Source organism: Bradyrhizobium sp. 63_E2_N1_3 (genome assembly GCF_052076005.1).
GTDB classification, from domain to species: Bacteria; Pseudomonadota; Alphaproteobacteria; order Rhizobiales; family Xanthobacteraceae; genus Bradyrhizobium; species Bradyrhizobium barranii.
The window spans coordinates 6904849-7356432 of the sequence record NZ_CP197235.1 but is presented as its reverse complement, the minus strand read 5'-3'; the positions used below and the strand labels follow the sequence as shown (position 1 = coordinate 7356432).

Annotated in this window: 412 protein-coding genes, 2 tRNA genes, 4 pseudogenes and 1 riboswitch (2 of these 419 cut by a window edge); of the genes and pseudogenes, 234 read left to right on the top strand and 184 right to left on the bottom strand. The window is 64.7% G+C overall.

Annotated elements, in window-relative coordinates; genetic code table 11:
- Together AB7531_RS34935 and AB7531_RS34930 are read left to right on the top strand one after the other, a co-directional pair.
- Positions 1-494, top strand: partial view of an HAD family hydrolase gene (locus AB7531_RS34935; protein ID WP_063985192.1) — the 3' portion only. The gene continues 205 nt to the left of window position 1, outside the view; only the last 494 of its 699 coding nucleotides appear in the window; the start codon falls outside the window, past its left edge; its stop codon occupies positions 492-494.
- A 91-nt stretch (positions 495-585) separates the two neighbouring features.
- Positions 586-1434, top strand: a complete 849-nt coding sequence (locus tag AB7531_RS34930) for a DeoR/GlpR family DNA-binding transcription regulator (RefSeq protein WP_063985191.1) — start codon at positions 586-588, stop codon at positions 1432-1434.
- Positions 1435-1438: 4 nt separating this feature from the next.
- On the opposite strand, the gene AB7531_RS34925 is transcribed toward AB7531_RS34930, so the two are convergent.
- Positions 1439-1864: a type II toxin-antitoxin system VapC family toxin gene (locus AB7531_RS34925; RefSeq protein WP_063985190.1), complete on the bottom strand. Its 426-nt coding sequence runs from the start codon at positions 1862-1864 to the stop codon at positions 1439-1441.
- Complete coding sequence (locus AB7531_RS34920; RefSeq protein ID WP_028148610.1) at positions 1861-2142, bottom strand: type II toxin-antitoxin system Phd/YefM family antitoxin; 282 nt, start codon at positions 2140-2142, stop codon at positions 1861-1863. Before AB7531_RS34920 ends, AB7531_RS34925 begins: the two co-directional genes overlap by 4 nt.
- Positions 2143-2371: 229 nt before the next feature.
- Here AB7531_RS34920 and glpD point away from each other — a divergent pair, with 229 nt between their 5' ends.
- The 7 genes from glpD (at position 2372) to AB7531_RS34885 (ending at position 10088) form a co-directional block, all read left to right on the top strand.
- Positions 2372-3922 (top strand): glycerol-3-phosphate dehydrogenase, encoded by a 1551-nt coding sequence (gene glpD / locus AB7531_RS34915; RefSeq protein ID WP_063985189.1) that lies wholly within the window; start codon positions 2372-2374, stop codon positions 3920-3922.
- Positions 3919-4995 carry an ABC transporter ATP-binding protein gene (locus tag AB7531_RS34910; RefSeq protein WP_063985188.1) on the top strand — a complete coding sequence of 359 codons (1077 nt, stop codon included), beginning with the start codon at positions 3919-3921 and terminating at the stop codon, positions 4993-4995. Before glpD ends, AB7531_RS34910 begins: the two co-directional genes overlap by 4 nt.
- Before the next feature lie 14 nt (positions 4996-5009).
- The gene (locus AB7531_RS34905; protein ID WP_063985187.1) at positions 5010-6095 is read left to right on the top strand and encodes an ABC transporter ATP-binding protein; all 1086 of its coding nucleotides are present in this window, start codon (positions 5010-5012) and stop codon (positions 6093-6095) included.
- Complete coding sequence (locus AB7531_RS34900; protein WP_063985186.1) at positions 6095-7069, top strand: carbohydrate ABC transporter permease; 975 nt, start codon at positions 6095-6097, stop codon at positions 7067-7069. Before AB7531_RS34905 ends, AB7531_RS34900 begins: the two co-directional genes overlap by 1 nt.
- On the top strand, positions 7069-7875 hold the full coding sequence (locus AB7531_RS34895; RefSeq protein WP_063985185.1) for a carbohydrate ABC transporter permease: 807 nt from the start codon (positions 7069-7071) through the stop codon (positions 7873-7875). Before AB7531_RS34900 ends, AB7531_RS34895 begins: the two co-directional genes overlap by 1 nt.
- Positions 7876-7885: 10 nt before the next feature.
- Entirely contained in the window at positions 7886-8215 is a 330-nt protein-coding gene (locus tag AB7531_RS34890) for a DUF2160 domain-containing protein (RefSeq protein WP_063985184.1), read from the top strand.
- Between the two features lie 130 nt (positions 8216-8345).
- On the top strand, positions 8346-10088 hold the full coding sequence (locus AB7531_RS34885) for an ABC transporter substrate-binding protein (RefSeq protein ID WP_063985183.1): 1743 nt from the start codon (positions 8346-8348) through the stop codon (positions 10086-10088).
- Positions 10089-10312: 224 nt separating this feature from the next.
- Here the strand turns inward: AB7531_RS34885 and AB7531_RS34880 are convergent, their stop codons facing one another.
- From AB7531_RS34880 to AB7531_RS34870, 3 genes are all read right to left on the bottom strand, one after another.
- Positions 10313-11413 carry an alkene reductase gene (locus tag AB7531_RS34880; protein ID WP_063985182.1) on the bottom strand — a complete coding sequence of 367 codons (1101 nt, stop codon included), beginning with the start codon at positions 11411-11413 and terminating at the stop codon, positions 10313-10315.
- A gap of 173 nt (positions 11414-11586) precedes the next feature.
- Positions 11587-12090: a DUF1993 domain-containing protein gene (locus AB7531_RS34875; RefSeq protein ID WP_063985181.1), complete on the bottom strand. Its 504-nt coding sequence runs from the start codon at positions 12088-12090 to the stop codon at positions 11587-11589.
- Between the two features lie 242 nt (positions 12091-12332).
- Positions 12333-13634 (bottom strand): lytic murein transglycosylase, encoded by a 1302-nt coding sequence (locus tag AB7531_RS34870; RefSeq protein ID WP_063985180.1) that lies wholly within the window; start codon positions 13632-13634, stop codon positions 12333-12335.
- Between the two features lie 334 nt (positions 13635-13968).
- Between AB7531_RS34870 and htpX the strand changes: the two genes are divergently transcribed.
- Together htpX and AB7531_RS34860 are read left to right on the top strand one after the other, a co-directional pair.
- Positions 13969-14925, top strand: a complete 957-nt coding sequence (gene htpX / locus AB7531_RS34865; RefSeq protein WP_063985179.1) for a zinc metalloprotease HtpX — start codon at positions 13969-13971, stop codon at positions 14923-14925.
- Between the two features lie 149 nt (positions 14926-15074).
- The gene (locus AB7531_RS34860; protein ID WP_187387797.1) at positions 15075-15716 is read left to right on the top strand and encodes a tetratricopeptide repeat protein; all 642 of its coding nucleotides are present in this window, start codon (positions 15075-15077) and stop codon (positions 15714-15716) included.
- Positions 15717-15961: 245 nt separating this feature from the next.
- Here the strand turns inward: AB7531_RS34860 and AB7531_RS34855 are convergent, their stop codons facing one another.
- Positions 15962-16306: a hypothetical protein gene (locus tag AB7531_RS34855; protein WP_063985177.1), complete on the bottom strand. Its 345-nt coding sequence runs from the start codon at positions 16304-16306 to the stop codon at positions 15962-15964.
- Positions 16307-16468: 162 nt separating this feature from the next.
- Positions 16469-17275 carry a hypothetical protein gene (locus AB7531_RS34850; protein WP_063985176.1) on the bottom strand — a complete coding sequence of 269 codons (807 nt, stop codon included), beginning with the start codon at positions 17273-17275 and terminating at the stop codon, positions 16469-16471.
- A gap of 224 nt (positions 17276-17499) precedes the next feature.
- On the opposite strand from AB7531_RS34850, the gene AB7531_RS34845 reads away from it, so the two are divergent.
- Positions 17500-17793, top strand: coding sequence for an antibiotic biosynthesis monooxygenase (locus tag AB7531_RS34845; protein WP_014497428.1), 294 nt, complete (start codon positions 17500-17502; stop codon positions 17791-17793).
- Positions 17794-18002: 209 nt separating this feature from the next.
- Here AB7531_RS34845 and AB7531_RS34840 read toward each other — a convergent pair whose 3' ends face one another.
- Entirely contained in the window at positions 18003-19448 is a 1446-nt protein-coding gene (locus AB7531_RS34840) for a helix-turn-helix domain-containing protein (protein WP_063985175.1), read from the bottom strand.
- Between the two features lie 241 nt (positions 19449-19689).
- Here AB7531_RS34840 and AB7531_RS34835 point away from each other — a divergent pair, with 241 nt between their 5' ends.
- The 3 genes from AB7531_RS34835 (at position 19690) to AB7531_RS34825 (ending at position 22302) form a co-directional block, all read left to right on the top strand.
- Positions 19690-21324 carry an isocitrate lyase gene (locus AB7531_RS34835; protein ID WP_063985174.1) on the top strand — a complete coding sequence of 545 codons (1635 nt, stop codon included), beginning with the start codon at positions 19690-19692 and terminating at the stop codon, positions 21322-21324.
- A 30-nt stretch (positions 21325-21354) separates the two neighbouring features.
- Positions 21355-21564: a DUF4170 domain-containing protein gene (locus tag AB7531_RS34830; RefSeq protein ID WP_008137787.1), complete on the top strand. Its 210-nt coding sequence runs from the start codon at positions 21355-21357 to the stop codon at positions 21562-21564.
- Positions 21565-21747: 183 nt separating this feature from the next.
- Positions 21748-22302: a hypothetical protein gene (locus AB7531_RS34825; RefSeq protein ID WP_028148626.1), complete on the top strand. Its 555-nt coding sequence runs from the start codon at positions 21748-21750 to the stop codon at positions 22300-22302.
- A 134-nt stretch (positions 22303-22436) separates the two neighbouring features.
- On the opposite strand, the gene AB7531_RS34820 is transcribed toward AB7531_RS34825, so the two are convergent.
- Positions 22437-23318, bottom strand: a complete 882-nt coding sequence (locus tag AB7531_RS34820) for a metallophosphoesterase family protein (protein ID WP_063985173.1) — start codon at positions 23316-23318, stop codon at positions 22437-22439.
- A 128-nt stretch (positions 23319-23446) separates the two neighbouring features.
- Here AB7531_RS34820 and AB7531_RS34815 point away from each other — a divergent pair, with 128 nt between their 5' ends.
- Positions 23447-23938 (top strand): NUDIX domain-containing protein, encoded by a 492-nt coding sequence (locus AB7531_RS34815; RefSeq protein WP_063985172.1) that lies wholly within the window; start codon positions 23447-23449, stop codon positions 23936-23938.
- 66 nt (positions 23939-24004) lie between these two features.
- Here AB7531_RS34815 and AB7531_RS34810 read toward each other — a convergent pair whose 3' ends face one another.
- The 3 genes from AB7531_RS34810 to AB7531_RS34800 form a co-directional block, all read right to left on the bottom strand.
- Positions 24005-24409 (bottom strand): VOC family protein, encoded by a 405-nt coding sequence (locus tag AB7531_RS34810; RefSeq protein ID WP_063985171.1) that lies wholly within the window; start codon positions 24407-24409, stop codon positions 24005-24007.
- A 55-nt stretch (positions 24410-24464) separates the two neighbouring features.
- The gene (locus tag AB7531_RS34805; RefSeq protein ID WP_063985170.1) at positions 24465-24845 is read right to left on the bottom strand and encodes a DUF2304 domain-containing protein; all 381 of its coding nucleotides are present in this window, start codon (positions 24843-24845) and stop codon (positions 24465-24467) included.
- 64 nt (positions 24846-24909) lie between these two features.
- A complete protein-coding gene (locus tag AB7531_RS34800; RefSeq protein WP_441280238.1) occupies positions 24910-25659 on the bottom strand; it encodes a glycosyltransferase family 2 protein in 750 nt (249 codons plus the stop codon).
- 123 nt (positions 25660-25782) lie between these two features.
- Here AB7531_RS34800 and AB7531_RS34795 point away from each other — a divergent pair, with 123 nt between their 5' ends.
- From AB7531_RS34795 to AB7531_RS34785, 3 genes are read left to right on the top strand one after another with little or no spacing between them, the layout of a single operon-like run.
- Positions 25783-26955 carry a hypothetical protein gene (locus AB7531_RS34795; protein ID WP_231144348.1) on the top strand — a complete coding sequence of 391 codons (1173 nt, stop codon included), beginning with the start codon at positions 25783-25785 and terminating at the stop codon, positions 26953-26955.
- A gap of 53 nt (positions 26956-27008) precedes the next feature.
- The gene (locus AB7531_RS34790; RefSeq protein ID WP_063986635.1) at positions 27009-27524 is read left to right on the top strand and encodes a GNAT family N-acetyltransferase; all 516 of its coding nucleotides are present in this window, start codon (positions 27009-27011) and stop codon (positions 27522-27524) included.
- 30 nt (positions 27525-27554) lie between these two features.
- Positions 27555-28037, top strand: a complete 483-nt coding sequence (locus tag AB7531_RS34785) for a GNAT family N-acetyltransferase (protein WP_063986634.1) — start codon at positions 27555-27557, stop codon at positions 28035-28037.
- Between the two features lie 83 nt (positions 28038-28120).
- Here the strand turns inward: AB7531_RS34785 and AB7531_RS34780 are convergent, their stop codons facing one another.
- From AB7531_RS34780 to AB7531_RS34755, 6 genes are all read right to left on the bottom strand, one after another.
- Positions 28121-30508 carry a TonB-dependent receptor gene (locus AB7531_RS34780; protein WP_063985168.1) on the bottom strand — a complete coding sequence of 796 codons (2388 nt, stop codon included), beginning with the start codon at positions 30506-30508 and terminating at the stop codon, positions 28121-28123.
- A 147-nt stretch (positions 30509-30655) separates the two neighbouring features.
- Positions 30656-31060: a DUF2946 domain-containing protein gene (locus tag AB7531_RS34775; protein WP_063985167.1), complete on the bottom strand. Its 405-nt coding sequence runs from the start codon at positions 31058-31060 to the stop codon at positions 30656-30658.
- Between the two features lie 145 nt (positions 31061-31205).
- Entirely contained in the window at positions 31206-33269 is a 2064-nt protein-coding gene (locus AB7531_RS34770) for a hypothetical protein (RefSeq protein WP_063985166.1), read from the bottom strand.
- 7 nt (positions 33270-33276) lie between these two features.
- Positions 33277-36090 carry a DUF4159 domain-containing protein gene (locus AB7531_RS34765; protein WP_063985165.1) on the bottom strand — a complete coding sequence of 938 codons (2814 nt, stop codon included), beginning with the start codon at positions 36088-36090 and terminating at the stop codon, positions 33277-33279.
- A complete protein-coding gene (locus tag AB7531_RS34760; protein ID WP_063985164.1) occupies positions 36087-37031 on the bottom strand; it encodes a DUF58 domain-containing protein in 945 nt (314 codons plus the stop codon). Before AB7531_RS34760 ends, AB7531_RS34765 begins: the two co-directional genes overlap by 4 nt.
- Positions 37031-38029, bottom strand: a complete 999-nt coding sequence (locus AB7531_RS34755) for an AAA family ATPase (RefSeq protein WP_063985163.1) — start codon at positions 38027-38029, stop codon at positions 37031-37033. The genes AB7531_RS34760 and AB7531_RS34755 overlap by 1 nt, the downstream gene beginning before the upstream one ends.
- Positions 38030-38286: 257 nt before the next feature.
- Between AB7531_RS34755 and AB7531_RS34750 the strand changes: the two genes are divergently transcribed.
- From AB7531_RS34750 to AB7531_RS34725, 6 genes are all read left to right on the top strand, one after another.
- Positions 38287-38898, top strand: a complete 612-nt coding sequence (locus AB7531_RS34750) for a DUF1285 domain-containing protein (RefSeq protein ID WP_063985162.1) — start codon at positions 38287-38289, stop codon at positions 38896-38898.
- Positions 38895-39566 (top strand): CoA pyrophosphatase, encoded by a 672-nt coding sequence (locus AB7531_RS34745; protein ID WP_063985161.1) that lies wholly within the window; start codon positions 38895-38897, stop codon positions 39564-39566. The genes AB7531_RS34750 and AB7531_RS34745 overlap by 4 nt, the downstream gene beginning before the upstream one ends.
- Positions 39563-39826 (top strand): DUF6111 family protein, encoded by a 264-nt coding sequence (locus tag AB7531_RS34740; protein ID WP_014497409.1) that lies wholly within the window; start codon positions 39563-39565, stop codon positions 39824-39826. The genes AB7531_RS34745 and AB7531_RS34740 overlap by 4 nt, the downstream gene beginning before the upstream one ends.
- A 10-nt stretch (positions 39827-39836) precedes the next feature.
- Complete coding sequence (locus tag AB7531_RS34735; protein ID WP_063985160.1) at positions 39837-41093, top strand: CCA tRNA nucleotidyltransferase; 1257 nt, start codon at positions 39837-39839, stop codon at positions 41091-41093.
- Positions 41090-41860 carry a sulfite exporter TauE/SafE family protein gene (locus AB7531_RS34730; protein WP_063985159.1) on the top strand — a complete coding sequence of 257 codons (771 nt, stop codon included), beginning with the start codon at positions 41090-41092 and terminating at the stop codon, positions 41858-41860. Before AB7531_RS34735 ends, AB7531_RS34730 begins: the two co-directional genes overlap by 4 nt.
- 308 nt (positions 41861-42168) lie before the next feature.
- Positions 42169-44358: a PQQ-dependent dehydrogenase, methanol/ethanol family gene (locus tag AB7531_RS34725; protein ID WP_084795281.1), complete on the top strand. Its 2190-nt coding sequence runs from the start codon at positions 42169-42171 to the stop codon at positions 44356-44358.
- A gap of 52 nt (positions 44359-44410) precedes the next feature.
- Here AB7531_RS34725 and AB7531_RS34720 read toward each other — a convergent pair whose 3' ends face one another.
- A complete protein-coding gene (locus tag AB7531_RS34720) occupies positions 44411-45418 on the bottom strand; it encodes a class I SAM-dependent methyltransferase (protein WP_187387795.1) in 1008 nt (335 codons plus the stop codon).
- Between the two features lie 231 nt (positions 45419-45649).
- Between AB7531_RS34720 and AB7531_RS34715 the strand changes: the two genes are divergently transcribed.
- The 3 genes from AB7531_RS34715 to AB7531_RS34705 all read left to right on the top strand — a co-directional run bounded on the left by AB7531_RS34715 (position 45650) and on the right by AB7531_RS34705 (position 47758).
- On the top strand, positions 45650-46030 hold the full coding sequence (locus tag AB7531_RS34715) for a nuclear transport factor 2 family protein (RefSeq protein WP_063985157.1): 381 nt from the start codon (positions 45650-45652) through the stop codon (positions 46028-46030).
- Between the two features lie 13 nt (positions 46031-46043).
- Positions 46044-46991, top strand: a complete 948-nt coding sequence (locus AB7531_RS34710) for an NAD(P)-dependent alcohol dehydrogenase (RefSeq protein ID WP_063985156.1) — start codon at positions 46044-46046, stop codon at positions 46989-46991.
- Between the two features lie 68 nt (positions 46992-47059).
- Positions 47060-47758: a helix-turn-helix transcriptional regulator gene (locus AB7531_RS34705; protein ID WP_063985155.1), complete on the top strand. Its 699-nt coding sequence runs from the start codon at positions 47060-47062 to the stop codon at positions 47756-47758.
- A 139-nt stretch (positions 47759-47897) separates the two neighbouring features.
- On the opposite strand, the gene AB7531_RS34700 is transcribed toward AB7531_RS34705, so the two are convergent.
- The gene (locus tag AB7531_RS34700; RefSeq protein ID WP_028158248.1) at positions 47898-48224 is read right to left on the bottom strand and encodes a hypothetical protein; all 327 of its coding nucleotides are present in this window, start codon (positions 48222-48224) and stop codon (positions 47898-47900) included.
- A gap of 98 nt (positions 48225-48322) precedes the next feature.
- On the opposite strand from AB7531_RS34700, the gene AB7531_RS34695 reads away from it, so the two are divergent.
- The 4 genes from AB7531_RS34695 (at position 48323) to AB7531_RS34680 (ending at position 52805) form a co-directional block, all read left to right on the top strand.
- A complete protein-coding gene (locus tag AB7531_RS34695) occupies positions 48323-49258 on the top strand; it encodes a LysR family transcriptional regulator (protein ID WP_063986632.1) in 936 nt (311 codons plus the stop codon).
- 307 nt (positions 49259-49565) lie between these two features.
- The gene (locus AB7531_RS34690) at positions 49566-51032 is read left to right on the top strand and encodes an amidase family protein (protein ID WP_063985154.1); all 1467 of its coding nucleotides are present in this window, start codon (positions 49566-49568) and stop codon (positions 51030-51032) included.
- Positions 51033-51177: 145 nt separating this feature from the next.
- The gene (locus AB7531_RS34685; protein ID WP_063985153.1) at positions 51178-51759 is read left to right on the top strand and encodes a TetR/AcrR family transcriptional regulator; all 582 of its coding nucleotides are present in this window, start codon (positions 51178-51180) and stop codon (positions 51757-51759) included.
- A gap of 218 nt (positions 51760-51977) precedes the next feature.
- Entirely contained in the window at positions 51978-52805 is an 828-nt protein-coding gene (locus AB7531_RS34680) for an outer membrane protein (protein WP_063985152.1), read from the top strand.
- Between the two features lie 76 nt (positions 52806-52881).
- On the opposite strand, the gene AB7531_RS34675 is transcribed toward AB7531_RS34680, so the two are convergent.
- The 6 genes from AB7531_RS34675 to AB7531_RS34650 all read right to left on the bottom strand — a co-directional run bounded on the left by AB7531_RS34675 (position 52882) and on the right by AB7531_RS34650 (position 56656).
- Positions 52882-53088 carry a YodC family protein gene (locus AB7531_RS34675; RefSeq protein ID WP_028153663.1) on the bottom strand — a complete coding sequence of 69 codons (207 nt, stop codon included), beginning with the start codon at positions 53086-53088 and terminating at the stop codon, positions 52882-52884.
- 329 nt (positions 53089-53417) lie between these two features.
- Positions 53418-54167, bottom strand: coding sequence for an HAD family hydrolase (locus AB7531_RS34670; RefSeq protein WP_187387794.1), 750 nt, complete (start codon positions 54165-54167; stop codon positions 53418-53420).
- Complete coding sequence (gene hemF, locus AB7531_RS34665) at positions 54158-55045, bottom strand: oxygen-dependent coproporphyrinogen oxidase (protein WP_063985151.1); 888 nt, start codon at positions 55043-55045, stop codon at positions 54158-54160. Before hemF ends, AB7531_RS34670 begins: the two co-directional genes overlap by 10 nt.
- A 115-nt stretch (positions 55046-55160) precedes the next feature.
- Positions 55161-55526, bottom strand: coding sequence for a 6-pyruvoyl trahydropterin synthase family protein (locus AB7531_RS34660; RefSeq protein WP_063986630.1), 366 nt, complete (start codon positions 55524-55526; stop codon positions 55161-55163).
- 17 nt (positions 55527-55543) lie between these two features.
- Complete coding sequence (gene queE / locus AB7531_RS34655; protein ID WP_063985150.1) at positions 55544-56179, bottom strand: 7-carboxy-7-deazaguanine synthase; 636 nt, start codon at positions 56177-56179, stop codon at positions 55544-55546.
- An 18-nt stretch (positions 56180-56197) separates the two neighbouring features.
- The gene (locus AB7531_RS34650) at positions 56198-56656 is read right to left on the bottom strand and encodes a tRNA (cytidine(34)-2'-O)-methyltransferase (RefSeq protein ID WP_063985149.1); all 459 of its coding nucleotides are present in this window, start codon (positions 56654-56656) and stop codon (positions 56198-56200) included.
- 278 nt (positions 56657-56934) lie between these two features.
- Here AB7531_RS34650 and petA point away from each other — a divergent pair, with 278 nt between their 5' ends.
- The 5 genes from petA (at position 56935) to AB7531_RS34625 (ending at position 63359) form a co-directional block, all read left to right on the top strand.
- Positions 56935-57465: a ubiquinol-cytochrome c reductase iron-sulfur subunit gene (petA, locus tag AB7531_RS34645; protein ID WP_063985148.1), complete on the top strand. Its 531-nt coding sequence runs from the start codon at positions 56935-56937 to the stop codon at positions 57463-57465.
- Positions 57466-57527: 62 nt separating this feature from the next.
- On the top strand, positions 57528-59591 hold the full coding sequence (fbcH, locus tag AB7531_RS34640; protein ID WP_063985147.1) for a cytochrome b/c1: 2064 nt from the start codon (positions 57528-57530) through the stop codon (positions 59589-59591).
- Between the two features lie 145 nt (positions 59592-59736).
- Entirely contained in the window at positions 59737-60411 is a 675-nt protein-coding gene (locus AB7531_RS34635; protein ID WP_063985146.1) for a dienelactone hydrolase family protein, read from the top strand.
- A 233-nt stretch (positions 60412-60644) separates the two neighbouring features.
- Positions 60645-62810, top strand: a complete 2166-nt coding sequence (locus tag AB7531_RS34630) for an anthranilate synthase component I (RefSeq protein ID WP_063985145.1) — start codon at positions 60645-60647, stop codon at positions 62808-62810.
- Positions 62811-62819: 9 nt separating this feature from the next.
- Complete coding sequence (locus AB7531_RS34625) at positions 62820-63359, top strand: adenine phosphoribosyltransferase (RefSeq protein WP_038943444.1); 540 nt, start codon at positions 62820-62822, stop codon at positions 63357-63359.
- A gap of 24 nt (positions 63360-63383) precedes the next feature.
- On the opposite strand, the gene AB7531_RS34620 is transcribed toward AB7531_RS34625, so the two are convergent.
- The 9 genes from AB7531_RS34620 to AB7531_RS34580 all read right to left on the bottom strand — a co-directional run bounded on the left by AB7531_RS34620 (position 63384) and on the right by AB7531_RS34580 (position 73520).
- On the bottom strand, positions 63384-63716 hold the full coding sequence (locus AB7531_RS34620; protein ID WP_063985144.1) for a GIY-YIG nuclease family protein: 333 nt from the start codon (positions 63714-63716) through the stop codon (positions 63384-63386).
- A gap of 92 nt (positions 63717-63808) precedes the next feature.
- Positions 63809-64477, bottom strand: coding sequence for a hypothetical protein (locus AB7531_RS34615; RefSeq protein ID WP_063985143.1), 669 nt, complete (start codon positions 64475-64477; stop codon positions 63809-63811).
- A gap of 60 nt (positions 64478-64537) precedes the next feature.
- Entirely contained in the window at positions 64538-65290 is a 753-nt protein-coding gene (locus AB7531_RS34610) for a hypothetical protein (protein WP_085402523.1), read from the bottom strand.
- A gap of 194 nt (positions 65291-65484) precedes the next feature.
- Complete coding sequence (locus AB7531_RS34605) at positions 65485-66687, bottom strand: M48 family metallopeptidase (RefSeq protein WP_063985141.1); 1203 nt, start codon at positions 66685-66687, stop codon at positions 65485-65487.
- A gap of 32 nt (positions 66688-66719) precedes the next feature.
- Positions 66720-67280 carry a LemA family protein gene (locus AB7531_RS34600; RefSeq protein WP_014497379.1) on the bottom strand — a complete coding sequence of 187 codons (561 nt, stop codon included), beginning with the start codon at positions 67278-67280 and terminating at the stop codon, positions 66720-66722.
- Positions 67281-67417: 137 nt separating this feature from the next.
- Positions 67418-68395, bottom strand: coding sequence for a small ribosomal subunit Rsm22 family protein (locus AB7531_RS34595; protein WP_063985140.1), 978 nt, complete (start codon positions 68393-68395; stop codon positions 67418-67420).
- A gap of 154 nt (positions 68396-68549) precedes the next feature.
- Positions 68550-72014 carry a chromosome segregation protein SMC gene (gene smc, locus AB7531_RS34590; RefSeq protein ID WP_063985139.1) on the bottom strand — a complete coding sequence of 1155 codons (3465 nt, stop codon included), beginning with the start codon at positions 72012-72014 and terminating at the stop codon, positions 68550-68552.
- A gap of 218 nt (positions 72015-72232) precedes the next feature.
- Positions 72233-72889: a DsbA family protein gene (locus AB7531_RS34585; protein WP_063985138.1), complete on the bottom strand. Its 657-nt coding sequence runs from the start codon at positions 72887-72889 to the stop codon at positions 72233-72235.
- A 139-nt stretch (positions 72890-73028) separates the two neighbouring features.
- The gene (locus AB7531_RS34580) at positions 73029-73520 is read right to left on the bottom strand and encodes a DUF721 domain-containing protein (RefSeq protein ID WP_063985137.1); all 492 of its coding nucleotides are present in this window, start codon (positions 73518-73520) and stop codon (positions 73029-73031) included.
- Positions 73521-73648: 128 nt separating this feature from the next.
- Between AB7531_RS34580 and mutY the strand changes: the two genes are divergently transcribed.
- Positions 73649-74788 carry an A/G-specific adenine glycosylase gene (gene mutY / locus AB7531_RS34575; protein ID WP_231144350.1) on the top strand — a complete coding sequence of 380 codons (1140 nt, stop codon included), beginning with the start codon at positions 73649-73651 and terminating at the stop codon, positions 74786-74788.
- A gap of 52 nt (positions 74789-74840) precedes the next feature.
- Positions 74841-75263, top strand: a complete 423-nt coding sequence (locus AB7531_RS34570) for a PaaI family thioesterase (RefSeq protein WP_063985136.1) — start codon at positions 74841-74843, stop codon at positions 75261-75263.
- 261 nt (positions 75264-75524) lie between these two features.
- On the opposite strand, the gene AB7531_RS34565 is transcribed toward AB7531_RS34570, so the two are convergent.
- Entirely contained in the window at positions 75525-76802 is a 1278-nt protein-coding gene (locus tag AB7531_RS34565) for a flavin-dependent oxidoreductase (RefSeq protein ID WP_063985135.1), read from the bottom strand.
- Positions 76803-76942: 140 nt separating this feature from the next.
- Between AB7531_RS34565 and AB7531_RS34560 the strand changes: the two genes are divergently transcribed.
- Positions 76943-77563 (top strand): glutathione S-transferase family protein, encoded by a 621-nt coding sequence (locus AB7531_RS34560; RefSeq protein WP_063986629.1) that lies wholly within the window; start codon positions 76943-76945, stop codon positions 77561-77563.
- Between the two features lie 199 nt (positions 77564-77762).
- On the opposite strand, the gene AB7531_RS34555 is transcribed toward AB7531_RS34560, so the two are convergent.
- On the bottom strand, positions 77763-78686 hold the full coding sequence (locus tag AB7531_RS34555; protein ID WP_063985134.1) for a LysR family transcriptional regulator: 924 nt from the start codon (positions 78684-78686) through the stop codon (positions 77763-77765).
- Between the two features lie 91 nt (positions 78687-78777).
- Between AB7531_RS34555 and AB7531_RS34550 the strand changes: the two genes are divergently transcribed.
- The 6 genes from AB7531_RS34550 to AB7531_RS34525 all read left to right on the top strand — a co-directional run bounded on the left by AB7531_RS34550 (position 78778) and on the right by AB7531_RS34525 (position 87285).
- Positions 78778-79221 carry a nuclear transport factor 2 family protein gene (locus AB7531_RS34550; RefSeq protein WP_063985133.1) on the top strand — a complete coding sequence of 148 codons (444 nt, stop codon included), beginning with the start codon at positions 78778-78780 and terminating at the stop codon, positions 79219-79221.
- A gap of 53 nt (positions 79222-79274) precedes the next feature.
- Positions 79275-79442 carry a DUF1127 domain-containing protein gene (locus tag AB7531_RS34545; protein WP_084795279.1) on the top strand — a complete coding sequence of 56 codons (168 nt, stop codon included), beginning with the start codon at positions 79275-79277 and terminating at the stop codon, positions 79440-79442.
- A gap of 131 nt (positions 79443-79573) precedes the next feature.
- A complete protein-coding gene (locus AB7531_RS34540) occupies positions 79574-80158 on the top strand; it encodes a biliverdin-producing heme oxygenase (RefSeq protein WP_063985132.1) in 585 nt (194 codons plus the stop codon).
- Positions 80155-82701 (top strand): HWE histidine kinase domain-containing protein, encoded by a 2547-nt coding sequence (locus AB7531_RS34535; RefSeq protein WP_063985131.1) that lies wholly within the window; start codon positions 80155-80157, stop codon positions 82699-82701. Before AB7531_RS34540 ends, AB7531_RS34535 begins: the two co-directional genes overlap by 4 nt.
- 270 nt (positions 82702-82971) lie before the next feature.
- Positions 82972-84981, top strand: coding sequence for a HAMP domain-containing methyl-accepting chemotaxis protein (locus AB7531_RS34530; protein WP_063985130.1), 2010 nt, complete (start codon positions 82972-82974; stop codon positions 84979-84981).
- Positions 84982-85275: 294 nt separating this feature from the next.
- Positions 85276-87285 carry a methyl-accepting chemotaxis protein gene (locus AB7531_RS34525; protein ID WP_063985129.1) on the top strand — a complete coding sequence of 670 codons (2010 nt, stop codon included), beginning with the start codon at positions 85276-85278 and terminating at the stop codon, positions 87283-87285.
- Between the two features lie 58 nt (positions 87286-87343).
- On the opposite strand, the gene AB7531_RS34520 is transcribed toward AB7531_RS34525, so the two are convergent.
- Both AB7531_RS34520 and AB7531_RS34515 read right to left on the bottom strand, forming a co-directional pair.
- Entirely contained in the window at positions 87344-88030 is a 687-nt protein-coding gene (locus AB7531_RS34520) for a glutathione S-transferase family protein (protein WP_063985128.1), read from the bottom strand.
- Between the two features lie 161 nt (positions 88031-88191).
- A pseudogene (locus AB7531_RS34515) lies at positions 88192-89068 on the bottom strand (LysR family transcriptional regulator).
- A gap of 103 nt (positions 89069-89171) precedes the next feature.
- Between AB7531_RS34515 and AB7531_RS34510 the strand changes: the two are divergent.
- A complete protein-coding gene (locus AB7531_RS34510) occupies positions 89172-90062 on the top strand; it encodes an SDR family NAD(P)-dependent oxidoreductase (protein WP_063985127.1) in 891 nt (296 codons plus the stop codon).
- A 16-nt stretch (positions 90063-90078) separates the two neighbouring features.
- On the opposite strand, the gene AB7531_RS34505 is transcribed toward AB7531_RS34510, so the two are convergent.
- Complete coding sequence (locus AB7531_RS34505) at positions 90079-90405, bottom strand: hypothetical protein (RefSeq protein ID WP_063985126.1); 327 nt, start codon at positions 90403-90405, stop codon at positions 90079-90081.
- Between the two features lie 179 nt (positions 90406-90584).
- Positions 90585-91715: a site-specific DNA-methyltransferase gene (locus tag AB7531_RS34500; RefSeq protein ID WP_063985125.1), complete on the bottom strand. Its 1131-nt coding sequence runs from the start codon at positions 91713-91715 to the stop codon at positions 90585-90587.
- 401 nt (positions 91716-92116) lie between these two features.
- On the opposite strand from AB7531_RS34500, the gene ypfJ reads away from it, so the two are divergent.
- Positions 92117-93052 (top strand): KPN_02809 family neutral zinc metallopeptidase, encoded by a 936-nt coding sequence (gene ypfJ, locus AB7531_RS34495; protein ID WP_063985124.1) that lies wholly within the window; start codon positions 92117-92119, stop codon positions 93050-93052.
- A 163-nt stretch (positions 93053-93215) separates the two neighbouring features.
- Positions 93216-93779 carry a molybdenum cofactor biosynthesis protein B gene (gene moaB / locus AB7531_RS34490; RefSeq protein ID WP_063985123.1) on the top strand — a complete coding sequence of 188 codons (564 nt, stop codon included), beginning with the start codon at positions 93216-93218 and terminating at the stop codon, positions 93777-93779.
- A 359-nt stretch (positions 93780-94138) separates the two neighbouring features.
- Here the strand turns inward: moaB and AB7531_RS34485 are convergent, their stop codons facing one another.
- Together AB7531_RS34485 and AB7531_RS34480 are read right to left on the bottom strand one after the other, a co-directional pair.
- On the bottom strand, positions 94139-95116 hold the full coding sequence (locus tag AB7531_RS34485; protein ID WP_063985122.1) for a bifunctional helix-turn-helix transcriptional regulator/GNAT family N-acetyltransferase: 978 nt from the start codon (positions 95114-95116) through the stop codon (positions 94139-94141).
- Between the two features lie 66 nt (positions 95117-95182).
- Positions 95183-95758 carry a glycosyl transferase gene (locus tag AB7531_RS34480; RefSeq protein WP_231144353.1) on the bottom strand — a complete coding sequence of 192 codons (576 nt, stop codon included), beginning with the start codon at positions 95756-95758 and terminating at the stop codon, positions 95183-95185.
- 335 nt (positions 95759-96093) lie between these two features.
- On the opposite strand from AB7531_RS34480, the gene AB7531_RS34475 reads away from it, so the two are divergent.
- A complete protein-coding gene (locus AB7531_RS34475; RefSeq protein ID WP_085402542.1) occupies positions 96094-96933 on the top strand; it encodes an RMD1 family protein in 840 nt (279 codons plus the stop codon).
- A gap of 176 nt (positions 96934-97109) precedes the next feature.
- Positions 97110-97493 carry a hypothetical protein gene (locus tag AB7531_RS34470; protein ID WP_084795278.1) on the top strand — a complete coding sequence of 128 codons (384 nt, stop codon included), beginning with the start codon at positions 97110-97112 and terminating at the stop codon, positions 97491-97493.
- Positions 97494-97672: 179 nt separating this feature from the next.
- On the opposite strand, the gene AB7531_RS34465 is transcribed toward AB7531_RS34470, so the two are convergent.
- Positions 97673-98854 carry an acetate/propionate family kinase gene (locus AB7531_RS34465; RefSeq protein ID WP_063985120.1) on the bottom strand — a complete coding sequence of 394 codons (1182 nt, stop codon included), beginning with the start codon at positions 98852-98854 and terminating at the stop codon, positions 97673-97675.
- Positions 98855-98858: 4 nt separating this feature from the next.
- Positions 98859-101246 (bottom strand): phosphoketolase family protein, encoded by a 2388-nt coding sequence (locus AB7531_RS34460; protein WP_063985119.1) that lies wholly within the window; start codon positions 101244-101246, stop codon positions 98859-98861.
- A gap of 210 nt (positions 101247-101456) precedes the next feature.
- Here AB7531_RS34460 and AB7531_RS34455 point away from each other — a divergent pair, with 210 nt between their 5' ends.
- From AB7531_RS34455 to AB7531_RS34440, 4 genes are all read left to right on the top strand, one after another.
- Positions 101457-102620: a PA0069 family radical SAM protein gene (locus tag AB7531_RS34455; protein ID WP_063985118.1), complete on the top strand. Its 1164-nt coding sequence runs from the start codon at positions 101457-101459 to the stop codon at positions 102618-102620.
- Positions 102621-102643: 23 nt separating this feature from the next.
- A complete protein-coding gene (locus AB7531_RS34450) occupies positions 102644-103099 on the top strand; it encodes a VOC family protein (protein ID WP_063985117.1) in 456 nt (151 codons plus the stop codon).
- A gap of 76 nt (positions 103100-103175) precedes the next feature.
- Positions 103176-104039 carry a ribonuclease HII gene (locus AB7531_RS34445; protein WP_063986628.1) on the top strand — a complete coding sequence of 288 codons (864 nt, stop codon included), beginning with the start codon at positions 103176-103178 and terminating at the stop codon, positions 104037-104039.
- A 99-nt stretch (positions 104040-104138) separates the two neighbouring features.
- Positions 104139-105647 carry a glycosyltransferase family 39 protein gene (locus AB7531_RS34440; protein WP_063985116.1) on the top strand — a complete coding sequence of 503 codons (1509 nt, stop codon included), beginning with the start codon at positions 104139-104141 and terminating at the stop codon, positions 105645-105647.
- Positions 105648-105758: 111 nt separating this feature from the next.
- On the opposite strand, the gene AB7531_RS34435 is transcribed toward AB7531_RS34440, so the two are convergent.
- The gene (locus AB7531_RS34435) at positions 105759-106565 is read right to left on the bottom strand and encodes a uracil-DNA glycosylase (RefSeq protein ID WP_063985115.1); all 807 of its coding nucleotides are present in this window, start codon (positions 106563-106565) and stop codon (positions 105759-105761) included.
- Between the two features lie 139 nt (positions 106566-106704).
- Between AB7531_RS34435 and AB7531_RS34430 the strand changes: the two genes are divergently transcribed.
- The 3 genes from AB7531_RS34430 to AB7531_RS34420 all read left to right on the top strand — a co-directional run bounded on the left by AB7531_RS34430 (position 106705) and on the right by AB7531_RS34420 (position 111385).
- A complete protein-coding gene (locus AB7531_RS34430; protein ID WP_063985114.1) occupies positions 106705-108366 on the top strand; it encodes an electron transfer flavoprotein-ubiquinone oxidoreductase in 1662 nt (553 codons plus the stop codon).
- Positions 108367-108681: 315 nt separating this feature from the next.
- Positions 108682-110475: a tetratricopeptide repeat protein gene (locus AB7531_RS34425; protein ID WP_187387792.1), complete on the top strand. Its 1794-nt coding sequence runs from the start codon at positions 108682-108684 to the stop codon at positions 110473-110475.
- Positions 110476-110500: 25 nt separating this feature from the next.
- Positions 110501-111385 carry a 4-(cytidine 5'-diphospho)-2-C-methyl-D-erythritol kinase gene (locus AB7531_RS34420; protein WP_063985112.1) on the top strand — a complete coding sequence of 295 codons (885 nt, stop codon included), beginning with the start codon at positions 110501-110503 and terminating at the stop codon, positions 111383-111385.
- Positions 111386-111510: 125 nt separating this feature from the next.
- Here the strand turns inward: AB7531_RS34420 and AB7531_RS34415 are convergent, their stop codons facing one another.
- Positions 111511-112383, bottom strand: a complete 873-nt coding sequence (locus tag AB7531_RS34415; RefSeq protein ID WP_441280237.1) for an alpha/beta fold hydrolase — start codon at positions 112381-112383, stop codon at positions 111511-111513.
- Between the two features lie 483 nt (positions 112384-112866).
- On the opposite strand from AB7531_RS34415, the gene AB7531_RS34410 reads away from it, so the two are divergent.
- Positions 112867-113130, top strand: a complete 264-nt coding sequence (locus tag AB7531_RS34410; RefSeq protein WP_084795277.1) for a hypothetical protein — start codon at positions 112867-112869, stop codon at positions 113128-113130.
- 63 nt (positions 113131-113193) lie between these two features.
- On the opposite strand, the gene AB7531_RS34405 is transcribed toward AB7531_RS34410, so the two are convergent.
- From AB7531_RS34405 to AB7531_RS34390, 4 genes are all read right to left on the bottom strand, one after another.
- Complete coding sequence (locus AB7531_RS34405; protein ID WP_063985108.1) at positions 113194-113826, bottom strand: LysE family translocator; 633 nt, start codon at positions 113824-113826, stop codon at positions 113194-113196.
- 44 nt (positions 113827-113870) lie between these two features.
- Complete coding sequence (fabF, locus tag AB7531_RS34400; protein ID WP_063985107.1) at positions 113871-115133, bottom strand: beta-ketoacyl-ACP synthase II; 1263 nt, start codon at positions 115131-115133, stop codon at positions 113871-113873.
- Position 115134: 1 nt separating this feature from the next.
- Positions 115135-115650 (bottom strand): winged helix-turn-helix transcriptional regulator, encoded by a 516-nt coding sequence (locus tag AB7531_RS34395; protein WP_063985106.1) that lies wholly within the window; start codon positions 115648-115650, stop codon positions 115135-115137.
- Positions 115651-116095: 445 nt separating this feature from the next.
- On the bottom strand, positions 116096-117103 hold the full coding sequence (locus AB7531_RS34390; protein ID WP_063986627.1) for a polyprenyl synthetase family protein: 1008 nt from the start codon (positions 117101-117103) through the stop codon (positions 116096-116098).
- Positions 117104-117236: 133 nt separating this feature from the next.
- Between AB7531_RS34390 and AB7531_RS34385 the strand changes: the two genes are divergently transcribed.
- From AB7531_RS34385 to glyS, 6 genes are all read left to right on the top strand, one after another.
- Positions 117237-117464: a putative signal transducing protein gene (locus AB7531_RS34385; RefSeq protein WP_014497336.1), complete on the top strand. Its 228-nt coding sequence runs from the start codon at positions 117237-117239 to the stop codon at positions 117462-117464.
- Complete coding sequence (locus AB7531_RS34380) at positions 117457-118287, top strand: tRNA1(Val) (adenine(37)-N6)-methyltransferase (protein WP_063986626.1); 831 nt, start codon at positions 117457-117459, stop codon at positions 118285-118287. The genes AB7531_RS34385 and AB7531_RS34380 overlap by 8 nt, the downstream gene beginning before the upstream one ends.
- 151 nt (positions 118288-118438) lie before the next feature.
- Positions 118439-119347, top strand: a complete 909-nt coding sequence (locus AB7531_RS34375) for a S49 family peptidase (protein ID WP_063985105.1) — start codon at positions 118439-118441, stop codon at positions 119345-119347.
- Positions 119348-119451: 104 nt separating this feature from the next.
- Positions 119452-119643 carry a hypothetical protein gene (locus AB7531_RS34370; RefSeq protein WP_063985104.1) on the top strand — a complete coding sequence of 64 codons (192 nt, stop codon included), beginning with the start codon at positions 119452-119454 and terminating at the stop codon, positions 119641-119643.
- Positions 119644-119866: 223 nt separating this feature from the next.
- Positions 119867-120802: a glycine--tRNA ligase subunit alpha gene (locus tag AB7531_RS34365; RefSeq protein WP_063985103.1), complete on the top strand. Its 936-nt coding sequence runs from the start codon at positions 119867-119869 to the stop codon at positions 120800-120802.
- Complete coding sequence (gene glyS / locus AB7531_RS34360) at positions 120802-122901, top strand: glycine--tRNA ligase subunit beta (protein WP_063985102.1); 2100 nt, start codon at positions 120802-120804, stop codon at positions 122899-122901. The genes AB7531_RS34365 and glyS overlap by 1 nt, the downstream gene beginning before the upstream one ends.
- A 312-nt stretch (positions 122902-123213) precedes the next feature.
- Here glyS and AB7531_RS34355 read toward each other — a convergent pair whose 3' ends face one another.
- Positions 123214-123567 (bottom strand): DUF1236 domain-containing protein, encoded by a 354-nt coding sequence (locus tag AB7531_RS34355; protein WP_038944551.1) that lies wholly within the window; start codon positions 123565-123567, stop codon positions 123214-123216.
- 223 nt (positions 123568-123790) lie between these two features.
- On the opposite strand from AB7531_RS34355, the gene AB7531_RS34350 reads away from it, so the two are divergent.
- The 3 genes from AB7531_RS34350 (at position 123791) to AB7531_RS34340 (ending at position 128955) form a co-directional block, all read left to right on the top strand.
- Positions 123791-123946 carry a DUF3096 domain-containing protein gene (locus AB7531_RS34350; protein ID WP_014497329.1) on the top strand — a complete coding sequence of 52 codons (156 nt, stop codon included), beginning with the start codon at positions 123791-123793 and terminating at the stop codon, positions 123944-123946.
- A 96-nt stretch (positions 123947-124042) separates the two neighbouring features.
- Positions 124043-126994: a pyruvate, phosphate dikinase gene (gene ppdK / locus AB7531_RS34345; protein WP_063985101.1), complete on the top strand. Its 2952-nt coding sequence runs from the start codon at positions 124043-124045 to the stop codon at positions 126992-126994.
- Between the two features lie 506 nt (positions 126995-127500).
- A complete protein-coding gene (locus AB7531_RS34340) occupies positions 127501-128955 on the top strand; it encodes a cell wall hydrolase (RefSeq protein WP_063985100.1) in 1455 nt (484 codons plus the stop codon).
- A 107-nt stretch (positions 128956-129062) separates the two neighbouring features.
- Here AB7531_RS34340 and nadC read toward each other — a convergent pair whose 3' ends face one another.
- The 3 genes from nadC to nadA are packed head-to-tail and all read right to left on the bottom strand — an operon-like array spanning position 129063 to position 132676.
- Complete coding sequence (gene nadC / locus AB7531_RS34335; RefSeq protein ID WP_063986625.1) at positions 129063-129941, bottom strand: carboxylating nicotinate-nucleotide diphosphorylase; 879 nt, start codon at positions 129939-129941, stop codon at positions 129063-129065.
- Positions 129942-129952: 11 nt separating this feature from the next.
- On the bottom strand, positions 129953-131560 hold the full coding sequence (locus AB7531_RS34330) for an L-aspartate oxidase (protein ID WP_063985099.1): 1608 nt from the start codon (positions 131558-131560) through the stop codon (positions 129953-129955).
- A 9-nt stretch (positions 131561-131569) separates the two neighbouring features.
- Complete coding sequence (gene nadA / locus AB7531_RS34325) at positions 131570-132676, bottom strand: quinolinate synthase NadA (protein ID WP_063985098.1); 1107 nt, start codon at positions 132674-132676, stop codon at positions 131570-131572.
- A 320-nt stretch (positions 132677-132996) separates the two neighbouring features.
- On the opposite strand from nadA, the gene AB7531_RS34320 reads away from it, so the two are divergent.
- The 8 genes from AB7531_RS34320 to AB7531_RS34285 all read left to right on the top strand — a co-directional run bounded on the left by AB7531_RS34320 (position 132997) and on the right by AB7531_RS34285 (position 144379).
- The gene (locus AB7531_RS34320; protein WP_063985097.1) at positions 132997-134250 is read left to right on the top strand and encodes an MFS transporter; all 1254 of its coding nucleotides are present in this window, start codon (positions 132997-132999) and stop codon (positions 134248-134250) included.
- Positions 134251-134291: 41 nt separating this feature from the next.
- Positions 134292-135278: an acrylyl-CoA reductase (NADPH) gene (gene acuI, locus AB7531_RS34315; RefSeq protein ID WP_063985096.1), complete on the top strand. Its 987-nt coding sequence runs from the start codon at positions 134292-134294 to the stop codon at positions 135276-135278.
- Positions 135279-135390: 112 nt separating this feature from the next.
- Positions 135391-135990, top strand: coding sequence for a hypothetical protein (locus AB7531_RS34310; RefSeq protein WP_063985095.1), 600 nt, complete (start codon positions 135391-135393; stop codon positions 135988-135990).
- A gap of 154 nt (positions 135991-136144) precedes the next feature.
- A complete protein-coding gene (locus AB7531_RS34305) occupies positions 136145-136378 on the top strand; it encodes a DUF6894 family protein (protein WP_028152150.1) in 234 nt (77 codons plus the stop codon).
- Positions 136379-136602: 224 nt separating this feature from the next.
- The gene (locus tag AB7531_RS34300) at positions 136603-138345 is read left to right on the top strand and encodes a methyl-accepting chemotaxis protein (protein WP_063986624.1); all 1743 of its coding nucleotides are present in this window, start codon (positions 136603-136605) and stop codon (positions 138343-138345) included.
- A gap of 179 nt (positions 138346-138524) precedes the next feature.
- Entirely contained in the window at positions 138525-140231 is a 1707-nt protein-coding gene (locus AB7531_RS34295) for a methyl-accepting chemotaxis protein (protein WP_063985094.1), read from the top strand.
- A 204-nt stretch (positions 140232-140435) separates the two neighbouring features.
- Positions 140436-142406: a methyl-accepting chemotaxis protein gene (locus tag AB7531_RS34290; protein WP_063985093.1), complete on the top strand. Its 1971-nt coding sequence runs from the start codon at positions 140436-140438 to the stop codon at positions 142404-142406.
- A gap of 284 nt (positions 142407-142690) precedes the next feature.
- A complete protein-coding gene (locus tag AB7531_RS34285) occupies positions 142691-144379 on the top strand; it encodes a methyl-accepting chemotaxis protein (protein WP_063985092.1) in 1689 nt (562 codons plus the stop codon).
- A 3-nt stretch (positions 144380-144382) separates the two neighbouring features.
- On the opposite strand, the gene AB7531_RS34280 is transcribed toward AB7531_RS34285, so the two are convergent.
- The 6 genes from AB7531_RS34280 to ygfZ all read right to left on the bottom strand — a co-directional run bounded on the left by AB7531_RS34280 (position 144383) and on the right by ygfZ (position 150924).
- Positions 144383-147124, bottom strand: coding sequence for a DUF2339 domain-containing protein (locus tag AB7531_RS34280; protein ID WP_441280236.1), 2742 nt, complete (start codon positions 147122-147124; stop codon positions 144383-144385).
- Positions 147125-147175: 51 nt separating this feature from the next.
- On the bottom strand, positions 147176-148144 hold the full coding sequence (locus AB7531_RS34275; protein ID WP_063985091.1) for an NUDIX hydrolase: 969 nt from the start codon (positions 148142-148144) through the stop codon (positions 147176-147178).
- Between the two features lie 19 nt (positions 148145-148163).
- On the bottom strand, positions 148164-148670 hold the full coding sequence (locus tag AB7531_RS34270; protein WP_028152156.1) for a tyrosine phosphatase family protein: 507 nt from the start codon (positions 148668-148670) through the stop codon (positions 148164-148166).
- A 144-nt stretch (positions 148671-148814) separates the two neighbouring features.
- Positions 148815-149429: a YfbR-like 5'-deoxynucleotidase gene (locus AB7531_RS34265; RefSeq protein WP_063985090.1), complete on the bottom strand. Its 615-nt coding sequence runs from the start codon at positions 149427-149429 to the stop codon at positions 148815-148817.
- Positions 149426-150052 (bottom strand): DNA-3-methyladenine glycosylase I, encoded by a 627-nt coding sequence (locus AB7531_RS34260; protein WP_063985089.1) that lies wholly within the window; start codon positions 150050-150052, stop codon positions 149426-149428. The genes AB7531_RS34265 and AB7531_RS34260 overlap by 4 nt, the downstream gene beginning before the upstream one ends.
- Positions 150049-150924, bottom strand: a complete 876-nt coding sequence (gene ygfZ, locus AB7531_RS34255) for a CAF17-like 4Fe-4S cluster assembly/insertion protein YgfZ (protein ID WP_028158166.1) — start codon at positions 150922-150924, stop codon at positions 150049-150051. Before ygfZ ends, AB7531_RS34260 begins: the two co-directional genes overlap by 4 nt.
- A gap of 101 nt (positions 150925-151025) precedes the next feature.
- On the opposite strand from ygfZ, the gene AB7531_RS34250 reads away from it, so the two are divergent.
- The 5 genes from AB7531_RS34250 to AB7531_RS34230 all read left to right on the top strand — a co-directional run bounded on the left by AB7531_RS34250 (position 151026) and on the right by AB7531_RS34230 (position 155271).
- The gene (locus tag AB7531_RS34250) at positions 151026-152360 is read left to right on the top strand and encodes a dihydroorotase (protein ID WP_063985088.1); all 1335 of its coding nucleotides are present in this window, start codon (positions 151026-151028) and stop codon (positions 152358-152360) included.
- A 165-nt stretch (positions 152361-152525) separates the two neighbouring features.
- Complete coding sequence (locus AB7531_RS34245; protein WP_063985087.1) at positions 152526-153395, top strand: sulfurtransferase; 870 nt, start codon at positions 152526-152528, stop codon at positions 153393-153395.
- A gap of 233 nt (positions 153396-153628) precedes the next feature.
- Complete coding sequence (locus AB7531_RS34240; RefSeq protein ID WP_063985086.1) at positions 153629-154318, top strand: RNA polymerase sigma factor; 690 nt, start codon at positions 153629-153631, stop codon at positions 154316-154318.
- Between the two features lie 88 nt (positions 154319-154406).
- On the top strand, positions 154407-154940 hold the full coding sequence (locus AB7531_RS34235) for a DUF4142 domain-containing protein (protein WP_063985085.1): 534 nt from the start codon (positions 154407-154409) through the stop codon (positions 154938-154940).
- A gap of 10 nt (positions 154941-154950) precedes the next feature.
- Positions 154951-155271 carry a cupredoxin domain-containing protein gene (locus AB7531_RS34230; RefSeq protein WP_063985084.1) on the top strand — a complete coding sequence of 107 codons (321 nt, stop codon included), beginning with the start codon at positions 154951-154953 and terminating at the stop codon, positions 155269-155271.
- A gap of 196 nt (positions 155272-155467) precedes the next feature.
- Here the strand turns inward: AB7531_RS34230 and AB7531_RS34225 are convergent, their stop codons facing one another.
- From AB7531_RS34225 to AB7531_RS34210, 4 genes are all read right to left on the bottom strand, one after another.
- Entirely contained in the window at positions 155468-155734 is a 267-nt protein-coding gene (locus tag AB7531_RS34225; protein ID WP_014497305.1) for a hypothetical protein, read from the bottom strand.
- Positions 155735-156010: 276 nt separating this feature from the next.
- On the bottom strand, positions 156011-156388 hold the full coding sequence (locus AB7531_RS34220) for a TIGR02301 family protein (protein WP_011085347.1): 378 nt from the start codon (positions 156386-156388) through the stop codon (positions 156011-156013).
- Positions 156389-156435: 47 nt separating this feature from the next.
- Positions 156436-156870, bottom strand: a complete 435-nt coding sequence (locus tag AB7531_RS34215) for an NUDIX hydrolase (RefSeq protein ID WP_063985083.1) — start codon at positions 156868-156870, stop codon at positions 156436-156438.
- A 30-nt stretch (positions 156871-156900) separates the two neighbouring features.
- Positions 156901-157401 carry a hypothetical protein gene (locus tag AB7531_RS34210; protein ID WP_014497302.1) on the bottom strand — a complete coding sequence of 167 codons (501 nt, stop codon included), beginning with the start codon at positions 157399-157401 and terminating at the stop codon, positions 156901-156903.
- A 63-nt stretch (positions 157402-157464) separates the two neighbouring features.
- On the opposite strand from AB7531_RS34210, the gene AB7531_RS34205 reads away from it, so the two are divergent.
- Positions 157465-158229 carry an SOS response-associated peptidase gene (locus AB7531_RS34205; protein WP_063985082.1) on the top strand — a complete coding sequence of 255 codons (765 nt, stop codon included), beginning with the start codon at positions 157465-157467 and terminating at the stop codon, positions 158227-158229.
- Between the two features lie 108 nt (positions 158230-158337).
- Here the strand turns inward: AB7531_RS34205 and AB7531_RS34200 are convergent, their stop codons facing one another.
- Both AB7531_RS34200 and AB7531_RS34195 read right to left on the bottom strand, forming a co-directional pair.
- Complete coding sequence (locus tag AB7531_RS34200; protein ID WP_063985081.1) at positions 158338-159531, bottom strand: CaiB/BaiF CoA transferase family protein; 1194 nt, start codon at positions 159529-159531, stop codon at positions 158338-158340.
- A 36-nt stretch (positions 159532-159567) separates the two neighbouring features.
- Positions 159568-160497 (bottom strand): glycine reductase, encoded by a 930-nt coding sequence (locus AB7531_RS34195; protein WP_063985080.1) that lies wholly within the window; start codon positions 160495-160497, stop codon positions 159568-159570.
- Positions 160498-160814: 317 nt separating this feature from the next.
- Here AB7531_RS34195 and AB7531_RS34190 point away from each other — a divergent pair, with 317 nt between their 5' ends.
- Positions 160815-161774: an IS5 family transposase gene (locus tag AB7531_RS34190; protein WP_166348444.1), complete on the top strand. Its 960-nt coding sequence runs from the start codon at positions 160815-160817 to the stop codon at positions 161772-161774.
- Between the two features lie 132 nt (positions 161775-161906).
- Here the strand turns inward: AB7531_RS34190 and AB7531_RS34185 are convergent, their stop codons facing one another.
- From AB7531_RS34185 to AB7531_RS34170, 4 genes are all read right to left on the bottom strand, one after another.
- Positions 161907-162488, bottom strand: a complete 582-nt coding sequence (locus AB7531_RS34185; RefSeq protein ID WP_063985078.1) for an NUDIX domain-containing protein — start codon at positions 162486-162488, stop codon at positions 161907-161909.
- A gap of 13 nt (positions 162489-162501) precedes the next feature.
- Entirely contained in the window at positions 162502-162942 is a 441-nt protein-coding gene (locus AB7531_RS34180) for a GNAT family acetyltransferase (RefSeq protein ID WP_063985077.1), read from the bottom strand.
- Entirely contained in the window at positions 162939-164366 is a 1428-nt protein-coding gene (locus AB7531_RS34175) for an FAD-binding oxidoreductase (protein ID WP_063985076.1), read from the bottom strand. Before AB7531_RS34175 ends, AB7531_RS34180 begins: the two co-directional genes overlap by 4 nt.
- Positions 164367-164444: 78 nt before the next feature.
- Positions 164445-165434 carry an L-threonylcarbamoyladenylate synthase gene (locus AB7531_RS34170; RefSeq protein WP_063985075.1) on the bottom strand — a complete coding sequence of 330 codons (990 nt, stop codon included), beginning with the start codon at positions 165432-165434 and terminating at the stop codon, positions 164445-164447.
- Positions 165435-165502: 68 nt separating this feature from the next.
- Here AB7531_RS34170 and AB7531_RS34165 point away from each other — a divergent pair.
- Positions 165503-165579, top strand: a tRNA-Pro gene (locus AB7531_RS34165).
- Between the two features lie 185 nt (positions 165580-165764).
- On the opposite strand, the gene AB7531_RS34160 is transcribed toward AB7531_RS34165, so the two are convergent.
- Positions 165765-166091, bottom strand: coding sequence for a hypothetical protein (locus AB7531_RS34160; RefSeq protein ID WP_063984990.1), 327 nt, complete (start codon positions 166089-166091; stop codon positions 165765-165767).
- A 122-nt stretch (positions 166092-166213) separates the two neighbouring features.
- On the opposite strand from AB7531_RS34160, the gene AB7531_RS34155 reads away from it, so the two are divergent.
- Entirely contained in the window at positions 166214-166429 is a 216-nt protein-coding gene (locus AB7531_RS34155; RefSeq protein WP_063984989.1) for a hypothetical protein, read from the top strand.
- Between the two features lie 300 nt (positions 166430-166729).
- Here the strand turns inward: AB7531_RS34155 and AB7531_RS34150 are convergent, their stop codons facing one another.
- Both AB7531_RS34150 and AB7531_RS34145 read right to left on the bottom strand, forming a co-directional pair.
- A complete protein-coding gene (locus AB7531_RS34150) occupies positions 166730-166909 on the bottom strand; it encodes a hypothetical protein (protein ID WP_371496182.1) in 180 nt (59 codons plus the stop codon).
- A 464-nt stretch (positions 166910-167373) separates the two neighbouring features.
- Entirely contained in the window at positions 167374-167808 is a 435-nt protein-coding gene (locus AB7531_RS34145; RefSeq protein ID WP_063984987.1) for a YybH family protein, read from the bottom strand.
- A 993-nt stretch (positions 167809-168801) separates the two neighbouring features.
- On the opposite strand from AB7531_RS34145, the gene AB7531_RS34140 reads away from it, so the two are divergent.
- The 6 genes and pseudogenes from AB7531_RS34140 to AB7531_RS34115 all read left to right on the top strand — a co-directional run bounded on the left by AB7531_RS34140 (position 168802) and on the right by AB7531_RS34115 (position 174009).
- Positions 168802-169122 carry a hypothetical protein gene (locus AB7531_RS34140; RefSeq protein WP_155795367.1) on the top strand — a complete coding sequence of 107 codons (321 nt, stop codon included), beginning with the start codon at positions 168802-168804 and terminating at the stop codon, positions 169120-169122.
- Positions 169123-169929: 807 nt separating this feature from the next.
- Positions 169930-170134 (top strand): annotated as a pseudogene (locus AB7531_RS34135) (SOS response-associated peptidase); the annotation flags it as partial.
- 1109 nt (positions 170135-171243) lie between these two features.
- Positions 171244-171864, top strand: a complete 621-nt coding sequence (locus AB7531_RS34130; RefSeq protein ID WP_063984971.1) for a TetR/AcrR family transcriptional regulator — start codon at positions 171244-171246, stop codon at positions 171862-171864.
- Between the two features lie 51 nt (positions 171865-171915).
- Positions 171916-173109, top strand: a complete 1194-nt coding sequence (locus tag AB7531_RS34125) for an MFS transporter (RefSeq protein WP_231144373.1) — start codon at positions 171916-171918, stop codon at positions 173107-173109.
- A 140-nt stretch (positions 173110-173249) separates the two neighbouring features.
- Positions 173250-173669, top strand: a complete 420-nt coding sequence (locus AB7531_RS34120) for a hypothetical protein (RefSeq protein WP_063984969.1) — start codon at positions 173250-173252, stop codon at positions 173667-173669.
- A gap of 139 nt (positions 173670-173808) precedes the next feature.
- A complete protein-coding gene (locus AB7531_RS34115) occupies positions 173809-174009 on the top strand; it encodes a hypothetical protein (protein ID WP_014497279.1) in 201 nt (66 codons plus the stop codon).
- An 83-nt stretch (positions 174010-174092) separates the two neighbouring features.
- Here the strand turns inward: AB7531_RS34115 and AB7531_RS34110 are convergent, their stop codons facing one another.
- Both AB7531_RS34110 and AB7531_RS34105 read right to left on the bottom strand, forming a co-directional pair.
- On the bottom strand, positions 174093-176483 hold the full coding sequence (locus AB7531_RS34110; RefSeq protein WP_063984968.1) for a TonB-dependent receptor: 2391 nt from the start codon (positions 176481-176483) through the stop codon (positions 174093-174095).
- A gap of 386 nt (positions 176484-176869) precedes the next feature.
- Positions 176870-177847: a LysR family transcriptional regulator gene (locus AB7531_RS34105; protein WP_063984967.1), complete on the bottom strand. Its 978-nt coding sequence runs from the start codon at positions 177845-177847 to the stop codon at positions 176870-176872.
- Positions 177848-177966: 119 nt separating this feature from the next.
- Between AB7531_RS34105 and AB7531_RS34100 the strand changes: the two genes are divergently transcribed.
- The 9 genes from AB7531_RS34100 (at position 177967) to AB7531_RS34060 (ending at position 187314) form a co-directional block, all read left to right on the top strand.
- Positions 177967-179004 (top strand): class 1 fructose-bisphosphatase, encoded by a 1038-nt coding sequence (locus AB7531_RS34100; protein WP_063984966.1) that lies wholly within the window; start codon positions 177967-177969, stop codon positions 179002-179004.
- A gap of 12 nt (positions 179005-179016) precedes the next feature.
- Entirely contained in the window at positions 179017-179892 is an 876-nt protein-coding gene (locus AB7531_RS34095; protein ID WP_063984965.1) for a phosphoribulokinase, read from the top strand.
- A 16-nt stretch (positions 179893-179908) separates the two neighbouring features.
- Positions 179909-181930 (top strand): transketolase, encoded by a 2022-nt coding sequence (tkt, locus tag AB7531_RS34090; protein WP_063984964.1) that lies wholly within the window; start codon positions 179909-179911, stop codon positions 181928-181930.
- Positions 181931-181944: 14 nt separating this feature from the next.
- Complete coding sequence (fba, locus tag AB7531_RS34085; RefSeq protein ID WP_063984963.1) at positions 181945-183030, top strand: class II fructose-bisphosphate aldolase; 1086 nt, start codon at positions 181945-181947, stop codon at positions 183028-183030.
- A gap of 31 nt (positions 183031-183061) precedes the next feature.
- On the top strand, positions 183062-184522 hold the full coding sequence (locus AB7531_RS34080; RefSeq protein WP_063984962.1) for a form I ribulose bisphosphate carboxylase large subunit: 1461 nt from the start codon (positions 183062-183064) through the stop codon (positions 184520-184522).
- An 11-nt stretch (positions 184523-184533) separates the two neighbouring features.
- Positions 184534-184941, top strand: a complete 408-nt coding sequence (locus tag AB7531_RS34075; protein WP_063984961.1) for a ribulose bisphosphate carboxylase small subunit — start codon at positions 184534-184536, stop codon at positions 184939-184941.
- Between the two features lie 98 nt (positions 184942-185039).
- Positions 185040-185975 (top strand): CbbX protein, encoded by a 936-nt coding sequence (gene cbbX, locus AB7531_RS34070; protein ID WP_063984960.1) that lies wholly within the window; start codon positions 185040-185042, stop codon positions 185973-185975.
- Positions 185972-186709, top strand: a complete 738-nt coding sequence (rpe, locus tag AB7531_RS34065; protein WP_063984959.1) for a ribulose-phosphate 3-epimerase — start codon at positions 185972-185974, stop codon at positions 186707-186709. Before cbbX ends, rpe begins: the two co-directional genes overlap by 4 nt.
- 392 nt (positions 186710-187101) lie before the next feature.
- Positions 187102-187314, top strand: a complete 213-nt coding sequence (locus AB7531_RS34060; protein ID WP_028148245.1) for a hypothetical protein — start codon at positions 187102-187104, stop codon at positions 187312-187314.
- 31 nt (positions 187315-187345) lie between these two features.
- On the opposite strand, the gene AB7531_RS34055 is transcribed toward AB7531_RS34060, so the two are convergent.
- Complete coding sequence (locus AB7531_RS34055; protein ID WP_441280235.1) at positions 187346-188182, bottom strand: universal stress protein; 837 nt, start codon at positions 188180-188182, stop codon at positions 187346-187348.
- A 194-nt stretch (positions 188183-188376) separates the two neighbouring features.
- Between AB7531_RS34055 and AB7531_RS34050 the strand changes: the two genes are divergently transcribed.
- Both AB7531_RS34050 and AB7531_RS34045 read left to right on the top strand, forming a co-directional pair.
- Positions 188377-189912 (top strand): Do family serine endopeptidase, encoded by a 1536-nt coding sequence (locus tag AB7531_RS34050; RefSeq protein WP_063984957.1) that lies wholly within the window; start codon positions 188377-188379, stop codon positions 189910-189912.
- 271 nt (positions 189913-190183) lie between these two features.
- Entirely contained in the window at positions 190184-190546 is a 363-nt protein-coding gene (locus AB7531_RS34045) for a hypothetical protein (RefSeq protein WP_028148242.1), read from the top strand.
- Between the two features lie 12 nt (positions 190547-190558).
- Here the strand turns inward: AB7531_RS34045 and AB7531_RS34040 are convergent, their stop codons facing one another.
- Positions 190559-190846 (bottom strand): DUF6496 domain-containing protein, encoded by a 288-nt coding sequence (locus AB7531_RS34040; RefSeq protein ID WP_063984956.1) that lies wholly within the window; start codon positions 190844-190846, stop codon positions 190559-190561.
- Positions 190847-190918: 72 nt separating this feature from the next.
- Entirely contained in the window at positions 190919-191113 is a 195-nt protein-coding gene (locus AB7531_RS34035; protein ID WP_063984955.1) for a DUF3072 domain-containing protein, read from the bottom strand.
- 115 nt (positions 191114-191228) lie between these two features.
- On the opposite strand from AB7531_RS34035, the gene AB7531_RS34030 reads away from it, so the two are divergent.
- Entirely contained in the window at positions 191229-191450 is a 222-nt protein-coding gene (locus AB7531_RS34030) for a hypothetical protein (protein ID WP_063984954.1), read from the top strand.
- Positions 191451-191468: 18 nt separating this feature from the next.
- Positions 191469-191654 carry a hypothetical protein gene (locus AB7531_RS34025; RefSeq protein WP_084795247.1) on the top strand — a complete coding sequence of 62 codons (186 nt, stop codon included), beginning with the start codon at positions 191469-191471 and terminating at the stop codon, positions 191652-191654.
- Between the two features lie 98 nt (positions 191655-191752).
- Here AB7531_RS34025 and AB7531_RS34020 read toward each other — a convergent pair whose 3' ends face one another.
- Complete coding sequence (locus tag AB7531_RS34020; RefSeq protein WP_063984953.1) at positions 191753-191998, bottom strand: hypothetical protein; 246 nt, start codon at positions 191996-191998, stop codon at positions 191753-191755.
- A gap of 96 nt (positions 191999-192094) precedes the next feature.
- Positions 192095-192352, bottom strand: coding sequence for a hypothetical protein (locus AB7531_RS34015; protein WP_063984952.1), 258 nt, complete (start codon positions 192350-192352; stop codon positions 192095-192097).
- A gap of 140 nt (positions 192353-192492) precedes the next feature.
- Here AB7531_RS34015 and AB7531_RS34010 point away from each other — a divergent pair, with 140 nt between their 5' ends.
- The gene (locus AB7531_RS34010; RefSeq protein WP_063986599.1) at positions 192493-192714 is read left to right on the top strand and encodes a hypothetical protein; all 222 of its coding nucleotides are present in this window, start codon (positions 192493-192495) and stop codon (positions 192712-192714) included.
- Between the two features lie 88 nt (positions 192715-192802).
- On the opposite strand, the gene AB7531_RS34005 is transcribed toward AB7531_RS34010, so the two are convergent.
- The 3 genes from AB7531_RS34005 to AB7531_RS33995 all read right to left on the bottom strand — a co-directional run bounded on the left by AB7531_RS34005 (position 192803) and on the right by AB7531_RS33995 (position 201564).
- A complete protein-coding gene (locus tag AB7531_RS34005; protein WP_063986598.1) occupies positions 192803-194293 on the bottom strand; it encodes an HWE histidine kinase domain-containing protein in 1491 nt (496 codons plus the stop codon).
- Between the two features lie 14 nt (positions 194294-194307).
- Positions 194308-200601, bottom strand: a complete 6294-nt coding sequence (locus AB7531_RS34000; RefSeq protein ID WP_063984951.1) for a HAMP domain-containing protein — start codon at positions 200599-200601, stop codon at positions 194308-194310.
- A 450-nt stretch (positions 200602-201051) separates the two neighbouring features.
- Positions 201052-201564 (bottom strand): DUF4142 domain-containing protein, encoded by a 513-nt coding sequence (locus tag AB7531_RS33995; protein ID WP_063984950.1) that lies wholly within the window; start codon positions 201562-201564, stop codon positions 201052-201054.
- Between the two features lie 95 nt (positions 201565-201659).
- Between AB7531_RS33995 and AB7531_RS33990 the strand changes: the two genes are divergently transcribed.
- The 3 genes from AB7531_RS33990 to AB7531_RS33980 all read left to right on the top strand — a co-directional run bounded on the left by AB7531_RS33990 (position 201660) and on the right by AB7531_RS33980 (position 202391).
- Positions 201660-201854 carry a hypothetical protein gene (locus tag AB7531_RS33990; protein WP_063984949.1) on the top strand — a complete coding sequence of 65 codons (195 nt, stop codon included), beginning with the start codon at positions 201660-201662 and terminating at the stop codon, positions 201852-201854.
- Between the two features lie 117 nt (positions 201855-201971).
- Positions 201972-202103: a hypothetical protein gene (locus tag AB7531_RS33985; RefSeq protein ID WP_256376429.1), complete on the top strand. Its 132-nt coding sequence runs from the start codon at positions 201972-201974 to the stop codon at positions 202101-202103.
- An 81-nt stretch (positions 202104-202184) separates the two neighbouring features.
- Positions 202185-202391, top strand: a complete 207-nt coding sequence (locus AB7531_RS33980; RefSeq protein ID WP_063984948.1) for a hypothetical protein — start codon at positions 202185-202187, stop codon at positions 202389-202391.
- A gap of 137 nt (positions 202392-202528) precedes the next feature.
- On the opposite strand, the gene AB7531_RS33975 is transcribed toward AB7531_RS33980, so the two are convergent.
- Positions 202529-202789, bottom strand: a complete 261-nt coding sequence (locus tag AB7531_RS33975; RefSeq protein WP_028148230.1) for a hypothetical protein — start codon at positions 202787-202789, stop codon at positions 202529-202531.
- 177 nt (positions 202790-202966) lie between these two features.
- On the opposite strand from AB7531_RS33975, the gene AB7531_RS33970 reads away from it, so the two are divergent.
- Together AB7531_RS33970 and AB7531_RS33965 are read left to right on the top strand one after the other, a co-directional pair.
- Complete coding sequence (locus AB7531_RS33970; protein ID WP_187387779.1) at positions 202967-203125, top strand: hypothetical protein; 159 nt, start codon at positions 202967-202969, stop codon at positions 203123-203125.
- A 283-nt stretch (positions 203126-203408) separates the two neighbouring features.
- Positions 203409-203783, top strand: coding sequence for a PRC-barrel domain-containing protein (locus tag AB7531_RS33965; RefSeq protein WP_063984947.1), 375 nt, complete (start codon positions 203409-203411; stop codon positions 203781-203783).
- Positions 203784-203876: 93 nt separating this feature from the next.
- Here AB7531_RS33965 and AB7531_RS33960 read toward each other — a convergent pair whose 3' ends face one another.
- Complete coding sequence (locus AB7531_RS33960; protein WP_063986597.1) at positions 203877-204341, bottom strand: winged helix-turn-helix transcriptional regulator; 465 nt, start codon at positions 204339-204341, stop codon at positions 203877-203879.
- A gap of 166 nt (positions 204342-204507) precedes the next feature.
- On the opposite strand from AB7531_RS33960, the gene AB7531_RS33955 reads away from it, so the two are divergent.
- From AB7531_RS33955 to AB7531_RS33935, 5 genes are all read left to right on the top strand, one after another.
- Positions 204508-205245 (top strand): SDR family oxidoreductase, encoded by a 738-nt coding sequence (locus AB7531_RS33955; protein ID WP_441280234.1) that lies wholly within the window; start codon positions 204508-204510, stop codon positions 205243-205245.
- Between the two features lie 62 nt (positions 205246-205307).
- A complete protein-coding gene (locus AB7531_RS33950) occupies positions 205308-206309 on the top strand; it encodes an NAD(P)H-dependent flavin oxidoreductase (protein WP_063984946.1) in 1002 nt (333 codons plus the stop codon).
- Between the two features lie 109 nt (positions 206310-206418).
- Positions 206419-206838, top strand: a complete 420-nt coding sequence (locus AB7531_RS33945) for a hypothetical protein (protein WP_063984945.1) — start codon at positions 206419-206421, stop codon at positions 206836-206838.
- A 118-nt stretch (positions 206839-206956) separates the two neighbouring features.
- On the top strand, positions 206957-208537 hold the full coding sequence (locus tag AB7531_RS33940) for an alkaline phosphatase D family protein (RefSeq protein WP_063984944.1): 1581 nt from the start codon (positions 206957-206959) through the stop codon (positions 208535-208537).
- A 304-nt stretch (positions 208538-208841) separates the two neighbouring features.
- Positions 208842-209660, top strand: a complete 819-nt coding sequence (locus tag AB7531_RS33935) for an aldo/keto reductase (RefSeq protein ID WP_063984943.1) — start codon at positions 208842-208844, stop codon at positions 209658-209660.
- Positions 209661-209891: 231 nt separating this feature from the next.
- Here the strand turns inward: AB7531_RS33935 and AB7531_RS33930 are convergent, their stop codons facing one another.
- A complete protein-coding gene (locus AB7531_RS33930; RefSeq protein ID WP_063986595.1) occupies positions 209892-210113 on the bottom strand; it encodes a hypothetical protein in 222 nt (73 codons plus the stop codon).
- Between the two features lie 153 nt (positions 210114-210266).
- Complete coding sequence (locus tag AB7531_RS33925; protein ID WP_063984942.1) at positions 210267-210719, bottom strand: hypothetical protein; 453 nt, start codon at positions 210717-210719, stop codon at positions 210267-210269.
- A gap of 156 nt (positions 210720-210875) precedes the next feature.
- Here AB7531_RS33925 and AB7531_RS33920 point away from each other — a divergent pair, with 156 nt between their 5' ends.
- The gene (locus AB7531_RS33920; protein ID WP_014497240.1) at positions 210876-211148 is read left to right on the top strand and encodes a helix-turn-helix domain-containing protein; all 273 of its coding nucleotides are present in this window, start codon (positions 210876-210878) and stop codon (positions 211146-211148) included.
- 8 nt (positions 211149-211156) lie between these two features.
- Here AB7531_RS33920 and AB7531_RS33915 read toward each other — a convergent pair whose 3' ends face one another.
- Positions 211157-212389 (bottom strand): aminotransferase-like domain-containing protein, encoded by a 1233-nt coding sequence (locus AB7531_RS33915; RefSeq protein ID WP_063984941.1) that lies wholly within the window; start codon positions 212387-212389, stop codon positions 211157-211159.
- A 54-nt stretch (positions 212390-212443) separates the two neighbouring features.
- The gene (locus AB7531_RS33910; protein ID WP_063984940.1) at positions 212444-212971 is read right to left on the bottom strand and encodes a DUF3124 domain-containing protein; all 528 of its coding nucleotides are present in this window, start codon (positions 212969-212971) and stop codon (positions 212444-212446) included.
- 67 nt (positions 212972-213038) lie between these two features.
- Here AB7531_RS33910 and AB7531_RS33905 point away from each other — a divergent pair, with 67 nt between their 5' ends.
- The 4 genes from AB7531_RS33905 (at position 213039) to AB7531_RS33890 (ending at position 218495) form a co-directional block, all read left to right on the top strand.
- Positions 213039-214769, top strand: a complete 1731-nt coding sequence (locus tag AB7531_RS33905; RefSeq protein ID WP_063984939.1) for a cation:proton antiporter — start codon at positions 213039-213041, stop codon at positions 214767-214769.
- Positions 214770-214959: 190 nt separating this feature from the next.
- Complete coding sequence (gene ribB / locus AB7531_RS33900) at positions 214960-216036, top strand: 3,4-dihydroxy-2-butanone-4-phosphate synthase (RefSeq protein WP_063984938.1); 1077 nt, start codon at positions 214960-214962, stop codon at positions 216034-216036.
- Positions 216037-216174: 138 nt separating this feature from the next.
- On the top strand, positions 216175-217389 hold the full coding sequence (locus tag AB7531_RS33895; protein WP_028148218.1) for an acyl-CoA dehydrogenase: 1215 nt from the start codon (positions 216175-216177) through the stop codon (positions 217387-217389).
- Positions 217390-217577: 188 nt separating this feature from the next.
- On the top strand, positions 217578-218495 hold the full coding sequence (locus AB7531_RS33890) for an MBL fold metallo-hydrolase (RefSeq protein ID WP_063984937.1): 918 nt from the start codon (positions 217578-217580) through the stop codon (positions 218493-218495).
- A 72-nt stretch (positions 218496-218567) separates the two neighbouring features.
- Here AB7531_RS33890 and AB7531_RS33885 read toward each other — a convergent pair whose 3' ends face one another.
- Positions 218568-219422 (bottom strand): DUF1499 domain-containing protein, encoded by an 855-nt coding sequence (locus AB7531_RS33885; RefSeq protein ID WP_063984936.1) that lies wholly within the window; start codon positions 219420-219422, stop codon positions 218568-218570.
- Between the two features lie 290 nt (positions 219423-219712).
- Complete coding sequence (locus AB7531_RS33880) at positions 219713-221341, bottom strand: fatty-acid--CoA ligase (protein ID WP_063984935.1); 1629 nt, start codon at positions 221339-221341, stop codon at positions 219713-219715.
- A 64-nt stretch (positions 221342-221405) separates the two neighbouring features.
- On the opposite strand from AB7531_RS33880, the gene AB7531_RS33875 reads away from it, so the two are divergent.
- Positions 221406-222503, top strand: coding sequence for an extensin family protein (locus AB7531_RS33875; RefSeq protein ID WP_063984934.1), 1098 nt, complete (start codon positions 221406-221408; stop codon positions 222501-222503).
- A 36-nt stretch (positions 222504-222539) separates the two neighbouring features.
- Here AB7531_RS33875 and AB7531_RS33870 read toward each other — a convergent pair whose 3' ends face one another.
- A complete protein-coding gene (locus AB7531_RS33870; RefSeq protein WP_063984933.1) occupies positions 222540-223226 on the bottom strand; it encodes a L,D-transpeptidase in 687 nt (228 codons plus the stop codon).
- Between the two features lie 337 nt (positions 223227-223563).
- On the opposite strand from AB7531_RS33870, the gene AB7531_RS33865 reads away from it, so the two are divergent.
- Together AB7531_RS33865 and AB7531_RS33860 are read left to right on the top strand one after the other, a co-directional pair.
- Complete coding sequence (locus AB7531_RS33865; protein WP_063984932.1) at positions 223564-224541, top strand: magnesium transporter CorA family protein; 978 nt, start codon at positions 223564-223566, stop codon at positions 224539-224541.
- Between the two features lie 186 nt (positions 224542-224727).
- Positions 224728-224946, top strand: coding sequence for a hypothetical protein (locus AB7531_RS33860; RefSeq protein ID WP_028148212.1), 219 nt, complete (start codon positions 224728-224730; stop codon positions 224944-224946).
- A gap of 85 nt (positions 224947-225031) precedes the next feature.
- Here AB7531_RS33860 and AB7531_RS33855 read toward each other — a convergent pair whose 3' ends face one another.
- The 3 genes from AB7531_RS33855 to pdxH are packed head-to-tail and all read right to left on the bottom strand — an operon-like array spanning position 225032 to position 227240.
- Complete coding sequence (locus AB7531_RS33855; RefSeq protein WP_231144375.1) at positions 225032-225802, bottom strand: class I SAM-dependent methyltransferase; 771 nt, start codon at positions 225800-225802, stop codon at positions 225032-225034.
- A gap of 18 nt (positions 225803-225820) precedes the next feature.
- The gene (locus tag AB7531_RS33850; RefSeq protein ID WP_063984930.1) at positions 225821-226573 is read right to left on the bottom strand and encodes an SDR family NAD(P)-dependent oxidoreductase; all 753 of its coding nucleotides are present in this window, start codon (positions 226571-226573) and stop codon (positions 225821-225823) included.
- A gap of 25 nt (positions 226574-226598) precedes the next feature.
- Positions 226599-227240, bottom strand: a complete 642-nt coding sequence (gene pdxH, locus AB7531_RS33845; protein WP_063984929.1) for a pyridoxamine 5'-phosphate oxidase — start codon at positions 227238-227240, stop codon at positions 226599-226601.
- 113 nt (positions 227241-227353) lie between these two features.
- On the opposite strand from pdxH, the gene AB7531_RS33840 reads away from it, so the two are divergent.
- Both AB7531_RS33840 and AB7531_RS33835 read left to right on the top strand, forming a co-directional pair.
- Positions 227354-227761, top strand: a complete 408-nt coding sequence (locus tag AB7531_RS33840; protein WP_063984928.1) for an RT0821/Lpp0805 family surface protein — start codon at positions 227354-227356, stop codon at positions 227759-227761.
- Between the two features lie 108 nt (positions 227762-227869).
- Positions 227870-228829 carry a DnaJ C-terminal domain-containing protein gene (locus AB7531_RS33835; RefSeq protein ID WP_441280233.1) on the top strand — a complete coding sequence of 320 codons (960 nt, stop codon included), beginning with the start codon at positions 227870-227872 and terminating at the stop codon, positions 228827-228829.
- Between the two features lie 443 nt (positions 228830-229272).
- On the opposite strand, the gene AB7531_RS33830 is transcribed toward AB7531_RS33835, so the two are convergent.
- Positions 229273-230043 (bottom strand): anti-sigma factor family protein, encoded by a 771-nt coding sequence (locus AB7531_RS33830; protein WP_014497223.1) that lies wholly within the window; start codon positions 230041-230043, stop codon positions 229273-229275.
- A gap of 106 nt (positions 230044-230149) precedes the next feature.
- Positions 230150-230638, bottom strand: coding sequence for a sigma-70 family RNA polymerase sigma factor (locus tag AB7531_RS33825; protein WP_014497222.1), 489 nt, complete (start codon positions 230636-230638; stop codon positions 230150-230152).
- Positions 230639-230809: 171 nt separating this feature from the next.
- On the opposite strand from AB7531_RS33825, the gene fabI reads away from it, so the two are divergent.
- The 4 genes from fabI (at position 230810) to AB7531_RS33805 (ending at position 234678) form a co-directional block, all read left to right on the top strand.
- Positions 230810-231625 (top strand): enoyl-ACP reductase FabI, encoded by an 816-nt coding sequence (fabI, locus tag AB7531_RS33820; RefSeq protein ID WP_063984926.1) that lies wholly within the window; start codon positions 230810-230812, stop codon positions 231623-231625.
- Between the two features lie 14 nt (positions 231626-231639).
- Positions 231640-232239, top strand: a complete 600-nt coding sequence (locus AB7531_RS33815; protein ID WP_063984925.1) for a histidine phosphatase family protein — start codon at positions 231640-231642, stop codon at positions 232237-232239.
- Positions 232240-232328: 89 nt separating this feature from the next.
- On the top strand, positions 232329-233417 hold the full coding sequence (aroC, locus tag AB7531_RS33810) for a chorismate synthase (RefSeq protein WP_063984924.1): 1089 nt from the start codon (positions 232329-232331) through the stop codon (positions 233415-233417).
- Positions 233418-233487: 70 nt separating this feature from the next.
- Positions 233488-234678, top strand: coding sequence for an adenylate/guanylate cyclase domain-containing protein (locus AB7531_RS33805; RefSeq protein ID WP_063984923.1), 1191 nt, complete (start codon positions 233488-233490; stop codon positions 234676-234678).
- 43 nt (positions 234679-234721) lie between these two features.
- Here the strand turns inward: AB7531_RS33805 and clpS are convergent, their stop codons facing one another.
- Genes clpS through AB7531_RS33780 form a run of 5 tightly spaced genes read right to left on the bottom strand, consistent with a single transcriptional unit; the run spans position 234722 to position 237504 of the window.
- Positions 234722-235027 (bottom strand): ATP-dependent Clp protease adapter ClpS, encoded by a 306-nt coding sequence (gene clpS, locus AB7531_RS33800; protein ID WP_014497217.1) that lies wholly within the window; start codon positions 235025-235027, stop codon positions 234722-234724.
- Between the two features lie 41 nt (positions 235028-235068).
- Positions 235069-235410 carry a DUF190 domain-containing protein gene (locus AB7531_RS33795; RefSeq protein ID WP_063984922.1) on the bottom strand — a complete coding sequence of 114 codons (342 nt, stop codon included), beginning with the start codon at positions 235408-235410 and terminating at the stop codon, positions 235069-235071.
- 2 nt (positions 235411-235412) lie between these two features.
- Positions 235413-235841, bottom strand: coding sequence for a fluoride efflux transporter CrcB (gene crcB, locus AB7531_RS33790; protein ID WP_212487035.1), 429 nt, complete (start codon positions 235839-235841; stop codon positions 235413-235415).
- A 6-nt stretch (positions 235842-235847) separates the two neighbouring features.
- Positions 235848-236282, bottom strand: coding sequence for a fluoride efflux transporter CrcB (crcB, locus tag AB7531_RS33785; protein WP_063984920.1), 435 nt, complete (start codon positions 236280-236282; stop codon positions 235848-235850).
- Positions 236257-237504 carry an MFS transporter gene (locus AB7531_RS33780; RefSeq protein ID WP_231144376.1) on the bottom strand — a complete coding sequence of 416 codons (1248 nt, stop codon included), beginning with the start codon at positions 237502-237504 and terminating at the stop codon, positions 236257-236259. The genes crcB (AB7531_RS33785) and AB7531_RS33780 overlap by 26 nt, the downstream gene beginning before the upstream one ends.
- Before the next feature lie 52 nt (positions 237505-237556).
- A riboswitch (Fluoride riboswitch) is annotated at positions 237557-237634 on the bottom strand.
- 263 nt (positions 237635-237897) lie between these two features.
- On the opposite strand from AB7531_RS33780, the gene AB7531_RS33775 reads away from it, so the two are divergent.
- Positions 237898-238761: a DUF1194 domain-containing protein gene (locus AB7531_RS33775; protein WP_063984919.1), complete on the top strand. Its 864-nt coding sequence runs from the start codon at positions 237898-237900 to the stop codon at positions 238759-238761.
- A 180-nt stretch (positions 238762-238941) separates the two neighbouring features.
- Positions 238942-239574, top strand: a complete 633-nt coding sequence (locus AB7531_RS33770; protein WP_063984918.1) for a hypothetical protein — start codon at positions 238942-238944, stop codon at positions 239572-239574.
- A gap of 33 nt (positions 239575-239607) precedes the next feature.
- Here AB7531_RS33770 and AB7531_RS33765 read toward each other — a convergent pair whose 3' ends face one another.
- Complete coding sequence (locus tag AB7531_RS33765; protein ID WP_063986593.1) at positions 239608-240381, bottom strand: enoyl-CoA hydratase/isomerase family protein; 774 nt, start codon at positions 240379-240381, stop codon at positions 239608-239610.
- A 206-nt stretch (positions 240382-240587) separates the two neighbouring features.
- Here AB7531_RS33765 and AB7531_RS33760 point away from each other — a divergent pair, with 206 nt between their 5' ends.
- Positions 240588-240971, top strand: coding sequence for a bleomycin resistance protein (locus AB7531_RS33760; protein ID WP_063984917.1), 384 nt, complete (start codon positions 240588-240590; stop codon positions 240969-240971).
- Positions 240972-240999: 28 nt separating this feature from the next.
- Here AB7531_RS33760 and AB7531_RS33755 read toward each other — a convergent pair whose 3' ends face one another.
- A complete protein-coding gene (locus AB7531_RS33755; protein WP_063986592.1) occupies positions 241000-242058 on the bottom strand; it encodes a class I SAM-dependent methyltransferase in 1059 nt (352 codons plus the stop codon).
- A gap of 255 nt (positions 242059-242313) precedes the next feature.
- Between AB7531_RS33755 and AB7531_RS33750 the strand changes: the two genes are divergently transcribed.
- Entirely contained in the window at positions 242314-242916 is a 603-nt protein-coding gene (locus AB7531_RS33750; protein WP_063984916.1) for a hypothetical protein, read from the top strand.
- 48 nt (positions 242917-242964) lie between these two features.
- Here the strand turns inward: AB7531_RS33750 and AB7531_RS33745 are convergent, their stop codons facing one another.
- Positions 242965-243795 carry a GntR family transcriptional regulator gene (locus AB7531_RS33745; protein WP_063986591.1) on the bottom strand — a complete coding sequence of 277 codons (831 nt, stop codon included), beginning with the start codon at positions 243793-243795 and terminating at the stop codon, positions 242965-242967.
- Here AB7531_RS33745 and AB7531_RS33740 point away from each other — a divergent pair.
- Genes AB7531_RS33740 through AB7531_RS33720 form a run of 5 tightly spaced genes read left to right on the top strand, consistent with a single transcriptional unit; the run spans position 243794 to position 248891 of the window.
- Positions 243794-244900, top strand: a complete 1107-nt coding sequence (locus tag AB7531_RS33740) for a hydroxymethylglutaryl-CoA lyase (protein ID WP_245328466.1) — start codon at positions 243794-243796, stop codon at positions 244898-244900. The genes AB7531_RS33745 and AB7531_RS33740 overlap by 2 nt on opposite strands.
- On the top strand, positions 244897-246117 hold the full coding sequence (locus tag AB7531_RS33735) for a CaiB/BaiF CoA transferase family protein (protein WP_063984914.1): 1221 nt from the start codon (positions 244897-244899) through the stop codon (positions 246115-246117). The genes AB7531_RS33740 and AB7531_RS33735 overlap by 4 nt, the downstream gene beginning before the upstream one ends.
- Positions 246118-246154: 37 nt before the next feature.
- Positions 246155-247201 (top strand): ABC transporter substrate-binding protein, encoded by a 1047-nt coding sequence (locus AB7531_RS33730; RefSeq protein ID WP_063986590.1) that lies wholly within the window; start codon positions 246155-246157, stop codon positions 247199-247201.
- Positions 247198-248037: an ABC transporter ATP-binding protein gene (locus AB7531_RS33725; protein ID WP_084795245.1), complete on the top strand. Its 840-nt coding sequence runs from the start codon at positions 247198-247200 to the stop codon at positions 248035-248037. Before AB7531_RS33730 ends, AB7531_RS33725 begins: the two co-directional genes overlap by 4 nt.
- Positions 248038-248039: 2 nt before the next feature.
- On the top strand, positions 248040-248891 hold the full coding sequence (locus AB7531_RS33720) for an ABC transporter permease (RefSeq protein ID WP_063986589.1): 852 nt from the start codon (positions 248040-248042) through the stop codon (positions 248889-248891).
- A gap of 40 nt (positions 248892-248931) precedes the next feature.
- On the opposite strand, the gene AB7531_RS33715 is transcribed toward AB7531_RS33720, so the two are convergent.
- The 8 genes from AB7531_RS33715 to AB7531_RS33680 form a co-directional block, all read right to left on the bottom strand.
- Positions 248932-250179, bottom strand: coding sequence for a class I SAM-dependent RNA methyltransferase (locus tag AB7531_RS33715; protein ID WP_063984913.1), 1248 nt, complete (start codon positions 250177-250179; stop codon positions 248932-248934).
- The gene (locus AB7531_RS33710) at positions 250172-250906 is read right to left on the bottom strand and encodes a TlyA family RNA methyltransferase (RefSeq protein WP_063984912.1); all 735 of its coding nucleotides are present in this window, start codon (positions 250904-250906) and stop codon (positions 250172-250174) included. The genes AB7531_RS33715 and AB7531_RS33710 overlap by 8 nt, the downstream gene beginning before the upstream one ends.
- Positions 250907-250932: 26 nt before the next feature.
- The gene (locus AB7531_RS33705; RefSeq protein WP_063984911.1) at positions 250933-251487 is read right to left on the bottom strand and encodes a nucleoside 2-deoxyribosyltransferase; all 555 of its coding nucleotides are present in this window, start codon (positions 251485-251487) and stop codon (positions 250933-250935) included.
- Positions 251488-251524: 37 nt separating this feature from the next.
- On the bottom strand, positions 251525-253453 hold the full coding sequence (dxs, locus tag AB7531_RS33700; RefSeq protein WP_028148183.1) for a 1-deoxy-D-xylulose-5-phosphate synthase: 1929 nt from the start codon (positions 253451-253453) through the stop codon (positions 251525-251527).
- A gap of 589 nt (positions 253454-254042) precedes the next feature.
- The gene (locus AB7531_RS33695) at positions 254043-254294 is read right to left on the bottom strand and encodes an exodeoxyribonuclease VII small subunit (protein ID WP_008132970.1); all 252 of its coding nucleotides are present in this window, start codon (positions 254292-254294) and stop codon (positions 254043-254045) included.
- Positions 254295-254361: 67 nt separating this feature from the next.
- Positions 254362-255291 carry a histone deacetylase family protein gene (locus tag AB7531_RS33690; RefSeq protein WP_063984910.1) on the bottom strand — a complete coding sequence of 310 codons (930 nt, stop codon included), beginning with the start codon at positions 255289-255291 and terminating at the stop codon, positions 254362-254364.
- Positions 255292-255426: 135 nt separating this feature from the next.
- Entirely contained in the window at positions 255427-257079 is a 1653-nt protein-coding gene (locus tag AB7531_RS33685; protein ID WP_063984909.1) for a bifunctional metallophosphatase/5'-nucleotidase, read from the bottom strand.
- Positions 257080-257257: 178 nt separating this feature from the next.
- A complete protein-coding gene (locus tag AB7531_RS33680; protein WP_028148179.1) occupies positions 257258-258013 on the bottom strand; it encodes an enoyl-CoA hydratase-related protein in 756 nt (251 codons plus the stop codon).
- A gap of 302 nt (positions 258014-258315) precedes the next feature.
- Here AB7531_RS33680 and AB7531_RS33675 point away from each other — a divergent pair, with 302 nt between their 5' ends.
- Entirely contained in the window at positions 258316-259551 is a 1236-nt protein-coding gene (locus AB7531_RS33675) for an MFS transporter (RefSeq protein ID WP_063984908.1), read from the top strand.
- A gap of 217 nt (positions 259552-259768) precedes the next feature.
- Here the strand turns inward: AB7531_RS33675 and AB7531_RS33670 are convergent, their stop codons facing one another.
- Entirely contained in the window at positions 259769-261544 is a 1776-nt protein-coding gene (locus AB7531_RS33670) for an acyl-CoA dehydrogenase (protein WP_063984907.1), read from the bottom strand.
- 269 nt (positions 261545-261813) lie between these two features.
- On the opposite strand from AB7531_RS33670, the gene AB7531_RS33665 reads away from it, so the two are divergent.
- From AB7531_RS33665 to AB7531_RS33640, 6 genes are all read left to right on the top strand, one after another.
- Positions 261814-261888: transfer RNA gene (locus tag AB7531_RS33665), tRNA-Gln, on the top strand.
- Between the two features lie 515 nt (positions 261889-262403).
- Positions 262404-262667 (top strand): DUF1488 domain-containing protein, encoded by a 264-nt coding sequence (locus AB7531_RS33660; RefSeq protein ID WP_063984906.1) that lies wholly within the window; start codon positions 262404-262406, stop codon positions 262665-262667.
- Between the two features lie 103 nt (positions 262668-262770).
- Complete coding sequence (locus AB7531_RS33655) at positions 262771-263088, top strand: co-chaperone GroES (protein WP_063984905.1); 318 nt, start codon at positions 262771-262773, stop codon at positions 263086-263088.
- A 141-nt stretch (positions 263089-263229) separates the two neighbouring features.
- Positions 263230-264879, top strand: a complete 1650-nt coding sequence (groL, locus tag AB7531_RS33650) for a chaperonin GroEL (RefSeq protein WP_071917644.1) — start codon at positions 263230-263232, stop codon at positions 264877-264879.
- A 582-nt stretch (positions 264880-265461) separates the two neighbouring features.
- Entirely contained in the window at positions 265462-265845 is a 384-nt protein-coding gene (locus tag AB7531_RS33645; RefSeq protein WP_063984904.1) for a hypothetical protein, read from the top strand.
- A gap of 321 nt (positions 265846-266166) precedes the next feature.
- Positions 266167-266841, top strand: coding sequence for a Crp/Fnr family transcriptional regulator (locus AB7531_RS33640; protein WP_063984903.1), 675 nt, complete (start codon positions 266167-266169; stop codon positions 266839-266841).
- Positions 266842-267686: 845 nt separating this feature from the next.
- Here AB7531_RS33640 and AB7531_RS33635 read toward each other — a convergent pair.
- Positions 267687-268643: a hypothetical protein gene (locus tag AB7531_RS33635; protein ID WP_063984902.1), complete on the bottom strand. Its 957-nt coding sequence runs from the start codon at positions 268641-268643 to the stop codon at positions 267687-267689.
- Positions 268644-268926: 283 nt separating this feature from the next.
- Here AB7531_RS33635 and AB7531_RS33630 point away from each other — a divergent pair, with 283 nt between their 5' ends.
- Positions 268927-269394, top strand: a complete 468-nt coding sequence (locus AB7531_RS33630; RefSeq protein ID WP_063984901.1) for a hypothetical protein — start codon at positions 268927-268929, stop codon at positions 269392-269394.
- 47 nt (positions 269395-269441) lie between these two features.
- On the opposite strand, the gene AB7531_RS33625 is transcribed toward AB7531_RS33630, so the two are convergent.
- The 3 genes from AB7531_RS33625 to AB7531_RS33615 all read right to left on the bottom strand — a co-directional run bounded on the left by AB7531_RS33625 (position 269442) and on the right by AB7531_RS33615 (position 273348).
- Positions 269442-270464, bottom strand: a complete 1023-nt coding sequence (locus tag AB7531_RS33625; protein ID WP_084795243.1) for an alpha/beta hydrolase — start codon at positions 270462-270464, stop codon at positions 269442-269444.
- A gap of 202 nt (positions 270465-270666) precedes the next feature.
- Positions 270667-271917, bottom strand: coding sequence for a multidrug effflux MFS transporter (locus AB7531_RS33620; protein WP_231144381.1), 1251 nt, complete (start codon positions 271915-271917; stop codon positions 270667-270669).
- 84 nt (positions 271918-272001) lie between these two features.
- Positions 272002-273348: a nucleotide disphospho-sugar-binding domain-containing protein gene (locus AB7531_RS33615; RefSeq protein ID WP_063984899.1), complete on the bottom strand. Its 1347-nt coding sequence runs from the start codon at positions 273346-273348 to the stop codon at positions 272002-272004.
- Positions 273349-273737: 389 nt separating this feature from the next.
- Between AB7531_RS33615 and AB7531_RS33610 the strand changes: the two genes are divergently transcribed.
- From AB7531_RS33610 to AB7531_RS33585, 6 genes are all read left to right on the top strand, one after another.
- Complete coding sequence (locus AB7531_RS33610; protein ID WP_063984898.1) at positions 273738-274688, top strand: c-type cytochrome; 951 nt, start codon at positions 273738-273740, stop codon at positions 274686-274688.
- Between the two features lie 365 nt (positions 274689-275053).
- On the top strand, positions 275054-275779 hold the full coding sequence (locus tag AB7531_RS33605) for a response regulator (protein ID WP_014497160.1): 726 nt from the start codon (positions 275054-275056) through the stop codon (positions 275777-275779).
- Positions 275780-275886: 107 nt separating this feature from the next.
- Positions 275887-276522: a DUF1127 domain-containing protein gene (locus tag AB7531_RS33600; protein ID WP_063984897.1), complete on the top strand. Its 636-nt coding sequence runs from the start codon at positions 275887-275889 to the stop codon at positions 276520-276522.
- Positions 276523-276708: 186 nt separating this feature from the next.
- A complete protein-coding gene (locus tag AB7531_RS33595; RefSeq protein WP_231144383.1) occupies positions 276709-277617 on the top strand; it encodes a cytochrome-c peroxidase in 909 nt (302 codons plus the stop codon).
- Entirely contained in the window at positions 277614-280115 is a 2502-nt protein-coding gene (locus tag AB7531_RS33590; protein WP_063984896.1) for a two-component system VirA-like sensor kinase, read from the top strand. The genes AB7531_RS33595 and AB7531_RS33590 overlap by 4 nt, the downstream gene beginning before the upstream one ends.
- A gap of 324 nt (positions 280116-280439) precedes the next feature.
- The gene (locus tag AB7531_RS33585; protein WP_354097065.1) at positions 280440-280598 is read left to right on the top strand and encodes a hypothetical protein; all 159 of its coding nucleotides are present in this window, start codon (positions 280440-280442) and stop codon (positions 280596-280598) included.
- Positions 280599-280652: 54 nt separating this feature from the next.
- On the opposite strand, the gene AB7531_RS33580 is transcribed toward AB7531_RS33585, so the two are convergent.
- Positions 280653-281540 carry a VOC family protein gene (locus tag AB7531_RS33580; RefSeq protein ID WP_063984894.1) on the bottom strand — a complete coding sequence of 296 codons (888 nt, stop codon included), beginning with the start codon at positions 281538-281540 and terminating at the stop codon, positions 280653-280655.
- Positions 281541-281711: 171 nt separating this feature from the next.
- On the opposite strand from AB7531_RS33580, the gene AB7531_RS33575 reads away from it, so the two are divergent.
- From AB7531_RS33575 to AB7531_RS33560, 4 genes are all read left to right on the top strand, one after another.
- Entirely contained in the window at positions 281712-282899 is a 1188-nt protein-coding gene (locus tag AB7531_RS33575) for a CaiB/BaiF CoA transferase family protein (RefSeq protein WP_063984893.1), read from the top strand.
- A gap of 105 nt (positions 282900-283004) precedes the next feature.
- A complete protein-coding gene (locus AB7531_RS33570; protein WP_063984892.1) occupies positions 283005-284060 on the top strand; it encodes a LacI family DNA-binding transcriptional regulator in 1056 nt (351 codons plus the stop codon).
- 214 nt (positions 284061-284274) lie between these two features.
- Positions 284275-285633, top strand: a complete 1359-nt coding sequence (locus AB7531_RS33565; RefSeq protein WP_084795242.1) for an ABC transporter substrate-binding protein — start codon at positions 284275-284277, stop codon at positions 285631-285633.
- Between the two features lie 93 nt (positions 285634-285726).
- Entirely contained in the window at positions 285727-286659 is a 933-nt protein-coding gene (locus AB7531_RS33560) for a dihydrodipicolinate synthase family protein (protein ID WP_084795241.1), read from the top strand.
- Between the two features lie 95 nt (positions 286660-286754).
- Here AB7531_RS33560 and AB7531_RS33555 read toward each other — a convergent pair whose 3' ends face one another.
- The 10 genes from AB7531_RS33555 to AB7531_RS33510 all read right to left on the bottom strand — a co-directional run bounded on the left by AB7531_RS33555 (position 286755) and on the right by AB7531_RS33510 (position 297485).
- A complete protein-coding gene (locus tag AB7531_RS33555; protein ID WP_231144385.1) occupies positions 286755-287435 on the bottom strand; it encodes an SDR family NAD(P)-dependent oxidoreductase in 681 nt (226 codons plus the stop codon).
- A 4-nt stretch (positions 287436-287439) separates the two neighbouring features.
- Positions 287440-288654, bottom strand: a complete 1215-nt coding sequence (locus AB7531_RS33550) for a sialidase family protein (protein ID WP_231144386.1) — start codon at positions 288652-288654, stop codon at positions 287440-287442.
- Positions 288651-290078, bottom strand: coding sequence for a sodium:solute symporter family protein (locus AB7531_RS33545; RefSeq protein WP_063984888.1), 1428 nt, complete (start codon positions 290076-290078; stop codon positions 288651-288653). The genes AB7531_RS33550 and AB7531_RS33545 overlap by 4 nt, the downstream gene beginning before the upstream one ends.
- A 293-nt stretch (positions 290079-290371) precedes the next feature.
- Complete coding sequence (locus AB7531_RS33540) at positions 290372-291520, bottom strand: amidohydrolase (RefSeq protein WP_231144387.1); 1149 nt, start codon at positions 291518-291520, stop codon at positions 290372-290374.
- Positions 291521-291749: 229 nt separating this feature from the next.
- Entirely contained in the window at positions 291750-292838 is a 1089-nt protein-coding gene (locus AB7531_RS33535; RefSeq protein WP_063986583.1) for a mandelate racemase/muconate lactonizing enzyme family protein, read from the bottom strand.
- A 163-nt stretch (positions 292839-293001) separates the two neighbouring features.
- A complete protein-coding gene (locus AB7531_RS33530) occupies positions 293002-293190 on the bottom strand; it encodes an alpha/beta fold hydrolase (protein WP_084795240.1) in 189 nt (62 codons plus the stop codon).
- 38 nt (positions 293191-293228) lie between these two features.
- Positions 293229-293840 carry an alpha/beta fold hydrolase gene (locus AB7531_RS33525; RefSeq protein WP_245328659.1) on the bottom strand — a complete coding sequence of 204 codons (612 nt, stop codon included), beginning with the start codon at positions 293838-293840 and terminating at the stop codon, positions 293229-293231.
- 12 nt (positions 293841-293852) lie between these two features.
- Complete coding sequence (locus tag AB7531_RS33520) at positions 293853-295046, bottom strand: M20/M25/M40 family metallo-hydrolase (RefSeq protein ID WP_063984886.1); 1194 nt, start codon at positions 295044-295046, stop codon at positions 293853-293855.
- Positions 295047-295220: 174 nt separating this feature from the next.
- Positions 295221-295982 (bottom strand): outer membrane protein, encoded by a 762-nt coding sequence (locus AB7531_RS33515; RefSeq protein WP_063984885.1) that lies wholly within the window; start codon positions 295980-295982, stop codon positions 295221-295223.
- 258 nt (positions 295983-296240) lie between these two features.
- Positions 296241-297485 carry an MFS transporter gene (locus AB7531_RS33510; RefSeq protein ID WP_063984884.1) on the bottom strand — a complete coding sequence of 415 codons (1245 nt, stop codon included), beginning with the start codon at positions 297483-297485 and terminating at the stop codon, positions 296241-296243.
- A gap of 109 nt (positions 297486-297594) precedes the next feature.
- Between AB7531_RS33510 and AB7531_RS33505 the strand changes: the two genes are divergently transcribed.
- The 3 genes from AB7531_RS33505 to AB7531_RS33495 all read left to right on the top strand — a co-directional run bounded on the left by AB7531_RS33505 (position 297595) and on the right by AB7531_RS33495 (position 302728).
- Entirely contained in the window at positions 297595-298002 is a 408-nt protein-coding gene (locus tag AB7531_RS33505; protein WP_187387776.1) for a hypothetical protein, read from the top strand.
- 309 nt (positions 298003-298311) lie between these two features.
- Positions 298312-299544 carry an efflux RND transporter periplasmic adaptor subunit gene (locus AB7531_RS33500; protein WP_063984883.1) on the top strand — a complete coding sequence of 411 codons (1233 nt, stop codon included), beginning with the start codon at positions 298312-298314 and terminating at the stop codon, positions 299542-299544.
- Position 299545: 1 nt separating this feature from the next.
- Entirely contained in the window at positions 299546-302728 is a 3183-nt protein-coding gene (locus AB7531_RS33495) for an efflux RND transporter permease subunit (protein WP_063984882.1), read from the top strand.
- Between the two features lie 189 nt (positions 302729-302917).
- Here AB7531_RS33495 and AB7531_RS33490 read toward each other — a convergent pair whose 3' ends face one another.
- From AB7531_RS33490 to AB7531_RS33480, 3 genes are all read right to left on the bottom strand, one after another.
- Complete coding sequence (locus tag AB7531_RS33490) at positions 302918-305122, bottom strand: hypothetical protein (protein WP_441280232.1); 2205 nt, start codon at positions 305120-305122, stop codon at positions 302918-302920.
- Positions 305123-305766: 644 nt separating this feature from the next.
- Positions 305767-306084, bottom strand: coding sequence for a hypothetical protein (locus AB7531_RS33485; RefSeq protein WP_187387775.1), 318 nt, complete (start codon positions 306082-306084; stop codon positions 305767-305769).
- 142 nt (positions 306085-306226) lie between these two features.
- Complete coding sequence (locus tag AB7531_RS33480; protein WP_063984879.1) at positions 306227-307096, bottom strand: LysR family transcriptional regulator; 870 nt, start codon at positions 307094-307096, stop codon at positions 306227-306229.
- Positions 307097-307203: 107 nt separating this feature from the next.
- Between AB7531_RS33480 and AB7531_RS33475 the strand changes: the two genes are divergently transcribed.
- Positions 307204-308376, top strand: a complete 1173-nt coding sequence (locus AB7531_RS33475) for an HlyD family secretion protein (RefSeq protein WP_063984878.1) — start codon at positions 307204-307206, stop codon at positions 308374-308376.
- Positions 308369-309430: an FUSC family protein gene (locus AB7531_RS33470; RefSeq protein WP_187387774.1), complete on the top strand. Its 1062-nt coding sequence runs from the start codon at positions 308369-308371 to the stop codon at positions 309428-309430. Before AB7531_RS33475 ends, AB7531_RS33470 begins: the two co-directional genes overlap by 8 nt.
- A 476-nt stretch (positions 309431-309906) precedes the next feature.
- Here AB7531_RS33470 and AB7531_RS33465 read toward each other — a convergent pair whose 3' ends face one another.
- From AB7531_RS33465 to AB7531_RS33455, 3 genes are all read right to left on the bottom strand, one after another.
- Complete coding sequence (locus AB7531_RS33465; protein WP_063984876.1) at positions 309907-311295, bottom strand: hypothetical protein; 1389 nt, start codon at positions 311293-311295, stop codon at positions 309907-309909.
- Positions 311296-311620: 325 nt separating this feature from the next.
- The gene (locus AB7531_RS33460) at positions 311621-311857 is read right to left on the bottom strand and encodes an HGGxSTG domain-containing protein (RefSeq protein ID WP_354097118.1); all 237 of its coding nucleotides are present in this window, start codon (positions 311855-311857) and stop codon (positions 311621-311623) included.
- A gap of 29 nt (positions 311858-311886) precedes the next feature.
- Positions 311887-312558, bottom strand: coding sequence for a hypothetical protein (locus tag AB7531_RS33455; protein WP_063984874.1), 672 nt, complete (start codon positions 312556-312558; stop codon positions 311887-311889).
- Between the two features lie 422 nt (positions 312559-312980).
- Between AB7531_RS33455 and AB7531_RS33450 the strand changes: the two genes are divergently transcribed.
- Entirely contained in the window at positions 312981-313955 is a 975-nt protein-coding gene (locus AB7531_RS33450) for a Bug family tripartite tricarboxylate transporter substrate binding protein (RefSeq protein WP_063984873.1), read from the top strand.
- A gap of 157 nt (positions 313956-314112) precedes the next feature.
- Here the strand turns inward: AB7531_RS33450 and AB7531_RS33445 are convergent, their stop codons facing one another.
- From AB7531_RS33445 to AB7531_RS33435, 3 genes are all read right to left on the bottom strand, one after another.
- A complete protein-coding gene (locus AB7531_RS33445; protein WP_063984872.1) occupies positions 314113-314388 on the bottom strand; it encodes a hypothetical protein in 276 nt (91 codons plus the stop codon).
- A gap of 79 nt (positions 314389-314467) precedes the next feature.
- The gene (locus tag AB7531_RS33440; RefSeq protein WP_063984871.1) at positions 314468-315325 is read right to left on the bottom strand and encodes a VOC family protein; all 858 of its coding nucleotides are present in this window, start codon (positions 315323-315325) and stop codon (positions 314468-314470) included.
- 152 nt (positions 315326-315477) lie between these two features.
- Complete coding sequence (locus tag AB7531_RS33435; protein WP_063986582.1) at positions 315478-316668, bottom strand: urate hydroxylase PuuD; 1191 nt, start codon at positions 316666-316668, stop codon at positions 315478-315480.
- Positions 316669-316904: 236 nt separating this feature from the next.
- Here AB7531_RS33435 and AB7531_RS33430 point away from each other — a divergent pair, with 236 nt between their 5' ends.
- Positions 316905-318245 carry a PQQ-dependent sugar dehydrogenase gene (locus AB7531_RS33430; RefSeq protein ID WP_063984870.1) on the top strand — a complete coding sequence of 447 codons (1341 nt, stop codon included), beginning with the start codon at positions 316905-316907 and terminating at the stop codon, positions 318243-318245.
- Positions 318246-318291: 46 nt separating this feature from the next.
- Here the strand turns inward: AB7531_RS33430 and AB7531_RS33425 are convergent, their stop codons facing one another.
- The 3 genes from AB7531_RS33425 to AB7531_RS33415 are packed head-to-tail and all read right to left on the bottom strand — an operon-like array spanning position 318292 to position 320472.
- Positions 318292-319092, bottom strand: coding sequence for an SDR family NAD(P)-dependent oxidoreductase (locus AB7531_RS33425; protein WP_063984869.1), 801 nt, complete (start codon positions 319090-319092; stop codon positions 318292-318294).
- A 1-nt stretch (position 319093) separates the two neighbouring features.
- A complete protein-coding gene (locus AB7531_RS33420; RefSeq protein WP_063984868.1) occupies positions 319094-319648 on the bottom strand; it encodes a carboxymuconolactone decarboxylase family protein in 555 nt (184 codons plus the stop codon).
- An 11-nt stretch (positions 319649-319659) separates the two neighbouring features.
- A complete protein-coding gene (locus tag AB7531_RS33415; RefSeq protein WP_063984867.1) occupies positions 319660-320472 on the bottom strand; it encodes an SDR family NAD(P)-dependent oxidoreductase in 813 nt (270 codons plus the stop codon).
- Between the two features lie 233 nt (positions 320473-320705).
- Here AB7531_RS33415 and AB7531_RS33410 point away from each other — a divergent pair, with 233 nt between their 5' ends.
- Genes AB7531_RS33410 through cyoD form a run of 4 tightly spaced genes read left to right on the top strand, consistent with a single transcriptional unit; the run spans position 320706 to position 324556 of the window.
- The gene (locus tag AB7531_RS33410) at positions 320706-321539 is read left to right on the top strand and encodes a hypothetical protein (RefSeq protein ID WP_063984866.1); all 834 of its coding nucleotides are present in this window, start codon (positions 320706-320708) and stop codon (positions 321537-321539) included.
- Positions 321529-323529 carry a cytochrome o ubiquinol oxidase subunit I gene (gene cyoB / locus AB7531_RS33405; protein WP_063986581.1) on the top strand — a complete coding sequence of 667 codons (2001 nt, stop codon included), beginning with the start codon at positions 321529-321531 and terminating at the stop codon, positions 323527-323529. The genes AB7531_RS33410 and cyoB overlap by 11 nt, the downstream gene beginning before the upstream one ends.
- Positions 323529-324170, top strand: coding sequence for a cytochrome (ubi)quinol oxidase subunit III (locus AB7531_RS33400; RefSeq protein WP_063984865.1), 642 nt, complete (start codon positions 323529-323531; stop codon positions 324168-324170). Before cyoB ends, AB7531_RS33400 begins: the two co-directional genes overlap by 1 nt.
- The gene (gene cyoD / locus AB7531_RS33395) at positions 324167-324556 is read left to right on the top strand and encodes a cytochrome o ubiquinol oxidase subunit IV (RefSeq protein WP_028150137.1); all 390 of its coding nucleotides are present in this window, start codon (positions 324167-324169) and stop codon (positions 324554-324556) included. The genes AB7531_RS33400 and cyoD overlap by 4 nt, the downstream gene beginning before the upstream one ends.
- A 214-nt stretch (positions 324557-324770) precedes the next feature.
- On the opposite strand, the gene AB7531_RS33390 is transcribed toward cyoD, so the two are convergent.
- Entirely contained in the window at positions 324771-325559 is a 789-nt protein-coding gene (locus AB7531_RS33390; RefSeq protein WP_063984864.1) for a thermonuclease family protein, read from the bottom strand.
- 201 nt (positions 325560-325760) lie between these two features.
- Here AB7531_RS33390 and AB7531_RS33385 point away from each other — a divergent pair, with 201 nt between their 5' ends.
- From AB7531_RS33385 to AB7531_RS33370, 4 genes are all read left to right on the top strand, one after another.
- A complete protein-coding gene (locus AB7531_RS33385; protein WP_063984863.1) occupies positions 325761-327359 on the top strand; it encodes a GMC family oxidoreductase in 1599 nt (532 codons plus the stop codon).
- Positions 327360-327366: 7 nt separating this feature from the next.
- Positions 327367-327816, top strand: a complete 450-nt coding sequence (locus tag AB7531_RS33380) for a hypothetical protein (RefSeq protein WP_063984862.1) — start codon at positions 327367-327369, stop codon at positions 327814-327816.
- A gap of 106 nt (positions 327817-327922) precedes the next feature.
- Entirely contained in the window at positions 327923-328942 is a 1020-nt protein-coding gene (locus AB7531_RS33375; protein ID WP_063984861.1) for a S1C family serine protease, read from the top strand.
- Between the two features lie 59 nt (positions 328943-329001).
- Complete coding sequence (locus AB7531_RS33370) at positions 329002-330732, top strand: FAD-dependent oxidoreductase (RefSeq protein ID WP_063984860.1); 1731 nt, start codon at positions 329002-329004, stop codon at positions 330730-330732.
- Between the two features lie 141 nt (positions 330733-330873).
- Here the strand turns inward: AB7531_RS33370 and AB7531_RS33365 are convergent, their stop codons facing one another.
- Positions 330874-334350, bottom strand: coding sequence for an indolepyruvate ferredoxin oxidoreductase family protein (locus AB7531_RS33365; protein ID WP_231144390.1), 3477 nt, complete (start codon positions 334348-334350; stop codon positions 330874-330876).
- 164 nt (positions 334351-334514) lie between these two features.
- On the opposite strand from AB7531_RS33365, the gene AB7531_RS33360 reads away from it, so the two are divergent.
- The 3 genes from AB7531_RS33360 to AB7531_RS33350 all read left to right on the top strand — a co-directional run bounded on the left by AB7531_RS33360 (position 334515) and on the right by AB7531_RS33350 (position 338174).
- Positions 334515-335468: a hypothetical protein gene (locus AB7531_RS33360; protein WP_063984858.1), complete on the top strand. Its 954-nt coding sequence runs from the start codon at positions 334515-334517 to the stop codon at positions 335466-335468.
- A gap of 329 nt (positions 335469-335797) precedes the next feature.
- Complete coding sequence (locus AB7531_RS33355) at positions 335798-336502, top strand: cysteine hydrolase family protein (RefSeq protein WP_063984857.1); 705 nt, start codon at positions 335798-335800, stop codon at positions 336500-336502.
- Positions 336503-336506: 4 nt separating this feature from the next.
- On the top strand, positions 336507-338174 hold the full coding sequence (locus AB7531_RS33350) for a regulator (protein WP_441280231.1): 1668 nt from the start codon (positions 336507-336509) through the stop codon (positions 338172-338174).
- A 56-nt stretch (positions 338175-338230) separates the two neighbouring features.
- Here the strand turns inward: AB7531_RS33350 and AB7531_RS33345 are convergent, their stop codons facing one another.
- From AB7531_RS33345 to AB7531_RS33290, 12 genes are all read right to left on the bottom strand, one after another.
- Positions 338231-338428, bottom strand: coding sequence for a hypothetical protein (locus AB7531_RS33345; RefSeq protein WP_441280230.1), 198 nt, complete (start codon positions 338426-338428; stop codon positions 338231-338233).
- Complete coding sequence (locus AB7531_RS33340) at positions 338403-340163, bottom strand: S9 family peptidase (protein WP_441280229.1); 1761 nt, start codon at positions 340161-340163, stop codon at positions 338403-338405. The genes AB7531_RS33345 and AB7531_RS33340 overlap by 26 nt, the downstream gene beginning before the upstream one ends.
- Before the next feature lie 160 nt (positions 340164-340323).
- The gene (locus AB7531_RS33335; protein ID WP_371496096.1) at positions 340324-341178 is read right to left on the bottom strand and encodes a carbohydrate ABC transporter permease; all 855 of its coding nucleotides are present in this window, start codon (positions 341176-341178) and stop codon (positions 340324-340326) included.
- Positions 341175-342113: a carbohydrate ABC transporter permease gene (locus tag AB7531_RS33330; RefSeq protein ID WP_063984854.1), complete on the bottom strand. Its 939-nt coding sequence runs from the start codon at positions 342111-342113 to the stop codon at positions 341175-341177. Before AB7531_RS33330 ends, AB7531_RS33335 begins: the two co-directional genes overlap by 4 nt.
- Positions 342110-343459 carry an ABC transporter substrate-binding protein gene (locus tag AB7531_RS33325; protein ID WP_063984853.1) on the bottom strand — a complete coding sequence of 450 codons (1350 nt, stop codon included), beginning with the start codon at positions 343457-343459 and terminating at the stop codon, positions 342110-342112. The genes AB7531_RS33330 and AB7531_RS33325 overlap by 4 nt, the downstream gene beginning before the upstream one ends.
- 58 nt (positions 343460-343517) lie before the next feature.
- Positions 343518-344297 carry a sulfur oxidation c-type cytochrome SoxA gene (soxA, locus tag AB7531_RS33320; protein ID WP_063984852.1) on the bottom strand — a complete coding sequence of 260 codons (780 nt, stop codon included), beginning with the start codon at positions 344295-344297 and terminating at the stop codon, positions 343518-343520.
- Positions 344294-344611 carry a thiosulfate oxidation carrier complex protein SoxZ gene (gene soxZ, locus AB7531_RS33315; RefSeq protein ID WP_014497100.1) on the bottom strand — a complete coding sequence of 106 codons (318 nt, stop codon included), beginning with the start codon at positions 344609-344611 and terminating at the stop codon, positions 344294-344296. The genes soxA and soxZ overlap by 4 nt, the downstream gene beginning before the upstream one ends.
- On the bottom strand, positions 344611-345078 hold the full coding sequence (locus tag AB7531_RS33310; RefSeq protein WP_063984851.1) for a SoxY-related AACIE arm protein: 468 nt from the start codon (positions 345076-345078) through the stop codon (positions 344611-344613). Before AB7531_RS33310 ends, soxZ begins: the two co-directional genes overlap by 1 nt.
- Positions 345079-345082: 4 nt before the next feature.
- Positions 345083-345535 carry a sulfur oxidation c-type cytochrome SoxX gene (gene soxX, locus AB7531_RS33305; RefSeq protein WP_441280228.1) on the bottom strand — a complete coding sequence of 151 codons (453 nt, stop codon included), beginning with the start codon at positions 345533-345535 and terminating at the stop codon, positions 345083-345085.
- Entirely contained in the window at positions 345528-346811 is a 1284-nt protein-coding gene (locus tag AB7531_RS33300) for an NAD(P)/FAD-dependent oxidoreductase (RefSeq protein ID WP_231144392.1), read from the bottom strand. Before AB7531_RS33300 ends, soxX begins: the two co-directional genes overlap by 8 nt.
- A 46-nt stretch (positions 346812-346857) precedes the next feature.
- Positions 346858-349044 carry a xanthine dehydrogenase family protein molybdopterin-binding subunit gene (locus tag AB7531_RS33295; protein WP_063984849.1) on the bottom strand — a complete coding sequence of 729 codons (2187 nt, stop codon included), beginning with the start codon at positions 349042-349044 and terminating at the stop codon, positions 346858-346860.
- A gap of 11 nt (positions 349045-349055) precedes the next feature.
- Complete coding sequence (locus tag AB7531_RS33290; protein WP_028156974.1) at positions 349056-349505, bottom strand: (2Fe-2S)-binding protein; 450 nt, start codon at positions 349503-349505, stop codon at positions 349056-349058.
- 320 nt (positions 349506-349825) lie between these two features.
- On the opposite strand from AB7531_RS33290, the gene AB7531_RS33285 reads away from it, so the two are divergent.
- Entirely contained in the window at positions 349826-351448 is a 1623-nt protein-coding gene (locus AB7531_RS33285; protein WP_231144393.1) for a B12-binding domain-containing radical SAM protein, read from the top strand.
- A 4-nt stretch (positions 351449-351452) separates the two neighbouring features.
- Here AB7531_RS33285 and AB7531_RS33280 read toward each other — a convergent pair whose 3' ends face one another.
- The gene (locus AB7531_RS33280; RefSeq protein WP_063984847.1) at positions 351453-352841 is read right to left on the bottom strand and encodes an MFS transporter; all 1389 of its coding nucleotides are present in this window, start codon (positions 352839-352841) and stop codon (positions 351453-351455) included.
- 171 nt (positions 352842-353012) lie between these two features.
- Here AB7531_RS33280 and AB7531_RS33275 point away from each other — a divergent pair, with 171 nt between their 5' ends.
- Together AB7531_RS33275 and cax are read left to right on the top strand one after the other, a co-directional pair.
- Entirely contained in the window at positions 353013-354074 is a 1062-nt protein-coding gene (locus tag AB7531_RS33275; protein WP_063984846.1) for an isocitrate/isopropylmalate dehydrogenase family protein, read from the top strand.
- A 338-nt stretch (positions 354075-354412) separates the two neighbouring features.
- On the top strand, positions 354413-355513 hold the full coding sequence (gene cax / locus AB7531_RS33270) for a calcium/proton exchanger (protein ID WP_063984845.1): 1101 nt from the start codon (positions 354413-354415) through the stop codon (positions 355511-355513).
- Between the two features lie 94 nt (positions 355514-355607).
- On the opposite strand, the gene AB7531_RS33265 is transcribed toward cax, so the two are convergent.
- The 3 genes from AB7531_RS33265 to AB7531_RS33255 all read right to left on the bottom strand — a co-directional run bounded on the left by AB7531_RS33265 (position 355608) and on the right by AB7531_RS33255 (position 358097).
- Positions 355608-356069, bottom strand: a complete 462-nt coding sequence (locus tag AB7531_RS33265) for a hypothetical protein (protein ID WP_063984844.1) — start codon at positions 356067-356069, stop codon at positions 355608-355610.
- Between the two features lie 177 nt (positions 356070-356246).
- Positions 356247-356885: a hypothetical protein gene (locus AB7531_RS33260; protein ID WP_063984843.1), complete on the bottom strand. Its 639-nt coding sequence runs from the start codon at positions 356883-356885 to the stop codon at positions 356247-356249.
- A gap of 9 nt (positions 356886-356894) precedes the next feature.
- Entirely contained in the window at positions 356895-358097 is a 1203-nt protein-coding gene (locus AB7531_RS33255) for a hypothetical protein (protein WP_441280227.1), read from the bottom strand.
- A gap of 222 nt (positions 358098-358319) precedes the next feature.
- Between AB7531_RS33255 and AB7531_RS33250 the strand changes: the two genes are divergently transcribed.
- The 3 genes from AB7531_RS33250 to AB7531_RS33240 all read left to right on the top strand — a co-directional run bounded on the left by AB7531_RS33250 (position 358320) and on the right by AB7531_RS33240 (position 361606).
- Positions 358320-358532, top strand: coding sequence for a hypothetical protein (locus AB7531_RS33250; protein WP_063984842.1), 213 nt, complete (start codon positions 358320-358322; stop codon positions 358530-358532).
- Positions 358533-358601: 69 nt separating this feature from the next.
- Positions 358602-360596: a LodA/GoxA family CTQ-dependent oxidase gene (locus AB7531_RS33245; RefSeq protein ID WP_231144396.1), complete on the top strand. Its 1995-nt coding sequence runs from the start codon at positions 358602-358604 to the stop codon at positions 360594-360596.
- A gap of 8 nt (positions 360597-360604) precedes the next feature.
- Positions 360605-361606, top strand: a complete 1002-nt coding sequence (locus AB7531_RS33240; RefSeq protein WP_231145225.1) for an NAD(P)/FAD-dependent oxidoreductase — start codon at positions 360605-360607, stop codon at positions 361604-361606.
- 150 nt (positions 361607-361756) lie between these two features.
- Here AB7531_RS33240 and AB7531_RS33235 read toward each other — a convergent pair whose 3' ends face one another.
- A complete protein-coding gene (locus AB7531_RS33235; protein WP_063984839.1) occupies positions 361757-362851 on the bottom strand; it encodes an amidohydrolase family protein in 1095 nt (364 codons plus the stop codon).
- 322 nt (positions 362852-363173) lie between these two features.
- Between AB7531_RS33235 and AB7531_RS33230 the strand changes: the two genes are divergently transcribed.
- From AB7531_RS33230 to AB7531_RS33220, 3 genes are all read left to right on the top strand, one after another.
- Complete coding sequence (locus AB7531_RS33230) at positions 363174-363527, top strand: UBP-type zinc finger domain-containing protein (protein WP_063984838.1); 354 nt, start codon at positions 363174-363176, stop codon at positions 363525-363527.
- A 339-nt stretch (positions 363528-363866) separates the two neighbouring features.
- Complete coding sequence (locus AB7531_RS33225) at positions 363867-365771, top strand: AMP-binding protein (RefSeq protein WP_231144397.1); 1905 nt, start codon at positions 363867-363869, stop codon at positions 365769-365771.
- Between the two features lie 60 nt (positions 365772-365831).
- Positions 365832-366206, top strand: a complete 375-nt coding sequence (locus AB7531_RS33220; protein WP_199877110.1) for a hypothetical protein — start codon at positions 365832-365834, stop codon at positions 366204-366206.
- On the opposite strand, the gene AB7531_RS33215 is transcribed toward AB7531_RS33220, so the two are convergent.
- Entirely contained in the window at positions 366175-366651 is a 477-nt protein-coding gene (locus AB7531_RS33215; protein ID WP_245328464.1) for a YidH family protein, read from the bottom strand. The two genes, AB7531_RS33220 and AB7531_RS33215, sit on opposite strands and share 32 nt — an antisense overlap.
- Before the next feature lie 4 nt (positions 366652-366655).
- A complete protein-coding gene (locus tag AB7531_RS33210; RefSeq protein ID WP_063984836.1) occupies positions 366656-367399 on the bottom strand; it encodes an SDR family NAD(P)-dependent oxidoreductase in 744 nt (247 codons plus the stop codon).
- A gap of 145 nt (positions 367400-367544) precedes the next feature.
- On the opposite strand from AB7531_RS33210, the gene AB7531_RS33205 reads away from it, so the two are divergent.
- The 6 genes and pseudogenes from AB7531_RS33205 (at position 367545) to AB7531_RS33180 (ending at position 375112) form a co-directional block, all read left to right on the top strand.
- Positions 367545-368315, top strand: a complete 771-nt coding sequence (locus AB7531_RS33205; RefSeq protein ID WP_063984835.1) for a methyltransferase domain-containing protein — start codon at positions 367545-367547, stop codon at positions 368313-368315.
- A 211-nt stretch (positions 368316-368526) separates the two neighbouring features.
- Positions 368527-369528 (top strand): DctP family TRAP transporter solute-binding subunit, encoded by a 1002-nt coding sequence (locus AB7531_RS33200; protein WP_063984834.1) that lies wholly within the window; start codon positions 368527-368529, stop codon positions 369526-369528.
- A 236-nt stretch (positions 369529-369764) separates the two neighbouring features.
- Positions 369765-370133: pseudogene (locus AB7531_RS33195) on the top strand (TRAP transporter small permease); the annotation flags it as partial.
- A 240-nt stretch (positions 370134-370373) separates the two neighbouring features.
- Complete coding sequence (locus tag AB7531_RS33190) at positions 370374-371657, top strand: TRAP transporter large permease (protein ID WP_063986578.1); 1284 nt, start codon at positions 370374-370376, stop codon at positions 371655-371657.
- Between the two features lie 121 nt (positions 371658-371778).
- Positions 371779-372936, top strand: a complete 1158-nt coding sequence (locus tag AB7531_RS33185; protein WP_063984833.1) for a GGDEF domain-containing protein — start codon at positions 371779-371781, stop codon at positions 372934-372936.
- Positions 372937-373189: 253 nt separating this feature from the next.
- A complete protein-coding gene (locus AB7531_RS33180) occupies positions 373190-375112 on the top strand; it encodes an alkyl/aryl-sulfatase (RefSeq protein WP_063984832.1) in 1923 nt (640 codons plus the stop codon).
- A 177-nt stretch (positions 375113-375289) separates the two neighbouring features.
- Here AB7531_RS33180 and AB7531_RS33175 read toward each other — a convergent pair whose 3' ends face one another.
- Entirely contained in the window at positions 375290-376360 is a 1071-nt protein-coding gene (locus AB7531_RS33175) for a glycosyltransferase family 4 protein (protein ID WP_063984831.1), read from the bottom strand.
- Between the two features lie 272 nt (positions 376361-376632).
- Between AB7531_RS33175 and AB7531_RS33170 the strand changes: the two genes are divergently transcribed.
- Genes AB7531_RS33170 through AB7531_RS33155 form a run of 4 tightly spaced genes read left to right on the top strand, consistent with a single transcriptional unit; the run spans position 376633 to position 382553 of the window.
- Positions 376633-378396, top strand: a complete 1764-nt coding sequence (locus AB7531_RS33170) for an ABC transporter ATP-binding protein (protein ID WP_028150105.1) — start codon at positions 376633-376635, stop codon at positions 378394-378396.
- 59 nt (positions 378397-378455) lie between these two features.
- Entirely contained in the window at positions 378456-380660 is a 2205-nt protein-coding gene (locus AB7531_RS33165; RefSeq protein WP_441280226.1) for an amylo-alpha-1,6-glucosidase, read from the top strand.
- A 22-nt stretch (positions 380661-380682) separates the two neighbouring features.
- Positions 380683-381216 carry a PRC-barrel domain-containing protein gene (locus AB7531_RS33160; RefSeq protein WP_063984830.1) on the top strand — a complete coding sequence of 178 codons (534 nt, stop codon included), beginning with the start codon at positions 380683-380685 and terminating at the stop codon, positions 381214-381216.
- Positions 381217-381239: 23 nt separating this feature from the next.
- Complete coding sequence (locus AB7531_RS33155; protein ID WP_063984829.1) at positions 381240-382553, top strand: MFS transporter; 1314 nt, start codon at positions 381240-381242, stop codon at positions 382551-382553.
- 42 nt (positions 382554-382595) lie between these two features.
- Here the strand turns inward: AB7531_RS33155 and AB7531_RS33150 are convergent, their stop codons facing one another.
- From AB7531_RS33150 to fixL, 4 genes are all read right to left on the bottom strand, one after another.
- A complete protein-coding gene (locus tag AB7531_RS33150) occupies positions 382596-383294 on the bottom strand; it encodes a helix-turn-helix domain-containing protein (protein ID WP_063986576.1) in 699 nt (232 codons plus the stop codon).
- A 103-nt stretch (positions 383295-383397) separates the two neighbouring features.
- On the bottom strand, positions 383398-383820 hold the full coding sequence (locus AB7531_RS33145; protein ID WP_063984828.1) for a response regulator: 423 nt from the start codon (positions 383818-383820) through the stop codon (positions 383398-383400).
- Between the two features lie 43 nt (positions 383821-383863).
- Positions 383864-384481 carry a response regulator FixJ gene (gene fixJ / locus AB7531_RS33140; protein WP_063984827.1) on the bottom strand — a complete coding sequence of 206 codons (618 nt, stop codon included), beginning with the start codon at positions 384479-384481 and terminating at the stop codon, positions 383864-383866.
- 3 nt (positions 384482-384484) lie between these two features.
- Positions 384485-386002, bottom strand: coding sequence for a sensor protein FixL (gene fixL, locus AB7531_RS33135; RefSeq protein WP_063986575.1), 1518 nt, complete (start codon positions 386000-386002; stop codon positions 384485-384487).
- Positions 386003-386209: 207 nt separating this feature from the next.
- Here fixL and AB7531_RS33130 point away from each other — a divergent pair, with 207 nt between their 5' ends.
- The 12 genes from AB7531_RS33130 to AB7531_RS33075 all read left to right on the top strand — a co-directional run bounded on the left by AB7531_RS33130 (position 386210) and on the right by AB7531_RS33075 (position 398011).
- Entirely contained in the window at positions 386210-387043 is an 834-nt protein-coding gene (locus AB7531_RS33130; RefSeq protein ID WP_063984826.1) for a universal stress protein, read from the top strand.
- Positions 387044-387082: 39 nt separating this feature from the next.
- Positions 387083-387508 (top strand): CBS domain-containing protein, encoded by a 426-nt coding sequence (locus tag AB7531_RS33125; RefSeq protein ID WP_063984825.1) that lies wholly within the window; start codon positions 387083-387085, stop codon positions 387506-387508.
- A gap of 301 nt (positions 387509-387809) precedes the next feature.
- The gene (gene ccoN / locus AB7531_RS33120) at positions 387810-389459 is read left to right on the top strand and encodes a cytochrome-c oxidase, cbb3-type subunit I (RefSeq protein WP_063984824.1); all 1650 of its coding nucleotides are present in this window, start codon (positions 387810-387812) and stop codon (positions 389457-389459) included.
- A 10-nt stretch (positions 389460-389469) separates the two neighbouring features.
- Positions 389470-390204: a cytochrome-c oxidase, cbb3-type subunit II gene (gene ccoO / locus AB7531_RS33115; protein ID WP_014497065.1), complete on the top strand. Its 735-nt coding sequence runs from the start codon at positions 389470-389472 to the stop codon at positions 390202-390204.
- Between the two features lie 13 nt (positions 390205-390217).
- Positions 390218-390382, top strand: coding sequence for a CcoQ/FixQ family Cbb3-type cytochrome c oxidase assembly chaperone (locus AB7531_RS33110; RefSeq protein ID WP_014497064.1), 165 nt, complete (start codon positions 390218-390220; stop codon positions 390380-390382).
- 6 nt (positions 390383-390388) lie between these two features.
- Positions 390389-391264 (top strand): cytochrome-c oxidase, cbb3-type subunit III, encoded by an 876-nt coding sequence (gene ccoP / locus AB7531_RS33105; RefSeq protein ID WP_063984823.1) that lies wholly within the window; start codon positions 390389-390391, stop codon positions 391262-391264.
- Between the two features lie 112 nt (positions 391265-391376).
- Positions 391377-392843 (top strand): cytochrome c oxidase accessory protein CcoG, encoded by a 1467-nt coding sequence (gene ccoG, locus AB7531_RS33100; RefSeq protein ID WP_063984822.1) that lies wholly within the window; start codon positions 391377-391379, stop codon positions 392841-392843.
- A 15-nt stretch (positions 392844-392858) separates the two neighbouring features.
- The gene (locus AB7531_RS33095; protein ID WP_063984821.1) at positions 392859-393344 is read left to right on the top strand and encodes a FixH family protein; all 486 of its coding nucleotides are present in this window, start codon (positions 392859-392861) and stop codon (positions 393342-393344) included.
- A gap of 11 nt (positions 393345-393355) precedes the next feature.
- Positions 393356-395545, top strand: coding sequence for a cation-translocating P-type ATPase (locus AB7531_RS33090; protein WP_063984820.1), 2190 nt, complete (start codon positions 393356-393358; stop codon positions 395543-395545).
- Positions 395545-395712 (top strand): cbb3-type cytochrome oxidase assembly protein CcoS, encoded by a 168-nt coding sequence (ccoS, locus tag AB7531_RS33085; RefSeq protein ID WP_063984819.1) that lies wholly within the window; start codon positions 395545-395547, stop codon positions 395710-395712. Before AB7531_RS33090 ends, ccoS begins: the two co-directional genes overlap by 1 nt.
- A 128-nt stretch (positions 395713-395840) precedes the next feature.
- Positions 395841-396983, top strand: a complete 1143-nt coding sequence (locus AB7531_RS33080; protein ID WP_063984818.1) for a patatin-like phospholipase family protein — start codon at positions 395841-395843, stop codon at positions 396981-396983.
- 77 nt (positions 396984-397060) lie between these two features.
- Complete coding sequence (locus AB7531_RS33075) at positions 397061-398011, top strand: oxygenase MpaB family protein (RefSeq protein WP_063984817.1); 951 nt, start codon at positions 397061-397063, stop codon at positions 398009-398011.
- A 166-nt stretch (positions 398012-398177) separates the two neighbouring features.
- Here the strand turns inward: AB7531_RS33075 and glgA are convergent, their stop codons facing one another.
- On the bottom strand, positions 398178-399593 hold the full coding sequence (gene glgA / locus AB7531_RS33070; protein ID WP_063984816.1) for a glycogen synthase GlgA: 1416 nt from the start codon (positions 399591-399593) through the stop codon (positions 398178-398180).
- A gap of 192 nt (positions 399594-399785) precedes the next feature.
- Here glgA and AB7531_RS33065 point away from each other — a divergent pair, with 192 nt between their 5' ends.
- From AB7531_RS33065 to AB7531_RS33025, 9 genes are all read left to right on the top strand, one after another.
- Positions 399786-400982 (top strand): CaiB/BaiF CoA transferase family protein, encoded by a 1197-nt coding sequence (locus tag AB7531_RS33065; RefSeq protein ID WP_063984815.1) that lies wholly within the window; start codon positions 399786-399788, stop codon positions 400980-400982.
- Positions 400983-401113: 131 nt separating this feature from the next.
- Positions 401114-402658, top strand: a complete 1545-nt coding sequence (locus tag AB7531_RS33060) for an ABC transporter substrate-binding protein (protein WP_063984814.1) — start codon at positions 401114-401116, stop codon at positions 402656-402658.
- 7 nt (positions 402659-402665) lie between these two features.
- Positions 402666-403616, top strand: a complete 951-nt coding sequence (locus tag AB7531_RS33055) for an ABC transporter permease (protein WP_028152064.1) — start codon at positions 402666-402668, stop codon at positions 403614-403616.
- Positions 403603-404475, top strand: coding sequence for an ABC transporter permease (locus tag AB7531_RS33050; RefSeq protein WP_063984813.1), 873 nt, complete (start codon positions 403603-403605; stop codon positions 404473-404475). The genes AB7531_RS33055 and AB7531_RS33050 overlap by 14 nt, the downstream gene beginning before the upstream one ends.
- Positions 404472-405464: an ABC transporter ATP-binding protein gene (locus AB7531_RS33045; RefSeq protein ID WP_063984812.1), complete on the top strand. Its 993-nt coding sequence runs from the start codon at positions 404472-404474 to the stop codon at positions 405462-405464. The genes AB7531_RS33050 and AB7531_RS33045 overlap by 4 nt, the downstream gene beginning before the upstream one ends.
- On the top strand, positions 405461-406432 hold the full coding sequence (locus AB7531_RS33040) for an ABC transporter ATP-binding protein (protein WP_063984811.1): 972 nt from the start codon (positions 405461-405463) through the stop codon (positions 406430-406432). Before AB7531_RS33045 ends, AB7531_RS33040 begins: the two co-directional genes overlap by 4 nt.
- Before the next feature lie 82 nt (positions 406433-406514).
- A complete protein-coding gene (locus tag AB7531_RS33035; protein WP_166089648.1) occupies positions 406515-407582 on the top strand; it encodes an alcohol dehydrogenase in 1068 nt (355 codons plus the stop codon).
- 132 nt (positions 407583-407714) lie between these two features.
- The gene (locus tag AB7531_RS33030; protein ID WP_063986573.1) at positions 407715-408794 is read left to right on the top strand and encodes an isocitrate/isopropylmalate dehydrogenase family protein; all 1080 of its coding nucleotides are present in this window, start codon (positions 407715-407717) and stop codon (positions 408792-408794) included.
- Between the two features lie 38 nt (positions 408795-408832).
- Positions 408833-409249 (top strand): ASCH domain-containing protein, encoded by a 417-nt coding sequence (locus tag AB7531_RS33025; protein ID WP_063984810.1) that lies wholly within the window; start codon positions 408833-408835, stop codon positions 409247-409249.
- A gap of 15 nt (positions 409250-409264) precedes the next feature.
- On the opposite strand, the gene AB7531_RS33020 is transcribed toward AB7531_RS33025, so the two are convergent.
- A complete protein-coding gene (locus tag AB7531_RS33020) occupies positions 409265-410086 on the bottom strand; it encodes an enoyl-CoA hydratase (protein WP_063984809.1) in 822 nt (273 codons plus the stop codon).
- 176 nt (positions 410087-410262) lie between these two features.
- A complete protein-coding gene (locus AB7531_RS33015) occupies positions 410263-411612 on the bottom strand; it encodes a L,D-transpeptidase family protein (protein ID WP_063984808.1) in 1350 nt (449 codons plus the stop codon).
- A gap of 219 nt (positions 411613-411831) precedes the next feature.
- Here AB7531_RS33015 and AB7531_RS33010 point away from each other — a divergent pair, with 219 nt between their 5' ends.
- Positions 411832-411963 (top strand): hypothetical protein, encoded by a 132-nt coding sequence (locus AB7531_RS33010; RefSeq protein ID WP_256376427.1) that lies wholly within the window; start codon positions 411832-411834, stop codon positions 411961-411963.
- A 45-nt stretch (positions 411964-412008) separates the two neighbouring features.
- Here the strand turns inward: AB7531_RS33010 and AB7531_RS33005 are convergent, their stop codons facing one another.
- The gene (locus tag AB7531_RS33005; RefSeq protein ID WP_014497036.1) at positions 412009-412380 is read right to left on the bottom strand and encodes a helix-turn-helix domain-containing protein; all 372 of its coding nucleotides are present in this window, start codon (positions 412378-412380) and stop codon (positions 412009-412011) included.
- 25 nt (positions 412381-412405) lie between these two features.
- The gene (locus tag AB7531_RS33000; protein WP_038943246.1) at positions 412406-413455 is read right to left on the bottom strand and encodes a LysR family transcriptional regulator; all 1050 of its coding nucleotides are present in this window, start codon (positions 413453-413455) and stop codon (positions 412406-412408) included.
- A gap of 482 nt (positions 413456-413937) precedes the next feature.
- On the opposite strand from AB7531_RS33000, the gene AB7531_RS32995 reads away from it, so the two are divergent.
- Entirely contained in the window at positions 413938-414204 is a 267-nt protein-coding gene (locus AB7531_RS32995) for a hypothetical protein (RefSeq protein WP_028152051.1), read from the top strand.
- Positions 414205-414411: 207 nt separating this feature from the next.
- The gene (locus AB7531_RS32990) at positions 414412-415143 is read left to right on the top strand and encodes a cytochrome c biogenesis CcdA family protein (protein WP_085404442.1); all 732 of its coding nucleotides are present in this window, start codon (positions 414412-414414) and stop codon (positions 415141-415143) included.
- Positions 415144-415164: 21 nt separating this feature from the next.
- On the opposite strand, the gene AB7531_RS32985 is transcribed toward AB7531_RS32990, so the two are convergent.
- Both AB7531_RS32985 and AB7531_RS32980 read right to left on the bottom strand, forming a co-directional pair.
- Entirely contained in the window at positions 415165-416457 is a 1293-nt protein-coding gene (locus AB7531_RS32985; RefSeq protein WP_063984806.1) for an ATP-binding protein, read from the bottom strand.
- On the bottom strand, positions 416454-417116 hold the full coding sequence (locus AB7531_RS32980; RefSeq protein WP_063984805.1) for a response regulator transcription factor: 663 nt from the start codon (positions 417114-417116) through the stop codon (positions 416454-416456). Before AB7531_RS32980 ends, AB7531_RS32985 begins: the two co-directional genes overlap by 4 nt.
- Before the next feature lie 256 nt (positions 417117-417372).
- Here AB7531_RS32980 and AB7531_RS32975 point away from each other — a divergent pair, with 256 nt between their 5' ends.
- Both AB7531_RS32975 and AB7531_RS32970 read left to right on the top strand, forming a co-directional pair.
- Entirely contained in the window at positions 417373-419682 is a 2310-nt protein-coding gene (locus AB7531_RS32975; protein WP_063984804.1) for a TonB-dependent receptor, read from the top strand.
- 97 nt (positions 419683-419779) lie between these two features.
- Positions 419780-420058 carry a hypothetical protein gene (locus tag AB7531_RS32970; RefSeq protein WP_187387772.1) on the top strand — a complete coding sequence of 93 codons (279 nt, stop codon included), beginning with the start codon at positions 419780-419782 and terminating at the stop codon, positions 420056-420058.
- An 18-nt stretch (positions 420059-420076) separates the two neighbouring features.
- Here the strand turns inward: AB7531_RS32970 and AB7531_RS32965 are convergent, their stop codons facing one another.
- The 3 genes from AB7531_RS32965 to AB7531_RS32955 form a co-directional block, all read right to left on the bottom strand.
- Entirely contained in the window at positions 420077-421210 is a 1134-nt protein-coding gene (locus tag AB7531_RS32965; protein ID WP_063984802.1) for a mandelate racemase/muconate lactonizing enzyme family protein, read from the bottom strand.
- A gap of 22 nt (positions 421211-421232) precedes the next feature.
- Positions 421233-422690 carry a sensor histidine kinase gene (locus tag AB7531_RS32960; protein WP_063984801.1) on the bottom strand — a complete coding sequence of 486 codons (1458 nt, stop codon included), beginning with the start codon at positions 422688-422690 and terminating at the stop codon, positions 421233-421235.
- 394 nt (positions 422691-423084) lie between these two features.
- Positions 423085-424359: a serine hydrolase domain-containing protein gene (locus tag AB7531_RS32955; protein ID WP_063984800.1), complete on the bottom strand. Its 1275-nt coding sequence runs from the start codon at positions 424357-424359 to the stop codon at positions 423085-423087.
- A 162-nt stretch (positions 424360-424521) separates the two neighbouring features.
- Here AB7531_RS32955 and AB7531_RS32950 point away from each other — a divergent pair, with 162 nt between their 5' ends.
- Positions 424522-425439, top strand: a complete 918-nt coding sequence (locus AB7531_RS32950; RefSeq protein ID WP_063984799.1) for an intradiol ring-cleavage dioxygenase — start codon at positions 424522-424524, stop codon at positions 425437-425439.
- A gap of 757 nt (positions 425440-426196) precedes the next feature.
- Here AB7531_RS32950 and AB7531_RS32945 read toward each other — a convergent pair.
- The gene (locus AB7531_RS32945) at positions 426197-427933 is read right to left on the bottom strand and encodes a bifunctional protein-serine/threonine kinase/phosphatase (protein ID WP_063984798.1); all 1737 of its coding nucleotides are present in this window, start codon (positions 427931-427933) and stop codon (positions 426197-426199) included.
- Between the two features lie 55 nt (positions 427934-427988).
- Positions 427989-428828 (bottom strand): formate/nitrite transporter family protein, encoded by an 840-nt coding sequence (locus AB7531_RS32940; RefSeq protein WP_441280225.1) that lies wholly within the window; start codon positions 428826-428828, stop codon positions 427989-427991.
- A gap of 672 nt (positions 428829-429500) precedes the next feature.
- On the opposite strand from AB7531_RS32940, the gene AB7531_RS32935 reads away from it, so the two are divergent.
- The 11 genes from AB7531_RS32935 to AB7531_RS32885 all read left to right on the top strand — a co-directional run bounded on the left by AB7531_RS32935 (position 429501) and on the right by AB7531_RS32885 (position 443082).
- On the top strand, positions 429501-430814 hold the full coding sequence (locus AB7531_RS32935) for a CmpA/NrtA family ABC transporter substrate-binding protein (RefSeq protein ID WP_063984796.1): 1314 nt from the start codon (positions 429501-429503) through the stop codon (positions 430812-430814).
- Positions 430815-430875: 61 nt separating this feature from the next.
- Positions 430876-431772, top strand: coding sequence for a nitrate ABC transporter permease (ntrB, locus tag AB7531_RS32930; protein WP_063984795.1), 897 nt, complete (start codon positions 430876-430878; stop codon positions 431770-431772).
- Between the two features lie 13 nt (positions 431773-431785).
- The gene (locus tag AB7531_RS32925; protein WP_063984794.1) at positions 431786-432580 is read left to right on the top strand and encodes an ABC transporter ATP-binding protein; all 795 of its coding nucleotides are present in this window, start codon (positions 431786-431788) and stop codon (positions 432578-432580) included.
- A gap of 336 nt (positions 432581-432916) precedes the next feature.
- On the top strand, positions 432917-434308 hold the full coding sequence (locus AB7531_RS32920; RefSeq protein WP_063984793.1) for an MFS transporter: 1392 nt from the start codon (positions 432917-432919) through the stop codon (positions 434306-434308).
- 121 nt (positions 434309-434429) lie between these two features.
- Positions 434430-434858: a globin family protein gene (locus AB7531_RS32915; protein ID WP_063986572.1), complete on the top strand. Its 429-nt coding sequence runs from the start codon at positions 434430-434432 to the stop codon at positions 434856-434858.
- A gap of 10 nt (positions 434859-434868) precedes the next feature.
- On the top strand, positions 434869-436086 hold the full coding sequence (locus AB7531_RS32910; protein WP_071915934.1) for an NAD(P)/FAD-dependent oxidoreductase: 1218 nt from the start codon (positions 434869-434871) through the stop codon (positions 436084-436086).
- A gap of 14 nt (positions 436087-436100) precedes the next feature.
- Positions 436101-438806, top strand: a complete 2706-nt coding sequence (locus AB7531_RS32905; protein WP_441280224.1) for a molybdopterin-dependent oxidoreductase — start codon at positions 436101-436103, stop codon at positions 438804-438806.
- Between the two features lie 261 nt (positions 438807-439067).
- Complete coding sequence (locus AB7531_RS32900; RefSeq protein ID WP_063984790.1) at positions 439068-439964, top strand: SMP-30/gluconolactonase/LRE family protein; 897 nt, start codon at positions 439068-439070, stop codon at positions 439962-439964.
- A gap of 8 nt (positions 439965-439972) precedes the next feature.
- On the top strand, positions 439973-440812 hold the full coding sequence (locus tag AB7531_RS32895) for an aldo/keto reductase (RefSeq protein WP_063984789.1): 840 nt from the start codon (positions 439973-439975) through the stop codon (positions 440810-440812).
- Between the two features lie 188 nt (positions 440813-441000).
- Entirely contained in the window at positions 441001-441942 is a 942-nt protein-coding gene (locus tag AB7531_RS32890; protein WP_441280297.1) for a DMT family transporter, read from the top strand.
- 60 nt (positions 441943-442002) lie between these two features.
- Positions 442003-443082, top strand: a complete 1080-nt coding sequence (locus AB7531_RS32885; RefSeq protein ID WP_231144401.1) for a zinc-binding dehydrogenase — start codon at positions 442003-442005, stop codon at positions 443080-443082.
- On the opposite strand, the gene AB7531_RS32880 is transcribed toward AB7531_RS32885, so the two are convergent.
- From AB7531_RS32880 to AB7531_RS32870, 3 genes and pseudogenes are all read right to left on the bottom strand, one after another.
- Positions 443060-444487 (bottom strand): TAXI family TRAP transporter solute-binding subunit, encoded by a 1428-nt coding sequence (locus AB7531_RS32880; protein ID WP_063984787.1) that lies wholly within the window; start codon positions 444485-444487, stop codon positions 443060-443062. The two genes, AB7531_RS32885 and AB7531_RS32880, sit on opposite strands and share 23 nt — an antisense overlap.
- Before the next feature lie 51 nt (positions 444488-444538).
- A pseudogene (gene ppk2, locus AB7531_RS32875) lies at positions 444539-445457 on the bottom strand (polyphosphate kinase 2).
- Between the two features lie 96 nt (positions 445458-445553).
- Positions 445554-446015: an Lrp/AsnC family transcriptional regulator gene (locus AB7531_RS32870; protein WP_014497003.1), complete on the bottom strand. Its 462-nt coding sequence runs from the start codon at positions 446013-446015 to the stop codon at positions 445554-445556.
- Positions 446016-446150: 135 nt separating this feature from the next.
- On the opposite strand from AB7531_RS32870, the gene AB7531_RS32865 reads away from it, so the two are divergent.
- Complete coding sequence (locus AB7531_RS32865) at positions 446151-448514, top strand: transketolase (protein ID WP_063984786.1); 2364 nt, start codon at positions 446151-446153, stop codon at positions 448512-448514.
- Between the two features lie 269 nt (positions 448515-448783).
- Entirely contained in the window at positions 448784-450214 is a 1431-nt protein-coding gene (locus tag AB7531_RS32860; protein WP_063984785.1) for an aldehyde dehydrogenase family protein, read from the top strand.
- 197 nt (positions 450215-450411) lie between these two features.
- Here the strand turns inward: AB7531_RS32860 and AB7531_RS32855 are convergent, their stop codons facing one another.
- A complete protein-coding gene (locus AB7531_RS32855; protein ID WP_063984784.1) occupies positions 450412-451380 on the bottom strand; it encodes an SMP-30/gluconolactonase/LRE family protein in 969 nt (322 codons plus the stop codon).
- A gap of 91 nt (positions 451381-451471) precedes the next feature.
- Here AB7531_RS32855 and AB7531_RS32850 point away from each other — a divergent pair, with 91 nt between their 5' ends.
- A protein-coding gene (locus AB7531_RS32850; RefSeq protein ID WP_063984783.1) for an NAD-dependent epimerase/dehydratase family protein crosses the window boundary here: on the top strand, positions 451472-451584 show its 5' portion. 712 nt of this gene lie beyond the right edge of the window; only the first 113 of its 825 coding nucleotides appear in the window; the start codon lies at positions 451472-451474; the stop codon falls past the right edge of the window.

Genomic DNA, 451584 nt, shown 5'->3' with positions numbered 1-451584 from the left:
TGCCCGACGAAACCGTGGAACGGCGCGCCGTGATCCTCGGAGAGAAGGAGGTCGTCTTCCGCACACTCGTCGCCGGACAGATCGAGCCGCTTCCGGGCCTGATGGCGCTGCTCGACCGCGCGGATGCCGCCGGCATTCCCATGGTCGCCGTGACCAACGCGCCGCGTCCGAATGCCGAGCTGTTGCTCTCCGGTCTCGGCATCACGCACCGCTTCAGGGCACTTGTGATCGGCGACGAGCTGCCGCACGGCAAGCCGCACCCGCTGCCCTATCAGGAGGGGCTGCGTTTCGTCGGCGGGAGCGCGACGGCTTCGATCGCGTTCGAGGATTCCCGCTCCGGCGTGCAGTCGGCGACGGCCGCCGGCATTCCGACCATCGGCATCCGGACGAGCCTCAGCCATGCCGACCTTGTTGGCGCCGGCGCGGTTGCTTCCGCCAGCGCGTTCGACGATCCGGAACTGCTCGCGCGTCTCGCCGCCGCGATGGCATGGTGAGAGGCTTTGTCCGTTAACCGTGATCGCTGAGCGCATTGACCGAACGTGCGAACCGCCGCACCATGCGCCTTCCTGATTTGAGGCCATCGCCGTGACCGGATTGACCCATCGCCAAGCCGAAATCCTCAACATCGCGCGCGCCTCGGGGCGCGTCATGGTCGAGGAGCTCGCGCGCCGGTTCGAGGTCTCGGCGCAGACGATCCGCAAGGATCTGAACGATCTCTGCGAGCGCCGCTCGCTGACCCGTATCCACGGCGGCGCCATCATCGCCTCCGGCGTCGAAAACCTCGCCTACGAGGCGAGGCGGTTCGTCGCCGCCGACGAAAAGAAGGCGATCGGGGCTGCGGCCGCCTCGCTGATCCCGAACGGCTGCTCGCTCTTCATCAATATCGGCACCACGACCGAGGAGGTGGCGAGCGCGCTGACCTCGCACGAGGACCTCCTCGTCATCACCAACAATCTCAATGTCGCGATGCTGCTCTACCGCCATCCCCGCATTGAGGTGGTGGTCGCCGGCGGCACGGTGCGGCGGGCCGACGGTGCCGTGGTCGGCTCGACCGCGACGCAGCTCATCGGCCAGTTCAAGGTCGACTATGCCATCATCGGGGCGTCCGCGATCGACGAGGAGGGCGCGCTGCTCGACTTCGACTATCGCGAGGTGCAGGTGGCGCAAGCCATCATCGCCAATGCCCGCAGCGTCATGCTGGTTGCCGACTCCACCAAGCTGCGCCGCAGCGCGCCGGTGCGCATCGCCCATATCACCCAGATCCAGACCTTCGTGACCGACCAGGAGCTGCCCGAGCGCCTCGCCACCATCTGCCACAGCAAGGGCATCGAGGTGATGGCGGCGATGCCGAAGGATGCGGCGGATATCGATGATGCGCAGGCCGAAGCGCAGGATGCCGCGCCCGAAGCCGCGCCGGTGGTCCGGCTGAGATAGCGGCTTAGGCGTCGCTCCATGGGTCGAGCAGCGGAACGCCGAAGGCCGCAAAATCTTTCACATTGCGTGTGACGAGCGTGAGATCGTTGGCGAGCGCGGTGGCCGCAAAGAAGCCGTCCATCACGGACAACGCAACGCCATTGCGACGGCTCTGCGCCATCAGGTCGCCCCAGCGCTCAGCGACCGCGTGGTCGATCGGCAGGATGCGCTGCGCGAACCGAGCCGGCAGGTCATGGGCGAGCCAAGCGACCAGTGCGGCGCGCCGACGGCCATCGTCCAGCAGGGCGATGCCGCGGCGAAGCTCGGCGATCGAAGCAACGCTGATGAACGTGCGATCCTCATCGACCGTATCGAGCCATGCCAGGACTTTCGGGGAAGGCGCCGGCCGCTGAACCTCCGACAGCACGTTGGTGTCGAGGAGCAGGTTCACGGCATCTCGTCGCGCGGTTCGTCCTGCACCCGTTCAAGTTCGAGGTCGGCACCGCGCAGCGGCGAAGCCAGCAGGAATTCAGCTAGCGTGCCTTTGCGTGCCGTCTTTCGCGCCCATTCATCCGCGGAAACGACAACCGCATTGGGCCTGCCGTGTCGGGTGATGATCTGGGGGCCAGTTTGGGCGCGATCGACCACCTCGGACAGGCGTGCCTTGGCATTGGCGAGCGTCCACGTGTCAGTCGGGGGCGAATCGGGGGCGGTGCTGCGGTCTGTCATGCCGAATATAACTAATGTGACTATTATGACTATATTGGCTCTACGTGACTATTCAAGATCGTATTGCGGTTTCGATTGGCGTCCGAACTGCCCATTTCCACGGCTGATTGCCCACCAGAAAGTTCCTCTTTCACTTCCCTTCGCCTCTCTTTCATCTTGCTTTCGTTTTTCGGTGTGATCTAATCAAAAACGAAAGTAGTCGCTCGAAGGAACGAGCGGTCGCCGGGGGATGCGTCTGTTGGAGCGTATTTTCGACCTCGCCATTATCGGAGGCGGTGTTAACGGCTGCGGCATCGCGCGCGACGCGGTGGGCCGGGGCAACACGGTTTTCCTGTGCGAAATGAACGATCTGGCGAGCGGGACCTCGTCCTGGTCGACCAAGCTGGTGCATGGCGGCCTGCGCTATCTCGAATATTACGAGTTTCGCCTGGTCCGCGAGGCGCTGATCGAGCGCGAGATCCTTTGGGGCATCGCGCCCCATATCATCCATCCCCTGCGTTTCGTTTTGCCGCATCACGCCGGCCTGCGTCCGGCCTGGCTGCTGCGCCTCGGCCTCTTCCTCTATGACCATATCGGCGGCCGGCACCTGTTGCCGGCGACGCGTTCGGTCGATCTCAGGCGTGACGAGGTCGGCCGCCCGCTGATCCCGAACCGCTACAGCCGCGCGTTCGAATATTCCGACTGCTTCGTCGACGACGCCCGTCTCGTCGTGCTCAACGCGCGCGATGCCGCGGACAAGGGCGCCGAGATCCGCACCCGCACCCGCGCGACGGATATCAAGCAGTCCGGCGGCATCTGGACCGTCAGCATGGTCAGCACGCTGACCGGCGAGCGTTCGCAGATCCAGGCCCGCGCGGTGGTCAATGCCGGCGGCCCCTGGGTCGAGGATGTGCTCGGCCGCGGCGCTGGCGTGAACGCGAAGGCCAAGGTGCGCCTGGTGCAGGGGTCGCACATCGTAGTCAAAAAGCTCTACGACCACGACCGCGCCTACATGTTCCAGAACGCCGACGGCCGCATCATCTTCGTGATCCCGTACCAGGACGATTTCACGCTGATCGGCACCACCGATCGCGATTATGACGGCGATCCCTCCAAGGTGAAGGCGACGCCCGAAGAGATCGAGTACCTCTGCGCCGCCGCGAGCGAATACCTGGCCAAGCCGGTGACTTCGGCGGACGTGGTCTGGACCTATTCCGGCGTGCGGCCGCTTTATGACGACGGCGCCAGCGAAGCCAAGGCCGCGACGCGCGACTACGTGTTCGAGCTCGACACACCCGGCGGCGTGCCGCTGCTCTCGATCTATGGCGGCAAGATTACGACCTACCGCCGACTCGCCGAAGAGGCGCTGGAACGGCTCGCGCCCTATCTTCGCAGTGCGAAAGCGCGCGAAGGCTGGACCGGCAAATGGCCGCTGCCCGGCGGGGACATGGGCGTGTCCGACGTCGACGGCCTGATCGCCGAGCTCCAGCGCGGCTATCCCTTCCTCAGCCATGAGCATGCCCGGCGCCTCGCGCGCGCCTATGGTACCCGCGCCATCAAGCTGCTTGGTGATGCCAAGTCGGTCGCCGATCTCGGCCAGGCCTTCGGCGCGACACTGACCGAACGCGAGGTCCGCTACCTCATGGCCAATGAATGGGCGGTCACGGCGGAAGACATCGTCTGGCGCCGCTCCAAACTTGGCCTGCGACTATCTGCCGACGAGGTTGCTGCATTGAACGACTGGATTGCAACCCACGCTGTGCCGCAAAGTCCCCTGCTGGAAGCGGGAGGACGCCCATGACCGTGACGCTCGATCATGTGACCCGGACCGTCGAGGGGATACCGCACATCCGCGACGTCTCGCTGACGCTCGAGAGCGGGACGCTCAACGTGCTGCTCGGGCCGACGCTGTCAGGCAAGACCTCGATCATGCGGCTGCTCGCCGGCCTCGACAAGCCGACGACGGGCAAGGTGCTGGTCAACGGCAAGGACGTCACCGGCGTCGACGTGCGCAAGCGTTCGGTCGCGATGGTCTATCAGCAGTTCATCAACTACCCCTCGCTCACGGTCTACGAGAACATCGCTTCGCCCTTGCGCGTGCAGGGCAAGCCGCGCGAAGAGATCGAGAAGCGCGTGGCGGAAGCCGCGCGGCTGCTCCGGCTCGAGCCGTTCCTGAAACGCACGCCGCTCCAGCTCTCCGGCGGCCAGCAGCAGCGCACCGCGATGGCGCGCGCGCTGGTGAAGGGCGCCGATCTCGTGCTGCTCGACGAACCGCTCGCCAATCTCGACTACAAGCTGCGCGAGGAGCTTCGTACCGAGCTGCCGCGCATCTTCGAGGCGTCCGGCGCGATCTTCGTTTATGCCACGACCGAGCCGACCGAGGCGCTGCTGCTCGGCGGCAACACGGTCTGCATGTGGGAGGGGCAGGCGCTCCAGATCGGCGAGACGCCGAACGTCTACCGCCGTCCGCAGACGCTGCGTGTCGCTCAGGTGTTCTCCGATCCGCCGCTCAACCTCGTCGGCATCGAGAAAAAGAACGGCTCTGTGCAATATGCAGGCGGCATCGCCGCGCCGGCCTCCGGGCTCTATTCATCGCTCGCCGACGGCGCCTATCGCGTCGGCTTCCGCGCGCATCAGCTCGCCCTCGCCAATGGCGAGACCGACCGCCACGCCTTCCACGCCACGGTGACGGTGACCGAGATCACCGGTTCGGAGAGTTTTGTGCATCTGACCCGCGACGGATCGAACTGGGTGGCAGTGCTGCACGGCGTGCACGAGTTTGAGCCCGGCCAGACCATCGATGCCGTGCTCGATCCCAATGATATCTTCGTCTTCGACGCGGCCGACCGTCTGGTCGCCGCGCCGAGCTCGTAAGGGGGAGATGCGACATGGCCCGCATTGACCTCGTCGATCTCGCCCACTCTTACGGCGGCAATGATGCGCCGCAGGACAGCTTTGCGCTGAAGCCGGTGACCATGACCTGGCGGCAGGGCGGTGCTTACGCGCTGCTCGGCCCGTCCGGTTGCGGCAAGACCACGCTGCTCAACGTCATCTCCGGCATCATCACGCCGTCGCGGGGGAAAATCCTGTTCGACGGCCAGGACATCACACCGCTGTCAACCCAGAAGCGCAACATCGCCCAGGTGTTCCAGTTTCCGGTGATCTACGACACCATGACGGTGGGGCAGAACCTGGCGTTCCCGCTTAAGAACCGCGGCGTGCCGAAGGCCGAGATCGACAAGCGCGTCGCCGAGATCGGCCGCCTGCTCGACCTTGAGCCCTATCTCAATCGCAAGGCGACGCGCCTCACGGCGGATGCCAAGCAAAAAATCTCGCTCGGCCGCGGCCTGGTCCGCTCCGACGTCGCCGCCGTGCTGTTCGACGAGCCGCTGACCGTGATCGATCCCGAGCTGAAATGGCAGCTCCGTTCCAAGCTGAAGGCGTTGCATCGCGAGCTCGACCTGACGATGATCTACGTCACCCACGACCAGACCGAGGCGCTGACCTTCGCCGACACCGTTGTCGTCATGCATGACGGCCGCGTGGTGCAGAGCGGCACGCCCGCCGAGCTGTTCGACAAGCCGGCGCATACGTTCGTGGGCTATTTCATCGGCTCGCCCGGCATGAACATCCTGCCGGCCGAGGTGAAGGGTCGCGAGGCGCGCATCGGCGGGAATGTCATCGCGCTCAACCGCAGCTATGACAGCCTGCCAGCCGGCGCCAAGATCGAGATCGGCGTGCGTCCGGAGTTTGTCGACGCCGTCGCGCCCGCACCCGGATTGCTCAGTGCGAAGATCGACCGCATCGACGACCTCGGCCGCATCCGCTTCGCGCGCGTCCGCATCGGCGAGGCCAAGATCGCGGCGCGCGCGCCGGCGGGCTTCACCAGCGCGGACGGTACCGCCGGGCTGAAGTTCGATCCGGCGCATGTCCACGTCTATGCCGACAGCCTTCTGGTGGAGGGAGCCGCCTGATGGACAAGACCGTCAACCAAAAAGCCTGGTTCCTGGTGCTGCCGGTGTTCCTGGTCGTGGCCTTCTCGGCGGTGCTGCCGCTGATGACGGTCGTGAACTATTCGATGCAGGACACCTTCGGCAACAACCAGTTCTTCTGGAACGGCGTCGGCTGGTTCAAGGAGCTGCTCGATCCATCGACCGATCTCGGCGGCCGATTCCTCGCCTCGCTCGGCCGCAATCTGTTCTTCTCGATGGTGATCCTCGCGATCGAGGTGCCGCTCGGCATCGTCATCGCGCTGTCGATGCCGCGTCAGGGCTGGACGGTGGCGGCCTGCCTCGTCATCCTCGCGCTGCCGCTGCTGATTCCGTGGAACGTGGTCGGCACGATCTGGCAGATCTTCGGCCGGCCCGACATCGGTCTGATGGGCTATGTGCTCAATGCGATCGGCATCGACTACAACTACGTCTCCAACGCCGTCGATGCCTGGGTTACCGTCATCGTGATGGACGTCTGGCACTGGACCAGCCTGGTCGCGCTGCTGTGCTACGCCGGCCTGAAGTCGATCCCCGAGGCCTATTACCAGGCAGCTCAGATCGACGGCGCCTCGCGCTGGGCTGTGTTCAAGGCGATCCAGCTGCCGAAGATGAACCGCGTGCTCCTGATCGCCGTGCTGCTGCGCTTCATGGACTCGTTCATGATCTACACCGAGCCGTTCGTGGTGACGGGTGGCGGACCCGGCAACTCGACGACCTTCGTGTCGATCGAGCTCGTCAAGATCGCGCTCGGCCAGTTCGACCTCGGCAAGGCCGCGGCGCTCTCGCTGGTCTATAATCTGATCATCCTGATCGTCTGCTGGATCTTCTATACCGTCATGACCAATGCCGGCGTCGAACGCAAAGTCCAGGCCGAGACCGAGCCGGCGACGGAGCCCAAGCCTTCGGCCGTGCTCAAGCCCGTGACTGCACTCAAGCCAAAGGAAGGAGTGGCCTGATGCACTCAATTCCCGGCCGCCGCGTCATCATGGCGCTGTTTCTGATCTTCCTGTTGTTGCCGATCTACTGGCTCGTCAACATGAGCTTCAAGACCAACGCAGAAATCGTCTCGACGATGACGCTGTGGCCACATGCGCCGACGCTGCAGCATTACAAGCGCATCTTCACCGACGAGAGCTGGTACTCCGGCTACATCAACTCGCTCAAATACGTCGTCCTCAACACCATCATCTCGATCTCGGTGGCGCTGCCCGCGGCCTACGCGTTCTCGCGCTACCGCTTCCTCGGCGACAAGCACCTGTTCTTCTGGCTGCTGTCGAACCGCATGGCCCCGGCGGCGGTCTATGCGCTGCCGTTCTTCAACCTCTATTCGGCGATCGGCCTGTTCGATACGCCGTGGGCGGTCGCGCTCGCGCATTGCATCTTCAACGTTCCGCTGGCGGTGTGGATCCTCGAAGGCTTCGTCTCCGGCGTGCCGCGCGAGATCGACGAGACCGCCTTCCTCGACGGCTATTCCTTTCCGCGCTTCTTCATCAGGATCCTGGTGCCGCTGATCGCGAGCGGCATCGGCGTCGCCGCCTTCTTCTGCTTCATGTTTTCCTGGGTCGAGCTCCTGCTCGCGCGGACGCTGACCTCGGTGCAGGCAAAACCGATCGCGGCGATCATGACGCGTACGGTGTCGGCTGCGGGCATGGACTGGGGCCTGCTGGCCGCGGCCGGCGTGCTTACCATCATCCCAGGCGCGCTCGTGATCTGGTTCGTCCGCAATTACATCGCGAGCGGTTTCGCGCTCGGTCGGGTCTAGGGAGGCATCGATGGAATCTATTGCATGGATGGCCTGGACGCTGCCGACGGCGATCTTCTTCGTGGCGCTCGCCTCCACCCTCGCGGTCATGACGTGCCTCGCCGCGGTCTATCCCGAAGCCGAGCGCGTCGGCGTGCTCAGCATTCCGACGACGCGGGGCGACCGCCTGTTCATCTCCTTGATCACGGCGGCCGTCATCCACCTTCTGTGGATCGCCTTCGCCGGCACCGACACGCTCGCCACCCTGCCGATCGGCGAGGAAGGTTTTGAGATTTCGAGCCTGTGGCTCGCAAGTGGGATTTCGCTGGCCACGGCCGTGCTCATTTTTCGCACGGTCTGAAGCTCGCGAAGGGACGGCCAGATCCGGGGGCAACCCGGGCCTGTATAAAATTTTGTCGCTGCAACGGAGGAACAACATGCGACAGTTTAGGAGAAGGAAAGGTCCATTGACCAAGAATAGCTTTCTGACCATGTCCAGCGCCGCCGCCATCGTGGCGGTGTCGTTCGCCGTCTCGGCGCCGGTCCGCGCCGCCGACGACGCCGCGATCCAGAAGTGGATTGCGGAATTCCAGCCCTCGACGCTGTCAAAGGACGAGCAGAAGAAGGAGCTGGAGTGGTTCGCCAAGGCCGCCGAGCCCTTCAAGGGCATGGAGATCAACGTCGTCTCCGAGACCATCGCGACCCACGAATACGAGTCGCAGACGCTGGCAAAGGCGTTCTCCGAGCTCACCGGCATCAAGCTCAAGCACGACATCATCCAGGAAGGTGACGTCGTCGAGAAGCTGCAGACCCAGATGCAGTCCGGCAAGAACGTCTATGACGGCTGGATCAACGATTCCGATCTGATCGGCACACACTTCCGCTACGGCCAGACCATCGCGCTGTCGGACTACATGACCGGCGAGGGCAAGGACGTCACCGATCCCCAGCTCGACGTCAACGACTTCATCGGCAAGTCGTTCGGCACCGCGCCGGACGGCAAACTCTATCAGCTGCCCGACCAGCAGTTCGCGAACCTCTATTGGTTCCGCTACGACTGGTTCACCAACGCGGACTACAAGGCCAAGTTCAAGGCCAAGTATGGCTACGAGCTCGGCGTGCCCGTGAACTGGTCGGCCTATGAAGACATCGCCGAGTTCTTCACGAACGACATCAAGGAGATCAACGGCGTCAAGGTCTACGGCCATATGGACTATGGCAAGAAGGACCCGTCGCTCGGATGGCGTTTCACCGACGCCTGGCTGTCGATGGCCGGCAACGGTGACAAGGGCATTCCGAACGGTCTGCCGGTCGACGAATGGGGCATCCGCATGGAAGGCTGCCGTCCGGTCGGCTCCTCGGTCGATCGCGGTGGCGACACCAACGGTCCGGCCGCGGTCTACTCGATCACCAAGTACCTCGAGTGGATGAAGAAGTATGCTCCGCCGCAGGCCCAGGGCATGACCTTCTCCGAGTCCGGTCCCGTGCCGGCGCAGGGCAACATCGCCCAGCAGATGTTCTGGTACACCGCCTTCACCGCCGACATGGTGAAGCCGGGCATCGCCGTGATGAACGCGGACGGTACGCCGAAATGGCGTATGGCTCCGTCGCCGCACGGCTCGTACTGGAAGGAAGGCATGAAGCTCGGCTACCAGGACGCCGGCTCGCTCACGCTGTTGAAGTCGACCCCGGCTGACCGCCGCAAGGCGGCCTGGCTCTATCTCCAGTTCATCGTCTCCAAGACGGTGTCGCTGAAGAAGAGCCATGTCGGTCTCACCTTCATCCGTGAATCCGACATCTGGGACAAGTCGTTCACCGAGCGTGCGCCGAAGCTCGGCGGCCTGATCGAGTTCTACCGCTCGCCCGCGCGCGTGCAGTGGACCCCGACCGGCAACAACGTGCCTGACTATCCGAAGCTCGCGCAGCTCTGGTGGCAGAACATCGGCGATGCGTCGTCCGGTGCGAAGACGCCGCAAGCCGCGATGGATGCACTCGCGGCCGCTCAGGACTCCGTCATGGAGCGCCTCGAGAAGTCCGGCGTGCAGGGCGCCTGCGGTCCGAAGCTGCACAAGAAGGAGACCGCCGAGTACTGGTACGCCAAGGCCCAGAAGGACGGCACCATCGCACCGCAGCGCAAGCTCGCCAACGAGAAGCCGAAGGGTGAGACGGTCGACTACGACACGCTGATCAAGTCGTGGCCGGCATCCCCGCCCAAGCGCGCGGAAGCGAAGTAAGCGGCGCATAGCGTCATCAAACACGAAAGGCCGGGAGCGATCCCGGCCTTTTTCCTGGCGGATGTCGAGAATGGCGATTGTGCCGACTACTACACACTCGCTGTCATCGCCCGACTTGATCGGGCGATCCAGTATTCCAGAGACGGTCGTGATTGAACCGAAGAGCCGCGGCGTACTGGATGCCCCGCCTTCGCGGGGCATGACAGCCGTCGTGTGGTTGGTACTTACTCCGCCGGCTCGGCCGCGAGCGTCGGATAATCCGTGTAGCCCTTCGCGCCGCCGCCGTAGAACGTGTTCTTGTCCCAGTCGTTCAGCGCCGCGCCCGTCTTCAGCCGCTCGACCAGGTCGGGGTTGGAGATAAACGGCTTGCCGAAGGCAATGAGATCGGCCGCGTTCGCGTCCAGCACCTTGGTCGCGAGATCGAAGTCGTAGCCGTTGTTGGCGATGTAGGCGCCGGTGAAGCGCTTGCGCAGGCCCGCATAGTCGAACGGCGCGATGTCGCGCGGGCCGCCGGTGGCGCCTTCGACCACGTGCAGATAGACGAGCTTGAGCGCGTTGAGACCGTCGACGATGTGATCGAACAAGGCCTGCGGATTGGAGTCGGAGAGGTCGTTGGCTGGCGTCACCGGCGAGATGCGGATGCCGGTGCGGTCGGCGCCGGCCTCGGCGGCAACAGCCCTGGAAACCTCCAGCATCAGCCGCGCGCGGTTCTCGATGGAGCCGCCGTAAGCATCGGTGCGCTTGTTGGCACCGTCCCTTGCGAACTGGTCGAGCAGATAGCCGTTGGCGCCGTGGATTTCGACGCCGTCGAATCCGGCCTCGAGCGCATTCTTGGTGGCGCGCTTGAAGTCATCGATGATGCCGGGAAGTTCGGAGAGCTCGAGCGCGCGGGGTTCGGAGACGTCGGCAAAAGTGCCGTTGACAAAGGTCTTGCCCTTGGCGCGGATCGCGCTCGGCGCCACCGGGGCTGCGCCATTGGCCTGGAGATCGACATGCGAGATGCGGCCGACATGCCAGAGCTGGATGAAGATCTTGCCGCCGCGCTCATGCACGCGGTCGGTGACCTTGCGCCAGCCGGCGACCTGGTCCTTGCTGTAGATGCCGGGCGTGTCCTGGTAGCCCTGGCCCTGCTGTGAGATCTGGCTCGCTTCGGTGACCAGGAGACCTGCGGAGGCGCGCTGGCCGTAATAATCGGCGGCAAGCGGGCTCGGCACGAACGTGCCGGGCGCTGCGCGGTTGCGCGTCAGCGGCGCCATCACGAGGCGGTTGGCCAGCGTGATCGGGCCGAGCTTGTAGGTCTCTAGCAATTTGGTCGGGCGGCTCATGGGAATGCTTCCAGGCGGTGAGAGATCACGAACACTTGTGCATCGCGACAATCAGCGCAAGGGAGGAGCCATACGGAAAGTGCAGGCGAGCTACGCGGCCTGGCCCGCGTAGCATGATTCATGTGCAATCCCGGCCATGACAGCGGATTTGCGCTTCCACGGCCTGCGATCCCTCAGTTCGCGCCGAGGAAATCGCGCTTGCCGATCTCGACGCCGTTGTGACGCATGATGCCGTGAGCGGTGGTGGCGTGGAAATAGAAGTTCGGCAGCGAGACCCCGCTGAAGAACTGCTGGCCCTTGAGCGTCATGGTCCGGTCCGGGCCCGCCGGGAAGGTCACGTCCTTGGTGTCGGCGCCTTCGAACTGCTCCGGCTTGTACGATTTCACGTAGTCGATCGTCTTGGCGAGCCGCTGCTTCAGCTCCTCAAACGTCTTTTCCGTGTCGGGCATCGAAGGCACCTCGCTATGGGTCAGCCTGGCGCAGCCCTTGGCGGCGAAATCGCTGGCGAGCTGGATCTGCTTCGACAGCGGCAGCATGTCCGGGAAGAGGCGCGAGCCGAGCAGGACGCCCGGGTCGATCTTTTTGGCCGCGCAATGCGCCTCAGCCTTGGTGAGCAGGCCGGTCAGGCTGTTCAGCATTTGCAAGTACGCGGGGACGACGGCGTCGTGGAAGGACATGTGATGCTCGCTTGTGAATGGGAAATCTCAGGAGAAACCTGAGCCACTCACATGGGAGCATCACAGAAAATTACAATCGCGAGAGCGGCTTGTGCGGTGCGAAAATTCTAGCGAGCCACACCCGCAGTGTCATCGCCCGCGAAGGCGGGCGATCCAGTACGCCGCAGCGGTTCGATTCCGGCCGCGCTGTCTCGGAGTACTGGATGCCCCGCCTTCGCGGGGCATGACGGAGAGTAGAGGCCTTAGCGCACCATCCCCGCCGGCTGCGCCTGGGCCGTGCCGCCGCGCATCCGCGCGAGCAGCTCGGCGGTCGGCCAGGAATCGGCGGGCAGGCCGTATTTGATCTGCATCGCCTTCACGGCGGCACGGCTCTGCTGGCCCAGCACACCGTCGACCTTGCCGACGTTGAAGCCGGCCTGGACCAGGAGCTGCTGCAATTGCTTGAGTTCGTTGAACGGCAGTTGCGCGACCGGTTGGGCCGGCTTGCGCATCGGAGCCGCGCCCGCGATGCGCGTGGCGAGATAACCCGCGGTGGTCGAATAGATCAGCGAATTATTCCACTCGGTGTAGGCCGCGAAATTCGCATACGCCATGAAGGCAGGTCCATTGCGTCCCATCGGCAGCAGCACGGACGACGCGAGATTGTCGTTCGGCAGCGGACGGCCGTCGGGATAGGTGACTCCCAACTGCGACCATTTCGAGCGCGGCTGCTGCACCGTGAGGTCGGTCTGATCCCAGGGCAGGTTCTGCGGCACCTTGATCTCTTCGAGCCACGGCTCGCCGCGCCGCCACTTCAATCCGTTGGCGATGTAGTTCGCGGTCGAGCCGATCACGTCGTCCTCGCTGCGCAAGAGATCGCGCCGTCCGTCGCCGTCATAGTCGACGGCGTAGTTGACGTAATGCACGGGCAGGAATTGCGTCTGCCCGAGCTCGCCGGCCCAGGAGCCGACCATCTCGTCGGGTGTGAGATCGCCACGATCGATGATCTTCAGCGCGGCGATGGTCTCGTTCACGAACATCTCCGAGCGCCGGCAGTCATAGGCCAGCGACACCAGTGATTTCAGCGTCGGCAGATTGCCCATGTTGACGCCGAAATCGCTCTCGAGGCCCCAGAACGCGGCGATCACCGCCGGCGGCACGCCGTATTCCTTTTCGGCGCGTGCGAACGCAGCCGCGTGGCTCTTGATGTGCTGCTGGCCGTTCTGCATGCGATAGGGCGCGGCCATGCGGCCGGCAAATTCGGTGAAGAGCTGGCCGAACACGCGCTGGCCGCGGTCGCGATTGACGATGCCCTGGTCGTAGACGAGGTAGGGCGAGGCTTCCGATATCGTCCGCTGCGACACGCCGGCGGTAACGGCCTGCTTTTTCACGTCGGCCAGGAAGCGATCGAAGCTCGTGCCATTGTGGCACGAGGCCGCGCGCGGCGACGGGGTTGTGGCTTTGGGCGCGATGGGCTTGGCGGGTGGTGGCGCGAACTGGGCGGAGGCGGGGAGGGCGAAGGCGAGCAGAGCGGCGGCCGCGATCGCAAATCGGGTCTGGAGCATGAGGTTTCCGGCGGGGAGAAGGGCGCGTGTGGAATCTTGCTAAAGCTTAAGTGAATTGAGCGCCTCAAACCATCCCTTCGTCATGGCCGGGCTTGTCCCAGCCATCCACGCCTTTCGGGCCTTGTGTAGAGGAAGAACGTGGATGCCCGGGCCTTCGCCGCGCCGAAGCGGCTTCGGCCGCGCAGGCGGGACAAGCCCGGGCATGACGGAAATGCAATGTTGGGCATAGCCGCGGCCCCGCGACGCACCTTGAAACCTTGCACCCGGGCCGGGGTCATCCCTACCTGAATAGCGCCGGCCAGAGGTTTGCCCGCGGCCGCCCTGGGAGACGGCCATGAACTATCTGCGTACCGCAATGCTGCTCGCCGGCCTCACCGCCCTGTTCATGGGCGTCGGCTATCTGATCGGCGGTGCCACCGGCGCCATGATCGCGCTCGTCATTGCCGCCGCGACCAATCTCTTCACCTACTGGAACTCCGACCGCATGGTGCTCCGCATGTACGGCGCCCATGAGGTCGACCGCGCCAGCGCGCCGGAGCTGGTCGGGCTCGTCGCCGAGCTTGCGGGCCGCGCCTCGCTGCCGATGCCGCGTGTGTTCGTAATGGACGAGGCGCAGCCCAACGCGTTCGCGACCGGGCGCAACCCGCAGAATGCCGCGGTCGCCGTCACCACCGGCCTTGTGCATCAGCTCAGCCGCGAGGAACTTGCCGGCGTGATCGCGCACGAGCTCGCGCATATCAAGCATCACGACACGCTGCTGATGACTGTTACCGCGACCATCGCCGGCGCGATCTCGATGCTGGCGCAGTTCGGCATGTTCTTCGGCGGCCATCGCGACAACAACGGCCCCGGCATCGTCGGCTCGATCCTGATGATGATCCTCGCCCCGATCGGCGCCATGCTGGTGCAGATGGCGATCAGCCGTACCCGCGAATACGCCGCGGACAATCTCGGCGCGCGCATTGCGGGCCAGCCAATGTGGCTGGCGTCGGCGCTGCTGAAGATCGAAGGCGCCGCGCATCAGGTCCCGAACTACGATGCCGAGAGAAACCCCGCGACCGCGCACATGTTCATCATCAACCCGCTGTCGGGCCATGGTGTGGACAATCTGTTCGCCACCCATCCTTCGACGCAGAACCGCATCGCGGCGCTCCAGCAGCTCGCGGCCGAGCTCGGCGCGCAGGCATCTCCGTCGGTCGGCGCCAACGAAAACTATCCGCCGCGGAGCCCGTGGGGGCAGTCGTCCTCACGCGGCCCTTCACCTGGTCCTTCCCGTGGCCCTTGGGGCTGATGCGGAACCGGCCGGAATCGCGCCCGGCTTTGTGACCGGCTTTTGTGACCTGGCGCACACAGGATGGTCCCGGCCGGTGTTAACACCATGGCGAGACTGTTCCTTCGAAAGGGGATGCGTGGCCGGTCCTCTGCCTGCCACGGTCGAAGATGACCAAAGCTGCGGTACCATTGTTGATCGTCCTGGGCGTGCTCATTGGCCTGTCCACGCACACGGTCGTCAATTGCGGGGACGAGGACGAGCCCGACATCTGCTCGGCGGTGATCGGATTCTCGCCGCTGCGGGGATCGCTGATCGCGTTCGCCTATGAAGGGCGCGGACGGATCGCGTTGCGCCACGGCGACTGGCGGCGGGCGATCGCGGATTTCGACGAGGCCATCCACCTCAATCCCAACCGCGCCTCGCTGTATCGCGACCGGGCGCAGGCGCGCCGGCAGAACGGCGACCTGGAGCTTGCCATCGAGGATTACGACGAGGCGATCGCGCATGATCCCAGGCACGCCGCGCCCTATCACCAACGCGGTCTCGCGCTCGCCGCCACCGGCGATCTCGATCGCGCCATCCTGAGCTACAACACGGCGGTCCGTCTCGACCCGTCGGATGCGCAGGCCCGCCTCGACCGCGGCCTTGCATTCCTCGCCCGCGGCCAGGCCGACGACGCACGCGCCGATTTCGAAGCCGCTCTCGCGCTGCCGGCCGGCAAGGACGACCGCACCCGCGACGCAGCCCGCGCCAAGCTCGCCGAGCTCGCGAGCGCCGAGCCGAACCAGGCCCCCGCGCCGAGGCGGTAGAGATATCTAGAGCCGCATTCGCCGCTGCAACCCTCTCCCCTTGCGGGAGAGGGTGGCTCGCCGCGATAGCGGCGAGACGGGTGAGGGGTATCTCTCCACGATTGATCCTCTCGCAGACGAGTACGCGGAAAGAACCCCTCATCCGGCGCCATAGCCGAAGCTTCGCTTCGGCGTTCTTAAGAACGGCGGCCGAAGGCCGCCTATGCCACCTTCTCCCACAAGGGGAGAAGGAAGAAAGTGCGCGCTTACTTCGCTTTCTTGGCTTTGGCCTTCTTCGCCTTTTTCACCGGCTTCTCCTTCGCCTTCTTCTCCACCTTCGCCGGGATCGGCGTGCTGGCGACGAGGCGCATCGAGCGGGCGTAGCTGTCGGCGACGTTGTCGGCGGACATCTGGAGGCGCTTGGCGGCGGCGGTGGCCTGCTCCATCGTGGCCTTGGCCATCATCTTGAAGCGGTCGCCGGTCTCCTTGCCCTTGGCCTTGGCCGCAAGGCCGTTGAAGCGATCCCGGCGCTCCTTGGCGCGGGTCAAAAGGCCCGTATGCAGCTGTCTGGCCAGTTGCCGGATCACGACATCCAGGTCGGCGTCCGCCATGTTGTTCTATCCTCTTAAAACGGTATCGATGCGGGCGGGACTATGCAGATCGGGCCCCGCCTTGGCAATTCCCGGCGGTGCGTCATCCGCAGCTTCCGGTTACCAAACCAAAAAAGCCGCGCATTTTTGCGCGGCTTTCTGGGGTGGCTTGGCGCAGACGCCTTATTTCAGCGAGGCAACCGGTCCGCTCGCCGGTGCCGGATCGGGGTCGAAGCCGAACACGCCGACCAGATATTTGTAATAGTCCGGCATCTTCTCCTTGAGCGCCTCGCGCGACTTCGGGTCGTGGAATTCGCTCTTGCCGGCCAGGAAGATGCTGGCGGTCACGGCAAAGAATTCCATGGGATTCTTCATCGCATAGGATTCCTTGGGCAACAGGTCCTTGGACTTGGCAAGGGCGAAATAGCCGATCACGCCCTTGTTGGCGTAGCCGTCCGGCAACAGCCGCGCGTGATAGGCGTGCAGCAGCTCGTGCAGCAGCACGGCTTCCTTCTCGTAGCGCATCATGTCCGGCCGCAGCATGATCACGCCGAGGCCCGAATCGACCGCGAGGTCGACGGCGTTCGGATTGGTCCAGCGCTGCTTGTCGGGGTCCCAGACCGTCAGCGTCCGGGGTGCGGTGCGCTGGATATCCGGCGTGACCCGGCCGTAGCATGCGGTCGCGGCGCCTTCGTCGAGGCAGGCGAGCTCGCTCGCGACGATCGGAACGGTGTGGAAGAAGCGCAGCACGCGCGGCGACAGGCCGGAAGCCTCGACGACGTCGATCTGCTGCTTCAGATTGTCGGTGAGCTTGTCGACGTCCTTGCGCTCGGAATTCTCCGTCAGGTCGAACATGTAGCCGCGGTAGCTCTGGAAGCCCGGCGGCAGCACCTGCGCTGCCCCGGCCGACGCGTCGAGCGATCCGGCATGGGATGGATTGGCGAAGAGCGCGCCCACAACGGTCGCGGTCAGCAGCAGCGCAGCGCGCATGATGAACCCCCTGTTGTCACTTCACCCGGCAGAATAGGCCGCCGCCGTTTGCGAAAAGTGAGTGGGGCGAGACTAAGGCACCGATGTTGAGGCGTGCTTAACCGTTGGTTGCAGATCGCGGGAATGGATTAGTGGCGGGTTAACCAAGCGTGGATTGGTCGCGCGCTTCGGCGTAGGATCGAAGCCGGGCACATGCCCGACAGCAATAGCCGGAGGAGGATGCCATGTATGCCGCCATCCGTCAGGCCAAGGCGAAAAGCGGGAGCGCCGAAGAGCTGGCGCGCCGCATCAAGGACGGCGCCGTTCCGATCATCAGCGACGTCGACGGTTTCCGTGCCTACTACGTCGTCTATGCCGGCGACGACACGGTCACCGCCATCTCCATCTTCGACAAGTTCGAGCAGGCGGAGGAGGCGAACCGGCGAGCGATCGCCTGGATCGAGAAGGATCTGGGGCCGCTGCTCGCAGGGCACGCGAGCGCCGCAGCCGGGCCGGTGATCGTGCATACGCTGGCGTAGGTGGACGGATCGCTCTCGCCTCACACTCAACTGTCATCGCCCGGCTTGACCGGGCGATCCAGTACTCCGAGACGGCTGTGATCGAACCGATAAGCCGCGGCGTACTGGATGCCCCGCCTGCCGCCTACGCTAAAGCTTCGGCGCCCCTGGACCGCAGCCGCGGCGAAGCCTTGGCGTAGCCGGGTCGCGGGGCATGACAGCGGTGTGCCTCACAACTCCCGTGCATTCGAGAACGCGAAACTCGACACCCGTCTTGTCGTCTCATCCAAAATCAGCGTGCGCGTGATCGGCGGCTCGGCGCGCTGGGCGCAGTTTTCGCGTTCGCAGAGGCGGCAGTTGACGCCGATCGGCGTGCCCTCCGTTTTCTCCAAATCCAGGCCGGAGGCGTAGACGAGGCGGGCGGCGTGACGGATCTCGCAGCCGAGGCCGATGGCGAAGCGCGGCTGCGGCAGCGGATGCGGCGCGACGGGGCGTCGCACCATCTGCGCGATCGAGAAATAGCGCGTGCCGTCGGACAGCTCAATCACCTGCTTCAACAGGCGATCCGGCGTGTCGAAGGTCGAGTGCACGTTCCACAACGGACAGGTGCCGCCGAATTTCGAGAACGGGAACGTGCCGGACGAAAAGCGTTTCGACACGTTGCCGGCATTGTCGACGCGCAGCAGGAAGAACGGAATGCCGCGCGCGTTCGGCCGTTGCAGCGTGGTGAGGCGATGGCAGACCTGCTCGAAGCCGGAGTTGAAGCGCTGCGCCAGCACGTGGATGTCGTAGTTCAAGGCCTCCGCCGCGGCGAGGAAGGCCGGGTAGGGCATCATCACGGCCGCCGCAAAATAGTTGGCGAGCGTGATGCGGAACAGGCGGCGTGGCGCGTCGTCGAGCGGGCCGGCGCGGCCGATGATGGTCTCCAGGGCTTGCGCGCATTCGCCCAGGCCCAGCTGGAAGGCGAGCTGGAACGCGCGGCCGGGCGGATCGACCAGCTCGGAGATCAGGAGCTGGCGGCGATGGCGGTCGAAACGCCTGAGCGTCTCGCGCATCACGTCGACCGGCATGATGCGGGTCTGGATCGAATGCTTTTCGCGCAGGCGTGCGGATAGCGCGGCATAGAGCCCTTCGGCCGGCACGTTCAGTTCGTCGCGAAGCGTCTCCGCGGCCTGCTCCAGCTCCGGAAAATAATTGCGGTTGGCCTCGATCAGCTCGCGCACGCGCTCGACGGGATTGGCCTCATAGCGCGTGCCGACGTCGCGGTCGGCCATGTGCGCCGCGGCCAAGGTCTCGCCCTGGCGGGCCTCGGCATAGGCGGCATAGAGCCGTTGCAGCGCATGGGTGACGCCGGGACAGAGCTCGGCAAGGTCGCGCAGTTCCTGCTTGGGAACGTCGATCTGGCGGAACAGCGGATCGGAGAAGATCTCGTTCAGCTCGGCGAAGAAGCGGTCCTCGTCGGCGGTCGCGAGGTCGCGCAGGTCGAGGTCATAGGTCTCGGCCAGCCGCAGCAGGATCTGCGCCGTCACCGGGCGCTGGTTGCGCTCGATCAGGTTGACGTAGCTCGGCGAGATCCCGAGCCCCTCGGCGATCTGGGTCTGCGACAGCCCCAATTGCTGCCGGATCCGCCGGAAGCGCGGGCCGACGAACAGTTTTTTCCCTGATACGGCGGGCATTTTCAGATCTCCCAACGGAATAACAGGCACATCAAGGACAGTCTTGTTGACTCATATTCTTTACAAGATTTACAAAATAACATCTATTACATGTTCTGATGTTACATGACATCACCATTCGAATACAAGGCCTCTGTACGAACTTCGCTTTCTGGCGTTTAGCTCATGACACGCATTTCGCAATGCACTGTCAAAAATGTCGATGACAAGTTGAGTTGTCATCAGCGAAAGGATCGAGCAGATGAATTACCAGCCCCGTGGCATCAACGCCCTGCAGAGCCCGGCCTCGTATCAGAGCGAGATCGAGGCAGCCCAGGCGCTCCTCAAGACCCAGCCGACCTGGAACGGGGTGTCGGCCGAGGCCGTCGCGCGCATGCGCCTGCAGAACCGCTTCAAGACCGGCCTGGACATCGCCCGCTACACCGCGGCTTTGATGCGGGCCGACATGGCGGCCTATGACAACGATCCGACCAAGTACACCCAGTCGCTGGGCTGCTGGCACGGCTTCATCGCGCAGCAGAAGCTGATCTCGGTCAAGAAGCACTTCGGCGGCAAGACCGATCGCACCTATTTGTACCTGTCCGGCTGGATGATCGCGGCGCTGCGCTCCGAATTCGGCCCGCTGCCCGACCAGTCGATGCACGAGAAGACCTCGGTGCCCGCCCTGATCGAGGAGCTCTACACCTTCCTGCGCCAAGCCGACTCGCGTGAGCTGAACGACATCTTCCGCAGCCTCGATAAGGCGCGCAAGGAAGGCGACAAGACCAGGGAGAAGGAGCTGATCGAGAAGATCGACAACTTCCAGACCCATGTCGTGCCCGTCATCGCCGACATCGACGCGGGCTTCGGCAACGCGGAGGCGACCTATCTGCTCGCCAAGAAGATGATCGAAGCGGGCGCCTGCGCGCTCCAGATCGAGAACCAGGTCTCGGACGAAAAGCAGTGCGGTCACCAGGACGGCAAGGTCACCGTGCCGCACGAGGTGTTCCTGGCGAAGATCCGCGCCTGCCGCCACGCGTTCCTCGAGCTCGGCATCGAAGACGGTGTCGTCGTGACCCGTACCGACTCGCTCGGCGCCGGCCTGACGCAGCAGATCGCCGTCAGCCACAAGCCTGGCGACCTCGGTGATCAGTACAACAGCTTCCTGGATTGCGAGGAAATCACGCCGGAGAACGCCCGCAACGGCGACGTCATCATCAACCGTAACGGCAAGATGATGCGTCCGAAGCGGCTGCCTTCCAATCTCTACCAGTTCCGTCCCGGCACCGGCGAAGACCGCTGCGTGCTCGACAGCATCACCTCGCTGCAGAACGGAGCCGACCTGCTCTGGATCGAAACCGAGAAGCCGCATATCGAGCAGATCGCCAAGATGGTCGATCGGATCCGCAAGGTGGTTCCGAACGCGAAGCTCGCCTACAACAACTCGCCGTCGTTCAACTGGACCCTCAACTTCCGTTGGCAGGTCTACGACGCAATGAAGGAAGCCGGCCAGGACGTCAGCAAGTACAACCGTGCCGAGCTGATGAAGCCGGAATACGACGATACGCCGCTGGCGAAGGAAGCCGACGAGCGCATCCGCACCTTCCAGGCCGACTCAGCCAAGCGTGCCGGCATCTTCCATCACCTGATCACGTTGCCGACCTACCACACGGCGGCGCTCTCGACCGACAATCTGGCGAAGGAATATTTCGGCGACCAGGGCATGCTCGGCTACGTGAAGAACGTGCAGCGCGCCGAGATCCGCCAGGGTATCGCCTGCGCCAAGCATCAGAACATGGCCGGCTCCGACATCGGCGACGACCACAAGGAATACTTCGCCGGCGAGGCTGCCCTGAAGGCGGGCGGCGCCCACAATACGATGAACCAGTTCGGCTAACGTACCACGCTATTCGACAGGAGACTGACAATGACCAAAGGCAGCAATTTCTGGGTGATCGGCGGCGAGTTCGGTTCGATGAACTTCCACAAGCTCGTGGAAGGCTCGGCCCAGGTGCAGGGTCCGTTCAAGACCCGCAAGGAAGCCGAGGATGCCTGGCGCTCGGTCTCGGAAGAGAACCGCCACAAGGCCGGCGTCCGCTTCTCGATCGTGGAGGAGCCGTCGCGGGTTTCGGCCTGACAATCTGAACTAAGAAGACGTCCAAGGACGGAGGGTCCCATCCGGCGCAAGCCGGGTGGGATCGTCTGTTTCTGGGACAGGTCAATCGGCTGTGGGCGCCGTAAGTCTCTGGAATTGTGGACCCTTTGCGGAGGGTGTGGTTGCTGATAGGTTAATGGCGTAAAGTCGAGGACGAGGCCGACAATGTCAGAGCCTGAGACCAGCGGGACCCATCCCAGCCAGCCGCGCCCGGTGCGGCTGCGCGACGCGCTGCTGCGCGCACGGATCGAGGCCGCCGACCGGACCGGTGTGGTCGTCGATTTGCGCGACGCGGAGGTGGCGCGGCTGGAGATCCTCAATGACGCGCTCGATCCCCTGTTCGCGCAGGTGCCCGACCAGATCGACCTGTTCGATCGCGGCATCAGCCAGGGCGATACGCCCAGACTCTGGATCGATGTCGTCGCACACATCATGATGGGGCGCGACAAGCGGATGTACCGCTTCGTCCAGGACACCCGCTTCGGCCGCATCGTGCTCGCCGAATCGCACGACACCGCAATGATCGTCGAAGCCGTGACCGACTACGTCGCCCGCCGCATGATCGAGCGCGAGCACGCCATGGTGGTGCCATCAGAGCCGAAGCCCGCGGCCGCCGAGCCGCCGCGCCGCTCGCGCCTCTGGCCGTTCGTGTTCGGATTCATTTTCGGCGCGGCCGCCTTGTTCGGCCTCGCCGTGCTGGCGGCCCTGCGGAGCTGGTGAGACGCTCGCCGTCGTCATTGCGAGCGCGGCGAAGCAATCCAGGAATCTTTCCGCGGAGAAACTCTGGATTGCTTCGCGGAGCCTGTCATCGGGCCGCGCTTCGCGCGGACCCGTTGGCTCGCAATGACGGCGAACTAGATCAACCTTGCCTGCTTGATCTGCCGGATCTGAAATCCGGACCCGAGGCCCCGCACCGTCTGCTCGCAGCGCCAGCCGGCATTGTCTTTCTCGATCGTGAACAGGTTATACGCTGCCGCCGGGTAGCGCCCGTGGGCGAGCGCGGAGGCCGACGGCACGCCGACCGCGGGGATGTTGCCGTTGGGGCCCTCGAACCACATCGTCGAATGAATGTGGTCGTGCCCGTGCAGGATCAGCTCGACGCCGTGGCGCTTGATCAGTCCCAGCAGCGCACCCGCATCGGTCATCCGTTTCTGGCGCGCGCCGGACTTCAGGGGATGATGCACCAGCAGCACGCGGAAGGCGTCCTCGGCGGCGAGGCGGTCGAGGACCGCTTCGAGGGATGCGAGCTGATCGCGGCCGAGCGTACCCGTCGCCATCAGGGGCAGGGTCGGCACCGCCGTGGACAGGCTGATCAGCGCGAGCGGCCCGCGCCGGCGCAGCGAAGGAAAGCCGATGCTGCCGTCGTCGCCCGCAAGATAGGGTGCAAAGATCTCGCCGAATCGGTGAGAGGTGGCGTGGACATAGGCATCGTGATTGCCGGGAATGGTGGTGACGCGGTCGGGCGGACCGACGCCGTCGAGCCAGGCGCGCGCCGGCGCGAACTCCGCCTCCAGCGCCAGATTGACGAGATCGCCTGTGACCGCGATGTGGTCGGGCGTCTGCGCCTGGACGTCGGCGACGAGCGCGTCGAGCACCTCGCGGCGCTGGTATTTGTGGCGGTTGCGCGTCCAGTTGACGTAGCCGAGCGCGCGCTTGCCGGCGAGCTCGATCAGCCGTGGCTTCGGCAACGGGGGCAGATGCGGGTCGGACAGATGGGCGAGCGTGAAGGGGGCCATGGCGCGCGATTGCCTCGCTATTCGTCCGCTGTAATGGCAAGGTCGCGAGGACTGTGCAAGCGGGGCCCGGGCAGGGGCCTCTTGGGAGTCTTCTCGGGAGTTTTCTTGGGAGTTTCTTTGGGAGCCTGATGGGGGATCGTCTGAACAGCGTCCGACGGACATTCGAACCGCTGCTGCGGCGAATCTTCCACGCCTATTTCCTGCTTGTCCGCGGCATGACGCTCGGCGTTCGCGCCGTGGTGCTGGATTCCGAGAACCGCGTGTTCCTGGTCAGGCACAGCTACATCTCCGGCTGGTATCTGCCCGGCGGCGGCGTCGATCTCGGCGAGACCATGGAGCAGGCGATGCGGCGCGAGCTCAAGGAGGAAGGGGACATCGATCTCACCAGTGACGCGGTGCTGCACGGTATCTTCCTCAACAGCCACGTCTCCCGCCGCGACCACGTCGCGGTCTATGTCGTCAGGCAGTTCAAGCAGGATCGCCTCCCTGAGCCCAACCACGAGATCGTCGAATGCGGATTCTTCGCGATCAATGCGCTGCCCGAGGGCACCACACACGGCACGCGGCAAAGGCTCGCGGAAGTGCTGGACGGCAAGCCGCTGATCGCGACGTGGCGTTAAAGGAATTTGCCGCTTTAGCGATGTGACGTTGAAGCGATGTGACGTCGAAGCGGCCTGGCCGAATCCTCAAGCCCGAACCGGCTGCCCGATCCCCAGCAGGTTGCCTTCGCTGTCGCGGAACCAGGCGCCCCGCTCACCAGTACCCTTGCTCGGATAGTTTCCCGCGATCTCCGCAATTCCATCGACGGTCTTCAAGCTGGGCAAATCATAGTCCTCGAACGCCACGCCGCGTGTGCGAAGTTCGCGCACAGTTGCCTCGATATCCTCGACTTCCCACCCCATTTGCGTGTGCGTGCCGGATTGCGTGCCGGCCGAGACGAATATCGCAAACTCGCCGGCCGCACAGACGTAACGGAGCCCACCCTCGCGCTGTTCGACCGGCTCGAGCCCGAGCTTTTCCGAATAGAACGCCCGCGCACGGTCGAGGTCTTTGGCTGGAAGCCGGGTTGCCACCTTCGCGTTCTTCAGCATGCCCGCTCTCCCTGTCTTTGCCTCGCGACGACGCTGGATTTCCTCGGCTACGCGCTCATGACTCGACGCCCTGACGGCCCTGCTTCGCCTGCAGCTCCAGCACCAGCAGGCTCTGCTCCTGGATCAGCGCGCAGTTCTGCCGCTCCAGCCTGTGCAGTCGCGCCGTCATGTTGTGCATGAACGCGAACACCACCAGGAACAGGGCGCCGAACATCACGACGAACGGAAACACGACGCCGGTCAGATGGCTGACCAGATAAGCCAGTGTCGGAAACAGCGTGAAGCCCGCGGGGATGATCGCCACCATGGACAGCATCAGGAAGTCATAGAGATCGAACTTGCCCTGCATCGTCTTGCGCAGCAGCACCAGCATGTAGATCAGCGCAAAGGCGGAGACGACGACGACCGTCTCCGGACTTGGAAGGGCATCTGTCACGGCTGCCTCCTCAGAATGTTCGACGAGATGATGAGACCACAAATCGGAACGGGGACGCTCGGCGTCATGACGCCCTCACGAGGCGCGCGAGCAGGATATAACCGAGGACGCGGATCATGTAGCTCGCCGACTTCAATCCGTCGATCGAGCTGACGCCGGTCTCCCGCGCCCGCATCTCGACCGGAACTTCGCTGACCGTGAGGCCTGCGCGCATGGCCCAGGCCAGCGAGATCGGCTCCGGAAAATCCGTCGGATACGCTTTTGCGAAGAAGGCGATGGCGGAACGGTCGAGCAAACGCATGCCGCTGGTCGGATCGGTGATGCGGCCGCCGCTGAAGAGGCCGTTGAGCGCAAGCACGATCAGCCTGATGCCGGCGCGCCGCATGCGCGTGGAGCAGAAACCGGCATGGTCGATGAAGCGGCTTCCGATGGTGATGTTGGTCGGGTCGTTGCGATAGGCCTCCAGAAGCGTCTCGATGGCGCGCGGATCATGCTGCCCGTCGCCGTCGATCTGGATGCAGAAATCAAAATCCTGACGCGCCGCGTATTTGATGCCGGTCTGCACGGCGCCGCCGATGCCGAGATTCTGCGCGAGGCGGGCGACCGGCGAGCGGCAGCTTGCCACCGCGGACGTCGCGTCCGACCAGCCGTCGTCGACGACCAGGGTGTGGTAGCCGCGGCCGGTCGCCGCGATCTCGCTCAGCAGGCCGCCGACCGAGGCCTCCTCGTTGAAGCAGGGAATGATGATGAGGACGCGCGACGTGCCCTGCTGCGGTGCGGCAGCACCGTTGCGGCACGTGTCAGTTGAACCCAAGCCCAGTCCCATATCGGCCACGTCCGCCTCACCTCCAGAATCCCCACTTTGCTATACTTGCCGGTGCTTTTCCTGTACAGGCGGCGGGCCATTCAAGCTGCGGGGGCCGCCCGGCGAATGCCGATGAGAGCTGTCAAAGTATTTTTTTCAATTGTGTTTCTGGCAATTCTGGCCAGCAACATCAGGCTGACCTCGCATTGGAGCGAGAGCCGCGGCGTCTATGACGACATCTGCTATCTCAGGCAGGCGCATCTGTTTCAGCGCTTCGGCTGGCAAGGGCTCGACACCAGTCTCGCCCGTGAAACCGACGGCTATCTCGCGGCCAAGTTGCGCAGTATCGATTTTCCGAACTGGAACGAACCGACGCGGGCACCCTGCCACACCCAGACTGCCGACGGCAGCAAATGGGTGATGACGCCGCCGCCGGGCACGGGCTTCGTGCTGGCGCTGTTCCCGGAGGGGTTCCAGGTCGTTCCGCTCTATATGCTGGCCAACGCGATCGTCGCCGGCCTTGCGCTGTTCGGCTTGTGGCGGGCGCAGGAGAAGGTCGGCTTGACGCTCGCCGCATTGCTCGGCGCGCTCTCGATCTACTTCATGATCAATCCGACGAAGGCGAGCTATTCGATGGCGCCGACCATGGTCGTCTGCGCGCTGGCGGGTCTGTTCACCGCAAGACTGTTCGTCGATGAAGGCCGGCGCCGCCTGCTGATGGTCGCTGCCGTCGGCGTGCTGCTCGGCCTGTCCGCGAGCTTTCGGATCGCCAACGTGGTTCTGTCGGCCGGCTATTTCCTGTTCTTCGGATTGTCCTTCCTGATCCGGCGTAACCGCGAGACGTTCGTTTCGGGTCTCGCGCTCGGCCTTTCGTTCCTCGTCGGGCTGTTGCCGGTGTTCGCGGCGAACCTGGTCAATTCAGGCAATCCGCTGGTCTCGGCCTATGGCGGCCAGGATACGGCCCCGCCGAGCCTCGACCCGGCCGTGCTGCTGGCCTATCTCCGCGACACGCAGTTCCCGTTGATCGTGATCGCCTGCGTCGGGACCGCGCTGTTGTGGCGCTACGCCGGCCATGGTGGCGTCAGGAAACTCGCGTTGCTGGTGGCGGGCAATCTCGCGCTGAATCTGGCGTTCTTTGCCACGCATCCGGTCTTCACGCAGTACTATGTCATCCCGATCCTGATGCTGTCGCTCTGGACGCTGCTGTTCGCGGCGGTCCTCAGTCGCGGTCCGGCACAGGGTTTTATCGCCCACGAGGCCGATGGACCGCGGCCGTCTGAGATGTTATCCCGCATCTCGCATTGACGCGTTTTCCTGACGCGAACCTGAAACCACTTCGCTCGAAGACGCATGCCGACATGACCGATCTCTCGCTCACCATCCTTCCGGAAGCCGCCGGCGACGCCCAGGCGATCGAACGGCTGCACGAGCGCACCTTCGGCCCCGGCCGTTTCGTGCTCAGCGCTTACCGCATTCGCGAGCATGTCGACCATCTGCTCGAATTGTCTTTCACCGCCCGCATCGGTACGCTGCTGGTCGGCTCGGTCAGGCAATTGCCGGTGCTGGTCGGCGAAACGCAGGCCCTGCTGCTCGGACCGCTCACCGTCGAGCCGCCGTTCCGCGACCGCGGCATCGGCCGTCTCCTGATGGAGCGCGCGCTGAAGGACGCCAAGGAGAAAGGTCACCGCCTGGTGCTGCTGGTCGGCGACGAGCCCTATTACAGCCGCGTCGGCTTCAAGCCGGTGCCGAAGGGCCGCGTCACCATGCCGGGCCCGGTCGACGCCGCGCGCGTGCTGGTGTTCGAGCTCGTCGACGGCGCTTTCGAGGGCGTGTCGGGGCAGGTAACGCCTGACTGGAGCAAGGCGCGAGGCTAGGGCTACGATACCTCTTGCGGAGTATCCATGATGCAGGTGCGGCCCGCTGATGCCGGTGAAGTCGATCATCTCGCTCAGCTGTGGCACGATGCCTGGCATGGGTCGCATGCCTCGCTTGCGCCGCAAGAACTGGTCCGCCTTCGCACGCTCCCGAATTTTCGCGATCGGCTGGCGGTCATGCTTCCCGACATCCGCGTCGTCGGCCCGGCCGGCGCGCCGCTCGGCTTCTGCGCCGTCAGGGCTGACGAATTGTATCAGCTCTTCGTATCGCCGAAGGCGCACGGCGCGGGCGTGGCCGCGGCGCTGATCTCCGACGCAGAGGCCCGCCTTGCCGCGCGCGGCGTGGAGCTGGCGTGGCTCGCCTGCGCCGTCGGCAACGCGCGCGCTGCGCGGTTCTACGAGAAGAGCGGTTGGCGCAACGCCGGCACCTTCGTGATGATGACGGACACCTCGAACGGGCCGTTCCCCGTCGATCAATGGCGCTTCGAGAAGCGGCTGACGCGCAGCCCGTAGCCCGGATTTCGCTCCGCTCCATCCGGGCTACGGTTCACTCAACGCGCATGTGCCGGGGCCCGCGGGCCCCGGCTGTCGCAAGGCTAGAACTTGAAGTTGGCAAACGCCCGCACGCCGATGCCGGGCATCAGAACCTCGTCCTTGGTGTAGGACACCGAGTTGCGGATGTTTTCGTTGAGGAGATTGTTGCCGACGATGCCGGCCGTCATCTCGCGCGCGCCGAACAGACGCGGATCGAGCTTGGTCTTGTAGCTGACCTCGGCCTTCAGCAAATTGTAGCCCGGCGTTGGCGTCTCCGCGATCACGGCGACGTTGTTCTGCGCGAACGCGTGCAACAGGTTGACGCGCATCAACCAGTTGTCGTCGCGCCAGAACACGCCGCCGCCTATCCGCAGCGGCGGAATGCGCGGCACGTTGGTGCCGTCGGTGAAGGTGGCGCGCACCACGTCGAACTGGTTCTCGATGCCCCAGATGCCGCCCTGGAATGCGCCGACGTCGAGCTGCGACTGGAATTCGCCGCCGCGGAAATTGGCATTGCGTTGCGAATAGACGGCCTGGTTCAACTCGGCGCCCGGCGTGCCGCAGGACGCGAAACTGTCGTCGCACATCACGCCGGTGAGGCGGCGAAAGATGAAATTGTCGAAATGCGTGTAGTAGACGGTCGCCTCGAACCGGAACGGCCCCGTCGCCTTGCGCAGTCCAACCTCGACCGACTCAGCGGTCTCGATCGTGAGGTTCGGATTGCCGATGTCGAACGTCGCGGTCGCATCATGCGCACCGCGCGAGAACAGTTCGGCCGGCTTCGGCGCGCGCTCGACATATTGTGCGGTGATGCTGCCGACCATGCCGCCCGGCAGGTCCTGCAACAGGCCGATGCTGCCGCTCTTCGGCGTGAAGGACGGATTGCGTGCGATGCCCACCTGCGGCGTGCCGTCGGGTAGATAATCCGGCGGGAAGTTCGGCGTCGTGCCGTGCAGCTCGACATGCTCGATGCGGCCGGCGATCTGGGCTCGCGTCGCGTCCGTGAACTTGAACTCGTTGAAGGCGTAAGCGGCAACGCGGGTGTTGTTGTTGGGGTCCCACAGGCCGTTGAACAGCGTACCGGGATTGTCAGGGCTCGGCGCGGTCAATTCCTGATGGCCGACCTGAAAGCCCAGCGCCGTCGTCACCTCGGCGAAGCGCGCGTTGAACGGCATCAACTGCACCTCGGTGCGGATCTCCTGCTCCTTGTTGGTGAAGGTCTGCCGCACACCGTCGGTGTTGGGATCGGCGGGATCGGCAAGGCCGATCTCGTTGTGTCGATAATCCGTGGTGCCAGCCCAGAAGCGGATGGTGTCGATCGCGGCGGCATCGGGCCGGTACTCGCCCTTGACGTTGATCTTGGTCTGGTGCGCGTCGATCCGGGTGTTGTGGTCGGCGCCGTCGATGCCGGGGATATGGTAGAGCGAGTCGTTCTGCGTGATCGACGCGCCGATATAGCCGCCCTGGAAGAAGTAGGAGCCGCCGATCGAGGCGCCGTCCGTGCGCGACGCCGAATTGGGCTGGCGCCCGTTTGTGATGGTCCGGGTCTGGTCGGTCAAATAGGGGTAGCTCGGGATGCCGTAATCCGTCGTGTTGCGGCCGTAGACGTCGGCATGGAACGCGAAATTGCCGGCGCCGGTGTCGAGCAGCACGCCGCTCTCGACACCGCGATCGACCGAGCTGAACGCGGAACGCGTCTCGGCCGTGACGCAGGGCGATGTCCCAGCGGTTGCGAGTGGCGCCTTCACCGGCATGCCATAACTCTGGAACGGCTGGGCACCGCAGGTTGGCAGCGCGTCCGGAATCCGGTTGTTGGTCGCGCTGACGACGCCGCCGATCGAGGTCGATCCATAGCGCAAGGCGGCCGGCCCGCGCACCACTTCGACCTGATTGGTCGCGAGCGTATCGATCGGGACGAAGTGATCCTCGCCGAGATCGGATGCGCCGTTCGCATTGGTGCCGTTCTCGACGATGCCGACGCGGTTGACGTCGAGGCCCCGGATGATCGGCCGGCTTGAGGCGCCAGGTGCGAAGCTCGAGCCGGTGATGCCGGGCTTGGAGAACAGGAGATCGCCGAGCTGGCCGCCGCCCTCGCGGCGGATCTCCTCGTTCGGCACCACGGTGACGGTGGCGAACTGGTTGGTGACGATTGGCAGCACGCCCTGCTGGGGCGTGGCGGCCGTCGCTGGCGCCGCCGGCGTTGCTTCCGCCGCGCGTTGCTGGCCGCGCGACCGTCCGGTGCGCGCGACATGGACCGGGCTGCGGGTCGGCACCACCCTGCGCACGATCGGGCTCGGCGCCGTCACGGTGACGGCGGGGATCTCGGTCGATGATTTATCTTGCGCAGGCTGTTGTACCGGCTCTTGGGCGAGCGCCGATGTGGCGGCGGCGCCGAGCAGGAGCAGGCTTGCTCCACCCAGACGCTGCGCGCGTCGCAATTCAAATGACATAGTCCTGATTCCAGTCAGGCGCCGTCCGCAAGATTTGGTGCTGATCGGAGGCGGCCTGCCGTCGCAGCGCGACGGAATTCGACTTCAACTTCTCCCGTGCGTTCGCCGGAAAGCGGCGAGCCGGGCGTGATCAAGTGATGTCTGGAGTCAGGACGCGGGAGGGGCGCGGGGCTGGAACGCCGTGCCGGCCGATTTCAGATGGACGAATTCGGCATCGGTGGTGAGCTGAAGCAGCTCGATCGCCTGCGGCAGCAGGAGCACAGGCGGCGTCGCGGATACGACGGTACCCGCCATCGCGACCACGGCGCAGATCGCGCAATTGTCCTCGCCCGGCTGCTCCCGGTCGGGGCCGGCGGGCGATTGCTTCTGGACCGCGGCGCGGTCGATCGAAGCGATGCTCTTGCCGCTGTCGGTCTGCTGGAGCGAGGACTGTGCGAGGGGCGCGGCCTGGGCGAACCAATGGCTGTGGCCGAACGTCAACGCGAACTGCACCAGCATCGCGAACAACGCGAGCCGGGCGCCGTGCCTGATATTCGACCGGAACCACTTCATCTGGAAAAGCCACCCCACATCGCGAGGCGCCGATCCCCTCGGCTTCCTGCGATGTTATAATGTAACATCGCAGGAACGGTCTGCTTATGTCAACGGAAGTCAAACGATCTCGCGCGGGTGGCCGCGCGATGTGTCGTTCAGGCAACTAGCGCCCTTCGCGGACCCAGGTCGCGGCAAACGCGCCGAGCAGCAGCAACAGGCCGATCAGGCCGGCGAAGATCGGCAGCACGCCGACGCCCTTCACGACGCTGGCGTCGCGCATCCGCACGCCCATCCAGCCATCGCCAGCGAAGACGCTCGCCGAACGCACCGGCACGATGCGCGGTAGCTCGACGCTGGTGCCGTCGACCACGCGCACGGCATTGCCGCCGGTCGCCTGCGTCAGCGGCTTCAGGGTTTCGGTCGTCGAGGTGACTTCCGAAAACTCCTTCGGATTGGTCGGGCCGACATTGATCAGCGCCTTCAGTGTGCCGTCGGTCGCCTGCCACAGGCCGAGCTCGCTGGCCGGCAGGCTGGCGCGCCACTCGCCGGGATCGGCAGGGCTGAGCGTCAGGTCCTGCGATACGCCGGACGGCGAGGTCACGCTGACCGGCTGGACACTGTCCGACATGGTCTGGCGCACCACGACGAGGTCCTTGCCCTGCACCTGGAGGCGCAGCGCCTCTTCATCGAGGTCCGGCTGCTTCATCAGCCAGTGCGACATCCGCCGCAGCAGGTCAAGATGCGGGCCGCCGCCTTCATAGCCGCGCGCCCACAGCCAGATATGGTCGGAGAGCAAGAGCGCGACGCGGCCCTCGCCGAAGCGCGACAGGAACAGGAGCGGCTTGCCGTCGACGCCCGTCATCACCGGCGGGTTGACCGCATTGCGGGTGTCGACGGTGCGGAAGAAGCGGCTCCAGCGCGGCGGTTCGCTCGCGGAGCCCTCGAGGCCGCGCGTGACCGGATGGCGTTTTCCGATCTCCGACAGATGCGCATAGAACGGCTTTTCCGTCACGCCGACCGGCTCAGCCGGCAGCACCGAATCCAGCGGCGTGCGCCAGATGCTGGTGTTGGAGGCATAGTCGGGGCCGGCCGAGACCAGCACCGCGCCGCCCGCACGGACGTAGCGCGCGATGTTGTCGAAATAGGCGATCGGCAGCACGCCCTGGCGGGCGTAGCGGTCGAAGATGATCAGCTGGAATTCGTTGATCTTCTGCTGGAACAGCTCGCGGGTCGGAAACGCGATCAGCGACAGCTCGTTGATCGGCGTGCCGTCCTGCTTCTCCGGCGGACGCAGAATGGTGAAGTGCACGAGGTCGACGCTGGCGTCGGACTTCAGCAGGTTGCGCCAGGTGCGCTCGCCGGAATGTGGTTCGCCCGAGACCAGCAGCACGCGCAGCTTGTCGCGCACGCCGTCGATGGCGACGACCGCGCGGTTGTTCACCGGCGTCAGCTCTTTCTCGAGCGGCGAGGCCTCGATCTCGACGATGTTGGGGCCGGCATGCTTGATGTCGACGTCGACGCTTGCGCTCTGGCCGCTCGATAGCGTGCGCTCGCCCAGGACCTCGCCGTCCCTGCGGATCGTGACCTTGGCGCGCTCGCCGGTGACGCCCTGGTCGTCGAGGCGGTAGGTGATGGTCTGGGTCTGTCCGACGATGCCGAAGCGCGGCGCGGCCGTGATCGCAATGCGGCGGTCGCGCTCGTCCTTCTGCCCGGTGATCAGCGCGTGCACCGGCGCCTGGAAGCCGAGCCCGGCGGTATTGGCCGGGATGTCGTGGACCCGGCCGTCGGTGATCAGGAACGCGCCGGCGACGCGGTCGACCGGCACGTCCGACAGCGCGGTGGCCAGCGCCCCGAACAGTTTTGTGCCGTCGGTCTCGCCATCGGCCTGTCCGGCGTCGACGACGCGGACCTCGAGGCCCTTGATCTTCTTCAGGCTGTCGACCAGCGCTTCCTGCGCTTGCGCGGCCTCGCGATTGCGGTTGCCGAAATTCTGGCTCGGGCTCTTGTCGATCACGACGGCGGCGACCGAGGTGAGGGGATCGCGGTCCTCGCGGGTGAAGGAGGGATTGGCGAGCGCCAGCAGGAACAGCGCCAGCGCGGCCACGCGCACGGCTGCACCGCGCGCACGCGCCACCAGCAGCACGAGCGCAACGACGACGATCGCGGCGAGCGCGAGCCACAGGACGATCGTGGGAACAAGCGGCGTGAACGCAATGCCGTAATTCATGTCGATCCTATTGCCCCAACCGTTCGATCAGGGCCGGTGCGTGCACCTGGTCGGCCTTGTAGTTGCCGGTCAGGGTGTACATCACGATGTTGGCGCCGGCGCGGTAGGCGAATTCGCGCTGGCGGGCGTCGCCGCCGGACATCGGCAGCATGAACTGACCGTCGAGCCGCTGCGCCCAGGCGCCGGCCAGATCGTTCGAGGTGATGATGATTGGCGAGACGCCGTCGCCGCCGCGGGCCGGCCGCTGCGCGCTGTCGTCGTCCTCATCGCGCGGCAAGGCCTCGACCCAGGTCTGGCCGGTGCTGAAACGGCCCGGGAAGTCGCGCAGCAGGTAAAAGGTCTTGGTCAGCACGTGCTCGCGCGGCACCGGTTCGAGCTCGGGCACGTCGAGCGACGACAGGATCTCGCGCAGCGTCTGCATGCCCGGGGTCTGTGCGGCGCCGTTCTCGCCGGGCGGCGCTTCGATCGCGTCGCGGGTGTCGAACAGCACGGTGCCACCCTGCTTCATGTAGGCGTCGATCTTGTTGATGGCATCCTGCGGCGGCTTGGGCGCGCCCGGCACGATCGGCCAGTAGATCAGTGGGAAGAAGGCGAGCTCGTCGCGTCCGGGATCGATGCCGACGGGATCGCCGGCCTCCAGCGCGGTGCGCTGCGCCAGGAATTGCGTCAGACCGGACATGCCGGCCTTGACGATGGAATCGACGTCGGCATTGCCGGTGACGACATAGGCGAGGCGGGTTTGCGACACCGCCTTCATGGCGAACTCGTCGGACGCGCCATCGGCGCGCGACGGCGCGGGCGCAAGCGACACCAGGCCTGCAAGCGCCAGCCCGACGACGATCATGGCTGTCGCGGCGCGCCGGCGCAGCAGCGCGGCGATCCCGCCGCCGAGCACCGCGACGATGATGGCGTCGATCAGGAACAGCGCGAGCGCCGTCGACAGCAGCCAGCCGCGCAGGTCGCGCGGCTCGGCGTTGGTGTAAGTCGCGTGCCGGGCGCGCAGGCCTGCGGTGTTCAGCGCGGCGATGCGGTCGGAAGCTGCGAGCGTATTCACGGCGAGCGGTCCTTCTGCCGGACCATAGAAGCCGGGCGGATGATCAGGCGTAGCGCGGTCGCGATAATCCGCGGGCAGCGGCTTTGCGGTGGCCGGCGGCGGACCGAACGCGCCGAAGCCGTCGAGGATGTGCAGCGGCGCCACCGTCTCGGTGCTCGCCTCGGCCGCGACCCCGGGCCCGGGCTTGGCGGTGTAGCCGGACATGTCGACGACCCGGCGCAGCATTTCGACGAAGGTGCCCGACATCGGCAGGTCAGACCAGCGCATGTCGGCGCTGACGTGGAACAGGCTGACCAGGCCCTTGCCGCGATGCTCGCCGGTGACGAGCGGCGTGCCGTCTTCCAGCGAGGCCCAGCTCTTGGTGGCGAGCACCGCGTCGGGCTCGGCCAGCACCTGGCGGTTCACGGTGACGTCCTTGGGGACGGCGACGCCGGCAAACGGGCCGTTTGCCGCGAAGGCGGCGAGATGCTGCGGCTTCTCCCAGGTCAGGCTGCCGCCGAGCGTGCGGCCGCCCTTGCGCAGCTTGACCGGCACGAGATCGTCCTCGGCCTGCGCGAGCCTTGGACCGGCGAAGCGCACCAGCACGCCGCCCTGGTCGATCCAGGCGTTGAGGCGCTCGCGGATTTCAGGAGCGACGGTGCCGACATCGGCGAGGATGATCATCGGCAGCTTCTGGTCGAGGAATTGCGTGATGCCCTGCTGCGGCGAGCCCCGGTCGGCGAGCCGCACGTCGGCGAACGGCGCCAGCGCACGGGTCAGGTAGAAGGTCGGCGCCAGCAGCGGCTGCGCGGTCTCGCTGGTCGTGCCGGTGACGATGCCGATGGCGCGGCGGCGCCACCGCTTGTCGAGCAGTTGCACCGCGCCGGCCGAACGCTCGCCCGATATGTCGAGCCGCGTGATGTCGTTGCGCAGCTCGACCGGCAGGTCGAACGAGGCTTCGGTTTCCTTGTCCTGCGGGCCGAACGAATAACGCGCTTCGCCGATCGGCGAAGACTTCTGGTCCAGCGCGCGCACGGTGCCGACGGCGATGCCGCTGTCGGTGCGCAGCACCTTCACCGTCATCTTGGCGGCGGCGTTCTCGGCGGCGACGAGCGCCAGCGGGGAGGACGTGCCGCCTTCGAACACCGTCAGGCTGCGATCTCCGATGGTCTTGCCCAGGCCCTGCACGAAGTCCTCGCCGCGGCCGGTGTCGACGCCATCCGACAGCCAGGCGATCTCGCAGTCGCCGGTGGCCTTCAGGAAACGGTCGATGGCGGTCAGGGTTTCAACGCGATCGATCGAGTAGGGCTTTGGCGCGAGCTGGCGCAGTGCGACGCGCGCCGCACCCGCCGGCATCAGGGTGATGTCGCGGTTCGGCTCGGACAGCGGCACCAGCGCGATGGCGCGGCGGTCGTTGTCGGCATTGGCGATCAGCTCGTCGGCGGCCCTGACCCTGACATCCCAATGCGATGCGGCGCTCCAGCCGTCGTCGAACATGATCATCAGCGGCGCCTTGCTGCCGGCGGCGCCGGTCTGCGGATTCCAGATCGGGCCGGCGGCGGCGAAAATGACGAGGGCCGCAGCTAGGAGCCGCAGCGCGGTCAGCCACCACGGCGTCCGCGAGGGCGTCTCTTCCCTTGGCGCGATGTCGAACAGCAGGCGCGTCGGCGGAAACTCGATGCGGCGCGGCCGCGGCGGCATCACGCGCAGCAGCCACCACAGCACCGGCAGGCTGACGAGGCCGATCAGGAGCAGCGGTTCGGTGAAGGCGAGCGGCAATCCCATCATGCGGCCGGCCCCACCTTGATCGTCGTGGTGCGGGTGCCCGATTTGCTCACCTGCATGCCGGCATGCAGGAACAGCAAGAGCTCGGCGGCGGAGCGGTCGGTCGCATGGGTCGTGAACAGCCAGTTGAGTCTGCTGGTCTCGGCGCGGATCTGGTCGCGGTGCAGCGCGAGCCGCGCGGTGTAGTCCTGCGCCCAGCTCTCGGCGCGGCCCGCCGTGATCACGCCGAAGCCCTCGGGCTCGACGAACTCGACGCGGCCGGAATAAGGGAACGACTCTTCGGCGGGATCGACCACCTGCACCATCGTGCCATGCGCGCCGGAGCCGGACAGGCCCGCGAGCGTGGATTTGATCTCCGCGATCGGCGACCAGAAATCCGACAGCACGATGATCTCGGCGAGCGCGGAAGGCACGAAGGACGGCGGCAGGCTCAGCCGGTCGGCATCGTCATGCAGCATCGCCTGCGCCATCTTGTCGATGACGCTGCGGCTCGCGGTCGGCGCCATCAGTCCGGGAATGCCGACGCGTTCGCCGCCCGAGACCAGCAACTCGGCCAGCGCGAAGGCGACGATCAGCGTCCGCTCGAGCTTGGATTCGCGCGCGGTCTTGGAGGCGAACGCCATCGAGGGCGAGCGGTCGGGCCAGATCCAGACCGTGTGCGAGGCTTCCCATTCGAGCTCGCGCACATACAGATGGTCGTCGCGCGCCGAGCGGCGCCAGTCGACGTTCTGCGCCGGCTCGCCGGAGACGAAGCGGCGGTATTGCCAGAAATTTTCGCCGGAACCGGCGCGGCGCCTTCCGTGCAGGCCATGGATGACGTTGGCGGCGATACGGCGGGCTTCGAGCACCAGGCGCGGCAGTGAAGCGGCGAGCGTACGGCTTTCGCCATCGGCACGTCGGATCGCGATGATCTCCTTCGCTGTGTGCCCGTTGTCTGCGGCCATCAACCGATCCGAGCCTTCAATTGTTTGATCACGTCCGGAATCGTGCGGCCTTCGGCGCGCGCCTGGAACGTCAGCGCCATGCGGTGCTTCAATATGGGCTCGGCGAGGTCGAGCACGTCGTCGATCGAGGGCGCGAGGCGTCCGTCGATCAGCGCGCGTGCTCGCACGGCGAGCATCAAGGATTGGCTGGCGCGCGGGCCGGGACCCCAGGCGATGAACTTGCCGGTCTCGCCGCTCTCCTCGCCCGGACGGGCCGAGCGGACCAGCGACAGGATCGCCTCCACCACGGAATCGCCGACCGGCAGACGGCGGATCAGCCGCTGCGCGGTGATCAGCGCATCTGCGTTCATCGATCCCCTCGCCAGCGTCTCCTCGGCACCCGTGGTCTCGAACAGGATGCGGCGCTCGGCGTCGCGATCGGGATAGTCGACGTCGATCTCCATCAGGAAGCGGTCGAGCTGGGCTTCCGGCAGCGGATAGGTGCCTTCCTGCTCCAGCGGGTTTTGCGTGGCCAGCACGTGGAACGGCTTCGGCAGGTCGTGACGCGCGCCGGCGACGGTGATGTGCTGCTCCTGCATCGCCTGGAGCAGCGCCGACTGCGTGCGCGGGCTGGCGCGGTTGATCTCGTCCGCCATCAGCAGCTGCGCGAACACGGGACCGGAGATGAAGCGGAAGGAGCGTTTGCCGGCGGTGCTTTCGTCGAGCACTTCGGCACCGAGAATATCCGACGGCATCAAATCGGGCGTGAACTGGATGCGCTTGGCGTCGAGGCCCAGCGTGATGCCGAGCGTCTCGACCAGCTTGGTCTTGGCGAGGCCGGGCACGCCGATCAGCAGCGCATGACCGCCTGAGAGGATGGTGACGAGCGTGTTCTCGATCACCCGATCCTGGCCGAAGATGACGGACGCGATTGCGTCTTTCGCCGCGCGAATCTGGCTCGACACCTGCTCGGCCGAACGGACGATTCCGTCTTCCAGTTTCTCGACACTTTCCGCCATCCGTCAGCTCCTTAAGTCCGCCACGCGGCCCGCTTGCGTCGTCAGATCATCACAAGTCGCACATGGGCCCTATGCTAGACTTGCAGGAAGGCCATGTATTCGTTGAATTAACCTATCCCCACCTTATCGGCTTAGGGATATGTAGGGCATCACGAAGTGGCGACCTCCACACCGGGTTAATCCGGTGTGGAACCGCGCACCCGGGTACAACGTAAAACCTGCACCAATCGTGCCAACAGACAAAGTCAGGGCAAACCATGGCGAACCAAGGGCAGAGCGCCGATCGAGGTCTTGAGGGGCTGACTGCCGCCGCCAAAACTGCCGCCAATACCGAAGGCGCCACGAAGGGCCTACCGCCGGTGCATCTGTGGAATCCGCCGTTTTGCGGCGATCTCGACATCCGAATCGCGTCCGACGGTACTTGGTTCTACATGGGCACGCCAATCGGACGACACGCCCTGGTCCGCCTGTTCTCGACCGTCCTGAAGCGCGAGGGCGACAAGCATTTCCTCGTCACGCCTGTGGAGAAGGTCGGCATTCGCGTCGACGATGCGCCGTTCATGGCGGTCGAGATGCAGAAGGACGGCGAGGACAACCATCGCGTGCTCCGCTTCCGCACCAATGTCGACGACTGGGTCACCTGCGATGCCGCGCACCGGCTGCGCTTCGAGCAGGCCAGGGAGGGCGGGCTGACGCCATACCTGCATGTCCGCGCCGATCTCTGGGCCAAGGTCACCCGCGCACTCTACTACGATCTGGTTGACATGGGTGAGGAGCGGATGGTCGATGGCCAGCCGATGTTCGGCGTCGAGTCGGCCGGCGAATTCTTCGCCATGGCCGACGCGGAGCAGGTGAGGGCCGCACTTTGAACAAGCCTATCCTGAAGAGCGGTCCGGTCGTGATCGGCGCGGCCGATTTCTTCGCCCGATCCCGGGCGAGGCTCGGGTTCGACGTGCCGCCCGGCCTCTACGATCCGAACGTCATCCCCGCCTCGGGCGATCCCGGCACCGACAAGATGCTCGAGATCGTCGCGCGCGAGCAGCCGGTGCGGCCGGCTGCGGTCCTGATCGCCGTGGTCGACCGTCCCGAGCCGACCATCCTGCTGACGCAGCGCTCGGCGCATCTCAATGACCACGCCGGCCAGATCGCTTTCCCCGGCGGCAAGATCGACGCGATCGACGCCTCGCCGCTCGATGCGGCTTTGCGCGAGGCCGAGGAGGAGGTCGGCCTGTCCAGAGACTTCGTCGAGCCGATCGGCTATCTCGATCTCTACGGCACCGCTTTCGGCTTCCGCATCCTGCCGACGGTCGCCAAGGTGCGGCCCGGCTTCGAGCTCACCATCAACCATTCGGAGGTTGATGATGCCTTCGAGGTACCGCTATCCTTCCTGATGAACCCGGTGAACCACCAGGTGCACAGCAAGGAATTCCGCGGCATGGAGCGCTTTTACTACGCGATGCCGTTCGCGGAACGCTACATCTGGGGTGCGACGGCCGGAATGTTGCGTGTGCTGTATGAGCGGATCTACTCATCATGATCCGGCCGGTTCTGACCGAGATCGGAATTTTCCTCATCCCCTTTGCCGTCTATGCGCTGTTCCTGGCCGCCACCCGCTCCGGCCTGTTCGCGCGATCGTCCTGGCCGGTCACCGTCGTCGCGCGCCTTGTCCTGGCCGCGCTCGTGCTTGTCATCGCGGGGCTGATCGGCTTCGCGCATTTCTCCGGCGCCGCACCGGATTCGACCTACGTTCCCGCCCATATCGAGAACGGCAGGCTCGTGCCGGGCGTGGAAAAATAGGGGCTGGACCATGAGCGCAGAGCCGTTACTCGCCAATGCGCCCTGGCTGACCTCTGGCGGGACGGCGCGCGTCCTGACGCTGCTCAACGGCAACGGCGAGGAAGCGCGCGTGGTCGGCGGCGCCGTGCGCAATGCGTTGCTCGGTCTCGTGCCCGGCGACATCGACATCGCGACCACGGCGCGGCCCGACGAGGTGATGCGGCGCGCCAAGGCTGCCGGCATCAAGAGCGTGCCGACCGGCATCGACCACGGCACCATCACGCTGGTCATCGACGGGCAACCTTACGAAGTCACGACGCTGCGCGAGGACACCGAGACCTTCGGCCGCAAGGCCAAGGTCGCGTTCGGCCGCGACTGGGTGAAGGACGCCGAGCGCCGCGACTTCACCATGAATGGACTTTCGGCCGATGCGATGGGCGTCGTCTACGACTATGTCGGCGGGATCGCGGATGCGGCCGCGCGGCGGGTGCGCTTCATCGGCGATCCCGACCAGCGCATCGCCGAGGATTTCCTGCGCATCCTGCGCTTCTTCCGCATCCACGCCGCCTTCGGGGCCGGCAAGCCCGACCGCGACGGCTATCTCGCCTGCATCCGCGGCCGCGCGGGTCTTGCGAGCCTGTCGGCCGAGCGGGTGCGCATGGAGATGCTGAAGCTGCTGGTCGCTCACGGTGCCTCTGACGCCGCGGTCGCGATGGCGGATGGCGGGTTGCTGCAAGTGCTGAGCGGAGGCGTCGTCTATACCGGGCCGCTGTCGGCCATGATCGCGATCGAGGGCGAGCTTGGCTTGCCGGCAAGCAGCACGCGGCGGCTCGCCGCGCTGACGGTCGCCGTGACCGAAGATGCCAAGCGCGTTGCCACGCGCTTGCGGCTCTCCAATGTAGAAAGCAAGGCGCTGGATTCGATGGGGCATCGCTGGTGGCGCTTCGCCACCAAGGACGAGGCCAATGCGCGGCGGTTGCTCTATCGGCTCGGCGCGGAGCGCTATCACGATCGCGTGTTGCTTGGCTGGGCGCGGGCCGGCGGCGACGTCGGATCGTCGCGCTGGCGTGCGCTCGCCGAGTTGCCGCAGCGCTGGATTGCGCCGAAATTTCCGCTGCGCGCCGCCGACTTCATCGCCCGCGGCATGGCGGAAGGACCCGCGCTCGGGCATGTGCTGACGCTTGCCGAGGACGCTTGGCTTGCGGCGGATTTTCCCCTAGAGGAAGCCGCGCTCGCTTCCATCGCCGATCAAGCAGCGGCACGCGTCAGCCGCGATGAGAGAACGTGACCATCGTCTCAGGCTTCGCCGACATCTCGATCCTTCAGCTCCTGCTGGTCGCGTTGATGGCGTTGTTTGCTTCGATCATCGGTGGTCTCGCCGGCTACGGCACCGGCGCGCTGATGCCGCTGGTGCTGGTGCCGCTGGTCGGCGCCGAGCCCGTGGTGCCGATCATCGCGATCTCCGCGATCTTCACCAATTCAAGCCGCGCGCTCGCCTATCTGCGCTATGCCGATCGCCGCCGCGCGCTGATCGTGCTCGCCTGTGCGGCGCTGACGACCGCGCTCGGCGCCTACGGCTACACGCGCCTCACCAATGCGGGCGCCGCGCTCGTGATCGGCTCCATGCTGATCCTCAGCGTGCCGCTGCGCCGCGTGCTCCGCCGCCGCCAGGTCAGGATCGGCGACACCGGCCTTGCCGCCGGCTCCGTTGGTTACGGCGTGCTGGTCGGCGGCACCTCCGGCTCCGGCGTGATCCTGCTCTCGCTCTTGATGGCCGCGGGCCTCGAAGGCGCCGCCGTGATCGCGACCGATGCGATGATCTCGCTCGGCACCGGTCTCATCAAGATCTCGGTGTTCGGCCTTGCCGGCGCGGTGAATGCGCAGGTGCTCGCCTTCGCGCTGCTGATCGGCGCGATTGCGATCCCCGGCGCGTTCCTCGCAAAGGCTTTTGTCGAACGCATGCCGGTGCATATCCACACGGCGATCCTCGACGTCGCCGTGATCACCGGCGGGCTGGTGATGATCTCGGCTGCGGCAAGGTCGCTGATCGCATAGATGACTCCGGTCCGATTGGCGTTCGCGATGTCCTTTCAAGGACGGACATTCCGTCCCGATGCTTGCACGCCACCAAATGCTAGCCGAAACGCCCGATCCTGACTGCCGGGGGTTGAAAAGATTTCCGCCGATGACGGCCGTGGGCCGGTGGGCCAAGCGGGACGCTTTCTTACAACTGCAATCGGGCATGTCAGGACTGAAATGCTTCAGTAGCACCGTCGAGGCAGGTTTGAGACTTCATATCAATGGAAGCGGGCGCAGGCATGCGCACGCATCGTGGTCTCGACGTGCACGGAGGAGGGTGAGGCATGGGACGATCCAACACAGAGTGCCAATGGCCTGAAAAAAAGTCGCGCAATCGGTCCAGGATTCAGATTGCCTTCCGTGAGATCAGTGCCGTTCTTGTTCTCTTTCCTGCTCTCCTGGGTCTTTCTCTCCCTTCCAGTGCATGGGCGCAGACCGGGACCGACGCGAAGCCGGACCGCATCAAGGCGAATATCTCGAGAGTCGACCGCGACTTCATTGAAGCCAATACCAAGAGATCCAGGGATTGGCCGACCGTCGGCCTCGACTACGCCGAAACGCGGTTCAGCAAGCTCAATCAGATCAACACTGACAACGTCAGGGATCTCGGGCTCGTCTGGAGTTACAATCTGGAATCATCGCGCGGCATCGAGGCAACGCCCCTCGTCGTCGACGGCATCATGTATCAGTCGGCCCCCTGGAATGTGGTCCATGCCATTGACGCGCGGACCGGGACAAAAATCTGGTCGTTCGATCCGGGTGTTGACCGGTCGAAGACCTATCGCGGGTGCTGCGACGCTGTCAGCCGTGGCCTCGCACTCTACAAGGGCAAGGTCTTCGAAGCCGCCTATGACGGGCGCCTGATCGCGCTCGATGCCGCGACCGGGGCCAAGCTCTGGGAAACGGACACGCTGATCGATCACGATCATTCCTACACGATCACCGGCGCGCCTCGCGTCTTCAACGGCAAGGTCGTGATCGGCCAGAGCGGTGCCGAATATGGTGTGCGCGGCTACGTCACGGCCTACGACAGCGAGACCGGTCATCAGCTCTGGCGCTGGTTCACCGTGCCCGGCGATCCATCCAAGCCATTTGAAGACGCCTCGATGGAAGCCGCGGCGAAGACCTGGGATCCCTCAGGGAAGTATTGGATCAACGGCGGCGGTGGCGCGCCATGGGACTCGATCACGTTCGATCCCGATCTGAACATGGTCTATGTCGGCACGGGAAACGGCGGTCCCTGGAATCGCAAGCTTCGCAGTCCGTCGGGTGGCGACAATCTCTATCTGGGCTCGATCGTCGCGCTCAACGCCGACACGGGCCGGTATGTCTGGCACTACCAGGAGACGCCCGGCGACAATTGGGACTATACATCGACCCAGCCGATGATCCTCGCCGACATCAAGATCGACAATGTGCCGCGCAAGGTGATCCTGCACGCGCCGAAAAACGGCTTCTTCTTCGTCATCGATCGCACCAACGGCAAGTTCATCTCGGCGAAGAATTTTGTCGATGTGAATTGGGCGACGGGATACGATGCCAACGGACGGCCGATCGAGCTGCCTGCGGCGCGCGATGCAGATCAATACGAGTCGATTCCGGGACCGGACGGGGCTCACAATTGGCAGCCGATGTCGTTCAATCCGCTGACCGGCCTCGTCTACCTTCCGGCGCAGCACATCCCGGTCAATCTGTCGCCGGAAAAGTCGTTCGTGCAGAATGCTGCTGCGCCGGGCAAGCTCGGCGGCTTGCTGGGCGGGAATATCGGTTTCGTTTTCAACCCTCCGAAGTCGGCCCCATTCGGACGTCTGCTCGCCTGGGATCCGGTGCATCAAAAGGAAGTCTGGCGCGTCGAGCACGTGTCGCCGTGGAACGGCGGGACGCTGACCACCGCCGGCAACCTGGTTTTCCAGGGGACGGCGGATGGCCGCTTCGTCGCTTATGATGCGGCAAACGGAACCAAGCTGTGGGAAATGCCGACCGGCACCGGCGCGGTGGCGGCCGCCGCAACCTACATGGTCGACGACAGGCAATACATCTCGATTGCGGTCGGCTGGGGCGGCTCCTACGGCCTGACGCACCGCGCGACCGAGTACCAGAACCCGGGAACGATCTACACATACGCACTCGGCGGCACGGCGAAGCTGCCAGCGTTCGTCAAATATCAGACCGAAGGTCTGCTGCAGGGCGTGAAGTACGATCCGAAGGACATCAGGGAAGGCGGCGAGATCTATGTCGCGGCAGCCTGCGTCGCCTGCCACGGCGTGCCTGGCGTCGGCCGCGGCGGCAACATCATCAATCTCGGTTACGTCAGCGCCGAAGAGATCACCAATCTGAGGCATATCCTCTTCCACGGTCCATTCCGCGACCAGGGCATGCCGGATTTCAGCGGCAAGTTGACGGAAGGGGACGTCGGGAAACTCCAGGCCTTCATACAGGGAACTGTTGACGCCATCAGACCGAAGAGCAGGTGATGAGTCAGCAGGCGCTGCGGCGGCGAGCGGCCCGTTCGACCGTGGCCGCTCGTCACGCGCCTTTGTCGATCTTCACCCAGAGCGCACTGCCGAGCGTCGATGAGTTCCTGGCCGCGTAGGCCCATGCCGGCAAGCGTGATGGTGCAAGCGCAAGTGCGATCATCGCTTGCCCAATCCGCTGCGCTTTGCTTCGCGGCAGGCCGCGCACGAACTCACTGACGCTGCCCGGCTTCTCCGCCCTGCGCAAAAAGCTGTCCACGATGTCTTCCCTGAGGAACTTCAGGAGATCGAATGGCTCCCGCTCGCAAACGCTCAATTGCAGGCCGTGTCGTCGACATACCGCATCAAACGCGTCCTTCGTCCAGCGGCCAATGTGGTTCGGCGGCATGTCGATGAGCGATCCGTGGCCCTCCATGTAGTGCGTTCGGATATCATTCGGCACGGCGATGAAGACAGAGCCTTGCGCCTTGAGGAGGTATTTCAATCGCGCGAAGACGTCATCCACCCGGTCCATGTGCTCGAACACCTGAAACATGAAGATGATGTCGAAGGCCTCCTTCATCGGAGTGAAGCCATCCTCCCGAAGGTCGACCGAAAAGGTCTTGTAGCCTTTCGATCGCAAGGCCTGTTGCGCTGCTTCGTTGTAATCGACCGCGTAAATATCGGACGCGCGAAAGAGTTTGTCCTTGATGTGATCGAGAAAATAGCCAAACCCGGCCCCGACATCGATCGCCGTTTTTCCGGCAGTGCCGAGGCCGCTCAGCTCCTCGATCGTCCTCTCATACTCCCATTTCATGGTTGGATAGGAAGGGTGGGGCGCGGCCAGGTTATAGAACTCGGCGCCGCCCGCGACGAACGGATCTGCAAATCCAAATCCGCAATCCGCGCATTTGCGGATATCGCAGGTGTCGCGGCCCCAGAGCAGCGACAGGTGGCTTATTAACTTTCGAGAGCGATCCGGATACTGGCGCGGACTGACGAAGGATCGAGAGGCCTGATCTGCGGTCACTTCAAACAGTTTGGCAGTTGATCCACTGCCGCATGCTGGACAGGTGCTCATCTCTCCTGACCTCATTCAGGTCTTTCGGTGGAAAGTGGTTGCGACCAATTGTCTCGTCATCATTCAAATGAAGGTTGGCGGAGCGCGAGGTCCGGGGCAGTGGACAGGACAGGGGAGGCAGGCCGCTCGCGGCGCGAAGGCGCCTTCGGCAGCGCCGATTTCCTACTGCCAGAATCTGTCACTGGCCTGCGCTAGGTCTTCTTTCAGGGCATTTTTACTGAAAGGAAGACGATGAAAACCCAGAGCAACGGCCAGGCGCTGCAGATCGCCAAGACCTACATCGAGGCCATCGCCAGCAGGAGCGTGGATACGATTACTTCCGTGTCGGCGGACGACGTTGTTTGCACGTCGCCACGCGGGCGGATCGTCGGCATGCAGAAGTTTCGCGAATTCCACCAGGGTTTCGCCCGCATGATCAAGAAGGTCACGGTTCTCGCCGTCTACGGCGACGATGATCAGGCTGTCGTCCTTTACAGCGCGGACACCCATCCGGTTGCCAACGCCGTCGTCGCGGAACTCCTCAAGGTGAAGAACGGCAAGATCGCGTCGACCGAAGTGATCTACGACGCGACTCCGTTCGCCGCCTACACGGCGACCGTCCAACCGCACTAAGGCACGATCGACCATGAAACGGATTCAATATGACAGCTACGGCGGCCCTGAAACGATGAAGCTCGAAGCCTTCGAGCTGAAGGCTCCGGGGACCGGCGAAGTCGCGGTCAAGGTCAAGTTCGCCGCCATCAATCCCATCGATTGGAAGGTGCGCAATGGCTATCTCAAAATGGTGACGGGGAAGAAATTTCCGCGTGCCATGGGCAGCGATTTTTCCGGCATCGTGACCGCTGTCGGCGCTGGTGTCACGCGCTTCAAGATTGGCGATCCCGTATTCGGCATGGCGCAGATAAAGCATGGTGGCGCGCTTGGCGAAGTCGTCATCGCTCCCCAAACCTTCGTCGCCAGGAGGCCGGATTCAGTCTCGTTCGAGGACGCGGCTTGCCTGGCTACGCCGGGGGTCACCGCATGGAACGGCCTCGTGGACAAGGCTGCCCTGAAATCCGGCGGCCAGGTGTTCATCAACGGCTGCACCGGCGCTGTCGGCGAGGCCACGGTGCAGCTCGCAAAGATGTTCGGGGCGACCGTCGCGGGGACATGCAGTGCGCAGGCGATGCAGCGAGCCCGTGACTTGGACGTCCAGCCTCTCTTCGATTATCGGGCCACCGATCTGTCGAAGATCCGTGAACGCTTCGACGTAGTGTATGACTCGGCGGGAACGATGGCAGTTGCCGCCGGGGTTGGCCTGCTTCGCGAAGGCGGCGTGTATCTCGATATCAATCCAGCGCCAATCAAGTTCATCCGTGCGATCTTCAACCGGAAACTCAAGCCGATCGTCTGCGCCGCGCGGGCTGATATCCTTGACGGCCTTGCCGTCGCTTCGGCGAATGGAAAGCTGCGCTTGCCAGTTGCTGAGACCGTGCGTCTGAACGATGCGATCCCGCTCATCGCGGCGCTTGAAGCCGGGCACAAGCTCGCCGGAAAGGCTCTGGTAGCGTGTAAATGCCGTCTGGGCCAGTAAAGCCCCGCCGCCCGTCGCCCGCGATGCCTACTGCCATTTTTTGGCAGGATTCGTGCTAGACTTGGTCTATGTCGAAGAGCCAACGATTATTCGACCTCATGCAGATTTTGCGGCGGCACCGCACCCCGGTGTCGGGCAACGACCTTGCGGCTGAGGCGGGTGTGTCGTTGCGAACGATTTATCGCGACATCGCCGACTTGCAGGGCTTGGGCGCACAAATCGACGGCGAGCCTGGCTTTGGCTATGTCTTGCAACCCGGCTTCCTCCTTCCTCCCCTGATGTTCTCGGAACAGGAAATCCAAGCCTTGGCGCTGGGCGCCCAATGGGTATCTCGCCAGACCGATGACGAGTTCGCGCTGGCGGCGCGTGACGCGCTCGCTAAAATTGGCGCGGTCCTTCCCTCGGAGCTGCAACACAAGCTGGACGACAGTGCCTTTCACGTAGGGCGCAGGTTGAAGCAGCCCGAAGCCGTCGACCTTCGCGTCGTGCGGCAAGCCATGCGCGACCAACACAAGCTTTCCATTGTGTATCGCGACCCGCAAGGCGCGAAGACGACGCGGATCATCTGGCCAATTGGCGTCGGCTTTTTCGATTCCCGGCGCATCATTGCCGGCTGGTGCGAAATGAGAAAGGACTTCCGCTCATTCCGGGCGGATCGGATAGAAAAGATCAAGCTCAGGACGGAACGCTATCCCGGTCGCCGGCGCGATCTCGTCAAGCAATGGCGGGCTCAAGTTGACGCGGAACGTCGCAAGACTCTCAGCTGATCTCACCACCGGGTCCGACGCTGATGCTGGCGAGCTATCACCTGCTGGTGCGCTTCACCATCGCCGGCGTAAGGGCCGCCTGACGCCTTCCGGGGTTAGAGCGGGCGCCGAAAATTACCGCGCCCGCTAGGCTCGAACCTTAATTTGTGACGGGCGCCGCCTTGCGGACCAACACTTCGTTGCCCGCCCGGCTGATTTCAAGCGCACGTGGCTGCTGGGACGTTGAGAGAACAACGCTTTGGCCTGGCGCGAGAACAGAGACTACGCGGATTGGCGTTCCCGTCTCGCCCTGAGCAAGGGTCGTCACGACATGGAACCCATCGCGCTCAACGGTGTAGTAGGCGACGCCGGACACCCCGCCGAGATCGATGCTCTTTGCCTGAATTGGCCTGAGGCTATCTGCATGAGCGGTTCCAAAAGCGGCTAAGGCTAGTGTCGCGGCTAAGAGGCTACTGCGGATTGACATGTTGATCTCCTTTAGCTGGGCGGTGGGCCACGCCCTCCGTTCCCTTGCCACATAAGATGGGCGGCCTATGCTCATTGATCAAACAGATTGGATCGATGATGGGTATCGATGCCGTCAATCTAAGCCATCTCGACCTAAACCTACTGGTTCACCTCGATGCCTTGCTTCGCGAACGTAGCGTCACGCGAGCTGCAGGCCGCGTAGGCATTGGTCAGTCGGCGATGAGCCACAACCTCGCCCGCCTGCGTGACCTGTTCGGCGACGAGCTTCTGACGCGAGGGCCCGACGGCTTGCGCCTCACTCCTCGTGCAGTGATGCTGGTAGAGCCGGTGCGGGCTACGCTGTCTCAAATCCAAACGATTGTCTCACGCGACGACGCATTCGATCCAGCGACGGCAGAGCGGACCTTCAGGTTCGGACTCCCAGACAGCATGGAAATCCTGGTCCTTCCCGCTCTCCTCGCACGCCTGCGCGAGGTCGCGCCTGGCGTCCATCTGCGGCTCTACAACATCGACTCGTCGAGACTTCTGGATGATCTCGATGCCGACGAACTGGACCTCGCTATTGGCTATGACGTCTTTCCTCAGGGCCAGATCCACCACAAGCGGCGTCTGCTGTTCAATGAGAGCTATCTGTGCATGTTCAACAAGGAGATAACGGGCATCACCGACGCCCAAATCTCGCTCGAAGATTATGTGCGGTTACCTCATGTTCTCACGAGCCTGCGGCCGGGCCGGACTGTGCGCGGCGTGGTAGACGACGCCCTTGAGAAACTGGGATTGCGGCGGACGGTTGTCCTGACCACGCCTCGCTTCCTCACTGTCCCTGCCTTGGTGGCACGCGCACCTGTCGTCGTGACAATGCACGCGCGGCTGGCTCGGTTGTTCGCCACAGAACTCAAGCTTAGCCTGAGCCAGCCTCCGGTGGATTTGCAGGACGTAGCTGTTTCACTGCTCTGGCACGCTTCCTACGATCACGATCCATCTCATGCGTGGCTGCGTCAGATCTTGGTGGAATTGGTCTCCGAGCTTTGAGCTGGCCACCACCCGGCGTGGAGCGGTGCAGACTCCACAGGCCACTTGTCGCCCTTTGGCCCTTAGCAGACGTTCCAGCGCTCTGGGTCGATGCCGGCTTTTGACCCAAAGCAGAAGTCGCTGTTGAAACCAATCATTGCCCAGCAATCCATCGGTCCGGCGGCACCTCACGCTCATGTGTCCGCGGCGAGGCCGCTATTTCTATTGAATTACGATCGTAATTTAATATTGTGACCGTAATGGCATCAAGCTGAGCCGCTGTTGGGCGGCGGCCGGGTGCCGCCAAACAGCTCCCAGCGAGGATTTCATGGACGACACGACCACGGCCTCACGCCACATCGCATCGCGACAAACCACAGATGTCGGCTCGCTTGGGCTCGCAACCGCTGCAGCAGCGGTTCGCAACGGCGATATCACCTCGGAGGCCTACACCGCGGCACTTTTACAGCGCGCCCGAGCGCTTGCCGAGCTGAACGCCTTCATCACCATCGACGAGGCCGGGGTGCTGGCGGCCGCGAGGGCCGCAGACAAATCGCGTGCGGCCGGATCGGCGGCCCCGCTCCTCGGCGTGCCGCTTGGGGTGAAGGACAGTTATTTGACGGAAGGGCTACCTACCAGCCTGGGCGTCGAAGGTCTCGCTCACTTCGTGCCGCGCGAAGATGCCGACGCTGTCCAGGCCATTAAGGGTGCGGGCGCTTTGGTCTTCGGCAAGAACAACCTCGTCGAGATGTCGTACGGCTTGACCGGTCACAACGCGCGTTACGGCCAGGTGAAGAATCCGCACGCACGAGATCGCGTGTCGGGCGGCTCCTCGAGCGGCTCCGCCGCATCCGTGGCCGCCGGCATCGTTCCCGCGTCCTTGGGCGGTGACACCGTTGGGTCGATCCGGGTGCCAGCATCGTTCTGTGGGGTCGTGGGATTTAAGCCAACCACCGGGCGTTGGCCGCGCTACGGCGTTGCGCCGATCTCCCATACGCTCGACACGACGGGCGTATTCGCGCGTAGCGTTGAGGATTGCATGCTGGTGGATCAGGTCGTGACCGGCGAACAGGCGGCGGAGTCCTCCGACGGCGGCTACGGCTTGAAGGGTGCCCGGCTGGCCTTCGCGCCGCGACAGTTCCTGGATCTGGTGGACTCGGAGGTCGAGACCCGCTTCCGCGAGGTGGTTCGGCGCTTGCAGGACGCCGGCGCCGAGATCGTTGAAGTAGACCTTGGCGACGATTTCAATTCCCTCGTCCAAACCGCAACATGGGGCATCTTCGCTCATGAGACGATGGGCGAAATTTCAGAGTTTCTTCGCCGCCATGACATTCCGACCACGTTCGAGGCCATTTACGAGGGCCTTAAGCCCCAACTTCGGCAGGCGTGGGGGCACATCGTGCTGCCGGGTGGCGCAGGTGCTACCTCGGCAGAGGCCTATCAGGTTGCGCTCGACGTGAGCCGGCCGGAAATCCAGCGCCGGCTCAACACGGCGTTCGTCTCTCATGGGGCGCTGGTCATTCTGCAACCGACCACGCCCTGCACGGCGCCTTTGATCGAGGAGCAGGCGACCGTCCATATCGCGGGGCAGGAAGTTAGCTACCTCGCTTTGGCGAACCACACCGTGTCGGCAAGCAGCGTAGGGTTGCCCGGTGTCAGCCTTCCTGTTGGCTTGTCTCGCGCGGGGCTGCCGATCGGGCTTGAGCTGGATGCCCCCTTAGGGAGCGACCGGGGGCTTCTAAACCTTGCCCGCGGCATCGAGGGCATCTTGGGCGCAGAGTCGAGTGCGATCTGACGTCGTGATCGACCAGCGTCGGTTTCAGTCAGCTTGGCAGCGATAATGTCGATCCAGTGGCCCAGCAACTTGATCGCGACCTCCAGGCTTTGCTGGAAGCGGCCGCAGCGTAAGGGCCGCGGGATATTGGTGGAGGGGAGAGAACATGCGCTTCGAGAAAGGTCATAAGGCGGCGACGCGACTGCACATCATCGATGTGGCGTCGAAGTGCATGCGCCGGAACGGCATCTCCGCCGCCGGGATCGCCGGGATCATGGACGAGGCCGGCCTGACCAAAGGCGCATTCTCTCCGCACTTCGAATCCAAAGACGCGCTCGTTCGCGAGGCGCTGGCGAGCGCGCTCGACGACCAGCAACATCGCCTCGATGAGGATCAGCGGAGAGGCCTGGACCTTGAGGGAGCGATCCGGAGATACCTGAACCGCGCTCACCTCGAAGACCCGACGGGCGGATGCCCCTCGGCGGCGTTGCTCCCCGAAATCGCCCGACAGCCCCTGTCCACCAGGAAAGATTACGAGAAGGGGCTGCGAAGCTACGTTGCGACATTGGCTGCACTGCTTCCTGACGCAGATGCATCAGCGAGCCGCCGCCGCGCGACCGCCATCTTCGGTCTCATGGTGGGCACCCTTCAGTTCGCGCGGGCCGTGCCCAACGCTGCGCAGGCCGAGCAGATCCTGGAAGGCGGCGTTGAGGCCGCCTTGCACTTGGCACGAGCTCCCTCTCGCTAGATTAGGAAGCCGGGAGAGGCGGTCCCTCGAGGTCCGCTTCACCAAACAGAGCAGACACGGCGTCGCATTGTCCGCCGCGAGCAGCGAAGGGCGTCGCTGGCTCCGAGCGCAACGATTGGGCGATCTAATTCGCGCATTCAATCGCGCTTTGATGCTGCTTTGGTTTTGCTTCATATGATTGGCAGGCCGCCCGGGCGGCTCAATAAGGGGGTTTTGAAATGAGGAAGTTTACACTTGTATTGCTGTCGACAGTCGCTCTCGGCCCGATCACAGCCCAGGCTGCGGATCTGGCGCCGGTCCGTATGTCGTCGAAGGCTCCCGCTCAGGTGGGCAACTGGACGGGATTCTATATCGGCGGCAACGTTGGTTATGGCTGGGGCAGCTACGGCGCGTCGAACGCCACCGGGACAATCGTGAACTCGAATGGCGGTTCGGGCATCTATGGCTTCAACGCTGTATCCGGAAACGGCAATGGGGTCACGGCCGGTATCCAGGCCGGCTACAACTGGCAGATCGAGCAGACTGTGCTCGGCATCGAGGCTGATTGGCAGTATCTCAATTCAAAGGCCAGCACCGGCAACTCGGCTATTGCTGTTCCCGTCTTCATCGGCGGCAATTTCAGCGGCAGCACGTCCGTCAGCACCGATTGGTACGCGACCTTCCGTGGCCGAGTGGGTTATGCGTTTGGGCCGGCGTTGCTCTACGCGACTGGCGGTATTGCGTTGGCCGATACCAAGGTCAGTGCGAGCGCTACGGGCAGTATCGTTACTGCCCTCTTCCCGCCAACCCTGGGACCGCTGGGCTCCATGAACGCTTCTGACAGCGCCGTCCTGATCGGCTACACGGTTGGCGGCGGTTTCGAATATGCTCTGGGGGCAGGGTGGTCGGTCAAGGGCGAGTATCTGCACATGGGTTTCGGCACGAAAGGCTACAACTTGACCGGCTCGCTTCAATCGCCGGCCGGGTTGACGGGCGTCATCGCGACTCACGTCGATATCAAGCCGAGCTTCGACATCGCCCGCGTTGGTGTGAACTATCGCTTCTGATCAGCGGATCTGAAGACGTGAAGAAAGGGAGACTTCAGGTCTCCCTTTCTCGCAATCGCAGGCCGCTTAGGCGTGCCTACTCGTCATCCTCGTCTTCGTCCTCATCCTCGTCGTGATCTTCCACTTCCAGGCGGTCGAGCGCGGCCAGCGGCAGTGTCTCGCGGAACAGATCGCCTTCCGAGCCCATCCAGAGGCAGAGGATGTCGTCGCCTTTCACCTCTGCGACGGTCAGCGGCTGGCCGCCGGATTTCAGCATCACGACGTCGCCGGTTTTCAGTTCCATGGATGGTCCTTTCGGGGTTGATCGACGAGAGGGGAGGCTAGCAAGCCGTCATGACAGGCCGATCACGGGCTATGGGACCCGTGAATTCGCTGCGGCTTGCACAGACTGCCGACACGTCGATGGCAGAGGTTCGAGTGGGGGATCGCTCGAGGTCACCAGGGGCTATTCCGTCCCAGGCACGGCGATGATGGCATCATGCGCCTGTTTTGCCCGACGCGTCAAATGATTTCGTAAAATCAGCAATGAATTGCGTTTGCGGCAAGCTCTTGAAATTGCAGCAGCCGGCTACTGTGCATGGGGTTGTTTTCGATGTTTTGTTTTCGCCTGGGTTACGGCTGGTCCGGCACGAGTTCGGTCAGCGAGCGGATGATGCGGTCGGGCTTGACGGCCGAGCCTTCGGGCAGGCCGTCGCCATGCACGTCGATCCAGATCGAGTAGATGCCGAGGCGCTGCGGCGTCACGACTTCCCATTCCAGATTGTCGCCGATCATCCAGGTGTCTTTCGCGGTGACGCCGAGCGCCTCCATCGCGTGCAGATAGGCGCGCTCCTCGGGCTTGCCGAAACCGTGCTCGCCCTCGATCTGGATGTGATCGAAGCGATGCGCGAGCTCGAAGCGCTCGACCTTGGCGCGCTGCATGTCGGCGGCGCCGTTGGTGACCAGCGCGAGTTTGACGCCGCGTGCCTTGAACGCGTCGATCGCATCATGCGCACCGGGGAACACGAAGATCGCTTCTTCGCGATAGGTCGTGAAGCGGTTGGCGAGGCGATCGGCGAGATCGTCGGAGAGGGCGCGGTGGCCGTCGGCGGCGAGCGCGGCGAAGCCGCCCCGCACTGTGAGCCGCCGTGCCTCGCCAAGCTTCATTCGCCATGCGGCTTCCGCATTGGCCCAGAAGTTTCGTGCGAAGGCCAAAACTGCGATCGCGACCTGCTGCGGCGGCAGCGGCGCGAGCTCGTCGGCAAATTCTTCTGCGATCGTATTCCAGGCGATCTCGGGCCGGCCGTAGGCCGACAGGATGGTGTCGTCCATGTCGATCAGCATGGCGCGCGGCAGCGGAGGCATCGCGGTGCTCATGGCCATTTCACCTCCGGCGGCAGCGACGACAGGATGGAGTCCACGTTGCCGCCGGTCTTGAGCCCGAAGATGGTGCCGCGGTCGTAGAGCAGGTTGAATTCGACATAGCGACCGCGCCGGATCAACTGCTCCTCGCGATCCTCAGCGGTCCAGGCGCTCGCGAAATTGCGCCTGACGATGTCAGGGTAGATTTTCTGGAAGGCGCGGCCGACATCCTGGGTAAAGGCAAGGTCGGCGTCCCAGTCGCCGCTGTCGTGCCAGTCGTAGAAGATGCCGCCGATGCCGCGCGCCTCTCTCCGGTGCGGCAGGTAGAAATACTCGTCGCACCATTTCTTGTATTTGTCGTAGTCGGCAACACCGTTCGGGCCCGTGCAGGCCTCCTTCATCGCGGCGTGGAAGGCGAGCGTGTCGGGATCGTCCTGCGTGCGCCGGCGGTCGAGCACCGGCGTGAGATCGGCGCCGCCGCCGAACCAGGCTTTTGTGGTGACGACGAAGCGGGTGTTCATGTGCACGGCGGGCACGTGCGGATTGCGCAGATGCGCGATTAGCGAGATGCCGGAGGCCCAGAACTTGGGGTCGTCTGCTGCGCCCGGGATCTGGGCGCGAAACTCGGGCGCGAATTCGCCGTGCACCGTCGAGCAGTGCACGCCGACCTTCTCGAACAGGCGGCCGGACATCATCGACATCACGCCGCCGCCGCCGGGCGCGCCGGTATGATCGGTGCGCTGCCAGGGCGTGCGTTTGAAGCGGCCGGCCGCGCCCGGATAAAGGCTTTGGGGGGCGTCATCCTCCAGCCGCTCGAAGCTCGCGCAGATGTCGTCGCGCAAAGCTTCGAACCAGGCGCGGGCGCGCGTCTTGCGGTCTTCGATTGTCGAGATGTCCATATCCAATTCCAAAACCGGTCTCGTAGGGTGGGCAAAGGCGCTCTTGCGCCGTGCCCACCATCTTCACTGTCGTCCTGAATGGTGGGCACGCTTCGCTTTGCCCACCCTGCGAATTTCACCCCTGCGGACCGTAATAGGTGCAGCTCTCGTTGCAACTGTCGCGGTGGATGCTGACGCGGGTGAGCTCGCCGATATGCTGGAGCCGCTCCCAGACGAAGCGCGAGAGGTTTTCCAGCGTCGGCGTGCCCAGCGCCTCGATCTTGTTGAGGTATTTGTGGTCCAGCGTCAGCCGTACGTCCTCGATGGCGCGCTGGACGAGGCCGAGATCGACCACCATGCCGGTCGCAGGGTCCGGCGTGCCGCGCAACGTCACCTCGGCGCGGAATGAGTGGCCGTGGATCTCCTCGCTCGCGGCGCCAAAGGTCGTCCCCGATAGTGAGTGCGCCGCCTCGAAGCGGAACGATTTCGTCAATTCCCACATCTGTTCGAAAACCAATCCTATCTGATGCCGAGCGATTTATGCGTCTGCACGCTCAGCCGCCATTGCGGATGGCGCAGGCAATAGTCGATCGCACGCACGGTGTTTTGGGCAACCTCGGGTCCGTCCATCGGCTGCAGCGAGAAGCGTTCGAAGGCGAGGTCCTCGAAGGTCTCGGGGGCGGCGAGGGCCTGCGGATAGACCAGCTTCAGCTCGTGGCCGCGGCGCTGGACGAGTTCGCTGCCGCCCTTGGGGCTGACGCAGATCCAGTCGAGCCCCTCAGGCGCCGCAATCGTGCCGTTGGTCTCGACGCCGATCTCGAAGCCGCGGGCGTGGAGGGCGTCGATCAGGGCGGCATCGACCTGGAGCAGCGGCTCGCCGCCGGTGAGCACCACGTAACGGTTGTTGTCAGCGGCGGCCGTCCATTGCGCGGCGATGGTGTCGGCGAGTTCCGCGGCCGAGGCATAGCGGCCGCCGAGCGTGCCGTCGGTGCCGACGAAGTCGGTGTCGCAGAATTTGCAGGTCGCGGCCTCGCGGTCGGCCTCGCGGCCGCTCCAGAGGTTGCAGCCGGCAAAACGGCAGAACACCGACGCGCGCCCGGCATGGGCGCCTTCGCCTTGCAGGGTCAGGAAGATTTCCTTGACCGCGTAACTCAATGATCTCTCCTCAACATCTCAAACTTGCGGGTTCCGGAGCTGCCGCAGCGCCTCGCCTGCGGCCATCGCCGCGGTCATGGCAACATTGAGCGACCGCAGCCCCGCATTGATCGGGATCACCAGCCGCGCGTCCGCAGCCTCGACCACCGCGTCGGTGACGCCGGCGCTCTCGCGCCCGAATAGCAGGATGTCCGCCGTCTGGTAATGAAAATCGCGGTAATCGGTGGCGGCCTTGGTGGTGAACAGAAGCAGGCGGTAGCCCTGTGTCGCACGCCAGTCCTCGAATTTCGACCAGGAGTCGTGGCGGGTCACGCTGACATGATCGAGGTAGTCCATTCCCGCCCGGCGGAACAAGCGGTCGGAGAACGGGAAGCCCGCCGGCTCGATGATATGGGCGGCCATGCCCAGGCAGGCACAGAGCCTGAGAATCGTGCCGGTGTTCTGGGCGATGTCGGGTTGGAAAAGCGCGATCTGCATGGGCTGTATCAGGGTCGGTGCGGGCCGGAAATGTCTCAATAAAACATCGCTGGCTGCGGAATTCGTGCATTGCACGCCCCCACGCCGTTAGCGGGCTTGCGCTCGCCCGGCAAGGGTGCCAATAGAACGATTCTGGACTGCTGTTTTCGCCTTGTTTCGGTGGGGACAAGTGAAGTTCTGCCGCCGCGGGGGGCCGCGGGCGCCGGCACGCTGTTTTGGGGACCTTGGGGGCTCCCGGAACGGTTCCGTCGGCAGCATAAGAAGAAAGGGTTGGAATCGTGACGACAGCGTCTTCGGCGGACCATCCGACACGCCGTGATTTCTTATTCGTTGCAACGGGGGCAGCTGCAGCAGTAGGGGGCGCAGCTGCGCTCTGGCCCTTCATCTCTCAAATGAATCCTGATGCGTCGACCATCGCCGCCGGTGCGCCGATCGAGGTCGATCTCAGCCCGGTCGCCGAGGGGCAGGACATCAAGGTGTTCTGGCGCGGCAAGCCGATCTACGTCAGCCACCGCACCAAGAAGCAGATCGACGAGGCGCGCGCCGTCAACGTGGCGAGCCTGCCCGATCCGCAGTCCGACGAGGCCCGGGTCAAGCCGGGCCACGAGCAGTGGCTGGTCGTGATCGGTATCTGCACCCATCTCGGCTGCATCCCGATCGCTCATGAGGGCAATTACGACGGGTTCTTCTGCCCCTGCCATGGTTCGCAGTACGATTCGTCCGGCCGCATCCGCCAGGGGCCCGCGCCCGCGAACCTGCCGGTGCCGCCGTACCAGTTCGTTTCCGACACCAAAATCCAGATCGGCTGAGCTTCGGGCCTTCGCCCGAAGCTTCGCGCCGTCTCGTCGTTATATTTCCTCAGGATCGCATCATGAGCGGACCATCCGACTACCAGCCGAGCAATCCGGCCCTGCAATGGATCGAGCGACGTCTGCCGATCATCGGTCTCGTCCATTCCTCCTTCGTCGTCTATCCCACCCCGCGCAACCTGAACTACTGGTGGACCTTCGGCGCCATCCTCTCCTTCATGCTGGGGATGCAGATCCTGACCGGCGTGGTCCTGGCGATGCATTACACGCCGCACGCCGATCTCGCCTTCAAGTCGGTCGAACTGATCGTCCGTGACGTCAATTACGGCTGGCTGCTGCGCAACATGCATGCCTGCGGCGCGTCGATGTTCTTCTTCGCGGTCTACGTCCACATGCTGCGCGGCCTCTATTACGGCTCCTATAAGGAGCCGCGCGAGGTGCTGTGGATCCTCGGCGTCATCATCTACCTCCTGATGATGGCGACGGGCTTCATGGGCTACGTGCTGCCGTGGGGCCAGATGAGCTTCTGGGGCGCCACCGTCATCACCAATCTGTTCTCCGCCATTCCCTATGTCGGCGAGAGCATCGTGACGCTGTTGTGGGGCGGCTATTCGGTCGGCAACCCGACGCTGAACCGCTTCTTCTCGCTGCACTATCTGCTGCCGTTCCTGATCGCTGGCGTCGTCGTGCTCCACGTCTGGGCGCTGCATGTCGCCGGCCAGAACAATCCTGACGGCGTCGAGCCGAAGACGGAAAAGGACACGGTGCCGTTCACGCCGCACGCGACCATCAAGGACGGGTTCGGTGTCGCCTGCTTCCTGCTGCTCTACGCCTGGTTCATCTTCTACATGCCGAACTATCTCGGCGACGCCGACAACTACATCCCGGCGAACCCGGGCGTGACGCCGCCACACATCGTGCCGGAATGGTATTACCTGCCGTTCTACGCGATCCTGCGTTCGATCCCGAACAAGCTTGCGGGCGTGATCGGGATGTTCTCGGCGATCATCATCCTGTGCTTCCTGCCCTGGCTCGATGCCGCCAAGACCAGGTCGTCGAAGTACCGTCCGCTGGCCAAGCAGTTCTTCTGGATCTTCGTCGCGGTCTGCATCCTGCTCGGCTATCTCGGCGCGCAGCCGCCGGAAGGCATCTACGTGATCGCCGGCCGGGTCCTGACGGTCTGCTACTTCGCCTATTTCCTGATCGTGCTGCCGCTGCTCTCGCGCATCGAGACGCCGCGGCCGGTGCCGAACTCGATCTCGGAGGCGATCCTGGCCAAGGGCGGCAAGGCGGTGGCCTCGGTCGCCATCGCGCTCGTTGCCGCCGGCGCGTTGTTCCTCGGCAGCCTTCAGGACGCTCGCGCCTCCGAAGGCAGCGACAGGCCGCCGGGCAACAAATGGTCGTTCTCCGGCCCTTTCGGTAAGTACGACCGCGGCGCGCTCCAGCGCGGCCTGCAGGTCTACAAGGAGGTCTGCTCGAGCTGCCATGGCCTGTCCTACATCGCCTTCCGCAACCTCGCGGAAGCCGGCGGCCCCGGCTATTCGGTGGCGCAGGCAGCGGCGTTTGCGTCCGACTACAAGGTCAAGGACGGCCCGAACGATGCGGGTGACATGTTCGAGCGCCCGGGCCGGCCGGCGGACTATTTCCCCTCGCCATTCCCGAACGAGCAGGCGGCCCGTGCGGCGAACGGCGGTGCGGCGCCGCCCGATCTGTCGCTGATCACCAAGGCGCGCTCCTACGGTCGCGGCTTCCCCTGGTTCATCTTCGACTTCTTCACCCAGTACCAGGAGCAGGGCCCGGACTATGTCGCGGCGGTGCTCCAGGGCTTTGAGGACAAGGTGCCTGAAGGCGTGACCATCCCGGAAGGCTCCTACTACAACAAGTACTTCCCGGGCCACGCGATCAAGATGCCGAAGCCGCTCAGCGACGGCCAGGTAACCTATGGCGACGGCTCGCCGACCACGGTCGCGCAATATTCCAAGGACGTCACCACGTTCCTGATGTGGACCGCCGAACCCCACATGGAAGCGCGCAAGCGCCTCGGCTTCCAGGTGTTCGTGTTCCTGATCATCTTCGCGGGCCTGATGTACTTCACGAAGAAAAAGGTCTGGACCGACTCCCACTGAGCGGATCGAGAAGAAAATGAAGAAGCCCCCGCGAGGGGGCTTTTTTGTTGGACACGAGCGTGTGTTGTTTGGCGCGATTGCCTATCGCGCTCCCAGCGGCCAAAATACTGCCAACCGCTCCCCCAGAAACTCATCGGAGGACACCATGGGAACCGCCATCACCTTCAAGCGCCCGGACGGCAAGGACGCCTCGGGCTATCTCGCCAACGCCGCGCGCGGCAACGCGCCGGGCGTGGTCGTGATCCAGGAGTGGTGGGGCCTGTCGGACCAGATCAAGGGCCTGTGCGACCGCTTTGCGCTCGCCGGCTTCGATGCGCTGGCGCCTGATCTCTACAAGGGCAAGGTGGTGCCGTATCACGACACGGACGCCGCCGGTAAGGAGATGAACTCGCTCGATTTCATGGACGCCACCACGCAGACCGTCCGCGGCGCCACGCAATATCTGTCGCGCAACGGCGCCAAGGTCGGGCTAACAGGCTTCTGCCTCGGCGGCGCCGTCACCATCATCGGCGCGACCAAGATTCCGGAGCTTGCGGCCGGCGTCGTGTTCTACGGCATCCCGCCAGAGCAGGCGGCCAAGCCCGCCGACGTCAAGATCCCGCTCCAGGCCCATTTCGCCAACAAGGACGACTGGTGCACGCCGCAACTGGTCGATGCCTTTGAAAACGGCATGAAGGCCGCCGGCAAGTCGCTCGAGCTGTTCCGCTATGATGCCGAGCACGCTTTCGTCAACGAGCAGCGCCAGGCCGTGCACGACCGCGAAGCCGCCGAGCTCGCCTGGGGCAGGGCGACGGAGTTTTTCAGGAAGCATCTCGGCTGATCGCCTGGAGCCCGGACGGCATCGGGCCCACCCTTGACGCCGTCCCCGCGCCATGGTGAGTATCCGCCCCATGAGCACCGCCGTCCGCCCAGCCCGTCTTTGGTGGCGCACCTCCTAAAGAGGTGGCCGGTGCGATTTCATTTCTCAAAATCGTCGAAGGTCGCCACGCAGTGCGGCGGCCTGATCGTTTGTCCTGTGTGGCGTTTCCTCGGCAAGTTTCGTAAGAGGACGACATGAACAGGACAGTCTTTGCCCTCCCGGCCCGAAGCGACTACGTGACCCGCGGCGGTCTCGCGATCACGCGTGTAGCGGAGCAGTTCACCGGCGGCGCCAACAGGCTCGACGATCTCATCAACCTGCTCGACCGCCGCCGCGGCGTGGTGCTGTCCTCGGGCACGACCGTGCCCGGCCGCTACGAGAGCTTTGACCTCGGCTTCTCCGATCCGCCGCTCAAGCTCGAGACCACTGGCGTCAATTTCAAGCTGGAAGCGCTCAATGAACGCGGCCAGGTGCTGATCGCCTTCCTCGCAGACGTGCTGCACGAGCCCTGCGTCGTGATCTCCGAGAAGAGCGCCACGCAGCTTGCCGGCCACATCATCCGCGGCGATGCGCCGGTCGAGGAAGACCAGCGCACGCGGCGCGCCAGCGTGATGTCGCTGGTGCGCGATCTCGTCGCCGCCTTCTCCGCCAACGATGACGGGCTGCTCGGCCTGTTCGGCGCCTTCGCCTACGACCTCGTGTTCCAGATCGAGGACCTCGTGCAGAAGCGCGCACGCGAAAATGATCAGCGCGACATCGTGCTCTACGTCCCCGATCGCCTGCTCGCCTACGACCGCGCCACCGGCCGCGGCGTGGTGCTGAGTTACGATTTTGCGTGGAAGGGCAAGTCCACCGAAGGCTTGCCGCGCGAGACCGTCGAGAGCCCGTACCTCAAGACACCGCGCCAGGGCTTTGCCGATCACGCGCCTGGTGAATATCAGGCCACGGTCGAGACCGCGCGCGCGGCTTTCGCGCGCGGCGATCTGTTTGAGGCCGTACCCGGACAACTGTTCGCCGAGCCCTGCGATCGCTCGCCGGCGGAAGTGTTCCAGCGCCTCTGCGTCATCAACCCGTCGCCCTACGGCGCGCTGATGAATCTCGGCGAGGGCGAGTTCCTCGTCTCCGCCTCGCCGGAAATGTTCGTGCGCTCGGACGGCCGCCGCGTCGAGACCTGCCCGATATCAGGGACGATCGCGCGCGGCACCGATGCGATCGGCGATGCCGAGCAGATCCGCCAGCTCCTGAACTCGGAGAAGGACGAGTTCGAGCTCAACATGTGCACCGACGTCGATCGCAACGACAAGGCGCGCGTCTGCGTCCCCGGTACGATCAAGGTGCTGGCGCGGCGGCAGATCGAGACCTACTCAAAACTGTTCCACACCGTCGATCACGTCGAGGGCATGCTGCGTCCCGGCTTCGACGCGCTCGATGCCTTCCTCACCCATGCCTGGGCGGTGACGGTAACCGGCGCGCCAAAACTCTGGGCGATGCAGTTCGTCGAGGATCACGAGCGTTCGCCGCGGCGCTGGTATGCCGGCGCGATCGGTGCGGTGAATTTCGACGGCAGCATCAACACCGGCCTCACCATCCGCACCATCCGCATGAAGGATGGTCTCGCCGAGGTGCGCGTCGGTGCCACCTGCCTGTTCGATTCCGATCCCGCGGCCGAAGACCGCGAGTGCCAGGTCAAGGCTGCAGCCCTGTTCCAGGCGCTGCGCGGCGATCCGCCAAAGCCGCTCTCGGCCTTCGCGCCCGACGCGACCGGCTCGGGCAAGCAGGTGCTGCTGATCGATCACGACGACAGCTTCGTGCACATGCTGGCCGATTATTTCCGCCAGGTCGGCGCCGACGTCACCGTGGTCCGCCATGTGCATGCGCTCGACATGCTCAAGCGGAAGAAATGGGATTTGCTGGTGCTGTCGCCCGGACCCGGCAGGCCCGAAGATTTCGGGATCAAGAAGACCATCGATGCGGCGCTGGAGAAGAAGCTGCCGGTGTTCGGCGTCTGTCTCGGCGTGCAGGCGATCGGCGAATATTTCGGCGGCGAGCTCGGTCAGCTCACCCATCCCGCGCACGGCCGGCCCTCGCGGGTGCAGGTCCGCGGCGGACGCCTGATGCGCAATTTGCCGAACGAGATCGTCATCGGCCGCTATCACTCGCTCTATGTCGAGCGCGACAGCATGCCCGAGGTGCTTGATGTCACCGCCAGCACCGAGGACGGCGTCGCCATGGCGCTCGAGCACAAGACCCTGCCGGTTGCCGGCGTGCAGTTCCACCCGGAATCGCTGATGTCGCTCAGTGGCGAGGTGGGCCTGCGGATTGTCGAGAATGCGTTCCGGCTGGATGCGCGCGTTGATTGAGAGGCACCAATGACCTTTGACCACGATCTGAAGGCGAGCGTCCGCACCATCGTCGACTATCCCAAGCCGGGGATCATGTTCCGCGACATCACGACGCTGCTCGCCGATGCGCGCGCCTTCCGCCGCGCGGTCGACGAGCTCGTCAATCCCTGGGCCGGCAACAAGATCGACAAGGTCGCCGGCATGGAGGCGCGCGGCTTCATCATCGGCGGCGCGGTGGCGCATCAGCTCTCGGCCGGCTTCGTGCCGATCCGGAAAAAAGGCAAGTTGCCGCACACCACCGTGCGCATTGCCTACTCGCTCGAATACGGCATCGACGAGATGGAGATGCATGTCGACGCGATCCAGCCCGGCGAGCGCGTCATCCTGGTCGACGATCTCATCGCCACCGGCGGCACCGCGGAAGGCGCGGTGAAGCTCCTCCGCCAAATCGGCGCCAATGTCGTCGCCGCCTGCTTCATCGTCGATCTGCCCGATCTCGGCGGTGCCGCCAAGCTGCGCGCGATGGACGTGCCGGTGCGCACGCTGATGACGTTCGAAGGGCATTGAGCCGCGTCGGCGCCCCGGCGGTCGTCAGATCGCCTCGGCCTTCAATGCCGACCGCCAATGCAGCATGCGCTCCTTCAGGAGCGCGTTCCTGACGTAGTCCGTCTCCTCATCTTCCAGCCGCTCGCATTCGCCGAACGTCAGGCCCGCCTCGCCATGCGCGTTCCAGGCGGCCTGGAGGGTACGGCAGGTGTGGCTGCCTTGGCGGAGCGAGAACCAGATGCGGTTCTGGATGGTCTGCAGGTTCGGCGCCTGGCCGACCCAGGCCTCGCCCGATGCCGCGCAGCGGACGACGTAGATGCCCGCAATGGTCTTGCGCTCCTTGTAGGCGGCGATGGCTGCCTTCCGGTCGATGCTCACGGGGGTGGGACCTTGCTGAGAGGGATACCGATCTCCGCCTCAATAGGCGCGGTCAGCCCCGCAGTCAATATTATCCGGGTAAAATTATCGCCTCAGGAGCTTTGCAGGATCAGGCTGAGCTCGAGCTCGCGGAAGGCGAGGTAGTTCCGCCGGGTCCACTGGTGCAGCTCGGTGGAGGCGTCCTTCTCCTGGCGCAGATAGCCGGTGAAGGAGAAGTTGAGCCGGTCGATATAGGTCTTGAGGAAGCCGGGTAGCGCGGGCAGGCGGAACAGCCGCCCGGTTGCCATCGCGGCCGGCAGCTCGCCGCGCACGATGTGCTCATTGTCCACCGTGATCAGGTTTATCCGGGGGATCTGCCCGCGCAGCATCTCGTGGGCGCGGGCCGAGACGCGATCGGTATCGGCCACGAACAGGATCATCGGCGCGACGTGGCGGCGCGCGGCCTCCTTCAACAGGCCGATCTCGTCGCTCATCTTGAAGAACTCGTCGAAGGCGTGGAAGCCGAGGTCGATCACCTTGGCCATGCCGTCATCGACGATGACGCGGTCCATCAGCTGCATCTTGCCGTAGGTGTCGATCACATCAGCCGTTTCGGTGACCTTCGGCAGATAGTCGAGTAGCGACGGTTCCTTCAGGTTGACGTCGAAGGCCGCGACGTCGCCGTTCTTGAGCAGCAAAAATTCGCTCAAAAGCCGCGCCAGCAGCGTCTTGCCGACCTGCGGGCGGGGCGAGCAGATGATGTAAAGGGGCGTCGCGGGCATCGACAGCTATATCAGGCGAACTCACCGCCCAATCCAGCCGTATCCGCCCGGGCTCTGCAACTATTTTTCGCTGTTGCGGGTGGCGGGCTTCGAACCGACGATGTCGGTCAGCCGGATCCGGTCGAACTCGCTCCAGACATTCGCCAGCCAGTGGCGGACATAGCCGCGCAGCACGAAGGAATAGTTCGCGGCTTCGTCGTTGATGCCCTTGTTGGCGACGAATTTCAGGAACGGGACGGAGGACACCTCGACCTGCTCATAGGCCATTTCGTTGAGCTTGGGGATGGTCAGCTCGGTCGCGTCCTTGATGCGGTGGAAGTAGGAATTGTAGGTCGCCTGGTCCCACTGGAAGAACTGGGTGTCGTTGATGAAGTTCTTCACCAGGAAATATTTTGCGCCCCCCATGAAGCCCGCGGTCTCGGCGATTTCGTCGAGCGACGCGATCGAGGGGCCCAGGATGTGGAACACCGCGAAGGTGATCTGGCCGGCCTTGGCGGCGTCGAGGAAGCCGATGTCGCGCAGCGAGGCCAGCGCCGGCGAGAGCAGGCCGGCGCGGACGTCGATCACGGTCACCGACGGGCTCGCCGCGTTGAGCGTGTCGAAGATCTTCATCTGGTCCGAGGTCGTCATCATGTCGACGATCTCGGTGATCTCGGGGTGAAAGCGCTTCAGGGTTCCGCGCGGCGACTCCGTGTCGAAGGCGCGCGTCGGTACGTTGTTGGCGGAAAAATAATCGAGCAAGGTGCGCGACACCGTGGTCTTGCCCACCCCGCCCTTGTCCGCGCCCACCACAACCACTGCCGGCTTTGCCATTGCTGTCCCCTAACGCGCCCTCCGATTGCGCCTTGCAATCGGTCGGGCCCCAAATCGATGTCCCAAGTCTGCTGTTGGGCGCGAACATGGCAGAAACAAGGGAGAATTCAAATCCTCGGCCTATGGTTGTGGCAATTTCCGAGGTTTTTCCCAATCGCAACGCAACCCTTCGCAAGTCGCTTAAAATCCCGCCCTTAACGACGGCCCCATGGACCCATCGGATTGCCGGCTGCAGTTCCGGAGGGTGCGGGTACGGGCGGCGGACTGGCCGAGCCGCCTGCATCGTCCCAAGGCCCCTGGCGCAACGGCGGCGGGCCGCCCTGCCGCTCAACCTGTGCCTCAGGCTCGTCCGCCTCGTCGGGCGGCGGCAGCGGGCCGGGATCATGGCCGCCGGCGAACTTGACCAGCGCGTCGACCCGGGACTGCACCGAGGGATGGGTCGCGAACAAATCGGCAAAGCCCTCGCGCGGATTGTCGACGCAGAGCTCCATCACCGCCGAGGTCGCGCCCGGCAGCTCGCCGCGGTTCTCGATCTTGCGCAGCGCCGAGATCATGGCGTCCGGATCTTTCGTCAGCTCGACGGAGCCTGCGTCGGCGAGATATTCGCGCGAACGCGACAGCGCGAGCTTCACCACCTGCGACAATAGCCACGCCACCACGATCAACACGACCGCGATGATGATCACGATCACCGCGCCGCCGCCGGAGCTCTTGCTTTCGCTCGATGACGAGGATGATCGCGACGATGAGGACGAGCCCGACGACCACGAGCCGCCGGAGCCGGAGCTCCAGTTGAAGCTCGTGAACAGGCGGAAGAACAACTCGCCGAAGAAGCCGACCACGCCGGCGATGATGACGGCGACCACCATGAGCTGGACGTCGCCGTTCTTGATGTGGGTCAGCTCGTGGCCCAGCACCGCCTCGATCTCCTTGTCGTTGAGCGCATTGAGGAGACCCGTGGTTACGGTGATCGAATATTGCCGCGGATTGAGGCCGGTCGCGAACGCGTTCAGCGCCGGGCTTTCCATGATCTTCAGCTTCGGCATGGTGATGCCGCGCGAGATGCAGAGGTTTTCGAGCAGATTGTAGAGCCGCGGCTCTTCCTGCCGGGTGACGTCGTGGCCGCCGGTCACGGCATCGATCATCGACTGGTGGAAGAAATAGGCGATGACGATCCAGACCGCCGCCGCGATCGTCGCGAACGGCGCGGCGACGATGAGGTCGTGGAAAGCGCGGCTCAGATAGTAGGCGACAGTGCCATTGCTGTTGATGACGACTTCGGCGACCAGCGCGCCGGCATAGACCAGCACGTAGACCAGCATGAACAGGCCGGCGAGCAGCAGCATCGAACGAAACTTGTTCGAGGCGATGTGCGTGTAGAGACCATACGCGGCCATGACGCGATGCCCTGCCGGCCTATCGGCTCAACTCAGAACTTCACCTGCGGAGTGGCTTCGACTTCGGTGCGGCTGGCGCCGAGATCGAAGAAGTCCTTCTTGGTGAAGCCGAACATGCCGGCGAACAGGGCGGCGGGCATCTGCTGGATGCCGGTGTTGTATTCCTGGACCGCGTTGTTGAAGAACCGGCGGCTCGCCGCGATCTTGTTCTCGAGGTCGGAGAGCTCACTGGCGAGCTGCTGGAAGTTGGCGTTGGCCTTGAGGTCCGGATAGGCCTCCGACAGCGCGATCAGCCGGCCGAGCGCGCCGGAGAGCTGGTTCTCGGCGGCGGATACCTGTGCCGGCCCCTGTGCGGACATCGCCGAGTTGCGCGCCTTGATGACGTCGTCGAGCGTGCCACGCTCATGCGAGGCATAGCCCTTCACCGTCTCGACCAGGTTTGGGATCAGATCGTGGCGCTGCTTGAGCTGCACATCGATGTCGGCAAAGGCCTGGCCGACCCGCTGGCCCAGCGCCACCAGCCGGTTGTAGGCGCTGAACGCCAGGAACACGAGGACGACGATGACGCCGAGAACGATCCAGCCGGTCGACATGGAGAACTCCTGAAGGGGGGAAGAAGGCGGGCGCAGCCTAGACCAAATTGGCACAGGACGAGAGCCCGGCGCAGAGGAAGGTAAGACTTGGTCGAATGGGGAACCATCCGAGTTCAAGGCAAAAGCGTCCGACGAAGTTAACTTTCGGCAATGACCGCGTCACCCCAGCGCCAGCGCCGGGCGTTTGCATAGGCGGCCTTGTCGCGCCGCGAGACCTTGGTGATGGCGAGGCCGCCCTCCGTGCAGAGCTTTGCGGTGATCTCGGCCTTGCCGACATCCGGCGGCGCCAGCACGCGCGCGGCGCGTGTTGCGGGCGCTGTCCGGGTCAGGGCGATGTAGATGAAGCGCTCGTCCTCGAACGGCACGTCGGCGCCCTTGATCTGCCGGTGCGCCTGCGAGCGCGGCAGACGCTGGCTGAAATGGCACCAGTCGGGCGCTACGAGGGGGCAGGGTTTTTCGTGCGGGCAGGGCGCGGCGACGTAGGCACCTAGCGCGATCAGTTGCTGGCGCAGTGCCAGGATGCGGGCGTAGCCGGCCGGTGTGCCGGGCTCGATCACGACCAGCGCGTGGCGTGCTTTCGCCCACATCGTTTCCGCCAGCTTGCGCTGATCACCCTCGCTGAGCTCGCCGACCACGTAGCTCGCGACGACGAGATCGGCTTGCGAGGCTTCCGCGAGGTTGGTGCCGGCGTCGCCCGGCAGATAGCGGCAATCAGCGAGCCGCGTGCTGTCATGCGCGAGTTCGAGCGCGAGACGGCTGAGGGTGGCGTTGGCGTCGAGCAGGGTGAAATCCTGCAGCGACGGAAAGGCCTCAGCAGCGGCCCAGCTCGCGGTGCCCGGGCCTGCGCCGACGTCGAGCAGGGTTTCCGGGGCGAGGTCCGGCGCCATCTCGGTCAGCGCATTCAGGCTGGCCGCCACGGCCGCATAGGTTGCCGGCATCCGCGCCAGCGCATAGGCGAGCGCGTCGGCCTCCGACTTGATGGTGCCGGAGGTGCCGCCTGCGCGATAGGCGGTCGAGATTTTTTGCGAGCGCTGTGCGGCGTCGGTGCGGGAGAAGCCCTGGAGCTTGCCGTCGAGGGCTGCTTTTAGCTCAGCGGGGAGGGTGGGTGAGATCATTTTCTCATCGTCATGCCCCGCGCAGGCGGGGCATCCAGTATTCCGAGACGGCGCCGTCAACCGAGAGCCCGCGGCGTACTGGATCATCCGCTCCAGTGCGCAATTTGCGCACAAGGCGGATGATGACGTCAATGGGTGTGGAACGACCGGAGGCTCACGCCACGTTCTGGTCGAGAATGTCCACCGCCTCTGACAGGCTCACCGACACCAGTTGCGAGACGCCGCGCTCGGCCATGGTGACGCCGAACAGCCGGTTCATCCGCGCCATCGTGATCGGGTTGTGCGTGATGATGATGAAGCGGGTGTCGGTCGAGCTGGTCATCTCGTGCAGCAGGTTGCAGTAGCGCTCGACGTTGTGGTCGTCGAGCGGTGCGTCGACTTCGTCCAGCACGCAGATCGGCGAGGGGTTGGTGAGGAACACCGCGAAGATCAGCGCCATCGCGGTCAGCGCCTGCTCGCCGCCCGAAAGCAGCGACAGCGTCTGCGGCTTCTTGCCCGGCGGCTTTGCGATGATCTCGAGACCGGCTTCGAGCGGGTCGTCGCTCTCGATCAGGTGCAGCGCGGCCTCGCCGCCGCCGAACAGCTCGACGAACAGGCGCTTGAAGTGGTTGTTGACGACCTCGAACGAGGTCAGGAGCCGCTCGCGCGCTTCCTTGTTGAGGCTCTGGATACCCTGGCGCAGCCGCTTGATGGCTTCGACGAGGTCATCGCGCTCAGTGACGAGGCCCGTGTGCTGGGTCTCGACCTCGCGCAGCTCTTCCTCGGCGCGCAGGTTGACGGCGCCGAGGCGCTCGCGGTCGCGGCGCATCTTTTCGAGGTCTTCCTCGATGCCGTGCAGCGGCGGCAGCTCGGCGCCGGGCTCGATCTCGGCGAGGCCGGCAACGGCCTGCGGCTCGACCTCCAGCATGTCGCGGATCTCGCGCTCGATGTCCTCGAGCCGGCGCCGTGCGCCTTCCATGCGTTCCTCGGCGCGCGCGGTGGCCTCGCGGGAGCTCGACAGCGCTTCGAGTGTCAGCTTGGCGACGCGATCGGTTTCGGCCATCGCGGTCTCGGCCGAGGCGAGCGCGTCGGCGGCCATGCGGCGGTCGTTTTCCGCGTATTCGATCTCGGTGATCAGCGCGCTGCGCTTCTCGGCGAACACGGCGGGCGCGTTTTCGAGATCGCTGCGCTCGATCGAGACCTCGGTGATGCGGGTCTGGATGGTGTCGATGTGAGAGGCCGCACTCTCCTTGCGGTTCTGCCACTCGGTGCGCTCGGCGAGGATCGCCTGCACGCGGCGGTCGGCGAGCTCCGCTTCGCGCGCCAGCGCCTGCGCCTCGGCGCGGACCTGGGCGGCCATACGGCGATGGCCTTCGATGTCGCTGCGGACGGCGGCGAGACGGGTTTCGGTGTCCTCGCTCGACGGCAGCTCGGTGATCCCGGCCTCGGCATATTCGTACGCGGCCTCGGCCTCGGCGCGGTCGGCGGCGAGACGGCTATGGGCTTCCGACAGCGTCGCCTTGCGCGCGGCGCGGCGGCTGATCTCGCGCTCGGCGGTGGCATGGCGCTCGCGCGCGACGTTCACCTCGCGCTGGGCGGCGCGCCAGGCCTCGCGGCTCGCACCTTCGGTGCTGGCGGCCATCTGCAGCTCGGACTCGGCGTTCTCCAGCGCCTGACGCTTGATCTGCGCGTCGATGCGGGCCTGCTCCAGCTCGTTCTCGATGTCGACGAGGCGGGCGCGCTCGGCGAGGCGCCGTGCCGCACCGGTCGGGGCGTGGGCTGCGGCGACAAAGCCGTCCCAGCGCCAGACGTCGCCTTCGGGCGAGACCAGCCGCTGGCCGGTCTTGAGCTGCGAGACCAGCTCGGCGCCGCGCTCGCGCGGCACCACGCCGATCTGCGCCAGGCGGCGCGCCAGCTCGGCGGGCGCCTGAACGTGGCTCGCGAGCGGCACGACGCCCTCGGGCAGCTCCGGATCGCCGTCGGTGACGCCGGCATTGGTCCAGCGCATCGGCGCGGACGGATCGACCGGCGCGTCGAGATCGTCGCCGAGAGCTGCGCCGATCGCCTTCTCAAAGCCCTTGTCGACGGTGATGCCGTCGATGATCGGCGGCCACAGATTCTTGGTCTCGCCGTTGACGATCTTGGAGATCGTGCGCGCTTCGGTATCGAGCCGCTGCACGCGCTTGTCGGCTTCGACGAGCGGTGAGCGTGAGGATTCCAGCGTCTGGCGCGCGGCAACATGCGCAGCTTCGCTGGCCTGGGCCGCGGCTTCCGAAGCGGCAAGGGTCTGCTCCGCGTTCTCGACCGTTGCGGTCAGCTCGTCGAGATCGCCGAAGCCGCCGGTCTCGTCGGCAAGCTTCTGCTCCTCGGCCGCGACGTTCGAAATCTCCTGGTCGAGGCGGGCGAGCTTGTCGCGATGGGTGCGGACATTGGCCTCGAGCTGGTTGCGCTTGGCGGTGAGGTCGGCGAGCGCCGTGGTGAGCTCGGCGAACTGGTGCTCGGTTTCGGTCAGCACCGCCTCGGCTTCGCCGACGCGCTCGTCGACGCCGGAGCGCTTCTCGACCCGCGACTTGATCTCTTCCTTCAGCTCGGCGTCTTCGGTGTCGAGCCGCTGGAGCGCGACGTCGGCGTCCATGGTCTGCTGCTGGGCGCGGGAGATGTCGCCCTCGAACTGGGCCAGGCGCCGCTCGAGCTCGGCGACGCGCTCCTTGGCGCGCTCTTCCTCGCGGTCGAGCAGCTCGCGGGCATTGGTCAGGCGCTGCAGCCCGGCCGCGGCGCGCGCTTCGGCATCGCGCAGCGCCGGCATTTCGGTGGCGCGGATCGCCTGGATGCGGGCGGCTTCGGCCTGGTGCTGAGTGCGCTCGGCCATCTCGCGAACCGCGAGATCATGGGTCTGGCCGGATTCGTTGACGTCGGCATGCGCGCCGATCCAGCGCAGGTGGAACAGCGTGGCTTCAGCCTTGCGGACCTTGGCCGCGACCTCGCGATAGCGCACGGCCTGGCGGGCCTGCTTCTTCAGGCCTTCCATCTGGCCGGCGAGCTGGCCGATCACGTCCTCGACGCGGGTGAGGTTGGTTTCGGCCGCCTTCAGCCGCAATTCGGCCTCGTGGCGGCGGGCGTGCAGGCCGGCGACGCCGGCGGCGTCTTCCAGCACGCGGCGGCGCTGCTCGGGCTTGGCCTGGATGATCTCGCCGATCTTGCCCTGGTGGACGAGGGCGGGCGAACGCGCGCCGGTGGCGGCGTCGGCGAACAGGATCTGCACGTCGCGCGCACGCACGTCGCGGCCGTTGATACGATAGACCGAGCCGGCCTCGCGCTCGATGCGGCGGGAGATTTCGAGCAGCTGGCTGTCGTTCATCGCCGCCGGCGCGGTGCGATCGGTGTTGTCGATCGTCATCGTCACTTCGGCGTGGTTGCGCGCAGGACGGTTGCCGGAGCCGGCGAAGATCACCGCGTCCATGTCGGCCGCGCGCAGCGACTTGTACGAGGTCTCGCCCATCGCCCAGCGCAGCGCTTCGACGAGATTCGACTTGCCGCAACCGTTGGGTCCGACCACGCCGGTCAGGCCGGGCTCGATGACGAAGTCGGTGGCCTCAACGAAGGACTTGAAGCCGTGAAGGCGCAGGCGGGTGATTTTCATAAGCACGCATCTCTGTTGGCAGGCGCGAATCCCCCTGCCGGGACAATACCATGGAAGGCAATGTCACTCTCTGGGTGAGTCGCGCGAGGCGCCTCATGCGGTCGGACAATGGCCGCGGTGCGCCGCGAGGGCAACCGGCGAAAGCCGCTTTTCCCAAGGGATTTATGCCGGGAAAGATACGGCTTTCGAGATGCGAATCAGGCGTTGAGCGGGGAAAATCAGCTCTTCAGCAGCGGATTGATCTTCTTGGCGAATTCATCGAACGAGGCTTCGCCCTTGATCTTCTCGCCGTTGATGAAGAAGGTCGGCGTCGAATCCACCTTCAGAACGTCGCTGGCGTATTTCTGGTCGGCGGCGATCTTGTCGAGCAGCGCCTGGTCCTTCAGGCAGGCCTCGACCTGCTGCTGGGTGAGGCCGGCCTGCTTGCCGATCCGCGTCAGGGTCTCGGTGGTGTTCTTCAGCACCCAGTCGTTCTGCTGGCGGAACAGCATGTCGGTGACCGCGAAATATTTCGGCGCGTCGTCCTTGGCGATGCAGCGCGACAGCATCGAGCCGGCGGCGGCTTTGATGTCGAGCGGGAACTCGCGGAAGATGTAACGCACCTTGCCGGTGTCGATGTATTCCGACTTGATCTTGGGGAACACCTGCTCGTTGAACGCCGCACAATGCGGGCAGGTCATCGAGGCATATTCGGTGATGGTGACGGGGGCATCCTTGGGACCGAGTGCCATGTCGGGCAGCGACACGGGCTTGGCCACATCGGCGGCCGACTGCGCCATCGCTTCGGAGATGAACCGCAGCGGCGACAGCCCGGCGAGCGCGGCAAAACCGGTCAGCGACAGCATCGTGTTGAAGGCGCGGCGGGTGATGATCAAGGTCGGCTCCCGGATTGATGTGGTCTCGCCCCAAGGGTCCTATTGAGTTCCCGTTCAGGCGGCCTGTCGCTAGCTTGAAACGTAGTTCGAGGCAATGGCGAGCGACAGGGACGGGTCCAGATTACCGTCGGAATGAGGCTCAATTTCGCTTGATGGCGGCCCCGAGCCGCGCCAGCGCTGTCTTCAATTCTTCATCTTCGATGTCCCCCAGGCTCTCCGCCACCTTGGCCACCGATTTGGGATCCGGCGGACCGGGCCGGACCGGCGGCCGGGCGCGCGACAGGGGGGCCTGGCGGAAGGCGAGCTTGCCGACCGCGCTCCAGCCGAAGAAGCGGTTGACCCGCTCCAGGATCACGTCGGCGGAGTGCTGGATCTCCAGCGCCATCGGCCCCTCGACCCGCAGCACCAGGGTCGCCGGCTCCTGCGGCTGGCCCTCGACCGGCCGCGGCCATTGTATCTTCAAGGGCTCGGCATGGGCCGCAATCTCCGGCCCGGCAATCTGCGCCCACCGGGTCACGAGCTCGCGCGCGGCAAAACCCTGCTTGGCATAGGCCTCGGCAAAGACGTCGTTGAGCAGCAGCGAAAGCGGCTTGGCGCTGATGGGACCGGGTCTGGGAGGGAATTTGGACATGGACCCTTATAGCACCTTGGAGCGCAGGCCTCACCATTGGGGAGCGTTCCGCGAAGAAAGACGTGGATGCCCGCGACGAGCACGGGCATGACGTGGAGAGGCCGGCGCGTTGCCGCTACAGTGAGAGCATGAGCCCCAAATCGGCACTAATGGCCAAGTCGGAACCAATTCAGTCGGAGGCATCGGCTCGCCCAACGCTGCTGCTCGCCTGGTACGACCGCCATCGCCGCCGTCTGCCATGGCGCGCGATGCCCGGCGAGACCTCGGACCCTTACCGCGTCTGGCTGTCGGAGATCATGCTCCAGCAGACCACCGTGAAAGCCGTCGGCCCTTATTTCGAAAAGTTCGTCGCGCGCTGGCCGGATGTCACGGCGCTGGGGCGGGCGTCGCAGGATGACGTGCTGCGGATGTGGGCTGGCCTCGGCTATTACTCCCGCGCGCGCAATCTCCATGCCTGCGCGGTCGCCGTGACGCGCGAGCACGGCGGTGTGTTTCCGGACACGGAAGAGGGGCTGCGCGCGCTGCCGGGGATCGGGCCCTATACGGCGGCCGCGATCGCCGCGATCGCCTTCGACCGCCGCACCATGCCGGTCGACGGCAACATCGAGCGCGTGGTGTCGCGCCTGTTCGCCGTCGAGGAGGAGCTGCCGCAGGCCAAGCCGCTGATCCAGCAACTGGCGGCGACGCTGCTTGCGGACGCTCGCGCCGGCGACGAGACGTCTCGCGCCGGCGACAGCGCGCAGGCGCTGATGGATCTGGGCGCCTCGATCTGCACGCCGAAGAAGCCGGCCTGCTCGCTCTGTCCGCTCAATGAGGGTTGCACCGCGCGTGCGCTAGCGACGCAGGAAACGTTTCCGCGCAAGGCGCCGAAGAAGAGCGGAACGTTGCGGCGCGGTGCTGCCTTCGTCGTGACGCGCGGCGGCGAGCTGCTGGTGCGCTCGAGGCCCGAAAAAGGCCTCCTTGGCGGCATGACCGAGGTCCCGGGCTCGGACTGGCTGGCCGGCCAGGAAGACGCGACGGCGAAGCAGCAGGCGCCGGACCTGAAGGGACTGTCGCGCTGGCAGCGCAAGGTGGGCGTCGTCACCCACGTCTTCACGCATTTTCCGCTGGAGCTGGTGGTCTACACGGCGAAGGCCGAAGCGCGCACTCGCGCGCCCGAGGGCATGCGCTGGGTGCCGATCGCGACCCTCGCCGGTGAAGCGCTGCCCAACGTCATGCGCAAGGTGATCGCGCACGCGCTGGACCCTTCAAGGGCCCCACCTTCCTGACAGCACGCTGGCAGCAGCGCTACGCTATCAGCGCCCGATACGGAGGCTGCCAATGGTCAAGACCGCACTCGACAACTTCAAGAGGCCGCCCTGCGCCGAGCTGCTCGGATGGCGCCTGCTCGATGCCCGTCCGGAGGAGGGCTGGATCAGGCTCGCCTTCCAGGGTAAGCCCGAGTTCTGCAATCCGGCGGGCTTCATCCAGGGCGGCATGCTCTCTGCCATGCTCGACGACACCATGGGGCCGGCCGTGCTGGTGATGAGCGAGGGCCGGCTCTACACCACCACGATCAGCATGACCGTGAATTTCCTCAGCCCCGCAAGGCCCGGTCCGATCATCGGTGAGGCCAAGGTGACGCAACTCGGCAAGACGATTGCGTTCGTCGAGGCGAAGCTGATGGCGGAAGACGGCACGGTGCTGGCGACGGCCAGCGCGAGCGAGCGGCTGCTGGAGGCGGCGAGGGTGGTGGGGAAATAGTCGAGCCGCGCATTCCTCTTCCCTTCTCCCTTGCGGGAGAAGGTGGCATAGGCGGCCTTCGGGCCGCCGTTCTTAAGAGAACGCCGAAGCGAAGCTTCGGCTATGGCGCCGGATGAGGGGTATGTCTCCGCGAACTCAAATGCGAGTTGGACTCGCGGAGACAGACCCCTCACCCGAGTGAGCCTGCGTCCACCGGCGTCGCTGCCCTCTCCCGCAAGGGGCGAGGGCGCATTCATGCACATCTCGCTTTGAGCGAGAGCATCACGCCCTCGCGCGCGCACCAGCACTCACGATCGGCGGCTTCGCATTCAGCGCCTCGACCTGGAAGCCGGCGACGCGCTTGTAGTTGGCGGCGATGTCTTCCAGCTCCTTTTGCGACAGCACGTCGGTGACGACGTCGTATCCGTCAGGCGCGCGCTCCTCGACGAGCTGCATCACCTGCTCGGGGCCGTTCTTGCGGTTGAGCAGGACGAGGTCGGTGGTCGCGGGCCTGCGCTCGGCCTCATAGGCGAGCAGCGCCGCGGTCGTCGGGCCATGCGCCAGGATCTCGCGCGTGATGGTGCGGGCATCGAGGATCGCCTGCGAGGCGCCGTTCGAGCCGATCGGGTACATCGGATGCGCCGCGTCGCCCATCAGCGTGACGCGGCCAAAGGTCCATTGCGACACCGGATCGCGGTCGACCAGCGGGTATTCGTAGGCGTGCGGGCAGTTCTCGATCAGGCCGGGGACGTCCAGCCAGTCGAACTGCCAGCTCTCGAACCAGGGCAGAAACTCCTCGAGCCGCGCGGTGCGGTTATAATCCTCGCGCCGCCACTGATAGGTCGGCGGCATGTGGCGCTCGGCAACCCAGTTGATCAGATGGTTGCCCGCTGCGTCCGGCGCCTTCGAAATCGGATAGCAGACGAATTTCAGGATCTCGTGCCCGGCCATGATCATGGTGCGGCCGGTGAGGAACGCCTTTGACGGCGTGACGCCGCGCCAGAGGATGCGGCCGTTCCAGATCGGCGGTCCCTCCTGCGGATAGAGCTTTTCTCGCACGGCGGAATGGATGCCGTCGGCGGCGATCAGGATCGCGCCGTCGTAGCTGCCGGCAGCCTTGCCGGTCGCCCTGTCGACGAAATTGGCGCGCACGCCGCTGTCCGTCTCGGTCCAGCCCGTCAGATGGTGGCTGGTCAGGATATTCTCGCGGCCGAGCCGCTCGATCGCGGTGTCGAGCAGAAGCTGCTGGAGCGTGCCGCGATGGATCGAGAATTGCGGCCATTTGTAGCCGGCCTCCAGCCCGCGCGGCTCGCTCCAGATCGGCTTGCCGTGCTTGGAGAAATAGGCGAGCTCGCGGGTGCGCACGCCGCTTTCGTCCAGCCGGTCCATCAGCCCGAGCTCGATCAGCTCGCGCACCGCATGCGGCAGCACGTTGATGCCGACGCCGAGCGGCTTCAGTTCCGCGACGCTCTCGAACACTTTTACGGGAACGCCGATTCCGTGCAGGCTGAGCGCGAGCGTCAGCCCGCCGATGCCGCCACCGGCGATGAGTACGGTCATGACAAAACCCCTCCAATTGCAGGCGTCTTGGCACAGGCGGGCGGCGGTGGGCAACTGCGAAGAGCAAAGCACCTAGAACAGCGTGCTATGGACCTGGCGGCCCGCAGCCGTTAGTTTCCAATTTTCCCATGAGGTCCGACATGCTCAAGCTCTACTACGCCACCGGCACCTGCGCGCTCGCCACCTACATGACCCTGGAGGAGGCCGGCGCCGACTACACGGCTGAACGGCTGAGCTTCAAGGATAACCAGCAGAACAGCCCGGACTATCTCGCGATCAATCCGAAGGGCCGCGTGCCGGCGCTGGTGACCGATCGCGGCGTGCTGACCGAGACGCCCGCGATGCTGGCCTATATCGCGCAGACCTTCCCCAAGGCGAAGCTCGCCCCGCTCGACGATCCCTTCGACTTCGCCCAGGTGCAGTCGTTCAATTCCTATCTCTGCTCGACCGCGCACATCAACCATGCCCACAAGATGCGCGGCGCGCGCTGGGCGACGCAGGAGAGCTCGTTCGCCGACATGAAGGCGATGGTGCCGAAGAGCATGGGCGCCTGCTTCTCCTTGATCGAGCAGAAGATGTTCAAAGGTCCCTGGGTGATGGGCGACCAGTTCACGATCTGCGATCCCTACCTCCACACGCTCTCGCACTGGCTCGAAGGCGACAGCGTCGACATCAACGCGACGCCGAAGATCGCCGACCACTTCAAGCGCATGTCAGACCGCCCCGCCGTGCGCAAGGTGATGGACGCGCAGAAGGCGTAGGAACGCGGCCACATATTCCCCTGTCGTCCCGGGCAAGCGTTAGCGCAGACCCGGGACCCATAACCACAGGGAGAAGTTGTGACACGAGCTGACGACCACGAGTCTTCGCCAAACCGCGCCCTGTGGTTATGGATCCCGGATCGGCGCTCCGCTTCGCTGCGCTTGTCCGGGACGACACCATTTGTTTTGAAGCTGCGTCCTACCCAGCACGCCGTTCCTTCTTCTCCAATTCCCGTCCCGTCGCCAGCATCAGCCGCCGCAGCCAGATCGAGCCGGGGTCCATCTGCGCCCGCGTCGGATGGAACATGAACTGCTCGTCGATCCCTGGATCGAGCGGCGGCGTCACCGTGACGAGGCCGAACTGCTTCGACAGCGCCGCGATCAGCCGGCGCGGCACGAAGGCGACGAGGTCGGTGCGGGCGGCGACGTGCAGCGCTTCGAGATAGCCTGACACCACCAGCGAAATGTGCCGCTCGATGCCCTTGGTCCGCAGCCAGGTGTCGATGAGATCCTCCGGTTGGCCGCGGATGATCACGCCGACATGGCGTGCCGCCAGGAACGTCTCGCGCCGCTTCAGCTTCGCAGCCATGGGATGGCCGCGCCGCACCGCCAGCGCGTCGCTGTCGGTGTAGAGCAACTGGCGGTGAAAGCCCTTGAAGGCGTTGCCGATCGAGATCACGAGGTCGATGGTGCGGGCGAACTCGGCGTGAAAGATCGCAGGGCCCCGCCACGGTACGACGTCGATGCGGACGTTGGGCGCGGCCCGCGTCACCTTCTCCATCAAGGGCGGCATCAGCAGCTCGACCGCGAGATCAGGCATCATCAGGCGGAATTGCCGCTCGCTGCGCGCGGCGTCGAAGTCGTCGGGTATGAACAGCCCGCGCACCTGGTCGAGCGCCTGGGCCAGCGGTGCGCGGAGGGCTTGCGCCCGCGGCGTCAGCTCCATGCGCGCGCCGGTGCGCACCAGCAGCGGATCGCCGAAGATGTCGCGCAGGCGTTGCAACGCATGGCTCGCGGCCGGCTGCGACAGCCCGATCCGAAGCGCGGCCCGGCTGACATTGGCCTCGCGCAGCAGCGCGTCGAGCGCGGTCAGGAGATTGAGGTCAAGCGAATTCAAATTCATGAAGCGAATAGATATCATATCCACTATCGATTTGAAGAATTCTCATCCGGCGGGGATGATCTCCGTGTTGCCACCAAACGGAGATGCCGCCATGAGCGCGAGCGCCAACAAGAAACTGATGCAGGATATCTTTGCCGCCGCCGCCAGCCCCGATCCGGCCGCGCGCGACCGGGCCCTGTTCGCCGCAAGCCTTGCCGACGATGCCAGATGGGTCGTGACCGGACAGTACTCCTGGTCGCGCACCTTCACCGGCAAGGAGGCGATCCTCAACGATCTGCACGGTTATGTGCGCACCCGCTTGCGCGATCGGACGCGCACCGTGGCTCACCGTTTCATCGCCGATGGCGACGTCGTCGTGGTGGAAGCCAAGGGCGACAACGTCACGCCCGAGGGCGTTCGTTATGACAACGACTACTGCCTGGTGTTTCGCCTCGAGGACGGGAAGATCAAGGAGATCCGGGAATATTGCGACTCGACCCTGACCGAGAAGGCGCTCGGTCCGTTTCCGCAGACGCCCGTGAGGGCCGCGAGCTGACCGGATCGAGGACCATCTCGTCCGCCGACCGGTGCCGTCGGCCCCGTTCGGCGATGGTCGTGTCGATCTGGCGCAGGCTGATAGCGATCGTCCATGTCAGGCGCGAGCGGTCCCGGGCCCGGTGCCAGCTCGCCGCCATGAGCGAACGGGAGCTTCAGGACTGCGGCATGACCCGGGCGGAGATCGCGTACGAACTGAGGAGACCGGTGCGACGGAGTTAGACAAACGGACGAGATCCAGGCGCCGCCTGCCTCCCATTTTATCGTAGCCGGCGGAACCTTCGGGTTCCGCCGGGCGTTTGCTCGGTTCGGGGGCAATCGCGCCCCGGCATTGCACGCGTTTGGGACATTTCATGCTGGCTGGGGTTTCGGACGTTTCAACACAGGTGGGCCGCAGCTTTTCCGGACTCCGCGAACGATTGAGAGATGCGACTGCGAATGCGCACCGGGAGCTCGATGCGCAGCTTTCGTCGTTCGACCTCACAGTCCTGTCCGGTTACCGCCGCTTCCTGCAAGCCAGCGCCGGCGCACTTCTTCCGCTCGAAGCTGCGCTTGTGCAGGCCGGCGTCGCCAAGATGTTTCCGGATTGGCGGGAGCGGGCGCGTAGCGCCGCGATCGCGGCGGATCTCGCGCAGCTCGGCAGCGCCGCGCAATCCACCGTGTCCGTGCCGCCGCTGACGCGCAGTGGCATGCTCGGCACGTTGTACGTTCTGGAGGGCTCCCGGCTCGGCGCAAAGTTTCTGCTGAAGGCGGTTGCCGATGCGGGCGATCCGCGCATCGGCGAGGCCACCGCCTATCTCAGCCATGGCGCGGGCAAACGGCTCTGGCAGAGCTTTCTGGCGAAACTTCAAAACGAAGAGGCATGCGACGAGGACGAGGCGATCGAGTCGGCACGTCTCGCCTTCGCGGCCTTCGAGCAGGCGGCGGACCGCGCATGAACGAGGCGGTCAATCTCACCAATTGCGATCGCGAGCCGATCCACATCCCCGGCAGTGTCCAGCCGTTCGGCTTCCTGCTCACGGTGCTGTCGGATTTCACGATCTGCATGGCCTCCGACAATGTCGACAGCTTTCTCGGGACTGACGTCGCCGACCTGCTCCAGCAGCCGTTGTCGCGCGTCATCTCGGAAGCCGCGGTCGAGACCATTCGCAGCCGCGTCGATCATCTCAGCGGCCCCGATACGACCGAGCGCATGTTCGGTGTCGAACTCCAGGCCGGCAAGCCGCCTTACGATCTCTCCATCCACTTCTCCGGCGCCTATCTGGTCATCGAGGCGGAGCCCAGCGTCAACGAGCCCGGCGTCAATTCCGGCGAGCTCGTCCGCCTGATGCTGGAGCGAATCCGCAAGACGCGCGGCATGACCGAGCTCGCCCGCGAGGCGGCGCGCCAGCTCAAGGTCCTGACCGGATTCGACCGCGTCATGGTCTATCAATTTCACCCGGACGGATCGGGTGAGGTGATCGCTGAAGCTGCGGAAGCCGGCCTCGAACGGTTCCTCGGCCTGCACTATCCGGCCTCCGACATCCCCAAACAGGCCCGCATCCTTTATCAGCGCAACTGGCTGCGCATCATCGCCGATATCAATTCGAAACCAGCCGCGTTGTTTTCGACGGCCACGCACAATGCGGGGCTGCTCGATCTCTCCATGAGCGTACTGCGCTCGGTCTCGCCGATCCACATCGAATATCTGCGCAACATGGGCGTCGGCGCCTCGATGTCGGTGTCGATCCTGCGTGACGGCAAGCTGTGGGGCCTGTTCGCCTGCCATCATTATTCGCCGCGCTACATCTCGTTCGAGAAGCGCACCGCGTCCGAGCTGTTCGGGCAGATGTTCTCCTGGATCGTGGAGGGGCGCGAGCGCGAGGGCAATGTCGCCTATGAGATGCGCGCTCACCAGGTGCAGGAGCGGTTGATCGAGACCGCGGCCTCGCATGAGCACAGCCGGCGCGCGATCGTCGACTTCCTCGGCGACTATCGCGGGATGATCGATTGCGACGGCGTGGCGGTGTGGTCCGACAACAAGATCACGCTTCAGGGCCAGACGCCGACCGAGGACGAGGTGAAGGATCTGGTTGCCTTCATCAACCGAACCTCGCCGGGACGGATTTTCGCCAGTGCCGAGATTGCCAAGGTCTATGCCGCGGGCCAGTCCTTTCGCGACCGCGCGGCGGGATTTCTCGCCATTCCGATCTCACGGACTCCGCGCGATTGCCTGATCTTCTTCCGGCGCGAGGTCGTGCGCTCGGTGAACTGGGCCGGCGCGCCCGACAAGGTCTATGACGAGGGTCCGAACGGACCGCGGCTGACGCCGCGCAAGAGCTTTGAGCTCTGGCAGGAAACGGTGGCGGGCCAGTCGAAACCGTGGTCCACGGCCGACATCCGCATCGCCGAGAGCCTGCGCGTCACGCTGCTCGAAGTGATCCTGCAACTGTCCGACCTTGCCGCCCGCGAGCGTCGCGGCGCGCAGGAGCGGCAGGAGCTGATGATCGCCGAGCTCAATCACCGCGTCCGCAACATTTTGAGCCTCGTCCGCGCGCTGGTGGCGCAGAGCAAGGACACCGCCACGTCGGTCGAGGAATTCGCCGGCGTGCTCGGTGGCCGCATCCAGGCCTTGGCTCGCGCCCACGACCAGATCACCAATTTGAACTGGGCGCCGGTTGCGCTGCGCTCGCTGGTCGAGTCCGAGGCCGGCGCCTATCTCGGCGCGCGCGCCGGCCGCGTGAAGATGGGCGGGCCCGACGTCGCGCTCGATCCCAAGGCGTTCGCGACGCTGGCGCTCGTCGTGCACGAGATGATGACCAATTCCGCCAAATATGGCGCGCTGGCCGATTCCACCGGCAGCGTCGAGGTGGTGTGGCGTCTCGATCCGTCTTCAAGCCTTGTCATCGAATGGAAGGAGAGCGGCGGTCCGCCAGTGCAGCCGCCGTCGCGCCGCGGCTTCGGGACCACCATCATCGAGCGTTCCGTCCCCTTCGACCTCAAGGGCGAAGCCGAAATCCGCTTCGACCTGCTCGGGGTCCAGGCCAAGTTTATCATCCCGCCCAATTTTGTCGAACTGGTGCCATCAATCGGAGGAGCCGCCATGCGCGTCGAGGAGCAGCAACCCGCCCGTCCGCGAATTTCCGAGACGGCACTGATCGTCGAGGACAATCTGATCATCGCCATGGCGGCGGAAGTCATCCTGCTCGATCTCGGTGCCCGCCATGTCGATACTGCGGCGAGCGTCGACCAGGCGTTGCGCGCGATCGAGCGCACGCGTCCGGGTTTTGCGCTGCTCGATCTCAACCTCGGTAACGAGAGCAGCATCAAGGTGGCCGAGAAGCTGAAGGAGATCGGCGTGCCCTTCATGTTCGCGACCGGCTATGGCGAGCGCGCGCCGATCCCGGAAGAGCTGGCGTCCGCGCCGGTGGTCCAGAAGCCCTACACGCTGGAAGTCGTCGAGAACGCGCTCGGCAAATTGCAGGGGACGGTCGCCCAATAGACATCCATCCCGGCGACGCGTGCAGCGCTCTGCAAGCGGCTGCGGGCTTTGCGCCGAAACCTGCGCAACTGCCGATAAAATCAGCAGGTCTTGGGCGGGCCGGCGCACACATGCGCGAAAAATCGGAAGGTTCAATTAACGAGTGTCCCTCATTGTACCGCGGTGCAGCGTGGGTGCCGAAAAGCGACTCGCGGCTGCCGGGGGTGGCCGTGACGATTGCCGGGGTCGTTCGTCCGCCCGAATTCACATGCACCTGGGTGGACAGTGGGAATGCCGAACTTTCGTTTGCGGATCAGGGGGCGCCTGTACGCAGGCTTCATGGCCTTGGTGGCGGTTGGTCTCGTGATGGCGGTGGTCGCCATCTGGAATTTGCGGTCCGTGCAGGACCAGGTCGCAAAGGCTTCGGCGTTTTCGGACAGCACGGCGCGTGTCCTGGAGGTCTCGACCCATCTTCAGGCGATCCAGCGCGCCAATCTGCGCTACATCTACGACGCCAGCGAGCCCGCAATGAAGGAGGCCGCAGAGCGGGAGACCGCGGCGACCGAGCTGTTGAAGGTCGGGGCGCAGGGGACGCTCTCCGAGGAGCGGCGGAAGCTCTACAACGATCTGATCGCCGACATCGCGAAAATGCGAAGCCTGCGTGACAATCTCGGCGACGCCGTCAACGAGGCGCGGACCGGCAAGGCGACGCTGCTGCCCAGCGGTGACGAACTGACTGTCAAGATGGGCAAGCTGGTCGATGTGGCGCGCGCAGCCGTCGACGAAGACACCGGGGCCCTCGTTGCGGATCTCGAATCCAGGCTCCTTCTCGTCCAGATCGCGAACTGGCGTTTCCTGGCCCTGCGCGACAGCAAGGGGCCCGCCAACTTCAGAACCAATGTGGACAGGGCGTCGCAGCGCCTCTCGGCGCTCGAAAAGAGCCCGCAGGCGACCGAACTGCGCACGACGCTCGCGCCGGTGAAGACCTCACTCGGAATCTACAAATCCGCGTTCGAGACGACGTCGGCCGCGATGCTCCAGGCCGACGAGATCTACCACAAGAGCCTCGCGCCCCTCATCGTCGACAGCATCGCCAAGCTCAAGGTCGCGGAAGCCGCCCTGAAGAAGGACTACAAGGAGTCGCGCAGCCAGGCCGAAGCCGTGATTGACGGCACGACCACCGTGCAGGCGATCGCTGGCTGCCTTGCCACCCTGTTCGGATTGATCGTCGCCTTCCTGATCGCCCGCAGCATCGTCGGTCCCCTGACCTCGATGACGCGCGCGATGGGGCTGCTGGCCGGCGGCAATCTCGAGGTCGAGATTCCCGGGCGCGGCAAGGCCGACGAGATCGGCGACATGGCCAAGGCGATCGAGGTGTTCAAGACCAACATGATCGACACCGAACGGCTGCGCACGGAGCAGACCGAGACCGAGGCGCGGCAGGCGGAGAGCCGCAAGGCCGACATGGTCCGGCTCGCCGACCAGTTCGAGCAGGCGGTCGGCGAGATCGTCGACACCGTGTCGTCGGCATCGAACGAGTTGGAGGCGTCGGCGGGCACCCTGACGACGACCGCGACGCGCGCACAGAATCTGTCGACCGAGGTGGCGTCGGCGTCACAGGAGGCCACGGCCAATGTGCAGGCGGTGGCGTCCGCGACCGAGCAGCTGTCCTCCTCGGTCACCGAGATCGCCCGCCAGGTGCAGGAATCCGCCCGGATCGCCAACGAGGCCGTCGGGCAGGCGAGCAGGACCAATGAGCGCGTCGGCGAGCTGTCCAAGGCGGCCGCCCGCATCGGCGACGTGGTCGAGCTGATCAGCACGATCGCCGGCCAGACCAACCTCCTGGCGCTGAACGCCACCATCGAGGCCGCGCGCGCCGGCGAGGCCGGCCGCGGCTTTGCGGTGGTCGCCTCCGAGGTCAAGGCGCTGGCCGAGCAGACCGCGAAGGCGACCGGCGAGATCGGCCAGCAGATTTCGAGCATCCAGGCCGCGACCGAGCAGTCGGTCGGCTCCATCCGGGAGATCAGCGGCACGATCGAGCGGCTGTCGGAAATCTCGTCGGCGGTTGCCGCCGCCGTGGAAGAGCAGGGCGCGGCGACGCAGGACATCTCCCGCAACGTCCAGCAGGCCGCCCATGGCACGCAGCGCGTCTCGATCAATATCGGCGACGTCCAGCGCGGCGCCTCCGAGACCGGCTCGGCCTCCTCGCAGGTGCTCTCGGCGGCGCGCTCGCTGTCTTCAGACAGCAACCGGCTGAAGCAGGAAGTCGCGAAGTTCCTGGACTCGGTCCACGCTGCCTGATCGGCGCGGACCCGCAAAAGCAAAGGTCCACGCGCATGCGCGTGGACCTGCCATGGCGGCGTGGTAGGATGAGGACATCGATCGCGCGCCACCGCTTGATGTCCGGAATACGGTGGTGTCTTCGTCGGCTTCTCCGTATTCGACACCGGTAAAATACAGCCGCAATTAACAATTGTTCCGCATTGTACGGCAGCGCAGCGCGATTCTCGGAGGCGTGGTTGCAATGATCTGTCGTTGCAATCGCGCGAAGGTCGTCGGCTGCTTCTGCTTTTCTGCTGCAATGGGTGGACAGTGATGCCGAGCTTGCGTTTGAGAATTCGGGGGCGTCTCTACGCCGGATTTTCGGTTCTCGTGGTCGTTGGTTTGATCATGGCCGCGGTTGCGGTCTGGAATTTGTGGGCCGTCCAGGGCCAGATGGCACGGCTCTCCGCGCTCTCGGACAACACCGCCCGCGTCCAGGAAATCTCGATTAACCTCCAGGCGCTGCGGCGTGCCAATTTGCGTTACATCTATGACGCCAACGAGCCGGCCTTCAAGGAGGCTGCGGAGCGGGAGGCGGCGACGGCCGAGCTGTTGAGGGCCGCGGCCAAGTCGACGGTCTCCGAGGAGCGGCTCAAGATCTACAATGGCCTCGTCGGCGACGTCGACAAGATGAAGTCCCTGCGCGAGCGCATGGGCGCTGCCGTCAACGAGACGACGAAAGGCAAGGCCACTTTGCTCGCCGGCGGCGACGAGCTCACCGCTAACACCGGCAAGCTGGTCGAGGCCGCGGGTGCAACCGGCGACACCAGCGTGACCGCCCCCGTCGCCGATCTCGAATCCAAGATCCTCCTTGTTCGTGTCTCAAACTGGCGTTTCCTCGCCGTCCGGGACGCGAAGGGGCCGGCGACCTTCAGGACCAATGTCGATCGGGCGCAGCAAGCACTCAAGTCACTTGAGGGGGCCGGTCTGCCGGACGAGGTCAAGGCCGCGTTCGGGCCGATCAAGAGTTCACTTTCGACCTACAAGGGGGCTTTCGAGACGACATCCGCCGCAATCCTCCAGGCCGATGAAATCTACCGCAACGAGATCGCCCCCTTGATCAGCGATAGCGTCGACAGGCTCAAGGTGGCGGAGACCGGATTGAAGGCCGACTACCAGAAATCGCGCGCGGCCGCCGATGGCGTCATTGCCAGCACGACCTGGATTCAGGAAGTCGCCGGCGGCCTTGCGGTCCTGTTCGGCGGCCTCGTCGCCTTCCTGATCGCGCGCAGCATCGTCGGACCGCTGACCACGATGACCCGGGCGATGGGAGCCCTCGCCGGTGGCGATCTCAAGGTCGAGATCCCCGGCCGCGGCAATCGCGACGAGATCGGCGAGATGGCCAAGGCGATCCAGGTGTTCAAGGAGAGCATGGTCGAGACCGACCGCCTGCGCCACGAGCAGGTCGAGGTCGAGGCGCGGCAGGCGGAGAGCCGCAAGGCCGACATGCGAAACCTGGCCAATCAGTTCGAACGAGCGGTCGGCGAGATCGTCGACACCGTGTCGTCGGCATCAAACGAGCTCGAGGTTTCCGCGGGCACCCTGACCACGACGGCAACGCGCGCCCAGGATCTGTCGACGGAAGTCGCCAGCGCCTCCCAGGAGGCCTCGGCCAATGTGCAAGCCGTTGCCTCGGCGACCGAGGAACTGTCCTCCTCGGTCTCGGAGATCGCCCGCCAGGTGCAGGAATCCGCCCGCATCGCCAGCGAGGCTGTGGGTCAGGCAACGCGGACCAACGAACGGGTCGGTGAGCTGTCCAAGGCCGCCGCCCGTATCGGCGACGTGGTCGAGCTGATCAGCACGATTGCCGGCCAGACCAATCTGCTGGCACTGAACGCGACGATCGAGGCGGCGCGTGCGGGCGAGGCCGGTCGCGGCTTTGCCGTGGTCGCCTCCGAGGTGAAGGCGCTGGCCGAGCAGACCGCGAAGGCCACGGGCGAGATCGCCCAGCAGGTCTCCGGCATCCAGGCCGCGACGGAGGAGTCGGTCGGCTCGATCCGGGAGATCAGCGGCACCATCGAGCGGCTGTCGGAGATCTCGTCGACGGTCGCGGCGGCCGTGGAAGAGCAGGGCGCTGCCACACAGGAAATCTCCCGCAACGTCCAGCAGGCCGCCCATGGCACGCAGCGCGTGTCGACCAATATCGGCGACGTGCAGCGCGGCGCCTCCGAGACCGGCTCGGCCTCCTCGCAGGTGCTCTCAGCGGCGCGCTCGCTGTCTTCAGACAGCAACCGGCTGAAGCAGGAAGTCGCGAAGTTCCTGAGCTCGGTCCACGCCGCCTGAGCCGCAAACGCAAAAGGCCACGCGCATGCGCGTGGCCTCCAAGAGCTGCGTCGCGCGATCAGGCGACCTTCGTCGTCATGTGCTTGAACATGTTGGCGCGCGCCTCGTCGTCCATCTCGGCCTTGAAGGTGAACTTGTCCTTCAGGGCGATCGCACGCGCCGCCGCCGGCCGCGCCGAGATCTCGTCCACCAGCCGCTTCACGTTCGGGTAGCGCGCAAAGGCATCGTCGCCGAGCTTGAACGGCACCATCCGCGCCCAGCCCCACAGCGCCATGTCGACGATCGAATAGCTGTCGCCGACCATATAGCTGCGGCCTTTGAGGTGACCGTCCAGGATCTTGTAGTGGCGATCGGTCTCGTACTGGTAGCGGTTGTGCGCGTAGTCGTGGTTCTGGTCCTTGGGCGCAAAATGCTTGAAGTGCACGGCCTGGCCCGAATACGGCCCGACGCCGGTGGCAATGAACATCAGCCATGACAGCGTCTCGCCGCGGACGTTGGCGGCGGGGAGGAACTTGCCGGTCTTCTCGGCGAGGTAGAGCAGGATGGCGTTCGAGTCGAACACGATGGTGCCGTTGTCATCGATCGCCGGCACCTTGCCGTTCGGATTGATCTTCAGATAGTCCGGCGCGAACTGTTCGCCCGTGCGGGTGTCGATCTTGACCGGCTCGAAGGCCAGGCCGACCTCTTCGAGATAAAGCGCGACCTTGGTCGGGTTCGGCGATCCGTTGAAATAGAATTTGAGCATGTTTGTCTCCCCGATTCCCTTCTTAGAGAATGAATGCAGCGTCGCGGCCTTCTGTGCCTGAACATGGCCTGGGAGAGCAACCGGCGAGTTTGCCGGGCGGTGTCTGCGCGGTACGCAGATCAGCCGGCGTAACAAGGGCCGATCGCCGCCGTAATGGCGGTTCAAGTCCGGCTGAGCCGTTCCCGCAGGAATTCGATGAAGCGCTGCGTCTTGGCTGGCAGCAGGCGCGTCTCGGGTGACTGCGTAGACAGTGACGGGCGAGCCCTGCCATTGCGGCATGATGCGACGCAGCCGGCCATTCGCCACTTCGTCGGCCACGATCTCTTGCGGCAGAAAGGCGATGCCCATGTCGAGCGTTGCGAGGCGGCGGATCAGTCCCACGTTGTTGAGCCGAAAACGGCCGCCGACGTCGGTCTGCTCCATCTGCGTGCCCCTGTGTAACGTCCACGCACTCACCTTCGTCATGCACAGGCATTGATGACGGGTGAGGTCCGCCGGTTCATGCGGCTCGCCGTTGGTCTCGAGATAGCGCGGCGAGGCGTAGAGATATCCCGGCATGCGGGCGAGCGGCCGCGCGATCATGTGGGACGGCTCTGATTCTCCGACGCGGATCGCCAGATCGAATGGCTCCGATACGAGATCGACACGTCGCGGCGTCAGGTCGAATTCGAAATCGATGTCGGGATATTGCTGCGCGAATTCGGCGATCAACGGTGCGAGGTAGGTGTTCGCGAAATCCACCGGCAGCGAGACGCGGAGCATGCCGCTCGGCTGCGCCAGCATCCCGTCCAGTTGCTCATGCGCCAGGCGCGCCTCGTCCACGATGCGCTTGCAGCGCTCGAAGTAGATCTGGCCGGCTTCGGTCAATTCGATCTTGCGGGTCGTCCGGTTCAGCAGGCGAAGCCCGATCTCCTTCTCCAGGAGATCGATCCGGCGCGACAGCGTCGAATTGGGCATGTCGAGGGTCTTGGCGGCGCGACGGAAGCTGCGGGCCTTCGCGACCTCCACGAACAGCGCCATATCGTTCAGCAACGCCATTTCATTATTCCATCAATGGATCAATCAGTTCCAATTTACGGTATTTATTCCATTGAGTGGAAGGTCCATCTGCCCTTTGCTGACATTGCAGGGCGAGCCATCCATGAAACGCGTAGAACTCGACAAGAACCTGAAGGTGAATCCGCCGGCGCTCGAAGGCCTCAGGCTCGCTGGATTGAATGTGGCGGTGATCGGCGGCACCGGCGGCATCGGCCGGGCGTTCAGTCGCCAATTGGCGGCCAAGGGGGCGCGTGTCCTCGTCGTCGGCCAGACGTTCCGCGATCAGAACGTGCCGGGCATCGCATTCATGCAGGCCGATCTGAGCCTGATGCGGGAAGCCAGGCGGATCGGCCGTGAGCTTCCCGCCGAGACGCTCGACATCGTCGTCTTCACGACCGGCATCATGGCGGGGCCCAGGCGTGAGGTGACGGCGGAAGGCATCGAACGCGATCTCGCCGTCAGCTATCTGAGCCGCTTCGTCATCCTGAACGCGATCGCCTCTCGTCTTGGAAGGGACAGGGCCACGGCCACATTCAAGCCTCGGATTTTCGTCATGGGATTCCCCGGGACCGAGCAGAGGGCCGATGTCGGCGATCTGAATTCGGAACGGAGCTACAAACGGTTCGCAGCCCACTCGAACACCGTGGCGGGCAACGAAGTGCTCGTCCTCGAGGCCGCCAGGCGCTTTGCCGATGTCGATGTGTTCGGCCTCAATCCCGGCTTCGTGAAGACCGATATTCGCGCCAATCTGCTCGGGTCGCGCGCGCTCGTCTCGCTGATCAACTGGCTGACCAGCTTCATGATGGTCGAGCCGGACGCCTATGCCGAGCGACTGGTGCCGCTCCTGGTGTCGCCTGATCTCAACGGCCGCAGCGGTGTCATGTTCAACAACAAGGCTGAGGCGATCCTGCCGAGCCCTTCGTCTGCGGAGCGATCCTACGCGACGGCGCTCATGGATGCCTCCGATCGATTGATCGCTCGTCTGGCGCCGTGAGGCCGCGCCTCGACGCTCAACTGGAATAGAGCAGGCCGACGATGGCGATGACGATCATCCCGGCGCCGACAGCGTCCAGCCGCATCGCGAGCCGCGTTGCGGCGTGCATGCTGGAGGCCCGTGCCTTGCGCTCCGATCCGCGCGCGTAGCCGTGCACGATGACGTCGTGATTGAAATTGTCGTGGGCCTCGTTGCTGCTGGCCAGCCCGACGCAGACCACCAGCACGCCGAAGATGGCGAGGCCGAAAAAGCCGAGCAGGGCGATCAGGAACATCGGAAACATGCCGAGCAGGAAGATCGGCAGCAGCGGCACCAGCAGCAAAGTCTCGGACTGTCGTCGCATCGGAGCCGGACCGGTCAGGACGGGGCTGATCGGTGAAATCTAGTCCTGGCTGTGGCGGCATTCAAGGAGCCGTAGGGTGGGCAAAGGCGCGAAGCGCCGTGCCCACCGCGTCGCTTGCGGCATATTCTAAGGTGGTGGGCACGCTTCGCTTTGCCCACCCTACGGGACCGCGGAGAAAACTACTCCGCCCCGATCCCCGCACGGATCTCGGCACGGAACTCGTCGATCAGCTTGAGACCCTTCTTGGTCTCGACATGCCAGAAGGTCCAGCCGTTGCAGGCTTGCGCCCCTTGCGCCACGGCGCCGATGCGGTGGATCGAGCCGACCTTGTCGCCCAGCATGATGGCGCCATCGGCACGCACCAGCGCACCAAGCTTCTTCTTGGCGTCGAACAGCTTTGTGCCGGGCATGATCATGCCGCGCTCGATCAGCTCGGAGAACGCGACCCGCGGCGCTTCGCGCGCGGTCATGAACGGGGCGAGGCTTTCTTCCGGCAGCGGCTCGATCGCAGCGATGCGGGCTTCCGCCGCCTTGGCATAGGTCTTGTCGCGCTCGAAGCCGATATAGGAGCGGCCGAGACGCTTGGCGACAGCACCCGTGGTGCCGGTGCCGTTGAAGGGATCGATCACGAGATCGCCGGGCTTCGACGACGACAGCAGCACGCGCGCGAGCAGGCCTTCCGGCTTCTGCGTCGGATGCACTTTCTTGCCGTCGGCGCCCTTGAGGCGCTCCTCGCCGGTGCAGAGCGGGATCAGCCAGTCGGACCGTGCCTGCACGTCCTCGTTCGCCGCCTTCAGCGCCTCGTAGTTGAACGTGTAGCCCTTGGCTTTTTCGTCACGCGCGGCCCAGATCATCGTTTCGTGCGCGTTGGTGAAGCGGCGGCCGCGGAAGTTCGGCATCGGGTTCGACTTGCGCCAGACGATGTCGTTCAGGAGCCAGAAGCCGAGATCCTGCATGATCGCGCCGACGCGGAAAATGTTGTGATAGGAGCCGATCACCCAGATCGTCGCCGACGGCTTCATCGCGCGGCGGGCGGCAAGCAGCCAGGCGCGGGTGAAATCGTCATAGGCGGAGAACGAATCGAACTTGTCCCAGTCGTCGTTGACGGCATCGACATGGGATTCGTCGGGGCGCTTCAGGTCGCCCTTGAGCTGGAGATTGTAGGGCGGATCGGCGAACACGAGGTCGACCGAACCGGCCTGAAGCTTCGACATCTCGGCGACGCAATCACCGAGGATGATGCTGTGCGAAGCGGACTCAAAATTTGTGCGGGGCGCCCTTGCAGACGCCCCGCGACGCGACACTACCATGACTCAAGAACTCTGACTCAGGCGACGCTGTCGGCGACGCGGGACCAAACAACCGACTGACCGCTACAATGGAGCGGCAAAGTAAAAATCGACTTAACCCGCCGCTTTGGTGAGCAGCCCTCGCATCACGCATTGTGCGCGTTTCGCTCTGCGCATTCGTCGTGTTTTCCAGTGTATTTCGTATTTCTTCGCGTTGCGGGAGCAGTCAGGTCGCCAAATTTCTCTCGGAAAAAATTGCACGACCCCGGAAAAAATTGCTGGCATCGGCATGCTGTCGCACTAGGCAATAATTGCCGAGCGGGATATTGATTAACGCATTGGAAATTTTACGTGTGTGGCGCGTTGAGCTTTCGCGCTTCTGCGCCCAAATGACGCCAATTGAGGACTGAGGGAAACCCGCCATGCGTTATGATGATTTCCGCCGCAGCGACGACATTGAGGATCGCCGCGACGGCGGTGGCGGCATGGGCGGCGGCGGAGGCGGGTTCGGCCTGCCGATGGGCGGCGGCGGTCTGGGCATCGGCACCATCATCGTGCTCGGCCTGGTCGGCTATGCCTTCGGCATCGATCCGCGCATCCTGATCGGCGGCGCCGAGATCCTCACCGGCGGCGGCCAGGCGCCTTCCTACCAGACCGATCGTCAGTCGACCTCCGCCAAGCGCGGCGCGCCGACCGACGAGATGGGCAGCATGATCTCCGGCATCCTCGGCGAGATCGACGACCGCTGGAGCGAGATCTTCCAGGCCAGCGGCCAGTCCTACACCGGTCCGAAGGTCGTGCTGTTCCGCAACGTCACCAATGGCGGCCGCTGCGGCCGGGCAGAGTCGGCGATGGGGCCGTTCTACTGTCCGCCGGATCGTACCATCTTCCTAGACACCAGTTTCTTCCGCGAGGTCGAGACGCGCTTCCGCGGCTGCTCCGGCAAGTCCGCCTGCAACTTCACCACCGCCTACATCATCGCGCATGAGGCCGGCCATCACATCCAGAACCTGCTCGGCATCATTCCGCGCGTGACGCGGCTGCAGCAGCAGGCCGGCAGCAAGGCCGAGGCCAATGCGCTCCAGGTGAAGGTCGAATTGCAGGCCGATTGCCTGTCCGGCGTCTGGGTCAATCGCGAGTCGAAGAAGCGTCCGAACTTCCTCGAGCCCGGCGACATCGACGCCGCGTTGACCACGGCGAGCGCGATCGGTGACGACACGCTGCAACGCCAGGCGACGGGACGCGTCGTGCCCGATTCCTTCACGCACGGCTCGGCGGCGCAACGCAAGCAGTGGTTCATGACCGGCTACCAGCAAGGCACCGTCCAGGCCTGCAACACGTTCGGCAGCGGGTCGTAGTCGCCAGGACATCGTGCCCCGGACGCAGCGCAGCGCTTCTTCAGCGGTGCGCTGCAGAGCCGGGGCCCACAATGCCGGTCTCCCAAGCCTCGGAAATGGGTCCCGGCTCTGCGACGCACCGCTGACGCGCTGCATCGCGTCCGGGACACGAGAGGAAGGACCAATGGCCTCGATCGACGACTCAAAACAATTCATCCCGCTCAACATCGCGGTGCTCACCGTCTCTGACACGCGCGCGCTCGCCGACGACAAGTCCGGCCAGACGCTGGCCGACCGCCTCACCGCGGCGGGCCATCATCTTGCCGCGCGCGAGATCGTCACCGACGACGTCGAGGCGATCCGCGCCGTCGTCCGCCGCTGGATTGCTGATGCCGGCGTCGACGTCGTCGTCACCACCGGCGGCACCGGTTTTACCGGGCGCGACGTCACGCCGGAGGCGATCGAGCCGCTGTTCGAGAAGCGCATGGACGGCTTCTCGATCGCCTTCCACATGCTGAGCCACGCCAAGATCGGGACGTCGACGATCCAGAGCCGCGCCACCGCCGGCGTCGCCGGCGCCACCTACATCTTCTGCCTGCCGGGCTCGCCCGGCGCCTGTCGTGACGGCTGGGACGGCATCCTCGCCGCCCAGCTCGACTACCGCACGCGTCCCTGCAATTTCGTCGAGATCATGCCGCGCCTCGACGAGCATCTGCGAAGGGCGAAGGCGCAGGGCGCGACGGTGTGAGTGCGTTGCTTTGACGCTGCTTTGCTGAGCTAGGCGCGGACCTCTTCCCTTCCCCCTTGTGGGAGAGGGTGGCTCGCCGCGGAGCGGCGAGACGGGTGAGGGGTCTCCATCCGCACGGACCGCTCGGAGACATACCCCTCACCCAAGCGAGTTCGTATCTACTGGCGTCGCTGCCCTCTCCCGCAAGGGGCGAGGGCACAATCATGCGCATCGCGCCCGCTGCGCCAGCGACTAGCTCTTCCGTCTCAGCGAGCTCCACACCACGCGCCACATAGTCCGGCGCGCCTCCACGTGCAACCGTCGCGCCCGGCGCTTGTAGAGATCGACGAGCTCTCCCGTGATGAGCGCGTGCCGCCGCATCAGAGATCGCGCTCCCAGGTTTCACCGGTGAGGTTCTGGCCAAAACTGCGATGCGGCTCGGTGGCGGTCAGCTTGAAGCCGGCATCCTGATAGATTTTTCGCGCGGCGACCAAATTGCTCTGCGTCCACAGCGTCATCCGCCGATAGCCGCAGGCGCGGGCAAAGGAGACGCATTCGGCGACCAGCCGTTGGCCTAGCCCCTGGCCTCGCGCGGCCGGATCGAGCAGCAACAGGCGCAGCTTGGCAACGTCGTCGCTGGCCTTGACCAGAAATACCGAGCCGACCGGCCGGCCCTCGATGTCGGCGATCCAGCAGCGCTCGCGCGAGGCATCGTAGGAGGTCATGTATTTGGCGACGATCTCGGCGACCAGCGCCTCGAAGCCGGAGTCGAAACCGTATTCGCTGGCGTAGAGCGCGCCGTGGCTCTGCACCACCCAGCCCATGTCGCCCGGGCGGGGCTCGCGCAGGGTCGCCCGCGGGGATGGCGTGCGCGGCATGGCGAGCAGCCGCTCGATCGTCTCCATCGCACCGGTGAGCTTGCTGCGCTCCTCATCCGGCAGCGGCCGCAGCATCGCGGCGACGTCGTCCTGGGACGAGCGTTCGAGCCTGGCGAACGCCTGGCGGCCCTTCGCAGTCAGGCTCAGCTGAACCTGCCGGCGGTCGCTCGGAAGCGGCTTGCGCGCGATCAGGCCGCTTTCATCGAAGTTCTGCACGATGCGGCTGAGATAGCCGGCGTCGAGCCCCAGCGCGATGCCGATCTCCTTGGCCGACTGCTCGCCACCATGGGCCAGCTCGTAGAGCACGCGCGCCTCGCTCAGCGAGAACGGGCTCTTCAGGAGCTGCTGGTCGAGCACGCCGAGCTTCTGGGTGTAGAAGCGGTTGAAGGCGCGAACCGCCTGGACCTGGTCGTCGGCGACCTGTTCGGTCGAAGCGGGGCCGGATGGCGAAGGGCTGGATGACGAAAGGGCTGATGGCATGGGTCACCTCGATACTTGCCATTGTCAAACAATTATTTGACTTTGGCAAGTATTAGATCGGTGACGTCAGCCGACCATGACGATCCGGCTGCGCAGCATGGTCCGGGACGAGCGGCCGAGCCGCCGGAGCAGCCGCGCCTCGGAACGGCGGGCCTGGGGCGGGTAGCCGCCGATCCGGTCGTAATGATCGCGCGCGATCAAGAGTCCCTGATCGCCGAGGGGGCCGACCAGTTTGCGCACCACGGCCCAGAGGACGTCGCGAAACCCGGTATCGGCATAAGGCGACCGTGTGTAGCGGAACACCGCCGCGCGATCCCTGCCGCTGGTCGAGACAGCCTGGATGAACTGGGTGGTTTCCTCGATCCAGCCGGTCTCCAGCACGGCGCCGGCCGGGAGGAACATCAGCCAGGGCGAACGGGCCTGGAGCGCACCGGCGGCAAGCGCCGCGCCCTGCGAAGAACCCTCGAAGCCGATGAAACGGCAGCCTGCGACGTCGGCAACGCGCTCGATGACACCGTTGCGGGTGCCATCGACCAGCAGGACTTCCTTGATGATGCCCGCAGCGGCACCGGGTACCAGCGCGGCCAGAGTTGCGACCGCCGTCTGCTCGACGCCTTCGGTCGGTATGATGACGCTCAGCATGATTGAGGCTTCGATGTCTGCACTTCGGGAGAAGCGTAGCTTGTTATGAATGTGTCATAAACACGCGGCGTCGCCGAGTGCAACTTTTCGCCGGTGTTCCGGCATGCGATGGTAAATCGCCGCCGGTCTATCGCAGCCGAATATGTCGTGCGCGGGGTGGCCCTGTTGCCCAATGTTTCCGCGAATGTCGTTTCCGTGAGCTTCAAACGGGGGCTTTCTCTGCCGATATGATCGGGGCGAGGACGGCACGTTCCGCAAGGCTGCACCGGCAGTCTGACACAAACCTTTCGACGGGAAAAACGTGCAACGCTCGCCGCGCAAAGTGAGATAGTCCAGTGAACGCCGATCAACTTCCCGTTGGCACCACGCCAACATCGCCGAAGCCGGAGGCCGCGCCGACCCTGCGGATCCGCGCCGTGATGCTGGGCGAACGCATCAATCCGTCCGGGCTCGAGCTTGGCGCACCTGTCTCCTCGACGCCTGCTGCCTTCCGCGTCCATGCCGGGCTCGTCGTGATCTTCCGCTACGGCGTCGTGGTGCTGATCGGCCTCCTCCCTTCGGAGGAGAAGGTGCTGATCGACAGCCTGAAACCGCGGGTGACCGGCGAGCTCAGCCCTTTTGAAGAGGAGATCGCACAGGCGCAGCTCTGCAAGGATGAGAACGCCGAGGCGATCCAGCCCGGCGGGCCGATCTGCCTCGCCAAATTCTCCGACGATCGCCTGCTGATCGTTGCGGACGCGCTCGCCAAGAGCACCTCGCTCGCCCGCGACGAGCGCCGCGTCGCCGCGGTCTTCGACGTGATCGAGCCCTTTGCGCGGGGACTCGCCGAGCAGGGCCGCACGCCGCCCCGGCGCAAGGGCATCTTGCAACTGATCGGCAATGCGCTTCTGGTCCAGCAGCGCGTCGCCGGCCGTGTCGCGGTGGCCGAGAAACCGGACGTGCTCTGGGAGAAGCCCGAGCTCGACCGCCTCTATGCCCGTCTCGAAGACGAGTACGAATTGAAGGAGCGCCTCGATACGCTCGAGCGCAAGCTCACCGCGGTGTCGGAAACCGCCAACGCGCTGACCGACATCATCGACACCCAGCGCTCGCTGCGTCTGGAAATCGCAGTCGTGGTGCTGATCGTGATCGAGGTCGTGATCGGGTGCATCCAGATCCTGTCGGGCACGCATTAGATCGGCCTGAGATCGGCCTGCACGCCACTGTGCGGGCGGGGAACCGTCGTTCATGTAGATGAACGTTGATCCAAATCAAAGGCACGAAGCTCCAGCGCACGAGACTTCGATCGGACCCGCGGTCAACGCGATGTGCAGCTGTCCGCGGCTTCCTCCCTCGAAGAAGGAGTACGCTGATGTTGCGTCAAGCTCTCATCGCTTCGGCAGCCGCAGCTATGCTGCTTGTCGCCTTCACTCCCGATGACGCATCTGCCCGCGGCGGTCGCGGCGGCGGCATGCGCGCAGGAGGTTTCCACGGCGGTGCCGTGCGGGCAGGAGGCTACCGCGGGGGCGCGGTCGCGGCGCGTGGATATCGGGGCGGTGCTGTCGCCGTGCGCGGCGGGCGTTACGGCTATCGGGGCGCTTATGCAGGGTATCGCGGATATCGTTACGGCGTCGGTGCGGCGGCAGTGGGGGCCGCGGCGATCGGCGCAGCTGCGACGGGGGCCTACTACCGCAGCGGCTGCGGCTATGACGCTTACGGAAACTATGTTTGCCCGGGCGGGTACTCTCCGTACTGAGCGGAGCGACGTAGTTGGCCCATGGTGCTCGAAGCGCTGGCGAAATCGTTTGCTTTGCGCACCATGGTCATTTCGACAGTGGCGCAGCAGCGCTGCGACAAGTCATGGCCCGACAAGTCATGGTCCGCTGAAATTCTCCCACGGGGGAGAAGGGAAAGATGCAGCGGTCGACCGGGCTTTCATTTCGCTCGCAGCACAGCCGCGCAATGCCGAGCGATCGTCAGCTCCTCATTCGTCGGAATGACGAACACATTGACGGTGCTGCCACTGCTGCTGATCCGCTCGCGTGCCGCGTCATTCGCACCCGCGTCAATATGTACGCCGAGCCACCCAAGCCGCTCACCAATCGCGGCGCGGATTTCCTTCGCATGCTCGCCGATGCCGCCGGTGAAGACCAGACAGTCCAGCCCGCCCAGCGTGGTCGCCATCACCGCGACCTGCTGCGCCGCACGGAAGGTGAAGAGCTCGACCGCCTGCCGCGCCGCAGCCTCACGGCTCGCCAGCAGCGTGCGCATGTCGGCAGAGATGCCGGAGACGCCGAGCAGGCCTGACTCGTGATAGAGCAGGTGCTGGACATCCTCGACCGACATCCTCTCGTGCTGTTGCAGATAGAGCAGCACGCCGGGATCGATCGTGCCGCTCCGGGTGCCCATCACGAGGCCATCGAGCGGCGTCAGCCCCATCGTGGTGTCGACGCTGCGGCCATCGCGCAACGCGCACAGGCTGGCGCCATTGCCGAGATGCGCGATGACGGTGCGCTTGGCAACGAACTGCGGCGCGATTTTCGCGAGGCGCCCCGCGACATATTCGAACGAGAGGCCGTGAAAGCCGTAGCGCCGGATACCGCGCTCTTCATAGCGCCGCGGGATGGCGAAGCGGCTCGCGGGTGGCGCCATGCTGTGATGAAAGGCGGTGTCGAAACATGCGATCTGTGCCAGGTCGGGCTTTATTGCCCTGATCGTGCGGACTGGTTCAAGGCACCGCGGCTGGTGCAGCGGCGCCAGTGGCGTCAGTGCGTCCAGCTTTGCGTAGACGTCGTCAGTCAGCTCAACCGGGCCCGAATAATCCGGCCCGCCATGAACGATGCGGTGACCGACGGCGCGCAGGCGGTGGTCGGCAAAACGCTCCTCGATGAAGCCGAGCACCTCCGCGAACAGATGACCGCTGTCCGCATCGGATGCTTCCCTCTGCGTCTCGAACAGGTCTCCGCCCGCAGGGCTTTTCACCACGAGCCGCGGCTTCGCCTCATGCTCGTCGAGCAGGCCCTTGCAGAGCAGGGCAGGCTCGTCCGCCGCGATGTCGAACAGGCCGAACTTGATGCTCGACGAGCCCGAGTTGAGCACGAGGGCCGACGCCGTCATGACGTCAACCCGCTTTGCCCGGCCAGACCCAGTCGCGAATTTCAGGCATGTCCTCGCCGTGTTCGCGCACATAGTGCGAATGTTCGATCAGTCTGTCGCGGAACTGCTGTTGCACCTGCGCGGCCTTGGTCGCCAGACCCGGCACGCGCGCGATCGCCTCGATCGCGAGGTGATAGCGGTCGAGCCCGTTGAGGACGACCATGTCGAACGGCGTCGTCGTGGTGCCTTCCTCGGCAAAGCCGCGCACATGCATTCCGGCATGGTTGGTGCGGTTATAGGTGAGACGGTGGATGAGATAGGGATAGCCGTGATAGGCGAAGATCACCGGCTTGTCTGGTGTGAACAGGCTGTCGAAGTCACGGTCGGACAGGCCGTGCGGGTGCTGGTCTTTCGGCTGCAGCGTCATGAGGTCGACGACGTTGACGACGCGGATCTTCAGGTCGGGCAGCGCCTTGCGCAGCAGATCGACGGCGGCGAGCGTCTCCAGTGTCGGCACGTCGCCGGCGCAGGCCATCACGACGTCGGGCTCGCCATCCGCATCCTCCGTGCCGGCCCAGGTCCAGATGCCGATGCCGGCATCACAATGCGTGGCGGCGTCCTGCATCGACAGCCATTGCGGCGCCGGCTGCTTGCCGGCGACGATGACGTTGATGCGGTCATAGGTGCGCAGGCAGTGATCGGCGATCCACAACAGCGTGTTGGCGTCGGGCGGGAAGTAGATGCGGACGATGTCGGCCTTCTTGTTGGCGACGAGATCGACGAAGCCGGGATCCTGATGGCTGAATCCGTTATGGTCCTGCCGCCAGACATGCGAGGTCAGGAGATAGTTCAGCGAGGCGATCGGTCGCCGCCAGGGCAGATGTCGCGTCACCTTCAGCCATTTGGCGTGCTGGTTGAACATGGAATCGACGATGTGGATGAAGGCCTCGTAGCAGGAGAACAAGCCGTGCCGTCCGGTGAGCAGATAGCCCTCGAGCCAGCCCTGGCAGAGATGCTCGCTCAAAACCTCCATCACCCGGCCGTCCTGGGCGAGATGCACGTCGTAAGGCTCCGTCGGCTCCATCCAGACCCGTTCGGTCGCCTCGAACACGGCATCGAGCCGGTTTGACGCGGTCTCGTCCGGACCCATGATGCGGAAGTTGCGCGTTTCTGCGTTGAGGCGGATGACGTCGCGCAGGAATTTGCCGAGCTCGCGCGTTGCTTCGCCGGTGACGCCGCCGGGCTGCGGCACGTCCAACGCAAAACTGCGGAAGTCCGGCAGCTTCAGCTCCTTCTTCAGCAGGCCGCCATTGGCGTGCGGATTGGCGCCCATGCGCCTGTTACCGTCGGGCGCCAGCGCCTGGAGCTCGGGAATGAGCGCGCCGCTGCCGTCGAACAGCTTCTCGGGCTCGTAGCTGCGCATCCAGTCTTCGAGGATTTTCAGATGCGCCGGGTTCTCGCGACAGCTCGCAACGGGAACCTGATGCGCGCGCCAAAAGCCCTCGACCTTCTTGCCGTCGACCTCCTTCGGGCCGGTCCAGCCCTTCGGGCTGCGCAGCACGATCATCGGCCAGCGCGGCCGCTCGACGCTCTTGCGGCCGTCGCGGGCATGCTGCTGGATCGAGCGGATGCTGGCGAGCGCGACGTCGAGCGCATCCGCCATGGCCTGGTGCATCAATTCGGGATCGTCGCCCTCGACGAACAGCGGCTCGTGGCCGAACCCGCGGAACAGGTCGCGGATCTCCGCGTCGCGCATCCGTCCGAGCACGGTCGGGTTCGCGATCTTGTAGCCATTGAGGTGCAGGATCGGCAGCACAGCGCCGTCATGGGCGGGATTGAGGAACTTGTTCGAGTGCCAGGACGCCGCGAGCGGGCCGGTTTCCGCCTCGCCATCGCCGACGACGCAGGCGACGATCAGGTCGGGATTGTCGAATGCGGCGCCATAGGCATGCACCAGCGCGTAGCCGAGTTCGCCGCCTTCGTGGATCGAGCCTGGCGTTTCCGGCGCCGCGTGGCTCGGAATGCCGCCGGGGAAGGAGAACTGCCTGAAAAGTTTTCGCAATCCGTCTGTATCGCGCGCGACGTCAGGATAGATCTCGCTGTAGCTGCCTTCGAGATAGGTGTTGGCCACCATGCCCGGGCCGCCATGGCCGGGACCGCAGATATAGAGCACGTTGACATCGAGCGCGCGGATGACGCGGTTGAGATGGGCGTAAATGAAGTTCAAACCGGGCGTCGTGCCCCAATGGCCGAGCAAGCGCGGCTTGATGTGCTCCGGCCGCAACGGCTCGCGCAGCAGCGGATTGTCGAGCAGATAGATTTGCCCGACGGAGAGGTAGTTCGCGGCGCGCCAATAGCGATCGAGCAGATCGAGCTCGCTGCTCCCTGAGGCCGATTGTCGTTGATTTGTCATGTTCCTGCTGACCTTCACCCAGCGATCGACACCAACTTTGTTCCGGTGCGATTGATCCCTGTCCGGCATCGAACAGGATCGCCGCGACGGGTGTGTTGCGTGAGGTCAAGGGACCGCGCCCGAAATTTGGGCGGCTACTGTGCATGGGGTTGTTTTTGAGTTTTTTGTTTGTGTTCTTGATTTGTTCCTTTTGCGTGCTATCTTGGCTTCATGAGTCCAGCATCCTCTCATGCTCTCAAGCACCCGCCGGTCACGGCGCCCTCCGAGCCGGCGGGTGCGGACTCTGATTTTCCCGAACTGGCGGTCGCCATCGACAAACAGCGCAGGCGAGGGCGGGGCGCCCAGTCCAATGCCAGCGGCCGCTTCGAGGCCGAGGCCCGCGTCGCCTTCGACGATGGCTGGCAGAGCCTGGAGGAGCTGCCGCCGTTCAAGACCACCGTCGGCGTCGATACCTCGCGCAAGGTGATCACCCGCAACGAATCCCCCGATATTGGCTTCGACCGCTCGATCAATCCGTATCGCGGCTGCGAGCACGGCTGTGTCTATTGCTTCGCGCGGCCGACGCACGCCTATCTCGGCCTGTCGCCGGGGCTCGACTTCGAGTCAAAGCTGTTTGCCAAGCCCGATGCGCCGGCGCTGCTCGAGAAGGAGCTGGCCGCGACCGGCTACGAGCCGCGGATGATCGCGATCGGGACCAACACCGATCCGTATCAGCCGATCGAGCGCGAGCGTAAGATCATGCGCGGCATTCTCGAAGTGCTGGAGCGCGCCGGCCACCCCGTCGGCATCGTCACCAAGTCGGCGCTGGTCACGCGCGACATCGACATTCTCGCGCGGATGGCCAAGCGCAATCTCGCCAAGGTCGGAATTTCCGTCACCTCGCTCGATCCAAAGCTGGCTCGCACCATGGAGCCGCGCGCATCGACGCCGCCGAAGCGGCTGGAGGCGCTGAAGCAGCTTTCGGACGCGGGTATTCCGACCACCGTGATGGTCGCGCCCGTGATCCCCGCGCTGAACGATTCCGAGATCGAGCGCATTCTCGATGCCGCCGCCCATGCCGGCGTCAAGGAAGCCTCCTACGTGCTGTTGCGGCTGCCGCTGGAGGTTCGCGATCTCTTCCGCGAATGGCTGATGGCCAATTATCCAGACCGCTACCGCCACGTCTTCACCCTGATCCGCGACATGCGCGGCGGCCGCGATTACGACGCGAAATGGGGCGAGCGGATGAAGGGCACCGGACCGATGGCCTGGACCATCGGCCGCCGCTTCGAGATCGCCTGCGACAGGCTTGGGCTGAACAAGCGGCGCTCCAAGCTGACGACGGATCACTTTGCGAGGCCGAAGCGGAACGGCGATCAGCTCAGCCTGTTCTGATCGGGAAACGGAAGAGGCGTAGCATGAGCCAGGAACTTACCGCGCCGGTGCCGCGGCTCACGGTCATCACACTGGGTGTGAGCGACATTCGTGCCAGCATCGCCTTCTATGACGCGCTCGGCTTCTCGCGTCGGCTGAAGGCGACCGGCGAGGCCGTCGCCTTCTACGATACCGGTGGTCCGGTGCTGGCCCTGTTTCACTGGGACAAACTCGCGGCCGACGCCAAGTTGCCGGACAATCCGAGGCCCGCGACCTTCCGCGGCATGACGCTCGCCTGGAACTGCGCCACGCGCGGCGAGGTCGATGCGGTTCTGGCCTTCGCCGTCGGCAAGGGCGCGGCGCTGCTGAAAGCGGCGCATGAGACCGACTACGGCGGTTATTCCGGCTATTTCGCCGACCCCGACGGCCATCCCTGGGAAGTCGTGGTCGCGCCCGACATCGAGGTCGGTGAGGACCGGCGGGTGCATCTGGCGGAGTAGGCGGCTGGTCTGAATAACGGGAATTGTCCGGGGTTCCCGGTTGCGCCGGCCGGGCCGCTTGCGCACGATCCCGCCCATGATTCGGGACAAGTCCACCAGGAAGCCGGCCAAAGACGCGCCAAAGAAGGGCGCGTCGAAGAAGGATGCCGCCAGGAAGGCAGCGCCTGCGAAGACGGCCAAGGGGGCGGCCAAGGCCCCGGCCGGTAGGCAGGGCGCCATCATCGCCGTCGCATCGCCGACCTTCCGCCGCGAGCGCGCGCTGATCAAGCGCGGCATCTGGCCGGTTGCCGGCTGCGACGAGGCCGGCCGCGGGCCGCTGGCCGGACCCGTGGTCGCGGCCGCCGTGATTCTCGATCCCGACCGCATTCCCCGCGGCATCGACGATTCCAAGCGCCTGACGGCCGAGGAACGCGAGAAGCTTTTCGACAAGATCTGCGCCACCGCGCAGGTCTCGGTCGCCGTCGCCTCGCGCTCCCGAATCGACCGCGACAACATCCTGCGCGCCTCGCTGTGGGCGCTGAAGCGCGCCGTGGTGGCGCTGCCCGACTCGCCGCGTCATGTGTTTGTCGACGGCCGCGACCGGCTCGACACCGCCTGCGACTGCGAGGCCGTGATCGGCGGCGACGGCATCGTCCTGTCGATCGCCGCAGCCTCGATCATCGCCAAGGTGACGCGCGACCGGCTGATGTGCGCGCTGGCGCAGGACTGCCCCGGCTATGGCTTCGAGCAGCACAAGGGCTACGCCGTCCCGGAGCACCTCGACGCGCTCGACCGCCTCGGTCCCACCATCCACCACCGCAGCTTCTTCGCCCCCGTTGCCGCCGCCCGCGCCAAGCACATGCCCTGGACCGTCGAGCCGGTGCGGGACCTGTTCGCGGTGACCGAGATGGAAGTGCAGCTAGAAGCAAGCGTTGAAATTGATGCGTCAGCGGGCCTGTAGGGCAGACGGTCGTTGCCACAACGCGCAGCGCCCTTTATCAAAACAGATGTGAGCGAATAGGGCCGGCTGGACGGGTTGGCTGCATCTTTCGGACGTTGCATGCGGTTTACCTCCCTGGTCATCGAGCTCATTCGCGCCCGGCCGCGGCTGATCGTGTGGATCGCCGTGCTGCTGCAGGCCGCGATGTGGCTGTTCGTGGCGCTGGTATTTTACCGCAGCCCGCCCGGCACGCTCGCGACCCTGCTGGCGTTCGGCCGCGAATACCAGGTCGGCACCGATCTCGGGCCGCCCTTGCCGGTCTGGCTCGCCGACATCGCCTATCGCGCCGCAGGCGGCCACGTGTTCGGCGTCTATGTCCTCGCCCAGCTCTGCGAGGTCGCGACCTTCATCGCGCTCTATCATCTCTCCCGCGCCGTGGTCGGCTCACAGCAGGCGGTGCTCGCCGTGCTGCTGACCATGACCGTGCTGGCCTTCTCCTCGCCGGCGCTCGACTTTGGCCCGCTGGTGCTGGCGCGGCCGCTCTGGGCGCTGCTGCTGCTGCATTCCTGGCAGATCATCGGCCAGCGCCGCGGCAATGCCTGGTTTGCCTGGTCGATCGAAGCGGGCCTCTTGCTGCTGACGACGCCCGCGGCGATCTTCCTTCTCCTCCTGCTCGTCGTCTTCGCGGTCTCGACCGCCGGCGGACGCCGGACGCTACGCGCGCTCGATCCGCTGTTCGCGCTGATCGTCGTCGCCGTGCTGGCGCTGCCCTATGCAGTCTGGCTGATGCGCGCGGAGACGCTTGTCATGCCGACCCTGCCTGAGGTCGCCGAGCTGAACGCTCGCGCGCTGCACGCGGCCTGGCTGCTCGGCGGGCTCGTGCTCGGCGCGGCGGCGATCCCGGCGCTGACCTTTCTCAATAGCGGCCTGTTCGTCGCCAAGGGCGAGGAAGCGCCGATCATCTACCGGCCGCCGGTCGAGCCGCTCGCGCACAACTTCGTCTATTTCTTCGCGCTGGCGCCTGCGCTCGGCGCGGTCCTGATCTCCGGCGTGCTCGGGCTCGATGCCGTTGTCGGCGGCGCCGGTGTCGTGCTGGTGGTGTCGGGACTTGCCGTGGTGGTGGCGGCTGGCGACCTCATCGCGATGCGCCGCGCGCGGGTGCTGCGGACGGTGTGGGCTGCCGCCGTCCTGGCGCCCGCAGCCGGCGTCGTGCTCGCCGTGCTGTTTCTGCCCTTGACCGGCGCCAACGAGATTGCGACCTCGATGCCGGCGCGCGCTATCTCGGATTTCTTCGACGAGAGCTTTGCCCGCCGCACCAATCATCGCCTGCGCGCGGTCGCCGGCGAGACCCAGCTCGCGAGCCTGATCACGCTGCATTCCGGCCGGCCGCATCTCTTCATCGATGCCCAGCCCGCGCGTACGCCGTGGATCAATCAGGCCAAGTTCAGCGAGACCGGCGGCGTCGTGGTCTGGCGCGCCTCCGACACCGCCGGCACCCCGCCGCCGGAAATCCTCGCGCGCTTTCCCGGCATCGTTCCGGAAGTGCCGCGCGCCTTCGAATGGCTGGTGACCGGCCGCCAGCAGCTCTTGCGCATCGGCTGGGCCATCGTGCGGCCGAAGGGGACGTAAGTCGGGAATCGTAGGGTGGGCAAAGCGAAGCGTGCCCACCACGCATCCATGATCGCGGAGAGAGACGGTGGGCACGGCGCTTTGCGCCTTTGCCCACCCTACGAGAGCTCGCTATCCCGCCAGCACCTTCGCGATCGCGCGCAGATCCTGCCAGGCCAGCCGCTTGTACGATGGCGAGCGCAAGAGATAGGCCGGATGGAACGTCGGCAGCGCGCGGATGGTGCGCCCACCCGTCTCGTAGTCGAACCAGCGGCCGCGGGTGCGCATGATGCCTTCGCGCGTCGACAGCAGCGTCTGCGTCGAGGGATTGCCGAGCGTCACCAGCACGTCGGGATTCACCAGCTCGATCTGGCGCTGGATGAAAGGCAGGCAGATCTGCGTTTCCTGCGGCGTCGGCGTGCGGTTGCCGGGCGGCCGCCAGGGAATCACGTTGGCGATGTAGGCAGTGGTGCGGTTGAGCCCGATCGCGCCGATCATGAGGTCGAGCAGCTTGCCGCTGCGCCCGACGAAGGGCAGCCCCTCGATGTCCTCGTCGCGGCCCGGCGCCTCGCCGACGAACATGATGCGCGCCTGCGGATTGCCGTCGGCGAACACCAGCTGCGTCGCGGTGTGCTTCAGCGCGCAGCCTTCAAAATTCTGCATCAGCTCGCGCAGTGCCTCGAGCGTCGGCGCGGTACGCGCGGCCTCGCGCGCGGAGGCGATCGCAATGTCCGGCGCAGGTGCGGCCTCGCCGCGCATCACCGCGGGCGCGGCAACAGGCCGTGGTGCCTCAACCGGAGGTGCGGCGCGTGGGGCCGGCGGCGGAGCATCCAATTCCGCCAGGCGGTCGACTGGTTCCTCCGCGAGCGCGCAGTCGACCCCGGCCTCCAGATAGAAGGCGAGAAGCTCTCGGACGGTGGGTGCGGGTTCGGGGATCATTTGGAAAGTCAGACTTTTACTATATCAGTTTGGGGTGCCTTGCATCCCAGTGGAACGCATTTCCGTGGTTGTCCTACCCGGAAAAATCGGAAACAAGGGGGCGCAAATGACGAGGAACCGTCTCAAGGGCTGAGATCAGATGAGCACCGAAGAACTTCCCCCGCGCGAATCCATGGAATTCGACGTCGTCATCGTCGGCGCCGGCCCGTCTGGCCTGGCGGCCGCGATCCGGCTGAAGCAGCTCAATGCCGATCTCAACGTCGTCGTGGTGGAGAAGGGCTCCGAGGTCGGTGCGCACATTCTCTCCGGCGCCGTGATCGATCCGGCCGGGCTCGACAAGCTGATCCCGGACTGGCGCGAGGATTCCGACTGTCCGCTGAAGACGCAGGTGAAGGACGATCGCTTCTACTGGATGACCGCTGGCGGCGCGATCAAGCTGCCGAACTTCATCATGCCGCCGCTGATGGATAATCATCACTGCTATATCGGCTCGCTCGGCAATGTCTGCCGCTGGCTGGCGCGCAAGGCCGAGGCGCTCGGCGTCGAGATCTATCCGGGCTTTGCCGCAGCCGAGGTGCTCTATGACGAGCGGGGCGCGGTGAAGGGCATCGCCACCGGCGACATGGGCATTGGCCGCGATGGCAAGCCGAAGGACTCCTTTACCCGTGGCATGGAACTGCTCGGCAAGTACACCCTGTTCGCCGAAGGCGCGCGCGGCAGCCTGACCAAGCAGCTGATCGCGAAGTTCGCGCTAGATGCCAACAGCGAGCCGCCGAAGTTCGGCATCGGCCTCAAGGAAGTCTGGCAGATCGATCCCGCCAAGCACCAGAAGGGTATGATCCAGCATTCGTTCGGCTGGCCGCTCGACCTGAAGACCGGCGGCGGCTCGTTCCTTTATCACTATGACGACAATCTCGTCGCCGTCGGCTTCGTCGTGCATCTCAACTACGACGATCCGTATCTGTCGCCGTTCGACGAGTTCCAGCGCTTCAAGACCCATCCCTCGATCCGCGGCACCTTTGAAGGCGGCAAGCGGCTCGCCTATGGCGCGCGCGCCATCACCGAAGGCGGCTACCAGTCGGTGCCGAAGCTGAGCTTCCCCGGCGGCGCGCTGGTCGGTTGTGCGGCGGGCTTCGTCAACGTGCCTCGCATCAAGGGCGTGCACAATGCGATGGGCACCGGCATGCTCGCCGCAGAGCATGTCGCGGCCGCGCTCGCTGCCGATCGCGCCAATGACGAGATCGTCGACTACGAGAACGCCTGGCGGTCCTCGGCGGTCGGCAAGGACCTGTTCCTGGTCCGCAACGTCAAGCCGCTATGGTCGAAGTTCGGCACCGTGCTCGGCGTCGCGCTCGGTGGCTTCGACATGTGGTGCAACACGCTGTTCGGTGGCTCGCTGTTCGGCACGCAGTCGCATGCGAAGCCCGATCGCGCCACGCTTGATCCGGCGAAGAGCCACGCGCCGAAGAACTACCCGAAGCCGGACGGCAAGATCTCGTTCGACAAGCTCTCGTCGGTGTTCCTGTCCAACACCAATCATGAGGAGGACCAGCCGGTCCATCTCAAGGTCGCCGACATGAACCTGCAGAAGACCTCGGAGCACGACGTCTTCGCCGGTCCCTCGAATCGCTATTGCCCGGCCGGGGTCTATGAGTGGGTCGAGGAAGGCGCGAGCCCGCGCTTCCAGATCAATGCCCAGAACTGCGTCCACTGCAAAACCTGCGACGTGAAGGACCCCAACGGCAACATCACCTGGGTTCCCCCGGAGGGCGGCGGCGGCCCGAACTACGAGGCGATGTAAGCCGGGATCATTGGACCAAAGCGATCAGGCCGGGGTCAATGTGACGTGCCCCCGGCATTGTGACGCACGTTCGCGTGAGAACCGGCCCGGGGTAGCGGTCCGCGGCCACGATAAGGCCATACTGGCAGCGTCTTGGGGCGTAGTAGGCCGATTTGGGGCGTGCGGAGGGGATCGCATGCCCGAATCCTTGCGGTGAAGCGCCAAAAGCGGCATTGTCGGCCCGACGGTTCCGGGTCCCCATGCCACCGGCCGCGTTCGCATGCGATACGGCCTACTGCTGCAAACCCAGGCACTACAACTCAAGGCGAGCCCCTGATGTTCTCAAATCGTTTCAACCGCTGGACTGTTGCCGCCATCGCCCTCATGGGCACCGCGATTGCGACGGTCCCCGGCGCGGTCCTGGCGCAGACGCCGGACCATCCGTCCGACACGGCGGCGCAATTCCCGACCCGGAACGATCTGAAGTCGCTGACGACCTCCGGCAGCTATCTCGCTGCCCGCCACGCCAGCGTCGAGCGCGATGCGGCCTCGGCCGCCGCCTTCTACCGCTCGGCGCTCCGCACCGATCCCAAAAACAATGAGCTGCTCGATCGCGCCTTCATCTCGTCGGTTGCCGACGGTGACATCGACGAGGCGGTCAAGCTCGCCGAGCGCGTCCTGACCATCGACAAGACCAACCGCGTCGCACGTCTCGTCGTCGGGGTGCACGATCTCAAGATGAAGAAATACGCGACCGCGCAAACCAACATCAACCAGTCGATCCGCGGTCCGATCACCGATCTCGTCGCCACGCTGCTGTCGGGCTGGGCCGCCTATGGCGCGGGCGATGCCAAGGGCGGCGTCGCCACCATCGACAAGCTCGCCGGTCCGGAATGGTATCCGCTGTTCAAGGACCTCCATGCCGGCATGATCCTCGAGCTCTCCGGCAAGGAGAAGGACGCCGGCGTCCGCTTCGAGCGCGCCTACAAGCTCGACGATTCCATGCTGCGCGTCACCGAGGCCTATGCCCGCTGGCTGTCGCGCAACAAGGATTCTGCGGCCGCGACCACCGTCTACCTGGCTTTCGACAAGAAGCTCGCCCGCCATCCGCTGATCGTGGAAGGCCTGCGCGACACCAAGGCCGGCAAGAAGATGCCGCCGCTGGCCGACTCCGCCCAAGCCGGTGCCGCCGAAGCGCTGTACGGCATCGGCGCCACGCTGACCCGCCGCGGCGGCGAGGATCTGGCGCTGGTCTATCTCCAGCTCGCGCTCTATCTCCAGCCGACCCATCCGCTGGCGCTACTCTCGCTCGCCGACCTCTATGAATCGGTGAAGCGGCCGCAGATGGCGATCAAGGTTTATGAGCGGGTGCCCGCGACCTCGCCGTTGAAGCGCAATGCGCAGATCCAGCTGGCCATCGATCTGGATTCCGCCGACCGCACCGACGAGGCGATCAAGATCCTCAAGGGCGTCACATCGGACGATTCCAAGGATCTCGAGGCCATCATGGCGCTCGGCAATATCGAGCGCGGTCGCAAGAAGTTCGGCGATTGCGGCGCGACCTATTCGCGGGGCGTCGACGTGCTGCCGGCGGGCAACGACAAGGCCAACAGCGTCTGGTACTATTATCGCGGCATCTGCGAGGAGCGTTCCAAGGAGTGGAGCAAGGCCGAAGCCGACATGAAGAAGGCGCTCGAGCTCCAGCCCGACCAGCCGCATGTCCTCAACTATCTCGGCTATTCCTGGATCGACCAGGGCGTGAATCTCGACGAAGGCATGAAGATGATCAAGCGTGCCGTCGAGCAGCGTCCCGACGACGGCTACATCGTCGACTCCCTCGGCTGGGCCTACTACCGCATCGGCAATTACGAAGAGGCGGTGAAGAACCTCGAGCGCGCGATCGACCTCAAGCCCGAGGATCCCACCATCAACGATCACCTCGGCGATGCCTATTGGCGCGTCGGCCGCACGCTGGAAGCGAAATTCCAGTGGGCCCACGCCCGCGATCTCAAGCCCGAGCCGGAGGAGCTTCCGAAGATCGAGGCCAAGATCGCCAACGGTATGACCGACGATTCGAACTCTTCGGCCGCGCAGGCGGACAAGAAGAAGGACGACGGCAAGGGCGGCTAAGAGTGCGTTTGGGGGCTGATCGCCAATGTCGGCGTTGATTGAAGAAGGGCGCGCGAAGGTCAATCTGAGCCTTCGCGTGGTCGGCCGTCGTGCCGACGGCTATCATGATCTCGAAAGCGTGGTCGCGTTTGCCGACTGCGCGGACCAGCTGACGCTGGAGCCGGGCGGCGAACTGAAGCTCGTCACCACCGGGCCGCTGGCCGCGGCCTGCGGCGACACCGCCGACAATCTCGTGGTCAAGGCGGCCAGGCTCCTGGCCGAGGCCGTGCCGAACCTGAAGCTGGGCGCCTTCGCGCTCGACAAGGTGCTTCCCGTCGCGGCCGGCATCGGCGGCGGCTCGGCCGATGCCGCGGCGGCGCTGCGGCTGCTCGCGCGTCTCAACAATCTGTCTCTCGATGATCCGCGCTTGCAGAAAGTCGCGCTCGCGACCGGCGCCGACGTGCCGGTGTGCCTGGTCTCGCGCGCCTGCGACATGACCGGCGTCGGCGAGCAGCTGCTGCCGCTCGCGCTGCCGAGCATGCCCTGCGTGATGGTCAATCCGCGCGTGCCGGTCGCGACCAAGGACGTGTTCCAGGCGCTGGGCTTGCGCAACGGCGAATTGCTGGTGGGCGCCACCTCTGTCCTCGACGCCCCGGCCTGGCCGGACGAGGGCGCCTCCATTGCCGATTGGGTCGACGTTCTCGAAACCGTGGCCAACGATCTCGAAGCCCCTGCGTTGCGGATCGAGCCCGTGATCGGCGAGGTGCTGGAAGCCTTGCGTGACTCCGCCGGCGTCAAGCTTGCCCGCATGTCCGGCTCCGGCGCGACTTGCTTTGCGATCTGTGGCGCAGCGAGCGATGCGCATGCCGGCGCGGAAAAGATCCGGCGCGACCACCCCGGCTGGTGGGTGCATGCGGGGACGTTGAGCTAGGTTTTTCCCCGACGACGGTGCCGTAGGGTGGGCAAAGCGAAGCGTGCCCACCAAACTTATTCTCGCAATCTGGCTGCGTGGTGGGCACGGCGCTTTGCGCCTTTGCCCACCCTACGGCAGTGGAGCTAGCCGCCGTCTTCGGCCAGCCCGAGAAACCGCCGGATCTCACCCAACACCTCTTGCGGCTTGTCATGCTGCAGCCAGTGTCCGGCGCCGGCGATGGTTTCGATGCGCGCCTGCGGGAAGTAGCGCTCCAGGCCCGCAGCCTTGGCGCCGGCGAGAAAACTTTCACCGGCATTGAGCAGCAGCGTCGGGCAGGCAATGCGCGACCACAGCGCGACGTGATCGTCCGGCCAGAGCCGGTGCGGCGCAGAGGCGCGCTGGTAGGGATCGAACTTCCAGCTATAGGTGCCGTCGTCATTCCGCCGCGAGCCGTGCGTTGCAAGATGCAGCGCGAGGTCGCGGGCGAGGCGGTTGTTGTGAAGCACCATCTGCGCGGCCGCGTCTTCGAGGGTCGAATAGCGGCGCGGCGTGCGGTCGTGCAGCCTGTCGAGCTGGCTGACCCATTTGCTGATGCGCTCATGCGTCGGCGCTTTGGGGGTGTCCGGCAACATGGTGACGCCGTCGAGGACGACGAGCTTCGAAACCAGTTCGGGGAACGACCCCGAAAAGATCAGGCTCACCATGCCGCCCATGGAATGGCCGATCAGAGTCACCTGAGGCGCTGCGATGCTGCGAATGAGCTGCGCGAGGTCGTAGACATACTCGGTCAGCGCGTAGCTGCCGCCCTTGGTCCAGTCGGAATCGCCATGACCGCGCAGATCGGGCGCGAGCACGTGAAAATGCGGCTGAAGCGAGCGGGCGATGGCGTCCCAGCTCCGGCAATGATCGCGGCCGCCATGGACCAGGATGGCGACGGGCGCGCCGTGATTGCCCCAATCGGCATAGTGCAGCCGCAGGCCGTGGGACTCGTAAGTGCGACTTTGCGGGGCGAGCATCGGGCGTCGATCCTTCGAAATGCCGGACGAGATAACAGCACGACTGGAGTAGCCTGCTGCCGGCCATTCCACAAGCAAGCCGCAGGTCACGGGCGCTTCGGCGGCGAGCTCGTGCCGGCTAGGCGGCGCATGGCGCGTCGGCGCTGCCGGGTCTTGCGCATCTTCGCGTCGTGACAGCGACGCGCGGTGCGCGACAACGACCTTGTCAGGAGGCGATAACGCGACCAGGACATCATCCTCATCGAACTCTCCATCGCAACAACCATGGGTGAGCCGCGAGCGATGGGTCGTTCGAATTCCACGCGTTACATCTAGGTCATTACGGGTCGGAAAGTCTTTCGGGCCGATGGCGACAATGTCGCGCGCACGCCGTCATCGCGAGCGGATCGCCTCATCGAAATCGTTCATCGGTATTAAACCTGCGTAAGGCGCCGAACGCAGGACGCACTCGTCGCCTCCAACGGATGTTAGGAGGTGAACATCATGAAACTTGTATCTGCGTTTGTCGGCCTTGCCGCGCTTGGCGGGGTCACGCTGTCGAGCGGGGCTGCGTCAGCAGCACCGATCGAGGTGCCGACCGGCTATGTCTGCAATGAATGGGGCCATTGCTGGCAACGGCACTACCATGGAGGCTACTACCATCCGCACTACTGGGGTGGTTACGGCTGGCACCATCATTGGGGTGACGGCTGGCGCTGGCATCATTGGGCTCGCTGGCACCGCTGGCATCATTGGCATCAGTGGTGAAATCCGAGAAAGGGGCTTCGGCCCCTTTCTTTTTTCGGCGGATGCCGTCGGGAATGACGCGAGCTAGGTCTGCACCGGCCGCCGCGCCAGCGCAAGTGAGAGGCCAAGGCCGGTGATGAAGACGCCCGAGCCCTGCGTGAGACGCCGCATCAGATGCGGCCTGCCAATCAGCTGCGTGCGCGTTGCAGTTGCCATCAGCACGACGACGACATCGGCGAGCGTGTTCAGGATCACCGAGATCGCGCCGAGCACGATGAATTGCAGCGTGGGGCTCGATCCCGCGGGATCGAGGAACTGCGGAATGAAGGCGAGGAAGAATGCGGCGGTCTTCGGGTTCAGCGCCTCGACCAGCACGCCGTCGCGGAACGCGCGCCTGTCGCCGACGGGCTCGCTCTCCAGCGAGAGCGCGCGGCCGGCGCTGCGGAAGGTCTTGATGCCGAGCCAAACCAGATAGAGCGCGCCGATGAATTTTACGACGGCAAACAGCTCCGCACTGGCAAGGATGATCGCGGAGATGCCGAGGCTGCCCGCGACGACATGAACCAGCCCGCCGAGCGCCGTGCCCGCAGTTGACGCAAAGCCGCTGGCGCGCCCCTCCGACAAGGTCCGCGCCGCGACGTAGAAGATGCCGGGGCCGGGAACGGCGGCAATGAGACACGCTGCGGCCAGGAACAGCCAGAAATTCGTTTCGATCATCCCGTTTTGGTAACGTAGCGTGCTGCGATTGCAAGGCCTCTCGTTCAGCCCATCCGGCGGAAGATCACGCTGGCATTCACCCCGCCGAAGCCAAATCCGTTGGAGATGGCGTTGAGCATCGGCATCGGCCGCGCGCTGCCTGCGACGATGTCGATGCCATCAGCGCCGGGATCTGCGTTTTCGAAATTGCGCGTCGGCGGCGCGACCTGGTCTCGCAAGGCGAGGACGGTGAAGATGGCCTCGAGGCCGCCGGCGGCGCCGAGCAGATGGCCGGTGGCCGATTTCGTCGCGCTGACCGCGATGCCGCGGTTGCGGCCGAACAGCGCGGCGATCGCGCCGAGCTCGCTCTCGTCGCCGGCCGGCGTCGACGTCGCATGCGCGTTCAGATGCTGCAAATCCGCGGGCGCAAGCTTCGCCTGGCGCAGCGCGATCTCCATGGCACGGCGGGCGCCGTCGCCGTCGGGCGGGCCCGACGTCATGTGATAGGCGTCCGCCGTCGTGCCGTAGCCCACGATTTCCGCAATCGGGGAGGCGCCGCGCGCCAGCGCATGCTCCAGCTCCTCGATCACGAGGATACCGGCGCCTTCGCCCATGACAAAGCCGTCGCGGTCGCGATCGAACGGGCGCGAGGCGCGCGCGGGCTCGCCGTTGAATCCGCTCGACAGCGCGCGGGCCGCGGCAAAGCCGCCGATGCTGACGATATCGATGCAGGCTTCCGCGCCGCCGCAGATCGCGACATCGGCTTCGCCTGCACGGATCATGCGCGCGGCATCGCCGATCGCCTGGACGCCGGCGGCACAGGCCGTGACCGGTGTGCCCAGCGCACCCTTGTAGCCGTATTTGATCGAGACGTGGCCGGCGGCGAGATTGGCGAGAAACGAGGGGATGGTGAAGGGCGAGAGCCGGCGCGCGCCGCGCTGCTCGGTGATGCGCACCGCCTCCGCCATTGCCGGGAAGCCGCCGACGCCGGAAGCGATGATCGTCGCGGTGCGTTCCTGTGCGCTCGCATCCTGCGGCGCCCATCTGGCCTGCGCGACCGCCTCTGCGGTCGCGAGCAGGGCGAACAGGATGAAGCGGTCCATCTTGCGCTGGTCTTTTGGCGCGGCAGCTTGCGCGGGGTCGAAGCCGCCTTCGGCATCGTCGGCCTTGTCGGGCACGAGACCGGCAATGCGCGCGGGCAGTGCCTGCGACCATTCCGGCAGAGGGCGCAGCCCGCTCTGGCCGGCGCGCAGCCGGCGCCAGGACAGTTCAACACCGCAGCCGAGCGGCGACACCGCCCCCATTCCCGTCACGACGATACGACGCATGTCAGTCTCCAGCCGGCGCAACGGCCGGGTTCATGGCTTTGAGCGAGGCGAGCCGCTTGCGCATCCCGCGACTGGCGCGGGGACCCGGGACGACGACCGCATTGGCGAGGGTGATCGGACGCATCTCGGCGGCATCGACCACGATCGGATCGAACGGGCGAGCGTCACTCCGATTCGCCAGCACGATGGATTCGCCCTTGGGCGCGAGATGCCTGTTGCCCCAGGCCAGCAGCGCCACGACCACAGGGAAGAAATCCCGCGCCTTCTCCGTCAGCACATATTCGTAACGCGGCGGCCGTTCATGATAGCGGCGGCGGACGAACATGCCGCTCTCGGTGAGATGGGCAAGGCGCCGCGACAGGATGTTCGGCGCGATGCCGAGACCTTGCGAGAATTCGTCGAACTTCGTCGCGCCCTGGAACGCATCCCGCAGGATCAAGATGCTCCACCATTCACCGACCGTCTCAACAGCGCGGCCGACCGGGCATTCCAGGATGGAGGGGGATTTGGGCTGCATGGCGGGAACGTAGGAGAGTGGCTTGCAAAATGCAAGTCACTGGGCAGGCGGCGGCGGGTAGAGTGAGCGGTGAGGATGCGGAGGTGGGGCTGGCGGTGAGGTGCGCGGCGGGCGAGCGGTAAGTATGTGAAAGCAGGTCTGGTGGTGGGATTTAAGGTAGCCGCCGGATAGCCGCTATCGTGCCCCGGACGCAGCGCAGCGCCTCTTGGCGGTGCGCTGCAGAGCCGGGGCCCATGTTGCGGAGAGCCTTGCGTGTCGCTTCCCGGCTCTGCACAGCAGCGTTTCCCGCTGCAGCGCGTCCGGGACAAGAGAGGGAATGCGCCGTTGCCTAGCTCTCCGTCATTGCGAGCGCAGCGAAGCAATCCAGACTGTTCCCGCGGAGGGATTCTGGATTGCTTCGCTGCGCTCGCAATGACGACGTGGAAAGAGCGTCAGGCCCTCGCGCCTAATGCGACCTTGCCAGACAGAACGCGACCACCTGCTCCAGCGCGCTCTTCATCGGCGAGGACGGGAACAGCGCCAGCGCGTCGACGGCCATGGCGCCGTAGTGCTGGGCGCGGCTGAGCGTATCTTCCAGCGCGCGGTGCTTGTTCATCAGGCCGAGGGCGTGGTCGAGGTCGGTGTCGCCGATCTCGCCGCGCTCGAGTGCCCGGATCCAGAAGGCGCGCTCGGTGTCGTTGCCGCGGCGGAAGGCGAGCACGACCGGCAGCGTGATCTTGCCCTCGCGGAAATCGTCGCCGGTGTTCTTGCCGAGCTTGGCGCTCTTGCCGCCATAGTCGAGCACGTCGTCGACGAGCTGGAAGGCGATGCCGAGATTCATTCCGACCGAGCGGCAGGCGGTCTGCTCCGCCTTCGGGCGGTTGGCGATCACGGGGCCGACCTCGCAGGCGGCCGCGAACAGCTCCGCGGTCTTGCCACGGATCACGGCGAGATATTCGTCCTCGGTGGTCGCGGTGTTCTTGGCGGCGGCAAGCTGCATCACCTCGCCCTCGGCGATGGTGGCGGCGGCCGCGGACAGGATGTCGAGCGCGCGGAGCGAGCCGACCTCGACCATCATGCGGAACGCCTGGCCGAGCAGGAAGTCGCCGACCAGCACGCTCGCCTCGTTGCCCCAGAGCATTCGCGCCGACAGCTTGCCGCGGCGCATCTCGCTCTCGTCGACGACGTCGTCGTGAAGGAGCGTCGCGGTATGCATGAATTCGACGGAGGCAGCGAGCTTGATGTGACCGTCGCCGGTGTAGCCGGCGAGGTTGGCCATGGCGAGCGTCAGCATCGGGCGCAGGCGCTTGCCGCCGGAGGAGATGAGGTGGTTGGCGACCTCCGGGATCATGGTGACCTCGGAGCCGGTCCGCGACAGGATCGTGGCGTTGACGCGCTCCATGTCACCAGCGACAAGGGCAACCAGCTGTTCGATCGACGCGCCGGGAGTTTCGAAAGGTACGATGACGGCCACGCCGGTCTCCAATATTTGCCCCGGAGGGGCTATTCTGATGCAAATACAATAGAAACTGGCAGCGGATGCGGCAAGTGCCGCGGAACCATTGACATTTGCCGCTTTAGCCCCTTTCAGGCAGGAGACGTGCGTTTTGCGTGAACTGGTTCGGACCAACGACATGGTGCTGGTGTCGGCGATCGGCGCGCTGCTCGACGGCGCCAACATCCATCATCTGGTGCTGGACCAGAACATGAGCATTATCGAGGGCTCGCTGGGTATCCTGCCACGGCGGATCCTGGTCCATGAGGATGACGCCCAGGAGGCCAGGGAGCTCCTCACCGAGGCCGGCCTCAGCCATGAACTGCGCGGCGATGATTGACGTCGTCACAGACTTCACCGAGGACGCCTTTCTCGGCGGGCAATTGCGCTTGAAGCAGAAGCGGTCCGGCCACCGCGCCGGGCATGACGCCATCCTGCTCGCGGCGGCGACGGAAGCGCGGGCGGGCGACCGCGTCGTCGATCTCGGTGCCGGCATCGGCACCGCCGGGCTGGCGCTTGGCCGGCGCGTCGCGGGAATCAGCCTCAGCCTGGTCGAGATCGATCCGGAACTGGCGGAACTCGCGCGCGCCAATGCGGCGGCGAATGCGATCGCCGCCGAGACGATCGTGCTCGACGTTACGGCCGACGCACAGGCGTTTGCGGCTAATGGCCTCGCGCCCGACAGCGTCGACGTGGTGCTGATGAACCCGCCCTTCAACGATCCCGCGCGCCATCGCGGTTCGCCCGATCAGGCGCGCCGCACCGCGCATGTTGCGAGGGAGGAGACGCTGAATGCATGGGTGCATGCGGCGCGGCGCATCCTCCGATCGGACGGCGCGCTGACCCTGATCTGGCGCGCCGATGGGATCGCGGAGGTCTTGACTGCGCTGTCACGCGGCTTCGGCAGCCTGTCGATCCTGCCGGTTCACGGCGAGGCGGGACGGCCCGCGATCCGCGTACTGGTGCGCGCCGTCAAAGGCGGCCGGGCTCCGACGCGACTGCTGCCGGGCCTCATGCTCAACGACGAGTCAGGCGTGCCTAAAAATCAGGTGACGGAGATTCTGGAGGGGAGGGCGCTCTTGCCGCTGGCGGAGCCGCGACGACTTACTGCGGAAGCGATTCCGACTGCTGCTCTTGCGGGGTCGTCAGGCGGATCGCCATGAACAGCGCACCGACCAGCAGCAACAGCAGATAGATTTTCATGGTGTTCTCCGCTGCCTCATTGCAGCTTCCCAACGGGGAATCTGCAAAACACGTTCCGGGCACTTCCAATGACAGTCGCGTGATAAGAAATGGTTAAGCAGAGGTAACGGCATGGCCGAACAATTGAACGATCGTGAGGGTTCCGGCCTGGCCGACAAGCTCATGCAATATCTGCCGGCGCGCTTCCGTCCCGGCACCGCGGTGGTGCCGGTGGTGCGGCTGTCCGGTGTGATCGGTGCGGTGACGCCGCTGCGCCCGGGCATGACGCTTGCGGGCGTCGCGCGGGTGCTGGAGCGGGCATTTTCGTACCGGAACGCCAAGGCGGTGGCGCTGGTGATCAATTCGCCCGGCGGCTCGCCGGTGCAGTCGCGCCAGATCTATCTGCGCATCAAGCAGCTCGCGGCGGAGAAGAAGCTGCCCGTGCTGGTGTTCGTCGAGGACGTCGCGGCGTCCGGCGGCTACATGATCGCCTGCGCCGGCGACGAGATCATATGCGATCCGTCCTCCATCCTCGGCTCGATCGGCGTGGTCGGCGGCAGTTTTGGTTTCCAGGAGGCAATCAGGCGGCTCGGCATCGAGCGGCGGCTCTACACGGCCGGCGCGCACAAGGCGATGCTCGACCCGTTCCTCCCGGAAAACCCCGACGACGTGGCGAGGCTGAAGGCGCTCCAGCGCGAGATCCACCAGATCTTCATCGCGCTGGTGAAGGAGAGCCGCGGCGCGCGGCTGAAGGGCGCCGACGACACCCTGTTCACCGGCGAATACTGGGCCGGCGAGAGTTCGATCGCGCTGGGGCTTGCCGACGGCATCGGCGATCTCCGCTCAACTCTTCGTGCCCGCTATGGCGAGAAGGTTCTCACCCCTGTGATTGCGCAGCCGACCGGTCTGCTCTCGGGCCTTTTGGGGCGGAAATCGCCCGGTGCGGGCCAGCTTTCGGCCATGGAATCAATGGCCGGCCTGCCGGACGAGTTGATCTCGGCGGTCGAGACGCGGGCGATTTGGGCGAAATTCGGGTTCTAGGCGACACCCTCCCGCGCCATTTGGTCCGGGCCGAGCCAATTGCGGCGCGGCCCGGTCTGCGCAAGAATGTGCGTGGGGGCTGAGCACTAGACAAGGATCGACCGATGCCGCCGTTTGTCGCTTTCGCGGGCGTCCTGGGCGGGCTTGCCGTGGTCCGCTGGGCCTACAAGACCGCTGTCCGGATCAACCATGAGCTGGAGGAGATGCGCCTGTCGCGCGTCGCTGAAGCCGCCCATGCCGGGGATATTCAGAAGCTGGAACGTGACCCCGTGACCGGAGCGTATCGGCCCGGCTAGGCCGCGCTGCCGTAGGGTGGGCAAAGGCGCTCTTGCGCCGTGCCCACCATTCCCTTTGCAATTGTGGTGACGATGGTGGGCACGCTTCGCTTTGCCCACCCTACCGCACCGTCTCCGGACCAAGGCGATCGGCCCGAATCCGCCCCCTTTGCCTTGATTCCCATCCCCGCCGTCGATACGGTCCCGCGCGATTCAAAACCCCCCGCGAGAGCCTGATCTGACGATGGACGCCTCATTGCCCGCCCATATGCGCCCGGAACGCTCGTTCCAGGGCTTTATCCTCGCGCTCCAGCGGTTCTGGGCCGAGCAGGGCTGCGTGATCCTGCAGCCCTACGACATGGAGATGGGCGCAGGCACCTTCCATCCGGCGACGACGCTGCGCGCGCTTGGGCCAAAGCCCTGGAACGCCGCCTATGTGCAGCCCTCGCGCCGGCCCAAGGACGGCCGCTACGGCGAGAATCCGAACCGGATGCAGCACTACTACCAGTTCCAGGTGATCATGAAGCCGTCGCCGCCGAACCTTCAGGAGCTGTACCTGAAGTCGCTCGCCGCGATCGGCATCGATTCCGCCGTGCACGACATCCGCTTCGTCGAGGACGATTGGGAAAGCCCGACGCTGGGCGCCTGGGGCTTGGGGTGGGAGTGCTGGTGCGACGGCATGGAAGTCAGCCAGTTTACCTACTTCCAGCAGGTCGCGGGATTTGAGTGCGCGCCTGTTGCCGGCGAGCTCACCTATGGGCTCGAGCGCCTCGCGATGTATGTGCAGGGCGTCGACCGCGTCTACGACCTCAACTTCAACGGCCGCGAGGGCGACGCCAAGGTGACCTATGGCGACGTGTTCCTGCAGGCCGAGCGTGAATATTCGAAGCACAATTTCGAAGTCGCCGACACCGCGATGCTGTTCGAGCAGTTCAAGATGGCGGAGACGGCGTGCAGAAAATACCTCGAAGCTGGCTGGAAGGACGGCAAGCGCGAAGCGCACCTGATGGCGCTGCCGGCCTATGACCAGTGCATCAAGGCCAGCCACGTCTTCAACCTGCTCGATGCGCGCGGCGTGATCTCCGTGACCGAGCGGCAGAGCTACATTCTTCGCGTGCGCGAGCTGGCAAAGGCCTGCGGCGAGGCCTGGATCCATACTGAAGCGGGCGGAGCGGCCTGATGCCCGATCTTTTGCTTGAACTGTTCTCGGAAGAAATCCCCGCGCGCATGCAGGCCAAGGCGGCCGACGATCTGCGCCGCATGGTCACCGACAAGCTGGTCGCCGAAGGCCTCGTCTACGAGGGTGCGAAGGCGTTCGCGACGCCACGTCGCCTTGCGCTCACCGTGCACGGCATCCCCGCGCGCCAGCCCGATCTGAAAACCGAACGCCGCGGTCCGAAAATGGGCGCGCCCGATGCGGCCGTGCAGGGTTTTCTGAAAGCGACAGGTCTAAACTCGCTCGACGAAGCAAAGATCCAGCGCGACCCGAAGGGCGACTTCTACATCGCGTTGATCGAAAAGCCCGGCCGCGACGCGATCGACGTGCTCGCGGAAATCCTGCCGGTCATCATCCGCACCTTCCCCTGGCCGAAATCGATGCGCTGGGGCGCGCGCTCCGGCAAGCCCGGCTCGCTGAGCTGGGTGCGTCCGCTGCACGCGATCACCGCGACCTTCGGGCCTGAAACTGAAGAGCCCGATGTCGTCAAATTCTCGGTCGACGGCATCGAGACCGGCCAGACCACCTACGGCCATCGCTTCATGGCGCCGGCGGCGATCAACGTACGCCGCTTCGAGGACTATGAGGCGAAGCTGAAGGCTGCAAAAGTCATCCTCGATCCGCAGGCGCGCAAGGACATCATCTTCGCCGATGCCAAGGAGCTGACGTTCGCGCAAGGGTTCGAGCTGGTCGAGGATCAGGTGCTGCTGGACGAGGTGTCGGGCCTCGTCGAATGGCCCGTCGTCATGATGGGATCGTTCGAGCCGGAATATCTCGCGATCCCGGAAGAGGTGATCCGCGCCACCATCCGCAACAACCAGAAGTGCTTTGTCGTCAGGGATTCCAAGACGGGCAAGCTGACCAACAAGTTCGTCCTCACGGCGAATATCGAGGCGGCCGACGGCGGCAAGACTATCGTATCAGGCAACGAGCGCGTGATCCGTCCGCGCCTGTCGGATGCGAAGTTCTTCTATGAGACCGATCTCAAGACGAAGCTTGAAGACCGCCTGCCGAAGTTCGAGCAGATCGTGTTCCACGAGAAGCTCGGAACTCAGGCGGAACGCATCAAGCGCATCGAACGCCTCGCCGCCGAAATCGCGCCTTTGGTCGGTGCCGACGTCGCGAAGGCCACGCGTGCCGCGCATCTCGCCAAGGCCGATTTGCTGACCGAAGTCGTCGGTGAATTCCCGGAAGTGCAGGGCTTGATGGGCAAGTACTACGCGCTGGCCCAGGGCGAGGATGCCTCTGTCGCCGCCGCGTGCGAGGAGCACTACAAGCCGCAGGGCCCGACCGATCGCGTGCCGACCGATTCGGTCAGTGTCGCCGTCGCGCTTGCCGACAAGGTCGACACGCTCGTCGGCTTCTGGGCGATCGACGAGAAGCCGACTGGCAGCAAGGACCCGTATGCGCTGCGGCGTGCGGCGCTGGGCGTGATCAGGCTGATCGCTGAGAACAACCTGCGTCTGTCGCTCATGAAGGTGGCGGCATCTGCACTCGCGGGCCTGTCGCTGAAGTCGGCCGATGCGGAGAAGCTTCCAAGCGATCTCCTCGCCTTCTTCGCCGATCGCCTGAAGGTCCAGCTGCGCGAGCAGGGCGCACGGCACGATCTCGTCGACGCCGTGTTCGCCCTCGGCGGCCAGGACGATCTCCTGATGATCGTCCGCCGCGTCGAGGCGCTCGGCAAGTTCCTCGAGAGCGATGACGGCAAGAACTTGCTCGCTGGTATCAAGCGCGCCAGCAACATCCTCGGCATCGAGGAGAAGAAGGACAAGCGCGCGTTCGACGGTGCGCCGGATGCTGCGCTCTATGGCCTCGATGAGGAGAAGGCGCTGGCGAAGGCGATCGGCGAAGTGCAGGCGGAAGCAAGCGCCGCTGTCGCCAGGGAAGACTTTGCCGCCGCGATGAGCGCGATGGCAAAGCTGCGTCCGCCGGTCGATGCGTTCTTCGAGAAGGTTCGTGTCAACGACGACGATCCGAAGGTGCGTGAGAACAGGCTGAAGCTGCTCAACGAAATCCGCAGCGCCACGCGTGCGGTCGCGGATTTCTCGAAGATCCAGGATTGAGGCTCTCGTGCCCCGGACGCAGCGCAGCGCTTCTTCAGCGGTGCGCTGCAGAGCCGGGGCCCATGTTAACCTCGTGCTCGTAGCTTCTGGGTCCCGGGTCGCGCTGCGCTTGCCCGGGACACGAGAGCGTGCACAGACGACGCCCAAAAAAGCCCCGCCCGGCGGGGGGAGAACCGGGCGGGGCCTGATGTCCGTACTACGCGATGCGCGCCAGCCTGATTGAAGTGACACGCCGGACATCGAGTTGATCGGAAGCGTTTTCAAGCGAAGTGGATACCGGTTCGCGTGAAGAAAACGCGTTCAGACGAGAATCTAATCCATCACCTCGACGACGCGCCGCGAGCGCGGCTCGACCAGCACGGTTGCGCCGTTTACGACGGTGTAGCGGTAGGTGGTGGCGCCGAAACGTTGCGGCACGTCATAATAAGTGACGCCGCTTTCAGGTAAGGTGGCGCCGACCACCACGCGATCCGGGACACGGAAGGCCGGCACACGTTGCTCGACGACATATTCGCGGAATGCCGGCCTCTGTTCGACCGCAATCGTCGGGCCGCTGTCGACGACGACAGGCGCGCGGCCAACGGTGAGACCGGATTGCGCAGACGCTGCGATCGGCGAGCCGAGCGCGGCGCCAAGCGCAGCGAGGGCGAGAATCCTGTTCCGCATGGGCAACTCCTTCGAACTGATTTCAGCCGGCGCTACTGGCGCGACCGGTTGCCAATGCATGTCCCCTTCGCAATGTTCCGGGAAAAGCCCTGCCGCATCAGCGGCAATTTCGGGCAGTTTTCGCGAAGCCGGGAACCTGTTCGCGCCTTGTGCGTCTCTACCCGCGGAACCCGGTCCGGTATGATCCAGCCGCGATTCGCCTCACGTCACGGAAAGACAATTCATGCACATCACCGTCGCCCACATCTCGCCGCTTCTGTCGCTGCTTGCGGGCGTGCTCATCCTGATCATGCCGCGCCTTCTCAACCTGATCGTCGCGATCTTTCTCATCATAAATGGTGCGATCGGGCTCGGATTGTTGAAGTGGCTCCATCTCTAGGCCTTCATTTTCCGGAACTCTTCGACTTGCGCGGGCCTGCCCAAAGTGGTGTAAGGCGCGCGATTTCCCTTTCCTCTCGCAGGTTGTGTGCAAGCTATGGCCAAAGCCGCCTCGAAGCCCAATAAAACTCCAGCGAAAACGCCAGCGAAATCAAAGTCCTCCGCCGCGGCGAAGGCCGCGCCGGCGGCTCGCAAGGCACTCGCCAAGAGCGCCCCGAAGCCGGTCGCCAAGGCGGCTGTAAAGTCGGCTGCAAAGCCGGCTGCGAAGCCCGCGGCGAAGGCTGCGACCAAGTCGGCTGCGCCGAAGGTTGCCGTGAAGCCCGCCCCCAAAAAGGCCGCGCCCGCCAAGGCGGCGCCAGCCGCGGCCAAGGCCGGCAAATGGGTGTTCACGTTCGGCGACGGCAAGGCCGAGGGCCGGACGGAGATGCGCGACCTGCTTGGCGGCAAGGGCGCCAACCTCGCCGAGATGGCCAATCTCGGCCTTCCCGTGCCTCCCGGCTTCACCCTCCCGACCTCGGTCTGCACCTACTTCTACGCACACGACAAATCCTATCCGAAGGAATTGCAGTCGCAGGTTGAGAAGGCGCTCGACCATGTCGGCAAGTTGACCGGCAAGGTGTTCGGCGACGTCAAAAACCCGCTGCTCGTCTCCGTGCGCTCCGGCGCGCGTGCCTCGATGCCGGGCATGATGGACACCGTGCTCAATCTCGGCCTGAACGACGAGACCGTGGAAGCGCTGTCGGAACTGTCGGGTGACCGTCGCTTCGCCTATGACAGCTATCGCCGCTTCATCACCATGTATTCGGACGTGGTGCTCGGCTTCGAGCATCATCACTTCGAGGAAATCCTCGACACCTTCAAGGACAGCCAGGGCTATACGCTCGATACGGACCTCAGCGCCGAGGACTGGGTCGGACTGGTCGGCAAGTACAAGGACGCGGTCGCGCGCGAGACCGGCAAGGATTTCCCACAGGATCCGCACGACCAGCTCTGGGGTGCGATTGGCGCGGTGTTCTCATCCTGGATGAACGCGCGCGCAGTGACCTATCGCAAGCTGCACGACATTCCGGAATCCTGGGGCACCGCGGTCAACGTGCAGGCCATGGTGTTCGGCAACATGGGCGAGACGTCGGCGACCGGCGTCGCCTTCACCCGCAACCCCTCGACCGGCGAGAGCAAGCTCTACGGCGAGTTCCTGATCAACGCTCAAGGCGAAGACGTGGTGGCGGGCATCCGCACGCCGCAGGACATCACCGAGGAAGCGCGCAAGGAATCCGGTTCCGACAAGGCGTCGATGGAAGCGGCGATGCCGGAAGCCTTCAAGGAGCTGACGCGGATCTACACGCTGCTCGAGAAGCACTACCGCGACATGCAGGACATGGAGTTCACGGTCGAGCAGGGCAAGCTGTGGATGCTCCAGACCCGCGGCGGCAAGCGCACCGCCAAGGCGGCGCTGCGCATCGCGGTCGAGCTCGCCAATGAAGGGCTGATCTCGAAGAAGGAAGCGGTGACGCGGATCGATCCCGCCTCGCTCGACCAGCTGCTGCATCCAACCATCGATCCCGACGCCAAGCGCGACGTGATCGCGACCGGCCTGCCGGCCTCGCCTGGTGCGGCTTCCGGCGAGATCGTGTTCTCCTCGGACGAGGCGGCCAAGCTCCAGGCCGACGGGCGCAAGGTGATCCTGGTCCGCATCGAGACCAGCCCGGAAGACATCCACGGCATGCACGCCGCCGAAGGCATCCTGACCACCCGCGGCGGCATGACCTCGCATGCGGCGGTGGTCGCGCGCGGCATGGGCAAGCCCTGCGTCTCCGGCTGCGGCACCATCCGCGTCGATTACGGCCGCGGCACCATGAGCATCGGCTCCCGCACCTTCAAGACCGGCGACGTCATCACCATCGACGGCTCGCTCGGCCAGGTGCTCGCCGGCCGCATGCCGATGATCGAGCCGGAGCTGTCCGGCGAGTTCGGCACGCTGATGAAATGGGCCGACCAGGTCCGCAAGATCGGCGTGCGCGTCAACGGTGACACGCCGGAGGACGCGCGCACCGCGATCAAGTTCGGCGCGGAAGGCATCGGCCTCTGCCGCACCGAGCACATGTTCTTCGAGGAGACGCGCATCCGCACGGTTCGCGAGATGATTCTCTCCGAGGACGAGCAGTCGCGCCGCGCCGCGCTCGCCAAGCTGTTGCCGATGCAGCGCGCCGACTTCGTCGAGCTGTTCGAGATCATGAAGGGCCTGCCCGTCACGATCCGGCTTCTGGATCCTCCCCTCCATGAATTCCTGCCGCACACCCATGCCGAGGTCGAGGAAGTGGCGCGCGCCATGAACACTGACCCGCGGCGCCTGGCCGACCGTGCGCGCGAGCTCTCGGAGTTCAATCCGATGCTCGGTTTCCGCGGCTGCCGCATCGCGATCGCCTATCCGGAGATCGCGGAGATGCAGGCGCGTGCGATCTTCGAGGCCGCAGTCGAGGCCGAGAAGCGCACCGGCAAGGCCGTCGGCCTCGAGGTGATGGTGCCGCTGATCGCCACCAAGGCCGAGCTCGACCTCGTCAAGGCGCGCATCGATGCCACCGCGAAAGCCGTGATGCGCGACACCAACACCAAGATCGCCTACCAGGTCGGCACCATGATCGAGCTGCCGCGCGCCTGCTTGCTTGCGGCAGAGATCGCGGAGAGCGCGGAGTTCTTCTCGTTCGGCACCAACGACCTCACGCAGACCACCTACGGCATCAGCCGTGACGACGCGGCGAGCTTCCTCGGAACCTACGTGTCCAAGGGCATCCTCCCGGTCGATCCCTTCGTCGCGCTCGACCAGGAAGGCGTCGGTGAGCTCGTCAAGATCGGCGTCGCGCGCGGCCGCAAGACGCGCCCGCAGCTCAAGGTCGGCATCTGCGGCGAGCACGGCGGCGATCCCGCCTCCGTCGCCTTCTGCCACGATATCGGCCTCGACTACGTCTCCTGCTCGCCCTACCGCGTGCCGATCGCTCGTCTCGCCGCGGCGCAGGCGGCGCTCGGCAAGGCGATCGCGAGCCAGGCGTAAGCGCAGCGTTGAAGTGTTGAATGCGAAGAGGCGGGGCTAAACCCCGCCTCTTTCATTTGAGGCACACTCCACCCACACTTCATTGCGAGCGCCCCACACTCACTGTCATCGCCCGGCTTGACCGGGCGATCCAGTATTCCGAGACAACAGTGATTGAATCGAGAAGCCGCGGCGTACTGGATGCCCCGGTCAAGCCGGGGCATGACAGCGGTGTTTGCGGGACGTGGTTCCCGTAAACGATGGAGCCCCCCGCGTCCCGTAATGAGACGCGCGCGCAAGAGTTCCTTCACCATTCGCGTTGACCGAATGTTTACCGCTTTACGAGAGGCGGCGTTTACCAACGTGCATCATTGCCCGTGAAAACACCTGCAATCGCTTGAGTGTGCCGCACGCGCAACGCCGATTAACGCCCCGGCAACCTAAATTGGATATTGACGATAAAGATCGAATTGTACGGACGTACTGCGGTTCGATTTTTCTGGCGTAAGCGTAGCGTGAGCGTGTCGATGTCAGTGTTGCGTAACCATCCGAAGGGCGCGCGGTTCGCGTCCTTCGGAATCGGTCTCTGCATCTTCGCATTGATGCCGAGAGAGACCGGTTATCAGGATATCGCGTCGTTGCTGGCGCGGCAGCCCGGCGTCGCCGAGCGCTGGCAGAAGCAGGTGTTCTCTGCCGCGTCCTCGATCCAGCTCGCCACCTACAGCTTTTCCCGTCCGATCGGCACGTCGCTTCCGCAGAGCGCGATGGTTCGCCTCGCGAGCCTCGATGGTCGCGACGTCACCGGCGCGATCAGCCGCAATCCTGCGCTTCAGGCGCCGCCGCGCTACCAGGCCGCCGATTTTCCCAAGGTCGATCGCTCCATGAAGGGGGATCGCCTCGCAAGCGTCACACCCACGCAGGTTCCCGAGACGAGCGCACCATCGGCCGCGCCGGCGCTGCAAGATCCCGCGACATCGAACAGCTCGGTGTTCGGCGCCAAAACCGCCGCGTTGCCACAAATCATGTCGCCGGAGTCCGCGGCGGCGCTCGATCCTGAGCTTCAGGAAGCGCTGCGTGCGCCGCCGCTGCCGCAATATGCCAATCCGCCACAAGCCAGTGACGCGGCGCGCGCGTTCGCAGTCCAGCCGCTCGAGGCGCTGAAGCAGGCGACCCTTCCAGACGTGGCGCCGCGCGATCCCTTCCGCGTCAAGACCTCGAACCTGTTTTTCGGGAGCTCCTCGCTCGGCGGCAATCTCGAGAGCATCGAGAGCTGGCAGCCCGGCGCCGAGCCGCTGATCGTGATGCCCGATCCTGACATGAAGGTGACGGCCGCGCTGTCGCCGCCGTCGGCCGAGATCGCCAGGGACATCGAAAGCGGCGAGAGCGTCGCGCCGAAGGGCGAGGTCAACGCCGACAACCAGCGCGCCAGATCGCCGGCGGAGCGGCTCGCGCTCGACGACAAGTCGCGCGCAAAGGCCGAGAAGTGTCTCGCCGAAGCCGTCTATTTCGAATCGCGCGGCGAGGCCGTGCGCGGCCAGATGGCGGTTGCGCAAGTCGTGATGAACCGCGTCTTCTCCGGCAAATATCCGGACACCGTGTGCGGCGCGGTCTATCAGAACAAGCACCGCCATTTGGCGTGTCAGTTCACCTTCGCCTGCGACAACAATGCCGACGTGATCCGCGAGCCCGAGATGTGGGAGCGCGCGAAAAAGATTTCGAAGGCGATGCTCGACGGCCAGATCTGGCTGCCCGAAGTGGGCAAGTCCACGCACTACCACGCCTACTGGGTGCGTCCGTCCTGGGTCGCCGAGATGAAGAAGATGTACAAGACCGGCGTCCACACCTTCTATCGCCCGCGCGCCTGGGGCGACGGCAGCGAAGAACCGAGCTGGGGCACCCCGGCCCAGACCGCCGCGCTCTCTGCCGAGCTCGCCCAGGAAGCCAAGAGCTCCGCCGAGATGGGCGTGAGCGAGCGAAGGTAATCATTCACGGAAGTTCGTCATGCCCGGGCTTGTCCCGGGCATCCACGTTCTTTGTGTTGCGAGGCGAGGCGTGGATGGCCGGGACAACCCGGCCACGACGGTGTGGCTCACGCCTCGATATCCAGCGCACAGTCGAAATTCGGCGCCGAATGTGTCAGCGCGCCGGATGAGACGTAGTCGACGCCGGTCGCCGCGATGGCCGCGATCGAGTCCAGCGTGACGCCGCCGGATGCCTCCAGCTCGAGGCGCCCCTCGTTGAGCCGCACCGCCTCGCGCAGCGTCGCAAGGTCCATGTTGTCGAGCAGCACGGCATCGGCGAGCCCGGTGCCGAGCACCTCGCGCAATTGCGCGAGCGTATCGACCTCGATCTCGATCTTGACGAGATGACCGGCATGGGCGCGGGCGCGCTCCAGCACCGCACCGATGCCGCCGGCGACCGCGATGTGGTTGTCCTTGATCAGGATCGCATCGTCGAGCCCGAAGCGGTGGTTGAAGCCGCCGCCGCAGCGCACGGCGTATTTCTCCAGCGCACGCAATCCCGGCGTGGTCTTGCGCGTGCAGCAGATGCGCATTGTCGTGCCTTCGGTCTGCGCGACGTAGTCGGCCGTGAGCGTCGCGACGCCCGACAGCCGGCCGACGAAATTCAACGCGGTCCGCTCCGCCGTGAGGATGGCGCGCGCCGGGCCCGTGATCGTCAGCACGTGCTGGCCGCGGGCAACCCGTGCGGCGTCGCGGACATGCGCGCGCACGTCGATGTCGGGCGAGAGCTTTTGCAGCGTCGCCAGCGCCAGCGGCAGGCCGGCGATCACGCCGGACTGGCGGGCGACCAGGACGGCCTGCGCCTTGGTCGCCTCCGGGATCGTCGCAAGCGAGGTGATGTCGCCGGCGCGGCCGAGATCCTCGTCGAGCGCGCGATGCACGGCCTCGTCGATCGCAAGCGGCGACAGGAAGGCGTCGGGATAGAGCAGTGACGTCGGGGTGATCATGGGGAACTCCATCAGGCGATCATCGGTCGGGCGGTGCGTGGCAGCGGACGCTCGCTCAGGCGCTCCGCGATCTCACGTGCCTCCGTGAGCGTCGTCATCGTTCTCTGTGCCAGCGTGGGGACATCCGCCGGATGGTCGGAGCGGAAATGCGCGCCGCGGCTTTCGCGCCGCCTCCACGCGGAAGCCGCGACGAGCAGGGCTGATGCCGCCATGTTGCGGAGAGCGATGCTTGCGGGCCCGCGTTCGACTGCGGCGAAGTTGCGCACGGCCTCCGCAAGCCCATCACTGTTGCGGATCACGCCGACATGCGCGCTCATCATCGTTCGCAACCGCTTCACGTCGGCAGCGTCCGGCGTGCCGCCGCGCGACGTCACCAACGCATCGGGAAGGCGGGCAGGTGAGGGGATCGCGCGGCCGGCGATGTCGTCGGCGATGCGGGCGGCGTAGACCACGGCCTCCAGCAGCGAATTCGACGCCAGCCGGTTGGCGCCATGCGCGCCGGTGGAGGACACTTCGCCGCCGGCCCAGAGCCCGTCGATCGAGCTGCGGCCGCGCTCGTCCACCGCGATACCGCCCATGTGGTAATGCGCGGCCGGCGCGATCGGGATGGCCTGCGTGGCGGGATCGATGCCGGCCGCGATGCAGCTTGCATGCACGGTCGGAAATTTGTCGGCGAAGCGTGTGCCGAGCGCCTGCCGGGCATCGAGGAAGGCGCCGCGGCCGGCCGCGATCTCGGCGAATACGCCGCGCGCCACGATGTCGCGCGGCGCGAGCTCTGCGAGCGGATGGAGCGCCGTCATGAAACGTTCGCCATCGCCGTTGATCAGCGTCGCGCCTTCGCCGCGCAGCGCCTCCGTTGCCAGCGGCGCCGGATCGCGGCCGACCATGATGGCGGTGGGGTGGAACTGCACGAACTCGGGATCGGCGATCACGGCGCCGGCGCGCGCGGCGATCGCAAGGCCGGAGCCGCTGGCCTCAGTCGGGTTGGTGGTGACGGCATAGAGATGGCCGAGGCCACCGGTCGCCAGCACCACCGCGCGAGAGGCAAGCAGGAGCGGACGTGCAGCGGGATTGCCGGCCTCGCGCAATTGAATACCCGTGACCGCGCCGTCCTCGGTCAACAGCGCTTCGGCGACGAGACCTTCGATCAGTCGGATCGACGGCGTGCGGCGCACGGCCTCGCTCAGCGCCGCAATGATCGCGGCTCCGGCCCCGTCGCCGCGCACATGCACGATGCGCCGCGCCGAATGCGCGGCCTCGCGGCCGACCGCGAGCTGGCCTTCGAGGTCGCGGTCGAACGGCACGCCATAGGCGAGCAGGTCATGGATTCGTGGCGCGGCCTCGCGCGCGATCCCGAGTGCGACCGCCTCGTCGACAAGACCGCCGCCGACGGCGATGGTGTCAGCGGCGTGCGCCTCCGGGCTATCGCCTTCAGCCACGGCCGCTGCGATGCCGCCTTGCGCCCATGCGGACGACGCGCCCTGTCCGAGCGGGGCGGCCGAGATCAGCGTTACCGGCCGCGGCGCGAGCTTCAGTGCACAAAAGAGTCCGGCGAGGCCACCGCCGACGATGACGACGTCATCGGTGCTGCGGGTGAGATTGTGGATGTTGTCTTGCATGCTTCACTCTCAATTCTTCAGATTGATCATCCGCTCGACCGAGCGCCGCGCGCGTTCCGCGAGCGCGGGGTCGATCGTGACCTGCTCGCCAAGCGTGAGCAGGCTGTCCAGAATGTTGGCGAGCGTGATGCGCTTCATGTGCGGGCAGAGATTGCAGGGGCGAAGCATCTCCACATCAGGCAGCTCGGCGCGGACATTGTCGGCCATCGAGCATTCCGTGATCATGACGAGTCGCCGCGGCCGCCGCTCGCGCACCCAGTTGATCATGTGCGCGGTCGAGCCGGTGAAGTCGGCTTCCGCCAGCACATCAGGCGGACATTCGGGATGCGCGATGATCTGCACCGACGGGTCGGCCTCGCGATAGGCGCGCAGCTCCTCGCCGGTAAAGCGTTCGTGCACCTCGCAGGCACCCTTCCAGGCGATGATCTTCACGTCGGTCTTCGAGGCGACATACGTTGCAAGGTAGCGATCGGGCAGGAAGATCACGGTCGGTGCGTTCAGGCTCTCGACCACTTGCACCGCGTTCGACGAGGTGCAGCAGATGTCGACCTCCGCCTTCACCTCTGCGGAGGTGTTGACATAGGCGACGACCGGTACGCCCGGAAATTTTTCGCGGAGCAGGCGAACGTCCGCGCCCGTGATGCTGTCCGCGAGCGAGCAGCCGGCGCGGCTATCCGGGATCAGCACCATCTTGTCCGGGTTGAGCAGCTTTGACGTCTCCGCCATGAAGTGCACGCCGCATTGCACGATGATGTCGGCCTTCACCTTGGTTGCTTCGACCGCGAGCTGAAGCGAGTCGCCGCCGATGTCGGCGACGCAATGAAAGATCTCCGGCGCCTGATAGTTGTGCGCGAGGATGACCGCGCCCCGGGCCTGCTTCAGCTCGTTGATTGCCTTGATCGTCGGCGCCATCAGCGGCCACTCGATCGGGGGGATCACGTGCTTCACGCGCTCATAGAGCGGCGCAGTGGCCCGCTCGACGTCCGCAGTCCATTCCAGTGAGGGCTTCGGCAGCGCGGGGCCGGTTCGCGCTGCTATGGCGCGCGGAGGGGCGGGGACTTGGCCCTGCGGCCGGTTGGCAAAGTCGTCGGGGCCGTAAATTCCAGTGATGGGCATCGAAGCCTCCCGTGAATGCTAATTATGCTCAATGCGAGTATATATAGGGTCTGAGAAATCCGGCCGAGAGGGCCGGTGGGTTTCGCTAGAGCTCACATATACTCAATCTGAGTAAATCAAAGATAACACGCGCCCGAGCTGGCCGCTAGCCCCGGCCGCACACATTCCCGTCAAATCGCGCTCGGCGCGTCGGAGAGGGCCGCGATGGGCAGCCCTTCGTGGAACGCAATCATTTTTGACTTGGGATCTTCATGCATCTGCATTAAACGCGTGACTCGCGGTTGCCTATCCCGGATCCGCCAGTGACTGATGAGGAACCCATGTCCACTCAAGCGGGCGAACTCGGTCCGGACTCGCGTTCCTCCTCCTGGCGCACCCCGGCGATCATCATTCTCTGCGGCTGTGCGATCGGCATGCTCGGCTTCGGGCCGCGCTCGGCGCTCGGGTTCTTCGTGCAGCCGATGAGCCACGAATTCGCCTGGGGCCGCGACGTGTTCGGTCTCGCGATCGCTTTCCAGAATTTGCTGTGGGGATTGGGCCAGCCCCTTGCCGGCGCCGTCGCCGATCGCTTCGGCCTATTCCGGGTGATGTGCGTCGGCGCGCTGCTTTACGCCGGCGGCCTATTGCTGATGCGCTATTCCTCGACGCCGCTGTCGCTGAATCTCGGCGCGGGCGTCATGGTCGGCTTCGGTCTCGCCGGCTGTTCGTTCAACTTGGTGCTGTCGGCCTTCACCAAGCTGTTGCCGGCGGAGAAGCGCGGCCTTGCGCTCGGTGCCGGCACTGCGGCGGGCTCGTTCGGCCAATTCCTGTTCGCGCCGATCGGCGTCGCACTGATCGACAATTTCGGCTGGCAGCAGGCGCTCACCGTGTTCGGCTTCCTGATGCTGCTGATCATCCCGTTGTCGCTGGCGCTCTCGACGCCGCCGGTCGCAACCACGGCCAACGCGGCGCCGGCGGATGAGCAGACCTTTACGAAAGCGCTCGCCGAAGCCTTCGGCCATCGCTCCTATGTGTTGCTGGTGCTCGGCTTCTTCACCTGCGGCTTCCAGCTCGCCTTCATCACCGTGCATCTGCCGGCGTTCCTGGTCGATCGCGGCATCTCGACTCAAACCGGCGGCTGGGTGATCGCGGCGATCGGCCTGTTCAACATCATGGGATCGCTGAGCGTCGGCTATCTCCAGAACTCGCTGCCGAAGCGCTACATCCTCTCCGCGATCTATTTCACGCGCGCGCTTGCGACGCTCGCCTTCATCTCGTTCCCGATCACGCCGTTCTCGGCGATCGCATTCGGCGCGGTCTCCGGTCTGACCTGGCTGTCGACGGTGCCGCCGACCTCGGCGCTAGTGGCGCTGATGTTCGGCACGCGCTGGCTCGCCACGCTCTATGGCTTTGCCTTCGTCAGCCATCAGGTCGGCGGCTTCCTCGGCGTCTGGCTCGGCGGCATCGTGTTCGAAAAGTTCGGTTCCTATACGCCGATCTGGTGGCTCTCGATCCTGTTCGGCGTGCTCTCCGCGCTGATCAATCTTCCGATCGTGGAGAAACCGGTTCAGCGAGCGGTTGCGCAGCCTGCCTGATCGGCTAAACATCCCCTGAAACAAGTCCAGGGAGTTCAGTCGTGGCCACATTCAAGGCGATCCGGATCGACAAGGCGGACAAGGGCACCACCGCCGCACTCACGCAGTTCGACGACGCCGAACTGATGGACGGTGATGTCACGGTCCGCGTGGAATGGTCGACGCTGAACTACAAGGACGGCCTCGCGCTCACCGGCAAGGCGCCGGTGGTGCGCCGCTTCCCGATGATCGCCGGCATCGATTTCGCCGGCACGGTTGAAACCTCCGCCCATCCGCAATGGAAGGCGGGCGACAAGGTCGTCTGCACCGGTTGGGGCATGGGCGAGACCCATCTCGGCGCCTATGCCGAGAAGGCGCGGGTCAAGGGCGACTGGCTGGTCGCCTTGCCGCAGGGCCTGTCGGCGCGTGACGCCATGGCGATCGGCACCGCCGGCTTCACCGCGATGCTGTCTGTGCTGGCGCTGGAGAAGCACGGCCTGTCGCCGAAGAGCGGCCCTGTGGTGGTGACGGGCGCGGCCGGCGGCGTCGGCTCGGTCGCCACCGCCGTGCTCTCGAAGCTCGGTTATCACGTCATCGCCTCGACCGGCCGCGCCTCGGAAGCCGACTATTTGAAAGAGATCGGTGCGGCCGAGATCATCGACCGCAATGAATTGTCGGCGGCGGCCAAGCCCCTCGCCAAGGAGCGCTGGGCCGGCGGCGTCGACAGCGTCGGCTCGACCACGCTCGCGAATCTCCTGTCGATGACGAAGTATGGCGGCGCGGTCGCGGCGTGCGGCCTGGCGGCCGGCATGGACCTGCCGTCTTCTGTCGCACCCTTCATTTTGCGCGGGGTGTGCCTTCTCGGCATCGATTCCGTGATGTGCCCGATCGAGCCGCGGAAAGCCGCCTGGCAGCGTCTGGCCTCGGATCTGGATCGGACAAAACTATCTGAAATTACTCATGAAATTCCGCTCGAGGAAGTTTCGGAATGGGGCGCGAAAATCCTTGCCGGCCAGGTCCGCGGCCGCATCGTGGTAAAAATTGTCTAACGGCGTTCAGACTTTACCAACCAAGCTGCTTCAATGTTGCCTTGGTTAGTATGGTAAGCAGCGGGTAAAGAGATAAGGCATCGCCCGCGCTGGGGTTGGTTCGGAGTTGAGCATGCTTGCGCGTATTGTGTTGGGGGCTGTCACGGCGGCAGCGACGTTTGCGCCGGCCATTGCAGGAAGCATGAACGCCGACGAGGCGCGCCGCTTCGTTGCCGGTAAGGTGTTCGCCTTCACTTGTTTCGACGGCACCCGCGGCGCAGGCCGCATCCTGGACGATCTCGGCGCCGCCGGCGCGGTGCAGTTCTCGGGCGCAGGCCCGGTGAAGCATCTCCGCCTGCCCGGCAACACGCTCCAGATCCGTGGGCAGAACGTTTGCGCCTCGATCAAGGGCATTCCGTTCGAGCCCTGTTTCAACCTGGAAAAGACCGACGATCGCAGCTTCCGCGGCTCGGTGTCGGGCATGGGCTTCGCCTATTGCGACTTCCACCACCAGGGCGGCAATCAGATGCTGATGGCCCGCGCCGTGGCGCGTCCGCGTTCGCTGCGCTCTTCGGAGCGCACCGGTTCGGTCGCTGCGTCCAACACTGAAGTCGCCGCGCGCGTCGAGACGCCGCGTGTCGAGAGCAGCCGGCTCGAGCCGGTGAAGTCCGAAGCCAAATCGGAGCCAGCCAGGAACGACGCTCCGCTGGAATTGCGCCGCTCGACCCAGTGAGCTGGCTGCGCGGGACCGCCCGCGCATTTTGTCGTTGAAAATATTCATCGGTCACCAAGCCGCCGCGCCGTAGTCATACGGACGGCGGCTTTCATGCCTTGGTAGCGACTCGCGTCCCAGTTTGCGCAGGGCCGGGGGGTGCAAGGATTCTACGATGTCGTTGTATTTCTTTCGCATCAGCACCGGTCGTTATTCCGGCGCCGCCGACCAGCCGTACGAGTTCGAGGATCGCGCCGCCGCCTGGGCCGAGATGAGCGAGGTCTGCGCCAACCTGCTCGGCAGCATCGCGCGCAACCTGAAGCCGAACGCGAAGTGGAGCATGGAGCTGCTCGACGAGAACAAGAAGCCGGTCTTCCGCGTCAGCCTGGTCGGTGAGACCGTGTGCTGATGACCGCGAACGGGCAACCGTTAACGGACGCCAGCGCGTGCAAATCCGCGAGTTCCGTTTCATTGCACGTGAAAAGTGCGCAACTGCAGTAGTTTAAGCACGATTTCAGTATTTCTACCCAGGCTGCCGCGGCCACCCTTAACGTTAATGAGTAACCTCGCGGTTAGCCTTCCCGGACTGTTCACGCGCGTCGGCGCGGCAATGCGTATCCGGGGATTATGTCGATGATGTTCATTCAGAACCTGCGAATTGGCACCAAGCTCGCTGTGACCTCGGCACTCACCATCGCGCTCGTCGCGCTGATGATCGTCCTCCAGATGAACGGCGACGCTGCGGTTCAGAAGCTCAGCAATGGGGCATCGGGGCAGCAGTCGATCGCGCAAAGCGCCGCGGAAGCCAAAGCGTCGGTCCGCGGGATGCAGATCGGCATTCGTGACATCCTGAGCTCCACGTCGCCGGCCGAGTTGCAGAAGGCCGTCACCTATTTCAACGATCGGCAGACCGCGGCCCTGAAATTCGCGGACGAGATGGCGAAGCTGTCGCGCTCGCCGGAGAATCACAAGCGGATCGACCGCCTGGTCGTGTTGGTCGGCAATTTCAGCAAGGGGCAACAGCAGATCGAAGCGATCCGCAAGCAGGAGCTCGCCCTGAGCGCGAAGAAGGACGGCGAGGCGGCAGCACCGCTCGCAAAGCTCGTGGCCGAGGTCGACCGCATCCGCAAGGAGATGCTGGCGCCGATCAACGAAGAGATATCGGAGCTGACCAACGAGATCATCAACTTTGCCAAGCAGAAGAGTTCCGAAGCCCGCGCCGAAGCCGAAGCTGAGGCCGCGTCCGTCGCGCGGACCTCGTTCGTCGCCGGCGTGCTGGTCGCGCTGGTTCTGATCGGGGCGTGCATCTTCTCCGTCTTCAGCATTGCGCGGCCCATGCGCGCATTGACGGCGGCGATGGAGAAGCTCGCCGGCGGCGATTTCTCCGTGGTGCTGCCGGGCCTCGGCCGCAAGGACGAGGTCGGCGAAGTCGCCGGTGCCGTCGAAAAATTCAAGATCGTGTCCGAACAGAAGGCGCGGGAGGACGCGGAAGCCAAGTCGCGGCAGGATCAGCTCGCGGCCGAGCAGCGCAAGTCCGAGATGCGCAAGCTCGCCGACAGCTTCGAAGGCGCCGTCGGCGAGATCGTCGGTACGGTGTCGTCGGCTTCCACGGAGCTTGAAGCATCCGCCACCACGCTCACCTCGACCGCGGAGCGCACGCAGCAGCTCACCACCGTGGTCGCGGCGGCTTCCGAAGAGGCCTCCACCAACGTGCAGTCGGTGGCGTCGGCAACGGAGGAGCTGTCGTCGTCGATCACCGAGATCAGCCGCCAGGTGCAGGAATCTGCGCGCGTCGCCAGCGAGGCGGTCGGCCAGGCCCGCACCACGACCGACCGTGTCAGCGAACTGTCGAAGGCGGCGACGCGGATCGGCGACGTCGTGGAACTGATCAACACCATCGCCGGCCAGACTAATCTGCTGGCGCTCAACGCCACGATCGAGGCCGCGCGCGCCGGCGAAGCGGGCCGCGGATTTGCCGTGGTCGCCTCCGAAGTCAAGGCGCTCGCCGAGCAGACCGCGAAGGCGACCGGCGAGATCGGCCAGCAGATCGCCAGCATTCAGGCCGCGACCGAGCATTCGGTCGGCGCCATCAGGGACATCAGCGACACCATCGAGAAGCTGTCGGAGATCTCCTCGGCGATCGCGGCTGCGGTCGAAGAGCAGGGCGCCGCGACGCAGGAAATCTCTCGCAACGTGCAGCAGGCCGCGGAAGGCACCCATCAAGTGTCGTCCAACATCACCGACGTGCAGCGCGGCGCAAGCGAGACCGGCTCGGCGTCCTCGCAGGTGTTGGCGGCGGCGCAGTCGCTGTCCGGCGACAGCAATCGCCTCAAGCTCGAAGTCGGCAAGTTCCTGGGTACCGTTCGCGCGGCCTGACCAAAACCGCAGGGAGAGCCTTGCTCCCTGCGCAACTCTCGGAATGCAAGAGCGGCGTCGATCGCGGTGAAAGCTCCGTGTTTCTACGGCAAACGTGGTTAAGGGAAGCGGAATGGTTTTGGACGAAGTTCATGGGAATTCAGCCGCTTGAGCGGCAACGTCCATAAAGGGTTCCAGTCATGCATTTTCTCGGCCGCTTCCGCATCCTGAGCAAGATCCTCGGGATCGTCCTCCTGCTGTGCGGGATCGGTGCCGCGATCGCCTGGATTGGCGTCTCCGCCCTCAGCGATCTCAGCGAAAAGGCCGACGTGATGTCGACCGCGGCCAAGCGGGCCTTGCTCGCCGCGCGCGCCAACCAGAACGTCATCGCGCTGAACCGCGCTGAATTCCGCAGTGCGCTCGATCCGCGTGACGACAATCGCCTCGCCGCGCGTGATGTCATCAACGCCCAGCTCAAGCAGTATCAGGAGCGTTTCGACGAGGTCAGCCAGACCCCGGACGAGAAGGCCAAGACGCTGCTCCCGGGCGTGCGCGAGGCGTTCTCGGCCTACAAGAGCCAGATGGACACGACGCTCGCGGCCGTCGATGCCGAGAAGTCGGCGAAGCTCAGCGACAGCGCAGACAAGCTGCGCGACATCGCGATGAAGAGCAGGACCGCTGCGGAGAACCTTCAAGGCAAGATCCGCGAACTCGCCGATCGGCTGAATACGCGCGTCGAGGAGAAGAGCAAGGAAGCGCGCGAGCAGTATGAATCGACGTCACGCTTCCTGATCATCCTCGCAGGCCTCGGTGTCGTCATCGGCGGCGCGTTGGGCTTCATCATCGGTCAGTACGGCATCGCGCGGCCGATCCGCATGATCGTCGGTGTGCTCCAGGAGCTTGCCGCCGGCCGCTATCAGGTCGAGATCGCCGGCCTTGATCGCAAGGACGAGGTCGGCGAAGTCGCCAAGACCGCGGAAGTGTTCCGGGAGAACGGCCTTGCCAAGATTCGGATGGAAGCCGAGCAGAAGGAGATGGAGCAGCGCAGCGCGGCGCAGCGTCGCCAGGACATGCTCCGGCTTGCCGATCAGTTTGAAACCGCGGTCGGCGAGGTGATCGAGACCGTGAGCTCGGCCTCGACCGAGCTCGAGGCTTCCGCGACGACGCTGACCTCGACCGCGGAGCACGCGCAGCAGCTCGCGACCGTGGTCGCTTCGGCCTCTGAGGAAGCCTCCGCCAACGTGCAGTCGGTGGCCTCGGCAACGGAAGAGCTGTCGTCGTCGATCACCGAGATCAGCCGCCAGGTGCAGGAATCCGCGCGCGTGGCGAGCGAAGCCGTCGGCCAGGCCCGCACCACGACCGAACGTGTCAGCGAACTGTCGAAGGCGGCAACGCGGATCGGCGACGTCGTCGAGCTGATCAACACCATCGCCGGCCAGACCAACCTGCTGGCGCTCAACGCCACGATCGAGGCTGCGCGTGCCGGCGAAGCTGGCCGTGGCTTCGCCGTCGTCGCTTCCGAAGTGAAGGCGCTTGCCGAGCAGACCGCGAAGGCGACCGGCGAGATCGGCCAGCAGATTTCCGGCATCCAGTCTGCTACCCAGGAGTCGGTCGGCGCCATCAAGGACATCAGCGACACCATCGAACGCCTGTCGGAGATCTCTTCGGCGATCGCGGCGGCGGTGGAGGAGCAGGGCGCGGCGACGCAGGAAATCTCCCGCAACGTGCAACAGGCGGCGGAAGGCACCCATCAAGTGTCGTCCAACATCACCGACGTGCAGCGCGGCGCGAGCGAGACCGGCTCGGCGTCGTCGCAGGTGCTTTCGGCTGCGCAGTCGCTGTCCGGCGACAGCAACCGCCTCAAGCTCGAGGTCGGCAAGTTCCTCACCACGGTGCGCGCCGCCTGAGGGCGCCCGTCCTCACCCATCATTCGCCGATTGCAACCGCCGCGCGAGGACGCGTGGCGGTTCGCATGCGTCCACAGCCGATGCCGCGGTGAGAAGGTCTGCACGGTTAACCTTCCGGAAAACCGATGCAGTCATGATCTCGCAATATTCGGGTGCCGAGTCGCCCTCCCTGTATTGCGTATCGAACGTATCGGAGCACATTCAATGAGCGGCTTCTCCATTCGCCTCACCCACAAGGTCATGGCGATCGGACTCTTCGGCCTTGTCGGCCTCGTCGTCTTCGGCGCGATCTACGAGATCGGCAGCCTCTCTCAGGACGCCTCCCGCACCGTTGCCAACCGCGCCCGCGCGATCGCTGACCTCAACAAGCAGCTCACGATCGAGATGCTGGAGGCGCGCCGCAACGAGAAGAATTTTCAGCAGCGTCGCAACGAAAGCTACGCCAAGGCCCATGCCGAGCTGATGGGACCGATCAACCGCGATTTCGACCAGGTCGAGCGGTTGATGGCGGCCGGCGGCATGAGCGCGCTGTCCGACAAGACCAGGCAGGCACATGACGGCTTCAAACGCTATGCCGAGGATTTCAAGGCGCTTGTCGTGGCCGAGACCAGACTCGGGCTGAACGAGACGCTTGGCCTGTCCGGCTCGCTCCGCGCCGCCGTGCACGACATCGAGGTGAAGCTCAAGGAGATCGACGATCCCAGGACGACGAGCTGGATGCTGATGATGCGCCGGCACGAGAAGGACTTCATGCTGCGGCGCGACCCCAAATACATCGCCGAGGTGAAGAAGGCCGCGATCGAATTCTCCAAGGCGATCGAGGTGGTCGCAGTCCCGACGGCGGTGATGAACGACATCACGGCCAAGCTCCAGAAGTACCAGTCCGAGTTCGCGGCCTGGGCCGAGACCGCGCAGCAGAGCGCTGCGCTGGACGCCAGCATGATGAAGACGTTCCGCGAGCTCGAACCCTCCATGGTCGAGGTGCGAACCGCCGTCGACGCCATGTACAAGCAGGCCGACGCCGCGGAAGCCGCAACGCGCGATGCCGTGCGCCTGTGGATGATGATCGCCTTCGCGCTCACCGTCGTCGTGCTCGCCGTGGTCGGCTTCGTGCTGGGGCGCTCGATCTCGAAGGCATTGTCCGGCATGGTCGGCGCGATGACGCGGCTGGCGCGCGGCGAGCTTTCGATCTCCGTCCCCGGCGTCGGGCGCAAGGACGAGATTGGCGAGATGGCCGGTGCGGTCGAGGTGTTCAGGACCAACATGGCGGAGGCCGAGCGGCTGCGTGCGGAGCAGGCCGAGGCTGACGCGCGCGGGCGCGAACGGCGCAAGGCGGACATGCACCGCCTCGCCGACGGGTTTGAAGGCGCGGTCGGCGAGATCATCGACACGGTGTCGTCGGCGGCAACCGAGCTCGAGGCGTCCTCCAATACGCTGACCCAGGCCGCCGAGCGCGGCAACGGGCTCGCCACGGCGGTGGCGGCGGCCTCGGAGGAGGCGTCCGCGAACGTGCAGTCGGTGTCGTCCGCGAGCGAGGAGATGACCACATCGATCTCGGAGATCAGCCGCCAGGTGCAGGAATCGGCCCGCGTCGCCGACGTCGCGGTGGAGCAGGCCCAGCGCACCAACGCGCGCGTCGCGGAGCTGACCAAGGCGGCAGGGCGTATCGGCGACGTGGTCGAGCTGATCAACACGATCGCCAGCCAGACCAATCTGCTGGCGCTGAATGCCACGATCGAGGCGGCACGTGCGGGCGAGGCCGGCAAGGGCTTCGCGGTGGTCGCGACCGAAGTCAAGGCGCTCGCTGAGCAGACCGCGAAGGCCACGGGCGAGATCAGCCAGCACATCGGCGCGATCCAGACCGCGACGCAGGATTCGGTCGGTGCGATCAAGGAGATCGGCGACACCATCGCGCGGATGTCGGAAATTTCCTCGGCCATCGCCGCAGCGGTGGAGGAGCAGGGCGCCGCGACGCAGGAGATCTCCCGCAACATCCAGCATGCCGCGCACGGCACCTCGGAGGTCTCCGCCAATATCGGCAACGTCCAGCGCGGCGCAGGCGAGACCGGGGCTGCGTCGGCCCAGGTGCATTCGGCAGCACAATCGCTGTCTCAGGAGAGCAACCGGCTTAAGAGCGAGGTCGCGCGCTTCCTGGAGTCGGTCCGGGCGGCCTGAGGTCGTCAGTTGCTCCGTTCGAGCCGCGCATCGCGGTGCGCCGGTGTGGCGTCGCGCGATGTCTGCTGCGCTGCAACCAATAATTGCGGAACATATAACGGCGGCGACAGCGAATTCCGTAGTTTCACGTAGGTTCCTGTTAACGCCTGTTTGCAACTATGAGCGCAATCTTACGGGATAAAAATCAGCCAGCATTGTTGAACTGACTTCCGCCCTGTCGTCCGTCGTGACGATGGCGGCGCAGGTGATTTGCGCGTTGCTAGGTCTCATCGGGATTTGCTGTGATGTCGAAGTTGTCGATCGTGTTCAAGCTTCTGACCGTGTTGTCGGTCCTCGTGCTGTCGCTCGCCGGCGTCGGCGTGATGGCGATCGGCACCATGCAGAGTATCAATTCCCACACCGTCGAGATCGCGGAGAGCTGGCTGCCGAGCGTGCGTGCGCTCGGCTCGCTTCGCGCCGATATCAACGAGCTGCGCGTCGCGCTGCGCCTGCACCTGATGCAGGACACCGCCGAGGGCAAGGAAGCCGCCGAGAAGCGCCTCGCCTCGCTGCAGGCGCGCATCGACCAGACCCGCAAGGTCTACGAGCCGCTGATCACCTCAGCCGAGGAGCGTTCGCTCTATGAGCAGTGGAGCAAGGCATGGGCCGAGTACCTGAACGGGGTGCAGGACGTCATGGCGCTGTCGCGCAAGGGCGTCGGTCGCTTCCCGGCCGATGCCAACGAGCTGTTGCAGACCAAGGTCGCGAAGATGGCCCAGGCCGCCGACCCGCTGCTCCAGAAGGGCATCGAGATGAACAACCGGGGCGCCGAGCTGGAGACGAAGCAGGCGGCCGACAGCTACGCCACGATCTTCCGCGTGTTGGTCGGCATCATCGTGTTCTCGGTCGTGATCGCGATCGGTGCCGCCTATTATCTCGTGCGTGACGTTTCTCGCGGGATTGCCTCGATCATCCATCCGATGCAGTCGCTTGGCGAAGGCGACCTCTCCGCCGAGGTGCCGCATCGCGGCGAGAAGACCGAGATCGGCTCGATGGCGGATGCGCTCCAGATCTTCAAGGAGGCGTTGATCGCCAAGAAGGCCGCCGACGAAGTCGCCGCGGCCGACGCCGAGGCCAAGATCGAACGCGGCCGCCGCGTCGACGCCATCACCCGCAAGTTCGAGGCCATGATCGGCGAGGTCGTCGGCACCGTGTCGTCGGCCTCGACCGAGCTCGAGGCCTCCGCGACCACGCTGAGCAGCACCGCGCAGCGCGGGCAGGAGCTTGCGACCGTGGTCGCCGCGGCGTCCGAGGAAGCCTCGACCAACGTCCAGGCGGTTGCGTCCGCATCGGAGGAGCTGTCGTCCTCCATCACCGAGATCAGCCGCCGCGTGCAGGATTCGGCGCGGATGGCCGCAGAGGCCGTCGAGCAGGCCACGCGGACCAACGACCGCGTCAATGCGCTGTCTCAGGCGGCATCGCGTATCGGCGCCGTGGTCGAGCTGATCAACACCATCGCCGGTCAGACCAACCTGCTGGCGCTCAACGCCACCATCGAGGCGGCGCGTGCCGGTGAAGCCGGCCGCGGCTTCGCGGTCGTCGCCTCCGAGGTCAAGGCGCTGGCCGAGCAGACCGCGAAAGCGACCGGCGAGATCGGGGCGCAGGTCTCCGGGATCCAGTCCGCGACGCAGGAATCTGTCAGCGCCATCCAGGAGATCGGCGGCACCATCGAGCGGCTGTCCGAGGTGGCGGCGGCCATCGCAGCCGCCGTCGAGGAACAGGGCGCGGCCACGCAGGAGATCTCGCGCAACGTGCAGCAGGCTTCGGTCGGTACGCAGGAGGTCTCGATGAACATCACGGACGTGCAGCGTGGTGCGATCGAGACCGGCTCGGCGTCGACGGAGGTGCTGTCGGCGGCGAAATCGCTGGCGACCGACAGCACGCGGCTCAAAGTCGAGGTCGCGCAGTTCCTGGAGTCGGTCCGCGCGGCTTGATCCTCAAGTCCTCGCCTGCGGAGCCGGCGGCGGTGCTATCTGCCGCCGGAACAGGATGCGCTGGTAGAGCCACCCGATCGCGACCAGCACGATGCCGAGGCACATGAACGACAGCGCGCGGTAGACGCCTGTCAGCGTCGACATGTCGATCACGAAGGCCTTCAGGATCGTCAGCGCGATCACCGCGGCCGACGCCAGCCGTGCCCGCTCGGAGTTGACGAGAATGCCGACGCCGAGCAGCACCACACCGAAGCCGAGCCAGCCGATCGAATAGGTGTATTGCTCCGCGCCCGTGGTGGCGCCGTAGAGCAGGACCGGGCCGTGATAGAAGCGGCGGATCTCCAGCGTCAAATAGGTGAGCGCGAACACCAGCGCAGCGCCGGCAATCGTGTTCGCATAGGCGACGGGGCGATGTCCGGCCACCGCATAGGACAGCAGCAGCATCAGCACCGCCGGGAGAGCGTAGCCGAGCAGCAGCAGGTTGAAGACGAGACCGCCGACATCGACGCTGGAGAGCAGCCACGGATTCTCCAGGATCAGCAGGCCGAACACGCTGATGAGCCCGGCGATCGCGGTGAGCGCGACCGCGCCGACATTGTGAACGATGCTGTGGCTCCTCAGCCGCAGCCGCTCCAGCCCGATCGCCATGGCGAGCGCGACGCAGACTTGCAGGGCAAATTCGAGCAGCGAGGGCGGCGACGTCATGCGGCCGCCGGTGGCGAGATGCCGGATCTCCATGAAGGCGAGCAGCGCGGTGAACAGGATCGCGGCGGCCTCCACGATGCGCAGCGGCGGATCGTCACCGCGGCGGCGCAGGAAGATGCTCGCGCCCCAGAACGAGGCCGCCGGCAGGCCGTAGCCCCACAACAGCCAATTGAAGATCGGCGTGGTGCCGACGGCATCGCCGACGATGCGCGGATCATAGCCGATGCGCGCGGTCACGATCGCGGCAAAGATGGCGGCGAGCCGGCGCAGGACCGGGATCGGCCGCTGCAGCGAGATCCAGGCCGTGCCGAGCGACATCAGCGCCAGCGCGATGGTGAGCCAGCCCTTTTCGAGGGCGAAGGTCAGCGCCAGCGCCAGCGCGCCGAGCGTGCCGGTCGCGAACAGCGCGACAGAGGTCGCAGTGCCCGGCCGATCTTCGCGGCGCGCCAGCGCTTCGGTCGCAGCGCCAAAGGCGGCGGCGAGCAGCACCGCGAGGATCGCGAACGGGATCGAGCGGTCGAGATGGGCGACGCGCGCGTAGAGCGCAACGAGGATCGCGATCGGCGTCGCGACGGCGGCCGCAGACCACACCACCGGAATGACCGCCGAGTTCGAGCGGCCCTGCGCGAGGAAGCCTGCGATGCCGAAGCCGGCAGCGAAGATCGCGGCCATCACCAGATGCAGCGTCACCGAACCGTCGGTGGCGACCGGTCCGACGCCGGGGATCGGGCCGCCCGGCAGCACCAGCATGTCGGGATTGGCGCGCACCGCCCATTCGGCGAACACGATGAAGACGGTTGCCGCGGCCGCGCCCAGTGCGCCGGTCGCCGCCGGCGCACGCCAGGCGACGAACAGCGTCGCGCCGACGAGAAGCGTGAACGCGATCAGCGCAAGGTCCGCATGCGCGCTCGACAGCACGATCAGCATCGCGCCGAACAGATAGGCGCCAAGCGAGCTCGACGACACCGGCTCGATCTCGCCGTCCTCGATGGTCGGGCCGAACATGAAGCCGCAGACCACGAGGAGGGCGGCGAGCACGAAGCCCGCGATCGCATGGAAGGTGTGCGGCGCGACCTGCAGCTCGCTGGTATCGAGACCCGGGAAGATCCAGAGCACGGCGAAGGCGATGGTGGTCACCGCGAGCCAGCGCCACAGCCGGATGCGCGCGAGGCCGAAGCTCGCGGCGGTGACGATCGCAAGATAAATATAGAGCGCCCAATAATCCGGCTTGCCGCTGGAGACGAGGATCGGCGTCACGAACGCGCCGACCACGCCGAGGCCCGCGAGTGCGGGCCCATGCAACAGTGCCGCGGCGAGCGTGCCCATCGCGACGATGCCGAGCAGCACGAAAGCGGTGGCGGGCACGAGGAAGCCATAGAGCGCATAGGCCGCGTAGATGGTCGCGAACGCCACGGCCGTTCCGGCCGCGGTGAGGATCGCGGGGATGTTGGCGATAGGCAGCGCCGCGATGTTGGAGATGCTCTCCTTGCGCCGCGACCATTCGCCGGCGCCCAGCAGCGCGGCTGCGAACAGCCCGCCGAGGAACACGCGCACGCCGGGGCCGACGAGACCTGCCTCGATCGAATAGCGCACCATGAAGAAGCCGCCGAGCGCGAGCGCGAGGCCGCCGATCCAGACCACCCAGCGCGTGCCGAGCCGTTCCTCGAAGCCGGGTGCCGGCGCGGGCAAAGGCGGCGGTGCGTAGGCCTCGGTGTTCGCCGCAAGCGGCGGCGGTGCATCGGCTTCGGTGCTCGCTGCGAGCGGCCGCGGTGAAACCTCTTCGGTGACGAGCGGAGGCGGTGCTGCCTCGACTTCGGGCGCGAGCGGCGGCGGCTCGGCGGCCGTCGTCGCGGGCGCCTCGGCCTGCACCTGCGTGGGCATCAGCGGCGGCGGCTGCACCTGCCGCTGCGCGTAAAACATCTCTTCGAGCGAGGCCAGCCGGCGGCGCAGCTCGGCCGCCTGGCTGGAGGCCTTGATCGCGATCAGGACAGCGATGATCGCAATGATCAGCGCAAAGACGTCAAACGGGCCGTCGGACATGAAGCCTCCAGGCAACCGGCGGGCAGGGGCCGGTCACGCAAATCCTAGGATCTAGCGCCGGGAGCGTACGCGCAAGCCCGGCGCGGGTCGTTCCTGGAGCACGTCGCGGCGGAAGCGGTAGAGCGCCGCCGGCCGTCCGCCGGTCTGTGTCGACATCACCCCGGTCGGTTCGACCAAGGCTTCGGTTTCGACCAGGCGGCGGAAATTTTGTTTGTGCAGGTGCCGGCCGGAGATCGCCTCCACCGTGTACTGCAGTTCAGTGAGTGTGAACTCCGCGGTCAAAAGTTCAAACACCACAGGACGATACTTCAGTTTTGCACGCAGCCGCGCGATCGCTGTCGCGAGAATCCGGCGGTGATCGAACCGCATGGAGGTGCCGAGCGCGGGAAGCTGCTTACGCGCCAATGCCGCAGGACGGCCGTCGCGCCGCGCCTCCTCGATCAGCCCGGCCTCGTACAAGAGCTCGTAGCGGTCGAGCACGCGCTCCTCGTCCCAGGGCGCGCCGTCGAGGCCGAAATAGAACCGCACGCGATCCCGGCGCGGCAGCGCGCGTGTGGTCTCCGGCGTCTCCTCCTCGGCCCATAGCGTCAGCGCCGGAATGATGTCACGGGCGATGATCGCAGGCGGCTCCTCGCGCCAGTCTTCCCAGGGGAGGAAGCGATACCACGGTTCGAAGCTCGCGCCGGTCGCTGCGAGCTCGCCGCCCACCGCGCGCGTCAGCGCCAGATAGCCGATCGACACCATATGCGCACCGGTGTCGCCGGCCTCGGCATGACGGCCACGATCGCCGAACGTGTAGAGCTGCTCGACATAGCCGAGCCGCAAGCCCGCCTGCGCCTCGACCCAGGCGCGCAGGCCGATCTCGAACGTGCGATGGCTGGGCGCATCGAACGGCCCGAACGGCAGGCCCGCCAGCCCATCACTGCTGTGCGCGGTGAGGATCAGCGGCTCATGATCCTCGATCGCGACGATCGCCGCGGTCAGGCCGATCTCGATCGGCGTCAGCTGCGTGTCGCTCATGCGGCTGATGTCGCAGTTGTCATTCGAGCTCGATCACGAAGGGGCGGCCCTCGACCATCATGGCGCCCGGGCCCATCTCGTCGAGCGCGCGCAGCATGCGGCCGTTGCGTCCGAGCGCGCGGTCGGCAAGACCGACGATGCGGCGGTTCGGCGAGGCGATCGGGGAGGCCGCGCGGATCTTCTTGGCGATCTCGATCTCGTCGCGATCCGGATTGAGGGCGCAGACGGCCGCAAAGGCGCTCGCAGTGGAGCGGCTGATGCCGGCATAGCAATGCACCACCAGCGGCGCGCTGCGGTCCCAGCCGCGTACGAAATTCAGCACCTGGTCGATATGAGCTTCGGATGGTGCGGTGAAGCCGTCCATCTCCTCGGTGATGTCGTCCATCGACACCTTGAGATGGTTGGCCGGCAGCACCGACACCGGACGTGCCACCTGCTCGACATTGGCCATGACGGTCAGCACATGGCTGGCCCTGGTGAGGCGGACGGTTTCGGGAAGGGCGGCGAGGGAACAGACGTGGATCATGGCGGACCTTTTTGCCGCTGATTATAGCGAGCGCTCGTAGGGTGGGCAAAGGCGCATCGCGCCGTGCCCACCGTTTCGCACCGCGCACACCGCGGCTAGTTTGGTGGGCACGCTTCGCTTTGCCCACCCTACGAAGGGATGATGCTACGCGAACACCGCGTTGAACCGCTCCAGAAACTGCTTCTCGGCCCGCGCCGCGGTCCAGGGCGTGAGGTAGTCGCGCCGGACGCTGTCGGAGAGGCTGGGGTCCCTGCCGAACAGGCGCTTCGCCTCGCTTTCGCTGAAGCCGGCAAGCTCGGTTGCCTCCAGATAGGCCGCCCCGCGATCGGCGGCCTTGATGGCTTGCGTGATCTCCTCGGGCAGCGCCGGCGGCAGGCCGAAGCGGATGTGGATGGCGCCGAGCAGGCGCTTCTCCACCGCCTTGTAGTGGCCGTCGAGCACGGCCTTGAACGGCGAGATCATGTCGCCGATCACGTATTCGGGCGCATCGTGCAGCAGGGCGGCGAGCCGCATGCGCTCGTCGACGCGCGGCATCTCGTGCCGCATCACGGTCTCCACCAGAAGCGTATGCTGCGCGACCGAGAAGATGTGCGCGCCGGTGGTCTGCCCGTTCCAGCGCGCCACGCGCGCCAGCCCATGCGCGATGTCGGCGATCTCGACATCGAGCGGAGAGGGATCGAGCAGATCGAGCCGCCGGCCCGACAGCATGCGTTGCCAGGCGCGGGATGCCACGTCGCGTGCCGTTTTCTTCGCGGTCATTTGGCCTTGAGGCGCGGCTTGCGCTGCGTCTTGCCGCAGCTCGCGTGACAATGGCAGTCGACGAGATGGTCGTTGACCATGCCGGTCGCCTCCATGAAGGCGTAGACGATGGTCGGACCGACGAATTTGAAACCGCGCGAGGACAGTTCCTTGGAGATCTGCGTCGACAGCGGCGTCGAGGCCGGCACGCTCGCAGTGGTCTTGAAATTGTTGACCTTGGGCCGGCCGTCCATGAAGTCCCACAACAGCTTCGAGAAGCCCGGGCCCTTCTCCATGATGTCGAGATATGATTTCGCGCTCAGGATCGCGCCGTCGATCTTGGCGCGGTTGCGCACGATGCCGGCATCGTTCATCAGCGCGTGCACCTTCTTGTCGTTGTAGCGCGCGATCTTCTCCGGCTGAAAATCATCGAAGGCTTTGCGGAAATTGTCCCGCTTGCGCAGGATCGTGATCCAGGAGAGGCCGGCCTGGAAGCCGTCGAGGATCAGCTTTTCGTAGAGCGCACGGTCGTCATATTCCGGCACGCCCCATTCGGTGTCGTGATAGGCGACATAGAGCGGGTCTTCGCCGGGCCAGGGGCAGCGGGTCTTTCCGTCGGGATGCAGGCGGGGGGCTCGGCTCATGCGATGGGCTGCTTCAGGGGAATGCGGACGACGTCGGGTTCGGCGAGCCTCACGGCGAGGCCGCCGGCGGTGAGCGGCTGGCCGGCATCGAGCGCGTCCGCAACGCGGTCGATGCGTACCAGCGCGATGCCCTTGCCCTGTGCGGACGAGCCCATCGTGCCGACCGGCTTGTCGCCGGCCATAACACTGACGCCGGCCTCCGGCGAGAGGTCGTCGAGCAGCACCTTGACGCTGCGGGTGCGCGCGGTGCCGCGATGCTGCATGCGCGAGACGACCTCCTGGCCGACATAGCAGCCCTTGTCGAAATCGACGCCGGCAAGACGGTCCATGTTGGTCTCGTGCGGGAACGCATCGCTGTACATGAAATCGAGCCCGCCGCGCGGCACGCCGAGCGCGATGCGATGGGCCTCGTATTCGGCGGCATCGACCAGCTCGGCGCCGATGAGATCGGACAGCTTCTGTTTGAGATCTTCGGGGATCAGGATGCGAGTGCCGAGCGCATCATTGCGCGGATCGGCGAACGCAAGGTCCGGCTGCGCCGCAAGCTGGCCGTCCCAGGCCGCGAGCACGCCGAGATCGAGGTTTTCCACCGTGACCTTGGCGCGCAGCTTGTAGAATTTCAGCTTGGTGGCGAGGCCCTCGGCCAGCGCCTTCGGACAGTCGATCAGGAACCCGCCGCCATGGCCTGCGGGCACCTCTGTGATCAGGAAATCCACGATGATCTTGCCCTGCGGCGTCAGCAGCGCACCGAATCGCCCCAGGCCCGGCTTCAGCCTGTCGAGATCGGTCGTGATCAGGCCGTTGAGGAAGTTGCGCGCGTCCTCGCCCGCGACCTTGACCACGCTCCGGTCGGGAAGAAACGCTGATTTCATGTGAAAATCTCTTGCGACATGTTGCTCCGGAACGTAAGCCCGCAAGGCATAAACGACAAGACCTCAAGCCCCGCGCTTGGGGATGAGAGAGGCCTTCAGCCATGACCCAGCGCTTCGATGTGATCCTCAAAGGCGGCACCGTCGTCAACCAGGACGGCGAGGGTGTTCGCGATATCGGCATCACCAACGGCCGCATCGCGGAGCTGGGCCCGCTCTCGCAGGCCTCCGCCGCTGAGGTGATCGACTGCAAGGGCCTCCACATCCTGCCGGGCGTGATGGACACCCAGGTGCATTTCCGCGAGCCCGGGCTGGAGCAGAAGGAAGACCTCGAGACAGGGTCGCGCAGCGCCGTGATGGGCGGCGTCACCGCCGTGTTCGAGATGCCGAACACGGCGCCGTTGACCGTGACGGAGGCTACCTTCACCGACAAGGTGAAGCGTGCCCATCATCGCATGCACTGCGATTTCGCCTTCTTCATCGGCGGCACCCGCGAGAACGTGCAGGATCTGCCGGTGCTGGAGCGCGCGCCCGGCTGTGCGGGCGTCAAGGTGTTCATCGGCTCGTCGACCGGCGCGCTGCTGGTGGAGGACGACGAGAGCCTGCGCCGCATCTTCCAGGTGATCCGCCGCCGCGCCGCCTTCCACGCCGAAGACGAATACCGCCTCAACGACCGCAAGTCGCTGCGCATCGAGGGCGATCCGCGTTCGCATCCGGTCTGGCGCGACGAGACCGCGGCGCTGATGGCGACGCAGCGATTGGTCAAGCTCGCGCACGAGACCGGCAAGCGCATCCACGTGCTGCACATATCGACCAAGGAAGAGATCGAGTTCCTGCGCGACCACAAGGACGTCGCTTCCTGCGAGGCGACGCCGCATCATCTGACGTTGGTCGCACCCGAATGCTACGAGCGGCTCGGCACGCTGGCGCAGATGAACCCGCCGGTGCGCGGGGCCGATCACCGCGCCGGCATCTGGCGCGGCATCGAGCAGGGCATCATCGACGTGCTCGGCTCCGACCATGCCCCGCATACGCTGGAAGAGAAGTCGAAGACCTATCCGGCCTCGCCCTCCGGCATGACCGGCGTGCAAACGCTGGTGCCGCTCATGCTCGACCACGTCAACGCCGGCCGCCTGTCGCTGGCGCGCTTCGTCGACCTCACCAGCGCCGGCCCCGCGCGTCTCTACAACATGGCCTGCAAGGGCCGCATTGCCGCAGGCTACGACGCCGATTTCACGATCGTAGATCTCAAGCGCAGCGAGACCATCACCAACAAATGGGTGGCGTCCAAAGCCGGCTGGACGCCTTATGACGGCGTCCGCGTCACCGGCTGGCCCGTCGGCACCTTCATCCGCGGCCGCCGCGTGATGTGGCAGGGCGAACTGGTGACGGCCTCGCAGGGCGAGCCGGTGCGGTTTCTGGAGACGCTGAAGCAGTAGAGGGCGGCCCGCTTCTCGCTCCGCTGTCATGCCCCGCGGAGGCGGGGCATCCAGTACGCCGCGGCTTCTCGGTTCGATCACCGCCGCCTCTGGAATACTGGATTGCCCGCCTTCGCGGGCAATGACAGAGTGCCAGGAAGCGTAGACTCAAATTGGGAGAGAGCAATGTCCCAACCGACGCCCCTCATCACCACTGTGCAACTCGCCGCGATTCTCGGCGATCCCAACCTCCGCCTCTACGACTGCACGACCTATAACGAGCCGGTGCCGCCCGGTAGCGATGTGCCCTATCGCGCGGTGCCCGGCGACAAGACGTTCGCGGCCGGCCACATCCCCGGCGCGGATTTCCTCGACCTGCAAGGCGAGTTCTCCGACACCTCCGCGCAACAGCTCTTCATGATGGCTGGCGTGCCCCAGCTAGAGGCCGCCTTCGGTCGCCACGGCGCTGACGCATCCAAGACCATCGTGCTCTACAGCATCGGCACCATGATGTGGTCGACGCGGTTCTGGTGGATGCTGCGCTCGCTCGGCGTCGATGCGCGCGTGCTCGACGGCGGTTTTGACAAATGGAAGGACGAGGGGCGGCCGGTCGAGACGGGCGCGCCGAAGGGCTATCCCGCCACGACCTTCAAGGCCGCGTCGCACGCGGGCTTCTTCGTCGACAAGACCACCGTGAAGGCGCGGATCTGCGATCCCTCGACCGTGATCGTCAACGCGCTCGGGCCGCAATTTCATCAGGGCCTCGAGCCGAGCCGCTACGGCCGGCCCGGCCGCGTGCCCGGCAGCGTCAACGTGCCCGCGGCCACGCTTGCCAAGGCCGACAAGACACTGACGACGCTTGCCGACGCCGAAGCGAAGTTCGCGGCCCAGGGCGTTACGCGCGACAAGAATGTGATCTGCTATTGCGGCGGCGGCATCTCGGCGACGATCGACCTGCTCATGCTGACACAGCTCGGCTACGACAAGCTGACGCTGTACGATGCCTCCATGGGCGAATGGGCGAGGGATCCGGCACTGCCGATCGAGACGGATTAGCTCTTACCCTCCCCTGAAGGGGGAGGGTCGCTTCACGTCGAGCGAAGCGAGAGGTGAAGCGGGGTGGGGTGATCTCTCCACTCGGGCACCGCCTCAAAGGTATAGACTGTCACCCCACCCCGCTCGCGCTGCGCGCGATCGACCCTCCCCCTCCAGGGGAGGGTAAGAAAGTCGGGAACCTTTATCGCTGGCCTGCATCCAATGTCCGGAACGAATGGAAACAGGTGACCACCATGCAGCGGACCGCAGCCGGCCTGTCCGCCGGCGCTAGAGCATCGGAAGCCGAACTGGTCGATCGCGCGCGGGGCCGTGACGAGGCCGCGTTGCGCGAGATCATGCAGGCCAACAACCGCAGGCTCTACCGTCTAGCGCGCGGTATCCTGCGCAGCGACAGCGAAGCCGAGGACGTGGTGCAGGAAACCTATGTCCGGGCCTTTACCCATCTGGACGACTTTCGCGGCGAGTCCGGGCTGTCGACCTGGCTGTCGCGCATTGCCATCAACGAGGCGCTTGGCCGGGCGCGAAGCCGCAAGCCGCATGTCGAGCTCAGCGCGCTGCCGGAAGGGGCGCTCGACGCGCAGATCATAAAATTTCCCGTTTCTCCCGCAGGCGATCCGGAAAGGACCATGGCCCAACGTGAAATCCAGCGCGTCGTCGAACGCGCAATCGACGAACTGCCGGATGTGTTCCGCATGGTCTTCGTCGCGCGCGTCATGGAGGGGATGAACATCGAGGAGACCGCCGATCTGCTCGGCGTCAAGCCCGAGACCGTGAAGACGCGGCTGCACCGTGCGCGCACCATGTTGCGCGAGAACGTCGAGAAGGAGATCGGTCCGGTTATGATGGATGCGTTCCCGTTTGCCGGGTGGCGCTGCGAGCGGCTGACCGTATCGGTGCTGAAGCGGCTCGGCAGCGGCGGCTGAAGTTTTTCGGGAACGTTTGCGCGAAAATCCCATCCAATGCCTGTGAAGCAACGCCGGCAAACCCTCCGGCAGCACAGGAGTTTCAAACATGTTCACCCGATGGAGCGCGGCGATCGCCGCGGCAATTCTGTTGTCGAGCCCGGCGCTACTGCAAGGCGCGAGCGCAGCCGACAAGCCCACCGATCCGCAGATCGCTCACATCGCCTACACCGCGGGCGTGATCGACATCAACGCGGCCAAGCAGGCGCAGAAAAAGGCCAAGAACAAGGACGTCAAGGCGTTTGCCGAGGACATGCTGCGCGACCACGAGGCGGTCAACAAGCAGGCGCTGGCGCTGGTCAAGAAGCTGAACGTTACGCCTGAAGACAACGATACCAGCAAGACGCTGTCGAAGCAGGCGAGCGACAAGCTGGCTGAGCTCGACAAGCTGAGCGGCGCGGCCTTCGACAAGGCCTATGTCGCGAACGAGGTCGCCTATCACAAGGCGGTCAACGGCGCGCTGGAAACCCAGCTCATCCCGTCCGCCGGCAATGCCGAGCTCAAGAGCCTGTTGCAGACCGGCCTGAAGATTTTTCAGGGCCACCAGCAGCACGCCGAGCATGTCGCGGCCGAGCTGAAATAGGGGGTGTGGGATGAAGCCGCGACACCTCGCTTCGATCGCGCTTGCGGTCGTCTTGCTGTCGATCGTCGTCCCGGCGCGCGCCGCGACCATGCAGATCATAATGGACAATCTCGTGGTTTCACCGGCCGAAACGTCCGCGAAGGTCGGCGATACCATCGAATGGATCAACAAGGACGTGTTCGCGCACACCGCCACGGCGAAGAGCGGCGATTTCGACGTGATGCTGCCACCGAAGAAGTCGGCAACGTTTGTTCTGAAGAAGGCGGGAATTGTCGACTATTACTGCCGCTATCATCCCAACATGAAAGCGACGCTCAAGGTCGCGCCGTGAGGGAGGAGGGAGTGCATTCCCGATCGTAGTGGGAATATCTCCCGGTCATCGCGAGACTAATGCTTGTCTGGGGGAGGCGGCTTCCGTGCGATAAACGCGGCAGACTTCGCGAACCTGTTCGCCAGATCCCGTTCGCCAAGTCATTCATCCGTAGACTGGCCCCGCCCGTGTGGCGGGGTCATTTTTCGCAAGAAGCTTACTGCCTTGCGAGAGTGACCGAGAATTCGCCGTTGCGGATGCGGCCCGGAAAGCCCTCGACGAATTTCGCCACCGCATCCTCGCCGTAGGTACCGACGAGCTCGGCGAATGCCGCAAACAGGCTCGCCTGCGCCAGGCAGTCGCCGTCGACGCCATCATGGCGCGCTTCGGCCCAGGCCTCGTTGAGATAGCTCAGCGCGGCCTGTTTCTGCTCGTGATCGGGCAGCGGCGCGCGGGCGGGGGCGTAGGACACTGAATGGCTCATGAAACTCGATCAGGGCTGGGGCGCGATCCACGGCGATGCGCTGTACGAAAGGTGTAGCACGCGTATTAACGCCCGCTAGGCCACATCTTTAGGAACGGTTAACGGCTGTGAACAAAGTCGATGACAGGGTTCCAGATGCGCGTTCGACAGCCAAACCCTCATGTGAGGAGGCGCGTTAGCGCCGTCTCGAACCATAGAGGCCGTGCTGCGGCAGCGGGGCCTTGCATCCTTCGAGACGCGCGCGAAGAGCGCGCTCCTCAGGATGAGGAGATGCGCTCAGTTCGCGTAACGCGCCGTGAGATCGCGCGAGATCTTCGAGCCTTCCTCGATATAGCGGCGGATCGCCACCGTCGCGGCCGGCGTGCAGCTCCGATAGGTCTGCTGGAAGCCGTTATAGCCGCGGTTGAAGCCGGCGATCATACGGGTGCGGCGCTCGCCCGAGGGGGTTTCGGCATCGATCAGCGCCTGCATCTCGCTGCGCCATTTGTTGCCCTCGTTGGACCCGCAGATGCCGCGCAGATAGTGCAGGCCGCCCAAAATCTCCGCCAGCCGCTGCAAATCGGCGTCAAACGGCGCCGCCACGTCCTGGGCCCTTGTGGGCACGGAGGCGCAGGCGAGAATCAGGGCAAAAATGGCCAGAAATCGCGTGGACATCGGCGGGGTGTATGCCCCCTCGGAGCGGAGGACGCAAGACGGGGCGGTCAGGGCCCGATCAGCCCGGCGGCCGACAGGATGACCTCCTCCAGCCCCCCGGTCAGCTTGAGGTCGCCGAGGCTCGCCAGGGCGTCGGGGGCGATCCAGCGGTAATCGTCGAGCTCGTCGTTGAGAGCCGGCTCCTTGGCCACCCAGCGGGCGGCAAAGGACATGATCAGGTAATGGCCGGCGCCGGCTGCGGCCGGCAACACCTCGCGCCAGCCGGCGAGGCCAATGATCTCGATGGCGAGCCCGGTCTCCTCGTCGACCTCGCGCGCCAGCGCCTGGTGCAGCGATTCGCCGAACTCGACCCGGCCGCCGGGCAGCGAATAGAACCCCTTGGCGGGCGAGCGGGCGCGGCGGGTCAGAAGTACCTTGCCGTCGCGGAAGATGGCGGCGCTGACCGCGATCTGGGGGTGGGTGGGCTGGATGACCGCAGACATATCTTCAACAACCCTTCAACAGCCCTTGGCTCAATTCGCCATGATGGTGTCGACGTCGGCTTCCGCGCCGCCATTGATGATGCCGCCGCAGGCCGCGATCAGCGGCTTGACCCAGAGCGTGGCCTGCTCGGCGAGGCGGACGCGGGTCGTGTCCTTCTCGACCTCGCGCATGGCCGAGCCGACCGCTGTCAGGATCGAGGTCATGGTATCAGTGATGTGGTCGAACTGGGCGCGCACATTCGGATCGGCCTTCTCATAGGCTTCGATGGCCAGATCCCGTGCCTTGAAATTCGACGCGGTGAAATGCTCGGCATAGGACAGCGGCGACCAGGTCAAAAAATCTTCGGCGCATTCCGGCATGTCCGGGACCATTTCCAGCAGCATCACGGCTTCATTGAAATGGTTGAGATAGTCGGTGGCAAGCCCGGTTCGCGGGTTGATGTTGGCCACGCGCAGCCGCTCGGCCCAGGCGGCGGCCTCGGGGCCCGTCTGTACATGCGTCCGCGCGGGTTGGGAGGCCGTTGAGCTCATCTGCCGCAGTGTTAACGTTCGGGGTTAAAAGGACCTGAACGGACCCTATATAGGCCCCCAAGGATGTGTGGACGCTTCGTCATAACTTCGGCCCCCGCGGCTTTACGGCAACTGTTCGGCTACATCGAGCAGCCGAATTTCCCGTCACGGTACAACGTCGCGCCGACACAACCGATTCCGGTCGTGCTGCTCGAGAATGGCGCGCGCCATTTCCGCTTGATGCGCTGGGGATTGTTGCCGAGCTGGGTCAAGGATCCCAAGGGATTTACGCTCCTGATCAACGCGCGCTCCGAGACGGTGCTGGAAAAGCCCGCCTTCAAGAACGCGATTCGGAGGCGCCGCGGCCTGATCCCGGCCGACGGCTATTATGAATGGAAGGCGGAGGGTGGCCGCAAGCAGCCCTTCTTCATCCACCGCGCCGATAGCGAGCCGCTCGGCTTTGCTGCGGTATTCGAGACCTGGGTCGGGCCGAACGGTGAGGAGCTCGACACCGTCGCGATCGTCACGGCGGCGGCGGGCGAGGATCTCGCCGCGCTGCATGACCGCGTGCCCGTCACCATCAGCCCGCGCGATTTCGAGCGCTGGCTCGACAGCCGCGGCGACGATGTCGATGCCGTGTTGCCGCTGATGTCCACCCCGCGCATCGGTGAATTCGCCTGGCACCCGGTCTCCACCCGCGTCAACCGCGTCGCCAATGACGACGATCAGCTCGTGTTGCCGATCAGCGCGGAGGAGATGGAGGCGGAAGCTGAGGCGGCGAAACCGAAGAAGGCGGCCCGGAAGGTCGCTGCTAGCTCGTCAGATGACGGGCAGGGGTCGTTGTTTTAGGCGGCGGTGCCGTAGGGTGGGCAAAGCGAAGCGTGCCCACCATCGTGTTTCAAGCAAGTGGGTAGACGGTGGGCACGGCGCGTTGCGCCTTTGCCCACCCTACGCAATCTACACGATCTCTTTTGCCCTGAGCGCCGCGATCTCCGCTGCATCGAACCCCAGCTCGCCCAGCACCGCATCCGTATCCGCACCCAATTCCGGCGCCATCCGGTCCAGCCGGCCGCCGCCATGGCCGAGCTTGAAGCCGCTGCCGGCAAAGCGCAGGCGGCCGTAGGGCGTATCCAGCTCCTGGATCGCGCCGCGCGCCTTGATTTGCGGATGATCGATGACCTCCTCGACCTTCCAGATGCTGGCGCAGGGCGCGCCGGCATCTTCCAGGATTGTCTCCCACTCGCGCGCAGGCCTGGCCGCCAGCGCCTCCTCGATGATGGCGCGCAATGCGCCCTCGTTCTCGTTGCGCGCGAACCAGTCGGCGAAGCGCGGGTCTGACAGCGTGTCCTCGCGGCCGAGCGCGGACATCAGCGCGCGGTACTGCTTCTCGTTGTTGACGGCGAGCAGGATGTGGCCGTCGCCGCATCTGAACAGATTTGCCGTGGTCCGACGGCTGACGGCCTGGTTGCCCGACAGCTGCTGGCGATGGCCGGCGACCGACCAGTCCGCGATCTGCCCCGAGAGAAACGCCATCGTCGCCTCAAGCATCGAGACGTCAATCAGCTGTCCCTTGCCGGTACGGTCGCGCTGGTACAGCGCGCTCGACACGCCGAACGCGGCCGTCGCGCCCGACAGCACGTCGCACACCGCAAAACCCGCGCGCGTTGGCCCCGTCTCGGGATGTCCCGTGATCGCCATGATGCCCGACAGCGCCTGCATCTTGCCGTCATAGCCGGGCCTCAGGCGGTCCGGGCCGGTCTGGCCGAAGCCGGACACGGCGCAATAGATCAGCTTTGGATTGATCGCGGAGAGTGCCTCGTAGCCGATGCCGAGCTTGTCCATCACGCCCGGGCGAAAGTTCTCCATGACGACGTCGACTTGCGCCACGAGCTTCTTCACGATCGCGATCGCGTCGGGCTTTTGCAAATCGAGCGTCAGGCTGCGCTTGTTGCCGTTGATGGCCTGGAACGCCGGCGCGAGTCCGCGCTCGGCCCATTCGCGGCTGAGCGGTGTGCGGCGCATGTCCTCGCCCTCGCGCCGTTCGACCTTGATCACGTCGGCCCCCAGAAGCGCGAGCTGGTAGCTCGCATAGGGGCCGGCCAGCACCTGCGTGAAGTCCAGGATCTTCACGCCCTCGAACGGTCGCGTCACGTCGCTCTCCCCTTAGTTTGTTGTTGTCGGAGGACGTCAGGCGGCGCGGTTGCCGCGCGCGATCTCCTTCTGCTTGTCGAATTCGGCGCGGCGGCGCGCCAGCTCTTCAGGCGAGAGCTGTGCGACGTTGTTGTAGTCGAGCTTCCAGGAGGCGTCCTCGCTCCAGCGCAGCGGCGACTGCATCGTGGTTTGCGGACCGCTCGCGCTTTCCAGCAGCGTCAGCGCGAGCTCCAGCGTCTGTGCCTGCGAGGCGACGTCGTGTGGCTTGCCGGCGGAATTGCCGAGCGGGAAATCCGAGAACAAGAAGCGCGGCACGGCGGCATGCTCGATGATGTCCTTGGCGCAGCCCATCACCACGGTCGGAATGCCGTTGGCCTCGAGATGCCGCGCCACCAGTGCGGTGGTCTGGTGGCAGACCGGGCAGTTCGGCACCAGCACGGCGACATCGACCTTGTCAGCGAGGCAGCGCGCCAGGATTTCCGGCGCGTCGGTGTCGAGCGTGACGCGATGGCTCCGGTTGGTCGGCGCGCCGAAGAAACGCTGGCTCACCTCGCCGATGCGGCCTACGGCAGATGCCTTCAAGAGCTGCGGCAGCGGAAACCAGGTGCCGTTGTCGGTCGCCGTGGTGTGCTTGCGGTCGTAGCCGATGTGCGAGATGCGCAGATCGTGCTGCTTCGAGGTGTCGCCGTCATAGACCTGGTAGAATTTCGCCCCGCCATTATACGCCGCGCCCGGCCCCTGGTCGCCCTTGGTGGGATCGTAAGGCGCGGCCGTGGTGATGATCGTCACGCGCGATTTTGCCAACGGTTTCTTCAGCGGCTGGAACGGCGCCTGCGTGTAATGCGCCCAGCGATACGGCGTGGTGTAGCCGATCGCGGTGTAATATTCGCGCGTGCGCTGCATATAGGGGACGGGGGAGTCGTAGTCGGGCGCAAAGCCGAATTCGTCGTCGCGCGAAGCGGACATGGGGCGCGTCTCCTGGTTCTTGGTTCGCGCCAGACTAGAGATAGTTTTGGTGTTGCTCAACCGGGGCGGGGCGGCGCAGGGCAGAATTGCAGGCTTAGTGGAGCCGATTGCGCTGTCTTCCCCTCTCCCCTTGCGGGAGAGGGTGGCTCGCCGCGGAGCGGCGAGACGGGTGAGGGGTATCTCTCCGCGAGTCCGCTCTTTCTGAATTTGCGGACGCGTACCCCTCATCCGGCGCTTCGCGCCACCTTCTCCCACAGGGGGCCTGTTGCGTAATTCGTCAATTGTGATTCCCTAGGGCAAAGCCTTGGAGGGTAGCGATGGCGGTCAAGCGGACGGGACAGCCGAGCTTTGTGGAAGCGCTGATGCCGAAGGGGGCCGGCGCCAATGCGGCGCTGGATCGGCTGGCTGGCCTGGTCAAGTGGTACCGGTTCGAGAAGCTGATCGGCCATTTGCGGGATGAAGGGAGCCCCGGTCGACCAGGCTATCCGGTGCTGGTGCTGTTTCGTGCTGTGCTGTTGCAGTCGCTGTATGGTCTTTCGGAGCGCGAACTCGAGGAAGCGCTGGGCGACCGGTTGTCGTTCAAGCGCTTCGTCGGTTTGAGCCTTGAGGATGCGACGCCCGACCATACGGTCCTGAACCGCTTTCGGAACCAGCTTGTCGAACAAGGCCTGCTGGAGAAGCTGTTTGGTGAGCTGGATCGTCAGCTTGAGAATGCCGGCGTCATCCTCAAGCGCGGCACGATGCTGGATGCGACCTTGATCCAGGCGGTGTCGGCTCCTCCGAAGGAGGATCGCCCCTCAAACGATCCCGACGCCCGCTTCACCAAGCGGCAAGGCAAGAGCGGCACGACGTTCGGTTACAAGGCCCATGTCGGTGTCGACGAAGGATCCGGCTTGATCCGCACGGTACTGACCACACCGGCCAACATCAACGACACGACACCGGCGGACGCTTTGATCCGCGGCGATGAAGCTGCGGTGTGGGCCGATGCGGCTTACGACACCCATGCCCGACGGGCCCGGCTGAAGGCGGAGGGCAAGAAACCCCGCATTGCTCGTCGGCCCAACCGGCATCACCCGGAGTTGCCGCCGAGGCTCAAACGCTACAACCTCCTCATCGCGCGCCGCCGAGCCCAGGTCGAGACCACCTTCGCTACTCTCAAACGCCGCATGCGGCTGACCTGCATCCGCTACGTCGGTCTGATCAAGGCGACCGGGCAAGTTCTGCTCGCCTCAATCGCCTTCAACATGAGGCGGTGGGCCACGATCGCCGCGTGAGCTGCCCGCTGAGGGCAACAACTACAGATCTTCGCAGGCATTGCCAGGACCAAGGCCTTCTCTCCTGACGTCTTCAGCCTCAAAAGCCGATAACGCAACAGGCCCACAAGGGGAGAAGGAAGAAAGCGTAACTCACCTGAAAATATGCAGCGCCGCGTACTGCAGCAGCATGATCGCCTTGGCGTCGATGATGCGGCCGTCCGCGATCATTGCCAAGGCCTCGTCGATCGAGAGCTCCAGCACCTCGATGTCCTCGCCTTCGTGCTCGAGGCCGCCGCCGTCGCTGACCCGCATCTCCGGCTCGTATTCGGCGACGAAGAAATGCAGCTTCTCGGTGATGGCGCCGGGGCTCATGAAGGCCTCGAACACTTTGTGGACGTGGTGCAGGCGATAGCCGGTCTCCTCCTCGGCCTCGGCGCGGATGCGCACCTCGGGGGAGGCATCGTCCAGCACGCCGGCGGCCGCTTCGATCAGGAGATCGTCGTAGCCGCGGATAAAGGCCGGCAGGCGGAACTGGCGTACCAGGATCACCGTACGCCGTGCGCGATTATACGGCAGCACGGCGGCGGCGTTGTCGCGCTCATAGGTTTCCCGGTGCTGCGTCTGCCACTCGCCATTGGCGCGCCGGTACTCGAACGTCGTGGTCTTCAGCGTGGTCCAGCCGTCCGAGAGCACGCGGACGTCCTTGATGCGGACGCGGTCGGATACGGTCATTGCTGTTTTCCGGCTACGTTGTGGAAGCGCGGCCGTCGAGCCACTTCTGGAACATCACCGAGGTCGATTCCTCGAAACCCAGCGACTGGTAGAACGCATTGGCTTGCGCGTTCTCGCGGCGGACCAGCAGCTGCAGCTTCAAAATGCCGGCCTGGCGCAGCCAGTCCTCGGCCGCGGCCATGATGACGCGGCCATAACCGCGTTTGCGCCCATCGGGATCGACCGCGACGTAATAGACCCAGCCGCGATGGCCGTCATGGCCGACCATGGCGGTGGCGACGATCGTGCCGCCATCGCGGCCGATCAGAACGGTCGAATTGTCGCGCCGCCGCGCCAGCGCGATGTCGGCATGCGGATCGTTCCAGGGGCGCGTCAGGCCGCAGCGTTGCCACAGCGCGACGACGGGCTCGACATCGGCATCATCGATCGCATCGATCGTAAGGGAGACGCTCACAGCACCTTCCCCGGATTCATGATGCCCTGCGGATCCAGCATCGCCTTGATCGCGCGCATCAGCTCGATCGCGGTCTTGTCCTTCACCTCGGGCAGTTCGTCGCGCTTGAGCACGCCGATGCCGTGCTCGGCCGAGATCGAGCCGCCCATGCGCAGCACGATCTCGAACACGACCGCATTCATCTCATGCCAGCGCGCCAGATAGTCCGCGGTGTTGGCGCCGATGGGCTCGCTGACATTGTAATGCAGATTGCCGTCGCCGAGATGGCCGAACGGCACCGGCCGTGCGCCGGGGATCAGTTTCACGACGGCGGCATTGGCTTCGTCGATGAAGGCGGGCACGGCGGCGACCGGCACGGAGATGTCATGCTTGATCGAGCCGCCCTCCGGCTTCTGCGCCGACGACATTTCCTCGCGCAGCTTCCAGAAGCCGTTGCGCTGGGTGAGGTTGGCCGCGATCACGGCGTCGTCGACGATCTCGTCTTCCATGGCGCGCGTCAGGATCGTCTCCAGCGGCGTGCGGGCATCATCGCCGGGCGAGGACAATTCCATCAGCACGTACCAGGGATGTTTTGCTTCGAGCGGATCGCGCACGTCGATGCCGTGGCGGACCGAGAAGTCGACCGCCATCTCCGACAGCAACTCGAAGCTCGTCAGCGCGTTCGCAGCTTCGCCTTGCGCGATGGTCAGCAGCTTCAGCGCCGCCGCCGGCGATTTTAGCCCGACGAACGCGGTCTCGACCGCCCGCGGCTTCGGAAACAGCTTGAGCGTGGCCGCGGTGATGATGCCGAGCGTGCCTTCCGCGCCGATGAAGAGGTTGTGCAGATTGTAGCCGGTGTTGTCCTTCTTCAGCTTCGACAACACGTTGAGCACGCGACCGTCGGCGAGCACCACCTCGAGCCCCAGCGCCATCTCGCGCGCCACGCCATAGGCGAGCGCGGCGGTGCCGCCGGCATTGGTCGAGAGATTGCCGCCGATGGTGCAGCTTCCTTCGGCGCCGAGCGAGAGTGGAAACAGCCGGTCCACGTCGGCCGCCTTCTGCTGCGCGACCTGGAGCACGACGCCGGCCTCGCAGGTCATGGTGTTGGAGGCGGTGTCGACCTCGCGGATCTTGTCGAGCCGGCGCAGCGACACCACCACTTCGCCGTTGTGGGGCGTCTGGCCGCCGACGAGCCCGGTGTTGCCGCCCTGCGGCACCAGCGCGATTCCGTGCGCGGAGGCGAGCTTGCAGATCGCCGAGACCTCCGCCGTCGAGCCCGGGCGCAGGACCAGCGGCGAGCGGCCGTGAAACAGGTTGCGCTCCTCGGTAACGTAGGCCTCGATGTCGGCCGCGTCGGTGATGGCATGTCGGTCGCCGACGATCTTGCGGAATTGTTCGATCAGCTCTGGCGCAAGCGGCGGGGTGGCAGATTTATTGACGTTCATGCTCTTGTCTCTTCTTCGCTCTTATCTCTTGCGCATGATCTTATCGGAAAACCGCTGCATACTTTTCCGGATCATGCGCTATCGGGCGACCGCGGCCCGGCGCAGCCGGTCGTTGATGGCCTCGCCAAGTCCTTCTTCCGGCACCGCCATCACCGCGATCGCTCGCGGGCTCGTCGCATCGAGGGCGCGAAGATAGCCGAACAGATTGGTGGCGGCTTCATCGAGATCAGCCGCGGGCGACAAATTCATGACAGCGGCGGCGGCCTCCAGGCCCGGCAGGCGATCGGGGCCGAACGCGAGCAGCGCTTCGCCCGCGGCCACATCACGCGCATTGAGCCGCACGCTGGCGCGCGGCGCGTAGTGCGAGGCCAGCATGCCCGGCGCCAGCGGCTGGCTGTCGTCGCTCTCGGCCTCTACAGGCGGCCGCGCCAGCGGCGCGCCGAGCACGGCCTCGATCCGCTCGCGCGACAGCCCGCCGGGGCGCAGCAGCATCGGGGCGTCGAAACAGCCGACGATGGTCGATTCGACGCCGACCGTAACAGGTCCGCCGTCGACGATCAGGTCGATCCGCCCGGCAAGGTCGCTTTCGACATGGGCTGCCAGTGTCGGCGAGACATGGCCGGAGATGTTGGCCGACGGCGCCACCACGGCCCCGCCGAAGGCGCGCAGGATCGCCTCCGCCACCGGATGGGCGGGAATGCGGATCGCGACCGTGTCGAGCCCGGCGGTGGCCAACTCGGCCACCGGACAGTCGTCCGTTTTCGGGACCACGAGCGTCAGGGGCCCCGGCCAGAACGCTTCCGCAAGCCTCAACGCACGCGCGTCGAACCGCCCGATCCGGCGCGCGGCGGCGAGATCGGCGACATGGGCGATCAGCGGGTTGAAGGCCGGCCGCCCCTTGGCGGCGTAAAGATGGGCGATCGCGGTGGCATTGGCGGCGTCCGCCCCGAGCCCGTAGACCGTCTCGGTCGGAAACGCGACCAGCCCGCCGGCGGCCAAAATCCGGGCGGCAGCTTCCGCGCCGGCCGCGCCGGCCGGTAAAATCAGCGTTTCAAGACCCGTTTTCACAGGGACAAAATTCCTCATGCCGGCCGCTTGCGGTGCGTCAAACCCGACGCTATAAGCCGCCTTCTTGTCGGAGTGTGGCTCAGCCCGGTAGAGCACTGCGTTCGGGACGCAGGGGTCGCAGGTTCGAATCCTGCCACTCCGACCATTCTTCCAAAAGTCGACGTTTTCCAGAGGCTTGGCGGACCGGCCGCCAGCGCCTCGGGAGTGCCTTTTTGCAACGATTTTCGGGGCGGGTCCACGGCCGATTTGGTTGGGCAGGGGCATCTGCCGCGGCGGCATGGCTCTACATTCGCCGGCCGATGGTCCGATGCTGGACAGTAGGTCAGTAGACTACCGCCGCGCCACCAGCACGCCCACCAGGAACGCCACCATCAGTGCCGGCAGTGGCGCCTCGCGCACCATGCCGCGAACGATGTCCGGCCAGTGCTGCTCCGGGACGAGGCTTGGAGACCTGACTTCAGCCATCGGTGTCATGCCCCAGTCCGAGGCAAGTTCGGCGATCTCGCTCGAGGCCAAACGCACGTCGTCGCGGACACGGAAGATGGCGGCGTCGGATCGCTCGCGCGGCGCCAGCGCCATCAGCGTCGCGACAGCAGTGCGCAACGTCATCTCACCAAAACCTTGCAGCCTCACCGACTCCTCGGGATCGGATGTCATGCAAAATCCCTCACAGCGCGAAGTGGTGCGCGATGGTGAATGCTGCCGTCGCGCACAGGACCAGCGTGGACACCGCGCCGGCCACCCCGCGCGCGAGATGGGCTCGCGTCAGGTGCCTGGTCATGATTCTGCTCCATGCTCAGCATGGCAATGGCGTCGAGGAAGGTTGGTTCCTTGCGCGTCGCTCGAATCGCCCGAAGCTCTACTTCCGCAAGAGCTCGCTCAAGGCCGCCGTCGCCTCGGCGCAGCGGATGTCGTCGATCTCGCGCGACAGGCTCAGCGCGCTGGATCTCAGTTCTTCGAGCCTCCAGTTCGCCGGATGCTGGCTTTCGAGCTGACCGAGACGCTTGTTCAGGTCATCCAGTCTCGATTGGAGCTGCCCGATGCTGGCGGCCCCATTCACTTTCCAAACGCGCTGTGCACGCATCGTAGTTCCCCTGCTAGTCTCACGGCGTTGTGAGCGGGGTTCGTGGCTGGAATGGGAGTTTCTTTTGTCCGGCTTCAGACGGCGGGGAACCGTTGCAAAAGGGCAACGCGGGTTCCTGCGCGTTGACCGGCGCGGACAGGGCTATCGCCCATCGCCCGCGCCCTTCTGTAGATGCCGTCGCGGTGCCTGGTCGGGCCCGGCACGATCCGCGTCAGGCGGCGCTCGGCCACTCGGTTGATCGCTTTTCGATGCGGCTTTCCAGGATCGCGATGCTCACCTGGAGATTGTCGCGCCGGGCTCTCAGGTTCTGCGCGAGCATCGGGTAGGCGAGATTGTTTGGATCGGAGATTCCGGCCCTCCGCTCTTCCTCCTGAATGTCGGCGTCGAGCATTTGCGTGCGCCAACGCAGATCGGAGATCAGGACGTGGAGCTGTGTCGGGATGGTCGCTTCGAAACGGGACGTCGATTGCATGGGATCGCCTCACTATGAAACAGACCCACTGCGGGTCTGAGGGATTGGCGGGCGAGCAGCAAGGAGAGTGCCAGCGCGTCGGCTGAGGGCGAAGGCCTGCCGGGCGGCCGAAGCGGTGACACTCTCCCCTTCGTCATTCCGGGGCGATGTGCAGCATTGAGCCCGGAATCCATCGGGCCGCAGTTGCGCGGCGACATGGGATCTCAGATGCGCAATTGCGCATCATAGCTCGCCGCTTCGCCGCGCTCCGGAATGACGGTGGCATGCCCGGGTGTTTCGCTTTGCTGTCAACCCAATCGCGCCAAATATTCCACTTTACCGAATTTCGGAAATGGCGTATATGTAGCCCATCCCGGCTCATTCGGCTCGTAATGTTTGGCTGGCTATTCCCGAACGAAAATGTGGGACTTAACCTTCCATTCGCCGTTGGACTGGTGTTCGTAAAGCTTAACGGTGCTTCCGGACAGCTTGGTCGTTTCCTCGCCTTTGACCAAGGAAGCTTTGAAGCGGGAGGTCACGTATGCGTAGTTCCCCATTGGCAAAACCTCAACAAGTTCAAGCTTGTGATTTCTGACGCTCGTTCCCCTTTTGGCAAAGAAGTCGCGTATCGCAGTCGCACCCGAAACGGGCGGTGCGCCGGGCGGGATTAGACTGGCATCGGTGGCATACATTGGCAGCAAGGCATCGAAATTTGGATCGTTGATCGCTGCATCCCATTGCGCATTGAGTTTCGTCATGTCCTCATTGAGCGGGTCCGCCCGCGCATGGCCGATAGTGACGAACAACAGCACCAGCAGCAGCGATAAGCTTTTGCTCATGACTTTGCCCTCTTTGATCTGATCGTGTCCGCCAGTCGGGCGCGCCTATGCGACGCGCACGCTGGTGATCTGTGAATGGCTGGTTCTGAAGATCGCGCCTGCCAATGGCACCAAGGCTGCAATTTGAAGAGAAGCGGAGAGTTCGGCGTTTCTCCGTTTTGTGGGCAGCAGCTTCCGGCAAGCAAAGAGCGTGACGGTGCGGGGAGGCTACACGGTTCTCGGAATAATGCCTACGGTTGTTTTGGGTCAGAAAGCCAGCGAATGTCGGCCCCGAACGCGGCATCGTCGATGGCTCGCACCGTGTCGTGGTGATGACGTGATGCCCGCAATGGCTGGCGGCGACCGTCGAAGGATGGGCGGTCCCTCCGCAATCGGTCGTCAGGGTTCTTCAGAGGGCAAAAAGAAACGCGGGGACCGCGCCACCGCACCTATTGAGAATATCTGGTGCGAGAAAATGCGTGGTTGCAGTTGCAGGGGACGCCGGAACGTTCGCTATGCGCCGATAGCGAGCAGCGAGCGCTTTGCAGCGAAATGACGCGATGGGCCCAAAGGCGACACTCAAGAAAAGCCGCCAAGCGAGGCGGACTTAGACCGGCGTCTCCCGGCGGACTGGCGGTAAGAGTGCCAACGCAATGTAGGGGAGTGGATAAAGCAATCCGCCCCAGATGAACCAGGCGGCCCTAGAGCGTCCCCTCTGTTCGGCATAGTTCGCAGTATAGTGCCCGCACGCAGAGATGAGGCTGAGATAAAGGATTGCAGCAACAATTAACGGAAACATGGGCCGGCTCCGATCACTGCTACGAATAAACATAAGGGATTTGGGTCACGGGGCAATACACGCCCTCGTCAACGAATGAGTTCAAGACCGCATGGCAAGGTCCGGTTAGGCGCAATCGCGCCCAAGGTCGACCAGCAGCAAATCTGGATATGGTCCGCTCTGCCGCCGGAAGCGAAAGTGAGCTATCCCGCTGCGATGCAGCAGGAATGACGCTGATGACCGAAACCGTCGCGCCCGTCGCCAAGCCTGTTCCTCGACCGCGATCCAGAAGCGCCGAGACCGTCAGCGCGTCGGCGCTGGCGCAGCACCTCGATTGCAGCCGGACCTACATCGGCAAGCTCGAAGCCGAAGGCGTAATCCAGCGGCAAGGTGACGGCTTCCCGCTCGATCAGAGCCGCGTCGCTTATCTGCGATACCTGCGGCGCGAGCGGCGGCAATCGTCGCGCAGTGAAGCCGATGCTGCGCACGGCGCGGCAATGACAGCGTGTTTTCGAGAACGCTGCAATCTCCTCATGCTGTTGCCGAAAGGCAACTGATTTATTGTTTCTTCGTTGAACTGTTCCATTTTGCGTTTACGCCGCAACAAACAGTTTTAGATTTGCGGTCTCCGGGCTGGGGCGTGTTTTACGACAGCGAATTTTCGAACCCGGAGGCTTTTCGAAATGATTTTGGAATTCCTCGCAATTTTTTCTCTCGTTCAGTTCGCCAACATAATTTCGCGACTGATCGGTCAGCGGAATGACGTACTCTCCTACGTTTGAAGATCAGGTCCTCACCGGTAAGTGTGGCTAAAGCGGCATTGCTGGCACCGTTTTGATGGCATCTATCCTGCACGGTGCGCGACGTAGCGATCTTGCGGCCCGGCGCGCCATCGAGCATGTGTGTTCGAGGTGCGCACAGAGATTGCCAAGGTCTAACAGGAGATGGCCGACAAGTGAGGTGAGCCGCCACTGGATGACGACACATGATGACCGCCGCTCAAGTCGCGACACAGGTCCTACGTCGCCTCCGTTGTGCCGGCGTGCCGGCACGCCATCCACCGCAATCTGTAGCGGCGTGCTAGTCCATCGTAGGCCGGGCGGAGTTGTTTGCTATTTCTGCTCCCCGCGATACTCTGACAATCGGCTGGGGGCCTTAGAATGTTCGATGTGTATCTTAACACCAGGCGAGATCTGTTGGTTGTGCGAAATGGTTTGCCAATTCCGCTTCCCGACGCGTCAGGCAGATGGCATAAGAAGAAAAAAGTAGCGAGCGTCAGTGAGAACATTAAGCTCGCCGTTCAGCGACAAGGCTACTACCTGCGCAAGCTAACGGACTTTAAAAAGCGTTAGCCCGCGAACCGCATGTGCAACCTCTACAGCATCGCGACGAACCAAGCTGCGTCGCCGCACTGTTTCGCGTCGCCAACCGATACGTCGGCAACCTCGCACCGATGCCCGGCGTGTTTCCCGACTATCCTGCGCCGGTCGTCCGCAACACAGACGCAGGATGGTGTTGATGCGGTGGGGCATGCCGCCGCCACTTCGCACAGGCGTGCTGCCAGTCACGCCCCGCTGACCCCGGCCGTCGGGCAAAACACCGGGTCATTCCGATCTGCGCCGGTGTCAAGTTGCGCTTGCAAGAATATTCCACTTTACCGAAATTCGGAATTGGCGTATGTGTCGCCCATCCCGGCTCACCAAGAGGGGCGATCTTGTGTCGTCACTGTCGCGAGCCGGGCTTGCGGTGGACGCGGCAGCGTCGGGCGCGAGAGGCCAAGGGCAGGGCGGATTGCTCTCCGTGAGCCCAAGACTTCGTGCCGGATGAGCGGCGCTGTCAGGTTCGTCTCGTCTGCAAGTTTCCGGCTCCGTCGACAGGGCTGGAAAAACTGCGGCGAAATGGCGGGCCGTGCGTACGGCAAAACCGTGTGGTCCTGGCCGTCGTTGCTACGGTCAAGTGCTTTGCGAATGCGGCAGTCGCGTCAACCGGCGCGGTGCTGGTGACTTTCGCAGGCGTGAGGGAGGCCAGAAGGAATTCGGCTCCCGGGAGAGCACGGCATAAGCCGTCCAACCATCGCGCAGGGAAGGCCGAGTGATTGGCACCACCTGCTGCTGTGCGGTTTCCCTGCGCACCATCTTCGCGCAGCGGACCGCGGGTGCGAGGTCAGCACCCGGCCTTCCCTGCGCCCTCTTGGCTTAGAGAGGGTGGAGCGACCAAGCAAAGCTCGGGCGAATTGGGCCGCGAGGATGCGAAGGCGTGTCTGCGACCAGGCACTCGCTGTCGTCGCCCGGCTTGACCGGGCGATCCAGCATTGCAGAGACGGCTGTGATTGAGCCGAGAGGCCGCGGCGTACTGGATTCCCCGCTTGCCGCCTACGCTAAAGCTTCGGCGGCCCTGGACCTCAGCCCCGGCGAAGCCTTGGCGTAGCCGGGTCGCGGGGAATGACTGTGGTACTTGGAGGACGACGCCGATGCCCCTTGCTCCGTCATTGCGGGCGCAGCGAAGCAATCCAGAGCCTTTCCGCGGAGGGATTCTGGATTGCTTCCGCCTTCGCTGAAGCTTCGGCGGACAAGTCGCTACGCTCGCAATGACGATGCGGAGAGAGCGTGCCTTCCATCCACCCCCCATTCACAACTCCGTGCCTTGATTCGGGAACAATCATTCCCTATTATCCCGCAATGCAAAAAGCCGCGCGCCGTCCCCAGCCTGCTGCCCGTCCACCCGGCCGTCCCCGGGAATTCGACATGGACACCGCGCTCGACCGCGCCGTACGCGTATTTTGCGAGCGGGGCTATCATGCCACCTCGATCGGCGACCTGACAGCCGCGATGCGGCTTGCCACCGGCAGTGTCTACAAGGCGTTTCGCGACAAGCAGGCCGTGTTCCTGGCCGCTTTCGAGCGCTATGCCGCGGTGCGCCGGGAGCAGACCCGCAGCGCGGCGGCGCGCGGCGCCAACGGTCGCGAGCGACTGCGCCATATGTTGCTGTCCTATGTCGAGCACTCCCAGGGGATCGAGGGCCGTCGCGGCTGCATCGTGGTCGGCGGCGCGGTCGAGCTCGCCGCGCTCGATCCGGACGTCCGTGCCCGCGTCAACGCCCAGCTCGAGACCAACGAGGCCTTCATCGCCGGCCTCATTCGCGAGGGCCAGGCCGATGGCTCGATTCCCGCCCATGTTGCGACCGACGACACCGCGCGGCTGATGATCTGCATCACGCAGGGAATGCGCGTCGTCGGCAAGGCGCGCCTGCCGCTCGACGGCGAGCGCCTGGTCGGCGTCGCGATGAAACTGCTCGACTGAATTTGTGTCATATTAGGGAATGATCATTCCCGATATCTGGAGTCTGTTGGAATGACGATGAATGCCACGATCGAGACCGCACCCGGGCCGGATGCGGTGTCGCAGCGACTGACCTTCGTGCTTGCCGCGGCCTGCGGCATGGTCGCCGCCAACATCTACTACGCCCAGCCGCTGATCGCCCCGATCAGCGCCGCGCTCGGCCTCTCGCATGCGGCGGCCGGGCTGATCGTCACCATGACGCAGATCGGCTACGGCGTGGGGCTTCTCTTCATCGTGCCGCTCGGCGACCTCGTCGAGAACCGCGCGCTGATCTGCTCTGTCATCACGCTCGGCGCCGCGGCGCTTCTGGCCGCCGCGTTCGCCACCCACGCGCTGCCGTTCCTGATCGCCGCGCTGTTCATCGGCCTCGGCTCGGTCGCCGTGCAGATCATCATTCCCTACGCTGCACACCTTGCGCCGGAAGCCATTCGCGGCCGCGTCGTCGGCAATGTCTCGACCGGATTGATGCTGGGCATCATGCTGGCGCGGCCGGTGTCGAGCTTTGTCACGGCAGCGCTGTCATGGCACGCGGTGTTCTTCATGTCCGCCGCGCTGATGATCGTGCTCGCGGCGGTGTTGTGGACGACGTTGCCCAAGCGCAAGCCGGTCGCGCGCATGCATTACGGCACGCTGCTGCTGTCGATGCCGCATCTGGCGCGGACCACGCCGCTGCTCCGGCGCCGCGCGCTCTATCAGGCGAGCCTGTTCGGTGCCTTCACCCTGTTCTGGACGGTGGCGCCACTCCAGCTCGCCAGTGAATTCGGCTTCTCCCAGCGCGGCATCGCGCTGTTCGCGCTCGCCGGCGTCGCCGGCGTGTTCGCCGCGCCAATCGCGGGACGGCTCGCCGATCGCGGCCATAGCCGCATCGCGACGCTGGTCGCCATGCTGCTCGCGGCCGCCGGCTTCCTGGTGACCTATGTCGGTGCGGCCGGCTCGACGCTGAATCTCGCCTGCCTGGTCGTGGCCGCGATCGCTATCGATATCGGTGTCCAGGGGAACGTCGTGCTGGGCTTCCGCGCCATCTTCGCGCTCGGGCATGAGCACCGCAGCCGTCTCAACGGCCTCTATATGGCGACGTTCTTCGCCGCCGGCGCTGCCGGCTCTGCGGTTGGCGCCTGGGCCTTCGCGCAAGGCGGCTGGACGCTGGCGTCGGCCATTGGCCTTGCTCTGCCCGTCGCGGGCCTGCTCTATGCGGCGACAGAGTAGCGGTACGATCGTGCCCGCGGCCGTTTACCAAGCCCTGGATACGCAGCCCGGCACCGTGCGATTTCCGTCTCGCGGTTTCCCTGCGGCTGTAGTACTTTGGTCGCAAGCGAGCCCGGTTAACGGGCGGCAGGGGGAGGCTGATGAGGCGTGCGGGACTGGTTGGCGTACCGCGGGTACGGCCATGGTCGTGGCAGGCGTTTCTGCTCGGATTTATCGTCGTCGCCGTGTCGGCCGCGCTTCAAGGCGTCTGCGTCGCACTCGGCGCCAAGCTCTATTTCGCGGCGTTCCTGCCTAGCCTGTTCGTGCTCGGAATCGTCGCGGGCGCGCCGGCGGCGGTGTTCGCCGCGCTGCTCACCGTTCCGCTGGTGTGGTGGGCGTTCATCCCGCCGTTCTTCCAGTTCATGCCGCTCTCCAGCGCGGGCGCGGATTCCATCAACCTGTTCTGCCTGCTCGCGGTGCTCTTGATCGGCCTTGCCGATCTCTGCCGCGAGATGATGGCAATGATCAGCCGCGGCGGGCTGAAGCCCTCGGGCGAGAGCACGGCAACGAATTCGCAATAAATCCGCCTCGTGCGGAAGGGGCGCGTTGCGCCGGCGCAACAGTCCGGCAACCATCCGCGAGCTTGGTGCGCGCCGCTAACTTTTCGAAAAAGATTTGGCCGCAATTTCTCCCCCGGGAATGACGAGGGAGTTTTTGAACATGAACGGTCACGCCATCTTTGAGAACGTGCGCCGCTATCGCGGCATCGCATCGCTCTATCGCCAGACCGCTGCATTCCGCCCGGGCCAGAGCTGGTCGCTTCTGGAGCAGGCGAGCGAGTGGGAAGCGCGGGCGCTGTCGGAGCTGGAAGCCTATTTCGCCGCGCGCGCGGATTACGCCGCCGTCCAGCGCGCTGCCTGATCGTTAACCATCACAGGTATTCGTATCGATGACGAACGGCGCGAACGACACGCGATGGGACGCAGACGTTCGCGCCATAGCCGTCAGAACCGGTAGCTCGCCTGGACCCTCACGGTGCGGCCCTGGCCGGGCGAGATGTTGTTGTTGCCGTCGGCGGACGCCCAATAGCCGCGGTTGAAGATGTTCTCGACCGTGAGCTGCGCTCGCCAGTTGGCATCGATCGTGGCGTAGACGCCGGCATCGAAGCGCACGAAGCTCGGCAGTCTCACCGTGTCATCCGACGATGCAAAGGAATCGCCGAAATAGATGATGCCGAGCGCGGCCGCCCACATCGGCGTGAACTGGTACTTGTTCCACCAGGCGAACTGATTGTACGGCACCAGCTGCACGCGATTGCCCGGCACCACGGTCGCCGACGTCGCGCTGGTGATCTTCGCATCGGTATAGGCATAACCGAGCGTGGACTGCCATTGCTCGGTGACGTAGCCGACGAGGCTCGCCTCGAAGCCGCGCGTCAGCGTGCTGCCGGAGGGCAGGAAGAAGCCGGGATTGTTGCCGTCCGCGATCGGCTGGTTGGTGCGGTTGAGGTTGTAGATCGCGGTCGAGAACAGCAGCCTCGGATTGATGTTCCACTTCATGCCGACCTCGGTGTTCTCGAACTTCTGCGGCTGGAGGATCAGCGTGCCGTCGTTGAGCGAGGAGAACTGGTCGCCGGACGCGGGCAAATAGGAGATGCTGTAGGCGGTGTAGACCGACATCGTCTCCATCGGCTTGAGGAGGACGGCCGCTTGCGGCGACACCAGATTGTCGGTGCGGTTGCGGTTGAGGTTGGTGTTCATGTCCAGCGCCGACATCTCGAGGCGGTCGAACCGCGTGCCCACGATGAGCTGGAGCGCGCGTGAGAATTCGATGGTGTCGCGCAGGTAACCGGACTCGACGTTGAGCGCATATTTACTGTTCGAATCCGGTGTCGTGACGCCATCGGTGTTGGTGCCGGTGAAGTGGTGGACGAAGGTGACCGGTCCGAAATAGGTCGGAGCGAACGGGTTCTGCACGATGGTGTTGGTGCCGTTCGGGAAGACGCCGGTGTTGCGGATGTCGACACCGGTCTGGCGGCCGAACTCGGTGCCGAAGCCCACCGTGTGCGCGATCGGCCCAGTCCAGCCCTTGTAGGTGAAGTCGGTCTGGTTGAAGACGTTGTCGCGGTTGGTCGTGTGCTGATAGGCGCCAAGGTTGACCGCGGTGTCGGCTGCGTTGACGGCACCGGCGAGCGGCCCGCCGGTGGGATAGACGTTCTGGTAGAACTTCTGGTAGTCGGCCGCCATCGTGCCGTTGCGCACCGACAGTCCGTTCTGGAAGTCGTGCTCGATGATCGCCATGCCGGTCTGCACGGTCGCCTGCGCGGTGTTGAGGCTGGGGCTGCCGAAGAAGGTCTGAAGATTGCCGTTCGGCGCGAACGGTGTCGTCGGATTGAATCGCGTGACGCCGCCGGGAAGGCCCTGCGAGGGATTGCCGCGATCGGCGGTGCGGCCGTCGTGGTAATATTCGTAGGACAGCTTGATCTTGGTGAAGTCGTCGGGCTTCAGCGTGACGGTCGGGTTGATGCCGTAGCGCTCGAGATGATTGAAGTCGCGGAAGGCATCGCTGCCCTCGTAGAACACGTTCAGCCGTGCCGCCACGTTGTCGTTGACGGCTTGGCCCGCGTCGAGCGTGACGCGCCGGTCGCCCCACGAGCCCGTTTGCCCCGTCGCCTGGTAGATGCGGGTGCCATCGGCCTCCTTGAGGGTGCGGTTGAGCACGCCGCCGCCGGCGCCGCGGCCGAAGGTCAGGGCGCTCGGGCCCTTCAGCACCTCGATGCTTTGCGCGTTGTACAGGTCGCGGAAATATTGCACGTCGTCACGAAAGCCGTTGACGAAGAAGTTGGCGCTGGAATCGACGCCGCGGATGACGAGCTCGTCGCGATTGCCTTCGCCCTGGTGGACGGCGACGCTCGGGACGTAGCGCGTGACATCGGTCAAGCCCTGATAATTCTGGTCGCGGATTTGCTGCTGGGTGATGACGGAAAGCGATTGCGGGATGTTGACGATGGGCGTGTTCGACTTGGTGGCGACGGAGGTGCTGTTGGCGAAATAGCCGACGGTGCCGGTGCGCGCGTCCTGCGATGGCAGGAAGGGTTGTGGCGCGGCGGTCGTCCCCGGCCGCCGTGCCGTTTGCGTCCGGCGGCTCCGCGTGCCGCTCGACCGGCGTGCGGCCGAAGCGGGATTGGTACGGCGCTGTGCGTCCGGCGCGGTCACGGTGACGGATGGAATCGTCACGCCTTGCGCGGGCGTGGATTGCGCAAAGGCCTGCGGACTGGCGAAGAACGCAGCTGACGTCATCAGCGCGGTCAACACGCCTCCGATACCCGAAAAATTGCGCTTGGACATGTAGCTTGCGGCAGACAAAAGCTCTCCCGCGGCGGCGATGTGGCTCATCGCGCCCTCCCCGACTCTTTCAAAACTCGCCCGGATTCCCCATTGCACGGCCGGATGCGGGGCAAGGCGCATCCGTGCACGCGAAGTCACTGTGTGCATGAACAAAGTGACCGCGCGGCCATTCCGCGCAGGATGATTTGAATCGTTCGAAACTTGTCGGGTTCCAGGCGATCACATGTTTCGGCGCACCGGCAGGATCCGTGGCGACTACGGAGTTATCTCGGCGCCCGCGTGTGCTAGCAACACGCCGATCGAGATCTCCTACGTCGGCCGGGCCAAGCGATGACCACCTTCAACCGCATCTTCACGACGGAGCGTCTGCTCCAGATCATCGTCGTTCTGGCCGCGACGATCGCGATGAAGCTGATGGGGTGAGTATCGGCAGGCTATTGCCCGCCGAACTCGGGCACGTCGGGCAAATAGTTCGAGCCCTCGGAGCCCAGGAAATCGAACATCGCCTGCGCCGGTGGCAGCAGCACCTTGTCGCTGCGGCGGATCACGTACCATTGCCGGACGATCGGAAGGCCCGCGACATCGAGCACGATGAGACGACCTTCGGCGAGCTCATGCGCCACCGTGTGGGCCGAGATGAAGGCGATGCCGAGCCCGGCGATGACGGCCTGCTTGATGGTCTCGTTGCTGCTCATCTCCATGCCGATGATCGGCTCGAGATCCGATCTCTGGAACATGCCTTCCATCAGCGTGCGCGTCCCTGATCCCGGCTCGCGGGTGAGGAAGGTCTCGTGCACGAGGTCGGTCAGGTTTAGGCCGGAATCCTTCCCCAGCCAGTGCCCCTTGCGCGCGACGATGATGTGCGGATTGCGCCCGAGCTGACGCACGTCGACGCTGACGTCGGCCGGTGGCCGACCCATCACGGCGAAATCGAGATCGTAGCCGTGCATGGCCTCGCGGATCTCCTCGCGATTGCCGATCGTGAGCTTGATCTCGATCTTCGGATGCCGCTTCGAGAACGCCGCGATCGCATGCGGCACGAAGTATTTCGCGGTCGAGACCGCGCCGAGATGCACCGTGCCGCCGGTCCGTCCAGCGAGCAGATCGAGCGCGCCCTGGCAGTCCATGATCGCGGCCTCGACGCGTTCGGCGAGCGTCAGCACCTCCTTGCCTGCCTCCGTCAGCAGCATGCCGTCGCCGGTCCGCTGCACCAGCGGCAGGCCGGCGAGGTCCTGGAGCTGCCGGAGCTGCTGGGTGACGGCTGGCTGGGTCAGGCCGAGCTGGCTCGAGGCCGCAGTGACGCTGCCCTTCGCCGAGAGCGCCGCAAGCGAGCGCAGCTGCCGGATCGTCAGATGCCGGAGCTGGGCCGCTGCGTGGCCGGGGCCATTATAAGAAAATTCTTTGGCACTCATTATGAATAGAAATTTTCCTTATTAAGCCGCCCCTGTCAATCTCCTCGTGTTGGGACCGACCGCACCGACCTCCAGCGGGGAGGGAACTGGAAGCGGCGCCCGCAAGGGGATGGACGCAGATGACCGGGCAACTCAGGTTGGACGACCACCTTCAACGGTATTCCGAGACGGCGCCGCATGCGCTGGCCGTGGCAGCCGCAGTCGATGCCATCGCGGCGGCGGCGATCGAGATCGCCGACCTCATCGCCACCGGCGATTCCGCGGACGCATCGGGCCTGACCACCGGCCGCAACAGCGACGGCGATCTCCAGCGCGACCTCGACCTCCAGGCCGATGCGATCCTGCGCCGCTGTCTCAGCAGACTGCCGATCGCGGCGCTCGCGTCGGAGGAGATGCGCGAGCCGCAAATCGGCGACCGCGAGGCAAAAATCTGCGTCGCGATCGATCCGCTCGACGGCTCCTCCAACATCGACATCAACATGACCGTCGGCACGATCTTCTCGATCCTGCCTGCCCCGGATGACCTGGCTCTCGCCTTCCATCAGCGCGGCTCGGCGCAGCTTGCCGCGGGGTTCGTCACCTATGGGCCGCAGACCTCACTGGTGCTGACGCTCGGCGACGGCGTCGACATCTTCACGCTCGACCGCAGGGCGGGCTGCTTCCGCCTCGCGCGCAGCGCCGTGCAGATCTCCGAGACGTGCGAAGAATTCGCGATCAATGCGTCGAACCGCCGCCACTGGGATACGCCGGTCCGCGCCTTCGTCGACGAATGTCTTGCCGGCGTCGAAGGGCCCGCCAACCACAATTTCAACATGCGCTGGATCGGCTCGCTGGTTGCGGAGGCCTACCGAATACTCACCCGCGGCGGCGTGTTCCTCTATCCCTCGGACGCGCGCCCCGGCTATGGCGACGGCCGCTTGCGCCTCACCTACGAGGCGCACCCGATGGCCATGATCATCGAACAGGCCGGCGGCTCCGCCACGACCGGGCGCGAGCGCATCCTCGAGCTATCGGCGCAGAGCCTGCACCAGCGCGTGCCGCTGATCATGGGCTCGAGCAACGAGGTGCAGCGCGTCGAGGAACTGCATTGCGATCCGCTGCTGGTCGCCAGCATCTCCGCACCGCTGTTCGCGCGGCGCGGCTTCTTCCGGCTGTGAGCGAGGCGACCCATGTCCAGGAAGCATCCGATCATCTCCATCACCGGCTCCTCCGGCGCCGGCACCACCTCGGTCAAGAAGACGTTCGAGCAGATCTTCTTCCGCGAGAAGGTCAACGCCGTCTACATCGAGGGCGACGCCTTCCATCGCTATGATCGTGCCGAGATGCGCACGCAGATGGCGCAGGAGGCCGAACGCGGCAACAAGCATTTCAGCCATTTCAGCCCCGAGACCAACCTGTTCGAGGAGCTGGAGCGTGCCTTCCGCGACTATGGCGAGACCGGCACCGCGACGACGCGGCACTATGTCCATGATGCCGAGGAGTCCGCACTGCATGGTACGGCGCCCGGGACCTTCACCGAGTGGGAGCGGCTGCCGGAAAATTCGGACCTGTTGTTCTACGAGGGCCTGCACGGCGCCGTCGTCACCGACAAGGTCAATGTCGCGCGCTACGCCGATCTCAAGATCGGCGTCGTGCCGGTCATCAATCTCGAATGGATCCAGAAGCTGCACCGCGACCGCAGCGCCCGCGGCTATTCGACCGAGGCCGTCACCGACACCATCCTGCGGCGGATGCCCGACTACATCCACTACATCTGCCCGCAATTCACCGAGACCGACATCAACTTCCAGCGCGTGCCGACGGTGGACACCTCCAATCCGTTCATCGCGCGCTGGATCCCGACGCCGGACGAATCGATGGTCGTGATCCGCTTCAAGAATCCGCGCGGCATCGACTTCCCCTATCTGCTGTCGATGCTTCCCCACAGCTGGATGTCCCGCGCGAACTCCATCGTGTGTCCAGGCGCGAAGCTCGATCTGGCGATGCAGCTGATCCTGACGCCGCTGATCATGCAGCTGATCGAGCGCAAGCGAAATCTGAAGTGAACAGGGAGAGAATCCGATGAACATCTCCGTCCACGCTGAAGCCGACATCACGGCAGTCGCGCACAACGATCTCGCCAATGCCGTCCGCTTCCTCGCGGTCGATGCGATCGAGACCTCGCAGTCCGGCCATCCCGGCCTGCCCATGGGCATGGCCGACGTCGCAACCGTGCTGTTCTCGCGGTTCCTGAAATTCGACTCGGCTCACCCGAATTGGCCGGATCGCGACCGCTTCGTGCTGTCGGCGGGCCACGGTTCGATGCTGCTCTATGCGCTGCTGCATCTCACCGGCGGCGACGTCAGCCTGGACGACATCAAGGCGTTCCGGCAGTGGGGCTCGAAGACGCCGGGGCATCCGGAATACGGCCACACGCCGGGTGTCGAGACCACGACCGGGCCGCTGGGGCAGGGGATTGCGACCGCTGTCGGCATGGCGCTCGCCGAGCGCATGGCCAATGCACGGCACGGCGACGGCCTGGTCGATCACTTCACCTATGTGATCGCGGGCGACGGCTGCCTGATGGAAGGCATCAGCCAGGAGGCGATCTCGCTCGCCGGTCATCTCCAGCTCGGCCGTTTGATTGTGCTGTTCGACGACAACGGCATCTCCATCGACGGGCCGACCTCGCTGGCCACTTCCGATGATCAGCTCGCGCGCTTTGCGGCGTCCGGCTGGTCGGTCCGCCGTGTCGACGGCCATGACCCCGAAGCGGTTGCGCAGGCGATTGCCGAAGAGCGTGAGAGCACAAGACCGTCGCTGATCGCCTGCCGTACCATCATCGGCTATGGCGCGCCGGACCGTCAGGGCACCGAGAAGGCGCATGGTGCGCCGCTCGGCACCGAGCAAACAGCGGCGGCGCGGCGGACGCTCGGCTGGGACTATCAGCCTTTCGTGGTCCCGATCCCGATCCTCAAGGCATGGCGGATGATCGGACAGCGCGGGCAGGTCGAGCGTCTTGCCTGGCTCGACCGCTACGAATGCGCGACGGCCGCGCAGCGCGAGCTGTTCATCGAGGGCAAGGCCGTTGCCCTGCCGGAGGCCTATGCCCAGGCCTCGGCGAAATTGCGCGAGCGCTTTGCCAGCGAGCGTCCGAAGCTGGCGACGCGGCAAGCCTCGCAACAGGTGCTCGACGGCATTGCCGGGACAATTCCCGGACTGGTCGGCGGCTCGGCGGACCTGACGCATTCGAACCTCACGCACGCCAAAGCGCAGACTCCGGTGACGCGTGGGGCGTTCGCCGGCGGCTACATCCACTACGGCATCCGCGAGCACGGCATGGCCGCCGCGATGAATGGCCTCGCGTTGCATGGCGGATTCATCCCCTATGGCGGCACCTTTCTCGCCTTCTCCGACTACAGCCGGCCGGCGATCCGTCTTGCGGCCCTGATGCGGCTGCGCGTCATCCATGTGATGACCCACGACTCCATCGGTCTTGGCGAGGACGGTCCCACGCATCAGCCCGTCGAGCATCTCGCGGCGCTGCGCGTCATCCCGAATCTTCTGGTGTTCCGCCCCGCCGACGCGGTCGAGACGCTGGAAGCCTGGGACTGCGCGCTCGAGGCGGAAGATCGCCCCTCCGTGCTGTGTCTGTCGCGTCAGGCGCTGCCGACATTCCGCAGCGACGTGCGCGGCAGGAACCGTGTCGCGCGCGGCGCCTACCTCATCGTCTCGCCGGACGGCGGTCGCGACGTCACGTTGATGGCGACCGGCTCCGAAGTCTCGATCGCGCTGGAAGCCGCTCGCCTGCTCGCGACGGAACATATCCGCGCCGCCGTGGTCTCCGCGCCATGCTTCGCGCTGTTCGAGGAGCAGCCGGAGGACTACCGCGCCTGTGTGCTCGGCACTGCCCCGCGCGTCGGCATCGAGGCCGCAGTCGCCGGCGATTGGCATCGCTGGATCGGCACTGACGGCGAGTTCGTCGGCATGCGCGGCTTCGGCGCCTCTGCGCCGGCGCCCGTGCTCTACCGCGAATTCGGCATCACGCCGCAAAGCGTTGCCGAAGCCGCCCGGCGGACGATCACCCGCGCCGGCAAGCCATAACAGGAGGAACTTTCGTGGCCCGTATCACCCTTCGTCAGCTGCTCGATCACGCCGCCAACCACGGCTACGCGGTGCCGGCGTTCAACATCAACAACATGGAGCAGGGTATTGCGATCATGCAGGCCGCGGCCGAGGTCGATGCGCCCGTGATCATCCAGGCCTCGCGCGGCGCGCGCAGCTATGCCGGCGATCTCATGCTCTCGCACATGATCGACGCGCTGGAGCGGACCTATCCGGACATTCCGCTCTGCATGCACCAGGACCACGGCAATGACGAGGCGACCTGCGCCTCCGCCATCGCCCACGGCTTCACCTCCGTCATGATGGACGGCTCGCTCAAGGCCGACGCCAAGACCGCCGCCGATTACGACTACAATGTCGACATCACCCGCCGCGTCGTCGATCTCGCGCATTGGGTGGGCGCCTCCGTCGAAGGCGAGCTCGGCGTGCTCGGCTCGCTCGAGCATGGCGGCGGCGAGCAGGAGGACGGCCACGGCGTCGAGGGCAAGGTCAGCCACGACCAGCTCCTCACCGATCCCGACCAAGCCGTCGACTTCGTCCGCGCCACCAAGGTCGATGCGCTCGCGATCGCGATGGGCACGTCCCACGGCGCCTACAAGTTCAGCCGCAAGCCTGATGGCGACATCCTGGCGATGCGGGTGGTCGAGGAGATTCACCGCCGCCTGCCGAATACGCATCTCGTGATGCACGGCTCCTCCTCGGTGCCGCAGCCGCTCCAGGACATGTTCAATCAGTTCGGCGGCGAGATGCCGCAGACCTGGGGCGTGCCGGTGGAGGAGATCGTCCGCGGCATCAAGAGCGGTGTGCGAAAGGTCAACATCGACACCGACTGTCGCCTCGCGATGACCGCGGTGTTCCGCAAGGTCGCCGCGCAAACGCGCTCGGAGTTCGATCCGCGCAAATTCCTCAAGCCTGCGATGGATGCGATGCGCGAGCTCTGCCGCGATCGCTTCGAGCAGTTCGGCACCGCGGGCCACGCCAGCAAGATCAAGGTCATTCCCTTGAGCGAGATGGCGCGGCGCTATCGCGCCGGCGAGCTCGACCCGCGCATCGGCGCCCGCGAGTCGGTCGCCGCCTAATCATTCAGAGAGAGAAGAGCAGGAGAGAGCCATGAATGCACACGCAGGAACCGTCCGGGGCAAAGAGCGCTATCGATCGGGCACGATGGAATACGCGCGCATGGGCTATTGGGAGCCCGACTACACGCCGAAGGACACCGATGTCATCGCGCTGTTCCGCGTGACGCCGCAGGAGGGCGTGGACCCCATCGAGGCGTCAGCGGCGGTTGCCGGCGAATCCTCGACCGCGACCTGGACGGTGGTGTGGACCGATCGCCTGACCGCTGCGGAGAAGTATCGCGCAAAGTGCTACCGTGTCGATCCGGTGCCCGGCACGCCGGGCTCGTACTTCGCCTACATCGCCTACGACCTCGACCTGTTCGAGCCGGGTTCGATCGCCAACCTGTCGGCCTCGATCATCGGCAACGTGTTCGGCTTCAAGCCGCTGAAGGCGCTGCGTCTGGAGGACATGCGCTTCCCGGTCGCCTATGTGAAGACGTTCCAGGGGCCGGCGACCGGCATCGTGGTCGAGCGTGAGCGGCTCGACAAGTTCGGCCGGCCGCTGCTGGGCGCGACGGTGAAGCCGAAGCTCGGCTTGTCCGGGCGCAACTATGGCCGCGTGGTCTACGAGGCGCTCAAGGGCGGGCTCGACTTCACCAAGGACGACGAGAACATCAACTCGCAGCCCTTCATGCATTGGCGTGACCGCTTCCTCTATTGCATGGAGGCCGTGAATCGCGCGCAGGCGGCGTCCGGCGAGGTCAAGGGCACGTACCTAAACATCACCGCGGGGACGATGGAGGACATGTACGAGCGCGCAGAGTTCGCCAAAGAGCTCGGGTCGTGCATCGTCATGATCGATCTCGTGATCGGCTACACCGCGATCCAGTCCATGGCGAAATGGGCACGGCGCAACGACATGATCCTGCATCTGCATCGCGCCGGTCACTCGACCTATACGCGGCAGAAGAGCCACGGCGTGTCGTTCCGCGTCATCGCGAAGTGGATGCGGCTCGCCGGCGTCGACCACATCCACGCCGGCACGGTGGTCGGCAAGCTCGAAGGCGATCCCAACACCACGCGCGGCTATTACGATGTCTGCCGCGAAGACTTCAACCCGACCAAGCTCGAGCATGGCCTGTTCTTCGACCAGTCCTGGGCGAGCCTGAACAAGATGATGCCGGTCGCCTCCGGCGGCATCCATGCCGGCCAGATGCACCAGCTGCTCGATCTCCTAGGCGAGGACGTCGTGCTGCAATTCGGCGGCGGCACCATCGGCCATCCCATGGGCATTGCGGCTGGCGCGATCGCCAACCGCGTGGCGCTCGAGGCGATGATCCTCGCCCGCAACGAGGGGCGCGACTACGTCCATGAAGGTCCCGAGATCCTGGCGAGGGCGGCCGAGACCTGCACCCCGCTAAAGGCCGCGCTCGAGGTCTGGAAGGACGTCAGCTTCAACTATCAATCCACTGATACGCCGGACTTCGTGCCGACCGCGCTCGAAACCGTTTGAGGAGTTTTGACATGAAACTGACCCAGGGCTGCTTCTCGTTCCTGCCTGATCTGACCGACGACCAGATCACCAAGCAGGTGCAGTATTGCCTGGCCAATGGCTGGGCGGTGAATATCGAGTTCACCGACGATCCGCATCCCCGCAACACCTATTGGGAGATGTGGGGCCTGCCGATGTTCGACCTCCAGGACGCCGCCGGCGTGATGATGGAGCTCGCCGAATGCCGCAGGGTTTACGGCGACCGCTACATCCGCATCAGTGGATTCGACTCCAGCCATGGCTGGGAATCGGTGCGGATCTCGTTCCTCGTCAACCGCCCGCCGCAGGAAGCCGAGTTCGACCTGGTGCGGCAGGAGGTGGGCGGACGTGCGATCCGCTACACCACCGTGCGCCGGCCGGCCGCGCACGCGTCGACCTAGTTACTCCTCTCCGCGCGGAGCACTCCCTGCTCCGTTTCCTTGGCGGACCACTGCTTCGCCGCTCCCCCCGCGGCGAAGCTCTTTTCTTCGAGGTGCCGATGCTTGATGTCCCTCATGCGACGACCGCTGAAACCAGCGAGACCAGTTTCGATCTCCGCAAGGAGGCCGAGGCGGCCGGGATCACCGACACGCTGCAACAGCTCGAGCAGGAGCTGATCGGCCTCCGGCCGGTCAAGAACCGCGTGCGCCAGATCGCGTCACTGCTGCTGATCGAGCGCATCCGCCAGCGTGCGGGACTGGCATCGTCGCCACCGACACTGCACATGTCGTTCACCGGTAATCCGGGCACGGGCAAGACCACGGTGGCGCTGCGCATGGCAAAGATCCTGCACGGTCTCGGTTTCGTGCGGCGCGGGCAGGTGATCTCGGTGACGCGCGACGATCTCGTCGGCCAGTATATCGGCCATACCGCGCCGAAGACGAAGGAGATCTTGAAGAAGGCGATGGGCGGCGTGTTGTTCATCGACGAGGCCTATTATCTGCACCGGCCTGACAACGAGCGAGATTACGGCCAGGAGGCGATCGAGATTCTGCTCCAGGTGATGGAGAACCAGCGCGAGGACCTCGTCGTGATCCTCGCCGGCTATGGCGAGCGGATGACGAGCTTCTTTGCCTCCAACCCGGGCTTCCGTTCGCGCATCGCCCATCACATCGACTTCCCGGACTATGCGGAAGCCGAGCTTCTCGTCATCGCCGAGCTGATGCTGAAGGAGCGTGGATACCGCTTCTCGGCGGCGGCGCGCGGGGCCTTTGAAAAATACATCGCGCTGCGCCGGACCCAGCCGTTCTTCTCCAATGCGCGCTCGATCCGCAACGCGGTCGATCGCATCCGCCTGCGGCAGGCCGATCGCCTCGTCTCCGATCTCGACCGCATGCTCGATGTCGCCGATCTCGAAACGATCGATCCGACGGATGTCCTTGCGAGTCGCGTTTTCAGCGGTGGTGCGGACGCGCAGAGGAGTGCGAAGCCATGACGAGAGAAATCCTCATCGCGCCTTCGATCCTGGCCGCCGATTTCGCGCGCCTCGGCGAGGAGATTAGGGCTATTGATGCTGCCGGCGCCGACTGGATCCACTGCGACGTCATGGACGGGCACTTCGTGCCGAACATCAGCTTCGGCGCCGACGTCATCAAGGCGATCCGACCGGCGACGGCGAAGATCTTTGACGTGCATCTGATGATCGCGCCGACCGATCCCTACCTGGAGGCGTTCGCAAAGGCAGGCGCCGACGTCATCACGGTCCATGCCGAAGCCGGCCCGCATCTGGACCGCTCGCTCCAGGCCATCCGTGCGCTCGGCAAGAAAGCTGGCGTCAGCCTGTGTCCGGCTACACCGGAAGCCGCGATCGAATACGTGCTTGATCGTCTCGACCTCGTGCTGGTGATGACGGTCAATCCCGGCTTCGGCGGCCAGTCCTTCCTCGACTCCCAGATCGAGAAGATCAGGCGCATTCGAAGCATGATCGGCGACCGGCCGATCCGGCTCGAGGTCGATGGCGGCATCACGCGCGACAATGCCGCCGCCGTGGCTGCCGCGGGCGCCGACACCCTCGTGGCAGGATCGGCCGTGTTCCGCGGCAAGAGCAGCGCCGATTATGCGGGCAACATCGCCGCCATCCGCGCTGCTGCGGAGGCCGGCCGGGTTTCGAAGCTGCAACATGGTTCGGCACAGACGATCCGGGCCGGCGAGGCCGCGCTCACCCGGTAGAATACGGCATACAGGCGTGGCAGCGCCGGCGTCGCACTGGTTGTGCCATGGCGTGCCATCCCGTCCGAGGTTCTACAGGGCATGCCGCACAGCGCAGCGGGCCTTCCTCGCGCGAGAGTTCTGCGCAGAAATGCAGGGCAATCTCATCGGGTGGCCGGAATCGATCGAACGGTATCTTGATCTGATCGGCATCTCCGTCGCGCGCCAGCGCTACGCCTGGCCAATGAGTTCCACGTGGAGTTCTCCGATAGGAACCAATGGAGGCCTGCGCGTTTCCCAGACGTTAACCCAGGTTGCGCGGGGCGCCTCGCACGCAGTAAATGTTTTGCATAACCGCCATCGGCCTGACGTAAATCAGGGCAATAAGCTCAGTGAATGCGAGGGAGGGTCTCATGGAGAACGTACGTCGCTACCGGGCGCTGGCGTCTCTCTGTCGTCAGCAGGCGGCCTATCGGCCGCTCCAGAACTGGCAACTCCTTGGCCAAGCCGAACATTTCGAATATCTCGCCGAGATTGCGCTGAAGGCGCATTTCGACGCGTGCAATGCGCAACCCGAGGACGACGCCATCGCCACCGCGCCATTTGAGACCCCTGCTGCGGCCTGAGGGCGTCGGTCCGTTGCGGATCATCTCTCGATCAATGCGACATCAGCGTCGGGACCGTCATGGCTTCCAGCATGGCGCGGGTGACGCCGCCGAGGAAACGTTCCTGCAATCGTGAGTGGCCGTAGCCGCCCATGACCAGGAGATCGAGGCTCTCGTCGGCGGCCAGCGACAGGATGGTCGGCTGGATGTCGGCGCGTGCCGCCGACAGGCTGACCGTGCGGGTCGACAATCCGCGCCGGCCGAGGTGTCTTGCCAGATGGCTTGCCGAGACTTCGTCGGGAACGGCGTCGGCTTCGTTGATCGTGATGATCACGATCTCCTCGGCGCGGGCCAGGAAGGGAGCGGCGTCGCGCATCGCGCGGGCGGCGAGGCGGCTGCCATCCCAGCAGATGCCGATCCGGTTCGCCCTGAATGACCCACGAAAGGTGTAGGGCAGGAACAGCACCGGTCCGCCCGCCTGGAACAGGATCTCGCCGGGCATATCATTGTCGAATGAGCCTTGCGCCGGATCGGGCTGCAGCACGATGCTGAGATCGTGGAGCCGCGCCATCTCGCCGAGCGAGCCGGCTGCGTCCGCCGGGATTGCGCCGAGCGGGTGGCAGATGCAGGAGATGCCGGCGTTCGTGGCTTCGCTCCGAAATATCGCCAACGCGGCCTCGGCACGCTCCACCGCGCGCTCGCGCTCCATCTCGAACACCGCCGCTACGGCGGCACCGCCATCCAGGACGTAGGCAGTGCTGCTCGCGACGTACCCGACGGCGACCGCGTCGACGTGTGCGTTGAGTCTCGCCGCGAGCGAGATCGAGCCGTCGATCACCGCGCTCATCGGGCGCTCGGTCGGGATGTGGACGAGAATGTCTTTGTACATGGCGCGCCTCCGGTGGACATCATCCAGTGGCCGCAGTCTATCACGGCGCACGGGGCCTGCGTTGAGCCGCATCAAATGTGCAGCCCTGATTTTCGCGGCACCTTTGCCAAGATTTAATCGGACGGACGGGACGCCGTAAGGTGACGATGTCCATGTTGGTTGCAAGGCGACTTACCCAACATGGACATTTCGACATGAACGATCACGTCAATTCCGACACCACCACGTCCCGCAAGATATTGAAGCCGCGCCGGCTTGCGCTGCTGGGCACCGTGGCCGCGCTTGGCGTGGCCGTGCTCGCTGCCTCTCCCGCCTCTTCGCAGTTCGGTCTGAATTCCTTCATCGGGCCGGCCCAGGCGGCGGAAGCCGCCGCGACGCCGCCGGGCTTCGGCGATCTCGTCAGCAAGGTCAAACCCGCCGTCATCTCGGTGCGGGTCAGGATCGACCAGGACAATGACAAGAGCGCGATGCTGCAACAGAACCGGATGGATTCGGACGAGGATTCGCCGTTCGACCAGTTTTCGCGGCAGTTCGGCTTCCGCGGCCCGGGTGGCATGAACGGCATGCCGCGCCAGCGCCACCAGATGATCACGGGCGAGGGTTCCGGCTTCTTCATCTCCGCCGACGGCTATGCCGTGACCAACAACCACGTCGTCGATCACGCCGAGTCGGTACAGGTGACTATGGATGACGGCACGAGCTACACCGCGAAGGTGGTAGGCACCGATCCGAAGACCGATCTCGCGCTGATCAAGGTCGATGGCAAGAGGGACTTTCCGTTCGTCAAATTCTCCGACCAGAAGCCGCGCATCGGCGACTGGGTGGTCGCGGTCGGCAACCCCTTCGGCCTCGGTGGCACCGTGACCGCCGGCATCGTCTCGGCCAATGGTCGCGACATCGGCAACGGTCCCTATGACGACTTCATCCAGATCGACGCGCCGATCAACAAGGGTAATTCCGGCGGTCCGGCCTTCGACATGAACGGCAACGTGATCGGCGTGAACACCGCGATCTTCTCGCCCTCCGGCGGTTCGGTCGGTATCGGCTTCGACATTCCGGCTTCGACCGCGAAGCTCGTCGTCGCGCAGCTGAAGGACAAGGGCTCGGTCACCCGCGGCTGGCTCGGCGTGCAGGTGCAGCCGGTGAGCGCCGAGATCGCCGACAGCCTCGGCCTCAAGGAGGCGCGCGGCGCGATCGTGGACAATCCGCAGGACGGCAGCCCCGCGGCGAAGGCCGGCATCGAGGCGGGCGACGTCATTACCGCCGTCAACGGTACCGCGATCAAGGACTCCCGCGATCTCGCCCGCACCATTGCCACCCTGGCGCCGGGCACCTCCGTGAAGCTCGACGTCTTCCACAAAGGCGCGAGCAAGACGGTGACACTCGCCCTCGGCGAGTTGCCGAACGAGCGGCAGGCCAAGGCCGGCGAGGGCAAGGCGCAGCCGAACACCGGCACGCCGCGCCTCGGTCTCAGCCTGGCGCCGGCCGGCGACGTCCAGGGCGCGGGCCAGAAGGGCGTCGTCGTGACCGAGGTCGATCCGCAGGGACCCGCCGCGCAGCGCGGCATCCAGACCGGCGACGTCATTCTCAACGTCGGCGGCAAGGCCGTTGCCAATGTCGGTGATGTCCGCTCCGAGCTGGCGCAGGCCAAATCATCCGGCAAGAACAGCGTGCTGTTGCAGGTGAAGAGCCAGGAAGCGACGCGGTTCGTCGCGGTGCCGCTGGCCTAAGCCTCGCGCTTCCCGCGGCAAACTCAAAAGGCGGCCTGCGGGCCGCCTTTTTCGTGCGCGTCTGGAAGATTCCCACAGGTGTCGATAACATTCTCGTTAACGGCAGCGTTGATGACGGGTTCGTCCGAAAAAGCCGCGTTCGCTCGTCACAGTTGGGAATCACGTGTTGGGCTTTGGCGTCAATGAAGACGCCCAGGCGAATTGCAGGAGTGGAACTTCGAACGCCCGGCCTTCTTGTGGAACCGGTGGTTCGCATTTGATCGGTGCCGACATGGATCGATTGAAGCTCTCGCTGAGGTGTGCGCTGCTTGTGGCGCCGCTTGTCCTGACGACCGGAAGCGCCTTGGGGCGCGACGATGGCCGCTACGCCAACTCGCCGCTAAAACCCTGGTTCGACAGTTTGCGCAGCCATCTCGGGCCCTGCTGCTCGGATGCAGATGGCTTTGCTGTATCCGACCCCGATTGGGAATCGCACGATGGGCACTATCGCGTGCGGCTCGACGGGCAGTGGGTGGACGTGCCTGATGAGGCCGTCATCACCGAGCCAAACCGGGCTGGCCACACCATGGTGTGGCCGGTGAAGACTGCGTTCGGGATTTCGATCCGCTGCTTCATGCCGGGCAGCATGATCTGACCCGGATCGGCGTTACCGCTTGCTGGACTTGCGCTTCGCGGTCTTCTTCGTTGTCTTGGCCGTCTTCTTGGCTGTCTTCTTCTTGGACGTTTTCCGCTTCGACGCCTTCTTCGGGACCTTCTTGCCCTTCGCGCGCGCTTCCGACAGGCCGATTGCGATCGCCTGCTTGCGACTCTTCACGCGTCCGCCACGACCGCCGGGGCCGCTTTTCGCGGTGCCCTTCTTATAGCGGCGCATCTCGCGCTCGACATCACCGCCGGCGCTGCGTGAGTAGCGGCGCTTCTTTGCCTTGCGTGCCATCGACTCTCTCCCTTGGCCACGGGAAAGAACCGCATCACTGACCCTACGTTCCAAATGCGCTGGCCGCGCTCCTCAGAAGGAGTTCGCCAACTCGATCTCGTCTTCCAGCGCTCGAATGCGGCGCGCAGCCTCAGTCGAGGACAGAGCCCGATCGTATTGGGTGGGCTGATAGGCCTCCTCGCTCAGACGCTTCAGCCTCAGCCCCTGCGCTCTCGTCATCTGTTCCGCGAGGAAAACCCTGGCGTCGTATTTACCCTGAACCTGCATCTGGCCTCTCCGTTCTCAAATCCTGACTTGACTATATGTTCTTATTTTGTTCTAACAAGCCATGGACAACAGAATTAATGAAATTCGACGCAAAATCAGCGCCTTGAGGCTTGAGATGGCCGACATTGAGGTGTCTGTGCGCGACCTCGTCAATCGCGACCGCGACTGCACGGAAAAGGCCCTGGCGCAGATGGATCTGCGCCGGAAAATCAACCTGCTGATCGGCGAATGGAAGGCGGCCGGTGGCGGCGATGTCCTGCCTGACGTCCGCGAGCGGGTACGCCTTCGTCCTGCAACGACATCCGGCAGTCCGCTGCGCGTGATCGCGCGCCGCTGAGAATTTTGGGAGCGTGCGGTGGACGAAGACCCGGACACGTACCGGATTCTAAAGCTGCGCGCCGAAATTCTCGAACTCGGCTCCGCCATCCGGCAATTGCAGCGCGAGGGTCTCGACGATGCCGCAGCCCAACTCCTGATCGCACGCAAACGTGCACAGCTCGAGCATCTCGTGAAGGCGAATGCCGCGGGACGGCCGCTTTAGCGATCTGACGCTGGAAGGATTCCCAATCCAGCTCCAAGCTCCAGCTCCAAAGCGAAAGGCCCCGCGTCGCCGCGAGGCCTTTGATGGTCGGCCGGAGCTCACTTGGTGTTGCTCATGCCGCCCTTGTTGTTCGTCATGGTGCCGCCTTGGTCGGAGCCGGGGCCAGAACCACCTTGACCGGAGGGATCAGCGCCCTTGGAGGACTTGGTGTTGGCACCCGTGGTCTGCGACGAGGACATAGCGGATCCATGCTTGGCCTTATGCGACTTGGCCTGCACGGCGAACGGAGCGGCGGCGAGGCCAGTTGCCAACATCACGGTAAGAGCGAGCTTGGTGGTTTTCACGCGCGGGAACTCCCTGAGTTGAATTGACGCAGGCAGCCAACTGCCATTTGCCGCAGGAGTTCCGAACGAAAGCGCCCGGTGCGCGTCACGCGCGCTTCAAAATTCCTTGTCCTCGGCGAGGATGAACATGAGGCCCGTGAGCGTCGCCCCGATCGCGAACGTCGTCACCAGTGTGATGATGAAGACCATGGCGGCCGAATGTCCGCCGTGGTTCAGCAAATTTGCGACTGCCGGATTGAACAGGACGAGGGCGAGCCCGAAGACAAGGCCGAGGGCTGCGCCCATCATCGCATGCGTCATCAGCTTGATGACGCCGGTCGGAGAGATGAGGCTCGGCGACTTTTTCCCGCGCATGGAACCGCCTCGCGGTGTGGCATAAAACGCGCACGACGATTGCGGGTTCCATTGTCATGACGATTTTGTCATTCCCCGCTTCATCCGACGTTCATGGCGGTCTTGCGAGGATGAATGCCATCAACACGGGAACATTCGATATGGGTAAGGTCGTCTTTCTCTATCGCTCGCTGGCCTATCGCAACGCGGCTGCGGATATGCTGCGCAAGGCGCGCAAGCTGCCGCGCGGCGCCGAGCGGAGCGCAGCCCGCCGTTACGCGCGGGCGCTGCGCGAGCTTTCGCAAACGGAAGCCTGGCTGGAAGGACGTGTCGCTGACGAACCGCAGGCGATGCAGAGCATGAGGGTCGCCGCGACGCGCTAGAGCATGATCGGTTCTGAGTGAATCAGGGCCGAAGCTCCAGATTCCTGTCTTTACGCGCGAACCGGAGCCCACTTCGCTCGCAGACGCGCTAGCCTGAGGCCTGCTGAAGGGGTTCGGACGGAGCCGCGTCGAACTTGCTCGCGGCCGACGGCGCTACGGTCTTCCGCGTCAGCGGCACCTCAAGGCGGCACAACAGGCCTTCGGCACGCCAGTTGAATTCCGCCTGTCCGCCGAGTTGCGATTCCACACTGGCAAGCAGGCTCCGCGTGCCGAAGCCACGGGATTTCGGCGTCCTCACCAGCGGGCCGCCGGTTTCGTCCCAGGTCAGTGTGAGGTGGTCGTCCTCGACTTGCCAGCCGATCGCGAGCCGCCCCGACCGCGTCGAGAGCGCGCCATATTTCGCCGAGTTGGTGAAGAGCTCATGCAGCGCCAGCGCCAGCGTCTGCGCTGTCGCCGGCGCCAGCTGAACTTCCGGACCGGCCAGCTTGATCTGGCCGCCGAGCGAGTAGGGCGCGAGTTCCTCGTCGATCAGCCTCGAGAGTTCGGCGCCCTGCCAGCTTGACAGCGACAGGATCGTGTGCACGCGCGCCAGCGCGTTGATGCGCCCTTCGACGGCGTTGACGTAGGCCTTGACCTCGTCGGCGCGGGTGAGGCGCACGATCGATTGCGCCAGCGCCAGCGCGTTCTTGGCGCGATGATCCACCTCGCGCGCGAGCAGGTTTTGTCTCTCTTCCGCGCGTTTGCGTTCGGTGATGTCCACGGTGACGCCGCTCACGCGCACCACGCGGCCGCCCTGGTCCACCGTCGCGGCCGCCGTGCCGACGCACCAGCGCACCTCGCCATCGGGCCGGCTGACGCGAAACTCGCCTTCATAGGCGTGCGCGCCGGTGTTGAACGCGGCAATCGCCTGGCTGAACTGGTCGACGTCATCAGGGTGCAGCAGCGCCTGGATATTGGCTGAGGTGACATTGAAGGTCTCCGGCGTCACGCCGAAGATGCGGTACTGGCCTTCGTCCCACATCCAGTCGCCGTTGACCCAGTCCCAGTCCCAGGATCCCATCTTGCCGGCGGCAATCGCCATGCTGCGCCGCTCTTCGCTCTCGCGCAGCTTTGCGGTGGAATTCTCCAGCTCGGCCGTGCGCGCGCGAACGCGGTCCTCGAGCTCCCGGTTCAGCCGTTCGAGCTCGCGCGTCTTGCGGTAGAGTTCGGCGAACACCTTGATCTTGGCGCGCAGCACCTCCGGCACCACAGGCACCGGCACGTAATCGACCGCGCCCATCTCGTAGCCGCGCAAACGGTCGATGTCGCTCACCTGAATGGCCGAGATGAAGATCATCGCGGTCTTCTGGAAGCGCGGATGCTCCCGGATCATCGCGGCCAGCTCGAATCCGTCGAGCTCGGGCATGCAGACGTCGACCAGGATCACCGCGATCTCGGTCTTGAGGAGCACCTCCAGCGCCTCGCGGCCCGATGATGCGATCACGAGGTTCTCGCCGAGTTCCTTCAGGATCACCTCGTAGGCGAGCAGCTTGGCCGGCTGGTCGTCGACGAGGAGGATGTTGACCTTTTCGTGGTCCATTCGCGGATCCAAACTCAGCGGTGCAGCCACATGCGGATTGCAAGCAGCAATTGATCGGTGTTGACGGGTTTGGCGAGGTAGTCGGACGCACCGGCTTCCAGGCATTTCTCACGGTCGCCCTTCATCGCCTTGGCTGTCAGCGCGATGATCGGAAGGCGGGCGAAGGCCGGATTTTCGCGAATGACGCCGATGGTCTGATAGCCATCCATCTGCGGCATCATGATGTCCATCAGCACGATGGCGATCTCCGGATTGGATTCGACCAGCGTTACCGCCTCGCGGCCGGTCGTGGCCGTCAGCACCTTCATGCCCCGCCGCTCCAAGACGCTCGACAGCGCGAAGATGTTGCGGGCGTCGTCGTCGACGAGCAGGGCGGTCTTGCCGATCAGGTCTTCGTCGGAACTGTTCAGCTTCTCCAGCATGCGCTGCTTCTCGACCGGCAGTTCCGTGATCACGCGATGCAGGAACAAGGCGGTCTCGTCGAGCAGGCGCTCCGGCGATTCCACGCCCTTGACCACGATGCTGCGCGCCATGGTGTGGAGTTCCGCATCTTCCTCCGCCGAGAGCTCGCGGCCGGTGAAGACCACCACCGGAACGTTCGACAGGCTCTCGTCGTTGCGGATCTGGTCCAGCACCTCGAAGCCGCTCATGTCGGGCAGCCGCAGGTCGAGCACCACGCAATCGCAGGGTGCCTCGCGCAGCGTCGAGAGCGCGCCGGCGCCGGTATCCGTCGTCACGATCTCGATGTCGTCGTGATGCAGCAGCTCGCGGATCGAGAGCTGCTCGGCCTCGTTGTCCTCGACGATCAGGAGCCGCTTGCGCCGCGGCCGTGCATATTCCTTGATCTGCGTCAGCGCGGCTGAGACGCCCTCGGTCGTGGTCGGCTTGTTGACGAAGGAGAAGGCGCCACGGGCCAGCGCATGTTGCCGGTCCTCGTCGAGCGTGATGATCTGCACGGGGATGTGGCGGGTCAGCGGATTGTGCTTGAGCTGGCTCAGCACCGTCCAGCCCAGCATATCAGGCAGGAACACGTCGAGCGAAACGGCCCGCGGCTGGTACTGCTTCGCAAGCTCCAGCGCCTCCGCGCCGCGCGCGGCGACCAGAACCTTGAAGCCCTTGTCGCGGGCGAGATCGACCAGCACGCGCGCATAATGCGGATCGTCCTCGACGATGAGCAGGATGGTGTCACCGGGCTCGAGATTGAGCCGGTCGTCGGCAATCTGCTCGATGACGCGCTGCTGTTCGGGTGCAGCCGCTTGCAACGCCGGTGGCTGACTGTACTGCTGCGGCGCGGGCGCACGCGGCGCGAGCGTCGGGCCGGAATATTTCAGCGGCAGATAGAGCGTGAAGGACGAGCCCTTGCCGGGCGCGCTGCGCAGATGGATCTCGCCGCCGAGCAGGCTTGCGAGCTCGCGGCTGATGGCAAGTCCGAGACCGGTGCCGCCATATTTGCGGCTGGTGCCGGCGTCCGCCTGCTGGAATGCCTCGAAGATCAGCTTCTGCTTCTCGAGGGGAATGCCGATGCCGGTGTCCGTCACTTCGAACGCGATTACCGCCGGCGCGGAGTTCAGCACCGGATGATCCGTGCCCCAGCCGCCGACCGCGGCGACGACCTTCAGGCGCACCTCGCCTTCGGCGGTGAACTTGAAGGCGTTGGAAAGCAGGTTCTTGAGAACCTGCTGCAGGCGCTTGGAGTCGGTGACGATGCTGCGCGCAAGGTTCGGGTCGACGTCGATCTTGAACGACAGGTTGCGGTTTTCCGCCTCGTGCCGGAACGGCCGCCCGACGGTCTCGAGCAGGTTCGCAGTCAGAATCTCCTCGGCGTCGACCGTCACCGTGCCGGATTCGATCTTGGAGAGATCCAGGATGTCGCTGATGAGGTTGAGCAGGTCGGTGCCGGCGCCATGGATGGTGCGGGCGAACTCGACCTGCTTGGCAGAGAGGTTGCCATCCGGATTGTCGGTGAGCTGCTGTCCCAGGATCAGGATCGAGTTCAGCGGTGTGCGCAGCTCGTGGCTCATATTGGCGAGGAATTCGGACTTGTACTTCGAGGTCAGCGCGAGCTCGGTCGCCTTTTCCTCCAGTGCGCGGCGGGCCTGCTCGATTTCCTGGTTCTTGCGCTCGACCTCGACGTTGCGCTCGGCGAGCTGCTGCGCCTTCTGCTCGAGCTGGTCGTTGGTCTGCTGCAATTCGCGCTGCTGGGTCTGAAGCTCGCCGGCGAGCTGCTGCGACTGCTTGAGCAGGCCTTCGGTCTGCATCGTCGCCTCGATCGAGTTGAGCACGATGCCGATGGAGTCGGTAAGCTGCTCGAGGAATGTCATCTGCGAGGTCGTGAACGAGGTCAGCGAGGCGAGCTCGATCACCGCCTTGACCTGGCCTTCGAACAGCACCGGCAGCACGACGAGGTTCTTTGGCGCGACGCGGAACAGCGCCGAGTTGATCGGCACCACGTCGGGCGGAATATCGGCGATGACGCGCGGCCGTCTGTCGAGGGCGCATTGGCCGATCAGGCCGTCGCCGAGCGGGAGCACGCGCTGATAGGGATAGACGCCGTCGCCGGCATAGGAGGCGAGCAGCAGGAGCCGCGGACTATCCTCGTTCTCGACCTGGTAGATCACGCCGGTATGGGCGTTCACCAGGGGCGACAATTCGGTCAGCAGCAACCGGCCGACGGTGGTGAGATCGCGCTGGCCCTGGAGCATGTTGGTGAATTTAGCGAGGTTGGTCTTCAGCCAGTCCTGCTCGGTGTTCACGTCCGTCGTGAGACGGAGGTTCGTGATCATGGTGTTGATGTTGTCTTTCAGCTCGGCGACTTCGCCGCGGGCGTCGACCTGGATTGACCGCGTCAGGTCGCCCTTGGTCACGGCGGTCGCGACTTCCGCGATCGCGCGCACCTGCGAGGTGAGGTTGGCCGCGAGCAGGTTGACGTTGCCGGTGAGATCCTTCCAGGTGCCGGCGGCACCGGGCACGTCGGCCTGGCCGCCCAGCCGTCCCTCGACGCCGACCTCGCGCGCCACCGACGTCACCTGATCGGCGAAGGTCGCGAGCGTCTCGGTCATGTTGTTGATGGTGTCGGCGAGCGCCGCGACCTCGCCCTTGGATTTCACGGTGAGATTTTGTTTCAAATCACCGTTCGCAACCGCGGTCACCACCTTGACGATGCCGCGGACCTGCTCGGTCAGGTTCGCCGCCATGAAGTTGACGGTGTCGGTGAGGTCCTTCCAGGTGCCGGCCACACCGGGCACCTGGGCCTGGCCGCCGAGCTCGCCTTCGGTGCCGACTTCACGCGCGACGCGGGTGACTTCGCCGGCAAACGCGTTGAGCTGGTCCACCATGGTGTTGATGGTGTTCTTCAGCTCGAGGATTTCGCCCTTCACGTCCACGGTGATCTTGCGGGACAAGTCGCCGCGCGCCACGGCGGTCGTGACCTCGGCGATGTTGCGGACCTGCGTCGTGAGGTTCGCGGCCAGCAGGTTGACGTTGTCGGTGAGATCCTTCCAGGTGCCGCCGACGCCGGGCACGACGGCCTGACCGCCGAGCCGGCCCTCGGTGCCGACCTCGCGCGCCACGCGCGTCACTTCGGCGGCGAAGGAGCGCAGCTGCTCCACCATCGTGTTCAGGGTGTCCTTGAGCAGCAGGATCTCGCCGCGCACGTCCACCGTGATCTTCTTCGACAGGTCACCGCCGGCGATTGCGGTCGCGACCTCGGCGATGTTGCGGACCTGGGCCGTCAGGTTGGAGGCCATGAAGTTGACGTTGTCGGTGAGGTCCTTCCAGGTGCCGGCAACGCCGGGCACTTCGGCCTGGCCGCCGAGCTTGCCCTCGGTACCCACCTCGCGCGCCACGCGCGTCACTTCGCCGGCAAAGCCGTTGAGCTGGTCCACCATGGTGTTGATGGTGTTCTTCAGCTCGAGGATTTCGCCCTTCACGTCCACGGTGATCTTGCGCGACAAGTCGCCGCGCGCCACGGCGGTGGTGACCTCGGCGATGTTGCGGACCTGTGCGGTCAGGTTGCCCGCCATCGAGTTGACGCTGTCGGTGAGGTCCTTCCAGGTGCCGGCGACGCCGGGCACGTTGGCCTGACCGCCGAGCCGGCCTTCGGTGCCGACCTCGCGCGCCACGCGCGTCACCTCGCCCGCGAAGCGGTTGAGCTGGTCGACCATCGTGTTCAGCGTGTCCTTGAGCTGAAGGATCTCGCCGCGGACGTCCACCGTGATCTTGCGCGACAGGTCGCCGCCGGCGATGGCGGTTGCGACCTCGGCGATGTTGCGGACCTGGGCGGTGAGATTGCCCGCCATCGAGTTGACGTTGTCGGTCAGGTCCTTCCAGGTGCCAGCGACGCCCGTCACCTGGGCCTGGCCGCCGAGCTTGCCTTCGGTGCCGACCTCGCGCGCCACGCGCGTGACTTCGCCGGCGAACGCGTTGAGCTGGTCCACCATGGTGTTGAGCGTTTCCTTCAGCTGAAGGATTTCGCCCGACACGTTCACGGTGATCTTCTTCGACAAGTCGCCCTTCGCAACGGCGGTCGCGACCTCGGCGATGTTACGGACCTGACCGGTCAGGTTCGAGGCCATCGAGTTGACCGAGTCCGTCAAGTCCTTCCAGGTACCGGCGACGCCGCGCACTTGGGCCTGGCCGCCGAGCTTGCCTTCGGTGCCGACCTCGCGCGCGACGCGGGTGACTTCGCCGGCGAAGGCGTTGAGCTGGTCCACCATCGTGTTGATGGTGTCTTTCAGCTCCAGGATTTCGCCGCGCACGTCCACGGTGATCTTCTTCGACAGATCGCCGCCCGCGACCGCCGTCGTCACCTCGGCGATGTTGCGGACCTGTGCGGTCAGGTTTGACGCCATCGAGTTGACGCTCTCGGTGAGGTCCTTCCAGGTGCCGGCGACGCCGAGCACGTTGGCTTGACCGCCGAGCCGCCCCTCGGTGCCGACCTCGCGCGCGACGCGGGTGACTTCGCCGGCAAACGCATTGAGCTGGTCCACCATGGTGTTGAGCGTTTCCTTCAGCTGAAGGATCTCGCCCGAGACGGTCACCGTGATCTTCTTCGACAGGTCGCCGCCTGCGATCGCGGTCGCGACGTCGGCGATGTTGCGGACCTGCGCGGTCAGGTTCGACGCCATGAAGTTGACGTTGTCGGTGAGGTCCTTCCAGGTGCCGGCCACGCCGGGCACTTGGGCCTGGCCGCCGAGCTTGCCTTCGGTGCCGACCTCGCGCGCCACGCGGGTCACTTCGGAGGCGAAGGAGTTGAGCTGGTCCACCATGGTGTTGATGGTGTCCTTCAGCTCCAGGATCTCGCCACGCACGTCCACCGTGATCTTGCGCGACAGGTCGCCGCGCGCCACGGCAGTGGTGACGTTGGCGATGTTGCGGACCTGGGCGGTGAGGTTGCCGCACATCGCGTTGACGGAGTCGGTGAGGTCCTTCCAGGTGCCGGCGACGCCGGGCACGATCGCCTGGCCGCCGAGCTTGCCGTCGGTGCCGACCTCGCGCGCCACGCGCGTCACTTCGGAGGCGAAGGAGCGCAGCTGGTCCACCATCGTGTTGATGGCTTCCTTGAGCTGAAGGATCTCGCCGCGGACGTCGACGGTGATCTTCTTGGACAAGTCGCCGTTGGCGACCGCGATCGTGACCTCGGCGATGTTGCGAACCTGGTTGGTCAGGTTGTTCGCCATCGAGTTGACGCTCTCGGTCAGATCCTTCCAGACGCCGGTCACTTCCGGCACCTGGGCCTGGCCGCCGAGCTTGCCTTCGGTGCCGACCTCGCGCGCGACGCGCGTCACCTCGGAGGTGAACACGCCGAGCTGCTTGATCATGGTGTTGACGATGGTCGCCGACTGCAGGAATTCGCCGCGCAGCGGGCGGCCGTCGACGTCCAGCTTGACGGTCTGGAGCAGGTCGCCTTGCGCCACCGCCGCGACCGCGCGCGTCACCTCGCGCGTCGGCCACAGGAGGTCGTCGATCAGCGTGTTGACGGAGCCTTCCATGTCGGCCCAGGAGCCGCTGGCGAGGCCGAACTTCACGCGCTGGCGGGTCTTGCCCTCGCGCCCTACGACCTGACCGACCAGCTCGAGCTGCTGCGCCATGCGCTGGTTGGCGGCGATGATTTCATTAAAAGTGTCGGCGATCTTGCCGTCGATGCCGAGATAGTCCCCGCTCATCCGCACCGAAAAATCGCCGCTGCGCATGGCCTGCAAGGCAAGCAGCAATTCCGGCCGCGAATCCGGGTCCGACATACCGTTGGTTTTTGGCTTTGGAACGCGACGACCGGAGCGTGATGCAGTTCCGGGATCGAGGTCGCTCATACTGATTCCCCCGCGGCGTCGGCCGAATCCAAGGCGTGACGCAGTTGTCAAAATAGACCGTCAGCCAAATTCGAAATCAAGCGCCAACGTTGCAGCGCTTGGAATTGGAACCTGCCGTGCTCAGCCCGGCCAAAATAACGGTGAGGAGTGACGATGGTTCCATCCCGCTCAGGAAAAAGCCGGCCGGCCGCTGCACCAGAGCTCAGAGCCGTCCTAGGAGAGGCGCTGGCGCGCCCAGCGGGCGCGGGGCTGTGACTGGCGACCCCGCCGCAAGCTCCGCCACGCCGCACGCTGATTCGCAGGCCACGAGGACCGCGACCAGATCGAGCCCCAGCGGCAGCGGCGCCTCGACCTCGGGCGGCAGGGACGACAACGGCGATGCCGGCCCCGAGAGTAACCGTACGGTGCGGCCGGAGAGCCAGCAGCATCATCCGGAAGACAAATAGGCTGCTATTTGTCCGCCATGGTGCGCTCCGCATCTTTCACCTGCGTGCGCAGCATCGGCAATTGCTCGCGCGCGAAGGCGGCGAGCGCAGGATTGTCGGGCGCTTTCAGATAGCGCTCGAGCAGGCTGATGGCGGATTCGTATTCGGGGATTTGCGCGGCATAGAAGCTTCTGACGTAAGTTGGTCCATCCGCATTTTCGGGCTCGACGAGGCTTGCGCTCACTGACGTCGTCTTGCCGGCGTGCGGCTCCGCACCGATTGCGTCCTGAATCTGCTTCAGGGTCTTGTCGCGCTTGCCCGCCTCCTCGGCGCGCAGGGCCGCGAGATTTTTCACCTCCGCATTGCCTTTCAGGTCGGTGCTCTCCAGCAGGCCCTGCTGGAAACGGCTGAAACTATAGAGGCCGGTGATGACATCGGTTGCGGTCGGCACGCGGTCGCCGGCCGTTCGCTCGCCCATATTGTCGGCGAACGCCGAGGTGCTGACGAGAGCCAGGATGATTGCCACGAGAATCCTCATGCATCTCCAATGACCGATGGCGTGCGAAGTTCCCCCGGCGTTACGATCCGGTAAAGGCGATTGCGGAGCGAGAGTTCCGTTCCCACATCTTCTGTATGAAACAGTCTGACATCTTCAGGGATAACGCCGACAACTGCCTTCAGCTCGCCGAGCGCGCGGAAGGGCAGCCCACCCACAAACGCTATTTGCGCATGGCGGATGCCTGGACGGCATTGGCGAACGAGCAGGACTGGCTGGACGGTGAAATCCCGCCCGTAAAGGTCCGCGTCCTTCGAACGCAGGATGCGTAAGCGCTCTCATTTTCGTGAATCTGCATGTGAGACTGCTCACGGAATGCAAGCAACCAATCCAGGATCATCCACGAACAGTCGATCGCGTTGATTTTGATTCCAGAAGGAGGTTTTGCGATGGCTCCACGTCTGGCTCTTCTCTCGCTCATTCTCGCCTTTGGCGTCTCGGTCGCGTTCGCGACAGTGACGACGGTGCGGCAGGTGCATCTGGAGAATGCATCGGCGGCGATCCACGCCACGCATAGTTAGCGCTGCGGGCCTCGCGCGCTGGAACATTCGTTGTGCCGGCGCGTAAGCGCTTCAGGACATCTGGAGAGGCGAGAGGACATCATGGCGCATTCCGACCACGGCATCGTCAAGGACAAGCGGGCGGAAGATCAACCGCGCGACAAGCAGCGCGCGCAAACCGTGCACAAGACGGATTCGAAAGGCTCGCCGTCGCGCGAAGCGACGCGCGATCCCAAGCTCAACGACAACACCAAGACACCGGGCTCCGGCGTGATGCCGGACGATTCCGGCGACGCGCCGACCGGCTAGTTCTCGCGAGGAACGAATCCCTTCGCGACGAGTCGACGGATTGCTTCCGGCTGTCATGCCCCCGGTGCGCCGGAAGCAATCTCCAAGGACGGCCCTAGCACCCCACTGTGCCGGGGTCGTTTTTGCTTGGGAGAGACTCAATCCTCGGTGTCGCCCTCGGGCTTCGCGGGCGCGTGTCCTTCGGGACCGCGACCAAAGACACCAAACTCGCTTGATTTGATGCCTGCCGACGGGTCGATGCTCGTCTCGATGCCCGCGGCTGCGAGCCCGAATTTGAGAAGCTCTCGGACCGCCGCAGCGCGCGTCGGCATGCGGTGCTTGAATCGGAAATCATCGACGGCGGCCAGCTCTTCCGGCGAGAGCATGACCTGGAGGCGCTCGGCGCGAAGGTCATTCATGGTCGATCACGCAAAGTGAGTAAGTTGAGTAGTTTGCTCAACGAACGAGTTTGGCGCGAGTTCCACAAGAGTCGGAAAAATCGTCAGATGAGTAAAAATAGTTAGTAAAATCAATAAGTTATTATTGAAACAACTCTGGCGGTGGCGCATTCTTTCGGGAGAGAGGGAGAAGAGGCCATGGCGGAGGAAGTCAGGTTACCCCGCAAGCTTTCCGAAGAGCCCGAGGCGCCCAAACCGGTGCGTCCGAGCCATCAGAAGGTCATCGAGCAAGTCGAGCGCTGGGCCAACAGCTCGGGGCTGCAACCACCGAGGACGGAAGATGCGAAGACGATCTGAGCCCCACACGTTCGAACAACGTCTCAAGGCAGAGCAGCTGCGGCTCGAGCACGAACTGTCGGGCTTGCCGGATGGACAGCAGCGCGATTCTGTTATGGCGCGCATTGATCAGCTTCAGACTGCTGCCGCGATGCATGATTTCCTGATGCTACCGGAGGCCGCGGCCGCTCGCTGATCGCCCCTGGCGACCGTGCTCCGTGTCTGACGCGACCACCAGAACATGCGCCGGAACGTTCGCTCGCCGACCCGGTTGGTCCACACGTTGGCCGAGTGGAGAATTGGAATGCTGAAACAAGGCGAGTTGGACCGCAGCGAGATGGACAGGTTGATCGGCAGCGACAAGGTCGAGGGAACATCGGTCTATGGCGCCGATCGCAACAAGATCGGTTCGATCGAACGCGTGATGATCGACAAGGTCAGCGGCAAGGTGTCCTACGCCGTGCTCGGCTTCGGCGGTTTCCTGGGCCTCGGCAACGACCACTATCCGCTGCCCTGGCAGTCGCTCAAATACGATACGGAGCTCGGCGGCTATGTCACCGGGATCACCGCCAAGACGCTCGAAGGCGCGCCGAAATACGGTGAACGCAGCGATTGGAACTGGGGTGACGACGCGGCAGTCCGCGGCATCAACTCGTACTACGGCGTTCCCTTCGCGTAAGCCCCCATGGAAAGCGATCCGATGAGCAAGGAACGGCCCACCGACTGGATGCCCCGGTCAAGCCGGGGCACGACACCTTTGCTCTCCGCCACTCTACCCCACCGCCTCCTTCCGCCCCGGCCCCGCATGCACATGCACCTGTTTCGCATGTAGCGGCTCACCGCATTCCGAGCAGACCATCACGGGGTCGAAATCCTTGCCGCAAGTCTTGTGCTGGTGCAGCAGCGGGCGGCCGCGCTCGTCGCCCATGTGGGTGTCGCCCCAATGCACCATCGTCATGATGATCGGGTAGAGGTCGAGGCCCTTCTGCGTCAGGATGTATTCGTAGCGCTTGGGCGCCTCGGAATAGGGGACGCGGCGCAGGATGCCGAACCGCACCAGCTTCTTCAGACGCTCCGAGAGGAGGTGCCGCGTGATCTGGAGCGAGGACTGAAACGCCTCGAACCGGCGCACGCGTAAAAAACATTCGCGCAGGATCAGCAGCGTCCAGCGGTCGCCGACCACGGCGACGGTCCGGGAGAGCGAGCAGGGCTCTTCATCCAGCGTGTCCCACTTCATGTAGCGAATCTCCGGCAAAGGGTAGTAAGTCAGAAAAAGGAACTGACTTGAATGATCAGCGCTATTTCTAATAGAGAATATCATTCACCCCTGTAGTTTGACAGTTCTATTTTAGAACTATAGCCTCCGGCCCAATCACATACCGTTCTCACCGGAGGAGGTGACCTTGCCCAAGCGAAACGCGACAGCCGCCGTGATCGGGGCCGGCGATTTCATCGGCTCCGAGATCGCCAAGAAATTTTCCGCGGTAGGTTTCACGGTCTTTGCCGGGCGCCGCAACGGCGACAAGCTGGCGCCGCTGGTGAAGGACATCGAGGCCGCCGGCGGCGAGATTCACGCGCGCTCGCTCGATGCACGCAAAGAGGAGGAGGTCATCTCCTTCCTCAATGACGCCGACCAGCATGCGCCGCTCGAAGTCTGCATCTTCAACGTCGGTGCCAACGTCAATTTCCCGATCCTCGACACCACCGAGCGCGTGTTCCGGAAGGTGTGGGAGATGGCCTGCTATTCCGGCTTCCTGGCCGGCAGGGAAGCGGCGCGGCTGATGCTGCCGCGCGGTGGCGGCAACATCTTCTTCACCGGCGCGACGGCGAGCCTGCGCGGCGGCAGCGGCTTTGCTGCCTTTGCCAGCGCAAAATTCGGACTGCGCGCGGTGGCGCAGGCGATGGCGCGCGAGCTCGGGCCGAACAACATCCACGTCGCCCATCTCATCATCGATTCCGGCGTCGACACCGAGTGGGTGCGGCAGCGCCGGCTCGAAGCGCTCGGGGCGAATGCGCTTGATAATCCCGATCTTCTGATGCCGCCGTCATCTGTCGCGGATGCCTATTGGCAGCTCTATCAGCAGCCGAAGAGCGCCTGGACCTTCGAGATGGAGATCCGTCCCTTCGGAGAGAAATGGTGACCGCGGAGCAAGACTGCGGCTAGACTGATCTCAATACAAACTGAAATCCGGGAGGCCCCTACGTGAAGACCGCGATCACCGAACTGTTCGGCATCGAGCACCCGATCATCCAGGGTGGCATGCATTTCGTCGGCTTTGCCGAACTCGCCGCTGCCGTCTCCAATGCCGGCGGGCTCGGCATCATCACGGGCCTCACGCAGAAGACGCCGGAATTGCTCGCGAAGGAAATCGCGCGCTGTCGCGACATGACGGACAAGCCGTTCGGCGTGAACCTCACCTTCCTGCCGACCTTCTCGGCGCCGCCTTATCCGGAATACATCGCGGCCATCGTCGAAGGCGGCATCAAGGCGGTGGAGACGGCGGGGCGCAGCCCGGAGCAATACATGCCTGCGCTGAAGGCCGCCGGCATCAAGGTGATCCACAAATGCACGTCCGTGCGCCACTCCCTGAAGGCCGAGCGCATCGGCTGCGACGCCGTCAGCGTCGACGGCTTTGAGTGCGGCGGCCATCCCGGCGAGGACGACATTCCCAACATGATCCTGCTGCCGCGCGCGGCGGAGGAACTGAAGATTCCGTTCGTGGCCTCCGGCGGCATGGCTGACGGGCGCAGCCTCGTCGCGGCGCTGTCGCTGGGCGCGGCCGGCATGAACATGGGCACGCGCTTCATCGCCACCAAGGAAGCACCGGTGCATCAGAACGTGAAGAACGCGCTTGTTGCGGCAACCGAGCTCGACACCCGGCTGATCATGCGCGCTCTGCGCAACACCGAGCGCGTGCTGAAGAACGCCAACGTCGATCGTCTGCTCGAGATCGAGCGCGAGAAGGGCGCCAAGCTGAGCATCGACGACATCCACGACCAGGTCGCGGGCGTCTATCCGAAGATCATGCTGGACGGCCAGATGGACGCGGGTGCCTGGAGCTGCGGCATGGTCGCAGGGCTGATCCACGACATCCCCTCCTGCAAGGAGCTCGTCGATCGCATCATGGATGAGGCGGAAGAGATCATCCGCAGCCGCCTGATGGGGTTCCTGGACGGGACGGGTGCGGCGCGAAAGGTCGCCTGACTCCGCCAAACTTCTTAACCACGGCGGCACTTGGCCGCTGGAATTGCGCGTGACGCCTCCTAAATAGGAGTAAATTACCCCTTGAAATAAGCAATTTCAGGAGGCGTCCGTGGTCCTGAAGAGCGTTCCATTTGCAGTTGCCGTTGCCCTCGTGCTCGCATGGGGCGGCATTGCGCGCGCTGACGACTACAAGCCCGACGAATATCTCGGTCTCGATCTCTCCAAGGCGGTGCTGTCGCCAAAGCGGCTCGGGCCCGAGACGCAGTTCGCCCCGGTTGCGTTGGAGGCGAAGGGAGGCAACGAGGCGCAGGCGCGCGGCGAACCCATCGACGTGCCGAAGAAAGTTGCCGCCGAACGCGTGCACGTGGCCCAGCCGAAGGTTGTTCATGCCAGGGGCGCCCAGCCACGCGGCGCAGCGCGCACCAAGCTTGCACATCGTCGCGGCAATCCGCTGGACGCGCAGGCGATGGACACCCGCATCCAGACCTGGCCGTGCCGCACCGGCGGCATTTGCAACTGGAAGCACTAGCCGGATCTCTCGCGTCATCCGGGCGTCGCAAAACCGTAGGCGCGGAGTCAAGAAACCGTCAGGATAGGAGTCAAGGAGCGCAGGCACCTTCCGTCGCGATTCGACGAAGGTTTCCTGAATGGCAACGCTCCGCGCCTCGCGCGCATGGACCCGGCGGCAGTTCCTGGTCCGCTCGACTTCAAGCCTCGCCGTTGCCGCGCTCGGCACAGTCGCAAAGCCATCCATCAGCCGCGCCGCCGATCGCCCGCAGATCGCGGGCGGCATTCAGTCCGGCGACGTCTCGGATGGCTCCGCCGTGATCTGGGCGCGCGCCGACCGGCCCGCGCGGATGCAGGTGGAATGCGCGACCGTCGAGAGTTTCAAGACGATCATAGCGTCAGCTTCGCGCGACGCGCTGCCCGATGCCGACTTCACCGCAAAACTGCTGCTGAACGATCTGCCGTCCGGGCAGGATATCTTCTATCGCGTGCGTTTCGACGACATCGCGACCGGCATTGCCGGCGAAAGCCGCGTCGGCCATTTCCGCACCGCGCCGGCTGCAGGGCAATCTATCTCGTTCGTGTGGTCGGGCGACGTCGCGGGGCAGGGCTGGGGCATCGACATCTCGCGCGGCGGCTATCGCAGCTATCGCACCATGCTCGAGAATCGCCCGGACTTCTTCATCCACTCCGGCGATCATATCTACGCCGACTGCACGATTCCCTCCGAGCAGAAGCTGCCGAACGGCGAGACCTGGCGCAATCTGGTGACCGAGGAGAAAGCCGAGGCCGCGCACACGCTGGCGCAATTCCGCGGCAACTACAAATACAACCATCTCGACGAGCATTTTCGCGCCTTCCACGCGCAGGTGCCGATGTTCGCACAGTGGGACGATCACGAGGTCACCAACGACTGGTCGCCGACCGGCAGCTACGACAACGCCGGCTATGAGGACGACGGCACGCCGCGCCTGGTCGCGCGTGCCCGCCGTGCCTTCTTCGATTTCATGCCGATCCGCGACATCGGCACGCGACAGGGGCGCGTCTATCGCAAGATCGCTTATGGTCCGCTGCTCGACGTCTTCATGATCGACATGCGCAGCTATCGTGACGACAGCTGGAACAAGGGCGAGGACCATCGCGGCTGGATTCTCGGTGCCGAGCAGCTCGCATGGCTGAAGCGGGAGCTCGCCGCTTCGCGCGCGACCTGGAAGGTGATCGCGGCCGACCTGCCGATTGGCCTCGTCAGTCTCGATGCCGTCGCGCTCGGCAACGGAGCGCCCGATCGGCGTGAGCATGAGGTCGCCGATCTGCTGGCCTCGATCAAGCACGCGGGCGTGCGCAACATCGTCTGGCTCACCGCCGACATGCACTACACCGCCGCGCATTACTACGATCCGAACAAGGCGCAATTCCAGGATTTTGAGCCGTTCTGGGAGTTCGTCTCCGGACCCCTGCATGCCGGCACCTGGGGTCCGGGCGAGCTCGACAATACGTTTGGCCCGGTCGCGATGTACCAGAACGGCTGCAGCGAGGCGCAGGGGGAGAACCTTGCGCCGTGCTTCGGCCTGCAGTTCTTCGGCAGGGTCGATATCGACGGTGCGAGCGGCGTGATGACCGTGACCTTGAAAGACGTCGACAACCGCGACCTCTGGTCGGTCGACATCGTGCCGCAGCCGCAGCCGCAGGCGCGCCCGGCCGTGGTCGCGCAGCATTCGTGAGTGGGCAACTCTCTCCGTCGTCATGGCCGGGCTTGACCCGGCCATCCACGCCTTGCTGCTCGGCCCTGAGAACGTGGATGCCCGGGCATAGGCGAGCGGAAGCGACGCCGTCCTTCGGACGGCTATGCCCGGGCATGACGGTGGGGACGGATCGCGCATCCCAGCACTAACCCGATCTTGATTGGCCGCCTCGCGTCTCCTGCGCTATAGTCTCTATCCCCGCCACCTCTTTTCAATCACCGAAGAGTCTGCCCTTGCGGCCCCACCGCGTGTTCGGCGGCTGAAATACGTCAGGAGTTAGCTCATGGATCATCTGAAGACACAGGGCATCAGCATGCCCAAGCTCGGCCTTGGCACTTTCCGCATGCAGGGCGATGCCTGCCGCGCGGCGGTCGAGAGCGCACTGTCGATCGGCTATCGCCACATCGACACCGCCGAGATGTACGCCAACGAAGAATCGATCGGTGCCGCGCTCGCCGCGGCCCGGCTGCCGCGCGGCGAGCTGCATGTCACGACCAAGGTCTGGCACGAGAATCTCAGCCCCGATGCGATCCGCCGCGCCTTCGACGCCAGCCTGACCAAGCTCCGGCTCGACCATGTTGATCTCTACCTCGTGCACTGGCCGTCGAAATCCGCGAACTGGGGCGCGGTGTTCGAGACCCTGATGAAGCTGAAGGAGGAGGGGCGTACGCGGGCGATCGGCGTTGCCAATTTCACCACGGCGCTGCTCAAGATCGCGGTCGAGGACATCAAGGCGCCGATCGCCTGCAACCAGATCGAATATCACGCCATGCTCGATCAATCGAGGGTGCTGGCCTATCTCAACGCCAAATCGATCCCGCTGGTCGCCTATTGCCCGCTCGCGCAAGGACGCATCGCGTCAGATCCGGCGTTGGCCGAGATCGGCGCCAGGCACAACGCGACCGCCGCGCAGGTCGCGCTGAAATGGCTGCTCGACCAGGGCGGTGTCGCTGCGATCCCGAAGGCCTCGCGCCGGGAGAGCCAGCAAGCCAACCTCGATGCGCTGAAGATCACGCTCGACGATGCCGACCGCAAGAAGATCGCGGCGTTGCCCAAGGACAGGCGTTGCGTCAATCCAGGCTTTGCGCCGGTGTGGGATTAAAACTCGACGCTGAACGCGCCGCCCTTACCCTCTCCCCTTGCGGGAGAGGGTGGCTCGCTGCGTAGCGGCGAGACGGGTGAGGGGTCTCCATCCGCGAGTCCAATTCTCATTGAATGCGCTGAAGCAACCCCTCGTCCGGCGCTTCGCGCCACCTTCTCCCACAAGGGGAGAAGGAAGAAAGAGCGCAAAGAAATGGCCCCGCGAGGGGCCATTTCCATCATGCGTTACGCATTAATCCCAGTGGTGATGGTGACCGCGCTTGACCACGACGACCCGGTCGTGATGGTGCCAGCCGCGATGCCAGCCGTGGTCGCGATGCTCGCGCATTTCGGCGCGGGCGCCGTAGCCATGATGGTAGCCGTTCTTGATCACCACCGTTTCGGCATTCGCCATCGTCGGTGCAACGATCGCGAGCGCGCCGAGAGCCGCAACCACATAACCAAGCTTCTTCATGATGTCCTCCTCCAATGCAATGCACATGAGAACGGCGCATGTGTGCGAACGTTCCGGAGGAACTGGAAGAGAATTCTGAATGGATGTTCAGACAGACCATGATCCGGAAAAGTGTGAAGCGGTTTTCCAAACGATCATGCTCAAACGTGATGCTCAATCGCAGCGTTGCTGCGCTGGTGTCGGCGCGCCTGTCGCGACGTATTTGCCGTCCCTGATCGTGTACACACCGCGCTCGCTGCGATTGTAGATCGCGCGCAAGCTGCCATCCTTCGCCAGCAGCAGCCCGAACTCACGCGTCTGGTGCAGCGAGGGGAAGTACACCATCACATTGAGCAGGCCCTCGGCTTCGACCGTGGCGGACACAACTTCGTTCTCGTCCCTGGCCTCGCCGAAATCGCGCCGGTACATCACCCGGCCGTCCTTCCTGATCTCGTAAGTCAACAGCGAGCCCTTGTCGCGGTCCGGCCGCGCCGCGCAATCGACCGCCCATGAACCGAGCAGGCCCCATTGCTCGACCGTCGCCGCAAGCGTCTCGGCGCCCGCCGCTGGCGTGAACGCAATCCACAGCATCGCCGCCGCGATCCAGCAGCCTAGACAACGCTTCATGTCCTGAAAAACCCCGCCTCGAACAAGTCCAAGTGTAGCATCCCGCGCGCGATCGTCCATGCGAGCTGGCAATCGCGCGCGAATTTGATCCGCGTCAATGAGGCCGGTCGTATCAAGGGTAGGATGGCGCTCCCGAAGGCGAAGTTGGTGAGAGCGATGCTGAATCAAGTCGTGGATTTCGCGGGCGAGGTACTGCCGGGGAGCTGTGCCGTGCCGCCTTATTCCGAGACCGCGTTCCTGGCCGAGCTGGGCGAGCGCTTGAGGTCCTCGCGTGCGCGGTGCGAGCTGTCGCGCCGGGAGCTGGCACGCCGCTCCGGGATTTCCGAGCGCTACATCGCCCAGATCGAGGCCGGCAAGGGCAACGTCTCGATCGTGCTGCTGCTGCGGCTGGCCTCCGCGATCCACGGCAGCCAGCCTCAGGTGGCCTAGAGCGAGCCTTAGGCCCGCTTCTCCACGTTGGCGCTGCGGGCCGGCACGCCGAACTCCTTGCGGCAGACCTCGGCCAGCACGGCGACGCCCTCACGGATCTGCTGATGCGAGGGGCTCGCAAAGCACAGCCTGAGCCGCGAGCTGGAATGGGGCTTGTTGGTCGACCATTCCGGGCCCGGATTGATCGACACGCCGGCGGCGAGCGCGGCTTGATAGAGTTTTAGCGTATCGACCTGGTCGGGCAGCTTCACCCACAGGAAGATGCCGCCCTTGGGCTCCTCGAACTCGGCCGCCGTCCCGAACTGCTCGTTCAGCGCCTCCATCAGCGTATCGAGCTTGGTGCGCAGCGCCTTCGTCAACGCGGGCACGTGGGTCGAGAAATGCGGCTTGCAATAGGCGGCCAGCACCATCTGCTCCAGTGCGCCGGAGCCTGCATCCGTCTTCAGCGCCAGCATCCGCGACATCACATCCCAGGGCGCGACGATGAAGCCGACGCGCAGCGCCGGTGCGATCGATTTCGAGAACGAGCCGATATGGATCACGCCGCCGTTCGGGCTCATCGCGTGGATCGCCGGCGGTCGCTGCCCCGACCAGACGAGATCGGCGTAGCAATCGTCCTCGAAGATGGGCACGCCATATTCGGCCGCGAGCCGCACCAGTTCGGTGCGGCGGCTCTCCGGCATGATGCTGCCGGTCGGGTTCTGCACGGTCGGGATGGTGTAGATGTATTTCGGCCGGATGCCGCGGCTCTTCAAATCGGCCAGCGTCGAGGCCAGCACATCCATGCGCATGCCGTCCTTGTCGAGGGGGATACCGACGACGTTGACCCCGAGCCGCGCCAGTCGGGTCAACGAGCCCTGATAGCTGTCCTGCTCGAAGATCACGGTATCGCCGCGTGTCAGCAGCGTCGCGTTGACGAGGTCGAGCGCCTGGAGCGAGCCGGAGACGATCAGGAGATCGTCGACGGTGCAGTTGATGCCGGCGTCGCGCTTCAGTTTTGTCACCAGGAATTCGCGCAAGGGCAGGTAGCCCTGCGGCCCGTGCGCCAGGCCGTAGGTCGCGAGCGAGCGGCCTTCCTTTTGCAGGGCGGAATTGGTCGCCTCGATCAGGCCGTCGAGCGGCAACTGCTCGGAATCGTTGTTGCCGCCGACGAAACTGTACTTGGCGAGGCCCGTCCAGCGCGCGGAAGGGGCCGGCAGCCCTGCGGGAAACAGGGGCGCGAAATCGAAGCTGGACGTCATGGGGGCGTTCCTCGTTTTGTTCTTGTTGAGCGGCCGGCCTTGCGCCGGCGTGCCTTACTTCTTGCCGGCCGTCCTCGTCGGACGGCCCAGGCTGATGAAAGCGTAATGCGCATTGGCGACGCCGCCAACCATCAAGGCCTCGACCACTGGCTCGGCGATCTCGCCTGTTGCGGCCCAGTCGACAAGGAAATTGGCCCCGGTCCCCCCGCGCACATCGTCGGTCGGAATGAAGATCGAGACGGTGGCCAGAGGCTTCAGCGCCACCTGGCCCTTCAGGTAGGTCTCGACCTGCTTGCCTGCGGTGTCGAAATAGGCGATGCGTTTGACCACCAGCGGCTGGGTCTCGGAGGCGTTGTGAACGCTCAGCGTCACCGAGAAGTCGACACGTAGTTTGCCCTGGCTCATCGCGACGCTGGAATAGGCGGGCACATAGAACCCGCCGGAGACGGCGAGTTCCTCCTTCGGCAGTGTGGTGAGCGAATCGGCAAAGTTTTGTTCGATATTGACTTTGGATTGCGCGGCTGCGGGCGCGGCAGAGGCGAGGGGACATAGCAGCATTGCTGCGAAAAGCCCTGCTCGCATGTGACGAATTGCTCGCTTGCCGCGCCGCAACCTGGCCCTAGGGTGCGGCAAAACGGACCAATTTGGTATGCACGAACTCATTCGCGACATCACTCTCTGTATTCTGTTTGCCTGGATGCTGGGCCTGCTCGCCCATTTCTCCCGGCAGCCGCTGATCCTGGCCTACCTTATCGCCGGCTTCTGCATAGGTCCATTCGGTGCCGGCTGGGTCAAATCGCAGGAATCGATCAGCGTCATCTCCGAGCTCGGCCTGATCTTCATGCTGTTCATGATCGGGCTCGAGATCGACCTGAAGAAGATCGTGCGGGCGGGAAAGGTGATCCTGTTCGCGGCGGGCGGCCAGCTCATCGGCGGCTGCGTGCTCGGGGTGCTGTTCTTCGTTGGCATCGGCCTGTCGCTCGGCGGTGGGCATTTCGATGCGGTCTATCTCTGCGTCGCCTGCGCGCTGTCGAGCACCGTGATCATCGTCAAGGTGCTCTACGAGAAGCGCGAGCTCGACACGCTGCCCGGCCGCATCACGCTCGGTGTGCTGGTGCTCCAGGATATCTTCGCCATCCTGTTCCTGGCGGTGCAGCCGAGCCTCGCCAATCTCGAGGTCAGCGTCATCCTGCTGTCGATCGGCCGTGTCGCGGTGCTGGTCGCCGCCGCGCTGCTGGTCAGCCGCTACGTGCTGCCGCGCCTATTCCATCAGATTGCCCGCCGCCCCGAGCTGATCCTGCTTGGCGCGCTCGCCTGGTGCTTCCTCGTCGCCGAGACCGCGGAGCGGCTCTCACTCTCGCGCGAGATGGGTGCGCTGATCGCCGGCGTTTCGCTGTCGACCTTCCCTTACGCCCTCGACGTCACCGCCAAGGTCACCACGCTCCGCGACTTCTTCATCACGCTGTTCTTTGTCGCGCTCGGCATGACCATTCCCGTGCCGGGCCTCTCCGTGATCGGGCTTGCCTTGATGATCGCGGCGTTCACGGTGGTCAGCCGCCTCGTCACCACCTTCGCCCCGCTCTACCTGATGAAGCAGGGCCTGCGCGCCAGCCTGTTGCCGGCCCTTAACCTCGCGCAGATCTCCGAGTTCTCGCTGGTGGTGATCCAGACCGGCGTCGCCGACCATCATATCGCGGCCGAAACGGCGAATGCGGCCTCCTTTGCCTTCGTGGTGCTGGCGGTGCTCTCGACCTTCGTGATGACCCGCAGCGACGAGATCACCCGCTGGGCGATCGGCCCCCTGAAGCGGATCGGCCTGCGCGACCTCGACCATGGCAACGGCCACGCCGAGGAGGGGCACGAGGGCGGCCACGGCGAGGCCCGCCGCATCGTCATCCTCGGCTTTTTCCGTGCGGCGAGCGCGCTGCTGGCCGAGATCGAACGGCAGGCGCCGGTGCTGCTCGAGCAGATCACCGTGATCGACTTCAATCCCAATGTGTACAAGACGCTGCTATCGCGCGGCCTGCACGTGATCTATGGTGACATCAGCAGCGCCGACACGCTGCTCCATGCCGGCGTCGGCAAGTCCGAGATGATCATCCTCAGCGTGCCGGACGCCCTTCTCAAGGGCGCCAGCAACGAGAAGCTGGTCCGCCACGTCCGTACCCTCAACCCGACCGCCATGATCGTGGCCACGGCCGATCTTTTGTCGGATGTGAGCGAGCTCTACGCGGCCGGCGCCAGCTACGTCACGGTGACCCGGCTCAGCGACGCTCATGAGCTGTTTACCGTGATCGAAGCGGCCCAGGCTGGCCTGCTGGCCGACAAGCGGGCCGAGCTCGATGTCCGGCTCGGCGAGCGGCGCGAAGTGCTGCCCTGAAGGCGGCGCGGCCGCTTTCCGTCCGGGCCGTGTGCGCCTATATCCCTGGTATCTTCGGTGCAAGCCTTAGACCCGCGGGCCGGCCCGCCATCAGGCATATGCGGTTGCGTCCAGGACACTAGCGCTTGGGGCCAAGTCCGGCTAAGGCGTCCGGCTAAGCCTCCCGGCCATAACCGATAGAGATTGGGAAATGCCCGATAACGTTCAGGAAGTCTTGCAGGCCTTTGCCCGGGGTGAGCTCGTGGTCGTCACCGACGACGAGGACCGCGAGGGCGAGGGCGATCTGATCGTCGCCGCCTCGCTCTGCACCGCCGAGAAGATGGCGTTCATCATCCGCCATACCTCCGGCATCGTCTGCGCGCCGGTGACCACCGAGGACGCGCGCCGCCTCCGGCTCGATCCGATGGTGGCCCACAACGATTCCGCGCACACCACCGCATTCACGGTCTCGATCGACTACAAGCCCGACGGCGGCACCGGCATCTCGGCCGAAGAGCGCGCCTCGTGCTGCCGCGCGCTGTCCAATCCCAATGTCGGCGCCAACGATTTTGCCCGCCCGGGCCACATCTTCCCGCTGATTGCCAAGGACGGCGGCGTGCTCTTGCGCTCCGGCCATACCGAGGCCGCGGTCGATCTGTGCAAGCTCTCCGGCCTGCCGCCGGTCGGTGTCATCAGCGAGCTGATGAACGACGACGGCAGCGTGATGAAGGGCGAGCAGGTTGCGCAGTTCGCCGCCAGGCACAAGCTCAAGCATGTCACCATCGCCGACATGATCGCCTACCGCCAGGTGCGCGAGAAGCTGATCGAGCGGGTCTCGACCTTCGTCACCGACAGCCCGATCGGGCCGCTTCAGGGCTATGCCTACCGCTCGCCGTTCGATTCCATCGCCCACGTCGCGTTCGTCTATAACGGCGTCGGCGACGGCAAGAACGTGCTGACGCGCTTCCACAAGCCCAACATTGTCAAGGACATCTTCACCGGCCACAAGCGCATGGCGGCGGTGCTCGAGCACTTCAAGAAGTCCGGCCGTGGCGTCTTGGTTTACCTGCGTGACGGCGCCGCCGGTGTCCCCGTTGCTCCGCTGCCCGATGAGAGCGCGAGCGAGGCGGACCGCAACCGCCAGTGGCGCGAGGTCGGTGTCGGCGCGCAGATCCTGCGCGACCTCGGCGTCACCTCGATCCGCCACCTCACCTCTTCGGTGCACGACTACAAGGGCCTGTCAGGCTTCGGCATCGAGATCGTCGCCAACGAGCAGCTTGAAAGCTAGCGCTGTCATTCCGGGGGCGCGCGTTGCGCATCCCCGGGGTTCACGCAGAGCCATCCATCTGCAACGCAATTGCACTTGTTGCCGCGGCGCTTTACTTTGTCGGGCAAATTTTGACGGAACCAGACGAAAGGACGTTTCATGAGCGTGCGCCCTCAGACCAAGGACAAGCCGGCTGCGGCTTCTTTCCAATGGGACGATCCGTTCCTGCTCGACGAGCAGCTCACCGAAGACGAGCGCATGGTGCGCGACACCGCGCGCGCCTATGCCCAGGACAAGCTGCTGCCGCGCGTCACCAAGGCGTATCTCGAGGAGAAGACCGACCGCGAGATCTTCAACGAGATGGGCGAGCTCGGCCTGATCGGCATTACGCTGCCTGAGGAATATGGCTGTGCCAATGCGAGCTACGTCGCCTACGGCCTCGTCGCGCGCGAGATCGAGCGGGTCGATTCCGGCTATCGCTCGATGAACTCGGTGCAGTCCTCGCTGGTGATGTACCCGATCTACGCCTATGGCGACGAGAACCAGCGCAAGAAGTACCTGCCGAAGCTCGCCAGCGGCGAATGGGTCGGCTGCTTCGGTCTCACCGAGCCCGACGCCGGCTCCGATCCGGCCGGCATGAAGACCCGCGCCGAGAAGGTCTCGGATGGCTATCGCCTGACCGGCAGCAAGATGTGGATCTCGAACGCGCCGATCGCCGACGTGTTCGTGGTCTGGGCCAAGTCGGCCGAGCACGACAACCAGATCCGCGGCTTCGTGCTGGAAAAGGGCATGAAGGGCCTCTCCGCGCCGAAGATCGGCGGCAAGCTGTCCCTGCGCGCCTCGATCACCGGTGAGGTCGTGATGGATGGCGTCGTGGTTCCCGAGGACGCGCTGCTGCCCAACGTGTCCGGCCTCAAGGGCCCGTTCGGCTGCCTCAACCGCGCCCGCTACGGTATCTCCTGGGGTGCGCTCGGCGCCGCCGAGGACTGTATGCACCGCGCCCGCCAGTACACGCTCGATCGCAAGCAGTTCGGCAAGCCGCTCGCCGCGACCCAGCTCGTGCAGAAGAAGCTGGCGGACATGGAAACCGAGATCGCGCTGGGCCTCCAGGGTTCGCTTCGCGTCGGCCGTCTGATGGACGAGGGCAAGTTTGCCCCCGAGATGATCTCGATCATGAAGCGCAACAATTGCGGCAAGGCCCTCGATATCGCCCGCGTCGCGCGAGACATGCACGGTGGCAACGGCATCTCGGCCGAGTACCACGTGATGCGCCACGTCCATAACCTCGAGACCGTCAACACGTACGAGGGGACTCACGACGTCCACGCCCTGATCCTGGGACGTGCGATCACGGGCATCCAGGCGTTTTTCTAGTCGCAGCGTTCTTCGGCCGCGGCTAGTTTGCTCCGCTGTCATCGCCCGCCCTGTGCGCAATTGCGCACTAGAGCGGGCGATCCAGTATCCCAGAGACCTCGCCTTCGCCTCAGGCGCCGCGGCGTACTGGATACCCGCTTTCGCGGGGTATGACGGTGAGGGTTGGGCTGCAGTGCACAGGAAGTCCCATGTCCGACAACGACGACATCCCGTTCAACCGCAACTTTCCGCTCAAAGCCGGTGTCGTCGAGGAAGTCCGTCCCGGCGTGCGGCGCGTGCTCTGTAACAATCCGAGCCCGTTCACCTTCACCGGCACGGTCAGCTACATCGTAGGCCAAGGCAACGTCGCGATCATCGATCCCGGCCCGGACGATGAGGCGCATGCGGCGGCGCTGCTCGATGCCGTGCGCGGCGAGACGGTGAGCCATATCTTCGTCACCCACACCCATCGCGACCATTCGCCGAACACGGCACGGATCAAGCAGGCGACCGGCGCGCCTGTCTATGCCGAGGGCCCGCACCGTGCCTCGCGACCGCGCTTCGAGAGCGAGAAGCACAATCCGGAGTCCGGCGCCGACCGCGATTTCGCGCCCGATATCAGGATCGCCCATGGCGACGTCGTCGAAGGCGACGGCTGGCGTCTGGAGGCCGTGGCGACGCCCGGCCACACCGCCAATCATCTCGCCTTCGCCTGGCCCGAACGGAAATTCAACTTCGTCGGCGATCACGTGATGGGCTGGTCGACCTCGATCGTGGCGCCGCCCGACGGCTCGATGATCGACTACATGGAGTCGCTCGACCGCCTCGCCGGGCGCGAGGAGGATCTGTATTTCTCAGGCCACGGCCCGGAGATCCCGGACGGCCAGCGCTTCGTGCGCTTCCTGATCCGCCACCGCAAGGCGCGCGAGGCCTCGATCCTGCATCGCCTAGCCAAGGGCGAGGCCGATATCCCGACCATGGTGCGCGCGATCTATATCGGTATCGATCCCAGGCTGACGACGGCCGCCGGCTATTCGGTCCTGGCGCATCTGGAAGATCTGGTCGCGCGCGGCGTGGTGACGACGGACGGCGATCCCGTGATCGGTGGAACGTATCGAATGGCTTAGGGGCGAATGGCGAATAGGGAGCAGCGAATAGGTGCTTTCCACTCGCTATTTGCTACTCCCCATTCGCCGATCTCATTTCTTCACCGTCTTCGCCGGTGCCTTCGGCGGCGCGACCGGCGTCTTCTTCACCGGTTTCAGCGCGTCGGCGTCGGCGGCGGTGTTGAGATCGTCGATGAATTTTTTGACGCGCGCGGCGTTGCTGCCGAGATCACTGTCGAAATAGCGCGACGCCGAGCGGATATCGACGCGGGAATCGTCACCGTCGGGCACGACCCGGATCGAGATGTCCTCGCGGAACCCCATGATCGGCGTCCGTGCCACCGCCTCGATGCGACCGATACGGCGCGGCGGCTGCGGCTCGCGCTCGTCGATGACGAGCCATTTGCGCTTGATGACGAGCTGGCGCGCGATCGCATAGGCCCGATCGACGGGGATCTCCAGCTCGATCGGCTCGATGTCCGGGTAGAACTGGCGCTGCTGCTCGGCCGAATAGAGGCCGGCATAGACCGCGGTGTTGGTGCCATCGCCGGTGCGCAGATGCGCGAGCGCGTCGAAGCGCGGCGGGTCGATCGGGTTGGTCGTGATGTCGTAGATCGGGGGCAGCTTGCGGTATTGCAGGGCGAGATAAGCGGGATAAGCGAGGATCGCGCCGTTGATGAGGAAGGCGAGCAGGATGCGCCCCATGCCGCGCGAGCCGTTCTGCCAGATCGCGGCAAAGCCCGCGAGCCCAAACAGGATCGAGAGGCCGGCGATCGCGAGCCCGCCGAAGAACGTCATCAGCGCCGGCCTCATCTCCAGGAAGTCGAAGCGGACGATGATGATCGAGACCACCACCGCCACCACCGCGAACACGGCCAGATTGCGCGCCCAACTCGCGAGGCTGGACACGGGCTCCGACTGATAGGGAGCGGAAAACCTGCGGGCCATAGGGTGAAGCTCTGCCGGGGGTTTGGGCGATGTCGGCCGATTTGGCGCGACGATGGGCCGTTGAGACCACGGCCCGGAGGCAAATTCAAGGGTTCCGCATGCGCCCAGACCGTCATGCCCGGGCATAGCCGTCCGAAGGACGGCGTCGCTTCCGCTCGCCTATGCCCGGGCATCCACGTTCTCCGTGCCGCGGGGCAAGGCGTGGATGGCCGGGACAAGCCCGGCCATGACGTTGTGGGGCTTCAATGCGTCGAGCGCTCACGCCCTCCAGGGGAGGGTGGTACCGAGGGTTACGCCGCCGCGTTCGGGAAACGGTAATCCTTGAACTGGTCGCGTAGTGCGGTCTTCAGGATCTTGCCGGTCGCGGTGTGCGGAATGCCTTCGACGAAGGCGACGTCGTCAGGCATCCACCATTTGGCGATCTTGCCGTCCATGAACTTCAGGATGTCCTCGCGGCTGGCCTGCTGGCCCTGCTTGAGCTGCACGATCAGCAGCGGCCGCTCGTCCCATTTGGGATGATAGATGCCGATCACGGCGGCCTCCGCCACGGCGGGATGGCCGACCGCGAGGTTTTCGAGGTCGATCGAGGAGATCCACTCGCCGCCGGACTTGATCACGTCCTTGGAGCGGTCGGTGATCCGCATGTAGCCGGCCTCGTCGATGGTCGCGACGTCACCGGTGTCGAAGAAGCCCTCCTCGTCGAGGATGTTGCTGTCGACGCGGTAATAGGCCTTGGCGACGGCGGGGCCGGAGACCTTGAGACGGCCGAAGGTCTTGCCGTCCCAGGGCAGCTCCTTGCCGGCATCGTCGGTGATCTTCATCTCCACCGCAAAGGGCGCATAGCCCTGCATCTGCAGCACGTCGAGCCGCGCCTCACCGGTCGCATTCTGGAACGGCGGCTTCAGCGCCGCGACGCTGCCGATCGGGCTCATCTCGGTCATGCCCCAGGCGTGGCGCACGTTCGAGCCCATGTCGAGGAAGGCCTTGATCATCGAGCGCGGCATCGCCGAGCCGCCGCAGATCACCATCTTCAGAGCCGGCAGCTTCAGATTGTTGGCGGCCATGTGCTGCAGCAGCATCAGCCACACCGTGGGCACGCCCGCCGTGTGCGTCACCTTCTCGGTCGAGAGCAGCTCGTAGACGGAGGCGCCGTCGAGCTTGGCGCCGGGCATGACCAGCTTGGTGCCTTGCGAGGGGGCCGAGAAGGCGATGCCCCAGCTATTGGCATGGAACAGCGGCACCACCGGCAGCATTGTCTCGGACGCGCTGGTGCCGAGCGCATCGACATTGTTTGCCATCAGCGCGTGCAGCACGTTGGAGCGATGCGAATACAGAACACCCTTCGGATCGCCCGTGGTGCCGGATGTGTAGCACATCGCGGCGGCCGTGTTCTCGTCAAAGTCCTTCCATTCGAATTTGCCGTCGGCCTCCGCGATCCAGTCCTCGTAGGCGACCACATTCTTCAGCGTGGTCTCAGGCAAATGCGCCTTGTCGGTGAGCACGACGTAGCGTTCGACGCTTGGCAGCTTGTCGGCGATCTTCTCCAGGACCGGAACGAAGGTGAGGTCGGTCATCACGATGCGGTCCTGCGCATGGTTGATGATCCAGGCGATCTGCTCGGGGAAAAGGCGGGGATTGACGGTATGGCAGATGGCGCCGATCCCCATGATGCCGTACCAGACCTCGAGATGGCGCCAGGTGTTCCAGGCGATCGTTGCGACCCGGTCACCGAGCTTGATGCCGTCTCGCTCCAGCACCTGCGAGACCTTGAGCGCCCGCTTGTGGATTTCGCCGTAGGTGGTGCGATGGATCGGTCCCTCGACCGATCGCGTAACGACCTCCTGCTTGCCATGAATCTTGGCGGCGTGTTCGATGATCCGGTGGCAGAGCAGGGGCCAATCTTGCATCAAACCAAGCATTCAGACATTCCTCCGAGGTGGGCTGGACTTTTTATAGCTCTCAGCGCTGGGCCAAAGAATTGTCATGAGTTTTAGCCTGCCGGACTTTCGCCGCAAATGGTCTTGTCGCGGCTATATGTCCGCAGGCGCGGCAATGGTTACCGCTGCGCTCGGGCTGTCGCTTGTGCTGGCGGAGCGGGCAGAAGCACGAAAATATGCTGCGCCGCTGGATATCTTTGGCCTCGGGACACCACGGCCACGTACGAAGGTGCACTCCGCCAGGATACCGCTACCAAAGCCCCGTCCGGAGGAGGCCCCCCAAGCAACGGACGAGGCCGCGCCGGAGGCAGAGGGGAAGCCTTCCGCAGACAAGCCGAGCGCGACCAAGCCCGCCGAGGCCGCGCCGCCGCCCGAGAAGCAACTCTCGGCCTGCCGGCTCGCCTTGACCGAGGAGATCGCAGTCGCGCCGTCCATTCCCGATATTCGCGGCCCCGGCGCCTGCGGCGGCGAGGATCTGGTGCGCCTGGAGGCGATCGTGCTGCCGGACAAGCGCAAGGTGGCGGTCAAGCCGGCGGCGATCCTCCGCTGCACCATGGCGTCCGCGATCGCCGATTGGGTGCGCAAGGACATGGTGCCGCTGGCGGCGAGCCTCGGCTCGACCATCAGCGATCTCGACAATTTCGACAGCTTCGAATGCCGAGGCCGTAACCGCGTCGCCGGCGCGATGCTGTCCGAACACGGCAAGGCCAACGCGCTCGACGTCCGCGCCATCAAGCTCGCCAACGGGCGGTCGATCGGCCTGACCGACCGCGGCATGCCGCGCGATGTGCGCGAGCGCGTGCTGCATTCAGTCTGCGCGCGCTTTTCCACCGTGCTCGGTCCGGGCTCGGACTGGTATCACGAGGACCACATCCATCTCGACCTGGCGCAACGGCGCAACGACTACCGGATTTGTCAGTGGAACGTCTGGGATCCCCTGCCGCAGGTCGCCCCGTTGCTGCCGGCGGGACGGCCCGAGGAGGCGCCGCCGCGCGAGGTCGCGGCCAGGCCTGAGGCCAAGGATGGAGCCAAGGACGGAGCTGATGACGAGCCGGCGCAGAAATCCCCTGCGCCGGCGGACAAGTCGGCCGCCGATGGCACCAAAGCCGAGCCGCACAAGCCGGCAACAAAAAAGCGCCGGTAAAACCGGCGCTTTTGAATGTCCGAGAGCAGGAAGCGATCAGTAGCTGCCCGCCTGGCCCGTCTGGCTGCCGCCGAGCGCGAGGCGCGAATTGTAGGGCGAGTCGCCATGCTTCGGCTCGAGCACCACGACGATGGTGCCGACCTTGACGCGGCCATAGAGGTCGATGGCATCCTCGTTGGTCAGGCGGATGCAGCCCGACGAGATCGAGGCGCCGATATATTCCGGCTGGTTGGTGCCGTGAATGCGGAACAGCGTGTCCTTGCCGCCGGAGTAGAGATACATCGCGCGGGAGCCCATCGGATTGTCCGGACCCGGTGCAACGTAGGTCGGCACGCCCAGTCGCGAAATCTCGCCCGGGGTTGGATGCCAGGCCGGCCACTCGGTCATGCTGCCAACCTTGGCAATGCCCGACCATGCCATGGCTTCTTCGCCGACGGTAATGCCGTAGCGGATCGCCTTGCCGCCATCCATCACCCAGTAGAGGTAATGGTTGTCGGAATCGACCACGATCGAGCCCGGCGATTCCTTGCGGTGGTAATCGACGATGGCGCGGCGGAACGGCTCGGCGACCGGGGTGTTCTCGTACCGGACCTTGGCGAGGAGTTCCTTGTCCTTCGGCTTGAAGGCCTTGGTGTCGGTCGCTTCAAAATGTGTGGCCTGCATGCAGCCCGACAGCATCAGGCCAGCGGCCAAAATACCCAGCATAACTTTCAGCGACGACATGATTTGGTTCCAATCGACAACAACTAGCTTTCGCGGGGCTTGAGACGCGCCCAAACCACGACTCCGTTGGGCCCTATTATCGTTGAAATCTGCCACAATTCCAGCGTTTCGGACCTTTTCCCGCGCTGCAAGAGCCGAGCTGTGGCTTTTTTGCCGCAAGTTTTGCGCTCCTGTGCTGGTTTTTAGGCAAAGCACGCCCGACTGTCGATTCCGTGCCACGGTTGGGCCACGGCGCCGCCACAAATGCAAACGCTCCGTTAATGTGCTTGTCATCATGAACTTGTCAGAATCGCGCTAAGGGCTGTCAGTCTGTCGCAGGCCCCTGCTGGAGTTGTGCATGTTTTCTGTGTTCGTTCCCACCGACTCCTCCCTCAAGAAAGCGGTTGTCGAAGACCTCGCGGCGGTTCCAGAGCATGCGGTGTGGATCGACCTGGTCAACCCGACCGCGGCTGAGGACAAGGCGGTGGAGCGGCTCTCCGGTATTGCGATCCCGACCCGGGAGGACATGCAGGAGATCGAGATCTCCAGCCGCCTCTATATCGAGAACAGCGCCCGCTACATGACGGCAACGCTGATGTGCCAGTCCGACACCGACATGCCCCGGACCACGGCTGTGACCTTCATTCTCGGCGACCATCGCCTGGTGACGGTGCGCTACGACCAGCCCAAGCCGTTTGCGCTGGTCGAGGCCAAGCTGGCCCGTTCCTGCACGCCCGCGATCACCGGCGAGATGGTGCTGATGGAACTGCTGGACGCCGTGATCGACCGCTGCGCCGACATCCTGGAGCGCTGCGGCGCGGAGATCGACCAGGTCTCGCACGACATCTTCGAGCCCGAGAGCGAGCGCCACGGCCACGCCAAGCAATATTCCCAGATCCTGATCTCGATCGGCCGCAAGGGCGACCTGACCTCGAAGGTTCGCGAAAGCCTGGTGTCGATCGGCCGCGTCGTCACCTTCCTCTCCGCGGTGGTGGAGGGCGTGAAATGGTCGAAGGACATGCGCGAGCAGCTCAAGACCATGCAGCGCGACGTCGCCTCGCTGACCGACCACGCCTCTTATCTCTCCAGCAAGATCACCTTCGTGCTCGACGCCATGCTCGGCGTCGTCAATCTCGAGCAGAACAACATCATCAAGCTGTTTTCGGTCATGGCCGTTGTCCTGATGCCGCCGACGCTGATCGCCTCGATCTACGGCATGAATTTCAAGGCGATGCCGGAACTCGAATGGGTCCACGGCTATCCGATGGCGCTGGTGATGATGCTCGCCGCCGCGATCGTCCCGTACTGGCTCTTCAAGTGGAAGAAGTGGCTTTGATACCTACCGAGACCTTACGCTGTTCAACGAGACACGATGGTTGGTGTCGCAGAATAGAGCGGGATTGAGGCCGCGCCGTGATGTGTGCCCGCCGCCCCAATTCCTCCGGTAAAATTTGAGCAGTGGGCTGAACGTTTGCGCGAAACTTGTCTGCGATAAGCAGCATGTTAGCCGCGAGGAACAGCCATGGTTGAAAAACACATAACGTCGCCCCGCAACGTCATCGATCTGGCGAATTACCGTCAGGTCCTGGCGAGCGGCAAGGCGTCGTCGATGTCGGCGCGCATGTGCCGGCACTGTGGTGCTCCGCTGCTCGACGGTGAGAACGACGACGACTGCTCGACTGCGTTCAGCACGGCCGCTCCGCGGCTGCGCGATCGGTCGCGTCGGATTCGAGTCGATTGAGGAACGGAAGGGTAAAGGCGATCCAGGTCCTGCGGCGGCGTTGTCTGGATCGCCTTGCTTCCCGCGCTTCGAGCGGGAAAATCATCTAGCGCTTCACGATCTGGGCCGTCGAGACGACGGTCTCGGCGATAGCACCGTCGCGACTGAAGGGAGCGAGATGCTGCCCGACATCGCGCAGCATCGCGTCGGCATTTTCGCCAAGCGCTTCCGGCGATGACGACGAGTAGGTGAGGGTGCGTTTCGCCAGGTCGTGCAGGCCGACCAGATGGCTGGTCTCGATTGAGACGAGTTCAGCGGGCTGAAACGAACTGCCGCGAAAGAATGCTGGGAGGTCGCGGTGAGTCCGCGTGCCCCGACCGGCCTCCTCCCACAGCTTGGCCGGTGACCATCGGCGGCGCGCTTCATTGTAGCCGTCAAGCCACGGGTTGCGGCCGTCGGTGGCCGAGAATGAGGCGCAGATGGCAATTGCGCCGTCGTGCGCGACGAGCCGGTCGAGCAGTGCAAGCGTCAGGTCGCGATCCATCCAATGCAGGGCGCGCCCGATCGTCACGACATCGAAGCTGCCGATGTCGGGAGCCAGCGTTTCGGCCTTGCCTTCGATCAGCGTGATATTCCGCCCTGCGCCCGCTGCGGCGCGTCGCGCCGCCTCGATCATCTCGGGCTCGGGATCGACGCCGACAACGCGGCCGACATAGGGGCCGAAGCCGAGCGCCAAGAGTCCGGGTCCGGTGCCGAGGTCTATCAGGCTGCTCTGTTTGGTGAGACCAAGCTTGTGCGCGACGCTGCGAAAGAATTCGCTCGGGTAGGGCGGCCGCAAATGCTCGTAGAGTGACGCAGTGCTCGCGAACCGGCCCATGCTTCGCCTGCCTGGCCTTTACACGTGCTGGCCGCCGTTGATGTGGATCTCGGCGCCGTTGACGTAAGAGCTGGTGTCCGTGCACAGCACGTAGATGATCTTGGCGACCTCGTCGGGCGTGCCGAGCCGGTGCATCGGGATCTGCTGGTCGACGATCTTCTCGGTGCCCGGCGACAGGATCGAGGTGTCGATCTCGCCCGGCGCGATCGCGTTGACGCGGACGCCGACGCGGCCGAAATCGGAGGCCATTTCGCGCGTCAGGGATGCAAGGGCAGCTTTCGATGTGGCATAGGCGGCGCCCGCAAAGGGATGCACGCGCGAGCCCGCGATCGAGGTGACGTTCACGACCGAGCCCCTGGCCGCCTTCAACTCCTCGATCAATCCCCGCGCGATCATGATCGGCGCAAAGAAATTGACGTGGAAGACGTGCGTCCAGGTGTCGAGGTCGGTGTCGACCGAGCCAAGCCGCGAGCCACCCGGCCCCTTCGGCGAGATCGCGGCGTTGTTGACGAGCGCATGCAGCATGCCGCCTTCGAGCCGGTTGCGGATGTCGGTGATCGCGCGCGCGGTGTCCAGGGGGTTGCCGAGGTCGACCTGGATGTGATCCTCGGGGCCGGCGTCCCACGGACAGTCCTCGGGGAAGGGATGCCGCGAGCAGGTGATGACGCGCCAGCCCGCCGACGAGAAGCGGATCACTGTGGCGTGGCCGATGCCGCGGCTCGCTCCGGTCAGGAGCAGCGTGCGGCGCGGCGCATTGGACGAATGCGGCATGGACATCTTTCAGGTCGGCCTAAGCTCAGGGATACATCCGCGTCTTGGACCATGGCTGGCCGGCCGCGTCACGGCGAAATTCGATACGGTCGTGCAGGCGGAACGGGCGGTCGTGCCAGAACTCGATACGCGAGGGCGTGATGCGCCAGCCGCTCCAGCCCGGCGGCCGCGGCACCTCGCCGATGATGTGCTTGGCCGCGACTTTGGCGATGGCTTGTTCGAAGGCGAAGCGGCTTTCCAGCGCCTCGGACTGCTTGCTCGCCCAGGCGCCGATCTGCGCCTGCTTGGGACGGGTGGCGAAGTAAGCGTCGGCCTCGGCGTCGGTCACCGGCGTCACGTTGCCGCGGATGCGGACCTGACGGCGCAGTGACTTCCAGTGAAAAAGTAACGCCGCCTTAGGATTTGCGGCGAGTTCGCGGCCCTTCTGGCTCGCGATGTGGCTGTAGAAGACGAAACCGTCGGCATCGAAGCCCTTCATCAGCACCATGCGGACGTCTGGCAGCCCGTCGGGGTCGACGGTTGCGAGCGCCATGGCGTTCGGATCGTTCGGCTCAGTCTTGATCGCCTCGTTCAGCCAGGCCTCGAACAGCGCAAATGGCTCGTCGGCGGCGGTGAAATCACCGGATGTTAAGGGTGTCTGGTGTTTCATCGAGGTCGTGTCGGTCATGTCCGGAGTCCGAATTGCGTCCAGCGGCCCAAAACGCGTTGTTGTCCGCTACCGCCCTATATAGGGCATGGGGACGCGTTGGCCTATCGGCGATCCGGCCGTCCGGCTTTGTCATGACAATGATTCTGATCGGGCTCGGCTCCGGCGGCTGCAGCTTTTCCCGCAACGACACCAGCGCCTACGCCAAGGCCGACGACAGTGACCTGACCGGCTCGATCGCGCGGGCGGCAAAGGACGCCCCGCCGACCGACACCGATCTTGCCTTCGCCCGTAACGCCGCCTCCGACGTGCTGAGCAAGGGCGACAAGGATTCCAGCCAGCACTGGGAGAATCCGGAAACCGGTGCGCGTGGTTCGGTGACGCCGATCGCGCAGTCCTACGCTGCCGAGGACGGCCGCAAGTGCCGGGACTTCCTGGCGAGCTACGTCAATGGCAGCACCGAAAGCTGGCTCCAGGGCGCCGGCTGCCAAAGCAGCCGTGGCCGTTGGGAGATTCATACGCTAAAGCCGTGGCGGAGCTAGGAATCGGCTCTGCGGCTAGTTGCAAAAATGCCACTCGCCTCCCACATGACGAGCAGATGGGGCGGGGAGCCCTTTGAACAATTCGATTTCTTGAAGGAGACGTGACGGATGCGCGACCCCTATGAGGTCTTGGGGGTGCCGCGGAGCGCCAACGCTGCCGCGATCAAGAGCGCCTATCGCAAGCTTGCCAAGAAGCACCATCCCGACAGCAACAAGGATGACCCCAAGGCCGCCGAGCGCTTCTCCGAGATCAATTCGGCGAACGAGATCATCGGCGACGAGGACAAGCGCAAGCAGTTCGACCGCGGCGAGATCGACGCCGACGGCAAGCCGCGCTTCCAGGGTTTTCCGGGCGGCGGGCCGCGCGGCCGTGCGGGTCCCGGCGGGTTCGAAAGCTATACGTTCCGCAGCGGCGGCGCGGGCCCTGGTCAGGGCGGCGGCGCGTTCGAGGACATCCTCAACAGCATGTTCGGCGGGACGCGTGGTGCGCGGCCCGGGGCCGGCGGCGCCGGGCAGTTCGAATTCGACACCGGAGGGATCGGCCTCGATCTCGACGTCAATGTCGCGATGAGCGTCTCGCTGGAAGAATCGGTCAAGGGTGGCGAGAAGCGCGTCCGGTTGCCGACGGGCAAGGAGCTCAACGTCAAGATTCCGGCCGGCGTCACCGAGGGCCAGCAGATCCGGTTGCGAGGGCAGGGCGAGAGCGCCCAGGGCCATCCGCCGGGCGATCTCCTGATCACGATCAGCATCGCGCCGCACCCGTTCTTCAAGATCGAGGGTGCCGACCTCAGGATCGACCTGCCGGTCACGCTCTACGAGGCGGTGCTCGGCGGCAAGGTCCGCGTGCCGACCCTCGGCAATGCCGTGGAACTGTCGGTCCCGAAAAACACCTCCAGCGGCCGGACCTTCCGCCTCAAGGGCAAGGGATTGCCAAAAACTGGCGGAACCGGGGATCTCTTCGTCACCATCAGGATTATGCTACCGGACGGGAACGACGCCGAGCTTGAGGCATTGATGGAGAAGTGGCGGGACCAACACCCCTACAATCCACGTAGCGGGCTTGGCTAAAGCATGATCCGGACCCGGAGGGCCGCGTGAGAGCGAGGCGTTCATGCGGCGTTCAGCCGTTTTCCGAAAAGATCATGCGCAAAGAAAATTGCTAAAGCGCGAGCCATCGCGCTTTAGGGCGAGATCGCAACTGAAGGGGGGTCTCCCAAAGGACCAGAGCATCTCTCAACAGATGATGCTCGTCATATGCCTGAGGCGTGAGAGCGCCTCTCGGCTCATGTGGTTCGACGTGTCGGCTGTCCGGCGGGGCAGTCGATAATAGGTGCGGCCTCGAGAGGGGGACCAGCGCGGTACCAAAAACCCCAATCGAGGCCGCCCGCGTCGATCGGCGGATCGAACGCTACTCATTTTCTCGTGAGCATCCGGTGCGATAATGAGACGCACCCATGTCTTGATTCCAAATTTTCAATGTCGGAATCGAGGCACCGCCTTCAAGCGGTTGCTCAGGTACCGTTTTTCTCGGCCTGGTCGTAGACCGCCTGCGCGACCTTGGTCAGGCGATCGCGATCGCTGCCGCCGCTGACGACGTAGCCGACGCCGCGCTCGGCCCAGAACAGTGCGCCGTCCTTGTCGGCTTTGGCGTAGCGCATCTGAGTCGCGCCGGTCTCGGTCTTGGCGGTGTAGATCGTGTACCGCTCGCCCGAGGCGCCCTCATACATCAGGAACGACGCCGGACCGTTCGGCCCCGGCAAGAGCCGGCCGCCGACGAGCTTCAGCCCGCTCGCCTCCAGGTTCGGCGCGAACACGGTCCAGCCGCAACGCCTGGTCAGCCAGGCTTGGAGATGGTCGCGCTCGTTGCCGCCGACCTCGACGGGGTGGCGAACCTCGACGACATAGAGGCGGTGGGCGTCGAGCGCGTCCGCTGTAAAGCTCTGGAAGGTCGAGGGGGCGTTGGCCGCGCCATGCGCCACCCAACCGGCGGTGCCGCCGGCCACGAAGGCGACCAGCACAGCCGCCGCGGCGCCATAGAGCCATTGCCGGGGACGGCGCTCCAGCCGCTCGAGCTCCAGCCGGGCCGGCACCGGCTCCTGGACGACAGAGTCGTAACGCGCGTGAAGCATCTCGGCCATGGCGCGCCAGGACTGCACGCGTCCGGCATCGTCAGGGTGTGCGGCAAGCCAGGCCTCGACGTCGGCGCGGCGCTCGGCCGGCAGCTCGCCGTCGACATAGGCGTGCAGCTCGTCTTCGGTAATGGGAATATTATGGTCGTTCATATCGATCGTCTCTGGCTCTGCGGCCCAAAATGTCTTTCGCAGTTCAACTGCGCTGCTTCCCGCGCCATGCAGGCGAAGCGACCTGCGCGATGCATCAACACTGCCATCACTTCACCCGCTTGAGCGCCGGGCGCTCACCTTCCAGCGAGGCTTTAACGTGGGCTCTCGCTCGCGCCAGGCGCGACATCACGGTGCCGATCGGCACGCCCTGGATGTCGGCGACCTCGCGGTAGCTCATGCCCTCCAGCATCACCAGCAGAAGCACCGAGCGCTGCTCCTCGACCAGCGTCGCCAGCGCCTTCTCGATGTCGCGCCCTTCGGCCTCGGTCCCGCTGGCATCCGGATTGTTCTCCGTCAGCTGCGTGAATTGCGGGCGCCTTGCCAGCGAGCGCCGCCGGTTCTTGTTGAGGTTGGTTAGGATCGTATAGAGCCAGCTCCTGACATCGCCTCCGAGGAACAGGCGCTCCGAACGCAGCGCCCGCACCAGCGTATCCTGCACCAGGTCGTCGGCCGCATCCGCATCGCGCGTGAGCGCGCGGGCGTAGCGGCGCAACGCCGGGATCATGGCTTCCACACTCTGGCGAAACGCACTCATGCCGTCTTGACGTCCTGCTGTCCGGCGCGAGCGCCTCAATCATCATAACACCCGAACGGAACGGCTATTCCGGCGCTTGAAACAGCGTTAACGCCGCGTATTAGGACTGTACCGCGAAGGAGGGCTGGTGTACCTCCAGACCTCAACGAGAGCTCGACGGGACGTTAGCAAATGGCGCAGAATTCAGGTCTGATGCAGGGCAAGCGCGGGGTCATCCTCGGCCTTGCCAACAACCGCTCGATCGCCTGGGGCATCGCCAAGGCATGCCACGCAGCCGGCGCCGAGCTCGCCTTCACCTATCAGGGCGATGCGCTCAAGAAGCGCGTCGAGCCGCTCGCTGCCGAGATCGGCGGCCTCGTGCTCGGCCATTGCGACGTCACCGATGCCGCGACCATCGACGCCGCCTTCGCAGTGCTGAAGGAGAAGTGGGGCAAGATCGACTTCCTGGTGCATGCGATCGCCTATGGCGAGCAGCTCGACGGCCGCTACGTCGACACCACGCCGGAGAATTTCTCCAAGTCGATGCTGATCTCCTGCTACTCGTTCACGGCCGTGGCGCAGCGCGCCGAGAAGCTGATGAGCGATGGCGGCTCGCTCATCACGCTCAGCTATTACGGCGCCGAGAAGTGGATGCCGCACTACAACGTGATGGGCGTGGCGAAAGCCGCGCTGGAGGCCAGCGTGCGCTATCTCGCCGCCGATCTCGGCGAGAAGAACATCCGCGTCAACGCGATCTCGGCCGGCCCGATCAAGACGCTCGCGGCATCCGGCATCGGCGACTTCCGCTATATCCTGAAGTGGAACGAGAACAACGCGCCGATGCGGCGCAACGTCTCGATCGAAGACGTCGGCGGCAGCGCGCTGTATTTCCTCTCCGACCTCGCGCGCGGCGTCACCGGCGAGGTGCATCACGTCGATTCCGGCTATCACGTGCTCGGCATGAAGCGCCCGGACGCGCCGGACATCTCGTTCGGCGGCAAGGACTAGCTTATAAATCTGGAATGCCGGTGCCCACGATCTATTACCTTCGCCACGGTGAGACCGAGTGGAATGCGCTCGGGAGGCTTCAGGGCACCAAGGACGTTCCGCTGAACGCGCGTGGACGCGGTCAGGCCGTGCAGGCCGGCGGCGTGCTGGCGGATCTCTTCAAGCGCGACGGCAAGGACAAGGCGGCGTTACCCTACGTGTCGAGCCCGCTCGGGCGTGCACGCCAGACCATGGAACTCGCGCGCGGCAAGCTCGAACTGCCGCCGGCGGACTACGCGCTCGACGATCGCCTGCGCGAGATCGGCTACGGCAGCTGGGAAGGGCTGACGCTGGCCGAGAGCGAGGCGGCCGATCCGGACGTCTATGCCAGGCGCCTCGCCGACAAATGGACGGTCGGCCCCGCGGACGGGGAGACCTACGCCGATGTGCAGGTCCGCGTGCGGGCCTGGTACAACGAGCTCCGGACCGACACCGTCGCCGTCGCCCACGGCGGGACTTGCCGGGCCCTGATGGTTTCGCTCGGCCTTGAGACGCCGGCCAGCGCCGCCGAGCTCTATATCGAGCAGGGCGCCGTCTACGTCTTCCGCGACGGGCGGCTTGAGAAGTTTAGTTAGGTCGGTTCGCCGTCATCCACGGTGGCTATGGGTTTGACCCCCGGCCCCCCGCGCGTTACCACACGCCCGAACCGACCCAGCGAGCAGCGATGTCCTTCAACACCTTCGGCCACATGTTCCGCGTCACCACCTTCGGCGAGAGCCATGGGGTGGCGATCGGCTGCGTGGTCGACGGCTGTCCGCCCATGATCCCGCTCACCGAGGCCGATATCCAGCAGGATCTCGACCGCCGTCGGCCCGGCCAATCGCGCTTCACCACCCAGCGCCAGGAGCCGGACCAGGTGAAAATCCTGTCCGGCGTGATGGCGCATCCGGAGACCGGCGTGCAGGTGACGACGGGCACCCCGATCGGGCTCCTGATCGAGAACACCGACCAGCGCTCGAAGGACTATTCCGAGATCAAGGACAAGTTTCGTCCCGGACATGCCGACTTCACCTATGAGGCCAAATACGGCCTGCGCGACTATCGTGGCGGCGGCCGCTCCTCGGCGCGCGAGACCGCGATGCGCGTTGCCGCCGGTGCGATCGCGCGAAAAGTGCTGCCCGACGTCAAGGTCCGCGGCGCGCTGGTGCAAATCGGCCCGCACAAGATCGACCGCGACAAATGGGACTGGGACGAGATTGCCAAAAATCCGTTCTTCTGTCCGGACAAGGACAAGGCCGCCTTCTTCGAGACCTATCTCGACGGCATCCGCAAGAGCGGCTCGTCGATCGGCGCGGTGATCGAGGTCGTCGCCGAAGGCGTGCCGGCAGGCTTAGGTGCCCCGATCTACGCAAAACTCGATTCTGATCTCGCGGGTGCGATGATGACCATCAACGCCGTGAAGGGCGTCGAGATCGGTGCCGGCTTTGGCGCGGCCGAGCTCACCGGCGAAGAGAACGCCGACGAGATGCGCACAGGCAATGATGGCACGCGCTTCCTCTCCAACCATGCCGGCGGCGTTCTGGGCGGCATCTCCACCGGACAGCCGGTGGTGGTCCGCTTCGCGGTGAAGCCGACCTCGTCGATCCTCCAGCCGCGCCTCACTGTCGATCGCAAGGGCGCCGACACCGAGATCATGACCAAGGGCCGCCACGACCCCTGTGTCGGCATCCGCGCCGTGCCCGTCGGCGAGGCCATGATGGCCTGCGTGCTCGCCGATCACTTCATTCGGGATCGCGGGCAGGTCGGCCGCTAGAGCATTCGTGTCGCGGTACTAGCCCACCGCGCAGCTTGACGTCCCCACAACTTCGTCCGCAAATGCGGTCATGCAAAACTCCGAGATCCAGCGCATCACCAACTGGCTGATCGACGGTGCGAGGTCGTCTGGGACCCCTTCCGAGATGATCGCCGAGGTCTGCGAGCATCTGGTCGCGGCCGGCCTGCCGCTGTCGCGGTTCGGTATCTTCATCCGAACGCTGCATCCGGAAATCTTCGGCCGCAATTTCATTTGGCGGGAAGGTCAGAAGGTCGAGATTGGTACTGTCGATTTCGAGATTCTGGACACGCCTGAATTCGCCAGGAGCCCGCTCCGGATCGTGTTCGAGGAGGGGCTGGAGGTCCGGGGACGGATGGACGACCCGGACAGCAAGCGGTTTCCGTTCCTCGACGACATGCGCGCCGAAGGCGTGACCGACTACCTCGCGATGCCGATGCACTATCTCGACGGCTCGATCCACGCGACGAGCTGGGTGACGCGGCAGCCCGGCGGCTTCAGCGACGACGACATCGCGGCGATCCGGACCCTTGCGGCACCGCTCGCGCGCGTCAGCGAGATCATCAGCCTGCGCCGCACCGCCGAGATGCTGCTCGACACCTATGTCGGCAACCGTGCCGGCGCGCGCATCCTCGGCGGCCAGATCCGACGCGGCCACAACGACACCATGCAGGCTGCGATCTGGCTCTCGGATCTGCGCGGTTTCACTGCGCTGTCGGACCGGCTGCCGGCCGAGACCGTGGTCGAGATCCTCAACCAGTATTTCGACTGCCAGGTCACCGCGATCCGGGGCCATGGCGGCGAGGTGCTGAAGTTCATGGGCGACGGCCTGCTCGCGGTGTTCCCGATCGACGAATATGTCGGCGATGCCGCCCATGTCTGCACCCGCGTGCTGGAGGCCGCGCGCGAATCCCGCGCCAGCGTCGAGGCGCTCGCTTTCCCGGTCGGCGACATCGTCGAGCGCTTCCGCTTCGGCGTCGCGCTGCACGTCGGCAACATCCTCTACGGCAATATCGGCGGCGGCAATCGCCTCGACTTCACCTGCATCGGCCCCGCCGTCAATCTCGCGGCAAGGCTTGAGAAGATCACGGGCAGGCTGGGGCGGACCGTCGTGGTCTCGGAAGTCTTCGCGAACGCCTGCCGCCATGACTGGCGCGAGCTCGGCGAATTTCCGATCGCAGGGTTTTCGAAGGCGCAACGCGTGTACGGGCTCGCCGAAGAGACGCCGGTGGTGATGGCCTGATGCGCGATGAGATGAAGATCATTCATCGTCGCAACATGAAGCCCTATTCCTCGGGCTCCGTCGTGAACAGCAGCGGATAGCCCTTGGCGCGGCCGGCGTCGGTGGCGCGGGTGGCCTTGGTTTCGGCGACGTCCCTGGTGAACACGGCGACCACGCAGGCGCCCAGCTTGTGCGCGGTGATCATGACCTTGTAGGCCTGATCCTCGGTCATGCGGAACTCGGCCTTGAGGATCATCGTGACGAATTCGCGTGGCGTGAAGTCGTCGTTGATCAGGATGACCTTGTGCAGCTTGGGCCGCTCGACCTTGGTCTTCGTCCTGGTTTTAGGCTTGGTAACGGTGTCGTTCATTCCGCCTCCCGGAAACGGCGGGCTCGGTTCAGCCGCGGTGCTCAGTGTGCGGTCCTCTCACCATATTGCAGGACCTGCACCTTCTCCAAGGTGATCAGGCCGCTCGACATCATGCCATCCAGGATGGGCAGGAATGCGTTGATGCTGTCCTCGCTGTCGACGATCTCGATCAGCAGCGGCAGGTCTTCCGACAGCCGCAGGATCTTCGAGGTGTGCAGCCGGCTCGACTTGCCAAACCCCATCGGGCCGCGCAGCACGGTGGCGCCCGCGAGATGCCGCTCGCGCGCCGTCATCACGATCGCTTCGTAAAGCGGCTTGCCGCCGAAATGGTCGCTCTCGCCGATGAAGATCCGGAGCGAAACAGCCTGATTGGGGATTTGCATGGTCAGCTCCTCGTCAAGCGGTTGTAGCGGCTTGCCATCATATGGCCGAGCCACACGGACACCAGCCAGCAGATGACGGATGCCGCGATATAGGCGAGTGCCGTGTATTTCATGCCGCCGTGGAACAGGCGGAAGGTCTCCAGGCTGAAGGCCGAGAAGGTGGTGTAGCCGCCGCAAAACCCGGTCATGACGAACTGCCGGTGCTCGGGCCGCGCCAGCACGCGGCCGTCGGGGCCGGTCAGCGTTGCGTAGAAGCCGATGATGAGCGATCCCGTGGCATTGATGAACAGCGTCGCGACGGGGAAGCCCGGGCCGGTGTCGAGCACGAGGGAGACGAAATAGCGCGCGAGGCCGCCAAGGACGCTGCCGAAGGAAACCCAGGCATAGAGCATCGCGCTGCGCCAGCGGTCGGTGGAGGAGGGAACGGTCATCCGCCTCTAGCCTCCAAGACCGTCAGCGATGACAAAGCCGCAACTGACGGCGGCAAGGCAAAGCCCGACCGAGAGCGCGACATTGCCGAGCGCATGCATCGGCTCGCCGTTGCGCGCGAGTGTCAGCGTCTGCAGGCTGAACGAGGACACCGTGGTGTAGCAGCCGAGGAACCCGGTCACCGCGAACAGCCATGGATTGGGCGCGGCGAAGATCGAGCCGGGATGGGTTGCCAGCGCGCCGAAAATGCCGATCAGGAAGGCGCCGGTGATGTTGATGGTCATGGTGCCCCAGGGAAAGGTCTCGCCCAGCCGCCGCGCGATCGCGCCCGAGACGAAATAGCGCGCGCAGCCGCCGAGAACGCTGCCGACCACGATTGCGATCACTCCGCTCAACACGACGAACGCTCCTCCATCATCATTTGTCCTCCGCTGCCAGACCATTGCCGACGGCGAGCAGCCCTGCGAGCGCGACCAGCGCGAAGCCGAGCCCGGCCAAAAACGTGCCCGCAGGACCGTAGGCATCCCACAGCGCGCCGGCGATCACGCTTGCGGCTAGCAAGGCCAGTCCGGTGAACAGGTTGAAATAGCCGAATGCGGTGCCGCGCAGGCTCGGCGGCGCGGCGTCGGCGACGAGGGCCGACAGCAGGCCTTGGGTCAATCCCATGTGCAGCCCCCACAGCACGACGCCGAGCGCGAGGCCCGCGAGGCTAGGCAGCAGCGCGAGCGCGAGATCGGCGCCGGCGAGGAAGACGAGGCCGAGCGCGAGCAGGCCGGTCCGGTTGATCCGGTCCGACAGCACGCCGGCCGGATAGGCCGACAGGGCATAGACCACGTTCATCAGCACCAGCACCGCCGGCACCCACATCGCCGAGAGACCGATGTTCTGCGCGCGCAGGATCAAAAAGGCCTCGCTGAAGCGCGCGAGCGTGAACACCACGCCGACCGCGACGACGCGCCAGTACACGGATCCGAGCTGCCGCATGGCGGAGGTGTTCAGCGGATTCTTCGTAGTCTCCCGGCTTGGGTCCGGCTCCGGCTCGCTCACCGCGAATGCGATCAGGCCGAAAGACAGGAAGGCCGGCAGCACCGCTACCCAGAAGACGAGGGCAAAATTATCTGCCGTCCACCACATCAGGCCGATCGCCACGAGCGGTCCGACGAATGCGCCGATGGTGTCGAGCGACTGCCGCAGGCCGAAGCTCGCGCCGCGCAGACCCGCAGGTGCAATGTCGGCGATCAGCGCATCGCGCGGTGCGCCGCGAATACCCTTGCCGACGCGGTCGATGAAGCGCGCGGCAATCAGCCAACCGACGCTGGGGGCAAGCGGGAACAGCGGTTTTGTCAGCGCGGCTAGGCCGTAGCCGAGCGCCGCGAGGAGCTTGCGCCGGCCGAGCCAGTCGGACAATGCGCCGGAGAAGATCTTCGTGATCGAGGCGGTCGCCTCCGCAATGCCCTCGATGAAGCCGACCGTGAGCGTGGAGGCCCCGAGCACGGTGACGAGATAGACCGGCAGCAGCGCGTGGATCATCTCGGAGGAGACGTCCATCAGCATCGAGACGAAGCCGAGCACCCAGATCCCCCTGGGCAGCCCCGCACGCGCAGCATTCGGTGTCGTCGTCGTCACGCCCTGACCTTCGCCTTCAGGCAACAAAAAACCCGCCATCGGCGGGTTTGTCCATGCTCCCGCCAAAGGCCGAGGCTTTGAGATTGCCCCTCCTCGAGCAGGAGTCATCAGCCCACTACGGTCACAGGCCGACGGGCGGTTGTCGGGGGACTCCATCCCCATCTGTACATCCAACCTAGCATGGAAATCGCACCGGACAAGTGGGCGGGGAAGGTCTGTCTTCGGCTCGATGCTGCTGGACGCTCCGGAATGATGGCGTGAGCGATCGCGCATGTCCCCGTGGCGCAAGCGCGGCAACACGGCGGCAGCTTTGCGTGACGTGCGCATTCCCAACTCGCGAATTCCTAACCGGAATGTGAAGCGCAAGCGATCTTCGGACTTTGCGGCAAGGCGATTGCATGTCACCATCGCGTCATACGACGGGAGACTGCGATGCGCATGCTGTTCTCGATCGGGGCTGTGCTGGTGGCCGGCGTACTCGCCGGAGGGGATGTCGCGGGCATCGCGGCACCAGGGCCCAAATTTGAACCGAGCAAGAGTTCGCCACAACGGCTAGCGGCCGATCGGGACGCGCAGACGGTCGATGTCGAGCTGGTCCTCGCGGTCGACGTCTCCTACTCCATGGACATGGACGAACTCGCGATCCAGCGCGAAGGCTATGCGCAGGCGATCCAGTCGAAGGAATTCCTCCAGGCGCTGAAGCTCGGGCCGAATGGCCGGATCGCGGTGACTTACTTCGAATGGGCCGCTTCCAGCGACCAGAAGATCATCATCCCGTGGCGGCTGGTGGACGGACCGGAGACGGCGGACGCGGTCGCCGCCGAGATCTTGAAGACGCCGATCCGGCGCGCCTCGCGCACCTCGATCTCCGGGGCGATCACGTTCGCGATGCCGTTGTTCGACGAGGATCCCTATCGCGGCTTGCGCCGCGTGATCGACATTTCCGGTGACGGCCCGAACAACAATGGCGGCCCGGTGACGGCCGCGCGCGACGCCGCGCTCGAGAAGGGCATCGTCATCAACGGCCTGCCGATCATGGTCAAGGAGCCGTCCTATTCGACCATGGATATCGACAATCTCGACTACTACTACGAGGACTGCGTTATCGGCGGTCCCGGCTCCTTCGTCATCACGATCAAGGATCGCGACAAGTTCAAGGAAGCGATCCGCACCAAGCTCCTGATGGAGGTCGCGGGCCGCATGCCGGAGCGCCCCGTGAGGCGCGTTGCCGACAAGGAGCCACGGGTCAGCTGCTTGATCGGCGAGAAAATCTGGTCGGACCGCTGGGGGCGCTGATCCGCACCACCCCGAATGAGACCTTTTGCCCTGTCCCGCCCGCGGTCGAATTTAACCACGCGTTAACTGCTGCGTGGCCCTAATCGGCCTGCTTCCCGTTGTTTCCGGATAAAGTTCTGACTTCGCCGTCCGGCGCGCGAACAGAAGCGGGTCTGTCAGACAAATCCGCCGAGCAATCCAATGGCCATCGTCACATCGAGCACCAGCCAGATTTCGCCCGCCAACGAGCGGGTGTATCACCAGAGCAGTCTGGTGGGTGACTGGAAGGGCAATTGGGCAGGCAACAACCAGGCCGTCGGCTTCAAGGTCGTGAACATCCGCGGGGCCAGGGCCCAAATCGAGTACACCCATAACGGGCACACCGAGCGCGGTATCGGCGAGGTCAATGGTGCAACGATAAGCTACGGCAACGTCACGGTCGGCACCAAGGACGGCAAGAACCTAGTGCTCCTGTTCTCCTCGGGCGTTGGCAAGCAGAGCGCGACTTTGCAGAAACAGGCGGCGCCGGGTTCCGACAGCATCCTCATGGGAAGCTGGGGCGGCTATTCCGCCGACATCGGCAAGAGTGCGAGCTTTCGCGTGCTGGCCATCAACGGCAAGGAGGCGACGGTCAGCGTCACCACCGACGGTATCACCCGCCAGGGCACCGGCTACGTCTACAGGAACGTCATCATGTTCGGGCAGTCGCAGATATCGACCGACAACGGACAAAACGGCAAGATCATCTATCAGGTCGGCTCCAAATCCTTCACCGTGCCGGTGACGAAATATCCGCCTGCGGATTCGTCGTCCTCGGTGGACAGGACGGCCTGAACGCCAGCCTCCCTGGGCGGCCGGCGGCCCCCCTCACCATTTCGGCGCCCGCTTCTCCACGAACGCCCTCAATCCCTCCTGCGCTTCGTCCGACGTCGCGACATTGCAGAAATCGTCTACTGCACTTGCGATGCTGCGCCGGTAGTCGAGATCAATCTGGCGCATGAAGGCGGCGCGGCCCATCCGCAGCACGGCGGCCGACTTGCCGGCGAATTGCGCCGCGAGCTTGATCACCTCGGTGTCGAGCTCCGCATCGGCGACGACGCGGTTGACCACGCCGAGTTCCCGCGCCTCCGCGGCGGTGAAGACGCGGCCGGTGAACAGCAGCTCGAAAGCGCGGTGGCGTCCGACGATGCGCGGCAGGTGTGCGTAGTGGATCGCGGGAATGACGCCGACGTCGATCTCGGGATAGCCGAACGTCGCGCTCTCGGCCGCCAGCACCACGTCGCAGGACACCGCCATGGTCATGCCGCCGCCGCGCGCCGCACCACCGACCGCGGCGATCGACGGTTTTCCGAGCCCGTACTGGGCGTCGTAAAGGTCGATATAGAGCGACTGGAGGAATTCGCGGATCTCGGCGCCGGATTTGCCAAGCAGGATGTCGAGGTCGAGGCCGGCCGAAAAGCGCTTGGCGATCGCGCTCGCCAGCACGACAACGCGAGCTTCCGGATCGTTCGCTGCGCGACGCAGGGCCGCGACCACCGCACGGATGACCTCGAGGCTCAGTGCATTGACGGGCGGGCGGCGCAGCGTGATGCGGGCGATGTTGCCTGCGCGTTCGTAGGCGACGGGATTGTCAGATGTCACCGGGTTCTCCATGCTTTCGGGAAACGTGCGGCATCGATCGAGGTGGTGGCCCGGTTATTTCGCGGCGAGCGGCGGCGGCGGGACGCTGTCGTTCGGTGCTTCCGCCTTGTCCGGGCGACAGCTTACGGTGCGGCTTGGGCCGTGCAAGACCTCCAGCGCGCATGCTAGACTGCGTGCAGGAGATTGCTTGCCGGATGGAGGGACCAATGACCGACGAACACCCGATGATGGCCGGCTCCGCCACCGTCTTCGTCGTGTCCGACATCACAGCCAGCCTCGCTTATTACCGCGACGTGCTCGGCTTCGAGGTCACCTTCGAATACGGTCAGCCTCCGTCCTACGCCTGCCTCTGCCGTGACGAGGTCGGCCTGCATCTGCTTGCGGCGGCGGTAACGAAGCGGTTGCCCGGGCACGGCGGCATCTGCATCTTCGTCAGGGACGTCGATCAGATCTATGCCGAACTATCGGGACGCGGCGCCAGGCTGCTCAACCGGCCGGAGGACCGTGACTATCGCATGCGCGATTTCGACGTCGTCGACGCCGACGGCAATCAGCTCACGTTCGGTATGGGAACGGACGACGCGGCCTGACATCGCCGGCCGCGCGTCCGCCATTGCATCAGATCCTGGCCTCCAGGATCAGGTTGAAGGGTGTTTCGGCGGCGCGGCGGAAGCGCGACAGGCCGCCTTCGCTGGCGACCTTGCGCAGCCTTGCCTCGCCGGCTTGGGCGCCCAGCGCGAGGCCCACCTCCTGATCGAGCGAGGCCGGCGTGCAGATCATGGTCGATGCCGCATAGTAGACCCGCCCGACCGGGTTGAGATTGTCTTCGAGGCGGTCGCCTGCGAACGGCTCGACCAGCATGCAGGTGCCGTCCTTCGCCATGGTCTTGCGCACGTGGCTGATGGCGCCGACGGGATCGCCCATGTCGTGCAGGCAATCGAAGAAGCAGACGAGATCGTAGCCCTCGGCGGGATAGGTCTTCGCCGAGTGAACCGCGAAGCTGACACGATCGCCCAGCTTCGCCTCAGTCGTCGCCTTTCGTGCGGCCGCGATCGAGCCCTCGTGATAGTCGAAGCCGTAGAAGCGGGAGTTCGGGAAGGCCTCCGCCATCAGCCGTGTCGAGACGCCGTGCCCGCAGCCGACGTCGGCGACCTTGGCACCGCGCTTCAGCTTGTCCACGACGCCTTCGAGCGCGGGCAGCCACTCCTGCACCAGATGATGCATGTAGCCGGTGCGGAAGAACCGGGCGGTGCCGCAGAACAGGCACTCGCTGCGACGATTCCAGCCGACGCCCTTGCCGGACTTGAATGCGTCCGTAATTTTCGGCTCGTCGAGGAACGCCGCGGCAATGACATTACCGACCGCGCCGAGGAAGACCGGGCTGTCATCATCGGCAAGCGCCATCGCCTGCTCCGGCAGCATCGAGAACTTGCCGGAAGCGGAGTCGTATTCGACGTAACCAGAAGCCGCCTGGCTCGCCAGCCACTCGCGGACGTAGCGTTCGTTCGTTCCGGTGGCGCTTGCGAGCTCGGCAGAGCTCATGGGTCCCTTGGCGGCGAGGGCGCGGTAGAGGCCGAGCTTGTCGCCCAGCAGGACCAGCGATGCGTTCATCGCGGCACCGACCTCGGTGATCATCTTGCCCATAAAGGCATTCAACCTGTCGGAATCGACCTCCATGACAGCCTCCATGTTGTGTCTGGCATTTTCAAAGGTCTGCGCAATTGCGTCTTGCCGGACTGCGCCGGCCGATCAGGATCGAAGCGACGGCTCGCGTTCGCGCGTCCTCTATGTGGGTCAATCCGTCGCGCAGGAGGTTCAACACGTCAGGATAACGTGATTTTGGAACTCGATGGCGCGACCACCGGCATCGCGTCACTGGTATTCGTGTGATCCCCGGCATATAATTTCCGCACTTTTTTGACGGTTACCTGAATGTCCAGCCTTGCACGTTCCTGCGGTCTCGCAACTCTCTTCGTGGTGTTCTGCCTCGGCGGAGCGCCGGCTCATGCGCAAGTCGCGCCCCTGCAATATTGGATCCCGGGCGGGCCTTTCGGCTTTGGTGGCAGCGCCGGCCAGGGCTCCGATGGCTACGGCAATTTTCCGAGCTTCAAGGGTGGCGATGCCAACGCAGGCTATGATTTTCGTCCCGGTTTCTTCGTCGGAAGCGAACGCGGCAATCTAGGCCTGGGCGGCCTCAGCCAGCCTGCGCCGGCCGGCAATTTCAACGCGCTCTCCTACGATGGCACGCAGTTCGGTTACAACTACAAGACCGCGGGCGGCATGCCCGTCACGTTCTTTGCCGGGTTCGACACGCTGAAATACAATGGCGGCATCGGCAGCTCGCTCGCCCCGCTCACCTCCAGCGCCTCGCCCGGCTACGGCGCTTTCGCGGGTGTCGAGTTCAAGCCGACCTCCAACCTCAGCCTGTCGTTCGGCGCCGGTTTCACCCAGCAGCAATCGGGACGCATGGACAGCGACATCAATTCGTCAATGCTGCCCGGCGAGTCACCGGCGTTGGGTGGCTTGCGTCGTTGAGCGGTCACGCGTCGCTTTCGCCGCCCGCTTGACGGCAGCCGCGTTGGCTTACGACAAGCCCGCCACCAGCGGGCGTTGCAGGTGCTTCGCCATCAGCTCTGCCGCTTCGGCGTAACGCCGCGTTTCCAGAACCTCGAGCAGGCGCAAATGCTCGCGCACGTGCCGCCGCATACCGTCGCGGTCGGCGAAGCTGCGATAGGCGAACAGGCGTCTGATCGAATTCACGCGCCGGAGCGATTCAAGAAAGAAGGGATTGCCGGCGCCGCGAATGATCTCCTCATGGAATTCGCAACCGGAAAGAAAGACCTCGCCGATCGTCATCTTCTCGAGCTCGCCTTCGAATACGCGCAGCTGGCGCTCGCGCAAGCGTGCAATCACCTCCTGCGGCAGCGCAAAGCTGGGCTGCGCGATTGCCGCAGGTTCGATCACCGCGCGAAACGCCATGGCCTTGGCGTGAGCTTCGGGGTTCGAGACCGTCTCCGCGAAGCGCCAGCCATAACCCGGCAGGCGTGCAATCCAGCCCTCGGCAGCGATCCGGTCAAGCAGCCGCTGCAACTCGGCCCGGCTGAGGCCATAGCGGCGCATCAGCTCCGCCTCGGTGACGTCAGCCGGCAGCCGGCTTGCGAGCACGTCGCCTGCGATGGACGTATAAACCTGTTCGCTGCGCCTGACCGCCGCGAGGGCTGGCTGGGCTGCGCCGCTGGTCGGATGCTTGGCCAGCACGAACCCGCGATGTGGCTCGCCGCGCGCGAGCCCTGCCGCTTCCAGAGCCTTGAGGCCGAGCCGGATCGGCGCGCGTGAAAGATCGAGCGCATCGGCAAGCCTTTGTTCGATCAAGCGATCGCCAGCCTTCATGCCTTCGCGTCGGGCGAGCGCCATGATCAGCCCGGCGAGGTGCTCGGCGCGCTCGGAACCGCCTTTGCTTGAAGCGGGCGGTCGGGAATTGTCGGAGGCGGTCATTGCAGTGCACGCGGATTTTGAGCTTGACAGACTGTCCCACGGATTGTTCTTTTACGCAATAATATACAATCGAACCAGGGAGAGCCTGATGGCGCATGCGCCGGATGTCCTGATTTGCGAGGTCGGCCCCCGCGATGGGCTGCAAAACCTGGACGTGTTCGTTCCCACCGAAGCCAAATGCGCGCTGATTGATACGATCGCCGCCGCCGGCGTGCGCGAGATCGACGCGGGATCCTTCGTGCCGCCGAAGGTCGTACCGCAATTCGCCGATGTCGATGCGGTGATGGCGCACGCGCTCGCGCACAGGACCGCGACCATCGGTGCACTTGTGCCGAACGTGAAGGGCGCCGAGCGCGCCATCGCCGCCGGTGTCGACGCCGTCTACTTCGTCATCTCCGCCAGCGAGACGCACAACCGCGCCAATGTGCGGCGCTCGATCGAAGAGCAGCTCGACGGGTTTCGCGCGGTCCGCGCCGCGATCGACGCCTGTCCGGCGGGCCGGCGGCCGCACCTGATGGGCGCGATCGCCACCTCCTTCGGCTGCTCGCTGGAAGGCGAGGTGAGCGAAGCGGCGGTGTGCCGGGTCGCGCGCGCCTTTGCCGAGGCCGGTGCCGACGAGATCGGGCTCGCCGACACCGTCGGCTACGCCACCCCGAAACTGGTCAGGCAGATCGTCGAAGCCGTCAGGCGTGAAGTCGGATTGCAGATGACGCTGCGGCTGCATCTGCACGACACGCTCGGTGCTGGCCTCGCCAATGCCGTCGCCGGCCTCGAAGCCGGGATCCGGCGTTTCGACGCCGCGGTATCAGGACTTGGCGGCTGTCCTTTCGCGCCTGGTGCCCGCGGCAACATCGTCACCGAGGATCTCGTGTTCATGCTGGAACGCATGGGACTTTCGACCGGCATCGACCTCGATCGGCTGATGCAAACGCGCGAGATTCTGGCCCGCCACATCCAGGCAAAACATCTGACCGGGCACCTGCACGAGGCCGGCATTCCCAAGGTGCTGCGGAGGGCGGCATGACGACGGCCGCGCCCGAGGCGGCAACGGAGCTGCGTCCGCTGGCCGGCCTTCGTGTCATCGAGTTCAGCCAGATGGTGATGGGGCCGAGCTGCGGCTTGATCCTCGCCGATCTCGGCGCCGACGTGATCAAGGTCGAGCCGCCCAAGGGCGACCGCACCCGCTATTTCAAGGGGCCCGCTGCCGGCTTCTTCGCCACCTACAGCCGCAACAAGCGCAGCATCGCGCTGGATACGTCGACCGCGGAAGGCCAGACCATCGCGCGGCGGCTGATCGAGAGCAGCGACGTCCTGATCGAGAATTTCCGACCCGGCCTGCTGAAGCGGATCAGTCTCGACTACGAGTCGGTTGCCGCTTTTGCGCCGCGCCTGATCTACTGCTCGCTCAAGGGCTATTTGCCCGGCCCGTACGAGAATCGCCTCGCGCTCGACGAGGTCGTGCAGATGATGGGCGGCCTTGCCTACATGACGGGCCTGCCGGACCGGCCGATGCGCGCCGGTGCCTCGGTCAACGACATCATGGGCGGCATGTTCGGCGTGATCGCGATCCAGGCCGCGCTGGCCGAGCGGCAGCGCACCGGGCGCGGCCGCTACATCCAGAGCGCGCTCTACGAGAACAACGTGTTCCTGATGGCGCAGGCCATGATGTGCGAGGTGGTCAGCGGCCAGCCCTCGATCCCCTATTCGATCAAGGACAGCCCCTGGCCGGTCTACGATCTCTTCGACACCAGGGACGGCTCGAAGCTGTTCGTCACCATCGTCGGTGAAGAGCAATGGGAGGCGTTCTGCCGCGCCTTCGATCGCGAATCCTGGCTTGCCGATCCGCGCTTTGCGACGAGCAACGACCGCGTCGATCATCGCGGCTGGCTGATCCCGGAGATCGCGAAGATCTTCAAGCAATGGGACAAGGCCGATCTCGCGGCACGCCTCGAGCAGCTCGATCTGCCCTACGCGCCGGTCAACAAGCCCGGCGATCTCTTCGACGACCCGCATCTGAACCAGTCGGGCGGGCTGACCAACATTCACCTGCCTGACGGCGGCGAGGCAAAAACGCCGCTGTTGCCGATCTCCATGGACGGCCGCCGGCTGCCCAACCGCTACGATCCGCCGCAGATCGGCGAGCAGACGCGCGAGATCCTGAGCGAGATCGGCATTTCGTCGAGTGAAATCGAGACGCTGCAAAAGGCAGGAACCATCCGGATTGCGCCTGGGCCGTCCTGACGAACGGATCGATCAAACAAGAATCAAGGAGGAGCACATGAACATCACCAGACGCCAGGCGCTGATCGCGGGCTCCACATTGGCCGGCGCATCGATGCTGCCCGGGCAGCTCCGCGCCGAGACCAAGCAGGTATCGCTCGCCTTCGGGCCGGTGTCGCCGGTCTACGCCATCGGCATGATTGCCGAGCTGAAGGGTTACTTCAGGGACGAAGGTCTCGACTCCAAGCTCGTCACCGGTAACGCCGGCACGTTCGGCCGTCAGACGCTGGCGGCGGGACAAGCCCTGTTCGCGCACGGCGATGCCAGCCATCCGCTCCAGCTCAGTGCGCGCGGCAAACCCTGCAAGATCCTGCTCGCGACCGAGATGGTGTGCTCCTACGCCAACATCGTGGTCCGGCAGGACCTTTACGACGGCGGTATCAATTCAGTCGAGAAGCTCGCCGAGCATAAACGGCCTGACGGCGCCAAGCCGATCGTCGCGGCCACCGCGATCGGGTCGGGCACCTGGGTGTTCGGCACCTATGTGTTCGAAACGCGCGGGCTCGGCGACAGGGTGAACTGGGTCGCCGGCGGCGGACCCAACACGATGTTCCCGTCGCTGCAGACCAAGCAGTTCGACGCCATCATGGCGCCGCCAAGCTGGATCGTCGAGGTCGAGAAGAAGGGCTTTGGCAGGACGATCTACGACACCTCCAAGCCCGGCGTATTCGAGAAGGATTTCGGCGGCACGCTGCCCGTGCTGGTGATCTACACGCTCCAGGACACGATCGAGCAGGACAAGGCGATGGTGCAGGCCTATGTGAACGCGATCCACCGCGCGATCGCTTTCGTGAAGGCGACGCCGCTCGCGGACGTACAGGCACTGGTCACGCCGAAATATTTCTCGGGCATCGACCCCGATGCAGTCAGCGCCGAGCTCGGCTTCGACAAATCGACCTGGGCCTATGACGGCGTCATCGACAAGTCCTCGTTCGAACGCGGGGCCAAGCCCTGGTACCGCAAGGGAACGGATATTCCCGAGACGAAATACGAGGATGTCGTCGACATGAGCTTCCTCCAGGCGGCGATGGCGAAATACAAATGATCGCTGCGCCAGGCCCAGGATTCGCGCTCGCGCGAGACGAGGTGGAGGAGCGAACCCGCATCGCGGTGCGAGGTCTCGCCAAGCGCTTCAACGCGTCCGGCCGCGAGTTCGTGGCGGTCGATGACGTTTCCTTCGAGGTCAAGCAAGGCGAGTTCGTCGCGCTGCTCGGTCCGTCCGGCTGCGGCAAGAGCACCATCCTCAACATGGTTGCGGGGCTATTGCCGCGCTCGGGCGGACGCATCCTGATCGATGAGGACATGGTTGAGACCGGAAAGGTCAACCGCAGGGTCGGCTATGTCTTCCAGCGCGACACGCTGTTTCCCTGGCGAACCGTGGAGCAGAACATCGGCTATGGGCTGGAGATCGCGGGGCTGCGAAAGACCGAGCGCGCCGGGCGCGTCGCTTCGGCCGTCGAGAAGGCCGGGCTCTCCGGCTTTGCACAGAGCTTCCCCAGCATGCTGTCCGGCGGCATGCGTCAGCGCGTCGCCTTGATGCGCACGCTGATCATGGAGCCCGAGATCCTGCTGATGGATGAGCCGTTCGGCGCGCTCGACACCCACACCAAACTCGAGATGCACAAGACGCTGCTGGAGATATGGGAACGCGAGCGGCAGACTGTGCTGTTCGTGACCCACGATCTCGGCGAGGCCTTGACGCTGGCGAGCCGCATCATCCTGCTCTCGGCCCGGCCCGGGAGGCTCAAGGAAGATTTCGACGTCGCCATCCCGCGGCCGCGCGATCCCGTGGACGTGCGCGAGACCGCCGAATTCGGCCGCCTCTACTCTCACATCTGGCATTCCCTCGGCGAAGAATTCCGCCGCACCAGGGCCGAATGATCATGTCCAACAGCCGTAGCGCCGTCCTGTTCTGGCAAGTGGCCATTCTCGTGGTGGTTCTCGTCGTCTGGCAGTGGGGCTTCGAATGGAGCAAGGCGCTGTTGCCGAAGGCCTATGTGCCGAAAATCCTCGATCCCTATTTCGTCGCCAAGCCGTCGTTGATCTGGCAGAGCTTCCTGCGGCTTGGCTGCTTTGCCGATCCCGCCGGCTTTGCCGCCTGCATCAACGGCAACGACAACAATTTGTGGCTCGCCACGCTCGTCACGCTGAAGAACACCTGGTGGGGATTTCTTTTCGGCTCAGCGAGCGGAATCGCGGCCGGCCTGGTCCTCGGCCGTTCGGACTTCCTGGCCCGCGTGTTCGGGCCCTATGTCGTGGCGCTCAACTCGATACCGCGCATCGCGCTGGTGCCGCTCGTCATCCTGATCTTCGGCCTCGGCGATCTCTCCAAGATCGCCACGGCATGGCTCGTCGTGTTCTTCGTGGTGTTCTTCAACACCTTCGAGGGAACGCGTGCGGTCGACCGCGACCAGATCGCCGCTGCCCGTCTGCTCGGTGCCAGCGAACTCACCGTGCTGCGCACGGTGGTGATCCCCTCCGCGCTGGCCTGGGTGTTCGCGTCGCTGTTGCCGGCGGTGTCTTTCGCGCTGATCGGCGTCATCGTCGGCGAATTCATCGGCGCCGAGCGCGGGCTCGGCAAGCTCATCATCGAAGCCGAGGCGCGCGCCAATGCCAGCGAGATGATGGTCGCCATCTTCGTCATGATGTTCGTCGGAATCCTGTTGGCGATCGCGGTGCGCTCGCTGCAGTCCTACCTGCTGCGATGGCAGCCGCAATTCGAACCGTCGGCATAGCAGTCTGGAAGGGTTCGGACGGTGAGCGGCAGGTAGCGCGTCAGCGCGTGAACCGCGCCACCAATTCCACATGCGGCGTGTGGCGGAACTGATCGACCGGGACCACGGTCTCGATCCTGTAGCCGCCGTCGATGAGGAGCCGGGCGTCGCGAGCGAAGGTTGCGGCGTTGCAGGACACCGCGATCACGACGGGTACCTTGCTCGCAGCGAGTTTCAGCGCCTGCGCCTGCGCGCCCTGGCGCGGCGGGTCGAACACCACGGCGTCGAAGTCGCGCAGCTCCGGCGGCACCAGCGGGCGGCGGAACAGGTCGCGCGGTTCGGCCTTGATCGGCTTCAGCCCGGGTGTGCGCGCAGCCTTCACAAGCGCCGCGACGGCGCCGGCGTCGTTGTCATAGGCGGTGACGCGCGCCTTCTCGGCGAGCCTCAAGGCAAACGGGCCGACGCCGCAGAAGAGGTCGAGAACCTCCTTGGCCTTGCCGACGCGCTCGGCGACGAGCGACGCCAGCGTCTCCTCGCCCGCGACCGTTGCCTGCAGGAACGAGCCCGGCGGCAGCGTCACCTCGGCGCGGCCCATCCGCACCGTCGGCGGCAGGCGTTGCAGCACCAGCTCGCCGTGCCGCGTCAGCCGCGCCAGCCGATGCTGCTCGGCGACGCGCGAAAGCGCCGTGACCAGCGGCGTCGGCAGCGGGCCGGAGCCGCGCACGTCGACATCGAGGCCGTTGGCGGTCGCGGTGACCTGGATGTCCAGCGGCTTCGTCACCGCCATCCTAGACGTCAGGGATTCGGCAAGCGCCCAGGCGGCATCGAGCGCGCCCTCGAGCCCGGGATCGAGGATCGGGCAGCGATGAATCGGGATCACGTCGTGCGAGCTCGCCGCCGAGAAACCGACCTTGAGGACGTCATGCGTGCCGAACCGCCCGTGCAGCGTGACGCGCCGGCGGCCGGCACCATGGGCATCGACCAGCGGCGCCACCTCGCAGTCGATCCCGGCCTGGGCCAGCGTCTCGACCACGATGCCGCGCTTCCACGCGTGATAGGGCTCAGCCGCCCAGTGCTGGATGGCGCAGCCGCCGCAGACGCCGAAATGCGGACAGAACGGCTCGATGCGATCGGGGCTGGCGACATCGACCGCGAGCAGCTTGCGGCGGTCGGGATGGCTGCCGGCGACGTGGTCGACCTCGACGGTCTCGCCGCCAAGCGCGTAGGGCACATAGACGGGATCGCCCGCAGCGAGCGAGACGCCGTCGCCGCGATGGCCGACGTGATCGATCCTCATGCGCTCAACCACGGCGCGCGCCCAGGAAGAATTCGATATTGCCGTCACCGCCGGTGATCGGGGAGGGGAACACCTCGATGTCGGTGCAGCCGAGCGAAGCGGCAAAGACCGCGATGTCGTCGCAGATCTCCTGATGCACGGCGGCGTCGCGGATGATGCCCTTCTTGTTGTGCTTCCGATCGGCCTCGAACTGCGGCTTGATCAGCGCCAGCAGGCTCATCGGCGCCGCCGCCAGTGACAGCGCCACGGGCAGCACCGTCTTGAGCGAGATGAAGCTGACGTCGATGACGACGACGTCGGGCCGCGCCGGCAACCGTTTGCCGTCATAGCTGCGGATGTCGGTCTCCTCCATCGACACGATCTTGGGATGGTCGCGCAGCGAGGGATGCAGCTGGCTGGTGCCGACATCGATGGCGAACACCAGGCTGGCGCCGTTCGCCAGCAGCACCTCGGTGAAACCGCCGGTGGAGGCGCCGACGTCGAGGCAGACATGGTCCTCGATCTCGATGGGGTAGCGCTCCAGCGCGCCGGCGAGCTTGACGCCGCCGCGCGACACATAGGGATGCGCAGGCTCGGCGACGATCACCGCGTCCTCGGCGATCGTCTCCGAGGGTTTGGCGACCTGCTTGTCGTCGGCGGTGACGAGCCCGGCCTCGATCGCCGCGCGCGCCCGCGCCCGGCTCTCGAACAAGCCGCGCTCGACCAGCAGAACATCCGCACGCTTGCGGGCAGGGGACATCGGATCTCCGGAGGCGACTGAAACGTCTATGGTGCGATCAATCGCGCGGCCGCGATCCGGACGCAAGCCTCGAACGCGGCCAGATCGTGCCAGACGTCGATCGGCATCTGCGCCGGCGTCACCAGCGGGCAGCCGTGCAGCTCCAGCGCATGGATCATCATGAGGTTGTCGACGAGGCCAAAATCCTCGACCGTCAGCCCCTGTGCATCGACCAGCCGTCCGTCCTCGGAGGTCACGTCCATGAAGCGGCCGACGCGGTCGGCATAGACGGCGCCGTCGTTGGAATAGGCCAGGCAAATCTTGCGGCGGCCGGCCATGTAGCCGAGCTCGTAGACGGTGCCGGGGTCGGCGCCGGCACCGCGGAACGGGGTGAGGTTCGCGATGATGGCATCGGCTTCGTCCATCATCGCCTCGTTGCCGCAAAAGATCTGCCGCGAGGCGTCGGGCGAGGTGAGATCGATCGCGTTGTCGAGGGGATAGAGGCCGGTGAGCCCATGCGCAGCGCAGATCGCGGCCTTTTGCCGGCCGATCTCAACCGCATCCGGCAGGAACACGTCGGGCCCTGCCAGATAGATTTTCATGAAGGTCGCGCTGGTTCGCGAAGGTCGAAGCTCGCCGTTAGGCGAGCTTGACCGTCTCGGTCTTGACGTCCTTGCCCAGCGCCTCGAACACCTTGGCGACGATGCCCTTGGCGTCGAGACCGGCACGGCCGTACATCGCGGCCGGCGTGTCGTGGTCCTGGAACACGTCGGGCAGCACCATCGAGCGGAACTTGACCATGCCGCCGTCGAGCGCGCCCTGATCGGTCAGGTACTGCGCGACATGCGAGCCGAAGCCGCCGACCGAGCCTTCCTCGATCGTGATCAGGATCTCGTGGTCGCGGGCGAGCTTGAGAACCAGCTCGGTGTCGAGCGGCTTCATGAAGCGCGCATCGGCGATCGAGGTGGAGAGGCCGTGGGCGGCGAGTTCGTCGGCCGCCTTCTCGCATTCGGCGAGGCGCGTACCGAAGGAAAGCAATGCGATCTTGCTGCCCTGGCGAATCATGCGGCCCTTGCCGACCTCGAGCGGAACGCCGACTTCGGGCATCTCGATGCCGCGGCCTTCGCCGCGCGGATAGCGCAGCGAGCTCGGACGGTCGTCGATCGCGACCTGGGTCGCCACCATGTGCACGAGCTCGGCTTCGTCGGCCGCGGCCATGATCACCATGTTCGGCAGGCAGCCGAGATAGGCGTTGTCGAACGAGCCGGCATGCGTCGCGCCGTCGGCGCCGACGAGGCCGGCGCGGTCGATGGCGAAGCGGACCGGCAGGTTCTGGATGGCGACGTCATGCACGATCTGGTCGTAGCCGCGCTGCAGGAAGGTCGAGTAGATCGCGCAGAACGGCTTGTAGCCTTCGCTCGCAAGACCGGCGGCGAACGTCACCGCGTGCTGCTCGGCGATGCCGACGTCGAAGGTGCGGTCCGGGAAGGCCTTGTTGAAGATGTCGACGCCGGTGCCGGACGGCATCGCCGCGGTGATGGCGACGATCTTGTCGTCCTTCTGCGCTTCCTTGACGAGGCTCTGGCCGAACACGTTCTGGTAGGCCGGCGCATTCGGCTTGGCCTTGGCCTGGGTGCCGGTCGCGACGTCGAACTTGACGACCGCGTGGTACTTGTCGGCGGAAGCTTCCGCCGGGCCGTAGCCCTTGCCCTTCTGAGTCACGACGTGGACCAGGATCGGGCCGGTCTCCATGTCGCGCACGTTCTTCAGCACGGGCAGCAGATGGTCGAGGTTATGACCGTCGATCGGGCCGACATAATAGAAGCCGAGCTCCTCGAACAGCGTGCCGCCGTCCATCATGAAGCCGCGCGAATATTCCTCGACGCGGTTGGCGCGGTTGGCGATGATCTTGGGCAGGCGCTTGTTGATCTGCTTGGCCGCATCGCGCAGCGTGCGATAGGTCTTGCCGGAGTAGAGGCGCGACAGATAGGCGCTCATCGCGCCGACCGGCGGCGCGATCGACATGTCGTTGTCGTTGAGGATCACGATCAGGCGCGAGTTCATGGCGCCGGCGTTGTTCATGGCTTCATAGGCCATGCCGGCTGACATCGCGCCGTCACCGATCACCGCGATAACGTTGTTCTTGCCGCCGGAGAGGTCGCGCGCGACCGCCATGCCGAGGCCGGCGGAAATCGAGGTCGAGGAATGCGCTGCGCCGAACGGATCGTAATCGCTCTCGCTGCGCTTGGTGAAGCCGGACAGGCCGCCGCCGGTGCGCAGCGTGCGGATGCGGTCGCGCCGGCCGGTGAGGATCTTGTGCGGATAGGCCTGATGGCCGACGTCCCAGATCAGCCGGTCGCGCGGCGTGTCGAAGACATAATGGATCGCGGTGGTGAGCTCGACCACGCCGAGGCCGGCGCCGAAGTGACCGCCGGTCACCGAGACGGCATCGATGGTCTCTTGCCGCAGCTCGTCGGCGACCTGGCGAACCTGCTCGATCTTGAGCTTGCGCAGGTCATCCGGCGTATGGATGGTGTCGAGAAGCGGCGTTTTACTGTATGCGTTCACGGCGATTTCCAATTTGTCAGCGCCGGAAGATCGTTCCGGTGCGCGATGGGTTTGCACAATATCGGCGCAGCGCGAGTCCTTAAACCGTCGGAGCCACCTGCATGGGGCAGGGCCCCGTCTTCAAGCTTAGGTGAGCTTAGGTGCGCTCCGGTTCAGTCCCTGTGATCCCTGTCACTTAGATCGGCTTCGTCCGTCCCAGCCAATTTCATTAGCAGTTTGAAGCGCTTGTCGTCGGTAATTTGTGCCCACGCAAGGCTTGCAAAAAGCCACACTCCGCGCAGCTTTACACCAAAGCTTGGGCCAAAGCCAACCCGCAGGGTCGTTTAGGGGTATGCACCTGCAACCCGCGGGCCAGCTTGGTTAATCCTGGCGCCGGCGGATGGGTTCCAGTCTTGCCCGGTTCCTCGCCTGCATTTTGGGCGAGAGGAAGGCCGTTTTGGCCAGATTCGCGAGCCCGAGAGGCCCTGGCCGGGGGAACTCTTCGATGTCAGTGCTTGGCCGCCGAGGGCTGTAAGCCCAAACAGCGGCGTGCGATCATGAAAAACTGCAGATGGCCGATGCTTGAGGCGGGCGGCTTGAAACGGGGACCTTACTGCACGTCGAGCGGTGCGGTGCCGGTGGCCTGGCCGCTGGCATCGGTGGTGATCTTGTCGACGCGTGCCTCGGCTTGGCGCAGCAATTCCTCGCAGCGGCGCTTCAGCGCCTCGCCGCGCTCGTAGATCGTCACGGATTCCTCGAGCGGCACCTTGCCGTCCTCGAGCCGCTTCACGATGGTTTCGAGCTCCTCGATGGCGCGTTCGAAGGTGAGCCTGGAGACGTCGACTTGGGTATTTTCGGCCATATCCGTTTCCGATTGCCCGCTTCACGTGAGAAAAAGCGCAGTTTTGCGGGCGTAATGCGCGGGTGCGTCAAGCGCCCATCAGGGCGCCGACATGCGCCGTAACAGATTCTTTCAATCCTTGCAGGTCATAGCCGCCCTCGAGCACCGAAACAATGCGGCCCCCTGCGGACTTGTCGGCAAGGTCCATCAGCTTGCGCGTGACCCAGGTGTAGTCCTCCGCGCGCAAATTCAGCGAGGCCAGCGGATCGCGGTAATGCGCATCGAAGCCCGCGGAGATGACGAGAAGCTCGGGGCTGAATTTTTCGAGGCGCGGCAGGATCAGTTGCTCGAACGCGGCGCGGAATTCTGGTCCGCCGTCTTCGGAAGCGAGCGGCGCATTGACGATGGTGTCGTGGTCGCCGCGCTCGCCCTTCGCGCCGGTACCCGGAAACAGCGGCATCTGATGCGTCGAGCAGTACATCACGGTCTGATCGGACCAGAAGATGTCCTGCGTGCCGTTGCCGTGATGCACGTCGAAATCGACGATGGCGGCGCGCTGGACGCCGTATTTGCGCTGCGCGTGACGCGCGGCGATCGCGGCATTGTCGAAGAAGCAGAAGCCCATCGGCTTGCCGATCTCGGCGTGATGTCCGGGCGGGCGCACCGCGACGAAGGCGTTGCGATGCTCGCCATTCATCACCGCTTCGGTCGCAGCCACTGCGCCGCCGACGCCGCGCATCACTGCTTCCCACGTGCCTGGTGACATCGAGGTGTCGCCGTCGATATAGACTTGGCCGCTGGTCGGCGCGATGTGGCGCAGCTCGGTGACGTAGTGCTCGTTGTGGCACAGCGTCACGAGATCGAGATCGCCTTCCGGTGCCAGGTCGCGCGCCAGGAACTGGAAGCGTTCCTGCGACAGCGCTTCCTCCACCGCCCGCAGGCGGTCGGGCCTTTCAGGGTGTCCCGGCGGCGTGACGTGGTCGAGGCAGGCCTTGTGGGAGAGGAGAAGCGTGCTCATCAGGTCGGCCTCACAGGGAACGGGCTCTTGACGTCGCTTGGCGCATCCCGAGCCAAAACGCAAATGCAAAACGCAATCTAAGCGCTTGGGCGGGGATGGCAAAGGGTGGTTCCGGACAAGTCCGTTTGATCCGGATCAATTCACGCGCAGGATGCGGGTGGGCGGCAGCGGACCGATCGGTCCGTGTGCCCTGAAGAAGGCGAACAGCGCGTCCGCGTCGTAGCCGCCATATTGCTGCGCTGTGCCTTGTTTGGCGGCCGTGAAACCGTCACCGCCGACGGCGAGGTAATCGTTGACGGTGACGCGGTAGCCGCTCCCAGGCTCGATCGGCTTGCCGTTGAGCGTCACCTTCTCGATGCTGATTCGCTCGCCGAAAGGTTTCGTCGCATCCCAAGTGTAGCTGAACCCGTTCGACACCTGGAGAATCCGCGGGCGCTTCGGATCGAGCCATTGCTGCTCCAGCATGTCCTTGAGCTGGCTGCCCGTGAGCGTCATCGTAACGAGGCGATTGCGGAACGGCTGGCTCGCGAACAGTTCGCCGAACGACACCGCGCCGTTCTCCTTCGGAACAATGTCGGTGCGGATGCCGCCGGGATTGGTGAACGCGATGACAGCGCTGCCATCCTTGGCGTCCTTCGTCGCGGCGAGCTGAGCGTCCGCGATGACGTCGCCGAGTGCGCTCTCGCCGGCCTCGTTCGGCACGCGCGACAGCGTCTGCGTCACCGATCCGGCAGGGCGATTCGCAATCGGTGCCGACAGCTTGTCATAGGCATCGATCAGGGCGGTCTGTTCGGGATCCTTCGCCAGCGAGGCATTGGCGACGATGACGTTCTCGGCTTTGGCGCCGACGATGTCGCGGGTTACAGGATCGAGCTTGAGGTCGATCGCGGTGACCAGCGTGCCGTATTTGTCGCCGCTGGTGACGAGCCGCCCGTCGATGTCGCAGACATAGGCGCGGTGGGTGTGGCCGCTGACGACGACGTCGACGGCGCGGTCGAATTTCTTGACGATGTCGACGATCGGCCCCGTAATGGCAGGGCATTCATTGTAGTCGCCCGAGGGCTCACCGCCCTGGTGGATCAGCACCACGATCGCCTCGACGCCACGCGCCTTCAGCTGCGGCACCAGCGCGTTCACCGTCTCGGCCTCGTCGCGGAATTCGAGCCCGGCAATGCCTGAGGGCGAGACGATGCCCGCGGTCTCCTTCAAGGTCAGTCCGATGAAGGCGACGGGGATGCCCTCGACCTCCCTGATCTCGTAGGGCGGCAGTACGCTCTTGCCGGTCGCGGTCTCGATGGTGGAAGCCGCGAGATAATGGAATTTGGCGCCGGTGAAGGGATGCGGCCCCTGGCAGCCGTCGACCGGATGACAGCCGCCGTTCTGCATCCGCAAGAGCTCGGTCTTGCCCTCGTCGAACTCGTGATTGCCGACCGATGTGATCGCAAGTCCCATCATCGAGAGCGACTCGACCGAGGGCTCGTCGTGAAACATCGCCGACAGGAACGGGCTCGCGCCGATCAGGTCGCCGGCGGCGACGAAGATCGTGTTGGTGTGCCCCTCGCGCAGCTGCTTGACCAGCGTCGCCATATACTCCGCGCCGCCGGCCGCGACCGTCACCTTCTTGCTCTTGTCCTCGGGATCCCCGATCCGGATGCCGCCCGGCGGCGGACGCAGATTGCCGTGGAAATCGTTGATCGCGAGAATGCGCAGCTCGACGGGCGCGGCGGTCTGGGCCGAGGCGGGGAGGGTGGCGAGAGCGGCAAGGAGGAATAGGAAGGCGTATCGCATGGAACAAGTTTAGTCGTTCCCCGCGAAGATTTCACGAACGTTCTCGCTGTCATTCCGGGGCGCGCGTAGCGCGAGCCCGGAATCCATTCATCCACCAACTCTGCCGCACGATGGATTCCGGGCTCGCGACTTCGTCGCGCCCCGGAATGACGACCATTGGCTGGGCGCCGGCCGCCCCCTACCTCTTCTTCCGATTCGCAAACGCCTTGAACGCGGCAATCGCCTCGTCCGACTTCAGCCGCTCGCCGAACAGATGGGCCTCCTGGTCGATGCGGCGGGTGAGCTCCTCGGGCGCGGCGCGCAGCAGCTTGCGCGAGGCCGCGACCGCCTCGGCCGGCAGCCGGCAGATATCGCGCGCCACCTTGCGCGCCTCGACCTCGGTATGTCCCGGCGAGACCACGGTGTTGACGAAGCCTGCCGCGTGCGCCTCCGCGGCGGTGAAAGTTCGCCCCATCACCAGCATCGCGAAGGCGCGCTGGTAGCCCATCGTGTTCGGCATCAGGAGGCTGGCCGCGCCGACCGGAACGAGCCCGAGATGGATATAGGGCGCGGAGAAGGTCGCGGCGTTCGAGGCAAGCACATAGTCGCAATGGAACAGCATCACGGTGCCCATGCCGATCGAGGCGCCGTCGACGGCCGCGATGATCGGCTTGACGTTGAGGGCGAGCGAATAGAGAAATTTTGCGCCGTCCGACAGCGTCTCGGAATTCGGTTCGGCCTGCATGAAGTCGTCGATGTCGTCGCCGGCGGTGAACACGCCGGAGCCGCCGGTGATGATCATGCAGCGGATGTCGGGATTGTTCTGCGCGGTGTCGATCGCGCGGCTCATCTCGCGATACATGTCCTGCGTGATCGCGTTCTTCTTGCTCGGGCGGCGCAGGGTGATGACGCGCGTTCCGCGCTCTTCGGTGACGACGATATTGCCATTCGGCATGAGAGCCCCCTGCGGTCGCCGCGACGCTTGCCTTGGCGAGTCTCGCAAGCCTCAGCCTACATCATCTTGCAGGCGTGCCAATCCGCCCGCTCGGCCTTTTCGAGAACGTCCTCGTGAGTCCGCCATATGGCGCGCTGTCGTTTTTCTGATCGGGAACCGCACCGCACCGGATCATGCCGGTTGTATTGCTTCGCACATGCAGTTGCGCATTGCAACAAATGGCTACAATGTTTCATTTGAAAAACCGGGGGTTGTAGGGCACGATTGCCCAATGCCGTTCCACTTGGCCGATTGCTCGTTTGATGATTGCCGCAACGGGCGTTGACGAATCCTCGCTGCGTTATCGCGGCTGGCGCGTCGTGCTGGCCTGTTTCCTGATGGCCTTCTTCATGTTCGGCTTCGGCCTCTATGGCCAGGGCGTCTATCTCGCCGAGCTCCAGCGCGCCCATGGTTGGCCGGGCACGCTGGTCTCCGCGGCCAGCACCTTCTCGTTTCTCCTCACCTCCGTGCTCGTCATCTTCACCGACGATCTGCTCGCCCGCATCGGGCTGCGCGCGCTGATCCTGTGCGGCCTGTCGGCGCTCGGCGCGTCGACCGTGCTGCTGGCGCTGATGCAGACGCCCTGGCAGCTTTATCTCGCCTATGCGCTGATGTCGGTCGGCTGGACCGGCATGGGCACCGTGGTGATCGCCACCGTGCTGAACGCCTGGTTCGAACGGCGGCGCGGGCTCGCGCTCAGCCTCGCCTTCAACGGCGCGACCTGCGGCGGCATCGTCCTCGTTCCGCTGCTGCTGTCGCTGACCGGCAGCATCGGCTTCCAGTCCGCCATGCTTGCCGCCACGATGGCGATGGTGGTGCTGGTGCTGCCGGTGGTTGTCATCTTCATCGGCTGGCCGACGCAGATATCGCCGGCATCGGGCGGCCGCTCGTCCGCTGGCATGGCCGCGCCGGCCCATTCCCGCAAGACGCTGCTCGCCAACGCGGCGTTCTGGACCATGGTGCTGCCGATCGCGATCGCGCTGCTGGCGCAGATGGGATTCATCATCCACCAGGTGACGTTCCTCGAGCCGCTGATCGGGCGTTATGCCGCAGGCCTTGCGGTCACCATCATGGCGGCGATGGCGGTGGTCGGCCGCCTGTCGCTCGGCCTGTTCGTCGACCGGCTCGATCCGCGGCTCGCCTGCGCGGCGTCGATGACGAGCCAGGCGGCGGCGCTGTTCGTGCTTCTCCAAAGCACGAACCCGACCGTGCTGCTCGTCTGCTGCGCCGTCTACGGCTTCTCGATTGGCAACATGATCACGTTCCCACCCTTGATCATCCAGCGCGAGATCGGCGCTGCCGCCTTTGCCGCCGCAATGGGATTGGGCACGTCGATCAGCGGCGTCGTCAGCGCCTTCGGCCCCGGCATCATCGGCCTCGTGCGGAGTTTCACCGGCAACTACACGAGCGCGTTTGCGATCTGTGTGATGCTCGATCTCGTGGCGGCGGGAATCGTGCTGTGGCGGCCGGGGAGAAGGGCGAAGCTCGCCGCTTCGTAGGGTGGATGGAGCGAAGCGCAATCCGGGATAGGCTCGAGTGTGGCACGTGCGTCCCACATGTTCGCTGTCATCGCCCGACTTGATCGGGCGATCCAGTACGCCGAGACGTTTGTTGTTTTATCGCGAGGCCGCGGCGTACTGGATTCCCCGCTTTCGCGGGGAATGACAGCGGGGAGGAGGAGAAATCTCCCATGACAACGCGTTGGCAGTATCTCGCTTACAACAACACCGCATCCGCCGCAGCGACCGACTCCGCGCTCTCCGTCACCGTGCGCTCCAGCGCGCCGGCCTGCACCGTGATGTTCTCGGCGAAGAAGCGCGCGAGCGAAACGTAGCGCGGGGCGTCAGTGTTGCCGTCGGACTTGGCGGCGAGCGCCTCGGAGGCCAGCATGCAACCGCCGAGCGTCGAGCCGAACTGCTGCAGATACGGCGTCGCGCCGGCGAGCGCCTCGTTCGGCGCGGAGGTCACGCGCTCCAGCAGCCACTTGCTGGTGCGCGTCAGCGCCTCCAGCGCCTCGCGCAGCTTGATACCTGTGGTGCCGAAAGCGGGATCGTTGGAGGCTTCGACCTGCTTCACGGTTGCCGAGAGCTCGTCGAGCAGCGCCCACACCGCAGCGCCGCCATTGGCCGCGAGCTTGCGCGTGACGAGATCGATCGCCTGAATGCCGTTGGTGCCCTCGTAGATCGCGGTGATGCGCGCATCGCGATAGTGCTGCGCGGCGCCGGTCTCCTCGATGAAGCCCATGCCGCCGTGCACCTGCACGCCGAGATAGGCGACCTCGTTGCCGATATCGGTGGAATAGCCCTTCGCCATCGGCGTCAGCAGCGCCGCGCGCGCGGCGGCGTCCGCGCGGACCTTCGGATCCTTGGCGCGCGTGGAGACGTCGATCGCGACCGCGGTCGCATAGCAGATGGTGCGTGCGGCGGCGGTCTGCGCCCGCATCCGCATCAGCATGCGCTTGACGTCCGGATGCACGAAGATCGCGTCCGAACCGTCGCCCTTCTTGCCGATGGCGCGGCCCTGCTTGCGCTCCTGCGCATAGGCCAGCGCCTGCTGGTAGGCGCGATCGGCGACGCCGACGCCCTCCAGCCCGACGCCGAGGCGGGCCTGGTTCATCATCGTGAACATGCAGCGCATGCCCTGGTTCTCTTCGCCGACGAGGAAGCCGATCGCGCCGCCATGATCGCCCATGGTCATGGTGCAGGTGGGGGAAGCGTGCATGCCGAGCTTGTGCTCGACGCCCGACGCATAGATGTCATTGCGCGCGCCGAGCGAGCCGTCGGCATTGACCATGAACTTCGGCACGAGGAACAGCGAGATCCCCTTGGTGCCCGCGGGCGCGTCCGGCAGGCGCGCCAGCACGAAATGCACGATGTTGTCGGTCATGTCGTGCTCGCCATAGGTGATGAAGATCTTCGTCCCCTTGATGCGATAGGTGCCGTCGGCCTGCTTGTCGGCGCGGGTGCGCAGCGCGCCGACGTCGGAGCCGGCCTGCGGCTCGGTGAGCTGCATCGTGCCGGTCCATTCGCCGGAGACGAGCTTTTCCAGATAGATCTTCTTCAGCTCGTCGCTGCCATGCGCATCCAGCGCCTCCATCGCCGAGGCCGTCAGCAGCGGGCAGAGGCCGAAGGCGACGTTGGAAGCGCTCCAGATCTCGGTGCAGGCGGCGTTGATCGCGATCGGCAGGCCCTGGCCGCCGAAATCCTCGGGGCCGGAGACCGCGTTCCAGCCGCCCTCGGTCCAGCGCTTGTAGGCGTCCGGCCAGCCCGGCGCAGTCGTGACCTTGCCATCGCTGAGCTTGATGCCGTGCTCGTCGCCGACCTGGTTGAGCGGCGCCAGCACGTCGGTTGCGAACTTGCCGGCTTCCTCCAGCACGGCGCTCACGATGTCGCCGTCGAAATCGCCGTAATGGCCGGCCTCCACGGCAGCCTTGAGGCCGGCGCCATGGTTGAGCGACAGCAGCATGTCTGAGATCGGCGCGCGGTAGGTCATGGCTCACTCCCGTGGACAGGTATTGGCGCCGTATTCCCATGAAACGGGGGAGGTCTCAACTGCCCGAACGCCGGGACTGCGCCGGCCCGGAACGGCGCCGCCGCCGGGCCTATAATAAAGGGTGGCTCGGCCAGCGCCGGCCCCGGTCCTGGACCTCAGGTATTTTGCCCCTCCAGGCGGTTGAAATGGCGCGCCGCTCCCTATAGACCGGCTGCGACCAGCGGGAATCTGCGGTAGCCGGTTCTTCCGCCCGTTCCCTGGTCGCCTGTTGGGGCGTAGCCAAGCGGTAAGGCAGCGGATTTTGATTCCGCCATTCGGAGGTTCGATCCCTCCCGCCCCAGCCAATTGATATTGCTTACCAAATCGACGTCATCGTTGCCCCATTTGGAGAGCGGATGGCGCCGTCCGCTGGAGACGTTGCTGTTTTTGTTCGCCACCATTCACTCAGAACATCTTCCAGAAACTCGAGATCAGTTACCCGGACGGTGTTCGCGAATTTCGCACAACGATCGCGCGGGTCGCTGAAGACAAGCTGACCACCTGTAGGACTGAGCGCAGTACGAGTGACGGTCGTACCTTGTGAAAGGATCGCATCAACTGCCGCCGGGCTGAGCTCGTGAGTCATTTCAGCGGAGCCAACTAGCTGTTGGCTTGAGCCGATAGCGCGGGTGAGCCGAGAGAACTACCACTGAAAATTAATTGCAGCGACGATCAACAGCCCGAAGAAGATCACGAGGCTGGTCGCACTTAATTTTCGTGGACAGTTGTAATCCGATTCCAGAGTAGCCATTTATGGTTTAGCGCAGCCGGATCGCTCTCAGAACCTATTCCCGTTGCGCAAACTTGATCGGACCCAACCATGATCGAGTTTCCGAATTTCAGTCGTTCATATGACCGAACGCGGCACGCCGTGCGTTTTTGGGGATACGATAGCGCGTTAGAGGCATCGTTCTTCATAGAGGAAGACGCGCTGAGGCGACTTGAACCGGGCGCTCACTCCAACAATGAATCGGATTTCCTGAGCGCATTCGATTCCAATCGTGATGTGATATGCGCCGCCGCTGCCAGGGTGTACGTCCGCGGCAGCAGGGGCTCTTACGATCTGGTCGCCGCCAATTTTTGAGACGAAGCCTCGCGTCTTGATGGAAGCGGAAGACTTCGTTTACGGCACGTGCTTCATTACGACTGCCAATCCAGAAATAATCACAAAAGCCAGGGAGGATCGCATGAAATTCCGTCCGCTCCATGACCGCGTCGTGGTCAAGCGCATAGAGGCCGACGACAAGACAGCCGGTGGCATCATCATTCCGGACACCGCCAAGGAGAAGCCCTCCCAGGGCGAAGTCATCGCCGTCGGCCCCGGTGGCCGCGACGAAGCCGGCAAGCTGATCCCGATCGACCTGAAGGTCGGCGACCGCGTGCTGTTCGGCAAGTGGTCCGGCACTGAAGTCAAGATCGACGGCGTCGACCTGCTGATCGTGAAGGAAAGCGACATCATGGGCGTCCTCACTGATCTGCCGGCCGCCAAGAAGAAGGCCGCGTAAGCGCCAGCCGGTTTTCCTTACCCTGAGGATTCGGCGTAGCCGGGTTCTCGAAGGATGAGGCCCGCAATTCAAATCTCATCCCTCAAGAGCTCGCCAGTTGCGCGGCTTTTGGGATCTGACCAGTTGAAAACGGAGATCGCCATGTCAGCCAAAGAAGTCAAATTCGGCGTCGATGCCCGCGACCGCATGTTGCGCGGCGTCGAAATTCTCAACAACGCGGTAAAGGTGACGCTCGGTCCGAAGGGCCGCAACGTTGTCCTCGACAAGTCGTTCGGCGCTCCCCGCATCACCAAGGATGGCGTCACCGTCGCCAAGGAGATCGAGCTCGAAGAGAAGTTCGAGAACATGGGCGCACAGATGGTGCGCGAAGTTGCCTCCAAGTCTGCTGACGCGGCCGGCGACGGCACCACCACCGCCACCGTGCTCGCGGCTGCGATCGTGAAGGAAGGCGCCAAGGCGGTTGCCGCCGGCATGAACCCGATGGACCTCAAGCGCGGCATCGACTTGGCAGTGGACGCCGTCGTCGCCGACCTCGTCAAGAACTCCAAGAAGGTCACCTCGAACGAGGAGATCGCTCAGGTTGGCACCATCTCGGCCAACGGCGATGCGGAGATTGGCAAGTTCCTCTCCGACGCCATGAAGAAGGTCGGCAACGAGGGCGTCATCACGGTTGAAGAAGCCAAATCGCTCGAGACCGAGCTCGAAGTCGTCGAAGGCATGCAGTTCGACCGCGGCTACATCTCGCCCTACTTCGTCACCAACGCCGACAAGATGCGCGTTGAAATGGACGACGCCTATATCCTGATCTACGAGAAAAAGCTCTCCAGCCTGAACGAACTGCTGCCGCTCCTGGAAGCTGTCGTACAGAGCGGCAAGCCGCTCGTTATCATCGCCGAAGACGTGGAAGGCGAGGCGCTCGCCACCCTCGTCGTCAACCGTCTGCGCGGCGGTCTGAAGGTCGCGGCCGTCAAGGCTCCGGGCTTCGGCGATCGCCGCAAGGCCATGCTGCAGGACATCGCGATCCTGGCCGGCGGCCAGGCGATCTCGGAAGATCTCGGCATCAAGCTCGAGAACGTCACGCTCAACATGCTCGGTCGCGCCAAGAAGGTGATGATCGACAAGGAGAACACAACGATCGTCAACGGCGCCGGCAAGAAGGCCGACATCGAGGCGCGCGTGGCCCAGATCAAGGCGCAGATCGAGGAGACCACCTCGGACTACGACCGTGAGAAGCTCCAGGAGCGTCTCGCCAAGCTCGCAGGCGGCGTCGCGGTGATCCGCGTCGGCGGCGCGACCGAGGTCGAGGTGAAGGAGCGCAAGGATCGCGTTGATGACGCGATGCATGCGACCCGCGCGGCGGTCGAGGAAGGTATCGTCCCGGGCGGCGGCGTCGCCCTGCTCCGTGCCTCCGAGCATCTCAAGGGGCTGCGCACCAAGAACGACGACCAGAAGACCGGCGTCGAGATCGTGCGCAAGGCGCTGTCCGCGCCGGCTCGCCAGATCGCGATCAACGCCGGCGAAGACGGCTCGGTCATCGTCGGCAAGATCCTGGAAAAGGAACAGTACGCCTACGGCTTCGACTCGCAGACCGGTGAGTATGGCAACTTGGTCGCCAAGGGCATCATCGACCCGACCAAGGTGGTTCGCGTGGCGATCCAGAACGCGGCTTCGGTTGCGGCTCTCCTGATCACCACCGAAGCCATGGTGGCCGAGGTGCCGAAGAGGAACGCCGGCGGCGGCGCGCCTGCGGGTGGCGGCGGCATGGGAGGCATGGGCGGTATGGATTTCTAGGTCAACCCGCTCATGGCCGAACGGAGACAAGGGAAGGGATGGCCGATTTCCAGGAGGCAGAAGCGACGATCTGCTCACAGGAAAGGGTCAGTTGAGAACCGCATGCGCACTCCGCAGTCCGGCAAACCCTTCCAGGGAAGCTTCTCCTCGTTTGCCGAGACGCCGAGGTGAGACTGCTGTTCTATCGGCCTCGACTGCGAACGGCCTTCCCAAGCGAAAAGCCCGGCCGCGAGGGCCGGGCTGATCGGTAATATATTCAAGTCAGGCAATGCAGGAATAAAGCGGGGAGAGGCGTCGCCGTCTGTTCGAAAAGGAACACCTGAACCGATTATTGGTACCGCCAGCGCTCAACCGCGAAAGGCGGAGAATCTCACAAAGGCCCTGCATTTCCAGGAGCATCAAGGGTGCAGATACTCGCCGTGGCGCGCTGGCATCAGACTGCAGCGAGCCGGCGCATCAAGCCATCCCGAAGGTATCCCTACGCGAGTGCAGTGAGCAATTTGGTACAGACGCCGATCCCTCTACGTGTCTAGCCTCCTTAACCGGTGAAGCTCAACATACCTCTAAATCAAGGCGAAGATCATGGAAATCTCCAGGGAGACGAAAGCTGCCGTGCGGCCGGCACTGTGGGGAGCCGTGGCCGGAGCAATTGCTCTGGCAATCGTGGGTTTCAGCTGGGGCGGCTGGGTGACGGGTGGGGCCGCCGAGACGCTCGCGAGGAATAGTGCTGCGACGGCTGTCGTCGCAGCTCTCACACCCATCTGCGTTGAGAAGTTTCAACAAGCCGCTGATGCGTCGGAAAACCTGGTCGCAATGAAGAAGACGACCTATGCGTGGGATCAGAGCAAGTTCGTCGAAAAAGGCGGTTGGGCCACGATGCCGGGAAGCACTGAGCCAAATTCAGCCGTTGCGAAAGCTTGTGCCGAATCGCTTGGTAGCAAGAAAGCTGTGGAGCTGCGCGGATAGTCAGGCAAGTCGCGCGGCGGAAATCTGCGCATAGACGCGCCGGCCCCTCGACACGTCTGCATCTTGCGCAGTGGAAGGGGGCTCCTGCAAAGCAGACCAGGCAGTCGTCGCCAGATGGTCAAGCATCAAATTCGTCGTATCTACTTTGAAAGGAGAACTCGATGGGACGAAATCCCTGAAGCCCAGGTCGAGCCGAGCGCTTCCCCTCGTCATTTCAGTTCCCGATTTGCCGCACGCCACGCGGCCTTCCAACGGGTGAACATCCTTTCAATTGTGGTAGTATGATTGCGTGTTAATGGTCCAGCGAACGAGAGTCCTGCCTTGGTGAAAGCGGCGAAGGACTTTGATCCCAGAGCATTCCTTGCCAAGGTCGGGGCCGGGAAATCGATCTCGAAAGTTGGCAAAGGTCGGAGCGTGTTCGTGCAGGGAGATGCTGCGGACGCGGTATTCTACATTCAAGAGGGAAAGATCAAGCTCACGGTCGTTTCGGACCAAGGCAAGGAAGCCGTCGTTGGGATTTTGGAGCCCGGACAATTCTTTGGCGAGGGCTGCCTCAATGGTCATCCATTGCGTCTTGCCACGACTACGGCAATGGAGTCCTGTGTCATCACGAGAATATCGAAGACGGCGATGACTACAGCGCTCGAAGGCAAGCCGAAGTTCTCTCAATTGTTCATGGCGTATTTGCTCGCGCGCAATAGCCGGATTGAAGAAGACCTGATCGACCAACTCTTCAATTCGAGCGAGAAACGCTTGGCGCGCCTGCTGCTTCTGCTGGCGAACTTCGGCAAGGAAGCCAGCTCGCAGCCCATTGGCGTCAATATCAGCCAGGAAACGCTGGCCGAAATGATCGGTACGACCCGATCACGGGTCAGCTTCTTCATGAACAAGTTCCGGAAGCTTGGCTTCATCAGCTACAATGGAAAGATCGAGGTCCATAGCTCGCTTCTGAACGCGGTTCTGCGCGACAAACCCGAGATAGACCGGAAGAACTGACCGCCGCGCGGCCAAACCGAGCGCCGGGCCAAACGCGGGACATTAGCCCACTCGAATAGCGGATCAGGGCGGCAGTTCGTCGCGGACCGAGCCTCCCTCGTTCTCCCATCGTGACAGAGCGGTTGCGCTCGATCTCGCATCGCCAGGCGTGTCCTTTTTCAAAGGCAGCTTGTTGCGACCGATTTCATTGTTGCGCCTGTGATCCGTCAAAAAGACGAAGCCGGCCCGCCAGGTGTTGAATTTACAGCTTTCCTCAGCGCTGGCCGAATCCTTAACGAGCTCGCCGGACGCGGTCGCTCTTGCGCGATGCTGCTGAGATTTGGACAATATGCAGAGCCCTTTCGTTGGAAGTCTCCGCGCACTCCGGCCAATCTCGACGGTTGACCAAGGTGGACTTAAATGTGGGGATCGAAGCGATGAATAGCGAGCCCTCGGCATAAATAAGATTGCCAGAGGAGCGCACGGATCGCTTTGCCGTGCGTCCAATCGTGCCGCGCGGCAAAAGAGCTGCTGTAGCGGATTGTAGTCAGAAACAATTCACTGCCATCTTCGACGACATCGTAGTTGCGAGCGATGGAGTCGGCAGCAATTGGCGGCGAGGAGCACGCGCCCGGCAGCGTCCGACCAATCCCTCAGGCGCGGCAATGATGCTGACAGACAGAAACACCGCAATCGCGTCCCGGCGCTGGTTTGCACCCAAGCTTCTGATCTATCGACCAGTGGGATTCGCTGCCGGATGGTAAGACAAGCTGTCCTGGCTTCATTTGGAAATGTCGCAGTCCGTTGCCCGTTGGAGAGAGATCGGGCAGCGACGGCGGCACGGTGAGGCCGTTGGCGATTGACGATCAACTCGGCGGTCGCAGCTTGCTGCTGTTTGATGATGGGACCGCTGAGGCTTGCCGTTCCTTTGCTTCGTAATATTCGGCCGAGAACTTGATGGACCATCGCGCGAAGAACGAACGCAATTCCTGAGTGGGCTTCTCGACGCCCAAATGCTCTGCGACATGCGCCTCGCGCAACCACCTCACCGCCGACGTGAGGCCGGCAATGCGCTCGAGCCTCTCAACCGCTGCGGTCCCGGCGATCTCTGCCTGCCGATAGCGAAGGCCGACCTTTCTGATCACATGCACGCGCTTGATGATGTCGTAGCCCTTGAAGACGAGCTGAACGAGTGGATGCTTTCTGGCCTGCGGCCAGGCTGCCGGATAGACCGGTAGCACCAGAAGCTTGCTCTTCGCGATGACCGTTGCGAGCGGATGCAGGAGTTGCATCCAGGCTGGCCAGGATGTGACCTTGGCAAACAATATCGCGTGCATCGCCGTTGCCGCACCGAAAGAGATCGGCAGCCAAAGGACCGCGCACAGGATCACGAGCAATGCGGCATTCGGCGTGAGATGCCGGCATGTTCTGAACACCCATGCCATGCCGCCTTCAAAGGCATCATGCACAGCGTGTTCGAACGCCCGATAGCTGATCTTCCGCCGGAACCACAACCAGTTTCGGCGAATCGATCTACCCCACTGTCGACGCTTCGACGCGGACAGGGGAAGCAAGCGCACCGCGCCATTGATGACAGTTACGATGACATCGCCGACAACCCTGGCCGCGAACAGCGGCAGCCAGACAATCTGCATCGCAAAAGGGAAGGCGAAGTCAAGCATCCGCATCAAGATCGCAAGAACGAAACGCAGGATCTTGTTCGTGGCGAGCGCAACAACAACAAGTGGGATGATAATCACATCGTCGAGCGCACCGCGAAAGCGGCTTTCCTCGGTCCATGCCGGGTGACGACCATCGGTCACGGTGCACCGTCCGGGCTGAGTGCCGGCTCAGACTAGCACATTGCAAGCTCGAGGGGGGGCCTCAGGTACCGGTCGTTAGGCGACAGCGAGCACTCCGCATAAGGGGCCAGTTCGCATGACCCGCGTTAACCCTGTCTCTGATCTTGTCCGGTCGCCCCGCCGGCTGGTTCGGTTCTGCCGCCAAGCCGCCTTATTGGATGTCCGCAATTGGTCTCCGATTTTCGGGAGCTTATTTTTCGGCAGGCTTTGAACGAGGCGTCGCGTTCGGGAAGCGTGAAATCAGATGAAGGCGGCTCTCATCCTCGTTGGCTTCAGTACACTCGCGGTGATGGAGCTTGAGACGGCGCCGCGCATGACCAAGCCCGTGAACGCGCCGCCTGTTCAGGCGACCGTCGGGTTACGCGTCTCAGCCGATACGCTGACGACGGCAGACCGGCTCGGGACCCCGCACATGCACATGCAATTTGAAGCGCCTCCGCAGCCGGTCTCCTTGAGCGAACCGATGCCTCCGCCGGATCAAACGGCGAATGTTGCGCCAGAGCCTTTGAAGATCATCGCGCCACACCAGCGCACCGCAAGCGGGAGAAAATTCGCGGTCATGCTGCCCAGACCTCGGCCCGTGCAGGGAACGTCCAAGGCATTTGCGAATGCCAAGCGCGCCAAGCCAGTCGCGGAGGTCAAGCCCTGCCGGTCAGGTGTCTTCGATGGCCTGTTCAAGGCATTGAACCTGTCAACGGGATGTCAGAGCTAGCCCCAAGATACCTCTCTATCAGCGATATCGTTTCCGCCACGCCGGGTTCACGCGGCCACGGTATCAATCGAGCGGCGGATCACCTGGCGCACCTCCGCATTCGACAGGAACAGGTCGTGGTTGATAACGCCCCAGCCTGCCTCGGAAGCATCGACCACGCGCACCCCAAGCCCTTCGATGGCGGTCTTCTCGGCAGCGCCGACCCGTGTCATCCCACCAGCGATTTGCCCCGACAACGCCAGCGCGCGGTCGTTCGTCGCGGCGATGACGGTGATCTTGCGCGAAAGCGGACCGATGCGGTTGATCGACGACGAGAACACGTCCATGTCGATGTCCGGCGCGGCGAACACCACGGCCCCGATCTTGCCCGCAACGGCGTCACCGGATCGCGCATAGAGCTGGCGCAGGCTTTCGAGCGTGAGCATGGTTCCCATGCTGTGCGCGACGATGTGGACGCGGCCGGCGCTTGAACTCGTCACGACAGATTGCAGCACGCGTTCGAAGCCATCGCGGGACCACATTGCGCTGTCGCGGTCATAGGCGTAGTCGAACAGTCCAGCCTTCGAGGGCCAGGAGAATACCATCGTCTGGCCGCGGAACCTGATGCCATCGGAGAGATGCGCGGCATCGAGCGCCGCTGTCTCGAACGTCTGCTTGAAGCCGTGCACGTAGATCAGGACGTCCGGTCCGCCGCCGGCCTGCGCGACAAGACTGCCGACATCGCCCGATACCGGCTCGACCCCATCAAGACGCCAATCGTCAAGCCCCGCTGCAGCCAGAGAAAAACGGCTGTCACCAGGCGCCACAAGCTTCGCGCGTGCGACGGTCATCGTAGAAGCCCGCTCCGGCCCGAACCACGGCTTCGTCCGGCCGCCGTTCACTGGCTTGCGCGTGGTTACGACGAGCAATGTAGGGTCGACCGAGAGCGACGAAGCGTCGTAGCGTGCGCCGGTAGCACCCAGGCTGGCGCATCCGCCCAGCGCGACAACGCAGGCTGAGGACGCAAGCCCGCCAAGGAGCGCACGGCGGGACGCAATCACTTCGTGTTGCACTAAACGTCGGATGATCACGCAGAACCTTTGGGAACTGCCCCCTGGAGGAGCCCGCCCCCTGCGCGCGTTCCTGAATGATGATGGCGGCGAGAATAAGGGCGGGGCGCGCCACGCCGCTTGTTCCAAATGCGGATTGAAATCGTCGAATAATCAAACAGGTTTTGGTTCCGCCATGCGGAGGTTCGATCCCTCACTGGCCTAGTCAGGTCGCAACCCCAACTCAGGACTTCGTGGGGCTGCGGACCGCCACGCCGGGATCGATCGTCTGCGACGGCAGGCGGCGTTCGGCGGGGCGCGCGACCAGCAGATAGAGAACCAGGGCGAGCAGCGACGTTGCCGCCATCACCGCCGTCATCGACAACGCGGTCCGCCCGTCGAAGCGAAGTGCGACCAGTCCGCTCGATATCGCGCCGGCGGTCAGCTGAATGCTTCCGGCGGCAGCGCTGACGGCGCCCGCGATCTCCGGGAGACGCTGCATCGTCGCGCTCATCACGTTCGGCACGCTGAACCCGAAGCCGAGTGCGACCGCCATCAGCAGCGCGACCACGAGTGACGTGGGCATCCAGCCGGCCAATGTCATCGCGAGCAGGGCGGTGCTGGCGGCGGCCGACAGCGTCAGCCCGGTTGTGAGCATGCGCGCCGACTCTACGCCGCGCCGGCCGAGCTGGCCGTCGAGAAAGGCGCCGACCATGACGGCCCCCGAGCATGCGCTGAAGATCAGGCCATATTGCTCCGGGCGCAGTCCGATGGCGCCGACGAAGAACAGCGAGGCGCCGGTGACGTAGGCAAACACGGTCGCGCCGCCCGCGGCGCCGACCAGGATGAAAGGCAACGACACCGGATGCGTCAGCACCTGGCGGTAGCTGTCGATGACAGCAGAAAGCCCCAGGCGGCCGGCGCGGTCGGTCGTCGCAGTCTCCGCGAAGCGAAACATCACCACGACCAGCAGCATGAGACCGATCCCCGCCTGGGCGGCATAGATCGATCGCCAGCCGGCGATCGCCAGCAGGGCGGCGCCGGCCGTCGGTGCGATCACGGTCGCGACATTGACCGTGACCATGACGTTGGCGATCTTGCCTCGCGCGGCGTTGCCGTCGAAGAGATCGCGAATGATGGCAAAGGTCGTTGCGGTGGCGGCGGCGCCGATGCCCTGGACGAAGCGGCCCAGCAACAGAACCGGCAGCGAGGACGCTTTCGCGCAGGCAAGGCTTGCTGCGACGAACAGTACGAGGCCGAATGCCAGAATCGGCTTGCGGCCCAGGCGGTCGGAGATAGGTCCGTAGATCAGCGGCGCGGTGGCGAGGCTGAGCATGAAGGCGCTCATGGTCAGCCCGACATCCGACGCGCTCGCGTCGAGCGTCGCACCGGTTGCTGCCAGCGCCGGCAGATTGATGTCGATGCCGGAATAGGGCACGGCCGCCAGAAAACCGAGCAGCAGCGTGAAGGCGAAGGATGCGGGGTCGATTTGCATGGACAGATTTCCGGTTCCGGCTTGGTCGATGTGCATGAGGCGATGGAGGCGCGGTCGCCCGCCCTCCATCGCTGCGTTCGGCGATTACGCGCGCCGTTCGGCGCGCCGCCCCCGGGTTGCCGCCATCGCGCCGGTGTGCGAGCTCTCGTCGGCCACAAGCTCGCCGATGACCCGGAGGATTTCGGCCCGCGTGTCGATCCCGGCAAATTCGTCCGCGATCTGCGAGGCTCGCGACTGGAAGCGGGATTGATCGAGCACCGTCCGCACCGCGTCGCGCAGCGCCTTCGGTGTCGGCTCGTTGGTCGCGAGGTTGATGCCGACCCCGGACCATGCGACCCGCGCGTTGACGTCGGCCTTGTCTTCGGTCAGCCCCGCAGTGACCAGCGGGATGCCGAAGCTCATGGCCTGGTTGACGCTGCCATAGCCGCCGTTGGTGACGAGCACGTCGACGTTCGGCAGCAGCCATTCGAACGGCAGATAGCTGGCGATGCGCGCGTTCGACGGGATCTTGCCGGGGATGGCGTCAACCGGGCGGCCGCCTGCCGTCGCGATCACCAGGATGTCTTTCTCGTCCGCGAGGGCCGCCAGCGTCGGGGCAACCAGCAGATTGAAATTGTGATTGGCCACCGTTCCCTGCGTCACCAGAACGATCTTGCGCGATCCGTCGAGCTCTTCGGCCCAGGGGGGCGGCGGGACCTGGTTGGCGATGATCGGTGGGGTGCCGACGAAATGCACTGAGGGCGGAATCTCGCGAGGAAATTCGAAGCTTGGCACCGACAATTGCAGATAGGCATCCCCGAGAGCGACCACAGAATGGAACATCGGCATCGCGATCGGCCCGACCCCGAGAGACTTCAACGCCCGATTCAGGCGCAGTGACACCGGCTGATCGACTGCCGCATCAAATTCCCGCGCCATGGCCGCATAGCGATCGCGCTCCTCGCCGCTCTTTGCCGGCGGCAGACCGAGGAAATTGGGCGCGCCGTCCTCGCGCGCCCAATGCAGAAACGAGGTCCCGCAGAGCGCGATGGGAGGCCGCTGCGAGCGCGGTCCGAGCAGCATCGGCAGTACACCGAACAGCATGTCGTCGGCGACAATGATGTCGGCGGGGAATTGCCGCAAGATTTGCAGCAGCCCCTGGTGCTGAGCCGGAATGGCGTCGACGAAGATGCGCTCGCAAGCAACACGGAACCACTCCAGTCCCGGCGGGATGGTCTTGAGTTCGGGGAACCGCGAGAAGACGTCGTTCGGATCAAAGTCCGCGTCCTCGGGAAGGGGAAAGAATTTGACGCCGCTGGCTTCGACGCGGGCACGAAAGGCGGTGCCCGTCAGGAAAGCGATCTCGTGGCCATCGCCACGCAGGATTTGCGTGATCGCCAGCATCGGATTGAGATGACCCGTCGCCGGTGTCGAAGCGATAAGAATCTTCATGTGAGTTGACCTCTTGATGATCGATGCACGGTCGCCCCAGAGCGTCCGGTCGAGTGAGAGGCAATTGAAGCGATCGCCGTTACGCCAAGACTTCCGGCGGCAGCGAAAATGGTTACGGCGGCAACGCATCGTGGCGCTGCCAAGGCCGGGCAAAAAGGCCGGTGCAAAAACCGGTGACATCGCGCCGGAAGCCGATAACTCGCACAGGATTACAATTGTAACGCGAGCGGCGGGCGATGAAACGGCACGGAAACACCGCGCTGTTAATCCGGCAGACCTCCGCATGGCACACCTTCGCAGATATTGGCGCGTTGGCGTCGGCCGAAATTCATTTTTGACGATCCGGATGTCGCGCGGCATCGGTCGCGCCCAATTCATTGAGGACTGGCATGGAAAATATTGTCGCCCTGATTGCGATGGTTGCGTTCATCGCGTTTCTGGCCTGGCTGGGCGTTCGCGCCTCCCGGACGAAATCTGCTCTGGCGAAGTGGAGCGGCATGGTGCTGACGGCCATGCTGGCCATCTCAGTGTTCGGCGTTGCCGCTTTGACCGCGGTCGGTATCGTCCGGCAACACGCCCGTTCTGCACCGGTCCCGGATGTGAAGATCGAGGCGACACCGGACCAGATTGCCCGAGGCATGGCCGTGGCCGACGGCTTTTGCGCCGCATGTCACTCGCAGACCGGGACGCTGACCGGCGGCGGCGACGTGGCCAAGGATCTCCCGATTCCCATCGGCTCGTTCGTGCCGGCCAATCTCACGCCCGCCGGCGTCTTGAAGAATTGGTCCGATGCCGAGATCTTTCGTGCCATTCGCAATGGGATCGACGCGAGGGGGCGCTGGCTGGCGATCATGTCCTTCACCAATGCCGGCCGGCTCAGTGACGACGACACCAAGGCGGTGATCGCCTACATCCGCAGCCTGCCCGCGAGCGGTACGCAGACCCCGGATCCGCCGGATCGCTTCAGCCTGCTGGGCATCGTGATGCTGGGCGCCGGACTGTTGCCGGATGCGAAGCCCGTCTTCACCGGCGTGATCACCGCGCCGCCGAAGGCGCCGACGGCGCTCTATGGCAAGTACCTGCTGTCCTATCAGGATTGCCGCGAATGCCACGGCAGGGATCTCGGCGGCGGCGTGCCGGGACAATTGCCGCCGCTCGGACCGGACCTCGGTATCGTCAAGAACTGGAGCCTTGCGCAATTCGTCGACACCATGCGCACAGGCGTTGATCCGAACGGGCATCGGCTCGGCGAGCAGATGCCGTGGCGGCCGATCGGGCGGATGGATGACGACGATCTCGCCGCGATCTACCAGTACCTGTTGGCTCTGCCGGGCTCCTGATGATTCCGTGAAGCCCGCAAACGATCGCGCCCTGCGGGGGCGGGCAACAGCCTGCGCAGCACATCGCAGTCGCTGAACGACAGCGCAGGCCGCAGGCTTCCTATCGCCCCAAAGTAGTAAGCGTTGGGATCACAATTATTCACGTATGCGACATCCGGCGGAATTAGCCGCAGAATTACCCTGTTGCGACGTCATCACGGCATCATAGATAGGCTCAGTGTGTGCCGATGGCCTCGGATATCCCGTTCTATTTTGAGCGATTCCAATTCGGATGACATCAATATCATTTCACCACAGCCGGACGTTGACGTTCGCAATTCTTAAGTACAGCTCACTCGGCGGACGGCGAATTTTGAGAGTATGGAATGCTTGCAGATATTGGCCACATCGTCGTCGTCGATGACGATCCGACGTTAAGGCAAATGGTGATCAAATATCTCGAGGAGCACAATATCCCGACAAGGGCGGCCTCCAACAGATCGGAATTGAACCACTATCTCGATGGCAGCCAGCCGAGCCTGATCATCCTCGATCTTCGGCTTGGTCAGGATGACGGTCTGGACCTGTTGAGGGAAATCCGGTCGCATTCCGACGTGCCGGTCATCATCACGACGGGCCATCGTCCCGACGAGATCGATCGTATCGTCGGGCTCGAGCTTGGCGCCGACGACTACATCATCAAGCCGTTCTCCCTGAGGGAGCTGCTGGCGCGCGTCCGCGCGGTGTTGCGGCGGCAGGAGATGGGACGGGCCGCGCGCGCCCGCGATCCCGAGCGCGGGGGCTATCGCTTCAGCGGCTGGAAGCTCGAACGCCGTAGCCGAAAGCTGACCGATCCCGACGAAGCGCCGGTGCCGTTGAGCAAGGGAGAATATGCGCTGCTGCTGGCCTTTCTGGAGGCGCCGCAGCGTCCCCTGACCCGCGAGCATCTGCTGCAGGCGACCCGTATCCATGAGGATATCTTCGATCGCAGCATCGACGTCCAGGTGCTGCGGCTGCGGCGCAAGCTGGAGACCGATCCGAGCGCGCCGCGCGTCATTCAGACCGAGCGCGGCGTCGGCTATGTCTTCGCGGTGCCGGTCGATCCGTTCTAGAAGCAATTGGCGGATTGCAATTGTAGCCAATTTGCCGATGGCGGTGACCTTGGCGTAACAGCGGGCCGTCAGATTGCCTCCCACCAACAGCGTGTGGGAGATTTACGATGGAGAAGTATTCTCACAGTGTGAGCCGCGTTGCCTTGCCGGGTCACATGGAACTCGACAGGGCGAACTGGGTCGCACGATCTGACGGTCGCGGCATGGTCCGTCTCGGTGCGGTTGCCGCGAGGCATCGCGCGCCGGACATTGCTTCGCCTCCGGATGTGCCGCCTGCCGGGCAGGATCAGCCCGTCACCACATTCTGGTGGGCGGTCTTCGCCTCCCTGATGGAGGGCTTTGCCCTCTACGGTGCAGCCTTGCATCCGACCGCAGCCGCGCCGGTTCAGGCGATGCTGGAGGCCACGAGAGATTGCCGATCGCCCTCGGCGGGTCGCGAGCCCGCGGAGAAGAGCGGCAACGATGGAGCCGACAACAATGGGAATGACAATAATGGGAATATCGTCAGGCTCGATCGCGCCGCGCCGCGCGATGCGCGACTGGAGCGCAGCTGGAATCGGCTGGGGTCGCTCGGCGCGACCCTGGGGACTCTGATGGACCTGCCTGCGTACTGGCGTCGGGAACGTGAGATCAGGAAGGCCGTCGCTGCGTTGATGGAGTTCGATGACCGGACCTTGCGGGACCTCGGGATTTCCGGCAGGTCGGACATCGAGCGGGTGGTGAGGTACTGCCGTGATTGCTGACAGCATCGCCCGGAGCATGTGGCGGCCACCTTCGCGAAATCATCCAGCTTCGATCAAAATTCCTTGAGCAGCCGCGACAATTCTCGCTTCACCCCCACATTGCTGGGCGTGCAGCAGTTCGCCAGATTTCTCGGGGCCGGACGAGGTGCCGGCCTTCGACGTTGCGCGATCGTGATTTGCGCACTGGTGCCGTGCTCTCTGAAGGTCTCTCCGGCACCGTCGCAGTCGCCGCCGGCCTTCGTGTCGGTCCGCAAGGATGAGCCCATCACGCCCATTCCGGCACCGCCGGCAATCAATCCGCTGAAGGTCAAGCTCGGCGAACGACTGTTCTCCGATCGCAGGCTGTCGCACGACAATTCACGCAGTTGCGCATCGTGTCACGATATCGCGACGAACGGCGCGAGCCCGAGGCAGCACGATGTCGGCCCCGACGGGGCGGCGATCACGCTCAACACGCTCACCGTCTTCAATGCGGCGCTCAGCTTTCGCTTCGGCTGGGAAGGAAAATTACGCAACATCGAGGCCGATACCAGGGCGTCGCTGGAAAGCCCGCGCACCATGGCGAGCAGCTCGGTCGAGATCGCAGAGAAGCTCAATTCCGATCCCGACATGCGCGAGAGCTTCTTCGCGGCTTACGGCCACCGCCCGGAGCGCGGCGATGTCGTCGACGCGCTCGCGAACTTCCAGCGCACGCTGGTCACGCCGGGCGGCAAGTTCGATCGTTGGCTGGCGGGTGACGCCGCGGCGCTGTCGGAGGACGAGCTGGGCGGCTACCAATTGTTCAAATCGCTGGGCTGCGCGTCCTGCCATCAGGGCGTCAATGTCGGCGGCAATCTGTTCCAGCGCCACGGCATATTCCACCCGCTCGCATCGCCCGAGCCGAAAATTCTGCGCGTGCCGAGCCTGCGCAACGTCGCGACCACGCCGCCGTATTTCCATGACGGCAGCGCGCCGACGCTCGATGACGCGGTTCGCAAGATGGCCTTTGCCCAATTGAACGCCACGTTGACGGAGAAGCAGGTCAAGGCGCTCGTCGCCTTTCTGAACAGTCTGACCGGCACCTATCGCGGCGCGACTGTCGGAGGCTCCCCATGAAATTTGCCCCCGCCGTGATCGGCGTAACCTGCGTGCTCGCCCTGCTGACCTGGCTGTTGTTGAACGGGCTGAACTTCAATTCGGTGCGTTACGACCGTCAGCTCCAGGCGCTTGGCGACTTCACCCGGTTCGAACGCGCGATGACCAGGGAAGTGCTGACCGCGCGCGTCGGCCTGTCGCGCAACTATGACAAGCTGGTGCAGATGACCGATGCCTATGACGACGCCCTGACGCGGCTGCGCGAAACGCCGGGTCTCAATGCCGAAGAGACCAGGGCCATCGATGTGCTGTCGGCACGCGCCCTCCGGCAGGAGGATCTGGTCGAACGGTTCAAGAGCCGCAACGCGTTGCTCCAGAACTCCTTTGCCTATTTCGGTCTGTTCAGCGACAAGTTGGCTGAGTCGGATCAGCGGGCGCTGGTCACGGCCGCCTCCGCATTGGCGGCAGCGATGCTGCGCCTGACGCTCGATACGTCGGACGTCGTGGCGCGTCAGGTCCAGGGTCGATTGGAAGAGCTGGCGCTCGTGCAAACGCCGCCGCAGGACATGGATTCGGTCCGCGCGTTGTTGATGCACGGGGAGATGCTGCATGACCTTCTGCCCGACATCGACACGATCGTGAAGACGCTCGTCGCCGAATCGAACAACCGCGAGCAGGATGCCGTATTGGCATTGATCACCAGGCGTCAGCTCGCCTCGCGGGCGTCGGCGCGCCGGGTACGCCTGTTGCAGTTCATGACGTCGCTGCTGCTGCTCTGCGGCGTGGTCTATTTCGGATTGCTATTGCACCGGCGCGCGGTCACGCTGCGCCGCCGTGCGGCGTTCGAGCACGTCATGGCCGGCATCTCGATGCGGTTCATCGATTCGAGCCGCGAGAGGATCACCGCTGACGTCGAGACCGCGCTGCAACAGCTCGCCGGATGCATCGGTGCGGATCGCGCCTATTTCGTCGGCGCGACCGGGACGACGACAAGCACCTATCGGTGGTCCCGCGACGGGATCGCATTCGAGCCGGGTTGGCCGGATCGCGCGCTGAGCCTCGCGCCACGCTTCGACAGTGGCGAAGGCGGTATCGTCTATATTCCCAAGGTCAAGGCCGCCCATCCCGACGACACGATGAACCTGCTCGAGGACGCCGGCGTCGGTGGCTGGCTGTGCGTGACGGCGGTCAGGGGACATCGCGATGAAATCCTCGGCTTCGATACCGTGCCGGCCGGGGCGCTCGCATACTGGTCCGAAGTCTCGTTGTTTCGCATGGCGTTCGACGCCATCGGCAACGCGATCCGCCGGGTGCGGCTCGAAGGCGAGAAGGAGCGCTTGCAGGCGAGCCTGCAACAGGCACGCCGCATGGAAACCCTCGGCACCTTTGCCAGCGGTATCGCCCACAACTTCAACAATATCGTCGGTGCGATTCTCGGCTATGCCGAGATCGCCGAAGCGCGAATCCGGTCAGGAGGCCGGCCGGCCGGCAGCCTTGCGGAGATCCGCCGTGCCGGCGAGCGGGCGCGCGAACTGGTCGAACAGATTCTCGGCTTCGGCCGCCGCGGCGAGGGCAGGCGGGAGCGTGTCTGCGTCAGGACCCTGATCGACGAAACCAGATCGCTGCTGGCGGCTTCGTTGCCTTCGCACGTCCAGTTCGAGGTGAACGAGTCGGCCGAAGAGGCCACCGTGATGGGCGAGCCCGCCCAGTTGCAGCAGGTGATCCTGAATCTTTGCAACAATGCGGCTCAGGCGATGACGGAGCCGGGTTGCATCGAACTCGGCATCAAGGTGCGCGATCTTCAACAGCCATTGTCGATCGGACGCAGTGAGGTCGGCCCCGGCCGCTTCACCGTGATTTCGGTCACCGATCCGGGGCCGGGAATGGACGAGGCGACGCTGGAACGGATCTTCGAGCCCTTCTTCACGACGCGCCCGGACGGCAACGGCATCGGGCTCGCAACCGTTCGCGAGATCGCGGAGCAATATGGCGGCGCCGTCGCCGTGCAGAGCGAGCCGGATGCGGGCACGCGCTTCGACGTCTGGCTGCCATCCGGCGACCCCGACGAGGCGGTGCCGGTTCAGCACAGCCCCGATCTGGCGTTCCGTGGCGCGGGCGAGACGGTGCTGGTGCTCGACACCGATCGCCGTCGCCTGTTGCGCCATGAGGAAATCCTCGCGGCGCTGGGGTATGAGCCGGTCGGGTTCACCAGGCTGGCGGAGGCGATCACCGCCTGCCGCACCGCGCAAGCACGCTTCGATGCGGCGCTGGTGTGTCACATGCCCGGAGGCTCCTCGATCGAGCTGGCGGCGGCATTGCACGCGGCGGCGCCGGCCTTGCCGATGATTCTGGCGAGCCCATCGACGCGCGAGCTGGCGGTGCCGTCGCTGGAGACGTCAGGGATCACCGAGCTCGTTCATCACCCGCTGATATCGGCGGAGCTCGCCGGCGTCCTGGCGCGGAGCGTCGCCTCGTCGGCCGCGCGACGACGCGTGAGGCGGGCCGCCGTGGCGCGGTAGAGCGTTTTCGAGCGAAGCGGAAGCCGGCTCGCGCGAAGGAAGCGCGTCAAAACAGGAATCCAGAGTTGGCGCACGACAATCGGCGATCGCGGTTGCAATGGTAACGCGATGTCACCGCGGGCGAAATGGTCGAGTAGCCGGGACCTCCTATCCATCGTGTGCGCATCGTCGCAACGTCACCGCGATAGGAGAATGATGATGTCAATCAGACTTGGCGTGACCGTCGTCGCAGCTACGTTTCTGTTCGGATCGGTTTCCAGCCTCAGGGCTGCCGGAGGCGCAAGCGCGCCTGTGACCATGTCCTCGCCTGGCAGTGTGGACGCAATGAAGTTCGCGGACCTGTCCCGGCAGGCTCCCATCGGTCACCGGCAGCCGCGACGCAGCGACGTGCCCGGGTCGACGCAAGCCTCGCCCCAAGACGCGGAGCTGCAGCGGCTCGACAAGGAGATCGACCGCCGGCTGATCATCTGCCGTGGCTGCTGATGGCCGGCCGAGGTCATGGATCGCGCGCGCCGCAAGGCGCGCGTTCGCCGTTCCCTATCCCTCGTATTGATCCGGCCCCATCGCCCAGAGCGAATGGTCGTGGCCGAACGCGTAATTGCGGTTGTTGATCGCCGGATTGCGATTGACCATCGGCCGCATGAACATCGGATGGGTTGCGCTGCGGACCTCGTGCTCGACCGTGAAGAGATGCCTGCCGCTGTCGAGATCGACGATGTCGCAGAAGCGGTACTGGTATTGATTGTCCTCACGCGAGATCAGGTCGCGCGCCAGCAGTTTGCGGTAGGGGCCGGAGAAGTCGGTGATGTACATCTGCACATGGTGGCCGTCGTAGTCGCCCTGCGGCCGATCGGTCTCGCGGAATAACAGATGCTGGTCGCGGCCGGTCCTCACGGCGGCGATCTGGCCGTCGCCGTTTCGCAAGCTTGCGGGCATGCCCATGATCTCGGGGTAGAAGGCGCAAATCGCCTTCGTGGTGCCTTCCGGCACGTCGAACTCGACATAGGGAATGCCGAGCGCGATGCGCCCGAAGCGCGCAGCGTCCGGTTCGTAGCAGCGCAGTCGGTTGCCCCACGGACAGGTCGCCTCGACATGATCGTTGTGCTCGGCGAACGCGAACGTCGTGCCCTCGAGCTTCTTCGCGACCGACGCGAGCCGCGCCAGCAGCGCCTCGCGGCCCTCGATGACCAGCCCGACATGGCCGCGCAGCACCTGCGGCCTGCCGCTCGGCAGGTGAAACTGGCTCCGTCCGGCATTGATCCACATGTTGGTGTCGGACACCATCAGGTAGGGATCGCGGGTCAGTCCAAGCCCGGTCACGTAGAACAGCGTGGCGAGGCGCTGGTCGGGGACCTGGATGTTGACGTGCTCGAAATGGATCGCGTTGCCGAGATCTTCTGCGGATCGATCGAATTGTTGCGGCATGGATGTGCTCTGGCTGGGGGACGGACGGGGCAATACTAGAGCAGAATTTCCGCCAGCCGAAACAGTCAGGCGATCACATCTTGGGGGCAGGGGCATGATGTCCTCTGCCGCCTTGCCGTGGCGGCCAGTCCCTGTAATCTGGCGAGAACATATGAATATGGGAAGGGATCGATGGGAGGAGTTTTGGAGGGCGTGCGCGTCCTCGATTTCGGGCGCTATATCGCGGGGCCCTATTGCGCGACCTTGCTGGCCGAATTCGGCGCCGAGGTCATCCGCGTGGAAAAGCGCGACGGCAGCGAGGACCGCTTCGTGGCGCCGGTCGGCGAGGGCGGCGAAGGCGCGCTGTTTCTTCAGGTCAACCGCAACAAGAAGTGCATCACCCTCGATCCGATGAAGCCGGAGGGGCAGGAGGTGATGCGCCGCCTGATCGCGACCGCGGACGTCGTCGTCGCCAATCTGCCGCCGCAGACCCTGCGCGCGATGAAGCTCGACTACGACTCCTTGAAGGCGATCAAGCCCGACATCATCCTGACGACCGCCACCGCGTTCGGCGGGCCGGGGCCATGGTCCGACCGCGTCGGCTTCGACGGTGTCGGCCAAGTCATGTCGGGCTCGGTGTACATGACCGGTGCCGGCGACCCGCCATATCGGGCCGCGGTGAATTGGGTCGATTTCGGCACCGCGCTGCATTGCGCGTTCGGGACCCTCGCAGCCCTGATCGAGCGCGGCAAATCCGGACGCGGCCAGATCGTCGAGGGCGCGCTGCTCGCCACCGCGCTGTCCTTCACCAATGCCACGCTGATCGAGCAGGCGGTCATCAACGTCAACCGTGTTCCGACCGGCAATCTCGGCCAGACCGCAGCGCCGGCCGACATCTATCGCACCAGGGACGGCTGGGTGCTGTGCCAGGTCACGGGGCATCCGCTGTTCAAACGCTGGGCGAAGCTGATGGGTGAGGAGGAGCAGTGGCTGAACGATCCGCGCTTTGCCGACGATATCAGCCGCGGTAACAACGGCCCCGTCATCAGCGCGCGGATGGCGCGCTGGTGCGCCGAGCGCACCACGCAGGAGGCGGTCGATATGCTGGGCAAGGCCATGATTCCGACCGGGCCCGTCCTCAGCCCGCAACAGGCGCTGGACCATCCGCATATTCGCGCCGCTGGCTTCATGCAGGAGGTCGAATATCCCGGCCTGCCGAAACGCGCTCCCGTCGCCCGCGCTGCCGTCCGACTGTCGGAAACGCCCGGCGAGATCGCATCGCGTCCGCCGATGCTCGGCGAGCATACCGACCTCGTCCTGACGGAGCTTGGCTACGACGTGGCTGCGATCGCGACGCTTCGGCAGGGCGGGATCGTCTAGGAAGCGCGCGCGCCTCACGCCAGGAGATTTTCATTGAGGACTCCAGTGGTCGTCAATACCATGGCAAGGTATTGATCGATCAAGCGTTCGACCGACGTGGCGGGGATGGTGGCAGGTTCAAAGAGAGCGCGTGGAGGCAGCGGCCGCGTCAAGCTCGAGGAGGTCGCCCGCAAGGCCAATGTCTCGACCGCGACCGTCTCGCGCGCCTTCAACGAACCCGACAAGGTTTCCGAAGAGGTCAGGCAGCGGGTCAAGGACGCCGCACGCGCGCTGAACTGGATTCCCAATGCTGCCGGACGGGCGCTGGCCTCGCGCCGGACGCATATTGCCGGCGCCATCATTCCCACCCTGGACGATGAAATCTTCGCCCACCAGATCGGCGGCATGCAGACCGTCTTCAGCGAACGCGGCTTCACGCTGTTCCTCGGCTGCTCGAACTACGATCCGGACGAGGGCTTGCGGCAGGCCGAAGCGATGCTTGCGCGCGGCGTGGAAGCAATTGCCGTGGTCGGTGAAAATCATCCCCCCGAGCTTTTTGATGCGCTCAACTCGCGCGGCATTCCCTATGTGGTGACGTACTCCTACAACAAGCTGTCACCGCATCCGTGCATCGGCTTTGACAATCGCGCCGCGTTCAGCCGCATGACGGAGCATCTGCTGTCGCTCGGCCATCGCCGGTTTGCCGCCATCTTCCAGCCCGACACCAACAACGACCGCGTCAAGGACAGGCTTCGCGGCGTCAGCGAAGCGCTCGCGGCCGCGGGTTTGGAAATTGCCGCGCAGGATCTGATGATGGGTCCCTCGACGCTGGAGTTCGGGGCGGCCAGCTTTGCCGGATTGATGACGCAAGCCGTCGACGTTCGGCCGACCGCGATCGTTTGCGGCAACGACAATCTGGCGCTCGGTGCGTTGATGGCTGCGCGGGAATGCGGCCTGGACGCGCCCGGGGATTTTTCGATCACCGGCTTCGATGATCTTGCGATTTCATCGCGCTTTTCTCCGGGGCTTACGACGATGAAGGTCGACAATCAGGAGATCGGCGTCCTCGCGGCCAACGAGCTTCTCGCCGTGATCGCGGGCCGGCAAGCGCAGGCGCAGTCCCGCGAAGTCGTGCCCGTCCTGAAAATCCGCGACAGCGCAGGTCACGCCAGGGGCGCCTGATCCCGCAGAGAGCGGTCGTCTCTTCGATAGCGCGCATATCGTCCCGCCAAGAGGGCTGCTTCCCTCTCAAAGGGCTGCTTGACTCCTCATATGTAAGCGCTTACATAACTGCGTTTTAAACGCCATGAGAGCAACCGGCGGGCCCCTCGCCGGATGAGACGGAGAGGAAACGACAATGCGGAATAGCGTTTTGCGGTGGGCCAGAAACTGTTCGATGGCGGTTTCGCTGGTCTTGCCGATGATGGGAACGGCGAGCCCCGCGGCCGCCGAGGAGAAGCTCGTCGTCTGGTGGAACAAGGGCTACTACAAGGCCGAGGAAGACGCGCTGCTCGCCGTCATCAAGAAGTTCGAGGCCAAGACCGGGGTCAAGGTCGAGCTGTCGCAATATGCGACGCAGGACATGATGCCGAAGCTGGTGGCGGCGCTCGATGCCGGCAGTCCGCCCGACGTGACCTATGCGGACACCTACCATTTCCAGGGCGCCGGCAAGTGGGCCTCCGAGGGCAAGCTGGTCGATCTCGGCTCCGTGCTCGCGCCGATCAAGGGCGAGTTCTCTCCGCAGTCGCTCGAAACGGTCATGCTGTACAACGACAAGACCAAGGCGAAGGCCTATTACGCCTTCCCGCTGAAGCAGGCGACGCTGCATCTGCATTATTGGAAGGACATGCTGGAGGAGGGAGGTCTCAAGGAGACCGACATCCCGAAGGACTGGAAGGGCTATTGGTCGTTCTGGTGTGACAAGGCGCAACCGGCGGTGCGCAAGGCGTCCGGCAAGCGCATCTACGGCGTCGGCCATCCGATGGGTGTCGACGCCACCGACAGCTTCATCTCGTTCCTGGTGTTCATGGACGCCTACAACGTCGTGCTCGTCGACGACAACGGCAAGCTCCTGGTCGACGATCCCAAGGTGAAGGCGGGCCTCGTCGCCGCCATGACGGACTATGTCGAGTTCGCCGCGAAAGGCTGCACGCCGCAATCGGCGACGAGCTGGAAGGATCCCGACAACAACGTCGCCTTCCACAACAAGACGACGATCATGACGCACAATTCGACGGTTTCGCTCCCCGGCAAATGGCTCGACGACGCCGGCAACGAGACGCTCACCGCCGAGCAGCGCGACGAAGCCAAGAAGAACTATAATGACCGCATCCGCACCATGGTCTGGCCCAACAAGCCGGATGGTACGCCGGTCCACACCCGCGCCTCCGTGGTGGTCGGCCTGATCTTCGAGCAGGCCAAGAACAAGGACCGCGCCAAGGAGTTCGTCTCGTTCCTGCTGCGTGACGAGAACCTCCAGCCCTACGTCGAAGGCGCGCTCGGCCGCTGGTTCCCGGTCAAGACGGCCGCACAGAAGTCCGCCTTCTGGGACGGCGACGTTCATCGCCGCGCCGTGCGCGACCAGTTCTTCGCCGGCGTCGGCGGCTACGAGATGAGCAAGAACTACAAGTTCACCACCCTGAACAACGAGAACGTCTGGATGAAGGCCGTGAACGCCATCGTCACCAACAAGGTGCCGGTCGACAAGGCCGTCGACGACATGATCGCGCGCATTAAGGAAGTAGCCGGCAACTGACCGCCAGCCCGAACAGCTACGCTCACGCGTTGCAAGACGCGTGAGCGGCAGGCTCCTGCCTGTCACCGAATTCAACGTCTTGGGAGCCGATTTGTGACCGCAACCATCAAGGGCATCATTCCGGTGATGCTGACGCCGTTCACTGAAGCCGACGCGATCGACTATGCGGGCCTCGAAAACCTCGTCGAATGGTACATCGCCAATGGCGCGGATGCGCTGTTCGCCGTGGCCCAGTCGAGCGAGATGCAGTTTTTGAGCCTGGAGGAGCGCGTCGCGCTGGCGCGCTTCGTCGTGCGGCAGGCGGCGGGCCGGGTGCCCGTCATCGCGTCAGGCCACGTCAGTGAATCCCGCGACGATCAAGTGACCGAGCTGACCTCCATCGCCGCGACCGGCGTGGACGGACTGGTGCTGGTGACGAACCGGTTCGATCCGAAGGGGCAGGGCGGCACGGTCTTCATGGACAATCTGCGCCATCTGCTCGACGCGCTGCCCGCCGATCTTCCGCTCGGCCTCTACGAATGTCCCGCGCCGTTCCGGCGGCTCATGTCCGACGACGAGCTGGCGTTCTGCGCCGAGAGCGGGCGCTTCGCGATCCTCAAGGACGTGTCCTGCGACCTCGAGACCGTGAAGCGTCGCGTGGCGCTGACGAAAAATTCCTCGCTCGCCATCGTCAATGCCAATGCGGCGATCGCCTTCGACGCCATCAGAAGCGGATCCGCCGGCTTCACCGGCGTGTTCACGAACTTCCATCCCGATCTCTACAAATGGCTGTTGACCGACAGCGCGCGGCATCCGGCGCTGGCGGACGATCTCTCCGTCTATCTCGCGCTCGCGGCGATGGCCGAGCCGATGGGATATCCCAAGCTGGCGAAGCTGTACCATCAGAGGCTCGGCACGTTCGCCTGCGCCCACAGCCGGACCATCGATTTCGACATCCGTGAGCGCTTCTGGGCGCTCGATGCACTGCTCGACAAGATCATGCAGGGGCAGGCGAGCTTCCGCGCAAGGATCGCGGCCACGCGCTGATGGCGGCCGTTGCCATCTCGATGATGTGAGGGTAACCGCCGCGCGAGGGCTGTCCCTCGCGCAATTGCGGGTCGACCGTGATTGCGGCCGTGCGCCTAGAGCGAGCTGCCGCCGCAGATGACGAGCTGCTGTCCGGTGATGGCCGCAGCCTCCGGCGAAAGCAGGAACGCCACTGCGTGCGCGACTTCCTCCGGGCGAATGAAGCGGCCGATCGGGGGCAGTTTTGGTGCGACATTGGCGCGGGTCGGGTCTTTCAGCATCGGCGTCTCGGTTGCGGCGGGCGCAACGACGTTGACCGTGACGCCGCGCGGCGCGAGCTCGATGGCCCAGGATCGCGCGAGCGCCACCAGCGCCGCTTTGGTCGCGGCATATTGACCGCGGCCGGCCGCGCCCGAGGCGGTGCGGCTGCCGATGAGGATGATGCGTCCTCCTTTCGGCAAGCGCGGCGCCAGCGCGTTGGCGAGACGCTCGGCGACATCGACATGCAGTCGCCACATCGCGGTGCCGTCGTCATGGTCGAGCGATCCGAGCTCGCCGACCTTGAGCATGCCGGCCGCGTGAACCAGTGCGGTCGGCGCGATGCCTGCGACGGCGTTCGCAATGTTATCGACCTCTCCGAGATCGAGCGAGAGGTGATCGAAGGCCGGATGGTTGAATGGCGCGGGACGGCGGCTGATGCCGGTGACGCGCCAGCCATCGCGCAGCAGCCGTTCGACGATCGCAGCGCCGATCCCTGAGCTGGCGCCCGTGACGAGCGCGTGCGGGCTCTTGTCCATGCTCTCAGTCCCGGATGGCGCGTTTCACCCATGGCTCGGTCACGCGCACATATTTGATCGCGCGGCGATGGAAGGTGAAGGCCATGTGGATCGCTCCGTCGGCGGTCTCCTTGACCGAAGGATAGGACAGTTCGCGATTGGTCTGATCGCGTGAATTGTTGGTCATGCAATAGCCGTCACCGGTCTCGACGTTGCGTTTGCTCCACGTCCGCCCGCCGTCGGCGGAGACGGCCAGCGTCATCGGCGCCCGCGGCGCGCCCCAGAACGCGGTGCGTTCATCCGTTCTTTTGCCGTCGCCGGCGAGCACGGGCGGCAAATCGTCCTCGATCTCGTCATAGAGCGAGAGGCGGCGCCCGGTCGCATCCCTGGCGCTGGAATCGTTGAAGACCAGCGCGAGATGACCGTTGCCAAGTCGCGTGACCTGGATCGAGGAGTTGTTGTTGGGCAGCACGGTCTGGACCGGCGCCGACCAGGTGCGGCCGTGATCGGTGGACCGGCTCTGATAGATGTTGTCTGCCCAGCGGCTGCGGTAAAGGGCGATCAGCGAGCCGTCGTCGAGCCGCGCGATGCACATATGCACGCAGCCGCGGCTGCCGGGGACGTCGATGTCGCGCCAGGTCGCGCCGGAATCGGACGAGATCTTCACCGCGCTGGTGTCCTCGTCGCCGTTCCATTTCCGACCCGGGGTGCTGTGGCAATAGAACACGGGCAGCAGCCAGTCGCCATTGTCGAGCACGACGATCGGCTGCCGGATGAAGGTGCCGCGGCCGCGCTGCTCGGGAAACAGCGTCTCGATCGGGCCCCAGTTCTTGCCGTTGTCGCGGGAGAGGCGGCGGCGGATCAGCGCGGTGTCCTGGTTTCCCGCCAGCTGCGCCGTCCACATCAGCCACAGCGTGCCGTCAGGTGCGGGAAACAGCACCGGGTTCTGCTCCGAACGTCCGTTGTCGTCGGACAGCTTTTCGGCGGGAGACCACTGCGTCGCGCCGCGGGGCAGGCGCGAAAAATAGACCGAGATGTCCGACATGCCCTCCTGCGTGCCGCCGAACCAGACGCAGGCCAGATCGCCGTTCGCGAGCGGCATCAGATTGGCGGCGTGGTTCTGCACGCAAGGCGAGGGAATGAAAGCGTCGGACCGGTCGGGATCGCCGGCGGCCGGGCGAACGACGCCATCGGCGGCGGTCCCGATGTCGGTGGTCACGATCCCGGTATCGATGATCATGTCGAAGTCCTTTCCATCAATGCATTTGGCTGCGGCGTCGTGGCGGCGGCCGGAGCGCGGCCCATCACCAGGCGCTCGACCGCCATCACCACCAGCGGCGTCGCGGCCGCGACATACATGTTGTCGATGCCGAAGGGGTTTCCGAGCATGTACCAGGCCGTCGTCGAGATCGCCGCGCCGATCAGGCCCGCGGTGGCGCCGCGGTTGCTGGCAAACAGCGGCAAATAGAACCCCATCATCGCGATGATAGTGATCGACAGGCGCAGCGCGCGCGTGAAGAACGACAGCTTGAGGATTTCCGGGATGAAGAAGACGAAGACCAGCGGCGCGATGCCGATCGCCACCGAGAACAGGCGGGTCATCTTCAGCTCCCGCTCCGGCGTTGGCTTCCAGTAGGGGACGTAGAAGTCGCGGACCACCAGCGAGGCGATCGCGAGCGCAACCGTGCAGACGCTGACGAAGATCGAGGCGACGAGCGAGGTCGTCACGAAAGCCGAGGCCAGCGGCGGCATCTTCTCCAAAAACACCGGCAGCGCGTAGAGGCTGTTCATGTCGGGATAGAGGAATTTCGCGGAGACGCCGATCAAGGCGAGCAGGAATCCGAGCGGCAGGCAGAACGCCGCCGCATAGAAGGTGGCCCTGCGCGCGTCATCGGCGCTCGGCGTCGATGAGATCGCCTGCACGATGAACTGGGTCGAGAAGATCGCGCCGACGGTGCCAAAGGTCCAGGCGAAGATGGTCGCAAAGCCGATCTTGCCGTCCCAGCTGAAGTAATAGGCGGGCAGCTTGGCCTGGATCGGCGCGATGCCGCCGGTCAGCGACATCGCAACCGAGAATATGATGACGATACCGACGACCTTGATGGCGCTGTGCAGGATCGTCACCCAGGCGACGCCCTTCAGCCCGCCGAACACGTAGTAGAAGGTGCTGACCACGGCGATGATGCACATCGCAACAGGCATGCTGACATGCAGTGCGGTGGCGATTGCGGCCGCGCCGCTCACATAGTTGCCGACGTTCACGAGCAGCAGCGCGTAGATCATGATCACCGACACCGTGAGCATGGTCGACTTGCCGTATTTCTGCGCGATCGCCGCCGAGATGGTGTATTCGCCGGAACTGTAGAGCTTCTTCACCATCAGGAACCCGAACAGCAGGAAGCCGATCGAGGCGCCGAGCACGGCCCACCCCGCCGCTATGCCCGACTGAAACGCTTCCTGCGCCGTGCCGACGGTCGATTTGGCGCCGACGAATTCGGACATCATCAGCACGCCGACGACCACCGCCGGCATCGCGCGTGCGCCCGTCATGAACTGATCGCTGGTCCTGCTGCGCAGCCTGAACGTGAGCCAGGACGTGAAGGCGATGTAGGCGACGATCATCGCGACGATGAGCGTGCTGTCGCCATTGAGGATGGCTTGCATCGATGACGTTTCCTCTGGTGGCGCGGATGCGGTGTTGTGAGCCCGCTTGATCCCGCTGCATATTGTTCGGAATGCGAACAATTGTTCTTTAATTTCATTATTCCTGCCCGCACGTCCCGCGTCAAGCGCGCGCAGCGGTGCGGTGCTGCAACGCGCCCGGTCGGGCAGTCATCGCCGCTGCATGTTCAAAGGGTTGCAGGCCAAAGAAAAAGTGTCGGTGGGACAGTGCGGCGGGACGGTCGGCGCACGGCCGACGTCATGCGCAGGGAATCCGAGGCCCTGCCGTTCCGGGGTCAGTTCGACTTCAGCGCCACCTTGGCGACCTCGGCCATCCAGCTCGAGGCGACCGGCAAAATCGCGTCGTTGAAATCGTAGCGCGGGCCGTGCAGCTCGGCGCCGTCGCGCAATTCACCGTTGCCGATCCAGGCGAAGGCGCCGGGGCACTGCTTGAGAAAGAAGGCAAAATCCTCGCCGGCCATGCTCGGCGCGAGATCGCGTCGCACCTCGGTCTGCACCCTCTCCGCGGCGAGGCGCGCCAGGCCCGCCTCGGCCGGCGTGTTGACCACCACGCCGACGCCCATGACGATTTCGGGCGTGACCTTGACGCCGAAGGTCGTTGCAATGCCTGCGCAGACCTCTCCGATCCGCGCCAGGATGACGTCCTTCACCGCGTCGCGATGATACCGCAGCGTGCCGCCGATGGTGACGCGTCCTGCGATCTGGTTGCGCGCCGTGCCGCCTTCGAGCGTGCACAGCGAGAGCACGGCGGTGTCGAGCGGATCGATGCTGCGCGACACGACCGATTGCAGCGCCACGATCAGGTGTCCCGCCGCCATCACGGGATCGCGGGTCAGATGCGGCATGCCGGCATGTCCGGCATGGCCGTCGATGGTGATGCTGACGCGGCCGCCGGAGGCCATCACGACGCCGTCATGGACCGCGATGGTGCCGGCTGCGAGCCCCGGCCAGTTGTGGAAGCCGAACACCCGCGTCATCGGAAAGCGGTCGAACAGGCCCGCGCCGACCATCGCGCGCGCGCCGCCAAGTCCTTCCTCGGCCGGCTGGAAGATGAAGTCGACGGTGCCGCTCCAGCTGGTGTCGGCCACCAGCAGCGCGGCCGCGCCGAGCAGCGAGGCGGTGTGCCCGTCATGACCGCAGGCATGCATCACGCCTGATGTCGTCGAGGCGTAGGGCAGGCCGGTGTCCTCGGTGATCGGCAGCGCATCCATGTCGGCGCGCAGGCCGACGCGGCCCTGCGCCGACCCTCGCGTCAGCGTCGCAACCACGCCGTGGCCCCCGATGCCCGCTTCGAAGGGAATGCCGAGCTCGGTGAGCTTCTCCTGCACGAAGGCCGAGGTGGCCTTCTCGTGGAGGCCCAGTTCCGGGTGCGCATGCAGATGCCGGCGCCACTGGGTCAGTTTCTGGTGCAGCTCGGGGGGCAAGGCGGGGATCTTTCGTAAGGAGGGCCGGCTAATGCCAGCATAGCCGAATATTGAGCCGACCCGTCAAGCGCCTGCGAGTGTCTCGCGTGCAGCAACATCGTCATGGCCGGGCATAGCCGTCCGAAGGACGGCGTCGCTTCCGCTCGCCATAGCGGTCCGAAGGACGGCGTCGCTTCCGCTCGCCTATGACCCGGCCATCCACGTCTTGCTTCGGCCATGACGGATTGCCCTACGGCGAGAGCTTCGCCAGTCCCTTCCAGTCGAAGCTGATGCCATGGCCCGGCCGGTCCGGCGCCAGCGCCTTGCCGTCCGCGAGCACCAGCGGGTGCTCGATATACTTGTCCAGCCCGAAACCATGCGCTTCCAGATACGAGCGGTTCGGGCAGGCCGCGAGCAAATGCACCGTGATGTCGTGCGCGCCGTGGCTGGTGACCGGGAGATTGAACGCCTCCGCGAGCCGCGCGATCTTCATGAACGCACTCACGCCGCCGCAATTGGTGACGTCAGGCTCGGGGTAGGATACCGCGCCGGCGACGATGTAGTTCTTGAACTCCCACAGCGAGCGCAAATTCTCGCCGGCCGCGATCGGCACGCCGCCGGCCTGCATGATGCGGGCATGGCCCGCGACGTCGTCGGGGATAACAGGCTCCTCGAGCCAGGTGAGGTCGTAGGGGACGAATGCGCGGGCGGCGCGGATCGCGTCCTCCACCGTCCATTTCATGTTGGCGTCCGCCATCAGCGGAAAGCCGTCGCCGAGATGTTTGCGCATGGCCGCGACGCGCGCGACGTCGGATTTGAGATCGGGCCGGCCGACCTTCATTTTGATGGCGCAAAAGCCCTTGGCGAGATTGCCGTCGGTCTGCGCGAGCAGCGCCTCGACGGAGAGATCGAGGTCGATGCCGCCGGCATAGCAAGGCACGTGCGCATCGAAGCCGCCGAGCAGGCGGAACAGCGGCAATTTCGCGCGCCGCGCCTTCAGGTCCCACAACGCGATGTCGAGCGCGGACAGCGCCAAGACCGCCGGTCCGCCGCGCCCGCCATAATGCAGGCCCCACCAGACGTGATGCCAGATCGCCTCGGTGTCGTCGGCCTCGCGTCCCTCCACGAGCGGCGGAATCTCGCGTTTGAGGATGTCCGCAGTCGCCCCGCCATTGCGCCCGACCGTGTAGGTGTAGCCGACGCCTTCGGCGCCGTCGGCATCGCGGATGCGGCAGGTGATCAGCTCGAACGCCGCGATCTCGCCATGCGTTGAGTCCGACAGCGTGACGGGGAGGGGGATCCGGTAGAACCCGGTCTCGATTGTCGAGATGCGTGCCATGTTTCCTTCCTGCTTTTCCTTGCAGGCTAGGCCGGCAGGCATCGGCGGGCAACCGCGGGCGATGCAGGGCAGTTCTGTAGGATGGGTAGAGCGCAGCGAAACCCATCATCTTCGTGACCGCGGCGATGGGTTTCGCTGCGCTCTCCCCATCCTGCGGACGACTTCATGCGAAGAAACGACGCAGCTCCGCCGCAACGCGAATCGGGTCGCCTTCGTTGTCTGCCGCGATGTGTCCGGCGCCCTTGAATTCAACGCGCGTCGCGTTCGGCAGGATCGCGGCGAGAGCATCGAGAGCGGTGGCGAGATAGCCCTGGCTCCGATCGCCGCCAAGCAGCAGCGTTTCCGTGCTCAAGCTCCTGAAGCGGTCAAGATCGCCGGCTTTCTCCGCAATCAGCTCGATGTCGTAGTGGACTGTGGGATGAGCGTGGCCAGAGGCGGCCCGTTGCCAACGGCCGCGTTGGGACGGAGCCGCATCATCATGGCGAAGAACGATTTAAGGACAGGCGCAGGGAGCCTTGTCATGATCTCGTTGTCGCCGGTGCCTTTGAGCACGGCAACAAGGGCGCCCGGCAGATCCCCCTTCGCCAGGGCCGCCTCATAGCCAGCGGCCCAGTAGCGCGGCTGGACCCCGCCGAATTCGAGCGGCGGCTCGTAAAGCGAGAGGCGCGCGATCGCCGGATTGGCGAGCGCGGTGTGCATGGCAACCAAGGCCCCGGCGCTCAATGCAAACACATTGCGTGCGCCCGTCTCGGCGAGAAGCCGGCCGAGATCATCGATCTCGGTCGCCATGCAGTGGTCGGGCCGGAACGGTCCGCTCAGACCTCGACCGCGCCGGTCCGGGATCAGAACGGTGAAGCGGTCGGCCAGCGCTGCGCCAAGGTCAGTAAAGCTCGCTGCGCTCTGCAGCGCGCCATGGAGCAGCACCAGTCCGGGGCCTGAGCCCAGTTGCCGATATCCAATGACGGTGCCGTCATTGGCGACAAATGATCTCTCTGAGCTCACGCGCAACGCGCCTCACCGCATCGTCGCAAGCTGCACGGCCAGCGCGCAGGCGCGATCGTATTCGTCGAGATTGATCCACTCGTCGATCGTGTGCGCTTCGTTCTGACCGGCGCCGAAGGTCACGGTGGGAACACCGTGGCGGACCATCCAGTTGGCATCCAGGCCGCCATTGGCGGTGCGGACGTTCGGGGTGCCGCCGACCGCGGACACCGCCTCGATCGCGCGCTTGATGACGGGCTGATTGTCCTTCATGCGGAACGGAAAATAGTCGGTCTCGGCCTTGAACTTGACCTTGCCGGATTTGCCTTGCGCGTTCGTCACCTTCTTGGCGGCCTTCTCGAACGCGGCCTTGTAGGCCTTGGTGATCTCCTTGAAGAATTTGCCGTCGTGGCTGCGGCTCTCGCCGCGCACATGGACGTAGTCGGTGACGACGTTGGTGGCATCGCCCGCCGGGCGGCCCTCGCCGCCGGTGACGGGGCCGACATTGCTGGTGCCTTGGCTCTTGCCCTTCACGACCTTGCCGAACCAGCCGCCGGCCTTCACGTCTGCAAGCGCGAGCGCCATGATCATGGTCGAGGAGATGCCGCGCTCGGGTGCGACGCCGGCATGCGAGGCGCGGCCGAAGATCTCGACATTCCAGCGGTCCGCGCCGACGGCGCCGATGATGACGTTGGAGGCCGAGCCGCCGTCATAGTTGAAGGCCATCGCCGGCGAGCCGAGCTCGTCCAGCTTGACGTGGCGTGCGCCGTAGAGCCCGCTCTCCTCGCGCACGCAGAACAGCAGCGTGATCGGGGGATGATCGAGCTTCTGCTTGGCGAGCTCGGCGGCCAGCGTCACCAGCACGCCGCAGCCGCAGCGGTTGTCGCCGCCGAGCGCGGTCTTGGCCTCGTTGACGATCTTGCGGCCGGATTTCTTCGGCTTGGCGCCGGCACACAGCGGCACGGTGTCCATGTGGGTCATGAACATGATGCGCGGCTGGTTGTGCAGCGCGCCGCGGCCGGGCAGGTCGACGATGAGGTTGCCGGTCTCGGTCGGCACGGGAATGCGGGTGTTGGCGTCGTCGAGCCGGATCGCCTTGGCCGGCACGCCGCTTTCCTTCAGCGCGGCGGTGAGCTCACGCCCGATCGCCGCCTCCTGTCCGGTGACGCCCTCGACGGAGAGGAAGCGCATGAGGCGGTCGGTGGCGGCTTTGGTATCGACAGGCATGAGATGGTCCTTTGATGCACGGTACGCGTCAGCATCCTTCGCTGCGCCGTGTTTCGCAAGGCCTCTCGGACAGTCCGGTGAGTTTTAGGGCGGGGCAGACCGCATCAAAGCCACGGCGGCTGCATGCGGCGGCGCGCCGAACACGACGCGCCGCCGACGCTTTCGGCACAAAAATCAGTATCGCGCGACGAGCGGGGTGAGGGCAGAATTGAATCGCCAATTCACGCCCAGCATGACGGTTTGCATGTTCTGCCGGACGGTGGCCGGGAAGAAGGGAGTAGCACATCCGGGACTGCTGGTGCAGTTCAGGGTGTAGCCGTTCGTTCCAAAGTCGAAATAATTGTATTCGGCCTTCAACGACAGGTTTGGCAGCAGCGCATATTCGAGGCCGGCGCCGACGACGAATCCCGTCACATCGCGCGACCCCTTGAAATCAACCGAGAAGGCGGCGAAATCGGTCTGCGTCATCTGATAATTGAAGCGGGCGAAGGCGGCGCCGCCCTTGGCGTAAAACAGCACGCGATCGAAGGCGTAGCCGATGCGGCCGGTCGCGGTGGCGACGCGATCGAGCTGGGTCGTCAGCAGGAAGCCGGCGGCGCCGCCCGGAATCAGTGTCGTGCTGGTGTCCTTCATGTCGGCCCAATCGAACTGGCCTTCGAGGCCGACCACCAGGGAGCCGACCTGATAGTCGCAGCCGCCCTGCACACCGGCGAGCCAGCCGCTGTTGTGATTGGCGGTGAATGCTTGCCCGACGATGGGCTGCTGCTCGTTGACCCCGCGGCCGCCGCCGCCATTGCCGCCGACATAGCAACCTGTCCAGGAGAAGGCCGGGGCCGCGGGCGCCGCCTTGTACGGCATCGACACGTCCGCCGCCATGGCCGAGGTCAACGTCGAAACGGCCAGCGCAATGGCGCTGAAAAGGGTTTTGGTGGTCATGCGAGGATCTTCCTTCAACTAACGGCAATGGCGCCTGAGGCGCATCGTGCGTGTCGGCATCGCACAGGCCAGCGACTTCATCTGGTGAGTTGTCCGACTTCGCGATCCGGTCACAATATCCGGCGAGTCATGCGGCGGCTGTAACCACCGGGTCACAGTGGAAATAACGGCCACTGCAGGTTGCGACTTTTCACAGAGGCTGGCGCGACAGGAAGAATCGGGAGCATCCCCTGCGCCACGCTGTTGTACGAGGCTGCTTCACGCAGTGCGCGTATAGGCCAGGAAGAACAGCGCGCCCAGAAGTAGCGCCGCCGCCATGAACAGCAGCACCGCCGGCAGCCCCGCGAACGCCGCCACCGCGCCCGTCATCGACTGCATCAGGGCGGCGCCAAGGAAGAAGGCGAGGTTGATCGCCGCGAGCGCCTTGCCCGCGGTTTGCGCATCGACCAGCTGCCGCGACATGCCGAACAGCAGCGGCTGGGCGGAGGTCGCAAGGCCGATGAGCACGAACAGCACGAGATCATATTGCGGCGGCATCACGGGCACGCCGAAGAGCATCGAGACCGCATAATGCGGCGCCCCCAGCGCCATCAGCGCCAGCAGCAGCGCGCCGACCATATGCGTGCCCGCCACCAGCTCGCGGCGGCGACTGAGCCTGCGGTCGATCATGCCGATGCACAGGGGACCTGCGATCATCGCCAGCGTGAACGCGCCGAGCTGGTTGCCGGCCTCGACCCGCGTCAGTCCCTTGATCTCCATCAGCCAAGGTCCGCCCCACAGGCCGCGCAGCACCAGCGAGGTCGCGAGCGACACCAGCGCCAGCGCGATCAGGCCACGCAGGGGGCGCGAGAGTCCGAGCCTGAGCACCTCGATCATCTGCGACAGCGGCGAGGACTCGTCCTTGTGCTCGGCCGGCTGCCTCGGCACCAGCAAGAACACCGCGAGCGCGACGAGGACGCCGCCGAGCGCCGAGATCCAGAACCCGGCGCGCCAGCCGTAATGATCGACCACGAAAGCGAGCGGGCTCGACGACAGCAGCATGCCGATATTGCCGATCGAGAGGATCGCGCCGGACCACAGCCCGAACCGCGCCGCCGACAATTGCTTGGCCGCCAGCGTCATCGGGCACATCAGCATGCCTGATGTCGCGATGCCGAGCATCACCTGCCCGACCGCGAAGCTTTCGGGCCCCGTCGCGAATCCCGACGCGATGGCGCCGATCACGGTTCCCATAAGCAGGCTCAGCGACACCGGCCGCACGCCGAAGCGATCCATGGCCGCGCCGACCGGAATCTGCGCGGCGGCAAAGGCAAAGGGATAGACCGAGGTGAGGCTCGCCAGCGCCTGCGGCTCGATGTGGAAATCCGCCGCCATCAGGTCGAGGCTGACGGCGGGAATCGTGCGCAGCAAGGTCGAGAGCATGTGCCCGCAGGCGAGCGCAAGCAGCGCAAAGATCAGCGCGCGGGTGCCATCTCCCGCGTTATCAGTGGCAACCGCACTCATCAGCGTCCCGTCCCGGCGAGGGTTTCGGCCGGGTTACACGATTGGCGGGACGGTGCCAATGGGGGAGGGCCGATCCGGTGTGTGATGCTTTGTGTCTTCCGGAGAGCCGATGATCGAGCCAGGCCCCGCGTCGATGCCGCTGAAACTGCGATTCGTCGTTACGCCGTCAGTTGATGACGAGCGCTGTTCAATTCCTGCATTCCGATTTATCGAAGCAAAGGTTCGATTGCTCGAGCCTGGAAAAGTCCTCTGTCGCGATGAATACGAGAAGTCCGAGCAGAACCATTGCCGCGATGTTGGAACGCATGCTGGGGCGGTTCTCGACAGCGGGGCGATGGTGTTCGAACTTCGAGAGGTCGAGCATGCGCAAGATGTTGCCGGACCGTGCATGATCAACCGGATCTCTGCCGCTTCCCGATCGCGTCCGAAACGGTACGACATTTCCCCGGAAGTTCGGTTGATCAGCCTTCATCTCGCGCCTCGTTCCCATCAAGCAGCGCTTGCTGAACTTCAATGATAAGGCCTGACTTGAGGCGAGCGATCCTGAAATTCGCGAGCACCGGCGCAATTCAGCGTGATGCCGCGGTGATCTCTCGCGTCTTTCCATTTCGTTTCTGTTTGTTTCTGCCTGTCCTTCGTTGGACGCTTTGATTGCGCGACTGCGTTTTGCAGCGAGCGAACATGAAAATTTGTACAGATTTTCGCACGCGATCGTCATTTTGACGCTGGGATTTTGTCCGCGATACTTCCAATCCGAGGCGGCGGTTTCACCTGCAATCAGTCGGTTTATCTGAAGGCAGGTACAAACAGTTAGAGGGCCATCAATTTGTCAACGCGACCGAAGCTCAGCGTTGCGCTGTTTGGAATCCTTGCAATAGCCGCGGTGGCCTATGGCGTTTGGTATGAGCTCCTCGGGGGCGTCAAGCCAGCCGCAGCGGCCGCCCAAAGCGCTGCCAGTCAGGCTGCGGCGAAGATTCCCGTCACCTCGTTCGTGGTGAAGAAGGCCGACTTTCCCGTACGCGCCTACGGTCTCGGAGTCGTCTCGCCGTTCAAGACGGTCACGGTCAAGAGCCGCGTCGACGGTCAGATCATCAAGGTGTTCTTCAAACAGGGGCAGATGGTGAAGGAGGGCGATCCGCTTCTGGAGATCGATCAACGCCCCTTTACCGCGGCTCTCGAGCAGGCGGTGGCGAAGAAGGCCCAGGACGAGGCCAATCTGAGGAACGACCGGTTGAACCTGGAGCGATTTCAGAAGCTCGCGAAACAGCAATTCGAGACCCAGCAAAATCTCGATACCCAGCAGGCCCTGGTCGATCAGATGATCGCGCAGGTGAAGGGCGACGAGGCCGCCATCGACAATGCGCAGACCAATCTCGGCTACACCTCGATCAAGGCGCCGATCAGCGGACGAACGGGTTTCCGGCTGGTTGACCCCGGCAACATCGTGCATGCCGCGGATACGACGGGGATCGTCACCATCGCCCAGCTGCAGCCGATCGCCGTGCAGTTCACGGAGCCTGAAGAGCAATTGCAGGCCATCGACAAGGCCTTTGACGCCGGTGAGGTGCCCGTCGAGGCGCTGACCTCGGACGGAACCAGGACACTGTCGCAAGGCAGGCTCGTGGTCATGGACAATTCGGTCAACCAGGCCACCGGGACCATCAGCCTGAAAGCGCGCTTCGACAACAAGGACAATGCGCTGTGGCCCGGCCTGTCGGTCACCACGCGGATGCTGATCGATACGCGCAAGGACGTCATCGTCGTGCCGCAGGATGGCGTGCAGCACGGGCCGTCGGGTCTGTTCGCCTACGTGATCGGCGACAATGGCAAGGTCAGCGCGAGGCCGATCAAGGTCAGTCAGAGCGGCGATGCAAATGCCGTGGTCTACGAAGGGCTGAACGTCGGAGACAGGATCGTGGTGGCCGGACAGTCACGCCTGTTCGATGGCGCGTTGGTCGAGGAAGCGCCTGCGGCTGCGCCGATGGCGGATGCAAGCGCCACTGCCACTCCGGCCACGAGCGGAACCAAGAGCGGAACCAAGACCGGATCGGCTGACTGACATGGCTGGCGGTATCTCGGCTCCCTTCATTCGCCTCCCCATCGCGACGTCGCTGCTGATGGTCGGCATCGTCTTCGTCGGGATCATCGCCTATCCGCAATTGCCGGTGGCGCCGCTGCCGGAAGTCGACTTCCCCACCATCCAGGTCTCCGCCAACCTTCCCGGCGCGGATCCGGAAACGATGGCTTCTTCGGTGGCGCAACCGCTCGAATCGCAATTTGCGCTCATTCCCGGCGTCTCGGAGATGACGTCGCAGAGCCAGACCAGCTCGACCCAGATCGTTCTGCAGTTCGATCTCTCGCGCAACATCGATGGCGCCGGCTCCGACGTGCTCGCAGCCATCAATGCGGCGAGCGGGCAATTGCCCAAGAACATGCCGACCCCGCCGACCTACAGAAAGGTCAATCCGGCCGACTCGCCCATTCTCACGCTTGGCGCCACCTCGACGACGCTGCCGATGACGCAGGTGTCCGACGAGACCTACACCAAGCTCGCGCAGGCGATCAGCCATATCAGCGGTGTCGGCCAAGTCAGTGTCGGTGGACAGCAGGCGCCGTCGATCCGTGTCCAGATCGATCCCGCCAAGCTGGTCGCCAAGGGCCTGTCGCTGGAGGACGTGCGCACCCCGCTCTCGGTGATCACCGTCAACAATCCCAAGGGAACCCTCAACGGCGACACCCGCACCTACACCGTCTATGCCAACGACCAGTTCACCAAGGCCGAGGCCTGGAACGACATCGTCATCGCCTATCGGAACGGCAGTCCCGTCCGTGTCGGCGACATCGGCCATGCCGTCAGTGCGCCGCTGGACAATACCCAGTACGGCTGGGTCGACGGCAAGCCCGGGGTGTTCCTGGTCATCTTCAAGCAGCCCGGCGCCAACGTCATCGATACCGTCGACAGCGTCATGAAACAGCTGCCGCACCTGCAGGCCGGCATCTCGCCGGCCATCAAGGTCTCGGTGCTGTCGGACCGCACGCAGACGATCCGCGCGGCGGTGAAGGACGTGCAGTTCACGCTGCTGCTGACGATCGGCCTCGTCGTGATGGTGATCTTCGTCTTCCTGCGCAGCGTCTGGGCCACCATTATTCCGTCGATCACGGTGCCGCTTGCGTTGCTGGGCGCCTGCGCGCTGATGTGGATAGCCGGCTACAGCCTCGATAATCTGTCACTGATGGCGCTCACCATCGCGGTCGGCTTCGTGGTCGACGATGCCATCGTGATGCTGGAGAACATCACCCGCTACATCGAGGAGGGCGAGACGCCGATGGCCGCCGCGCTCAAAGGCGCCAGCGAAATCGGCTTCACGATCATCTCGATCTCCGTTTCGCTGATCGCGGTCTTGATTCCGCTATTGCTCATGAGCGGGATTATCGGCCGCCTGTTCCGCGAATTTTCGGTGACGCTCGCGATGACGATCGCCGTGTCGGCCCTGGTATCGCTGACGTTGACGCCGATGATGGCGTCGCGCTTCCTCAAATCGCACGACGAGGAGCATCACGGCAGGCTCTATATGCTCAGCGAGCGGATGTTCCAGGGCCTCGTGGACGGCTACGCGCGCGGCCTCGACCTCGTGCTGCGCTTCCGCTTCGCCACCTTGATGGTGTTCTTTGCGACGATCGCGCTGACGGTCTATCTGTTCGTGATCATCCCGAAGGGGTTCTTTCCGCAACAGGATACCGGGCTGATCACCGGAATCGTCGAAACGTCGCAGGACGTGTCGATCGCCGACATGGCCAAGCACATGCAGGAGATCGGCGCGATCGTGCTGAAGGACCCTGCGATCGACCACATGGCGATGCGGATGGGCGGAAGCGGAAATACGCTCAACGACGGCACGATGTACATTACGTTGAAGCCGCGGGATGAACGCACCGACTCGGCCGACCAGGTCATCCGTCGTCTGCAGGTCCAGACGGCGAAGGTTCAGGGCGCGCGGCTCTATCTCCAGTCGGCGCAGGACGTACGTGTCGGCGGCCGGGCGTCCCGGACGCAGTTCCAGTTCACCCTGCAGTCGACCGACATGGACCAGCTCAACACATGGGCCCCGAAGCTGCTCGCGAAGATGAAGGAGATGCCCGAGCTTCGCGACGTCGCGTCCGACCAGCAGACGTCGGGCACCACGCTGACGCTGTCGATCGACCGCAATCAGGCCGCGCGTTTCGGGATCACGCCCGACGTGATCGACGCGACCCTTTATGACGCATTCGGGCAGCGGGAGATCGCGACATATTTCACCCAATTGTCGACCTACTATGTCGTCCTCGAGGTGCTGCCCTCGCTGCAGAAGAACCCGTCCACGCTGGAGCAGATCTACCTCCGCTCCCCGACGACGGGAGGCGAGGTGCCATTGTCGGCGTTCACCAAGTGGACCACGGCTCCGGTCCGGCCTCTGGCCATCAACCATCAGGGCCAGTTTCCCGCGGTGACGATCTCCTTCAACCTCGCGCCCAACGTCGCGCTCGGCCAGGCAACGCAGGCGATCGACGCGATGGAAAGGCAGATGAACGTGCCGGCCGCGATCACCTCGACTTTCGCAGGCACGGCGAAGGCGTTCCAGGAGTCGCTGTCCTCCGTGCCCCTGCTGATCGTGGCGGCGTTGATCGTGGTCTATCTCATTCTCGGCGTGCTCTACGAGAGCTACATTCACCCCTTGACGATTCTGTCGACCCTGCCGTCGGCCGGTGTCGGCGCGCTGGCGACGCTCCTCATCTTCCATTTCGACTTCAGTCTGATCGGGTTGATCGGCCTCGTCCTGCTGATCGGCATCGTCAAGAAGAACGGCATCATGCTGGTCGACTTCGCGATCGCGGCGGAGCGGGATCAGGGCCTGTCGCCGGTTGAGGCCATTCGAAGGGCATGCCTGCTGCGCTTCCGTCCGATCCTGATGACCACGATGGCGGCGGTGCTCGGCGGCGTGCCGCTGATGCTCGGCCACGGCACCGGCTCGGAGCTGCGTCAACCGCTCGGCTACGCCATGGTCGGCGGTCTCTTGGTCAGCCAGGTCCTGACGCTCTTCACCACGCCGGTTGTCTATCTTTATCTGGACCGTGTCTCGCAATGGTTCAGTCCGAAACCACACGCAGGAAGCGATCCTCAGGAAGAGGACGTTGTCGACGACGGCGATCTGGACGTCTTCAAAAAGCTGGACCGGAAGAAATCAGGGGTCTTTGCGGCGGAGTGACTGTTTGACATCCACGCCGACGGCGAGCGCGGTCCGGTCAATTAGAAAAATTTTTTGATGGTGGCTCTGCCGGCACTTCACATGTCGGCTCTCAGGGGAGCTGACAGAAACCGAGGAGTGCTCGATAGATGCGAATGACCCAAAGCGGTCCTTCACTGCATCAGAGAGCCTGGCCACGAAACGGTATTGCTAGCGAGTGAACTGATAATCGATCCAAACCTGAATTTCCGATAGTCCGCTCAAGTCCAACGAGCCCGCTTCGATTTCGTGCGGCTCAATCGTCACGTCCCAATCTCCGCCCACGCCGCGGCCCCAGATGGCCAATGACGTAGGAGCATCGATCGGTGGGTCGGTGTTCTCGACGGGGCGGTCCAGCCGCGTCGTTTCCGCCCGGCGATTGACGGTCTGCGGCGCCAGATGCTGCACCTCAACCGTTCCATCCAGTCGACGCTGCTCATACTGCGCGCCGTGCCGCACCACGCATGAGATTTCTCCGCTTTGATTGCGCGCTCCAACAAAGGAGACGAGCACGTTCTTGACCTTGGTCTCAAAGTGGCCTTCGGGCAGGTCCGTCGCTTCAAGCCGAAAGCTGAAGCTATGTGTATTGCGGAGCGATGCTAATTCCGGACCGTCCGTGAACGAGAGCCTATGGGTGTCCCAGTCGGGCCTGGCGTCAAAGTAGGAGATATAGGACAGCTGCATATTGACGGGGTTCAGGATGCTGCCCCAGGACGCGATCAAGGCGTTTGCGAGAGCGGCTTCGTCCTTTTCGCCTTCGTAGAAGGCCCGGCTGACGTCCGGACTAATCATTCCAGCATCCAGGAAGACGTTCTGTTCCTGGTCGTCGAGCGTATATATTTCGACCGATCTTTGCGCCCGGAAGGCCAGTGTCTGCAGCGATTGGGCCTTTGAGGCTGCTATGTCTATGGCGGCCAGTCCAACTTGCCGAATCGTGTGCTGCCTGTTCAGCAGGTCGGATATCAGCTTATTCACCGATGCAACCACCGCTTCGGCCCGCGCAAGTTTGGCGGTTGCGGCGTCAAGGCGCTGCTGGGCCAAGGTCGCCCGGTTCCCGGCAAGCATCAGTTCGTGAGCCAACTCGACACCCTGTTTGACCAGCGCGACATATTTGGAGCTGTCGGGCGCCGTGGTGGCGTTGAGATTTTGCACCAGCTTCACGAAGCTCACGATGGACTTGCCGCCCTTGACGACAGCGTCGACGTTCTTGCCCACCTCCTCGTAGGCTTTTTTGACCTGCTTGAGGTCTGCGTCCTTGACCTTTGCGTCGTCGATCAGAGCCTTTACGATCGGTTCCGCGTTGTCGCTGAGGGAGTTGGAAAGCGCGACCAATGACGGCACAAGCGCGACGACGCTCGCGCCCGCTGTCGGGATAGCGGCTACGATGCTCACCACCGCCGCGCCGATCGACGCCACCGTGCCGAGGAATCCGCCGAAAGAGAAACTCTTGGTCGCCATCACCGGCAGCGCCGTCTGAATTTCGGCGGTCACCTTGTCGAGCCGTTGCTTCGCATAGGTGACTTCGTCAACTGAGTTCTTCAGTTCGGTCTTCGCTATGTCGAGCTCGTCACTGCTGTTTGCGCGCGCCGCGAGGACTTCCGTGAGTTGCTGCGCCGCGAACTCACTCATGACCGCGATTCCCTCCGCGCCCAAAAGCCATGACGTGCCGATGGTCAGGAAGCTCAGCGTCAGGGACCCAAAGCCGGTATAGGCGGCGATGTAGTAGTCAAACCGCGGCAACAGGTCCATCTCGCGCGGCAGGCCCAGCGCGTTGTTGCCGCCACCCTTCCACACCACCTCGTTCGTCCCTGCAACGGGTTCAGGAAAGCCCACCATCTGTCTTTGCAGACGAAGGGCCTCCACATTGTCCGGCTGAAACTGCAGTGCGGCCGCGAACTCACCTGCAGCAAGCGTCAGATAGCCTGCGCGATCGGTCACGCGAGAGTTGTACCTGTGATAAAAATAGTCCCCGACAGCAATACGGAACGGGGCCCAGTAATTGGCGTAAACGCCAAGATCACCGCGCACAAGCGCCAGGAACTCCGCTTCGGAAACAACGGTGTAAGCGATGGCCGACGAGATGCCCGAAGCTCCGTCCGCGCCAGACTGGGCTTGTTCGTCACCCAGGAACCCTCCGGCGCCGCCCGCACCACCGCCACCGCCCTCCGCTTCAAGTGCGGGAAAGCCATCTTCGGTCATGGTCGTGAAGGTCAGCGTGCCGGCATTTCCTCCTGCTCCGCCGCTGGTGCCCATGCTGGGAGGACTTCCTGGCGTGCCGGGAATTATCTCGCCGGGAACCCATTCCTCGTGTGTGGTTTCCATGGGCCAGGGATCGGGGACCGTGATCCAGTATCCCTCGATAATGGTGTCGGGCACGCCTTCGGTGCCATCGGCTCCCGTTAGGCCGGCGGCTCCGTGGCCACCAGACACGCTGACATAGGCGCCGGTTGATCGTTTGCACCGGACAATGACGGTGCCGCCACCCCGCCGGGGTATGCTCCCCTTGCGTTAATTATCTTCCCGTTGCCGTGATACTCGTCGGCGATGATGATCAGGGGCTTCTGACCTACTATGAGGTCAACCTCATGGATCACAACTCGCCCGAGTAGAAAGACGGGGCCCGATCCTACAAAATTATTATAGAAGCCCTGCACATAGGCATTAATGACGACTGTGTCCCGTATATATGGATAGTTGTGCGCATCCATGACGTCGTCGTCCCTGTGTTCAGGTGTACTGCCTGGATCATCGTTGGTGTTACAGGTATCTCGCCGTAGCCGTGATGCACGCTTGAACGCCTCAGCCAGTCATCAGTCGAAGGCTAGTCTCAACCGCGGACGGTGCTCTCAAGGGGCGCAACCTACGACAGCGCGTCCAAGCTCAAGGGGCGTCCACGCGAGCTACTGATACCAATACACTAAAGGTTGTGCTTTCACCAGTTTCGGGCCGCCTCAGGCCACCGCGTCACAACACCACATTGATGACGGCTCGTGGCCCTTAGCCGACTTTCATGACCCAGCTCAGTGTGCCGCTCTCGCCTTCATCAAAACGAACAAATGGGAGGCTAAAGCGACCACCGAGAAAATGACTATTCCTAGTTCAACGCCGTGCACGCTCTGCGGCGCATAGGTCGAAACCAGCCAAATAAAAAGCCGAACAGCTCCCATGAAGACAACCACTCCCCACATCGCGAACCATTTTGGGGCGCTCCATGTTGGCTCGCCGTTGCGTCCCCACTGCATTGCGATGCGGTCCCGCTCGATACGAGGCGCGAAATAGAGGTTTAGGGTTACAACTAACGCAACAGCCAGATCAAAAACGTAATCTGCGGGTAACATATTTTGCGCCTTCCCGGGCAAGCACACTTGGCCCCTCGTGAGACGAACTGCCGCAATCTATGCTTGTTTGAGCCGAGCCGGTCGCGTCTATTTCCCGTATGGTTGCCAGCAGGTTGAGCGTTGCCCGAGGTCTCCCCCTGTTTCACGCCACCGCCTGGGCAATGAAGTTGCGGACGATCTTCGAGGTCTCGCCACGCCGGAACGCCAGAGCCAAGCGCACGATTGGAGCGTCCCCTTTGACCTCACGATAGGTGACGCCGGTTACATGAAGCTGGCGCATTGACGCCGGCACGAGCGAAAAGCCAAGCTCAGCTGCCACCAGGCTGACGACAGAGCTGATCTGCGGCGCGGACTGCCCGAGGGTCGGCTCGAAGCCCGCCCGCCGACAGGCCGCGATGACTGTGTCAACCCAGGCCGATCCGCGCGGCGTCAGAATGAGCGGATCCCCTTTGAGCCTGATAAGATCGATTTCAGTCGACTTCGCCACCGGATGGCTTGCGGGCAATACGACGAGCATCGGCTCGCTGGAGAGACGCCGAAACTGTAGATCGTCCTCGCCCTCATCGGGGCGCAGGAACACCGCGTCCAGCTCTCCTTCCCGAAGGCCCGCAAGGAGGCGGGATGTGCTTGCTTCCTCCAGCGTCAGATCCACATCGGGATAAGCTCGGCGAAACGATCGGATTGTCGAGGTAACAACGGGATTAAATGGTGCCGAGTTGGTAAAGCCGACCCGCAGCGAACCGATTTGACCCCGCGCAGCCCTCTGCGCGGCGCGAATGGAGCGCTCCGCCTGCATAGGAATGACCCGCACGTTCTCTAGAAAAGCGCGCCCTGCCTCGGTCAGTTCAGCACCCTGGGGAATGCGATGGAAGAGCGCAGCCCCGACTTCGGCCTCAAGATCCTTGATCTGTTGGCTCAGCGGCGGCTGCCCGATTCCAACGCGCGCAGCGGCGCGTGTGAAGTTTTTCTCCTCGGCAACCGCGAGGAAATAGCGGATGTGGCGCAGTTCCATGTCAGTGCCAAAAGCTATCGAGATCGTGCTTCCTATATATTTGACTGCGCGATTATCGAAATCAAATATCTCCTATCGGGGGCGCCGATTGACTTGGACGATCGAAATTGGACCAGAATCTGAACGTCAGTCTGAAAGACAAGTCCATCCCCGAGCCGGCGATTGGGAACATGGAACCCCGTCTCCCGGTTGCTGCACCTTCGCTTTCCGCGACACCCGAACTCGATCGATCGCGCGTTTTTTCGCACCGCCGGCGCGCCTTGCTGTTCCTCCTCGCCGTTGCAGCAACTGTCTTAGCCTGGTGGATATCGGGCCATCTGTTCGCCTATACGGACGACGCATACGTCACGTCCGATGTGCTGTCGATCACGCCGGAAGTTACGGGTCCGATCGCAGCGGTTCTTGTGAAAGACAACGAATGGGTGAAGCGGGGAACCCTCCTCTTTACCATCGATCCGGTTCCGTTCAGATTGGCCGTAGAGCAAGCGCGCGCGCAGGAGGCGCGAACTGAGGCTCAGCTGCCGGTCGACCGGGCGCAGTTGCAGGTTCTGCAGGCGCAGAAGGAAGCGGCGGGTGCTGCCGAGAGGCTCGCTGCGGCAAACCTGCGCCGTGACACGCCGCTTGCCCAGTCCGGTACGATCTCCGCGCAGGCCCTCGACACGACTCGTACCACCGAGGAGCAAAGCGCGGCCCAGCAACATGCTGCCGAAGCTGCCTTGCAGAAGGAGAGCGAGACTCTCAGCCTGGATAAGGCTGCCGTCTCATCGGCCCACGCTGCACGTCTTCTCGCCGAATGGCGCTTGGGCTGCACCAAAGTCGTGGCGCCCGTTGATGGTTTCGTGACGCATCTTGCCATTCAAACTGGCGACATGGTTTCCACGAGCCAGGCAGCGGTTGCGATCGTCGATGGAAACGCCTGGCGCGTCGTTGCCAATTACAAGGAATATTATCTACGACACCTCCATCCCGGCGGCCTCGCCTGGATCTGGCTCGACAGCCATCCCTGGCATCTTTATCGCGCGCGCATCCAAGGTCTGGCGCACGGCATTAGTCGCCAGCAAGGAAGCGAGACACTTGTCCCTTACGTATCTCCAACGGTGACTGGATTCGCCTGCAACGACGGATTCCAGTTCGATTCACGCTGCTCGAATCTCCTGGGAGCGACCAACTCTTCATGGGCGTCGACGCCCGCGTCCTGGTCATCTACTGATTGGGAGAATCTTGACGATGCCGCTCCTGATATCGGCCCTGCGACCCATACCGCAAGCCCTGGTGCGTGAGCTCAAATCGCTCGAGCTTCGCGGCCCGCGCGCCAGAGACGCAGCAAAACTCGCGATCTCGGTGCTGGTTGCTGTCGCGGCGGCAACCATTCTCAACCTTGATGATCTCTCCTGGGCAGCGTTCAGCGGCTACATGGTGATACGTGGCAGCCTCGCCGAGACATTCCGGCGGGGACTGATGCGAATCGTGGGCACTGCCGGTGGAGCACTGCTGGGGCTCCTGCTTGCGCCCAGCGCAGCGGACGCCCCTTTGCTGCTAATCGTTTTCCTCTTCCTTGTGTCATGGATCGGCACCTTTCAGTCGCTGGCGACCAACTACAGTTACGCATGGCTGTTCTTTGGCCTTACGGCCGGGATGGTCATCACCGAGGCGCTCGCCTCGCCAGACTCTGTCGTGCATTTCGCCGCCACGCGGGTGGCGGAGATTACGGTCGGAACGTGCGCATGCCTTGTTGTTGCAAGCCTGTTCCCGGATACACCGAGCCGCAGGGAACAACATGCTTACGACATGCTCTGGTGTGGACGCCTGCGTGATGTGTTGAATGAGAGCTGGCTACGAGAGAATTGGCTGCTGCTCGAGCACTGTACGCGCGCGGCGCTGGCCGTCGCCTTGCTTCCCCTCATCTGGCGGTGGTTCGGCATTGAGGAGTTCTCACAAACTGCGGTCACATCGTACGTCATCATGATCGTCCCATCGGCCGCGGTGGGGAACCGCCGATATGCTACGATCTACGAGAGGATAGCCCACAGGGCGTTCGGATGCCTGCTTGGTAGCGCGGTCGCTCTTGTCTCTATTGGCCTGTTCGGCACAGGATTGCCGGTAACCGTGCTCACCCTCGCTGCCGGCGTCTGGATCGGCTACCAAATCCAGACAGGACGGGAGATCAACTATCTCGGAACGCAGTTCACGCTCGGGCTTCTCATCACCCTAGTTCAGGGACCAGCTCCGATCACAGATATTACGCCTGGGCTAGAGCGTTTAGTTGGCATCGCGATCGGCTCCGCCATGCTGTGTCTGACGACCTTCGCTTGGCCTTTGGTTCAAGACCAGTAGCATCTCCGACGGAGGCTAACCGCCGTCTTCCCAATGTCGACCGACCAGTCTTCGTATGTCCCCTCAAGCGGCCGGACATCGCGAATGCGATCGTCGAGCCGAACCGTGCTTCAGGTCTCAGCGTGTCAGCTGACGGAGGTAAACCCGACACACCCCGCGCTTACCCCTGATCGCTGCTTTTGACCAAAAGCCGACCTCTGCTGAGATCCGCTATTGCGCCGCTATCAGGGGCACAGCGGACCTCATACGCGCCCTGACTGCCGGGCGTTCTGCGAGTACAAGCCTCGGTGCGCCTCGTGAAACCGGCTCAAGAACCTTCAGCCGTTTCGCTGCGCGGCTGGCGGATGGTTTCCTCGGGCGTGCCGATCCTCGGCCATGATGCCGGCATTCATGAAGCCGACGCAGGTCGAGACATCGGAAGAAGGCCATCTCGTGCGTGACCAGCATGATGATGCCTTCGGCGCTTCTCGCCCCGGTCACCCCTTGGCAGCAACGTACCCATAAAAATTCATAAGAAAGTCCCGAACGGCGAGGGGCTTGACGGCACCGGTTTTTTCCTGCGGATGCGGTATCACGTAGTCTCCATCGCCATATGAGAAGACCTTCGCCTTCACGTACCCGTTCATCACTTGTATCTTCTCGCGCAGCACGACCCAGTGCATTGTAAACGCGGAGCCTTTATCGGACTGGTCGTCATAGTCGATCATATTGGCGCTTATGAAAAGACATACGCGATATCCGCTGTCGAGCAGCCGGTTGGCTTCGTTTACATCGTCGATGTCTTTGTTGTATCGCGAAATGTTGGTATTCTCCCGCACGTCCCGGTATCCTGCCTTGCGAAACCATTGCTCCATTTCGCTCGGCAGGGTGACACCCGCAAGATCGCTGATCTTGCCTGTGTCGTCGAAATCGAGGAACCAGTTCTCCGAATCGCGTATGGAGGCGCATGTCAGCCAATCGACGTGGTCCAGCGACCAGGGTGGCGTGAAGTTCCTCACATCCTTTCCCGGCTTGATCAGCAGGCGGCCAAGGTTCGCCTGCCCCTTCTGATAGAGATCGATCGCGAACCGCGCGTAAGACCCTGGCTTGTCGGACGCGTAGCCGAACATCAGGGCGGATGGCCCGCACAGACTTCCCTGATCTTGATTGATGAGGCTCGGCTTCGCAATGCGCCTGAGAATACCTATGCCGACGCGGTGTGGGTCGAGCTTCGGAAAGAACGTCGTCCTCGTGTTTTTCAGGAAATCGCAGACCATTTCCGCGGCTAGTTTTTTCTGGTCGGAATTGAGGTCGTACGGTCCGATCCCGCGCTTCTCCTTGTATTCTTCTCCGACGAAGAGCGTGATGAGCTTTTTCGAGGTGGGGGAGAGCGTTCTGGAGGTGTTCGCAATGGTGGTCAGGTCGTCCAGCTCGAATGCGGTGACCATGCCGTCTGCGACGGTAGCCCGGATGATGTCAACGATCTCTGCGTAGTCCAGCTTTGAATCGTCGATGAGGCCTTTGCGAAGTGCAGCATCGACGGAAGGAGTCGCGATTGCGTCCCATTGGCCCTTTGGCAGGGCGGGCTTGGCAGCCGCCTTCGTCGACAGTTCAACGAGCCGACTGAATGTCGGGCCGGCAGGCCGAACATAGCCGTCAGGCGTGCCGGGAAAGTTCTTCTTTTGGAAGTACAGAATCGAGTTGTAAAGGCCGTCGCTGGCGTAACCGGTCACGACCATCTGTGGTTTAAGCGTGTTCTCGGCGCCGCCGTCGGAAATGGCGATCTTGTTGAGCAGCGAAATGACCAGCTCCTGATCCTTTTTCCAGTTTTGGCAGCTGCGCCCTGTCGTCGCGAACCGTCCGACCTTGTCTTTCAACTGCAGCATATCGCGCCTCCCCGGAACGGGAATGCTGCCTCGAACGTCCTGACATGCAGCCGAGGCAGGCGCTGTGGCAAGTTTTCCCGCTGTAGGGTTGGTCGCCCCTGCCGTCCCTTGTGTTCATTCGCAAGGACAGCGGTCGCCCTGTGGCGAGGTTCACGAATGCGTTATGTCTGCCTATCGGGGTAGACCGGAATTCGTCGGCGCACAGCTAGAATGTCGCGAATGGCCCATCGCGACCTCTTGTGCTGCCGCACGAACCTGGTCGCTATTGGGGCAAAGCAGGCGTAGCCTTCGTCGCATCACGCCGCGGGGTTTATGGGTACACGGCCTAGCCCAGCTCTTGCAGCAGCTTCCGCGTCTCGCCCAGCAGCGCCCGTATCGCCCTTCGTTCTGCGATCCGGTCTTGCGTGAATAGCCCATGCTTCCGCGCATTCTGATTTCCTCTCGGTGCGCCTGACCTCGCGGCGCTGCCATGCATGCGACAGCGGGTCTTGCCGTGCACCGCCGGCGCGAGGCAGGCGGTGCCGCTGCGTGTCCTGGCGCCGCAGCGCGGACTCGCCAGCATCGCAGCCATGTTGCGGGAGTGATCGCCGCTCATGCGCTGGCGCCTTGTGCGGCATCGACCAGTTCATGTTCGCCTTCGCCGGCTTCGTGAGGCGAGATCGATCCTGCTCCCATCGGCGTGTCCGCGACGCCTTGCTCCGTTACGATCATTCCAGCGTGCTGTACGGCGTGGCTCGCGGTGGCTCCCGCGCCATCCTGCACCGTCAGACTCTGCACCGTGATCGCCTGCTCGCCATTGTTGCGGTACCGGTTGAGCGTCTCGACCTGGGCCGGAAAGATTCGCGTTAGCTTGGCGAGCGCGCGTGAGGCGCTGTCCTGCCGCGGGATGTCGTCGGCGAAGGCGAGGCGATGGGCGCAGCGCATCGCCAGGACGTGAATGGAGACCATCTGCGCCGCCAGCATGGCCTCGATGGAGTCCCTCGGCGCGATGCTCTTCATCATCGAGATCATGAAGGCGAGATTGGCCTCGTCCGGCTTCTGCGCAATCACGCTGGCTTTCACCAATTGCTTCAAGATGCCGTGCAGCGCATCGCGGTCGACGGCACCGAGCGCGTCGGCCAGCAGCCGTTCGCCGGTTTTCGGGTCGGGATGGTCGATGGCAATGCGGCGCCTGTAGAGTTTGATGCGCGGGCTCGCAGCCGGGTCGCTGCGATCGGTTGCCGCAACCGGTGGCGTGGTGTGGCGATTTGGGGATGTCGTCATGTGTCGTGTCCTTTGCCGGCGCAGGTGCGCGACCGCCCGCCCGCGTGCTGCGCGCGGCTACCAATTTCGAGATGTCGATGAGAGGCTTACGCGCGATCGCGGCGAGGCGCCCGAGGAGCGGGCGGCTTGGACGCTGGCGATTGTTGCGATGATGCCATCATGCCGGTGTTTTGCCCGACGTGTCAAATTGCATTTCGTGGTATCCGAAGGTGCTTGTCCTGCGCAAGTCCTTGTCCTGACCGGGGCCGGCTACTGTGCATGGGGTTGTTTTCGCATTTTTTGTCTGGATGCGGCTCTCGCGTGCCGCGCGACGGAATGACGGCGCGCAAACGCGATTGCGAAATCCGGCGCGACCGCTAATCATGATCTCCAGAGGCGCCGCACCATGCAAAAGCGGCAGCGCGGGTCCGGGGAGAGAACGAATGCAACGAACGATTCGCCTGCTGGCGATTGTCGCCGGATTGTGCGTGACGACCGAGGCTCTCGCGCAGAAATATCCGACGCGTCCGGTCAAGATCATGGTCGGCTTCAGCGCGGGCGGCCCGGTCGATGTGGTCGCGCGCATCATCGGCGACCGGCTGAGCAACAAGCTCGGCCAGCCCTTCGTGGTCGAGAACCGCGCCGGCGCCAACGGCATGATCGCAGCCGAGGGCGTGGCGCGCGCGGACGCGGACGGCTACACCATCCTCGCCTGCAACTCGTCCACAATCACGCTCAACAAGACGCTGTTCAAGGACGCCCGCTACGATCCGCAAGGGGACTTTGCGCCGCTCACCACCGTCATCTCGGCGCCGCTCGTTCTCGTGGTCAATCCCGAGAATCCCAAGACGGCCAACATCAACACCGTCGCCGATCTGGTCGCGGCGGCGAAGGCCGCGCCGGGCGCGCTCGCCTACGGCTCGGGCGGCAACGGCAACCTTGCCCATCTCGCCATGGAGCTGCTCAGCCAGAAGGCCGGCATCAAGCTGATCCACGTGCCCTATCGCGGCGGCGCGGCATCCGAGGTCGGCATCCTCGCGCAGGAGGTCCTGGCGGTGTTCGATCCCTTGTCCGCCGTCCCGCTGGTGAAGGCCGGCAAGCTGCGCGCGCTCGCGGTGTCATCGGCCGAGCGGCTGCCGGCGCTGCCTGATGTGCCGACCGTCGCGGAGGCCGGCTATCCCGGCTTCGACATCTCGTTCTGGGTCGGCTTCTTCATGCCGAAGGCCGTGCCCGCGCCGATCCGCGAGACGCTGCACCGTGAGATCGTCGCCGCCGCCAAAGATCCGGCGGTGCAGGAGCGGCTTGAGTCGCAAGGCGTCGTCAGCGTGCTCAACCCGGCCGACTACGCCGCGAAGATCGCGAAGGAGACCACGGAGCTTGCCGAGGTCGTCGCGGCCGCGAACATCAAGGCGGAGTAGGGGCGTCAGGGCGAGAGGATCTGCTTGCGGTAGCGGATCAGCGCTCGCTCGATGCGAGGCGCACGGCGCGGACCTTCGCGCCGGTCGTCTTCCTCGATGCGCCGACGGAATCCTCATTAAAGCAGCAGGGAAAACTGGCCGCGAAGCGGGCTTCGAGCTAGTCCTTGGGAAAATCCTTGCGCATCGCGATCTCGGCGGCGTCGCCGGGCGACAGCACGGTCTGCTCGAACGCTGCTTGCGGCTTCGTCATGATGTCGTAGAGCGAGATGCCCTTGATCGGCTTATCCATGAGCACGCGAACGCAGTCGGCGAGCGTGCCGTTGTAGACGAGATAGGGCGGACCCCGGTCCTTCTGTCTCTCGCCTTTCAGCGACGGCCACTTCTTCAGCTCGGCCGGCGCGTCATAGGCGATCGGCGATTCCTCTTTGAACATGCGCTTGGCCTCGGGCGGCGTGGAAAGCCCGAAAGTCCTAGTGCCGCCGGGTAAACGCTCGTTAAGGAATTAGTTAAAATCAGCCGGCAACGAAGGCGAGCAGGGTGCCGTTGGCCTTGGCCGGCGGCACGCAGATCGCAGCCCCGCTGCGCAACGTAGCCGGACCCAGCGCCTTCTCGGTGGCTGCGAGATCGCCGCTGACGAGGACCAGGGCCGCGCCGCCGCGCGCGGAAAGACCGGTGAGCGGCACGCCGGGATAGCGTTTGCCGAGCTGCTCCAGCGTCAAATAGACGAAGTCGGCGCGGTCGCCGCCGGACGGCACGGCGACTGCACCATCGGCTTCCGTCCTCGGTTCGCGGTCGATCAGGCGGCCGAGATGCGCCGCATCCTGCGCGGGCTCGGGCGTTGCGATCAGCGTCTGCCTGATCCGCTTCGCCGCATTGGCGTGCTTCATCAATTCAGGAATCCACACCGTCTCGCGGGTCTTGTGCTGGCAGGCGAAGATGCGCACGCCGCCGGGCGCCTCCGCGGTCGGCCACATGAAGGTGCGGAATTTTGCCGCCGAGATCGTGCCATCGGGTAGCGTCACCGGCCGTTCGAAATCGGTCGGGCCGATCGGCGTCAGGCCGCGCGCACGGATCTCCTCGGCGCCGGCCGCGCTGTCGATCGCCGTGAAGGCGATGCGCTCGATGCCCTCGCCGTGCCTGTCGACGAAGGCGCGGGCCGGTGCGTTGTGCTCGGTCGCCACCAGCACGCCGAGCAGCTCCATATAGTCGGGGTCGAACATGATGGTGTAATTGCCGGTGCCCATATGCGCGCTGTGGGTGCCGCGCGGCGACAGGGTGAAACCGAGCTGCCTGTAGTTTTCGGCGGCCCTGTCGAGGTCGCGAACCATGACCACGGCGTGGTCGATACCGATGATGTTCTTGAGGGCCACTGTTCTTTCCCCGCAGCAGATGCAAACTTGGATCTGGACCGCGCCAGCGGCCGCTGGCCCTGTCTACGCCGGATAGGCGATCAAGTCATTTTCAAATCGGGGGCGGATGCGGAATTTCATTTCGCGAAATGCGGTATCGACGCGTGATGGCGTCACTGCGCCTGCTCGATATAGGCGGCGAGGATGGCGCGCTCCTCGCTGGTCATGTCGGTGATGTTGCCCGGCGGCATCGCATTGGACCACGCCGCCACGCGGCCGATCAGGCGGATGTTGCGATGGATGTGCTCGGGCGCGTCGAGCAAGATGCCTTTGGGCGCGGTCACGATGCCGGCCCAGACCGGCTCGGCCGCGTGGCACATGCTGCAACGGGACATCACGATCTCCTCGACATTGGCGCGCGTCGGCTGTGCCGACAGCGCGCCCGTCTTGACCTCGCGGGGGCCGGCCGCGGAGAGCAGGAGGATCGCGATCACGCCCAACGCGGCGACACCCCACACCCACCACGGCGATTTGCGCCCCGCGTGCCGCTCGTTGAAGAAGTGGCGGATCACGGGGCCGAGCGCCAGAATGATCGCGACGATGATCCAGTTGAAGCGCGTCGCGTAGAGCAGAGGATAGTGATTGCTGATCATCAGCACGACGACGGGCAAGGTCAGGTAGTTGTTGTGAACCGAGCGCTCCTTGCTGGCCTTGCCGAGCTTCGGATCGGGCGCCTGGCCCGCGATCAGGCTGGCGACGATCTTCTTCTGGTTCGGGATGATCAGTGCGAACACGTTGGCGACCATGATGGTGCCGATGATCGCCCCGATCTGGTTGAAGGCGCCGCGCCCGCTCAGGACGTGGGTGAAGGCGTAAGTGAGCGCGACCAGGAACAGATAGCCGCCGATGGCAAAGGGCAGCTCGCGCTGCGCAAGCCCGGTGCGGCAGGCCGCCTCATAGAGCAGCCATGCCAGCGCCAGGCTGCAGAAGCTGAACAGCCCGGCCTGGATCGGTGTGAGGTCGAGAATCGACTTGTCGACCAGGAACAGGTCGGCATCGAGATAGTACACCACCACCATCAGCGCGAAGCCGGACAGCCAGGTGGTGTAGGCCTCCCATTTGAACCAGGTCAGCTCCTCCGGCATCTGGCTCGGAGCCACCAGATATTTCATGATCCGGTAGAAGCCGCCGCCATGGACCTGCCAGGCTTCGCCCTGCACGCCGTCCGGCAGGTCAGTCTTCGGCTGCAGGCTGAGATCGAGGGCGATGAAGTAGAAGGAACTGCCGATCCAGGCGATCGCCGCCACCACGTGCAGCCAGCGCAGCAGCAGGCTCGCCCATTCCGATATGATGGATCCCCACATGATCACCCCATCAATTGCGACCTGGATGCCGCAGCTTTGATGACCGCAACCGGCGGTCGCGCCCTTACAATGTGTCGCACCGATCTGCCGCATTTTCCAGTACGATGGGCTGCGGCTGATGCACATCGTGCGGGCATGAGCTGACGTGGGATTCGGCAGGTGTTTGTACTGCCGCAGAACATTTGCGGACCTATAAGCGTCGACGTTCAGGACGCGCAGGCTGGGAGGAAAACGACGTGAAAAGCAGGATTTCGTCCGCAGCAACGGCTGCGGGATTGCTGGTCGCGGTTGCTGCCAGCGCGCAGGCCGAGCCGGTTCTGCAAGGCAAGGACGCCTATGGCGATTGGCAGGCCGACAAGCCCGGCACGGTCAGGTTGATCCGGCCGCAGGACCTCGTCAGGCCCGGCGCGACACGGTCGGTTGCGAGCACCGCGCGTGTGGCGTCGCGACCGCCGGAGGCCACGCCACGTGTGCCGGCGGGTTTCAAGATCGAGCTGTTCGCCGAAGGCTTGCGCGCGCCGCGCATTGTGAGGGTCGCGCCGAACGGCGATGTCTTCGTCGCGGAGACGCGGGCCGACGCCATCCGCGTGCTGCGCGCCGGGGATGGCGGCAAGGCTGCGACCAACGAGGTGTTTGCCAGCGGATTGAGACGGCCGTTCGGCATCGCCTTCTTTCCGAACGGCGACAATCCGCAATGGGTCTATATCGCCAACACCGACAGCGTCGTCCGGTTTCCCTATCAGGCCGGCGATCTCAAGGCGCGCGGCAGGGCGGAGACGATCGTGGCAAGCCTGCCGCAGGACGGCAGCCATTCCACCCGCGACATCGTCTTCACGCCCGACAACAAGCGCATGCTGGTCTCGGTCGGCTCGCTCAGCAACGTCGCCGAGGGCATGGGGACGCCGCCGGGCGGATTGGATGGCTGGTCGAAGACGCAGCCGCTCGGCGCGGCCTGGGCCAGTGAGCTCGAGCGCGCCACCGTGATGGCCTTCACGCCTGACGGCAAGGACCGGAAGATTTATGCCACCGGCATCCGCAATTGCGTCGGTCTTGCGATCGAGCCGCAGAGCGGGCTGCCCTGGTGCTCGACCAATGAGCGCGACGGGCTCGGCGACGATCTCGTGCCCGATTACGTCACCAGCGTGAAGGAGGGCGCGTTCTACGGCTGGCCGTGGTTCTATATCGGCGGCAACGAAGATCCGCGTCACGCCGGCGCGCGGCCGGACCTCAAGGACAAGGTGACGGTGCCCGACGTGCTGATCCAGCCGCACTCGGCTTCGCTCGGCATGACTTTCTATCAGGGCACGCAGTTTCCGTCCGACTATCAAGGCGATGCCTTCGCCGCTGAGCACGGCTCCTGGAACCGCTCCAAGCGCACCGGCTACAAGGTGATCCGTATCAGGATGAAGGACGGCAAGCCCACCGGCGAGTACGAGGATTTCGTCACGGGGTTTGTCGTGAGTGACACGGAGGTCTGGGGAAGGCCGGTTGGTGTCGCCGTGGCGAAGGATGGATCGCTGCTGGTGTCGGAGGACGGCAATGGCACCATCTGGCGGGCGACGCGCGCACCGCAGTGACGCTGTTTCCCTCCCCCTCCAGGGGAGGGTAAGCAGCGCGCTCGAATTACCCCCGTCTCACACTCGCGCCACCGTCCACCGGCAGCGTCACGCCGGTGATGAAATTCGCCTCGTCCGACGCCAAAAACAGTGCGGCATTCGCGACGTCCCAGCCGGTGCCCATCTTCCTGCGCAGTGGCACCTTGCTGTCGCGCTCGGCTTCGACTTCAGAGCGGGGCTTGGACCATTCGCGGGCGCGGGTGTCGACGGCCATCGGCGTGTTCATCAGGCCGGGCAGGATGACGTTGGCACGGATGCCGTATTCGGCGTTCTGGTAGGCGAGCTGCTCGGTGAAGGCGATCATGGCCGACTTCGTCGCCTTGTAGGCGACGTAAGGATAGGTCGTGATCGCGGCCATCGAGGAGATGTTGACGATGGCGCCGCTTCCTTGCGTGCGCATGATCGGGATCACTTCCTTCGCTGCCAGAATACAGCTCTTCAGATTGATGGCGACGACACGGTCGAACGCCTCCTCGGTGATTTGAAGCAGCTCGGCATCGCCACCGGACAGGCTGACGCCGACATTGTTGTGCAGCACGTCGATGCGGCCCCAGCGCGCCAGCGCATCCGCGACCATCGCCTTGATGTCCGCGGATTTGGTCACGTCGGCCTTGAAAGCCGCGGCGGTGCCTTGCTCCGCTGCGATCAGATCGACGGTTTCCTGCGCCGATTCCAGGTGGTGGTCGACGCACAGCACTTTGGCACCCTCGCGCGCGAAGGTCAGCGCGGTGGCGCGGCCGTTGCCCATGCCTTCACCGGGGCTCTGGCCGGCGCCGACGACGATCGCGACCTTGTCCTTCAAGCGCATGTCACTTCACTCCCGGGATCGGGTACTGCTGGAGTACCTCTTTGTAATACGGTTCGTTGTCGATCTTCATAGTGGCGAGCACGCGTACCACGCCGCAATAGAAGGCGATGGTGAGCACGAGGTCGACCATGTGCTCGTCAGAGAGATCTTTCTTGATCTCGGCGAAGGTCGCGTCCGACATCGCGAGCTCGCGCACCATCTCGCGGGCGCCTTTCAGGATCGCCCTGGCGAGCGGCTCCAGCTTCGACGGCTTGCCGTCGGTCTCCGCCATCAGACCTGCGATGTCCTCGTCGGTGACGCCGAACTCCTTGCCGATCTTCACATGGTGGGTGAATTCGTATTCCGACTTCTCCATCCAGCCGACCTGGAGGATCGCGAGCTCCCGCAACCGCGGGTCGAGCTTGCTCTTGAAGCGAATATAGCTGCCGATGCCGTTGAAGGCGCGCGCCATCTCCGGCGAGTTGACCAGCAGCTTGTGCAGGTTGGTGTTGCGCTTGAGCATGTCGCGATATTCGGGCGCGACCTGGTCGGCCTCGAGATAGGGCAGGCGGGCCATCCGTGTTCCTTTCAGTGTTCCTGTGATTCACGTTCCGGCGCTTGCAGCGTCACGCCGCCGTCGACCACCAGCACTTGGCCGGTGATGTAGCGCGCAAAATTGCTGAGCAGGAATTTGACGGCGTGGCCGACATCCCAGCCGGTGCCTTCGGTCTTGAGCAGGGAGGCCCTGGCGCGGTTGGCGCGCGCCCGCTCGCTCATGCCGCGGGCATAGACCATCGGCGTGTACATCGGTCCGGGGCAGATGCAGTTGACGCGGATGTTGTCGCGACCGTGATCGACCGCCATAGCGCGGGTCAGGCCGATGATCGCAGCTTTTGAGGTCGTGTAGGTCGTGAGCCCGCGCGGCCTGAGCGCCGAGATCGAGGAGATATTGACGATCGCGCCGCCCTTGGCGGTCCTGATCATCGCGGGGATCGCGTGCTTGGAGAGCAGGAACATGGTCTCGACGTTGACCTGCATGACACGGCGATACTGCTCGGGAGTCTCGTCGACCACGCTGCCGCGGCTGCCGATGCCGACATTGTTGTCGAGGAAATCGAGCCGGCCCCAGCGGTCGAGCGTAGCCTCGACCAGTGTCTTGCAATCGGCTTCGCTGGTGACGTCGCCGCCATGTGCTGCTGCCGTGCCGCCCTCGGCCATGATCATCTCCACCGTGCGCTCGGCGAGCCTGAGGTCGCGATCGGCCACCAGCACTTTTGCGCCGGCGCGGGCCAATAGGATTGCTGCAGCGCGGCCGTTGCCGATGCCGTCGCCAGCGGCGCCACCGCCGCTGATCAGTGCCACCCTGCCGGCGAGGCCGGCATCGTCCTCGGGGCCCTGCATGTCGTTTCATCCCAATTATTTTCGTGCAGATTAGCAATCGCCCTGACAGGAGAGAAGGCCGATGGTCCCGCGCAGATGTCATTGACATCGCATGGAATTGCATGCCGCCGGGCGGCACGGCGCACAATTAAGCGGGCGTATCGCGGAACCGTTCTGCCGAGCTTGCGTTTGTTGCGGGGGCTTTTCCGCGCTAGGCTCTCGCCTGGGGTTTCCCAATCGCCAGTGGCTTGCCGATGAATCTGCTCGATCCAAAAGGGCCGGTGGCTGCCGCCAACAGCACCATCCTGGTCGATTCCGTCTTCATCATGCTCGTGATCGTGGTGCCGACCATTTTCGCGATTTTGGCCTTTGCGTTCTGGTTTCGCGCGTCCAATCCGAGAGCACGTTACCAGCCCGACTTCGTCTATTCCGGCCGCGTCGAGATGGTGGTGTGGGCGATCCCAGCGCTCACCGTGATCCTGCTCGGCGGCGTCGCCTGGATCGGCTCGCACCAGCTCGATCCCGCCGCGCCCGTGCCGGGCACCGGCAGTCCGGTCCGCATCCAGGCGGTCTCGCTCGACTGGAAATGGCTCTTCATCTATCCGGACCAGCGCATCGCCACCGTCAACACGCTGACGGTGCCGGCTGGTGCCGAGCTGAATTTCCAGCTGACGTCGTCGAGCGTGATGAACGTGTTCTTCATCCCGCAGCTCGGCAGCATGATCTACACCATGAACGGCATGGTGACGAAGCTGAACCTGCGTGCCGACAATGAGGGCAAGCTGCAGGGTCTGTCGGCGCATTTCTCCGGCGACGGCTTTCCCGACATGATGTTCGACGTCAACGTGATCTCGCCGCTCGCCTTCCCGGATTGGGTCGCGACCATTGCGAAGACCGATGCCGTGCTGAACGAGGAGAGCTATACGAAGCTGATGCAGCAGGGCATCGAGAAGAACAGGCTGACCTTTCGCCTGGACGATCCCCGTCTGTTCGACCTGATCGCAACCCAGCACATTCCGCCAGGGCCCGGCCCGGAGCTACTCTCCGATGCCGGCAGGCCGCATAGTGGAGGCCACGATGCTCGGTAAGCTCGATTGGTCGGCGATTCCGTTCGACCAGCCGATACCCCTCGTCGCGGGTGCCGTCGTGCTGGTCGCGATCCTCGGCGTGCTGATCTGGGTCGTCGTGAAAGGTCATTTGCCTTATCTCTGGCACGAATGGATCACCAGCGTCGATCACAAGCGCATCGGCGTGATGTACATCCTGCTCGCTTCGGTCATGCTGCTGCGCGGCGGCAGCGACGCCATCATGATGCGGCTCCAGCAGGCGGTCGCCTACCAGTCACAAGGCTATCTCCCACCGGAGCACTACAACCAGATATTCTCGGCGCACGGCACCATCATGATCTTCTTCACGGCGATGCCGTTCGTGATCGGGCTGATGAACCTGATCGTGCCGCTTCAACTCGGCGTGCGCGACGTTGCTTTCCCAACGCTGAATTCGGTCGGCTTCTGGCTGACCGCGACCGGCGCGCTGCTGGTCAATATCTCGCTCGTGGTCGGCGAGTTCGCGCGCACCGGCTGGCTGGCCTTTCCGCCGCTGTCGGAACTGTCCTATTCGCCCGGCGTCGGCGTCGACTATTACGCGTGGTCTTTGCAAATCTCCGGCGTCGGCACGCTGGTCGCCGGCATCAACCTCGTCACCACCGTGCTGAAGCTGCGCACCAAGGGCATGAACTATCTGCGCATGCCGATGTTCTGCTGGACCACGCTGGCCTCCAACCTGCTCATCGTCGCCGCCTTTCCGATCCTCACCGCCACGCTCGCGATGCTGCTGCTCGACCGTTACCTCGGCTTCCACTTCTTCACCAATGAAGCCGGCGGCAACGTCATGATGTTCATGAACCTGATCTGGGCCTGGGGGCACCCGGAGGTCTATATCCTCGTATTGCCGGCCTTCGGCATCTTCTCCGAGGTGGTGTCGACCTTCTCGGGCAAGGCGCTGTTCGGCTACCGCTCGATGGTGCTCGCGACCATGGCGATCTGCGTCATCTCCTTCATGGTCTGGCTGCACCATTTCTTCACGATGGGCGCTGGCCCCGACGTCAACGCCATCTTCGGCATCGCCAGCATGATCATCGCGATACCGACGGGCGTGAAGATCTACAATTGGCTGTTCACGATGTATGGCGGCCGCATCCGTTTTGCGACGCCGATGCTGTGGGCGGTCGGGTTCATGGTTACCTTCATCATCGGCGGGCTGACGGGCGTGCTGGTCGCGGTGCCCCCGGCCGACTTCATGCTCCACAACAGCATGTTCCTGGTGGCGCACTTCCACAACGTCATCATCGGCGGCGTGCTGTTCGGCGCCTTCGCCGGCTTCGAATACTGGTTCCCAAAGGCGTTCGGCTTTCGTCTCGACGAGCGCTGGGGCAAGGCGGCGTTCTGGTTCACGTTCCTCGGCTTCTACGTCACTTTCATTCCGCTCTATATCGCCGGCATGCTCGGCATGACCCGGCGCATGCAGCACTACGACGTCGCGGCCTGGCGGCCATGGATGTTCGTGGCGGCCGCCGGCATGGCCGTGCTGTCGATCGGCGTGATCTGCCAGATCGTGCAGCTCGTGGTCAGCATCCGCAACCGCGAGGCCCTGCGCGACCGCACCGGCGATCCCTGGGACGGCCGCTCGCTGGAATGGGCGACCTCGTCGCCGCCGCCCGTGTTCAACTTCGCCTTCTATCCGGATGTGCGCGGCGAGGATGCTTATTGGGATCAGAAGGCCCATGCCAAGCAGCAGCAGCTCGAGCATGATCGGCCGGAGTATCAGGATATCGAGATGCCCAGGAATTCGCCGACCGGCTTCGTCTGCGCGTTCTTCGCCACCATCATGGGCTTCGCGCTGATCTGGCACATCTGGTGGATGGTGATCCTGGGCGGCATCGGCGCCTTCGCGACCTTCGTCGTGTTCGCCTGGCGCGACCATGACGAATACGTCATTCCGGCCGACGAGGTCGCAGCGATCGATCGCATCAATATCGAGGAACGGCGCAGCCTCGTCAGCATGGCGGGAGCGCTCTGATGTCGATGACGGCGACCGCGGGCCGCGCGCATGCCGACCCCCACCATATCGGGCTCGTTGTCGAGCATCCAGGTCCGGCATCGAAGCGGATCGTGACCGCCTACGGCTTCTGGGTCTTCCTGCTCTCCGATATCGTGATGTTCTCCTGCTTCTTCGCGGCCTATGCGGTGCTGTCCGGCCAGACCGCGGGCGGCCCCAGCGGCTCGGAGATCTTCGAGCAGCGCAACGTCGCGATCGAGACGGTCTGCCTGCTGCTGTCGAGCTTCACTTGCGGCATGGCCAGCATTGCCGCCGACGTGCGCAACCGGTTCTGGTTCTATCTCGGCATGACCGTGACCTGCGTGCTCGGACTGATCTTTCTCACTATCGAGTTCCGCGAATTCGCGGACCTCGTCGCACGCGGCTATGGCCCGTCGCGCAGCGCGTTCCTGACCTCGTTCTTCTCGCTGGTCGGATGCCACGGCCTGCACGTCTCGGCCGGCATATTGTGGCTGCTCACCATGATAGCCCAGGTATTCGCAAAGGGCTTTCGCGCCGACGTCTTGCGCCGGATGATGTGCTTTGCGCTGTTCTGGCATGCGCTCGACATCGTCTGGGTCGGGGTCTTCTCCGTCGTCTACCTGCTTGGGAGTGCCGTATGAGCGATCAGACGCATGTGCGGACCGGACACGATCTCGCACCGGGCGAGGAAGAGCAACACAGCGTCGGCGAGCGGGTGCTCGGCTATGTCGTTGGGCTCGGCCTCGCGCTGCTGCTTACGGCAACGTCATTCTTCATCGCCGGAACCGACCTGGTCTGGCAGCCATCGATCCCCGTCGCTCTGATCGTGCTGGCGATCGCGCAGATGGGCGTGCACCTCGTGTTCTTCCTGCACATCACGACCGGGCCTGACAATACCAACAACGTGCTGGCGCTCGCCTTCGGCCTTCTGGTCGTCTTCCTGGTCGTCGGCGGCACCGTCTGGATCATGGGGCATCTGAATGCAAACATGCCGCCGATGGACCAGATCATGCCGATGCGGAAATAGGGCGCACAAAAAAGAAGAGCCGCTTGTTGTGACAAGCGGCCCAAGTCTAGGGAGGAAACGCCCGAGCAAAGCAATCGGACCGAAGCCGGATTGCTGCCAAGGAACGCTCGCGCAAAGCGCTTGCGTACATATTAGATGTAGCAACCACCGAGAGAGTTCAATTCCGGATCAATACTGTCTCCGGCTACCGCTCACATGCTCGTGACGGGCTTCCTCATTTCGGCCGGCGGCAATTGTAGGCCTTGCGGAAGCCGGCGGCCTGCGCGTCGTCCTCCGAGCAGAACCAGCGGTCCGGCTTGGTGGTCGCGGGATAGCTTGGGCAGCCTCTCAAGTGATAGATGCCGATATTGCCGGTGACGCGCGCGCGCACGGCGAGCTTGCCCTTGATGCTGCAACTCGGCGGCATGGTCAGCTCCTCCGGAAACAGCGCCGCGCGGATTTCCTTGTCGCGGTCGGCGCGGCAGGCGGCGCCGAGCAGCGTGCCGTCCTTCTTGCCCATGCGGAATTCTTGCGGTGCAACAAAGCAGCCCTTCCAGATGCCGGCTGACGCGGTTTTGGCATCGGCCGCGGCAGCCTTGACGTTCGCCTTGATCGGCTCGCGGGCGATGGCATAGCCAAGCTTGACCAGCTGCTCGTTCAACGAGACCTTGTCGCCCTCGGCGGTGCAGATCGCCCGGTGCCGTTTGCCGAAGCTCTTTTCCGGCCCGACATCGTCACAGCGCACGCTGCGTTTGTTGATCAGCTTCGCCAGCTGGTCGCGGGCCTCGATGCCGCAGGTCCAGGGATCGGCGTGATCGTCGATGCAGACCTGGTCCAGCTCGGGCGCGTCGACGCCGTCGAGGCGGTAGGTGACGTCGCCGAGCTGGATCGAATTGGCGTCCCGGACGGTCGCGGCCGCCGTCAGCGCGGAGGCGGGCCCGGAAGAGGCCAGAAACCCGGACAGAGCGAGAAACGAAACAAGCGCGAAGGCGCGGGCGGCGGCAAATGAATTCCTAAAGGACATAACGTCTCGCTATCGATTGCTCTGGCGCCTCGTTCCTAGCATCCGGAGGTCGCGATACCAATGGTCTGCGCCCTGCGAAGTGCGACATTCGCGGGCCAGCCTTTACTGACCGGCCGGTCTGCCCCTATCGTTCGGCACGATCAAAAACCTGCGTAGACCGAATCGCCCTTGAAGCGGCGAGGGCGGGAGGAAGAAAGTTCGATGAAAGACCCCGTGGACGTCCTGATCATCGGCGCCGGCGCTTCAGGTGCCGCGATCGCGTGGTCGCTGGCCGAGACCAAGATGCACATCCTCTGCCTGGAGCAGGGCGGCTGGATGAACCCGGCGGAATATCCCAGCACGGGCCGCGACTGGGAGGCCAAGTTCTACGGGGAGTGGTCGTCGAGCCCGAATGTCCGCGGCCGGCCCGAGGACTATCCGATCAACGACGACAATTCGCCGATCAAGGTCGTCAACTACAACGCGGTCGGCGGCTCGACGGTGATGTACACCGCGCACTGGCCGCGGCTGCATCCCTCCGATTTCAAGGTGAAGACGCTCGACGGCGTCGCTGACGACTGGCCGATCGACTACGACGCGCTGACGCCGTTCTTCGAAGAGAACGACCGCATCATGGGCACGTCTGGGCTATCGGGCGATCCGCTGTCACCGCTGACGCATCCGCCGATGCCGCAGCAGCCGATGGGATTGTCCGGCGCCATCATCGGCAAGGCCATGAACAAGCTCGGCTGGCACTGGTGGCCGTCGGACACGACAGTCGCGACCACGGACTATGAGGGCCGCGCGCGCTGCATCAATCTCGGCCATTGCACGCCGGCCTGCGCCCAAGGCGCAAAGTCCTCGACCGACATTACCTATTGGCCGCACGCGATCCGTGCCGGCGTCGAGCTGCGCACGCATTGCCGGGTGCGCGAGATCACCACCGACGAGAACGGCATGGCCTCAGGCGCGGTCTATTACGACAAGGACGGCGTCGAGCAGTTCCAGCCGGCGCATGTCGTCATCATCGCCTGCAACGGCGTCGGCACGCCCCGGCTGCTGCTCAACTCGGCATCCAACCGCTTCCCGCACGGTCTTGCCAATTCGTCGGGCCTCGTCGGCAAGAACCTGATGTTCCATCCCTATGCGCAGATCTACGGCTATGTGAAGGAGCCGACCGACAGCAACCGCGCGCCGCCGACCTGCCTGTGGAGCAAGGAATGGTATGACACCGACCTGTCGCGCGGTTTCGTACGCGGCTACGGCGTCCAGTTCGTGCGCGGGGCAGGACCGGTGTTCGAGGCTGTCGTGAGCGAGCAGAGGGGCATTTTGCCGTGGGGCGCGGATCATCACCGCGTCTTCCGCAAGCTCAATGGCCATCGGCTGGGATTCTCCGCGATCTGCGAGGACCTGCCGGAGGAGCACAATCGCGTCACGCTCGATCCTGTCCTGAAGGACAGCCACGGCATTCCAGCACCGAAGATCGACTACTCGATCAGCGAGAACAGCCGGAAGATGATGGAGCATGCGCTCGCGCGCGGCCGCGAGGTTCTGGAAATGGCGGGGGCGACCGACATCTGCGTCAACTCGCCGATCCCGTGGGGCGGCTGGCATCTGCTCGGCACCGCGCGGATGGGCACCGACCCCGAACGCTCCGTCGTCAACGAATGGGGCCGCACGCACGACGTCAAAAATCTCTTCATCGTCGACGGCAGCATCTTCGTCACCTCGGGCGGCGTGAACCCGACGTCCACCATCCAGGCCCTCGCGCTCTACATCGCCGACCAGATGAAGCAGCGCCTCGCAAACTTGTTCGACTGAGGCCGTCATGTCCGCAGACAATCAACTCACGCGCGCCCAATGCAACGATCTCCGCACCATCGCTGCGATGATCGTGCCCGCCAGCGACGAGTACAAGGTGCCCGGCGCCGACGACCCCGCGATCCAGGCCGATATTCTGACGACGCTGGGCCGCGACACCAAATTGGTGGCGGCGGCGCTGGACCATCTGGCCCGGCTCGCAGGGCAACCGTTCGCCGAGCTCGATGCCGCCAGGCGCGATGCGGTGGCGCAGGAGTTCCGCAGCTCCGGCGGCGCGGCTGCCGCAACGCTCGTCCGCGTCGTCCTGCAATGCTACTACCGCGACGACCGGGTGCTGCGCTCGCTCGGGCTCGAGCTGCGCGCGCCGTTCCCCAAGGGTTACGTGCTCCCGGACGGCGACTGGTCGCTGCTCGACCCGGTCAAGGCGAGGGCGGGCACGCTGCGGCGGGCGCCCTAGCCACCTTGGTAGGTCAAGTCCTGACAGCCCAGCCTTGCGCCCCAGGCGGGTCCCTTGCGTTGGCAGGAACAGGCCACCATCTGTGTGAGCCTCAAGGACTCTTGCCATGCTGGATTTTACCTCAGACATCGTCGATGACGCCGCGTCATCGCGAGCGACAGCGTCTGCCCCGGTCGACGACCGGGCTCTGCTGGACGCCTATTCCAATGCCGTGATCGACGTGACCGACCGTGTCGGCCCCGCCGTCGTGCGCGTCGAGACCGGGCCAAAGGTGCCGAACGGCCGCGAGCGCGGCGGGCTCGGCTCCGGCATCGTGATCTCGCCGGACGGGCTCGTGCTCACCAATAGCCACGTGGTCGGTTCCTCCAGGGAGATCCGGCTGCGGGACGTCGAGGGTAACGTCGGTGAGGCCCCCGTACTCGGCGTCGATCCCGACACCGACCTTGCGTTGCTGCGCGCCAATGGTGTGCGCGACTTGCCCTATGCCGCGCTCGGCAACTCCAAGACCCTGCGGCGCGGCCAGCTCGTGATCGCGATCGGCAATCCGCTCGGCTTCGAGTCGACCGTGACCGCCGGCGTGGTCTCGGCGCTGGGGCGCTCGATCCGCTCAGTGAGCGGCCGCACCATCGAGGACGTGATCCAGACCGATGCTGCGCTCAACCCCGGCAATTCCGGCGGGCCGCTGGTGTCGTCGAATGCCGAGGTGATCGGCATCAACACCGCCATCATCAATGGCGCGCAAGGCATATGCTTCGCGGTCGCCAGCAACACCGCGCAGTTCGTGCTGTCGGAGATCATCCGCCACGGCTATGTCCGCCGCGCCTTTATCGGCGTCGCCGGGCAGACTGCACCGGTCCCGCGGCGGCACGCGGTACTGGCCGGCGTCGACAACAAGATGGGCGCGCTCTTGATGCAGATCGAGCCGAATGGACCGGCGGCGAAGGCGGGCCTGTTGCCCGGCGACGTCGTCATCAAGCTCGATGGTGTCGATATCAACGGCGTCGACGATCTGATCCGCGTGCTCGACCGCGACCGGATCGGCCGGCGGCTCGCCATGGACGTGCTGCGGCTCGGCCGCTTGCGGGCGATCGATATCGACCCGATCGAGCGCAAGCCGGCGCGCTAGCGTTGGTGCCTCCGGGCGAGGTATGACGGCGTCATGCCTCTTTCCCGGACCCTTGCCGCATGATGCCGGCGCATGAGACCTACGATGTCATTGTCGTCGGCGCTGGCGCCGGTGGCATGACGGCCGCGGCGGTGGCCGCCGCTGAAGGCTTGCGCGTGCTGGTGATCGAGAAGACGGCGTTCGTCGGCGGCACCACCGCCTGGAGCGACGGCATGGTCTGGATCCCCGCCAATCCCAAGATGAAGGACGTCGGGCTGTCCGACAGCATCACGGACGCGGTCCGGTATCTGTCGAGCACGGTGCCGGAGCCTGCCAATGCCGGCCTGCGCGCAGCCTTCCTCGCGCGCGGGCCGGAGGCGGTCGCCTATCTCGAAGCCAACACGGAAGTGCGCCTCCAGCCGGTGAAAGCCTGTCCGGACTGTTATCCGGAGCGGTTGGGCGCGACATCAGGCGGGCGCGTGCTGGAGCCGGTCGCGTTCGACGGCACCCGGCTCGGCGCGCCTTTCGCGCGGCTGCGCGCGCCGCTGCCGGAGCTCACGCTGTTCGGCGGGATGATGGTCAACCGCCTCGACATCCCGCATCTGCGCCGGGCCGGAAAATCGTTGCGTTCGACCCTGCGCGCGGCGCGGCTCGTTTCGGAATACGCGTTGCAGCGGCTACGCAATCGGCGCGGCACGACGCTGCATCTCGGCAACGCGCTCGCGGCGCGGCTCTATGCCTCGCTGCTGGCGCGGCAGGTCGAGATTCTCTTCTGCGCCGATGTTGAGGACTTGTCGATGCAGGGCGATCACGTCGGCGGCGTTGTCATCCGCCACGGCTCCCGCGACCGCCTGATCTCAGCGCGTCGCGGCGTGGTGGTTGCGACCGGCGGCTTTTCGCACGACGCTGTGTTGCGCAAACGCTTCTTCCCGGCCGCGGCTGGTTTCGTCTCGGCGGCCAGCACCGCTGGCACTGGCGACGGGCTCCGGCTTGCGGCCACGGCCGGTGCCGCGCTCAACACGGAGGCGACGAGTCCGGCCTATTGGGTGCCGGCCTCGCTGTTCCGTCGCGACGATGGCAGCCGTGGCGTTTTTCCGCATACGGTGACCGACCACGCCAAGCCCGGCGTGATCGCCATCAACGCGGCCGGCCGTCGCTTCGTCAACGAGGCGCAGTCGCACCATGAGTTCGTGCTGGCGATGTTGCGCGACGGCAATGGCGAGCCGGACCGGCCGTTTTATCTCGTCTGCGACCGTCAGTTCCTGTGGAGCTATGGCCTCGGCCGCATCAAGCCGTTTACGCTCAACCTCCGGCGCTATCTGGCGAGCGGCGAGTTGCTCAAGGCTCCAGACATCGCGCAGCTCGCGGCGAAGATCGGCGTCAATCCGTCCGTGCTCACGGCGACGATCGCTGGTTACAACGTTGATGCGAAGCAGGGCCGCGATCCCGAATTCGGCCGCGGCAGCACCATCTATCAGCGCCACCTCGGCGATGCCACGCACAAGCCCAATCCCTGCGTCGCGCCGATCCTCCGCGCGCCGTTCTTCGCGATGCGCATCCATCCGGCCGATCTCGGCACGGCCATCGGCATGAAGGTGGATGCCCAGGCGCGCGTGCTGCGCGAGGACGGGGCCCCGATCGCAGGTCTCTACGCCTGCGGCAACGACATGGGGTCGATCATGAACGGGAATTATCCGGGGCCGGGGATCATGCTCGGGCCCGCGCTGACGTTCGGGTATATCGCGGGGCGGCATCTGGCGGAGGGTGGTGCGGCGCGTGAGACGGCTGCCGGCGTGTCAGCTTCGGTCTAGCCACTACCTCCACCGTCATGCCCCGCGAAGGCGGGGCATCCAGTACGCCGCGGCCTATCGATTCAACCACAACCGCCTCGGAGTACTGGATCGCCCGCCTTCGCGGGCGATGACACCGAGAATGAGGCGACAGCACCCCCGCTACTCCGCCGCCGCCGCAAAGCGGCTGTTCTCCAGTTCGGCCTCCAGCCGCGCTGTCTCGGCCGCCGCCAGCTTGATATTGGCTTCCTTGACGTGCCCGAAGCCGCGGATCGTCTCGGGCACGCGGGCGAGCCGCGCCAGCAGCGGGATCTGCTCCGCCTTCAGCCCGGCCATCCGCTGGTCGATCATGCCGAGATAATCCGCGACCAGCTTCCGTTCGGTCCGGCGCTCCTCGGTGCGGCCGAACGGGTCGAACGCGCCGCCGCGCAGGACCTTCAGCTTGGCGAGCAGGCGGAAGGCGTGGATCATCCAGCCGCCGAACTCCTTCTTCTGAAGGTGTCCGGTGGTCTTGTCGCGCTGCGCGAAGATCGGCGGGGCGAGGTGGTACTTCAGCGTGAAGTCGCCGTCGAACTTCTCCGACACCTTCTTGGCAAAGCTGCCGTCGGTGTAGAGCCGTGCAACCTCGTATTCGTCCTTGTAGGCCATCAGCTTGAACAGGTTTTTGGCGACCGCCTCGGTGAGCTCCGTGGACGCGGGCGAGACTGTGCTCTCTGCCTTGCGCACCTTGGCGACGGCCGTGCGATAGCGGTCGGCGTAGGCCTTGTCCTGATAGCCGGTCAGAAACTCCGCGCGGGTCGCGATCACGTCGTCGAGCGACTTCGTCGGCGCGGAAGCGCGGCTCTTGAACTGCAGCACGCTGCGCACGCGCGACATGTCGTGGGCGGCCAGCCGTCCCCAGGTGAAGGCCAGCTTGTTCATCTCGATCGCCGCGCCGTTGATCTCGATGGCGCGGAGCAGGGCCTCCAGCGACAGCGGGATCGCGCCCTTCTGGAAGGCGAAGCCGAGCATGAAGGGATTTGTCGCGATCGAGTCGCCCATCAGGGCCGAGGCAATGCCTGTCGCGTCGATGATGTCGAGGTTCGTGTCGCCGACGGCGTCACGCAGCACGGTCTGCATCGTGCCCATCTCGAAGTCGAGATCGGGATTCTGCACGAAACTCGCGGTCGGCTGCAGGTCGGCGTTGATGAACGCCTTCGTCACCCCGCGTTCGGCACGGCTCAGCGCGGAGGGACCTGCCGAGACGATCATGTCGCAGCCGAGAATGACGTCGGCGCCGCCGGTGGTGATGCGGACCGCGGAGATGTCCTCCGGCCTCCGTGCAATGCGGACATGGCTCATCACCGCGCCGTTCTTCTGCGACAGGCCGGTGAAGTCGAGCGCCGAGCAGCCGCGGCCGTCGACATGGGCGGCCATGCCGAGCAGCGCGCCGATGGTGATGACGCCGGTGCCACCGATGCCGGTGACGAGGATGTTGTACGGCGCCTCGAGCTCGCGGGCAGGAGGCAGCGGCAGGTCGGCGAACAACTGTCCGGAATCGACCGCCGACGTCTTCATCCGCTTCAGGCTGCCGCCGTGCACGGTGACAAAGCTCGGGCAGAAACCCTCGACGCAGGAAAAGTCCTTGTTGCAGTTCGACTGGTCGATCTGGCGCTTGCGGCCGAACTCCGTCTCCAGCGGCTGCACCGAGACGCAGTTGGAGGCCTGCGAGCAGTCGCCGCAGCCTTCGCAGACCAGCTCGTTGATGAAGGCACGCTTTGCGGGATCGGGATAGAGCCCGCGCTTGCGGCGGCGGCGCTTTTCGGCTGCGCAGGTCTGGTCGTAGATCACGACCGTGAGGCCCTTGATGTCACGCAGCTCGCGCTGGACGGCGTCGAGCTCGCGGCGGTGATGGATGGTCGCGCGCTGCGGGAAGTAGTTGCCTTCCGGATACTTCGTCGGATCGTCCGATACGATCGCAAGTCGCTTGACGCCCTCGGCCCAGACCTGATGCGCGATCTGCGCGACGTTGAAGGCGCCTTCGGCGGGCTGGCCGCCGGTCATCGCGACCGCGTCGTTGTAGAGGATCTTGTAGGTGATGTTGATGCCGGCGGCGGAAGCCGCGCGCAGCGCAAGTAGGCCAGAATGGGTGTAGGTGCCGTCACCGAGGTTTTGGAAGATGTGCTTCTCGGTGGTGAAGGGCGACTGGCCGATCCAGTTCACGCCCTCGGCGCCCATATGCGAGATCAGATCGGTACGGCGGGTCGGCATGCTCAAGGCCATGCCGTGGCAGCCGATGCCGGCCATGGCGCGGCTTCCCTCGGGCACGCGCGTCGAGGAGTTGTGCGGGCAGCCCGAGCAGAAGAACGGTGTGCGCGCGAGCTTGATCTGCGTGCTTGATGTGACGGGACTGTCGAAGGCCTCGAGCCGGGCGAGGCGTTGCTCCAGCACCGGGCTGTGATGCCCGAGCTTGCGCAAGCGTGCCACCAGCGCGCCCGCGACGATGGTCGGCGTCAGCTCGCCCTCGCTCGGCAGCAGCGGCGCGCCGCGCTCGTCGCGTTTTCCGGTGACCGTCGGCCGCCTGGAGGCATCGATATTGTAGAGGATGCGCATCAGCTGGTCTTCGATGAAGCCGCGCTTCTCCTCGACCACCAGCACGTCCTGAAGACCTTCGGCGAAACGCTTGGCGCCGCTTTCCTCCAGCGGCCAGGTCAGTGCGACCTTGTAGATGCGCAGGCCGAGGTCCTGCGCCTCCTTGTCGGTGATGCCCAAATCGGCCAGCGCCTGGCGCAGATCGAGATAGGCCTTGCCGGTCGCGAGAATGCCGAGCCGTGCCGGCTTGGAATCGAGCACGATGCGGTCGAGCTGGTTGGCGCGGGCAAAGGCCTGCACGGCGGCCATCTTCGGGCCGAACAGGCGCCTCTCGGCGTCCAGCGGCGGATCGGGCCAGCGGATGTTGAGGCCGCCGGGCGGCATCTCGAAATCATCGGGCAGCACGATCTTGATGCGCTCGGGATCGCTGTCAATCGAGGCCGAGCTTTCCACGGTCTCGCTGATCGCCTTGAAGCCGACCCAGCAGCCGGAGAAGCGCGACAGCGCAAAGCCGTAGAGGCCGAGGTCGAGATAATCCTGGAGCGTTGCCGGATTGATCACGGGGATCAGCGCCGCCGCGAACACCTGCTCGCTCTGATGCGCCAGCGTCGAGGACTGGCAGCCGTGGTCGTCGCCGGCGAGTGCCAGCACGCCGCCATTGAGCGAGGTGCCGGCCGCATTGGCATGTTTGAGCGCATCGACCGAGCGGTCGACGCCGGGGCCCTTGCCGTACCAGATGCCGAACACGCCATCGACCTTGGCGCCGGGAAACAGGCCGACCTGCTGGCTGCCCCAGACGGCGGTCGCAGCCAGGTCCTCGTTCAGGCCGGGGACGAAGGCGATGTCGTGCTGCTGGAGGTGCGACTTCGCGCGCCACAGCGCGTGGTCGTACATGCCGAGCGGGGAACCACGATAGCCCGAGATGAAACCGCCGGTGTTGAGGCCCTGAAGCCGGTCGCGTTCGCGCTGCAACATGGGCAGCCGAACCAGCGCCTGCGTGCCGGACAGGAAGATCCGCTTCGATTCGAGCCGGTATTTGTCGTCCAGCTCGACCTGCATCAGCGTCATTTCAGGAGTCCTCGTCTCTCGTTCGGCGTGGGGGTTTGCGCTGCGGGAGGGATAGCGGCGGCGCGACGCGAATTGCGACAGTCAAGAGCATGGGCCGGCGAAGTCAATACGGCTAGCCGCATCCGTGGCGCTCCTGCTAGTCATGGCTGCCTGTGGAGGACACCATGGCTGCAAACGCATTCGACACCGAGATTACAGAGACGGCCGAGGCGCTGATTGGCCCGTGGCGCCAGCCGCGCCAGATGCTTCACGCGCAAGTCTACGACGCGCACGCCTCGATCCACGACGATGCCACCGCGCAAAAGCTCGGCTTCAAGGGCGGCACCATCGAAGGCCCGACACATTTCAGCCAGTTCGCCCCGCTCGGCGCGCGGCTGTGGGGGCAGGCCTGGTTCGAGAGCGGTTGCCTGTCCGCGCATTACCGCAACGCCTGCTTCGAAGGTGAGGAGGTGCAGGCGATGCTGTCGAAGCCGCTGCCCGGCACGAGCCAGTGCCAGATCCAGATGGTCAAGCGCGACGGCACCGAGGTGCTGCGCGGCACGGCCTCGGTCGGCGAACCTCATGCGGCGACCGCGCTCGAGGCGCGCCTCACCGAGCTCAAGCCGCTCGCCGATCCCGTGATCCTGCGCGATGTGAAGGTGGCGCAGACCAGCAAACGGCAGACGGTGCGGATGGCGTTGGACCAGAACATGGGCGACCTCTATCCGTTCTCTCTCCGGCAGAAGCTCGCCGTCATCACCGAGAACTCGCCATATTATTCAGGCGCCGACAATCCGTGGGGGAAGGCCATCATCCCGATGGAGATGTTGAGCGTACTCTTCCAGTACCGTTCCAAGGACGATCCGCTGCCGGCGAAGGGGCCGGCGGTCGGCCTGTTCGCGGATCAGGAGATCAGGCTGATCAAGGGGCCGCTCTTCGTCGATGAGGAGTACGAAATCGAGCGTGAGGTTGTCGCGCTCTCCGGCAGCCGCCGCACCGAGAGTGCCTGGATTAAAACGCGCGTGTTCGGCAAGACGGGCGCGGTGGTGGCCACCATGCTGCTCAACATGGCGACGCTGAAGGATTCGTATGCGCCGTATGAGATGGAGTATCGGCAGCTGTACGGCACGGGGCGGTAGCGCTACGGCCTCCGCCGTCATTCCGGGGCGCGCGCAGCGCGAACCCGGAATCCACTTTCCTCGCGTACTGCGGCCCGATGGATTCCGGGCTCGACGCTGTCGCGTCGCCACGGAATGACGGCGAGCGAGTCCGTCGCTGCCCGCTCATCCTTTAAGCAACTGCACGTCGCAAAGCCGTCGCACAGGGAATAAGCAGCCGTCAGCCGCTGACGTAACCTTCTGAGTGCGCAGCAAATTCTCTCGCGGCCTGTGCCCCACCGCTATTGTACACAATGGCACGGCGTTTGCAGAACTCCTGGCAAAGAGAGTTCTCGCGGGGGCCTTGAGTTATGTTGAACTCAACCAAGCCGACACTGGGCGTCATCAGCGCCGAGCCCGAGCCGATCAGGCTCGACTGGCCTGCCACCGCACTTCTCATCATCGACATGCAGCGGGATTTCATGGAGCCGGGCGGCTTCGGCGAGACGCTTGGCAACGATGTCAGCCAGCTCGCGCGCGCGGTGAAGCCGATCGGCGCGGTGCTGAAGGCGGCGCGTGACACCGGCATGCTGGTGATCCACACGCGCGAGGGGCATTTACCTGATCTGTCCGACGCGCCGCCCGCAAAAGTCGAGCGCGGCGCGCCGTCCTTGCGCATCGGCGATCCCGGCCCGATGGGGCGCATTCTCATTCGCGGCGAGGCCGGCCACGACATCATTCCCGAGCTTTATCCGCTCGACAGCGAAGTCGTGATCGACAAGCCCGGCAAGGGTGCCTTCTACGCCACCGAGCTCACGGACGTGCTGGAGAAATACGGCATCGAGAACTTGCTCGTCTGCGGCGTCACAACGGAAGTGTGCGTCAACACCACCGTGCGCGAGGCCAATGACCGCGGCTATCGCTGTGTCGTCATCTCGGACGGCTGCGCATCCTACTTCCCGCAATTTCACGAGATGGGCCTGAAGATGATCAAGGCCCAGGGCGGCATCTTCGGCTGGGTCGCGGACTCAGCCGCAGTACTGGAGGCAATGAAGACTTCGACCACACAGGGGTAATGTCATGAGCACATTGACGGGGACGGCCGGTAAATCTGATCTGAGCAAGTCCGAGTTCAAGCCGGCACTATGGACATCGGGCGACTGGAACGCGTTCTTCGGCTTCGGCACCAACATCCTCGTCAACATGCTGGTGCTCACGGGCCTGCTGCGCTTCGTCCTGAAGATGCCTGATAGTCTCGTGTTCGGCCGCATCCTGCCCGCGCTCGGGCTGATGATGTGTCTCTCCACCTTCTACTACGCGTATCTCGCCTATCGGCTGGCGCAGAAGACGGGCCGTAACGACGTCTGCGCACTGCCCTCGGGCGTCAGCGTACCGCACATGTTCATCGTCACCTTCGTGATCATGCTGCCGATCACGATCAAGACCGGTGATCCGCTCAAGGGCTGGTCGGCCGGCCTCGTCTGGGTGTTCTTCCAGAGCTTTATCCTGATGATCGGCGGCTTCATCGCACCGTTCATCCGCAAGATCACGCCGCGCGCGGCGCTGCTCGGCACGCTCGCCGGCGTCTCCGTCACCTTCATCTCGATGCGTCCGGCGTTAGAGATGTACATGACGCCGCAAATCGGCCTGGTCTGCTTCGCCATCATCTTGGTGAGCTGGTTCGGCGGCGTGAAATATTGGCGCGGCATTCCCGCAGGCCTCGTCGCGATCGCGGTCGGCATGGTCATCGCCTGGGGCTCGAACCTGTTCGGCCTCGGTCTCGGTGGGCTGAGCGTCAAGGGCGTCGGCGACGCTTTCGCGAACTTCGGCTTCTCGGTGCCGATTCCGGCGGTAGGCTATGTCTTCTCCGGCTTCGAATTCCTAGGCGTCATCCTGGTTACCGCCATTCCCTTCGGCATCTACGACCTCGTCGAGGCCATGGACAATGTCGAGAGCGCGGAAGCGGCCAGCGACGAATATCCCACCACGCGGGTGCTGACCGCCGACGGCGTCGTCAGCCTGATCGGCTGCCTGATGGGCAACCCCTTCATCAACGCCGTCTATATCGGTCATCCCGGCTGGAAGGCGATGGGCGGCCGCATCGGCTATTCGGCTGCGACCGGCATCATGGTGGTGGTGCTGGCCTGGTTCGGCATCATCTCGGTGCTGCTGGCACTGGTGCCCGTCGTCGCGATCTCGCCGATCCTGCTCTATATCGGCATGCTGATCGGCGCGCAGGCGTTCCAGACCACACCGGTCAAGCACGCGCCCGCGATCGTGCTGGCGCTGACGCCGCATCTTGCTGCCTGGGCCAAGCTCCAGATCGACACGATGCTCGGCTCGACCATGATGGCGGCGACCACTGTCGGCGGTCTCGCCGCCGACAAGGCCGACGCGGTCAAGGCCGCGGCGATCGCAGCATTGCCACAGCAGGGCGTGTTCTATCACGGCTTAGAGGTGATGGGCGGCGGCTCCATCCTCGGCGGCCTCATCCTGGGTGCGATCGGTGTCTTCATCATCGAGCGCGACTTCGAGAAGGCCTCGGCCTTCGCGCTGGTCGGTGCCGTGCTCACTTACTTCGGCTTCATGCATGGCGAGGCCGTGGGTATTGGCGGCGGCTTCGGCGTCACGCCCGCGGTGGCGTTCGCCTACGCGGTGATGGCGGCGGGACTGTTTTCCGCCAGCAAGCTCGGCGCCACCGAGCGCTACGCCGCCCATCCGGAGATGCACGCCGCGCCGGCGGAGTAGGCATCGGCCAGTATTGATCGCCGCCGGGTGACACCATGTCGCCCGGCGGCGTTTTTTTAGGCGACGCCCAGATCGGACAGGATATCGGCCCCGGCACGAACCTCGTGACTGGATCCCCGGAAATCCTCGCCAACGGGCTCGCAGGCGCCACCCAGATGCCGTGCAAAGAACGCCTCGGCAATTGCGAGATAGGAGAGCTGGTTCGGCGGCCTCTGGAATCCGTGCCCCTCATCGGGATAGACGATGTAGGTCACGGGAAATGCCTTTCGCCTGCATAGCCGCTGCGATGGTGTCGCTTTCCGCGATCTTGCAGCGAACGTCGTTGGCGCCATGAAAGATCAGCATGGGCTTCTTGATGTTGTCGACCTTGTTGATCGGTGAACGTTCGGCGAGCAGCTTACGGCCTTCCTCGGTGCGGGGATCGCCGTAGCTGCGATACATGAATTCCGCAAAGCCGGCCCAATAGGGTGGCATCGACTCCAGCAGGGTTTGCAGGTTGGAGATGCCGACGACCGGCACGGAACAGCAGAAGACGTCCGGCGTGAAGGTTGCGCCGACGAACGAGGCCAGGCCGCCGTAGGACAGGCCGAAAATCGCGACTTTGTCCTTTTGCGCGATGCCTTCGGCGATCGCCCAATCGACCATGTCGATGAGATCGTCGTGCATCTTTCGCGCATGCTCCTTCTCGCTCGCCGCGACAAACGCCTTGCCGAAGCCCGTCGATCCCCGATAATTGACCGAAAGCACGGCGTAGCCGCGATCGGCCAGCCATTGGTGATCCCTGCGATAGCCGTAGATATCCCGTCCCCACGGACCGCCGTGGACGATGAGGACCATCGGCAGCGGCCGAGGCGGGCGATCACCATCGATGTCGGCGGGCAGCGTGAGGTACGAGACGAGGGGCAGGCCGTCGCGCGATTTGCCCTGCACTTCCTGCATCGAAGCGAGGCGGTAGGGCTTCAGCTCGGGGCGCGCCGAAAACAGCTCGGTGATGGTCTGCTTGTCGCGGTCAAGGAGATGATATGTGATGGGTTGATCCGGCGCGTGGCTCGCCACGATCCATCGGCGGCCATCGTCGGTTTGGCTCTCAACATAAAACGCGTGGTCGCGTAGTCGCGCCTTGATCAGATCAAGCTCGGCCGCAATCGCAGGCGTGAAAGCCGTCCATTCCTGCCGACCGGGATCGATGCAGACCGCTTCGGGTTCGAGTGTCCGGGTGTTGAATATGGCTCCCGTCACATCGGCGCGGTCGCTTGCGAACAAGACACGTTCGTCACCCGTCGACCAGTTGATGCTTAGCAGGGCCGACTTGTCGTGCGTGACGCTCGAAGTCATATGGAGGTAGTTGCCCTCCGCGTCGAAATTCCAGGGCCGGGTGCTGATGTAGGCCTCGTATGAGGTATCGCGCCAATGCGTGACCTCGCCGTCGTCAATACGCCAGAGCCGTGTGCCTCCGTCAGGCGCGTTGCTGTGCGCGTAGCGCGGCTTCAACTGCCAGTCGAGCCCGACGTAATGGAACTCCTGGCGATTTTCCCAAACCAGGCTGCGTTCGCCGGTTGCGAGGTCGAGCACGTAGACATCGTGCCAGCGCGGGTCGCGATCGTTGAGGCTGACTGCAATCTTGTCAGGAACCATGTGCGACCAGTGCGTCGGCATCGCTCGGACATTGGCAAAGGGCGTGAGATCCCGGAGCTCTGAACTGCGGGGATCGACGACGAACAGGCGCAGATTCTCATCGCCGTTCTCGTCGTTGAGAAACATGATGTAGCGGCCGTCCGGGCTCCAACTCTGCCAGTTGATTGGTCGGCCCGTGGTGCGTGTTACGGGCTGGCCCGCCGCAATGCTGTCGACCGGAGAAACCCAGACGTTCAGAACGTCATCGACAGGGGCGAGCCAGGACAGCCATTGCCCATCTGGTGACAACTTGGTGCCGACGTAGGTCGGATTGCCAAACAGTTTTCGGCGCGGAATCAGAGGGCGAGCTGACATGTGGCGTCTCGTACGCAGGCGCGACTTCCATCGCGCATCGTAGTGCTACGGTATGTAGCATATACACGCGAAAACCTTGCGTCAACTCCAAGTAGAGCGCGTGCTCGTGGCGCGGGAAGCGCGCAAGAGTGCGCTCCCCAGAGGATTGAGATTGGCGCAGCTACCCGCCCTTGACCGCCCCCGCCGTGAGCCCCGCCACGATCTGTCGCTGGGCGAACACTGTGAGCAGCAGCACCGGGAGAGTGACGATCAGCGCGGCCGCGGCCAGCGGACCCCAGCTCAACTGGTCGAACGAGATCATGTTGTAGACGGCGACGGGCAGGGTGCGCGTCTCGCGTCCGGCCAGCACGATGCCGAACACAAAATTGTTCCAGGAGAAGATCACGGCGAGGATGAAGGCGACCGCGATCCCGGGCTTGGCGATCGGCAGGGCGACGTGTCGAAAGACCTGCCACCGCGTGGCGCCGTCGATCAGGGCGGCTTCCTCCAGTTCCATCGGTGTCGTCTCAAAGTAACCGATCATGATCCAGATCACGATCGGCACCGTCACGACGAGATGGATGATGATCTGCGGCACCAGCGTGCCGAGCAATCCCAGCCACTGGAACAGCAGGAACAGCGGGATCAAATAGGACAGGCCGGGCGTGATGCGCGCGATCAGGATCACGATCGCGGATTTGTGCGCGGCCATGCGCGCGATGCCGTAGCCGGCGGGAACGCCGACGAGCAGGGCCAGCGTGGTCGCGCCGCCGGTGACGATCAGGCTGTTGACGAAATAGGTCAGGAAGCGGTTGGAAGCGAGCACGTCGGCGTAGTTCTTCCAGGCGATGCGATCGGGGATGAACACCGGCGGGTAGGCGGCATTGTCGACCTCGAACTTGAGCGACAGCGACGCCATCCAGAGGAAGAACAGGATCGCCGGCGACACGATGACGAACACCGAGAGCCACAGACCGATCCTGCCAATGACCTGACGTAGGTTGATTCGACTTGGGTTGACTTGACTTGAGCTCATGCGCCGCTCGCGATTTCGGTCCACAGCATGCGCTGGCGGGCATAGAGCATCACGGCCGCGAGGGCGACGATGAGGAGGAAGAACACCACCGCGATCGCCGAGCCGTAGCCGAGGTCGTAATAGGTGAAGGCTACGCTGTAGAGATAGATGTTGATCGTCTCCGACGCCGAGCCCGGTCCGCCCTGCGTGATCGCGAAGATGATGTCGAAACTCTTCACGGCGTCGATCATGCGGATCATGCCGGCGATGAACAGGAACGGCATGATCAGCGGCAGGGTGATGAAGCGGAACACCTGCCAGAAGCTGGCGCCGTCGATCTGCGCGCTTTCATAAGGCTCGGTCGGGATGGCGGCGAGGCCGCCGAGCACGATCAGCATGACCAGCGGCGTCCATTGCCAAGTCTCGACCAGCACGAGCGAGGGAATGACGGTCGCGGGGTGGAAGACCCAGAGCTGTGCGGGGATCCCGACCAGCGACAAGAGGTAGTTCAGCACGCCGAGCTGCGGGTGGAACATCATGGTCCAGACCAGCGCGATCGCGACGGGGGTCGCCATCATCGGCATGATGAAAATACCGCGCAGAAAGCCGCGGCCGACGAATTTCTGGTGAAACACGACGGCCGCGAACGTGCCGAGAATCAGCGGCAGCAGCACCGATAGCAAAGTGTAGACCATGGTGTGGCCCACCGCCTCGATGAAGCGGGGATCGCTCGTCAGCCGCAGATAGTTGGAAAACCCGACGAAGGTGGTCGGTGAGCCGACCTTCCACTCGTTCAGGCTCATCCAGATGGTGAAGACCCACGGGAAGATGATGATCGCGAGCACGACGACCAGCGCCGGCACCACGAACGGCCAGTAGGACGGCGGCCGCAACGCCTTCTCCGGCGCGGCATCAGACTGTGCCGCGGCCGGAGTCGATTGTGTCAACGCACTCACGCTTTTTCGCTGCGCTCCAGGATCGGCCGGTACTGATCGTGAGCCTTCTTCAACTCGGTCGCGGGATCGGCGCCCGATAGTGTCGAGGTGAGGGCCGCGCCGACGAGATCGCGGAATTCGGCGACCGGGATCACGACGGGAAGGCCGAGCTTGCTGATCTTGGCGGAATCGATCACCGACTGCAGCCACTCCTTGGGCATCTTCACGCCGTTCTGGACCTCGGGATCGCCGAGGATCGAGTTGCGGAACGGCACGCCGCCGCCGGCCTGCAACAGCCGTGCGCCCTGCTGCTTCGAGACCGCCCACTGGCAGAGCAGATAGGCGGCTTCCTTGTTTTTGCTCGCCGCGGCAATGCCGATGCCGTCGCCATAGGTGGCCGAATATTGCCCCTTCGGTCCGGCCGGCACGACGGTGTAGCCGACCTTGCCGACGACGCGCGAGGCGGCGGGGTCCTCCAGCGGCGGCGCCCAGCCGACGCCGTCGATCCACATCGCCGAACGTCCTTGCGTGAACGAGGCCATCGACTCCATCCAGTTGAAGCCGGCGACGCCTGGCGGGGCGACCTTCGTCAGCAGCGTCTGATAGAGCTTTGTCGCCGCGACCGCCTCGGGGCCGTCCGTGAGGATGTTGCCTTTGGCGTCGAGGAATTCGCCGCCATAGTCGAGGAAGAAGTTGGTCCACAACGTCATGTTGGCGTTGCGCAGGCCCCGTCCGACGAAACCGTAGGTGCCTTCCTTGGTGTCGGTCAGTTTTTCGGCGGCCGCGACCATCTCGTCGAGGGTCTTGGGGACGGCGACGCCCTTCTTCTGGAACAACTCCTTGTTGTAGTAGAGGATGAAGTAATCGACCGACCAGGGCAGCGACAGCATCTGGCCCTTGTCGTTCTTGGCGTATTGCAGGCCGGCGGCCGAGAAATCGCTCTCGACGAGATCGGGCGCCGTCAGCGTCGGATCCTTCATGAAGGGCGTCATGTCGGCCAGCCAGCCGCCCTTCTCGAACTGCCGCTTCTGCACGTGATAGCTGAGATGGACGACGTCGAAGCTCGGCCGGCCCGAGGTCAGCTCGATCACCACTTTCTGGCGCTGTTGCTGCTCGGGGATCTGTTCGGATTCCACCTGGATGCCGGTGAGCTCGGTGAACTCCTTGATGTTTTTTTGCAGGTTGTCGCCGCGCGGACCCTTGGCGAGGATCACCTCCAGCTTGGTCCCGGCGTATTTCTTCCAGTTGACCTCGGCGCGTGCCGGTAGTCCGGTCAGGCTGAGCGCGCCAGCCGCGGCGGTCCCCGTCAACAGCGTGCGGCGCGAGATGTTATGGTTGGCCACGTCAAATCCCTCCCTCTGATTCATTTTCTTTGGGAGGGATACTAACGGCCGTGCCACGCCTGCCTAGTCCTAATCTGGGGACTCAGGGACGCACGGCAGGCGTCTCCATCGGCAGGCCGCGCGCCCGCGACATCAGGTAGAGTTCAAGCGCGACCAGCTCGGGCGCGCCGTAATCAAAGGCCTGGGCGCGTACGCCGGTCATGCAACTGCGCAACCTTCGCTCGATCGACCCCAGCGTCTGCCACTCCAGGCGGTAGAGCGGATAGCCGGTCGGCTGTCCTTGCGTGATCGGCGCGCCCGCAAGACGCTTGTCGAAATTGTCGTCGTGGCAGTTGGTGCAGGCGAGGTTGAGCTGACCCTCGCGCCGCATGAAGAGGTCGCGGCCCTGCGCCACGAAAGGCTTCAGCTCCGGATCATCGCCGGCCGAGATCGCGACGCCGCGGGACTGGTGGGCGATAAAGGCGGACAGCGCCAGGAGGTCGTGGCTCTCGTAGGGCAGCGCCGGCGCCTGCTGATGATTGGCGCGGCAGAGGTTGATGCGCTGGTCGAGGGTGACGGGGCGCGCCAGCGCCTTGTCGAAGGCCGGATAGCGCGCCGCGACGCCCTTCATGCTGGTCGTTGCATCGCCGTGGCAGTCCGCACAGGCCTTGTCGGCGCTGCCGGCCTTCTTCGCCCAGAGCGCCTCGCCGTCGAGCACGAAAAGCATGCCCGGATTGGACGTGTCGTCATCCTGCATCGCGCGCGTGTCCGGCCCCATGAACGAATAGCCGGAGCGGCGCGCGTCCGGCGGAATCTCGCCGGCGAGCAGGGCAGGGGCCGCGGCCAACAATGTTGCCGCCGCTATCGCGCGCCAAAAGATCATTCGACCGTGATCGAGGCCGATGCGGTCGACGAATAGCCGTTGTCGCCGATCCATTCGAATTCGAACTTGCCGCTCTCCTTCGCGACCGTGAAGAAGGAGAGGTATGGGTTGGCCGCGATCGCCGGAAACAGGTCGGCGCGGAAAACTTCGGTGCCATTGTAGCGGCACGTAAAGCTCGTGATGATGTCGCGCGGCACCAGCGCGCCGTCCGCGGTGTGGCGGAAGCCGGTCTCCATGATGTGCGAGGTCAGCGTGCGGATCTCGATGACATCGCCGCGTTTGGCTTTTGCCGGGACGTTGATGAGCGCGGCCATCAGTTCATCTCCTCGGTACAGGCGGCCAGCGTCACGACGATGTCGGCGGCGACCTGCCAGAACGTGTCATCGGACATGCGTGCGATTGCCACCACCTTCTGGGTGTCGGCGAGCCGGATCCGGGTCGAGACCTGGGCGCGGCCGGAGGAGGGATTGAGATAGAAATTGCCGATGTTCGGCTGCGGGTTCTTCTCGTTGAAGACGTGGATGCTCTTGACGTAGTCGTTTGCGGTCATCGGGCTTGCGACGCTCACCGTCATCGGCACCGTGTTGCCGTTCTCGACCAGAGGCGGAATGTCGAGCTTGACCTTGCCGGTGCGAATCTGGGCTTCGCCGACGACGTTGCGGATGGCGGTGCTGAGCATCGCGGGCGTCGCTTCCAGCGGTCGCAGCGTGACGATCGGGATCGTCCCGGCGACCGTCGCGCCGCCTGCAATACTCAGGAATTGTCGTCGCGTGGTTGGCATGAAGCTAGTTCCGAAGCGTTACAAGAAAGGCCACGATGTCTTCGATCTCCGCGGCGGATAATATCGGCTTGCCGGCAAAATTGCGCCCGACCCGGACCAGCCCGTCGTTGCGATAATAGGACGGCATGATGGTCTGCGGGTTGTAGCGCGATGCATCGACCAGCCGCAGCCGCAACTGGCCCGCCGACCACCAGTTTCCGGTGCCGGTGAGATCGGGTGCGAGGTCACCCTGGAACCGCGCCTCCGGGAACGGACCGGAATGGCAAAGGATGCAGGTCGTGGTGCGCGCAACCACCAGCGCGCGTCCACGCGCGGGATCGGCTGGTGAGCCCGTGAGCGGCTCCGGGATGGTGTCACCGATGATTTTGTAGCGCACGAGCTCGCCGGCTCTTGCGCCGCAAGCCAGGGCAACGCCGGCGGCGATCAGCGCTGCGATATGAAGGAATGCTCTAGCCAAAGGTGTCCGCCGTGATGGTTTGAAACCAGCGTTCTGCCTCCGCGGCCTCGCGGGCGCGCAGCTCGCGCGGCGCATCGACCGGGCTGGTCGCGCCGCCCTCGACCTCGGCAAAGATGTCGCCCCTGGGCTGGTAATTGCCGGCGAGCGAGAAGCCGTAGCCGGGCGCGGCCGTGTTGTAGCAGACGCCGGTCAGCCGCGGCGTCTCCGGCGCGCGGCCCGCGAACAGGTTGAGGATGGCGGCGGCGCAGGCCTTGCCCTGTGCGCTCGCGGCCGACGCCGATTTGGGAATGCCGCCGCCGAGGCAGGCGTCGCCGATGACATGGATGTTCGGGACGAGCTTCGACTCGAATGTCACGGGATCGATCGGGCACCAGCCGGTCGCATCCGCCGCGCCCGCGATCTCGGCGATGCGGCCGGCGCGTTGCGGCGGGATGACGTTGGCGACATCAGGCGTGTAGTTGCCGAACTCGGTGATGATGGTCCTTGTCGAAGGATCGACCGAGGTGACGCGACCGCCCTGCGACAGCGCGATACGCTCGATCATGTCGCCATAGAGCTCCTTCCACGCCTTCTCGAACAGCCGCTGCTGCGAAAAATTGTCCTTGGCATCGAGGACCAGCACCTTCGAGCGCGGCTTCTTCGTCTTCAGGTAATGCGCAATCAGGCTGGCGCGTTCGTAGGGCGCCGGCGGGCAACGCGACGGGTTGGCCGGGATGGCGATGGCGACCGTGCCGCCGTCCGCCATCGCCTCCAGTTGCCTGCGCAGCAGCAGCGTCTGCGCGCCGGCCTTCCAGGCGTGCGGCATTTTCTCGGATGCCGCTTCGTCATAGCCGGGCAGGGCCTCGAAATGGAAGTCGATGCCAGGGGAGAGTACGAGACGGTCATAGGGCAGCGCGACGCCGTCGGTCGTCACGACGCTGCGCCGCTGCGGCTCGATTGTGGTGACGGCCTCGCCGATCACGGTGATGCCCTCGGCGGCGAGCTTGTCATAGTCGAACTGCTGCGCGTCGATCTCACGCAGGCCCGCAATCACCTCGTTGCTGAAGGGGCAGGAGGTGAAGACCGCGTTCGGTTCGATCAGGATGATTTGCAGGTTTTCCTGCGCGCGTTTCAGCGCGCGGGCGCAGGCCGCGCCGCCGAACCCGCCGCCGACCACGACGATACGTGCTGCCGACTGCGCACGCGGGACCGATGGCCGCGCCAGCGTTGCGGCGGCCGCGGTGATGCCGAGCACGGCATTCCGCCGTGTCACCGGGCGCGTGGTCATCAGGATCATCCAGGCAAAAATGCCGCGGCGGCCGTTGCAGCCGCCGCGGCGTTTCTCAGGCGAAGGTGATGTTCTGGTCGCGCAGCGGCACCGAGCGGATGCGCTTGCCCGTCGCCGCGAAATAGGCGTTGAGCACCGCCGGCGCCGCGACGCCGATGGTCGGCTCGCCGACGCCGCCCCAGAACCCGCCGCTCGGCACCATCACCGATTCCACCTTCGGCATCTCGTTGATGCGCATCGAGTTGTAGGTGTCGAAGTTGGTTTGCTCGATCTTGCCGTCCTTGACGGTGCAGCCGCCGTAGAACAACGCGGACAGGCCATAGACGAAGGAGCCGGCGATCTGCCGCTCCACCTGCGCCGGATTGACGACGTAGCCGGGATCGGTGGAGGCGACGATGCGATGCACCTTGATCTTGTTGCCGTCGGTCACCGAGATTTCGGCGGCGCCGGCAACATAGCTGCCATAGCCCATGACCTGCGCGATGCCGCGATAGACGCCCTGCGGCGCCGGCTTGTCCCAGCCGATCTTCTCGGCCACGGCATTGAGCACCGCCAGATGCTTGGGATGGTTGCCCATCAGCTTGCGGCGGAATTCGAGCGGGTCCTGACCTGCGGCCTGGGCCAGCTCGTCCATGAAGCATTCCATGTAGATCGCGTTGTGATTGACGTTCACGCCGCGCCAGAAGCCGGGCGGAACGTGCGGGTTGCGCATCGCATGCTCGATCAGGAGGTTCGGCACCGAATAGCCGAACGCGGCTTCGCCGGACTGGGCGACGCCCTGGAATGCGGCCGGATCCATGCCGTTCTGCAGCGCTTCGGGGCGCAGCGAGAACAGGATCGACTGCCCGGACAGGCGGTAGTGCAGCGCCACCAGATTGTTGTTGGCGTCGAACGCGCCGGTCATCTTGCACTGGGTGATCGGGTGATACCTGCCGTGCGCCATGTCCTCTTCGCGCGACCACAACAGCTTGATCGGCGTGCCCGGCATCTGCTTGGCGATCATGACCGCCTGGCGGACGTAGTCGGTCTGGCCGCGCCGGCCGAAGCCGCCGCCGGGCATCACCTTGTACACGTCGCACTTCTCCGCTGGCAGGCCGGAGGCCTCCAGCACCGCCGCGAAGACGGCTTCGCCGTTCTGCGTGCCGCACCAGACCTCGCATTTGTCGGCCGTGTAGAGCGCGGTGGCGTTCATCGGCTCCATGGTGGCGTGGTTCTGGTAGGGGTAGTTGTAGACGGCTTCGACTTTCTTCGCTGCGCCGGCAATCGCGGCTTTGACGTCGCCGTTCTTGTTGCCGACATAGGCCGGCTGCGCGTCGTCGAGGCCCTCAGCCAGCCACTTCGCGATCGACTCGCTGGAGACCTTGGCATTCTCGCCCTCGTCCCAGACGATCGGCAGCGCTTCCAGCGCGGTCTTGGCGTGCCACCAGGTGTCGGCAACGACCGCAACCGCGGTATCGCCGACCTTGACGACCTTCTTGACGCCTTTCATGCCGGTGATCTTGGCTTCGTCATAGCTCTTCAGCTTGCCGCCAAACACCGGGCAGTCCTTGATTGCGGCGTTCAGCATGCCCGGCAGCTTGACGTCGATGCCGTAGATCATCGTGCCGGTGGTCTTGTCGGCGGTGTCGAGCCGCAAGAGGCCCTTGCCCGCGATGGTCCAGTCCTTGGGATCCTTGAGCTTGACGTCGGCCGGCGGCGTCAGCTTGGCGGCGGCTTCGGCGACCTTGCCGTAAGTTGTCGTCTTGCCCGACGCCTTGTGGGTGATGACGCCCTTGGCGACGGTGCATTCGGAGGCCGGCACCTTCCACTCGTTCGCGGCGGCCTCGATCAGCATCACGCGCGCGGTGGCGCCGCCCTTGCGGACATAGTCCTGCGACGAGCGGATGCCGCGGCTGCCGCCGGTCGAGAAATCACCCCAGACGCGCTTGCGGGCGACGCTCTGGCCGGGGGTCGGATATTCGGTCGTGACCTTCGACCAGTCGCATTCGAGTTCCTCGGCGACCAGCTGGGCGAGGCCGGTGAGCGAGCCCTGGCCCATCTCGGAGCGGGCGATGCGGATCACGACGGTGTCATCGGGCCTGACTACGACCCAGGCGTTGACTTCCGGCGCGCCGTCGGCCGCGCGGACCACGGCGGGGCCACCGAAGGGGAGATCGAGCCCGATCGCGAGGCCGGTGCCGACAGCGGCGGTGCCGATGACGAAGGCGCGACGGTTCATCTTGGGAGAAACATGCTTGTTCATGGGACGGCTCCTCAGGCGCTGGCGATCGTGTGGATCGCTTCGCGCACCTGCTGGAAGGTGCCGCAGCGGCAGATATTGGTGATGGCCTCGTCGATGTCGGCGTCGGTCGGCTTCGGCTTTTCGGCGAGGAGTGCGGCCACCGCCATGATCATGCCGCTCTGGCAATAGCCACATTGCGGAACGTCCTTGGCGATCCAGGCTGCCTGCACCTTGTGCAGCGTGTCGCCGGATGCGAGCCCCTCGATCGTGGTGATCTTCTTGCCTTCGGCCTCGCTGACCGAAATCCCGCAGGAACGGATGGCGACGCCGTCCATGTGAACGGTGCAGGCGCCGCATTGCGCAATGCCGCAGCCATATTTGGTGCCGGTCAGGCCGGCATTCTCACGGATCGCCCAGAGCAGCGGCGTATCCGGCTCGACGTCGAGCGTGAAGGTTTTTCCGTTGATTGTTAGGTTTGCCATCGCAAGTCCCCTGATTGGCCCAATCCACCGATCGGACTCAGGGAACAATGTGTCTGGCAAATTGGAACTGTTCAAATCAATAGTCCGAGGGGTGGCCAACAGCGAGGCTGGCATGCGCGGGGAAGAATGTCGGGAGCGCGGTGTTGCCGCCGAAATCGCCGTCCAAGCGGCCGGATGAGCCTCTCCCGGCGCCAAGAGGTGGCTCGGAACGACGCCCGGCGCGTTCCGGGCAGTTCCCATTGCGGCGACAGTTTGTCCTTTTTACCGGGGTGCAAGACGAACGCGCTCTGGTACACTGGGACGAAGCAAAAAGGGATTCCATGAACGTACCGCAGCGCTGCAACGTATTGATGCTCTATCCGCTGTTCTTGGCGGAGTCGTTCTGGAGCTTTGGCGAATCCTGCGAGCTGATGGGTGTGAAGCGACCCGCGGCCCCCCTCGGCCTGATCACGGTGGCCGCGATGCTGCCGAAGGACTGGACGGTCCGGCTGATCGACTGCAACACGCAAGCCTTGGGTGACGAGGATCTCACCTGGGCCGACGTCGTGTTCACCGGCGGCATGCTGCCGCAGCAGGCCGATACGCTGCGCCTGATCGAACTCTGCCGCGCCGCCGGCAAGCCGGTGGTCGTCGGCGGACCCGATCCCACCTCCAGCCCGCACATCTACGAGAAGGCCGACTTCCGGGTGCTCGGCGAGGCCGAAAGCGTCATCGACGAGTTCATCGCGGCCTGGGAAAGCGGGGCCCGCGCCGGCGTCTTCACTGCGCCGAAATTCCAGGCCGACGTAACAAAGACGCCGGTGCCACGCTTCGATCTCCTGAAGTTCGAGGACTATCTCTACCTCGGTGTGCAATATTCGCGTGGCTGTCCGTTCACCTGCGAGTTCTGCGACATCATCGAGCTCTACGGCCGTGTGCCGCGCACCAAGACGGTCGAGCAGATGTTTGTCGAGCTCGAGACGCTCTACCGGATGGGCTACCGCGGCCATCTCGACTTCGTCGACGACAATTTCATCGGCAACAAGAAGTCGCTGCGGCAGTTTCTGCCCCAGCTCGCCGAATGGCAGCGCGCGCACGGCTATCCCTTCGAATTGTCCACCGAGGCCTCGGTCAACCTGGCCGACGATCCCGAGCTATTGGAGCTGATGGGCGCGGCCAATTTCTTCGGCATCTTCGTTGGCATCGAAAGTCCGGACCCTGCAACGCTGGTCGCGATGCGGAAGAAGCAGAACACGCGGCGCAACATCGCCGAGAGCATCCACAAGATCTATGCCGCCGGCATGCTCGTCACCGCGGGTTTCATCGTCGGCTTCGACACCGAGAAGGTCTCGATGGCGGAAGCGATGATCGATTTCATCGAGGAGGCCGCGATTCCCGTCGCCATGGTCGGCCTGCTCTATGCGTTGCCGAACACGCAGCTCACGCGCCGACTCGAGCGTGAAGGCCGGCTGCATCCGGGCCACGATCTGGCGCCGACCATCGGCGCCGATCAGTGCACGGACGGCATCAACTTCGATCCGGTCCGCCCGTTGCGCGACATCCTGACGGACTACAAGCGGGTGCTGGAGCACATCTACAGCCCCGCCGCCTACGCAGGACGCGTCGACCGCCTGATGACGCTGCTCGACCGATCCAGGCAGCGCCCCGAGCTCGCCGAGGGCGACATCCGCTCGCGGGTCGGGGCGATGGAGACGGTGCACCGCGTTGTCACCGCCCTTCCCGAAGCGCGCGGGCCGCTGTGGCAGACCTTCATGAACTGCGCCAAGCGCGACACGTCATCGGCACGGATCGCGGTGCAGATGATTGCCGCCTATGCGCATCTCGGGCCGTTCTCGCGCAAGGTCATCGAAGCCATCGACGGGCGCCTCGCTGCGCTCGATGACGAGACGGTCATCCCGACCGCTGCGACGCTCGACACCACCGCAGCCCGGCACCTGGCCTGAAGGCTTACTTCACCGCCAGCCGCAGGAAGCTCATCACGCTGCCGAGCGCGGCGAAGCCGGCGCCGAGCCCCAGAGCGACGGTCGCGCCATCGTGACCGGCCAGCGCAAAGCACAGCGCCGCGAGTGCGGCTCCCGTCGTTTGCCCTGTCAGCCGCGCGGTGGCGACGATGCCGGAGGCGCTGCCGCTGCGGTGCGGCGGCGCGCTCGACATCACGGCCTTCATGTTCGGCGCCTGGAAGAAGCCGAACCCCATGCCGCAGATCACCATCCGCCAGATGATGTCGGGGATGGCAGGATTGGACGGAAGCATCGCGAGCAATGCCATGCCGAGGCCGAGCAGCACGAGCCCGATGCCGCCGAGCAGGCCGACCGCGTGCCGGTCGGAGAGGCGCCCCGCGATCGGCGCCATGATGCCGACCACCAGCGGCCAGGGCGTCATGAAGAAGCCGGTCTCGACCTGCGAACGCCCGAGCACGTCCTCGAAATAGAACGGCAGCGAGACGAAGGCGAGGCCCTGCACGGCGAACGAGCACACCGCGGTCGCTGCCGACAGCGCGAACATCGGCCGGCTGAACAGGTCGATCGGCAGCATCGGCGCGGGATGGTCGGCATGCCGGCGCGTCAGGATGAAGCCGAGTGCGAGGGCCGTGATCAGCTCGATGCCCACGACGACGGGCGACAGATTGTGCGCGGCGCTGCCGATGCCCGTGATGAACAGGCCGAGGCAGGCGGACGCAAGGACCGCGCCGAGAAAATCAAAGCCGTGATCGGCGCGCGGCGTCTTCGGCAGCATTGCAAAGCCGATCCCGATCGCGACGAGGCCGAACGGGATGTTGACAGCGAACAGCCACGGCCACGGGCCGACTGCGAGGATGGCAGAGGCGATCGATGGACCGATGGTGAAGGCGGTCGCGACCACGAGCGCGTTGTGGCCAAAACCGCGGCCAAGCATCCGGCCGGGATAGACGAAGCGCACCAGCGCCGTGTTGACGCTCATGATGCCGCTGGCGCCCAGGCCCTGCAGCGTGCGCGCGACCAGCAGGCTGTCCAGCGACCACGCCACCGCGCAGAGCAGCGAGGCGATGGTGAACAGGATCAGGCCGCCGAGATAGATGCGCTGGTGCCCGACGATCTCGCCGAGCGCACCGAGCGGCAGCAGGGTCGCCACCAGCGCGATCTGGTAGACATTGACCACCCAGACCGATTGCTCCGGCGTGACGTGCAAATCGGCGGCAATGGCTGGCAGAGCGATATTCGCGATCGCGGTGTCGAGGGAGGCCATCGCCAGCGCGGTGAAGATGGCGGCGATCGCCCAGCGCCGCTGCGTGGCCGGAAGGCCGTCGGCAATGGGATGATCGGGCTCGCGCGCGGCGGCAGGTAACGTGATTGTCATTGCCTGGCGCGTTGCTCCGGCGGCGTGGTGAAAGGGGACTTTTGGCATGTACTACGCCGAAGGCCGCTTCCACAGGCATATGCTTGCATGCTGTGTATGCGCGAAGGTCAGGCGATGCGGCCGGCGGCTGGCGTATGATCGCGCCAACTGCTGCAATCTTGGGGGATCACCATGCAAATCGTCGTTCTGCCCGGTGACGGCATCGGACCGGAGATCACGACCGCGACATCGGGCGTGCTGCGCGCGGCCTCCGAGCGCTTCCAGCTTGACTTGCGCCTCGAGGAGCACGCGGTCGGGCGTGCGAGCCTGAAGCTATCAGGCACGACGGTGCGCCCCGAGCTGCTCGACATCGTCCGCGCCGCCGACGGCCTGATCCTGGGGCCGACCGCGACCTTCGACTTCAAGGACGAGGCCCATGGCGAGATCAACCCGTCCAGGCACTTTCGCAAGAGCCTCGACCTCTACGCCAATGTCCGGCCGGCGCGCACCTATGCGGGGCGGCCCGGCCGGCTTGGCGAGTTCGACCTCGTCGTCGTGCGCGAGAACACCGAAGGGTTCTACGCCGACCGCAACATGGAACAGGGCAATGGCGAGATGCTGGTCACGCCTGACGTCGTGATCTCGCTGCGCCGGATCACGCGCCTCTGCTGCGAGCGTATCGCGCACGCCGCCTGCCGTCTGGCGATGAAGCGGCGAAGACATCTGACCATCGTGCACAAGGCCAATGTGCTCAAGATCGGCGACGGCATGTTCCTCGACATCTGCCGCGCGGCGGCGAAGGGCTATCCCGGCCTCGAAGTCGACGACATCCTGGTCGACGCCATGATGGCGCATGTCGTGCGCAACCCCGATCGCTTCGACGTCATCGTCGCCACCAACATGTTCGGCGACATCCTGTCCGATCTCACGGCCGAGCTCTCCGGCAGCCTCGGCCTCGGCGGCTCGCTCAATGTCGGTGATCGCTACGCCATGGCGCAGGCCGCGCACGGCTCGGCACCTGACATCGCGGGGCAGGACGTTGCCAATCCGGTCTCGCTGATCCTGTCGACCGCGTTGCTGCTGGCCCGGCATGGCGAGAAGAGCGGCGCCGTCCGCTACGAGGAAGCGGCGCGTGCGATCGAAGCCGCGGTGGCGAAGGCGATCGGCGAGGGCAGGGCGACGCGCGACGTCGGTGGCAAGCTCGGCACCATCGCGGCGGGGGCTGCGATTGCAGAGGTCTTGCAGGCGGAGTGAGCCATCGTCGCGGATGCCTGCGATTTTTTTTGGGGGGCCAACACAAAAACTCGAAAAACAACCCCATGCACAGTAGAAGGCTCCTTGATCGATAAGGGATTTTCGGAGCGCGTCGCGACGACCTTCGTGGCAGTGATCACGTTGACCCGTCGGGCAAAACACTGGCATGATGCTATCGTGCGAGCGGTCGGGGACAAGGGCGCATTCTCATCATGCGCGACGTCCGCTTCCTGACGTCCAGTGGCCCGTCTCCTCTGGCCCGCTTGAGCCAGATCAAGACTCACCCCGCGGCGCCGCCGGACCTTTCCATCAACGCTTCCATGGAAAGGGCGGCCCATATGACAACCCTGCTCAGGGAAATCCGGGATACACCTCTGCTCTGGATGCTGGTCTTCGTGCCCATCGTGCTGGTGGCGGAGGCGGTCGCCCCGCATTCCCACACGCTGCTGTTCGTGCTCGCCGTGCTTGCGATCGTGCCGCTGGCGGCGCTGCTCAGCCACGCCACCGAAGCGGTCGCCGCCAGGACCGGCGATGCCGTGGGTGGGCTGCTCAACGCAACGCTCGGCAATCTGACGGAGCTGATCATCGCCATCACGGCGCTGCGGGCAGGCGAGTACATGCTGGTGAAGGCCTCGATTGCCGGCGCGATCGTCACCAACGCGACATTCATGCTCGGCGCCTGCCTGCTGCTCGGCGGCCTGCGCTACCACGTGCAGGAGTACAACCGCGCCGGCGCGCGCCTGTCGTCCGGCCTGTTGCTGATGGCGACAGTCGCCCTGCTGGCCCCCTCGGCAGTCGCCGACCTCGAGCATTTGCCGCAGGACGGAGGCGTCATTCACAAGCTTAGCGTCGGCATTTCAGTCCTGCTGATCGCGGCTTACGCGCTTGGCCTGTGGTTCTCGCTCGGGACGCACAAGGAATTGTTCGCAAGCGTCGATCACGGCGAGCAGGAGGAAGCGCACTGGCCGATCGGGCTAGCCGTTGGGACGCTGCTGGCCGTCACCGTGCTGGTGGCGCTGGTGAGCGAGATCTTCGTGGAATCGGTGCAGAAGGCGGCGGAAACCTTCGGCATGAGTCCGGCTTTCGTCGGGTTCATCATCGTTTCGCTGGTTGGCGCCGCTGCCGAATTTGCAGTTGCCCTTGCCGCTGCGCGCAAGGACCGCCTCGACATGGTCGTCAGCATTGCGCTCGGCAGCGCCTCCCAGATCGCGCTGTTCGTTGCACCCGCGCTCGTGCTGCTCAGCTATGTCGTGGGACCGACGCCAATGAACCTTCAGTTCTGGCCTGGCGCCGTCACCATGGTGATGATCGCAACAGTCACGGCGACCTTCATCACCACCAGTGGACGCTCGGCATGGTTCGTCGGCGCGCTGATGATTTTCATTTATGCGGTGTTTGCGCTGACGCTGTATGTCGTCCCGCCGGCGGGCGAGGGATGAGGTGCACTCGCCCGCCGGCACAGGGGTGAATTGGCTCATCGGAGAATGGCGGCCCGTGGCGAGCCATCCTCCGAAGCGGCGAATACGTTTCCCGCTAGTAGGCCCAGTAGCTGCCGGTGGGCGGGCAATTGTCGCCGCCATAGCCATAGCCGTAATTGCCGCCGCCATAACCGTAATACGATGCGGCCGGGTAGCCATAGCCATAGGCGGGATAACCGCCAGAGTAGCCACCGTAGTACCCGCCATAGCCGCCGTAATAGGCGCTCCGCGCGATTGCGCCGCCGACGACCGCGCCGGCGGCCACACCGTAACCGAGGCCGCGATAGCCGTAGCCGCGATAACCCCAGCCGCCGCGGTAGCCCCAGCCGACGCCGCGATAGCCGTAGCCGCCGCCGCGCCAGCCGCCGACCCAGCGCACTTCGGTGGTGGTCTGATCGACCATCGATTTCATCGTCGAAAGATGCGTCGGGATCGGCCCGGCCTGAGCGATTGTGCCTGATAGCAGGGCGCCGGCTCCGGCGAGAACGAAGGTACGCAGGGAATTCGAGGATGTCATGATCGATCATCTCCTTGGCTTACGGGCGGCGCTTTCTGCGCGGTCGTACCCATTCCGGGATGGCAATGCCGCGGCGGGTTTGATCCAGATCAAGCGTCGACGGCGTATCCGGCCTCGACCTCGACGGGATCAATGTGCGATGCCGTCGGTAAGCACGCGCAGGCTCCTTGCGGGCGGCTACTTCAAGTCGACCGTATCTTCCGCGATGATTTCTTCGTCGAATCCGGTCGTTCGCAACACGCGTACCGCGGCACGTTTGGCGCCGGCGAACTGATTGCGATCGACGTCCACCTCGGGGGTGGGGCGACTCACAGCGATCGTGTCCCACGTCGACTTGTTGTCCGGCTTGACCTGGACCGAGTAGGTCACGCCGGCGACGGGCTGCAAACCGCCGAGCTGGTCGATCCTCAATGGTCGCCGGCTGGCTGCCGCAGCCCCGGCGAGCTCAAGTCCGAAGGTGGCGCCTGCGGTCGGCCCGGGAGGTGCCGCCCCGGCCTCGTACCGGCTGATCTCCTTCCCCTTGAGCTGGAGGCTTACCGACTTCATGCCGCTCACCCGCGGAAGGTCCGCCTGAATCAGACCGACTTCGTTCGGCCGGTCGGGTTCAGCAGATGACCGGCGGATCACGACTGGCTCACGGTAGACTTCCTTGCCGGTGCCGTCGTAAGCCACGAGTTCCACATCCTTGTCGGTGGCGGCGTCCGACGCGATGGTGGAGACCGACGGGTTCACATACATGATCTTGCCGTCACCAGCGGTCTTGTTGATGGTGGCGACGACGTGAACGAATGATCCGGTCTTGATTTCGGTCTTCATCGGATCCTCCTAAGCGACCGGCGGACCGAGGGCGTCCTCTTCCAAAAGCCGGGTCATTATCGCCTGGTAAGTGTACGCCGATAGCCACTGGTTGTCTGCATAGGTCATCACGTCGTGATATGTGAGCCCCGGCAACGCAGCGGCCGGCAAGCCGAGTTCGTGATCCCCGGTGTCGACACCGACATATTTGTTGTCCGGCTTGCTGATACAGCCGTTCTCATAAGGGAATGTCGGATCGCTCGCGTCCTGCGCGGCGGGGGGAAATCCCGGATGAAACCGGCCGAACGTATGTCCGAGTTCGTGAGCGCCGTACCAGTCGGCGTATGACGCGTCGCGATCGCCGGCAAATCCGTTCGGCACGCCCGCGGGTCCGGAAGCGACGGTGTCCGGCTGGGGCGTGCCCGGAATGGCGAACGCCTTTCCTCGCATGAAGTTGTTGGACGCGTTATCGTCGACGAGACCGTAATAGTGCGTGCGCGGGTCGACGCCGCTGCTCACCTCGCGGCTTCGCAGCGCGGCGATCTGGGCATTGGCGAGATCGACCGTCGAGTCGTCGAACGGCGCGGCAAAATCCGCGTCCACCACCATGTGGGACCATTCGAGCGCGGCGACAGGATAGGCGCGGTTGAGAAACGACTTGAGATACGAAAAGTGGACCGCAGCGGGGGTGACGGTCGTTGTGCCCGCCCTGTATCGAAGACCGATCACCCGGATGCGCAGCTGCGGCGCCGCCGCGAATGTTACGGGCGCGATGTTGAACGCCGCCGCCGGAAGGTCGCCGCCTCCGGGCTGAAAGATGCGGCTGATGCGCAAGTTGAGTGTGCCCGCGCCGATGGCCGCGGCCGGCAGGCGGAAGTTCAGGCTCTTGTCGATGTCTTCCCGCTGTTCGCGGAGACTGAAGGGCGAGCCCGGGTCCACCCGAAGCGAGTTGAGGGCCGGGACGAACGTGTCGCCTCCGCCGCTCCGGCTCCACGCAATTTCCGCGGTGATCTGACCGGGCTGCGACACCGAAGTCGGCTCAAGATAGAGGCGAACGAGCGTCGCCTTATCGGCGACCAGCGGCACCGAATTCGTCACGTCCTGAACACACTGGACGATCTCGACGCCGCGCACCTGCACGCCGGTCTGCGGCTGAGCAAGGCCGAGCGGGCGGCGCTTGCGAGGTTTGAGTCTGGGAACGCCCGAGCCGCGATGCACGCACATCATGCACATGGTGTTGTTCCGGCTTTGATGACCCGTAACGCGAGCTTCGCTTTGTCGCGTGGACTTTAGGTCTACATTGATACTATACTACTCGCTATAATTGAACAAAGCCAACCCTGCGGATCGGTCATTTGGACGCAGCGCGGTTGACATAGCCTGTTGTCGGAGCCGGTCGCGAAAGGCCCCCGCACAGCAAGTTCTGCGGCGAATTATTTGCGCGGAGGACGTTCGATGCTGCATCGCTTTCAGTCGCGTGGGCTCGGCGCGGCAGCTGCTCCGCAGAGCACCGCGCCGCCACGTTCGGAGTTCGAGCCGATCGAGGACATCCGCGCCTCGTTCATCGACAAATTCCAGAGGCGGCGGATCGAGGCCGGCGAGAAGCCCGCCGCCGTGAGGCGCAGCCTGAACGGACAGCCGATCGACGAGCCGGACCATCCGCGCTGATGGCCTCGCGGCAAGTCTCGTGCGACGCCTCCGTTTTTGGACAATCCCTTTTGATATCGAGGTCAGACGATGATCGATCCAAACGCAATTGCAGCGTTGAAAGTCTATCCGCCCATCGGCGTCGCCCGCGTTGGCAACGCGCAAGGCGCCGGCGACTACGTCATCGGCCCCGAGATGATCGGCGGTGCGTCGACCTTGCCCGGCACGACGCCGGAACAGCCGGCTCGCTTTGTCGAGGACTTTCGCACCGCGAACGGAGAGATCAAGCGGCAAGCCGCGCGCTTCCGCATCTACGCCCACATGAAGGACGGCAGTGTGCAGGAGGTGACCGCTGCGTCCGCGAAGATCGAGTGGCGCGTCTGCATCGCAAACCTCAAGGCCGGCTGGTACGAGTTCAACCAGGCAATGGACCTCGGCCCGCTGAGCCAGAGCGCGTTGCAGCGAAATCGCGAGCTGGTTTTGCCGGACGCCAGGTGGAAGCTCGACATCACGCCAACCCCGCGAAGCATCGTGGGGCAGGGGGCTGGCCCGATCAGGCTGGACGATGGCGCGTTCTGGGCTTCGCCGGTCTATCTCGGCGAGCTTCGTACCGACGAGGAGGGGCGGCTGATCTTCCTCGGCGGCAATGGAGTTTCGCGGCCGTTCCGCAAAGGGACCCGGCCCCTGACTTTCGCCAACAATCCAGGTTGGCACGATGACGTCAGCGACGGGCCGGTGCGGGCGCAAGTGACATTTGCGGGGCATGCACCGATCGATGCGGAGCCCGGCTATGTCTGCGTTACGCCGCCGAATTACGCGCCGGGGCTGTTCTGTCTCGTAACGATGGACGACGTGGTGCGGGAGGTGTTCTACGACAAGGGCTGGATTCCACGACCGGTCAAGACCTCGTTCGTCAACGACGTGCAACCAATCTTTCAGCGCCTGACCGGACTGCAATGGGTCAACCACGGGCTCTTCGTCGTTCATGGTTTTGGCTCGCCGCTCGACGCGCAGAATGCGCAAGTCCTCGCCAAGCTCAACGACGCGTCTGCTGCGAATGCGGCGTGGCGCGCGGCCGTGCTGGCGTTGTTTCGCGATCCAGGCGCGAGCGGCGCACTGATCGAAGATCAGATAGCGCAGGTGTTCGGCGATGCGGTCGACCAATTCTTCGAAGGTCCGCCGAAGCCTTCGAATTCGCTGCTTGCCGTGACGAAGACCCAGTACGCGCACCTCAAGCGCTGGGCTGCTGGAACATTCGACGCCGACGGGCCGTCGCACCAGCCGCCGCAGGCGCAGGACTTCGATGCCCTGCCTCCCGAGGTCCAGGTCAAGCATCTCGAGCGCGCATCCTTGCACGATTGTCTCGGCGGCCCGTTCCATCCCGCGATGGAGATGACATGGGTGATGCGGATTCCGCTGATGTGGACATCGGCGTATCGGCTGAAGGTCCTGGCCGGTGAGCAACCAGCGCGGCAGGACTTCGGGGGGACTCTCACGCCGGCGGTCTGCACCGGCGCGAACGGCCCACACGACGGTGTTGCCGCAGGCTGCCTCACCCGTTTCCTCGGCGTGCCCTGGCAGACCGATCATACCTCGTGCAATTCGGCGGCCGACTACTTCCCGTCGACGTTCCTGTCGATGCCGACGTTCTGGGGACCGCGTGCCCCGGATCAGGTTCTGGCAGACGGAAACTATCTGCGTGCGGCCGCCATCGCGCCTCTCGGCCAGGCGACGCAACAGCAGACCTTCAAGCACCTGATGAACCGGGTCGACTGGTTGCGCGACATCCGCGGCAACGATTACTATGACCGCCTGTCGAACATGATTGCGGAATGGTCCGAGCTCGGCATGGTGTTGCCGGTGAAGAACGCGCCTGCATCTCTGCCGGTGCAGGATCTGCGGGTCGAGCAGGGACGCCGCGACAACAACGGGCCGATCGATGTCACGGCCGATCCGAAGTACCACGCGGTCGAAGACATGGAGAGCCTTTTCTTGCCGCAGACGACGGCAGGCCTGGCGCAGCGGCGCGGTGCACGCAAGACGGCTCCCCCGCCGAAGCGGACCTATCGCCCGGGCGAGATCTGACCTTGGACGTGCTGCGCACCGACTGTCTCGTGGTCGGCGCGGGGCCTGCCGGCTTGACCGCCGCACGCCTGCTGGCCCTTAGGGGCCGCACGGTCATTCTCGCAGATTCCGGCGTCAAGCCGACGACGCGGCTTGAGCTCCTTGCTCCGGCCTCGCTCGTCACTGTCGCGGCGGTGGGACTTGAACATCTGCTCGACGATCCGGAGATCGCCCGAGCCTGTCTCGGGATTCGGCGAACACACCGTTCGGGCGCGTCGGACTACGAGGACTTTCTGCGTCATCCCTGCCGCGTCGGGTATGTGGTCGATCGCGCCCGTTTCGACGAGCGCCTTCGCGACGAGGCTGTCGCCGTCGGGGTTACATTTTATGGGCTGCGCGCAATCGGCGTCACGCCGGACCGCGGCGTTATCTGTCGTGCGAGTGATAGCGCTGGGGCGAAGGTCGTCCTTGCGGAGGTCGTCGTCGATGCAACGGGTCGCGCCGCCGCGATTGCGCGGCGCCGGGGCGCGCGCGTGGCCGCCCGGGATCGCATGGTCGCCGAACTGGTCGAGGATGCGGCTGATGGCGCGCCGGCCGGTTCCGCATCGTGGCTCGAATACAGCAGCGATGGACCGACCTGGTCTTATCGCATCCATGGACCGCAAGGGCGTGTGCAGACTTGGCGCATTCGCAGATCCGGCACATCGGCGGGAGATGCGCTGCTCAGCGTGGACGCGTCTGCTTGCCTCCTCTCGGAGGCCGCGGGCGAAGGTTGGATTGCAGTGGGCGATGCGGCGATGGCGTTCGATCCGATTGCCTCTCAGGGCCTGTTCAACGCATTGTCGTCCGCCTTGGTCGCGACGGGTGCGCTGTTGTCGGCCGATCGGCTGAGCCCGACCTCGGCGCGATTGTATTCCGACGCGGTCGCCACAACGTTCCTTCACTGCGAAGCAGGCCGTATCAGCGTCTATGGCGCCATGCCTCCGGCGCCGCAGTCATCGGCCGACCCGGCAAGAACGATCGCGCAATGAAGCATGATTTCGCGGGCCGATCGGGCTCCGCCGCCCGCCCCCGAGAACTGATACCTCCGCAACCCTCCATCCACGGGCACGATGTCATCGTGGCAGCAATCGGGAGCAGGGCCCGGGCGAAACCCGCGCCACGCTTTTCCGGATTATGCTCTAAGTGTGCAGCCGGGGAACGAGACGTGCCGCGTTCTGATGGCCGATCGCGTCGAGATCGTCTGTCGAGAGGCCAAGCTTCTGCAACTGCGCGAACTGGCCAAGGCCGAAATACGGATAGTCGCTGCCATAGGTGATCTGCGAGGCGGGCACGAGCTTGAGCAGCGCGGCCATGGAGGGCGCGAAAGTCGCATTCGCGGTGTCGTAGTGAAGCCGGCGTAGTTCGCCTTCGATTCCGTCCGGCGCAAACTCCTTCAGGTCGGGCCGCGCCCCATAGAACGAATTGATGCGCCCGGCCATCATCGGAATCGTGCCGCCGGCGTGCGAGAACAGCCATTTGATGTCGCGATGGCGGGCAAATGCGCCGCTGAGCAGAAGGCTCGTCACGGTCCGTGTGGTGTCGTGCGGGACTTCGATCACCGCCGGAAACGTGCCGACGCTGAGCGCGCTACAGCAACTCGCGACCAGCGGATGCACATACACGACCGCCTTGCGACGGTTCAGCTCCTCGAACACCGGCCTGTAGGCGGCATTGCCGAGCCATTTGTCGCCGTAGCTGCTTTGCAGCCCGATCCCGTCCGCCTTCAGCGTGTCGAACGCATATTCGATCTCCCTGAGCGTGGCATCGACGTCCTGCATCGACAAGGTCGCGAACAGGCCGAAACGGCCCGGATGGTCGCGCATCATGTCGGCCGCGTACTCGTTGCAGGCGCGCGCAAGCCGGCCGGCTTCCGCCGGCCCGAGGTCGAACCACACGCCGGGCGTGGAGGCGACCGACAGGATGCCTGTGCGTATGCCATTGCGGTCCATGTCCTCGACGAGCTTCTCGCGGGTCCAGGCCACCTGGCCGGGAAAGTGCGGCTGCTTGCGTGCGTCTTCGTAGCCAAGCCAGAGCTTTTGATACTCAGGCGGATAGAAATGAAGGTGAGTATCGATCAGCGCCGGCTTGGCCTGTCCGTGTACCGCAACGGCGGGGATGGCCGAGGCAAGGCCAACTGCACCGACGCCAGCGAGAAAGCCGCGGCGCGACGAGGGCGGGCCGTAGCAGGTGGGGCAGGCGTGATGCCCTCGAGATTTTTGATCCCATTTGTTCATGTTGCACGTCTCCCGTGACGAACTGGCAAAGCCAAGGCCTGTGGTGCTTCTATCGGCAGAACGTTTCGTCCCTCCGCTGTCTGTGGTGCGGCCGCAGCGGGGCAATGATTGTTGGGGATTGGAATACGCCGATTTTTCGTCGCCGAACGATGCCTCGCGTCACGCCTGTGCATCGCCGCCGCAACTTTGTGTGAACGCCTCTCCAATTCTCCCGCGAGATGCTCCCTGATGTCGCGAGGTTGACCCGTCGGGCGAAACACTGGCAAAATGCGATGGCGGCGAAGATTTGCGATGACCGCAATCACTTTCAGTGAGTGGATCGATGAAGTCTGACAGGGATGGCATCAACCTCGCGGCCAAGCCAAGCGGAACGGGTTGCGTGGAATGCTCGGCTGCTGGCGGATGGTGGTTTCATCTTCGCAGATGTGTCGAATGCGGTTACATCGGCTGCTGTGATACGTCACCCAATCAGCATGCAACGAAGCATAACGCGGCGACGGGTCACCCGATCATCACGAGCTTCGAGCCGGGCGAACGGTGGTTTTACGACTATCGCACGGGACAGCCCTTCGCGGGCCCGAAGCTGCAAGGCCCGCACGCGCATCCGTTGGACCAGCCGGTGCCCGGGCCGGACGGCGCGGTGCCTTCAGACTGGCAATCGCTGCTGCATGAATAGGTCGCAGCCTCTGGCAACTGGTCCATAGCCGACGAGCGCGTTTAGCAGCGGGGCTGCTTCCTGGCATCGCGCGTGAACTCACGGGCGGACGTCTTGCGCGAACTCTCGGCACCCGTGAATCCCCCATTGGAACCCTCACTGGTGTCCGTGGCGCCGGATTAGCGACATTGCAAATGCAACGCGATCCTCGCGAAGATGAAATTCTCACGCAACGTAGCATCGAGATATTGCCCTCCCGACGTTCTGCAGGAGCCTCATTGCGCGTGAGGACTACAGATCGTTTGCGTCGATCGCCGCCGCCTCAGCCGGGCCTTCGCGGATATCGAAAGGAGAACGCCTGTGCAGCCTGCTCTCGACCATCCTGCTTCCACGCCATATTGTTCTATGCCTTCACCACCGACCGACATCGAGGTCACGAGAAGGGATGACGGCACCCTGATATTGCGATCGCGGATTATGCTCGCTGGAGTGAGCGGGACGATTTGCGCATACCTTCCCCACTGGGCTCAGGAAACGCCGGACCGCGTCTTTCTCGCGCAACGAACCCGCGACAATGCATGGCAGTCGATCAGCTATGGCGAATTCTGGTCTCGAGTGCGCTCGGTCGGGCAGGCGCTGATTGATCGGGGTGGCGCAGCGGGCGATACGCTGGCCATCCTGTCCGGCAATTCGATCGAGAATGCGGTGATCCAGTTCGCCGCGATGTCGATCGGTCTGCAGGTTGCGCCGATCTCGCCAAGCTACAGTCTTCTGCCAGGTGGCCTCAGCCGCATCGAAGACATCGCGAAGGTCCTCACGCCGAAGTTTGTGTTTGCCCAGAAGGCGGATCCCTTCGTGCAAGCCCGTGCCATCCCCGGCTTTGCGCAGGCCGAATGGATAACGGCGGAAGAGGCGGCGGATACCACGCCGCTGTCGGAGCTATCCGCCGCGAAACCGGGTCACGCGTTTGAGGCGGCGTTCGCAGCACTCGGACCGGAGACCGTCGGCAGAATCCTGTTCACGTCGGGATCGACCGGCTCTCCCAAGGGAGTGATCAATACCCATCGCATGATGTCGAGCGTGCTGCAGATGGCCGCTCAGGTCACGCCGGTCTCGCAGCCCCTGGTTCAGATCGAATGGCTGCCCTGGCATCATACCATGGGCTGCAACGTCATACTGAATGGGATTCTGAAGAACGGCGGCTCTCTCTATATCGACGATGGCCGACCGACGCCCGAAGCGTTTCATCGAACAATCGCCAATCTGCACGACGTTTCTCCGACGGCCTCATTCAATGTCCCAACCGGTTACGCGTTGTTATGCGCCGCGCTCGGCGAGGATCCAGACCTGAGGCGGAAGTTCTTCCATCGCATCGACAGAATGATTTTCGGGGGCGCGGCGATCCCGGCGTCCGTAATGGCAACGCTTCAGGAATATGCAATCGAAGTCCGCGGCGAGCGAGTTCCGATTTTGGCCGGATACGGTGCCACGGAAGCCGGGCCGACCATCTGCGTGTCTTATCGACCGTGCGAAGCGCCGGGAGAGATCGGCTTGCCCGCACCCGGCATCGAACTCAAGCTGGTTCCGGCGATGGACGGTTACGAGGCGCGGGTCCGTGGCCCGAACGTCATGCCCGGTTATCTCGGATTACCCGAATTGTCCGCGGCAGCATTCGACGAAGAGGGCTTCTATCGGGTAGGCGACGCGGTCTCGTTCATCGATCCCGCCGATCTCTGCCGCGGCCTGAGGTTTTCCGGGCGTCTCTCGGAGAATTTCAAAATGATGACAGGCACGTGGGTGCTCGTCGGCGAGCTGCGTGCCGCCATCCTGAACCGGATGGGCGGCGTGCTGCAGGATCTGGTCATCGGAGGCGAGGGCCGCGATTCTCTCGTCGCGCTGGTATGGCTCAATCCGGACCGTGCAAGGCGACATGCTAACGGCGCAGCAGGCGCGGATTCCGGTGACACCCTTTCATTGGATTCCGGCGTTCGCGCATACGTCCATCGGGTCTTGACCGAGCATAACCTGGCGGCAGCGACCAACGCGCGGATATCGGCCGTTGCCATCCAGATCCAGCCGCTGTCGCTCGCGGCAGGCGAGACAACGGACAAGGGCTACATCAATCAGCGCGGGGTCCTGAAGAACCGTTCCGCCATTCTCGACAGTCTCTATAGCGGAGCAGCCTCGCCGCACATCATCCGGCTTGCCTCTCATCCACGCGCGTTGTCGACGGCAGGAAATGCAGTCACGTCGACTGATGCATGACCAGAGAGCCCGGCCGCCGACCTTCCGAGTGTGTTTCTTAAAGGGACCGCCTCTGCGTCATTGACGGCGGCGACGCCAGTAGATGTGGACGAGTGTGCGGCGAACGCCGCAACCCCAACGCACCGCCGCGGCGATGCCGCAGCCGGCACTGCCTTTCATTCAACCCGCGAAGCCCAAACTCTCACCATTGGCCTCGGCTTGCTCGTTTCGGCGGCTTGGAATATGTATAGACATGCGGTCCATCATCGCGGCCGCAACATCACGTCAGTCAACACCGAGGTCGGCCCCGATATGATCCTGATGGACGAGCCGTTCGGCGCTCTCGATGCCCAGACCCGTATGGTGATGCAAAGCGATCTCCAGACGTTGTCGATGGAAGCCGGCGCCACCGCTAGGTCCAAAGTCAGAGCGCAAAATAGACGGTCATCGCTGTAACGATCAGGCCCAGCACAACGGCGAGCACCAGTTCTGTCTTGATGCCGCCGGCGGAATGAGATTGTGCATCGTCAATCATTCGGCCAGTCCTGATGAAGCGAAAGAGCGAAATCACGATGATTGCGATCCCGATCGCGATCAGCGCGAGGCCGTCATAGTGACTGAACGCTCCCGTGAAGCGATCGAATTGCAGTCGGGACCCGATCTCCGTCCTGTTGGCTTCAGCGATAGTTCGGACGAAGAGGTTGAATTTCTCGACGACAAAGCCAAACGCGATGATTGCGATGCCCGTCCTGACCCAGGCGAGAAAAGTCCGCTCGTTTGCCGCGTGGTCTGAGTATCTCTCGATCATCGAGACCTCTCTGGATGTTGTCGATGGGTTTCGTTGCGCGCTATTCCCGCAGGAGCGGAGCGGCGGGGCGCACTGTATGCGAAGCCAGGGCAAGCCCTCAGAACTGATACCGCCGCAGCCCCCCATCCACCGGGATCACCGTGCCCGTGATGTACCTTGCCACCGGTGACGCCAGAAACACCGCGAGCGCCGCGAGGTCCTCCGGCTCGCCCCAATAGCCGACCGGGATCTCTTCCTCCGCAAAGCGCTCGCGATAATCCGGCGGATAGTTGCGGCGGATCTGCTCGCTCATGATGCGGCCGGGCGGGATGCAGTTGATGGTGATGCCGTGCTCGCCGATCTCGCGCGACAGGCCCTTGGCCCAGGCGTGCACGGCGGCCTTTGCTGCGAAGGCGGCGTTGAGGCCCTCCGGCTCGGACTTGCCGGTGATGTTGACGATGCGGCCCCATTTGCGTTCGATCATCTGCGGCAGCAGCGCATGCGCGATGCGGCGGTAACTGGTGAAGTTCAGCGCGATCGCCTCGTCCCATTTGCTGTCGGGCGCATCGACGGGAAGGGGGCGGCTGCCGCCGGCATTGTTGATGAGGATGTCGACATGGCCGAGCTCTTTGAGCGCAAAGGCCGCGATGTTCTCCGCGGCGTCCTTGGCCATCACGTCCTGCTCGAACGGCGTGATCAGGCCGGAGCCGACTTCCTGCACCAGCTCGGCAAGGAGATCAGTGCGCCGCGCCACGCCGACGACGCGGACGCCTTCGGCAGCCAGGCCCTTGGCGATGGCGCGGCCGATGCCGATGCTCGCGCCTGTCACGACTGCGGTTTTCGATTTGAGCCCGAGGTCCATGGTCACACGCTCTCTTGTTTGCTTTTTGCTTCTTGTCGTTCGTTTCCTGCCCGTCCCGCCGGCTTCGCGAATTGCCTGAGCGGGACGAGCAGTGGTAACCAAGAGCCTCGACGAAGGAAACACGAAAAAGAAAAGGCGTTGAGCAATGGTCTGGGATCCGCAGCAATATCTGAAATTCTCCGGCCATCGGCTTCGGCCCGCCGTCGACCTGTTGATGCGGATTCCGGATTTCGCCCCGCGCGCGATCGCCGATCTCGGGGCAGGGGCCGGCAACGTGACAAAACTGATCAAGGAACGCTGGCCGGACGCGACCGTGACCGGTGTCGAGGGCTCGGCCGAGATGGTGGCCGCGGGCCGCAAGGCGGCGCCGGATGTGGAATGGTCGCACGAGGATCTCGGCCATTGGCGCCCCGCCAGGCAATACGATTTGATCTATTCCAATGCCGCACTGCACTGGCTGCCCGATCATGCGGCACTGTTTCCGTCAGTCATGGAGAAGGTGACGCCCGGCGGCATGCTTGCGGTGCAGATGCCGCGCAACTTCCTCGCGCTATCGCATGTGCTGATCGGCGAGACGGCGCTGAACGGCCCGTGGCGGTCAAAGGTCGAGCATCTCGTTACCCCGCCGCCGGTCGAAGGGCCGGCCTTCTATCATGATCTACTCGCGCCGCTTTCCCAGAACGTCGACATCTGGGAGACCGAATATCTGCAGGTGCTCGAAGGCGACAATCCCGTGAAGGAATGGACCAAGGGGACCTGGTTGACGCGCTATCTCGACATCCTGCAGGGCGACGAGAAGGCCGCGTTCGAGGCCGCCTATGGCGAGCGGGTGGCGAAGGCCTATCCGAAGAATGCGGCGGGGCAGACGCTGTTTCCGTTCCGGCGTCTGTTCATGGTCGCCCAGCGCAAGGACTGATCGCACTGCCGCAATGCGACATAACCGTTCGCAACCCGGGACTGGGAGCGGGTCCCGGGTTGCACGGACAACAGCCGTCAAGCTAGCTTGCCTGTGGCAAATTGGGCTTAGGTCTAGTTGTTCGGGTGGTGGATTGCTGCCACTACTGGGCTGCAAACCGGGCTGCAAAACAAAAAGAACCCGGTTTTAGAGGTTGTTGGGAGGTTACTTCATGCGCAAGCTGCTTCTTGCGGTCGCCGCCGCAGGTATTCTCGTGGCCCCAGCCGTGGCACAGGCCCAGAGCCCTGTTGTCATCAAGTTCAGCCACGTGGTCGCCAACGACACCCCGAAGGGCAAGGGCGCGCTGAAGTTCAAGGAACTCGCCGAGAAGTACACCGACGGCAAGGTCAAGATCGAAGTCTATCCGAACTCCTCGCTCTACAAGGACAAGGAGGAGATCGAGGCGCTCCAGCTCGGTTCGGTGCAGATGCTGGCACCCTCGACCGCGAAATTCGCGCCGCTCGGCATCAAGGAATTCGAGGCGCTCGACCTGCCCTGGCTGTTCAAGGACGACGAGACCTATTCCAACGCGATGAAGGGCACGATCGGCAAGTGGCTGTTCCAGAAGCTCGAGGCCAAGGGCATCACCGGGCTCGCGTATTGGGACAACGGCTTCCACATGGTGTCGTCGAATCGCGCGTTGATGAAGCCTGAGGATTTCAAGGGCCTGAAATTCCGCATCTCCGGATCGAAGATCGCGGACCAGTATTTCCGCCTGATGGGCTCGATCCCGCAGATCATGGCGTTCTCCGAAGTCTACCAGGCGCTGCAAACCGGCGTGGTCGACGGCTGCGAGAACACCGCGTCGAACTACCTGACCCAGAAGTTCTACGAGGTGCAGAAGGACATCACAGTGTCCTATCACGCGCATCTGCAATATGCGGTCATCGTCAACTCGAAATTCTGGTCCGGCCTGCCGCCCGACATCCGCACCCAGCTCGAGAAGGCGATGGTGGATGCAACCGAGTACACCAACCAGATCGCGCACCAGGAGAACGAGGACGCGCTGGCCGAGATCAAGAAGGCGGGCAAGACCAAGCTGCATTATCTGACTGACGCCGACCGCAAGGCGTGGCAGGAATCGATGCGGCCGACTTATACATGGGCAAAGGGTCGGGTCGGGCAGGAGGTGCTCGATCTCGTCGCCAAGGAACTCGACGTCAAGATGAACTGACGCGTTTTCCGCAAGGACAATACGAACGGTCGGGAGTGTGCGCACTTCCGGCCGTTTCGCATCGATAGGGGGACTTTGATTTGCTTCGCGTGCTCAATCAGGCGCTCAACCATCTCGAAGAATGGCTGATCGCGACGCTCATCGCGGCTGCAACCGGGTTGATCTTCATCGCCGTGGTGCACCGTTACGGCGCAGGCGAATCGATCGTCCTCTCCAGATGGGCGGCTGCGCACGGGATGAACTGGCTCGCGACGCTGTCGATGGCGGTGTTCACCTTCCTGTCCGAGCTCGACCTGTCTTGGGCGCAGGAACTCTGCATCTACATGTTCATCTGGATGGCGAAGTTCGGCGCGGCCTATGGCGTGCGCACCGGCATCCATGTCGGCGTCGACCTGCTCGTCAACCGCCTGCCCGAACATTCGCGCAAGCACGTGATCCTGTTCTCGCTGCTGTGCGGCGCGCTGTTCACGGGCATGATCGCGGCCTTCGGCGCCTCCTTCGTCGCCGAGATGTTCAAGACCGGCCAGCAGTCCAATGACCTGGAAGCGCCGATGTGGTTCGTCTATCTGGCGATCCCGCTCGGCTCGGGCCTGATGTGCTTCCGCTTCCTCCAGGTCTCGTGGTCCTACTACTGGACCGGCCATCTGCCGCATCACGACGAGAGCCATGTCGAGGGCGTGGAGGCCGACGTCTCGCCGGCGCTGCATCCGCAGCCCGCCGGCGCGGCGACCAGGGCCGCCGCGCGAAAAGTGTCGCCGCTCGGCGTCATCCTGATCATGGCGCCGATCCTGATCTTCGCGATGTGTCTCGCCGAGAAGTTTGGCGTGGTGGTGCTGCCGCACTGGATGCGTGCCGCGACCGTGTTCGCGCTGCTGATCGCGCTGATGCTGACCGGCATCCCGGTCTCGATCGCGCTTGGCCTCACCGTGATGACGTTCCTGTTCACGCTGACCACGGTGCCGATCGAAGCGGTCTCGATGAAGCTCTTCACCGGCATCGAGGGGTTCGAGATCATGGCGATCCCGTTCTTCATCCTCGCCGGCAATTTCCTCACCCATGGCGGCGTCGCGCGCCGCATGATCAATTTCGCGACCTCGCTGATCGGCCACTGGCACGGCGGTCTCGGCCTTGCCGGCATCGTCGCCTGCGCGATGTTCGCGCTGGTCTGCGGCTCGAGCGTCGCGACCGTTGCCGCGATCGGCGCGATCGTGCTGCCGGAGATGGTCCGCCACGGCTATCCCATGCATTTCGGCGCCGGCATCATCACCGTTGCCGGCTCGCTCGGCATCCTGATGCTGCCGTCGATACCGAAGATCGTCTATGCGGTCTCCACCAATACCTCGATCGGCGCGCTGTTCGTCGCGGGCCTGCTGCCGGGCATCATGCTGACGACGATGCTCTGCATCGTCACCTGGTGGCTCGCACGCAAGCGCGACTATCCACGCCTGCCGAAGGCGAGCTGGGGCGAGACCGTCCGCACCTTCCGCGAGAGCATCTGGGGATTGATGCTGGTCGTCATCATCATCGGCGGCATCTACAGCGGCCTGTTCACCGCCACCGAGGCGGCCGCGATGGCTGCGGTCTACTCCTTTATCATCGCGGTGTTTGTCTACAAGGCGATCAAGATCGTGGACGTGCCGCGGGTGCTGCTGCGCGCCGCCAACACCAGCGCGATGCTGCTCTACATCGTCACCAACGCGGTGCTGTTCTCCTTCGTGCTCTCCAACGAGAACCTGCCGGCGACCTTGGCCGACTGGATCGCGGCGCAGAACCTCGGCTGGGTCGGCTTCCTGCTGGTCGTCAACATCCTCCTGCTGCTCGCCGGCAATTTCATGGAGCCGAACTCGATCATCCTGATCATGGCGCCGATCCTGGCGCCGGCGGCCAAGAAGCTCGGCATCGACCTCGTGCATTTCGGCATCGTGATGGACGTCAACATGGAGGTCGGCCTCTGCCATCCGCCTGTCGGGTTAAATCTCTATGTCGCCTCGATGATAGCGCGCATGCGAATAACCGAGCTCGCGGTCGCCGTGTTGCCGTGGCTCATCACCATGCTCGGCTTCCTCGTCATCGTGACGTATTGGCCCGATTTGACGCTGTGGCTGCCGCGGGTGCTGGGGATGCATTAGCGCCGCGGGCGGGCGGGACATGGCTAACGCGCGGTAAACACGCGCGCTCAAATGCCATCGCTGTGCTGGGAACCCATTTTTACGGGTCTGCGGTAGAAGCATGCCAGCGGATGGGGCTGGCATGTTCTTCAACAGAATGGAATCCGGACGGGCGTCGATTTCCGACCCCGTCTATATGGAAGTCATCACGGGTCTTCACGGCACGACGATGCCCACCGTTCTCGCGGCCGCCTGCCAGGCGATGGTCGGTGCGATTACGACCTACGAGACCGGCGACATGGTGACGGCCGGCCTGTCGGTCGCCGGTGTCGTGGTGGCCATTGTCCGCCTGTTCGAAATCTTCGCCTTCCGTCGCCGCCTCGCGTATCCGCCGCAGCTCGGTCGAGCCGAAGCCGTGCTCTGGGAGCGGCGCTATGTTGCAGGCACCGTCGCCACTGCCCTGGTGCTTGGCGTGTTTGCCGCGCGCAGCATCGTGCTGGGTGACGCGCTCTGTTCCGTGATGGCGATCGGCATCGGCTTCGGCTTTGGCGCCGGCGTGGTGGCGCGGCTGGCGCTGCGTCCCGTCGCGGCGCTGCTCGATCTCGTCGCGATCGCCGCGCCTGCCGCGATCGTGACCTTCATGCAACCTGATCTGCGTCACGTCGGGCTCGGGCTCCTCATCCTGATGTATGTGGTCGCGAGCTTCGAGATGGTGCGGCTGAGCTTCAACGCCTCGATCAACCAGATCACGCTCAAGCGGCAGTTCGAGCAGCTGTCGCGCCTGGACCCGATGACCGGCGTGTCCAATCGTTCGGTGCTGGCCACGGACCTGCCGCAGATGCTGGCGGCCGGGATGATTGCCGTTCATACGCTCGACCTCGACCGCTTCAAGGAGGCGAACGACCGGTTCGGCCATCCCGTCGGTGACGCACTGCTGAAGCAGGTCGCCGGGCGGCTCAAGGCGCTCGCCGCGCAGGATGACCTCGTGGTCCGGATGGGCGGCGACGAGTTCGTCCTGGTGCAGCGTGCGGCGGCTGATGCGGAAGCGATGGCGCAGCGCATCGTGCAGTCGATCAGCGCGCCCTATGATATCGACGGACAAATGATCGAGCTCGGCGTCAGCGTCGGCGTCGCCGTCGCGCCGGACGACGGGCGCACCGCGGAAGCGCTGCTGTCGCGCTCCGACAAGGCGCTCTATCGGGCCAAGCAGGAACGCGGCGGTTATGTGCTGGCGCGGGATTTGCGGATGGCGGATGCGAGCGCATCGGGCCAGATCTTGGCGGAAGAGCTCGCTGCGTAAGCCACGCGAACGGTGCACCCTCTACCCTTGTGGGAGAGGGTGGCTCGCCGCGCAGCGGCGAGGCGGGTGAGGGGTTTCTCTCCGCACAAACAGTCTTGCGGGCGGAGATATACCCCTCATCCGGCGCTTCGCGCCACCTTCTCCCACAAGGGGAGAAGGGAAGAGGCATCTCGCTCGATTTCGGCAGTCTCCTCCGATAGCAATCACCCGCGAGATGCGGTTAGATGCTCGCACAGGCCGGGAGGAAACAAGAATGACCAGCAACGAGCCGAAGGACGCAACACCCTCCGTCATCGCGCAGCAAGCAACGATGCTGAATGCGCTGCCGTTTTCCGACACGCGGGATTTCGACGACGCCGCGCGTGGCTTCCTTGGTACGATCGAAAATGCGGAGATCGCCAACCCGCAGGGGCGGACGGTGTGGAGCCTGAAGCCCTATGGCTTCCTCTCCAGCGAGACGGCGCCGCCGACCGTCAATCCGAGCTTGTGGCGACAGGCGCGGCTCAACATGCATCACGGCCTGTTCGAGGTGGTGCCCGGGGTCTACCAGGTGCGCGGGCTCGACATCGCCAACATGACGCTGATCGAGGGCGACAGCGGTGTCATCGTGGTGGACACGCTGACGTCGATCGAGGGCGCACGTGCCGCGCTCGATCTCTATTACAGGCATCGTGGCCAGAAGCCGGTGGCCGCCGTCATTTTCACCCACACCCATACCGACCATTGGGGTGGCGCGCGCGGCGTGCTGGAGGAGGACGCGCTGGCAACCGGCGCCGTGCCGATCATCGCGCCGAACCTGTTCATGGAGCATGCCGTCTCCGAGAACATCATCGCGGGGCCGGCGATGCTGCGGCGGGCACAATACCAGTTCGGGCCGTTCCTCGCCAAAGGCGTGCGGGGGCAGGTCGACAACGGGCTCGGCAAGTCGATGGCGGCGGGCGCCGTGGCACTGCTGCGTCCGGCAGACCTGATCATGGCAACCGGCGACAGGCGGGTGATCGACGGCGTCGAATTCGAATTCCAGATGGCGCCGAACAGCGAAGCGCCGGCGGAGATGCACTTCTTCATCCCGCGCTACAAGCTGCTGAACCTCGCCGAGAACTGCACGCACAATTTCCACAATCTGCTGCCGTTCCGCGGCGCCGATGTGCGCGATGCGCTGGCCTGGTCGAAGTATCTCAACGAGGCCTTGCGGCTCTGGGACGGCAAGGCAGAGGCGATGTGCGGACAGCATCACTGGCCGGTGTGGGGCCGCGAGCGGATCGGAACGATGATCCGGCAGCAGCGCGATCTCTACAAGTTCGCGCATGACCAGACCATCCGCCTGATGAACCACGGCCTCACCGCAGCCGAGATCGCCGAGACGATCCAGTTGCCGAAGAGCCTGGAGGGCGCCTGGCACGGCCGCGGTTATTACGGCCATATCCGGCATAACGTGAAGGCGATCTACCAGAAGTATCTCGGCTGGTACGATGCCAACCCGGTCAATCTCGATCCGCTGCCGCCGGTGGAATCCGGCAAGAAGTATGTCGAGTACATGGGCGGCGCCGAGGCCATCCTCGCGCGCGCGCGCAAGGACTTCGACAAAGGCGAGTTTCGCTTTGTCGCGCAGGCGCTCGGCCATGTCGTCTTCGCGGAGCCGGAGAATGAAGCGGCGCGTGCGTTGCTCGCGGATACGCTCGAGCAGCTCGGTTATGCCGCCGAGAGCTCGACCTGGCGCAACGCCTATCTGTTCGGCGCGCAGGAGCTGCGTCAGGGCATGCCGAAGACCCCGCCGCGTCCGCCGATGCCGCGCGAGACGCTGGCGGCGCTACGCACCGAGCAGCTCTGGGACGTGCTCGGCATTCGGCTCAACGGCCCCAAGGCCGAGGGCAAGCACATCGTGCTGAACTGGAGCTTTTCCGATACCGGCGAGATCTTCGTGCTCAACCTGGAGAATTGCGCGCTGACTTATACGGAGGGCGTGCAGGCGGAAGGCGCGGACGCCAGTTTCACGCTCGCGCGCGCAACGCTCGATGAGGTCATCGCGAAACTGACGAGCTTTCCGGAAGCGGTCGCCGCCGGCAAGATCAAGCTCGCGGGCAACCCGATACGGCTTGCCGAGCTGATGGGCCTGATGGACGAATTCCCGCGCATGTTCGAGATCGTCGAGCCGAAGCGGGCGGTGGTGAGTTAGGGCACCGCTCGCCTCGTTCTTGCTGGCATCGCCCTCCGCACTCTCGCTGTCATCGCCCGGCTTGACCGGGCGATCCAGTATTCCAGAGACCGCAGTGCTTGAGCCGAGAAGCCGCGGAGTACTGGATGCCCCGGTCAAGCCGGGGCATGACAGTGTGTCGTGAGGTGAAAGCGGCCCTTACTCCGCGCTGCTCACCAGCTTGATCCGCGGCGCCTGCGCTTCCGTCAGGCTGCGATAGGCCGCGAGATAATCCAGCGCCATCCGCCGCGCCGTAAAGCGCTTCTCGAACTGCTTGCGGATGGCCGCGCGATCGAGTTGCGGCAGGCGCTTGACGACGCCGGCGGCGCTGATGATGTCCTCGACCACGAAGCCGGTGAGGCCCTCATCGATGATCTCGGGCACCGAGCCGCGGTTGAAGGCGACGACCGGCGTGCCGCAAGCCATCGCTTCGATCATCACGAGACCGAACGGCTCCGGCCAGTCGATCGGCAGCAGGAGGCCGAGCGCGCCGCTCAGGAAGTCGGATTTCTCGTGGTCACCGATCTCGCCGATGAAGTCGACCAGCGGATTGTTCTGGATCATCGGCTTGATCAGTTCGTCGTAATAGTCCTGGTCGGCGCGATCGACCTTGGCCGCGATCTTCAGCGGGATGCCGCAATGCATCGCGATCTTGATGGCGCGGTCAACGCCCTTCTCTGGCGCGATGCGGCCGAGCACGGCGAGATATTCCTGCTTCGCCGGCTTCGGCGTCAGCAAGGTCTCCGGCAGGCCGTGTTGGATCGTCGTCACCCAGTTCGCCTGCGGCACCGGCCTGCGCTGCGCGTTCGAGATCGAGATGACAGGCATTTTCGAGAAGGTGTTGAACACGGGCTGATGCTCCGGCAGGTCGAGCCGGCCGTGCAGCGTGGTCACGAACGGGGTCGGCTGCCGGTGGAACAGGGACCATGGATAGTAGTCGAGATGGAAGTGGAGGAAGTCGAACTCCTCGTCGTCACATTTCTGCCGCACGCGCTCCAGGAGCACCATATGCAGCGCGTTGGGATCACGCACGGAACCGTCGAGGCGAAGCGCCCGCGGCCAAAGTGCGTCCAGCTTCGCCGACGTCTGCGAGTCACCGCTGGCGAACAGCGTGACATCGTGTCCAAGGGCAACCAACTCCTCCGTCAACCAGTGCACCACCCGCTCGGTGCCGCCATACAGCTTGGGTGGAACAGCCTCAGTCAACGGAGCTACCTGCGCGATGCGCATCTCGCCATCTCCTCTGTGATCATGGAAGTAAAACCCCCGCCGTGTCTCGGCACCGGCATGCCAGACGAGGGAACGTTCTCGCAATTGCGAAGTTCCTTCAACGAACGTTACTTCTTCGACACACTTCAGTCGGCCGCGATGCTGCCATCTCCTCTTCTCACATCGTCCGCATCCGCATGTCGTGATGGCCCGGCCCGGGAACCGAGGCGAAGCGGTCGATGTTCAATCGGCTAATAGAAAAATCGAAATCAATACGACGGGGTCGCAGTCACATGGATCATCTTTCTGGTTACGCGCGCAGGCCATTTGCCTTTGTCTTGCGCTATCTGCGACGACGGCCGGCATCGCATCTCGTGATCCTGACCGCTGTCGTTGCAGCCGTTGCCTGTTCCGTGGGCACGCAATACGGCGTCAAATCCCTGGTCGACAGCCTGTCCGCGGGAACTTCGCACGGTGGCAGCGTATGGCTGGCATTCATTTTACTCATGTCGCTGATCGCTGCCGATAATTTCCTGTGGCGGATCGCGAGCTGGACCGCGAGCTTCACCTTCGTTCGTGTCACGGGCGATTTACGCCGTGACATATTTCGTCATCTAACCGGACACGCGCCGAGCTATTTCTCGGATCGCATGCCGGGCATGCTGACGAGCCGTATCACCGCGACCTCAAACGCGGTGTTCACGGTCGAGAACATGTTCGTCTGGAATGTGTTGCCGCCGTGCATCGCCACAATTGCGGCCATCGGGCTGATTGGAACCGTCAGTCCCTATATGGCACTCGGCCTGATCGTGGTCGCGGGCGGTATGGTGATAGCGATGTTCCATTTGGCCGCAGCCGGCAAGCCGTTGCATGACGACTTTGCCGACAAGGCCGCCGTCGTCGACGGCGAGATGATCGACGTCATCAGCAACATGCCGCTGGTCCGCGCCTTCTGCGGCATCGGCCATGAGCACGAGCGGTTCGACGCGACGGTGAACCGGGAACTGACCGCGCGCGGCCGTAGCCTGCGTTATCTGGAAAAGCTGCGGCTCACGCATGCCGGCGTGACGGTCGTCCTGACGGTTGCGCTGATGGCCTGGGCGATCACGCTCTGGCAGCAGGGCGAGGCGACCACCGGCGATGTCGTGCTGGTCTGTACGCTCGGCCTCTCCATTCTCAACGCGACGCGCGACCTCGCGGTGGCGCTGGTCGATGTCACCCAGCACGTCGCGCGCCTGACCGAGGCGATCGCGACCTTGCTCGTGCCGCATGAATTGCGCGATCATCCCGAGGCCGAGCCGCTGATGAAGAGCGGCGCCGCGATCGCGTACAACAACGTCACCTTCGGCTATCCCGGCGGCGAAAAAATCTTTGAACGGTTCAGCCTGCGGCTTCAGCCCGGCCAGCGCGTCGGCCTGGTCGGCCAGTCGGGCGGAGGGAAATCGACCCTGTTCACGTTGCTGCAGCGGTTCTACGATGTCGATGAAGGCAGCGTGACCGTCGATGGCCAGGATATTTCCAAGGTGACCCAGCTGAGCCTGCGTGAGGCCATCTCGGTCGTGCCGCAGGATATCTCGCTGTTCCACCGCTCCATCCGCGAGAACATCCGCTACGGCCGTCCGAACGCGACCGACGACGAGGTGCTGCGCGCGGCGATCGCGGCGCGCTGCGATTTCATCGACAGCCTGCCGGAAGGTCTCGACACCATGGTCGGCGACCGCGGTGTCAAGATGTCCGGCGGCCAGCGCCAGCGCATCGCGATCGCGCGTGCCTTCCTGAAGGACGCGCCGATCCTGCTGCTGGACGAAGCGACCGCCGCGCTCGACAGCGAATCCGAGGAGGCGATCCGCGAGGCGCTGTCGCGCCTGATGCGCGGCCGTACCGTGATCGCGATCGCGCACCGGCTGGCGACGCTGCGCAATTTCGATCGCGTCCTGGTGCTGAAGAATGGCAAGATCATCGAGGACGGCGCGCCCGACCGCCTGATGCAGGGCCACGGCCCCTACCGTGAGCTGGTGACGCAGGAGATGAGCCGGCTGGCGAAGTTCGCCGCGTAAGTCCAACAGTTGCGTTTGCGTTGGTCGCGTTCGAAAAACTGGCCGCAGGGGAGCAGCTCATGGCAGCCGAAGCCGTAACCCAGATCATCTCGGTAACGCAGACGGAGGAGGCCGTCGCGGAGCAGGCGTTCTACATTCCGATGACGGGGCCCGCCGCGCGGCCCCGTCGGTCGCTCAAGCACGACGACACCTTCATCGTGCTGGACAGCCATGGTGACATCGGCGCCTCCGCGGGCGGGCCGGACGGCCTGTTCAACTGCGACACGCGCTATCTGGCGCGGCTGGAGCTCGTGCTCGACGATCTCCAGCCGCTGCTGCTCGGCTCGAATCTTCGCGATGACAATTCGGCCCTGACCGTCGATCTCACCAATCCCGATATCTATCGCCAGGGCCGCATCGTGCTGCAGAAGGACCTGCTGCACATCGTGCGCACGATCTTCCTGTGGCGCGGCACGGCCTATCAGCGCATCGGCGTGCAGAACCATGGCGACCGTCGCGCCAGCCCGGAGCTGACGATGCTGTTCGACAGCGACTTTGCCGATCTGTTCGAGGTGCGCGGCGAGCGGCGCCCGCACCGCGGGACCGGCACCAGCAAGTTGCTCGGGCCGACCGACGTGCTGTTCCACTATCGCGGGCTTGACGATGCCGTGCGTACCACCGGCCTGCATTTCGACCCGCGTCCGACGCGGCTGTCGGTGAATGCCGCGACCTGGCAGCTCGACCTGGACCCGCACCAGTCGAAATCCCTTTTCGTGGCGGTGTCCTGCAACCGGCCGATCGCGGAGAAGCCCGCGCGCTTCTTCAGGGGCCTGCTCGCCCATCGCCGCGAGATGCGCCAGTCAACGAAGGGCATGGCCAGCATCGAGACGTCGAACAACATCTTCAACGAGGTGCTGTGCCAGGCCATGGCCGACCTCAACATGCTCATGACGGAGACGCCGCAGGGGCGTTATCCCTATGCCGGCATTCCCTGGTACTCGACGACGTTCGGCCGCGACGGCCTGATCACCGCGCTCCAGATGCTGTGGATCGATCCGCGGGTCGCGAAGGGCGTGCTGCGGCGGCTCGCGCATTTTCAGGCAGAGACGGTCGATCCGCTGAACGATGCGGCGCCCGGAAAAATCCTGCACGAGATGCGTGGCGGCGAGATGGCTGCGCTCCGCGAGGTGCCGTTCGCGCAATATTACGGCAGCGTGGATTCGACCGCCTTGTTCGTGCTGCTCGCCGGAAGCTATTTCGAGCGCACCGGCGACGAAAAGACCCTGACCGAGCTGTGGCCGGCGATCGAGGCGGGGCTGGCCTGGATCGACGGCCCGGGCGACCCCGACAGGGACGGCTTCGTCGAATACCAGCGCGCCACCGAAAAGGGCCTCGCCAACCAGGGCTGGAAGGACTCGTATGACGCGATCTTCCATGCCGATGGCCAGCTTGCGGAAGGCAATCTCGCCCTTGCCGAGGTGCAGGGTTACGTCTTTGCCGCCAAGCAGCTCGCCGCACGTTGCGCGTTGCGGCTCGGCAAGCCGGACCTCGCCAAAAAGCTCGAGACCGAGGCCAAGGCGCTGGCCGAGCGGTTCGAGAAGGCATTCTGGTGCGAGGAGCTCGGTACCTATGCGCTCGCGCTCGACGGCAAGAAGCGGCCCTGCAAGGTGCGGACATCCAACGCCGGGCAGGTGCTGTTCAGCGGCATGATCCGCGAGGACCGCGCACGTCTCGTCGCCGCCGATCTGATGGCGCCGCACTTCTTCTCGGGCTGGGGCATCCGCACGGTCGCGCAAGGCGAGGTGCGCTACAATCCGATGTCCTATCATGACGGCTCGATCTGGCCGCACGACAATGCGCTGATCGCGCTCGGGCTCGCGCGCTACGGCCTCAAGCATTCGGTGGCGCATGTCTTCAAGGGCTTGTTCGACGCGGCGACATACATGGACCTGCGGCGGCTGCCCGAATTGTTCTGCGGCTTCCGGCGCGAGAAGCGGCGCGGCCCGACGCTCTATCCGGTCGCCTGCGCGCCGCAGGCCTGGGCCAGCGCGACGCCATTCACGCTGCTGGAGGCAGCGCTCGGCATCGAGTTCGACGTCGCGCGCGGCGAGATTCGCCTGCGCAATCCGCATCTGCCGGCGTTCCTGAACGAGGTGATCCTGCGCGATCTGCGATTGGGCAATTCCAGCGTGGATCTGCGCGTCAGTCGTCACGGCGACGACGTCGCGCTGGAGGTCTTGCGCACGCGCGGCCAGATCCAGGTCTCGATCGTGCTGGCACGCTAGCGGCGCCTGCGAGGAGGGTTTTATGCGTACCGCCGGATGGTTGGTTCTGAGCGCAGCGATCGTCGCGGGATTGACGGTCGCCGCATCGCGTGCCGCGGAGGAACCGCCCGCGGGCCCAACGACGCCCCCCAGCGAAGCGAACGCGCCGGCCGCGGTGCAGCCGTCGACCTCCACCGTGCCGGTCACGCCGAAGGACGCCGCGCCGCCGCCGTCCGTGACCATCATCGGTGCGAGCGACGCCCATGGCGTGCTCGGCCGTGACGTGCGCAGCGCAGCCGACGAGGACATGGGCCGCATCGTCGACATCATCGTCGACCGCGCCGGCCGCGTGCGCGCCGCCGTGATTGATTTCGGCGGTTTCCTCGGCGTCGGTAGCCGCAAGATCGTGGTGGACTGGAACGCGATGCGGTTCGGCAAGATTGCCAACAAGAAGGACAGCATCACACTGGAATTGACCAAGGCGCAGGTCGCAGCCGCGCCGGAATACAAGGAAGACACGCCGATGGTGGTGCTCGGCGCGTCCGGCAGCCTGCAGCCGCTGCAAGCGATTCAGTGAGGCGCGGGGAGGGATGGCCGCCGGTGCTGTTGTCGAGGACGCCGAACCACGCAGATCGCGATAGCCGCGTTGAACGGTACAACGTTGCCGCGCCGCCGCCTGCGGGCCTTCCGGCGCCGTCGCGCCAGAGCCTGCGCGGCCTCGACTGGTTCATCTTCTTCCTCGCCGACGTGCAGACCGGGTTCGGCCCCTTCATCGCGGTCTACCTCACGACGCAGAAATGGACCCAGGTCGAGATCGGCCTCGTGCTGTCGATCGGTGGCATCGTCGCGCTGATCGGACAGATGCCCGGTGGCGCGATCATCGATGCCGCGAAGTCCGAGCGGCTGGTCGCAGCGCTTGCGATAGCGACCATCGGCTTCTGCGCGCTCGCCTATGCGGCGATGCCGATCTTCCCCGTGGTGGTTGCTGCGGCCACGCTGCATGCGGCGGCGAGCTGCGTGCTGGGGCCGGCGATCGCGGCGATCAGCCTCGGCCTGGTCGGTCCGCTTGCGATCGGCGAGCGGCTCGGCCGCAATGCGCGCTTTGCGTCCCTCGGCAACGGCGTCGCCGCCGCCGTGATGGGCACGGCCGGCTATCTCCTGTCGAGCCGCTCGGTGTTCCTCGTCACCTTCCTGCTCGCGATTCCGACCCTGATCGCGCTGTCGCGCATCCGCGAGGAGGAAGTGGACATCGCGCGCTGTCACGGCGAGATGCCGCGCGAGGCGCCGGTTCCAGGCGACACCAATCTCTGGCACCTGATCCGGCAACGCCCGCTCATCGTCTTCGCGCTGAGCGTGCTGCTGCTGCAATTGGCGAACGCCGCGATGATGCCGCTGATGGCGAGCGCGGTGACGGCGCGGTCGAGCCAGTGGGCAACCGTGCTCGTCGCCTTCTGCATCGTCGTGCCGCAGGCGATTGTGGCGCTGCTGTCGCCGACGGTCGGGCGCAAGGCGCAGCTCTGGGGCCGGCGCCCGCTGCTGCTGATCGGATTCGCTGCGCTGACGATCCGGGGCCTTCTGTTTGCGACCGTGCGCGATCCCTATCTGCTGGTCGCGGTGCAGGTGTTCGACGGCATCACGGCGGCGGTGTTCGCGGTGATGATCCCGCTGATCGTGGCCGACGTCGCCTTCGGCAGCGGCCATTTCAATCTGGCGCAAGGCATTGTCGGGACCGCGACCGGCATCGGGGCGTCCTTGAGCACGGCGCTTGGCGGCTATGTCAGCGACAAGTTCGGCAATGCCACCGCCTTCATCGGGCTGTCCGGCGTCGCCGCGACCGGGCTTTTGCTGATCCTCTTTGTGATGCCGGAAACCCGGCGCACCGGCATGATCGCGCCGAAAAAATTGGCCGGCTGAACGAATTCAGCCGGCCAAAGCGGGTGGGGAGGAAGACAGAAATCAGGCGTCGAGATTGTGCAGGCGCTGACGGTTGCGCAGCACGATCTGGCGGGCGCCGGAAAATCCCAAAATACCCTGGGCATGAAGCTGCGACAGCGCGCGCGACACGGTCTCCAGCGTGAGGCCGAGATAGTCGCCGATGTCGCGGCGGCACATCGGCAGTGCCATCATGCCGGCTACCGCAAGGCGGCGGTCCATCTCGAGCAGGAAGGTTGCAACGCGCTCCATCGCGGTCTTGCGTCCGAGCAGCAGCATGTGGTCCTCGGCGTGACGTAGTTCGCCGGCGGTCATGGCCCAGAGCTTGCGCGCGACCTGCACATCGGTGCTGGCGGCCTTCTCCAGGCTCGCGCGCTTCACCAGGCGCACGGTCGTGTCGATGATGGCTTCAGCGGCGAGGCGGTGGCTCGGACCGGATTCAAGGCCGAACACGTCACCGGGAAGATGGAAGGAGCCGATCTGGCGGCGGCCGTCGGAGAGCAGCTTGTAGCTGCGCACCGCGCCGGTGATGACCTGGTAGACATATTCGGCCGGCTCGTCCTCGCCGTAGATCTCCTCGTCCTTGCGGTAGGAGAACTCCGTGGCGACGAGGCCGACATGGCCGGCGATCGCGCCGAACTGGTCGGAGACGGGATGGGCAGGAGCAATCTTGCCACGAATTTGCGTGTTGATCGCCTGGGTGTTGAGCGTCTCGGTCAGCATCTGCGCCATCTCCGTTGTGATGACGCTTTGGTACGCGGGTTCGGGCGCTTCGAAAATTTCGCGAGATATCTTAAGGGAGGTTACCTACGTAGAACCCCGTAGGTCAGTTGCCGCGGCCGCCCTGGATGGCGTGGCGGATGGACTTGACCAGGGTTTCGTCGAGAAGCGGCTTCAAAATCACGTCCTTGACGCCTGCTGCGGCCGCCCGGGCCGAGATATTCCCATCGGGATAGCCGGTGATCAGGATCACGGGCGTGCCCTCGTCGGACTGGCGCAACCGGCCGGCCAGCTCGATGCCGTTGATGTCGGGCATCTTGTAATCGATCACGTAGCAGTCCGCGCCGGGCGCGCCGCTGGCATTCAGCAGCGCCGTGGCATTCCTGAAGGTCCGCACGGCAAAGCCGTCGGTTTCCAGCAGGAATTGCAGGGATCCCAGCACGGCGGCATCGTCGTCGACCACGTAGACGGTGGGCTTTGCGGATGACGTCACTGGAAGCCGCTGTTGGTGCGAGCCGATCTCGATCATCCCCTTTGGCTAGCACGGCCCGGGAGAATGATTTTGACCTGCCTCAATCCTTCAGCATCCCGGCGCGCATCGCCAGCCGGACCAGCTCCGAGAGGCTGTTCGCCTGCATCTTGGTCATGACGTTGGCCCGGTAGACCTCGATGGTGCGGGGGCTGATGTCGTATTCACGGGCGATCAGCTTGTTGGAGAGGCCCGCGATCAGCCCTTCCATGACCTGGCGCTCGCGCGGGCTGAGGGAGGCGACGCGGGCGGCGATGTCCTGCGAGATCGCCTCGTTCTTCGCCGCCGGCTCGGCCTGGCGGATCGCCGTCTCGATCATGGTGATGAGGCGGTCGTCCTCGAACGGCTTCTCGAGAAAGTCGACCGCCCCCAACTTCATCGCCTCGACCGCGAGCGGCACGTCGCCATGACCGGTCATGATCAGGATCGGGAACGGGCTTTGCTGCGCCTTCATCCGCTTCAACAGCTCGATCCCGTCGATTCCAGGCATGCGCACGTCGGAGACGACGCAGCCGAAGGCAAGGCCGGGCAGGACATCGAGGAAGGCTTGCGCATCGTCAAACAGGGTGACGCCGAAGCCGGAGGAATCCAGCAGGAAGTTCAGCGAGTCCCGCATAGCCTCGTCGTCATCGATGATGTAGACATGTCCCTTGGTCGTCATGGATCAATTCTCATCGGCTGCCGGGAGAGTGAAGCGGAATGTCGCGCCGCCTGATGGGTTGCTCTCGGCCCACATGCGTCCGCCGTGAGCCTCGATGATCGAGCGGCTGATGGACAGTCCCACGCCCATGCCGGTTTCCTTGGTGGTGAAGAAGGTCTGGAACAGGTTGGGAATGACGTCGCCCTGGAAGCCGGAGCCGGTGTCGGACACCTCGACCTCGATCATGTCGTCACCGACGCGGGTGTTGGCGACGACGAGCTCGCGCTGCGGCGACTGCGCCATCGCTTCCAGCGCGTTGCGGAACAGATTGACCAGCACCTGCTGGATCTGCACGCGGTCGGCGAGCACGAGATCGGCGTCGGGATCGAGGCTGAAGCGGAGCTGCACGTTCTGCTCGCGCGCGCCGGCAAGCCCGAGCGCGCCGGCCTCCTCGATCAGCTTGGACAGGCTCTCGACCCGCTTCTCGGACTCGCCGCGGGAGACGAAGTCGCGCAGGCGGCGGATGATCTGGCCGGCGCGCAAGGCCTGCTCCGCGGCGCGATCCATCGCACTTTCGATCTTCGGCGTGTTGGGATCGGTGCTGCCGGCCAGCAGCCGCCGCGATCCCTTCATGTAATTGCTGATCGCCGCCAGCGGCTGGTTGATCTCGTGGGCAAGCGCCGAGGCCATCTCGCCCATCGCGGTCAGCCGCGAAACGTGGACGAGCTCGGACTGCAATTCCTGGAGCCGCGCCTGGGTCTGCTGGTGCTCGGTGAGGTCGCGGACGAAGCCGGTGAAATAGGGCTCGCCGCCGGACTGCATCTCGCCGATCGACAGGTGCATCGGAAAGGTCGTGCCGTCGCGGCGCTTGCCGGTCACGATGCGGCCGATGCCGATGATGTGCGGATCGTTCGTGCTGCGATAGCGCGCGATGTAGCTGTCGTGGCGGGTGCGGTCGGGCTCCGGCATCAGGATGCTGACGTTCTGGCCGATCGCCTCCTGCTCGGACCAGCCGAACAGGCGCTCGGCGGCGGTGCTGAACAGTTGCATGATGCCGCGGCCGTCGATGACGATCATGGCGTCGGGAATGGTGTGAAGGATCGAGCGGAGGTGGGTCTCACGCGTGCGCAGGGCTTCCTCGACCTGCTTCTCCTCGTCGATATCGAGGAAGATGCCGCTGAGATGGCGCGCGACGCCGGATTCGTCTCGAATCAATCCGGCGCGCGCCCTGATCCATTTGCCGCGGCCGGAATTGGCGGAAATCCTGAAGGAGACGTCGAAACCGCCGCCATGCTCGGAGACCTGCTTGATCGCGTTCTCGACGCGCGCGCGGTCACCGGGCTCGAGGCGCGACAGGAAGAGGTCGTAACTTGCCGGCTGGCCCCGCTCGATACCGAGCAGCATCCTCGCGGTTTCCGACCACTCCAGTTCGCGCGTCGCGAGGTCGAGATCCCAGGTGCCGACGCCGAATCCCTCGATCCGGACCCGGAAATGCTCGCCGCGACTGTCGTCTGGCGGATGCGTTACGCGGGTCGGCGACAATCGATGACTCCCATCTTCGCGCGGCGGGCGTGGTGCCGCGAACATGACCGCAATTTCGCCCATGGACCGGCCCGAGGCAAGTTCGGATGTCTGATTCCATTGGCGGATTTCCCGCAAGGTCGCGCCCGGCGATTTGATCTACCTCATCCTGCCCCGTCACGGCGAGGCTAGATTTCGCGCCAGTTCATAGCTGAGCGGAGAATCCCAATGACTTACGCGACCGTGATGGTCAGCCTGGCGCTCGACCAGTCCAACGAGGCGCGCCTTCAGGTCGCGGGCGAACTCGCCGAGCGATTCGAGGCGGCCATTATCGGGGTTGCCGCAGGGCAGTTCGCGCCGCCGCTCTATTTCACCGACGGCGCTGAAGCCCAGAGCCTGATCGATCAGGAGGAAGCCTCCATCAGGAAGCGCCTTGCCGATCTGGAGGCGCAATTCCGCGCCGCCACCAAGGCGCGCGGCGGCCGCGTGGAGTGGCGCGGCGCCATGGATTTTCCGACCCGTTTCGTGCTGGCGCAGGCACGATGTGCCGACATCATCGTCAGCGGCGGCCAGAGCCCGGCCTTCTCCGATGCGTTCGCGCTCGCGAGCCCCAAGGACCTGGTGATGCAGGCCGGCCGCCCGCTTCTCGTCGTTCCCGACAAGGTCAACTGGCTCGACCTGCGCAGCGTGCTGGTGGCGTGGAAGGACACGCCGGAGGCGCGGCGCGCGGTGGCCGACGCGCTGCCGCTGCTGCGCAAGGCGAGGGACGTCACCATCGTCGAAATCCCGGAGCGCGACGACGACCGTTCGGCGGTGATGGCCGGCGTCAGCGACGTTGCCGCCTGGCTCGCCCGTCACGGCGTCACCGCGAGCGCACGCGTCTCGGAGGCCGTGCGGAACGCAACCGCTGCCGCGCAGTTGGAGCAGGTCGCCGGCGACCTTGGGGCCGGCCTGATCGTGGCGGGCGCCTATGGTCATTCGCGCTTTCGCGAGCTGATCCTCGGCGGCGTCACCGAATATCTGGTCACCCAATCCGCCCGCAGCGTGCTGCTGTCGCACTGACGGCCGCCCGGCCCAAAAGCTAATCGAGGAGGACGCGCCGTGTACAAATTTCTTGAAGAGACCGTCGACAGCTACATGACGCGCAACGTCACGACGGTGCGGCGCGACCACGACCTGCTCGCGCTTAGCGAGATGTTCGAGCGTGATGATTTCAACTCCTATCCGGTCGAGGACGACGGGCAGGTGGTCGGCATCGTTACCAAGTTCGACATCCTGAAGTGTTTCGCGTTCTCGCCGAGCCAGATGCTGCCGCACTATCGCGACCTGATGAGCCGCAGGATCGGCGACGTCATGACGCCCGAGTTCATCTATGTCAGCCCCGACACGCGGCTGACGCGCGTGCTCCAGATCATGGTCGAGCACCGCATCAGGAGCATCATCGTGCTCGACGGCGCGGAAAAGCTGGTCGGAATCATCGCCCGCGAGGACGTCATCAAGGCGCTCAAGGCGACGGCGCGGGAGTGACTCCTTCCTTCTCCCCTCATGTCCGCCGAAGCCTTGGCGAAGGCGGATGTGGGAGAAGGTGGCGCGAAGCGCCGGATGAGGGGTTCTCTCCACCGAAAGACTCTCCGTGCGGAGCCAACCCCTCACCCAAGTGAGTGCGCGGCACCGTCCTCGCTGCCCTCTCCCATAAGGGGAGAGGGCACTTCAACTGGCGGGCGCCGCATCACTCACCCGAATAGAAATCCACCTGTCTTGATTTCAATCAATTCGCCGCGAGGTCGAATGTGGTTTCTGGCGGCGTGTTCTTTCAGAGAGAATCCGCATGAGCCAGCCCTCCATCTCCAAATCCATGACCATCGGTGAAAGCGGCCTGGCCATCGTGTTCGCAGTCACCGCCTTCCTTTGCGTGATCGCCTCGGCCAAGGCGCTCGATTCGGCCTTTGCCTTCCATGCCGCGCTCAGCGCAGCGGCGAGCTTGGCTGTGGTCTTTGGCATCATCAACCGCTACTTCGATCGTCCGGCGGCGCTGCCGCCGGCGGAGATCAACGGCCGCCCCAACTACAATATGGGTCCGATCAAGTTCACCGCCGTCATGGCGATGTTCTGGGGCATTGCCGGCTTCCTCGTTGGCCTCATCATCGCCTCGCAGCTGGCGTGGCCCGCACTGAACTTCGATCTGCCCTGGACCAGCTTCGGCCGGCTGCGTCCGCTGCACACCTCCGCGGTGATCTTCGCCTTCGGCGGCAACGTGCTGATCGGCACGTCGCTCTATGTCGTGCAGAAGTCCTGCCGGGTGCGCCTTGCGGGCGACCTCGCGCCCTGGTTCGTCGTGATCGGCTACAATTTCTTCATCCTGGTCGCCGGCACCGGCTATCTGCTCGGTGTCACCCAGTCGAAGGAATATGCCGAGCCGGAATGGTATGCCGACCTCTGGCTCACCATCGTCTGGGTCGCCTATCTGCTGGTCTTCCTTGCCACGATCATCAAGCGCAAGGAGCCGCACATCTTCGTCGCGAACTGGTTCTATCTCGCCTTCATCGTGACGATCGCGGTCCTGCATCTCGGCAACAATCCCGCGCTCCCCGTCTCGGTGTTCGGCTCGAAATCCTACGTCGCCTGGGGCGGCATCCAGGACGCGATGTTCCAGTGGTGGTACGGCCACAACGCGGTCGGCTTCTTCCTGACTGCCGGCTTCCTCGCCATCATGTACTACTTCATCCCGAAGCGCGCGGAGCGGCCGATCTATTCCTACCGGCTGTCGATCATCCACTTCTGGGCGCTGATCTTCCTCTACATCTGGGCCGGCCCGCACCATCTGCACTACACGGCGCTGCCCGACTGGACGCAGACGCTCGGCATGACCTTTTCGATCATGCTGTGGATGCCCTCCTGGGGCGGCATGATCAACGGCCTGATGACGCTGTCGGGCGCCTGGGACAAGCTGCGCACCGATCCCGTGCTGCGCATGCTCGTGGTCTCCGTCGCCTTCTACGGCATGTCGACCTTCGAAGGCCCGATGATGTCGATCAAGGTGGTGAACTCGCTCAGCCACTACACCGACTGGACCATCGGCCACGTGCATTCCGGCGCGCTCGGCTGGGTCGGCTTCGTCTCCTTCGGCGCGCTCTACTGCCTGGTGCCGTGGATATGGAATCGCAAGGGCCTCTACAGCCTGAAGCTCGTCAACTGGCACTTCTGGATCGCGACCCTCGGCATCGTCCTCTACATCTCGGCGATGTGGGTGTCCGGCATCCTGCAAGGCCTGATGTGGCGCGCCTACACCTCGCTCGGCTTCCTCGAATATTCCTTCATCGAGAGCGTCGAGGCGATGCATCCCTTCTACATCATCCGCGCCGCCGGCGGCGGGCTGTTCCTGATCGGCGCGCTGATCATGGCCTACAATCTCTGGATGACCGTTCGCGTCGGCGAAGTGGAAGTCCAGATGCCCGTCGCGCTTCAGCCGGCGGAATGAGGAGCTTTCCATGTCGTTCTGGACACGCCATCAAATCTTTGAAAAGAACTCGATCGTCCTGATCGTCGGCATTTTGCTGGTGATCGCGATCGGCGGTCTCGTCGAGATCACTCCGCTGTTCTACCTCAAGAGCACGATCGAGGCGGTCGACGGCGTCAGGCCCTACACGCCGCTGGAGCTCGCGGGGCGCAACGTCTATGTCCGCGAAGGCTGCTATCTCTGCCATTCGCAGATGATCCGCCCGCTGCGCGACGAGGTCGAGCGCTACGGCCACTTCTCGCTCGCCGCCGAGAGCATGTACGACCACCCGTTCCAGTGGGGCTCGAAGCGCACCGGTCCCGATCTCGCCCGCGTCGGCGCCAAATATTCCGACGACTGGCACGTGACCCATCTGACCAACCCGCGCGCAATCGTGCCGCAGTCGGTGATGCCGGGCTATCCGTTCCTGAGCCAGACCGAGGTCGATCCCGATACGATCGCCGACCACATGAAGACGCTCAAGGCCATCGGCACGCCCTACACCGACGACCAGATCGCAAACGCAGGCGCCGATCTGAAGGCCCAGGCCGATCCCGACAATGCCGGCTCAGACGCCTTCGGGAAGCGCTACGCCAAGGCCGTCGTGCGCAATTTCGACGGCAAGGCCGGCACGCCGACCGAGATGGACGCGCTGATCGCCTATCTGCAGATGCTCGGCACGCTGGTCGACTTCAAGCTCTACAACGAGAAAGCAAATCTTCGCTGAGAAGGCATCACCGATGAAAGCCATCCTGACACTCGACAATCTCGCGTCCGGTCTGGTGACCACGATCTGGACGCCGGTGTTCGTCGCGATCTTTCTCGCGATCATCGCCTACGCATTATGGCCCCGCAACAAGGCCGCTTTCGACGAAGCGGCGCGCCTGCCGTTGCGGGAGGAGTAAGAGATCATGACCGAACATCATGGCGACATCGATTCCGTCACCGGCAAGTCCACGACCGGACATGAGTGGGACGGCATCAAGGAGCTCAACACGCCGCTGCCGCGCTGGTGGGTGATCTCATTCTACCTCACCATCGTCTGGGCGATCGGCTACTGGATCGTCTATCCGGCCTGGCCGCTGATCTCCAGCAATACCACGGGCCTGTTCGGCTATTCCTCGCGCGCCGACGTCGCGGTGGAGCTCGCCAACCTCGAGAAGATCCGGGGTGACAGGATGGCGGCGCTAGGCGCGGCTTCGCTCGCCGACATCGAGAAGGACCCGGCCTTGCTGGCGCTTGCGCGAGCCAAGGGCAAGACCGTGTTCGGCGACAATTGCGCGCCATGCCACGGCTCCGGCGGCGCCGGCGCAAAGGGCTTTCCGAATCTCAACGACGACGACTGGCTGTGGGGCGGCACGCTCGACCAGATCATGCAGACCATCCAGTTCGGCGCGCGTTCCGGCCATGCCAAGGCGCATGAGGGCCAGATGCTCGCCTTTGGCAAGGACGGCGTGCTGAAGCCGGAAGAGATCGTCACGGTCGCCAATTACGTGCGGTCGCTGTCGGGCCTCTCGACCCGCAAGGGCTTTGATGCCGCCAAGGGTGAGAAGATCTTTGCCGAGAATTGCGTCGCCTGTCACGGTGACGGCGGCAAGGGCAACCCCGAGATGGGCGCCCCGAATCTGACCGACAAGATCTGGCTCTACGGCTCGGACGAAGCGAGCCTGATCGAGACCATCAGCCTGGGCCGTGCCGGTGTGATGCCGGCCTGGGAAGGGCGGCTCGATCCTGCCACCATCAAGGCGATGGCGGTCTACGTCCACTCGCTGGGCGGTGGCAAATAGCCTGCTCGCGACAAGCGGGGGCGAACAAAAGTGTCCCCGCTTGAGCTGGATCAACTGACGCGCTCGCGCCGGGTCTAGGTTTAATCGCACCTTTTCGAGAAGCTTCTTGGCGATGAACAAGACCGTGAACCCGAACGACCTCACATCGAACGATGACAATGGGCCGCTCTACGTAGCCCAGAAGAAGGTGTATCCCCAGAGCGTCTCCGGCACGTTCCGCCGAATCAAATGGGGGCTGATGGCGTTCTGCCTCGGCGTCTACTACTTCCTGCCGTTCGTGCGCTGGAATCGCGGCATCGGTGCTCCGAGCCAGGCGGTGCTGATCGATCTTCCCAACAGCCGCTTCTACTTCTTCTTCATCGAGTTGTGGCCGCAGGAAATCTACTACTTCACCGGCCTGCTGATCGTCGCCGCGGTGGCGCTGTTTCTGATGAACTCAGTCGGCGGCCGCATCTGGTGCGGCTATCTCTGCCCGCAGACCGTGTGGACCGATCTGTTCTATGCGGTCGAGCGGCTGGTCGAAGGCGACCGGCGCGAGCGAATGAAGAAGGACAAGTCGTCCGATCCGATGAAGCTGGAGCGCATCTCCGAGATCGTGCTCAAGCATTCGATCTGGCTCCTGATCGCCTGGTGGACCGGCGGCGCCTGGGTGCTCTATTTCAACGACGCGCCGACGCTGGTGAAGGAGCTCGTCACCTTCCAGGCGCCGATGATCGCCTATATCTGGATCGGCATCCTGACGGCGACGACCTATGTGCTCGCCGGCTTCATGCGCGAGCAGGTCTGCACCTATATGTGCCCGTGGCCGCGCATCCAGGCCGCGCTCACCGACGAATGGGCGCTCAACGTCACCTATCGCTACGACCGCGGCGAGAAGCGCACTTCGGTGAAGAAGGCAATCGAGCTGCGCGCGCTCGGCGAACACGTCGGCGACTGCGTCGACTGCTATCAATGCGTCGCGGTCTGCCCGACCGGCATCGACATCCGCAACGGGCCGCAGCTCGAATGCATCCAGTGCGGACTCTGCATCGACGCCTGCGACAACGTGATGACCAAGATCGGCCGGCCGAAGCGGCTGATCGGCTACGACAACGACATCAACATCCAGCGCCGCCAGGAAGGCAAGGCGCCGGTCTACCGCATCGTCCGGGCCCGCACCGTCGCCTACAGCGCGATCATCGCGGCGGTCGGCGGCATCATGATCTACACGCTCGCGACCCGTAGCCTGCTCGACGTCAACGTGCTGCACGACCGCAACCCGGTCGCGGTCAGGCTCAGCGATGGCTCGATCCGCAATGCCTATACGGTGCGGCTCTTGAACAAGAGCGGCTATGACCGCGTCATCGCGATCGACGCCAACGGTCCGGCCAATCTGACCACGCATGTCGTCGGCATCGATTCCGTGACGCCGGATAGGCCGATGATCGTGATCCCGCGCGACTCCACCAGCGAGCTGCGCCTGCTCGTCACTGCGCCGGCGGAAAGCAATCCGGAAAAGTCGGTTCCTGTTCGCTTCCACGTCACCGACATCGGGCTGGGCGAGGTCGCCACCGCCACCGACAATTTCGTCTCGCCCTAGGATCAGGAGACTGCCATGGCCACCAAGCCGCTGACCGGAACAAAAGTGTTCCTGATGCTGGTCGCCTTCTTCGGGCTCGTGATCGGCGTCAACGTGACCATGATGAAGCTCGCGATCGCGACGCTGCCCGGCACCGACGTCGACAGCCCCTATGCCGCTGGCCTCACTTATGATCGCGAGATCTCGGCGGCGCAGGACCAGGCCGCGCGCAAATGGCAGGTCAGCGCCCATATCGAGCGCCGCGCCGATGGTGCGGCTACGCTGCAGGTCGACGCGCGCGACGCAAAAGGCCAGCCGATGAGCGGGTTGAAATTCGGCGGCCGCCTGGAGCGGCCGACCGACAAGCGCGCCGATCTCCAGGTCGAGCTCTCGGAGGCCGACATCGGCATCTACCGCGGCAATGCCGCGTCGGTTGCGCCGGGGCAGTGGGATCTCGTGATCGAAGGCGAGGCGCGAGGAACACGCGTGTTCATGTCGCGCAACCGCGTGATCCTGAACTGAGGGAATTCGTCATGCAGGTCACGCGGGATTTTTCGCATTACGTCCGGGCCGCGGGCGAGGGTATCAAGCACATCGATCTCGCGGTCGAGGGCGTTCACTGCGCCGGCTGCATGGCCAAGATCGAGCGCGGATTGTCGGCCATCCCCGACGTCACGCTGGCGCGCGTGAATCTCACCGACCGCCGCGTCGCGCTGGAATGGAAGCAGGGCACGCTCGACCCGGCCCGCTTCATCGATCGGCTCGAGGAACTCGGCTACAAGGCCTATCCTTACGAGACCGAGAGTGCGGAAGCGACGGAAGTTGCGGAATCGCGCTTCCTGCTGCGCTGCCTCGGCGTCGCCGCGTTCGCCACCATGAACGTGATGATGCTGTCGATCCCGGTCTGGTCCGGCAACGTCTCGGACATGCTGCCGGAGCAGCGCGACTTTTTCCACTGGCTGTCGGCGCTGATCGCGCTGCCGGCGGCGGCCTATGCCGGCCAGCCGTTCTTCCGCTCGGCCTGGCGCGCACTGTCGGCCAAGACCACCAACATGGACGTGCCGATCTCGATCGGGGTGTGCCTTGCGCTCGGCATGTCCGTGGTCGAGACCATCCATCACGCCGAGCACGCCTATTTCGACGCGGCGATCATGCTGCTCACGTTTCTTTTGGTCGGCCGCTTCCTCGACCAGAACATGCGGCGGCGGACCCGCGCGGTCGCCGGCAATCTCGCCGCGCTGAAGGCGGAGACGGCGGCCAAGTTCGTCGGGCCCGACGAGATTTCGCAGGTGCCGGTCGCGGCGATCCATCCCGGCGACATCGTGCTGCTCCGGCCCGGCGAGCGTTGCGCGGTCGACGGCACCGTGATCGAGGGACGCTCCGAGATCGACCAGAGCCTGATCACCGGTGAGACGCTGTATGTCACGGCGGAGCAGGGCACGGCGGCCTATGCGGGCTCCATGAACATCTCCGGCACGCTGCGGGTGCGGGTCTCGGCGGCGTCGGAGGCGACGCTGCTCGCCGAGATCACGCGGCTGCTCGACAACGCGCTGCAGGCACGCTCGCGCTACATGCGGCTCGCAGATCGCGCCTCGCGGCTCTACGCGCCAGTCGTGCATGCGACCGCGCTGATCACCATTTTGGGCTGGGTCATCGCGGGCGCCGGCTGGCACGATGCGATCGTGACCGGCGTGGCCGTGCTGATCATCACCTGTCCCTGCGCGCTCGGGCTCGCGATCCCGACCGTGCAGACGGTGGCCTCGGGCGCGATGTTCAAAGCTGGCGTGCTGCTCAATTCCGGCGACGCCATCGAGCGGCTCGCCGAGGCCGACCACGTCATCTTCGACAAGACCGGCACGCTGACGCTGCCCGATCTCGAAGTGATGAACGCGGCCGATATTCCCGCCGACATTTTTGCACTTGCCGGGCGGCTCGCGCTGTCGAGCCACCATCCCGTTGCCGCCGCCGTCGCGCAGGCCGCCGGTGCAAGGTCGCCGATCGTTGGCGCGGTCGAGGAGGCCGGGCAGGGCGTGCGCGCTGTGGTGGACGGTGTCGAGCTTCGCCTAGGCCGTCCGTCCTTTTGCGGCGCCGAGGCGATGGTCGGCGGGGCAACGCTCGATCCTGAGGCCTCCATCGTGGCTTTCAGCAAGGGCAACGAGAAGTTCATCCTCTCGGTGCGCCAGGGCCTGCGGCCGGACGCGCAGGCCGTGATCGCGGCGTTGAGGGCGCGCAATATTGGCATCGAGATTCTCTCCGGCGACCGCGAGCCCGCGGTGATCGCGGCGGCCCATGCGCTGGGCATCGCCGAATGGCGCGCCGGCGTCACGCCGGCCGACAAGATCGCACGGATCGAGGAACTGAAGCGGCGCGGCGCCAAAGTGCTGATGGTCGGCGACGGCATGAACGACGCGCCCTCGCTGGCGGCGGCCCATGTCTCGATGTCGCCGATCTCGGCCGCGCATCTCAGCCAGGCGACCGCCGATCTCGTCTTCCTCGGCCGGCCGCTGGTGCCTGTCGTCGCCGCGATCGACGCCTCCCGCAAGGCGCTGTATCTGATGCGGCAGAACCTCTGGCTGGCGATCGGCTATAACGTCCTCGCCGTGCCGGTGGCAATCAGCGGCGTAGTGACGCCCCTGATTGCGGCGGCAGCCATGAGCGGATCCTCGATCCTGGTGATGCTGAATTCGTTGCGCGCGCGCGGAGCTGCGCGGGAGATCGTGTGATGGAAATCCTGGTCATCCTGGTGCCGCTGGCGCTGATGCTCGGAGGCGCCGGCCTCGTCGCCTTCCTCTGGTCGCTGCGGAGCGGCCAATATGACGATCTCGACGGCGCGGCCTGGCGCGCCATCGCCGACGACGAGCCGCCGCAGGACGCCCCAGCCAAGCGTTAACCGTTGGTTCCGCGCTGCCCTTTTCGGACATGGTCGCTGGACGGCCGGCGGTCGCCGGGCGTAACAATGCCGGAGGATTTTGCGTAGAAGCGACGGGGCAGGCTCTCCGGAGCAGGAGCGTGACGAGCATGCAGAAAAATGTCGGAGTGTGCGGGGCTAACGATCTGCCGGGACAGGTCGTGCTGGTGCTGCAAGGCGGCGGTGCGCTCGGCTCCTACCAGGCGGGCGTCTACCAGGCCCTGCACGAGGCCGGGATCGAGCCGGACTGGGTCATCGGCACCTCGATCGGCGCCATCAACGGGAGCCTGATCGCCGGTAATGCGCCGGAAAACAGGCTCGCGCGCCTGAAGGAGTTCTGGAAGCGGATGGAGCAGAATCCGGTCTGGGCTCTGGGTGGCGCCTTTCCCGACTTCAGCGAGAAGCTCGCCTATTTGTCGACTGTCACCAACGGCATTCCCGGCTTCTTCCGGCCCAACCCGCTGGCGCATGCGGGAGATTCCTTTCCACTCGGCGCCGATCACGCCGGCTTCTATTCGACCGCGCCACTGGAGAAGACGCTGAGCGAGCTGGTCGATTTCGATCTGGCCAATCGCTGCGCGCCGCGACTGACGGTCGGTGCGGCTCATGTCGGCACCAGCGAAATGCGCTATTTCGACAGCCGCGACGGCGAGCTGACGGTGAAGCATGTCATGGCTTCGGGCGCGCTGCCGCCGGCCTTCCCGGCGGTGCGCATCGATGGCGAGCTGTATTGGGACGGCGGCATCCTGTCGAACACGCCGACGGAGGCCGTATTCGACGACAATCCACGCAGGGATTCGCTGATTTTCTCCGTGCATCTGTGGAATTCCGTCGGCGCCGAGCCGACCACGATGGCGGAGGTCTTGAACCGCCATAAGGACGTGCAGTACTCCAGCCGCATCGCGAGCCAGATCGTGCGGCAGCAGCAGGCCCATCGCCTGCGCCACGTCATCAACCAGCTTGCCGCGCGGTTGCCCGAGAGCGAGCGCAACGATCCCGCGGTGAGGGAATTGATGAGCTACGGCTGTCCGACCCGCATGCATGTGGTGCGGCTGCTGGCGCCGCAACTCGATCGCGAAACCCATACCAAGGATATCGATTTCAGTCCGTCAGGCATTACGCGGCGCTGGCATGCGGGCTACGCCCACACGAGATCGGTGCTGGCGCGAAAGCCGTGGATCGGTGAATTCGATCCGCTTGCCGGCGTGGTGCTGCACGAGCATATGGACGAGATGCCGATGGCGGCGGAGTAGGGCCGCGTCCGCTTTCATCGAATTGCCGCAGGCCCTGCGGATTGTCGGTCGTCGTCCGCTTTTGAGAGGCCTTGCAGTTGGTATCCGGGAACGATCTGGAATTGGCCCTCGATCAGGTCCGCGCCGACGCCGCGGGACCGGTTGCCGGCGTGTTCGGCCCTGACACGGTGACCTGGCAGATCGACCGGGAGGCCGTCATCTTTCTCGGCGCCGGCCGCGCGCTGTTGTTGCAGCTGGCGCATCCCTGGGTCGCTGCCGCCATCGCGGAGCATTCACGAACGCTTGCCGATCCGATCGGTCGCTTCCATCGCACCTTCGACATCGTCTTTGCGATGGTGTTCGGCTCGCTCGACCGGGCGCAGTTGTCGTCCCGGCAATTGCATCGGCGCCACAGCATGATCGTCGGCGCGATGCCCGAGGCCGTCGGTCCGTTCGCGGCAGGCTCGCGCTACTGCGCCAACGACATTCCGTCGTTGCGCTGGGTTCATGCGACGCTGGTCGAGACCGCGGTGATGGCGCATGAGCTGGTCCTGCCGCCGCTCTCGGCGGAGGAGCGCGAGCGCTACTGGAGCGAGAGCCGGATGTTCGGCGCCTTGTTCGGATTGACGGCCGACGATTTGCCCGCGGACTGGTCCGGCTTTGCGGCCTACACCGCGGCGATGGCGCAGTCGGACACGCTGACCGTCAGCCCGGCGGCGCGCGAGATCGCCGCGCAGATCCTTGGCGGCGCCCGTCCGTGGCTGCGGCCACCGCGATGGTATCGCGCGCTCACGGCGAGTTTGTTGCCGGAGCGGCTGCGAGCGGGCTTCGGGTTTGAATTCGAGGAGCGCGACAAGAGGGCAGCCGACAACGCGCTGAAATGGATGAGGCGCGTGTATCCGAAACTGCCGGACCGGCTGCGCTATGTCGGTCCATACCAGGAAGCGCAGGCGCGGCTGCGGGGCGAGCCGCAGCCCGACTGGATGACACGGTGTCTCAATCGCGCCTGGATCGGGCGGCCGCAAATGGATGTGCGCGGGAAGGGGTGAGGTTCTCCACTCTTAGGGTGACGGGCGATAGAGTGGCGCGCACTCTCTCCACATCGTCATTGCGAGCGCAGCGAAGCAATCCAGACTGTCGCCGCGGAGACAGTCTGGATTGCTTAGTCGCTTCGCTCCTCGCAATGACGGAGAATGGAGAAGCGCCGCCTCAGCCTCACACCGATGCCAGCCTCCGATACAGCGCGCTGTAGCTGCCGGCGGAGATGCTCCAGGAGAACGATCGTCCCATCGCGCTGCGACGCATGGAGTCGAGCTGGTCATGCGCCACGAAAGCTGAGAAGGCGCGGCGGACGCCGCCGAGGAAGGACGCGCGCGAGGGCTGCGAGAACAGAAAGCCGGTCTCGCCGTCGGTGATGGTTTCGGCCAAGCCGCCGGTCTGGTGACCGATCGGGAGCGAGCCGAAGCGCTGGGCGTACATCTGGCTGAGCCCGCACGGTTCGAAGCGCGACGGCATCAATGTGAAATCGCTGCCCGCGAAGATGCGCCGCGCCTGGGCGTCGTTGAAACCGATCGTAACCCCGATCGCGTCGGGGCGGCGGCGATGCGCGTCGATCAGCGCTTGCTCGAGCGCCGGCTCGCCGGAGCCGGTGACCACGATCTGCCCGCCGGCATCGATGATCTCGTCGGCGGCCGACAGCACGAGGTCGATGCCCTTCTGGTGCACCAGGCGTGCGACGATCGCGAACATCGGCCCGCGCGAGACCGCCAGGCCAAACTGCTTGCGGATATAATCCGCATTGGCCTTCTTGCCGACCCAGTCGCCGGCGCCGAACTGCTGGGCCAGCTGGGAGCAGGAGCGTGGATCCCAGCTCTCGTCGATGCCGTTGAGGATGCCCGTGAGCTCGGCAGCATCCGAGCGGACACGAAGCAGGCCTTCGAGACCGCAGCCGAATTCCTCCGTCGTGATCTCGCGTGCATAGGTGCCGCTCACGGTAGTGAGGTGCGAGGCATAGACCAGCCCGGCCTTGAGGAAGGAGAGCTGGTCGTAGAATTCGACGCCGTCGATATGGAAGGAACTCTCGGGGACGCCGATCCGCCGCAGCGAGTCCTTCGGGAAGAGTCCCTGGTAGGCGAGGTTGTGGATGGTCAGGATCGACGGCAGCCTGGCCCCGCGCCAGGCGAGGTAGGCCGGCACGAGCGAGGCCTGCCAGTCGTTGGCATGGACCAGGTCTGCTGCCCAATTCTTGTCCAGCTTGCCCATGGCCAGCTCAGCGGCTGCCGAGGCAAAGCGCGCAAAGCGGATGTCGTTGTCCGGCCAGTCGTGTCCGGACTCGTCGCCATAGGGATTGCCGGGTCGGTCGTAGAGTTGTGAGCACAACAGCACATAGACCGGCAGCCCGTCCTTGGTCGCAGCCCGGCCGAGCGAGCAGGCCGGCATCTCCGCGAGCGCCGGGCAGCGGCCAACGATCTGAATATGCGTGAGTTGTTCGATGATGTCGCGGTAGCCGGGCAACATGACCCGGATATCGGCGAGAGGGCGAAGCGCCCTGGGAAGTGCAGCGGAAACGGCGCCGAGTCCGCCAACGCGGACGAAATCGTCCATCTCGGTTGTGACGAACAAGACCCTCAAGAACAGCTGCCCTCTTCCGATCCCGTTTATTGCTATGCAAGAACGGGTCCAGTTGTCCTGGAATTCCCAAGCCCGCCCGTGAGACGCGTCCGTTCGGTAAAGACTTTCCTACTCACCCGCCGCCCTCTAGGGTCGGCGCATCAACAAGAGAGAACTTCGATAGTTCCTAAGAGGCCGAGGGGCGCAGCAGGCATGCCGTTAGCAGATAAGCATGAGGGGACGACGACAAAGGCCTTCGCGGGCCTCAGGGTCCTGGATTTTTCGACCACCATCGCCGGTCCCCATTGTGCGCGGATGCTTGCCGACATGGGCGCCGAGGTCATCAAGATCGAGACCGACGGCGGCGAGACGATGCGCACCCGGCCGCCGCTGCGCAAGGGGTGCAGCACCGTATTCGGCCAGCTCAACGTCGGCAAGAAAAGCGTCGTGCTCGATCTCAAGTCCGAGGAGGGCAAGGAGGCGGTGCGCCGGCTCGCCGCGACCGCCGATATCCTGGTCGAGAATTTTCGCCCCGGCGTGATGCACCGGCTGCGGCTCGACTACGACCGCCTGTGCCCGGTCAATCCCAAGCTGATCTATTGCTCGATCTCGGGCTACGGCCAGACCGGTCCCTCGGCCGAGCTGCCGGCCTACGCGCCGGTAATCCACGCGGCCTCCGGCTACGACATGGCGCATCTCGCGTACCAGCCCGGCCGCAGCCGGCCGGATTATTGCGGCATCTACCATGCCGACGTCGTCACCGGCACCTACGGTTTTGGCGCGATTGCGTCGGCGCTCTATCAGCGCACTATGACCGGGCAGGGCCAGCACATCGACGTCTCGATGCTGGAATCGATGCTGACCTTGACGGTGATCGAGCTGCAGAGCTCGCAATTCGCGGTGAAGCCACCGCCGCGCCCGATGTTCGGGCCGACCGAGACGGCCAATGGCTATGTCATGATCACGGTCGCGAGCGAGAAGACGTTTCAGTGCCTGATGGGTGTGATCGGCCGCCCCGACTGGATTTCCGATCCGCGCTTCTCCACCTACGCCGCGCGGCGCGAGAACTGGGCCGACATGATGGACGGTGTCGAAGCCTGGTCGCGGCCGCTCACGACCGATGCATGCCTTGTCGCGCTTGGCGCGGCCGGTGTGCCAGCCTCGGCCTATCGCACCGTGTCCGAGGCGCTGGCCGATCCGCAACTCGCGCACCGGCAGGCGCTCTCGTCCGTGGAGGACGAGGGTGGCTCGTTCCAGGTGCTCAATCTGCCGTTCCGGATGTCGGGCGCCGACACCACGCCCGCCAAAACGATGGCCGTGCTCGGCGAGCACACGGACGCATTGCGCCAGGAGATCGGCCTCGCCGGCGATGCTCCAATTCCGTCAGGCAAAACGGCTGCGACAAACTGAGCGCATCGCAGCACCACTACAGCGTTTGATCTCTCGCGTGTTCCTCTTGCCGTGGCGAGCATTTATCGCCAAGCTCGCTTCCGAGTCATTCAACGATCCGAAACATCGGACGAGGGATCCCGGGAGGAACCATGACGAACCTTGCTGCCGCGGCGCGCAAGCGCGCGCCGATTTTCCTTGTTGCGGCATTTACTCTCCTTCCGCCGGCTGGGCCGGCGCAGGCGCAGAAGGCGGGCGGCAGCATCACCGTCGGTCAGGAGCTGGAGATTACGGGCTTCGATCCGCTCAAGGTCGGGGTCTACGACACCTCGACCTTCACCGCCGCGGCCGCGATCTTCGATACGCTCACCACGCTCGACGACAAGGGCGAGGCCGCGCCAAAGCTGGCAGTGTCCTGGACCCATTCCGACGATTACAAGACCTGGACCTTCAAGCTGCGCCGGGGCGTGAAATTCCACGACGGCACGCCGTTCAATGCGCAAGCCTTCAAGGAGAACTTCGATCGGCAGAAGGACCCCGCCAACAAGTGCCGCTGCGCCTTCTACATCACCAACGTCAAGGAGGTGCTGGCGCCCGACGAATATACTGTCGTCTACAATCTCACCGATCCTTCCGTGAATTTGCCGGCGACGAACACCATCCAGAGCCAGAACAACGTCGTGCATTCGCCGACGGCGTGGAAGACCAAGGGCGACGACTACAATCGCAATCCCGTCGGCACCGGTCCCTACATCCTGAAATCATGGACGGCCGGCGATCGCATGGTTCTGGAGAAGAACCCGGGCTACTGGGACAAGGGCCGTCCCTATCTCGACCGCATCATCCTGAAGCCGCTGCCCGACGCGCAGTCGCGTTTCGCCTCGCTGCAATCGGGCGAGGCCGACATCATCTGGGACGACGAGAACGACGCTGACAACATCATGAAGGCGCAGAAGGACTCCAAGCTCACCGTGCACACCTACAAGGGCTCGGGCGCGCAGGTCTATGCCTTCAACACCAAGGTGGCGCCGTTCGACGACGTCCGCGTGCGGCAGGCGCTGGTGATGGCGATCGACCGTCCAAAGATGTCGCAGGCGATCAGCAACGGCCTGAGCCGGCCCGCGACCAATCCCTACGGCGACGGCTCCTGGGTCAAGTGCAAGGACGACGGCGCGCTGCCGTTCGATGTCGAGAAGGCCAAGGCGCTGATCAAGGACTATGGCAAGCCGGTCGAGTTCAAGACGATGGTGACCGCGACGCCCCGCGGCCGCATGATCGGCCAGGTGCTCCAGCAATTCTGGAAGCGCGCCGGCGCCAACATGGAGATCGAGCAGGTCGACCAGGCCACCATTCCGCCACGCGCGTTCATGCGTCAGTTCCAGCTCATACCCTGGCGCATCGTCGACCTCGCCGATCCCGATCCGCAGATGTATGCGAACTTCCGCAGCGGCAGCCCGCTGGCGCTGGCCAACTTCGCCGATCCGGAGCTCGACCGGCTGCTCGACCACTCCCGCGTCACCGCCGATCCCGCGGCGCGGATCGAGGATTATTGCGCGATCAGCCGCCTGATCAACAAGGAGGCGATCTGGTTCTGGACCTTCCAGAACACCTATTACGCGCTGTCGAGCGCCAGGCTGAAGGGCTTTCCGAAAATCTACAACGGCGTGATCGACGTCTCCTCCACCTGGCTGGAATGACCGCGCGATGCTGAACTTCGTCGTGCGGCGGCTCCTTGCCATCCTGCCGGTGCTGCTCGCCGTCTCGCTGCTCACCTTCCTGATCGCCGCGTTGCTGCCGGGCGATCTTGCCTATGTCATCCTCGGCGATCAGGCGACGCCGGAGAATGTCGCGGCGTTGCGCCGTGACATGGGGCTCGACCAGCCGCTGTGGTGGCGTTATCTGAGCTGGCTCGGTCATGTCCTGCAGGGCGATCTCGGCCGCTCCTTCCGCACCGGGCAGACGGTGTTGCAGGCGGTAGCCGAGCGCATTCCGGTCTCGCTCGAGCTGATGCTGATGGCCGAATTCATCGGGCTCCTGATCGGCGTGCCGCTCGCGATCGCCTGCGCTGCGCGCGCCGGTGGCGCCTTCGACCGCTTCATGACCGGCAGCGCCTTCGCCATGCTGTCGATGCCGTCCTTCCTGATGGCGATTTTGTTGATCTATCTGTTCGCGGTCGAGTTGCGCTGGCTGCCGGCGACCGGCTATGTGCCGTTCACCGAGGAGCCGCTGTCGAACCTGCGCTTCTTCGTCCTGCCGGCGCTGACGCTGGCGCTGGCGGAATGGCCTGGAATCATGCGGGTGCTGCGCTCCGACATGATCGCGACCCTGCAGGAGGACTACATTGCTCTCGCGAAAGCGAAAGGCCTCAAGCCCGCGCGCATCCTGTTCGTGCATGCGCTCAAGCCATCGTCGCTGACCCTGGTGACGGTCACAGGCATCAACATCGGTCGCCTGCTGGGCGGCACGCTGATCGTGGAATCGATCTTCGCGCTGCCGGGCATCGGCCGCCTGCTGGTTGGCGCGATCTACACCCGCGACCTCGTCATCCTCCAGGGCGTGGTGCTGCTGGTCGCCTGCGGCTTCGTCATCGTCAATTTCATCGTCGACATGCTTTACGCCGTGCTCGATCCGAGGATCCGCCATGGCCACGCTTGAGCTGTCGATGCAGGACGAGGTGGTCTCCGAGCCGGTTCGGCGCCGGCGCAAGCTCGGCCTGTTGTTCTGGTTCGCGAGCGCCTGGCTCGCGATTGTCCTGACGCTCGCGATCCTGGCGCCGGTGCTGCCGCTGCAGAATCCTGTAGACATGGACATGCTGGAGCGCCGTGCGGCGTTCTCCGGGGAACACTGGCTCGGCACCGACGGGCTCGGCCGCGACGAATTTGCCCGCCTGATCTTTGGCGCGCGGGTGTCGCTGACGGTGGGGCTGATCGCGCCGATGATCGGGCTTGCGCTCGGCGGCGCGCTTGGTCTCCTCGCCGGCTATTTCCGCGGCCGGTTCGAGACGCTGGTGGTCGGCAGCATGGACGTGCTGCTGGCGTTTCCACCGCTGATCTTCGCGCTCGCGGTGACCGCCTATCTCGGCCAGTCGATTCCCAACCTCACCCTGATCCTCGGCGTGCTCGGCATTCCCGCCTTCATGCGCGTGGCGCGCGCGGCCACGCTGACGCTGGCGCGGCGCGAGTTCGTGATCGCGGCCGAGGCGCTCGGCGCCAGCCATGCGCGCATCCTGATACGCGAGCTGCTGCCGAACGTGATCCTGCCGCTGCTGGCCTTCTTCTTGCTCGGCGTCGCCGTCACGATCGTGGTCGAGGGCGCGCTGTCCTTCCTCGGGCTCGGCGTGCCGCCACCGATGGCGAGCTGGGGCAGCATGATCGGCGAGGGGCGCGACAGCCTCGACGTCGCGCCGCGGCTGGCCTTCCTGCCGGCAACGGCGCTGTTCTTGACCGTACTGGCCTTCAACCTGGTCGGCGACACCTTGCGGGCCCTGACCGACCCGCGTCAGGGGGCGCTATGAGCGCGCCGCTCCTGACCATCGAGGACGTGGCGGTCGAACTGCCGACCCCGCGCGGCAATTTGCGCGCCGTGGATCATGTCGATCTGTCGCTGGAAGCGGGCCGCACGCTCGGCATCGTCGGCGAATCCGGCTGCGGCAAGACCATGCTGTCGCGCGCGGTGCTTCAGCTCTTGCCGAAGAAGGCGAAGCTGACCGGGCGCGTGATGTTCGACGGCCAGGACCTGGTGCGGCTCGATGCCGAAAGCCTGCGGCGCCTGCGCGGGCGCGACCTCGCGGTCGTGTTCCAGGACCCGATGACCTCGCTCAATCCGGTGCTCACCATCGGCACCCAGCTGATGGAGACGATCCAGGAGCATCTCGAGCTCGATGCGCCGGCGGCGCGGAAGCGCAGCATCGAGCTCCTCGCTGCCGTCGGCATTCCGGCGCCGGAGCAGCGGCTCGCGCAATATCCGCATCAATGTTCCGGCGGCATGCGCCAGCGCATCGCGATTGCGATCGCGCTGTCCTGCGAGCCGAAACTGCTGATCGCGGACGAGCCGACTACGGCGCTCGACGTGACCATCCAGGCGCAGATCCTCGATCTGCTGGCGCGCGAGCAGCGCCGCCGCCACATGGCGATGATCATCATCACCCACGACCTCGGCGTCGTCGCCGGCCGCGCCGACGAGGTCGCGGTGATGTATGCGGGCAGGGTGGTCGAGCGCGCGCCGACGCAGGCGTTGTTCAAGCGCATGCACATGCCCTACACCGAGGCGCTGCTGGCGGCGATCCCGAAGCTGGAGACCGCGCCGCATACGCCGCTGCCCGCCATCTCCGGCCGTCCGCCCGATCCGACCCGGCCGCTGAGGGGCTGCTCGTTTGCGCCGCGTTGCCGCTATGCCGTGGGGCGCTGTCACGAGGCCAAGCCCGAATTAAAGGGCGCGGAGATGCCGGGGCATCTCTATGCCTGCTTCCATCCCATCCAGATGACGGAGGGGATTGGCGCATGATGCAGTTTGCCATGCCCGCCGAGCCGCTCCTGAACGTCGACAATCTCGTCGTCGAATATGGTCTCGGCAACAAGACGGTGCACGCGGTCTCCGGCGTCAGCCTCCAGGTCGCGCGCGGCGAGACGCTGGGGCTGGTCGGCGAATCCGGCTGCGGCAAGTCGACGCTGGGGCGCGCGGTGCTGCAATTGCGCCGCGCCAAGTCCGGCCGCGTGCTGTTCGACGGCGAGGACCTCACCGCGATGGAAGGCGAGGCGCTGCGCAAAATGCGCCGCCGCGTGCAGCTGATCTTCCAGGACCCGATCGCCTCGCTCAATCCGCGCCGGCGCATCGGCGACATCGTCGCCGAGCCGCTCATCATCGCCGGCGTCAAGGATGCCACGGAGCGCAAGCGACGCGTTCACGAGGTGTTGTCCGCGGTCGGGCTAGATCCTGACATCGTGGCGGGCCGCCTGCCGCACGAATTCTCCGGCGGCCAGTGCCAGCGCATCTGCATCGCACGATCGCTGGTGCTCAACCCCGAATTCATCGTCTGCGACGAGCCGGTCTCGGCGCTCGACGTCTCCATCCGCGCGCAGATCCTCAATCTGCTCGAGGAGATGAAGGCGCGCTTCGGCCTGACGCTGCTGTTCATCGCGCATGACCTCGCGGTGGTGAAAGCGGTCAGCGACCGCGTCGCGGTGATGTATCTCGGCCGCCTCTGCGAGGTCGGGCCGTCGGAGCAATTGTTCGCAAGGCCCGCGCATCCCTACACGGACCTGCTGTTGCAGGCGATCCCGGTGCCCGATCCGGACGTGCGTCCCGTCGAGAGTGTGGCGACCGGCGAGCCGCCATCGCCGATTGCGCCGCCGTCCGGCTGCCGCTTCCGCACCCGCTGCCCGCGGGCCGACCAGCGATGCAGCGCGGAGATACCGGAGTTGCGCGAGGTCGCACCCGGCCAGTTCGCGGCTTGCCACCATCCGCTGGCCTGAACTAAAGACGGTAGCGGATTTGTTTAGCCCCGCCGGTCATGGCATGGTGGCGACGACAAAGAAGTATGCCGGGAGGACGCCGATGAAGAGTTTCAAGGTCGCCGATTTCAAGGCGCCGCTGCAGGAGTTCGACGAGGCCACGCCGCAGCCGTCGGGCACGCAGGTGCTGATCAAGGTGAAGGCCGCCGGCGTCTGCCACAGCGACCTCCACATCTGGGAAGGCGGCTACGATCTCGGCCACGGCCGCAAGCCGCTGTCGCTGAAGGACCGCGGTATCAATCTGCCGCTGACCATGGGTCATGAGACGGTCGGCGAAATCGCAGCCTTCGGCCCCGACGTGAAGCCGACCGACCAGGGCGATCTCAGGCTCGGCGATGTCGGCCTGGTCTATCCCTGGATCGGTTGCGGCAAGTGCGCCACGTGCCTGGCCGGTGACGAGAACATGTGCCTGACGCCGCGCTCGCTCGGCGTCTATTGCGACGGCGGCTATTCCGACCACATGCTGGTGCCGCATCCGCGCTATCTGCTCAACCTGAAGGGGCTCGATCCCGCCTCGGCGGCGCCCTACGCCTGCTCGGGCGTCACCACCTACAGCGCGCTGAAGAAGGTCGAGCAGCATTTTGACACGCCGATCGTGATGTTCGGCGCCGGCGGTCTTGGCCTGATGGCGCTGTCGCTGCTGAAGGCAATGGGCGGCAAGGGCGCGATCATGGTCGACATCGACGCCAGGAAGCGCGAGGCCGCCGAAAAGGCCGGCGCGCTCGCGACCGTCGATCCCAAGGCGCCGGATGCGCTGGAGCAGCTTGCCAAAAAGGCGGGCGGGCCGATCCGCGCCGTGATCGATCTCGTCGGTAACGCCGCGACCACGCAACTCGGCTTCGATTGCCTGACCAAGGGCGGCAAGCTCGTCATCGTCGGCCTGTTCGGCGGCGGCGCGACCTGGGCGCTGCCGCTGATCCCGATCAAGGCGGTGACGATCCAGGGCAGCTATGTCGGCAATCTGCGCGAGACGCAGGAACTGCTCGACCTCGTGCGCGCGAAGAACGTGCCGCCGATCCCGGTGACGCGTCAGCCGCTCAACAAGGCCAATGACGCGCTGGTGCAATTGCAGCAGGGCGCGGTGGTCGGTCGCACGGTGCTGACGCCGTAGTCTCACTCTCTCCGTCGTCATTGCGAGCGAAGCGAAGCAATCCAGAAATCCGTCCGCGGACACAGTCTGGATTGCTTCGTCGCTTCGCTCCTCGCAATGACGAGCCACGCCTTTCTTCACGCAGGAACCGCCATGTCCGCAAACAACGCCTTCCACATTGCCGTGCTCGCCGGTGACGGCATCGGTCCCGAAGTCATGGCACCGGCCATCGAAGTCTTGCGCAAGATCGAGGCGAAGTCCGGCCTGAGCTTCCGCTTCACCGAGGCGCCCGCCGGCGCCAACAATTATCTCGCGACCGGCAAGTCGATGCCGGATTCCACTATCAAGCTCTGCGAGGAGGCCGACGCGATCCTGCTCGGCGCCTGCGGCCTGCCGTCGGTGCGCTATCCCGATAATACCGAGATCGCGCCACAGATCGAGCTGCGGTTCATCTTCGATCTCTATGCCGGCGTGCGCCCGGCGCGGCTCATTCCGGGCGTGCCGAGCCCGATCGTCGGCGCCGACCAGCGCGGCATCGATCTCGTCGTGATCCGCGAATCCACCGAAGGCCTGTTCGCCTCGATGGGCAAGGGCGTCGTCACCCATGAGGACGCGCGCGAGACCATGGTGATCACGCGCAAGACCTCCGAACGCCTGTTCGAGTTCTCGTTTCGGCTCGCCGAGCGGCGCAAGGCGCGCGGCAAGCCGGGGATGCTGACCTGCGTCGACAAGGCGAACGTGTTCAAGGCCTTTGCGTTCTTCCGCGGCATCTTCGACGAGATCGAGAAGAAGCATCCGAACGTGAAGACCGACCGGCTCTATGTCGATGCCTGCTCGGCGATGCTGGTGAAGCGTCCCTGGGATTTCGACGTGATGGTGATGGAGAACATGTTCGGCGACATCGTCTCCGACATCACCGCGAGCCTGATCGGCGGCCTCGGCATGGCGCCGTCCGCCGACATCGGCGACAAATATGCCGTGTTCCAGCCCTGCCACGGCACCGCACCCGATATCATGGGGCAGGGCAAGGCCAATCCCACCGGCATGATCCTGTCGGCGGCGATGATGCTGGACTGGCTCGCCGACAAGCACGGCGTCGAGAGCGCGGCAGAAGCCGGCGAGCAGATCGAGCTTGCGGTGGACCAGATCTACGCCGGCGGCATCAAGCCGATGGAGTTCGGCGGCAGCAACGGCACGGCTGACATTACGAAAGCGGTGCTCGCTGCGCTGTAGTTACCGCAGGCGGTCGATATCGGAGGAGCCGGAAGTCAATGAGCAATCCGGTTCCCGAGCACTATCGGCACCTCAGGACCTTCGCCTTCGGCGACAATCCTGCGCTCGCGGATGAATTGGTCGAACTCGTCGTCAAGGGCGTCAAGACCGCGACTTGCAGCACGGAAGACGAACCGAACACGTCGACGCCGGGTGAGCGCTGGGTCGTACTCAACGGGCGCGGAGAACCGCGCTGCGTCATCGAATCCGTCGAGATCACCTATCGGCGCTTTAATGAAGTCGATGCCACCTTTGCGCACGATGAGGGCGAAGGCGATCGAAGCCTCGCCTATTGGCGCAGCGCCCATCGGACCTATTTCGGCCGGCTCGGACGATTCAGCGAGGACATGATGCTGATGTGCGAGCGCTTCCGCCTGATCGAGGTGTTTGGTGATCAGGCGCCTGCGCCTTGCTGAGCCCGGTCGCCGAGGCTACTTGCCCGTAAACTGCGGCTTGCGCTTTTCCATGAAGGCCTGCCGGCCCTCGCGAAAATCCGCGCTGTCCATGCAGGCGTGACCGATCGCCTTGATCGCCTCCAGGTCGCGCTGGCTCTCGTCTTTCAACACCTGCGCGATGGTGATCTTGGCGGCCTTGATCGCGAGCGGGGCGTTCTCGGAGATGGTCTGCGCGATCGTCATCGTCTCACCCCACAACTCGTCGATCGGGAACAAGCGCTCGACGAGGCCAATGCGCAGCGCCTCGGCGGAATCGATCCGCATGCCCGTGTACATCAGAAGCCGTGCCCAGGACGGACCGACCAGCGACACCAGATGCTTCAAGCCGTCATAGCCGTAGGCGATGCCGAGTTTTGCCGCGGGAATGCCGAACTGACTGCCATGCGCGGCGAGGCGGATGTCGGCGAGCATCGCGACCTGCATGCCGCCGCCGAGGCAAAAGCCCTCGATGCAGGCGATGGTCGGCTTGGGATAGTCGGCGAGCAGCGCGCGCTGGGCGGCGCTGCGCCTGGCATATTCCTCGGACGCCGCCGCGTTGTGGCGGGTCTTCTCGAACTGGCTGATGTCGGCGCCGGAGACGAATGCCTTGCCGCCTGCGCCGCGCAGGATCACGACGCGCACCGTCTCGTCATCGCGCAGGCTCGTCAGCGCCTCGCCAAATCCCTCCCACATCTCCAGCGACATCGCGTTGCGCTTGTCGGGATTGTTGAAGGTGATCACGCCGACGCCGTCGATGACCTGCTTGAGGATCTTGCCGTCGGCATGGGGTGTTTCGGTCGTGCTGGAAATGTCAGGCATTGCGCGCTCGCTGTCGTAGGCCGGGCGCAATGTGCGGCCGGGGCGCGGCCCGGGTCAACCGCGACGAGGGACGCGGCTCTGCATCCGCCTGTGCCGCGATTGCATGGCGCGAGAAGCGGCTATTCCTTGAGCATGATCTTTTCGGAAAACCGCTGCACACTTTTCCGGATCATGCTCTACTGCGTTGCGTGCATGTGCGCGGTCAGGGGATGGCTGCCGGCATTGCTGAAAAACGCCGCCTCTTCGGCGGTGGCCTCCAGCAACTGCTCGTCCTGATTATAGACGTCGTTGCGGAACTGGACGGTCTGGTCCTTGGTCATCCATGCAGTGAGGTAAATCCAGGCCACCGGCACCTTCTTCGCCATGGCGACCTCGAGGTGCTGGCCGCCCGCAATCTCCGCATCGATCGCGGCGCGGCTCCATTTCGGCTGGTCCTTCAGCAGCCAGGCGGCGAGATCGCGCACATTGTCGACGCGCGAGCAGCCGTGGGAATCGAAGCGGTAGTCGTCGCTGAACAGGTTGCGCTGGTTGGTGTCGTGCATATAGACCGAATAGGCGTTCGGCATGTCGATCTTCACCGCGCCGAGCGCGTTGAAGGTGCCGTTGTGCTGGCGCACGGTGAAGTTCGGCGTGTGCGTGCCCGACCAGTCGACCGAATGCGGGTCGATCGGATTGTCGTGGGCGTCGAGCACCTCCATGTGCATGCGCGACAAATAGGTCGGATCCTTGCGCATATGCGCCGAGATCTCGGTCTTGGCGATCGAGGACGGCACCGTCCAGGTCGGATTGAGCACGACGCTGGTGATCTGGGCCGTCAGGGTCGGCGAGGGCTTTTCGGTCTTGCCGACGATCACGCGATAGCGCCGCGCCACAACATCGTTCTCGACCGCTTCGGCAAAGGCAGCGGGAATGTTGACCACGACATAGCGCTGGCCGAAGCCGAAATTCATGTTCTCGAGCCGCTGGAGCGAAGCCTCCAGCTGCCGGATGCGCTTCTGCACGGAGACGTTCATCGCCGCGAGCGTACGAGGCGTCACCGTGCCGGTCGGCGCCAGTCCATGGCGGGCCTGGAAGCGTTTTACAGCGTCGGCGAGATCCTGGTCGAGGGCGCCGGTCGCCTTGTCGGCGGCGAGATCGCCGGAGAGGATTAGTCGCTTGCGCAGCAGCTCGTCGCTGGCGCCCTGGACGCCGAGGGCGAACTTGGCATCGGCAGGGATGGTCGGCCAGCCGCCGCGTACGGCAAGATCGGAGTAGCTAAGCGCGGCATCCTTGATGCGCTGGGCCGAGCCCTCGTCATAGGTTGGCTCGTGCGTCAGCGCGAGCGCCGCGGCGGAGCGGCTCTCCGCCGTCGAAGCGGGTGCGGTGGCCTTCGGCGCGGCAGCATGGGCCGGGTTCGCCGCTGCCGGCACCGTACCGGCCGCCGTTGCCGGCCTGGGGTTTGCCTGTCCCGTGGTTTCGGTTTGCGCCAGCGCGGAGGCGCTCGCGAGCACGCCGACGGCAACGATCATCGCATGGCGTTTCGACATGTGTCCCATTTTCCCCACGAGGACGAGGCCCGGACGGGCGCTCGCATTGGCAATTCCCGCTCGCCGCGCTGCGTGCGCCGATTCGCAAAAATCGGCGGGAAGCTAGAGCCCCGGAGTTGAGGTCCCATTAAGGGCGGCAGTCGAAAGCCCGCGCGTTCGAGGCGGGGCGTCTCGATTGGGTCGCGGCAGGGGCGGGATCGGTTCGCGAAATCCGCGACAATGGCGGGCAAATTGCCGGGAAATCCGCAGCAAGAAATCCGCAAGAAAAAAGGGCGGCTTGGCCGCCCCGAAAGGAGAGCCGCGCGCAAGCGCGCGGACTGGGTCTCGTTCAATCCGGCCGCGCCCCCGTGACGCGGCGGATTGAACATCGGCCGTAAAGGTCAGAGCCCGATCGGCTCAGGCCTCGTTCGCTGCGATCGATTCCATCAGCGAGACGAGCTGACGCTGCACCGTCTGGTCCTTGATCTTGCTGTAGGCGCGCAGCAGGCGGAGGCTGAAGGCGGAATCGAGGAACAGCAGGCTCTCGACTTCGCGCGCCTTGTTGTCGCCGTCATAGAAGAAGGTCACGGGCACATCGAGGGCGGTGGCGATCTGCTGAAGCCGAGCCGCGCCGACGCGATTGACGCCCTTCTCGTATTTCTGGACCTGCTGGAAGCTCACGCCGAGCTTCTCGCCGAGCTCGGCCTGCGAGATCTTCATCTCGACGCGCCGCAGACGGATCCGCTTGCCAAGCTCAATGTCCGGCTTGCCGGCGCTGCGCTGCTTCATTCTTTTCGCCGCTGCTTTCATACTCTCACCTTTGTTCTTCGGTTGAAAATCCCCCGAAGAGCTGGGTCAGGGGTTCGCCCATATACTCGTCCTTGAATTCATGCGGATGCACGAACTCTTCCTTAAACCACGGGAATCGCGCCGGATTGAAAGCTTCGATCAGCCAGTCAATCATGTGCCGCACGCGTGGAATCCGGCCGCTACCAGGGTGGTAGGACAACCAGATATCCAGCGGCCTGTTCAGCTCGACCTCCAGTGGAATCAACTTCCCGCCAAGCGCAATGGCGTAGCTCGGGAATACGCCGATGCCGGCGCCATTCGCGACCGCCCAATAATTGGCGCTTGAGACGTTGGTCTTCATGACCAGCAGGTCACGTTCCGGAACGCCTGGGAAGAAGCTCTCGAAGGTTTCCTTGGCGGCAAGCTGGTCGGCGAATTGCAGCACCAGGCGGTGCTTGATCAATTCGAGCGCCGAGCGCGGCGTGCCGTGTTTTTCAAGGTATTTTTCCGAAGCCCAGAACATCAGGTGCATGCGGCCGAGCCGCACCAGCTTGACGTCGAGCGCGGAGGGACGCGACAGATGGATGGCGACGTCGGCCTCGTGACGAGAGACATCGGCCGAGCGCATCGCGCAATGCAAGTCGACCAGGATCTTCGGATAGGCCTGCTGGAATTCGACCAGCCGCGGGGCGAGCCAGAACGTCCCGAGACCCTCGGTGACGGCCACGCGAACTTCGCCGGACAGGGCGTTGGCCGTCGAATCGCTGGTGCGCAGCACGTCGAAGGCGGCCGCCTCCATGCGCTCGACTGCGGAGACCACCAGTGCACCTTCATCGGTCAGATGCGTGCCGTGGACGTCGCGGGTGAACAGGGTGGTGCCGGTCTGGCGCTCGAAATCATCAATCCGGCGGCGGACGGCGTTGATCGACAGCGACAGGCGTTCAGACGCCGAGCGAAAACTGCCGCATCGAACGACTTCCAGGAATATGCGGGCCGCATCCCAATCGGAGAGGCCGCTGATGTTGATCTTTGGGCGTTCCTCCTGTGGAACGCCCCTTTCCGCCAAGGAGTGCATACAAGTCCCTTCGGGTTGCTAAACTGGCAGAATTGGGCGCAAACCACAACCACTGCGGGTTGGGGAACGGCGACTTTTGAACGCCATCGTTACTGCCTCGTGGGCGGTATCCGAGTGTTACTAAGGCTGAGAATCGAATCGGCCGACCAACGTTGGAATGAGGGGTGTGGCGTGAGTTCCGTTGCGAGCCCTGAAATGGCTGCAGGATTGTCGGCGTTTTCCGTCACGGAAGTCCTTGCGCGCGAGCTGTCGCCGCGCGGAATGGGTCGATCATCCAGTGCCGCGCGTTCGAGTCCCGGCCACGACGATAATGGCGTCCCGCGCAGCGGGTCGATGTTCGCGGGAGCCACGGTTTCCCGGCAAAATCATACTGAAATCATGTTCGGAGGCGTCGGCGCCTCGTGTTATTCTCGGTATCCCATGGGGGCCGAGGGGATTTCCACAAACACGTCTCGCAGGCCGAACTAACGGAAAGAACGCCGGTGTCGCATTCAGACGAACAGTTGCAGTCGGTGCTGGAAACGCTTGAGGAGTGCCGCAAGGTTCTCAACGAGAGCAATAACCGCGAGTCGGCCGAGCTGCTGTCTATCGTCATCCTCGACGTGCGGATGAAGCTCAAAGGAATTGACAGTGCCGATCTCAAGGCGCTGTGCGACGAAATGTTGCGGAGCGCTGGAAGCGAACCGCAGCCCCCCTCCAAGCAGACGCAGGACCAGCCCCGGCGTCCGCTGCTCCGCGTGGTGAAGTAGCCGCGCCGCCGAGTCTCGCTTTTTGGCGAGGTTTGTGCGCGTCCCGATGCCGCATCTGTGATCGCAGACGGCATCGGGAGGAGCCTGGTTTCGTGCGCCTCTGTTGTGCGCATTCCCCGGCATCGGCTACACCAGAGCCGGTTCGGCTCCCGCCCGCGCGCATTCCCGGTGCGCGGCCAAAGAGCCTGAGATGGCTCCGACTGCATCATGCAAAATGTCTCGATCCCGGCGGCCCTGATTGCCGGCCTCGTTAGCTTCCTCTCTCCTTGCGTTCTGCCCCTGGTTCCGCCCTATCTGATCTATCTCACGGGCGCCACGATCGAGCATGTCGAGAACAAGGAGCCGGCCTCGGCGTCCAAGCGCGCCATCATGATGTCGGCGCTCCTGTTCGTGCTCGGCTTCTCCACGGTGTTCGTGGCGCTCGGCGCCAGCGCTTCGCTGATCGGCGGGCTGATTCGTGCCTGGTCGGCCGAGCTGTCGATCCTCGCCGGCATCGTCATCATCATCATGGGCCTGCACTTCCTGGGACTGACGCGGATCGGCCTTTTGATGCGCGAGGGGCGCCTGACCGCGCCCAAGCCTGTCGGCCTGTGGGGCGCCTATGTGATGGGCCTCGCCTTCGCCTTCGGCTGGACGCCCTGCATCGGCCCGATCCTCGCCGCGATCCTCTCGATCGCCGCGGCGGAGGCGACGGTGACGAAGGGGGCGGGCCTGCTCGCAGTCTATTCGGCCGGCCTCGGCATTCCCTTCCTGATCGCCGCCCTGATGATCGAGCAGTTCTCGAAGCTGTTCGCGCGCATGAAGGGCCAGCTCGTCAATGTCGAGCGCGCCATGGGCGTCCTGATGGTGATCACTGGCATCGGCTTCCTCACCGGCACGGTCTCGAATGTCAGCATCTGGCTGCTCGAGACGTTTCCGGCGCTGCAGACGATCGGTTAGCTCACGCTGTTGGTACGGCAGTCAGGTCAAACCGGACATGCGCGACGATGCCGGTCGCGCCGCTCCGGTTCTGATGATCAGCCTGAAGCCGTGCCGGTCGGCGGTGGATTTGGCGATCGCAAGACCAAGCCCGGTCCCCTCGACGCCTTGGGGCGCAGCCCTGAAGAAGCGGTCGTAGATGAACGGCATTGCATCCTCGGGAATGCCTGGGCCGTCATCGACGATCTCCAGCGCGCAAATCTTGCCGTCATTGACGACCCTGAGTTCCACGGAGCCGCCTGAGCCTGAATAGCGAATGGCGTTGTCCAGCAGGATGGCGATGAGCTTGCCGATCGCGTCGCGATCGCCGAGGAACCTGCACGGTGTCTCCGCCGTCATCGCGAGCTGGACGTTGCGCGCCTCAGCCAGCGGATAGAAGTCCGCCAGCAACGAGGTCGCGAGCGCGGCAAGATCGACGTCGTCGCGCTTCCGGATCGAGGCGCCTTCCGTTCTGGCCATTTCGAGCAACTGGCTCGCCAGATGCGATGCGCGCCGCACGCCGTCCCGAAGTTCGTCGGCAAGCTCGCGAGTCTGTCCGGACAGATCCGCGGCGATCAGGTTTTCCGCTTGAATCTGGAGCGCGGCCAGAGGTGTCCTCAGTTCGTGCGCCGCGTCCGCCACGAAGCGGCGCTGCGCTTCGAGTGCCGACCGGTGACGATCGACGAGCTTGTCGATGGCAACGATCAGGGGAGCCACTTCCGCCGGTACGCCCACCGGACGCAGGGGCTCCTGCGCATCGACGCTGCGCTGGCCGATTTCGGCCGACAGCCGTTGCAGACCGCTCATCGTGCGGCTGATCGACCAACCCAGAACGGCCCAGACCAGCGGGATGGCGAGCAGCAGCGGAAGCGCGGCGCCTGTCGCCGCGTGCAGCGCGATCTCGTGCCTGGCGCTCCACGCCTGCGCGATCTGGATATCGTGCTGCGCGTGGCTCCAGCGATAGACGCGCCAATCCTGCCCGTCGGCGATCTCGTCGGACAATCCCGGCACTGATTGCCACGGAATGTCGATCGGAGGACCCGCCCGATGCAGCAGCGCGCCGGAGCGATCCCAGATGCGGACGACCAACTGATCCTCGTCTTCGCCTTCGAGCAGCGGACCCGCACCGTTGCGGTCGCCTGGACCGACATTGACGGCGATCTCCTGCAACTGCGCGTCGAGGAACTTGTTCATCTCATAGGCGACCAGGCCGAACGATGTTGCCGTCGCCAGGAGGCCGATGGCGGCCAGCAACAGCGTCGCACGCGTGATGATCGTCTTGCGAAGAGAGCTCATGATCCGGACTTTGTGACCATCCACCCGGCACCGCGGATGTTCCGGATGACGTCCTTGCCATACCGCTTGCGCAGGCCGTGGATGACGACGTCAACGGCGTTGCTCTGCACCTCGTCACTCCAGCCGTAGATCCGGCTCTCGATCTGGCCTCGCGACAGAATGGTTCCGGGACGCTCCATCAGGGCGTACATCACCGAGAATTCCCGCGCCGAAAGCGTCGACTGGATGCCGCGGAAGGTCGCCACATGGGTCGATGGATCGAGCGTGATCTCCTTGCTGCTCATCAGCGAATTGGAGCGGTCGTTGACCCTGCGCATGACCGCGCGAATGCGCGCGAGCAGGGCGCGCAACTCGAACGGCTTGACGATGAAGTCGTCGGCGCCGAGATCGAGTCCCGCGACCATGTCCTCGACCCGGTCGCGGGCCGTGATCACCAGGATGGGCGAAGCCTTCCTGCTGCGCGCGGCCTTGAGAATCTCGAAGCCGGTCATGCCGGGCAGTCCGATATCGAGCAGCGTGATCGCGTGCTCGGCGCGTTGTAGCGCGGCGTAGCCGTCCTGTCCGTCGCGGGTCCAGTCCACGGTCATTCCGTTTCGCTTCAATCCGCGGACGAGCGCCTTGCCGAACATCGGATCGTCTTCGATCAGCAGGAGGCGCATTGATTCAGGGAAAATCGCTGTGTTGGAGTGGTGGCGCGTCGCAGCACCAAGCGCCACATTCGACACCGCGGCCAAATGGTCAACCGCCTGCGCCTCAATTTAGAACTCTTACAAATTTGGGCGTGAGCGTAGAGAGGCTCGACCTATTCTAAATCCGATCTAATCCTCATCTAATTCTTCGCATTGCAGATGCGCCCCAGTTTGGGACCGCGAAGCCGTCTTTCAGAGCGGCACGCGAAGTTTTGGGGCGTTGCAGATGGAATTGGGTTGTTGGGCTGGCCGTAAGGCGTTGCGTGGTTTTCTGCTGTCGACGACGGCAGCGCTGTCATTCATTGGCGGGCTGACGATGCAGGCCGGCCCGGCCTCTGCGCAGCAGGGGCAGGCGGCGGGAGCCTTGCCGTCAGTCGTCGTTTCCGCTCCGCAGCAGCGCGCCCGCCGGGCGCAGACCGCGACGGCCTCGCGCGCAGCGCGATCGAATCGCCGGACGACCACCGTCGCACCGGTCGAGAAGAAGCCGCCGAGCGTCAACAATCAGGACGCGCGTACCGGCCAGAAGGGCTATGTCACGCGGAGCGTGACCAGCGCGACGAAGACCAATACGGCTCTCCTCAACGTGCCGCAGTCGGTGACGGTGCTGACGAAGGATTTCATCAGGGACCAGGCCTTCACCTCGATCGGCGAGGCGACCCGCTATGTGCCCGGCGTGATCTATCACCAGGGCGAATCGCATCGTGACGACCTCGTCATCCGCGGCCAGCGCAGCAACGCCGACTTCTACACAAACGGCATCCGCGACGACGTCCAGTATTTTCGCGACTTCTACAACATTCAGCGGCTCGAGGTCCTGAAGGGGCCGAACGCGATGATCTTCGGCCGCGGCGGTGGCGGTGGCGTCGTCAACCGCGTACTCAAGGAGGCCGACGGTACGACCATTCGCGAGGTGACGGTCGGCGGCAATTCCTATCCCGGCGCCCGCGTGACCACCGACGTCGGCCAGGCGATCAACGAGAACTGGGCCTTCCGCCTCAACGCGATGTACGAAAACACGCAGAGCTATCGCGATTTCGTCAACCTCGAACGCTGGGCGATCAATCCTACCGCGACCTTTGCGCCGAACGACACCACGACGGTCAAGCTGAGCTACGAGCATCTGCACGACCGGCGTACCGTCGATCGCGGCATCCCTTCGCAGATCCGCCCCGGAAACGCCTTCCCGCGCTATCCCTACGATACGTCGCCGTCTGCGTTCTTCGGCAACCCCAACCTCAACTATGCGCTCGCCGATGTGGATATCGGAACCGCTGTCGTCGAGCACGATTTCGAGAACGGGTGGACGATCAAGAATTCGTCGCAGATCGCCAACTACGACAAGTTCTACCAGAACATCTATCCGGGCGGAGGAGCCAATTCCGGTGCCGTCAATGCCGCCGGAACCTCGAGCAATCTGCAAGCATACAATAACGAGACCGACCGGACGAACTACTTCAACCAGACCGATCTCAACTACAAGTTCGGGACGGGCCCAATTCGTCACACCGTCGTCTTCGGCGCCGAGGTGGGCCGTCAGAACGGCCTGAACTACCGGCAGAGCGGGCTCTTCAATGGCGTATCGTCGACCATCACGATCGATCCGAGGAATCCGACATCGTACGTTCCGGTCACTTTCGCCAATAACGGGGGCACCGACGCCAACAACACCTACAAGCTCAATCTCGGCGCCGTCTACGTCCAGGACCAGGTCGAGATCACGCGCTATCTGGAACTGATTGGCGGCGTGCGGTTCGATCACTTCGACCTAACGTCGCGAGACCGCCGCACATTCGTCGAGCTCAACCGAGTCGATGATCTGGTGTCGCCACGCGCCGGTGTCCTGTTCAAGCCGCTCGAAAACCTGTCGATCTACGGCAGCTACAGCATCTCGTATCTGCCGAGCGCCGGCGACCAGTTCAGCGCTCTGACACCGGGCCTGGCCATCGCAGCGCCCGAGAAGTTCGTGAACAAGGAAGTCGGGCTCAAATACGACATCTTCCCGAGCCTGCAGTTCGCTACGGCGATCTACGAACTGGACCGGACCAATCAGCGCTTTGCCGATCCCAACAATGCGGGATTCTTCATTCTGAGCGGAGCAACCAAGACCCGCGGCTTCGAAGCGTCTCTGACCGGCTACGTGACGGACGCCTGGCAAATCACGGGCGGCTACGCTTACACGGATGCGCGGATCACCAGCAACAACTCCGCGACCATTGTCGCCGGCAACCGCGTGGGACTTGTGCCGTACATTACCTTTTCCCTCTGGAACAAGTATCAGTTCACGGAGCAGTGGGCCGCGGGCCTCGGTGTGATCCACTACTCGAACTTCTTCGCATCGTCCGACGACACCGTCCTGATTCCGGAGTTCACGCGAGTGGACGCCGCTGTGTTCCTCAGGCTCAACGAGACCTGGCGGGCTCAGCTCAACATCGAAAATCTCCTCGACCGGAAGTACTATTCGACCGCGGACGGGAATAACAACATCACGCCGGGGTCTCCACGTGTGTTCAGATTGTCAGCCACGGCGAACTTCTGATGGTGTTGAGATGACACGCGCGAGTGGCCGAGCTGAAGGCAGGTCGACGGCACGCAAGAGCAATCGCGCCGCACAGGCGGCGCGACAGCGCTGCTTCGTGCTGGAGATCAACCAGAGACCGGTTCTTGCATTCTCGGCCAGCTCACTGCGATCCGCCAAGGCGCGCGTGCAGGAAGCCTGGTTCGTCGAGGAACTGGAGAGCATGCGTTCAGGTGGGCGTCCTCTCCTGTGCCCGGATCATGTCCGACAGGTCAGGCTCGCGCTTCCCGCCGAGATTGCCGCGGTGGAACTTGGACGCGGCATCGATGAGGCGCGCGGCGAGGACGCCAAATATGGCTTCGCGTTTCTCGTTCCGATCGACGTGCCGCCGAATTAACGGTGTCGACCGTTTTTTCTATTGAACCGCGAAGCGCGCGAGCGCCTCGCGGTCGATCTCGATACCTAGCCCCGGTCTGTCAGGCACCCGCACGAAACCCTTCTCGTGCTCGATCGGCTCCTTCAAAATCGCCTGCCGGATCGGATGCTCGGTGCGGTCGAACTCGAGCATCGGTTCGATCGGCGCAAGCGAGATCGGCGTGTGTGACGGCAGCACGGCGAGGAGCTGGAGCGAGGCCGCGATCGCGATCCCGGTGCCCCAGACATGCGGATTGTAGCGGATGCCGAACGCCTCGCTCATGTCGGCGATCTTCTTGCATTCGGAGAGGCCACCCGCGGCGCAGGTGTCGGGCTGGGCGATGTCCAGCGCATGCGATGCGAACAGGTCGCGAAAACCGAAACGGGTGAATTCGCATTCGCCGCCGGCGATGGGAATCGTCAGCGCGGATCGCACCGCGCGATATCCCGCGACATCCTCCGGCGGCACCGGCTCCTCGAACCAGCCGATGTCGTAGCGCTCGATCATGCGGCCGAGCCGGATCGCCGCCACTGCGTCATAGGCGTGGTTCGCATCGACCATCAGCGCGACATCCGGGCCGATCGCCTCGCGCACCGCGCGGGTGACCGCGGCATCCTCGGCGATGCCGAAGCCGACCTTCAGCTTCACGGCGCGGAAACCTTCCGCGGCGTAGCCGGCCGCTTCCTCCGGCAGGTATTTGAGCGGATCGCCTGATTTGCGCCGGTAGAGCCCGGTCGCATAGGCCGCTATCTCCTTGCGCGCGGCGCCGCCGAGAAGCTGATGCGCTGGCACGCCGAAATGCTTGCCCTTGATGTCCCACAACGCGATGTCGATGCCGCTCAGGCCCTGGATCACGACGCCCTTCTGGCCGTGATCGCGCAAGCGTGCGTAGACCATCTGCCACAGCACGTCGGTGCGCAGCGGATCCTCGCCGATCAGCCAGGGCGCGATGCTCTGCACCACCGCCGCCGTCATCCGCGCCGGCCCGTAGCATTCGCCCCAGCCGGTCAGGCCGTCATCCGTCTCGATCTCGACCAGCATCGCGGTGCGCGTGTCGTACCAGGCGCGCGAATAGGCGAAGGGCTGCGAGAGCTTTGCTTCGAGGATGTGCGTGCGCACCTTGGTGATCTTCATCGCCGATGTTCCTTCAATCCGTTCACCGCGCCTCGTCCAGCACGCACGTCACCGTGCAGACGACGCCGCGCGGCAGGAAGTCGACGGTCGCCTCGCCGCCGAGCTGGTCGCGCGCGCTGCGCTCGATCAGGCGCGAGCCGAAACCGCGCTGCACCGGCTCCGTCACCGGCGGTCCGCCGATCTCACTCCAGATCAGCCGCAGCCGGGGCTTCGGCGTGTCGGCGATGACCTCCCAGTCCAGCGTAACCCGGCCGGTCTCGTTCGACAGCGCGCCGTATTTCGCGGCGTTGGTGGCGATCTCGTGCACGATCATCGACAGCACCACGGCGAGCCGCGGCGACAGCGGCACGGCGGGGCCGGCCATGCGGATGCGACCGGGATTGCTCAGCAGGAACGGCTGGAGCACGCGCGCGATCACATCCCTCAGCTCCGATCCCGCCCATTTCTCCTGGCTCAGGAGATTGTGCGCCTCGGCGAGCGCACCGAGTCGTCCCTCGAACTTCGTCCGCTCGTCCCGGCTTGAACTTCGGAAGGTCTGCACTGCGATCGCCTGCATCAAGGCCAGCGTGTTCTTGACGCGATGGTTGAGCTCCTCGATCAGCAGATTGTGCAGCATCTCGCCGCGCGCGATCGTGGTCGCCATCCGTACCGCGAAGGTCAGGCCGGTCAGCAGCAGGATGCCGCCGATCAGGCTGGTGATCGCGATGTCGCGCCAGAGCGGGGCGATCAGCGATCTCTCGGCGACACCGGCCACGACCGTCCAGCCGGTCAGCCGCGATCTCGTATAGGCGGAGGACAGCGCGACGCCGTCGAGCGAAACGGTGGAGAGGGTCGCCTCCGGGGTCCGGGCCATCGCATCGTTCAGTGCGCCGGAGGCCTGCTTGCCGAACGTCTCGGCCGGATTGGGCGCGCGCGCGAACACCCGACCCTTGGTGTCCAGCAGCGACACCGTCCACTGATCGTTCGGCCGCTGCTGCTCGACCAGTTTCTGGAATGTCGCGATCGGCGGGCTGAAGGAGAGCGCGTAGACGACCTCATCGTTGCGCAGCACGGGAACCTCGACGGTCACGATCGGTCGGTTCTTGGTCGAGCCGGTGAACAGGTCGGAATATTGCGGTGACTTGCTCGCAAATACCCGCTCGACGATCTCGCGATTATTGCGGGGTGGCAGGTTTGTCGTTTCACTCGTGACGGTCGAGAACAGCTGGTGCCCGCTCCCGTCCGCCACCAGCAGGACGCTGTCCTCGCCATATTGGCTGATGAACCCGGTTGCCAGCCGGCGGAAGTCGTCGAAGTCGCCGCTTTGCAGGGCGTTGCTGAGCGCCAGCACCTGCAAGCCGCCGGTCATCCGCTGCACTTCGGAATCGAGCACGAGGCGCATGCTTCGCACCGTCTCCAGCACGCGTCGTGTCGCGTCGCTGCGGTCCTGGCGGTAGTTGGAATAGGCAATACCCACCGCAAAGACGATCAGCGGCAACATCGTTCCCGTGACCAGAAGAGCGAGCCGGACCGGCAGAGTGAGCTTTGACAAACGCGGGCGTCCCGGTTCCAGCGCAGCGGCGCCGGATTATGATTTTGGGGAGACCATACGGGTGAGACTTGCACCGCGCCACGATTTTCGCGTCCGGCGAGCGCGTCAGAGCGGGATTTTGCAGCGCGGTCGTGGGCGTCAAGTCGCGCACCGAGGCTGAAAGCGGCATGAAGACCGTCAAGGTCTGCACGTCCAACTGAGGAGCATGACGCAGTTCTGATTTTGTGGGCCGTGCCCGCCGTTCTGGTGCTCGGCGGCGGAATTTATCTGATCGGCCATATGCACTAGGCAACGACGGGCCCTCGCGATCGATCGCGAGGGCCCGTTCTTGTTGAGACGCAGCTCAGAGATTGCTCTCGGTGATCGCGGCATAGACCATGCTGCGCAGTTCGCGCCGGAGCGGATAGGCGCTCGACGGCAGCACCTGCGTCATGAAGATGGTGATCAGCTCTTCGGCCGGGTCGATCCAGAACGAGGTCGTGGCCGCGCCGCCCCAATTATATTCGCCCGGGCTGCCGGCGATCAGCGTCTCCGCCGGCCGCATGGTCACGGCGAAGCCGAGACCGAAGCCGATGCCGTTATAGGTGGCTTCGGAGAACAGCGAACGCGATACCTCCGGCAGCGCGCGGCCGCCCGGAATGTGGTTGCTCGTCATCAGCGCGAGCGTCTTCGGCCCGAGCAGGCGGACGCCGCCCAGCTCGCCGCCATTGAGCAGCGCGCGGCAGAAAGTGAGATAGTCGGCGACCGTCGAGCATAGTCCGCCGCCGCCCGAGATGAACGAGGGCGGAGACAGGAACGAGCTCTTGGTCGGGTCGTCCTGGAGCGTCAGGCCCTCGCGGCGCTGGCCGGCATGGAAGGTCATGCCGCCACCCGGATCGGCGGAGTAGCAGGCGGCGAAGCGATGCGCCTTGGCGGCCGGCACGTGAAAATCAGTGTCGGTCATGCCGAGCGGATCGAGGATGCGCGTTTTAAGGAACTGCTCGAAGGGAATCCCGGAGATTTTGCCGACGAGATAGCCAAGCACGTCGGTCGCCACCGAGTAGTTCCAGGATTCGCCCGGCGAGAACTCCAGCGGAATCTTTGCCAGCGCCTCGATCATGCTCTGCAGCGTGCCGGCTTTCTCGACTTCGCCGATCTTTTCGGTGCGATAGGCGGCATCGACGTTGGAGCGCTGCTGGAAGCCGTAGGTGAGACCGGCGGTGTGCCGCAGCAGGTCGACGATCAGCATCGGCCGGGACGGCGGCCGGGTCAGGAAGGCCGGCGCGGTGCCAGCGACGAACACGCCGAGATCCTTCCATTCCGGAATGTATTTGGCGACGGGCTCGTCGATCGCCACGAGGCCTTGCTCGACCAGCATCATGAAGGCGACGCTGGTGAGCGGCTTGGTCATGGAATAGATGCGGTAAATGGTGTCGTCCTTGACCGGCGCCTTGCGCTCGACGTCGGCAAAGCCCTGCACCGAGCTGTGGGCGACCTTGCCGCGGCGATAGACCAGCAGGTGCGTGCCCGGGAAGCGGCCGGCATCGATGTAGCGTCTCTTCAGATGCGCATCGACGCGGTCGAGCGCGGCCTTGGACATGCCCACGGATTCGGGCGAGGCGGGGGTAGGGGCGAGCATCAGTTCCTCCGGGGCGTTTTGTCGGAAAGTTGATAGCGAAATGCCGGCCCCATTCCAAGCCGGTTGCGCTTAACGCGGCCGGGCCTGCTGGTGTAGGCTGCACTGTGGAACGCCTCCAAGGAGCCCACCCGGGCCAACGAGAAAACTCAGGGCAAACGCACCATGACCCAGTTCAACGAGACCGAACTCACCGAAGCCGTCGTCAAAAGCTTCGACAATACGCCGAACCCTCGGGCAAAATTCCTGCTCCAGGAATTGGTGAAGTCGCTGCACGATTACGTGAGCAAGACCGGTCTCACCTTCGAGGAATGGGAATACGCCATCGATTTCCTGACCCGCACCGGCCACAAATGCACCGACACAAGGCAGGAGTTCATCCTGCTCTCCGACGCGCTCGGGGTCTCCATGCTGGTCGACGCGGTCAACCACCGCGACCGCGAGGGGGCGACCCAGACCACGGTGCTCGGGCCCTTCTATGTCGGCGAGCACAAGGTGACCGCGCACGGCACCGACATCTCGCCGAACAATCAGACCGGCGAACGGATGTTCGTGCAGAGCCGTGTCACCGACCTCAAGGGCAAGCCGCTTGCGGGCGTTCCCGTCGACGTCTGGCATGCCGACGATGACGGCTTCTACGATTCACAGAAGCCGAACTACGACGAGGTCGGCGCTTCGGCGCGGGCGCGCTTCATCACCGACGCCGACGGCCGCTTCTTCTTCCGCACCATTTTGCCTTGCAGCTATCCGATTCCGACCGATGGCCCGGTCGGCGAGATGATCATGCAGACCAAGCGCCATCCGATGCGGCCCGCGCACGTGCACTTCCTGGTCAATGCCAAGGGCTACGAGCCGCTGATCACCCACGTCTTCATGGATGGCGACAAATATCTCGATTCCGACGTGGTGTTCGGGGTCAAGGACGACCTCGTCGCCAAGGTCGAGCCGCGCAACGACCCGGCGATGCCTGACGGCTCCAAGGCAAACGGGCAGTGGCATTTGATGACGTACGAATTCCACCTCAAGCCCGGTGGCGGCATGGCGCCGAAGCCGCTGGGGGTGAAGGCGGAGGAGCCGGCGTGACGGCGCTGCGCTGGAGCGCACATTCGGCCGCCCGGTAGTCAGGGCGCGTGCGACGTCCGCTGTGCTTCTGGTAGCTGCGCAACAGCGGACCTCACTGGATGTCCGAGTTGGGCCAACAACAAACATACTGCGAACATAAAGAAGACGCGAGGCGAGCCGGCCTTAACGCCCCCGGAGCGTCCCGATTAAGCAGGACGGATACCGCCTGTTCGTGCAGCGCGTGGGTTCACATGCCACTCCCTCCGCCACCGCCGCCGCCACCACCAGCTTGTCTGGACGCTTCGAGATTTCTGTCTAAACGACTGGGTTCATTAGGCGCGTAACCGAAAGCTCCCGGATAGCCCTTCTTCGATCCCATTGTTTGCAGCTCATGCAGCGGAGCGTAGCCGGGGACGCCCGGGTGATGTCTCTTAGAGATCTTATGCTGCAGACCAACTGCTTTGCCTGGTACACCCTGCGCAAGCGCGGCTGGTGCGGCGGCGATGAGAGCGGCGGCACAAAGTGCGATGATCGTTGTCTTCACCTTTCGGTCCTCCCTCCTTGAAACAAAAGAGCCCGCGTAGCGGATTCAACGCCGTCGCGACGGCATAGTCGAGCGCAAAAACGTCTAGCCGCAATCAACCTTTAAACCCGGCTAATCGCGCGATGTTTGGGCTATTTGGCCGATGTCGCATATGGGTCACCAGCGGCAATGCTCTGACGAACGATAATGGTTCCACTTGGCCGATAGAAGTGGACGTCTGCGCCCTTCTGCGCCCTATCGCCCGTGCAGCAGCGCCAGCAGCACGACGACTGCGCAAGCAAGCGCTGCCGTGGTCAGCTTCCAGAACATCAGCGGGCTACGCTCCAAGAGCGGCGTGATCCGTGTGTCGAGATAGGCCGGATTGGGCGTGCGAAGCTCGAAGACGAATTCGGACAGATCCTCGTGCCGCTTGTAGGGATCCGGATGGAGCGCGCGCCTGAGCGCGCCGTCGACCCAGGCCGGCACGTTGCGATCGTCGCCGGCCGGGCGATATTGAAGTCTCCGCACGTCTGCCTTGCGCCGGATCCTGGCGATCTGGGTGCCATAGGGAAGCTTTCCCGTCAGCATCTGGTAGCAGATCACGGCCAGCGAAAACATGTCGGAGCGCGGCGAGCCGCCTTGCCCCAGAAAGTACTCCGGCGCCGTGTACTGGACCGTTCCCAGGATGTCGTCGGCCTCGTCTCGCGGCGCGGCTTCCGCGACGCCCGCGACCCTGACCGACCCGAAGTCGATGATCTTCGCGGTGCCCGTCTTGTCGATCAGGATGTTGTCGGGCCTGAGGTCCTGATGCAGCATTTCCATGCGGTGGAAGGCGCGCAGCCCCGCGGCGATCTGCTCGATGATACCGCGGACGGTTTCGAGGTCGGGGCGCGGATTGTCGGTCATCCACTGTTTCAGGGTCTGCCCTTCGACGAATTCGGTCGCGACGTAGAGGTAGCTGCGCCGTCTCGACTGTGACAGCGGCTTCAGCACGTGCGGGCTGTCGATCCGGCGCGCGATCCACTCCTCCATCAGGAAGCGCTTGAGATAGGCGGCGTTGTCGCGCAAGTCGATCGACGGTAGCTTGAGCGCGACCGGCGCCTCGGTCTCCACATCGACGGCGAGATAGATATGACTGCGGCTGCTGCCGTGGATTTCCCGGATAATCCTGTAGCCGTCGAAGACCGCGCGCGGCTCCGGCAACGGAGGAAGCGGCAGCTGTGACGTCTGATTGAAGATACCGGACGGCTCGCGCTGCGGCACCGCGTCGATGCGCAGGATCTGGACGGTGATGTTGTCGTCGCTGCCGCGCCGGTAGGCTTCCTCGACGATCGCCTTTGCCGCGCCATCGAGCCCGGCTGCGTGCTCGCCGAGTACGCTGGTGATAAAACGCTGGTCGACGAATTCATAGGCACCGTCGGTCGCCAGGATGAAGGTGTCGCCGGCCTCGATCTCGACCGTCTGGTAGTCGATCTCGAGCTGCGGATTGATGCCGAGCGCGCGGCCGAGATAGGTCTGCTCCGACGACACGATGATCCGATGATCGTCGGTCAGCTGCTCGAGCGCTTTGCCGGCGACGCGGTAGACGCGACAGTCGCCGACATGGAAGATGTGCGCGGTGGTCGCCTTGATGACCATGGCGGTCAGGGTGCAGACATAACCCTTGTCGCGGTCATAGGCATATTGGCTCTTGCGCGTCTGCGCGTGCAGCCAGGAATTGGTCGCGTCGAGCACGCGGCGGGCGGAGGTCTTCACCGTCCAGGATTCCGACGTGCAGTAATAGTCCATCAGGAAGCTCTTGACCGCCGACTCGCTGGCGATCTGGCTCACCGTGCTGCTCGAGATGCCGTCGGCGAGAACGGCCGCGATGCCCTTCAGGCTGAGCAGCGGTTCTTCCGGAATCAGGACGCCGTGAAAATCTTGATTGACGGGCTTGCGCCCCTTGTCGGAGTGCTGGCCGACAGAGATCAGGAGTCCGCGGGTCATCGTCATCACCAGGCGAAGGGAGCCTCACCCTGGTCGGGCGAGGCTCCTCTGTCGAGACGTATCAGGCCGCAACGCGGGTCGGCGCAGCCTTGCCGGCCTGGCGCTTCGGCTTGGTCATGACGTGGGTGGCGTAGAGGGTCATGCCGGTGAAGGCGAGGCCGCCCACGAGATTGCCGAGCACGGTCGGGATCTCGTTCCAGATCAGATAATCCATGATCGAGAATTTGGCATGGAGCATCAGGCCGGACGGGAACAGGAACATGTTCACGACGGAATGCTCGAACACCATGTAGAAGAACAGCATGATGGGCATCCACATCGCGATGACCTTGCCGGGGACCGAGGTCGAGATCATGGCGCCGACGACGCCGGTCGAGACCATCCAGTTGCACAGCATGCCGCGCATGAACAGCGTCGCCATGCCGGCCGCGCCGTGCGCGGCATAGCCGAGCGTTCGGCCTTCGCCGATGTTTCCAATGGCCGCTCCGACCTTGTCGGGGTCTTGCGTGAAGCCGAACGTCGTCACGAAGGCCATCATGAAGGCCACGGTGAAGGCGCCGGCGAAGTTGCCGACGAAGACCAGGCCCCAGTTGCGCAGCACGCCGCCAAGAGTGACGCCGGGACGCTTGTCGATCAGGGCGAGCGGCGAGAGCACGAACACGCCGGTGAGCAGATCGAAGCCGAGCAGGTACAGCATGATGAAGCCGACCGGAAACAGTATCGCGCCGATCAGCGGCTGGCCCGTGTTCACGTTGATGGTGATGGCGAACCATGCGCCGAGTGCGAGGATGGCGCCGGCCACGAAGGCGCGGATGGCAGTATCCCGGGTGGACATGAAGATCTTGGACTCGCCCGCATCCACCATCTTGGTGACGAATTCCGAAGGCGCGAGATACGACATCAATGGTTCCTTTTGCTTCGTAAGTGAGATCGACACGCCCGAGAGAGCGCAGCTGAACATCATTGGCCGTGCGGACAGCTCTGCCGCACGAGGGCTATGGAAGGTTTGGAAGCCTTGGGAATCGCGTCACGAGGACTGAGCCGGGGAGGGCCGCGAAGCAGTTGAGCTTCCGGGATGCAGCCGCCAGAGGCTGCAACAATGCGGCGAGCCGCAGTCTTCGTTGACGTCGGTGAAGAAGCAAGTTGCGTGCCGTATGGGCGTGTTAGAAAAGGCTAGTGATATCAGACGGATGCTGCGCGCGTTCAGCTGACTTTTGCGGACGCACGGCCTTTTGCTTGGGCCGCTGCATAAGATTTGTGCGGCGCACAAGGAATGAGCAATCCGCAAGTTCCGCGTGCGCAGCAAGCCTGCGACAGTCTGGCGCGGCATCAATAACCCATTCATTTTTCGATAGTTTTCGAAGTGGCGGGCTTGGCATGAAGCTTGAATCATTCAAGCCGACGCCATTGAAGCCGTCCCGCGAGACTTCTCATCCGATTTGCCGACGCCACCAGACGGGGGTCTCCCCCGCCATGCGTTCGCATGCGCCTTTTTCTGGCGTCACGGACGGACGGGCTGCTCGCGAGCACTGACGCCATCAATTCTGCAACGATGCAAAGGACGACACTGCCTATGACCAAGCGCACCCGCCAGCCCTCGGGCCTGAGCCGCCGTCAATTGTTGAAGGCCGCCGGCAGCACCGCCGCTCTTCTCGCCGCCGCCAAGCTGAATTTCCCCGCCGGCGCCTTCGCGCAGGACGCAGGCCCCGAGGTCAAGGGCGCCAAGCTCGGCTTCATCGCGTTGAGCGATGCCGGTCCGCTCTTCGTCGCCAAGGACAAGGGCCTGTTCGCCAAATACGGCGTGCCCGACACCGACGTGCAGAAGCAGGCCTCATGGGGCACCACGCGCGACAATCTCGTGCTCGGCTCGGAGGGGAACGGCATCGACGGCGCGCACATCCTGACCCCGATGCCGTATCTGATTTCCGCCGGCAAGGTGACGCAGAACAACCAGCCGACCCCGATGTACATCCTGGCGCGGCTCAATCTCGATGCGCAGTGCATCTCGGTCGCCAAGGAATATGCCGACCTCAAGGTCGGTGCCGACGCGTCGGTGCTGAAGGCGGCGTTCGAGAAGAAGAAGGCCGATGGCAAGTCGGCCAAGGTCGCGATGACCTTCCCGGGCGGCACACATGACCTCTGGGTCCGCTATTGGCTCGCCGCCGGCGGCATCGATCCCGACAAGGACGTCGAGACAATCACCGTGCCGCCGCCGCAGATGGTGGCGAACATGAAGGTCGGCACCATGGACGCGTTCTGCGTCGGCGAGCCCTGGCCCGGGCAGCTCGTGCATCAGGGCATCGGCTACACCGCCGTCAACACCGGCGAGATCTGGAGCAAGCATCCCGAAAAGTCGCTCGGCATGCGCGCGGCCTGGGTCGACAAGAACCCGAAGGCTGCCAAGGCGATCCTGATGGCCGTGATGGAGGCGCAGCAATGGGCCGACAAGATGGAGAACAAGGAAGAGCTCGCGACCATCATGGCGAAACGGCAGTGGATTAACTGCCCGGTCGAGGACATCGCCGATCGCGCCAAGGGCAAGTTCGACTACGGCAATGCCGGCAAGGTGGTCGAGAACTCACCGCACATCATGAAGTACTGGCGCGACTTCGCCTCCTATCCGTTCCAGAGCCATGATCTCTGGTTCATGACCGAGGACATCCGGTGGGGCAAATATGAAGCTTCCTTCGACAGCAAGGCGCTGATCGGCAAGGTCAACCGCGAGGACATGTGGCGCGATGCGGCCAAGACGCTCGGCGTCGCGGCTTCCGAGATCCCGGCCTCCACCTCGCGCGGCAAGGAGACCTTCTTCGACGGCAAGGTGTTCGATCCCGAAAATCCGGCGGCCTATCTGAAATCGCTCGCGATCAAGCGCGTCGAAGTCTGATGGAGCCAGCGGCCGCCCTTGGGCGGCCGCATCGTCCTTTGAAGCCGGAGAGGGATTTTCAATGAACATGCCTGCCACGAAGATTGAGGTTGAGACCGCAACGCCTGCGGGTGCCGCCGCGCCGGTCGTCGCGATGACGCTCAAGCGTCCGCCGCGCGCCGAGACTTACGCCCGCATCGCCAGGGAGACCGCCGTGCGCGTGATTCCGCCGCTGGTCGTGATCGCGTTGCTGACGCTGGTGTGGGAGCTGGTGTGCCGCCGCGCCGGCTCGGCGCTGCCGCCGCCGTCGCGGGTGTTCAAGGACACCAAGGAACTGATCCTCGATCCGTTCTTCGATCATGGTGGCATCGACAAGGGCCTGTTCTGGCATCTCTCCGCCAGTCTCCAGCGCGTCGCGCTCGGCTATTCGCTGTCGGCCATCGCCGGCATCGCGCTCGGCGTGCTGGTCGGGCAGTCGGTCTGGGCGATGCGCGGGCTCGATCCGCTGTTCCAGGTGCTGCGCACCATCCCGCCGCTCGCCTGGCTGCCGCTGTCGCTCGCGGCGTTCCGCGACGGCCAGCCTTCGGCGATCTTCGTCATCTTCATCACCTCGATCTGGCCGATCATCATCAACACCGCGGTCGGCATCCGCAACATCCCGCAGGACTACCGCAACGTCGCCGCGGTGGTGCAGCTCAATCCGCTCGAGTTCTTCGGCAAGATCATGATCCCAGCGGCGGCGCCCTACATCTTCACGGGCCTGCGCATCGGCATCGGCCTGTCATGGCTCGCCATTATCGCCGCGGAAATGCTGATCGGCGGCGTCGGCATCGGCTTCTTCATCTGGGACGCCTGGAACTCCTCGCATATCAGCGAGATCATCCTGGCGCTGTTCTATGTCGGCATCGTCGGCTTCGTGCTCGACCGCCTGATCGCGGGCATCGGCAAGATCGTCACCCGCGGCACGGCGCAGAACTGAGGGAGAAGGGCACATGACCGCCTATCTGAAGCTCGACCACATCGACAAGGTCTTTACCCGCGGCGCCGCCAGCACGGAGGTGCTCAAGGACATCAATCTGACGATCGAGAAGGGACAATACGTCTCGATCATCGGCCATTCCGGCTGCGGCAAGTCGACCCTGCTCAACATCATCGCAGGCCTGACCGGCGCCACAACCGGCGGCGTGCTGCTCGAGAACCGCGAGGTCAACTCGCCGGGTCCCGATCGCGCGGTGGTGTTCCAGAACCACAGCCTGCTGCCGTGGCTGACCGTTTACGAGAACGTCAAGCTCGGCGTCGACAAGGTCTTTGCCAAGACCAAGTCCCGCGCCGAACGCGACGCCTGGGTCATGCACAATCTCAACCTGGTGCAGATGGCCCACGCCAGGGACAAGCGTCCCTCGGAAATCTCCGGCGGCATGAAGCAGCGCGTCGGCATCGCCCGTGCGCTGGCGATGGAACCGAAGGTGCTGCTGCTCGACGAGCCGTTCGGCGCGCTCGACGCGCTGACCCGCGCGCATCTGCAGGACTCGGTGATGGCGCTGCATCAGAAGCTCGGCAACACCATCCTGATGATCACCCACGACGTCGACGAGGCGGTGCTGCTATCCGATCGCATCGTCATGATGACGAACGGGCCGAGTGCGCGCATCGGCGAGGTGCTGGAGGTGCCGCTCGCACGTCCCCGCAAGCGGCTCGATCTCGCGACCAACTCCACCTATTTGAAGTGCCGCCACCGCGTGCTCGAGTTCCTCTACGAGCGTCATCGCTTCGTCGAGGCCGCGTAAACCAAGGTTTAACGTGGATGATAAGCGCGCCTAAATAATCGACACCTCGCTCAATCCTTGTGCGCCGCACAAGGATTGAGCGAACCGCTAAATTTGCGAGCGAAATACGCCTGCAAGAACTTCGGGCAATGCGAACAAGCTCCTGAATTCCCTGTATTTCCCGTATGCGCGCAATTGGCACGGAAATTGAAATACCTTTTCCGACGCCAACGACGACGTCCCTCAACATCATCAATCAGCATCGTGAACTCGCCACCGGGGCATGGCCTCGGCGCGCGCCTCCGCGTGGAGGCTGAGCCTGCAACGACGCAGCGGTGAGCCAAGAAGGGATTATCAATGACGACGAATCCGACTCGAAATCCGACGTGGATTTCTGATTGGCGCCCCGAAGACGAGGCGTTCTGGAATGCGGGCGGCAAAGTGATCGCCCGGCGTAACCTGATCTGGTCGATCGTGGCCGAGCATATCGGCTTCTCGGTGTGGCTGATCTGGAGCATCGTCACCACCAAGCTGCCGCAGGCGGGCTTCCACTACACCACCGACCAGCTGTTCCAGCTCGTCGCGGTGCCCGGGCTGATCGGCGCATTGATGCGCTTCCCCTATACGTTCGCGGTCACGACCTTCGGCGGCCGCAACTGGACAATTTTCAGCGCGGCTGTCCTGTTCATCCCGACGCTGTCGCTCGCCTACTTCGTCGGCCAGCCCGACACCCCGTTCTGGCTGATGCTGCTGATCGCATCGACCGCGGGTCTCGGTGGCGGCAATTTCGCCTCCAGCATGACCAACATCTCCTTCTTCTTCCCTGACCGGATGAAGGGATGGGCGCTGGGGCTGAACGCGGCGGGCGGCAATATCGGCGTCTCCAGCGTGCAGCTCTTGACCCCGATCCTGATGACGCTCGCGGTCATCAACCTGTTCCAGGCGTCCCCCGTCGACGGCATCTTCCTCCAGAACGCAGGCCTGATGTGGGTGCTGCCGATCGCGATCGCGGTGTTCGGCGCGGTGTTCTTCATGAACAACCTGACCACGGCCAAGTCGTCGATCACGAACCAGCTTGCCGTGGTCAAGCGCAAGCACACCTGGATCATGGCGTATCTCTATATCGGCACGTTCGGATCCTTCATCGGCTACTCGGCGGCGTTCCCGCTGCTGATCAAGACGCAGTTTCCGGCGATCTCGATCTCGATCGCGTTCCTCGGGCCGCTGGTCGGTTCGTTGTCGCGACCGCTCGGCGGCTTGCTCGCCGACAAGATCGGCGGCTCCATCCTCACCTTCTGGAATTTCATCGCGATGGCGGGCGCCACCGTCGGCGTGCTCTACTTCGTCGGGCACAAGGACTTCACCGGCTTCCTTGCGATGTTCCTGATCCTGTTCGTGACGACGGGCATCGGCAACGGCTCGACCTACCGCATGATCCCCTCGATCTTCCGCGAGCAGAACCTGTTCAGAGTGCGCGGCAAGGGCGATGCGGCGCGCGCGGCGGCGTTGAAGACCGCGAGCATCGAGAGCGGTGCGGCGGTCGGCTTCATCGGCGCGATCGGCGCAGTCGGCGGTTATCTGATCCCGACCGGTTTCGGCAAGTCGATCGCCATGACCGGTGGTCCCTCGCTCGCGCTCGCGATCTACCTCGCTTTCTACGCCTCCTGCCTCGGACTGACCTGGTGGTTCTACCTGCGTCGCAGCCCGCAGGGTGAGGGCGCGTCAAGCCTCGCGGAAGCGCGAGTCTGAGTTTGGCACGAATGTCGCTTCTCCCCGTACGCGGGGAGAAGACTCTCTGATGACGTTTGACCCATGAACCTTGTTCGCAATGGCGCGGACAAAGGCAGACCGAAACAGACAGGAGAACATCATGACTTCAGAACAGATCACCCTCGTCCAGCAGAGCTTTTCCAAGGTCGCGCCGATTTCAGAGGCGGCCGCGGTGCTGTTCTACGATCGCCTGTTCGAGGTGGCGCCGTCCGTGCGCGCGATGTTTCCCGAGGACATGACCGAGCAGCGCAAGAAGCTGATGGGCATGCTCGCCGCCGTCGTCGGCGGACTGTCGAAGCTCGAAACGATTCTTCCCGCGGCCTCGGCGCTCGCCAAGCGTCACGTCGCCTATGGCGCCAAGGCTGAGCACTATCCGGTGGTCGGCGCGACCTTGCTCTGGACCCTCGAGAAGGGCCTCGGCGAGGCCTGGACACCCGAACTCGCCACGGCCTGGACCGACGCCTATGGCGTCCTGTCCGGCTACATGATTTCCGAGGCCTATGGCGCACAGGCGCAGGCCGCCGAATAGGAGATGCCTTGTGAGTGAACCGCTGGTCATCGTCGGTAACGGTATGGCGGCCGCGCGTCTGGTCGACGAGCTCGCCAAGACCTCGCTCGGCCGCTACGCGGTCGCGGTGATCGGCGAAGAGCCGCGGCTCGCTTACAATCGCGTGCTGCTCTCCTCCGTGCTGGCCGGCGAGACCGGCTCGCACGAGATCGAGCTGAGGCCGGCGGACTGGTGGCGCCATCGCGGCGTCACCGTGCGCTACGGCTATCGCGTCACCGAGATCGACACCGGCCGTCGCGAACTCAAGATCGAAGGTGAAGAGAGCGTCGAATATTCCAAGCTCGTGCTCGCCACCGGCTCGACGCCGCTGCGGCTCAACGTGCCGGGCGCCGATCTCACCGGGGTGCACACCTTTCGCGATACGCGCGACGTCGATCTGCTGCTGACGCTCGCTGCGGCGAAGAAGCGCGTCGTCGTGGTCGGCGGTGGCCTGCTCGGGTTAGAGGCGGCCTATGGCCTTGCGAAAGCCGGCGCGCCGGTGACGCTGCTGCACCTGATGGACCGGCTGATGGAGCGCCAGCTCGATCTGCCGGCGGCCGACCTGCTGAAGACGCTGGTCGAGCGCAAGGGTATCCGCATCCTGCTCAATGCCTCCACCGCCCGCATTCACGGCGACGGACATGTCGAAGCCGTCGAGCTTGCCGACGGCACGCGCATCGAGGCGGATGCCGTGATCTTCGCCGCCGGCATCAGGCCGAATGTGGCGCTTGCCAAAGAGGCGGGCATCGCGGTCAACCGCGGTATCGTCGTCAATGACGAGATGCAGACGGCCTCGCCCGACATCTACGCGCTCGGCGAATGTGCCGAGCATCGCGGCACCTGCTACGGCCTGGTCGAGCCCGCTTACGAGCAGGCGCGCGTGCTGGCGCGACATCTCGCCGGACGTCCCGCCGCCTATCAGGGCAGCGTGGTCTCGACCAATCTGAAGGTGTCCGGCGTCAGCGTCTTCTCCGCCGGCGATTTCATGGGCGGGGACGGCAGCGAGAGCCTGGTGCTGTCAGACCGCAGGCGCGGCACCTACAAGAAGCTCGTCATCGCCGACGGCCGGCTCACCGGCGCGGTCCTGATCGGCGATACCGTCGATGCGCTCTGGTATCTCGAGCTGATCCGCAATCGCGACAAGGTGGCGGCGATCCGCACCGACATGATGTTCGGCCGCGCTCTGGCGCGTCCTTCCAAGGCGGCTTGATAAGGCAGCTCGATATGACGGCGATCGATCCCACGCTCCGCGCCACCAAGACGACCTGTCCCTATTGCGGCGTCGGCTGCGGCGTGCTGGCGACGCCCGACGGCAACGGTGGCGCGGCGATCGCGGGCGATCCGGATCATCCCGCCAATTTCGGCCGGCTGTGCTCGAAGGGCTCGGCGCTCGGCGAGACCGTCGGGCTGGAGAGCCGGCTGCTCTATCCGATGATCCGCTGCAAGGGCGTGCTCGAACGCGTCGCCTGGAGCGATGCACTCGACCACGTCGCCCATCGCATGCAACACATCGTGGCGCGCGACGGCGCCGATGCGGTCGCGTTCTATCTCTCGGGCCAGCTCCTGACTGAGGACTATTACGTCGCCAACAAGCTGATGAAGGGCTTTGTCGGCACGGCCAATGTCGACACCAATTCGCGGCTCTGCATGTCGTCCTCGGTCGCGGGCCACCGCCGCGCCTTCGGCGCCGACACCGTGCCCGGCTGCTACGAGGATCTCGACCAGGCTGATCTCCTCGTGTTCGTCGGCTCGAATGCGGCCTGGTGTCATCCGGTTCTGTTCCAGCGCATGCTGAAGAACCGGCAGGAGCGCGGCGCGCGCATGATCGTGATCGATCCGCGCCGTACCGACACGGCGAGCGACGTCGATCTGTTCCTCGGCCTCAAGCCCGGCACCGACACCGCCTTGTTCTCCGGCCTGTTCGTCCATCTCGCCGACAATGGCGCGCTGGACCAGGATTACATCGCGCAGAACACGTCGGGCTTCGATGACGCGCTGGCGCGCGCGCGCAACATCGCCGGCAGTGTCACCGCGACCGCGCTGGCGACGGGCCTGTCCGAACAGGACGTCGCCGCCTTCTTCAAGATGTTCCGCGACACCGAGCGCGTCGTCACGCTCTATTCGCAGGGCGTCAACCAGTCGGCGCAGGGCACCGACAAGGTCAACGCGATCCTGAACTGCCATCTCGCCACGGGGCGCATCGGCAAGCCGGGCGCCTCGCCGTTCTCGCTCACCGGCCAGCCGAACGCGATGGGCGGCCGCGAGGTCGGCGGCCTCGCAAACCAGCTCGCCGCGCATATGAACTTTACACCGCCGGATATCGACCGTGTCAGGCGGTTCTGGAAGGCGCCGCGCATCGCCACCCATGAAGGGTTGAAGGCGGTGCAGCTGTTCGAGGCGATCAACCGCGGCGAGGTCAAGGCGTTGTGGGTGATGGGCACCAACCCGGCGGTGTCATTGCCGGACGCGGACGTCGTGCGTGAGGCGCTGAAGAAGCTCGAGCTGTTCGTGGTCTCCGAGAACGTGCTCTCCAATGACACGGTCGAGGCTGGGCCGCATGTGCTGCTGCCGGCGCTCGCCTGGGGTGAGAAGTCGGGCACGGTGACCAACTCCGAACGCCGCATCTCGCGCCAGCGCTCGTTCCTGCCGGCGCCGGGCGAGGCGCGGCCGGACTGGTGGATTCTGAGCGAGACCGCAAAGCGGCTCGGCTTCGGCGACAGCTTCAACTACAAATCCGCCGCCGATATTTTCCGCGAGCATGCCGCGCTCTCTGCTTTCGAGAACGACGGCAGCCGCGATTTCGACATCGGCGCGCTGACCGCGCTCTCGGACGAGGCCTTCGACGCCTTGAAGCCGGTGCAGTGGCCGGCGCGCGAAGGAGTGGCGCCCGGCGAGCGCTTCTTCGCGAGCGGCGGCTTCTTCACCAATGACGGCAAAGGCCGCTTCGTCGCGCCGGAAGTGCCGGCGCTGCGCGGCGAGACCGGACCGTCGCGCCCGCTGCGGCTCAACACGGGACGCATCCGCGACCAGTGGCACACCATGACGCGCACGGGTCTCAGCCAGCGTCTCGGCGCGCATCTGCCGGAGCCGTTCGTCGAGATCCATCCGGATGATGCCAGCAAACACGGCATCGCGCATGACGGCTACGCCCGCATCACCACCGATTACGGCCAGTGCATCCTGAAGGTCGTCGTCAGCGACTGTCAGCAGCGCGGCACGCTGTTCGCGCCGATCCACTGGAGCGCGATGAACGCCTCGCACGGCCGCGTCGGGGCGCTCGTGCAGTCCTTCACCGATCCGTTCTCGGGCCAGCCGGAGTCGAAAGCCACGCCGGCGGCGATCGCGCCTTATGAATACGTCTTCCGCGGCTTTGCGCTGTCGCGCAAACAGCTCGATCTGCCGCCGAACCTGATGTGGACGCGTGTCACGGTTGCGGGTGGCTTCGGCTATCTCTTCGCCGACAATGCGGATCTGTCGCGCTGGCCGGCCTGGCTCGACGGTGTCGCCGGCGAGGACGTCGCCGACTATCGCGACTTCGGCGGCGGCGTTTATCGCGCGGCCTCGTTCGCGGGCGACCGCATCGAGACCTGCCTGTTCGTCGGCCCCGCGCATGATGCCGGCGACTGGGAGGTGGTGAAGAGTCTGTTCGTGGCCGATCACGTCACCGACGAGCAGCGCCGCATGCTGCTGTCAGGCAAATCGACGGAGGGCGCGGCCTCGACCGGCCCCATCGTCTGCGCCTGCTTCGGCGTCGGCCGCGGCACCATCTGCGACACCATCGCGAGCGGCGCGCGCACGGCGGCCGAGATCGGCGCCAAGCTCAAGGCCGGCACCAATTGCGGGTCATGTATCCCTGAGCTGAAGCAGCTGATCGCGACGACGGAAGTGGCGCCGGCGAAGCAGGCGAAGGTCGCGGCGGCTGCGGGGTAGGGGATCTCTCCAGACTGGGAGACGGTCTCGTGCCCCGGACGCTGCGCAGCACGAAGTGATGCGCTGCAGAGCCGGGACCCATCTCACAGCAGAGTGTTTGGCCTTTCTGGGTCCCGGCTCTGCGCAGCGGCGTTTCACGCTGCAGCGCGTCCGGGACACGAGAGTGACGTGGACGCAGCCATGCCCTTCGCCCAATCGACGCGCCCGCGATTGTGCCCTATGTTGCCGCGATCCCCCTCCACATGCACAAAAACAACAATGATGTACCTGGAAACGCCGCCGCGCCTGATCGAAACCAAGATCTTCTCCGCCATGCCCGACCAATTCCGCCGCAAGGGCGTGCGGACCGATTGGGCCGAGGCCAACCGGCCGGGTGTGCCGACCGATAGTTTCATCGAAGGGCCGTCGTTCGACAAAGACGGCAACCTCTATATCGTCGACATTCCCTTCGGCCGCATCTTCCGCATCGCGCCTGATGGCGGGTGGTCGCTCGTGATCGAATATGAGGGCTGGCCGAACGGGTTGAAGATCGCCGCCGACGGCCGCATCCTCGTGGCCGACTACATGCACGGCATCATGGAGCTCGACGCCGGGGCGGGGCGCATCAGGCCCATCCTGACCGCGCGCAATTCAGAATCGTTCCGTGGCTGCAACGATCTGCATCTCGCCTCCAACGGCGACATCTTGTTCACCGATCAGGGCCAGACCGGTCTGCACGACGCAAGCGGCCGCGTCTATCGCCTGACGCCAAGCGGCCGGCTCGATTGCCTTGTTGACACCGGCATCAGCCCGAACGGCCTGGTGCTCGATCCCAGCGAAACCGTGCTGTTCGTCGCCATGACGCGCGACAACGCGGTGTGGCGGTTGCCGTTCATGAAGGACGGCAGCGTGTCGAAGGTCGGCCGCTTCTGCTCGCTGTTCGGCACCAGCGGTCCTGATGGCATGACCATGGACGCGGCCGGTCGCCTGTTCGTCGGCCACGCCTCGCTCGGCCACGTCTTCGTGTTCGCGCCGAACGGAGAGCTGATCGCGCGGATCAAGTCCTGCGCGGGTCCGAGCTGCACCAATGTCGCCATCGGTGGCGTCAAGAAAGATCGGCTCTATATCACGGAGTCAGGGACCGGCAGCGTGCTGGTTGCGGATATCAGCGGACTGTGAGCTTTGACATGAACGCAAAACCCTTCGGCAAGACCGGCGCGAACGTCTCCGTCATCGGGCAGGGCACCTGGTATCTCGACCATGGCGACCGCAAGCGCGCGATCGCGGCGCTTCAGCGCGGGCTCGATCTCGGCATGACCCACATCGACACCGCCGAGATGTACGGCGATGCCGAGCTCGTCATCGCCGATGCGATCGCAGGCCGCCGCGATGAAGTGTTCCTGGTTTCAAAGGTGCTGCCGAGCAACGCCTCGCGCGGCGGCACCATCACGGCGTGCGAACGCTCGCTGAAGCGGCTGAAGGCCGATCGTCTCGACTGCTATCTGCTGCACTGGCGCGGTTCCTATCCGCTCGAGGACACGGTTGCCGCGTTCGAAGAGTTGGTGAAGGCCGGCAAGATCAAATCCTGGGGCGTCTCCAATTTCGACGCCGACGATCTCGACGAAATTCTCGACGTCTCCGGCGAAGGCCGCATCGCCTGCAATCAAGTGCTTTATCATCTGAAGGAGCGCGCGATCGAGCATGCGGTGATCCCGTGGTGCGAGAAGCGTGGCGTTGCTGTCGTTGCATACTCTCCGTTCGGCCACGACGATTTTCCCGCAAGCAACAGCAAGGGAGGCGCGGTGCTGGCACGCATCGCGGAGGCGCGTCGTGTGACACCGCGGCAGGTCGCGCTGAGCTTCCTCACCCGTGCAACTACGGTGTTCGCGATCCCGAAGGCGTCGTCCGCGGAACATGCCGGCGAGAATGCGGCGGCCGGCGATCTCGTGCTGACGAAAGAGGAGATTTCGGCGCTCGATGCGGCGTTTCCGCGCGGTCCGAAGCCGCGCAGTCTGCCCATGTTGTAGTGCACAAACGCCTATTATTAATGGAGTATTGACGCGCGGGGTCGTCAGCGCATATCGGCATCCTGTTTTCAGAAGTTGTGAAAGCGGCGCATTTGTCGTTTTTTACGATCGTTCCCGAATCGTAGTTTTCCCAGGTTCCAGCCGTGACACCGCCGCCCGCCGCAGCCGCAAGGCTCGACAGTATTCCCATGCCCGTGCCGGAGAAGAAGCAGGAGGCTCGCCGCGCGCCTGCGCGCGTCGATCATCCCTTCAAGGGCATCGCGCTGGTGCTGCTGTCGACGGTATTCCTCGGCTGCTCCGACGTCACCGCAAAGTATCTGTCGACGAGCCTGCCGTCGATCGAGATCACCTGGATCCGCTTCGTCACGTTCGCGCTGATGTTCACGCCGGTGATGCTGCCGGGCTCGCCGCTGCGTGCGATGCGCACCGATCGCCTCGGCCTGCAATTGATGCGCGGCGTCGCGCTGCTCGGCTCCTCGCTGTTCTTCATCACCGGTCTCCGTTTCCTCCCCATCGCGGAAGCCTCGGCCACCGGCTTCGTCTCGCCGCTGTTCGTCACCGCGCTGTCGATCATCTTCCTGAGCGAGAAGGTCGGCGTGCGCCGCTGGATCGCGACCGCGATCGGTCTCATCGGCGTGATGATCATCCTGCGTCCGGGCTCAAATGCGTTTCACGCCGCCGCGTTCTTCCCGATCATCTCGGCATTCTGCTGGGCCGCTGCGCTGATCCTGACGCGCATGATGAGCGGGCGCGAAGCCGTCCTCACCACCATGGCCTATTCGGCGCTCACGGGCGTTGCGATCCTCAGCCTGATGGTGCCGTTCGTCTGGGTGACGCCGAACTGGACCGCGATCGGGCTCGGCATCGTGATCGGCGTCGCGTCGACCGTGGGCCAGTGGATCATCGTGCTGGCCTATCGCTACGGCGATGCCTCGGTGCTGGCGCCGTTCTCGTACACGCAGTTGCTGTGGGTCAGCATTCTGGGCTTCTTCCTGTTCGGCGAAGTGCCTGACGTCTGGACCGTCACTGGCGCTGCCTTCATCGTCGCCAGCGGTCTATACATCGCCCATCGCGAGCGCATCCGCCGCGCCCAGCTGCTGGTGCTGGAAGAGCGTTCCCCGAACCCCTGACGCAAGTTCGCGTGTCCCGCTTCGTGCTATCAACGGTTCCAACAACACGGGAGGAGCCGGATGCGCGCTGCGATTTTCAGGAACGGTGAGATTGTCGTCGACCGGATGGCCGAGCCGAAGCCGGGCCCCGGCCAGGTGTTGGTCAGGACGCTCGCCTGCGGCATCTGCGGCTCCGACCTTCACGCGCGCCTGCATGCCCCCCGCATGGTGGAGATGGCGAGGAAGACCGGCCGCAAGCCGATGGATCTCGCCCGCGACGTCGTGTTCGGGCATGAGTTCTGCTGCGAGATCGTCGATTACGGTCCCGGAGCCGCGCGCAAGCTCAAGCCCGGCACCCGCGTCTGCTCGCTGCCGGCGCTCGTGACGCCGCAGGGCATCGAGGGCATCGGCTATTCCAACGACAATATCGGCGGCTATGCCGAGGCGATGCTGCTCAGCGAGCCCCTGCTGCTTGAGGTGCCCAATGGTCTCGCGCCCGAACATGCGGCGCTAACCGAGCCGCTCGCCGTCGGCGTCCACGCCGTGGCGAAAGCCAACATCCGTGGCGGCGAGGTGCCGCTCGTGATCGGCTGCGGCCCGGTCGGGCTCGCGGTGATCGCCGCGCTGAGGATCAAGGGTCTGCATCCGATCGTTGCTGCCGACTATTCGCCGGCGCGGCGTGCACTGGCCGCAAAGCTGGGGGCCGATATCGTCGTCGATCCCAGGGTGACGCAGCCCTATGCGACCTGGGCCGAGCACGCGCAGATGTCGGAGGCCGAGAAGGCGGCGCGCCCGCCGTTGCAGGCCATGCTGCCGGCACTGAAGCCCGCAATCATCTTCGAATGTGTCGGCGTGCCCGGCCTGTTGCAGCAGGTGTTCGAGGGCGCCCCGCGTGATGCGCGCATCGTGGTGGTCGGCGTCTGCATGGAGACCGACAGGAGCGAACCCATGCTCGGCATCATGAAGGAGCTCAATGTCCAATATGTGCTCGGCTACACGCCGGATGAGTTCGCAGCGTCACTGCGCCTGATCGCGGAAGGGCAGGTGGATGCGGCGGCGATGGTCACCGCCGAGGTCGGTCTCGACGGCGTCGCAAAGGCGTTCGCTGATCTCGCCAATCCTGAGGCGCACACCAAGATCATCGTGCAGCCGTGGAAATAGGGAACGGCTGAAGCACGCCGCCATCGGGTTTCGCGGCGACGTCGGCATCGCTCATCTGGGCGATCACGGCCCGGCGGTCGACGATCGCCTGATGGAATTGCGCCAGCACGAGACCGAAGGCGGTGAGGTCGCCGTCTTCGATGGCGCCGTCCTCGTGACAGGCCAGCGTCTCGCGCAGGATGTCGTCGGCTGCGCTCTGCATCGCCGCGAGATCGTCGAGCGACGTCGCCTCCCGCACGCTCGAGATCGCGTTGAGCAGGCGGTCGCGATGCAGCGCGTTCTCGCTGCGCTCCTCGCGCCGCAGATAGTGCCGCAGCCACGCGGCCACCGAGCCGAAGCCCGAGAGCAGCAGCACCACGCCCCAGATGTAGTCGCTGTACTTGTCCATGAAGCTGCGCTCGTTGCCGTCGATATAGGCGGCAGCTCCCGGATGGGCCGGCAGCGCGGCGTCTTTGTCGGTGTCAGGCTTCTGGATGTGGCTGGCGCCGGGCAAGTCCTTCACGAGCGACTGACGGACCGTAAACAGCTCGCGGGTGAAGGCAGCGACCGTGTCCTCGGACAATGAAGCAGGCGCGACGATCAGATGATTGACGGCGATGGTGTCGATCTTGTCGTCCGGCCGCTGCGGCGTCGTGGAAAATGCGCTCGCGGGAATTTCTTCGGATTCGTAGAGCGGATGCCGCTCTGCGATGGCGTCGGAGACGTCGACGGACAGGAACTTGGGCTCGCCGCGCAGGCGTGCGGTGGTGGCGATCGTGCTTGCGATCGCCTTGTCGTCGAGTGCGCCCACCATCATGAAGGCGTCGAGCGTTGAGTCCTGGGCCATCTCGGAGATGCGGTCGATACCGAACTGTGCGATCGTGACCTTCTGCGGATTGACGCCTGACTCGGCGAGGATGACACGGAGCAGATTGAGATTGGCATCGCCAAGGCCGACGACACCGATGCGGCGCCCGGTGAGGGAGGCGATCTCCATGATCTTCGGCCTGGCGGCACCCTTGCGCGCCGCTGGCGCCCACAACACCACGAAATTCCGCCGGAGGATCGCCACCGAATTGGTGTCGGCCGGCATGGCGGAGTCGCCGCGAGCCACCGCAAGGTCGGCCTTGCCGGCGCCGAGCAGATTGAGGCTTTGCAGTGTGCCGTCGGTCTCGATCGGCACGGGTCGCACCGCGCCACCCCTGGCGTCGAACGCCTTCGCCACGGCCGCAATCAGCGCCTGGTCGTCACTGCCGGCTGGCCCGACCGCGATGCGTAGCGTCGCCGGCTGCCAGACCCAGTAGGCGAGGGCAAGAGCGACCGTGAGCACCGAGAGCACGCTTGCGAGCGCGAGCCACGGGCCAAAGCGATTGCGGCGGCGAGACGACGCGTCTCTCCTCACGCTCAGATCGCTCGGCACGGGCATCTCGCTTTCCTCATCGGCAAGCTCGCCCGACGGCAGGCGCGGCGGGTGCCGTCAGTATTTCGAAGGCACGTACATCTCCGGCGGAATCGGTCCGCGGTGGTAGTCGGGGTTGCGGACGCGCGGCGGCAGCACCACGGGCACGCGGGCGACCTCCTGGTACGGCATCTGGCTGAGCAGATGCGCGATGCAGTTGAGGCGGGCGCGCTTCTTGTCGACGGCGTCGACGATCCACCATGGCGAGTCCGGCAGATGCGTGTGCTCCAGCATCGTCTCCTTGGCCTTGGTGTACGCCTCCCAGCGGCTGCGCGCCTCGACATCCATCGGGCTCAGCTTCCACTGCTTCAGCGGATCCCTGATGCGCATGCTGAAGCGGAACTGCTGCTCGTCGTCAGTGATCGAGAACCAGTATTTGACCAGGATGATGCCGGAGCGGATCAGCATCCGTTCGAACTCCGGCACCGTCTTGAAAAATTCCTGGTATTGCTCCTCGGAGCAGAAGCCCATCACGCGCTCGACGCCGGCGCGGTTGTACCAACTGCGGTCGAACAGCACGATCTCGCCGCCGGCGGGCAAATGCGAGACGTAGCGCTGGAAGTACCATTGCGTGCGCTCGCGCTCGCTCGGGGCGGGGAGCGCGGCGACACGGCAGATGCGGGGATTGAGACGCTGGGTGATACGCTTGATGACGCCGCCCTTGCCGGCGGAGTCGCGGCCCTCGAACAGCACCACGACCTTCTTCTTCTCGCTCTGCACCCAGTCCTGGAGCTTGACCAGTTCGCCCTGGAGGCGGAGCAATTCCCGGAAATAGAGCCTGCGATCTACCGTCGGGCGGAGCGCGTCCGTCTCGTCCAGCAGCTCGTCGAGCCTGCTGTCATCGAGCTCCATCCAGCTCTTCGTCGAGATCGTCGGTCATTTCCCGGATGATGCGCTCGCGTTTGGCCATTTCAGGGGTGCGGTCGGATGCGGTCATGGGTCCTTCTTTCGGCAGGGTGCCTGTCGCCCGTGACCATCGGCGGGGTTTATTGCGCCCATGTGACACCGGTTCCGAAATAGCCCGGCGGAGCCGTCAGACCGGCAGGGCGATCGAATATTTGACCTGGCTCAGCGCAAAGCTCGACTCGATCGAGGCAATGCCGTCGAGCCGGGTCAGCTTGGTCTTCAGGAAGGTCTCGTAGGAGGCGAGGTCGGCCGCCACCACGCGCAGGAGATAGTCGCGGTTGCCGGTCATCAGATAGCACTCCAGCACCTCGTCCCATTTCGAGATCGCGCGCGCGAAACGATTCAGATCCTCCTCCTTCTGCCGCGCCAGCTTGATCGAGATGAAGACGCTGACATGCAGCCCCAGCGCCTTCTGGTCGACGGTCGCGATGTAGCGGCTGATGACGCCGCGCTCCTCCAGCAGCTTGACCCGGCGATGGCAGGGCGACACCGAGAGCCCGACCTTGTCGGCCAGCTCCTGCATGGTCAGCCGGCTGTCGTTCTGGAGCAAAGCAAGGATTTTCCGGTCGATGGCGTCGAGGTCTGGCATTGGGATGAAACCTGTCTGAAGTGCTGATCCATTGGTAAAGTATCCCAATATTTGAGGGCATGGCGCGAAAAATTGAGAAGTTTGGCGCCGCCCGCAGGCGTATCATCGTCGGACCTGTTTCCGGGAGCCATTGTGATGCCCGTTGATACCGCCCGTCTGGACACGTTGACCGCGCTGGCCCGCAAGGCGCTGTGGCTGTCGTCATGGACCATCCATCACGCCAACCACATCCGCGCCAACGCGGACGGGCTCAAGGTCGGGGGCCATCAGGCCTCGTCCGCCTCGCTCGCCACCATCATGTCGGCGCTGTATTTTAGCGTCCTGCGCCCTGAGGATCGCGTCGCGGTGAAGCCGCATGCGAGCCCGGTGTTCCACGCCATCCAGTATCTGTTCGGCCGGCAGACGCGCGAGAAGCTGGAGAACTTTCGCGGGTTCAAGGGCGCGCAGTCCTATCCCTCGCGCACCAAGGATGTCGACGACGTCGATTTCTCCACCGGCTCCGTCGGCCTCGGTGTCGCGCAGACGCTGTTTGCCTCGCTGGTGCAGGACTACGTCAAGGCGCATGGCTGGATGAAGGATCGCCGCGAAGGGCGGATGATTGCCCTCGTCGGCGATGCCGAGATGGACGAGGGCAACATTTTCGAGGCGCTCGCCGAAGGCTGGAAGCACGGTCTGCGCAACACCTGGTGGGTGGTCGACTACAACAGGCAGTCGCTCGACGCCGTCGTGCGCGAGGGGCTCTGGGAAAAGTTCGAGACCATGTTCCGCAATTTCGGCTGGGACGTGGTGATCGTGAAATATGGCCGCCTGATGCGCGAGGCCTTTGCCGAGCCCGGCGGCGAGGCGCTTAAAGCTTGGATCGACAATTGCCCGAACGCGCTCTACGCGGCGCTGTGCTTCCAGGGCGGCGCCGCCTTCCGCAAGCATCTGCACGACGAGATCGGCGACCAGGGCCCGATCACCAAGCTGATCGACAGGCGCAGCGACGAGGAGCTGCTGGCGCTGATGTCGAACCTCGGCGGCCACGACATGGCGAGCATGCTGGAGGCGTTCGAGTCGATCGATCACGATCGCCCGGTCTGCTTCATCGCCTACACCATCAAGGGCGTCGGCCTGCCGTTCCAGGGCCACAAGGACAACCACGCCGGCCTGATGACGGTCGCGCAGATGGAGAAATATCGCGAGAGCCAGAACATCCGTCCGGGCCACGAATGGGACAAGTACGAAGGCCTCGCGCAGAACGCCGCCGAGCTCGACGCCTTCCTCGCGCGCGTGTCGTTCAACCAGGATGGCCGCCGGCTTACCGCGCCTGTTATCGAGGTGCCCCAGCAGCTGGCGTTCAAGCCGTCGACCCAGATGTCGACCCAGCAGGGCTTTGGCCTCGTGCTGAACGAGATCGCGCGCGGCGACAGCGAACTCGCACAGCGCATCGTCACGACCTCGCCCGACGTCACGGTCTCGACCAATCTCGGTCCGTGGGTGAACCGGCGCGGCCTGTTCGCGCGCGGCGAGAAGGCGGATTTATTCCGCAGCGAGAAAATTCCCTCCACGTTCAATTGGGACTTCTCGCCCAAGGGGCAGCATCTCGAGCTCGGCATCGCGGAGATGAACCTGTTCATCATGCTCTCGGCGCTGGGCCTGTCGCACCAGATCAACGGCGAGCGGCTCTTGCCGGTCGGCACCCTCTACGATCCCTTCATCGAGCGCGGCCTCGATGCATTGAACTACGCCTGCTACCAGGATGCGCGCTTCATGGTGGCGGCGACGCCTTCGGGCATCACGCTGGCGCCTGAAGGCGGTGCGCACCAGTCGATCGCGACGCCGTTGATCGGCATGGCGCAGGACGGGCTCGCCTCGTTCGAGCCGGCTTTCGTCGACGAACTCGCCGTGATCATGGCTTGGGGCTTCAATCACATGCAGCGCGATCCGGGCGAGGGCGGCTCGGTCTATTTGCGGCTCTCGACGCGCAGCATCGAGCAGGCGCAGCGGATCATGACGCCGGAGCTTGCGCAGGGCATCACCGACGGCGCCTATTGGCTGCGCAAGCCGGGGCCCAATGCCGAACTCGTGATCGCCTATACCGGCGCGGTCGCGCCCGAAGCGATCGAGGCGACCGGCTTCATCGGCGAGAGCCGCCGCGACATCGGCCTGCTCGCGATCACCTCGGCGGATCGTCTGCATGCGGGTTGGACCGCTGCGCGGAAATTGCGGCGCGATCGGCGGGGTGTGCAGCATCTGAGCCACATCGAAAAGCTGCTCGCGCCGCTGCCGCGCGACTGCGGCATCGTGACCGTGATCGACGGCCATCCCTCCGCGCTCGGCTGGCTCGGCAGCGTTCGCGGCCATCGCGTCGAGGCGCTCGGCGTCGAGCAGTTCGGCCAGACCGGCACCATCGCGGACCTCTACCGCCATTACGGCATCGATGCGAACGCCATCATCGATGCGGCGGAAAGCCTCACCACCGGCGCACCGGTGCTGCATCGGAAGATGGCGGTGTAGTTGAGGTAACTGCCCTGTCATTCCGGGGCGACGCGTAGCGTCGAGCCCGGAATCCATACTCCCGATCGTGGTTATGGATTCCGGGCCCGCGCCAAGTGGCGCGTCCCGGATTGACACCTGAGGGAGCCTTGCCTCGTTCCCGCCATCGGCTCATATATCCTCCGTCCGCCGCAACGCTGGCCCCGCATATGGCGGGTTCAATTGCCGGCGCTTTCGTGCAAGGATGCCTGCCGAAACGCCCCCTCCAAGCCCCCAAGAAGAGGTTAACGATGGTCAATCGCATGCAATTCTACATCGACGGCGCCTGGGTCGATCCCGCCGTCAAGAAGTCCACCGCCGTGGTCAATCCCGCGACGGAAGAGGCGATGTACGAGGTTGCGCTGGGCTCCAAGGCTGACGTCGACAAGGCCGTCACTGCTGCCAAGCGCGCCTTTGCAACTTTCTCCCAGACCAGCCGCGAGGAGCGCGTCGCGCTGCTCACGAAAGTCATCGAGGTCTACAAGGGCCGGCTCAAGGAGATCGGCGCCGCCGTCTCCGACGAGATGGGCGCGCCGCTGCCGATGGCGGAGAAGCTCCAGGCCGGCGCCGGCCTCGGCCACCTCATGACCACGCTCGACGTGCTCAAGGACTATCATTTCGAGGAACCGGTCGGCACCGCCATGGTGCTGCGCGAGCCGGTCGGCGTGGTCGGCATGATCACGCCCTGGAACTGGCCGCTCAACCAGATCGCCTGCAAGGTCGCGCCTGCGCTCGCCGCCGGCTGCACCATGATCCTGAAGCCGTCGGAGTTCACCCCGACCTCGGCTTTGATCTTCGCGGAAATCCTCCACGAAGCGGGTGTGCCGAAGGGCGTGTTCAACCTCGTCAACGGCCTCGGCCCCGAGGTCGGCGCCGCCATGAGCGAGCATCCTGATATCGACATGATCTCGTTCACCGGCTCGACCCGCGCCGGCATCGACGTGGCCAAGCGCGCCGCGCCGACCGTGAAGCGCGTCAGCCAGGAGCTCGGCGGCAAGTCGCCGAACGTCATCCTCGAAGGTGCCGACCTGACCAAGGCGGTGACCGGCGGCGTGATGCACATGTTCAACAACTCCGGCCAGTCCTGCAACGCACCCTCGCGCATGATCGTGCCGCTGTCGAAGATGAAGGAAGTCGCTGCGATCGCGAAGGCTGTCGCCGACAAGACCAAGGCCGGTGATCCCCGCGCTGAAGGCACTACCATTGGTCCGGTCGTCAACCGCGGCCAGTGGGACAAGATCCAGGGCCTCATCAAGAAGGGCATCGACGAGGGCGCAACGCTCGTCGCCGGCGGCCCGGGCCTGCCTGAGGGCGTCAACAAGGGCTTCTACGTCCGTCCAACCATCTTCGCCGACGTCACTCCCGACATGACGATCGCCCGTGAAGAGATCTTCGGACCGGTGCTGACCATCATCGGCGCCAAGGACGAGTCTGAGGCCGTGCACATCGCCAACGACACGCCGTATGGCCTTGCCGGCTACGTCTCGGGCGCCTCGGTGGAGGACGCCAAGCGCGTCGGCCGGCAGATCCGCGCCGGCAACGTCAACCTCCAGGGCGTGCCCAACGACCGCTCCGCGCCGTTCGGCGGCTACAAGCAGTCGGGCAACGGCCGCGAGTGGGGCAAGTACGGCCTCGAGGACTTCCTCGAAGTGAAGGCCGTTGCGGGCTTCAACGCGGCGTAAGTTTTTTCGCCTGAACGAACAAAGCGCCGGAGCGGGAGACCGCTCCGGCGTTTTTCGTTTTGTCGACGTGTCTGCAACGCGGGAATTCGTAGGCTGGGCAAAGGAGCGTAGCGACGTGCCCACCATTCCGCGACGAACAAGAAGCGGTGGGCACGCTTTCGCTTTGCCCACCCTACGAGACCGTCTCTGCGTAACGCCTATCCCCCGACCGCGCCTTGCGTGTTCACATACAGCGCGTAGATCGACTGGCTTGCCGCCATGAACAGGCGATTGCGCTTGACGCCGCCGAAGCAGAGATTGGCGCAGCGCTCAGGCAGCGCGATGCGGCCGATCATGACGCCGTCGGGCGCGAATACGACGACGCCGTCGAGCTCGGGATCGCCCATGCCCCAGCCGCACCAGAGATTGCCGTCGATGTCGCAGCGCATGCCGTCCGGTGTGCCCGGGCCGGCATCGATGTGGACGCGCTTGTTGGAGATCGTGGTGCCGTCAAGCGAGACGTCATAGGCGAGGATCTTTCGGTTCGGCACGCCGCGCGATTCCACGACATACAGAATCGTCTCGTCGGGCGAGAAGCACAGCCCGTTGGGGCCGAGCACGCCTTCGGCGACGATGGTCGCCTTGCCCGTTGCAGGATCGAGCCGATAGACGTTCGGCTCGATCTCGGGCTCGGCCTTGTAACCCTCGTAATTGCCGAGCAGGCCGAAGGTCGGATCGGTGAACCAGATCGATCCGTCGGACTTCACCACGACGTCGTTCGGCGAGTTCAGCCGCTTGCCGCCGAACGAGTCCATCAGCACGGTGATGCTGCCGTCATATTCGGTGCGCACCACGCGGCGGCCGCCATGCTCGCAGGTGACGAGCCGGCCCTGACGATCCCTGGTGTTGCCGTTGGCGAAATTCGAGGGCTTTCGGAAAACCGAGACGGTTCCGGTTTCCTCCTCCCACTTGATGATGCGCTGGTTCGGGATGTCGCTGCAGAGCAGATACCGCCCGTCGCCGAACCACACCGGACCCTCGGCCCAGCGCAGGCCGGTCGCCAGCCGCTCCACCGCCGACAGCTTCAGCCAGTATTTTTCGAAGCGGGGGTCCAGTGCTTTTATCGCCGGATCGGGGTAATAGGTCGCCGGCCGCCAGCCTTGAGTGTGGGACGATGCATCGTTCATGTGCAGGTCTCTTTGTTGCGTTCCCTCTGTCCAAGTCTGCTAGCATCAGTTATCTACGGCCGCAAATCGGTCACCACAGGCGAGGGAAGACATGCCGCGTATTTTGATGACGGGAGCTTCGGGCGGAATCGGCACGAGCCTGCGAAAGCTGCTGCCGCCGATCTATCCGGATCTCCTGCTCTCCGACATCAAGCCGCCAGCCGA

What these genes read in the sequence shown, in the direction of transcription:
- AB7531_RS34920 (WP_028148610.1), bottom strand. Translation starts at nt 2,142, where the DNA reads ATGACAGACCGCAGCACCGCCCCCGATTCGCCCCCGACTGACACGTGG.
- glpD (WP_063985189.1), top strand. Translation starts at nt 2,372, where the DNA reads ATGCGTCTGTTGGAGCGTATTTTCGACCTCGCCATTATCGGAGGCGGT.
- AB7531_RS34910 (WP_063985188.1), top strand. Translation starts at nt 3,919, where the DNA reads ATGACCGTGACGCTCGATCATGTGACCCGGACCGTCGAGGGGATACCG.
- AB7531_RS34905 (WP_063985187.1), top strand. Translation starts at nt 5,010, where the DNA reads ATGGCCCGCATTGACCTCGTCGATCTCGCCCACTCTTACGGCGGCAAT.
- AB7531_RS34900 (WP_063985186.1), top strand. Translation starts at nt 6,095, where the DNA reads ATGGACAAGACCGTCAACCAAAAAGCCTGGTTCCTGGTGCTGCCGGTG.
- AB7531_RS34895 (WP_063985185.1), top strand. Translation starts at nt 7,069, where the DNA reads ATGCACTCAATTCCCGGCCGCCGCGTCATCATGGCGCTGTTTCTGATC.
- AB7531_RS34890 (WP_063985184.1), top strand. Translation starts at nt 7,886, where the DNA reads ATGGAATCTATTGCATGGATGGCCTGGACGCTGCCGACGGCGATCTTC.
- AB7531_RS34885 (WP_063985183.1), top strand. Translation starts at nt 8,346, where the DNA reads ATGTCCAGCGCCGCCGCCATCGTGGCGGTGTCGTTCGCCGTCTCGGCG.
- AB7531_RS34880 (WP_063985182.1), bottom strand. Translation starts at nt 11,413, where the DNA reads ATGAGCCGCCCGACCAAATTGCTAGAGACCTACAAGCTCGGCCCGATC.
- AB7531_RS34875 (WP_063985181.1), bottom strand. Translation starts at nt 12,090, where the DNA reads ATGTCCTTCCACGACGCCGTCGTCCCCGCGTACTTGCAAATGCTGAAC.
- AB7531_RS34870 (WP_063985180.1), bottom strand. Translation starts at nt 13,634, where the DNA reads ATGCTCCAGACCCGATTTGCGATCGCGGCCGCCGCTCTGCTCGCCTTC.
- htpX (WP_063985179.1), top strand. Translation starts at nt 13,969, where the DNA reads ATGAACTATCTGCGTACCGCAATGCTGCTCGCCGGCCTCACCGCCCTG.
- AB7531_RS34860 (WP_187387797.1), top strand. Translation starts at nt 15,075, where the DNA reads ATGACCAAAGCTGCGGTACCATTGTTGATCGTCCTGGGCGTGCTCATT.
- AB7531_RS34855 (WP_063985177.1), bottom strand. Translation starts at nt 16,306, where the DNA reads ATGGCGGACGCCGACCTGGATGTCGTGATCCGGCAACTGGCCAGACAG.
- AB7531_RS34850 (WP_063985176.1), bottom strand. Translation starts at nt 17,275, where the DNA reads ATGCGCGCTGCGCTGCTGCTGACCGCGACCGTTGTGGGCGCGCTCTTC.
- AB7531_RS34845 (WP_014497428.1), top strand. Translation starts at nt 17,500, where the DNA reads ATGTATGCCGCCATCCGTCAGGCCAAGGCGAAAAGCGGGAGCGCCGAA.
- AB7531_RS34840 (WP_063985175.1), bottom strand. Translation starts at nt 19,448, where the DNA reads ATGCCCGCCGTATCAGGGAAAAAACTGTTCGTCGGCCCGCGCTTCCGG.
- AB7531_RS34835 (WP_063985174.1), top strand. Translation starts at nt 19,690, where the DNA reads ATGAATTACCAGCCCCGTGGCATCAACGCCCTGCAGAGCCCGGCCTCG.
- AB7531_RS34830 (WP_008137787.1), top strand. Translation starts at nt 21,355, where the DNA reads ATGACCAAAGGCAGCAATTTCTGGGTGATCGGCGGCGAGTTCGGTTCG.
- AB7531_RS34825 (WP_028148626.1), top strand. Translation starts at nt 21,748, where the DNA reads ATGTCAGAGCCTGAGACCAGCGGGACCCATCCCAGCCAGCCGCGCCCG.
- AB7531_RS34820 (WP_063985173.1), bottom strand. Translation starts at nt 23,318, where the DNA reads ATGGCCCCCTTCACGCTCGCCCATCTGTCCGACCCGCATCTGCCCCCG.
- AB7531_RS34815 (WP_063985172.1), top strand. Translation starts at nt 23,447, where the DNA reads ATGGGGGATCGTCTGAACAGCGTCCGACGGACATTCGAACCGCTGCTG.
- AB7531_RS34810 (WP_063985171.1), bottom strand. Translation starts at nt 24,409, where the DNA reads ATGCTGAAGAACGCGAAGGTGGCAACCCGGCTTCCAGCCAAAGACCTC.
- AB7531_RS34795 (WP_231144348.1), top strand. Translation starts at nt 25,783, where the DNA reads ATGAGAGCTGTCAAAGTATTTTTTTCAATTGTGTTTCTGGCAATTCTG.
- AB7531_RS34790 (WP_063986635.1), top strand. Translation starts at nt 27,009, where the DNA reads ATGACCGATCTCTCGCTCACCATCCTTCCGGAAGCCGCCGGCGACGCC.
- AB7531_RS34785 (WP_063986634.1), top strand. Translation starts at nt 27,555, where the DNA reads ATGCAGGTGCGGCCCGCTGATGCCGGTGAAGTCGATCATCTCGCTCAG.
- AB7531_RS34780 (WP_063985168.1), bottom strand. Translation starts at nt 30,508, where the DNA reads ATGTCATTTGAATTGCGACGCGCGCAGCGTCTGGGTGGAGCAAGCCTG.
- AB7531_RS34775 (WP_063985167.1), bottom strand. Translation starts at nt 31,060, where the DNA reads ATGAAGTGGTTCCGGTCGAATATCAGGCACGGCGCCCGGCTCGCGTTG.
- AB7531_RS34770 (WP_063985166.1), bottom strand. Translation starts at nt 33,269, where the DNA reads ATGAATTACGGCATTGCGTTCACGCCGCTTGTTCCCACGATCGTCCTG.
- AB7531_RS34765 (WP_063985165.1), bottom strand. Translation starts at nt 36,090, where the DNA reads ATGATGGGATTGCCGCTCGCCTTCACCGAACCGCTGCTCCTGATCGGC.
- AB7531_RS34760 (WP_063985164.1), bottom strand. Translation starts at nt 37,031, where the DNA reads ATGGCCGCAGACAACGGGCACACAGCGAAGGAGATCATCGCGATCCGA.
- AB7531_RS34755 (WP_063985163.1), bottom strand. Translation starts at nt 38,029, where the DNA reads ATGGCGGAAAGTGTCGAGAAACTGGAAGACGGAATCGTCCGTTCGGCC.
- AB7531_RS34750 (WP_063985162.1), top strand. Translation starts at nt 38,287, where the DNA reads ATGGCGAACCAAGGGCAGAGCGCCGATCGAGGTCTTGAGGGGCTGACT.
- AB7531_RS34740 (WP_014497409.1), top strand. Translation starts at nt 39,563, where the DNA reads ATGATCCGGCCGGTTCTGACCGAGATCGGAATTTTCCTCATCCCCTTT.
- AB7531_RS34735 (WP_063985160.1), top strand. Translation starts at nt 39,837, where the DNA reads ATGAGCGCAGAGCCGTTACTCGCCAATGCGCCCTGGCTGACCTCTGGC.
- AB7531_RS34725 (WP_084795281.1), top strand. Translation starts at nt 42,169, where the DNA reads ATGGGACGATCCAACACAGAGTGCCAATGGCCTGAAAAAAAGTCGCGC.
- AB7531_RS34720 (WP_187387795.1), bottom strand. Translation starts at nt 45,418, where the DNA reads ATGAGCACCTGTCCAGCATGCGGCAGTGGATCAACTGCCAAACTGTTT.
- AB7531_RS34715 (WP_063985157.1), top strand. Translation starts at nt 45,650, where the DNA reads ATGAAAACCCAGAGCAACGGCCAGGCGCTGCAGATCGCCAAGACCTAC.
- AB7531_RS34710 (WP_063985156.1), top strand. Translation starts at nt 46,044, where the DNA reads ATGAAACGGATTCAATATGACAGCTACGGCGGCCCTGAAACGATGAAG.
- AB7531_RS34705 (WP_063985155.1), top strand. Translation starts at nt 47,060, where the DNA reads ATGTCGAAGAGCCAACGATTATTCGACCTCATGCAGATTTTGCGGCGG.
- AB7531_RS34700 (WP_028158248.1), bottom strand. Translation starts at nt 48,224, where the DNA reads ATGTCAATCCGCAGTAGCCTCTTAGCCGCGACACTAGCCTTAGCCGCT.
- AB7531_RS34695 (WP_063986632.1), top strand. Translation starts at nt 48,323, where the DNA reads ATGGGTATCGATGCCGTCAATCTAAGCCATCTCGACCTAAACCTACTG.
- AB7531_RS34690 (WP_063985154.1), top strand. Translation starts at nt 49,566, where the DNA reads ATGGACGACACGACCACGGCCTCACGCCACATCGCATCGCGACAAACC.
- AB7531_RS34685 (WP_063985153.1), top strand. Translation starts at nt 51,178, where the DNA reads ATGCGCTTCGAGAAAGGTCATAAGGCGGCGACGCGACTGCACATCATC.
- AB7531_RS34680 (WP_063985152.1), top strand. Translation starts at nt 51,978, where the DNA reads ATGAGGAAGTTTACACTTGTATTGCTGTCGACAGTCGCTCTCGGCCCG.
- AB7531_RS34675 (WP_028153663.1), bottom strand. Translation starts at nt 53,088, where the DNA reads ATGGAACTGAAAACCGGCGACGTCGTGATGCTGAAATCCGGCGGCCAG.
- AB7531_RS34670 (WP_187387794.1), bottom strand. Translation starts at nt 54,167, where the DNA reads ATGGCCATGAGCACCGCGATGCCTCCGCTGCCGCGCGCCATGCTGATC.
- hemF (WP_063985151.1), bottom strand. Translation starts at nt 55,045, where the DNA reads ATGGACATCTCGACAATCGAAGACCGCAAGACGCGCGCCCGCGCCTGG.
- AB7531_RS34660 (WP_063986630.1), bottom strand. Translation starts at nt 55,526, where the DNA reads ATGTGGGAATTGACGAAATCGTTCCGCTTCGAGGCGGCGCACTCACTA.
- AB7531_RS34650 (WP_063985149.1), bottom strand. Translation starts at nt 56,656, where the DNA reads ATGCAGATCGCGCTTTTCCAACCCGACATCGCCCAGAACACCGGCACG.
- fbcH (WP_063985147.1), top strand. Translation starts at nt 57,528, where the DNA reads ATGAGCGGACCATCCGACTACCAGCCGAGCAATCCGGCCCTGCAATGG.
- AB7531_RS34635 (WP_063985146.1), top strand. Translation starts at nt 59,737, where the DNA reads ATGGGAACCGCCATCACCTTCAAGCGCCCGGACGGCAAGGACGCCTCG.
- AB7531_RS34630 (WP_063985145.1), top strand. Translation starts at nt 60,645, where the DNA reads ATGAACAGGACAGTCTTTGCCCTCCCGGCCCGAAGCGACTACGTGACC.
- AB7531_RS34625 (WP_038943444.1), top strand. Translation starts at nt 62,820, where the DNA reads ATGACCTTTGACCACGATCTGAAGGCGAGCGTCCGCACCATCGTCGAC.
- AB7531_RS34615 (WP_063985143.1), bottom strand. Translation starts at nt 64,477, where the DNA reads ATGCCCGCGACGCCCCTTTACATCATCTGCTCGCCCCGCCCGCAGGTC.
- AB7531_RS34610 (WP_085402523.1), bottom strand. Translation starts at nt 65,290, where the DNA reads ATGGCAAAGCCGGCAGTGGTTGTGGTGGGCGCGGACAAGGGCGGGGTG.
- AB7531_RS34605 (WP_063985141.1), bottom strand. Translation starts at nt 66,687, where the DNA reads ATGGCCGCGTATGGTCTCTACACGCACATCGCCTCGAACAAGTTTCGT.
- AB7531_RS34600 (WP_014497379.1), bottom strand. Translation starts at nt 67,280, where the DNA reads ATGTCGACCGGCTGGATCGTTCTCGGCGTCATCGTCGTCCTCGTGTTC.
- AB7531_RS34595 (WP_063985140.1), bottom strand. Translation starts at nt 68,395, where the DNA reads ATGATCTCACCCACCCTCCCCGCTGAGCTAAAAGCAGCCCTCGACGGC.
- smc (WP_063985139.1), bottom strand. Translation starts at nt 72,014, where the DNA reads ATGAAAATCACCCGCCTGCGCCTTCACGGCTTCAAGTCCTTCGTTGAG.
- AB7531_RS34580 (WP_063985137.1), bottom strand. Translation starts at nt 73,520, where the DNA reads ATGTCCAAATTCCCTCCCAGACCCGGTCCCATCAGCGCCAAGCCGCTT.
- mutY (WP_231144350.1), top strand. Translation starts at nt 73,649, where the DNA reads ATGAGCCCCAAATCGGCACTAATGGCCAAGTCGGAACCAATTCAGTCG.
- AB7531_RS34570 (WP_063985136.1), top strand. Translation starts at nt 74,841, where the DNA reads ATGGTCAAGACCGCACTCGACAACTTCAAGAGGCCGCCCTGCGCCGAG.
- AB7531_RS34565 (WP_063985135.1), bottom strand. Translation starts at nt 76,802, where the DNA reads ATGACCGTACTCATCGCCGGTGGCGGCATCGGCGGGCTGACGCTCGCG.
- AB7531_RS34560 (WP_063986629.1), top strand. Translation starts at nt 76,943, where the DNA reads ATGCTCAAGCTCTACTACGCCACCGGCACCTGCGCGCTCGCCACCTAC.
- AB7531_RS34555 (WP_063985134.1), bottom strand. Translation starts at nt 78,686, where the DNA reads ATGAATTTGAATTCGCTTGACCTCAATCTCCTGACCGCGCTCGACGCG.
- AB7531_RS34550 (WP_063985133.1), top strand. Translation starts at nt 78,778, where the DNA reads ATGAGCGCGAGCGCCAACAAGAAACTGATGCAGGATATCTTTGCCGCC.
- AB7531_RS34545 (WP_084795279.1), top strand. Translation starts at nt 79,275, where the DNA reads ATGGTCGTGTCGATCTGGCGCAGGCTGATAGCGATCGTCCATGTCAGG.
- AB7531_RS34540 (WP_063985132.1), top strand. Translation starts at nt 79,574, where the DNA reads ATGCTGGCTGGGGTTTCGGACGTTTCAACACAGGTGGGCCGCAGCTTT.
- AB7531_RS34535 (WP_063985131.1), top strand. Translation starts at nt 80,155, where the DNA reads ATGAACGAGGCGGTCAATCTCACCAATTGCGATCGCGAGCCGATCCAC.
- AB7531_RS34530 (WP_063985130.1), top strand. Translation starts at nt 82,972, where the DNA reads ATGCCGAACTTTCGTTTGCGGATCAGGGGGCGCCTGTACGCAGGCTTC.
- AB7531_RS34525 (WP_063985129.1), top strand. Translation starts at nt 85,276, where the DNA reads ATGCCGAGCTTGCGTTTGAGAATTCGGGGGCGTCTCTACGCCGGATTT.
- AB7531_RS34520 (WP_063985128.1), bottom strand. Translation starts at nt 88,030, where the DNA reads ATGCTCAAATTCTATTTCAACGGATCGCCGAACCCGACCAAGGTCGCG.
- AB7531_RS34510 (WP_063985127.1), top strand. Translation starts at nt 89,172, where the DNA reads ATGAAACGCGTAGAACTCGACAAGAACCTGAAGGTGAATCCGCCGGCG.
- AB7531_RS34505 (WP_063985126.1), bottom strand. Translation starts at nt 90,405, where the DNA reads ATGCGACGACAGTCCGAGACTTTGCTGCTGGTGCCGCTGCTGCCGATC.
- AB7531_RS34500 (WP_063985125.1), bottom strand. Translation starts at nt 91,715, where the DNA reads ATGGTAGTGTCGCGTCGCGGGGCGTCTGCAAGGGCGCCCCGCACAAAT.
- ypfJ (WP_063985124.1), top strand. Translation starts at nt 92,117, where the DNA reads ATGCGTTATGATGATTTCCGCCGCAGCGACGACATTGAGGATCGCCGC.
- moaB (WP_063985123.1), top strand. Translation starts at nt 93,216, where the DNA reads ATGGCCTCGATCGACGACTCAAAACAATTCATCCCGCTCAACATCGCG.
- AB7531_RS34485 (WP_063985122.1), bottom strand. Translation starts at nt 95,116, where the DNA reads ATGCCATCAGCCCTTTCGTCATCCAGCCCTTCGCCATCCGGCCCCGCT.
- AB7531_RS34480 (WP_231144353.1), bottom strand. Translation starts at nt 95,758, where the DNA reads ATGCTGAGCGTCATCATACCGACCGAAGGCGTCGAGCAGACGGCGGTC.
- AB7531_RS34470 (WP_084795278.1), top strand. Translation starts at nt 97,110, where the DNA reads ATGTTGCGTCAAGCTCTCATCGCTTCGGCAGCCGCAGCTATGCTGCTT.
- AB7531_RS34465 (WP_063985120.1), bottom strand. Translation starts at nt 98,854, where the DNA reads ATGACGGCGTCGGCCCTCGTGCTCAACTCGGGCTCGTCGAGCATCAAG.
- AB7531_RS34460 (WP_063985119.1), bottom strand. Translation starts at nt 101,246, where the DNA reads ATGACAAATCAACGACAATCGGCCTCAGGGAGCAGCGAGCTCGATCTG.
- AB7531_RS34455 (WP_063985118.1), top strand. Translation starts at nt 101,457, where the DNA reads ATGAGTCCAGCATCCTCTCATGCTCTCAAGCACCCGCCGGTCACGGCG.
- AB7531_RS34450 (WP_063985117.1), top strand. Translation starts at nt 102,644, where the DNA reads ATGAGCCAGGAACTTACCGCGCCGGTGCCGCGGCTCACGGTCATCACA.
- AB7531_RS34445 (WP_063986628.1), top strand. Translation starts at nt 103,176, where the DNA reads ATGATTCGGGACAAGTCCACCAGGAAGCCGGCCAAAGACGCGCCAAAG.
- AB7531_RS34440 (WP_063985116.1), top strand. Translation starts at nt 104,139, where the DNA reads ATGCGGTTTACCTCCCTGGTCATCGAGCTCATTCGCGCCCGGCCGCGG.
- AB7531_RS34435 (WP_063985115.1), bottom strand. Translation starts at nt 106,565, where the DNA reads ATGATCCCCGAACCCGCACCCACCGTCCGAGAGCTTCTCGCCTTCTAT.
- AB7531_RS34430 (WP_063985114.1), top strand. Translation starts at nt 106,705, where the DNA reads ATGAGCACCGAAGAACTTCCCCCGCGCGAATCCATGGAATTCGACGTC.
- AB7531_RS34425 (WP_187387792.1), top strand. Translation starts at nt 108,682, where the DNA reads ATGTTCTCAAATCGTTTCAACCGCTGGACTGTTGCCGCCATCGCCCTC.
- AB7531_RS34420 (WP_063985112.1), top strand. Translation starts at nt 110,501, where the DNA reads ATGTCGGCGTTGATTGAAGAAGGGCGCGCGAAGGTCAATCTGAGCCTT.
- AB7531_RS34415 (WP_441280237.1), bottom strand. Translation starts at nt 112,383, where the DNA reads ATGCTCGCCCCGCAAAGTCGCACTTACGAGTCCCACGGCCTGCGGCTG.
- AB7531_RS34410 (WP_084795277.1), top strand. Translation starts at nt 112,867, where the DNA reads ATGAAACTTGTATCTGCGTTTGTCGGCCTTGCCGCGCTTGGCGGGGTC.
- AB7531_RS34405 (WP_063985108.1), bottom strand. Translation starts at nt 113,826, where the DNA reads ATGATCGAAACGAATTTCTGGCTGTTCCTGGCCGCAGCGTGTCTCATT.
- fabF (WP_063985107.1), bottom strand. Translation starts at nt 115,133, where the DNA reads ATGCGTCGTATCGTCGTGACGGGAATGGGGGCGGTGTCGCCGCTCGGC.
- AB7531_RS34395 (WP_063985106.1), bottom strand. Translation starts at nt 115,650, where the DNA reads ATGCAGCCCAAATCCCCCTCCATCCTGGAATGCCCGGTCGGCCGCGCT.
- AB7531_RS34380 (WP_063986626.1), top strand. Translation starts at nt 117,457, where the DNA reads ATGATTGACGTCGTCACAGACTTCACCGAGGACGCCTTTCTCGGCGGG.
- AB7531_RS34375 (WP_063985105.1), top strand. Translation starts at nt 118,439, where the DNA reads ATGGCCGAACAATTGAACGATCGTGAGGGTTCCGGCCTGGCCGACAAG.
- AB7531_RS34370 (WP_063985104.1), top strand. Translation starts at nt 119,452, where the DNA reads ATGCCGCCGTTTGTCGCTTTCGCGGGCGTCCTGGGCGGGCTTGCCGTG.
- AB7531_RS34365 (WP_063985103.1), top strand. Translation starts at nt 119,867, where the DNA reads ATGGACGCCTCATTGCCCGCCCATATGCGCCCGGAACGCTCGTTCCAG.
- glyS (WP_063985102.1), top strand. Translation starts at nt 120,802, where the DNA reads ATGCCCGATCTTTTGCTTGAACTGTTCTCGGAAGAAATCCCCGCGCGC.
- AB7531_RS34355 (WP_038944551.1), bottom strand. Translation starts at nt 123,567, where the DNA reads ATGCGGAACAGGATTCTCGCCCTCGCTGCGCTTGGCGCCGCGCTCGGC.
- AB7531_RS34350 (WP_014497329.1), top strand. Translation starts at nt 123,791, where the DNA reads ATGCACATCACCGTCGCCCACATCTCGCCGCTTCTGTCGCTGCTTGCG.
- ppdK (WP_063985101.1), top strand. Translation starts at nt 124,043, where the DNA reads ATGGCCAAAGCCGCCTCGAAGCCCAATAAAACTCCAGCGAAAACGCCA.
- AB7531_RS34340 (WP_063985100.1), top strand. Translation starts at nt 127,501, where the DNA reads ATGTCAGTGTTGCGTAACCATCCGAAGGGCGCGCGGTTCGCGTCCTTC.
- nadC (WP_063986625.1), bottom strand. Translation starts at nt 129,941, where the DNA reads ATGATCACCCCGACGTCACTGCTCTATCCCGACGCCTTCCTGTCGCCG.
- AB7531_RS34330 (WP_063985099.1), bottom strand. Translation starts at nt 131,560, where the DNA reads ATGCAAGACAACATCCACAATCTCACCCGCAGCACCGATGACGTCGTC.
- nadA (WP_063985098.1), bottom strand. Translation starts at nt 132,676, where the DNA reads ATGCCCATCACTGGAATTTACGGCCCCGACGACTTTGCCAACCGGCCG.
- AB7531_RS34320 (WP_063985097.1), top strand. Translation starts at nt 132,997, where the DNA reads ATGTCCACTCAAGCGGGCGAACTCGGTCCGGACTCGCGTTCCTCCTCC.
- AB7531_RS34310 (WP_063985095.1), top strand. Translation starts at nt 135,391, where the DNA reads ATGCTTGCGCGTATTGTGTTGGGGGCTGTCACGGCGGCAGCGACGTTT.
- AB7531_RS34305 (WP_028152150.1), top strand. Translation starts at nt 136,145, where the DNA reads ATGTCGTTGTATTTCTTTCGCATCAGCACCGGTCGTTATTCCGGCGCC.
- AB7531_RS34300 (WP_063986624.1), top strand. Translation starts at nt 136,603, where the DNA reads ATGATGTTCATTCAGAACCTGCGAATTGGCACCAAGCTCGCTGTGACC.
- AB7531_RS34295 (WP_063985094.1), top strand. Translation starts at nt 138,525, where the DNA reads ATGCATTTTCTCGGCCGCTTCCGCATCCTGAGCAAGATCCTCGGGATC.
- AB7531_RS34290 (WP_063985093.1), top strand. Translation starts at nt 140,436, where the DNA reads ATGAGCGGCTTCTCCATTCGCCTCACCCACAAGGTCATGGCGATCGGA.
- AB7531_RS34285 (WP_063985092.1), top strand. Translation starts at nt 142,691, where the DNA reads ATGTCGAAGTTGTCGATCGTGTTCAAGCTTCTGACCGTGTTGTCGGTC.
- AB7531_RS34280 (WP_441280236.1), bottom strand. Translation starts at nt 147,124, where the DNA reads ATGTCCGACGGCCCGTTTGACGTCTTTGCGCTGATCATTGCGATCATC.
- AB7531_RS34275 (WP_063985091.1), bottom strand. Translation starts at nt 148,144, where the DNA reads ATGAGCGACACGCAGCTGACGCCGATCGAGATCGGCCTGACCGCGGCG.
- AB7531_RS34270 (WP_028152156.1), bottom strand. Translation starts at nt 148,670, where the DNA reads ATGATCCACGTCTGTTCCCTCGCCGCCCTTCCCGAAACCGTCCGCCTC.
- AB7531_RS34265 (WP_063985090.1), bottom strand. Translation starts at nt 149,429, where the DNA reads ATGACCGCGAAGAAAACGGCACGCGACGTGGCATCCCGCGCCTGGCAA.
- AB7531_RS34260 (WP_063985089.1), bottom strand. Translation starts at nt 150,052, where the DNA reads ATGAGCCGAGCCCCCCGCCTGCATCCCGACGGAAAGACCCGCTGCCCC.
- ygfZ (WP_028158166.1), bottom strand. Translation starts at nt 150,924, where the DNA reads ATGAAATCAGCGTTTCTTCCCGACCGGAGCGTGGTCAAGGTCGCGGGC.
- AB7531_RS34250 (WP_063985088.1), top strand. Translation starts at nt 151,026, where the DNA reads ATGACCCAGCGCTTCGATGTGATCCTCAAAGGCGGCACCGTCGTCAAC.
- AB7531_RS34245 (WP_063985087.1), top strand. Translation starts at nt 152,526, where the DNA reads ATGTCCCAACCGACGCCCCTCATCACCACTGTGCAACTCGCCGCGATT.
- AB7531_RS34240 (WP_063985086.1), top strand. Translation starts at nt 153,629, where the DNA reads ATGCAGCGGACCGCAGCCGGCCTGTCCGCCGGCGCTAGAGCATCGGAA.
- AB7531_RS34235 (WP_063985085.1), top strand. Translation starts at nt 154,407, where the DNA reads ATGTTCACCCGATGGAGCGCGGCGATCGCCGCGGCAATTCTGTTGTCG.
- AB7531_RS34230 (WP_063985084.1), top strand. Translation starts at nt 154,951, where the DNA reads ATGAAGCCGCGACACCTCGCTTCGATCGCGCTTGCGGTCGTCTTGCTG.
- AB7531_RS34225 (WP_014497305.1), bottom strand. Translation starts at nt 155,734, where the DNA reads ATGAGCCATTCAGTGTCCTACGCCCCCGCCCGCGCGCCGCTGCCCGAT.
- AB7531_RS34220 (WP_011085347.1), bottom strand. Translation starts at nt 156,388, where the DNA reads ATGTCCACGCGATTTCTGGCCATTTTTGCCCTGATTCTCGCCTGCGCC.
- AB7531_RS34215 (WP_063985083.1), bottom strand. Translation starts at nt 156,870, where the DNA reads ATGTCTGCGGTCATCCAGCCCACCCACCCCCAGATCGCGGTCAGCGCC.
- AB7531_RS34210 (WP_014497302.1), bottom strand. Translation starts at nt 157,401, where the DNA reads ATGAGCTCAACGGCCTCCCAACCCGCGCGGACGCATGTACAGACGGGC.
- AB7531_RS34205 (WP_063985082.1), top strand. Translation starts at nt 157,465, where the DNA reads ATGTGTGGACGCTTCGTCATAACTTCGGCCCCCGCGGCTTTACGGCAA.
- AB7531_RS34195 (WP_063985080.1), bottom strand. Translation starts at nt 160,497, where the DNA reads ATGTCCGCTTCGCGCGACGACGAATTCGGCTTTGCGCCCGACTACGAC.
- AB7531_RS34190 (WP_166348444.1), top strand. Translation starts at nt 160,815, where the DNA reads ATGGCGGTCAAGCGGACGGGACAGCCGAGCTTTGTGGAAGCGCTGATG.
- AB7531_RS34185 (WP_063985078.1), bottom strand. Translation starts at nt 162,488, where the DNA reads ATGACCGTATCCGACCGCGTCCGCATCAAGGACGTCCGCGTGCTCTCG.
- AB7531_RS34175 (WP_063985076.1), bottom strand. Translation starts at nt 164,366, where the DNA reads ATGAACGTCAATAAATCTGCCACCCCGCCGCTTGCGCCAGAGCTGATC.
- AB7531_RS34160 (WP_063984990.1), bottom strand. Translation starts at nt 166,091, where the DNA reads ATGACATCCGATCCCGAGGAGTCGGTGAGGCTGCAAGGTTTTGGTGAG.
- AB7531_RS34155 (WP_063984989.1), top strand. Translation starts at nt 166,214, where the DNA reads ATGATTCTGCTCCATGCTCAGCATGGCAATGGCGTCGAGGAAGGTTGG.
- AB7531_RS34150 (WP_371496182.1), bottom strand. Translation starts at nt 166,909, where the DNA reads ATGCTCGACGCCGACATTCAGGAGGAAGAGCGGAGGGCCGGAATCTCC.
- AB7531_RS34145 (WP_063984987.1), bottom strand. Translation starts at nt 167,808, where the DNA reads ATGAGCAAAAGCTTATCGCTGCTGCTGGTGCTGTTGTTCGTCACTATC.
- AB7531_RS34140 (WP_155795367.1), top strand. Translation starts at nt 168,802, where the DNA reads ATGACCGAAACCGTCGCGCCCGTCGCCAAGCCTGTTCCTCGACCGCGA.
- AB7531_RS34130 (WP_063984971.1), top strand. Translation starts at nt 171,244, where the DNA reads ATGCAAAAAGCCGCGCGCCGTCCCCAGCCTGCTGCCCGTCCACCCGGC.
- AB7531_RS34125 (WP_231144373.1), top strand. Translation starts at nt 171,916, where the DNA reads ATGACGATGAATGCCACGATCGAGACCGCACCCGGGCCGGATGCGGTG.
- AB7531_RS34120 (WP_063984969.1), top strand. Translation starts at nt 173,250, where the DNA reads ATGAGGCGTGCGGGACTGGTTGGCGTACCGCGGGTACGGCCATGGTCG.
- AB7531_RS34115 (WP_014497279.1), top strand. Translation starts at nt 173,809, where the DNA reads ATGAACGGTCACGCCATCTTTGAGAACGTGCGCCGCTATCGCGGCATC.
- AB7531_RS34110 (WP_063984968.1), bottom strand. Translation starts at nt 176,483, where the DNA reads ATGAGCCACATCGCCGCCGCGGGAGAGCTTTTGTCTGCCGCAAGCTAC.
- AB7531_RS34105 (WP_063984967.1), bottom strand. Translation starts at nt 177,847, where the DNA reads ATGAGTGCCAAAGAATTTTCTTATAATGGCCCCGGCCACGCAGCGGCC.
- AB7531_RS34100 (WP_063984966.1), top strand. Translation starts at nt 177,967, where the DNA reads ATGACCGGGCAACTCAGGTTGGACGACCACCTTCAACGGTATTCCGAG.
- AB7531_RS34095 (WP_063984965.1), top strand. Translation starts at nt 179,017, where the DNA reads ATGTCCAGGAAGCATCCGATCATCTCCATCACCGGCTCCTCCGGCGCC.
- tkt (WP_063984964.1), top strand. Translation starts at nt 179,909, where the DNA reads ATGAACATCTCCGTCCACGCTGAAGCCGACATCACGGCAGTCGCGCAC.
- AB7531_RS34080 (WP_063984962.1), top strand. Translation starts at nt 183,062, where the DNA reads ATGAATGCACACGCAGGAACCGTCCGGGGCAAAGAGCGCTATCGATCG.
- AB7531_RS34075 (WP_063984961.1), top strand. Translation starts at nt 184,534, where the DNA reads ATGAAACTGACCCAGGGCTGCTTCTCGTTCCTGCCTGATCTGACCGAC.
- cbbX (WP_063984960.1), top strand. Translation starts at nt 185,040, where the DNA reads ATGCTTGATGTCCCTCATGCGACGACCGCTGAAACCAGCGAGACCAGT.
- rpe (WP_063984959.1), top strand. Translation starts at nt 185,972, where the DNA reads ATGACGAGAGAAATCCTCATCGCGCCTTCGATCCTGGCCGCCGATTTC.
- AB7531_RS34060 (WP_028148245.1), top strand. Translation starts at nt 187,102, where the DNA reads ATGGAGAACGTACGTCGCTACCGGGCGCTGGCGTCTCTCTGTCGTCAG.
- AB7531_RS34055 (WP_441280235.1), bottom strand. Translation starts at nt 188,182, where the DNA reads ATGTACAAAGACATTCTCGTCCACATCCCGACCGAGCGCCCGATGAGC.
- AB7531_RS34050 (WP_063984957.1), top strand. Translation starts at nt 188,377, where the DNA reads ATGAACGATCACGTCAATTCCGACACCACCACGTCCCGCAAGATATTG.
- AB7531_RS34045 (WP_028148242.1), top strand. Translation starts at nt 190,184, where the DNA reads ATGGATCGATTGAAGCTCTCGCTGAGGTGTGCGCTGCTTGTGGCGCCG.
- AB7531_RS34040 (WP_063984956.1), bottom strand. Translation starts at nt 190,846, where the DNA reads ATGGCACGCAAGGCAAAGAAGCGCCGCTACTCACGCAGCGCCGGCGGT.
- AB7531_RS34035 (WP_063984955.1), bottom strand. Translation starts at nt 191,113, where the DNA reads ATGCAGGTTCAGGGTAAATACGACGCCAGGGTTTTCCTCGCGGAACAG.
- AB7531_RS34030 (WP_063984954.1), top strand. Translation starts at nt 191,229, where the DNA reads ATGGCCGACATTGAGGTGTCTGTGCGCGACCTCGTCAATCGCGACCGC.
- AB7531_RS34015 (WP_063984952.1), bottom strand. Translation starts at nt 192,352, where the DNA reads ATGCGCGGGAAAAAGTCGCCGAGCCTCATCTCTCCGACCGGCGTCATC.
- AB7531_RS34010 (WP_063986599.1), top strand. Translation starts at nt 192,493, where the DNA reads ATGGGTAAGGTCGTCTTTCTCTATCGCTCGCTGGCCTATCGCAACGCG.
- AB7531_RS34005 (WP_063986598.1), bottom strand. Translation starts at nt 194,293, where the DNA reads ATGGACCACGAAAAGGTCAACATCCTCCTCGTCGACGACCAGCCGGCC.
- AB7531_RS34000 (WP_063984951.1), bottom strand. Translation starts at nt 200,601, where the DNA reads ATGAGCGACCTCGATCCCGGAACTGCATCACGCTCCGGTCGTCGCGTT.
- AB7531_RS33995 (WP_063984950.1), bottom strand. Translation starts at nt 201,564, where the DNA reads ATGAGGATTCTCGTGGCAATCATCCTGGCTCTCGTCAGCACCTCGGCG.
- AB7531_RS33990 (WP_063984949.1), top strand. Translation starts at nt 201,660, where the DNA reads ATGAAACAGTCTGACATCTTCAGGGATAACGCCGACAACTGCCTTCAG.
- AB7531_RS33985 (WP_256376429.1), top strand. Translation starts at nt 201,972, where the DNA reads ATGGCTCCACGTCTGGCTCTTCTCTCGCTCATTCTCGCCTTTGGCGTC.
- AB7531_RS33980 (WP_063984948.1), top strand. Translation starts at nt 202,185, where the DNA reads ATGGCGCATTCCGACCACGGCATCGTCAAGGACAAGCGGGCGGAAGAT.
- AB7531_RS33975 (WP_028148230.1), bottom strand. Translation starts at nt 202,789, where the DNA reads ATGAATGACCTTCGCGCCGAGCGCCTCCAGGTCATGCTCTCGCCGGAA.
- AB7531_RS33970 (WP_187387779.1), top strand. Translation starts at nt 202,967, where the DNA reads ATGGCGGAGGAAGTCAGGTTACCCCGCAAGCTTTCCGAAGAGCCCGAG.
- AB7531_RS33965 (WP_063984947.1), top strand. Translation starts at nt 203,409, where the DNA reads ATGCTGAAACAAGGCGAGTTGGACCGCAGCGAGATGGACAGGTTGATC.
- AB7531_RS33960 (WP_063986597.1), bottom strand. Translation starts at nt 204,341, where the DNA reads ATGAAGTGGGACACGCTGGATGAAGAGCCCTGCTCGCTCTCCCGGACC.
- AB7531_RS33940 (WP_063984944.1), top strand. Translation starts at nt 206,957, where the DNA reads ATGGCAACGCTCCGCGCCTCGCGCGCATGGACCCGGCGGCAGTTCCTG.
- AB7531_RS33935 (WP_063984943.1), top strand. Translation starts at nt 208,842, where the DNA reads ATGGATCATCTGAAGACACAGGGCATCAGCATGCCCAAGCTCGGCCTT.
- AB7531_RS33930 (WP_063986595.1), bottom strand. Translation starts at nt 210,113, where the DNA reads ATGAAGAAGCTTGGTTATGTGGTTGCGGCTCTCGGCGCGCTCGCGATC.
- AB7531_RS33925 (WP_063984942.1), bottom strand. Translation starts at nt 210,719, where the DNA reads ATGAAGCGTTGTCTAGGCTGCTGGATCGCGGCGGCGATGCTGTGGATT.
- AB7531_RS33920 (WP_014497240.1), top strand. Translation starts at nt 210,876, where the DNA reads ATGCTGAATCAAGTCGTGGATTTCGCGGGCGAGGTACTGCCGGGGAGC.
- AB7531_RS33915 (WP_063984941.1), bottom strand. Translation starts at nt 212,389, where the DNA reads ATGACGTCCAGCTTCGATTTCGCGCCCCTGTTTCCCGCAGGGCTGCCG.
- AB7531_RS33910 (WP_063984940.1), bottom strand. Translation starts at nt 212,971, where the DNA reads ATGCGAGCAGGGCTTTTCGCAGCAATGCTGCTATGTCCCCTCGCCTCT.
- AB7531_RS33905 (WP_063984939.1), top strand. Translation starts at nt 213,039, where the DNA reads ATGCACGAACTCATTCGCGACATCACTCTCTGTATTCTGTTTGCCTGG.
- ribB (WP_063984938.1), top strand. Translation starts at nt 214,960, where the DNA reads ATGCCCGATAACGTTCAGGAAGTCTTGCAGGCCTTTGCCCGGGGTGAG.
- AB7531_RS33895 (WP_028148218.1), top strand. Translation starts at nt 216,175, where the DNA reads ATGAGCGTGCGCCCTCAGACCAAGGACAAGCCGGCTGCGGCTTCTTTC.
- AB7531_RS33890 (WP_063984937.1), top strand. Translation starts at nt 217,578, where the DNA reads ATGTCCGACAACGACGACATCCCGTTCAACCGCAACTTTCCGCTCAAA.
- AB7531_RS33885 (WP_063984936.1), bottom strand. Translation starts at nt 219,422, where the DNA reads ATGGCCCGCAGGTTTTCCGCTCCCTATCAGTCGGAGCCCGTGTCCAGC.
- AB7531_RS33880 (WP_063984935.1), bottom strand. Translation starts at nt 221,341, where the DNA reads ATGCTTGGTTTGATGCAAGATTGGCCCCTGCTCTGCCACCGGATCATC.
- AB7531_RS33875 (WP_063984934.1), top strand. Translation starts at nt 221,406, where the DNA reads ATGAGTTTTAGCCTGCCGGACTTTCGCCGCAAATGGTCTTGTCGCGGC.
- AB7531_RS33870 (WP_063984933.1), bottom strand. Translation starts at nt 223,226, where the DNA reads ATGTCGTCGCTGAAAGTTATGCTGGGTATTTTGGCCGCTGGCCTGATG.
- AB7531_RS33865 (WP_063984932.1), top strand. Translation starts at nt 223,564, where the DNA reads ATGTTTTCTGTGTTCGTTCCCACCGACTCCTCCCTCAAGAAAGCGGTT.
- AB7531_RS33860 (WP_028148212.1), top strand. Translation starts at nt 224,728, where the DNA reads ATGGTTGAAAAACACATAACGTCGCCCCGCAACGTCATCGATCTGGCG.
- AB7531_RS33855 (WP_231144375.1), bottom strand. Translation starts at nt 225,802, where the DNA reads ATGGGCCGGTTCGCGAGCACTGCGTCACTCTACGAGCATTTGCGGCCG.
- AB7531_RS33850 (WP_063984930.1), bottom strand. Translation starts at nt 226,573, where the DNA reads ATGCCGCATTCGTCCAATGCGCCGCGCCGCACGCTGCTCCTGACCGGA.
- pdxH (WP_063984929.1), bottom strand. Translation starts at nt 227,240, where the DNA reads ATGACCGACACGACCTCGATGAAACACCAGACACCCTTAACATCCGGT.
- AB7531_RS33840 (WP_063984928.1), top strand. Translation starts at nt 227,354, where the DNA reads ATGACAATGATTCTGATCGGGCTCGGCTCCGGCGGCTGCAGCTTTTCC.
- AB7531_RS33835 (WP_441280233.1), top strand. Translation starts at nt 227,870, where the DNA reads ATGCGCGACCCCTATGAGGTCTTGGGGGTGCCGCGGAGCGCCAACGCT.
- AB7531_RS33830 (WP_014497223.1), bottom strand. Translation starts at nt 230,043, where the DNA reads ATGAACGACCATAATATTCCCATTACCGAAGACGAGCTGCACGCCTAT.
- AB7531_RS33825 (WP_014497222.1), bottom strand. Translation starts at nt 230,638, where the DNA reads ATGAGTGCGTTTCGCCAGAGTGTGGAAGCCATGATCCCGGCGTTGCGC.
- fabI (WP_063984926.1), top strand. Translation starts at nt 230,810, where the DNA reads ATGGCGCAGAATTCAGGTCTGATGCAGGGCAAGCGCGGGGTCATCCTC.
- AB7531_RS33815 (WP_063984925.1), top strand. Translation starts at nt 231,640, where the DNA reads ATGCCGGTGCCCACGATCTATTACCTTCGCCACGGTGAGACCGAGTGG.
- aroC (WP_063984924.1), top strand. Translation starts at nt 232,329, where the DNA reads ATGTCCTTCAACACCTTCGGCCACATGTTCCGCGTCACCACCTTCGGC.
- AB7531_RS33805 (WP_063984923.1), top strand. Translation starts at nt 233,488, where the DNA reads ATGCAAAACTCCGAGATCCAGCGCATCACCAACTGGCTGATCGACGGT.
- clpS (WP_014497217.1), bottom strand. Translation starts at nt 235,027, where the DNA reads ATGAACGACACCGTTACCAAGCCTAAAACCAGGACGAAGACCAAGGTC.
- AB7531_RS33795 (WP_063984922.1), bottom strand. Translation starts at nt 235,410, where the DNA reads ATGCAAATCCCCAATCAGGCTGTTTCGCTCCGGATCTTCATCGGCGAG.
- crcB (WP_212487035.1), bottom strand. Translation starts at nt 235,841, where the DNA reads ATGACCGTTCCCTCCTCCACCGACCGCTGGCGCAGCGCGATGCTCTAT.
- crcB (WP_063984920.1), bottom strand. Translation starts at nt 236,282, where the DNA reads ATGGTCTGGCAGCGGAGGACAAATGATGATGGAGGAGCGTTCGTCGTG.
- AB7531_RS33780 (WP_231144376.1), bottom strand. Translation starts at nt 237,504, where the DNA reads ATGGCGGGTTTTTTGTTGCCTGAAGGCGAAGGTCAGGGCGTGACGACG.
- AB7531_RS33775 (WP_063984919.1), top strand. Translation starts at nt 237,898, where the DNA reads ATGCGCATGCTGTTCTCGATCGGGGCTGTGCTGGTGGCCGGCGTACTC.
- AB7531_RS33770 (WP_063984918.1), top strand. Translation starts at nt 238,942, where the DNA reads ATGGCCATCGTCACATCGAGCACCAGCCAGATTTCGCCCGCCAACGAG.
- AB7531_RS33760 (WP_063984917.1), top strand. Translation starts at nt 240,588, where the DNA reads ATGACCGACGAACACCCGATGATGGCCGGCTCCGCCACCGTCTTCGTC.
- AB7531_RS33755 (WP_063986592.1), bottom strand. Translation starts at nt 242,058, where the DNA reads ATGGAGGTCGATTCCGACAGGTTGAATGCCTTTATGGGCAAGATGATC.
- AB7531_RS33750 (WP_063984916.1), top strand. Translation starts at nt 242,314, where the DNA reads ATGTCCAGCCTTGCACGTTCCTGCGGTCTCGCAACTCTCTTCGTGGTG.
- AB7531_RS33740 (WP_245328466.1), top strand. Translation starts at nt 243,794, where the DNA reads ATGATCAGCCCGGCGAGGTGCTCGGCGCGCTCGGAACCGCCTTTGCTT.
- AB7531_RS33745 (WP_063986591.1), bottom strand. Translation starts at nt 243,795, where the DNA reads ATGGCGCTCGCCCGACGCGAAGGCATGAAGGCTGGCGATCGCTTGATC.
- AB7531_RS33735 (WP_063984914.1), top strand. Translation starts at nt 244,897, where the DNA reads ATGACGACGGCCGCGCCCGAGGCGGCAACGGAGCTGCGTCCGCTGGCC.
- AB7531_RS33730 (WP_063986590.1), top strand. Translation starts at nt 246,155, where the DNA reads ATGAACATCACCAGACGCCAGGCGCTGATCGCGGGCTCCACATTGGCC.
- AB7531_RS33725 (WP_084795245.1), top strand. Translation starts at nt 247,198, where the DNA reads ATGATCGCTGCGCCAGGCCCAGGATTCGCGCTCGCGCGAGACGAGGTG.
- AB7531_RS33720 (WP_063986589.1), top strand. Translation starts at nt 248,040, where the DNA reads ATGTCCAACAGCCGTAGCGCCGTCCTGTTCTGGCAAGTGGCCATTCTC.
- AB7531_RS33710 (WP_063984912.1), bottom strand. Translation starts at nt 250,906, where the DNA reads ATGTCCCCTGCCCGCAAGCGTGCGGATGTTCTGCTGGTCGAGCGCGGC.
- AB7531_RS33705 (WP_063984911.1), bottom strand. Translation starts at nt 251,487, where the DNA reads ATGAAAATCTATCTGGCAGGGCCCGACGTGTTCCTGCCGGATGCGGTT.
- AB7531_RS33695 (WP_008132970.1), bottom strand. Translation starts at nt 254,294, where the DNA reads ATGGCCGAAAATACCCAAGTCGACGTCTCCAGGCTCACCTTCGAACGC.
- AB7531_RS33690 (WP_063984910.1), bottom strand. Translation starts at nt 255,291, where the DNA reads ATGAGCACGCTTCTCCTCTCCCACAAGGCCTGCCTCGACCACGTCACG.
- AB7531_RS33685 (WP_063984909.1), bottom strand. Translation starts at nt 257,079, where the DNA reads ATGCGATACGCCTTCCTATTCCTCCTTGCCGCTCTCGCCACCCTCCCC.
- AB7531_RS33680 (WP_028148179.1), bottom strand. Translation starts at nt 258,013, where the DNA reads ATGCCGAATGGCAATATCGTCGTCACCGAAGAGCGCGGAACGCGCGTC.
- AB7531_RS33675 (WP_063984908.1), top strand. Translation starts at nt 258,316, where the DNA reads ATGATTGCCGCAACGGGCGTTGACGAATCCTCGCTGCGTTATCGCGGC.
- AB7531_RS33670 (WP_063984907.1), bottom strand. Translation starts at nt 261,544, where the DNA reads ATGACCTACCGCGCGCCGATCTCAGACATGCTGCTGTCGCTCAACCAT.
- AB7531_RS33660 (WP_063984906.1), top strand. Translation starts at nt 262,404, where the DNA reads ATGATCGAGTTTCCGAATTTCAGTCGTTCATATGACCGAACGCGGCAC.
- AB7531_RS33655 (WP_063984905.1), top strand. Translation starts at nt 262,771, where the DNA reads ATGAAATTCCGTCCGCTCCATGACCGCGTCGTGGTCAAGCGCATAGAG.
- groL (WP_071917644.1), top strand. Translation starts at nt 263,230, where the DNA reads ATGTCAGCCAAAGAAGTCAAATTCGGCGTCGATGCCCGCGACCGCATG.
- AB7531_RS33645 (WP_063984904.1), top strand. Translation starts at nt 265,462, where the DNA reads ATGGAAATCTCCAGGGAGACGAAAGCTGCCGTGCGGCCGGCACTGTGG.
- AB7531_RS33630 (WP_063984901.1), top strand. Translation starts at nt 268,927, where the DNA reads ATGAAGGCGGCTCTCATCCTCGTTGGCTTCAGTACACTCGCGGTGATG.
- AB7531_RS33620 (WP_231144381.1), bottom strand. Translation starts at nt 271,917, where the DNA reads ATGCAAATCGACCCCGCATCCTTCGCCTTCACGCTGCTGCTCGGTTTT.
- AB7531_RS33615 (WP_063984899.1), bottom strand. Translation starts at nt 273,348, where the DNA reads ATGAAGATTCTTATCGCTTCGACACCGGCGACGGGTCATCTCAATCCG.
- AB7531_RS33610 (WP_063984898.1), top strand. Translation starts at nt 273,738, where the DNA reads ATGGAAAATATTGTCGCCCTGATTGCGATGGTTGCGTTCATCGCGTTT.
- AB7531_RS33605 (WP_014497160.1), top strand. Translation starts at nt 275,054, where the DNA reads ATGCTTGCAGATATTGGCCACATCGTCGTCGTCGATGACGATCCGACG.
- AB7531_RS33600 (WP_063984897.1), top strand. Translation starts at nt 275,887, where the DNA reads ATGGAGAAGTATTCTCACAGTGTGAGCCGCGTTGCCTTGCCGGGTCAC.
- AB7531_RS33590 (WP_063984896.1), top strand. Translation starts at nt 277,614, where the DNA reads ATGAAATTTGCCCCCGCCGTGATCGGCGTAACCTGCGTGCTCGCCCTG.
- AB7531_RS33585 (WP_354097065.1), top strand. Translation starts at nt 280,440, where the DNA reads ATGAAGTTCGCGGACCTGTCCCGGCAGGCTCCCATCGGTCACCGGCAG.
- AB7531_RS33580 (WP_063984894.1), bottom strand. Translation starts at nt 281,540, where the DNA reads ATGCCGCAACAATTCGATCGATCCGCAGAAGATCTCGGCAACGCGATC.
- AB7531_RS33575 (WP_063984893.1), top strand. Translation starts at nt 281,712, where the DNA reads ATGGGAGGAGTTTTGGAGGGCGTGCGCGTCCTCGATTTCGGGCGCTAT.
- AB7531_RS33570 (WP_063984892.1), top strand. Translation starts at nt 283,005, where the DNA reads ATGGTGGCAGGTTCAAAGAGAGCGCGTGGAGGCAGCGGCCGCGTCAAG.
- AB7531_RS33565 (WP_084795242.1), top strand. Translation starts at nt 284,275, where the DNA reads ATGGCGGTTTCGCTGGTCTTGCCGATGATGGGAACGGCGAGCCCCGCG.
- AB7531_RS33555 (WP_231144385.1), bottom strand. Translation starts at nt 287,435, where the DNA reads ATGGACAAGAGCCCGCACGCGCTCGTCACGGGCGCCAGCTCAGGGATC.
- AB7531_RS33550 (WP_231144386.1), bottom strand. Translation starts at nt 288,654, where the DNA reads ATGATCATCGATACCGGGATCGTGACCACCGACATCGGGACCGCCGCC.
- AB7531_RS33545 (WP_063984888.1), bottom strand. Translation starts at nt 290,078, where the DNA reads ATGCAAGCCATCCTCAATGGCGACAGCACGCTCATCGTCGCGATGATC.
- AB7531_RS33535 (WP_063986583.1), bottom strand. Translation starts at nt 292,838, where the DNA reads ATGGCACGCATCTCGACAATCGAGACCGGGTTCTACCGGATCCCCCTC.
- AB7531_RS33520 (WP_063984886.1), bottom strand. Translation starts at nt 295,046, where the DNA reads ATGCCTGTCGATACCAAAGCCGCCACCGACCGCCTCATGCGCTTCCTC.
- AB7531_RS33515 (WP_063984885.1), bottom strand. Translation starts at nt 295,982, where the DNA reads ATGACCACCAAAACCCTTTTCAGCGCCATTGCGCTGGCCGTTTCGACG.
- AB7531_RS33510 (WP_063984884.1), bottom strand. Translation starts at nt 297,485, where the DNA reads ATGAGTGCGGTTGCCACTGATAACGCGGGAGATGGCACCCGCGCGCTG.
- AB7531_RS33505 (WP_187387776.1), top strand. Translation starts at nt 297,595, where the DNA reads ATGATCGAGCCAGGCCCCGCGTCGATGCCGCTGAAACTGCGATTCGTC.
- AB7531_RS33495 (WP_063984882.1), top strand. Translation starts at nt 299,546, where the DNA reads ATGGCTGGCGGTATCTCGGCTCCCTTCATTCGCCTCCCCATCGCGACG.
- AB7531_RS33485 (WP_187387775.1), bottom strand. Translation starts at nt 306,084, where the DNA reads ATGTTACCCGCAGATTACGTTTTTGATCTGGCTGTTGCGTTAGTTGTA.
- AB7531_RS33480 (WP_063984879.1), bottom strand. Translation starts at nt 307,096, where the DNA reads ATGGAACTGCGCCACATCCGCTATTTCCTCGCGGTTGCCGAGGAGAAA.
- AB7531_RS33465 (WP_063984876.1), bottom strand. Translation starts at nt 311,295, where the DNA reads ATGCTGCAGTTGAAAGACAAGGTCGGACGGTTCGCGACGACAGGGCGC.
- AB7531_RS33460 (WP_354097118.1), bottom strand. Translation starts at nt 311,857, where the DNA reads ATGCTGGCGAGTCCGCGCTGCGGCGCCAGGACACGCAGCGGCACCGCC.
- AB7531_RS33455 (WP_063984874.1), bottom strand. Translation starts at nt 312,558, where the DNA reads ATGACGACATCCCCAAATCGCCACACCACGCCACCGGTTGCGGCAACC.
- AB7531_RS33450 (WP_063984873.1), top strand. Translation starts at nt 312,981, where the DNA reads ATGCAACGAACGATTCGCCTGCTGGCGATTGTCGCCGGATTGTGCGTG.
- AB7531_RS33445 (WP_063984872.1), bottom strand. Translation starts at nt 314,388, where the DNA reads ATGTTCAAAGAGGAATCGCCGATCGCCTATGACGCGCCGGCCGAGCTG.
- AB7531_RS33435 (WP_063986582.1), bottom strand. Translation starts at nt 316,668, where the DNA reads ATGTGGGGATCCATCATATCGGAATGGGCGAGCCTGCTGCTGCGCTGG.
- AB7531_RS33425 (WP_063984869.1), bottom strand. Translation starts at nt 319,092, where the DNA reads ATGCGCTTGAAGGACAAGGTCGCGATCGTCGTCGGCGCCGGCCAGAGC.
- AB7531_RS33420 (WP_063984868.1), bottom strand. Translation starts at nt 319,648, where the DNA reads ATGGCCCGCCTGCCCTATCTCGAGGCCGACCAGGTCGCGCCCGAATAT.
- AB7531_RS33415 (WP_063984867.1), bottom strand. Translation starts at nt 320,472, where the DNA reads ATGCAGGGCCCCGAGGACGATGCCGGCCTCGCCGGCAGGGTGGCACTG.
- AB7531_RS33410 (WP_063984866.1), top strand. Translation starts at nt 320,706, where the DNA reads ATGAATCTGCTCGATCCAAAAGGGCCGGTGGCTGCCGCCAACAGCACC.
- cyoB (WP_063986581.1), top strand. Translation starts at nt 321,529, where the DNA reads ATGCTCGGTAAGCTCGATTGGTCGGCGATTCCGTTCGACCAGCCGATA.
- AB7531_RS33400 (WP_063984865.1), top strand. Translation starts at nt 323,529, where the DNA reads ATGTCGATGACGGCGACCGCGGGCCGCGCGCATGCCGACCCCCACCAT.
- cyoD (WP_028150137.1), top strand. Translation starts at nt 324,167, where the DNA reads ATGAGCGATCAGACGCATGTGCGGACCGGACACGATCTCGCACCGGGC.
- AB7531_RS33390 (WP_063984864.1), bottom strand. Translation starts at nt 325,559, where the DNA reads ATGTCCTTTAGGAATTCATTTGCCGCCGCCCGCGCCTTCGCGCTTGTT.
- AB7531_RS33385 (WP_063984863.1), top strand. Translation starts at nt 325,761, where the DNA reads ATGAAAGACCCCGTGGACGTCCTGATCATCGGCGCCGGCGCTTCAGGT.
- AB7531_RS33380 (WP_063984862.1), top strand. Translation starts at nt 327,367, where the DNA reads ATGTCCGCAGACAATCAACTCACGCGCGCCCAATGCAACGATCTCCGC.
- AB7531_RS33375 (WP_063984861.1), top strand. Translation starts at nt 327,923, where the DNA reads ATGCTGGATTTTACCTCAGACATCGTCGATGACGCCGCGTCATCGCGA.
- AB7531_RS33370 (WP_063984860.1), top strand. Translation starts at nt 329,002, where the DNA reads ATGATGCCGGCGCATGAGACCTACGATGTCATTGTCGTCGGCGCTGGC.
- AB7531_RS33365 (WP_231144390.1), bottom strand. Translation starts at nt 334,350, where the DNA reads ATGACGCTGATGCAGGTCGAGCTGGACGACAAATACCGGCTCGAATCG.
- AB7531_RS33360 (WP_063984858.1), top strand. Translation starts at nt 334,515, where the DNA reads ATGGCTGCAAACGCATTCGACACCGAGATTACAGAGACGGCCGAGGCG.
- AB7531_RS33355 (WP_063984857.1), top strand. Translation starts at nt 335,798, where the DNA reads ATGTTGAACTCAACCAAGCCGACACTGGGCGTCATCAGCGCCGAGCCC.
- AB7531_RS33350 (WP_441280231.1), top strand. Translation starts at nt 336,507, where the DNA reads ATGAGCACATTGACGGGGACGGCCGGTAAATCTGATCTGAGCAAGTCC.
- AB7531_RS33340 (WP_441280229.1), bottom strand. Translation starts at nt 340,163, where the DNA reads ATGTCAGCTCGCCCTCTGATTCCGCGCCGAAAACTGTTTGGCAATCCG.
- AB7531_RS33335 (WP_371496096.1), bottom strand. Translation starts at nt 341,178, where the DNA reads ATGAGCTCAAGTCAAGTCAACCCAAGTCGAATCAACCTACGTCAGGTC.
- AB7531_RS33325 (WP_063984853.1), bottom strand. Translation starts at nt 343,459, where the DNA reads ATGAATCAGAGGGAGGGATTTGACGTGGCCAACCATAACATCTCGCGC.
- soxA (WP_063984852.1), bottom strand. Translation starts at nt 344,297, where the DNA reads ATGATCTTTTGGCGCGCGATAGCGGCGGCAACATTGTTGGCCGCGGCC.
- soxZ (WP_014497100.1), bottom strand. Translation starts at nt 344,611, where the DNA reads ATGGCCGCGCTCATCAACGTCCCGGCAAAAGCCAAACGCGGCGATGTC.
- AB7531_RS33310 (WP_063984851.1), bottom strand. Translation starts at nt 345,078, where the DNA reads ATGCCAACCACGCGACGACAATTCCTGAGTATTGCAGGCGGCGCGACG.
- AB7531_RS33300 (WP_231144392.1), bottom strand. Translation starts at nt 346,811, where the DNA reads ATGATCCTGATGACCACGCGCCCGGTGACACGGCGGAATGCCGTGCTC.
- AB7531_RS33295 (WP_063984849.1), bottom strand. Translation starts at nt 349,044, where the DNA reads ATGAACAAGCATGTTTCTCCCAAGATGAACCGTCGCGCCTTCGTCATC.
- AB7531_RS33290 (WP_028156974.1), bottom strand. Translation starts at nt 349,505, where the DNA reads ATGGCAAACCTAACAATCAACGGAAAAACCTTCACGCTCGACGTCGAG.
- AB7531_RS33285 (WP_231144393.1), top strand. Translation starts at nt 349,826, where the DNA reads ATGAACGTACCGCAGCGCTGCAACGTATTGATGCTCTATCCGCTGTTC.
- AB7531_RS33280 (WP_063984847.1), bottom strand. Translation starts at nt 352,841, where the DNA reads ATGACAATCACGTTACCTGCCGCCGCGCGCGAGCCCGATCATCCCATT.
- AB7531_RS33275 (WP_063984846.1), top strand. Translation starts at nt 353,013, where the DNA reads ATGCAAATCGTCGTTCTGCCCGGTGACGGCATCGGACCGGAGATCACG.
- cax (WP_063984845.1), top strand. Translation starts at nt 354,413, where the DNA reads ATGACAACCCTGCTCAGGGAAATCCGGGATACACCTCTGCTCTGGATG.
- AB7531_RS33265 (WP_063984844.1), bottom strand. Translation starts at nt 356,069, where the DNA reads ATGACATCCTCGAATTCCCTGCGTACCTTCGTTCTCGCCGGAGCCGGC.
- AB7531_RS33260 (WP_063984843.1), bottom strand. Translation starts at nt 356,885, where the DNA reads ATGAAGACCGAAATCAAGACCGGATCATTCGTTCACGTCGTCGCCACC.
- AB7531_RS33255 (WP_441280227.1), bottom strand. Translation starts at nt 358,097, where the DNA reads ATGTGCATGATGTGCGTGCATCGCGGCTCGGGCGTTCCCAGACTCAAA.
- AB7531_RS33250 (WP_063984842.1), top strand. Translation starts at nt 358,320, where the DNA reads ATGCTGCATCGCTTTCAGTCGCGTGGGCTCGGCGCGGCAGCTGCTCCG.
- AB7531_RS33245 (WP_231144396.1), top strand. Translation starts at nt 358,602, where the DNA reads ATGATCGATCCAAACGCAATTGCAGCGTTGAAAGTCTATCCGCCCATC.
- AB7531_RS33235 (WP_063984839.1), bottom strand. Translation starts at nt 362,851, where the DNA reads ATGAACAAATGGGATCAAAAATCTCGAGGGCATCACGCCTGCCCCACC.
- AB7531_RS33230 (WP_063984838.1), top strand. Translation starts at nt 363,174, where the DNA reads ATGAAGTCTGACAGGGATGGCATCAACCTCGCGGCCAAGCCAAGCGGA.
- AB7531_RS33210 (WP_063984836.1), bottom strand. Translation starts at nt 367,399, where the DNA reads ATGGACCTCGGGCTCAAATCGAAAACCGCAGTCGTGACAGGCGCGAGC.
- AB7531_RS33205 (WP_063984835.1), top strand. Translation starts at nt 367,545, where the DNA reads ATGGTCTGGGATCCGCAGCAATATCTGAAATTCTCCGGCCATCGGCTT.
- AB7531_RS33200 (WP_063984834.1), top strand. Translation starts at nt 368,527, where the DNA reads ATGCGCAAGCTGCTTCTTGCGGTCGCCGCCGCAGGTATTCTCGTGGCC.
- AB7531_RS33190 (WP_063986578.1), top strand. Translation starts at nt 370,374, where the DNA reads ATGCGTGCCGCGACCGTGTTCGCGCTGCTGATCGCGCTGATGCTGACC.
- AB7531_RS33185 (WP_063984833.1), top strand. Translation starts at nt 371,779, where the DNA reads ATGTTCTTCAACAGAATGGAATCCGGACGGGCGTCGATTTCCGACCCC.
- AB7531_RS33180 (WP_063984832.1), top strand. Translation starts at nt 373,190, where the DNA reads ATGACCAGCAACGAGCCGAAGGACGCAACACCCTCCGTCATCGCGCAG.
- AB7531_RS33175 (WP_063984831.1), bottom strand. Translation starts at nt 376,360, where the DNA reads ATGCGCATCGCGCAGGTAGCTCCGTTGACTGAGGCTGTTCCACCCAAG.
- AB7531_RS33170 (WP_028150105.1), top strand. Translation starts at nt 376,633, where the DNA reads ATGGATCATCTTTCTGGTTACGCGCGCAGGCCATTTGCCTTTGTCTTG.
- AB7531_RS33165 (WP_441280226.1), top strand. Translation starts at nt 378,456, where the DNA reads ATGGCAGCCGAAGCCGTAACCCAGATCATCTCGGTAACGCAGACGGAG.
- AB7531_RS33160 (WP_063984830.1), top strand. Translation starts at nt 380,683, where the DNA reads ATGCGTACCGCCGGATGGTTGGTTCTGAGCGCAGCGATCGTCGCGGGA.
- AB7531_RS33150 (WP_063986576.1), bottom strand. Translation starts at nt 383,294, where the DNA reads ATGCTGACCGAGACGCTCAACACCCAGGCGATCAACACGCAAATTCGT.
- AB7531_RS33145 (WP_063984828.1), bottom strand. Translation starts at nt 383,820, where the DNA reads ATGATCGAGATCGGCTCGCACCAACAGCGGCTTCCAGTGACGTCATCC.
- fixJ (WP_063984827.1), bottom strand. Translation starts at nt 384,481, where the DNA reads ATGACGACCAAGGGACATGTCTACATCATCGATGACGACGAGGCTATG.
- AB7531_RS33130 (WP_063984826.1), top strand. Translation starts at nt 386,210, where the DNA reads ATGACTTACGCGACCGTGATGGTCAGCCTGGCGCTCGACCAGTCCAAC.
- ccoN (WP_063984824.1), top strand. Translation starts at nt 387,810, where the DNA reads ATGAGCCAGCCCTCCATCTCCAAATCCATGACCATCGGTGAAAGCGGC.
- ccoO (WP_014497065.1), top strand. Translation starts at nt 389,470, where the DNA reads ATGTCGTTCTGGACACGCCATCAAATCTTTGAAAAGAACTCGATCGTC.
- AB7531_RS33110 (WP_014497064.1), top strand. Translation starts at nt 390,218, where the DNA reads ATGAAAGCCATCCTGACACTCGACAATCTCGCGTCCGGTCTGGTGACC.
- ccoP (WP_063984823.1), top strand. Translation starts at nt 390,389, where the DNA reads ATGACCGAACATCATGGCGACATCGATTCCGTCACCGGCAAGTCCACG.
- ccoG (WP_063984822.1), top strand. Translation starts at nt 391,377, where the DNA reads ATGAACAAGACCGTGAACCCGAACGACCTCACATCGAACGATGACAAT.
- AB7531_RS33095 (WP_063984821.1), top strand. Translation starts at nt 392,859, where the DNA reads ATGGCCACCAAGCCGCTGACCGGAACAAAAGTGTTCCTGATGCTGGTC.
- AB7531_RS33090 (WP_063984820.1), top strand. Translation starts at nt 393,356, where the DNA reads ATGCAGGTCACGCGGGATTTTTCGCATTACGTCCGGGCCGCGGGCGAG.
- ccoS (WP_063984819.1), top strand. Translation starts at nt 395,545, where the DNA reads ATGGAAATCCTGGTCATCCTGGTGCCGCTGGCGCTGATGCTCGGAGGC.
- AB7531_RS33080 (WP_063984818.1), top strand. Translation starts at nt 395,841, where the DNA reads ATGCAGAAAAATGTCGGAGTGTGCGGGGCTAACGATCTGCCGGGACAG.
- AB7531_RS33065 (WP_063984815.1), top strand. Translation starts at nt 399,786, where the DNA reads ATGCCGTTAGCAGATAAGCATGAGGGGACGACGACAAAGGCCTTCGCG.
- AB7531_RS33060 (WP_063984814.1), top strand. Translation starts at nt 401,114, where the DNA reads ATGACGAACCTTGCTGCCGCGGCGCGCAAGCGCGCGCCGATTTTCCTT.
- AB7531_RS33055 (WP_028152064.1), top strand. Translation starts at nt 402,666, where the DNA reads ATGCTGAACTTCGTCGTGCGGCGGCTCCTTGCCATCCTGCCGGTGCTG.
- AB7531_RS33050 (WP_063984813.1), top strand. Translation starts at nt 403,603, where the DNA reads ATGGCCACGCTTGAGCTGTCGATGCAGGACGAGGTGGTCTCCGAGCCG.
- AB7531_RS33045 (WP_063984812.1), top strand. Translation starts at nt 404,472, where the DNA reads ATGAGCGCGCCGCTCCTGACCATCGAGGACGTGGCGGTCGAACTGCCG.
- AB7531_RS33040 (WP_063984811.1), top strand. Translation starts at nt 405,461, where the DNA reads ATGATGCAGTTTGCCATGCCCGCCGAGCCGCTCCTGAACGTCGACAAT.
- AB7531_RS33035 (WP_166089648.1), top strand. Translation starts at nt 406,515, where the DNA reads ATGAAGAGTTTCAAGGTCGCCGATTTCAAGGCGCCGCTGCAGGAGTTC.
- AB7531_RS33030 (WP_063986573.1), top strand. Translation starts at nt 407,715, where the DNA reads ATGTCCGCAAACAACGCCTTCCACATTGCCGTGCTCGCCGGTGACGGC.
- AB7531_RS33025 (WP_063984810.1), top strand. Translation starts at nt 408,833, where the DNA reads ATGAGCAATCCGGTTCCCGAGCACTATCGGCACCTCAGGACCTTCGCC.
- AB7531_RS33020 (WP_063984809.1), bottom strand. Translation starts at nt 410,086, where the DNA reads ATGCCTGACATTTCCAGCACGACCGAAACACCCCATGCCGACGGCAAG.
- AB7531_RS33015 (WP_063984808.1), bottom strand. Translation starts at nt 411,612, where the DNA reads ATGTCGAAACGCCATGCGATGATCGTTGCCGTCGGCGTGCTCGCGAGC.
- AB7531_RS33010 (WP_256376427.1), top strand. Translation starts at nt 411,832, where the DNA reads ATGGCGGGCAAATTGCCGGGAAATCCGCAGCAAGAAATCCGCAAGAAA.
- AB7531_RS33005 (WP_014497036.1), bottom strand. Translation starts at nt 412,380, where the DNA reads ATGAAGCAGCGCAGCGCCGGCAAGCCGGACATTGAGCTTGGCAAGCGG.
- AB7531_RS33000 (WP_038943246.1), bottom strand. Translation starts at nt 413,455, where the DNA reads ATGCACTCCTTGGCGGAAAGGGGCGTTCCACAGGAGGAACGCCCAAAG.
- AB7531_RS32990 (WP_085404442.1), top strand. Translation starts at nt 414,412, where the DNA reads ATGCAAAATGTCTCGATCCCGGCGGCCCTGATTGCCGGCCTCGTTAGC.
- AB7531_RS32985 (WP_063984806.1), bottom strand. Translation starts at nt 416,457, where the DNA reads ATGAGCTCTCTTCGCAAGACGATCATCACGCGTGCGACGCTGTTGCTG.
- AB7531_RS32980 (WP_063984805.1), bottom strand. Translation starts at nt 417,116, where the DNA reads ATGCGCCTCCTGCTGATCGAAGACGATCCGATGTTCGGCAAGGCGCTC.
- AB7531_RS32975 (WP_063984804.1), top strand. Translation starts at nt 417,373, where the DNA reads ATGGAATTGGGTTGTTGGGCTGGCCGTAAGGCGTTGCGTGGTTTTCTG.
- AB7531_RS32965 (WP_063984802.1), bottom strand. Translation starts at nt 421,210, where the DNA reads ATGAAGATCACCAAGGTGCGCACGCACATCCTCGAAGCAAAGCTCTCG.
- AB7531_RS32960 (WP_063984801.1), bottom strand. Translation starts at nt 422,690, where the DNA reads ATGTTGCCGCTGATCGTCTTTGCGGTGGGTATTGCCTATTCCAACTAC.
- AB7531_RS32955 (WP_063984800.1), bottom strand. Translation starts at nt 424,359, where the DNA reads ATGCTCGCCCCTACCCCCGCCTCGCCCGAATCCGTGGGCATGTCCAAG.
- AB7531_RS32950 (WP_063984799.1), top strand. Translation starts at nt 424,522, where the DNA reads ATGACCCAGTTCAACGAGACCGAACTCACCGAAGCCGTCGTCAAAAGC.
- AB7531_RS32945 (WP_063984798.1), bottom strand. Translation starts at nt 427,933, where the DNA reads ATGACGATGACCCGCGGACTCCTGATCTCTGTCGGCCAGCACTCCGAC.
- AB7531_RS32940 (WP_441280225.1), bottom strand. Translation starts at nt 428,828, where the DNA reads ATGTCGTATCTCGCGCCTTCGGAATTCGTCACCAAGATGGTGGATGCG.
- AB7531_RS32935 (WP_063984796.1), top strand. Translation starts at nt 429,501, where the DNA reads ATGACCAAGCGCACCCGCCAGCCCTCGGGCCTGAGCCGCCGTCAATTG.
- ntrB (WP_063984795.1), top strand. Translation starts at nt 430,876, where the DNA reads ATGAACATGCCTGCCACGAAGATTGAGGTTGAGACCGCAACGCCTGCG.
- AB7531_RS32925 (WP_063984794.1), top strand. Translation starts at nt 431,786, where the DNA reads ATGACCGCCTATCTGAAGCTCGACCACATCGACAAGGTCTTTACCCGC.
- AB7531_RS32920 (WP_063984793.1), top strand. Translation starts at nt 432,917, where the DNA reads ATGACGACGAATCCGACTCGAAATCCGACGTGGATTTCTGATTGGCGC.
- AB7531_RS32915 (WP_063986572.1), top strand. Translation starts at nt 434,430, where the DNA reads ATGACTTCAGAACAGATCACCCTCGTCCAGCAGAGCTTTTCCAAGGTC.
- AB7531_RS32905 (WP_441280224.1), top strand. Translation starts at nt 436,101, where the DNA reads ATGACGGCGATCGATCCCACGCTCCGCGCCACCAAGACGACCTGTCCC.
- AB7531_RS32900 (WP_063984790.1), top strand. Translation starts at nt 439,068, where the DNA reads ATGTACCTGGAAACGCCGCCGCGCCTGATCGAAACCAAGATCTTCTCC.
- AB7531_RS32895 (WP_063984789.1), top strand. Translation starts at nt 439,973, where the DNA reads ATGAACGCAAAACCCTTCGGCAAGACCGGCGCGAACGTCTCCGTCATC.
- AB7531_RS32890 (WP_441280297.1), top strand. Translation starts at nt 441,001, where the DNA reads ATGCCCGTGCCGGAGAAGAAGCAGGAGGCTCGCCGCGCGCCTGCGCGC.
- AB7531_RS32885 (WP_231144401.1), top strand. Translation starts at nt 442,003, where the DNA reads ATGCGCGCTGCGATTTTCAGGAACGGTGAGATTGTCGTCGACCGGATG.
- AB7531_RS32880 (WP_063984787.1), bottom strand. Translation starts at nt 444,487, where the DNA reads ATGCCCGTGCCGAGCGATCTGAGCGTGAGGAGAGACGCGTCGTCTCGC.
- AB7531_RS32870 (WP_014497003.1), bottom strand. Translation starts at nt 446,015, where the DNA reads ATGCCAGACCTCGACGCCATCGACCGGAAAATCCTTGCTTTGCTCCAG.
- AB7531_RS32865 (WP_063984786.1), top strand. Translation starts at nt 446,151, where the DNA reads ATGCCCGTTGATACCGCCCGTCTGGACACGTTGACCGCGCTGGCCCGC.
- AB7531_RS32860 (WP_063984785.1), top strand. Translation starts at nt 448,784, where the DNA reads ATGGTCAATCGCATGCAATTCTACATCGACGGCGCCTGGGTCGATCCC.
- AB7531_RS32855 (WP_063984784.1), bottom strand. Translation starts at nt 451,380, where the DNA reads ATGAACGATGCATCGTCCCACACTCAAGGCTGGCGGCCGGCGACCTAT.